A 446,059-nucleotide genomic window follows, 5' to 3' on the forward strand; every position below is an offset into this window, starting at 1 on the left:
CCTCACGAAACTCAGCCGTGAACACCCGACGCTTCTCCGCCATGACTCTCAACTTCCCCTGCAGTCACGGACTCCACGCTACGAGGGGAGACTCACCGCCCTCACCAACAGCTGCGGCATGGCTGCCGTCCTCGCCAAGCTCCCCCACAACCGGCCGCGGCGTGGCGACCTCGATGCCGCGCTTGCAGCCCTCCTCGATCGCTGACCGCCGAGGCAAATACCCCCTGGGGTACCATGGAGAAGAACAGCACGCCAAGCAGGAGGTACCCGGTGAAGGTCGACGACGACGCGGTCAGCTCAGTCCTCAACCGACTGCGCCGCGCCCAGGGGCAGCTCGCCGGTGTCATCGCCATGATCGAGGCCGGCCGCGACTGCAAGGACGTCGTCACCCAGCTCGCCGCCGTCTCCAAGGCACTCGACCGCGCCGGATTCAAAATCGTCGCAAGCGGCATGCGCCAGTGCATGAACAACGCCGACGAGAGTCAGGCCCCCATGACCGAAGAAGAACTCGAAAAGCTCTTCCTCGCCCTCGCCTGACACCCATCCGGAAGACGCGCGGGCCGCTATTCTGCCGTGTCCCCCGGCCTCGCGCGGCCCATGAGCGCCGCACCGGAGGTGGCGTCCGGGCCCGCCCCCTGGGCCCGGACGCGACGGAGGTCGCGCGCTGGGTCGTGCTCCGCGAGCCCACCCACGGGCCGGCCCACACACCTCTCTCCGGTAGTCGACCACCTGATGGTTGGTCGCGTACCGGCGGGCACATCGTCGGGTCATCGGTCATCCGCGGGCAGCGCGGTGAACGAATCCACAACGACTCCGACGCGGCAGACACACAACACACCGCGATCGTCACTCGCGTCCTTCTCGGCGGCAGCCCCACGAGGAACCCCCGGCCTCACTTGGACCGCAGCTGGTGAACCCGGGCGCCGAACACGCGCCAGCGCCGCTCGTTGTCGCGCACGAGTGTCGCGGATTCCGCGAGAAGGTCTGCCGCTCGGTCGAGCAGCTCGGACGCCGAGAAGATGTAGGCAGGGGCATTGCGCTCGGACCCGAGGTCGGCCCGCAGCGCCGCAGGAGAGAACGTGACCCGGTCCAACAGGTCGAGGGAGCGGCGCAGCAGATGGGCAACCAGCGCGAGCAACCCCGCCGACTGCCAGTCGTTGGCGATGATGCGATGGCGCTCCCCCAGCAGATCGGCAAGCGCCGGATAGGCAGCCAAGAAGCCGGCGGCCTCCCACGCCTGCTCCATCGCTTGCGCCAGCCAGATTCCGGTCTGCTCGCTGTCTTCCGCGATCTCCCCGACATCCCGCTTCAGCCGCTGGAGCTCGACGGGCTCGCCCTCCCCTTCCATGAAGAGGATCCCCGACTCCGCGACGAGCCCGGGGGCATTCAGGTCCTCCGCACCGGCGAACGGGTTCCCTGCCGACTCACCGACATCCGTCACACTCCACCGGCCTGCCAGCGACTTCAATGCCCGGGACCGCGCCTGAAGCTCGTCTGCCTGCCGCAACGGAGCCTGCGAGTAGAACTGCTCGTGTTCTCGATGGAACCGCGCGAGGTTGGCGATCACCTGCAACAGCGGTTCGGGAGGGAAGGACTGCGCCTGGTCCTCGGACATGCGAGAAGTGTGCGCCCATGGCCACCCCCACCCGAATGACAACACGCCGCCCGATCGCGAACCAAGGCCCAACTCAGGAGTAGGCCACCAACGCATTCGCGGACTGTCCGCGAGCGTGGCGATCCGCTGTGACAGCCGATCAACAGCACGATCAGCGTATCCCGTCGGTGTAGAGCCAACGACAGCAGCGCCCACCGGCTCCTGGCGTCGCAGCAGCCGTTGCGGCGCCCCCACCAGGAGCGCAGGCTGCTGTACAGGCGGAGCCGAACCCATCCGAGAGGCCAGGATCCTCACCCGTCTCGAGCCTCTGCGATATCATCGTGTGACCATCCGATCCAGTTCCAGAACCATGGGATTGCTCGACGTTTGCGCAGGTCAGAGCGTTACGAGTCCTTCAAAGTCAGCAAAAGCCAGCATCGGAGCGCTCCGACACGGCAAGAGCCACGAGGATTTGTTCCTCCCGGAACTGGATTTGCAGCCCGCTCGCCATACCTCCGCAGCTCTGGGGTCGCCGCCAAGCCGCCACCGACCCGCTCCTCACGGGCGCTGGCGTCAGCCTGGCGGAATCAGGACGGCCCCACTGCGTCAGGCGAGTTCCCGGACGTCGAGTGGCAGCCGCCAGGAGTTGCGGCGGTGGGCCGCTTCGTATGTGGCCTGGAGCGGGGACGGAGGTACGGTCAGCACGGGGCAGGCCGCGTGCGCGAGGACGTAGCGGGCCACCGAGGGGCGGAGGATGCGACGGAGCGGCCCTCGCGGGCCCGCGCCCACCACGAGCAGGTCGTCCGGGTCGCGCGCGACGTCGACGAGCACGGCGCCCGCCGTGCCCCGCACCGTGAGGCCCGTAACGGTGACGGCCGGAGTCCCGGCACCGAACGCGGTGTCGAGTACCTCGCGCAGCCGATCCACCGCGGCCGACCGGCACAGTGCCAGGACCGGCACCCCGCAGGAGATGCGGCTGCCCGGCCCGCCGTCCGGAGCCTGCCACGCCAGCACGGCGCACAACTCGACCCGCCGGAGCCGGGCCTCGACAGCAGCCCGGTGAAGTGCTCCGAAGCCGCCCAGGCCTGCACTGACACCGACGACCACCTTCGACACGCTTCCTCCCCCATCACTCCGTCCGGGAGATTCATCCAACGGCAGGGACACCCTCCGAGGCCTATTCACTGACGGTCCTCTGACGCGGTCGGCCGCGATTCTGATGCGTTGCTGACGCCTCCGGTCCCCGGCCGTCAGCACTGCGTATGAACTGCGGCGTGCGCCGTCAAGATCCCGTCAGAGGCAGACCGCACAGGCACCGGACCGGGGATAGCTTTCGAGTGGCCGCCCCGGACTGCCTCCCCGCACCCGGGGCACCATCCTTCTCCGTTCACGGCTCCCCCAGGAGGGCCCCATGTGCCTGTTCCAGTACGACGACGACCCCGAGCCCGAGGAACGCGTCCCGGCCGGACTCCTCTACGTCCCCGTCCGGCCGGGAACTGCCGAGGTGGTGGTCCGCCTGTTCCGCACCCCGCTGGGTGCGCGGACCGCAGTCGGGTTCACCGACCCCCGCCGACTGGCGACCACGCTCGGCGCGGAGCACCCGTGGATCAGGATCTCCGAGCCGGCGCTCCGGGCGATGTCCGAGCCGCTCGGGGTGGAACTGCTGACCGTGGATCCGACGTTCACCGCGCCCTCGGTCACCCGGTCCCTCCCCAGCGGTTCCCCCGCGCTCGCCCCGGATCCGCGGCGAGCCTCTTCGGCGTCGGCCGCGTGAGAAGGGAGACCGTGCGATGACCACCGCTGTGATTCCGACCTCGGTATCGGGTACGGACGACCTCTCCGTCTGGCCGGCTTCCACGACCCGGCTCGCACACGGCGGCCTGGCCGTCGCCGGTGTCGACCTCGCGGAGGTGGCGGAGCGGTTCGCCACTCCCGTCTACGTCCTGGACGAGGGCGAGGTACGCGAGCGCTGCCGTACGTACCGGGCCGCGTTCCCCGAGGCCGAGGTCCTCTACGCGGCCAAGGCGTTCCTCTCCCGGGCGATGGCGCGCTGGGTGCAGGAGGAGGGCCTGGGCCTGGACGTGTGCTCGGCCGGGGAACTGGAACTCGCCGTCGTGGCGGGGTTCCCGCCCGAGCGGATCGTGCTGCACGGCAACGCGAAGTCGCCGCGCGACCTCGACAGCGCCCTGCGGCTCGGGGTCGGGCGAATCGTCATCGACAGCCCGTCGGAGATCGCGCGGATCGCCGCCGCCGTCGGGCCGTACGGGCACCAGAAGGTGATGGTGCGGGTGGTGCCGGGCATCTCCGCCGGCGGCCACGACAAGATCCGCACGGGTACCGACGGGCAGAAGTTCGGACTGTCCCTCACCGACGGGTCCGCACTGCACGCCGTGGCCCGCGTCCTGGCCCAGCCCCAGCTGGAACTGACCGGGCTGCACTGCCACATCGGCTCCCAGATCACCGCGGTGAAGCCCTACCTCACCGCGCTCCGCCGCATGGTCGGGCTGATGGCCCGCATCCGCGACGCGTACGGCCGCGTGCTGCCCGAGCTGGACCTGGGCGGCGGCCACGGCATCGCCTACCGGCCGGGCGAAGCGACCCTGGACATCACCGCGCTCGCCCGCAAGCTGCGCGACGAGCTGATCGAGGCCTGTGCGGCAGCCGGGTTGCCCGTCCCACGGCTGGCCGTCGAGCCGGGCCGGGCCGTGGTGGGTCCGGCCGGGGTGGCCGTGTACCGGGTCCTGGCCGTCAAGCACGCCGGGGACACCGTGTTCGTCGCCGTCGACGGCGGTATGAGCGACAACCCCCGGCCCGCCCTGTACGGGGTCCGCTACGCGCCCCGGCTGATCGGCCGCGCCTCCGCGGCCGCACCGCGGACGGCCACGGTCGTCGGCCGGCACTGCGAGGCCGGGGACGTACTCGCCGCCGGGGTGGAACTGCCCGGCGACATCCGGCCCGGCGACCTGATCGCCGTACCGGTGGCGGGCGCCTATCACCTCTCCATGGCCTCCGGCTACAACATGGTGGGCCGGCCGCCGGTGGTCGCGGTCCACGAGGGCACTGTCCGGCTCCTTGTCCGCCGCGAAACCCTGGAGGATCTGAGTCGGCGCGACATCGGCGCGTAGCGACCGTGTCTACGGCCTGTAGACGAGTTCGATCAGCATCGCCACGATGACGGCCCAGACTCCGATGCCCAGCAGCCAGAGCGCGTCGAGGATCGTGCCGACGCAGATGAGGGCCAGGCCGGCAGTGCCGAGAGCCAGCATGGTTCGGCGGACATGACGGTCAGGGCCCCACATAGCAGTCACAGCAGAAGGATCCCGCCGGTCCCCCGTTCTTGCGAGGGGCCGGCGGGATTCCTTGCGCTTCCCATACGGAAGGAGTCAGCCCGCGTGGACGTGCGGGCGGCGGGAGCGGTCCGGTTCGGCCTCGCGGATGACCTCGCGGGTGACGGGGGCGACCTCGCCCTGGCCAAAGAGGAAGAAGCGCAGGAAGTTGGCCATCGGGTTGCCCTCGGTCCACTCGAAGTAGATGTGCGGGCGCTGGCCGGTCTCGTCGCGTACGTGGAGCAGGAGCGCGGCGAGCGCGTTGGGGATGCTGGAGCTCTCCAGGGTCAGGACGCGGTAGCGGTCGTGCAGCACTTCGCCGCGTACGCGCATGCCCGATTCGAACTCGGACGCGTCCAGGACGGTGACCTCGACGAACATGACGTCGTCCGCGGCCGGGATGTCGTTGTCCGCGCGGATCTGTTCCTTCTTCTGCCGGTACTCCTCCAGGTCCCGGTTGTCGGGCTCGTTGGCGATGAACCGGATCGTCCGGTTCGCGGTGTCGCGGATGAACCGCTGCGCCATGTCGTCGAACTCGATGTGGGTGACGCGCAGCTCGAAGACGCGGGCCAGACGGGAGAGGAGGGACAGAGCGATGATGCCGGCGATGAAGCAGGCGCCGATCTTCACGCCGTCGGGGCGCTCGGCGACGTTAATGGCAGTGGTGTAGACGAAGACGGCGGAGATGATGCCGAAGCCGATGGTCCAGCCGCGCTCCCCCGCCCGGCGGGCCGCGATGGTAACGGCGACCGCCGCCGAGGTGATCAGAACCAGGACGCCGGTGGCGTACGCGCCGCCCTGTGCGTCCACGTCGGCGTCGAAGATCCAGGTCACGAGAAACGCGACCAGGGTGAACACGATGACCATCGGGCGCAGGGCGCGAGCCCACTGCGGGGCCATGCCGTAGCGGGGCAGGTAGCGCGGCATCAGGTTGAGCAGGCCGGCCATCGCCGAGGAACCGGCGAACCACAGGATCAGGATCGTGGAGATGTCGTAGACCGTGCCGAAGGCGGAACCGAGGTACTCGTGCGCCAGGTAGGCCAGCGCTCGGCCGTTGGCCTCGCCGCCCGGCTCGAACTGGGCGGCCGGGATCAGCAGGGTGGTGATGAGGCTGGAGCAGATCAGGAAGATGCTCATGATCACGGCCGCTGTGGTCAGCAGCTTCTTCGCACCGCGGATCCGGCCCGCGGGCTTCGCATCGGTGTCGTCCGGACCGCCCTTCACGTGCGGCATGACCGCCACACCCGTCTCGAACCCCGACAGGCCGAGGGCGAGCTTCGGGAACACGACGAGCGCGATGGCGATCATCATGAACGGATTGCCGTGCTCGGCGGTCAGCGCGGTCGTCCAGTCGGTGATGACCTGCGGTGCGGTGAACACGTTCCACAACCCGACCGCCACCACGACCACGTTCAGGGCGAGATAGGTGGCCACCAGGACCACGGCGACGCCGATGGCCTCACTGAACCCCTTGAGGAAGACGGCGCCGAGCAGCGCGATCAGGATCAGGGTGATCAGTACCTCGTGGCCGTGCAGGGTGCTGGTGAGGTGCGGGTTCTCGACCATGTGCGCGGTCGCGTCCGCCGCGGAGAGGGTGATGGTGATGAGGAAGTCGGTCGCCGCGAACCCGAGCAGGGTCAGGACGAACAGCTTCCCCTTCCAGAACGACAGCAACTTCTCCAGCATGGCGATGGAGCCCTCGCCGTGCGGGCTCTCCTCCGCGACCCGCCGGTAGACGGGCAGCGCGCCGAACAGGGTCAGCAGGACGAGCACGACGGTCGCCAGCGGCGACAGCAGCCCGGCCGCGAGGAACGCGATGCCGGGCTGGTAGCCGAGGGTGGAGAAGTAGTCGAGACCCGTCAGGCACATGACCCGCCACCAGGGCCTGCCGTGCGGCTGGGCGGCCGCCTCCTTGGCGGCGGGCGAACTGTTCTCGGCGGTCAAGCCTTCCAGCATCCACGCGCGCAGGCGTGATGTGCGGGCAGGGGTGGCCATCGTGGGTGCTCCTGTCGTACGGCTGAGGATCGGCCATCGACATGTGACGGCGGAGCCAGCGTACGCAGCCAGATCATTCATGCACGCAAACAGGCCAATCCTGACGCGTCCTTAACACTAACGGTCCTCTTTGGGTCAGGTGTCAGGTATCAGGTATCAGCCGAGGCCGGGGATGGTGGACACCACCAGGTCGATCAGTTTGATGCCGACGAAGGGCAGGATCAGGCCGCCGAGGCCGTAGACGCCGAGGTTGCGGCGCAGTAGGTCGTGCGCCGAGGCCGGCTTGTAGCGGACGCCCCGCAGGGCGAGCGGGATCAGCGCGACGATGATCAGCGCGTTGAAGATGATCGCCGAGGTGATGGCCGAGGTCGGGCTGCTCAGGCCCATGATGTTGAGGGCTCCGAGTCCGGGGTAGGCGGACGTGAACATCGCGGGGATGATCGCGAAGTACTTCGCGACGTCGTTCGTGATCGAGAAGGTCGTGAGTGCCCCTCGGGTGATGAGGAGCTGCTTGCCGATCTCGACGATGTCGATGAGCTTGGTGGGGTTGGAGTCCAGGTCGACCATGTTCCCGGCTTCCTTGGCGGCCGAGGTGCCCGTGTTCATCGCCACGCCGACGTCCGCCTGGGCGAGGGCCGGGGCGTCGTTCGTACCGTCGCCGGTCATCGCGACGAGCTTGCCGCCCTCCTGCTCCCGCTTGATGAGCGCGAGCTTGTCCTCCGGGGTGGCCTCGGCGAGGTACTCGTCCACACCTGCCTCCGCGGCGATGGCCCGCGCGGTCAGCTCGTTGTCGCCGGTCACCATGACCGTACGGATCCCCATGGCGCGCAGCTCCGCGAACCGCTCCCGGATCCCCTCCTTGACCACGTCCTTCAGGTGGATGATGCCAAGCACCCGGGGCCCGTCCCAGTCGTGCACGGCCACCAGCAGCGGGGTGCCCCCGGACTCGGACACGGAGACCGACCACCCCACGGCCTCGGCCGGCACCGTTCCTCCGCGCGCCGCCACCCAGTCGCAGACCTGCGCGACCGCGCCCTTGCGGATGGCGCAGCCAGCGCCGTTGTCCCAGCTCAGGTTGATGCCGCTCATCCGGGTGCGGGCGCTGAACTCGGTGAAGTGGGGGTTGCTGAGCTCCTCCACGGCGGCCGGCTGGAGTCCGTACCGCTGGGCCAGGGCGACGACGGAACGGCCTTCGGGAGTCTCGTCGGCGAGGGAGGAGAGCTGGGCGGCGTCCGCGAGCTTGGTGTGGTCGATGCCGGGGAGCGGGATGAAGGCCGCCGCCTCCCGGTTGCCGTGGGTGATGGTTCCGGTCTTGTCGAGGAGGAGGGTGTTCACGTCGCCGGCGGCCTCGACGGCGCGGCCGCTCATCGCGATGACGTTGCGCTGGACCAGGCGGTCCATGCCGGCGATGCCGATCGCGGAGAGCAGCGCACCGATCGTGGTGGGGATGAGGGTGACGAGGAGCGCGACCAGGACGGTCGTGGACTGGGCGGCGCCCGCGTACGCGGCCATCGGCTGGATGCTGACCACGATCAGGATGAAGATGACGGTCAGCGCGGCCAGCAGGATGTTCAGCGCGATCTCGTTCGGGGTTTTCTGCCGGGACGCGCCCTCGACCAGGGCGATCATCCGGTCGATGAAGCTGTTCCCGGGGCGCGAGGTGACGCGTACGACGATCGAGTCGGACAGGACGGTCGTACCGCCCGTGACGCCGGACCGGTCGCCGCCCGATTCGCGCAGTACCGGCGCCGATTCGCCGGTGACGGCCGACTCGTCGATCATCGCCGCCCCGTCGACCACGTCCCCGTCGGCCGGGACCAGTTCGCCGGCTTCCACGAGGACGAAGTCGAAGGGCTGGAGTTCGGCCGGGGTGACGGCCTCGGTCCTGGCGTGGTTCAGGTTCGCCCCGTACGTCCAGTGCTCCAGCCGCAGCGCGATCGTGTCCGTACGGGCCTTGCGCAGGGACTCGGCCTGGGCGCGGCCCCGGCCCTCGGCGACCGCCTCGGCCAGGTTGGCGAACAGGACCGTCAGCCACAGCCAGACGCTGATCACCCAGGTGAAGACGGACGGGTGGATGAGGGCGGAGAGCGTGGTGAGTACGGAGCCGACGGCTACGACGAACAGCACCGGCTTCTTCACCAGCTCACGCGGGTGGAGCTTGGCGACGGCATCCCTGGCTGAGGTGGCGAGGAGCTCGGGCTCCAGCAGGTTCACCTGGCCGGAGCGTTTCCGGGAGGGCCGGTTGACCGGGGTCCGCGGCGGGGAACCGAGACCCGGAGGTACGTGCTGGGCAGCGGCGGGAGCCATGCAGAGACCTTCTGGTGAGTGCGGCTGGGGCACCCCCTCGTCGGCGACGGCGGACGAGCGGCGGGTGCGGGTGAGGGTGAGGGGTGTGGCCGCCGGGGGCCTCTCCCTCGACCCCCTCGGCCGTCATGTGAGTAGGCGAGCCCCCCGGCGGCGCAACAGGCAGGAAACTACTGCCTGTTGGTCATGCGATCCCCTTACCGGCCGGGGAATTGGCGCCTTCTTGATGGCGGCGTACGGGTCACGTCAGACCGCCGTCAAGGACGCGTCAGCGAGCGTCGGACGTGACGCGGAATCGCAGCCGGCAGATCACCGCGTCGGTGTCCCGGCGGACCGCGTGCGCGACGACGGAGCCACGCTGGTTCTGGAGCAGCCGCTGCCACAGGCGAGCCGGTTCGGTCTCCGGGATGAGCACGGTGACCTGGGCGTCCGGGTGGTTCCGCGTCAGCTCGCGTACGTAGCCGGACACGGGGCGCCCGAGCGACCGGGTCTGTGCGGAAAGCTCGATCAGTTCCACGCCGGGCTTCCACAGCTCCCAGTCCCGGCGCAGTGCTTCGGCGGCCTGTCGGTCTTCAGGGGCGGGGTGGGTGACCGTCACGGCGAGGACCTCGTCCCCGAGGGAACGCGCGGCCGTCAGCGCCTGGCAGGTCAGTCGCGACAGTCCCGAGACGGGCACCACGACCAGGGATCGGGAGCGGTGCGGGGCCACCGGGATCCGGCCGAGCTCCAGGCGCTCGCCGATGTCGGCGTACGTGCGGTGGATCTTCTCGAAGCCGAGGACGAGCAGCGGCAGCGCGAGCACGATCAGCCAGGCGCCATCGGTGAACTTGGTGGCCGTGACGACGACCGCCGAGACGCCTGTGAGCAGCGCGCCGAAGCCGTTGAGGGCGGCCTTGCGCTGCCAGCCGCGCGGGTGTTCGGCGTACCAGTGCCGGACCATGCCGATCTGGCAGATGGTGAAGCCGACGAAGACGCCGATGGCGAAGAGCGGGACGAGGGTGTTGGTGTCACCGCCGGAGAAGAGCAGCAGGAGCGCGGAGACGAGGGCCAGCCACACCACGCCGTGTCGGTGGACCTGGCGGTCCGCCTTGAGCGCGAAGACGTGCGGCAGGTAGTTGTCCCGGGCGAGCAGGCTCATCAGGACCGGCAGGCCGCCGAAGGAAGTGTTCGCGGCCAGCGCGAGCAGCACCATGGTGGCGAACTGGACGGCGTAGAAGGCCGCGTTGTGGCCGAAGGAGGCGTCCGCGAGCTGGGCGAGGACCGTCACGCCCTCGACGGGCTGGAGGTGGAAACGGCCGATGAGGGCGGACAGGCCGATCAGCATGACGCCGAGCAGGGCGCCGAGGGCTACCTCGGTGCGCTGGGCTCGGCGGGCGGCCGGGGTCCGGAAGGACGGTACGGCGTTGGCGACGGCCTCGACGCCGGTCAGGGCGGAACAGCCGGCCGCGAAGGCCTTCAGCAGGAGCAGCGCGCCGACCGTGGTGGCGCCCTCGCCGAGTACGGAAGCGTGCCCTGCGGCGGATGTGGTGCTGACGGGCCCGTCGCGGAACAGGCCGACGGTGATCATGGCGAGGATCGAGCCGACGAACAGGGCGGTCGGGACCAGGAACGCCTTGGCCGAATCGACCACGCCCCGCAGATTGACGGCGGTGACCAGGACGAGGACACCGAGGCAGATCCACACCCGCTCCCCGTACAGCTCCGGGAAGGCCGAGGTCAGGGCGGCCACGCCGGCCGTGACGGAGACCGCGACGTTCAGCACGTAGTCGAGGATCAGCGAGGCGGCGGCGACCAGGCTGGTACGCCGTCCGAGATGCCGCTTCGCGACGGCGTACGAGCCGCCGCCGTCCGGGAACGCGGCGATCACCTGGCGGTACGAGGCCACGAGCACGGCCAGCAGGACCGCGATGGCGAGCGTCACCGGGAGGGTGAAGCCCATCCCGTACGCGCCGGCCGCCGCCAGCACCAGCACGATCGACTCCGGCCCGTACGCCACGGAGGCCATGGCGTCGAGTGACAGCGCTGAGAGTCCCTGCAGGGCGGTCAGTTTGTGCCGGTCCCCTGCCACTGCGACGGGCGTCGCCACGCCGGTATCAGGGGGTTCCTCCGTGCCGGGAGCCTGTCCCGTCGCCGTCGGCTTTCCCATGTGTATGGACATCTTCGCTGTTCCTCCGTTGGACAAGGTGAGGTCAGCGTCGGGGCGCCACGGCAGGGTGACCAGTGCCCTTGGCGAGATCCATACGCCGGGCGCGTCACTCTTCACGCGCTCCTGACGCCGGGTGCGGAATGTCGTATGGGGTGCGTCAAGACCTCACCAGGGTGTGTGGCTCCCCGTACACCCGGGGGCACGCTTGCAGTGGGCGACACATGCCCGACGACCCGGACGACTGCCAAGGAGACGTGCCGATGAACGCGGAGAACGCGATCGGGCTCATCATCGCCATCGCCCTGCTCGGCTATCTGGTGACCGCCTTGATCAAGCCCGAGAAGTTCTGAATCAGGATCGCCGTGTCCGGACCGGAGGCATCACATGTCCGGGTTCCGCTTCCATGACCGGGTCGCCCTGCTTGCGGCCCTCGTAACACCCCTCCTCGTGGCTCTCGCGCTCGTTCCCTTCCGTACGACTCTTTCCGCGACGAACGAGGCCCTGATCATGGTCGTCGTGGTGGTCGCGGTCGCCGCCTCGGGCACGCGGGCCGCCGGAGCGCTGTCAGCCCTTTCCGCGGCAGCCTGGTTCGACTTCTTCCTCACCAAGCCCTACCAGCGGTTCGCCATCTCCGGCCGTGATGAGATCCAAACAGCCGTCCTCCTGCTGATCGTCGGGCTGATCGTCGGCCAGCTGGCCGTACGCGCTCGCCGCCTGCGCACGACCGTGGTCACGGGCGCCGCGCACCTGTCCAGCCTCGAAGGGACCGCTCGGCTGACCGAGGACGGCGCCTCGCCTGACGCAGTCGTCGAGCGCGTCCGCCGGGAGCTCGTGGGCCTGCTGCGGCTGCGCGGCTGCCGCTTCGAGTACGGCTCGCTGATGGGCCACCGGCCCCGGCTGGAGCACGACGGGAGCCTGTGGCTCCGCCAAGGAGACCGGATCACGGAGTACACGGCCTGGCCGCCGGACGGTGAGACCGAGCTGAGGGTCGTCGGCGGTGGCCACTACTACGGCCGCTTCCTCCTCGACCCGGTCCCCGGCCGCCCCCTGCCTTCCGAAGAGGCCCGCCTGGTGGCGGTCGCGCTGGCCGCCCAGGCGGGCGCCGCCCTGGACACGACTGGCCTCCCCCACCGGTGCTGACACACGGCTCACCCGTCTGCTGCGTAAGGGCCTCGTTAAGAGTTCCCGTGCGTCCGTATGGACCCCGTCAAGACGTCTTAACACCCAAGTGAAGACAAGGTTATGTCGTCATCAGCCAACTGGCTGATTCATTTCTTCCCACTTCACTCAGGAGCTCGCGATGGCCGATCTGGCCTTCGTCGTCACCACGGTCGCGGTGTTCGCGCTGGTGGCTCTCATTGCCCGGGGGGTGACCAAGCTGTGACTGTCGAGAACATTGTCGGCCTCGTCGTAGCCGTCGCCCTGCTCGGATACCTCGTCCTCGCCCTCGTCAAGCCGGAGAGGTTCTGAGCACCGAAATGAGCCCCGAAATCGCTGGTGTGCTCCAGCTCCTCGCGCTGATCGCCGCGCTCGCCCTGGCCTACCGCCCCCTGGGCGACTACATGGCCAGCGTCTACTCCTCCGAAAAGCACTACAAGCCGGAGAAGTGGATCTACAAGGCCATCGGCGCCAATCCCTCGGCCGAGATGCGCTGGCCCGCCTACCTGCGCGCCGTCCTCGCCTTCTCCGCCGTCAGCGTCCTCTTCCTCTACCTCCTGCAGCGTCTGCAGGGAATCCTGCCCGGCTCGCTCGGCTTCGTATCGATCGACCCGGACCAGGCCTTCAACACCGCCGCGTCCTTCGTCGCGAACACCAACTGGCAGTCGTACTACGGCGAGCAGGCCATGGGCCACGTCGTACAGACCGGCGGCCTGGCGGTACAGAACTTCGTCTCCGCCGCCGTGGGCATGGCCGTCGCGGTGGCTCTCGTACGGGGCTTCGCCCGCTCGCGTACGGGTGAGCTCGGCAACTTCTGGTCCGACCTGGTGCGCGGCACGGTCCGCATCCTGCTGCCGATCTCGGTGATCGGCGCGGTCGTGCTGGTCGCCTGCGGCGTCATCCAGAACTTCGCCGGGATCCACGAGGTCGGGCAGTTCATGGGCGGCACCCAGCAGTGGAACGGCGGGGCCGTCGCGTCTCAGGAGGTCATCAAGGAGCTGGGTACGAACGGCGGCGGCTACTTCAACGCCAACTCGGCCCACCCCTTCGAGAACCCGACCCCCCTCTCGAACCTCTTCGAGATCTTCCTGATCCTGGTCATCCCCTTCGCGATGACCCGCACCTTCGGCCGCATGGTCGGCAACCTGCGCCAGGGCTACGCGATCCTCGCCACCATGGCCACCATCTGGATCGGCTTCACCGCGCTGATGATGTGGACCGAGTTCGCCCACCACGGCCCGGCCTTCGACGTCGCGGGCGGCGCCATGGAGGGCAAGGAAACCCGGTACGGCATCGCCGCCTCCTCGATCTTCTCGGTCGCCACCACGCTCACCTCGACGGGTGCGGTCAACTCCTTCCACTCCTCCTACACCGGTCTGGGCGGCGGCATCCAGCTGCTGGGCATGCAGCTCGGCGAGATCGCACCCGGCGGTGTCGGTTCCGGCCTCTACGGCATGCTGATCATGGCGATCATCGCGGTGTTCATCGCCGGCCTGATGGTCGGCCGCACCCCCGAGTACCTCGGCAAGAAGATCGGCACACGCGAGATCAAGTTCGCGGCCTGCTACATCCTCATCACTCCCGCCCTGGTGCTGGGCTTCACCGCCGCCGCGATGGCGCTGGACACCCCGGCCAACTCCATGACGAACTCCGGCGCGCACGGTTTCTCGGAGATCCTCTACGCCTACACCTCGGGCGCCAACAACAACGGCTCCGCGTTCGCGGGCCTGAACGCAGACACCCAGTGGTTCAACAGCACCATCGGCATCGCCATGCTGCTCGGCCGCTTCCTGCCCATGGTGTTCGTCCTGGCCCTGGCCGGCTCGCTCGCCGAGCAGAAGCCCGTTCCCGAGACGGCGGGCACGCTCCGTACCGACAAGCCGCTCTACGCGGGCCTGCTCGTCGGCACGATCCTCATCGTCACCGGTCTGACCTACTTCCCGGCCCTGGCGCTGGGTCCGCTCGCCGAAGGGCTCGCATCATGAGCACCGCCACGCCCACCAGGGCCCCGCACCAGGACGTGCCCACCGGCCACAAGCCGGATGGCGGACGCGTGGGCGGCGGCCTGTTCGACCCCAAGCAGCTGCTGAAGTCCTTCCCCGACGCGGTCCGCAAGCTCGACCCCCGCGTCATGATCAAGTCCCCGGTCATGTTCGTCGTCCTCGTCGGGTCGGTCGTCACCACCGCCCTGGCGATCGCGGACCCGGGCGAATGGTTCGGCTGGGCGATCACCGCCTGGCTGTGGCTGACCACGATCTTCGCCAACCTCGCGGAGGCCGTGGCCGAGGGCCGCGGCAAGGCCCAGGCCGACACCCTCCGCAAGGCCAAAACCGACTCCGTCGCCCGCCGCCTGACCAAGGGCGGCAAGGGTGAGGAGTCCGTGCCGGGCACCGAGCTGAAGATCGGCGACCTGGTGGTCTGCGAGGCCGGCGACATCATCCCCGGCGACGGGGACGTCGTCGAAGGCGTCGCCTCGGTCGACGAATCCGCCATCACCGGCGAGTCCGCCCCGGTCATCCGCGAGTCCGGCGGCGACCGCTCCGCCGTCACTGGCGGCACCAAGGTCCTCTCCGACCGGATCGTCATCAAAATCACGACGAAGCCCGGCGAGACCTTCATCGACCGCATGATCGCGCTGGTGGAAGGCGCTGCGCGGCAGAAGACGCCCAACGAGATCGCGCTGAACATCCTCCTCGCGTCCCTCACGATCGTCTTCCTGCTGGCCGTGGTCACGCTCCAGCCCTTCGCGATCTACGCGGGTGCGAAGCAGTCGATGATCGTGCTCACCGCGCTGCTGGTCTGCCTGATCCCCACCACCATCGGCGCGCTCCTCTCCGCCATCGGCATCGCCGGCATGGACCGCCTCGTCCAGCGCAACGTCCTCGCGATGTCCGGCCGCGCCGTCGAAGCCGCCGGTGACGTCTCCACACTGCTCCTCGACAAGACCGGCACCATCACCCTCGGCAACCGCCAGGCCTCCGAGTTCGTTCCGGTCAAGGGGACGACGGAGGCCGAGCTGGCGGATGCCGTCCAGCTGTCGTCCCTCGCCGACGAGACCCCCGAGGGCCGGTCCATCGTGGTCCTCGCGAAGGAGAAGTACGGCCTGCGCGAACGCCACCAAGGCGAACTCGCGGGCGCCGAGTGGATCGCCTTCACCGCCCAGACCCGCATGTCGGGCGTCGACGTGGACGGCAGGAAGACCCGCAAGGGCGCGGCCGGCTCCGTCATCGCCTGGGTCAAGGAGCAGGACGGACAGGTAACCGACGAGGCGGGCGCGCTCACTGACAGGATCTCCGAGGCCGGCGGGACCCCCCTGCTCGTCGCTGTCCAGGACGACAAGGGCGCCCGGGTGCTCGGTGTCATCCACCTCAAGGACGTCGTCAAGGATGGCATGCGGGAGCGGTTCGACGAGCTGCGCCGCATGGGCATCAGGACGGTCATGATCACGGGCGACAACCCGCTGACCGCGAAGGCCATCGCCGAGGAGGCAGGTGTCGACGACTTCCTCGCCGAGGCCACTCCCGAGGACAAGATGGCCCTCATCAAGCGGGAACAGGCCGGCGGCAAGCTCGTCGCGATGACGGGCGACGGTACGAACGACGCCCCGGCCCTCGCCCAGGCGGACGTCGGCGTGGCCATGAACACCGGTACCTCGGCCGCGAAGGAGGCCGGGAACATGGTGGACCTGGACTCCAACCCCACCAAGCTCATCGAGATCGTCGAGATCGGCAAGCAGCTACTGATCACGCGGGGAGCGCTCACCACGTTCTCCATCGCCAACGACGTCGCGAAGTACTTCGCGATCATCCCGGCCATGTTCGCCGTGGTCTACCCGGGCCTCGACAAGCTCAACATCATGGGCCTGGCCTCCCCCGAGTCGGCGATCCTGTCCGCCGTCATCTTCAACGCGCTGATCATCATCGCGCTCGTCCCGCTCGCCCTCAAGGGCGTCCAGTACCGGCCCACCAGTGCCGACAAGATGCTCCGCCGCAACATCGGAATCTACGGACTCGGCGGCCTGATCGCCCCGTTCATCGGCATCAAGATCATCGACATGCTCATCTCCCTCATCCCCGGAATCGGCTGATCGGCAATGAACTCTTCCGTATCCAGCACCGTGCGTCTGCTCGGTGCGGGCCTCCGGGCCCTGCTGGTCCTGACCGTGATCTGCGGCGTCCTCTACCCGCTCGCCGTCACCGGGATCGCCCAAGCCCTCTTCAACGACAAGGCCAACGGCTCCGAGATCAAGGACAAGAGCGGCCAGGTCGTCGGCTCCTCCCTCATCGGGCAGACCTACAACCTGCCGAAGAACGACCCGAACGACGCCGAAGAGGCCGCGAAACCGGACCTCAAGTGGTTCCAGCCGCGCCCCTCCAACGGCCTCGGCTCCAACAGCGTCAACACCCAGTACTCCCTGATCCTCTCCGGCGCCACCAACCGCTCCGCCGACAACGGCGCCGTGAACGGCCGGTGCACCAAGGACGCCGAGGAAGGCACCCTCTGCGCCCAGGTCATCACCGCCAAGGAAGCCGTCATCACCGACAACTCCACCAACGGCTACCAGGTCAAGCCCGAGGACGTACCGGCCGACGCCGTCACCTCCTCCGGCTCCGGCCTCGACCCGAACATCTCCCCCGCCTACGCCAAGCTCCAGGTCCACCGCGTCGCCGAGCAGAACAAGCTCGACGTCAAGCAGGTCGAGCAGCTGGTCGAGCAGAACACCGAGGGACGCACCCTGGGCTTCATGGGCGAGCCCCGCGTCAACGTCCTCAAGCTCAACATCGCGCTCAAGGCACTGACCAAGAGCTGATGCTCCACATCGCACGACCTGAGAGCCGGCGGGGTGCGAAACTCCTCCAGCTGCCTCTGGCCGGGGGTGCCCCCGGCCAGAGGCTGGGGGCCTCAGCGCCCCGCCGGCTTCTTATCCGTGCCCGCAACGAAGGAAAGGCTGCACGCCCATGACCCGGGTGCTGGTGGTGGAGGACGATCCCCAGCTCGTCCGCGCACTGAAGATCAATCTCCAGGCGCGCAAGTTCGAGGTCACGGAGGCCGGCGACGGCAGCTCGGCCCTCAGACTCGCGGCCGCGCAGAAGCCGGACGTCATCGTCCTGGACCTCGGCCTGCCGGACATGGACGGCATCGAGGTCATCAAGAGCGTCCGCGGCTGGAGTTTGGTCCCCATCCTGGTCCTGTCGGCCCGGCACACCTCGGAGGACAAGATCCGGGCCCTGGACGCCGGCGCGGACGACTACGTGACCAAACCGTTCAGCATGGACGAGCTCCTGGCACGCCTGCGCGCGGCCAGCCGCAGGCACGAAGCGCCGGCGACCCCCCAACCCGACAAGGTCACTCTGATCACGACTGATGAGTTCACCGTGGACCTCGTCGCAAAGAAGGTACGGCGCGGCGAGCGCACCGTGCGGCTGACGCCGACCGAATGGCACCTGCTGGAGATCCTCCTCACCCACCCCGGCCGCCTGATCACCCAGAGTCAGCTGCTCCTGGAGGTCTGGGGGCCGACTTACGGGGAGAACACGAACTACCTGCGTGTATACATGGCCCAGCTCCGGCGCAAACTGGAAGCGGATCCCTCGCACCCCCGGTACTTGATCACCGAGCCGGGCATGGGATACCGCTTCGAGCCCTGATCACCCCGATCACCACCAGAGAAGAAGAGTCGGAACATGGGACGCGGCAAGCTCCGCATCTACCTCGGCGCGGCACCGGGCGTCGGCAAGACGTACGCGATGCTCTCCGAGGCGCACCGCCGGATCGAGCGGGGCACCGACTGCGTCGTCGGCTTCGTCGAACACCACAACCGCCCGCGCACCGAGGTCATGCTGCACGGCCTCGAACTCATCCAGCGGCGCGAGCTGGAATACCGCGACACCACGTTCACCGAGATGGACGTCGACGCGATCCTCGCGCGCCGACCTGCCGTCGCGCTCGTCGACGAGCTCGCGCACACCAACGTGCCGGGCTCGCGCAACGCCAAGCGCTGGCAGGACGTCGAGGAACTCCTCCAGGCCGGCATCGACGTCGTCTCCACGGTCAACATCCAGCACCTTGAATCCCTCGGGGATGTGGTCGAGACGATCACGGGGGTGCGCCAGCGCGAGACCGTCCCCGACGAGGTAGCCCGGCGGGCCGACCAGATCGAGCTCGTCGACATGTCGCCCCAGGCCCTGCGCCGCCGCATGGCCCACGGCAACGTCTACAAGCCCGACAAGGTCGACGCGGCCCTCTCGAACTACTTCCGACCCGGCAACCTCACCGCCCTGCGCGAGCTCGCACTGCTCTGGGTCGCCGACCGGGTCGACGAATACCTCCAGGAGTACCGCGGCGAGCACAACATCCGCACCACCTGGCAGGCCCGCGAACGCATCGTCGTCGGGCTCACCGGCGGCCCCGAAGGGCGTACGCTCATCCGCCGCGCCGCCCGCCTCGCCGAGAAGGGAGCGGGCGGCGAGGTCCTGGCCGTCTACATCGCGGCGAGTGACGGCCTCACCTCCGCCTCCCCCAAGGAACTCGCCGTCCAGCGGACCCTGGTCGAGGACCTCGGCGGCACCTTCCACCACGTCATAGGCGACAGCATCCCCGACGCGCTGCTGGAGTTCGCGCGCGGGGTCAACGCCACCCAGATCGTCCTCGGTGTCAGCCGCCGCCGGTCCTGGCAGTCCGTCTTCAGCCCTGGCGTCAGCGCCACTGTCGCCCGCGAGTCCGGGCCCGACCTCGACGTGCACATCGTCACCCACGACGAGGCAGCCAAGGGTCGGGGCCTGCCCGTCGCCCGCGGCGCGCGGCTCGGCCGGTCCCGCAGCATCTGGGGCTGGGTCACCGGCATCGCCGGCCCGGCACTGCTCACGGTCCTGCTGAGTCAGGTCGTGCCGGACCTCGGCCTCGCCAACGACATGCTGCTGTTCCTGACTTTCACGGTGGCGGCAGCGCTCTTGGGTGGGCTGCTGCCCGCCCTCGCTTCGGCGGCCTTCGGCTCGCTGCTCTTGAACTACTACTTCACCCCGCCGCTGCACGAGCTCACCATCTCCGACCCCAAGAACATCGTCGCCATCGCGATCTTCGTCGGCGTGGCCGTCTCGGTGGCCTCCGTCGTCGACCTGGCCGCCCGACGCACCCACCAGGCCGCACGCCTGCGCGCCGAGTCCGAGATCCTCTCCTTCCTCGCCGGAAGCGTCCTGCGCGGCGAGAACTCCCTCGACGCCCTCCTCGAACGCCTCCGCGAGACCTTCGCCATGCAGTCCGTCGTCCTGCTCGAACGCACCAGCGAAGTTGACCCCTGGACCACGGCCGCATCCGTCGGCACCAGCCCTGTGGCCCGCCCCGAGGACGCCGACGTCGACCTGCCCATAGGTGAGAACATGGCCCTCGCTCTCACCGGCCGGGTCCTCCCCGCCGAGGACCGCCGGGTGCTCGGCGCATTCGCCGCACAGGCAGCCGTCGTACTCGACCGCCAGCGCCTCGTCGACGAAGCCGGCAAGGCCCGCGAACTCGCGGAGGCCAACCGCATCCGCACCGCACTGCTCGCCGCCGTCAGCCACGACCTGCGCACCCCGCTCGCCGGAATCAAGGCGTCGGTCAGCTCCCTGCGCTCTGACGACGTCGAATGGTCCGAGGAGGACAAGGCCGACCTCCTGGAGGGCATCGAGGATGGCGCTGACCGGCTCGCCGCCCTGATCGGGAACCTCCTCGACATGTCGCGCCTCAACACCGGCACCGTCGTCCCCCTGATCCGCGAGACCGACCTCGACGAGGTCGTCCCGATGGCTCTGGGCGGCGTACCGGAAGACAGCGTCGACCTCGACATCCCCGAAACGCTCCCGATGATCGCCGTCGACCGCGGTCTGCTGGAGCGTGCGGTCGCCAACATCGTCGAGAACGCCGTCAAGTACAGCCCCGACGGGCAGCCCGTCAACGTGTCCGCCAGTGCCCTGGCCAACCGCGTCGAGCTCCGGGTCGTCGACCGCGGACCCGGCGTTCCGGACGAGGCCAAGGACCGCATCTTCGAACCCTTCCAGCGCCACGGGGACGCCCCGCGCGGCGCCGGAGTCGGGCTCGGCCTCGCGGTCGCCCGCGGTTTTACTGAGGCCATCGGCGGCACCCTCACCGCCGAGGACACCCCCGGCGGCGGCCTCACGATGGTCCTCACCCTCCCCATGGCAGGCGGCACTCCACCGGTCTCCGCGGAGTTGCCGACCTCAGCCGTAACCTGAACCCTCACCGACGCTCCGCCCAGAACCACGCGAGCCGTCCGGCCCCCGGTATCCCCACACCGGAAAGCCGGACGGCTCATGTGTTGCGCGACGGTCGACCAGGCACGCTCTCGCCTCGCCCCCCTCCTGGAGCCGGCACTCACCACCGAGCCCGGCGGGCGCGTCGTCAACATGTCCTCCTCCCTCCACCGCACCGGCGCGATCCAGTGGAGCGACCCGAACCGGGAGCGCCACTACTCGAGGCTCGCCGCCTACGCGCAGTCGCAACTGGCGCTGACCGTCTTCGCGTCCGACCCGCGGGTCACCGCCGTCTCCGTCCACCCCGGCATCTGCCAGACCGGCCTGCTCCCCCTCTACGCACACGAGGGCGGGTCCGCCGCCGAGGGCGCGGGCCACGTCGTACGGCTCTGCGACCCGGCCACCGAGATCGTCAACGGCGCCTACTACGACCGCTCCGAGCGCATGGCCCCGGCCGCCGCCGCCACCGAGGACCGCACCATCAAGCGCCTCAACAAACTCGCCGACCTCCTCGTCGGCCACACCGCCTGAAGGGAACCACCGCCTCCATGTCGAAGCGCGCACGCAAGAAGAGGGCCCGCCGCAAGAGGGGCTCCAACCACGGCCGCAAGCCCGGCCAGTAGCCCTCCACACACCCGACGGGGCGGCCCTCATGACAGGGCCGCCCCGCCTCGATGCAGCGTGCTCGGGGTGTCCCCATGACGTCGATATCCCCGTCGGCCCTCAGGGGGACAACCCTGCTGTCTGCGGGTCACTACGATGTGGCGCAGCCGAACTTGACTGCGGCCGCATGAGTGAAGGCGGCGAACAGGTCCTGGGGAGCAGGTGCGCCGGCGCCGATGGATTCGCTGTACGATGAGCCGGTCTCCATGGCGAAGTACGTGGGCTTGCCTGAACAGGCCGAGACGGTGTGGGTGGCGTCGAAGCCCTGCCCCGTGAATCCCTTCGACTTGCGTATTCCTGAGATGACGGCGGGGTCCTGGGTCGCGGAGAAGGTGGCGTAAGTCTGTTTCGCACCCTCGGCGGTTGCCGTTCCGCAGCTCCAGGTGGCACCGGAGTCCTGGACGGTTTCCCTCAGGACGGCAGGAAGCATGAAGCCGGGCAAGCCGCACACGCTGCCTGCGGTGGCCGGGCGCTGCTCCGCCGCCGGGGCGATGCGATCGGGGGCCAGCAGCGGGGCGGGCGGGGTGCAGCCCGCCCGGGCGCTGATCCGGTTCACAGTGCCGGTCAGTAGCCGTACCAGCCTTTCGGAGTCCGCGGCCTCCGGGGCGTACGCCTCCACCGGACCCGCCTGGCTGTCCGTACAGCCCGCCGGGAGCTGGACCCAGGCACGGCCGGGCGCAGCGCCGCCCCCCGGAAAGAACGACACCGTTGACGCATCGGGCCGGCGTCCGCCGGTGAATGCGAAGTCGCCGCGTTCGCCGGTTCCCTGGATGTGCAGGCGCTCGGTGTCAGAGCCCGGCAACGCCGCCGCGCTGCGCTCGATGACACAGTCGAACCGGGTCTTGCCGTCGTCCGCACCGCTCCGCGGACCCGGGCGGGCGGAGATCCTGCCCGCGCCCGTGAGTACGGCTTCGGCGTCCTGGGCCGACACCGCACCCCCGCAGAGGGCGGAGTCGCCGAACGTGTTGGTGTTCAGCCACAGATGCAGACCGCCCAGGACGGCCACGGCGGTGACGGCGGTGACGGCGGCGGCAAGCGTCCTGCGCGGGAACGTGGTTGCCCTCTGCGGGGATGTGGTCATCGTGCGCTACTTCCTTGTGCGGAGGGCGGCGTAGGCGTCCTCGCGTCCGGTGAGGTAACTCTGCTTGGCCTCGCCCCCAGCGTGTTCGTGGGGCACCGACCCGTTGGCTCCCCGCCCGGTCGCGAGGCCGCTCGCCGGCGGTGTCGATACCACGGGCCGCGGCAAGTCGAGCAGGGTAAGGCCTGGCGCCACGTCGTCAGAGCAACGGCATCTGGCCCCAGCGGCCCGGTTGGGGTTCAGGGCTTGATCTCGCCATAGGCGCTGAGCTGGCTCCCGTCCACGTCGGCCAGCAGGCTCTGCCGAGTCTGCTCCTCCGTGTTCCGTTCCCGCGTCCAGGTGCGGGCCATGTCGATTCCCTGAGTGCGCAGGCGGTCCGGGCGGTCCTCCTCCGGTGAGTTCTTGAGGTCCTTGAGCCACGTGGCGGTGAGGTAGGCGGCCGGATCGTCTTCGTAGGTATTCGGCGTGGCCGTATCGTTCAGTAGCTGGTCCAGGACGGCTCGGCGCCACTTCTGGGCGTGCTCCTTGTCCCGGCCATGGGTGACCGCGTTGGCTATGCCGTCCAGGATGCCGAACGCGCGCGCGTTCGCCGTCGGTGGGACGGTGAACTCGTGCCCGGTGGCGTCGGCGGGGACAGCGGCGAGCCGCTCGGCCGCCGTCCGGGTCTCCGTCATGCGCAGCAGGGCGTAGGCGTGCGGGTCCTGGGCAACCGCGCGCACGGTTTCCCTGAGGACGTTTGTGTACACCGACAGGTGGTAGGTGCCGCCGGATTCCCAGGGCGGAGTGTCGCGGCCCGCTTTGAGAACGTACTGGCTGTCGAGGCCTGCGAGCATCGCGTGGAGATCGGGCCCGTAGTTGGCCAGAGCTGTGGCCAACGGTGAGCGGAGCGCTGGGTCGAGGGTGAGCTCCTTCGGCTGCCCGAACCCGAGGGCGTACAGTACGTCCTTCATCGCCTGCGCCTGTGCCTGGGTGTGCTGGGCAGGCCCGCTCCCCGCGGTCGCCTTCACGATGGCTTCGCCTACTGAGGCGCAGCTCATGCCCGGTTGGAGGCCAGCGCCCACAGACTGGCGTACCTTCGTGTCCTCGGGTAGTCCGTTGCAGGGCGCGGCCGCCTCTCTTCCGACGAGGAGCCAGCCGGCGAGTCCGCCGAGGAGTGCCAGGCATACCCCGGCAGCGGCCCATGTCTTCACCGGCAAGGCTCGGCGCCTTGTGCTCCCCGTCACGGCTGTCCCACTTCCATTCTTCGCTGCCTGATCAGTTGGTGGTGTCGGTCAGGTACTTGTGTGCCGTTTCGGTACCCCGGACCCGTCCTTCGAGTACATCGCGGGTGTAGTCCTGGATGTCGCTCTCGGAGGTGTCCGCCCGGTCGTTGGCCCACTCACGGATCAGGATCGGCACCTGCGTGTTGACCGAGAGGTATTCGTCCGCGATTTGCGGGTTCACCTTGGCGTCGATCTCCCCCTTCATCCGGTTGCCCCACTCCCAGGCCCACGTGTCGACGCCCCGTTGGATCGAGTCACCGAAGGCGAGGGAAACGCCGCCGGCTGTGGTGAAGTACATGGGCGTCACCGCACCGCCGATGACGTGGTAGGCGAGCTTCGCCTTCCAGTCCGCCTCGCTGTAGCCGGCCATCCGGCCGTCGTTGATCACGTCTTCCCTGATGGAGCTCATCACACCCAGAGCCGTGCCCGCCTTGTTGATCGGGTTGGACAGCTCGGAACCTTGTGCTCCCTTGGGGATCTGTTCCAGTGAGAGGTCGATGTACCGGGACTCCGCCTTGTGGAGCGTGCCGTAGGCCTCCGGGTCCTCCGAGAGGCCCCGCATGAATTGCACGAGGTCTTTCTGGGACACGGCCATGTGGGTGTTTCCGCCATCCTGGAAGTACCCGGTGCCGGCCGCGGAAATGTACTTGGAGTCCAAGCCTCCCAGGATCTCGTGGGTGTCCGCGGTATACGAGCCCAGAGCGCGGGCGAGGGGCTCGCGCATGTTCTCGTGCACGCTCTGGCCCGGTCCGAGCTGACCGATGACGTCGTGCATGATCCGCGCCTGGTTCTCGGTGTGAGGGGTCGCGGGCCAGGGGTCCTGGTTCGGGCCGAGCGGCACGTGCCCGGTCGCCGACGATTCAAGGAGGAGGCCCAAACCGGTACGGGCGTCCTTGCCCTCGCTCTCCGAGTCGCTATGGGTTTCGATGTTGCCGCGCCAGACCGGCGTGTCGTCGAACTTCCAGTCCCGGTCCCCCAGCAAGTACTGGAGGTTGTCGTTCTTGTGGTCGGCTCCCGGGTCCAGGTAGGAGGTGGCGGCGGCGGGGTCCTTGGACATGATGCCGAGGAGCCCGTCGAGCGGGTCGTTGGCGAACCATCCCCCGTCCTTGCCGCTGAAGTCGCCCTGCAGGTCCCAGATGTTCGGGTCGCCACCGCGCTTCTTGTCCTCCGCGGAGCGGATGTCGTCGGCGAGGTCGTGCATGAACGGGGCAGAGTAGCCGTCACCGCTCTGCATGAGAGTGATCAGGCTCTGGTAACCGCGGACCTGCTGACCGTGACCGCGGCTGATGGTGTTCGGCCGCTCTGCTGCTTCCTTGAGGTCGAACTTCTCGACGCCTGCCGTCTTCAGCTGTTCCCGGAAGTCCTTGTAGAACGCGGACTTAGGGTCCTGCATGGCGTTCGAGAGGGAGCCGGCCAGACCTCTCTGGAGGTCCAGGTATCGCTGCTTGTGGCCCTTGTCGTCGCCGTACGCGTGGTCGCTCAGTGTGTTGGTGAACTTCAGGGTGTTCTCCGCACCCATGCCGTTGAGGAAGGTCTGGTTGAACTCGGGCCGCTTGGCATTGTCACGGAAGGAGCGGTCCAGCTCCGCATAGTCGGTTTCCGAGACCTTCTCGCCGCTGTTGATGCGGGTGGCGATGTCCTCGGCGTTGCGGGCTTCGTAGACCTCGATGTCACCCTGTGCACCGGCGTTGAAGCCGTCGAGGGTCTCGTCGTTGCCCGTGCCCAGGGCGTCCTTGTTGCTGTCGACGACCACGGCTTCAAGGGCGATCTTCACACCGTGGTCGGCCTCGGAGACGGCCTTCACACAGTCGTTGATGTGCTGCTGCCACTTGGCGACCGCAGTGCGGATGGTGGTCTCGCCATCCGGGTCGTGGTGGATCGCGCTGCGTTCCTGCGGGGTGAGCTTCGCGTAGTCGTACGCAACGATTCCTTCTTCCGAGACGGTCATGTCGGCCTTGATCGCATCGTCCCGCGCGCTCTCGACCCTTTTCTTGAGCTCGGTGAACTGGCTGTGCGCGTCGCGCAGGAGGCTTGCAACGGCCTTGGCCTGGATGTGCGCGGCGGAATACTCGTAGCGGGTGGCCGCGAAGCTCGTATGGGCCACGCCGACACTGATCCCGGTCCAGTTCTGCCCCATGGTGATCTTCTGGACGCTGTCGCCGTAGCGGGTTTCGACCTTCTTCAACTCGCCGCCCATGGACTCCCACTTGTCGGCCGCCGTCGTCAGCAGGCCCAGGTCCGTGGTCATCACCTCGTAGTACGTCAGCACCTGTTTCCCCCTAGATCCCGCTGAGCTTCGACTGACCGATCGGCCGGAACTGGTCACCCAGGCCGCTGTCGTTGCGCACGAACAGGCCCGAGGCACCGCGCAGGGCGATCTTCTCGGACCCGAGACGGCCCATCAGAACCTTGACCTGTTTGTCCCACGTGTCCGCGACCTTCTTCAGACCGGGGGCGGTGTCCCAGCCGTCGAAGCCCTTCACAGCGGTATTGGTGGCCTCGTCCGCGTGCTCCGTGGCCGTCTTGGTGTCCGGCTGAAGCTCGGTCTCGATCGTGTTCGCCGCCGCCGTCTTCTCGGCCGGTGTGGACCCGAAGGTTCCCGATCCCCCAGGTGCCAGCGGTCCTGCTGGACCACCTGTGCCGTTCAACCGCATGTCCACTTGCTGATCGGCAGCGCGGGCGCGTAACGCACCCCACTCACTGTCGAACTCCCCCGACATGTCCCGTCCTCCCTCTTGGCCTTCTTGTGATCAAAAACATGGAAATTGCTGACCCTGTCCGGACGCTGGACCACCGGTCGGAATCCCTCACGCGTCGAAGCGGTAGCCCATGCCGGATACGGTGATCAGATGGCGCGGCCGGGACGGGTCCAGTTCGAGCTTCCGTCTGAGGTGAGCCATGTAAACCCGCAGGTAGTTGGTCTGCGTCTCGTAGGAGGAGCCCCACACCTCCTGCAGCAGCTGTCGTTGTCCGACGAGTCGGCCGCGGTTGCGGATCAGGACTTCCAGCAGGTGCCACTCCGTCGGTGTGAGCCTGATGTTCACTCCACCACGCCTGGCCTTCTTCGCGAGGAGGTCGACGGTGAACCCCTCCGTCTCGACGAGCGTGTCGCACTGCGCGACCGCACTCTGCGCCAGGGTTCGGCGTGTGACGGCTCCGAGCCGGGCCAGCAGCTCGTTCATGCTGAAGGGCTTGGTGATGTAGTCGTCGGCGCCGGCGTCCAGGGCCTGGACCTTCTCGCCGGAATAGTGGCGGGCCGAGACCACCAGGATGGGCACCTGTGACTGCGCACGCAGCCGCTTGATCACGTCCACGCCGTCCATGTCGGGCAGCCCGAGGTCGAGCAGTACCACGTCCGGACGGCGGTCCGCGGCGGCCTGCAGGGCGGTGCCCCCGTCGGGCGCGGAATCCACCTCGTACGTGCGCGCCCTCAAACTGATGACCATCGCCCGCACCAGCTGCGGTTCGTCGTCCACCACCAGCACCCGGGTCATCGGCCTACCGCCTTCCTCTCTGTCGCCGTACGGGCCGCCTCGTGATGAGTCCCGCGACAAGTCCCATCCCCCGCAGTCCGGACCGCCGCGGCCTCGGCGGTGATCGTCACACCCTCGCCAACCTCTCATCACGGGGATCGGCCACTCCCCCTGTCGGCCATTCTGCGGTCGCCACACGGCGCTGGCTCACTACCTTGACGCCTCTTTGACGGCACACCGATCCTTCTTGACGCGCCACTGACAGGAGGCACGGATGGCCCCCCATCCGCCCTGGTCAGAGGCGCGCCGGGTGCAGCGACACACCTCTCCGTCCGAGGCCGCGCGACACCGTCTCTGCGCCCGACTGCCTCAGCCGGCCAGGTCGAGCCGAGCCTCCTCAAGGTCCAGGGAGCGCTGGAGCCTTCGGCGGGTGGTGTCGCTGATGTGCTGTTCGTCGTAGAGCCGACGGAGTTCGGCAGTCTCCACCTGGATGAGGTCTCGGCGCAGCAGCCGGTAGACGTGGTCGGCGGATTCGGCCGGGTCGGCCTCCTCCAGGCGGTCGCGGGCGTGTTCGAGGCGGGCCTGGAGGCTGCGCCGCAGCCGGTCCGCCACCACGTCGGGGACGGCTTCGACGTCGGCCATCTCGTCCAGTCTCCGGATTCCGGCGACGGCGAGGCTGCACCGGGCGGAGGCCTCCTCGGGTTCGGTGTGGTCGGGTTCGAGGGCGATGCCGGAGCGGCGGACCACGCCGCCCAGGGTGAAGCCCTGGGCGACCAGGGTGAACACCACGACCGAGGTGGTCAGTACGAGAACGAACGGGCGCTGGCCCAGCAGCCCGGCGTCGTCCGCCGCGACCGGAAGGGAGAGCGCCGCGGCCAGCGGGACGACCCCGCGCGTGCCCGCCCACGTCAGTACGGCCGGGACCCGCCAGGACGGGCGGGCACCGGCGTTGCGCTGAACGACGGCCGAAAGCGGAAGCACCCGCAGCAGGCGCACGGCGATCAGCGTCACGGCGACGGCCAGTGCGTACAGGGGCCAGGCCCGGTCGCCGGCCGTCAGGGCCGCGACCTGTGCCGGGAGGGTGAGACCGATCAGGCTGAAGACGACGCTCTCCAGTACGAAGACCACCGTCCCGTTGACAGCGTGCAGCTGGAGCCGTATCCGGGCATTGGTCAACCGGTCCGCCCGGCCCCCGATCACCACGCCCGCCACGACGACGGAGGTCACGCCCGACGCGTGCACCGCCTCGGCCAGGACGTACGCGGCGTACGGGGTCACCAGGGTGACGACGGTCTCCAGTACGGGGTCCTCGGTCCTGCGGCGGATCAGCGTCGCCACCCCCGCGACCGCTGCCCCGATCAGGACGCCGCCACCGGCGAGCAGAGCGAACTCGGCGCCCGCCGCCTGCCAGGAGAGACCGGCGGAGGCCGTGGCGACGACGACCGCGACCCGCAAGAGGACGAGGGAGGTGGCGTCGTTGAAAAGGTCTCGGCCTGCACGAGGACCTGGACCCGGGGCGGCAGGGCGAGGCGCCGGCCCAGGGCCGTGACGGCCACCGGGTCCGTACTGGCGAGGACGGCGCCCAGGACCAGCGCCATCTGCCAGGACAGCGGAGTGAGCAGCGAGGCGACCGCGCCGACCGCGGCCGCCGAGGCCAGTACCAGTCCCACCGCGAGCACGCTCACCGGCGCCCACACCAGGCGCAGTTCGCGCCAAGGCAGTTCCTCGGCGCCGGCGTACAGCAGGGGCGGCAGGACGACGAGGTCGATGACCTCGGGACTGACGTGGATCTCGGGAGCCCCGGACATCAGAGCGACGACGATGCCCGCGACAACGAGCAGCGACGGTGCGGGGATGCGCCAGCGGCGGGCACCCGTGGCCACCAGTGTGGCCAGCACCACGAGGATCAAGACCGTACCGACGCTGTGCATTCCGCCCCCACCCGAATCGACGCGGACCGTGCGGTCCCACGACGCCGACCAGGCTTCCCGGCACACCACCTTCACCCTATCGGTGGAGCGGGCGTCAACACGCCGTCAAAGTCCTGGCCGAGTGGCGTCAGGAGTACGTAAGGGCCGTTTCGTTCACGGCCCCGCTGCTGTTCGCTGGTGAAGTTGAGGGCGCATCGAGGAGTCGGGTTCGGTTGAGCACGGAGAATGTCGTAGGCATCATCGTCGCGGTCAGCATCGTCGGGTATCTGGTCCTGGCGTTGTTCTTCCCCGAGAAGTTCTGACATGACGACCACGGACGAGGCGAGCCCGGCGACGGCCCCGGGACGGCCGGTCGTGCCGCCCGGAAGGCTCAAGGTCTTCCTCGGCGCTGCTCCCGGGGTCGGCAAGACCTTTTCGATGCTCGACGAGGCGCACCGCCGGGTGGCCCGCGGCGCCGACGTGGTGGCCGGCTTCGTGGAGTGCCACCGGCGCCGGCACACGGAGGCGAAGCTCCGCGGCCTCGAACGCCTTCCACCTGCCGATTGCGAGTACCGGGGCCTCCGGTACCCGGAGTTGGACCGGCAGGCACTGCTCACCAGGCGGCCGCAGGTGGTGCTGATCGACGAACTCGCCCACTCCAACGCGCCCGGGGGTGACCGGCACGCGAAGCGCTGGCAGGACGTCGAGGAGATCCTCGCCGCCGGGATCGACGTCGTCACGACCCTCAACATCCAGCACCTGGAGTCGCTGAGCGACGTCGTCGAGAAGATCACCGGTGTGCCGCAACGCGAGACCGTTCCGGACGAGTTCGTGCGCCGCGCCCACGAGATCGAGCTGGTCGACATACCTCCCGAGGGGCTCAGGCGCCGGATGTCGCACGGCAACATCTACCCCCCGGAACGGATCGACGCCTCCCTCGCCAACTACTTCCGTCCCGGCAATCTCATCGCACTGCGGGAACTGGCCCTGCTGTGGCTGGCCGGCCGCGTGGACGAAGCCCTCCACAAGTACCGCACCGAACATGGCATCGGGACCGTCTGGGAGACCCGTGAACGCGTCGTGGTCGCCCTCACCGGCGGCCCCGAGGGCGAGACCCTGATCCGTCGCGCGGCGCGCATCGCCGGCCGGTCGGCGGGCGGCGAAGTGCTTGCCGTACACGTCGCACGGAGCGACGGGCTCGCCGTCGGCGTCTCCCACGCGGCACTGGCCGGGCAGCGGGCCCTCGTCGAGAGCCTGGGCGGCAGCTACCACTCGGTCGTCGGGGACGAAGTACCCACCTCGCTGGTGGACTTCGCGATGGCAGAGAACGCCACGCAGCTCGTCCTCGGCACGAGCCGCCGACGTCGGCTGGAACGTTTCCTCACCGGTCGAGGAATCGGGGAGACGGTGGTGGCGCTGTCCGAGGACATCGACGTCCACATGGTCACGCACGAGCGCGCGGGTCACGGCCGCCTCCTGCCGTCGCGCCGCCGCACGCTCCCCACCTCCCGGCTCATCGCCGGCCCCGTGGCCGCGCTGGTGCTCCCCTTACTGCTCACGCTCGTCCTCGACCGCATACGCGGCACGTTGAACCTCACCAGCGAGGCACTGCTGTTCCTGGTGACCGTCGTGGCCGTGGCATGCATCGGCGGGGTGACCTCCGCACTGCTCGCAGCGCTGACCGCGGCCCTGCTCCTCAACTACTGGTTCATGCCGCCCATCGGCGAGTTCACCATGAGCGACCCGGACAGCGTGCTGGCCCTCGTGGTCTTCGCCGGTGTGGCCGCCACCGTGGCCGCCGCAGCCGACAGGTCCTTGCGGCTCTCCCGACGTTCCGCGCGCGCCACGGCCGAGGCGGAGACCATGTCCTCCCTCGCCGGAAGCATCGTCCGCGGCGACCAGACCATTCCGGCGCTGCTGGAACGCACTCGGGAGACCTTCGGCATGGACGCGGTCGAACTGGTCGAACTGGCCCCGGAAGCCCCCGGCACCGACGGCTCGCCGGATCCCGCCCTGGTGGTGGCGGCCGGGCCCGGTGCCTTCCTCGTCCTGCGCGGCCGTACGCTGCCCTCCTCCGAACGCCGCGTACTGGCCGCCTTCGCCGCACACGTCGGCGCGACCGTCGAACGGGCCCGCCTGGCCGAGGCCGCCGCCGAGGTCGAGCCGATCAAGGCCGCCGACCGCCTGCGCACCGCCCTGCTCCGGGCCGTCGGCCACGACCTGCGGACACCGCTGTCCGGAGCACTGGCCGCCGTCAGCTCACTGCGTTCGCCCGACGTCGACTTCTCCGCCGAGGACCGGGCGGAACTGCTGGCTTCCGCCGAGGTGTCCCTGCATCGGCTCAACCGCCTCGTCGAGAACCTGCTCGATCTCAGCCGCCTGCAGGCCGGCGCCCTGCCGCTGGCCCTGCGGGCCACCGCCCTTGAGGAAGTCCTGCCGGCCGCGCTGGACTCCCTGGGCCTGGTACCGGAGGACCGGCCTGCCGTCGACGTGCAGAACCTGGAGGCGGTCCCGGCGCTGCTGGCCGATCCGCCCCTGCTCGAACGCGTACTCGCCAACCTCGTCGGCAACGCGGTCCGCCACGCACCCGCCGACCGCCCCGTGCTGGTCACGGCCAGCACACTGGCCGGGAGGGTCGAGATCAGGATCGCCGACCGGGGCCCCGGGATCGACACCGACGACCGCGAGCGCATCTTCGAACCCTTCCAGCGCCTCGGCGACCACGACAACACCACCGGACTCGGCCTCGGCCTCGCTCTGGCCCGCGGACTCACCGAGGCGATGGACGGCACCCTCACCCCCGAGGACACGCCCGGCGGGGGCCTGACCATGGTCCTGGCCCTGCCCGTCGCCACCGATGCATCCGCAGGACGGCTCTGACCTGGCGATGCCCTCAACCCTCCACCTCCGAGCAGGACTCGGGCAGCGCTCCCAGCACCTGGTCATCTGCGGCAACGACGGACTCATACACCGTCTGGCACAGGAACTCGACGCCGTAAGCAGCGAAGCCGTCACCGTCGTGCTGCCTTCGCGACGCGACGGGCACGGCGCCGAGGTCCTCGCCCTGCACCGCGATCCGCGCTCCCCCGTCGAGCTGCTCGTCGCCGAACGGCCCGACGAGCGGATCCTGCGCGCCGCGGGCGTGGAACATGCCGCGGCGCTCGCGCTCACGTACGGCGACGACCAGACCAACATGACCGCTTCCCTGCTCGCCCGCAGCATCAACCCGTCCGTGCGCCTGGTCATCCGCATGTTCAACCGGGACCGGGGCCGCCACCTGGAGCTGCTTCTCGACCGGGCCGCAGAGGCACACACCGGTCACGACGACGCGTCCACGACGATCCTCTCCGACGCCGACACCGCCGTGCCCGAACTCGTGGCCGCGGCGGCGGTCGGAACAGGGCACACCCTCCAGATCGAGGGCAAGGTGTTCCGCGGCGTCGTACGCCCCGCCGGAACACCACCCCAGACGACCGACCTGGCCACACTGGCCGTCCTTTCCGGTACACACATGGACGATCCCCTGAACGAGGACAGCGCGGAAACCCGCGGCGCCAGCGGCACCCAGCTGCTGCCGGACACGGCGACCACGTACCACCGGCAGTTCACGCACGGCCGGCTCATGCTCGAAGAGGTGACCCACCACCACCCACCGGAACCGTCGTCCCGGCGCCGCGGCTACCGGGCGTGGTTGCGGGACCGGCTCGGCCACCTTCCCTGGAGGATCTTCGTCTCCCGCGAGGTGACCGCGGTCTTCGGCGTACTCGGGGTGGCCGTGGTGCTCCTGGCCTCGGCCACGGCCCTCGTGGAGGACGGACCGCTGTGGAAGGCGATCTACCTGCCCCTGCTGGACATCTTCACCATGGGCGATCCGGCGACCGAGGAATCCACGGGCCGCCAGGTCCTCCAGCTCATCGCGGGCTTCGTCGGCCTGGCCGTACTTCCGCTGGTCGTGGCCGCCGCCATGAACGCCACCCTGGCCTTCCGCACCGCCTCGGCCAACCACGCACCGGATCCCGGCCTGCAGGGCCACATCGTCCTGATCGGCCTCGGCAGGATCGGCACCCGCGTCCTCGCGCAGCTGTGCACCACAGACCACGACGTCGTGGTCATCGAGCGGGACCCACAGGCCCGAGGGATCGCGCTCGCCCGAGAGCTCGGCGTGCACCTGCTCCTCGAGGACGCCGCCGCTCCCGGCGTCCTCGATCGCGCCCACATCAGCACCGGAAAGTCGCTGCTCGTCCTCACCCACGACGACGGGGAGAACCTCGACATCGTGATGGCCGCACGCGAGATCAACCCGCACGTGCGCGCGGTCATGCGGGTGTACGACGACGACTTCGCCGCGACCGTCTCCCGCACCATGCGGGCCTGCTACCCGGACGCCCTCACGCGCAGCCGCAGTGTCTCGGCACTCACGGCACCTTCCTTCGCCGCCGCGATGATGGGCCGCCACGTGCTGGGCGTCATGCCGGTGGAACGTGGGTCACTGCTCTTCACGGTCGTGGACGTCGGCGGTCACCCGGAACTGGAAGGGCACTCGATACACGAGGCGTTCAAGGAACACGAGTGGCGCGTGCTCGCGGTCGGGCCGGCCACCAGCCGGCGTTCCACCTCGTCGACGGACACCCTCGGCGGATTCCGCACGGAGCCACCCGCCTTCGACTGGCGCCCACCCCACGGACGGGTCCTGCGCCATGAGGACCGTGTGGTTCTGGTCACCACTCGCCGCGGTCCCGACGTTCTGATGGCTGGCGTCCAGCCCCGCTCGACAGTCCGCCTGCCTCACCCGGGAAATTGAGCTCGTGCGCGGAAAACCACTTTCCCCATGGGGTCTTATGTCATTCGATGAGAAATGGGCGGAGCTCAGGGCAGCCGCTGCCCTGACCATAGGGACCAGCCCTCTGAGGCAGAGCGGGCTCCCACGAACCTCCACCCCAGGACGCAGCCTGTGAATCGCGACGACGAACCGGTATTCAAGCGGAGCAAGTGGGGAACCAACCGCTACGAATACAACCCCCGCAACCCCATCGGTCTCGCCCTCATCGTCATCACTCTGGTCTTCGGCGCAACCATGCTGATCCTCATGGCCAACCGGGCCGGTCCGTTCAAGCCGGCCCCCGACCCCAAGCCGTGGAGCCCACCGGCGTACGACTACTCCTGGCCTCCACCTTCGAGCAGCCCGCAAGGCCGCTGAACACGACGGGGTTCCCATCGAGGGAGAACCCCGTCAAGATCCCGTAGCCATCACATCAGCAGTGTGTCAGCGTCCCACAACGAGGCTTCAGCCCGCCCTAACGTCACCCTCATGGAACGACGTTTCACACAGGACACCCAATGGGCCGGTGAACGACGCTCGGCGATCGGTGTCGCGTTCCTCCTGTTCACGGCCTTGCTCAGCATGGACGCGGGGCTCGGCGAACTCGACGTGACCCGCGGCGTCTTCTGGACCGGCCTGGCCGGACTGCTCTTCGTGATCCTGCTGCCGCCCCGGATCTCGGTACGGCCCGGCCGTCTCAGTACCCGCGGGCTGCTCGTGAAGGACACCGTCCGCACCGACGCCCTCGTCTCGGTCCGGTGGTACGACGGGGTGGCACAGCGGATGATCCTCCGGGACACCGAGGGCTGCCAGGTCGAGATCGACCCGACCGTCCTGGTCCGGAACCCCCTGATGTGGCACCGGCTCGACGTGGACGCCCGCACGTCGATCCAGCGCGGCACCCTGCTGAGCGGTACGACCGCGCTGCGCGAGCTGTCGGAACGCATCGACCGCGAGACGGTCCACGCGGTCTTCAAAGCCTCCGGCCTGGAGTGACCGGCTCGGAGCTGCCGTCCCTCGGCGCGCATGCGGCGACGGGCCGGACCAGGATCCTGGTACACCCCAGCGGCGGCAGCCCGAGGCAGGCCGCCTGGGATCCCGCCGGCGTACCCAACGAGGCGGCCCTTTTCGGCCTGCTAGGACAACTCACAGTCGATGTCCGCAGGTCAACGCCCTCCGCTGGTCAGTGACCGCCTCTTCGGGGGGCCGCTGCCGGAAGGGTGAGCTTCACAACGAACCCGGGGCCGACGGCCACAGTTTCGAGGGTGCCTCCCATGGTTTCCGTGAGGTCGCGGGACATCCGCAGAGTCAGGCTGTCGGCAGCGACCCGGCTCGGACGCGTCTCACGCTCGGAGCCTCGGGGTCCTTCGTCGGTCCCGTCCGTCACCCGGATCTCCACCTGGCCGGACCGGGCCTCGGCCGTCAGCAGCGCACTGAGTTCCGTCGGGCTGTGCCGCTGGGCCTCGGCTGCCAGCGCGGTCATCACCCGTGTGAGGACGGCCGCGTCGGCGATCACATCCGGCAGCTGCTCCGGTAGGACGCAGCGGATCGTGTGGCCACCGGGGCCGAGAGCGTCGAGTACGGCGGTCAGCAGCTCGTCCAGGTCGACCGGGCGCAGGTACAGGTCGAGCGCTCCGGCGTGCAGGCGGCTGAGCTCGTCCAGATCCTCTACCAGCTGCAAGCCCCGTCGCACCGACGATCGGACATGGTCCAGGAGACGGGTCTCCTCCGCGTCGCCGCGGGCGGGCAGGCTGCCGAGCGCTCCGTCGGCGGCACGGAGCGGATCCCGCAGGTCTCGGCTCGCGGTGAGGAGGATCGAGGCCCGGGTGTGCTCGGCTGTGGCGCGCAGGCCCGTTTCGGCGTCGTGGGCAGCGAGCCGGCTGTGTGAGTACGCCATGCCCAGCTGGGCGGCGCACGCTCCCAGGACACGCTGATCATCGCCGCTCAGCGGATGTCCTCGTGCGGCGAGTGTGAGGTTGTCGCCGACGGGGCTTTCGACGTCGGCTTCGTACGGTCGTTCCGGCGCGTCCGTGCCGGTACTCGCGACGACGAACCAGTGGGGCTCGGCGGCATGCCCGCTGTCCCTCTCCAGCAGACTCACCGCCTCCAGGCCGAAGTCCTCCCGTACCTGTTCGAGCAACTCGGGCAGATCCCGACCGTGCATCATGGCCGTGGCCAGTCGGCTCAGTGCCCGGGCTTCGGCGCTCGCCCGGACGGCCTGGTACGTGCGGCGCGCAGCCGTGCTCGCGGCGGTGCCGACGACGACGGCCGTGACGACGTACACCACCAGCGCGAGGACGTCGGCGAAGCGCTCGACGCGCAACGAGTGCACCGGCGCGGCGAAGTAGTAGTCGGCGAGCAGTCCCGCGACGAGCGCGGCGAACAGCGCGGGGACGAGCCCGCCGACCAGGGCGATCACGACGACGGCCAGCAGGAAGAGCACCAGGGCGAGGGCGAGGTCCACGTGCTCGCCCAGGAGGACCAGCAGGAGCGTCATGGCCGGCAGCGTGACCGTCGCGAGCGCGATCGCCGTCCAGAAGCGGCGCGGTCCGGTGGCACGGCTCGGGTGCGGCAGCCGTAGGGCGGAGTCCGCCCCGGAGGCGTGCTCATGGGTCACGACGAGCACGTCGATGGGGCCGGAGCGCCGGATCGTCCTGTGTCCGACGCCGCCGCGGAGGAACGTGGAGAGCCTGCCGCGGCGGCTCGCGCCGAGCACGATCTGCGTGACGTTCTCGGCCTCCGCGAACTGGAGCAGCGACTCTGGGACGTCGTCACCCGTGGTCTGGTGGTAGCTCCCGCCCAGAGACTCCACCAGCTCACGCTGGGCGGCGAGGGTGGCCTGATCCCCGTGGGTGAGGCCGTCGCTCGGTACGACGTGCAGTGCCAGCAGCTCACTGCCGGGGACGCGGGCCGTGACACGGGCGGCACGGCGGATCAAGGTGCCGCCCTCCGCACCACCGGTGAGAGCGACCATGATGCGCTCGCGTGTCTCCCACGGAGTGGTGATGCCGTGCTCGGCACGATAGCGCTGCAGACCCTCCTCGACCCGGTCGGCGAGCCACAGCAGGGCAAGTTCTCGCAGAGCGGTGAGGTTGCCGATGCGGAAGTAGTGGGTGAGGGCGGCCTCGATGCGCTCCGCGGGGTAGATCTCGCCGTGCAGCATGCGCCGGCGCAGCAGTTCGGGCGGCAGGTCGACCAGCTCAATCTGGTCCGCACGGCGCGCCACTTCGTCGGGCAGGGCTTCCCGTTGCGGGACGCCGGTGATCTGCCGGACCACGTCTCCCAGGGAGTCCAGGTGCTGGACGTTGAGGGTGGTGACGACGTCGATCTGCGCGTCCAGGAGTTCCTCGACGTCCTGCCATCGCTTGGCGTGGCGGGAGCCGGGCACGTTGGTGTGGGCGAGTTCATCGACCAGGGCGACCTGCGGGCGGCGGGCCAGCACCCCGTCCAGGTCCATTTCGGTGAAGGCCGCCCCACGGTATTCCATGGTGCGCCGGGCAATCGTCTCCAGCCCCTCGGCAAGGGCGGCGGTGGGCCGTCGTCCGTGCGGCTCCACGAAGCCGACGATCACATCAGCGCCCACCGCGGCCAGCCGCTGCCCCTCTTCGAGCATGGCGTACGTCTTCCCCACACCCGGGGCGGCACCGAGGTAGATCCGCAATCGTCCACGCGCCATGAGCGGGCTCCTGCCCGGTCCTCACACCACTCGCCTGCTCCTTCCATGGTGCGCCCATCAGACCACTCGCGCGCTCCGCCTCGTTACCGCCCGGTCTTCAGGCACGTGCGGTCACGCGGCCTTCGCCTGCCTGCACAGTGTCTGACGGCGCGCCGTGCCGGTGGCGTAGTGGACGTATTCACGGGTGAGGCGGAATCCCGCCGACCAGGCGAGGAGGCGGCTGGGGCGGTTGTCGCGCGAGCAGGTCCAGCTCGGCGTCCGGCCCCGGGAGGCGATGTCCGCGCACAGGGCGGTGACGCAGGCGAGCGCGAGGTGCTGCCTGCGATGGCCGGGATCGGCCAGGGCGGCGACGCCTGCGGCCCCGCCGGGGAACCAGCGGGCGAGAGCGGGGATGTTGGAGGGCAGGAGCTCGATCACGACGGATGCCGCCTCGGTTCAAGGGAAGAGGGGCGGGGGCGGCCCTGGACGGTGGGCCGCCCCCGCGGGAACCAGCGCCGTGAGCGTCAGCGCCGGCCGGCCTTGCGGCCGCGATTGTTCTGGGTGACTCCGTTCAGGCGGAGTGGCCGACGAGCAGCTCGGCGAGCTTGTTCAGCCGCTTGATCGTGCGCTCCTCGGTCGCTCCGCGGGCCGAGTCCCTTCGCGTGCTCCGGTCGTAGTAGGCGCCGTTGACGATCTCCAGTGCCGGGTCGCAGAGCCGCGCGACGTGTGCGGCGCCCTCGGCGGGCGTGGCGCCCTCGTGCCCGTAGAGCGGCCTCAGTGCGGTCTCGCAGACGCCCGGGTCGACGGACACCGCGCTGACGCGTGGATCCGCGGCGAAGACGGTGAGTGCGAGCTGCGACTGGGCGTAGGCCGCGAGGCGCGAGTACCGGCGGGTGCGGTTGGGGTCGTTCCACGAGATGGACGCGGAGCGGTGCATCGAGGAGGAGACGTTGACGACCCGGCCGCCCGGGTCGGTGGTGAGCACCGGTTCGAGCAGGTTCGTCAGCAGGTAGTGGGCGAGGAAGTTGACCTGGAAGGAGAGCTCGTTGCCGTCATGGGTGACCGTGCGGTGCTCGGGGGCGGCCACGGCGGCGTTGTTGACCAGGACATCGAGGTGCGGGTGCCCGGCGACGACACGGTTGGCGAGCCGCTCCACCTCGTCAAGATGCGCGAAGTCCGCCGCGCACGGGCGCAGGAGCTCGGCGTCGACGTCCGCGGTGGCGATGAGCCGGGCGACCGCTGCCCGGGCCTCCTGCGGGGTGCGGCCGTGCAACAGCACGGTGGCGCCGGATTCGGCGAGCAGGCGGGCGGTCTCGTAGCCGATGCCGGTGGTGGCGCCGGTGACCATGACGGTCCGGCCGGACAGGAAGGAAGGCATGAGTGGTTCCTGAAGAAGGGCATGGCGGCGCGAGGCCCTGGAGGCCGGACCACAGCCATGCGGTGGAGTTGATTGCGGGCCCCGGGGAAGTCCACCCTTCGGCCCAACGGGCGCTAGCTCAGAGGCAGGTGAACAGGGTGCTTCCCCGGCGCCACCGGATTCGGCGGCCGGTCGTCGTAGCGCGAGCCGGTGTTCACGTCATCCATCCAACTGGCTTGCGTCTGAGCTCTCAAGGGCTCTGACAACCCCTTGATGCAGCATTGATGGATTTCGGTCCGGCAGGGGGCAGCTGGTCCTGCACCCCGGCCGCCGAACCACACAGCGGGGGTGCAGGCCGTTCCTCAGCGGAATTCCGCCAGCCGGCGCCGAAGCCCTAGGGCGCGTATTGGGTCGTGATCAGTGGGTGGCTCGCGTGAGGTCCTTGATCCAGGAGCCACTCGCCGCGCTGGCATTGGCCTCCATCGTCAGCGGCTGTACACGGCTGCGGCCGCCGCAGTGGTCCGAGGCTGTACCGGTTGTCGATCCCGACGCACCGTAGCCGAGGAACATGTCCGTCAGGAGACGCACTACGGGCGCTGGACAGGACGCCCCCCTGGAAATCTCGGTGGCCGGAGTCACCTCCTGCCGTCCTGCCTCCCTGCACGGGTGAGTGAGCAGCCGGGAGACGGTCAGCGACCCTGCGGAGGTCGGTTTCTTCTCTCGCCAAAAATACCCCCTGGGGTACTCGTGCTAGTCTCGAAATATACCCCCGGGGGTAAATTCCGACCGAAGGGAGCAACCTCGTGTTCTTCATCGACACCATCGAGACCGAAGGTCTCGGAAACCGCAGCTACCTGGCGGGCGGCGCCCACACCGCAGTGGTGGTGGACCCGCCCCGCGACATCGACCGGGTGCTCGCGGCGGCCTCGAGCCGTGGGGTGCGGATTTCCCACGTGGTGGAGACCCATGTCCACAACGACTACGTCACCGGCGGGCTTGACCTGGTCCGCATCACCGGCGCCGTCTACCTGATACCCGCCGACGCCCGTGTGTCCTTCACCCGGACGCCGATCAGGGACGGTGGCACGGTGAGCGTGGACGAGGGCATCACCCTGCGAGCGATGGCCACCCCCGGTCACACCCCGCACCACACCTCCTATGTCCTGGAAGAGCGGGGCGCGGTGGCCGCCGTGTTCACCGGCGGGTCGCTGCTGATCGGCTCGGTGGGGCGCCCCGATCTGGTCGAGCCGCGATTGACCGAGCAGCTGGCCCGTGCACAGCACGCCTCTGCCCACCGTCTGGCCGCTGAGCTTCCCGACGAGACTCCGGTACTGCCCACCCACGGATTCGGCAGCTTCTGCTCGTCCTCCCAGTCCGAGGGCGATGCGACCACCATCGGCAAGGAGAGGGCGGGGAACGACGCCCTGGTCAAAGACGTCGACTCCTTCGTCGCCGCGCTACTGGCAGGGCTGGAGGACGTGCCCGCCTACTACGCCCACATGGGCCCCGCCAACTCGGCCGGCCCTCACCAGCTGGACCTGACCGCGCCCCCGCTGGCCGACGCCGCCGACATCGCGGAACGCCTGTCCGCCGGCGAGTGGGTGGTGGACCTGCGCAACCGGATCGCGTTCGCCGAAGGGCACGTCGCGGGATCGTTCAACTTCGAGGCCGACGGGAAGATCGCCACTTACCTCGCCTGGATGATCCCTTGGGGCAAGCCCGTCACCCTCCTCGCCGAGTCACCCGCCCAGCTCGCCGCCGCCCAGCGCGAACTGGCTCGCGTGGGCATCGACCGCCCGGCCGCAGCCGCCACCGGCACCGTCCGCGACTGGATACCCGGTGGACACACCCCGCGCTCCTTCCCCCGCGCCACCTTCGCCGACCTCGCCGCTCAGGCCCCCGGCCCGGACGTGGTCCTGGACGTACGCCGCGACTCCGAACGCGCCGAGGGCTGGATCGCGGGCTCCGTGCACATCCCCATCCACCAGCTGCACCGGCGCCTGGCCGAGGTACCGGCTGGGACGGTGTGGGTGCACTGCGCCGGCGGGATGCGCGCGGGCATCGCCGCCTCCCTGCTGGACGCCGCCGGACGCGACGTCGTCGCCGTCGACGACTCCTTCGACGCCGCCTCCGAAGCCGGCCTGTCCATCACGGCCAATGCCGGCTCCAGCACCAGCGGTTGAACCACGACCGCCTTTGCTCACCCGGTGAAACTGAAAGGAATAGCCATGTCCCTCTTCCGTCGCGGCACCACCCGCGTCACCCCTGACCAAGCCCACGAGCGCGTCGCCGCCCAAGGCGCCATGCTCCTCGACGTGCGCGAGCAAGCCGAATGGACCGCCGGGCACGCCCCCGGTGCCGTCCATGTCCCGCTCTCCCGGCTGGTCACCGGCACCGGGCTGCCCGCCGATGCCCAGGGGCGGCTGATGTTGGTGATCTGCCGCTCCGGACACCGCTCCCAGCAGGCCGCCAAGCTCCTGGCCGGACACGGAGTCGAAGCAGTTGATGTCAAGGGGGGAATGAGCGCTTGGACGGCGGCCGGGCTGCCCGTGGTGGACGAATGCGGAAACAGCGGCCGGATAGCGTGAGTGCCGTCCTCCTCGCCCTCACCGCCGGGGCCGTCATCGGCCTGGCCCTCGGAGCGCTCGGCGGCGGTGGCAGCGTCCTGGCCGTCCCCGCCCTGATCTACCTTCTGGGCTTCACTCCGGCGGCCGCAACCACCGCCTCGCTGCTCATCGTCACAGCTACCTCCGCCACCGCCCTCTTCACCCACGCCGTCTCGGGCAACGTCCGCTGGAAAACCGGTGCTCTTGTCGCGGCCGCCGGGATCCTGCCCGCGATCGCTGCGGCGGCGCTCTCCGCCCGGCTGCCCGATGCGGTCCTGACCGCCGCGTTCGCCGCGATAGCGGCCCTCGCCGCCGTCAGGATGCTCAAGCCCTCCGACCCCGACCAGCAGTCCCTCACGATCAGACCGGCGCGGGTTGCCGGGGCGGGCGCCGGACTCGGCGCCGTGACGGGCTTCCTCGGCGTGGGCGGCGGTTTCCTCGCCGTCCCCGCGCTCGTGTCCGTCCTCGGCCTGCGCATGCGCGCTGCGGTCGGGACCAGCCTCCTGATCATCACCGTCAACTCCCTCGCCGCGCTGACCGCCCGCGCCCACGCCGGTACGCCTCTGCAGTGGACGGTCATCGCCCCCTTCACCGCCGCCGCGATCCTCGGCGCCTGGGACGGCAAACGCCTCGCCGTCAAAGTCTCCGGCCCCACCCTTCAGCGGATCTTCGCGATCGTGCTCCTGGCCGTCGCCGCCCTCATGCTCATCGACGCCGTCCACTGAACGAATTCGGAGCGCGACGCGCTCCGACAGCATCCCGCCGATGCCCCCTGAGGCAACGCGGTGCCCATTTCCGGGCGCCTCCGATCGACACGATGACCAGGAAGAAGCACATGACGACCATCCCCCACATCGACACCGTCCAGGCTCGCACTCGCCTGAACGAACTGATCGTCCTGGACGTCCGCACTCCCGGCGAGTACGCCACAGGCCACCTGCCCGGCGCCCTCAACATCCCCGTGGATCAACTGGACCGGGCCCTTCCCGACATCCGCCACGCCGCCGAGCGCGCCGACATACTCGTCGTCTGTGCCTCAGGTGCCCGCTCCGAGAACGCCTGCCGAACCCTCGCCGCCCACGGCGTCACCACCGCCACCCTCACCGGCGGAACCGCAGCCTGGACGGCAGGTGGCCACACCCTCCACCACCCCGATGGTGCCCGCCTCACGGCATGGAGCATGGAACGCCAGGTCCGCCTCGCCGCAGGTGCCGTCGTCCTCGCCGGTCTCACCCTCGGCCGCCTGCGCCCCGCCTTCCGCCTCGCCTCCGCGGGCATCGCCGGCGGCCTGGTCTTCTCCGCCCTCACCAACACCTGCGGGATGGCTGCCTTGCTCGCCAAGCTCCCCCACAACCGGCCGCACCCGGACGACCTCGACGCCGCCCTCGCAGCGCTCCGGATTCCCTGACCCCGCCGGTTCAGATACCCCCTGGGGTACTATGGGGTGTCAGTAGACAAGGCCAGGAGGCAACCGGTGAAAGTCGACGACGACGCAGTCAGTGCAGTACTCAACCGCCTGCGGCGCGCCCAGGGACAGCTCGCCGGCGTCATCGCCATGATCGAGGCCGGCCGCGACTGCAAGGACGTCGTCACCCAGCTCGCCGCCGTCTCCAAGGCCCTGGACCGCGCAGGCTTCAAAATCGTCGCCAGTGGTATGCGCCAGTGCATGAACAACGCCGACGGGAACCAGGCCCCGATGACCGAGGAAGAACTCGAAAAGCTCTTCCTCACCCTGGCCTGACAGTACTGCCCCCGGACGGCCCGGCCACCATCAGCGGCCCGGGCAGGTGTCATTCGCGGCCGGCCGGCCGCCGAACCCCCGCCACGACACGATCCTTACGCCTCCCGCGCAGAGCGAACCTGCGCCAAGGCGTGGCCCAGGCCACGCCACCCGCACAGGAGTCCGCCCCGGGACGGCAACCGCCTGCCCCACTCGATAGCGTGGGCACCGTGACCGAGCTCCGCAAGAACCGAACACAAGACAGCGACGACCGCGGAATGTCGGCGTGGGCGTTCGCCGCACTCCTGCTGAGCGCCTTCGTCGTCGTAGCCGCATGCGCACTGATCGGCGGTTGGTTCGGGCTGGTTGGCATCGCCGTCACCGCAATCCTCCTCACCGGCTTCGCCGCCTACCGCCTGTAGAACACCTTCGGCCCGTGCACAGAGGCGACGGGCCCCTCGCGGTACCCGAATCCGGGTCTGGGACGGCGCTGTCGAATGCCAGGACCTCGATCGCGCTCCGCACCAGGTTGGCGGTGCGCTCCCTTCGAGCCTGGGCGTGTCGATACGCTGGCCGCGGACCGGGCCGTCGGGCGGTCTGCGGAAGGGAAGCGCGTGGGTGTGGGGGATCCGTTGACGCAGGTACCGAGGATGCGGCTGGACGAGCTGCTGGACGAGCTCCAGGTGCGCATCGACGCCGCGCGCGGCACCCGCGACCGGGTACACAGCCTCCTGGAGGCCGTGGTGTCGGTGGGGCGGGAGCTGGATCTCGCCCAGGTGCTCCGGCGGATCGTGGAGGCGGCCGCGCTGCTCGTGGACGCCGAGTACGGGGCACTGGGAGTGATCGGCCCCGACGGCCGCACGCTCGCCCAGTTCCTGACCGTCGGGCTCGCGAAAGGGGAGATCACCGAGATCGGTCCCCTACCGGCCGGCCACGGCCTGCTCGGGGAGGTCATCCACCACCCGGAGCCCCTGCGCCTCACCGATCTCGGCGCGCACTCCTCGTCCTACGGCTTTCCGGCTCATCACCCGCCCATGCGTACCTTCCTGGGCGTGCCGATCCGGGTCCGCGACGAGGTGTTCGGCAACCTCTACCTGACCGACAAGCGGGGCGGAGTCGACTTCGACACCGAGGACGAGACGGTGATCTCGACCCTCTCGGTGGCGGCGGGCGTGGCGATCGACAACGCGCGGCTCTACGAGGGCTCGCAGCGCCAGCAGCGCTGGCTCAAGGCCAACGCGGAGATCACCGAGAGCCTGCTGTCCGGGAGTTCGCGACCGGCTGTGCTGGAGCTCATCGCCCGCCGGGCCCAGGAGATCACCGCCGCGCGGCTCGCGGACATCTCCATGCCGGTGGCCGGCGTCGACGGCCTGGTCGTGGAGTTCGCGGCCGGCGCGGACCGAGCCTCGCGGCAGGGCCTCGTCGTCCCCTTCGCCGGCACGCTCTCCGGAGCCGCACACCGGGCCGGCAGGCCCGTCACGGCCGTGCTGACCCCGAAGGACGAGCACTACCCGGCCGAGGCCGAGATGCCGGGGCGGCACGGGCTGGGGCCTGCCGTGGCCGTCCCGTTGGGCACGGCGGGCGGGGAGAGCCGGGGCGTCCTGCTGCTCGCGCGCCCGGCGGGAGATCCCGTGTTCGGCGAGGGCGAGCTGGAGCCGCTCGTCGCCTTCGCAGGGCAGGCCGCACTCGCTCTGGAGCTGGCGGAGCGGCGCCGGGACGCCGAGCAGATAGCCCTGCTGGAGGAGCGCGACCGGATCGCCCGCGACCTGCACGACCTGGCCATCCAGCGGCTCTTCGCCACCGGGATGACCTTGCAGAGTGCCGCCCGGCTCGTCGAGCACGAAGGGGCTGCCGAGCGGGTGGGCCGGGCGGTCGACGACCTGGACGAGACCATCAAGATCATCCGATCGACGATCTTCGGGCTCCGCACCAAGGACCGCGAGAGCGAACCCGGTCTGCGCGCACGCGCCGCCCGCGCCGTCGGCGACGCGGCGACCACCCTCGGCCATCCGCCGCGCCTGAGCATGGAGGGGCTGCTCGACACCGATGTACCGCCGCAGATCGCCGACCACGTGATGGCGGTACTGGGCGAGCTCCTCAGCAACGCCGCCCGCCACGCACAGGCGACCCGCGTCAGCGTGAGCCTCAAGGCCGGGCAGGGCGAGATCGTTCTGACCGTCTCGGACAACGGCAAGGGCATCCCGGCCCAAGGTCGTCGGAGCGGATTGCGCAACGCAGCTGATCGAGCACAGGAGCTGGGCGGTGGCTTCACCTTCGACATCCCTCAGGACGGGGGCAGCCTCCTCGTGTGGCGTGCGCCCCTACCCACTGGAAGCTGACGTTCTCAGGACGGTCGATTCGGGCGGCAGCCCCCTACCCGCGCCTCCTCAATGCGACGCGAACCGCACAGCACGGTCCGCCTCCAGCCGGAATCCGGTGACGAGGTCGGGGCGGATCCGCAGGGCTGCGGTCATGGGCTGTCCCACCCAGGGGCGCAGCAGGGACGCATAGCGGTCCGCCTCCGCCGCATCGGTCACCGGGCATGCGTAGCCGGTGACGACGACGCTCCAGCCGAGGTACGTAACGGGGTCGATGGCATCCGCCTCGTAGGCCACCACCACACCGGGAGCGTCCACGGGTGCCGCCAGAGCGGCCAGGGCCCCGCCTTCGTGAATTCGGATGATGACGTCCTCGCCGTCGACGAGATGGTTCACCGGCCGTACGGCGGGCAGCGCCTGCTGGGTGAAAACGATGCGTCCCAGTGAAACCGTGGCGAGAAGTCTCAGGGCTTCGTCCCGGTCCAGTTCTCGCATGTGCCGGGCGGCGGCCTGGGCACCGGTCCGGCGAGCGGGTCGCCCTGTGCCTTCCTGATCCATGATGTGTACCTTCGTCCGGCCCTGCTCGGTCTTTCCGGCGTGCGTCTTCCCGGCTTCCCTCCTGGTCCACTGGCAGGAGCAGGGCCGAACGGCCCCCTTCCCGCATTCGGATCCGGACAGCTCCGCGGTCACGAGACGACGAACTGCAGCTCTCGGTCGGCACCGAGCACCCGCATGGACTTGATCACCAGAAGCGGCACGTCGCAGAGCAGGAGCCTCGTGCCGGACGCACGGCAGCGGCGGTTCAGAAGGAGGAGGAGGTCGATGCCCGCGGTGTCGCAGAAGGAGAGGTCGCACAGGTCCAGCACCACGTTCGGGTAGTCGGATGCGGCGAGTTCGCAGAGGCTCGGCCCCACTTGTTCCGAGGTGTAGCAGTCGAGTTCGCCGGCCAGGGCGATTCTCAGGCCGCGGTCGTCGTGTGTCACGGTCTTCAGGTCGATCAAGGCGGTCGTCATGGAGTCCTCCGCGCTGCGTGCGGCTCCGTGGAGTCGCGCCGATCCGTGTGCGCCCTCAGTCCATCCGGTGCCGTGCGCGCGCGGGAAGGCCCGGCAGGCCCTTCAAACAGGGCCGAAGGTCCCTTCTTCGCGGGGCCGAGTCGCACCTGCCGCTCCGGGCACCGGCCCCGTGAGGGCCGATCGGCCCTGGCCGGCCGACCCTCACGGCAGGCAGGATGCCTGTGTTTCGTGCGTCCAGGACGGACCCAGGCGAAGGAGTCGCTTCATGACCGGCAGCGGTGCCCCCTCCCCCGTGGCGGAGCCCATCAGCGTCTTCCTGCTCGACGACCACGAAGTCGTGCGCCGAGGGGTACACGACCTGCTGGACGCCGAGCCCGATCTCACCGTGGTCGGCGAAGCGGGCACGGCGGAACAGGCACTCATCCGTATCCCCGCACTGCGCCCCCGGGTCGCGGTCCTGGACGTACGGCTCCAGGACGGTGACGGGGTCAGCGTGTGCCGGGAGCTGCGTTCGCGGATGCCGGAGCTGGCCTGCCTGATGCTCACGTCGTTCGACGACGAGGAGGCACTGCTGGACGCCGTGATGGCAGGGGCCTCCGGGTACGTTCTGAAGCAGATCACCGGCACCGACCTGGTGACCGCCGTCCGGACGGTGGCGTCCGGCCAGTCGATGCTCGACCCCGGGGCCACCACGCGGTTGATGGCACGCATGCGCGGTGACGTGCCGAAGGAGGTTCAGGTACCGGGGCTTCCCGGCTTCACCGACCGGGAGAAGGAGATCCTCCTCATGGTCAGTGAGGGCCTCACCAACCGGGAGATCGGCAAGCGGCTGTACCTCGCGGAGAAGACCGTGAAGAACATCATCTCGCGGCTCTTCATCAAGCTCGGAGTGGAGCGCCGCGTCCAGGCCGCGGTGATCGCCAGTCACGCCCTGACACCGCCCGGCCGACACCCGCTCCCGGCCTCGCAGTAGGAGCCGTCAGCGGTACGGGCCGGGCGGGTCACATCGCCTGCCCAGCCTTTCCGTGAGCGCGCCGTCGGTTCAGTGGTGCGGGACGACGGCGACGGGGCAGGCCGCGTGGTGGAGCACGGCGTGGGCCACCGAACCGATCCGCGTGCCCACCGCCGAGCGGACCCGCCGGCCGACGACGAGCAGCTGGGCGTCCGACGCGGCGGACAGCAGCACGCGGCCGGCGCTCCCCTGCTCCACGTGCGCGACGACCTCGACCTCGGGATACCTCAGCCGCCACGGCTCCAGCGCCTGCTCCAGAGCGGCCTTCTCGAACTGCTCCAGCCCGCCGAACTGCTCGGCGATCCACACCGAGCCGAGGCTGTAGGCGTAGACCGGAGGGACGTTCCAGGCCCGGACCGCCCGGAGCGGGACCCTGCGTGCGGCAGCCGCCTCGAAGGCGAAGCGCAGCACCTCGGCGGACTCCTCGGCACCGCCCTGCTGGCCCACGACCACCTCCCCCTCATCGGGCCCGGTCACCGGGCTGCCGTGGCGTGCGCGGACGCAGACGACCGGGCACTCGGCGGAGCCGGTCAGCTGTTGCCCGTAGGAGCCCAGCAGGAAGCCGGCCAGGGCGCCGTGCCCGCGGCTGCCCAGCACCAGCATCTCCGCGCCCTTGGCGGCCCGCAGCAGGGCCGGCACGGGGACGTCCGGCACCACTTCCGCGGAGAGCGAAAGCCTCGGGTGGCGACGGGTCAGCTCGGCCTCCGTCTCCTCGATGATCTCCTGGACCCGGCGGGCGACCGCGTCCCGGTCCTGAACGACCGGGACGGTGAGCGGCTGCCACAGCCAGGCGTGGACCACGTGGACGTGCAAGTCGCGGCGCACGGCTTCCTGAGCCGCCCAGTCGGCCGCTGCCCGGCTCTCGGGGGAACCGTCCACTCCGACGACGAGGGTGCGCTTCACAGTTCTGTCCTCCGTACTGATGCCCAAGGCATCGGGGTCGTTGGCCGGAACGGGTGGCGTCGGCCGGGGGAAGGGCCGGCGCCACCGGGATTCACCTTCGCCGCGCCGGGCAGGGGCGGAGAAGGGCCAACGGTCCCTTGTTGAGGGCCGGTCCTCCCCTGCCCGCCCGACCTCGCCCGAATGCAGGGTTGTAGGCATCGGCTCAGTCGACGCAACGTCCCGGACCTCACAGGCAGGAGCGGACATGACCGTGTTGACCGCGTATTCGATCTCGGAGCTGGACGCCCACTGGCGGGCCGCGAACTACCTGGCGGTCGGCCAGATCTACCTCATGGGCAATCCCCTGCTGACGGAACCGCTGCGGCCGGCGCACATCAAGCCCCGGCTGCTGGGGCACTGGGGCACCTCGCCCGGCCTCAACCTGGTGTACACCCACCTCAACCGCGTGATCAGGGAGCGTTCCCTGGAGGTCCTGTGCGTTTGGGGACCCGGGCACGGAGGTCCCGCCGTCCTGGCCAACTCCTGGCTGGAGGGCACGTACAGCGAGACCTATCCGGACGTGAGCCGCGACGCCGACGGCATGGCCGGACTGTTCCGGCAGTTCTCCTTCCCCGGCGGAGTGCCGAGCCACGTGGCGCCGGAGACACCCGGCTCCATCCACGAGGGCGGCGAGCTGGGATACGCCCTCTCCCACGCCTACGGAGCCGCATTCGACCACCCCGGCCTGCTGGTCGCCTGTGTCATCGGCGACGGCGAGGCGGAAACGGGGCCGCTGGCTGCGTCCTGGCATTCGAACAAGTTCCTCGACCCGGTCCACGACGGCGCGGTCCTGCCGATCCTGCACCTGAACGGCTACAAGATCGCCAACCCGACGGTGCTGTCCCGGATCCCCGAGGACGAGCTCGACGCGCTGCTGCGCGGCTACGGCCACGACCCGCTGTACGTGAGCGGCAGCGACCCCACCCTGGTGCATCAGGCCATGGCCCGCGCGATGGACCACGCCCTGGACCGCATCGCCCTCATCCAGCGGGAGGCGCGCGAGGCGGCTACCGATCCGGGACGGGAGTACGCACACTGGCCAATGATCGTCCTGCGCACCCCCAAGGGGTGGACCGGCCCGGCGACCGTCGACGGCGACCCGGTCGAGGGCACGTGGCGGGCGCACCAGGTTCCGCTCGCCGGGGTGCGCGAGGACCCCGCGCACCTGAAGCAGCTGGAGGACTGGCTGCGCTCGTACCGGCCGGACGAACTCTTCGACGCAGACGGCCGCCCGACGGCGCAGGTCCTGGCCTGCGTCCCGGAAAGCGAGCGCCGCCTCGGCGCGGTCCCGTACGCGAACGGAGGCCGTCTGCTGCGGCCACTGCCGCTGCCCGCGCTCGACGCGCACGCCGTCACCGTCGACAAGCCCGGCCGCACCCTCCACGAACCGACGCGCGTCCTCGGGCACTTCCTCACCCAGGTCATGCGGGAGACGGCCGGGCGGCGGGACTTCAGGGTCGTCGGACCGGACGAGACCGCCTCCAACCGGCTGGACGACCTGTACGAGGCCACCGGCAAGGCCTGGCAGGGCATCACGGAGGCCACGGACCGGAACCTGTCCCGCGACGGCCGGGTCATGGAGATCCTGTCCGAACACGTCTGCCAGGGCTGGCTGGAGGGCTACCTCCTCACCGGCCGCCACGGCCTCTTCTCCACCTACGAGGCCTTCGCGCACATCGTCGGCTCCATGGCCGGCCAGCACATCAAGTGGCTCAAGGCCGCGCGCGAGCTGTCCTGGCGGGCGCCGGTCGCCTCCCTCAACTACCTGCTCACCTCACACGTCTGGCGCCAGGACAACAACGGCTTCTCCCACCAGGACCCCGGGTTCGTCGACCACATCCTCAACAAAAGCCCCGAGGTCGTGCGGGTCTACCTGCCGCCGGACGCCAACACCCTGCTCGCCGTGGCCGATCACGCCCTGCGCAGCCGCGATCAGGTCAACGTGATCGTCGCCGGCAAACAGCCCTGCTTCGACTGGCTGCCGATCGACGAGGCCCGCACCCACGTGGCGCGCGGCGCCGGGGTCTGGGAGTGGGCCGGCACCGACCACGGCTCCCGCGAACCGGACGTCGTACTCGCCTGCGCCGGCGACGTGCCCACCATGGAGGTGCTGGCCGCAGCGGCCCTGCTCCGCGAGCACCTCCCCTCGCTGGCCGTCCGCGTCGTGAACGTGGTCGACATCGCCCGGCTGATGCCCCGCGAGGAACACCCCCACGGCATGACGGACGCCGAGTACGACGCGCTCTTCACCACCGACAGGCCGGTGATCTTCGCCTACCACGGCTACCCGTGGCTCATCCACCGCCTCGCCTACCGCCGGACCGGCCACCCCCGGCTGCACGTGCGCGGCTACAAGGAGTCCGGCACCACGACCACCCCCTTCGACATGGTCGTGCGCAACGACATGGACCGCTACCGGCTCGTCATGGACGTCATCGACCGCGTCCCCGGCCTCGCGAGCCGCGCCGAAGGACTGCGCCAGGCCATGGCCGACCAGCGCATCCGCCACCACGGCTGGATCCGCGAGCACGGCATCGACCTTCCGGAAGTGGCGGGCTGGTCCTGGCCGTACTGATCACACTCCGCACAGCCCTCACGGTGGACAGCACACGGCAGGCCATGGGCCGGTCGGTCCCCGCCCTGGCCCACTGGTCCCTGCCGAGGCGGACGCCCGGGTGCCGAAACTGAAGAGGTCGAAGAAGGAGGCCGGTCATGCCCGCATCCCGCTACACCGTCAGCGACGTCATGACGCACACCGCCATAGCCATCGGCCGTGAGGCGTCCTACAAGGAAATAGTCGAACTGATGCACGAATGGAAAGTCAGCGCGGTCCCCGTCCTCGAAGGCGAGGGCCGTGTCGTCGGACTCGTCTCCGAAGCGGACCTCCTGCCCAAGGAGGAATTCCGCCGGGAGGAGCCCGTACTGCCGGATCAGCTGGAAGAAGCCTCCAAGGCCGCGGCCGTGCTCGCCGAGGACCTCATGTCGAGCCCGGCGGTCACCGTCCACCCCGCCGCCACCCTTGCCGAGGCCGCCCGCATCATGGCCCGCAAGCACGTCAAGCGCCTGCCCGTGGTGAACGAGGTCGGCATGCTGGAGGGCGTCGTCAGCCGCAGCGACCTCCTGAAGGTGTTCCTGCGTCCCGACGAGGAGCTGGAGGAGGAGATCCGTCGGGCCGTGCTCGCCGAACTCGCGCCGGGGACGGCCGCGGACTTCTCCGTACAGGACGGCGTCGTCGTACTCCGGGGACCGCTGCGGGACCGGGCTCTGGTTCCCCTTCTGGCCCGGGCGATCCACGCCGTCGAAGGAGTCGTCGATGTCCGGATGGAGCTCGACGGGGCCGTGTCGGCTCCTGTGTAGGTCCGGCCCACGGCTGCGGAGGGCGCCATGGTCGGCTTGACGGGTGCGACCGGCCCCCTCCTGAGACAATTCCGGGGGAAGCATATGCAGCGTCATCCGGATCAGGCGGCGACCATGTCCGACGCAGCGAGCGCCTCCGCGGAGGCCTCCATCAAGGTGTTCCTCCTCGACGATCACGAGGTGGTCCGGCGCGGGCTGCGGGACCTGCTCGAAGCCGAGGCGGACATCACCGTCGTGGGCGAGGCGGGCACGGCGGACCAGGCCCTGGCCCGGGGACCGGCGCTTCGGCCGGACGTCGCCGTCCTCGACGTCCGGCTGCCCGACGGTGACGGCATCACGGTCTGCCGGGAACTGCGCTCCCGCATGCCGGACCTGGCCTGCCTGATGCTGACGTCGTTCGACGACGAGGACGCCCTGCTGGACGCGATCATGGCAGGCGCCGCCGGATACGTCCTGAAGCAGATCAAGGGCTCCGACCTGGTGTCGGCCGTACGAACCGTCGCCACGGGGCAATCCATGCTCGACCCCGCCACGACCGCCCGCCTGATGCGCTCCCTGCGCCACCCGGAGGCCACGAAGGCGCCCGAGGACACCCGCCTGGCCGCCCTCTCCGAGCGCGAACGGGCCGTCCTCGAACTGATCGGCGACGGCCTCACCAACCGCCAGATCGCCAAGCGGCTCTACCTCTCGGAGAAGACCGTCAAGAACCACATCTCCCGGCTGCTGGGCAAACTGGGAGTCGAACGGCGGGTACAGGCGGCCGTAATCGCCGCACAGGTCCACGACCACGGGCACGAAGGTGATACGACACCGCCCAGGCCATAGCCTTCCGCGATCTCAATGCGACAGCTCGCTCTACGCGGTATCGGTGCCTGTGCGGCGGTGCTGCTGGCAGGGCCTCCCCTGCTGGCGCTGCCCGCGCGGGCACACGGCCACCAGCAGCCGGCAGGCTCTGCCGTCCTGAGGCTGACCAGGGCGGAGAGGCAGGTCGAGCCCTTCACCCAGGAGTACCACGACGCGGCCATGCAGCAGCACTCCGAGGGCAAGAACACGATCACCGTCCGGGGGGAGTACCTCACCCCCGAACTCGACGCCGCTCTCGCGACGTGGACCGAGCAGAACCAGGCCGACCCGGTCTTCCGCGCGAAGGACGCCCCCAAGAGCTGGTCGCTGGCCAGCCAGAGCGCCACCGAGACCCATGAGAAGGTCGTAGTGACGGAAACCTTCGAGGACGGCACGGCCAAGGACGTCTGGTACCGGGTCCGACTCGACAACTTCCTCATCGACGGTCTCCAGCACCCGACGGTCTGACGAAGGTCCGACCAGGAACCCAGGGCGCCCCGCTGGACCGGCACGGAGACGGTCGAGCGAACGGGTTCCCTTCGAGCAGACCGACACACAAGGCTGTGGCTTTGGTCGGGTGGCCGGCGTGCTCGGCCCATCGCCCGGAGCGTCCTCGAAAACCGTCCCGGTCCCCCGGGCGGAAAGAGCCCGCCCGCTTCTCGCGGAACCTGATTGTGCGGTGCACGGCCGTCAGCCGCTTCTCCGCATCCGTTCAGGGCTCTTTCCGTCATCTTCAGCACAGCACTGATCGGCGGAACTCACAAGGACCGAAAGGTCCGCGATCACCCCCGCTCAGCACTCGCACGGAAGTCGGGTGTGCTCTCCGGAGTTCTCCGGGCACGACCCAGGGTGCTCAGCCACAAACCAATCGGCCGCGCGTGCACCGGACGGGCGTGACCTTCGTCCGGGAGGCATGCTCATACGGGTGGCCGGCACTTCACCCGGCCCGCCCTGCCCACTGTACGCCCCGGCAACCACTTCGCCGGCGGGGCGAAATCGTCGTCCGCGTGCGCGCATCCTCACGGCCGGGGCCAGGCACCGGCGCGCAGGAGAGCACGGCCTGACGGCGGAGCCGGCCTGGCCATGAGCGCAGTCGCGCGGTGCCACACCTGGCGGGTCGGCCGGGTCTGCCGCCGCCTGGACCTGATGACGGCCGCAGCCTTCGGGCCAGTTCAACCCCTCGCCGACGGCCATCCGATCGGCGATGGTGAAGCGGCCTCCGCCGCCCGCCTGCCGACCTGGGCCTCCAGCATCCACAACGTGCCGCGCTCGATGGTGAACTCGATGCCGTACAGGCTCGGGTGCTTGGCTTCCAGACGAGCCGTGCAGTCGCGCAGCCGTGCGTACGAGACTGGGTCCAGCTCTGCCAGCCGTGTGAGCGGCACGGTGTCGCGGATTCCCGCCACGACGTCCTCGCCCTGGGCGTTGGGCAGGTATGCGCCATGGACATGGGACCGTCCCGTGGCAGGATCTCGGATGAAGGCGATCCCGCTGCCGGAGTCGGATCCGAGGTTGCCGAAGACCATCACCTGGACGGTGACCGCCGTGCCGAGATCGTCGGGGATGTGCTCCCGGTACCGGTGGACGCGTCCCGGTTCCCCCTTCCATGCCGTGAAGACGGCCAAGATGGCCCTGCGCAGCTGCTCGACCGGATCCTGGGGAAATTCCTCGCCGACCCGTTCCGCGATCAGGTCCTTGAACGACTCGACGACTCGGATCAGGTCGACGGTGTCCAGGCGGCTGTCGTCGGCGACGGCGTGCTGGCGTTCGATCCGGCCGATGATGTCCTCGAAAAGCGAGTCGTCCACTCCCATGAGCGTGCTGCCGAACATGCGAACCAGACGTCGGTAGGAGTCCCAGGCGAACCGTTCGCGCTCGGGCGTCTTGCCCAGGCCCAGGACGGCAAGGTCATTCAGGCCCACGTCGAGAATCGTGTCCGTCATCCCGGGCAGCCCCACGCCCGCGCGTACGGAGAGCAGCAACGGGTCGTCCACCTGACCGAGACGCTTACCCGTCGTGCGTTCCAGGGCCGCGAGGTGGTGCGCGATCTGCCCCTGCAGTTCCTCCGGCGGCGCACCCGTCGCCATGAAGACGCGGCACGCCTCGGTCGTAATGGTGAAGCCCGGCGGTACTGGGAGTCCCATCCGGGTCATCTCCGCCAGGCCGGCGCCCTTGCCGCCGAGGAGCCCGGCCATGTCCAGGCTGCCTTCGGTGAAGTCGTACACATACCGCTTCATCAGCGTGCCCATCTCTCCCGGTGCGCCCCACATCCGGACATCCCGAACGTACGGCGGGGCCGCGCCCGGCAGGCGACTGGGACCGCGTCCGTCCGGGCCGTTTCCTTTCCCATCTTCGCTGTTGATGCTTCCTCGCATCAGGGCCCACCGGTTCCGGGCGTGGGCCGAATGGGTCAGCCCCGGGACCGCTCGGCCCTCCCCAGGTGACGGACCGCGCAACAGACTGAGAAACGGACACGAAGGGAGGCAATCATGCGCACGCGTCCCGCAACCCAGATCTCCGTCCTGCCCCTGGAGTACCGTGCCCGCCTCATGGAGCACGCCCAAGAGGTGAACTTCGCGGAAGGCACACGCCTGTTCAACGAGGGTGGTCTGGCCGACCGGTTCTGGATCGTGAAGTCCGGCGTCATCACGCTGGACCTGCACGTCCCCGGGCGGCAGGCCGCGGTCGTCGAGAGCCTCGGCTCCGGAGAACTGGTCGGCTGGTCATGGATGGCCAGTCCGCACCGTTGGCACCTGGGCGCCGAGGCCATGACTCCTGTACGCGCCTACCAGTTCGACGCAGCCACCGTACGGATGCTCATGGACACCGATCCGGCCTTCGGCTCCGCCGTCGGAGGCTGGGTGGTTCAGGTACTGGCCCACAGACTGCAGGCAGCCCGGACACGCCTGCTCGACCTCTATGCACCCCACGGCAGCGGCAGCACCCTCTGACCCCCTCGTGTGACCGTTCACCGCACGCCCCGCGATTGCCCACCGTCGACAGCGTCGGCACGATCGAGGGCGTCGGCAACCGCAGCGACCTGCTCAATGTGTTCTACAAGGAGTGCCAGGACCCGACCGGAAGGAGTCGGACGTCGTGTCGCACCGCATCACCGTCGGCCTGGACGGGACGCCCGAAAGCACCGCCGCCGCCGTATGGGCAGGCCGCGAGGCCGAGCTGCGGGAAGCCTCACTGGACCTCGTCCATGCCACGGAATGGCTGGAGAACCCGCCCCTCTCCGCCACCACCATGGAGGAACACGAACGCTGGGGTTTCTCGTCGGAGCCGTCGGGACGGGTGTCGTCGCCGAGACGGAGCGGCCTGTGGTGCTCGTGCGGTCCGTCGGCGGCACGGGGACCCCGCCCGATGGTGTTCGCGATCACGGACCGGTCGTGGTCGGGGGACCGGTCGTGGTCGGGGTGGACATCCGTTGCGGTCGTCGCCCACGATTGAGGCCGGCCGCATTCCAAGGCAACTTCGCTCCACCCACCCGCGCAGGTCCGTTGTCATCCAGCGCGGACCCCATCGCAGAACCTGGGCCGGAGCCTCCTCGCGAGGGGCTCAGTCCGGCTCCATGTAGGGGCGCCGGAAGACGGGGGCCTGGCTGGTGCCCCACGGTCGTACCGCTGCCAGCGCCTGGACGACTGCGGATTCCAGAGGCCCGCTGGTGTCGATCGGAACCGCCTCTGTCCAGAGCGGCTCCTTGGCCGCCATGGCTGTGGCGATGTCGAGGTCGGCGTCGGATGCTCCGGGAGCGCGGGTGTCCAGTCGTGCCGCTGACACGTCTCCCGGAACTCGGCAGTGCAGAGCCACCAGGTCGGTGCTGGTGCGCCCGGCCAACCGCTGTGCGGCCTCCCGCTGTTCCGCGTCGGACCAGGTGGCGTCCAGGACGACGGACTCGCCCGCGGAGAGCAGGGAGGCCGCGCGGTCGAGCAGGGTGGCGTAGGTTCTGGCGGTCCACTCGGGCGAGTAGATGCCCTCTCCATAGGCGGCCGCCGCGGGCTCCTCCGCCGCAATGCCCGCCAGCTCCTTGCGGAGGCGGTCGCTGCTGAGCAGCGTGACGCCCAGCCGATCGGCCAGCGCACCGGAGAGGGTGGACTTCCCGCTGCCCGGCAGGCCGCCGACGAGTGTCAAGCAGACGGAGGAGGTCCGCAGATGACGCAATGCCGCCGAGACCAGCCGTCGGGCCGCCGCCTCCGCGCCGGGCGTGCCCTGCTGCGCCTGGATCAAGGAGACCTTGGCGCGGACGAACGCGCGGTAGGCGACGTAGTGGTGTCGCAGGGACGGGGGTGCGGGGTCTCCGGAGTACTCGCTGTACTGGGCGAGGAAGTACGCCGCGGCCTCGGGAGCACCGAGCTGTTCCATGTCCATGGCGAGGAAGGCGGCGTCGTCGAGGCCGTCGACGGAGCGAAGCCGGTCGTCGAACTCCAGGCAGTCCAGGACGCGGGGCCCGTCATCGAGACAGAAGATGTCGTCGGCGAGCAGGTCTCCGTGGCCGTCGACCACGCGCCCTTGCTCGATGCGGGCGTCGAACAACGGACTACGGCCGGCGAGATAGCGGCGCACCAACCGTTCTACCTCCGCCACTCCGTCGGGCAGGCCGCCGTCACCGACCATCGCACGGATCTGGGCGAAGCTGGCTTCCCAGCGCGACGACAGAGCGTCCCGTGTGCCTTGTTCGTCCACTTCCCGGCTGCGGGGTGCGTCCGCGTGGCGAGCGGCGAGCTGCCGGGCGACGGCGCGAAGGGCATCGCCGACGTCGACCCCTTCTCGTACGAGCCGGGAGAGGCAGCGGTCGGCCGGCATACGGCGCATCACTACGACGGGCTCCGACTCGTCGTCCGTGCCCGGGCCGTGGAACTCCCCCACCCCCAGGTAGACTTCGGGGGCGAAGCGGCGGTTGAGAGCGACTTCCCGCACGCAATCCGATCGTCGGGCCGCGACGGTCGTGAAGTCCAGGAACCCCAGGTCCACCGGCTTCTTCAGCTTGTAGACACGGTCTCCGATGAAGAGCACCACCGCGGTGTGGGTCTCCCGCACTTCGGCGCGCGGCACGGCTTCTGGGCGGCCGCGGGCGGGCTGGGGCACGGATTCGCCCGACGGATGTTCGAACATCGCCGACTCCTTCCGACGGCTCGGCTCAGTCATGCGGGACCACGGCGACTGGGCAGCGCGCGTGATGGAGGGCGGCCTGGGCCACGGGGCCCAGCCGGGGCGCGAGGGCAGGTCGCCGCCTTCGCCGGCCGACGACCAGCAGACCGGCGTCCTCGGCTGACCGGACGACGGTCTTGGCCGGGCTTTCGACACCGATGCTGTCGGTCACCTCCACAGCCGGGAACTTCTCTCGCCAGGGTTCCAGGGAGCTCTCGACGGACTCCAGCCCGCGCGAACCGAGAACGGTCATCTCGGACTCGGATGCCGCTTTCAGCAGCGCGTCCTGGGCATCATCGGCAATAAGGTTTCCGACGACGGAGAGGCCCGGGTGGCGCGCTTGCAGCTCCGCTCGCGCACTGTGCACGAGCCGTTTCGCCCAGTAGTTCTGATCGATCTCCGCGGGGACGCGGGGCGGCTCCGGCGCGAGCATCGGCCACGCGTGCAGCAGCCGCAGCGCCAGCTTGCGCCGCTCGGCTTCGTCGGCGGCCCAACGGGCCGCGGCCATGCTTTCGGATGATCCGTCGAGGCCCACGGTGATCACAGGCTCCATGGCGGCTTCCTTCGTGTGTACGTGCCTCGCAGGACAGTGAAGGAGTACCCCTGTCCAGAGCGCCCTCCCGTTCAGGTAGCTCTGTCGTGAGCGGCTGCGGGCCCACTGCGAGAGCTATCGGTGTCTCACTTGAGGAGTACCTCAACCCGTGCGGCGGCGCATGGGGAGGCAGGCCGAACGAGGCCCGAAGGCGTAATGATCGGCGGACTCACGCACGACCTGGTGGCCGACCGGACAACGGCTACGTGTACGTCTATGGGACAGGCCGACCGCCGATCTCGCCGACGCGCACCGGGGCACGCTCATCCACGGCACGACCCGGCGGAGGAACACCACGCGCACGTCGGCCCAGTCCTACGGCGGCCGAGGGAGGCCCGCCGGCCTGCGATGCCCGGTGATGCGGCCCGGCCCAACGCTCGGTGCCGGGTCCGCGCCTAGCCGGTCGGCGGATGCCCGACGGGCACAGGGTCACCGATGAGCCAACGGCGACGTGCCGACCGGGTTCGGCTCCAGTTCGATGCCGATCTCCGGCAGCCGCTGGAGCGTGTTGTGGACGGTGCAGTGCGAGGCGACCGCGAGCAGGCCGGCACGGCGCCGCTCGGGCAGGCCCGGTGGCGGCACGATCACGACGTGCACCGCGACCACCCGGGCGGGGCGGTCGACGGCCATCGTGAAATCGGTGCGCACCTGTAGTCCCTCACGCGGCAGGCCGTGGCGAAGGAGGTAGCGCCCCGAGTAGAAGGCGATGCACGTGGCCAGCGAGGCGGCGAACAGTTCGGTCGGTGTCGGCGCCGCGTCCGCCCCGCCCGCGTTCGCGGGCTGGTCGACCAGTACCCGATGGCCGCGTACGACGGCGGCGTAAGCGTCGCCCTCGACGTGGGTGACCACCAACCGGTGCACTCCGTCCGGCTGCTGGGTCATGCCTTTCTGCGTCGCCGTGTCCGGCATGGTGTGGCCTCCTTTCGCTCGCTCTACGGATGACTACCGTGCACCGTGCGATCACGGCCTGCGGGAACCGAGCGGGCTCTCTCCGTCCGCACGTGGAGGAACGGTCGCGTTCTGCGGACCTGGGGGCTCCTCCAGGACGCTCCAAGCCACCGGGCCGAGCAGGTCCGCCACCCGCCGGAACACATCCATCAGCATGTCGTCCACGGTCAGCATCCCGACCACGAGACGACCGTTCACGACGGGCAGCCGCCGCACTCCCGACCTGCGGAAGGTCCGGTACGCCTGGTGGATGTCCTCCTCGGCCGCGACCGTGACGACGGGTGTCGTCATCACGGTGCGCACCGGCTCGTCCCCGCCGATCCCCCTGGCCACCGCCCGCACCGCTATGTCGCGGTCGGTGACGATACCCAGCAGCGTCTCGTCCTCCGTCACCACGACGGAGCCCACCCCGTAAAGCTCCATGTGCCGCGCCACCTCGGCGATCGGTGTTCCGGCTGCGACGGTCACGGCGGGGGCGGACATCGATGCGGAGACATTCATCGTCCGGCTCCTCTCGGGGGAACCTGCGGACACCGTCACGGTAGGCAGGGAGTCCCGGCGTACGGCAGGGCCGTGTGGTCTACCGCCAGGTCCCACACGGCCCTGTACCGGTCGGACCGGGGGGACCCTGGCTCCGGCTCCGTACCCACAGCGGCCGGAGCCGCTGACCGGGGGGCGCCTGTCCGGATTCGGATGCCGGCATCCTCGGAGCCTGCCGATCCGGGGTGCGGGCCGTCGGGACCGGGCAGATCATCGGCCCATGGCTTCTCCACCCCGCGTCCGGCAACCCGTTGGTCAGAAGAAGGGGGCCGGTACCGGAATTGTGCGAGGGGGTGGTCCCGCAGGCCGGGTGGTCGAGGACGGAAGCAGCGCGATGGAAACGTTCGCCCGTACGGCGGTCATCGGGATCGGCAACGAGTTCCGGCGGGACGACGGGGTCGGGTGGGTCGCGGTCTCGCTCCTGAGGGACCGGGCCACGCGGAGGCAGCTGCCCCGGGGCACCGTTCTCGCGCAGTGCGACGGGGATCCCGGGCGATTGATCGGGCTGTGGGAGAACATCGACCTGGTGATCGTCGTCGACGCCTGCTTCCTCCCTTCGGCGCAGCCGGGACGGATACGCCGGTGGGATGCCGCGACGGGCAGCCGCCTCGGTCCGGCAGCCCCGGGACGGCACAGCACGCACGGGCTGGGACTCGCCGAGGCCCTGTGCCTCGGCGACGCGCTCGGTCGCGGTCCCGGTCGTCTGATCGTCTACGCGGTCGAAGGAGCGGACCGCTCGGTGGGTGTGGGCCTCAGTGCGGCGGTGGCGCGCGTGGTGCCACGTCTGGTCCGGCGGATCGAGGCGGAGCTCGAACAGCACGACGGGGCCTCGGGTCACGCACGAGCGGGGACCGCACCGCCGGTCGGGACTCGCCGGACGGGGTTCGCGGCCCGGCGGCCTCCTGCCTGACACCCTGTCCGAAAGCAGCCGCACCTTGTAACGACCTCGGGGCGGTGGACCGCGCCGCGTGCGCCCGTGCCTCCGGAGGAGGCGGAGGAGGCGGAGGAGGCGGAGGAGACCAGACCATGAGCGACCCCGAGGACACCGCACGAGTTCCCGGCACCGGGACCGAGGCGGTGCTCGACCGAAGCGGTCTGGAAGCGCTCGTGCGGGTCCTGAAGCGCCGCGGCCGCACGGTGATCGGCCCGACCCTGCGTGACGGGGCCATCGTTCTCGACGAGCTGGATTCCGCCGCCGAGCTGCCCTACGGGTGGGGGGTGGAACTGGAGGCCGGCCGGTACCGGGTCCGCCGACGCGACGACGGGGCCGCCTTCGCGCACAGTGCGGGGCCCCAGTCGTGGAAGTCGTTCCTGCACCCCGAGCGGGTCAGGCAGTGGTCTGCGGATCGCCAGCCGGGCGGCGAACTGTCCGTGCGCGAGGAGAGGCCCGAGAGTATCCCGTACGCGTTCCTCGGCGTACGGCCCTGCGATCTGCGCGCCATCCGGATCCTGGACCGGGTGATGTCCGGCGGCCGGTACCGGGATCCCACCTACCTGTCCCGGCGGACGGGCGCCTTCCTGATCGCGGTCGAGTGCACCGAGCCGGGTGCCACGTGCTTCTGCGTCTCGATGGGCACGGGACCGGCCGTGGACGCCGGGTACGACCTCGCCCTCACCGAGGTCGTGGACGACGCCGGCCACCGCTTCCTGTGCCGCAGCGGCACCGAGGAGGGAGCCGCGGTCCTCGCGGAGCTCCCGTGCCATCTCGCCGACGACGCCACCCGTGCCGCCGCCGCCCATGGGGTACGCGAGGCCGCCGAGCGCATGGGCCGGTCCATGCCACCGGTGGACCTGCGCACGCTGATGCGGGACACACTGGAGGCGGACCGCTGGGACGATGTCACGGCCCGCTGCCTGAGCTGCGGCAACTGCACCATGGTCTGCCCGACCTGCTTCTGCACCACCACGGAGGACGTGACCGACCTGACCGGCGACCACGCCGAGCGGTGGCGCCTCTGGGACTCCTGCTACGACCTGGATTTCTCGCTCCTGCACAGTGGCCCGGTCAGGGCCACCCCTCGCAGCCGCTACCGCCAGTGGCTCACCCACAAGCTGGGTACCTGGCACGACCAGTTCGACAGCTCCGGCTGCGTCGGCTGCGGCCGCTGCATCGTCTGGTGTCCCACCGGCATCGACCTCACCGAGGAAGCCCACGCCCTGAACGAGGAGGCCGCGCGGCAGGAGAAGGCCCCATGACCGCGGATCCGGCCGGGTCCGGAGGCGAGGGCCTGCTCGCCGGTCTTCCCCCGCAGGAGCGCGAGCAGCTGATGGGCCTGGCCCGTGACATCGCCCTGCCGGGGACCAGGCGGATCTTCGAGGAGGGCGGGGAGGCGGACCGCTTCTGGATCATCCGGTCGGGGACGGTCTCGCTCGATGTCCAGGTGCCCGGCCGGGGCCGCGCGGTCGTCGAGACCATCGGTGCGGGCGGCCTGCTCGGCTGGTCGTGGTTGTGCCCTCCCCGGCAGTGGCACCTCGGCGCCGAGACCCGGGAGCCCATCCGTGCCTGGGAGTTCGACGCCGCCGCCGTGCGTGCGGTGTGCGCCGAACGGCCCGCCCTGGGTCTGGTCCTGGTCACTCTGGTCGCCGGGACGATCGGAGAACGGCTCAGGGCCTCCCGCACCCGGCTGCTCGATCTGTACGGATCACAGGAGAGCGGGCCCACGCCATGACGGCGGCGCCCCTTCCCTACCGGGTGCTGGACCGGCGGCAGGAGACGACACGGTCACGATCCTGCTGGAGCCGGCCGGAGAACCCCTGGCCCCCTTCGCACCGGGCCGGTTCGCGATGGTGTACGCGTTCGGCGTCGGAGAGATCCCCGTATCCGTGTCGCGGATCTCCGGCGGGCGGGTACCGGCCCACACGGTACGGGCCGTCGGCGCCATCTCGCGGGCGCTGTGTGCGTTGGCGCCCGGTGCGCAGGTCGGGGTACGCGGCCCGTTCGGTACCGGATGGGACACGGCGGCCGCGCGCGGCCACGACGTGCTGGTCATCGCCGGTGGCATCGGACTCGCACCACTGCGGCCCCTGATCCACACCGTGCTCGACGAGCCGGCCGCGTACGGGCGGCTCAACGTCCTCGCCGGTGCCCGGACACCCGGCGACCTGCTGTACGCGGACGAGTTCCCTGGCTGGTGCCGGCCGTTCGCGGCGGTCACCGTGGACCGGCCCTCGGCCGACTGGACGGGCCGGGTCGGAGTCGTCACCGCGCTGATCGTCGAAGCCCGGTTCACCCCGGCGGACACGACCGCGTTCGTCTGCGGCCCCGAGGTCATGATCCGGGCCACGGCGCGTGCCCTGGTCGGTCTGGGCGTGCACCCGGCCCGCATCCAGGTCTCCCTCGAACGCAACATGCGCTGCGCCACCGGACACTGCGGACACTGCCAGCTCGGCCCCCTGCTGCTGTGCCGCGACGGCCCGGTCATCGGCTACGACCAGGCCGAGCCCCTGCTCACCGTCCGGGAGCTGTGAATGAACGCGCCCGACACACCGCAACGGTCCGCCCGCCCCCGGCTGGGCGTCTTCAAGTTCGCCTCGTGCGACGGCTGCCAGCTCACGCTCCTCGACTGCGAGGACGAGCTCCTCGGCCTCGCCGACGCCCTGGAGATCGCCCATTTCGGGGAAGCCTCCAGCGACGCCGCGCCCGGTCCGTTCGACCTCGCGCTCGTCGAAGGGTCGGTCAGCACGCCCGAGCACGTGGACCGCGTCCGCCGCATCCGCGCCGATTCCCGCCACCTCGTCACCATCGGAGCCTGCGCGACCGCCGGAGGCGTCAAGGCGCTGCGCAACTACGCCGACGTCGAGGAGTAGCTGGCGACCGTCTACGCCCGCCCCGACTACATCGCGACCCTCGCCACCTCCACACCCGTATCCGCCCGCGTACCCGTCGACTTCGAACTGCGCGGATGCCCCATCGACCGCGGTCAGCTCCTGGAGGTCATCACCGCCTTCCTCGCCGGACGCAAGCCCGGCATCCCGAACCACAGCGTCTGCTTCGCCTGCAAGCGACGCGGCAACGTCTGCGTCACCGTCGCCCACGGCACGCCCTGCCTCGGCCCCGTCACCCACGCGGGCTGCGGAGCCCTGTGCCCGACCTACGGGCGCGGCTGCTACGGCTGCTTCGGACCCGCCGGCACCACGAACCTTCCCGCGCTCATCCCTCTGCTGCAGCGCGACGGAATGGACGAGGAGGACGTCGGCAGGTTCCTGCACACCTTCAACGTCACGGCCTTCACCGCCGTCGAGGAACAAGGGCCCGGCGTGACGGACACGAACGGATCCGGATGAACGAGCCCGCGCCCCGCTCCCGAAGCCTGCGCATCCCCGCCCTGACCCGCGTCGAGGGCGAGACCGCGCTCCGCCTGCGGATCCACGACGGCACCGTCGTCGAGACGCACCTCGCGATCTACGAGGCCCCCCGCTTCTTCGAGGCCTTCCTCCGCGGCAGGGCCCATACCGAGCCCCCCCCCGACCTCACCTCACGCATCTGCGGCATCTGCCCCGTCGCCTACCAGATGAGCGCCTGCCGGGCCATCGAGGACGCGTGCGGCGTCACCGTCGACGGACAGCTGGCCGCCCTGCGCCGCCTGCTGTACTGCGGTGAGTGGATCGAGAGCCAGACCCTGCACATCCACCTGCTGCACGCCCCCGACTTCCTCGGCCACGACGACGTGATCGGGCTGTCCCGCTCCCACCGGCAGCACGTCGAACGCGGGCTGCGCCTGAAGCAGACCGGCAACGCGCTGGTCGAACTGCTCGGCGGCCGCGCCATCCACCCCGTCAACATCCGTCTCGGCGGCTTCCACCGCACCCCGACCCGCACCGAACTCCGTCCGATGGCGGAGCGGCTGCGCACCGCACTCGACGACGCGTGGGACACGGTGCGCTGGGTCGCCGGCTTCGACTTCCCCGACGCCGAGTGCGACGCCGACCTGTTCGCCCTCACCGAAGCCGGTACCTACGCCATCGAGTCCGGTGTCCCCACCGTGCTCCCGTACGGCGAGCCCCTCGTAGGCCCCTTCGAGGTCGAGAGCGCACTGATGGAACATCCGGCCGTGGCGGAAGCGGGCGTGATCGGCCGCCCGGACCCGGTCGTGGGGGCCGTCGTCAAGGCCTTCGTGTCGCTGCGCCCCGGGTGCGAACCGGAGGCCGGGCTGAAGCGCGAACTGCTGGCGTTCGCCCGGCAGCGGCTGGGGCCCGCGGTGGCCCCGCGGGAGATCGAGTTCGACCAGAACCTTCCGAGAACCCGCAGCGGCAAGGTGATGCGCCGTCTGCTGCGGGCCCGTGAACTCGGTCTGCCCGAGGGCGATCTGTCGACCCTGGAAGGTCCCGTCTGAGACGTGCGAGGAAGGGAACACCATGACCACCACGACCAAGCGAACTCCCGGCCCGAAACATCCCGGCGGCCGGCGTCGGCCAACCGAACCGCGGGCAGGCGCGCGTCCCGGCCCCGACCACCAGTGGGAAGCGCTGCGGCAGATGCTGCTGATCCGCCGGTTCGAGGAACGCTGCGTCGAGCTCTACAGCGGGGCGAAGATCCGCGGCTTCGTCCACCTGTACATAGGCGAGGAGGCCGTCGCGGTCGGCGTCGGCCGGGCCCTGCACGAGGAGGACGCCGTGGTCTCCACGTACCGCGAGCACGGCCACGCCCTCGTCCGGGGCGTGCCGGTCGATGCCGTGATGGCCGAGATGTTCGGCAGGGCCACCGGGTGCAGCCGCGGGCGCGGCGGCTCGATGCACCTGTTCGACGCGGGACGGCGGTTCTACGGCGGCAACGCGATCGTGGCCGGCGGACTGCCCCTGGCCGCCGGTCTGGCCCTCGCCGACCGGATGCGGGGCGCCGAACGGGTGACGTGCTGCTTCTTCGGCGACGGGGCCTACGCGGAGGGCGAGTTCCACGAAACGGCCAACCTTGCCGCCTTGTGGCAGCTGCCCCTGCTGCTGGTCTGCGAGAACAACCTGTATGCCATGGGGACCAGTCTGGCGCGGGAACACGCGCAAACGAACCTCGCGATGCGTGCCGCGTCGTACGGTATGCCCGCCTGGACGGTGGACGGCATGGACGTGCTGGCCGTCGAGTCGGCCGCACGACGGGCGGCCGACTCCGTCCGGGCCGGCGGCGGCCCGATCTTCCTGGAGGCGCGGACGTACCGCTTCCGGGCCCACTCGATGTACGACCCGGACCGCTACCGGAACAAGGAGGAGGTAGAGCGGTGGAAGGCACGTGACCCGCTGGCCGCCCTGGAGGAACGGCTGCGTGCCGAGGGAATCCTGGACGACCGGGCGAGAAAACGGCTGGAGGAGGAGGTGACCGCGGAGATCGACGCGTCCGTTCGCGCCGCCGAGGCCGCCCCTTGTGAACCGGTCGCGGACCTGCTGCGGTTCGTGACGAGCGATTCCGGGAGCACGAGATGAACACGCGTCGGTCCACCGCGGACTCCGCGACCGCCGGGCAGTTGATGACGGCTCCACCAGTGACCGTGCCCCCGGGCGCCACCATCGCCGGCGCGGCCCGTCTGATGGCGAAAGGACACTTCAAGCGGCAGCGGCCGATGCCGTCATCTACCGGGATCGCGCCCCGTGGCACGTTGCCAGGTGCGGTAGGCGGCGACGGCGGTCGACAGGGTCGGGTAGATCCGTTCCGGGCCCACCGAAGCCGTCAGGCCGTACGCGTCGAGGGGGACACGCAAGTCCTGCTTGACGCGGGCGAGGGCGAAAGTGATGCCTCGTCGGGCGAGTGCGGCACGCAGGGCTTCCACGGCGTCGAGGGCGGTGATGTCGACCTCGACGTTGGCCTCGGTGTTCAGGACGAACCAGCACACCGGCTCGTCCTGGGTATCGACGGCGATCAGTGCCCGGCGGCGGAAGTCCTCCGCATTGGCGAAGAAGAGCGGTGAGTCGTACCGGTAGACGAGCAGACCGGGGATGGTTCGGGCTGCCGGGTAGTCGTCCACGTCGTGCATGCCGGCCAGACCCGCGACCGTGCCGAGTACCGCGTCGTGTGGGCGAGCGACCCTGGCGAGCAGTTCGATGACGGAGAGGGCCACCGCGACAACGACGCCGTAGAGGATGCCGAGGGCGAGGACGCCGAGTGTGCAGCCGAGGGCGAGCAGGAGTTCGCGTCGACGGAAGGCCGCGAGGCGGCGGAACTCGCCCACCTCTACGAGGCGCACGGCGGCGTAGACGACGATGGCGCCGAGGACGGAGGCCGGGGTGCTGGCGAGCAGCGGACCGAGGAAGAGCAGGACAGCGGCGACGCAGACGGCGCCGACGAGGGAGTACGCCTGGGTACGGCCGCCCGCCGAATCGGCGAGAGCGGTACGGCTGGCGCTGCTGCTGACGGGAAAGCCGTGCAGGACTCCGGCGCCCAGGTTGGCCGATCCCAGAGCCAGCAACTCGCGGTTGGCGTCCAACGGCCGGGGGTCGTCCGGCCGGGCGAAAGCGCGTGCGGTCAGGACGACGTCGGAGTATCCGACGAGAAACACGCCGACAGCCGGCAGGACCAGGTGGGCGTAGTCCGACGGCGCGGGCAGGGCGACCCCGGGCAGCCCGGTCGGGACGGCACCGATGACATCAATGCCGTAGCGGCCGTCCAGGTCGAAGGCCGCCACTGCGGCCGTGGCGAGCACGAGGACGACCAGCGGGGCGGGCAGCGGCCGCCACAGCAGAGGCAGGGTGAACAACAGGGCAAGACAGCCTGCGGACACGACCACCGTGGGCGGGTGCGCATCAGGCAGATGACGCAGGAACGCGAACAGCTGGGCGAAGAAGCCCCCACCGCTGCTGGTGGTCGCGACGAGCCGCGGTAGCTGATCCACCATCATGATGAGGGCGACCCCGGCCAGGTAACCGACAAGGACGGGTCTGGACAGGAGGTCGGCGAGAAGGCCGAGCCGGACGGCCCACGCGACCAGACACAGCAGCCCGACCACCAGAGCCAGAGCGGCTGCGAGTGCCGCGTACCGCGCGGGGTCACCCGCCGCCAGCGGGCCGACAGCCACGGCGGTCATGAGGGCGGTGGTCGACTCCGGGCCGACGGACAGCAGCCGGGAGGATCCGATGAGTGCGTAGAGGATCAGGCCTGGGAGAGCGGCCCACAAACCGGCGACAGGTGGCAGGCCGGCTACTCCTGCGTAGGCCATGACCTGGGGAACGAGGTAGGCGGCGACCGTGATGCCGGCGAGGACGTCGCCGTTGAACCAGTGTGTTCGGTAACCGCGGAAGGCGGGAGGCAGCAGGGCGGTCCGGTCATGCCTCGGCACAGCACCTCCGGAACTCGCTCCTGACATCTGCCGCACCATGGTGCCGTGCGGAGACGTAGTTGGAGGTCAGACGCGCGAGCGGGCAGGCGCTGCCAAGCGTCTGCCCGGGGCCTGGATCCGGTGACCGTTCCCGGTCTGATCCGGCCGGCACCTGATGCCGGCGCATCGGCCCAGGGGTTCAGGAGCCGCGCGTAGCGGTTCAGCTCGGTTGGGTCGGTGACGGCGTCGGCGTAGCCGGTGGCGACGGCACTCCAGCCCAGACGGGTGCCGGGGTCGATGGCAGCGGCCCCGGCCGCGGCGAAGGCGCCGCAACGGCTCGGGGCACCCTCCGTTCAGCCGGCGAGCCCGGGAGCCGGACCCGTGGCGGTGCTCTCATGTGGCCCTTGGGCCCGGGGCGTTGCCGCGCAGCACCGCGAGCCGGCGCTGATATTCCTCGTCGTCGATCTCACCTCTGGCGAATCGCTCCGCCAACAGGTTCTCGACGCCCTCGGAGGGGGAAGCGCCAGGCTTCGAGGCTGCTGGGCCGTCCGTGTCGTGTCTCAAGGCCCGGACCACCAGCACGATCGCTGCCAGGAGCAGGGCCCAGACGATCAGCGTGGTGAAGGACATGGCGAACCATCCCCAGGCACCCATGCCATGACCGTTCCAGTACATCTCACACCTGCCTGGGTCAGCGGGAACGGCGGCCGGACAGGCCGCCTGCCTTCCAGAGTCTCTGTTTCCGGCGATCCTCGCATGGGCCGTTCGGTCCCGGCAGGGGCCCACAGGGCCCATCCCCGAATCGGGCCCGCTCCACCAGGACGCGCAGCGGCGGTGACCGTGCGGCAGACCGGTTCTGGACCGTCCGGTCTGACGTCGTGAGCCGGGATGTCCATATCCCCGGCCGACGCTCCGCCTTCATCGCGTGCCTCGGCACCGGTGAGCTGGTCGGCTGCTCTCGGCCGTACGCGCCCCTCCCAGCGGCAGCGGCCTGTGACCGAGCGTGTCAGATACGGCCGTCTCCGCCGAGGATGGCGGTCACGGCGGGGGTGGGGAGAGGGGCACCCGCCATTCGAGACGGGCGCCCGGCTCATCCGACGCGCACGGGCCGACCCGCAGGGTTCCGCCGAGCCTTTCGGCGCGTTCGGCGAGATTGCGCAACCCGCTGCGACGGCCGCCCTCGGACACCCCGACGCCGTTGTCCGTCACGGTGACGGTGAGGGTGCCGTCCTCAGCGACGATCGAGGCCTCCGCACGGGTGGCCCCTGCGTGCCTGGCGACATTGGTCAGAGCCTCTGCGAGTACGGCGAGGGCATCGTCGGCCACGGCAGGTGGTACGTCGGTGTCGATCAGACCTTCCATGCGCAGGGCCGGAGCGAAGCCGAGGCCCGCCGTGGCTTCGTCCAGGGTCTGGACGGCACGGGAGCGCAGCTGCGAGCCCGTCGCGGGGGCGTCGTGCTCGCGGAGTCCGAAAATCGTCGACCGAATGATCTTGATGGTGGCGTCCAGATCGTCCACGGCGCGGGCCAGTCGCTCGGACGCCTGGGGGTGGTCGACGAACCGCTGGGCACTCTGGAGGGTCATTCCGGTGGCGAAGAGGCGCTGGATGGCCAGGTCGTGGAGGTCACGGGCGATGCGGTCGTGGTCCTCCAGCATGCTCATCTGCTCGGCGTCGCGGCGCCGGTCGGCCAGTTCGAGGGCGAGAGCAGCCTGGCCGGCGAATCCTGGCAGGGCGGCGACCTCGGCGGTCGCGAACACCGGGCGGCCGTGCAGCCTGGCCAGGATCAGAACACCGCTGAGCCTCTCCTTGGTGCTCACGGTGACGGCGACGGCCGGGCCGAATCCCGTCCATCGCTCCCGCTGCACGGTGACCCGTACGTCGCTCTGCACGTCCGGGACGGTGATCAGACCGTCGTGCGCGAGGGCGGCTTCGGCCAGGGTGCCGCTGGTACTCGGCAAGACGATGCCCCGGTGGGCTTCGGCACCGCGCCCCGAGGCGATCGAGCCGCGCAGCTCCCCGCCGGAGCCGAGGAGGTAGAAGACACCCATGTCGGCGCTGGTGATGTCCTTGGCTCGCTCCAGCATCCCGGTGAGGACCTCGTCCTCGCAGGCGCCGGAGAGGAGGGAGCTGGTGACGTCCGAGCTGGCCTCCAGCCATCGCTCGCGCAGGCGGACCTCCTCGAAGAGGCGGGCGTTCTCGATGGCGATGCCGGCGGCGACTGCGAGCGTGGACAGGACCGCCTCGTCCTCGGCGTCGAACTCGGCGCCGCCGCGCTTCTCGGTGAGGTAGAGATTGCCGAAGACGTCATTGCGCACGCGGATGGGGACCCCGAGGAAGGAGTGCATCGGCGGATGGTGGGCCGGGAAGCCGTAGGACGCGGAGTGCTCGGACAGTTCGGACAGCCGCAGGGGTTCCGGGTGCCGGATCAGTTCACCGAGGATCCCGTGGCCGGACGGCAGGTCGCCGATCTGCGCACGGAGGTCGTCCGAGATACCGACGGGCAGGAACTCGGCCAGCTTGCGGTCGTCGCCGATCACGCCGAGGGCGCCGTATTGCGCGTCCACGAGGACGACGGCGGCCTCGACGATGCCACGCAGGACCTGGGGCAGGTCCAGTTCGCGGCCTACCGACATGACCGCTTCGAGCAGGCCGGTCAGCCGGTCCCGCGTGCCCCTGACCTCGTCGATCCGTACCTGGAGCTCGGCCAGCAGTTCGTCCAGCCGCAGCCGGGGCACGCCGCCCTGGGGGGGCCGGCCGTCCGCGCTCATGTCCCACCTCCGGCCGCCGGAACGTGGGGCCACTTCCTCCACGGTAGTACGGCCGCGGTCGCGTTACCGCTCCGACTGGGTGCTATTGCTCCGTGCGGCGGACATTCGCTCCGCGTGCAGGTGCCGGACGTGAGCGTCCGGGCCGGGGAAGAACACGCTGGTGCGGCCGGTGTCGGACCAGCGCACGTCGTAGGGCGGGGTGCCGTCGTCGTGGTGCAAGGCGATGACTTCTCCGTCCCGGCCCGGTGTTCCGACGGTGGGGCCGCCCACGACGATCTGGTCGCCCACCTCCGCGTGGACCCCGTGTCCGGGCACGTATGCCTTCATGATCTTGCCCTTCTGTGGAATGCGCCCCGCAGGAGCCGGGCAGCGATGAATGCCGCAAAGGCGGCCGCCGTGGCCAGCGCCATGCCGGCCCAGCCCACGGGCTCGGTGTCCAGCAGCGACTGCAGAGCCGGCACGTGCAGGGCGGCCATCGCGAGAAGGGCGGAGGCCGCCACGGAGGCGGGGAGGAAGATGTTCTGCGTGGTGAACAACCGGGCCCGCAGACCCAGGGCCACGCCCAGCTGGGCCGCGAGCAGAGCCACGAAGAGCACGCTCTGCCAGGGCAGATCCATCGCACGCGCGGCAACGCCTGCGGCCAGGCTGAACGCTGTCACAGCCGCGGCGAGGACGAGGAGGCGCTGCCACACACCCGCGGCCAGGATGTGCTGTCCAGGAGGGCGGGGCGGGCGGTGCATGGCCTGCGGATTGACGGGTTCGGCGCCCATGGCCACACCTGTCAGACCGTGGGTGAGGAGGTTGATCCACAGGATCTGGCCGGCCCGCAGCGGCAGGGACAGGCCGAGGAGCGGGCCCGCCAGCATCACCAGGATCTCGGCGGTTCCGCCGGCCATGGCGTAGACGAGGAAGCGGCGGATGTTGTCATAGACGCGGCGGCCCTCCTCGACGGCCGTGACCACGGTGGAGAGCTCATCATCGGTGAGCACCAGGTCCGCTGCCTGGCGGGCCACTTCCGTGCCGCGGGCGCCCATGGCCACGCCGATGTCGGCCTGGCGGAGCGCCGGACCGTCGTTGACGCCGTCCCCGGTCATGGCCGTGACCGCACCGCGGGCACGCCAGGCGTGGACGATGTCCAGTTTCTGCTGCGGGTCGGTCCGGGCGAAGACGCGGACTTCGGTCAGGTCGGTGTCCGGGGCCGCGGCCAGCTCAGGGCCGGTGAGGACCTCATCAGCGGTTCCGTCCTCGACGAGGCCGGTGCGTACGGCGATGGCGTGGGCGGTGGCCGGGTGGTCGCCGGTGATCAGGACGGGGGTGATGCCCGCGGCGCGGCAGGCCTCCAGGGTCGCGGCGGCCGCCGCCTTCGGGGGGTCGCTGATGGCCACGAGGCCGAGCAGGCCCAGGCCCTGCTCGGCCTCGTGGGCCGGCCGGTCCCACACGAGACGCTCGGCGCCCGCCAGGGCCAGGACACGGAACCCGTGCGCGGCGAGATCGGCCGCGTGGCGACGGGCCTGGTCCAGGAGGCCCTGGGGCTCGGCGAGCACCGTGGGCGTCAGGACCGCCTCCGGTGCCCCCTTGAGGCACACCAGGACGTTCCCGTCGGGAAGATGGTGCAGGGTGGTCATCCGCTTGCGCAGGCTGTCGAAGGGCGCCTCCGCGATCCGGGGGCAGGCCTGGCGCAGTGCGGCCTGGTCCGGGCAGCCCGCCTTGGCGGCGGCCGCCAGCAGCGCGGCCTCCATGGGATCGCCCACGGCCGTCCAGGCGTCGGAGCCCTTGCTCGGTGGTCGCAGACTCGCGTCGTTGCACAGGGCCGCCGCCGTGAGCAGCTCCTGCAGCGGTCGGAGCTCCTCGGGTGTCAGGGGACGTCCGGCGCGGGTCAGATCTCCCTGCGGCTCGTAGCCGCTGCCGGACACGTCCGCGGCGCCCGAGGGGGCCCACACCTGCTGAACGACCATGCGCCCTTCGGTGAGGGTGCCTGTCTTGTCCGTGGCGAGCACGCTCACCGAGCCCAGGGTCTCGACCGCCGGGAGGCGTCGGACGAGTGCGTTGCGGGCGGCCATCCGGCGTGCCCCGAGGGCCAGGGCGAGGGTGACCACCGCCGGCAGGGACTCCGGCACCGCCGCGACGGCGAGGCTGATGGCGGTGACCGCCATCGTGCTCAGTGTGAGGCCGCGTGCCAGGCCCAGGGCGAAGAACAGGACGCACAGGGCGATGGTGACGGCTGCCAGGATGCGTCCCAGGGAGGCGAGACGGCGCTGGAGCGGGGTGGGGTCTCGGCCGGTGTCGAGGAGCGCCGCGATCCGGCCGAGGGCGCTCGCGGCGCCGGTGGCGGTCACTGTGGCCGCCCCTCGGCCCCGCACGATGACTGTGCCGGCACTGATCGTGTCGTTCACTGCCTTGTTCACCGGTTCGGATTCGCCCGTGAGCATCGACTCGTCCGCCAGGAGCACGGATGCCTCGGTGAGGTCGGCGTCCGCGGCGACGATGTCCCCCTCCCCCAGCAGCAGGGTGTCACCCGGCACCACGACCGCTGCCGACACCTCATGCGGGGTGCCGTCGCGCAACACCCTGGCGTGCGGGGCCGAGAGGGCGGAGAGCGCGGCGACGGCGCGGTCCGCCCGGACCTCCTGCGCCACTCCCACGGTGGTGTTGAAGACGACCACCAGGCCGATGACGACGGCGTCCGGGTGGTCCCCGATCGCGATGGTCAGCAGCATCGCTCCCAGGAGCACCATGATCAGCGGGTCACGCAGCTGCGCCAGGACCCGCTGGTGGAGAGGCGTGGGCGGCGGCGGCGCCACCTCGTTGCGGCCGTACCGGGCCAGCCGGCGTCCGGCTTCGGCCTGCGTGAGCCCGGGCCCCGCCGGGGAGCCCACAGGCGGCCTGTCGGTCGTCCGGCTGCTCATGGCGGCCTTCATTCCGTGGGTACGGTGATCACCGGGCAGTGAGCGCGGTGCAGGAGGCCGTGGACGACGGATCCGATCCGCATGCCACTGTATCCGCCGCGGCCGCGGCGGCCCACGACGACGGACAGGGCGTGCTCGGCCGCGCGCGCCAGCTCCTCCACCGGGTGTCCGGTCAGGATCTCGTGGGTGACGTGCACGTCCGGGTACTTTTCCGACAGTCCGGCGGTGGCCTCGGAGAGCAGGGTGCGCTGCGCCCGCAGAGCCACCTCCTCGTCGTTCGGCATGAACACCGGCTGCTGCCACACGCAGACGGCCCGGAGCGCGGCTCCGCGCAGATCGGCCTCGTCGAAGGCGAAGGCCAGCGCGGCCGTCGCGGACGCGCTGCCGTCGACGCCCACGACGACGTAGGGCGGCTGCTGGCTGATGTGCTCCGCTTCGCCCACGACCACGACCGGGCAGCGGGCCTGGGCGCTGACGGGGACCACGATGGATCCGGCGCTGAAGAACTCCGCGGTGCGGCTCAGGTGGCGGGAGCCGAGCACGACCAGGCGGGCTTCCTTGGCCACGCTGCCCAGGGCGGGGGCGGGGAACCCGGCCAGCAGATCGCCGGTGACGTCGACCTCGGGGTGGCGGTCGCGTACCCAGTTGCCGGCCTGCTGGAGCCTGTCGGCCGCCGCCTGTCGCAGCGCCGTGTGGCCCGGGGTGCCGTCGACGTGGTGGGTGTCGTGCTGGGGCGGCACCGCGAGCACCAGGCGCATGGGGAGCCGTCGGCGTTGCGCCTCGTCGGCGGCCCAGGCCAGGGGCAGGTGCCAGTCCCTGGCCGGGTCGATCCCGACGACGATGTCGCGACCCCGGCGGCCGGTCATGACCGGCTCCCGAAGTCGCTGCCCATCCGCGGGATGAGGAGGACGGGGCAGTGCGCGTGGTGCAGGACCCTGTGGGTGGCCCTGCCCAGGTTGCGGCCGATCCCGAGGGAGTCGGGGACCCGGCGGCCGCCCATGACGAGCAGGTCGGCGTGCCGGGAGGCCTCCACCAGGATGCCGGCGACGGACATGCTCTTCTCGGCGTCGGAGCACACCTCGAGGTCGGGAAATTCGCCGCGGACCGCGTCCGTGACCGCCTGCAGGGCCTCTTCGTGCTTACGGGCGATCTCGCTGAGGCCGTCGAGCATACTGACCACTTCGCCGACCGACTGCATCACGTTCCACACGTGCAGGAGGCGGAGCCTTCCCTTGCGCAGTTCGGCTTCGCGCGCGGCGTACCGGGCGTAGAGGAGGTCGTGCTCGTCATGGATGGCGGCGAGAACCGTGCCGGTCTCCTGCGCTCGCGGGATGCCGCGGACGACGATGACGGGGGTCATGGCGGCGGCCGCGACGTCCAGGCCGACCGAGCCGAGCATGAGGGAGTCGAATCCGCCCAGGCCACGGCTGCCCACCACGATCGTGCCGTGCAGGGCGCCGGCCCGGTGGAGGCTGCTCACGGCGTCCGCCCGGCTGAATTCCGTGCTCACGCGCAGGCCGGGGTACTCGTCCGACATGGCCTTCGCCGTGTCGTCCAGGAGCTGTCGGCCGTTGGCGCGGACCCGTTCGATGGTCTCCGCCGACACGTACAGGGCCCTGCCGTCGGTGTCGGCCCCGTAGACGATGTGCAGGGGACGGTCACGGCGCACGGCCTCCCCGGCCGCCCACAAGGCGGCGGTCCGAGCCGCGTCCGAGCCGTCCACGCCTACGACCACCGAGCTGGTGTCCGGGGTGCGGAATGTGCTTTCCACGGTTCCTCCCAACCGAGAATCCGATGAGGACACCCCTCACGCTGGCACCCGCAACGCCCGGAGGAGAGGGCCGCCCGGGACCGTGATCGGGACCAAAGGTCCCCATCGCCCCGGTGCGCCACGGTCCGCGAGGTCTCCCAGGGCCCGTACGGTCCCCGGACGGGACCGTTCGGCCCTCGCTCGGCGGCAGCCCCCGGCGGACGGTGGGGACACACCCGACGCGGACCGAGACCTCGCGTGGAACGGCGGAGGAGGAGGACGGCATGAAGCACATCAGCGTGGCCGACCTGATGACCGACGAGGTCGTCTCGGTAGTGCCTGACACCGCGTTCAAGGATGTCGCGAAGCTCCTCGCCCAGTACGGCGTCTCCGGGCTTCCCGTTCTGGACGACGAGGACCGCGTGGTGGGTGTCGTCTCGCAGACGGACGTCCTGGCCCGGACCGTGCCGGCCCCCCACCCGGCGCAACGGAGCACCACACCGGCAAGGCCGCTCACCGCGGGCGACGTGATGTCCGCGCCCGCGGTGACCATCCAGGCCGAAGAGACAGCCGCGGACGCCGCACGGCTGTTGACGCGCCGGGGCATAGAGCGGCTGCCCGTCGTGGACGAGGAGGACCGGCTGGTCGGCATCGTCACCCGCAGGGATCTGCTGCGCCTGTTCGTCCGCCCCGACTCCGAAATACGCCGACGGGTGACCGACGAGGTGCTCACGGAGGTGCTCGGTGTGCCCCGTGGCGACGTCGATGTCCACGTGGTGGACGGCATCGTCACCCTGGACGGCCGCGTCGAGCTCCGGAGCCAGCTCCCCGCACTCGTCAGCCTGGTCGAGCAACTCGACGGGGTCGTCGCCGTGGCATCGCACGTCACGGCCCGAACCGACGACGCCCCGGCCGCTCACGCCGGCCGCCACGCTCTCCCCTGGTAGCGGGCACCGACCCCGACGACAAGGAGTTCCCTCCATGAAGGACCACGTGACGGTCGGAGTCGACGGCTCCCCCGAGAGCCGGGCGGCCGCCCGCTGGGCCGCTCATGAAGCCGTCCTGAGGCACGTACCGCTGCGGCTCGTCCACGCCGTCGACTGGCCCCTGGACCCGGTGTTCCCGGGCCTGGGCCGCCAGGACGTGGACCGCTGGGCCGACGCGGCTCTGACGGACGTCACGCAAGAACTGCACCAACGCCATCCCCCACTGGAGATCACCACCCGCTGCCTCGCGGCCCGGCCGACAGCCGCCCTCGCCGCCGAGGCCTCCGACGCGGCACTGCTGGTCCTGGGCTCGCGGGGCCTGGGCGGGCCGGCCCGGTTCATCGTCGGCTCGGTGGCCATGTCCACCCTGGTCGCGACCGCGACACCGGTCGCCCTGGTCCGGGACACCGACGACCCCGACGGCCTGGGGATCAATATCTCCGAGGTGGTCGTCGGCGTCGACATTCACGCATCGTGCGACCGGGTACTCGCCTTCGCATTCGAAGAGGCAGCCCGGCGCAGCTGTTCGCTGCGAGCCGTGCACAGCTGGAAGATGCCACCCGCCTACATGTACGTCCCCTTCTTCGACCCGGACAACGAGCGGGACATCAGCAGGAGCGTCACGCACATGGTGGAGGACGTGCTGCTGCCCTGGCGGCACAAGTTCCCGCACGTGGACGTCAGCCACCGTGTGTTCATGGGATCCGCGGGCGATCATCTCGTCAGGGCCTCCCAGGGCGCCGGCCTCGTCGTCGTGGGCCGCCACCTGCGCCGGTCCCCCCTCGGCCGGCATCTGGGGCCCATCGCCCACGCGGTCCTGCACCACGCCGCCGCTCCGGTGGCTGTCGTCGCGCACGAGTGAGGAGCGTCATGGAACACCTGCGCACCGTCGACGACGTCATGACGCACGCCGCGGTCTCCGTCGACCGCGAGACGGCGTTCAAGGACATCGTGGAAGCACTGCGGATGTGGGGAGTCAGCGCCCTGCCCGTCCTGTCCGAGGACGGGCGAGTGGTCGGCGTCGTCTCGGAAGCCGACCTGTTGCTCAAGGAACCGGGCACCGGGACAGCCGGCGTCACCACGGCCGGACGGCTGATGACCCGCCCGGCCGTGACGGTGACCAAGGACGCCCCCCTCCGCGCCGCGGCCCGCCTGATGGCCCGCGGCCATCTGAAGCGCCTTCCCGTCGTGGACTGCGACGGCCGTTTGACCGGCGTCGTCAGCCGCGGTGACCTGCTGAAGGTCTACCTGCGCCCCGATGCGGACATCGGGGCCGAGATCCGCGAGATGATCATGTGTCAGCTGATGCCGGGCGGGTCCGGCGAGGTGTACGTCCACGTCGCCAACGGTGTCGTGTACCTGCACGGATCTCTGCCGGAGCCGGCGCTGCAGGACGCCGTCACGCGCGCTGCCGGCACCGTGCCCGGCGTGGTGGACGTGAAGGCGGACTTCACCGTCCCCGCAGCCGCGTGAGGGGCGGCCGCCATGGGACACCGCAGTGTCGCGGACCTGATGACGCCCACCGCCATCACCGTCCGGCGCGCCACCACCTTCAAGGAGGTCGCGCGGCTCCTGAAGGAGTTCGACATCACCGCCGTGCCCGTGATCGACGAAGCCGGGCACCCGGTCGGTGTCGTGTCCGAGGCCGACCTGCTCCGTCCACGGCCTACCGGTGGTGCGGCGACTGCGGAACAGCTGATGACCAGTCCGGCCGTGACCGCCCGGCTCGAGTGGAGCGTGGTCCGCGCGGCCCGGGTGATGCAGCGGCACGGGGTAAAACGTCTGCCTGTCGTCGACACGGACGGCCGGGTGGCCGGCGTGCTGAGTCGCAGCGACCTGATCCAGCTGTTCCTGCGCCCCGACCACGCCATCCGGGAAGAGATCCTTGAGGACGTCCTCACCCGCACGCTCACCCTCGCTCCCTCGGCGATCACCGTCGACGTCGAGGACGGTCTGGTGACGCTCAGCGGTACCGTGCCGCGGCCCGAGTTGCTGCCCGTGGTGAAGCGCCTCTGCCACGGCGTGGACGGAGTCGTCACCGTGGACAGCAGGCTCACCTGCGACAGCGCCGACCGGACCTGACCGGGATCGAGGGGCCGTTCGGTCCCCGGTAGGGCCGCTCGGTCCCTGTCCGAAGCACGGCGAACGGCGGAGCCTGAAAGAGCCGGTCATCCGAGCACGGGAGGCACGCCATGTCGAACCGGATCATCGTGGGCCTGGACGGATCGCGCGCCGCCGGCGCCGCAGCCGACTGGGCTGCACACGAGGCCGAACTGCGCGGCGCCGATCTGGAGCTCGTCCACGCCCAGGACTGGGCGCCGTACGAACCCTTCGCCGCGCGGCTTCCCGAGCCTCGTCGTCAGTGGGCGGAGGACCTCCTCGCGCTCACCCGGGAGCGACTCCTGCGCGAACACGCCACGCTCGCCATCAGCACCCGCGAGATCGAGGGGCTCGCGCCGGGCACGGCCCTGGCATCGGCGGCGGAGGGCGCCGACATGCTCGTGCTCGGTTCACGCGGTTTCGGCTCCGTCGCCGGGTTCCTCGTGGGCTCGACCGGTTCGTCGACGATCCCCGAGACCGAGGCGCCCGTCGTCCTCGTGCGCCAGCTCGACGGCGTGGACCGCCCGGACGCTCACGCGAGCGATGCCGGGCCGGTGGTACTCGGCGTGGACCTGCGCAGCGACTGCGACCGCCTCCTCGCCTTCGCCTGCGAGGAGGCGGACCGGCGGGCCTGCCCCCTGGTGGTCGTTCACGGCTGGTCCCCGCCCCCCGTCCTCTCGTACGCTCCGGCCCTCGACCCCGGCGTGCAGGCGGAGATCGCCCATGGTCTCGCGGCCACGCTCCGGGAGCTGCTGAGTCCCTGGGAGCGGAAGTACCCACGCCTCACCGTCGATCCGCGCATCGTCATCGGGCAGCCGGCCATCCAGATCCTGGACGCCGCAACCGGCGCGGCCCTCGTCGTGGTCGGCCGGCGCATCCGCCGCGCAGCACTCGGCACCCACATAGGCCCCATCACCCATGCGGTGATGCACCACGCCACCTCACCGGTCGCCGTCGTGGCACACGACTGAGACCGTACTGACAGGACCAGTCCCATGACCGCAGCACACCTCGACCCCGACACCGTCGCCCGGCTCGTCGGCGATGCCGTCACCGCCCCGTCCATGCACAATGCCCAGCCTTGGAAGTTCATCTTCCGTCCTGGTGGCAACACCATCGAGCTGCACGGCGATCCGGAGCGCGCCATGACGCGAACCGATCCGAATCACCGGGCCCTCCACCTGGGTTGCGCGGCGGCCCTGTTCAACCTGCGCGTGTCCGCGGTGCGGCACGGACTGCGAGCACGCGTGCGCCTGCTGCCCGACGACCTGCAACCGTGGCTGCTGGCGACGGCGGTACTCGACGAGCCCACCGACGAGGACCGCGAGCTGGCTGCCCTGCACCCCGCGCTCCGGCGCCGGCACACCAGCCGTTTCCCGTTCAGTGACGAGCCGGTGCCCGACACGCTCATGGACGGTTTGCGGAGCGCTGCCCGTTGGGAGGGATGCCGGCTGACCGTCCCGGGCGACTGGCACATGGAGACCGTGCTCGGGCTGGTCCGCGACGCGGAACACCGTGAGGACATCGACCCTCTCGTCCGGGCGGAGACCTCCGCCTGGGCCTCCCCCGCGCCTGCCTCGGCCGCCGGACGCGGCGACGGCATTCCCGTCGCCGCGTTCGGTCCGCGTAGCTCCGGAGGACCGGCCCCCGTGCGGGACTTCGGCCGGGACCACCCTGTGGCGGATCGTGGCTGGGCCGTGTTCGAGAAGCGGCCCCAGCTCGCCCTGCTCGGTACGTCGACGGACACGCGGGTCGACTGGCTGCGGGCCGGCCAGGCACTGGAGCGTGTCCTCCTCCAGGCCACCACCGACGGCCTGGCCACCTCGATGACCTCCCAGCCCCTCGAATGGCCGGAGCTGCGGTGGACGGTCCGCGACCCACTTGAGGTCATGGGGCACGTACAGATGGTCGTTCGCCTCGGATACGGGCCCCACGGGCCCGAGACACCCCGTCGTCCGGTAGCCGACGTTCTGGAGATCCGGGGCGGCTGAGCGTTGCGGCATCGCTGTTCAGGGCGCGAGGTCTCGGCGGTGGATCATCAGATGGGCCAGGGCGAAACCCAGTAGCCCGGCACCGACCAGAATGCCGAGCTGGGGCCAGAGCACCTCGCCTTCGGCCATGGCATCGCCGGGCGCGTAGTAGTGGAACGGGCTGAGGAACCTCAAGGATGCGGCGGGCGACCATGCCAGCGCGATGAAGTTGACGGCGAATCCGACCGCTCCGATCGCGATGGTCGCCCCGATCACCTGGGCCCGCCGTCGTCCCGCCGCCGACACGGCCAACGCCGGTCCGATCAGGCACAGGGCGAATCCCCACCCCATGAGCCCTGCGGCGAACACTCCGCCGAGCGGTACTTCCTGGTGGATGTCCGGTGACAGGGCCACTCCCACCGCGACGGTGAGGGTCGCCGCCGCGTTCAGGGCGAACGCCGCGATCACCAGTGCGGCGGTCCGCTCGCCCAACAGCCGGGTGCGGCTGACGGGACGCACCATCACCAGTTCCACCGTCCCGGACTCCACGTCCGCCGCCACGGCGGCCGCCGCGAGAGAACCGATCGCGGTGAGCTGCATGGCGATCCAGAACGGGTGGGTGAGGCCGGCGCCCAGCAGCCCGGGATAGCTGGCGATGGACACCTCGCCACTGGATCCGCTGAACGCCTGGTAGGCCGAGGGCGGGCCCTTCCCGCCGGCCGCGAAGAGTTGACCAGGGGGGATCGCGTTGGCGACCACCACGATGAGCGCCTCGAAGACGACCATCCCGACGATCAGGGCGGCCAGCATCCTGCGTCGCCGGTACAGCGCGAGCCACAACAGTGGCCACCGCCGCTTCACGGCCGCTCCTGCGCGCTGTCCGAGCGGTAGAGGTCCAGGAAGGCTTCGTCGAGACCCGCTTCCTCCACGGTCACGTCGGCGACCGGCAGTCCCAGCAGCCCGCGCAGCGCGCCCACCACCTCGCTCGGCGGCACCAGCAGCTCCACCCGGTCCCCCTGCCAGAGCGGATCCCACCGCTCCGCTGCGCCCAGTGGCCGGGCCCCCTGCCCGTCCGTGAAGGCCAGCCGGATCCGCCGGGCACGCGTCTCGCGCAGGCCGGCCACGCTCTCGACCGTCACCAGGCGCCCGTCCCGTACGATCGCCACCCTGCCGCAGGTGCGCTGCACCTCCGGCAGGATGTGACTGGAGAGCAGAACGGTCCGCCCGGCGGCGGCCGCGTCCCCCAGCAGGGCGAAGAACGTCTCCTGAACCAGCGGGTCGAGCCCTTCGGTCGGTTCGTCGAGAATCACCAGTCGCGGATCGTGCTGCATCGCCTGCACCAGGCCGAGCTTCTGCTTCATGCCGCGCGAGTAGCCGCCGACGGGGCGGGTGAGTATCTCAGCCGTGAGCCCGAGCCGGTCGCACAACTCGCTCCGGCGGGGCACGGGGGCGCCTTGCAGGGCGGACAGCAGGTCCAGCGTCTCCGCTCCGGACAGTTCGGGGTAGAGGCGCAGTTCGCCCGGCAGGTAGCCCAGGTGCGGTGCCACCCGGCGGTGATCGGCTATCGGGTCCAGCCCGAGCACCCTGGCGCGGCCCTCGCTGGGCCGGAGCAGCCCGGTGAGGCACCGCAACGTGGTGGTCTTCCCCGCGCCGTTCGGCCCGAGGAAGCCGAACACCTCCCCGGGCCGCACGGTCAGGCTGAGGCCGTCGACCCCCGTCACCGGGCCGTACCTCTTGGTCAGGCCGGCCAGCTCGATCGCAGGACCGTCGTCCATGCCCCCAGTTTCGTCCCGCGCCCCGGCGCCCGCCTGCTCACCGCATGAGCACACTGTCCATCCAGCCGCCGTAGGCCGTGGGTGACAGCTCCTCCGGCGCACTCCCTGCCTTGATCATGTCGTGGTACGCAATGAGCTTGAGCTGTGCGGCCAGGTTCTCCAGCGCGCGGGCCGCGGCGAGCTCGTCGCCGATCTCGGGAACGTCGTTGTCCGTGGGGTGGCCGCGGGCGGTGCCGTGCCCGGTGAGCCGGCTGGTGCCGGTGTCGAGTTCGACGCGGACCTTGGTGGTGTGATCCTCTTCGAACAGGTAGACGCGGGTCTTCCATTCGGTCGTGTGCGACATGGTGTTCCTCCATGCGTTCAAGGACGGTGGCCGCGGCGCCGGGCCCAGCGGCGGAGCTCGTCCGTTCCCCAGACCAGTGGCGGGAAGGCGGCGATGAGCAGGACGACGTCCAGGGGGAGGGCGGCGGTACCGAAGAGGTTCTGGAGCGGCGGTGCGTACACGAGCGCCGCCGTGAAGACGAGCTCGAAGGCGATGCCGGCGAGCAGCAGCGGGTTGGTGAAGAAGCCGATGTCGCGCAGGGCCGCGTGGTCGGTGCGGGCGGCGACGGCCGTGCCGACCTGGCAGGTGACGATGCCCGCGAAGGTCGCGGTGGTGGCGGTCAGATAGGCCTGGTGCAGCGGGGTTCCCGGGCCGGTGGGGTCACCGGGCTGCCAGCCCGCACGCCACAGCACGTAGAAGAAGCCCGTCATGACCAGGACCGCGGAGACGCAGCCGAGCCAGCCCCAGCTGCGCACGAGCATGTCCTTGTTGATCACGCTTTGCGAACCGGGACGGGGTGGTCTCGACATGACGCCCGGTTCGGCGCGCTCGCGGCCCAGGGCCAGTGCGGGAAGGGTCTCGGTTGCGAGGTCGATGGCGAGGATCTGCAGGACGGTCAGCGGCAGGGGGACGGCCCCCGGAGAGGGCGAAGATCATGAAGGGGACGACCTCGGGGGTCAGGTGGGCGAAGATGTAGACGATGAACTTGCGTACGTTGTCGTAGACCCGGCGGCCGGACTCGATCGCCGTGACAATGGTGGCGAAGTTGTCATCGGTCAGGACCATCGTCGACGCCTCGCGGGCGACATCGGTGCCCGAGCACCCCATGGCCACGCCGTCGCTCTCGCGGGTGACGGTGGTGCACAGGGCAGCTTCCCGGACGAGGTCCCTCGTCGCTGGTCCGTCGCTGGTGCCGTCCTGCGGCGTCCACGCGGTGTGGAGGCGCATCTGGTTGCGGGTGAGGGTGCCGGTCTTGTCGGTGCAGATGACGTTGGTGGATCCGAGGGTCTCCACGGCGCTCAGCCTCTTGATCACCGCTCCTTGGCGGGCGAGGACGCGGACGCCGACGGCGAGGGCGAGGGGGATGGTGGGCAGCAGTCCTTCGGGGACGTTGGCGACGAGCAGTCCGATGGCGAACATCAGGGAGTCGGTGAGCGGCAGCCCTACGGCGACGCCGGTCAGGAGGAACACGGCCCCGAGGGCTACGGCGACCGCGGCGATCAGCCGGGCGACCTTCTTGACCTGGGTCTCCAGCGGGCTGGGTTCGCGGCGGGTGCGCTGGCTGAGGGCGGCGATCCGGCCGAGCTCGGTGTGGTCGCCGGTGGCGAAGACGATCGCCTGCGCCTGCCCCTCGGTGGCGGTGGTGCCACTGAAGACGAGGTTGGGTTCCTGCAGCAGCGAAACCCCTTCGAGGCCGGGGCCGGCGAGGCGCTCCACGGGGGTGGACTCGCCCGTCAGCATGGACAGGTCGGCCTCGATGCCGCCCTCGGTCAGGCGGGCGTCAGCGGGTATCCGGTCGCCTTCGTCGAGCACGAGGAGATCTCCGGGGACGAGGTCGCGTGCGAGGACCTGCTGGGGCCGTCCGTCGCGGACCACGTGGGCCTGCGCGGGAAGGTAGCGGGCCAGGGTCTCGACGGCCTTCTCCGCCTGCTGTTCCTGGACGAGCGCAAATGCGGCATTGACCAGGACGACGGCGACGATCGCCCAGCCGAGCACGTCGATGCCGGCGGTGAAGGCGAGGACGGCCGCGGCCCACAGCAGCAGGGCCAAGGGGTGGATCAGCTGTCTCAGTAGCTCCCGCAGGATGCTGGTGCGGGCGCTGCGGCGGACCTCGTTCGGCCCGTAGACGGCCTGTCGGCGCTCCGCTTCACGGCTCGACAGGCCGAGGGGGCCGGTGTGCAGTTCCCGGCGGAGCAGGGGCAGGGGTTCCAGCGGGTCGGGCGGGGCATCCGGGGCGAGGTCCTGGTCGGCGGCGGTCTCAGTCATCGCCGGCTCCGGGGCCGGGGCGCAGGCGGCCTGACCACTGGGGCTCGACGCTCTCCCATTCGCTCTCCCACGCTCGTCGGCTGCGCGCGTCGACGGTGCGCAGGCGGGTGTAGACGAAGGCACCCGCGGCCAGCACGATCACGGCCGAAGCTCCGGTGCCGAGGCCTACGGCGTTCAGAGCGATGTCGGGCGTGCTGGGCGGGCGGGCGGCCACGTTGCCGTGGTCGTCGATCCAGAGGCGGACGGCGTCTCCGTTCCGGGTGCCCACCGGCACGGGCACGGTTTCCGTGTGGACGCGGTGCGAGGTGTCACGCCAGGTGGCGCGAGCCACCGGAACGGGGCGGGTGCTCGGTGCCGGGCCCGCCCGGTAGGTCGTCTCGCCGACCGTCACGGCCGCCACGGAGTGCCGGTGGCGTGCGACCTCCTCGGCGGCGCGGCCGGCGTCCGTCCAGGCGTTCCGCCCGACCGCGACACCGCAGACCACGGCGAGCAGGCAGGCCAGTACGAGGGTGACGCGCAGGCGGGCACGGGTACGGTCGGCATCGCGCCGGAGCGGATTGCCCCTCGCCCCCGCCCTGCCGTGCTCCATGACGCGCCTCCGTGCTTGCGTCCGTAGCGGCCCGCCTGCTCAGGCGGCGAGCTCGGCGCTGATGTGGTGGGCCCAGGTCCGGATCCGCTCGGGGTTGCGGTAGTCGCCGCCCTTGCCCTGGCGGAGCAGTGCCTTGGCGAGGAACCCCGGTGTCCGGGCCGTGATGCTGCCGCCGAAGGTCATGTGTTCGCGCGCTCCGACGAGCTGCATCTCCCGGGCGACGGCGGCGACGGGGGGAATGTCGTGTTCCTCGGCGGAACGGTCGAGGGGGCCACTGCTGAACAGCCATACCGGGCGGTGCCTGAGCGAGTCGGCGTTGCGCTCGGCACAGTGCCTGGCCTTGCTGCTCCAGTGGCCTCCGTAGAGGGCGCCTCCGATGACGACGGCGTCGTAGGCACGGACGTCCCGGACATCGCCGGCGGGCAGCACGACGGCGTCCAGACCGTCCTCGCGGAGGGTCTTGCCGATCTGCTCGGCGATGCCTGCGGTGGCACCGTGCTTGGTGCCGTAGGCGACCAGAACGCGCTTGGTGCTCATGACGGGTACTCCTTGGCAGCTCGATGAGTGTTCCCGCTGTCACTGTCACGCGGCCGACGGCGGTGCCGCATGGGCCGGACGGATCCCGACGGGGGCCATTCGGTCCTCCCCGAAACAGCTCTCCTCGGTGGCGGCGACGTGTTCCTTGACGGCCGCGAAGCTGTCCGGGGCGACCGAGATCGAGTCGATCCCGACGCGGACGAGGAAAGCGGCGTAGGCCGGGTCGTCGCTGGGGCGCTGCCCGCACAGGCCCACCGGGCGCCCCAGGACCTGGACGCGCGGGAGGAGGATTCGGATGAGGGAAGTGACGGCCGGATCGTTCTCGTCGAAGACGTGGGCGAGGGCTTCGGAGTCCCGGTCGACACCGAGAGTGAGCTGGGTGAGATCGTTGCTGCCGATGGAGAAGCCGTCGAAGCGCTCGGCGAAATCCTGGGCGAGGAGGACGTTGGCGGGGATCTCGGCCATCACGTAGACCTTGAGGCCGTTCTCGCCCCGCCGCAGTCCCTGGGCGGCCATCACCTCGAGAACCCTGTCGGCCTCTTCCAGGGTGCGGCAGAACGGGATCATGACGATGACGTTGGTCAGGCCCATTTCGTCGCGCACCCTGCGCAGGGCCTGGCATTCGAGGGCGAAGCCTTCCCGATAGCCGTCGCTGTAGTAGCGGCTGGCACCCCGCCATCCGATCATCGGGTTGGCCTCGACCGGCTCGAAGGGCCTGCCGCCGAGGAGCTTGGCGTACTCATTATCTTGAAGTCGCTGGTACGGACGACGACCGGGTCGGGCCGGCGAGAGGCGGCGATCCGGGCGATCCCGTGCGCGAGGCGGTCCGTGAAGTAGCGGCCGCGGTCGAGGTAACCCTCGGTGAGCTGGTCGACGGCGCAGCGGTCGGCGGCGTCCAGGCGCTCGGGGTGCAGCAGAGCCATGGGGTGGACCTTCACCTGGTGCGCGACGATGAATTCCAGCCGGGCGAGGCCCACGCCGTCGGCCGGCAGCCGCCACCAGCGGAAGGCGGCCGACGGATCGGCGAGGTTCAGCATCACCCGGGTGCGGGTGGCGGGCAGGGACGCGAGGTCCGCTGACCGGCGAAACTGGCCTGCGGCAGATCCTCGGCCGTGGCGCTGCTGCGCACGGCGACGTCCGGTTCGGATCGTCCCAGTTCCCGGGCGAAAGCAGCGTACGCTGCGGCGATCTCGTCCTTGAGCTCCTGCGGAAGCGGCTCGGCCATGATCATCGAGCGGATGGCCGCGCCCACGTCCTCCAGCGCGACCCCGTCATGCAACAGGTCGATCTGGTCCTGGACACGGGTGCGCAGCGCGTGTCCGTCGAACAGCTCACCGTAGGCTTCGGCGGTCGTGGCGAAGCCGGGAGGCACGCGCACGCCGACGGCAGCCAGCTGCACGGTCAGTTCGCCCAGTGAGGCGTTCTTCCCGCCGACGCGGCCCACGTCGCCGCGGCCGAGTTCGGTGAACGGTATGACGCGTCGCGTGTGTCCCATGACGTCCCTCCGGGGCTGCATACGGTGGGGGCTCAGTACGGCAGCGGGCGGCCGGAGGGCGTGCGCAGATCCAGGGGGGCAGGCCTGCGGGGCTCTTTGGGCCGGGTCTGGATCCGTGTGCGCCGCATCGTGGTCACCCTCTTCGGGGAAGCGGCGCCGGAGCGGCGCCCGTTTTCCACGATCGCGCTGCGGGGCAGCCCGGCCGCAGTGCCGAGGGGGCCATCCGCGCGGGGCCGACTGGGCCGCTCCGGTGAGGGGCCGATCGGCCCCCTGCGCGCCGCTCGGGCCAAGGCCGAGGTCTGGCGACGATGCTTGCCGCGTCCGGCCGCCCGACTGGTTCTGTTGCGCTGCTCAGTGCTGCGCCGACCCCACGCGTGTGCGGCCGGTCCACGGGACGCGAACCGCCCGGGGCACGGCCGGCACAACCACGTACTGCGCGTTTCGCCCGGCGGGAAGCTACTCGGCCGGTCCGTCCGGCCGGACGATCGTGACCGGGCAGGGGGCATGGAGTGCCACCTGCTGGCTCACCGAACCGAGCAGGGCCCGGCGGAATCCGCCGTGGCCGCGGCTGCCCACGACCAGCATGTCGGCGCCCTCCGCCTGGTCCACCAGGACCTCGGCGGGATTGCCTCGCACCATGCGCTCGTGCACCTGGGAGGCGCCGCCCTCACCGAGGACGGTGCGGACCTCCTCCACCAGGCGCCGCTCGGCCTCCTCCTCGTCGAAATCGGCGTCCACCGCCGGGGCCGACCACGATCCGGCACCGGGCAGGTCCCACGCCGTGACTGCTTCCACTTTCCCGCCCACCAGACCTGCGTACCGGACCGCCCAGCGCAGCGCGGCCTGGGACGAAGGCGATCCATCGACACCGACCACGACCCGCGGAGCCTCAACCTGCCTGTCCATCCCGAATCACCCTTCCGATGGCTGTACATCCACAGTGTGCGAGGCAGGTACGCCCCGCCACGCGCAGCGGCCGCGGCCGCTGCCGATGTCCGGGCCGGCGAAAGCCGACGCACTCCTTCGTCATTACTTGCGCAACCTGAACCACCTCTCCTGACCTGCGGCGATGCTCTCCCGCCGGTCTCCGGGGAGTACGAGTGGCACCGGGCCCAGGAGCGACGGCGGGACGCTGATGCCAATCCGCCCGGGCCGGAAGCTGATGCGGATGTCGCGGTGACCGAGGTAGCAGACGGAGAACGAGGAGGCCGGTACTTCGGAGAGCGGAGCCGGAGCGACGTGGAGGCCGCCCGCTCCGGGGGCGAGGCCGACGATGCCGCGCTCGATGAGGTCGAGCGTGCCGCCCATGGCACCGAGATGGATGCCTTCACCGGTCGTACCACCCTGGACATCGGTGATGTCGCTGAGCAGCGCCTCCTGGCAGTAACGCCACGCGTCCGCGCCCTGCTGCCGGGCGAGGACCCAGCCGTGGACGAGGCTGCTGAGCGTCGAACCGTGGCAGGTGCGCCGCAAGTAGTACGCCACCGTCCGCCTCCAGACCTCGTCGTCCAGGCGGTAACCGAGGCGGGAGAACAGGCCGGAGAGCTCTGTGGGGCGGAAGAGGTAGCCGAGCATGAGCGTGTCGGCCTGTTTGGACGCCTGGTAGCGGTTGGGCGTGTCCCCTTCGGCCTCCAGGATCCGGTCGAGGCGTCGGATGTCGTGATAGCGGGCGCGGTACGCCTCCCAGTCCAGCTCGGCGAGGTCGCCGTAGCCGTGGAACTGGCTGATCACCTCGGCGTGGAACGGCACGTACAAGCGGCGCGAAACGTCTTCCCAGTCGACGAGGTCGTCGGGGCCGATGCCCAGTTGTGCGCAGAGCTCGGCGCGTCTGGCCTCGGGAAGTTCTCCGTACAGATCGAGGGCGCGGGCGAGCACCCAGGCCGCGGTGACGTTGGTGTACGCGTTGTCGTCGATGCCCGGTACCGGCGACTCCGGATAGGCGTCGTGGTACTCGTCCGGGCCGACGACACCGCGGATCCGGTAGCGGCGAAGGCCGGTGTCCCAGGTCGCGGCGTCGGCCCAGAAGCGGGCGATGTTCAGGAGGAGTTCGGCGCCGGGGCCGTGCATGAAGCCGGTGTCGCCGGTGGCCTGGCCGTACTGCCACACGTTCCAGGCGATGGCCGAGCCCACGTGGTGCTGGAGGTGGGAGTGGTCGGGAAGCCACCGGCCGGAGTGCGGGTTGAGGTGCAGGCGCTGTGTCTCCTCGGCTCCCGAACTGCCGCTCTGCCAGGGGAACATCGCTCCCCGTGCTCCGGCTCGACGCGCGGCCTCCCGCGCCGCGCGGAGCCGTCGGTGCCGGTACATCAGCAGGGCGCGGGCGGTCTCGGGGAAGTGGAGGGCGAGGTAGGGCAGGACGAAGAGTTCGTCCCAGAAGACGTGTCCCCGGTAGGCCTCGCCGTGGAGGCCCCGGGCAGGGACGCCCGCGTCGAGCTCCGCGGTGTGCGGCGAGAGCGTCTGCAGGACGTGGAAGGCGTGGAGGCGCAGAACCCGCCCGGGTGCGCCCGGTGTATTCAACTCGCCCTCGCTCCACAGGCGATGCCATGCCGCTCGGTGGGAAGCCAGAAGGGTCGGGAAGTCCGGGGCATGTCCCACGTGTTCGACGCTGCTGCGCACAGGATCCGCCCAGGGGCGGTCGAGTGACGTGAACAGGGCTGCGGTCTTCACGAGCACGACCGGCTGTGCTCGCCCGGTCGGCAGGATGAGCGTCTGCCGCGTGGTGCGGGGCGTGCAGGCACTCCCGACGGCGCCAAGGGGGCGCAGGGAGGTGCGTACGGCGAGCCCGATCCGCACGTTCGAGCCGGCGGTGGTGCAGGACAGCCAGGCGGTGCCTTCCGCCTGTACGCCGACCCGGTGCTCGACCAGGTGCTGTCCGGCCAAGGCGCGGTAGCGGTCCACGCCGGCGTTGGCGACGTCGCCGTCGAGCACGGACTCGATCTCGATCCTGCCGGCCCAGCCGTACGCGCTGAGGACCGTACGTTGTGCGGCCAGATGCGGGTCGCCCATGTGGACGAGACGGGTGTGGGTGACACCCAGGCGGCGGCCTTCGACGTCGTGGAAGAGCATGCGGCGGGTGAGCGTCCCTGATCTCAGATCCAGCGAGACGCGGCAGTGGCGCAGCGTGGGGTGGTCGGGGGTGAGCCAGTCGCCGGGCGGGGCGCCGTCGGGCAGACAGCGGTAGCGCAGGGAGGTCCAGTCCGGAAGACGGACCATGTCCTCGTTGGAGATCTTTCGCCCGGCGACGGTGGAGGTGAGGCGGTCATAGCAGCCGGCGAGGTACGTGCCGGGGTAGTGGATGTCGTCGGCGGCGCTTTCGGGGGCTGATCCCCGAGTGGCGAAGCGGCCGTTGCCCAGGGTGCACAGGGACTCGACCAGCCGCTCGGTCTTGGGGTCGTAGCGGTGGTACTCCCAGAACCAGGGGGCGTTCACGGGCCGCCTTCTTCGAGGGCGGTGGGCAGTCTCGTCAGGCTGGGGAGCACGAGGTGGGCGCCATGCGCGAGCAACGCCTCATGCATGCGCGGATCGTCGTCCCGGTCGAGTCCCACGATCAGCTGGAATCGTCCCCGATGGCCGGCTTCCACGCCGACGAGGGCGTCTTCCACCACGGCGGCCCGCGCGGGAGCGGTGCCGAGGCGGGCGGCCGCTTCGAGGAACAGAGCCGGGTCGGGCTTTCCCGGCAGGGCCAGGGCGGCAGCATCCCGGCCATCCACCACGTCGTCCAGGAAGGCACTGAGACCTGTGGACTCCAGGAGGGTGCGGGCGTGCCGCGAGGCCGAGACGGCGGCACACCGGACACCCGTCTCCCGCAGTAGCGCCAGCGTGGGACGGACGTCGTCGAAGACATCGACACCGTGGGTCCGCAGCGTCTCGGAGAAGACCTGCTCCTTACGGGCCGCGACCGCGTGGACGGTCGAGCATCCCGGCGGATCCTGCGCCGTCCCGGCGGGCAGCTCGATGTGGCGGGAGGCGAGGAAGGCGCGTACGCCGTCGAGGCGGGACCTGCCGTCCACGATGTCCCGGTACTCGCGGACGACGTCGAACGGCGGCGGCGGTTGGCCGGTGGGAGGCGGTCGCCACTGGGCCAGGCAGCCGTCGAAGGCCGTCTTCCAGGCGGCCGCGTGGCGGACCGCCGTGGCGAGGAGTACGCCGTCGGTGTCGAAGACGACCGCTCCCACCTCGCTCATGACTCGTGCGTCACCCGACGGCCGGTGAGCCGGACGGGGGTGAGCTTCATCCAGTGGGTGCGGGTGCCGCCGGCCCACGGCTGAGAGCGGGCCGTGGCCGTCAGGTGCCGGATCTCTGCGGGGTCCGTGACCGCTTCCAGTTCGCCCACGGCCAGGACGCTCCAACCACCGGCGGTGACGTCGTCGATGTTGTCGATCTCGAAGGCGACCTCCGTGCCCGCCGCTCTGGCCGCGAGGGCTTCCGCCGCGGTGCGGAAGGCGATGTCGGCGCCCGCGATCAGGTAGTTGACAGGGAGGACGGCCGGCCCCTCGGGGGTGAAGACGGCGATGCGCCCCACCCCGTACGTGCCCAGCAGCGTCCGGCACTCGTCCTCGTCCAGCGGCACCAGCGCGGTGTCGAGACGGGCGGTGGAACGACCTCGGACGCGGCCGGCGCTCGCACCGGTCAGGTCGTCGACCGTGACCCCGAGTACGTCGGCCATGCGGACGAGGGTGCTGATGGCCGGAGAGGCCGCGCGCTCCTCCAGATAGGCGATGTAGTTGGCATCGGCTCCACACCTTTGACCCAGCTCTTCACGGCTGAGGCCGAGGTCGGTGCGGCGGGCTGCGATCCGGCGGCCGAGGTCGGTGCGTCCGGCGCTCTCGCCGGACTCCTGGGGACGGGTGCTCGGTGTGCTCTTCACGGCATTCACTGCTCCTGAGGTGGTACGGCCACCGTGTCGTGCTGCGGTCCGCCGAGCACGACCTTGAGGGCGCCGGTGTCGGCGGCGCGCGAGAAGACGTCGTACGCCTCTTCCATCTGGTCCAGCTCGAAGCGGTGGGTGACCATCGAGGCCCCCGGGAGGCGGCCGGCAGCCATCATGCGCAGCAGCACGGGGGTGGAGTGCGTGTCGACGAGACCGGTGGTGATCGTGATGTCCTTGATCCAGAGGTCTTCGAGGTGCAGGGTGGCGGGCTTGCCGTGGACGCCGATGTTGGCGACCCGTCCACCGGGTCGGACCATGCGCGTGCACATCTCGAACGTCTCGGGCACACCCACTGCTTCGATCACCACGTCTGCGCCGAGCCCCTCGGTCAGGTCCTCGACCAGCCGCTCGGGCTCCTCCCGCGCGCTGGCCGTGGCATCGGCACCGAGGTCCCGTGCTGCCGCGAGACGGGAGGCGTCGAGGTCGACGACGATGATCCGGCCGGGGCTGTAGAGCCTCGCGGTGGCGATGGCGGCCAGACCGACGGGCCCGGCACCGACCACGACGACCGTGTCGCCGGGGCGCACGTTGCCGTTGAGCACGCCCACTTCATAGGAGGTCGGGAAGATGTCGGCGAGCAGGACGGCATCGCTGCTGCTCACGGCGCTGGGGAGCGGGTGGACGGAAAGGTCGGCGAAGGGAACGCGAACGTACTCGGCCTGGGTCCCGTCGATCGTGTGGCCCAGGACCCAGCCGCCGCCCCCGCGGCACTGGCCGTAGTGGCCCTCACGACAGAAGCGGCAGCGGCCGCAAGCGGAGATGCAGGAGATCAGGACACGGTCACCGGGCCGGACGCTGCGCACGTCACCACCGGTCTCGACCACGGTGCCGACGGCCTCGTGGCCCAGGATCCGTCCGGGGGTCACCTCGGGGACGTCGCCCTTGATGATGTGCAGGTCGGTGCCGCAGATGGTGACGGCGTCCACCCGGACGACCGCGTCGGCTGCGTCCTTGATCGAGGGGTCCGGAACGTCCTGCCAGGAGATCTGCCCGGGAGCTTGGAAGACGAGTGCCTTCATGGCTGCGGCCTCTCTGTGCTGCACGGGAAAGCTGTGGGGGAAGGGGTCACAGCCAGGCTGTGCCCGCCCGCCCCCGTCCCGCTTGGGCCGGTCGGCCCCACCAAGGGGACCACTCGGGTCTCTCTGCCGCGCCGTGGGGGATGCGACGGTGGAATCCGGCACCCGTCCCCGAGAGGAAGGCCGCTGCCATGTCCCAGCCGGCCCCGTCACCCACCTCCCGTCCGGCCCTGCTGAGGTTCCTCGGTGGCGTACGGACGGTCACCGGCAGCAAATTCCTGGTCGAGAGCGACCATGCTCGGATCCTCGTCGACTGCGGCCTCTTCCAGGGTGTCGCGGACCTGCGCCGCCGCAACTGGGACAGGCTGCCCTGCGACCCCTCCGACATCCATGCCGTCGTGATCACCCACGCCCACCTGGACCACTGCGGCTACCTGCCCCGCCTGGTCCGCCACGGCTTCCGAGGCCCCATCCTGGCCAGCGCCGCCACCACCCGCCTCGCCGAGATCGTCCTCCGTGACAGCGCCCGCCTGCAGATGGAGGCAGCCGAGCACGCGAACCGGCACGGCTGGTCCAAGCACCGGCCCGCCAAGCCGCTCTACGACGATGACGACGTCGACCACACGGTCAAGTTCTTCGACCCGGTACCGGTCGGCAGCGAAATCGAGATCATGGCCGGGACGAAACTCACCCTCCACCACGTCGGCCACATTCTCGGCTCCGCCTGGGCCCACCTGACCCTGGAGGACGGTCACACCCTCGCCGTCAGCGGCGACCTCGGCCGCCCCGGCCACCCGCTCCTGCTGCCACCGGAGCCTTTCACCGGCGCTGACGTCCTGCTCATGGAGTCCACCTACGGAAACCGTCGCCACGACCACGAGAGCGCCCGTCGGGAGTTCGCCACCGTGATCACCCGAGCCCTTGCCCGGGGTGGCACCGTGGTCATCCCCGCCTTTGCGATCGACCGGACCGAAGTCGTCCTGCACGAGCTCGCAGCGCTGCGCACCGACGGCACGCTGTCCCGCCACGTTCCCGTCTACGTCGACAGCCCCATGGCCCTGGCTGCCCTGAACGTCTACCGCGACGCCCTGCGCTCCCACTCCCCCGAGATGCGGCCCGACATCCTCTCCCGCGGTGAAGGGGCCATCAGCCCCGAGCCCTTCCTGGCCGCCCGCACCGTGCAGGAATCGATCGACATCAACAACAGCAGCGGACCGGCGGTCATCGTCTCCTCCGCCGGCATGGCCACCGGCGGCCGCGTCCTGCACCACCTGCACCGGATCCTGCCCGATCCCCGCAACGCCGTGGTCATCGTCGGCTTCGCCGCCGCGGGCACCCGGGCCCGCGACCTCGTCGACGGCGCCCGCACCCTGAAGATGTTCGGCGAGTACGTCCCCGTCCGTGCCGAGGTCGCCGACGTACCGCACTTCTCGGCACACGCGGACGCCGACCAGATCATCGCCTGGCTGCGCACCGCCCCGCCCCCGCACACGACGTACCTCGTCCACGGCGAGGAGGGCGCGGCCGAGACCCTGCGGGACCGGATCGACAACGAACTGGGATGGACTGCCGTCGTGCCCAAGTCCGGGGAGGCCGTCCTGGTCCGCTGATCAGGGCCGGACGGCCCTGCGATCCGTACCGGGCGGCCCTCGCGGAGCCAAGCCCGACGGCGCAGGATGAGGACGAAGGGGTGGGGCTCACCATGAGCACCGTGCACAGCACGATCGAAGCTATGGCGCCCGAAGCCTGTGATGGCCTGCCCGCCGACTCCCACGGAGAACCTCGGCGGGCCGAGGGCACTGCACTGCCGGACGCTCCCTCGCTGTCGCCGTCGCCGCACCCGCGGTCATCGTCGACCCGCCCGATTCCGCCCGCGCTCGCCTCCTCGACCGGTTGGCTCCCGGCGCCGGCACCTCCCCGCTCGCCCAAGCACGCTGAGGACCCGTGATGAACCGTTCCGGGTCAGGTAGAGACTCGATTCCGTGAAAGGATTGAGTCGTGGCACGACCTTCCCGTTACCCGCTTGAGCTGCGCCGTCGCGCGGTGCGCATGTTCGCCGAGGTCCGCGGCGACTACCCGACCGAGACGGCAGCGCTGCAGTCCGTTGCCGAAAAGCTGGACATCGGTTCCCGAGAGACGCTGCGGAACTGGGTGAAGCAGCACGAGATCGACGCCGGACAGCGGCCGGGGACGACGACGGAGGAGTCCGCCCAGCTCAAGGCGCTGAAGAAGGAGAACGCCGAGCTGAAGCGGGCGAACGACATATTGAAGGCGGCGGCGTCTTTCTTCGCGGCCGAGCTCGACCGGCCACACACACGCTCGTAGCGTTCATCGACGAGCACCGGGACCGCTTCGGCGGGGTCGAGCCGATCTGCAGAACGCTCACCGAGCATGACTGCAAGATCGCCCCTTCCACCTACTACGCCCACAAGAAACGCCTGGAGAACCCCGCCGCCCGCACGGTGCGCGATGCCGGAACCAAGGCACGGATCCAGGAGATCCACACCACCAACTACCGTGTCTACGGCGCCCGCAAGATCTGGCGCGAGCTGCACCGGCAAGGTCACGAGGTGGCCCGCTGCACTGTCGAGCGGCTGATGCGTGAGCTGGGCATCACCGGCGCGGTCCGCGGCAAGAAGATCGTCACCACGGTCCCCGACGAGCGGGCCGAGCGGGCCCCCGATCCGGTCGACCGCAACTTCGTCGCCTCGGCGCCGAACCGCTGCCGGGTAGCCGACTTCACGCATGTCGCCACCTGGTCCGGAGTCGTCCACGTCGCTTTCGTCGTGGACACCTTCTCCCGACGCATCGTCGGTTGGTCTGCCGCGACCAACAAGGAGACCAAGCTGGTCCTGGACGCGCTGGAGATGGCTTTGTGGCAGCGCGACCGGGATGAACTCCCGCATCGGCGGGGTGAGTTGATCCATCATTCGGATGCCGGGTCGCAGTACACGAGTTTCAAGCTCGCCGAGCATCTGGACGCCGCCGGCATCGCAGCGAGTATTGGATCAGTCGGAGACGCATACGACAACGCCCTGATGGAGTCGACGATCGGCTTGTACAAAACCGAGTTGATCAAACCGCAGCGGCCCTGGAAGAACCTCTCCCAGGTCGAACTCGCCACCGCCGAGTGGACCGACTGGTACGTCCACCGCCGCCTGCACGGTGAGATAGGGCACATCCCACCCGCCGAGTACGAGGCCAACCACTACAAGGAATCCACGAAACCCCAGGTCACCACCACAATCTGAGATCTCTACCGAACCCGGAACGGTTCACCGCCTGCTCCGCGCCGCCGCAGCCCCGGCTTCCTGATCCGTAGGACAGGCCGTAGGACAGGCGACGAGAGGCCCGTCCTTCCACGGTCAGCTCCTACGGACGCAGCCACCGCGGGCATCAACCGGCGGTGGCTCGGCCGGAGCATCAACGCCCAGGTGTTCGAACCGCCGGATCGCGGGGACTGCTCCTCCCCTACTCACTGCCGGAATCCCCACCAAGCTGGCGCCGGGGCTCGTGACCGGGGTTCGGGTTCGCGCCCGGCTCCTCACCTGGCACCTGGCCCGGCGCCTTCCCGGGAGCCTGACCCTTGTCCTTGCTCACCTCGTTCCCGGGCGCCGTTCCGGGCGCGTTGCCGGCACCCTTGTCCGGGGCCCTACCCGGCTCTTGGTCGGATTCCGGCGCCTTCCCGGGGAGCTTGCCCGGCTCATGACCCGGCAGGCTCCCGGACTCCTGACCGGTGTCCTTGCCTGTGTCATGACCGGGGGCCTTCCCAGGCTCGTGGCCGGACTCCGGCATCCTTGCGGGAGCCGTTTCCGGGGCTTGGCCCCCCGTGTCAGGGTCCCTGCCGGGCTCCTTCCCAGGACCCTGGCTCGACTCCTGACCCGGCGCCTTCGCCGGATCGTGAGCGGGCGCCTCGTCGGGCTCCTGGCCGGGGTTCTGGCCGGGCACTTTGTCGGGGTCCTGGCCGGGGTTCCGGCCGGGAACCTTTCCCGGCTCCTTCCCTGGGCCCTTGTCCGGGTGCTCGCCCGATTGCTTGCCGGGCTTTGGGGTAGCCGCCGGACCCGGCACCTTCTCCGAGTCCTCGCCCGGGTTCTCGCCCGACTCCTTGTGGGGCGACTTCTCCGGGTGCTCGCCGGACTCCTTGCCCGGTGCCCTCCCGGGAGCCTGGCCGGACTTCTCACCCGCGTCCGGTCCGGGCACCTTGCCGGGCTCCTGGCCCGACTCCTTTCCCGGGTTCTCGTCCGGCTTCTGGCCCGGATCCTTGCCCGGCACCCTTTCGGGTGCCTTGCCCGGGGGCGTTCCGGATTCCTGCCCGGGCGCCTTGCCGGGCTCCTGTCCAGGGACCTTCTGTGATACCTCGTCCGGGTTCTCGCCCGGCTTATGGCTTGGGGTGCGGGTCGGTACCCTCCCGGAGGTCTGGTCGGGGGCATCGCCCGGCTTCTGGCCCGGGACGTTGCCCGGCTTCTGGCCCGGGTCCTTGCCCGGGCTCTGAGCGGGGGCGTTCCCGGGGGGCTGGCCCGGCGCCTGGTCGGTGGCGCTGCCCCGGGTCTGGTTCGGCACCGGGCCCGGGGGGTTGCCCGGGGTCCGGTTCGGGGTTGCGCGCGGGGGTGGCTGGGCCGATCCCGGGTGGGCGGCCGGCAGGACCGGGTAGGCGGAGCCGGGGGTCTGGCCCTTCGGGGGCGGGACCTCGCGGTCGTGCTTGCCCTCCGCCGCTCCGCTCGAGCGCTCGTACCATCCCTTCCGGTCCTGGTCGAAGACCGTGACGGTCTTCACCGGCTTCACCGCGGGCTTGACCGCGACGAGGCCTGAGGGCCGGAACGAGGACCACTTCGCGCCGTTGTACGTCTGCCTGCCCCTGACCGCGACGGGCGGATTCAAGGGGTTGCCGCAGGCGCAGCGGACCCGGGGCACACCCCGCCCGTCGACCAGCACGGGAGTGCCGGCCTGCAGGACCGCCTGGTAGCTGGTGGGCGCGCCGTTGCGGTATCCGTGATTGGTGACTCTGGTGTCCCAACCCAGCCGCACGGGCGTCAGCGACCGCAGGTACGAGGGAATTTCGGGCTGCCGGATACCCGACGAGACGGCAAACGCCCTGCCCTTGTCCGGGTGCTGCGTGAGAAACCGGATCTGTTTCTCGACGTCACAGCTCGCGACGTTGCGTGTTCCGCCGTACAGGCCTGGATAGCCGCCGTCGATCTCGAGCGTGCGCGCACCGCCCGTGGTGGTCGTAGCGTCCTTCGCGTTCACGCCCGCGGTCATAGGCGTGACTTTGGCGGCGTTCTCGGCCGGTGTGGCCGTCGATGGGGTGAAGGGGTCGGGGCCGGCCTCCGGGGCGGCCTGGAGGAAGACCTCACCGCCCGCCGCGGTGTTTCCGCCCAGCAGGGTAAGACTGAGCGCCACAACCGACAGCACGGCCACCGCCGTACTCGCACTCAGCACGGCTTTGCGTGATCGCCACCTGCGAACCGGCCCGCCACCGCCCGGCAGCGGCAGCGAAGACCCGCTGGGAGAGACCTGAAGAGGCCCCGACGGGGGCCCTGAGGGGGGCGGAGGACCTACTGGTGGCTGAGGGGGCGGCGGGGGCGGGGGCGGGGGCTCTGCATGCCCGCCCTGGCCCGACAACGGGCCGGGCGGCGGGCCAGTGGGACGCTCGGATGAAGGAGGCAGGGAATTCACGATGCTCGCCCCCCGACACAGGGCGGCGGGCAAACCATGGTGGTCGGCATGCGCTCACTCCTTCCTTACCGTCAACGCCTCCACATCCCGGAGGTGGAACCTGGAAATCTGGAACTCTGGAAACACCTGGGCGGGAACCACCCACTACGCGTGCGTCCATCTCCTGAGTAAGCCCCCTCCCCCGCGCCTGGGTCATGCCGCGACCTTTCGGGACTTGACAAGCCCCTGCGTACACCGGGGGCGTCTACCTGCCGGCCGTCGTCAGCCCGTAAAGGCTCTTCCACTCCGCGCTCCTGCTAGCGCGCGGCACCGTCGACCTCGTGCACGGTGGGCGGTGGGCGGTGGGCGGTGGGCGGTGAGCGGTGAGCGGTGAGCGGTGGGCGGTGAGATGTCGAGAACCGCGCATGGGTCGTTGTTCACCTCTGCCGAGTCGAGATCTGGTTCGCGGTCTGCTGGTGGGACAGGAGACCGGCGACGGCTTGGAGGGGGTCGCTCATGTGCTCGCGGCGGCCGAGGTGCCGGGCGAGAGCTCGCCTCCTGTTCTTGAGGTGAGCGATCCCGTGCTCGACCCGGCTTCGTCGTGAGAATGTGCCGTGCGCTGTCGCTCGTACGTTTCCTCGTACCAGTCCGGAGCGTTCTTCTTGAACGGCCGCGGTGTCCTCCGCGTCTTCTCGGACGGGCCCAGTTCGATGATGAGAGGGGCCGCGGTGAAAACGGAGGAGTACGTGCCGACGGCGAGGCCGATGAGCAGGGCGAGGGCGAAATCGGTGAGGGAGTCGTCTGCGAGCAGGGCGAGGGACAGCAGGACCAGTGCCGCGCCCATCCCGGTGTTGACGGTGCGGGGCAGGGTCTGGAGGATCGCCCGGTTCGTGAGGCGGGACGGCGATCCGGTGCGGTCGCGGGCGAAGAGCTCGCGGACGCGGTCGAAGAGGACGACGGAGTCGTTGACCGAATAGCCGATGACGGTGAGGAGGGCGGCCAGGAAGACGCCGTCGACGGGTTTGCCGAGCCAGGCGAACACACCGGTGAGGATGAGCACGTCGTGGGCGAGCGCGCCGACGGCCGCGGTGGCGAAGGTCCAGCGGAACCGCAGTGCGAGGTAGACGAGTTGGGCGCCGAGCGCGAGGCAGAGTGCCACGATGGCGTTGCGGCGCAGCTCTTCGCCGAGGGTGGGCCCGATGAGCTCGTCGCGGATCACCTCGGTGCCGCCGCCGAGCCGGCCGATGGTCGTGGCGACCGTGGCCGCTTCGCCGTCCGTGAGGTTCTCGGACCGGACCGCCAACCCGGTGGCACCGGAGGACTGGACGAGCGCGCGGGGGAACCCGGCGTCGGCGAGTGCGGTGCGTGCCAGATCGGGATCGACGGGACGGCTGGTGCCGTACTCGATGAGGCGGCCGCCGGTGAACTCGATACCGAAGTCGAGCCCGCGGAGGAGGATGCCGGACGCGCTGAGGACCAGGAGCGCGGCCGAGGCGGCCAGCCAGCGGCGCGGACGCCGCATCAGGTGGGGACTGCGGCGCAGCAGGCGGTCGCGTACCCACCCGCTGCCCGCGATCCCCGTGATACGGGGACGACGGTGTACGCAGCGGCGGTTCGCCGCGTATTCGGCCAGTACCCGGGTGATCAGCAGGGCGCTGATCACGGAGGCCAGGACGCCGATGCCGAGGGTGATGCCGAAGCCGCGGACGGGACCGGAGGCGAATGTGAACAGCAGGCCGGCGGCGATGAGTGTGGTGATGTTGGAGTCGGCGATGGCGCTCATCGCCCCGCGGAATCCCGCGGTGAGGGCCGCGCGCGGACTGGGGCGGCCGCGGGCTGCGTAGTCCTCCCGGGCGCGTTCGAAGACAAGGACGTTGGCGTCCACGGCCATTCCGATGGTCAGGAGGAATCCGGCGAGGCCGGGCAGGGTCAGGGTCGCACCGAGGGCGGCCAGGGCGGCGTAGGAGATCAGGCCGTACGCGGCGAGGGCGATCGTGGCGAGCAGGCCCATGAGGCGGTACACGGCCATGACGAACAGCGCGATCAGTGCGCTGCCGATGGCTGCGGCCAGAGCCGCGGCCCTGATCGCCGCATCGCCGAGGCCGGCGCCGATGGTGCGCTGTTCGATGGTCTCGACCGGCACGGGAAGGGCGCCGCCGGAGATGAGGAGGGCGAGTTCCCGGGCTTCGGATTCGCCGAAGGCGCCGGTGATCCGGGTGGATCCGCCGGAGATGCCGCCTCCGCAGGGGACGGCCGGTCCGACCTGCGGCGAGGAGATGATCTGGTCGTCGAGGACGATGGCGATACGGCGCCGGGGGTCGCCGTCCCCGTGGCAGGCGGCCGCGGCGGTGGCCTGCGTCCACCCGTCGCCGCCCCGGTCGGTGAAGTCGATGGTGACGTGCCATCCGGCGCCGCCCTGCCGGTCGAACCGGGCATCCGCGCCCTTGACGTCCGTTCCCGTCAGGCCGGCGGTCTTCAACCGCAAGAGCTGCCCGGAGGCGTCGGGCAGAACGCGTTCCGCGCCCGGCTCGGCGCGTGGAGTGTCGGTGGCGGAGGGATCGGCTGCAGTTCCGCGTACCTCGTGGACGGTGAGTTGTGCGGTGCGGCCGAGTACGTCCGCGGCTCTCTTCGGGTCCTGGACGCCGGGCAGTTCCACGATGATGCGGTGGTCGCCGGAGCGGACGAGGGTGGGTTCGGCGAGGCCGAGCGCGTCGATACGGCCGCGCAAGACCTCCAGCGTGCGGTCGGTCGCTTCGCGGCCAGCAGGAGCGGTGGGGGTGGAGCGGGTCTCCAGGACGATCTGGGTGCCGCCGCGCAGATCGAGTCCCAGGCGGATCGGCGTGGTGAGGGCAAGGGCGAGCGAACCGGCGATGATCGCGAGGGCGAGCAGCGTGCGCAGGCGCAGCGTACGGCTTTGACGTGTGTGACGTTTCAAGAGAGGTCTGTCTCCTGGCAAGCGGGTCGCGGTGGCTGTTATCGGTGCCGCGACCGGGGGAAGGGGGTGTCGTCACGTGCCTGGAGGCGCGGGAGGTGACCGTCCGCTGTCCTGAGCGGTCCGGCCGCCCGGAAGAAGAGGGCGGGTGGGTAGCGGCACGCACGGGCCGGTGGTCGCCGCGGCGGCGGCACGGCACATTCCCCCGGTTCGGGGATCCGGCGGGGAGGGCCGCTCGCCGGCGTGTGCGGGACGGGGACGTGCCTGAGTCGGACAGGCGGTGGGCTCCCCGTCGCCGGGACGGGCCTCAACACGGGCACGGTCAATGTCGCGGTCAAGGGCGCGGTCAAGGGCGCGGTCACGGTCCTCGGGCGTCGTCTCCGCGGCCGCTGCCGCTGCCGTCGAACGGGCCACCGGGGTCTGGACGCCGGGCCCGCTCCTCGTGGCGGTCGCCGTCAGCAGGACGGCCAGGAGCAGCGCCAGCGCCGCCACGAGCCGGTGGGGAGCGGCCGGGGCGGCGCCGGGTGCCGGATCCATGTACCGCCCCTTTCCGGGTGTCGACGTGCGAAATGGCACAGGGGAACGCGCGGCGTCACCGAGCAGGTGCGGGCAGGGCACGCGGGACGGTGGGGACGGCGAGTGGCCGGAGATCAGGCTTCGATGAGTCCGGCGCGAATGGCGTACCGGGCCAGCGCCAGCCGGTCTCGCAGACCGAGCTTGTGCATCAGGTTCTCCCGGTGGCGGTGCACGGTCTTGACGCTGATGAACAGGATGTGGGCGATGTCCTTCGACGAATGGCCCTCCGCGACCAGCTTCAGCACCTCCTCCTCGCGCGGCGTCAGGAGATCCCCGGGGCCGGCCGCATCGCTCGCCGCCCGGTCCAGATGGCTGCGCACCAGGGCGCTGATCGCGGCGGGGTAGAGGAACGGCTCGTTGCGCATCGCGGCCCGGCAGGCACCCACCAGGTCGCGGTCGGCGACGGACTTCAGTACGTACCCGCAGGCGCCGGCCCTGAGCGACTGGATGAGGTACTGCTCGTTGTCGTGCATGGTGAGCATCAGGATCCGCAGGTTCGGCTTGAGCAGGACCAGTTCGCGGGCTGCCTGGAGTCCGGTGAGCCGGGGCATGGAGATGTCGAGGACGGCCAGGTCGATGTCCTCGTTGCGGGCCGCGCGGACGGCTTCCGCGCCGTCCCCCGCTTCGGCGACGACCCGCAGGTCGGGCTCTTGGTCGAGGATCAGGCGTACGCCGCGACGCACGAGGGTGTGGTCGTCGGCGAGCAGGATACGGATCGGCCCGGTGCGGGGAGAGGGCGCTGCGGGGGCCGAGACGGGTTCGGGAGGAGGGGCCGCGTCGGGAGGAAGGGCGAGATCGGGAGGAGAGACGGGATCGGGAGGAGGGGCGGGGTCGGGCATGGTCAAGGCTCCCTGGCAAGGGGGGTGGCGAGGCGGATCCGGGTGCCCGCACCGGGCGTGGAGGTGACATGGAGGGCGGCTCCGGCGAGCAGGGCGCGTTCGCGCATGCCTCGGATCCCGGCACCCTCGTGAACGGCCGCGATGCCGCGGCCGTCGTCGGCAACCTCCAGCACCACCGTCTCGCCGTCGCGGAGCAGGCTCACTTCGATGCGCCGGGCGTCCGCGTGACGGACCACGTTCGTCAGGCTCTCCTGAGCCACCCGGTACAGCACGAGCTCGATCTCCCGCTCCAGGTCGGGCAGGTCCTTGTCGAAACGCCTCACGATGCTCAGGCCGCTGTGGGTGGCAAAGTCTTGGGTGAGGGAGCTCAGCGCGCTGAGCAGCCCCAGGTCGTCCAGGACGCCGGGGCGCAGGCGGCGCACCAGGCGCCGGACCTCGTCCAGGCTGTCGCGGGTCACCTCCCGTGCCTGCTGCAGTTCCTCGCGCAGCGGCTCGTCCGCCGCGCTCGCCGCGCGTCCCAGCACCAGGAGGACGGCGGTCATGCTCTGCCCGACCTCGTCGTGCAGCTCCTGGGCCATGCGCCGGCGTTCTGCCTCCTGGGCGAGCAGCACCCGGGCGCTGGAGGTGGCGCGTTCGTGCTCCAGGCGGTCCAGCATGGCGTTGAAGGTGCGGATCAGCTCGGTCATCTCGCCGCCGCCGCTCGTGCTTCCGCGTCCGCGTCCGGTTCCGGTTCCCCCTCCGCTTCCGCTTCCGCTTCCGCTTCCGCCATCGGCCCCGGGCAGGGGCAGCCGCTGTCCCGGACGCAGCAGGTCGACGGTGCGCATCAGCCCGGCCAGCCTGCCGAGCGGAGCCAGGCCCCAGCGCAGCAGCGCGGCGTTGGCGACCAGCATGACGGCGAGACCGCCCACCAGCACGACCGCCTCGGTCAGCAGCACCGGCACCGAGACGGTCACCGGCGCCCATAGGAGCAGCGCCGTCGCGATGCCCAGCACCATGGCGTTCAGCCCGAAGATCCGCCAGAACAGCGACACGAAAACCTCCCACTCTTCCTGCGGTCCGGACCCGGCTCTGTGTCCTGTCCGTCACTCCCGCACAGCCCGACGGATGGTCTTGGATTGCTATCCAATCCAGCCCACTGTGTCTTCGATATAACTGGTTGTCTATGGGTGCTGCGCCCCATATCGAAGGTCATATGCCCGATCAACCGTGACGGCCCGGCGAACGGGTAAATGGGGCGTGCGCCCCATGGCCTTCCGATCGCGGGGCGGGCAGGGTCGAGCTGACCGAGACCGGGCAACCGCCCCGTCCAACGGCGGCGACGAAAGGAACCCAGTGCCCTCCGACACCTCCCCGACTGCATCCTCCGCCCGACCCCGCCCCGGACGACTGGCCCCGTCCGACGCGCGCCAACGCCTCGAAGACGCCCGGAGCAGCCGCGCCCTGCAACTGCGCGCCCTCGACAGCGGCCCGAGCAGGGAAGGCCACCTCGTCGCTACTCAGACCGAGGCCAACAACCGGGTCATTGCCGAGATCGACGCCGCCGTCGCCCGGATCGAGGACGGCTCGTACGGCACCTGCCTGGCCTGCTCCACGTCCATCCCCGCGGAACGCCTGGAGATCCTCCCCTACACGCGGTACTGCGTTCCCTGCCAGCACCGCGCCGCCACGTGACGCCGACCCGCCCGGGCCGCCCGTCCTGCCCTGCCCTGCTCACCAGGGGTGAAAGCGTGAAACACCGGACCATTGCCCGGCAGACCACTCACCTGTCGCCGGCGGACATCGCCGCGCTGCGGGAGAACCTGCGCGAGCAACTCCTCTTCCGTCAGGAACAACTGCGCAAGCTCACCGCCGCGGACCCGGCTCCGGACCACCAGGCCGAGGTGCGTCTGGCGCTCGCCGCCTCCGCGTACATGGTCTTCGTCGACGTCCGGGCGGCACTGCTCCGCATCGCGAACGGCTGCTACGGCGTCTGTCACCTGTGTCGGCGGCCCATCGACCGCGAGCGCCTGATGATCGTGCCGCAGGCACGCTACTGCACCCGATGCCAGCAGGTACGGGAGGCCGGGCGATGACCGCCGGCGGTCCCTTCACCGATACCGCAACCTCTCGTGCCGGTCACCGGCCCTGGCCGCTGTGCCGACAGTGCTGCGGTGTGGCCCTGGAACTGGGCGGCGTCCGCACCCGCGCCTGGGTCGCGGGACAGGGGATGATCCTGGACGTACCCACCGTCACCCTCACCGGGGCAAGGCCGGCGCACCCCGGCCGGCGCGGTGCGATCGTGGACGCAGCCGGTACGGCCCAGATGCTGGACCGGCTTCTCGGCCCCCGCCTGCCCCGTCTCACCCGCCCTCTGGTCATGGTCACCACACCCGTCCTGGACGGCCCCGCCCACCGGGAACGTGCCCGCACCGCCGTGCGGGCCCTGCGCCCGCGGGCCGTCCTGACCGTGCCCGCCGCCCGCGCCATCGCCCTCGCCGCGGACGCCGACCTCGCGCGGCCGCTGCTCGTCGTGGACATCGGCGCCCACCTCACCGAAGTGGTCCTCCTCGGCGAGGGCGCCGTCGTCGACGCCCGCTGCACCGCCCTGGGGACCGCCGATCCGGCCTGCGGCACCGGCGCCGCACGGAGGATCAGCGAGACGGTCGCCCTCATGATCACCTCGATGGTCCGCCAGGACCTCACGGGACTCGCCGCCGACGCCCTGAGCCGAGGCGTGCTCCTGGCCGGCGGCGGCGTACCGGTCCCCGACCTCGCCCACCGGCTCACCGACACGCTGCGGACACCCCTGCGCGTGGTCCCGGCACCGCACACCGCCGCCCTCCGCGGCGCCGCCAGGGTGCTGCGCGCCGCACACTCCCACCCTCGCTCCGCGGCACGACCCTGCCAGGCGTCGCCGACCCGCCATGATCCGAAAGACCAGGGACTGGTTGTGCGTCTTCGCGGCGGTGGTGTTCAGCTGGTCGCCGATCTCAACCAGGCGCGCGGCCTACGCTCCGGCAGCGGTACCTCGGCGTCGCGGACGACGGGCGAGTGTGCGGTCCCGTCGGCGAGCGGTCCGGAGAGGTCGATGTCCGCCTCGTCCAGCGGCGGGTGGGCGGACGAACTCCTGCGGATCGTCCACCGGGTGGTCGCGGAGGTCCGCAGGACGCGGACAGGTCGGTGACCGGGGTCCGGGTTCAGCAGTATCCGGAGTCCAGGAAGCCGCGCTGGGAGGGCTCGCCGAGGTCCAGTGCGATGTCGACGTGGCTCGGCAGCCGGTCGAACGTCGAGTTGGGGACGATGAACTCCCTGCCGGTGTACCGCTGGAGGACCGACTGATCGCGGGCCGGCTTGCAGACGAAGGGGTTCGCGTACGTGTTGTAACCGATTCCGACACCGGTGTTGAGGAACCCCGCGTCCTGGCACTGGTACAGGACGCCACGCAGCGCGGCGGCGTTCTTGGGACCCTTGTAGCGCGTCGCGAAGTTCCGAAAGCACGATGCGGAGTCGCCGGTGGTGTACGGGGAGGGTCCGGCGGCCGCCAGCGCCTCGAGGAAGGCCGTGTTGCAGCCGATCTCCGCGGACACGTCCTCGCCCTGGAGCAGGGCGGTCCGGTTGCAGCCGGTCACCGACTGGAACGCGTCGACGACGTCCTGGTGCGGGCCGAGCCGGGAGTACGCGTAGGCGAGGCGTGTCTGGCCCGCGAGCGGATACGCCCCTGTGTCGCCGGACTCCTCGTCGAGCAGCCGGAACCACGTCTCGAAGGCGGGCACCTGGGCCCGGAACCCCCGCGGGAGGGTGTAGACGGCGAGGTCCGTCGGGGTGGACCAGGTGGTGAGCCCGGGGTATCCGACGTACGAGAGGATGCCGATGCCGACCTTCGCGGGGGTGTCGCCGTACCGCTGGCGCAGCTTCAGGTAGTGCTCCAGGTTGGTGTGGGAGCCCGCCCACGCGTACCGGAAGCCTCCGGGGTACAGCGATGTACCGCTACGGGCGTGGGTGGTGGCGAACAGCGACGGCGCGACACAGTGGACCTCGCGCGCCTCCCATGCCTCACGGTAGGCCTCCGGCGTGGAGATGCAGCCGGGTTTCCCGTCCGAGGCCGACGCGTCAGGAGCTGCCGGGAGCGCGCTCCCGGCAGCAAGAGCACAGGCTGCCAGGGCCAGGAGCGGCTTCCTGCCACGACGGGATACCGGACGCTTGCGGCCCACGGTCACTCCTGGAGCTCGGACGGTCGCTGTCGGGGGAAGTGTCGGCCCCGCCGCGGCCGGTTCCCCGCAGACAGCCCGCGCACTGCCTCGTATTGCGCCGGTCGGGCTATGAAGGGCACAGCCCCGGTCCGCGTGAGCAGCTCGTCCACCGCGAGACCCCACCGCAGGGGCACCGGCGACGAGGTCCACACCGTGGGCGGGTACCTCGGCGCGTCCGTCCTGGAGTGGGCGCTGCACCACCCCGACCTGATCGCACACCTTCCGAACGCGCGGATCCTGCAGCCCGAGGAGGGCATGGCCCGCTCCCGTGTCATGCTGGAGCGGATCGCCGGGGCGGCGTTGCGCGTCCTTCACCGGCCAGGACGCGCTCCTGGTCGGCGCCGGTCGCCACGCGCCCACCGACGCGTGGCGGGGCGAACTGCGCGACACGGCGGTGGGGTTCCTGCTCGTTCTGGGCCCGACCCGCCCCGCCGCGGGGAGGAGCCGCGCCGGTCCTGGTCAACGAGCACTGGGCGCCCTGCAGTCGGTCGAGGCGCTCGTTGCGCTGAACGGATGCAGTCGTCGGGCAGTAGGGCTTCCGCAGGGATCACGGCGGCCCCATCGCGCGTTGAACCGTACAAGGGTGGGCCGCAGGCCGGCACACCGCACCGCTGGCCCGTGCGATGAGGAGGATCCGATGCATGCCGCCGAGGAGAACCGGCAGGAGCTGGACTCGGTCAGTGTCCTGAACGCGAAGAGGACGCTGCTCCAGCTGCTCGGCCGGGCGGGGGTCTTCGCCGACGACGCGGAGGGCCTGATCGCCCTGGTCGAGGCGGGGGCCCTGGCCGGCGCGTGCGAGGAGCTCGGCGCGCTGGGCGGGTCCGTACCGGGTGACAAGGGCGAGCCGTACGAGTCGGGCTGGCTGGACGGTGCCCGTGCCGTCACCGAGGAGCTCGGCGGGATCGCCGAACGGGCACTGCGGCAGACCGTCGACCCCGACGGACCGGGCGCCGCTTCGGCCGCCCGGGCGCCGGTCGGGCGGATCGAGGTGGAGCAGGCGAAGGCGGCCGTCACCCCGCTCTACCTCACTTTCACCGCCGTCTCCGACCTCGATCCCGAGGTCACCGAGGAGGTGCTGCGTGCCGTCCTCGGCACGATGACCCCCCGGCAGAGGGCCCGGTACGCCGGCCGGTTGGCGGACTTCGCCGCAGCCCACCGGGCCCGTCTGGCGCGGTTGTACCTGGAGTACGGGCCCGGCAGTACCACCGCCATCCACAGCCGCTACTCCCTTCTGCACTCCGCCACCAGCGTCGCCGTGCTGGAGCGGCTCGCCACGCGGGCGGCCGTACTGCGGGAGGAGTGGGACGCCGCCGAGCTGCCACCCGCCTGGCTGGACGGTCCGATGAGGGCGTGGGACGCGGTGGACTGACCAGGTGGCGCCGGGCCTGGGACGCGGTGGGCTGACCCCGTGGCGCCGGCCTGGACGCTTGTGAGGGGGCGGCGTGGTCTACCCGGCCGCGCGCAGTCGGGTCGCGGCCGTCTCCGCCTCCCGTACGACGCGCTCCGTGTCGACGCCGACGAGCCGGCCGCCGAACTTCAGCGGCCGCCCGTCCACGAACACGGCCTCGACGTTCTCGGGCCGCCCGTTGAAGACGGTCTGGCCGATCCAGTCGAAGCGTGGCGCGAAGTTCAGGGCGGCCGGGTCGACGACCACGACGTCGGCCCGCTTTCCGGGGGTCAGGGAGCCGGTCCGGTCGCTGATCCCCAGGGCCTCGGCGCCGCCGGGTCCATGGTGAGTACGAGGGAGGCGCCGCGCAGCAGGACCGTCGGGCCGACCGGGGCGGGTGGGCGTTCGGGGCGGGTGGTGATGCCGAGGACGAGCGGGGTGGCGGCGGCCAGGCCGAGGCCGGTGAGGATTTCGCGGCGGCTGGGGGCCGGCGAGGGAGTGGGGGACGACTGCATGGCGTAGTACCTCCCGAGGGCTCAGAACGGAAGGCCCGCCCGGGCGACGCCGTACGGGGGCGTCGGACCGGGCGGGAGAACACACGCAGCATTCCCAGCGAACTGTCATTCGATAGGCGATTGCGGAAAACTCTTTCCGTTCCGGTCGCCCATCAGCCATTCATCGGCCATCCGGCTCCCCACCCCCCTTGTCGCGTCGCACCGGGCATCGATGCGCGGTCCTCGCAATCGAGCGCCGAGGTGGCACCGCGCGATGGCTCCCCGGGATCTGCGCCGGAGCCCTGGACGGGTTCCGTGTGAGGCCTCACACGCCTTGTCCTCCGACAGCGGGAAGTGTCGCTCCGTCAGGCATCTGCCGGTCGGCCCGGGCCTCGCTCCTGTGGCCGCCTGCGGACCCCGGTCGGGGCGGACCCGTTGTGCAGGCGCCGGCCCACCGCCTGGGTTCACACCACAACCAGGACCACACGCTCGGCAGGAAACGGCAAACGGCACGGATGGCGGGAGCGTCCTCCGATTCCGCCCTCGCGTCCTCAGCCCTCCCGCCCTCGGCCCTCGGCCCTCCCCTGGGATATTCACGGACCCGACCGTCGGTCGTGCATCCATCCGCGGCTCCCGCGGGGAAGCAATACGTCTGCGGAACATCGATTCGGCCTCACGGGGCCGGTAAGGGGCCGGCTGTGACGATCACCGTCCGGAGGGACATCCTCGTCGGGCTTCCTCTCAACGATCTGGTTGCCTACCTGGAGGACTTCTCCCGAACCGAGGAATGGGACCCAGGCACGGTGCGGTGCGTGCAGGTCGGTGCAGGACCGGTACAGCAGGGAACCACGTGGCAGAACACTTCGCGCTTTCGTGGCCGCACCAGCGACCTGCTCTACCGGCTCGTCTCCAAACAGCCGGATCGGCTGCTGTTCGTCGGTGAGAACAAGACCGTCACGGCCACCGATGACCTGAGTTTCCGGGCCCGCTCGGCCACGACCACGCTCCTCGGCTACACGGCGTCCTTGCGGTTCAAGGGATGGGCACGCCTGGCCACACCCTTCCTGCGCCCCGAATTCGACAGGCTGGCCGACGCCGTGGCCGACAAACTGCCTTCCGCGGCCACAGTCCACCGCGGTTAGCGCGGCTGCGACCGTGCCAGCCCCGATCCGCCGTGACCGGACCGAACGAGGAAGACCTCGTCGGTGAAGCACCAGGCCCAGTCCTCGTCGGGCGCCAGGGACAGGACGACCGGGTGTCCGCTCAGCACATGGTGGTCATGGGCGTGCAGACCCCGCGAGCTGTCACAGCATCCGACGTGGCCACACGTCACGCACCAGCGCAGCCGCACCCAGCTCCAGCCGCGCGACAAACAGTCCGCGCAGCCGACCGGCGGGGCCGGCAGCGACAGCTCGGACGCCGGCAGGAGCCCGATATGTGTGCAGGACCGCCCCTTCGGTCGACCGCCGTCAGGCCCGACCCGCCAGCCGGGGCCACCTGCCATCGCCACCACTCCTCGTCCGCACCGGCCCGTGCCCGGCGCAGCTCCGGACGCGGAGGCTTTCGTATCCCCGTTCCTTTCGGCCCGAGGAGCACGAACGGATGCGTCCAGGACTGAGGAATCCGACGACCTCGGACCGGACCTCAGCGCTTCGGTCCAGCGGTCGAGCGTCCCGCTCCTGCCGTCGTAGGTGAGCCGGGTACCGCCTCCGAGCGGGCGCACATCGCTGTCGAGCGGACCCGTCGGACAGGCCGCGCACGCCTCCCCCAGGGGAACGCAGGCGCCTGTCATCGCCTTGGACGGCGACCTGGGTCGGTACGAAGCTGCGCTGGGACCTGGCCGTCGACGAGACGAGCACCAGGCCTCCTCGGCCTCGCCGAGGACTGCACCACCACCGTCGTCCACGAACCCGCACCGTAGCGTCGGCGAAGCATGCGAAAAGGGGCCCCGACCGGCCAGGGGGGGGAGAGGCCGGTCGGGGCCGGGCCCTGCCCCCAGCCGGGGGGGGTGGCTGGGGCAGGGCGTCCGGGTCGCGGAGGGATCCGGCAACGTCACGGATCCTGCCGAACCCTTTTCACGGTACTCCACGCGCCCGATTACAAAGGCCCGCCGCGCTACTGATTCACGAGCGAGCCCGTACGCAGCCACCCCCGCGCTCGGCCACTCCTGCCACGAGCTCCGTTCAGAGGATCCCGCCACCGGGGACAGGGACCCGGGCTCTGGCTCTGGCTCTGGCTCTGGCTCGCAAGGACGCCGGGGAGCTGGGTGCGCGGCGACCGGAGGTGCCCTCGAAGGTGAGCGAGCCGATCGTGCCGTCGCGGTGTGGGCGCAGCACGGTTCGCCGCGACATCCGGCCGGGCCAGGGGTGCAGACCTTCTCCGAGCTCACCCCCGGACGGGCCGCCGCACTCGCGACACGTGGCTGTTCGGCGGCGCCGTGAAGGACGATCCGCTCGAAGAGCGTCGTGGAACCCGACTGCGCTGTTCGTCGGCGAGGTCATCGTGAACGCGCTGATCCACTCGTTCCGGATCGTGCCCGGTCCGCCCCTCAACCCCCCGCCGGCCAAGCCCCGGCCGGCGCTCCGGCGGGGCCGGGGTGCGGCTACCTGCCGAACATGAACGTGCGGGCCGGGACGAACACCTCGTGGCCGGTCGGAAACCGGACACGGAGCCCGGCCTCCGTCCACGTGGTGGACTCGATGCCCTCCGCTCCCAGGGCCGGGTCGATGTCCAGCCAGTGTCCGTACGTCCCTCCGGTGCCCCGGCCGACCAGCATCCGGTACGAGTGTCGGCCGGACAGGGTGTGTTCGTGCGTCAGCGACAGGAAGTGCGGTGACCGGTCGGCGTAGGTCACGGCCGCCGGGGCGCTGTCGCGGTACGTGACCTCGGTGCGCGGCCACCAGAGGACCGTCAACAGCACGGCGGTCGACGTGATGCCTACCGCGGCGCCCAGCAGCAGCTTGCCTGCCCCGCTCGTCCGGCGGGGCCGCGCGGCCCGGTCGGGGGTGATGGTGTCGATGGCTGGTGTCCCTCCAGGAATGGGCCGTTGCGTACCTCCGGGGCCGGGCCGCCGGTCGCACCCCGGCCTCCGGCACAGTCCGCGGTGCCGACAGCCGGTCGGGCCGGGCTCTCACGTCACCAGGTGCAGCGACGTTCCCGCGATGCCCAGTCGTATGCTCTGCCCCCAGGTCAGTTCCAGGGCGTCGCCCTCCATCCCGTCACCGAACACCACCATCCGGTCCGACTCCACGGTCAGCCGCAGTCCCTGGCCGCGCCCCAGTTCGCCGGCGACCTTCGTCGTTCCGGTCGTGGGAGAGGGCCAGGCCTCCCGTACGAACCACAGGAGCCGCCGCTCGCAGGGTGCGGGCAGCTGCGCGGGGCTGTCGCGCTCCTGCCACAGGGAGCGCAGCCAGCCGGTGGCGCCCGTGCCGGTGCCCACCAGCACCCCGGAGGACGCCTGGGCCTCGCCCGGGCCCTGGTCGGCGTCGGCGTCGGCGTCGGCGTCGGCGTCCAGGCGGTAGCGGGCCGTCTGGTGGCCGGGCGAGCCCAGGTAGATCTCGTTGAGCGCGAGGAGGCGCTGGGTGTCGTCGGCGACGGCCTCGACCATGGTCAGCTCTTCCGCCCGGCTCCCGGCGGCGGTCGCCGCACGCAGCAGGGCGGCCGCGTCGGCGCAGCGGTGGCGGACCAGGACGCCCGGGTTGCGTCCCGGGTCGGTGTCGATGCCCACCACCGGCTGTCCGCGCAGGTACTTCGCGGTGTTGGCGACCAGGCCGTCCTGGCCGATCACGACCACCACGTCCTGCGGCGCGAACAGGAAGCGGTCCAGGTCCGCCCGCTCCACCCGGGAGCTGCGCCAGGTGAGGGGCACGGCCGCCGCCACCTGGCGCAGGGCCTGCTGGGTGCGCTCGTGGCGGCGGTGCACCTCGTCGATCGACCGGCCCCGGCTGGAGAGGAAGAACGCGGCCTGCCCGTGCGTCCCGTGCCGGGCGAGCAGTTCCTCGTACTCGGTCCTGCGGTGCACGAGGACCGCCCGCGGGGCCAGGCTCACGCGCCCGTGCCGCCTTCCGGACGTCCGAGGCGGGTGAGGAGTCCGGTGAGGATGTCGGGAGAGAGCGTGATGCTCTCGATCCGCGGCAGGTTCTCCGCCAGTCGGGTCGCCGCCAGGGCGTGCAGGGTTCCCGGGGCGGCTTCGTCGTGGACGCGCAGCCAGGCGGCCTGGACCTCGGCGCGTGCCGCGCCCGTCTCGCGTGCCGCCTCGGCGTCGGCGCGGGCCAGGCTGACCTTGCGGGCCGCCTCGGTCTCGGTCCGGATGCCGTCCGCCGCCGCTTTCTCCTCGGCCTCGCGGCGGGCGTTGGTGCCGCGCTGGTCGATCAACTGCTCCTCGCGGCGGGCCAGTTCGATCTGGCTGGCCAGCTCGTTCTCGGCGATGGCACGCTCACGTTCGACGGCGACGGCCCGCCGTTCGTAGGTGGCCCGGTCCGCCTCCTGCTGGATCTGCTCACGGGCCGGGGTGCGCAGGGCGCGCTCCACCTCGGCCTCGGGGCGGATCGCCACGACCCGCACGGCCACCACGTCGATGCCGGTGGCCGGGAGCCTGGGCTCGGCGGCGAGACCGGCGGCGACGCTCGTTCGTACGGAGGTGACGCCGTCCACCAGGGCGGCGGCCAGCGGGGTTCGGGCGAGTACGTCCAGTGCGTGCTGCTGCGCGGTCTCGGTGAGGAGCGTGGCGATCTGCTCCAAAGGGGCCCCGCGCCAGCTCCCGCTGTCCGGGTCGACGGAGAAGTCGAGTCGTTCCGCGGCTTCGGCCGGGTCGCTGATCCGGTAGGTGACGGTGGCCTGTACGGCGACGTCCTGGAAGTCGGAGGTACGGGCGTGGAACGCCATGGCCAGCTCCCGGTCGTCGACCGGCACTTCGGAGAGCGCCGCCGAGAGCGACCGGTACCAGAAACTGAGCCCGCGCCCGTCGTGGGCGAGTCGGCCGCGCTTGTGGTGGCGTATGTGGGTGGTGGGCGCGGAGCGCAGATGGCGCCAGCCGAAGCGCCGGGTGATGTCGGCCATGGCGAACCCCCTTCATTTCGTCAATGCGACGATAAAGGAACCCATCGCTATCGTCAAGAAGACGAAAAGAAGGGGGTTCGGGTCGCTGCTCCGGCATCAGCGGAAGCCGCCCGGAAGGCCGCCAAACGCCCCACCGGGCCGTCCATTCACGCTCCGCCTGCGGCATCTGGGCAGAACGTACGCACGACGTTGCCCTGGTTGGCAACAGCGGCCAGTTACTGGCCAAGCGGCACATCACCGATGACGCCGCTGGCCACAAGGTCCTACTGGATCTACTTGCTGATCACGGCGACACAGAGGAATCCCCGATCCCGGTTGCGCTCGAGACATCCCGAGGCCTGCCGGTCACGGTGCTGCGGACCGGCAAGCGGCAGGTCTTCGCGATCAACCCGATGGCCGCTGCCCGATACCGCGATCGTCATTCGGTCTCGCGCAAGAAGTCCGACCCGGGCGATGCTCTGGGTTCTGACCAACGTACTGAGGACCGACATGCACGCCCACCGCCCTCTTCCCCAGGACAGTGACCTGGCCCGCGCCGTCGCCGTCCTCGCCCGTGCTCAGCAGGACGCTACGTGGAACCGTCAGCAGATCGCCAACCAGCTGCGATGCCTGTTGCGCGAGTACTACCCGGCCGCTCCCGCAGCCGTCGAATCCTGGAAGAATGGACCCTGCCGGCACGAGGCGCACGAGTTGTTGAAGTCGGCCCCGGCACCGGCCAAGGCGGCTCGGCTTACCCGTCACCCGACGCTGGGTGAAGAACAACCGGCTCAACCACGCCGGCTAGCTCTGGGCCTTCTCCGCGATCACCGCCATACCCGGCGCCGAAGCCCACTACCGGCGACGACGCGACAACCACGCGGACTGGCACGCCGCCGCCCAGCGCAACCTCTTCAACCGCATGATCGGCCAGCTCTACCACTGTCTCCAGCAGCACCATCCACATGACGAGGCACTGGCCTTCCCAGCACCGACTGCTGAGGTCAGCACAGCGGCCGCATAGCCCAGTACATCTACTGGCCTGAGGACGACACCCAGGGAGCGAACCGCTGACCGGGTCCTGCGTCCTCGCGCCAGTACCGCAGAACCGTTTCCTGGACGATGCTGAGGCGCTCCGCGGCGATGAGGCAGACCGGCTCCTGCCCGCCGGCGTCGGCTTCGAAGGCGACCACGATGGGCGGCTTCTCCCCGAGCTGACGAGTGACTTTCAGGAGCTCGTCGGGCGACGGAGGTCGCAAGACCGGATCGTGGAAGCCGGACGGACAAGTGACGAAGATCGGATCGCCGAAGACCAGTTCCAGGCCGTGGTCCACCAGAACCGTCCTGAAATGCGGAAACAGCGCCGCTATGAGGTCATCACACCGCACCACGGTCCCAGATGACGAGACGCCACCGTTCCAGAACGCCTCTGATCGTCCCCACGGAATGTGTGCCAGAACCGAGAAGAGACAGCAGATGTTCACCACTTCGGGAAGCAGTTCCGAGGGCCGCTGTGTTCGAATTGTTCACGAGCACCGGCAGCACCGGCTGTCGGCGCTCAGTGGCGGTATGCGGCTGTCGCGATCTCGATGAAGGATCGGATCAACGGGTTGGTGTCACCTTCGTTCCACACCGCCACCACTCGGCTCGGCGCGATGTCGGTCAGCGGTAGCACTGCCAACTCTGCGGGCAGGTCGTGTCCGAGCGGGGCCAGGCCGACCGTGCCGTTCCACAGCACGGCCTGCAGACATTCCTGAACGGCGCGCACCACCGGGCCCTCGCGCGGCGAGCCGCCGTTCCAGTACGACTGCCAGATGGGGTCGGTGCCCTGCGGGAACTGGAACCAGCGGCGGTCGCTCAGCTCGGCCAGCCGCAGCCGGTCGCGGCGGGCCAGCGGATCGTCGGCGCGCAGGACCACGCCGACCGGATCGGTTCGCAGCACACGCACCGTCAGGGCGGTCTCGTCGAACGGCGCCCGGGTCAGGGCGACGTCGACCAGTCCGGCGCGCAGCCCGCACGTCGGGTCGGTCAGATCGGTGTCGCGGATGCGGATGTCGATGCCGGGGTGGGTTCGGCGGTAGGCGGCGGCCAGCCTGGACACTCCCGGGTCGGTGCCGTCGCCCAGGATGCCGACGGTGATGGTCGCGAAGCCGGCCGCCGCGCTCACGCGGACACGGACGCGGTCGACATGGTCGAGCAGGACCCGCGCCTCATCGAGCAGCACCGCGCCCACCGGAGTGAGCGTGACGCCCGTGGGCGAGCGGGCGAACAACAGGGCCCCGACATCAGCCTCCAACTGCTTGATCGCCCGGCTCAGCGGCGGCTGACTCATGTGCAGTCGGGTGGCCGCCCGGCCGAAGTGGAGTTCCTCGGCAACGGCCACGAAATAGCGCAGGGTCCGTAGCTCCATGCTGCAACGATACCCGCAGGGTATCGGCGCTGCGGGATGGGTCTTGGACACCGGCAGGCCCCGGGCGGTGCAATTGTGAGCATGGCCGAAGAAGCAGAGACCAACGTGCCGCAAGCCGACCCCGTGGTGTGGGTGGCGGGTCCCGGTGATGGCGAGACGATCGTTCTGGGCACTACGCACATGCGCGTCCTGGAGGACGGCAGCCACACCGGGCAGCGCCTCGCGATCGCCGAGTCCGTCCTCGCCCCGCACACCCAGGGACCGCCGCAGCACCGCCACGCCCAGCACGACGAGGGCTTCTACATCCTGTCCGGCACCGTGCGGTTCACCGTCGGGGAGGAGGACCACGACGCGACCACGGGCACGCTCGTGGTGGTTCCGCCCGGCACCCCGCACACCTTCGCCAACCTGACTGACCAACCCGCCGTCATGCTCAGCACATTCACCCCCAACCTGTACGTGCAGTACTTCCGGGACCTCCAGGAAGTGCTTGCCGACGGACGGCCGTTGACGCCACAGGCCAATATCGACGCGATGAGCCGCTACGCGACCGAGCCTGCCACCGACCTCGCCTGAAGCAGTCGACGGGTCCCCGTGAACCGGTGACCCATGAACGGGAACTATGAACATCGCCTACTGGATCGTCGCGGGACTACTCGCCCTCTTCTACTTCTACGCGGGCACGCTGAAGGTGATCCGCAGCCGCGATCAGCTCCGACCGATCATGGCCTGGGTCGACCGCATACCCTTGCCCGCCCTCAGGGCACTGGGTTCGGTCGAAATACTCGGAGCGACCGGCATGATCCTGCCGCCGCTGACGGGCGTCGCGCCCGCGCTGGCGCCGGCTGCGGCCAGCGGCCTCGTACTCCTCCAAGCCGGTGCGATCGCCGTCCACCTGACCGGCGAGGACCGCCGGATCGCACTCAACGTCGGGCTCATCACCACCGCGGCTGTGACCATCTGGCTGGCCACCAGGCTGTGATGGAACACAGCCCTCGACTGGTGGATGCAACGGCAGGGACAGCCGCCACGCGGCCACTGTCATTTTGACGGTGCAGTTCAACGGGAGCCACGGCTACGTCGCGGATGTTGACGGCACCGAGATCGAGTGCGGCCACCGACGGCCGACCATCGCCGAGACCGCGTGATACCCGGCGCCGCTGATCAGGCCGTCTTCAGCGGCCGTCCGCCCCAGCGGATGCCCCGCCGGTAGCGCACCGAGTTCGTGCTGCCCCGCCGCACGATCCGCTGCAACTGCTGGCCCTCCTGATCGGTCAGTCTGCGCACCTTGACCGGCTCTGCCACCACGCCTCCACGGCTCAGCATCGAATGTCTCCCGACATCCAACCGCCCCGAGGCACAGCACCGCCAACCGCAACCCGGCGACCCTATGCGGTCACAGCACTAGTCCGGCGGCTCCGGAGAGACGCCGCCGCCGTCGCCGTCCGGACCCTCGTACTCCGGCGCGTCCTGTGGCGTGTCCTCGGCCCGGCGGCGCCCTTCGGGGGCCGCGTCGGCCGGGCCGCCGCTCCCGGGCAGGTCGGGCACGGCGGGGCCGACCGGGGCAGGTCCGGGGTGACCGGGTCCTCGCTCGCCGGGACGGGGGCCGGCAGGTCCGGTCGTCGTTCGGGGCGGTTCATGGCACCTTCTTCCCTCGTGGACTGTGCGGCGCGCCTACCCGGGTCCCCGGGCCGGCATGCGGGCCCGACCCGACCCGGCCCGGGCCTGAGGAGGTCGTCCACGCTCAGCCGCGGTCCCGGCCCAGACCCGGGCCCGGCGCACGGCGCACGGCCGGCCAAGACGTGTCGCTCCGCGGATCCGGCCCTGCAACGGCCAAGCGATCACCGTGATCACGGGCGGAGCGCCCAGGACCGCCCAGGACCGCTACGACGACGAGATATCGACTGCTCAGGAAGCCTCTCTCGCGGCCTTGCGCGCGAGCAGTTGGACCTCCTGGAACTGCCGCCGGTCGGTGGGCTGTGGCTCGCGAACCACCCGAGCCACCTCGGCCAAGCCGAACGCGCGCAGCATCGCGGCGAGGTGATCAGGCGCCCACCGATAGGCCGGCGCGACCGCGTGATCGAAGATCTGTGTCGGGCGGGACGGGCCATCGCTTGCCGAAAAGCCGACGAGAAGGTGGCCGCCAGGTGCCAGCACACGATGGAACTCCGCCAGAACGAGCGGGAGTTCCTGCGGCGGAGTATGGATGATGGACCACCGTGAGAGTACGCCGCCCAGCACGCCGTCGGCGATGTTCAGCGCGGCCATCGAACCCACGTCGAACCGCAGGCCCGGATAGGCCTGTCGAGCCAACTCGATCATCGACGGAGAGGCATCGACACCGCACACTGCCAGCCCGAGCTCATCGAGATAGGCGGTGATATGGCCGGGCCCGCACCCCAGGTCCGCGACCTGACCGTTCCCGTTCGTACGTACGGACTCGGCGAAGACACCCAGGACCGCACGGTCCAGGGGGCTGTCCCGCAGCGTGTCGCGGAACAGTTCCGCATAGGTGGAGGCGGCAGCGTCGTAGGCCTCGCGGGTGACATTGAGGGCATCGTCTTCGACCACGATCTCGACACTAACGAGCTCGTGCATGGTTGGCGGTGCGGCGCTGAGGCTTGGTCCCTGATCATGTTCGTGTGGTGGGGAACAGATCTCGTGCAGCGATCATCAGCAACCGGAGGATCACAGGACTTTCGGCCGATGTGATCGCCGAACTCGTCGCCGAGGTAGGTCCGTTATGGCACGAACGGCATCAGGCGAGACTGGCGTCCAGGCCGCGTGAGCGGGCCGTTGGCGCTGGCGCGAAGCACCGTCTGGTCTTCGTCGACCGGCTCCTTGCTACGCTCGTTCATCTTCGCCACGGTGTCACTCATGACGTGCTGGCCTGCTGGTTCGGCGTTGACCGCTCCACGATCACCCGGGCGATCGGCGAGGTGAGGCCCCTGCTCGCCACCCGTGGCTGCACTATCGCGGCCGGCGTCCGGCTCCGCACCCTCGCCGAGGTCATCGACCACCTCGGGACCAGCGGACAGACCGGGATCATCGACGGCACCGAGATCCGGGTCCGCAGGCCCGCCGTCGGCCGCAAGGACCGGGACAGGTTCATCTCCGGCAAGAACAAGCAGAACGCCGTCAAGGCCATGGTTCTCACCAACGCCGACGGCAGGCTCCTGTTCTGCAGTCCAGCTCAGCCGGCGAGCTGCGCCGATATCACCCACGCCCGACAGTTAGGCCTGGTCAAGCACCTGACCGACGGCCCGGCCGTGGAGATCCTTGCCCACGCCGGCTATCAGGGCCTGGGCGCCCAGACTGGTGGCCGTGTCGTGACGCCACCGCACCGCAAGTTCAAGAAGAACCCGCCGGACTGGTACGAGGAGATCTACGAGCGCCAGCGCAAGTCGCACTCTTCACGCCGGATCCGTGTCGAGCATGGCATCGCGCACCTCAAGAACTGGAGAGCGCTCGCCCGCCACCACGGCCGCCGCGAGCACATGAGCGACACCATCCAAGCCGTTGCCGGCCTGCTCTCACACCAGCAAACCGCCACCCGAGACACCCGCCAGGGACAGTGACCACCAGGCCGACCTGCACCTTTCGACTCGCCACCGCCAACCATGCACGAGCTCGTTAGTTACTGGCGCTGAGGTGCGGGAGCGGTTCGCAGGCCGCGGCCGTCGGTGAATGCGGGAGGTCGGCAGCCCTGACACCTTTTCAAGATTCTTGGAAGGGAGCGCGTTTACGGGAGGAAGCCCGGGTTAGACGCGTGGATACGGAAGTCAACACCTCGCGGGTGGGGTGCTTCCGGAGCGGGCCGCGCCGCATGCTGCTCCTCCCCCGGCGACATGCGGCAGGCTCCGCCCGCACGACGGGCTGCCGCCCGGATCCGTACGGCACCCGGACGCCCTGTGTCCCGGCCCCTCCCCGGCCGGGAACCGGGGACGCCCGGGAAACCCTCGGCGTCGACGCTCGTACCGCCGTCCCCGAGCAACGGATCCCGTCGGCAGCAGCCCGGCACAGTCTCACCGCACAGCCGCCATCGACCGAGCGCTTGGTCGGTTGTGGCTGTGCTGATGTCCTCTCAGGCGGGACCGCCGGAACCCGATCGACGCGAGGCGCCGGCCCGGCGGTGCGAGCAGGCCGTCCGGCCACCTCGACGGTGACCCGGTACCCGGCTGCGTCCTTGCCGGAAGCGCCCGGGCCCGGCTCGCTAGCATGCAAGGCATGGCCATCAAACTTGAGAACGTCGGCATCGCAGTTCGCGACCTCGAGGCAACGATCTCCTTTTTCACCGACCTCGGCCTCACCGTCATCGGCCGTGACACGGTCAGTGGCGAGTGGACCGACACCGCCGTCGGCCTGGATGGCAATCACGCAAAAATCGCGATGCTCCAGACGCCGGACGGTCACGGCCGCCTTGAACTCTTCGAGTACATCCACCCCGAAGCGATCGAGTCGGAGCCCACTCTCCCGAACGAAATCGGCATGCATCGCATCGCCTTCTCGGTCGACGACATCGACCAAGCCCTTGAGAGGGCCGCACAGCACGGATGCCTTCCGCTGCGCGGTGTGGCGACCTACGAGGACGTCTACAAGCTCACGTACCTCCGCGGCCCCAGCGGCATCCTTGTGATGCTCGCCCAGGAGCTGAAGAAGACTGACGCCTGATCGGGTCATTTGGCCTCGCGTCAACCGCACTGCGCAACCTGCCCCTGGATCACGCCGTGCAGCGCAGCGATCTTGTCGTGATCGAGGAGCGAATGCCGGGCTGGATGGAGGTGTGCCGAGGAGGATGAACGAGTCTGGTGAGCGACTCGACCCGCAGTGGCTGCGACGCTGGTGCGAGCAGACCTCCGCGGAGCTCGGGGCACTGACGTCGTCGTTTCGGACGACGCACGGTTTCCCCCCTGGCGATAACGCCGTCGTCCTCGCCACGGATGAGAGCCACAGGGGGACGGACGCACTCGTGGATCTGACGCCGATCCCCTCTGATCTGACGACCCTCTACTGGGTGGTTGGTGACGTTTCGTTGCCCGATGTTGAGCACGGATACTTCGTCCACCGTGCTTCGACGGTCGCCGAGCACTCCCGCGAATACGGATCGGTGCAGGTCGATGACGAGCCGCCTGCCCTCGTGTTTGCCAGTGATGGTGGTGGCCATCTGTTCGCAGTAGCGGGCAGTGGACAGGTCTGGAGGTCGACCAAGGCCTCCCGATTCGGTGAGTTCGAGGTCGCCGCGACCTCGCGGACCTGCTCCGCAGTGACGTAGCAGACGATGTACTCGTCATCGTCCCGGCAGGCCAGTAGACGCTCAGTGTCACGGCCGTCCAGGGCGAACCGAACTGCGCGATCCGCCACCACGTCCTCCGCCACTCCAAAGTTCAACTGGCGCGATTCAACCGTGCGTTCGACCGATGGGCGCGTCAGGCGGCTTCCAACGGGTGGTCTGTGGACCGGCTCCATCGACTTCTGAGCGCGTATCCTCCGGCCGGACAGGCCAACTACGGTGCTCCGCACCCTATTGGCGGGTTGATTCCGGTCCTTCCCACGCACGGTGAGGATTCGGGCCCTGGGTGTCTCCCCCAGGCCGCTCTTCGTGCCCCCGCCGGTTCCTGTGATCGTCAGTCGCGGAGGGGCTTGATGTGACGAGCCTCGGCTGCCTGGTCACGAACGTACGGGTCTGCGTCCGCTGCCAGCCGGTCGAGCACGGCCAAGGTTGCGAAGTCCGCGGGCTCCAGGGCGGAAAATCGCCCCGAGGCAATCGCGACCCACGCCCGGACACGAGGATCGTGGTCGTTCGCGAGCAGGCGGATCTTCCCCAGGGTTCTGGGATGCTGGAGGAATCCGAGGGAACCGAGGGCGGAGATTCGCACCTGCGGGGAGGGATCGTCCAGCAGGTTCAACAGCAGGTCGACGGCATCCGGCTCCGTCCCGTGACTGCCGAGCGTGCCCACGACTGCGCTGCGGATTCCTTCGTCCGAGTCCTGCGCAGCGTGGGCCAGCAGCTCCAGATCAGCGCGTTCGGGGACGAAGCCGAGCAGCCAGATCGCCGCCCTGCGAAGGTCCTCATCGTCGCCAACGGCGCACGGCAGGAGGATTTCGCGCGCGGCGGCCGGGTGCTCCTGCGCGAGTACATGGAGCGTCGTCGAGAGTGAGTCCTGGTCATCACCCAGATCGCGGGAGTAGGCCCGCAACAGGGCGGCCAGCGACGTGTGGCCGGCAGTCTCGGCCAGAATCCGGGCGAGCACATGACGGGCGTACCAGTCGCCCGCCTCCACGGCTGCCGCGAGATGGCCCTCCACGTGCGGAATCAGCTCCTGTCGGCGGGCGGCTACGAGCTCCTCCTCGATCTCAGCAAGGTCATCGAGGTCGCAGTCCGGGTCCGCGAGCCCGGCCGCCAGCTCATCAAGGCGCGGAGTGAGTTCGCCCGCTGCCCGTTGATCTTCCAATCCGTCCTCCTCGTGATGTTGCAGACCATACCGAGCCGCCCCCAGCGGGCCTCCGGCGAGGCCTCCCTGCTGCGGCGCGGGCGCACGGTACGGATACCCGGGCGCATGTCCCCCAAAAGGCCGGGCAGGAGGCGTGTCGGAGGTAATAACTATGGTTCCCCTGCTTCTTGTTCTTCTCCTCGTCCTTATCCTTTTCGCTGCCGGATTCGCACTGAAGCTCCTGTGGTGGGTCGCCATCGCCGTCCTGGTGCTGTGGCTCCTGGGGTTCGCGGCCCGGCCGAAGACCGGCAGCGGACGCTGGTACCGCTGGTAGACGCGATTCAGACGCGTTTCCGCGCCCACTCCGGACGGAAAATCCACATCCGGTGCGTGTGAGACGGAAATACGAGGGCAGTCGACTTCTGACGGTGTTGCACTTTTGCGGACCCACCCTAAAGGGCGCCGGGGAAGCAATACCGAAAATCAATGAAAGGTTGCTCGAATGACTGAGAACGTGTGGGGTTATCGCACAGGATCCGGCCGTCTGGCCGGGGCCGATCTGACGGGCTACAAGGTCGAGGCCACGGACGGCTCCATCGGCAAGGTCGACAAGCACTCCGACGAGGTCGGCTCCGCGTACCTCGTGGTCGACACCGGCCCGTGGATCTTCGGCAAGGAAGTTCTCCTGCCCGCCGGCACGATCATCCGTATCGACGCGGCCGACGAGAAGATCTATGTGGACCGGACGAAGGAGCAGGTCAAGAATGCTCCCGAGTTCCACAGCGACAAGCACCTCGGCGACGAGGACTACCACCGGCTGATCGGCGGGTACTACGGCGGCATGCCGCTCGCTTGACCGGCGGCACACCGACGTGAAGGGCCGGGGCGGCAACCAAACGGTTGCCGCCCCGGCCCGTTGCCGTCACCCGTAGCGGATGCCGGCCGGCGATGCCTCCCCGGTTCCGCAGCTTGTCGCCCAGAGGGGACCGCAGGCGGCGAACCGCCACGGCGCCCGATCGGTCGACCGAGGCCTTGACCACGGCGAAGATCGCACCCTGGATGGCTGCGGCGAGCAGGATCTGCGGCCAGCCGCGGTCCTCGTCCGTGGCGTCGGGAGCTTCGCCTTCGCCTTCGATGACCTTCCACGCCTGCTTGAACGCGGCGCCCGCGATCGCGCCGCTCACTGCGCCCAGGGCCAGTCCGACCGGCTTGTAGGCGATCTTGGCCGTGTTCATCGGCGGCGTCCGCGGCTGCGACGTACCAGCAGGACAACGACCACGGCAGCGCCGACGGCGAGCAGCGGTGCGCGGTTGGCGCGCGAGACTGGGCCTTGACGTCGGTCTTGCCGGCCAGCTGCTCCACGGTCTGCCCGAGCTCGTCACGGGTGCGCTCGATCTGCTCGCGCAGTTCCTCGTGAGAGTGAGAGTGAGAGGGAGAGCGAGGGTGAGCGGGGGAACCGGGGCTCGGGATGCCGATGTTGGTTCGGGCGTCGTCGTTCATCAAGGTGCCTCCCTTGTGTTCTGGGCCAGGTCGGCCTTCACGCTGTCGATGCCGCGAGGCGCGTGCGGTGTGGTCCAACGCACCGACGCGCCGCCATGACGGAACCTCCTCGTTGAGGTGTGCGTGTCTTCGTCACCGCGCGCATACCACTGGCGCGCCGGCACCGCCCGACACCCGCACCGTGAGCGGCAGGAGGACGGCGCCATGGCCGGGCTACAGCCAGCCGTTGCGCCGGAAGGTCCGGTAGAGGGCTCCCGATGCCAAGGCCACGAGGGCTACGAGGGCTACGGCGAGCGGGTACCCGTAGGCCCAGCCGAGTTCCGGCATGTGCTCGAAGTTCATCCCGTACACCCCGGCGACCATCGTGGGGATCGCGAAGATCGCGGCCCAGGCCGAGATCCGGCGCATATCGTCGTTCTGCCAAGTGCCCACTCGGGCCCGCTGGGCGCCCAGGACCGGGTCAAGCAGCTCGTCCAGGGTCCACACCTCGATGTCCGTGCGATGGAGGTGGTCAGCACCTTCGGTGTGGTCGACGCGCGAGGTCGAGAAGACCTGGTCCTCGAGCCGGTTGAGTGCGGCGTGCACTGTACGGACCGCATCCCTGTGGGAAGAGCATGATCTCGCCGGTCACCGCGGTCTCCTCCTCCACGTACCAGAGGGTCTTCAGCGCGACGGCCAGGACATCGGCGAACCGCTCCCGTTGTGGGCGCTGGTGCGCGTGGACCGCGTCCTCGACGGCCGGCGGGTGCAGTCCCAGGACCTCCGCAAGCTGTACGAGTTCCTCCTCGGAGGGCTCCGCCAGACGCACCCAGGCGAACTGGTCGTCGTCCAGGCCGCGCAGCCGCTCGGGGACCCTCTGGCACGTGTCGTCAGGAAGCTCGCACTCCACCAGCTCCGCCCGGCCCGATCCCTTGTCGTATATGACGCATTCCATCTCCCGCTCATGCTTCACGATCCCGCCGTCATGCGCGCGGCCTGGTCGGGGGCGACGGGTCCTCCCTCGCCGGGTCAGTTCTCCTGCGCCGGGTCAGTTCCCCACGCGGTGCGTGCCGAGCCGGCTGACCATCTCAGGGTCGCGGTGGTCGAAGAACACGGACGAGCCGGTGCCGAGTGCGGCGATCCCGGCCATCTCGCCGTCGCTGAGCTCGAAGTCGAAGACGTCGAAGTTCTGCGCCATCCGGCCGGGGTTGACCGACTTCGGGATCGTGACGATGCCGCGCTGGATCAGCCAGCGGAGCACGACCTGAGCCGCCGACTTGTCGTGCGCCCCGCCGATCTCGCTGAGGACGGGGTCGGTGAACAGGTTGTTCCTGCCTTCGGCGAAGCCGCCCCAGGACTGGTGCTGGACCCCGTGCTCCCGCATGAGGTCCTGGTCGGCGGTGCGCTGGAAGAACGGGTGGGTCTCGATCTGGTTGACCGCCGGGGTGACTTCGTTGTGGAGGATCAGGTCCAGGAGACGGTCCGGGTAGAAGTTGGCGACGCCGATCGCCTTGGCCAGGCCCTCGCGGTTGACGGCCTCCATGGCGCGCCACTGGCCGTAGACGTCGCCGAACGGCTGGTGCATCAGGTACAGGTCGAGGTGGTCCAGGCCCAGCTTGGTCAGGGACGTCTCGAAGGCGCGGCGGGTGTTGTCCTGGGCAGGGGCGTCCTGGACCCACAGCTTGGTGGTGACGAACAGTTCCTCGCGCGGGATGCCGCTGCTCGCGATGGCGCGGCCTACGGCCTCCTCGTTGCCGTAGGCGGCCGCGGTGTCGAGCAGCCGGTAGCCGGCGGCAAGGGCGTCGGTGACGGCCTGCTCGGTCTGATCGGCCGGGATCTGGTAGACGCCGAAGCCGAGGATCGGCATCTCGACGCCGTTGTTGAGGGTGACGCTCTGCATGGGTTCTCCCTTGTCGCTCGGATGTGCGGAAACCGGGCGAGAGTTCGACGTGCTGCATCCGCTCACTCCGCTCACTCCGCTCCGTCGCCTTCTCCGACGGTGTCCACACTGGACGCTGCCGGCGCGCTCACCCGCAGCGGCACGCGGGTGAGGGGACGAGATCCGTCTGCCGACCGGAGGCCGGCTGCCCGAGGATGTGGCCGCAGGCCGTCACGTACCCGTCCTCACGGGATTCCGCCGTCGCGGGCAGGACCCCACCTCGCTGCACGGTCACACCCTGCGCACTACGGTGGGCGGGTGACGCCGGGACGTGAGCGGGGGCGTCGGCATGCTCTCCGGGCGGCTGCCGCCGAGGATGTGCCCGTACGCCTCCCCCTCCCCGTCTGGAGTTCCGCATGCTGGAGCGCACGCTGCGCAAGGACCGCACCAAGGTCACCTTCGTCCTCCCGGCCGACGTCCCGCCCGGCCCGGTCAGCGTGGTGGGCGACTTCAACGACTGGCAGCCCGGCATCCACACCCTGAAGCCCCGCAAGGACGGCAAGCGCGCCGTGACCGTCGAACTGCCCAGCAAGAGCATCCACTCCTTCCGCTACCTGGCCGCCGGTGACTACTGGTTCAACGACGAAACCGCCGGTGACCAGGACGGCCCGAACAGCCTCATCCACACCTGAACCCCTGCCGTTCCCGCTGGCGGGTCGTGCGCGCCGGGCTCTCGTGAACGTCACGAGAGCCCGGCGCGCGCGTGTGTCCGGGGCGATGTCACCCGCACCTCCATGGAGCGGTCCGCCTTCCGCGGCTTCCGCTGCTTCCGCGGCTTCCGTGCCGCGGAGCCGGAGTGGTGTGGATCACGGCAACGTATCGGGCGCGGGCGGCAACTGAGGGGTGCAAGGTCACCGAGCGAAAGACCCCTACCCCATGACAGCTCCTGGACGCCACCGACTCACCCGCAGACGATTCACCGCCGCGGCGGTGGCCCTGACCGCGCTGGACGGCGCGGTCGCCTACACCCTGGCCTCCCCGGCCGAGCGTGCGAGCGCGGCCGGCGGTTGCGCACCGTACGAGTCGATCCAGATAGGCAAGTACTGGATCAACAACAACACGTGGGGCGCGAAGAACGGCAAGGGCTGGAGCTGCTCCTGGGACGCCTACACGTCGGGTTCCACCATATGAGGTGACGGCCACCACGGCCGCGGGCAACCCGCACGAGGTCGGGGGCACCTTCTGACCGACCCGCCACCCACTGCCGTCGACCCGGCCAGCGGCATGCCGGCAGGCCCCGCCGCGTCGTGCATCCCCTCGTCCGGGAGTCCGGGATCACGCCCTTTTCTTAGCATCAGAGGCCAACAATTCTCTTGGCCGCCACCAGGACGACTACAAAGGAGCCCATCGGACCGAACCCGGCACCGACAAGGGTGACGAACCCGCCGTCGGAATATGGCGAAGGTGGTGATTTGCATGCGTGAGTGCAAAAGAATCCTGGCGATTGCGGTCAGATTACTCGCGGGAAGTCCGAGACCTGGACCTGTCCCCCGATAGGCCGGCCGTGCTGATACCGATGCTGTTTTCTCCGGCGCTCGCCTCCGCCGACGAATATCGGTCCCTGACATCGACCATCCGGTCGAAAGCGGAAGATGCGCAGGGATTCTTCGGCGGAGCCGGGCGCAAGGAGGGCGAAATGCCCTACCTCCCCCTCCACGTCCAACTGCGCGGTCTGTTCATCGAGCTCTACATCGAGCTCCGCCCGCGCAATTCACGCCTACGGATCGCCGGCTTCCGGAACATCTTCGAGAATGGCCAGGCCCCGCCGGAAGCGTACCTCCGCCACGTGCGGGACTCGGTCGCACCGCCGGGCCTGCGCCGGGCGGAAGCCCTGCCGTTCGGCGGAGACCGCGCCGACCTCGAATCGGCCGCAGCTGTCCGGCGTTCGGGGATCCTGCTCGGGCGCCGACCGTTGAGCGACGCGATCATCCGGCTGCACCAGAACCGCGATCCGCGAAGCACCGCTCACGGATTGCTCGTGCTCTCGGAAATGCTCTGCGAGGCCGCCCGATACCCCGCACTGGCCGATGCGATGTCGCGAATCTGGATGACGGGAGGGCGACTCTAGCCCGCGGCAGCCAGCCTGCCGGACCCCCTCACCGATGGGGTCTGCTGGTTGCCGCCGAAGAAGCTGATGACATCAATTTCGCCGGGCGAAGTCCGCGAGTCGTTCCGCGAAAGCTTCGACGAGGCCGCGGAGTTCACCCGGGCGCTCCATGACGAAGGTGCGGTCCATCGAGGCGAGCGTGCGGAGCGGCTCGACTGGCTGCCTGCCGTACAGTTCGACTCGGCACCAGTGTTCCGCCTCCAGGGCCGCGCTGCCCGGGGGCGGCGGCAGTTCCGTCACGATGGCGACACTGGCGGGCAGCCGGGCGTGGACAGGGCGTCACCCTCGAATTCCTCGTCGACGACGTGGACGGCGTGTACGCGAACCTGCGCGGCTTCGTGGAGGACTTCGTCAACGAACCGACCACGATGCCCTGGGGGAACCGCGCCCTCCTGTTCCGCGACCTCGACGGCAACCTCGTCAATTTCTTCACCCCCGTCACGCCGGACGCCCTCGAGAAGTTCGCTCGCTGAACAGCACTGTGACGCCGGGCACTGCTTCTCCAGCAGTGCGTACGGCGCCGCCGAGGATCCAAGTGCGTCAGCCGGATCCCCCGGCGGCCCGACCGAGGGCCGCGTACCGCTCGAATGCCTCGCGGGCATCCGCAATGAACTCGGAGCTGCTGAGCATCCCTTGGAGTTCGGGCTCGGTCAGCCAGTCGAACCAAGCGACTTCCCCGGGGTCCGGCTGGACGGGCTCTGTGATCACGACTTCGTGGAGGCCGAGCCAGTAGGGGCTGATCGCACCGTCGCACAGGAACTTGAGCACGAAACGGGGATCCGCCCGGACCCCGAGCTCCTCCGCCAGCTCCCTGGCCGCGGCTCCCTCGTACGATTCGCCGACGTCGACCGCGCCGCCGAGCATCCAGTTGAACTGCCCCGGGAAGCGGGATGCGTTGTCCGGGCGACGGTGCACGAGGATCCGTCCGTCGGCGTCGCGGCACACGATCGTCGCGACGCGGTGCAGCCAACGCTCCCGAATCGCCTCTCCGCGCTCGACGACGGCCACCACACGGTCCTGCTCATCGACCCGCTCGACCAGTTCAACCATGGGACACACGATCGCAGGAGCCCCGCCCGGGCAGGGGTCAGTCGCCCGACTGCGGCGAGCGCTCGTACGGGGAGGGCACGGGGAAGTAGGCCTCCAGGAAGACCGCGACAACGTTCTGCTGCTGCGTCGCGGTCAGCCCGGCCCGGATGCCGTCCCCCGCTCCGTCCCGCGCTCCGTCCCGCGCTCCGTCTCCGGCCACGACGGGTCCGTCCTCGAGGGGTGCGTCCTCGTCGTCGGCGAGGCAGAAGGCGTCGTGGCCTCGCTCGGCGGCCAGCGGCGGCAGCGTCTCGACCACGTCGTGGCGCGCGGTGCTGATGTAGGTGTGCGCGAGGTGGCCCTCGACGGCGTGGCCCTCCGCGAGCGCGAGGTGGGAGGCGAGGGTGACGGGGGCCAGGTCGTCGGTGCTGCGGAAGACGGAGCGGGCGGTGGCGGCGAGCCGACCGGGCAGCAGCTCCTCGACGCGGGTGAAGAAGGAGCGGGTGAGGGGGTAGGGGGTGTGGGCGAGGATGTGCGGATAGGTGCGGCCGACGGCCTCCTCGACGGCCTGCCGGGTGACCTTCTGCGAAGAGGTGAACACGTCGTCGCCGGCCCGGCTGCCGGGGTCGACGGCACGCCAGTCGTGAAACACCTTGGGCAGTCCGGAGGACAGGAAGTAGTCCTGAGGGCGTTGGGGCCGGCCGAGGAAGATGTCGTCGTTGAAGTAGATGAAGTGCTCGGCCAGGCCGGCGATGCGGTGCAGCCGGCTCTCGATGGCGTGGGAGTTGAACACCTCGGGAGCGTCGGGGTCCGCCGACAGCTCGCGGTGGTCGACGACGGTGACGCGGGGATGGCAGGTGTCGAGCCAGTCGGGGGCCTGGTCGTCGGTGACCAGGAAGACGTGCCGGATCCAGGGTGCGTAGGCGGCGATGGAGCGCAGACAGTAACGGAGCTCGCCGCGGTCGCGGTACCGGTTGTCCGCGAGGTCGATCCCCGTGCGGCGGGCGGTGCCGACGTCCGCTGCGTGCGCGGCCCGGTCCCTGCGCCGGCGCCAGGCGGGGTCTGCGGCGTCCACCCAGGTGATCACCGCGTCGACCGGGAATTCGATGTCGTCCGGGAAGCGGCCCGAGAAGCAGTCGACGACGGGGTAGTCCCGGTCTCCGATGCGGCGGGTGGCCGAGGCCGTCAGGGACGGTACCCACCAGCCGTACGGGGTCTCGCGCAGCGTGGCGAGGGCGCCCTCGCCGGAGTCCGGGGCCTCCCAGAACTCCAGGTCGCAGCCGGTCTCGGGACCGTAGGTCAGGGTCCGGCCGGAGGTGACGACCGGGTGGTGGAGGCGTACGGACCGGACGCGGGCGGGTTGCGCGGGCTCACCGGCCTGCCGGTCGCCGTCACCCGGGACCGCTTCGGCGGCGTCGACCGCTGCCGGGAGGTCCTCCGCCAGTACGTCGCCGGCCGAGCCGTCGCGGGCCTCACCGTCGGCGGTGGTGAGGCGGGCGTAGAGCGGGAGCCCGGCGAAGGCGGCGGCGCAGGCCTTCAGCGCGGCGGCCCGGTCGCCCGGGGCGATGGCCACCCGGTGCGTGAGCCGGCCGTCGGGGACGAGCCCGTAGGGGACGGCAGCGGCTTCCAGGGCCTCGGCGAGCGAGCGGAGGTTGGCGTCACGGGCATCGGCGGGGAGCAGATCGTCCCGTACCACGGCGAGACGCCCGCGGTGGCGGACCAGGCCCGGCACGGTCGCCAGCAGCTCGTCCTCGCGGTCGGCGGCCCGGCTGCGCCGCGGCGGCGGCCCGCCGTCCGTGTGTTCCGGCCCGGCGGGGCCCGGTTGGCGCGGGATGCCGTTGCGGCGACGCACTGTCCGGGCGAGCCTGCGCAGCCCGGCCGGAAGGGGCAGACGGCGAATTCCCTGCATGTACGTCCTCGGTGTGCGCAAGAGCATGATGGATCCCTTGTTCAGCGATACGTTTCCTTTCGTTCACGTTTCATGCAAGGGTCCGGAGTCCTCCCGCGTCCGAATCACAGGGACTTCTCATGCGCGGCGCCGGCTCGGGCGGGCGCCGCCCGGCGCGGACTCGAACGACCTCACCGGGATCGGCCGTGGGTGGCGGCGGATGTGGTGCCGTTGCACCTCGTGTCAGTGACCCGCCGCGTGCGCGACGTGCGGGACACCTGGATGACGTGGCGCTTTCCCGCCGGACGAACGGTGGGGAACCTGAACGGCCTGATCGACCCGGGCAAGGTCTTCGACCTCGCCCTGCCCCTGGACCGGGTCGCCGAGGGGTACCGGGCCATGGACGAGCGCCGCGCCATCAAGACCCTCCTCGCGCCCTGACCGGCGCGCGACCGGCCGACCGGTGGTGACGGTCGGCCGGATCGCGCACGGGGGTGACAGCCGGTCGCGGCACCATCGGCGCGGGCGCTCGTGGTCGCGCCCTTGTGGATGCCGCCTCCGCCCGCACCACGGCCGCTACTGGGGTGACCGTGCGGGTCAGGTGAGGGCCTGGACGGCGCAGGGAGTGCCGATGGCGGTCGCTGCGGCCGTTCCCTGCGGGCCGGGCGCACTTGTGCGCCGGCACAGCCCCGGCCGCGAAGCCCACCGGGCTCGAGACCGGTTCACCAGGCAGCCGTTCCGTATGTCACCGGCCCGGTATCGGCGCACTGCCGCAGCGGACTCGCTCCCCGCCTCGCTCCCCGCCTCGGCCTTGACCGAAGCCGCGCGCCAGGCGCAGACTCAGCTTGCTGATCTTCGCCACGGGGGGCCAATGAACGGCTTGATCGTTTTCTACCTCAACCGCCGCCGCCACTGACCACGGGCATACGCAGCGTCGGGGTGCGGCGCGTCATCCGCCCGCGGCGTCCTCGGCCTCCCAGCGCAGCAGGTCGCCCGGCTGGCACTCGAGCACCTCGCAGAGCGTGGCGAGCGTCGCGAAGCGCACCGCCTTGGCGCGGCCGTTCTTGAGTACCGCCAGGTTGGCGGGCGTGATCCCCACGCGGTCCGCGAGCTCGCCCACGGACATCTTGCGCCTGGCCAGCATCACGTCGATGTCGACAGCGATCGGCATCAGATGACCTCGTCCAACTCGGCCTGCATCTGGGCGGCTTCGACGTCGCGCGCGACAGCCTGCGCGAGCAGCATCCGCAGCACGAGCACGATGAGCGCAACGCCCAGGATGGCCACGCCGACCCCGCCCATGATGACGGTGACGCCCGGGTCCTCCCGCTGGCCCGGTGCGTTGAGGACCGTGACGGCGAACCACAGGAGGGCGATCGCCACGATCGCGCCGATCACGACGTCCACGTACCGGAAGGCGGTGCGGGAGAACACGGTTCCGCGCCGCACCATCGTCACCAGCTGCCATACGCAGACGAGGGCGGCCTGGGCCGACAGCATGCCCAGGATCACGATCACACGCAGCGGGGTCAGCGGAAGCGACCCGTCCTCCTGATCATTGCCGCTGATCAACGTCCACACCATGCCCGCCTGCACGAACACGGTGCCGACGAGCACCACCGCGAGCACGGCACGCAACGCATGCACTGCCACTTTTCCCATGACCCACCCCTCCATCGATTTACGATGTAAATCTATCGATTTTCGATAGATGATGCGCGGGGGGCGGGGATACGAGCGGGCAGGCGGCCGCTCATGGACGGGAGGCGGTCGACAGGTCGCCCGCACAGCGGTTTCGTCCTGTTCATCTCAATCCACTAACTCCCCGGCGGCCGCCTCACCGCTGTATGTATCTTGATCGCCGTTCTAAGTGATCCCGCACCTCAGGAGTCCCGAAATGGCGATGCAGCGGACCAGCACCAAGGCACACTTCAAGAAGAGATTCACGGGCGTTCTCGCCGCCGTCTCCACGGTCCTCCTGATCGCCGCATGCGACCCGAGCGCCACCGGCACCACCACCAGCACCCCGAGCGCGAGCGTCACGGCCGGCGCCACCTCTTCGACGACGCCGGCCTCCCGGACTCCGAGCCCCAGCAGCACCCCGAGCACCGCCCCCACCTCGGCCTCGCCGACTCCCCCGCCCACCACCGACGCTCCCGCCGCCAAGTCCGCAGCGCCGGCCCCGGCCGCCACGAAGCCCGCGCCCGCGCCTCCCGCCCCGACGCGCACGCGTACCCAGGCCCCCGCTCCCGAGCCGACCAAGGCCAGCACCGGTTGCTACCCGCGCTCCAACGCCGGGAACTGCTACAAGGCCGGCCAGATATGCAGGAAGGCCGACATCGGAACCTCCGGCCGGGACGCCAACGGCCGCGCGATCCACTGCCGCGTCGACAGCAGCGTCGGGCAGCGCTGGGGCTACTGACCCGATCCCGCGCGAACCTGCGGCCGCGCGAACCCCCGGCCGCGCGCACCGGGACGCAGAGCCAGGGCGCCCGCGACGAAAACGTCCCGGGCGCCCGCCGAACAGCGGCGCCGACGACACGAGCACGATCAGGACGAGCACCGTCACCGCCCTCACCGAGGTGTCGAAGCACAGGTAGCCGTAGCTCATCGCCTGGTTGCCGACGCCTCCACCGCCTACCGTGCCGAGCACCGCGCCGAAGCTCCCCCGGACGGCTGTACCGTCCGGGCCACCTGGGTGACCGTCAGCACCGGTTGGCCCATACCGGACCGGCGTGGCGACCGCGCCGTGATGAGCGCCCGTCGAGTGTGGGTGGATCGTCCGCAACTCGCTGCAGGGCGCCTTCGCCGGGAGTGTCAGTCATGCACCGTTTCATCCCCGCACTGCCAGCCGCTGTCGTACTGACCGGGGCCCTCGCCGTCCCCGCGACCGCCGCGGCGGCCGACCCGAGGCCGATCACTTCCCCGTACGTCCAGGCCGCCGCGGACGTCTCCGCATCCGGCGCACTGCGGCGAGCGAAGAACATCGACTGGGTACGTCATGTCAACACCGGCCGGTACTGCGTGAATGTCAGCGAACAGGTCAACCTGGCATTCAGCGTCGTCTCCGTCGAGCTGCCCAACTCCAACCGCCGCAGCTTCAGCACCACGCCCAACGGCGTTTGCGGCCCGGACGCCGTCACGGTCTACACGTACGACCTCAGGGGCAACTACGCGGACAACCCGTTCACGGTCGTCGTGTTCTGACCCCGTGTCCCGGCGTGGGGCTCCACGGGCCGGGGCCCCCGAACCGAATGCCATCGACCTCGCCGCGGAGCAGGTGCACGCGAGCGAGGTCGATGGCCGCAGGCCGCGGCGGAGCGGGCGGGCGGGCGGGCGGGCGATCCGGGCCCGCGTCGTGGCCGTAGCCGTGGCCACAGCCATCGCGCTGTCGGATCAGATGACGCCCTGCGCCAGCATCGCGTCCGCGACCCGCTCGAAGCCGGCGATGTTCGCGCCGGTGACGTAGTCCCCCGGGGCGCCGTACCGCTCGGCGGTCTCGTGCGCGACGGCGTGGATCGAGCGCATGATGGCGGCGAGTTCGTCCTCCACCCGCTGCGCGCTCCAGGCCACCCGCCCGGCGTTCTGGCTCATCTCGAGGGCGCTGACCGCCACCCCGCCCGCGTTGGCTGCCTTGCCGGGCCCGAACGCGACCCCGGCCTCCTGCAGAATCCGTACCGCCTCGGGAGTGGTCGGCATGTTGGCGCCCTCGGAAACCGCCTTGACCCCGCCGGCAACGAGCGTACGGGCGTCCTGCGCGTCCAGCTCGTTCTGCGTGGCGGAGGGGAAGGCGATGTCCGCCGGCACCTCCCAGACCCGCCCACCCGGCACGAACCGCGCCGAGGATCCGCGCCGCACCGCGTACTCGCTCACGCGCCCCCGCTCGACCTCCTTGACCTGCTTGAGCAGTGCGAGGTCGATGCCCTTGTCGTCGACGACGTAGCCCTGGGAGTCCGAGCAGGTCAGCGGGTTCGCGCCGAGCTGCTGGAGCTTCTCGATCGTGTACAGCGCGACGTTGCCGGAGCCGGAGACCACCGCCGTCAGGCCGTCCAGCGACTCGCCCCGGACCTTCAGCATCTCGGCGGCGAACAGCACGGCGCCGTAGCCGGTCGCCTGCGGCCGGATCGCGGAGCCGCCCCAGCCCTGCCCCTTGCCGGTCAGGACGCCGGCCTCCCAGCGGTTGGTGATGCGCCGGTACTGGCCGAAGAGGTAGCCGATCTCGCGGCCACCGACACCGATGTCCCCGGCGGGCACGTCGGTGTGCTCTCCGATGTGCCGGTGCAGCTCGGTCATGAAGGACTGGCAGAACCGCATGACCTCGGCGTCCGACCGGCCGTGCGGGTCGAAGTCGCTGCCGCCCTTGCCACCGCCGATCCCGAGGCCGGTCAGGGCGTTCTTGAAGATCTGCTCGAAGCCGAGGAACTTCACCACACCGATGTCCACCGACGGGTGGAAGCGCAGGCCGCCCTTGTACGGGCCGAGCGCACTGTTGAACTCGACGCGGTAGCCGCGGTTGACGTGGACCCGCCCCCTGTCGTCCTGCCACGGGACGCGGAACAGGATCTGCCGCTCGGGCTCGGTGAGCCGCTCCACCAGGGCCACGGCCGGGTCGGCGTACTCGGGCCGGGCGGTGAAGACGGGGGCCAGGGTCTCGAGGACCTCCCGTACCGCCTGGTGGAACTCGGGCTGCGCGGGATTGCGGCGCTCGATCTCGGCCCGCAGTGCTTCCAGCCTGTCCTTCGAGTCCTTCACGTGTGTCCCTCCAGGGAGTGCGCAGTGCGCAGACGACGGCAGGTCCATGGTGTCCGCGGGGCCGCGAGTACCGGTCGATTCCGAGTGCAGCGCGCCATGAACGCACGTTTTCGGAAAAGTTTTTCCGGAACCGGGCCCCTTTCTGGAGGCTACCCCGCACGGCGCCGCTCTGGGAAAGCCTTCTGCCCTGCGGACAAAAATCGTCAGCCACACGGAGGTGCGCCCACTGCCGTGAGCGATGCACGGGCCGCTCCATCGGGTGCGGTCAGCGCCGATCGCCGGTGCCTCGGCCCGGGCCCTCAGCAGCGAGCGGCCCGTACCAACGACTCAGCCTCCGTCTTCGAGCGGGCGTAGCAGTTGAGCGGAGCGCTGGGAGCCGACTCGAGCACCGGGAGGTGTACGGCCTGGCCGTACACCTCCCGGCTGCTTCCGAACAGCACCCACGGTGACGTTCCCACTGCCTTCGCCGCCGCGGTCAGCACGTTGCGGGTGCCGTTGATGTTGACGCGTCGGCAGTGGGCAGGGTCCCGCTCGCCCCAAACGACCCGTGATACACCGGCCAGGTGCACGATGCCCGAGCATCCCACCATGGCGTGAGCCAGTGCGTGCGGATCGGTGACATCCTGGCGGCGATCAGCCGCTATGTCGTAGTGCACGGGCTCGTGACCGTCCCGCGCCAAGGCTCTTACCAGCGCCGATCCGATGAGGCCTCTGCTTCCGGTAACGAGTATCCGTCCCATTCTTCCGGCGCTCCTCTCTCGTGGTGCAGGTCGACCACTCTGCGGGGCAGGGTGTGGGCTTCGGCTCCTCCCGGCTCAGTTCCGTGCCGGCTCCGACAGGGCTGCCCGGAGGTAGCGCCGCGAGTGGTGCCGTAGGCGGTCCAGTGCGCGATTGACCGGGGCGTAGTCGATGTCGTGCGGGGGCAGTTCGCGGCTCCCGTCCGTGACAAACCGCTCGGACAGCCCCAGTGATGTCAGGAAGTCTTCGGCCCGTGAGGCGAAGAGCGGTGGGGCGAGGGACACGAACGGCTTGTTGAAATTCACCGAAAAGGTCGTTCCGTGAAAGGAGCTGGTGACCACGTAGTCAGCCTCGCGGAAGAGACCGAGAAACTGCTGCGGTGTCGTGGAGTAGGACGTCCGATCGGCTCCCTGAATTCTCCTTCGGCGACCGCCGAAAGTGACCGACGGCCGTTGTCCGTGAGTCCGCCCTCCTCCGACACCGCCTCACCGTGCCGGGCCAAGTAGAGGCACCGGGTAGCTGTGCCCGTCATTGCGCACTCCTCCGCGCTCACTGGTGATCTTGTGTTTCGACAGACGCCATCTCCCCGGCACCGGTTCCCGCTCCCCATCGAGGGGACGACCCCGCCACCGCGCAGCGACCGGAGGATCTCGCCTGCGGCACCGAGACTCTCCGGTACGAGCAGGATCTCGCCGCCTCGGCGGATGATGCCGATGGCCAACTGCGCCCGGGGTTCGCAAGCCCTCGCACTCTCTACCGTCATGCCACAGACCGCATGTGACGGTCAGTCGGCTGGTGGCCGGGCACGCCCCGCGGCAGGAGGCCACCGTGACGTCAGGCAGCCGTACCGCCCGGTGCGCGCAAAGTCCGGCGGACCGCGTCGCGGAGCCAGTGGTGGCCTCCGTCGGCGGCGTGGCGAGGGTGCCACGCCATGCCGATGGTCAGCGGCGGCAGGGGCAGGGGGATGTCGAGGAGGCGAAGGCCCAGGGTGGTGGCGGTGTCGGTGAGCGGGGAGGGGGCACTGCCGGGGAGTGCGGTCGGGATGAGGCAGACGAAGTCACTGCGCGCAGCGAGAACCATCGCGGCCATGTGACTGGGGAGGACGACGGCGACTCGCCGACTGAGGTTCCGCTCGGCCAGCGCGGCGTCCAGAGGGCCGGTGAACCGGCCGCGGCGGCTCACCACCACATGATCTGAGGCAGCGAGCCGCTCCGGGGTCAGGGTCCCGTCGGTGAGGGGGTGGCCGGGCCGGACCGCCGCCGCCATCCGCAGGGTGGCCAGCTCCTCGATCCGGGTCTCGGGGTCCACGGGCCTACTGCGGCTTCACCCGGCCCGCCGCGAAGGTTCTCGTCGCCCACGGCATCGGCCACGTCGTCGGAGTCTCCGCGCTGGGCCGCGGCACCCCGGTCGCCCACCGCGCCGGACTCGTCACCGCTTCCCTCGCCATGGACGACCTCATCGCCGGCACCGGCGTGGCCCACCGCGCCCTGGCCTGCCCGTCCTTCTTCGAGAACCTTCTCGAGGACGTGGACACCATTCGGGAGACTGGCGTCTTCACCGACGCCATCGAGGCCGACTGCAAGGCCCCCCGCGCCGCCGTCGCCGATATCGCGGCCGTCGCCGCCGACCTCCTCCTGAACCGCTCATGGTCCGGCCACGACAGCGTTCCCGTCCTCGGACCCCAGGACCTCTCCCCCGACGACCTGGCGCGCATCATGACCGAACAACTCGGCCGCCCCGTCCGCTACGAGCGCCAGCCGCTCGACGCACTGCACACCGACCTCCTCGGATACCGCCTCAACGAGGCCTTCGCCCAGGGAATCGTCGACATGAAGAGGGCCAAGAACGAGGGCCTCGACGCAGGGGTCACCCGCACCCCGGCCACCGGCTCCCCCACCACCTTCCAGCACTGGTGCGCCCAGACCCTGATGCCCGCCGTCCGCTCGGAAGGTGCCCGTCATGCCCACTGAGAAGACCGCCCCGCCGGTCACCGCGTTCATGCTCATCAAGACCACGCCCGAGTGGCTCGCCATGACTCCCCAGGAGCGCATGAACGCTTTCACCACTCAGGTCGTCCCCGCGATCAAGGCCAGGACCACCGGCGTCCGCTCACGCTTCTACGACACGGAGTTCTACTCCACCCGCGTCACCGACGTCTGGGTCTGGGAAGCCGACGACCACGACGCCTACCAGCTCCTCATCGACGCACTGCGCGAAACCCCTTTCTGGGACCGCTACTTCACCGTCGTCGACCTCCTCGTCGGCACGGAGAACGGCTACGCCCGCACCTACGGCGTCGAGGCCGTCACCAGTATCGCCACCTGACACACCACCAGCCGCCCTACGATGCCGGCCGCCCCCGGGCCCCACGGGCCCGGGGCACCGGCGCGCAGGGCGGCGGGCATCCTTGCGTCACGTCCACCCGCAACCGCCGCTCGGTCTGAGAGACCATCTCGACTGGCTTGATCGTTGGTCTCATCGTCGTACTGACGATGGTGGAGCGCCTGCTTCCGTGCGGGTTGCGGGACTTGTTCCAGCAGGTGGCGCCCCCAAAACGGTCGCCTCGCTTGCCGGAAACCGCCGCCCGCACCGCCGCACCGAGCGCGATGCCGCGCACTCCCAAGCCGTCCTCGGCATCGCCGCCACCCACATCTGCTGTCGCAGGCTCGGCGGCCGGGGACCGCGGTAATTCGATGGCGCGCGCGAAGCAGTGTGCCCACCCTGGTCCCGTGACAGCACCCGAATACCAGATCCGAGCCCTGCACACGGACTCCACGGTCACCGTCTACCAGGCGTACGCCCAGGAGATCGGCCTGCCGGCGGCGCAGGAGGGCCGGTTCCCACCTGTGTGGCAGCGGGACCGGATGACCTGGATCAAGCCGTCGTTCCTGTGGATGATGTATCGCTGCGGTTGGGGCGCCAAAGTGGGCCAGGAGACCGTCCTCGCTGTCGAGATCTCCCGTGAAGGCTTCGAGTGGGCACTGGAGCACGCTTGCCTGTCCCACTACGAGCACGGTCTCCACGCCGACCGCGCCACCTGGAAGCGCCAATTGAAACGGGCTCCGGCCCGGGTGCAATGGGACCCCGAACGCGACCTGCGTCTTGCGCCACTTGCCCACCGGTCGCTCCAGCTCGGCCTCACCGGCGAGGCCGCCCGTCTCTACGCCGATGAGTGGACCGTCTCCATCACCGACATCACCTCGCTCGCTCACACCATCCACGCTCATGTACAGGGCGGAGACCTGGACGCCGCACGGCAGCTCCTGCCCCGTGAACGTCCCTACCCCGTGGATGAAGGGGACGTGGCGCATCTGTACCAATGAGCTCATCTGTCCGTCGATGCGGCGCTGCCACCGCCGGCCGCCGGCCGCCGGCCGGTGGACAGTGGCCGTCGCGCAGGATGTAGCCGCCGGCTTCCATGCACTCCTTGGCCAGGACCACGTTCGGGGGGCTGAGGTCCAGCCAGTGTTCGAGAGCCATGTTGAGGCACGCCATGCCGCAGCAGCGCCAACTCCAGAAGGTGTACTCCTCCGGGGTCAGAGCGCCGGAGGACTTCCAACGCGGGTCCTGGTGCGCCTGGACGGTTCCGCCGACGATCTCGTGAACGAGTTCTCGGGATTCCCACTGTGCTCGGTACGGGACCTGATGGCGGGTGGTGGTCAGTTCTTCCACAGTGACTCTCTCTCAACGGCGCTGAGTGGTTGCCGGGAATGCGTGGATCAGGGGTAGCACGACGGTGGATCGGTCGCGCTGTTCAGCACGGCGGCTCAACGTTCCTGCCGCAGAACCCGGTTGGACGGCCGGGGTTGTCCCGTGACTGCCGGGGGAGGCGGCTGCCGGGGCTCAGGCCGCGTCGCGGTCCGCTGCGGCGGCCCAGCGACGGATGTGCTCGTCGGGATGGACCCGTGCGGATGCACATGTGCCTTCGAGCAGTGTGCGCAGGTGCGGCGGGTATGCCGCGCGGGATGTCGGCAGGTTCAGCAGGACACGCTGACTCATCCGCAGATCCGTGGTCTCGGCGAACACCCGCATGGAAGTCTCCAGCCAGGCGTCCTCGATGTCTTCCGACTCGTCGAGAGCGGAATCGCGTACCCCGTCGGGTCCGTACGCCGGGGAACGATCCGCGTAGAGAGGCACATAGGCGCAGTACCAGGCCCGTACGGCACCCGCGCGCTCCGCATCCGTTCCGGTCTCCATACACCCGACCAGCGCTGTCCTCACGCGGCGGCGCCCGAATGCGTAGACCGCGGGCTCGACGAACCAGCGGCAGAAGCTGGGATCGGGGTCGTACACGGCCGCCGCCATCAGCGGGGCGAACAACTCTTCGGGCAGATGCGCGCGTTCGAGCAGCGGCTTGCGAACGGCACCCGCGAGGCGGCGGGCATGCCGGTCGTGCGGCTCCATGGAGTCGGCGTCTTCGACACCCAGCAGCCGCGCCACCTCCCTCACACACATCAGGAATGAACGCGTTTCTCTTCCGCTCTGTTCGCCTTTGGTCACGGCACCATTCTGAACGTGGACAGTGATCACCCCGGCCCGGCTCGGCGGGCCGGTCCGCCCCTCAGTGCGGTGGGGACCGCGCCTGTGGGGGGGGTGAGCGCCCGCCAGTCGAGCGAGGGGGTTCTGCGCGATGGCTGCTCTGAGCTACGAGATCCTTACCGATCCGGTGCCGCTCCAGGTGTTCGGGTCGGACGACGACCGACGTTCGTGGGCGCGGTGCGCAGGCCCGAGTTCGAGGCCGCCACCGCCACCGCCACCGCCACCGCCACCGCCACCGAGAGCCTCACGCCCAGGATCGAGGGCATCGCGGACAAGGGCCTGATCGCCCTGACCGAGGACGGCATCGAGGTCCTCGGCGCCGATGGCGCACCCGGTCCGGAGCCGGCAGTGGAAAACCGTGGCAGCCGGCAAGGCCGACCGCGATGACCTGGTCACCGACCGGGCGCGGGTCAAGGAACGGCTCACCCTGGACGGCGGATTGACGGTCACCGATGTACGGCCGGCCCGGCACCGGCACGTCCGCGCCGGCCCCCGCCGACAGGCGCCCTACCGGGCCGGGTGGGTTTCGGGCAGGATGACCCGGCGCGCCGGAGGTCGCCCCGCGACGGCGCCCCCGCCCGGTCCCGATCGCGATCCGGAGGTCCCTGTGACGTGGCACGACGACCAGGCGCGGCGTGACGAGCTGTACCGCGACCCCTATCCGCTCTACGACCGCGCCCGCCGGGCGGAGGGGCTGACGTACGTCCCCGAGTTCGGCGCGTGGCTGGTGGCACGCGACCGGGACGTACGGGAGGTGCTGCTGCGCGCGGAGGACTTCTCCTCGGCCAACTCCCTGCTCCAGGACGTCCCGCTCTCGGAGGCGGCGCTCGGCGTCCTGTCGCGGGGGTTCGGGCCCCGGCCCACCGTCGTGTCCAGCGACGGCCCGTCCCACCGTCGGCACCGGGCTCCGCTGAACCGGGGGCTGTCCGGCGCCCGGGTGGCGGGGCTGCTGCCGTACGCCCGCACGTGCGCGGAGGAGCTGGTGGACGGCTTCGCGGCCGACGGGGCGGCGGAGTTGGTGGAGGCGTACGCCCGGCGGTTGCCCGGGATGGTGGTCGGACGCCTGATCGGACTGGACCCCGGCGACGTGCCCGCGGCCGTGCACGGCGGATACCGGGCCGAGGAACTGCTCTTCCGTCCGCTGTCGCCGGAGGGGCAGGTGGCCGCCGCCGAGGACGTGGTGGCGCTCCAGCACCTGCTGGACGGGTACGTCCGCGACCGGCGCTCCGTCCCCCGGGACGACATGTGCTCGGCCATGGTGGCCGCCCTGGCCCCGGGTGACGCCGAGCTCACCCTCGAACAGCGCCAGGAACTGGTCACGAGCCTGCAGAACCTGCTGATCGCCGGATTCCTCACCACGAGCGCCCTCATCTCCACGATGCTGCTGCGCCTGCTCGGCGACCGGCGGCAGTGGCGGATGCTCCGCGCCGATCCGTCCCTGATCCCGGCGGCGGTCGAGGAAGCCGCGCGGCACGACACCGCCATCCAGGCCTTCCGCCGGATCACCACCCGGCCGGTGACGCTCGCCGGGACGAAACTGCCCGCGGGGGCCGCCGTGCTGGTGGCGTACGGCTCGGCCAATCGCGATGAGGAGCGATACGAGCGCGCGGGGGACTTCGACATCGCCCGGCCCGCGAACCGCCAGCACCTCGCCTTCGGGTACGGGGCCCACGGCTGCCCCGGTTCCCAACTGGCCCGCGAGCAACTTCGTTCGACCCTGGAGCTGTTCATCCGCCGGATGCCGGGGCTGCGACTGGACCGGGACCGTCCACCGCCGCGGATGCGGCCCACACTGATCCACCGCTCACCGCAGACCCTGTACGTCACCTGGTGACGCGGCAGTGGGGGCGGCGCGCCCGGACCTGACCGCCCCTTCCTGCCGACCCCTTCCGGCCCACCCCTTCCGGCCCGACTCCGATGGTTGCCGGCATGTGGCAGTCCTGTGGCGCGGTGCGCCGTGCCCTGGCCGGGCTGTTCCTTCGTGCCCAGCATCCCCGGCATGGCCACGCCTTCGCACGCGGTGCCGGCCCCCGCTCACCGATCCCCCCGGTCGGCACGGCGCCCCGCCCCGCCCTTCCTCCTCCCCACTGCCAAGGACCATGTCCGCCATGAGCGCCTCCGGCCACCTGCCGGAAGCCGTCAACGTCCCTCTCGACCGGCTCGCACGGAGCCTGCCGGAGCTGCGGCGTGCCGCCGAAAGCGGGCCCCTGCTCGTGGCGCGGCGATCGGGGGCGGCCTCGTCTCTTGCGCGCTCACCGACACCCGCGGGATGGCGGTCGTACTGGGCAGGCTGCCCTTCAGCCACCGCGGAGCCGGCGGCCATCCATGAGCGCGCCCGGCCCCGCCGGAACAGAGGCCCGGCGGGGCAACCCCGCGGCGGCTCACAGCGTCCTCCCGTGCAGGACGCGCCGCCCGGGAGGCGGGGCGTGTACCGCTGAAAGGACCACATGATGAGTGAGAAGGCCCGGCGCCTGTTCGACGCCCTCGACCTCGACCAGGACGGCGCTCTGACCCGCGCCGAGATCATCGGCGCCCTGCGCTCCAAAGGTCCGACGCTCGCGGCGCAGGGAGCGATCCCCTTCTGGGGCGTCGGGGACACCCACGAGTCCTCGGCGCTGTTCGACGCGGCCGACCAGAACGGCGACCGCGTGCTGACGTTCGAGGAGTTCGCGGCCGTGGTCGACCGCCGCTTCGGCTGGTAGCGGCCGGTCCGCCCGGGAACACGTACGCCCCGCCGCGATCCTGCGCCGTCAACTCCCCTGTTCGGCGCGGCGATTCGGGGCTCGGCGGGGTGCTCCGCGGTGGTCCGGGACGGGGCGGTCCGGGTATTGGGTACTCTCTCCGGTGACTTCGGGGCGCCGCCAGGTGCTGCATCACCGCAAGCAGAGATGGGTCCCCCATGGGCAGCACACCTTCCGCCGACTTCTTCCAGCCCCTCAAGGCGGACGACCCGGCCGTCGTGGGCGGCTACCGCCTGGCGGCCGTGCTGGGTGCGGGCGGTATGGGCAAGGTCTACCTCTCCTACACGCCGGGCGGCCGGCCCATCGCCATCAAGGTGATCCGGCCCGAGTTCAGCGAGGACCCCGAATTCCGGCGGCGCTTCCAGCAGGAGGTGCGCGCCGCGGAGCGGGTCCAGGGGCTCTACACCGCGCCGGTCATCGACTCGGACACCGAGGGCGCCCAGCCCTGGCTGGCCACGGCCTACGTACCCGGCCCCTCGCTCGCCCACGCCGTGGCACGGCACGGCGCGCTGCCGGTGCGCAGCGTGCTGCTGCTGACCGTCGGGGTCGCCGAGGCGCTGCACGTCATCCACGGTGCGGGCATCGTCCACCGGGACCTGAAGCCCGCCAACGTGCTGCTCGCCTCCGACGGCCCGCGCGTCATCGACTTCGGCATCGCACGGGCCGCCGACTCCACCGCCCTGACCAGTACCGGCGTCAGCGTCGGCACACCGGCCTTCATGGCGCCCGAACAGGCCTCGGCCGGTACGGTCACCGCGGCCACCGATGTCTTCGCCCTGGGGCAGATCGCGGCCTTCACCGCGATCGGGGCCTCCGTCTTCGGCGACGGCCCCTCGCACGCGGTGCTCTACCGGATCGTGCACGAGGACCCGGACCTCAGCGCCCTGCCCGAGGTGCTGCGACCGGTGGTGACCCGCTGCCTCAGCCGCGACCCGGCCGATCGCCCGACGCTGACGGAGGTCATCGAGCTGTGCAACGCGGCCTCGGAGGCCCCGCTGCGCCAGGGCGAGGACTGGCTGCCGCAGGCCGTCGCCGGTTCCATCACCGAGCGGCTGCGGCTGCCCGCGCCGGCGCCCACTCCGCCGCCGCAGCCGCCTACGGCGACGGCCGCGGGGGCACCGACTGCGACTCCGACCGAGGTCTCGCCGCAGGCCCCGACGCCGGCCCCGGGTGCGCCTCCGGTAGTACCCGCCGCGCCCGGGTACACGCCGACCGGTGTGGCCGCCGCGCCGACGCAGGCAGCCCCCGCGTCGGTGGCTCCGGGAGCCGTGCCGCCCGGGTCCGTGCCGCCGGGATACCGGACGCCGCCCCCGTACGCGCAGCCCTCGTACCCGCAGCAGCAGCCGCGGCAGGGCCAGCCGCCGTACAACCAACCCCCGTACACGCAGCCCACGTACGCCCCGGGCCGCAGCACACCGCCGCCGTTCCACTCCCAGGGCTTCATTCCCGGTCCGCCCGCCCAGCAGCGTCCCAAGCGGACCGGGCTGATCGTCATCGGTGTGGTCGCGGCGGCGGTCATCGGGCTCGCGGTCCTCGGGTCCCTGCTGCCGAACGGCTCCGGCAAGGACGGCTCCGACAAGGCCTCGAGCGGCGGCTCTTCGGGCGGCGCGCAGAAGCGGCCCGACCCGCAGCCGGTCTCGTACCAGGGCATCGACGTACCCCAGAACCACCAGCTGATGTTCGCCGACAACCCGCCGCGCCCGGCCGAGGAGCCGACCGGCGCGGGGGTGCTCTACGGGCACGGGGACCTCTTCTACTACCGGGACACCCTGTTCGGGGACGAGAAGTTCGGTACCGCGAACGGCAAGCTCGTCCTGCTGAACAACTCCGAGAAGGGCTCCCTGGAGACCTGCCGGGCCGTGACCCGCTTCACCGAGAAGATCGGCCTCGATCAGCTCACGGACGGGTCTCAGGTCTGCGTGCTGAGCAAGGCCGGCCACATCACGCTGGCGACCTTCCGCGGCAGGTCGGACGCGAAGGGGGAGACCAGGTTCATCACCGTCGATCTGACGGTCTGGCGCAATGCGGATCCCGCGGCGAAGGACTAGGACCTGGCAGGGCCGGCAGGGCCGGCAGGGCTGTCGGGGCGCTCGTAAGCGATCATGGTCCGCTCCGGCGAACGGGCGGTGGGCATGGCGCTCCGCCTAATGGTCGCGCCACTGGTCGCAAGGCAGCAGGTCCCGCGCTCTGCGTTCCATCAGGACGGGGAGGTACGTACGCACCCGTGCGTACCTGAGCTCTTCGTACGCGGTCTGCACCGAGCTCCGCACCAGGCGGGCGTCGAGCTGCGGGTGTGCCTTCATGAGTCGTTCGGCGACATCGCGGATGGTGAGGACATCTTCTGATTCCGCCGTCACACGCCTCAGCCCTCCTCGGGTGTTCGCCTGCCTTCATTCTCGTGGCGCCGCGCTCCTCCGGGAAGTCGATCTTCGGCCGCCGTACCCGGCCTTTCGGCAGTGCACGGCGGCCGGAACTCCCGGGTACCCGTTCCGGCGACCACGGGTTCCGGCAGTTCGGTGTGCCGTCAGGCGACACGCAGGACGCTCTTGCCGTGGGTGGTTCCCTCGGCGAGCCGCTGTACGGCGGTGGCCAGGTCCGCCAGCTCGTACGCGGCGGTGATGTCGACGCGCACACTGCCGTCCGCGACGAGGCGCAGTGCCTGGCGGGCGCTGTCGGCGAGGCGTTCGGGGTGGGTACGGCTGAGCAGGTTGCTGTTGTAGGTCATGAGCGACTTGCCGTGCATGAGCAGGTCATCGGGGTCGGCAGGGGCGGATTCGCGGGGGCCGAGGTTGCCGAAGGACACGAGGCGCCCGTGCTCGGCCAGCAGTTCCAGGCCAGTGCGGCGGGTCGCGCCGCCGACCGGGTCGAGGATCACGTCGAAACGTTCGGTGTCGAGCCCCGTCGGGAGCTCTTCGCGCAGCAGGACCCGGTCGTAGCCGAACCGGGCGGCGTACTCGGCCCTGGCGGCGCTGCCCGCGACACCGACGATCCGCCCGGCGCCGGCGAGGCGGGCGAACTGGACGGCGAGGGTGCCGACCGAGCCGGCCGCGGCGTGGATGAGGACGCTCTCGCCGGGACGTACGCGGGCGGTGGTGTTGATCAGGTCGTAGGCGGTCGGTGCGCCCCAGCCGAGGGCTGCGGCGGTACGCAGGGACAGGTGACCGACGTCCAGGGTGAGCGCGGCGGACGCCAGGACCACCTCGGCGTAGGCGCCGGCCTCGGTCAGCGCCGTAACGGACGTACCGATGCGGTTCGGGTCGACGCCGTCGCCGACCTCGGTGATGTGCCCGGAGGCCTCGAAGCCGGGGACGAAGGGGCGCGGGACGGGGAAGTGGCCGTCTCGGACCATGATGTCGCCCCACTGGATCCCGGCGTAGGCGACGCGGATCGCCACCTGGCCGGGGCCGGGGGTGGGCTCGTCGAGTTCGGTGACGCGGTAGTGGTTCTCGGCGTCGAGGAGGACAGCCTTCATCGTTACACAGCCCCTTGTGCTGACTCAGTATCCTTACAGTCGAAGACGGTAGATATATAAGGTTCCTGAGTCAACCCATGAACCTGTCAATGAGTCCGCCATTGAAGTGGGAGTACGTGATGGAAGCCCCGGTCGACGAGTCCCTCTGCCCCCGGATCAGGCGCTCGGAGCAGGCGCTGATGGCGCACCACGAGGCGGTGCTGCGCACCTACGGGCTGACCATGACGCAGTACACCGTGCTGCTGACCCTCGCGCGCGAGGGCGGCATGTCCGGCGCCCAACTGGCCCGCTCCTGCGGGGTGACGCAGCAGAGCATGAGCAGCGTGCTGGCCAACATGGACACCAAGAGGCTCATCGGCCGCGAGACGTCCCCGGTGCACGCGAAGGTGCAGATCGCGAGCCTGACCGAGGAGGGCCGGGCACTCCTCGACCGCGCCTACCAGGAGGTGGCCGTCCTCGAGCGAGCACTCGCCGACGCGTTCACGCCCGCCGAACACGCCACACTGAACGCACTCCTGGACCGGGCCACCGCCGTCCTGATCAAGCAGACCCGAACGACGACGTCTCCACCCTCCCCCTGAGCCCCCGGCCCACCGGCGGCGCCTCGGCCGTGCCCGTCGTACGGCATCCCGCGGAGGTATCACCTCGTGCCCCGACGGCCTCGGAGCGGCGTACGCCTACGACAACCCGCTCGCGAGGACCGACCCGCTGGGGCACATCGCCCGCTTGACGTACGAGGACCACGACCACCTCACCGTCCTGCGCTTCCCCGACGGCGCCGCCACCTGGCGGCAGGAGTACGACCAACGCGGCAACCGGACGGCCGTCGTGGCTCGCCTCCGCCACGACGAGAACGGGGTGCTGGTCAGCCGTACCGACCCGGCGGGTGCGGTCGAACGGCTCACGCGCGACGCCGCCGGTCTCGCCGTCTCGCTGACCGATGCGCTCGGCAACACCTTCTCTGCCGAACAGGACCCCGCATCGACCCGGTGCGGTGACGGCCGCCCGGCCGAAACGTTGCGCGGCCCATCTCCTTGCCTGGGCGGTGGAACTCGTCGACGATGCTCCCAGGCCTCCGCCTTCCGGATCCCACCGGGCCCGGACGGGGCGGGGGAGAACAGGGGAGACAGTGACAACGAACAGCAATCCGAGCAAGCGCCGGCAGCGCAGGCGGCGCCCGATGGCCGTGGCGGCGTTCATCCCGCTCTTCGTCCTCGCCGGGCTGCTACTGGGCCCTGCGGCGACCGCCTCGGCGGCCGCCCCGGCCGCCCGGCAGGCCTCTGCCGCCGCGGCGCTCCCGCAGAGCGGTCGTCTCCTCGCCGGCGCCGGCGTGGCGACCGGTCTCCAGGCACCGGCGTCGTCCCGGGTCCAGGCCACCAACGGGAACAATAAGGGCAAAAAGAAGAAGAGCAAGAAGAAGGGCGGGATCTTCTCGACGCTCTTGATCGTCCTGGTCATCGTCATCGTGCTGCTCGTTGCCGTGTACATGGTCCGCCGAGCGCTGCGCCACAGGTCCTCCTAGGAACCGGCGCGACGGGAGTCCGCGGGGCGGGACCCGCTCGGCAGCGCGAGCGCCCTGTCGATCCGTGCGCGGATCTCCTCGTCCCGGCGGAACGCCCGGTATCCGCCCTACTCCGAGATCCGGCGGCGGTCCGCGGCTTTGAGCGCGGGCAGGGCTTCGCGGACCGGCCGGGTGAGGTGTCCGTGGTGGGTGAGTGTGTCGAGCAGCGGCCCGGCACACGGTACGGGCCGCGGGTCGAGAGGTGCCGCGGCGATCGCGGCCGCCGCCCGCAGCACCGGATTCCCGCCGTGCAGGACGGCGTCCGGTACGGCTCGCGCCTCGGCGTCCGCCGCACCCGTGGGGGCCTCGTCGGCAGCGGGATCAGCCGGGTGGAATGGACCTGGCGGGCCTGGGCCTTGCCCGGGCAGGGCAGGGCAGGGCAGGGTGAGGTGAGGTGAGGTATTGCCGCCTGCGGCGAACGGCGGTGTGGCCCGGGTCAGTTGTCGGGAGGATCGGGCAGTCGGCGGAGCTCGAGCAGGGCCAACGAGATCTTCACCGCGGTGGAAATCGTCAGGGCCTGGAGGAACGGCATACCCATCAGCCACAGGGCCACCGTCATGACCGTGAGCACCAGGAACGCCGGTAGCAGATTGGTCCGCCTGATCGCAGTCCGCAGCTGTCCGCCTCGGCTCCGACGCTGATCCACCGTACTGAGCGGGCGCGCGGCCACGCCCTCCTCCTTGGCATGCGGCATGGGCTGCTGACCTTCCTGTTGCTCGTCTCCGGCAACGAGCCTCGGGCGCGCCCCGGCCGACGGCCACCGCTGCCCTCCGCCCCGCCGCCATCCGACGTACAGGTTCACCTCACCGGCCCAGAGACCGGGGCCCCGAGGCATGGGCCCAGCCTGGGTGGGCCTCCCGGCCGGCGGTCGATGTCAGAGGTGTCCGGTGGGATGAACCCGCGACTGTCCATGACGTGGCCCGGCGGCTGTCCGCAGCCGCGCGGCGATTCGGTCCGACCGGCCGCCGGCCCATCCGCACTCCCCCGCCTCAGTCCTCCAGACGGGAGAGCCAGCCGGCGAGCAGCGTTTCGAGTACCGCGGCCTCCTCGGGTGTCACGAGGTCCAGCAGGCGGCGTTCGTTGCGCATGTGGTCGGTGAACGCCTGGTCGACGAGGTCGCGCCCGGCCGAGGTGAGGGCGACGATCAGGCCTGGCAGCTCACTGCCGGCGGCCTGCTCCTGCTGCCGGTCGCGGTGGCCGTGGAGGGCGCCCCGCCGCCGGTATCCCCGTCGGCCGTCCTCGCGTTCTGCTACGTGGGCCTGGTCGCCACCGCGCTGGCCTTCGCGGCCTGGTTCACCGGCCTTCGGCGCCTGCCCGCCGGAACGGTCGGCCTGATCGGGCTGCTCAACCCGGTCACGGGCGTACTGCTCGGGACGGCGGTCGCCGGCGAGGTACTGACGGCCCGGCAGTTGTGCGGACTGGCGCTCGTACTGAGCGGAGTCGCTCTGGGCCGCCCCTCGGGGGTCGCTGGGCAGAGTGCACTCCGGCGCCGCGCCGAGCGTCCGGCCGGGCCCGGACCGGGTCGCGCCCTAGCGTGGGTCCGGAACGATCCGGGCGTACCGCCGCCCGAATCCCGCACTACGGAGGAACGTCAACCATGACCGTCAGCGTCCAGGAGCTCACCGGGGACTACGTCCTCGACCCCGCCCACACCCGGATCGGATTCGTGGCCCGCCACGCCATGGTGACCAAGGTCCGCGGCGCGTTCCACCAGTTCGAGGGCACGGCCCACCTGGACGGCGCCGATCCGGCGGCCTCCACCGCCCAGGTGGTGATCAAGACCGAGAGCATCGACACCGGCGTCGAGCAGCGCGACCAGCACCTGCGCACCAACGACTTCCTCGACGCCCCCAACTTCCCCGACATCACCTTCCGCACCACCTCGGTCGAGTCGCTCTCCGACACCGAACACCGCGTCACCGGCGACCTGACCATCAAGGACACCACCCGCCCGATCTCCTTCGACCTCGAGTACACGGGCAACGCCGTCGACCCCTTCGGCAACCTGCGGGTCGGCCTGGAGGGATCGGTGGCCATCTCCCGCAAGGAGTTCGGCGTGACCTGGAACGCGGCGCTGGAAGGCGGCGGCGTACTGGTCGGCGACAAGGTCGTCCTGGAATTCGACATCTCCGCGATCAAGCAGGTCTAGTACCAGCCCCCTTGAGTCATGCACCGGTCATGGAGGGCCGGAGCCGACCATCCACCGCCCTCCATGACGACCAGCACATCACGCGCGCTGCGCCGGAGCGCACAGACCGGCGGTACGGGGGCCGGATGACCGAGCGGCCCAGCGGCGATCGAGCCCGGTGTGCGCCGGGGTCGGGACCGCGGTCAGGGCCGGGCCTGAGACCGTCAGGGGGTCAGGCGGGCTCGTTGCCGTCGGCCTTGCGCCACTTGATGTGACGCAGCACGACCTGTTCGGGGCAGACGGCGCTGAGGAAACGTCCGACGTGCATGGTCAGCCGTTCGTCGGCCGGCGCTTACACGATGCGGTGAGGGCGAACGACTGCCACCCCCTCCTTCCGTCCGGATAACTCAACCGTTCAGTAACAGTTATGACGGAGCGTCGGATCTGGCGTGTTCCTTGATCGTCACCCGTGCTCCCATGTGCGGGCGGGATGGGGGCCCGCGGGGGAACGAGGGGGAGGCGGGGCTCGTGGGGAAGTCGGGACAGGTCGCGGTCTGGCTGGCGATCGCGCTCGTAGGACTGCTGGCGGGGGTGCTGTTGGCCCGGGAGGTCGGCGGGGCACAGGAACGGGAGCGTCTCTCGCCCGCCCGGCCGAGCGCTACTGGGCCTTGGGCGTCCAGGGGATGTCGGAGGGCTCGGGGCCTTCCAGGGCGTGGCGGAGCTTTTCCTTGAGGGTTTTCGGCGGGGCCTGTGTTTCTTCCTGTGTATGGATGAGGCGGGCGGTGGTCACTCGTATGTGGCACTCGCGGTGGCGCTGCTTGAGCTGGACCAGCCAGGCGCCGTCCGGGGTGCGGAAGGCCTGGCGGGCCGGGGTGTCCCCCGGTCTCGCGTGGCGAGCCAGGACGGCCGGCAGATAGTGCAGGGCCGCGTCCTCGGCCGTGGCGAGAGCCTGTGCCTCCGTACCGTCCACGGGGTGGCTGGCCGTCAGCGTCCAGCGGTGGAGCCTGAGTTCGGCGCCGTCGGCGTGCCGGGTCGTGCGGGTGTCCTCCTCGATGAGGACGTACCAGTGGTCAGCGGTCATGGCCGGCCCCCTGCGTTCCGTCGCGCCGGTCCTCGATACGGACGGTCAGGGCGGGCCGGTGCGCGCACCACGGCTCCAGGTCGGCCATGGTCAACGCCCCCTGCGCACCCAGGGCTTCATCCGGCAGGAAGCGGACGCAGGTCCCGGTGGTTCCGTCGGACTCGACCGGCTCCAGACCGGTCACCGGGGCGCCGCGCTCATAGCGCTGGCTCCAGGATCCGTTGAGCCGGCGGTTGGTGTGGATCAGCCACTCGCTCAGGGCTGCGACGACGGACATCCCTCGACGCGGATGCCCGTCCGGAAGCCGCTCCGCGTCCGGGGAGTCGAAGAACCGAAGGTCCTTGGTGGCCATGACCGGCTTCTTCACCACCCGGCCGTGCTCGTCGAACCGGGTGTCGGTACCCCGCCCGTCGTCCTTCACCGACACGGAGCCGTCCGCATGCAGGGTGATCTCGCACCGTCCGCCGCCTCGGCTCGCCGCCTCGTCCGCGGCGTAGGCGACGATCTCGAGAACGAGGTGTCGCGGCCCGCCCGGAGCGAATTCCGCGGGTTCCTTGCGGATCCGGCCGAGGTGGTCCGCGTCCACGGTGCCGGCCCAGTCGTGTGTGGTGTTGACCCAAGAGTCCCTTGATCCATCCATTGCACAAGTATCCGTCGAGGCTCTCGCGCGCAGAGCCGGACCCCACCTGCCCGCGACCTCCCCGTGGGCTCGTACGTCTGGAAGAGCGCCACGGGCTCGTCGTCGAGCCGGACCATGAACGCGTGGTGCGTGTCGCGCCGGTCCACGTCCTCGTAGATCTCCTGGACCAGTTCGCGGCTGGCGCCGTTCATGCCCCAGAACTGAGCGCGCTCCTCGACGACCCAGGAGTGCAGTACGGCGGAGTCCGCGACGGGGTCGACCGGGCTGAAACGGACCGTGCCGAAGCCTTCGACGGTCTCGGTCAGGGCGTCCGCGCGCGGGGAGACGAGGGAAGTGGACTCGGGTCTCATACGGGTTCCGTTTCTGCTCCGCCCAGCGGGCGAGGTTAGGTTGCCCTAACTCTAGGGGTCGCCAGAACCAGCCTTCCAGGGCCTCGCCGACACAACTCAAAGGGTTAATTTCACCATGGAGAGAGGGTTAATTCTGATAGGTTCGGGGCGGAGGTGGCGCGCCATGCCGAGCCAGGAAGAACTGTTCGACGCGGTGGACGCACTGCTGGTGGGCGAGCCGCAGTTGCCCTCTCCGGCGGAGCGGGCGCGACTGCGTGAGGCGGCGGGTGTCACCCAGGCCCGGCTCGCGGCCGCGTTGAAGTCGACGCCTCAGACCGTGAAGAACTGGGAGAACGGTCGCTCCGAGCCGAGGCCTCCACGACTCCAGGCCTATCTGCGGCTGCTGGACGGCTGGGCGGCGAAGTACCCGGTTGCGCCCTCCCCCGTACCGGCGCCCGTACCCGTCACCGCTCCGGGACCCGTCCCTGTACCCGTGCCCGCTACGGAGGCGTTCGCCGAGCCGGTGGAACAGCCCGACGAGCCCGTCGCGCCGGTCTCGCCCGCCGCGCGCCCCGCGGTATCGCGTCGTCCGGCACGCAGGACCGCCGCGCCCGTGGTCGCGGCCGATCCGCGGTTCCCGCACGGACCGCTCGTGGTGCTGGACGGCGACGGGAGCGCGTACGGCATCGACGGGATGGTGCTGGACTGCCCCGCCACGACGATTCCCCAACTGGTCGAGTGGACCCTGAACGAGTCCGGGCTCGGCGCCGCGCGGCTGAACCGGTCCGGGAAGGACGCCGATCCGCTGGTCGCGCTGACCGCGGCCGCCGCCGCGAAGCTCGGACTGCCCGAACGGTTGGAGGGGCCGGAGGCCCGCCGTTCGCTGCGGCTCCCTGACGACCACCCCGTCGTCAAGCAGGTGGCCAAGGCGAAGTGGAAGCTCACGCAGCGCGGCTTCGGCCCGTGGGCGCGCATCTACCGGCCGGCGCAGGCCGGGCAACGGCAGTGCGTGCAGCTCGCGCTCCTGTCGTGGGACGCGCTGGACGCGCGGTCCTGGCCGGGGGTGGCGGACATGGACCCGGCCGAGATCGCCCGCGTCCTGGGTACGTACGCGGCCCGGGTCCTGACCCCGCGCGGCTCCACCGCCACCTCGGGGCTGGAGCTGATGACCGCACTGCGGCCGGCCACCCGCGCCGCGAAGAACGAGAGGACGGGCGCGTGGGAGTCCGGCCACAACCCGGGCAGCCTCGGCAGCGAGCCGATGGACCCGGCCCCGCCGGAAGCCCCGCAGGAGCACCCGGTCGCGCAGGGCTGGACCGGTGGCTTCCTCGACGAGGAGGCGTACCAGTGGGTGCGCGAGGTGGATCTGCTGTCCGATGAGGAGTGCCTGCTGCCGTACGCGATCGGCCTGGACCTGAACACCGCGTTCCTCGCCTCCTCGGCCCGTCTCATGGTCGGACTCTCCGCGCCGGACCACTTCCACCGCCCGAAGTTCAACAAGGCGATCCCCGGCTCCTGGCTGGTGGACCTGTCGCACATCGAGCTGGATCCGCGGCTGCCGTCCCCCTTCACGCCGTCCGGGCAGCGCCCCGAGGGGCCGGCCTGGTACCAGACCCACACCATCGCCTACGCGCAGGAACTCGGCTACGACGTCGCCCCGATCGAGGGGTTCCTGCGGCGGGAGAAGGGTGCCTACCTCGACCCGTGGCACGACCGCCTCAAGACCGCCTACGCGGATACCCTCGCCGACCTCGGCGTCACCGCGGACCTGGACGAGCGGCAGTTCCTGGACGCGATGGAACACCACAAGGAGAGCGATCCGGGGATGGCGGCCGTGCTGGCCGCCATCAAGGCCACCGTCAAGGGCGGCATCGGCAAGCTCCGCGAGCGCCCGCAGGGACGGCACTACCGCGACGGGGAGCGGTGGCCGGCGATGGAGCGGCCGACGTGGCGGCCCGACATCCGGGCCGCGGTCATCTCCAAGACCCGGGTGAACATGCACCGCAAGCTGGCGAACGTCGCGAAGGCCACCGGCCAGTACCCTCTCGGCGTACTGTCCGACTGCGTCGTCTACCCGAGCCCGGGGGCGTCACCGCTCGACTTCCTCCCCTACACCGCCTCCGGCAAGCCCCTCCCCGGATCCTTCCGCCTCGGAACGACGCCGGGGCTCGCCAAGGTGGAAGGCGTCCAGGAGATGGCCTGGGCCGTCGACGTCATGGAGAAGGGCCTCAACCCGGCCCGCCACATCAAGGGCGGCGACGCCGTCCTGGACGAAGGGGAGTAACGGGCCGTGGGGGACATCGAGGACGCCATCACCCGAGCCGACCGCGAGACGTTCACGCGGCAGCCGCCCAAGACGTTGAAGGCGCGCATCAACTTCCTCATGGGCAGGCTGAAGACCACCAGGGCCGTCGCCGCCGAACTCGGCGTCAGCCAGCGGTCGGTGGAGCGCTACCGCAAGGGCGATCGGAAGATCCCGCCCAAGGCGATCGCGGACCGCATCGACACGGCGGTCCGCTCCCGCTGGCAGCCGGTGGTACGTGGCCGGCGGCGCAAGCAGGCCGCGACGAGCGGGGGGATCACCGTGGAGACCCGGGCCCGGTTCGGCTACACCGCACCCATCGGCACCACCGACGACGGGCGGATGCGGCGCCTCACCGTCCATCTCCCCGCCGCCTACGCGCAGCGGCTCTTCGCCGCACAGCAGCAGGGCGCTGCGGACCAGGAGTTGCGCGAGATCGTCGCCGAAGGCCTCCAGGAGACCTACTTCAAGGACGGCGGGACCCGCGCCGACCAACTCGAAGTCGAATTGACCGACATCGACTACATCGACGTCTCGTACTGAATCCGAAACCGGTCGACGCGACTCCCCGAACGGCGACGCGAGGCGAGGCGAGGCGAGGCGAGGCGCGATCGTGGTCGAGTGGGCCGTGGGGCGAACCGGCTCCGCCCCGTGCTCACGCGCGGTGGTCACGGGGCGGAGCGGGCCACGGTCCGGTCCGGTCCGGTCCGGTCCGTCAGTTGAACTGCAGGACGGTCTCGTCCGTCTCCTCGAACAGCCTGACGATCAATTTCCGGAGCACCATGGTGCTGTGGGCCCGGTCGGTGAACAGATCCAGCATGTCGACGTGTCGCTGGGTGCCGGGCGCCCGCGCCACCTTCTGGGTCCAGCCCTCGACCTGGCACTCCAAGGTGCTCTCGATCACGTCGAACACGGAGCCGGCGGACTCCTTCGTGATCCTCTGGTTGACCAGCAGGTCCGCGACGAAGCTCAGGTTGCGGTACACGATCTCCAGGGCGATGAGAGGGCACATGCGGGCACCTGGGGGCGTCACCTCCCGGTTCGGGTGCTCCTCGATCTGATCGACCAGGATGTCGATGTCCTCGAGCTCGCGCTCAACGGCGTCCACCGCGTACGCCAAGGTGGAACTGGTCGGCTGTACCGACGACTTCACCTCGACCACGAAGCCTCGCTGCGTGGGGGGCGCCGCGGAGTTGCCGGCCACCGGCCCGTGCTGCTTGCGGTTCGGCGTGCGTCCGAGTCGTGCGAGTCGTGCGAGACCGGTTCGGGTGTCCAGGGCGGATGCGAGTGCGGTGTGGAGTCCGATCTGGTGCTTGGCGAGAAGGACGTCGAGGGCGGCCTCGGATGCGGCATCGGCGCAGGTTCCGGTGTGCATGTCCAGGTTGGGGTCACTCATCGGTCTCCGCCTCCTCCTTCTTCAGACCGAGGACGTTGATCAGTCGTGCGCGTGCGCGGCAGTACGCCTGCCGGACCGCGGCGGGGTTCTTGCCCAGGAACTCGGCGGTCTCCTCATGGCTGAAGCCGTCCAGGTGCCAGGCCATGGCCTCCCTTTCCGCCGGCGGCAGTTCCGCCAGAACGTCGACCATCCGCTGCTGCTCGTCGGTGAGGATGACCAGTTCGACCGGGCAGGTGCCGCCTTCCCGGTCCGGGACCGCGTCCGTGGGGAGGAGGCGGCTGCTCGCCTGCCGCAGATACATCCGGTACGCGACCTTGCGGAGGTAGGCCGCGGGGTGCTCCAGCGACTTCCATTTGTCCGGAAGGAGCGTCAGGAACGCCTCGTGTGTGGCATCGGCCGCCTCGTACGGGCTGGCGCCCAGGTTCATGAGGAACGCCGACACCCTCATCATCTCCACCGTGTAGAACGCCTCGAACCCGTTGTCCTGCCGGACCGGTGGCGTGTTCAGCAGGGCCGGGGGGACGTTCTGGATGTGGGCCGGTGCGGGGAGCTCTGTCACAGTCACCGTTCCCCGCCGTGGCCGGCGGAGTCGCCGATCAGGATCTCGACCTCACGGTCCGTGGATCGCTCCGAGAGGCGACTGCCCGGGGGCAGGGACCGGACCCGCTCCGAGAGACCTTGCTGTGCGACTTCCGCCCTGCGTACCTCCGCCCGTTCCTTGACCACCCGGTACGCCAGTCGGGCCACGGTGGCGACCACCGCGGTCACCACCGCCACCGCCGCCGCCATCATCGTCGGATCCACGATCTGCCTCTCGACTCAGCGGTGCGGATGCGCGCCGCGTTCGGCTCTTAAAGCATCGAGAGGCCCCGAGTGTGACACCGCGCCGAAAGGAATCACGGGCGGTTCGCCGCACCCGGATTCGGTGCGGACGCCCTGCGGACGTGCAGGACATACGCGTCCAGGGGCAGGGGGCTGTGGCCGATGAGCTGGAGGCCCGCGTCGGCGAACAGGTGTGCGTAGTGGTCGGCGCGGCGTTCGCGGCCTCCGACGTTGCACAGCATGTGCAGGTCCCAGGCCGTGGCCAGCGAGGGGGAGCCGTCGACGGGCAGCAGGCGTTCCACGACGAGCAGGTCCGCGTGGGCGGGCATCGCACGGGCGCAGTGGCGCAGGATCTCGCGGCAGCGGTCGTCGTCCCAGTCGTGCAGGACGCGGGAGAGGATGTAGACATCGCCGCCGGACGGCACGTCCGCGAAGTCGCCGGCCCGGTAGCCGCAGCGCGTGCCGCAGCCCGCGGCGTCGAGTCGGCGGCGGGCGGCCTCCACCGCGTGCGGGCGTTCCAGGAGGACACCGCGCAGGCGCGGGTGTGCGGTGAGGATGCGTCCGAGGAGTTCTCCGTTCCCGCCGGCGATGTCGACGACGGTCGCGGGCGCGATTGCCTGGGCGGCGGCGGTGACGACCGGGTGGGTGGGGAGCGGCTGGAACATGCGTGCGCCGGCGGCCATGGACCGGTCGAAGAGGGCGGCGAGTTCGGGGTCGCGGGCGAAGTGGTCGAAGTGGTTCTCGCCGAAAAGGCGGTCGAAGGCGGGCTGTCCGGTGCGCACGGCGTGGTCGAGGCCGCCGAAGGAACGGTAGAACGGGCCGCCGTACATCAGCGCCAGGGATCGCATCGAGCCGGGCGCGTCCGCGCCGAGCAGGGCGCCGAGTTCGGTCAGGCGGAACAGCGCGTCGTGCTCCTGGTCCTGGTCGTGTTCCTGGGTGACCACTCCGAGCATGGCGAGGTAGCGCAGGAGCGTGGCCAGGCTTGCGGGGTGGGTGCCGGTCACCCGGGCGATGTCCTCGGTGCGGAACGCGGTACGGGTGTCCATGGCGTCGGGCAGACCCAGCCGGGCGAACACGGCCAGTGCCTGTGTCGTCCACGCGCCGGTGAAGAGCTGGAGGAGCGTTTCGGCGGGCTGCCGGGCGTCGTCGCGGGGGTGGCCGCGCCGGTCGGGACGGTCCAGGTGAGCGGCGAGGGTGTCTCGGTGGTCGCCGCGTGCGTAGAGCTCCAGGCGCCGGTAGTCGCAGGCCGCGTCGGCGGGGAGGGTGAAGTAGAGGACCGTGCCGTCCTCGTGCGGGTTGTAGCCGCCTCCGTCGGGGACCGCCCCGTGGCGGGCGAGGATCGCGCACAGGCCGCGCAGGGCCAGGGGCTCCGGGTGCTCGACCTCGAAGGCGAGGTGCGCCTCGTGCCTGCGGGTGCGTTCGTAGGCGGCGATCGCCTCCAGGCCGGAGTGCGGGGGTACGAACAGGGCGAACACCTCGACCGCGCGGCGTTGCCCGGCGGAGTCGTGCACCTGCGGGCGCATGATCCGGACATCGAGCTCGGCCGGGTCGCGCCGGTGGCGCCGGGCGAGGCGTTCCCGGACTACCACGCTGGGGTGGAAGGGGGTGTCCACGGGCAGTCCGCAGTCGGTGAGTTGGGCTCGCAGGCTGTCCGCGTCCGGCGGGCAGAGCAGTAGCCCCGCGTGGGCGAACCGGCAGTGCCCGGCCAGCGCTTGCAGGTCCGGGCCGCGGAGGCCCGGCAGGAGGAGCGGGAGCAGGGCTGCGCTGTCGTGCTCGCGCACGAACCGGGCCGCCTCGCGCAGGCTCGCGGTGTCGTCGAGGAGCAACGTTTCGTCGGTGAGGGTGGTCGTCATCGTGGAGGTGTCCTCGGGCCGGTACGGGGGCAGGGCAGGGCGAAGCGGCTGGGGGCGGGGCGGTGGCGGGGCAGGGTGAGGGGCAGGGGTGCGGGGCGCTGCGGCGGTCACACGCCGACGTAGTTCTCGGCGAACCAGTCCTGGTGGACGCGCGAGGTGCGCAGCGAGGCGAGCCGGGACCGCTGGAGGGCTGTGTCGAAGTGCGATCCGCCGTCCTCGTCCCGGCCGGCGGGCCCGTGCAGCAGGCGGGTCATCCACCCGGTGAACTCCTGCGCCCGCCAGATGTGCGCCAGGCACTGCTCCGAGTACCTGTCGAGTCCCGCGGTGTCCCCCCGGGCGATGGCGTCGGTGAGGGCTTCGGCCAGGACCTCGGCCTCCAGGACCGCGAGGTTGGCGCCCTTCGCGGCGGCCGGGGCGAGCAGGCTCGCGGCGTCACCGGCCAGGAAGAGCGAACCGTGGCGCAGCGGTTCGATGACGTCGCAGGTCAGGTCGAAGACCGCGCGTTCCAGGATGCCGCCCCGTCGCAGCGGGCCGTGGTCGCAGGCGCGCACCCGCACGTCGAGCTCGTCCCAGATCCGCTCCTCGGACCATGCGTCGGCGGCCGTGCCGCGCTGCCACTGGAGGTAGTAGCGGGTGACTTCGGGCGTACGGGCCATGTGTCCGGCGAAGCCGCGGTCGTGGATGGCGTAGCCGACGGCGTCGAGACTCGGCGGGGCCTCGGCGAGCAGGCCGAGCCACGTCACCCCGTGGTCGCGCCGGTGGCGGCGGACGGCGGACGGCGGCAGGGAGCGGCGGGCCGCCCCGTGCCGGCCGTCGCAGCCGGCGACGTACCGGGCGGCCCACCGGGTCGGTCGGCCGTCGGGCTCGCGGGTCATGACGGACGGCTCGGCGCCGTCCGCGTCGTGCACGGCCTGTGCCTCGGTGTGGAAGCGGATGCGTCCGCCGAGGTCGAGGTAGTGCGTCAGGAGGTCCGTGACCAGGTTCTGCTGCGGGTAGACGTGGTGCTGCCCGCCCTGGCCGAGACCTCCGTAATCGAGGCGGAACCGGCCGTCCTCCGTGCGGAACTCGCACGTGCCGTGGCGGCTGCCGTGCCGGTGCAGGCCGTCGGCGAGGCCGTGGCGCTCCAGGATCCGTACGGTGTTCGGGGCGAGGAAGCCGGCGCGGGCCCGGGTCTGCACCTGGGTGCGGGAGGCACGTTCCAGGATGACGCAGTCGATCCCGGCGGTGTGCAGAAGGGTTCCGAGGACGAGCCCGGCGGGACCGGCACCGAGGACGACCACGTCGGCTGATTCCCATAACGCGCGTGAGTTCTGGCTTTCCGTCATAGCGGGTGAAGCATAAGCACGCGAAGATCAATACACCCACCCAAGCCATCCTTTGGCGGGAATACCATGACAATCTACATGGACATCCATGGCCCTTGGCGTCAGCGCCGGGACCAATTTCCGGGGCCGATCGGTGGTGTGCGCCGGGCGTGCGGACGTGGATGCACTCTCGCGCACGCCCCGGCGCAGGCCCGGCCGTTCGGCGTAGGGGCACCGGGCGGGGCCTGCGCGGTGGTCGGACCTCGGGCGGCGGCCACCGTCACCTCGGCGCGCGACCGCCGGCCGTCGCCGACTGCGGGCGCCGGCCGAGGGGCAGGAGGTACTGCAGGGGCTGGTCCGGGTCGTGGAGTCCGAGCAGTTCGTGGGCCAGGTCGTCGTGGAAGCCGCCCAGCGGGGTGCCGCCCAGGCCCAGGGCCGACGCCGTGAGCAGCAGCGTCTGGGCGAGGTGGCCGGTCTCCAGCAGGGCCAGGCGCAGCGCGCGCAGTCCGTAACGGCGGCGCAGCATGCCGAAGTCGGCGTAGAGGGCGAGGAGTACCGGTGCCCGTGCGATGCCGATCCAGTCCGGGTCGGTGGAGGGGCGCGAGAAGTAGGTCGACAGGGCGGTGATGTCCTCCAGCGGCGGCACCGGGCCGATCCTGCGCAGGGTCCGGCGCTCGGGGACGCTGTCGTAGGTGCCGGCCGGGAGCCCGGCGACGTCGAGGACCAGAAGGCGGACGCGTGCCGTGTGGAGGGCGCCTGCGCTGGGGTAGGGGCGGTGGGCCAGGGTGCGGGTCGTGCCGTCGGCGAGCTGCTGCTCGCTGCGGCCGCTCTCGGCGAGGGAGTGCCACAGCAGGGCGCCCAGCGTACCGGCGTCGAGCGGACCGGTGAGGGCGCCGCGGAGCGAGGATCGGGCGGCGAGGACCGCGCCCAGGGACACCTCGGGCAACGGATCGGCGGGGAGCGGCACCTCGGCGGCGACGGCGGCGGATGCGGCCGCGGCCGCCGCCGGCCCGCTGTCGTCGACCGCGGCGGTCGGGCGCAGCGCCGAGTCCTCGCCGCGGCCGATCTGGAACTTGCTGCGCTCCAGGTACTGCAGGTCGGGCGCGGTGTGGCCGGGCGGGAAGAATCCGGCCGGTCCGTCCGTCTCCAGCAGGGTGCGCGCGGCCAGCCGGCACACGGCTCGTTCCTCGTCGGGGCTCACGCCCAACCGGTTGAACAACATGTGCAGTTGCGAGCCCCAGATCCCGGCCCGGGTCCACTCCCCCGGCCTGTCGAGCAGCGCGTCGGACTCCCGGACGCGGTCGGCCCAGTCGGCCAGCCAGGGCGCAGCCGTGCCCGCCCGAAGGCGGTCGCGCAGGTCCGCGGCGCGCTCGCCCAGGCTCGTACGCTGCGCCGCGTGGACGGTGTTGACCCGGGCGTGGACGGCGGCGGCGGGCAGCAGTGGCACCTCGGTGACCCAGCGCCAGCCCGCCGCGTGCCCGCGCAGCCAGCGCGCGGCGGTGAGCCGGTCCATGCCGAGGGCGTACGCCGTGGTGTGCGCGAGGTCCGCGGCAGCGGTGAGCCGGGCGGCGGCCGCGCTTGCGGCGGGCAGGGCCCGCAGGACGTCGAGGGCGGTGCGGGTGGAGGCGCCGAAGACCGCCTCGGCGACGGGCAGCGCCCGCGGTCCGCCGTAGCGCCGGGTCTCGGGTACGTAGGGCACGGCGCGGACCTCGCCGTGCCGGGAGGGCCAGGGGCCGGGTACGGCGGGCAGCTGCCGCGCCTCCCGTGCCAACAACGCCGGAAGTGCGCGGAGTTGCCGGCCATCTGCGTCATCGGCCGTGGGCCCGGCGGTACGGACACGGATCCGTACGTGGGGGCCGTCCTCCCCGTAGCGGATGAAGAACCAGTCGGCCGCCTCGCCGGCGGCCACGAGACCGTCGAGCAGCGGGGCCGCGTCGCGGACCAGGAAGCGGTCGGTGTCCTCGGTGGTGGAGTGCAGGAAGAGGTGGTGGCTCTGCCAGGTGCCGGCCGCGGTGCCCGTGCCGGTGGCGGTCTCGGTCTCGGTCGTCGTCACGTCGTCCGGTCCTCATCGTCGCTTGTCGGGTGGGGCGGGGGCGATGGGTCAGGGGAAGGGGTGCGGGTGCAGGGGCAGTTCCTCGTGGCGCCCGGGTCGGCCGGTCCGGCCCAGGCGGTGGGGCACTTCCAGCAGCCGGGACAGGCCGAGGGTGCGCCGGTTGACGTGCCCGAAGGTCATCGGGAGCGCGCCGGGGACGATGACCTTCACGCAGTGCAGGCCGAACCGCTCGCGCAGCCCCGGCTGGCTCTGGTCGACGGTGATCACCTCCAGCCCGGCCCGGGCCAACCGGTCGACGGTCCGCATGAGGAGGTCGCGGAGGTCGGGCACCGGCGCGGGGGCACCGGGCCAGGCCTCGGCGACCGGTACGACGGGGGTGTCGGCGAAGAGGAACTCCAGGCGGGGGGCCGCCTCGGGCAGGGTGTTCAGCCCGACGTGGTCGTCCAGGGTGAGGACGAGCTCCGGGTTGTCCAGCATGGGACGCAGCCGTTCGGGGTCGCGCGGCCCTCCCTCCGCGAAGGAGCGGTGCGGTGCCTCCAGTACGTTGGTGACGACCTCGGCGACGGCGGAGCGGAGGGCGGCGCGCGGATCGTGGTGCGCGCCGGCAGCCAGGAACATCCGTGGCGCGTCCGGGTGGTTGCCCTCGTAGCGGCAGACGGCCAGGACAGCCGGGACGGCGAAGTCGTTGGTCGCGTCGAGGAGATGGAGCCGGTAGCCCGCGGCCTCCGCCCGGTCCGCGAGGAGCAGGGTGTCGGTGTCGCCGGACGGCAGGTGGACGCGGCGCAGCGGGGTGGCCGCGTACCAGGCCATGAGGAAGGCGTCGCGTTCGGCGACCTCGAACAGCCCGTACAGCGAGGCCTCTTCGGGGCTGTTACCGAGCCCGCAGCCGTTCGAGGACTCGTAGACGACGCGCGGGCGTCCGGGGCCGGGCACGTCCCAGTACGCGACGTGCTCGGGGACCGCGATCGGTCTGCGGCGGGTGAGGGACCAGCCCTGCACCCAGTGGAGCGGCAGTTCCGGGGTGTACGGGACGGTGGGCGAGGCGGGGTGACCGTGGTGGGCTGGGTCGGGCAGGCCGAGCCGTTCGGGGTCCAGTGCCCGGTCGGGCCCCAGCTCCGCGAAGGAGGCCTCCAGGTCGGTACGGCGGCCGGTCGGGCGCATGCCCGCATGGCGTTCGACGGCCTCGAAGAGGGCGATGCGCTCGCTGTCGGCGAAGGTGCGGGCCCGGCCGTGACCGCCGTCGTCCACGGACCGGCCATCGGTGACGATCGCGCTGGTGAGGCTGAACGCGGAGTCCTCGGAGCGGCGCAGCAGCCGCACCGGCCCGAACCGCTCGTCGAACAGGGCGGCCCGCAGTGCGGCAGCGGTCGTACGGGAGTTGGGGCCGCGCAGCACGGCCGGGTCGGGCATCGGGCGCGGTTCTGCGGCCGGCGGACGGAGCCGGGCCCGGGTGTCGGTGGACAGCGGGCGGCACACATCGCAGCCGCCGACGGGGCGCACGCGGTGGGTGGACCAGGTGCCGCGGCCTTGGTGGACGACGTGGACGTCGGCCGAGTCCAGATCCGGGTCGGAGTCCGAATCCGGGTGCGGGTACGGGTACGGGTACGGGTCGGGGTGGTCGAGGAGGTCCCGTACGAGGGCCTCGACGGCCGGGGTCAGGGCCGGTGAGGGCACTCCGGCCAGGGTCAGCTTCGGGCTCTGCCACGGGACCCGGCCGCCCGCCGTAGCCAGCCGCTGGTACTCGGCGCAGACGAGGCAGGCCGCACCGCCCGGCCGGAGCACCGGCCCGACCACCGCCAGCGCCCCGTCGAAGCGCACCGGAACCAGGGCCACGGGCCGGCTCAGGGCATGGCGGCTGAGTTCTTCGGCGAGGCCGAGCGTCCAGTGGGTCAGCAGCACGGCGGCCCTGCCGGTGGTGGACGCCAGGGCGGCGGTCGCGTCCAGCACGGGGATTGGTGAGGGAGCGACCGCGGGGCCGGTCATCGGACCTCCTCGGCCGTGCGCAGCACGATGAGGCCGAAGGAGCGCAGCAGACCGGCGGGTTCGGGATCCGGTGCGGAGTCCGGCGTCACGGGCGTAACGGGCGCGAAGGCCGTGAAGGGCGTGAAGGGCTTGACCAAGCCGTCGGCTCTGGCCCCGGGCCCGGACAGCTGGTGCAGAGTGTGCTGGAAGGCCTCCTCGCGGCCGGCCAGGTCTGCGAGCCATCCCGCGGTCCAGCCGAGGTCCTCCCAGGCGGCGGTGCGTGCACCTGCCACCGCCAGCGGGGCGACCGCACCGCCGGAGGGCCTGGGCCTGCCGGCGGACACCCCGGCCGCGGCGGTGCAGGCGGCGGTGACCGCGGCCAGCGCGGCGAAGGCGGCCGCGTCGCCGGGCGTGGCCTCGACGGCTTCGCCGAGCACCGGGCCCGGCCCGCGCCCCGGGCTCGCCGACGTGCCGCGGACCACGGCGCGGTACGCCTCGGCGCGGGGGGCCGCCCGGTGCACCTCCAGCCGCGCGGGAACGGCGAGCCGATCGGTCAGGGTCCGCCACCAGTGGCGGAGCTGCGGGTGGCCGGACCACCGGGCCGGGTGCACCGCGCTACGGCCGTCCGGGATGGCGGCGAGGCGGCGCGCGGTGGAGTGCCGCAGGGCTCGGCCACGGGCATGCCCCGGGTCGGCGCCGACGGTGAACTCGGCGTCCCCGAGCACCAGTTCCGCGGCGCGGCAGAACAGTTCCAGCCGGGCCAGGTCGAGCCGGGGCCCACCTCCGGTCAGCGTGCGGGGCGCCCCGGCATCGCCCCGGGCGGGGCCGGGCAGAGTACAGGCGGCGAGGGGCACCGGGAGCTGCGGCAGTTCTCCCGGCTGCGGCCCGGGCAGGGGGCCGCAGCGGCGCTCCCCCAGGGCGGCGATCCGCCGCAGTGCCTCGGCGAGGTCGGCCGGGGGTGCGAGGCGGACACGGCGGTCGGCGTCGATCCGCTCGGGGCCGAGCCAGCTGTGGTGGTCGGCGCGCGCGGGGCGGGCGTCGGCGAGGAGGACGGCGGGGATCCCGGGGAGCAGGCGCGGGTCGTCCGCCTCGGTGGCCGGGTCGGGCAGCCCGGCGGCCGCGCAGAGCAGTCGGTGCGCGGCGGCGCCGGCCAGCAGCGCGGCGAACGCGTCCGGAACGGCGAGGGGTTGCGGGTCACTGCCGTCCCCGACTCCGTCGCCGCTGTCGGCGAGTCGGGCCTCCAGGGCTGCCGCGTCGGCGCGTGCCTGGGCGGCGCTGCCGGGGGCGGTCACGTATCCGGTGGCGCCGCCCAGTCCGGCGACGACCGCCCGGTCCCGGCCGGGGCCGCGGACGGTCAGCAGGACCTGGCCCCCGGGCAACTCCGGGTCGGGGGTGCGGGTGACGGGCAGACCGCCGGCCTCCAGCGCCCGAACCGCGGCGGCGGCGGGCGGGGAGGCCGGGTCGCGGGCCAGCACCTCGGCCCGGGCGGCGGCGAGGGCCGCGGCCGCGTCGGCGGGGTGCGCGGCCGTGGCGTCGATCCATCGCGCGACGGCGGGGTCCACCGCGGCGGCGGGGTCCGTCGCCGCTGCGCGGTCCGTCGCGGCGGGTGGTCCGGGGACGAGGAGGTCGTGTTCGGCGAGTCGGGCGACGAGGGTGTCGACGGCGACGCGGACGGGCGAGGCCGGTTCCAGGCCTTCCCGGAACTCCGCGAGGCGGCCGGAGCGCAGGGGTTCCTCCAGCAGGCCCCACACCACCGGAACGGCGGTACTGCCTTCCAGCGTGACGCAGCCGCGCCGCCCCCGCAGGTGCAGGCCGGCGCGCAGCGGTGTGACGGCGGTGCCGGGGCGCAGCCGGTCGCCGGAGCGCAGCGGTTCGCCGGGGCGCAGCCGGTCGCCGCCGCTCGCGCGGCCACTGCCGGGGTCCGCGCCGATCGTGTCCGCGCCGGGCGTCTCCGCATCCGTCACGGCCGCGCCCGCGGTGTCCTCGCCCGTCATGACCGTGCCTCCACCGCGTCGATGACGGCGCCGACCTCGGTGCGCCAGTCGCAGCCGGTCAGGGCGGGCACGGCGCGGACGACCAGGTGCGCGGCGAGGTAGCGCTCCAGGGGACGGACGTCGCAGACGGTCAGCAGCCGGTACAGGGCATTCGTGGAGGCCCGGTGGATGAGGTAGTCGGGGCGGCTCCACATCGCACCCTGCGGGTCCGCCCGGCGCAGCAGTCGGTGGAACTCGCTGTAGCGGGTGCGGATGTCCTGGTTCCAGCGCTCGTACGCGGCGGCGTCCCCGGTGGCGGCTGCCCGGACCCGGTAGGCGAGGGGGTCTCCCTCCAGGTCGGCGCCGGCCGCGTGGCGCTCCTGCACGAGCCGCCAGGCGCCCCGCGAGAAGTCGGCCCAGGCCTGTTCCCAGTCATCCGCGTGCCCGTCGGCGATCCGTCCGACGAGGGCGGTCACGGTGTCCCCGGCGCGCTCCGCGTGCCGTTCGAAGGTGGCGCGGAGCCTTCCGTCCGGGTCGTCGTGGAGCAGGAAGTCCTCCAGGTGGGATACGTAGGACCAGTGCCCGCCCGTCAGACCGCCGGGATGGGCGCAGGCGTGGGCCGCGAGGGCGGTCACCGCGAGGCGGAGCCGGGCCCGGTCGGTGTCCCCGTGTCGGCCGAGGAAGCCGGAACCGGCGCGCAGGGCGTCCAGGCCGGAGCGCAGCAGGTCCTCCCGCAGAGCGGTCCCGTCCGCTCCGAGCAGGCCGCGTACGGAGGACCGGTCGACGGGCTCGATCCGGACCGTGTTGTCGGGGACGACCGGCCCGTAGGGCGGGGGGACGAGTTCGGCGCGCCCGGCCTCGGCGGCCCCTTCCAGGAGCTGGGCCTCGGTGAGGTCGCTGTGCGAGGGGTGCGCGCGCAGCCAGGTACGGACGTGCCCGGCCGCGCTCTCGGCGGTGGCCGCCACCCGGGCGGGATCGGCGCCCTGCAGGCGCAGCCGCAGGTGCGGGCCGTGCAGCCAGTGCCGTTCCACGTGGGCGGGGGTCCCGTCCGCGGTGGCGGCCGCGGCGAGCGGCAGCATCACCTCGCGCAGCAGCGGAGCCTTGACCGGGTGGTGGTAGTACGCGACGACGTCCAGCGCGCCGCTGTCGCGCGGGTCTGCTGCCGCGGGGGCTTCGGGGTCGGGGGACGGCATGTCCGGCGTGCTCCTCTGCTGGTGCTGCGGGCTCGGGGGGCGGGTCATCGCGGGCGTCCGTCCCGGTAGACCTCCAGGACGAGTTCGACGGCCCGGACGGGCTCGGCCAGGCCGCCCGGTGCGGGTAGTGCCTCTTCGAGGACGACGCCGTCGGTGTGCCGGGAGAGCCACTTGGCCAGGCAGCGCAGGTGCAGGGCGTTGCCGAGGTCCGCGAGGTGCGGCTTGGGGCGAGCCAGCCGGTTCAGGAAGTCCGCGGTGGCCCGGCCGGTGGGGGCTCCGGCCACCGGGTGCAGGAAGACCTGCTCGGGCAGCCCCAGCAGGGCGCGCCAGTCGGCCGCGGCGGCAGCCGGGACCCCGCCGGGGCCGGTGTCGGCGGCGAGGTCGGCTCGCAGCCGGGCCACCACGCCGGACGGCAGCAGCCAGCGTCGGCGCTGGAGCACGACGTGCCGGTGGCGCAGCCGGGAGCTGACGGTGACGGTCCCGCCGGGTACGGCCAGGGCCCGGCGGGGGGCCAGGGGCCGGAAGTCGACGACACCGCCCGGGTGGTCGGCGAGGTGGGGCGCGATGCGGGCCGGCAGCAGAACGGGGGCGAGGAAGCCGGGGTACAGCACGTCGAGCGGCTCCCCGGTGGTCCGCAGGCATACCCGGACCTGGTCGGTCGCTTCGTCGTGGACCAGTTCGAGGTCGGCCTCGGCGAGCGGGGCGCGGTCCCGGTCGGGGCCGATCTCGTCGGGGACGAGGAGGGGGTGGAGGTTGGCGTTGAACCCGCCGACGGGCCGGATCTGGGCGGCGCGGGCGCCGGGGCCGAGGCCGCGGCGGATCTGCCGGGACACCTCGGCGGTGGCGAGGGGGTCCAGAGAGTCCAGGAAGCGGCTGACGAACCGGCCCCATCCCCCGTAGACGTGGTTGACGGCCAGCAGCCCGGTGACGGGGTCGCGCTGGAGGAAGTAGGCGTAGCTGAGGGGCCGTTCGACGGTCGGGGCGGGGAGCCGCTCCCCCAGGGTCTTGAGGGTGTCCGCGGGCAGCACCGCCTCGTCGGCGGCGTCCTCGCAGGGATGGAGGGCGTCCGCGACCTCCGCGCGCAGGCGGGCCAGCGGTTCGGTCGCGCTGGGGAAGGCGTCCCGGTCGGCGGGCGCGAGGAGGGCGATCCGTCCGGCGGACTCCCAGGCGGCGGTGACATCGGCGCCGAACTCCCAGGGGTGCGCGCATCGCCCGCCGACGCCGTAGCGCTCGACGAAGCGGTCCCGCAGGGCGCGGCGGACGAGGTGGCCGAGGTCGAAGAGTTCGGCGAGGGCGGTGACCTCGCCGAGCGCCTCGTGGTCGGCGGCGCCGAGGAAGCCGTCCAGCGCCAGCGGGCGCGGGGCGACCACGTCCTCGGACAGGACGGTCAGCGGGGCGGAGGCGGTGGGGACGGGCCGGCCGGCGGCGGCCAGCTCGGCGGTCCAGCGCCCGGCGAGGGCGGTGAGCCGGTCGGGCCGCTCCGCGGCCGGGGCGGCGGCGAACCGGTCGGTCAGCGAGCCGAGTTCGGCGATCCGGTCGGCGCGTCGTGCGTCCTCGGGGTGCTCGGGCGCGAAGGAGCGTAGCCAGGCGGCGAGGCGTCGCAGGGGATCGGGGTCCTGCGGAGGGACGGGGTCCTGCGGGACCAGCAGGTCCGCACGGGCGAGCCGGTCGAGAAAGGCCGCGGCCGCGGCCCGGCCGCCGTCACCGGCGTCGTCACAGACGCCGGCGCCGGCGCCGGTCGGGGAGAGTGCCGCGGCCAGACGCCGTGTCAACTCCGTGAGCGGCACGGGGTCCTCGGCGAGTGCGGTGAGCAGGCGCAGCGGTCCGCCGGAGGCCACCTCCGCCTCGTCCTCGCCGGGCACGAGGTAGCGGCCGCCCGCGAAGGAGGGCCGGTCGCGGAAGTACGCGGCCCGTCCGCCTGCGGTCCGTGCGGTGCTGGTGATGCGGTGGGGCAGCGTGGTCCGGCGGTGCGGCGCGTCGAGGAGGGCGAGGGTCAGCGCGGTCGTCAGGGTGCGGTTGGCCCGTACGACGGATCGCAGCGGACCGTCGAGTACGGGCGCGGCGCCCCAGGAGGTGACCGGGCGGGCCGGACCGTACGCCGGGCCGCCGGCTGGGGCGCCGGCCAGCGGGCCCCAGCCGACCGCCGTGAACCAGGACAGCGGACTCGTCTTGGTGCTGGCCCGCAGGGCGTAGCGCAGCACGGTGGGCTCCTCCTTGCGGGCCCGGCGATCGGCCGCGCCGGTGGCGGCGCGGTTCACGGCGCGCAGCAGGTCGGCGCTGGTCAGGGCGGTGGCCTTGGCGAGGGCGGGTTCGCGGCAGAGCGCGGCGAGCGCGGCGCGTTCGGCGTCGAGGGCGGGGCCCGCGGCGGCCTCGAGGCCGGCGAGGAGGGCCTCGCGGGCGGTGCGCAGGGTGAGCCAGGCGCCGAGCCGGGGAAGACGGGCCGGTAGGTCGCCCAGGCGGGCGAGCACGGCGGGGCGGGGTGCACGGCCGTTGTGCAGGGCCCGCCGCAGGGGCAGGACGACATCGCGGTGGAATGCGGCGGGGTGGCTGTCGCGGGCCGCGTAGAGGTCGTCGCACAGCGGTGCGGCGGTCAGGGCCAGTTCGGTGTCGAGCCGGTGGAGGCGGGCCAGCTGGTCCCGGAAGGCGGCCGCGGCCGGGTGCTGGGCCGGGTGGGCGAGCACGGTGGCGCGGGCCAGCGCGTGGGGCGCGGACCGTACCCGGTAGCCGACGGCGCCGGGGGTGGGGTGCGGCTGCGGCATGGGTTCCCGTCCTGTGGGTGGGGGCGGCGCGCGGGCTTCCCGCCGGGCGCGGGGCACGGCGGGAAGCGTCTGCGTGGCGGTGGTGCTGCCCAGCGGTGTGCGGTCGTACGGTGGTGCCGTCGTGCGGTGGTGCGGTGGTGCGGTGGTGCGCCTCTATCCGCTACACGGGGAGTTCCGGCAGCTGCGGGTGGGCGCAGGAGGACGAGCCGCAGGAGCAGGAGCTGCCTCCGTTGGACGCGCCGCCCTCGGGCAGCGCGACCGTGTCCCGCATGGAGGTCACGGTGAGTTCACCGAGATCGAGGTCGTCGAGGTCGAAACCGGATGACTGCGTGCTGTCGTTCATGGTCTTCCTCTCGTGTGCGGGTCAGGCCTCGAGGGCGATGGCGTCGTGCGGCTGGGCGCAGGACGACGACCCCTGGCAGGAGCAGGAGCCCCAGGAGGCCCCACCCTCGGGCAGCGCGGCAGTGTCCCGCATCGAGGTGACGGTGAGGTCGCCGAGGTCCAGCTCCAGGTCGTGGAGTTCGACTTCGGGGGTACGTGCGGTGTCGGACATACATGTCTCCCGGGATGTGGAAGCGGAAAGCCGAAGATGCACTGAACGTCGATCGACCGGATCGTCGGAAAGCATTACGAGGTCGTGCGGACAGCGGCAAGCGCGTGGGACTTCTGCTCGCCACCTGGGCAAGTCCGTTTCGACTTGTTCGCGTTGCTGCCGGCCGAAACCGGCCGGGGGTGGGGTGTTCGGGCCGGTGTTCCGGCCGCGCCCCAGTATTCCGCGGGGATGCTCGAGCCCCGCCGGAGCGTAAGCGGCCGCATTTTCCGTCGGGGGCGCAGGAATTCACGAGGCGGGGGCCGACGAGTTCCAGGAGGCCGAAAAATGGTGCCCCTTGGCCGGAAAAACCTTGAAGTGCGTATTGCCACACAGGGAGTGAAGCCGCTTTCCCGCCACTCGAGGGCCGCTCCCGCGCCAATTTCATTCATCATGCATTTATTGCGTGCCAGCATGATCGGTGAGTTCAATCGTCCGCTTCGAACACCGACATGACGGAGGATTCCCTTGTCCACTCACCTCAGGCGTGGGGCCGGCCCACGGTCGCTCCTGGCGCTGATCGCGGCCCTGTGCGCGATCATCGGCAGCACCGCGCTCGGCACGGCCCCTGCGGCGGCTGCCGATCAGCGTCACCCCGTCTACGCCATTGCGCATCGCGTGGACACCCTGGACGGCGTGGACGCCGCCCTCAAGCACGGCGCCAACAGCATTGAGATAGACGTCTGCGCCTGGTGGAACCCGAACGAATGGCGGGCCTATCACGACTGCTCCTCGGCCGGTGACAACCGGCTGGGCCCCAGCTTCGACAGCATGATCGACCGGATTCTCTCCCACGCCGCCGCAGGCCGCCGGCTGGCGCTGGTCTGGCTGGACATCAAGGACCCGAACTACTGCGGAGAGCGGGAGAACCGCGGGTGCAGCGTCGCCGGGTTGCGCGAGGCGGCGCAGCGGCTGACGGCTGCCGGAATCCCGGTGCTCTACGGGTTCTACGAGTACCACGGCGGCAGCACCCCGGACGTCGGCGGCAGGGGCTGGAAGAGCCTGGAAGGCCGGCTCGGCAGCCTGGAGGGCATCACGACGACCGGAACCCGCGATCAGGTCCTCGGCGCCTTCGACCGCTCCGGTTCCGGATTCCCGGCCGGCCGCCGGGTGATGGACTACGGCGACAGCGACATCACCAAGGGGTTCGGCAACTGCACGGAAGCCACGTACTACACGTGCGCGGAACTGAAGAAGGGCGCCGCGGACCGGGACGCCGGACGGCTCGCGGCCACACTGTCCTGGACGACCACCTACAACGACCCCTGGTACATCGACAAGCTGCTGGGCGACGGGCGCGTGGACGGCATCATCGCGGGCTACGGGGCCTTCACCGGAGTGCGCGAGTACGACGACAGCTGGCAGTGCGCCAACTCCATCGGCCTCATCCGCGACTGGGTGAACCGCCACAGCGGCACCCACCGCATGGCCACCCCGGGTGACCGCCTGTTCAGGTAGCGCACGGGCATCGTCGGCCGCCGCCCGGTCGGGCAGGCCGTTCGGTGATCCGCCCCTCGCTCCCACCGGCCGGGGGCGCGGCCGGCTCGGGCCGGGCCGGCTCGGGCCGTGACCTCGGCTCGCCAAGGTCGTTGTACTGACTGGTCAGCGAAGTGCACGGAGGCCCCGAGTCGATGTCGGGGCCTTCGTGGTGTCCGCCGGTGCAGTCGCGGAGCCGCTCCTGCGCAGCGGCGCCTTTGCGGGGGTACGGGGTTGTCGGTGCGGTTCAGGCAGCGTGCGGCGTTCCGCGCGGGCGACGGCGAAGAGGTGCGGACATGCGGAAGCCGGCGATCATCGAGGCGCCGTCCGTACTCGGCCTGCGGCCCTCGGGGGTCCAGGACCTGCCCGCGGCTCTGCTCGGCGCCGGGCTGGCCGAGCGGCTGGGGGCCGTGCGGACCGGCCGGGTCGAGGCTCCCGCGTACGACCCGCGGCGGGACGAGGCCACGGGGATCCTCAATCCTCGCGGCATCGCACGATACGCCGCCGCCCTGGCCGACGCGGTCGGCAGCGTTCTCGACGACGGCTTCTTCCCCGTGGTCCTCGGCGGCGACTGCAGCATCCTGCTCGGCAACCTCCTGTGCCTGCGGCGCCGCGGACGGTACGGGCTGCTGTTCCTCGACGGCCACACCGACTTCTACCAGCCTGCCGCCGAACCGACCGGCGAGGCGGCCTCGATGGAACTCGCCCTCGCCACGGGCCGTGGGCCCCGGCTGCTGACGGACCTCGAGGGCCGCGGGCCCCTGGTGCGCGACGAGGACGTCGTCGTGTTCGGCTTCCGCGACACCTCCGAGTCCGCCGGGGCGGGAATGCAGCCGCTCCCCGCGGAGCTGCTGACCATCGACCTGGACGGTGTGCGTGCCGTCGGCGCCGACGCGGCGGCGCACCGTGCGGTCGATCGGCTCGGCTACGGCGCGAGCGCCGGGTTCTGGGTGCACCTCGACGTCGATGTCCTGGACGACGCACTCATGCCGGCCGTCGACTACCACATCCCCGGTGGGCTGACATGGCCGGAGCTGGAGACCGTCCTGCGGATCGCGCTGGCCGACGAACGAGCCGTCGGAGTCGATGTCACGATCTTCAACCCGCGCCTCGATCCCGACGGCTCACTGGCCGCACGCCTCTGCGAAAGCCTGGTCCGCGGAATGTCGGCGCGGACCGGCCGCGGAAGGTGAGCGCGGACCACTGAGCGGCAGGAGGCGGAACTTCAGGCGGGTAGGGCGGCGAGCCAGTCGGTCAGGAGCCGGTTGACCTCGGCGGGGCGCTCCTGCTGGATCCAGTGGCCGCAGCCGTCGAGGATCCGGGAGGAGAGCAGGCCGGGCAGGGTGGCGGGGAAGGCCTTGATCGCGTCGGCCATCCACGTGGTGGAGGCGTCCAGCCCGCCGCCGACGAACAGGGACGGCTGGGTGACGGGGGCGCCGTCGAAGGCGGCGAGGTCCTCCCAGTCCCGGTCCATGTTCCGGTACCGGTTCAGTGCCCCGCTCAGGCCGGTCCGCTCGAACTCCCCGGCGTAGACGCCCAGGTCCCCCTCGCCGAGCCAGGCGGGCAGCCGGCCGGTGGGGAAGCGGTCGCGCAGCAGACCGCCCTTGCCGACGAAGTGCGGTCCGGGGGTGCCGGGCGCCCCGGGGGCGGGCATGGTGTCGCCGGAGAAGGCGGCGTAGAAGCCCGCGAGCCAGGCACGTACGTCGGGCTCGATCTCGGCCTCGGCCCGGCCGGGCTCCTGAAAGTAGGAGACGTAGAACTCCTCGTCCCCGCCCACACCCAGCTGCGCGAAGACCTCGCTGGGGCGCGGTCCGCCGCGCGGGGCGTAGGGAACGCTGAGCATCCCCACGGCGTGGAAGACGTCCGGCCTCACCAGGGCGGAGTTGGCGGCGATGGCCGAACCCCAGTCGTGGCCGACGATCACCGCGGAGGCTTCGCCCAGGGCGTGCACGACGGCGGCGCTGTCCTCCACGAGTTCCAGCATCCGGTACGCCCGCAGGTCGCCGGGCCTGGAGGAACGGCCGTAGCCGCGGACGTCGACGGCGGCAGCGCGGTACCCGGCCGCGGCCAGGGCCGGCAGCTGGTGGCGCCAGGAGTACCAGGACTCCGGGAAGCCGTGGACGAGCAGCACCAGGGGACCGGTGCCCTGCTCCACCACGTGGATGCGGCCCGCGGGTGAGGGCACCATCCGGTGCGTGGCTTCCGCGGCCTGCTGCGACATGAAATCCTCCAGGGGTCTCGACCTGCCCCGCCGTGCGCCGGGACCGGTACCCGATCATGCGAGTGGCGGAGCGGGGTGGCGAGTCCCGTTGCCGGTTCGGCAAAAAGAGGCTCGGGCAGGGCCGCTCTCCCCCGGCCCTACGCGGTCTGCAGCGCGGCCAGCCGCTGCGCGAACGGCACGATCGTGAAGCCGTGCGCCGGGTCCGTCGAGGTGATCGCCCCGGTCGGGGAACGGGGGGCGATCGCGGCGGCGGTGTCGGGGGCGGGAGCGGTGTCCCGGGCGGCGGGGCTCATGAAGCGCGCCAGTTCCGTGCCCGCGCGGGTGATCCGCCGGGCCAGCCCCTGCTCGCCCCAGTCCTCCGAGGCCGCGTACACGGCGGTCGGCAGGACGAGTGCGCGCAGGTAGGTGAACAGGGGGCGCAGGGCGTGTTCGGTGACCAGGGAGTGCCGGGCCGTGCCGCCGGTCGCGCCGAGGAGGACCGGCTTGCCGGTGAGGGCGTCCTTGTCGATGAGGTCGAAGAACGACTTGAACAGGCCGCTGTACGAGCCCGCGAAGACGGGTGTGACGGCGATCAGAGCGTCGGCGGCCGCCACCGCGTCGAGTGCGGCGGCCAGTCGGGCGGGCGGGAAGCCGGTGACGAAGTGCTGGGCGATCTCCGTCGCCAGTTCCCGCAGTTCGATCACTTCGGTTGCGGCGTCCACGCGGTCCAGGGTGGCGGCCGTGAGCCGGTCGGCGAGGAGCCGCGTGGAGGAGGGCGAGCTCAGCCCTGCCGATACGACGACGAGCTTCATGCCTGCGCCTCCTTCGGGGTCTGCCGGGCCGCTGCCACGCGGTCCGGGTGGGTCGGCGCGTCCGGTACACCGGCCGGGCGCAGGCTCGCGAACTCCTTGCGCAGGACGGGTACGACCTCTTCGCCGAGGAGGTCGAGCTGTTCCAGGACGGTCTTCAGGGGCAGGCCCGCGTGGTCCATCAGGAACAGCTGGCGCTGGTAGTCGCCGGCGTAGTCCCGGAAGGACAGGGTGCGTTCGATGACCTGCTGGGGGGAGCCGACGGTCAGGGGCGTCTGGGAGGTGAATTCCTCCAGGGACGGGCCGTGGCCGTAGACCGGGGCGTTGTCGAAGTAGGGCCGGAACTCGCGCACCGCGTCCTGGGAGTTCTTGCGCATGAAGACATGGCCGCCGAGCCCGACGATGGCCTGTTCGGGGGTGCCGTGCCCGTAGTGGGCGTAGCGCTGCCGGTACAGGTTCACCATCTGCTCGGTGTGGGAGGCGGGCCAGAAGATGTTGTTGTGGAAGAAACCGTCGCCGTAGTACGCGGCCTGTTCGGCGATCTCGGGCGAGCGGATGGAGCCGTGCCACACGAAGGGCGCGACGCCGTCCAGGGGGCGCGGGGTGGAGGTGAAGGACTGCAGCGGGGTGCGGAACTTGCCCTTCCAGGTGACGGTGTCCTCGTCCCACAGGCGGCGCAGCAGGGCGTAGTTCTCGATGGCGAGGTCGATGCCGTCGCGGATGTCCTTGCCGAACCAGGGGTAGACCGGTCCGGTGTTGCCGCGGCCCATCATGAGGTCGACGCGGCCGTCCGCGACGTGCTGGAGCATCGCGAAGTCCTCGGCGATCTTCACCGGGTCGTTCGTGGTGATCAGCGTGGTGGACGTGGACAGGATCAGGTTCTCGGTGCGTGCGGCGATGTAGCCGAGCATCGTCGTCGGCGAGGAAGGGACGAACGGCGGATTGTGGTGCTCGCCGGTGGCGAAGACGTCGAGGCCGACCTCCTCGGCCTTCTGCGCGATGGCGAGCATCGCCTTGATGCGTTCGTGCTCGCCGGGCACGCGTCCGGTCGTCGGATCGGCCGTGACGTCTCCGACGGTGAAGATCCCGAACTGCATGACTGCCCTTCCCTTCCCAAGATTGTTCACCATTCAACTATACCTGGGAACGGAGGGTGCGACCGGGATATTCCCGGTGGGCGCCGACAGCGGACCGCCCCCGCTCCGCACGGCGGAAGGGCGGGGCGGGGGCGGGGGCGCGCTCGCGCAGGGGGTGTCAGCCCTGGCAGAGGCCGCGGGCGTAGTCGTACGTCGCGGTGGCCTGGGAGTACCGCCACTGCGGGTCCAGCAGGTCGCTCTTCAGCTGTCCGGCCGCCGCCGGGCTCTCGACGATGTACCCGAAGTCCTGGAGCCAGGACGGGTACAGGTTCTTGGAGCCGATGTAGAAGGCCGAACCGTCGACCGAGACCAGCTTGTGGTGCTGGGCGTACGGCTTGCCGTCCGCCCAGGTCGGCCGGTCGGAGGCGCGGAACGTGGCCAGCTGGAGGTTCTCGCACAGGGCCGTGCGCGCCCGGCCGCCGTCACCGGTCAGGGCGGCCACCCGGCCGCGCAGGGCGTCGCTCACCTCGGACAGCGACTTGATCTGCGAGTAGCCGCCGCTGCCGATTGCGCCGTGGTTCGCCGGGTCGCTCACGACGATGCGGACCTTCACACCGGAGACGAGCTTCGCGGCGAGGGCGTCGTAGAGGCGCACGTCGTAGCGGGGCAGCGGCGGGCAGGTGGCGTGCACGTCCTGCTGGGAGATCTCGATGTGCGAGGCCGCGCTGGAGACCAGGGCGCGCAGGGCACTCTCCTCCGGATTGACGGTGTCGTAGTCGCGGTCGGCGTTGGTGTTGTCGTGGATGCCGATGCCGCACTTGGTGTCGCCGGCCGTGGGCAGGACCGGGCGGAAGGAGGAGGTCGGGTCGCTCTGGCGGATGCCGACGCCGAGACCGCCGACGGCGAGCGCGGGTACGTCGCCCCCGCCCTCGGGGACGGCCGGCCGGGGCAGGGAGGGCATGCAGTCGGCGCCGGGCGAGGCGGCGAACCAGACCGAGCTCCAGTTGCTCCTGTTGCGGCAGGTCCAGTCCCACAGCGAGTCCAGGTAGCGGCCCGCGGAGCCCGCGGCGGGACCGGTCAGCGCGAGGTCGACATCGCTCACCGGGTGCGAGGTCTCCAGGTAGTCGTCCTTCCAGCTGTTGATGCCGCCGGTGATCACCGAACTTCCGTCCACCACGACCAGCTTGGAGTGGTTCCAGGAGAACGCGGTCTTCGAAGTGGTCATCGAGGCCACGTTCAGGGTGATGTTGCCCGCGGCGGCCGGGCCCAGCTTCGCGAGCAGCTCATTGCGATAGGAGGACGGGATCACCGTGGAGTGGTAGACGGGTGCGGCGCCCACCAGGATGCGCACCTTCAGCCGGTTGCCCTTCTGGGCGGATTCCTTGAGGCCCGCGACGATGGCCTCCTGGTAGCCGCCGTTGGGGAAGGGTGCCAGCGTCGATATGTCGACCGTCTGCCGGGCGTCGGCGATGTCCCGGCGGATCTTGTCCAGGAGCCGGCGCGATCCGGGCCGGTCGGTGCAGGCGGCGTCGCCCCAGCAACCGGGCGTCTGGAGCAGCCAGTCGGCGCCGCCGGGGGTGGAGGAGCCGAACCGGTTACCGGCGGTGCGTTCCCAGACCGAGCCCTCCAGGCCCGGCGAGACCTGGCGCAAGGCCTGCTCGACCGAGTCCAGGTGCGGTGTGGGAACGGCGCCCGCGGCGGACGCGGGGGCGGCGCCGAGGAGGGAGAGGCCGAGTGCGAGGGCCGCGGTGGAGACGAGGGCCGTCGTACGGACGGTGCGTGCCAATGTGGTTCCTTGACTGGGGGGTGGCTCTGGCCGGGAGCGTGGTCGGCCACACCTCCGACCTTGATCAACTCGCGCAAGTTACCAGTAAGTAGCCCTGTGTTCACCCGCTCCGGGCGAGTTCCGGCCACCCTCGGATCCCCCGCCGCACGCGGGTCCCCGGCCCCGGGCCGCGCGGCGGTCCGGGGCCGGGGCGGCGTCACTGTGCCGCTTCGGTCAGCCGGACGAGGGTGGAGCCGGTGCTCGTCTTGCGGACGTGAAGACGGTGGGTGATCCGTCGGCGCAGTTCCGGGACGTGGCTGATGACGCCGACCGTACGGTCGTGTGCGCGCAGGGAGTCCAGGACATCGAGGACCTTGTGGAGGGTGTCCTCGTCGAGGGTGCCGAAGCCTTCGTCGATGAAGAGGGTGTCGAGGGCTCGGCCGCCCGATTCGGCGGTGACGACGTCGGCCAGGCCCAGGGCGAGGGAGAGGGAGGCGAAGAAGGATTCGCCACCGGAGAGAGTGTCGGTGTCACGGTCCTTCCCCGTCCAGGCGTCGGTGACCTTCAGCCCCAGGCCGGAGCGGGCGCCGTGCGAGGCCCGGACATCGGAGTGGACGAGCGTGTAGCGGTGCTCCGACATGTGGGTGAGGCGCGTGTTGGCGGCCGCGACGACTTCTTCGAGGCGTGCGGCCAGGACGTAGGCCTCGAGCTGCATGCGGAGCCGGTTGCTGGGCGAAGTGCCGTTGACCAGGCCATGGAGGTGGTCGACGGTGCGGTAGTCCGCTTCGAGGGGTTCGAGGCTCTCGATGTGGGGGGTCAGCTGGGCCAGTAGACCGGCGAGGGCACGGGTGCGTTCGGTGGTCCGTACGGCTGCGGCATGGCTGTGCGTGTGGCGGGTGGTGGCGGCGGCGAGCTGCGCGGTGGCCTCGTCGGGATCGGCGGCGGGCAGGCCGGCGGCTTCGGCGAGATCGGGATCCTGCAGGCGTGCGGCGGCGGCTGCGCGTTGCTCGCGCCACTGGTTGATCTCGTCCTCCAGGACGCGGATCTCCTCGTCGGACAGCAGCGCTCGCTCAGCTGCCTCCAGGGAGTCGAATCCGGCCGACCGGGCGGCTTGCTCCGCCCGGTCGGCCGCCTGCCCGTGTTCCGTGGCCGTACGGGAGGTGGCGTCGGCGCGCTCGGCCGCGCCGGCGAGGTGGTCGGCGGCCTGCGTGAGGTGCGCGATCCGGCGGGCGAGAGTGGGGGAACCGGCGCGGGCGGTGGCGAGCTTCCGGTCGAGTTCCTCCATCCTGGTGGCGAGCCCGTCGTAGCCGGCGTCGGCTGCGGCCAACCGGGTGGCCGCGGTGGTTCGGACGCTGTCGGTCCGGGTGTACTGCTCCTCCAGGGCGGTGAGTTCCTCGCTTGCCGGGCCCGCGTCGGCCGCGGCACGGAGGGCCTCTGCCAGCCGGTCCTTGAGCGCGGAGTGGTCGGCGGTGAGGTCGGCCAGGGAGATGTCGCCGCCTGCCTCGCCCCGGGCGGCCGCCGCCTTCTCGAGGAGTTGCTGCAGCGCGCCCTGGAGGGTCTGCTGATGGTCCTGGGCCTGTGCGTGACGGGATTCGGCGGCCTTTTCGTCGGCGGCCGTCGGCTGGTCGGTGTGCGGGGCGGCGGGGTCCGGGTGGGTGGGCGAGCCGCAGACCGCGCAGGGCTCGCCGTCAATGAGCTGGAGGGCGAGTTCGGCGGCCATGCCGTCCGTGCGCCTGCGCCGGATGCTGATGTGCTCCTGGGCCGCCTCGTTCGTCGCTGCCTGCGCCGCACGGACGGTCCGGTCGGCCTCACCGGTCTGCTCGACGTAAGTGTCGCGGCGCTTCGCCGCCTCCGACCGGGTGGCGAGCAGCTTCAGCGCCGAGGCCTGTTCGCGGCTGTTCTCCTCCGCGTTACGTGCGGCTTCCAGCCGGGCGCCGAGCTCCGTACGGCGTTCGGGCGCGTCGTTGAGCCATGCCGTGGCGTCGCGCAGGTCCTGGGCGAGTTCCTGGCGTTCGTCATCCAGTTTCCGCAGATCCGTCCTGTGCTGCTGGAGGTCGGCCTCATCGGGCAGCAGCGCTTCGAGTGCGCCGATGTCGGCGCGCAGGTGCTGTCCGGCCCGGGTGAGTTCGCCGGCGCCGAGTGTCGCGTGCTCGGGGTTCAGGAGGGTACGAGCGCGCCGCTCTTCGTCCTGCGCGCGGGTGTGCAGCGCCGTCGCCATATCCGCGGCCTTCAGCAGCGGAGTGACCTGCTGTCCCTGCCGCGCGTCATGCCTGCGCCGGCCGAGGACGGCCTGCCGGTCCGCCTGTTCGTCCAGTGTCCGGAGCTGGAGGCTCGCTTGGCGGTGCGCCTGCTGGTGGGTGGCGCGTTCGCGTACGGTGCGTTCGCTGTCACGGACGCCGGTCAGTTCCTCCTCCGCGAGGGCGGCATCGGTCGCGGCCTCGCGTTCCCGCGCAGCTGCCTTGGCGTGCAGGGCGGTCGCCCAGGTCAGGGCGGGGCCGGTGAGGGTGGCGGGGTCGGAGTCGACGGGTGCGCCCTGATCCGGCTCGAGGTCGGCGCCGGCCTCCTGCTGGATGCGTTCGGTCAGGCGCAGGACGGCCGTGCGGGCCTCGTCGCGCTGTTTGGCGAGGGTGGTCTTCCGTCCTGCCAGCCAGTCCTCGACGGAACCGAAGCGGTGGGTCTGAAAGAGCTTGCCGAGCAGGCCTTTGCGCTCGGAGGCGCTCGCGCGCAGGAACTTGGTGAACTCGTTCTGCGGCAGGAGGACGACCTGGCAGAACTGCTGCCGGCTCATGCCGAGCAGCTCCTTGATCTCGTCCGCGGCCTCCCGGTGGGACTTACTGAGCGCTTCCCAGCGGCCGTGTCCGGAGGGGTCCAGGGTCCATTCGCTGAGGTAGGTCTCGGCTTTCTGCGTGGTGGTGCCCTCCCCTCGGAGCTTCGCCTTCAGCTGGGCGGGTACGCGCCGGATCCGCAGGCGCTTTCCGGCGAGGGTGACCTCGAGCGTCACCTCGGTCAGCAGGCCGGCGGGCGCGTGGTCACTGCGCAGTTGCAGGTTCCGGTCGGTCGGGGGCTCTCCGTAGAGGGCGACGCAGATCGCGGCGAAGACGGTGCTCTTGCCGGCACCGGTGTCGCCGTGGAGGAGGAACAGTCCGTCACTGGTGAGGGCGTCGAAATCCACGGTGTGGACACCGGCGAAGGGTCCGAAGGCCTGCAGGTGCAGGGTGTGCAGGCGCATGTCAGACGGTCTCCCTCTCCTGGGCGCTCACGCGGGAGTTGTCGATCGCTTCCTGGAGGAGAGCGCGTTCCGCTTCGGTGGGCTCGCTGCCTCGTACGTTGGTGATGAAGTCGTGCGTGATGTCGAGGTCGCCGCGGCCGCGCAGCCGCTCGCTGTAGGTGCGGCCGGCCGTGGCCTGGGCGGGGATGACGGCGGGGATGTGCTCGAGGTGCAGGGTGTGCGGGAAGCGCTGCTTCAGGCGGGCCATCGGTTCGTAGGGGCGGGCGGCGTCGGTGAGCGTGACGTGCAGCCAGGACTCGGCCAGGGGCTCGTGGACCGGGTCGGCCAGCAGGTCCTCCAGACGGCCCGTCAGCCGCGCCAGGGGCAGGTGCAGGTCCGGGGGCAGAGCCGTGCGGGTGACGGCGGGCAGGGCGTCCGCGGGCAGGTCGACCAGGGTCAGCGACTTCTCGTGGCCGGTTTCGGAGAAGGAGTAGGCCAGCGGGGAGCCGCTGTAGTGGATCCGGTCGGTGACCCGTTGGGGGCGGTGGAGGTGCCCGAGGGCGGTGTAGTCGATACCTGCGAAGACGGAGGCCTCGGCGTGGGCGATACCGCCGACGCTGATGTTCCGTTCGCTTTCGGTCTCGCTGGCGGAGGTGTCGCCCGTGGTGACGAAGGCATGGGCGAGGACCACGGAACGGGTGCCTTCGGGACGGGTGGCGAGGTCGGCGCGGATCCGGTCCAGCGCCGAGGTGAGGACGGCCTGGTGGGACGCCGCCTCGGCATCGAGGTGGGTGCGTACGAGGGTGGGTTCGAGGTAGGGCACCGCGTAGACGGCGACCGGGCCGTCCGCGTCCTGGAGCAGGACGGGGGTGGCGACATCGGCCGGATCGGTCCGCAGGTGCACCCTGGCACGGGCCAGCAGGCCGGAACCCACGCCCAGGCGGTGGGCGGAGTCATGGTTCCCGCTGATCAGAATCGTGGGTATGTCCAGGTCCGCCAGCTGGTTCAGGGCGTGGCTGAACAGGCGCACCGCGTCCAGGCTGGGGATGGCCCGGTCGTAGACATCACCCGCCACCAGCAGTGCGTCCACCCGTTCGGCGCGAACGGTACGGCAGATGTGGTCGATGAAACGGCGCTGGGCGTCGATCAGGTCTTCACTGTGGAACCGGCGGCCCAAGTGCCAGTCCGAAGTGTGCAGGAACCTCATGACCACAGACCGTAACCGCGCGCGTGGGGGTTACCGACGGGTTTCCCGATAGCTCGGTGGACAGGACCGCACGGGCGGGGACGGCTCGCCGGAGTGCCACACCGCGTCCGGGCGCCTTCCGGACGGCGGACCTGCCCGGGGCCGGGCCCCGGGCAGGTCCGCACGCGGCGCCGGCTTCAGGAGGCGGTCAGGGCCTCGAGGACGGGGACCGATTCGGCCGGGGTCGGCAGGGCCGCGTTCTGCTCCCGGAGGCGGGCGGCCGCCTCGCGCAGGGCCGGGTCGGTGGTGAGGCGGGTGAGGAGCGGGGCGTCGACCTCGTCGGAGGCGGAGTGCAGGGCGACGCCGGTGGCGGTGAGGGCGCCGGCGTTGGTGAAGTGGTCGGCGCCCTGGGGAAGCAGGAGCTGGGGCAGCCCGGCCTGCACGGCAGTGAGCAGCGTGCCGGAACCACCGTGGTGGATCAGCGCGTCGGAGGCGGTCAGCAGCTCGGCGAGCGGGACCCAGGGGAGCGGGCGGACGTTGTCCGGGAGGGTGCCGAGCGGGCCGAGGTCGGCGTCGCCGACGGCGAGCAGGAACTCGGCGTCGACCGAGGCGGCGGCCTCGATCAGGCGGACGATGGCGCGGACGCCGTCCAGCTCCGCGAGCACGGTGCCCAGGGTGACGGCGACGCGCGGGCGGCTGCCGCGCCGGAGCAGCTCGGCGGGGACGACGCCGCCGCCGTTGTAGGGGAGGTAGCGCAGGCGCAGGCCGCCCGGGTCGCCGCCGAGGGGGCCGATGTTCAGCGCGGTGGGCTCGGCCGGGCCGGCCACCGCGTACGTCTCGTACGCCTCGGTGAAGTTGGCGGCGAGCCGGCCGATCATGTCGAGGCCGGAGGTGACGCCGAAGTTGTGGACCACCGACGGGATCTTGAGCTTGGCCGCGACCAGTGGGGCCGCGGCTTGGAAGGAGTCGTAGACCAGCAGGTCGGGGCGCCAGCTGTCGGCGGCGTCCAGCAGACCGTCCACGGTGGAACGGGAGACGAGGGCGAAGCCGTGGGCCGCCCTGCCGAGGATCTGCTCCGGGGTCATGTCCGGGGCGACGTAGCGTATTTCCTCGCCCGTGGACTGCTCGAACACGTCCCGGATGCTGCGGCCGTCGCCGATCTCGACGATGGGGAATCCGGCTTCGCGGAGCTGGTTCAGCGGCTGCGAGCCCGCGAACAGCACCTCGTGGCCGGCGGCGCGTAAGGCCTGCGCGGTCGGGATCATCGGGAAGAGGTGACCGGCCGCGGGCGGGCCGGTGAAGAGTATGCGCACGGTCTCTCCTTGCTCATGGTGTGCCGGTCGGGGGCGGGTCGTGCGGGCGCGCCCCCGGTTCCGTACGGAGAACTGACGGGAATGCACGTGGTGTTCCCTTCGGAGGGTCGATAATCGGACGTTCTGAGGTCCGTGCCGAGGTCCGTGCCGAGGTCCGTGCTCAGGCTCGTGCTCAGGCTCGTGCTGCGGCCCGGCCCCGGCGTACGCGAACGGGCCGCCACCCCGCCCGGGGCAGCGGCCCGTTACCGGGAGCCGACGGCTACTTGCGGACGATGCTGCCGGTCCACTGGCCGGCCGCACCCTGCATGAGGGCTTCGTTGCTCATGATCTGGGTCCCGGGCAGGGTCGCCATGCCGATGTCTCCGGCCGGCGCCGCGCCGTTGTGGGAGCCGACCGTGTTGTCGTGGCCGGCGTTGAAGACGTCGTCGCCGGCGACCTGGCTCAGGTCACCGAAGACGAACGAGTACGTGTTGTTGATCGGTGCGTAGACGGTGAAGGCGTCGTCGGCGGAGGCGACAGACGCGCCCGCCAGGAGGATGCCACCGGCGGCGAGAGCGGTCAGGGCGCAACGGATCGATCGCACGAGTACTGCCTTTCGAGAGGAGTGGGGAGCAGTGCGAAGGTAGGCCGCTTCACGCCGGGACGCCCCGTACCGGCCGCTGTACAGCACGAGTCCATCCGTACGGCGCAGCCGCCCGGGCGCGCGGGAGCACCGCCTGCGCCCGCTACGGGTCCCTTCGGGAGGCCGGTGTCCGGTCGGGTCCGCTCAGGTCAGGTCTGCGTTCCGTCCGGCGCCGCCCCCGCGTACCGCGTTCGCAGGTGGTCGAGGTAGTCGTCCGGGTGCGGGTAGGGCTGGTCCTGGGCGCCGTGGCGGTGCAGCGTCAGGCGGCCGTCGGGGTGCACGGCCACCGTGGTGGTCGCCCGCCGCGCCGACCCGTCCGCGGAAACCGCGGGATCGTCCGCGGGATCGCCGGCGCGGTGCGGTGGTCGTAGGACGGGGACGGTGGCGGGGAACATCGCCAGTGCTTCGGCCGTGGTGGCGCCGGGCGGCAGGCCGGTGCGGTTGGCGCTGCTGACGTACAGCACCCGGTGCTCGTCCAGGAGCGGCCTCAGCGGCTGCCAGCGGGCGCCGAAGAGCAGCACCCGGTCGTCCCGGCAGGCGGGAGCCAGCCAGACGGGCCGCGGGGCGCCGGTGCAGAGCGGGAGCAGCAGGGTGAGGTGCTCCTCGGCGAGCAGCCGGCGGGCCAGGGCGGCGCTCGCGGCGTCGAGTTGTGTGACGGCGGCGACGGTGCGCAGGGTTTCGGCGTGGTGCGCCCACAGGGCCACCGCCTGGCCCGGCGGCCTTGCCTTGGCCTCGTTCACGGCCTGCGGCGTGGTGGCGGTGACGACGTGGGTGAGGGGTGCGGGGTTCGGCAGCACCACGGCCACGCCCCCGTTCAGGGCCCGCCCGGCGGCTTCGAGGTCCACCGTGCCGCGCGGGACGGCGGCGCCGGTGCTCATCGCGCTTCTCCGGCGGCCCGGTGGGTGAGGCCGTCGAGGTAGTCGGCGAAGGCGATGTCGTCCACCACGGCGTGGCCGGTGCGGTAGGCGCGGTTCTTGACCCACGCCATCGCCGCTCGGGCCTGGTCGCGGTCCAGGGCGTGGCCGAGGCGGGCGGCGACCGCGGTGACGACCCGGGCGCTGGCCAGATGGGTGAGGATCACGCGGGGCGGGATGCCGAGCACCTCTTGGGGTCGTACGGCTGGAAGAGGCGCGGGTGGACGAAGGGCGTGCCGGTGGAGATCGTGGCCACCCCGGTCCCGACGACGGGTGTGGTGACGCTCAGCGAGACACCCGTCTCGCGGCCACCGTCCGCGCGATGACCGGCAGCCGTGTCAGATCGGGCGGAGTCCACCACGGCGTGGCGTCCGCGCCCAGTACGTCGGCGGTGTGCCGTGCGAGCAGGAAGAGGAGTTGCTCGGTGGCGACCATGCCGGCCCGCTCGGCGATGCCCAGCCACGAGGCGGACACCACGCGCACTCCCGCGGCCAGTGCTTCCAAGGTGTTGGCCAGCCCCAGCCCGAGGTCGTTGTGCAGGTGGGAGGCCAGCACGACCTCGTCTCCGGCTTCCGCCCGCACCCGGCCGAACATCTCCCGGCAGTCGTGCGGCAGTTGCCCACCGACCGTGTCCGCCAGGACGATCAGCCCCGCCCCGGCGCCGGTCATGGCCTGCGCGTAATGCGCCATCAGGAGGTGGCCGGCGCGGGACGCGTCCGCCAGGCATACGTCCACCGCGACCTCCTCGTCCAGATCGCGGGCCCGCTTCACGAGATCGACCCCGTCCGCGAGCGCCTCCGGGGCAGTGCGGTGGACCATCACGTGCGCCATCGCGTCCGAAGCCGGCACCACCACCATCACCCGGGCATGACGGCTGCCCCGCACGGACGCCACCGCCTGCTCCAAGTCCCGCCGAGCGCCACGGCAGACCGCCGCGACGCTCACCGCGCCTTCGGCCTCCGTCGCGACCCGGCGTACGGCTTCGAACTCCTCACCGCACACCGCGGGGAAGCCGGCGGCGAACACCGCGTGCCGGGGGCCGTCCGCGCCGAAGACCCGGCCCGTCTCACGGGCGAGCCGCACGCGGAAGCCCGGCGTCATCAACGTCTTCGCCTGCGCGCCGTCGCGGGCCGACTCCTCCCACAGCACCACACGCCCCGCGGCAGCCGACTCCCGCACCACGTCCACGAACACCACGCCCCTCCGAGCCCGGGCACCGACCCGCCCACGCCGGCCGCATGCCCTCGACAAGCGAACGATCCGTCAGCAATACGCGCACGCGCGAACAGTTGCGGCTCCGCTCCCCGGCCGGATCGCAGGGGCGTGTTGACGATTGAACGGGGCGAGCGCTGGTCGGCCACGGCGGGGGAACTGGAGGTCCCGCTGATTCCGCGTGACGACGGTATGTCCGGCTGAACCGTCGACCGGGACGCTCGGCCCCGCTCGGCCCCGCTCAGGGGCGTTCGGCGCGGACGTGGTCGGCGGAGAGATGAAGCTCGTATGGCATGCAGCAGTCGGAGGAAAGGGTCGCGACCGGGGTTCCGCAGGCGCACACCTGGTTCATTCCGCCCTCCGGGCTCGCTCCGCAGCACGCAACGCTCGCGTGCTCGAGTTCCAGGCCGCGGGCATCGCCCGGATTGATGACGATGTTGCCCCGCGGCCCCTGCGACACCAGGAACTGTCCGTGCACGTCGCTGATCGTCGCGTATCGCGGCATCGCGGGCCGGGACACCTCGGTGACGACCAGGGGCGCACCGTACGGCTGCGTCTCGATCGCATAGCGGCCCGACGGCACGGTCGCCGGTGACGGCCCCGGCTCGTCGGCCTCCCACCAGGCGTAGTACGGAGCCTCGGGGACTTCGGGCAGTCGGGTGAGCGGTCCTGTCAGCGGGGCGGCGCACGTCGCGCACACGAAGACCACCGCTTCGGCATCGGTGGCCCCGCAGGTGCTGCCCGCGGGCAGCCCGCGCGCCGTCCCGTCGCCGCCGTCCTCCTGCCGCTGCCGCTGCTCGTGCATGCGCCGACCGTACCCGGCGCGCCACCGGGACCGGCGGCCGCCCTCGCCAGGGCCGCCCTACCGCTGTTCGGGGGACCCGAGGGCCTTCGGCGCTGTGCCGCGGCCCATGGCGGGCACCTCTCGACCAAACGAAAGCGAGAACACGATGCCGCTCTATCTGTCGAGGTTCAGCTACACGCCGGAGACCTGGGCGAAGCTGGCCGGCCACCCCGAGGACCGCGCCCAGGCCGCCCGGTCCTACATCGAGTCCGTCGGTGGGAAGCTCCACGGCTTCTGGTACGCCTTCGGCACCCATGACGGCTACAACCTGTGGGAAGCCCCCGACAACGTCTCCATGGCCGCCGTGGCGCTGGCGATCAGTGGGGGCGGCGCACTCAGCTCGTTCGAGACGACCGTGCTCCTCACCGTCGACGAGACACTGGACGCCCTGCGCGGAGCCGAGCGGATCCGCTACCGGCCGCCGGGCGAACAGGGGTGAACGATGCCCGGCCGTCCGCGTTCAGGGCGGTACGGGGCTCGGGCGCGCGCACGGCCCCGGGCCGGAGGCGGGGGCCGTTGCGTACGCTGGCGGCATGCGCATGCGCCCCACTCTGACCTGGACGCCCACCGGGGACCCACGGCCCGGCACCGCCGATCCGGAGCCGGTCGCCGATGCGCTGCGCGGCGGCGGTGTGCTGGTGCTCAGCGGTGCGGGCATGTCCACGGAATCGGGCATCCCCGACTACCGGGGCAAGGGCGGGAGCCTGAGCCGGCACACCCCGATGACCTACCAGGAATTCACCGCCGACGACCGGGCCCGGCGCCGGTACTGGGCGCGCAGCCACCTCGGCTGGCGCACGTTCGGCCGGGCCCGGCCGAACGCCGGGCACCGGGCCGTGGCGGCGTTCGGGCGCCACGGCCTCCTCTCGGGTGTGATCACCCAGAACGTCGACGGACTGCACCAGGCCGCCGGCAGCGAGAGCGTGGTGGAACTGCACGGCAGCCTGGAGCGCGTCGTCTGCCTGTCCTGCGGCGCCTTCGGCTCGCGCCGGGACCTCGCCCGGCGGCTGGAGAAGGTAAATGCCGGATTCGAGCCGGTAGCCGCCGGGCTCAACCCCGACGGCGACGCCGACCTCACCGACGGGCAGGTCGGCGACTTCCGGGTGGTGCCGTGTGCGCAGTGCGGCGGCGTCCTCAAACCGGACGTGGTGTTCTTCGGCGAATCCGTTCCGCCACGGCGGGTCGAGCACTGCCGTGAGCTGGTCGACGGGGCGGTATCGCTGCTGGTCCTGGGCTCCTCGCTGACGGTGATGTCCGGACTGCGGTTCGTCCGGCAGGCGGCCCGGGCCGGAAAGCCCGTACTGATCGTCAACAACGATCCCACCCGCGGTGACGAGCACGCCCTCACCCGGATCGCGCTCCCCCTGGGTCCGACCCTCACCGATGTGGCCGACCGGCTCGGCATCCCGCTCGACGGCCCCGCCGCGAGCTGAGCCGGCCGGCTCGCCCGCCGGCCCGCCTGCCCGGGCCGCCGTCGGGTCCCCGGGGATCGGTTGGCGGGCGGGGGAACTCAGGTCAGGCCCCACGACCAGGTTCCGTCGGCGGTGACGAGGCAGACCAGGACCACCACGTCCGCCAGGCCCAGACCGACGGCCAGGCGGGCCCGGCCGGGCCGGGTCGTGCGCCGCCGCAGGGCGAGGGCGCCGAGGACGACGGCGACCGGACCGAGGATCAGGTTCATCACGAGCAGCCCCACCAGCCCGAGGACGAACCCGGTGACGGCCATCGCATCGGCGTCACGGGTCCGGGCCGGGGTCCGGGGCTCGGTACGCGGCTCCGCACGGGACTTGGTGCGGGATTCGTTACGGGGCTCGGTACGGGATTCTGTACGCGGGTTCATCGCGTACCTCCGCCCTCGCGGTCGAGCCGGCCTGCCCGGCGGTGGCCGAACAGGCGCTCGCGCGCGGCGAAGAGGGCGAGCCAGAGGGCGATGGCGAGACCGCCCACCACGCTGACGGGGGCGGGGACATGGGCCACGACGCCGAGGACGACGCCGAGCACCAGCAGCGCACCTACGAGGAAGAGCATGAGACGTCCTCCGTTCAGGTAACAGTTGTTCACTGACTACCCAGTTCAATTCGTCTCATGCTGGCGGCACGCGAGTGTGACGCGGTTGACTTCGCGTCATGAGTCCGCACCCCGGCTTTCGTGAGACCCAGCGGCGCCGCACCCGACGCGCCCTCCTCGACGCGGCCCTGGCGGAGTTGGAGGAGCGCAGCCTCGGCAGCCTCGGCCTCCGGGAGGTGACCCGGGGCGCCGGAGTCGCCCCCACCGCCTTCTACCGGCACTTCCGGGGCATGGACGAGCTCGGGACCGCGCTGGTCGAAGAGGCACTGGCCAGCCTGCACGGGACCGTACGGGACGTCCTCGCCGCGACCGGCGACGCCGAACGGCGCGGCGACGCCGTGGTGCGGCTCGTCGCCGAACTGGTGCGCAGCCGACCCGCGCACGTCCGGTTCCTGGTCCGCGAGCGCCACGGCGGGGTACCGGCGGTGCGCGATGTCATCGCCGGGCAACTCGACGTCTTCGCCGACGAGATAGGCGCCGCGCTCACGGCGGATCCCCTCGGCGCCGGCTGGGACACCGACGAGGTGACGATGCTGTCCCGGCTGCTGGTGGACCACATGTTCATGACGGCGTCGGCGTTCCTGACCGCATCGCTCCGGGGGGAGGACTGGTCGTCGGCCACCGGCACGGCCCTCGCCCAGCTCCGCCTGATCCATCTCGGGCGCGTGCACTGGCCGGGGTGACCGGGTGACGACCGGGTGACCGGGTGGCGGTGCGCCGTGCGGCGCTACACGGCGTTTCGCGCCGCGTCCGCTTCGGGGGCCACGACGAGGAAGGCGTCCCTCTCCAGGTCCATCACGACGGTCGCCCGCTGGCCCCGCTCCCGGCACCGGGCCGCGTACTCCTCGGCGGGCCAACTCCCGTACGGATCACCGGCGGGAAAGGAGTCCAGCACCTTCGTAGCGCGCACCGCCACCACCTCCTGAGCGACGTACCGTCCCTACGCCGTGTGCCCCGGGTGCCCGGTCGCATGCCCCCGGGCGCCGAGCGTCGCGACGGCGGCGACCATCCGGTCCCAGAACGGGCCGGTCTCCAGGGTCACGGCCACGCGGGCATTGACCGGACGGCCGGTGGAGCGGTGCAGGTCGACCACGGTGGCGCCGCGCGTGTACCGGCCGTGCAGCTCCACGGCGACATTGGCGTCCGCGCAGTGCACCAGCCCGGGGTCGATGACCCGGGCCACGGCGACGGGGTCGTGCAGCGGCGGACTGGGGAACCCCCACAGCGCGCGGTACGTGGACCCGAAATAGGTCAGCAGGTCCGCACAGGTCTGCCCCAGCGGCGTGCCCAGGTCCACGAAGCGGGCCACCACTTCGGGCGTGGCCAGGGCCTGGTGCGTGACGTTGAGCCCGCACATGGTGACCGGCACGCCCGAGCGGAAGACGATGTCGGCGGCCTCCGGATCGGTGACGATGTTGAACTCGGCGGCCGGGGTCCGGTTGCCCCCTTCCGTCGAGCCGCCCATGAGGACGATCTCGTGGATGCGGGAGGCGTCCTGCGGGTACCGCGTCAGCAGCAGGGCGATGTTGGTCAGCGGCGCGGTCGGGACGAGGGTGACCGGCTCGGGGTGCTCGGCGAGCAGCCGGTGGATGAGGTCCACGGCGTGCTCGGGAACCACGTCCACCGTGGGCGCCGGGAAGCTCGGCCCGTCCAGTCCGCTGACCCCGTGCACGTCGGCCGCCACGCCGAGCGGTTGGACGAGCGGCCGGTCGCAACCGGCCGCGACGGGGACGTCCGTGATCCCGGCGACGGTGCAGACCCGCAGGGCGTTGAGCGTGGTCTTGTCGAGGGTCTGGTTTCCCGCGACCGTGGTGATGGCGAGCAGGTCCACCGCCGGGTCCCCGGCGGCCAGCATGATCGCGAGGGCGTCGTCGTGGCCGGGATCGCAGTCGATGATGATCGGGACGGGCACGTCACTCCTGCCGCTGCGGGGGCGTGGGGGCTCCAGTGTGCCGCCGCGCCCGGGCCCTGACCACACCGCCTCGCCCGGGGCGGGCCCGGCCACGTCGGCCGGGCCGACTCAGCCCGGCCGACTCAGCCCGGCCGACTCAGCCCGGCCGACTCAGCTCGGGCGGCGGCTCAGGCGCCCCGGCCACCAGGCGGCGGGGCCGATGTCCAGGACCAGGGCGGGGACCAGGAGCGAGCGCACGACCAAGGTGTCCATGAGGACGCCGAAGGCCACGATGAAGGCGATCTGTACGAGGAAGGCCAGCGGGATGACACCCAGCGCGGCGAACGTCGCGGCGAGGACCACCCCCGCGGACGTGATCACCCCGCCCGTGGCCGTCAACCCCCGGGTCACCCCCTCGTGGACGCCGTGGCGCAGCGACTCCTCGCGCACCCGTGACATGAGGAAGATGTTGTAGTCCACGCCCAGGGCGACGAGGAAGACGAACCCGTACAACGGGACGGACGAATCCGTGCCGCTGAATCCGAACACGTGGCGGAAGACGAGGGCGGAGACGCCCAGAGTGGCGAAGAAGTTGAGGGCCACCGTCGCCACCAGCAGCAGCGGCATCACCAGCGAGCGCAGCAGGGCGACCAGGATCACGAGGATGATCGCCAGCACCACCGGGACGATGACCTCGCGGTCCCGCTCGGCCGTCTTCTGCGTGTCGTGGGCCTGTGCCGTGTAGCCGCCCACGAGGGCCTGCGCGCCCGGCACCGGATGCACCGCCTCACGGAGCCTGACCACCGTCTCCTTCGCCGCCGCGCTGTCCGCCGGATCCTTCAGGACCACGTCGATCCGTACCCGGCCGTCCTTCTCGCCCCGTACGACGGCCGAGTCCACGCCCTGCGTGCCCGCGGCGCGCTCGCGCACCTGTGCCTGCCGGTCGGCGGCGGCGATCACGACGGCCGGATTGCCGGCTCCTCCCGGGAAGTGCCGGCCGAGAGCCCTCTGCCCGGTCACGGACGGGGCCTCGTTCACGAAGATCTCGTCCAGCGGAACCCCGCCCGAGTGCAGCGTGGGCGCGAAGGCGGCGCAGGCGAGCAGGCCCGCCAGCGCCACGGCCCACACCCGCCGGGGAGCGCCGCTGACGAGCTCGGCGATCCGGGTCCAGATGCCTGCCGAGCCTGCCGAGCCGCTGTCGGCGGTCACGTGCGCCGGCCAGTAGGCCTTGCGTCCCAGCAGCACCAGCGCCGCCGGCAGGAAGGTCAGCGCGCTCACCACCGCGCAGACGATCCCGATCGCCCCGACGGGCCCCAGTGCCCGGTTGTTGGTGAGGTCGCTGAGGAACAGGGCGAGCAGGCCCAGGGCCACGGTGCCGGCGCTGGCGACGATGGGCCCCCAGGACTGCCGCAGAGCGGCGCGCATGGCCGCGTACCGGTCCTCGGTGTGTCCCAGTTCCTCGCGGAAGCGGGCGGTCAGCAGCAGGGCGTAGTCGGTGGACGCGCCGATGACGAGGATCGAGAGGATCCCCTGGACCTGCCCGTCGACGCGGACCAGCCCCGCGCTCGCCAGGGCGTAGACGATCGCGCAGGCCAGGGAGAGGGCGAACACCGCCCCGATGATGATCAACAGCGGTAGCAGGACGCTGCGGTAGACGAGCAGCAGGATCAGGAGGACGGCCGCCAGCGCCACGCCCAGCAGCAACCCGTCGATTCCGGCGAAGGCGTCCGCCAGGTCGGCCCGGGTGGCCGCCGGTCCCGTCACGTGGAAGGTGGTGGCCGCGACCCGGGAGCCGGCCTCCCGGATCTCGGCGACCGCCGCGGGCAGCTCGTCGCCGAGCGCGGGGTCCAGCGGGACCACTGCCTGCATCGCCCTGCCGTCGCGCGAGGCCACGACCGGGGAGGACGGGCCCGCGAGCCAGGGCCGGCCCTCCAGACCGGCCAGTGCGGCCTGCGCGGAGGCCGTGCGGGCCGGGGTCACACCCTCGGCACCGTCCACCGTCCAGACCGCGACGGCCGGCAGTGACTCCTCCTGCCGGAAGGCGGCCTGGGCCTGGGCGACCCGGGTGGATTCGGCGCTACGCGGGAGGAAGGCCGCCTGGTCGTTGGTGGAGACCTCGCCGAGCTTGCCCGCGTAGGGGCCGAGGCTCCCTCCGACCCCCAGCCAGACCACGAGGAGGAGGGCGGGCACGAGCCACCGGAGGAGTCGGGGCGAGGTGCGCATGATGCTCCTGAGTCAGGTACGGCGGGCGTGGACGGTCCATGGCCCGAGGCCCGAGGCCCGAGGCCCGAGGCCCGAGGCTCCAGCGTGGGCCACGGACGGTTTCGGAGGGCGGTCGGACACACCCGCCGGTCCAGGGCCGCCGGTCCAGGGCCACCGGTCCAGGGCCGCCGGTCCAGGGCCACCGGTCCAGGGCCACCGGTCCAAGGGGTCCCACTTTCGGGCGGCGGCGCCGCAGGGGCAACATGCAGCGTTTCTGCATCACTTCCCGGCCCGCGATCCCTTCGAACGATCTTCGGACGTGACGGACCGCGCGTGCCTGATCCGCGGAATCCGGGGCAGACGGCGGGGTGAGGAAGGTGGTTCCGGATGCCCGCAATCCATAGGTGGCTCGGCCACGTGAAGGACGGCGCCACGGCGCTCGGTGAGCGTCGTACGCAGGTGCAGGCGCGCCGCGAGGCCGAGCTGCTCGCCGAGCGGCAGCGCGTGGCCGAAGCCCGCCGGATCCGTCCGCGCAACCCGGACCCGGCCCGGGCGGTGCCCTGGGGCGTACGGGTCGCGGCCGAGGCCGGCTGGCGGTTCCTGGTGCTCGCGGCCGCCCTGTGGGTCGTCATGCGGGTCATCGGTTCCGTCCGGCTCGTCGTCCTCGCCTTCGCCGCCGCGCTGCTGATCACCGCCCTGCTGGAGCCGACGGTCGCCCGGCTGCACCGCGCGGGGCTCTCCCAGGGGCTGTCCACCGCCCTCACGGCGCTCTTCGGTTTCGTCGTGCTGGGACTGGTCGGCTGGTTCGTCGTCTGGCAGGTGCTCGACAACCTGGACAATTTGTCCGGGCGCCTCCAGGAAGGCATCGAGGAGCTGAAACGATGGCTCCTCGACAGTCCCTTCCACGTGACCGAGCAGCAGATCAACGACGTGGCCGGCAGCCTCAGCGATGCCATCGGCACCAGCACCAGCGACATCACCTCGACGGGGCTACGGGGCGTGACCGTTCTGGGGGAGATCCTCACCGGCATGCTGCTGGCGATGTTCTCGACGCTCTTCCTGCTGTACGACGGCCGGCGCATCTGGCAGTGGACGCTCAAGCTGATGCCCGCCGCCGCCCGGCCGGACGTCGCCGACGCGGGTCCGGCGGCCTGGCGGACCCTGACCGCCTACGTGCGCGGGACCGTGATCGTCGCCTTCATCGACGCCCTGTTCATCGGGCTCGGCATCTACTTCCTGGGCGTGCCGCTCGCCGTCCCCATCGGTGTGGTGATCTTCCTCGCCTCGTTCGTGCCGCTCGTCGGCGCCGTCGCGTCCGGGGCACTCGCCGTGGTCGTCGCCCTGGTCACGCAGGGGGTGTTCACCGCCCTGATGACCCTGCTGGTGGTGCTCGTCGTCCAGCAGATCGAGGGCCACGTGCTGCAGCCGTTCATCCTCGGGAGGGCCGTACGGGTCCACCCGCTGGCCGTGGTGCTGGCCGTCGCCACCGGCGGAGTGGTCGCGGGCATCGGCGGAGCGGTCGTCGCCGTCCCGCTGGTCGCGGTGGCCAACACGGTGATCGGGCACCTGCGCGCGAACGCCGGGGACGACGCGGCGCCGGAGCGGGCCCCCGCGGAGGCCGACGAGGAGCGGGTGGATCCGCCCGCGGCGCCCGACCAGGAACCCGCCTGACGCTCCGCCCGGTTCGCCGGGAGCCGTCCGGCCGGCCGGCCGGGCAGATGGACTGACGGCCGGACGGACGGCGAGCGGGTGCGACCGGTCGCACTCGGTCGCACCCGCTCAGGTCCCTCCGTACGCGCGGCGATCGCTCAGCGCGCGGTCACCAGCACCCGCGCCGAGCCGTCGGGCAGCCCGGCGATGGCCACCTGGTCGCCCGGGAGCTCCCGGCGCCCTTCGGGCCGGGCACCGGGCGGAAGGGGGACCAGTCGCCGGCGCGGTCGCGCACCGCGTGCCAGGCGTTGCCGTCGAGGCCGATAGCCGCGATCTGGCTGTCACCGCCCGGCAGCGCGGCGATCGCCAGGGCGGAACCGCCGAAATCGGGCGCCCCGACGCCCTCGACCGCCCGCAGGGCCGCGGCGGCCGGGTTCGCGCCCGTGGAGGGGATGCCCGCGGCCACCGTGCCCAGTACCGCGATCAGTGATCCGGTGGCCAGTCGGCCGCGCAGGGCCATGTCAGTTCCCGCTCTCCGGGGCGGTGGAGGGTGCGGGTGCGGGTGCGGGTGCGGGTGCGGGTGCGGGTGCGGGTGCGGGTGCGGGTGCGGGTGCGGGTGCGGGTGCGGGTGCGAGCCGACCAGCGCGAGGTAGTCGGCCGCCAGGCGGTGGCAGTCGCCCGGCCAGCGCGCGGAGACGTAGTTGCCGTCCCGCACGGTGAACCCGCGGCCCGGGCGCGCCGCGGTGTCCCGGACCGGCAGCGGCGGGCCTGCCAGGAAGTGGCCCGGATCGGCGAGCGCCGCGGTCACCTCGGCCTGGACGGTCGCCGGATAGGTCCGGTAGTAGCGGCCCAGCCACAGCCGGGTCAGGTTCCAGGCGGTGAGTTCCAGCAGCGAGGTCAGCGCCGTGGTCCGCCGTCCGTACAGCACGGACCGCCCGGTCGTGGGGTCCTTCGCGCGCGCGGCCAGGAGCACGCCGTGGCACACCGCCCCCACCGGCAGCCCCACGAGGAAGACCCGCGCGAACAGCCGCTGCGCGGCCGCGTCCTCCAGCAGCGTGCGCATCCCCGGGGCGTGCCCGCCGGGCACGAACAGCCCCGTCAGGTGCGCCGGATCGACCTCGGCGTAGGACAGCGGGGCGCGGAACCACGGGTCCTCGGTCAGCCGCCGGTAGGCGGCCAGCTCGGCGCGCCGGGTCATCAGCCACGGGGAGAGCCAGGAGAAGCCGATCTCGGTCAGCCGGCGGTCGGCCAGGGCGACCCGCCCGTCGGGCGTCGCGAACCGTACGTCGTGTCCGGCGTCCCGCAGCGCGGCCCAGGGCACGGCGGCCTCGGCCCCGCCGACGCGGGCCGGGGCGTCCACCTCAGTCCCCGTACCCTGCGCCGGGCGCTCCAGGGGGAGGGCACCTCCTGGCGGGCCCTCCTCGACGCCGCCCGGCACCGCCGGACCCGGAGGCTGCTGGAGACCACGGACCTGCCGCTCGACCGGATCGCCCCGCTCGTCGGCCTGAGCGGGGCCACCGCCCTGGTCCGCGCCTTCACCCGGTGGGAGGGCGTCACCCCCGGCGCGTACCGGATCCGGGGCGCGGGCACCGGGTGAACACGGTGACGGTCACGCCCGCCCCGCCCCGCAGGCGCACGAGGGGCACAACCCGCGGTAGGTGACCTCGACCGCGGACACCGCAAAGCCGAACCGCTCCTCCGGCGGCAGGTCGGCCGGCATGCCGGTCGCCCGCACATCGCGGATGGTGCCGCAGCCCGTGCACACCAAGTGCTGGTGCGGATGGTGCGCGTTGGGGTCGAAGCGCTTCACGCGGCCCTGCACGGCGACCTCCACGACCTCGCCGAGGGAGACCAGCTCGCCCAGGGTGTTGTAGACGGTCGCCCGGGCGATCTCGGGCAGGCGCCGCGCCGCTCGGACGTGCACCTCGTCGGCCGTGAGGTGTACGTGATCGCCGGCGAGGACCTCCACGACGACACGCCGCTGGGAGGTCATCCGCCAGCCCCGCTCCCGTAGTCGCTCCAGCAGGTCACTCATATCGGCTCACCTTTTCCGCTCGGCGGGACAGCAGAACGTTAGCGATATCGATCCGGTCCCGGCGGGAGGCGAATCCGTCGACGCGAGACCCCGGGCCGGATTTTGCCTGCTTTCTACGCGCCCGCGCCCTGCGTGTTCTCGTAGCGGCGGGCCCTTCGGTGCGCGACCATACGGACGCGCCGACGCAAGCGGCCAGCAGATGGAAACATCGACGAAGGAAGAAGGACGGACGTGTCCGGCAGCGACAGCGAGAACCCAGTAATCCCTGCCCCGACCCCCGCGCCGGCTCGCCCCAGGTCCAATCGGGACTGGTGGCCGAACCAGCTGGATCTTCAGGTTCTCCACCAGAACTCGCCCTTGGCCAATCCGATGGGCGACAGTTTCGACTACGCGCGGGAGTTCGCGACCCTGGACCTCGACGCCCTGAAGCGGGACGTCTTCGAGGTGATGACGGCGTCGCAGGACTGGTGGCCTGCGGACTACGGCCACTACGGGCCGCTCTTCATCCGGATGAGCTGGCACTCCGCGGGCACGTACCGCATCGCCGACGGCCGGGGTGGCGGCGGAGCCGGCGCCCAGCGATTCGCCCCTCTCAACAGCTGGCCGGACAATGCGAGCCTCGACAAGGCGCGCCGTCTGCTCTGGCCGGTCAAGCAGAAATACGGTCGGAAGATCTCATGGGCCGACCTTTTGGTGTTCGCGGGCAACTGCGCCATGGAATCGATGGGTTTCAAGACGTTCGGATTCGCCTTCGGGCGGGAGGACGTGTGGGAGCCCGAGGAGATTTTCTGGGGGCCCGAGGACACCTGGCTCGGAGATGAACGCTACAGCGGAGACAGAGAGCTCTCCGGTCCTTTCGGGGCCGTGCAGATGGGACTGATCTACGTCAATCCGGAAGGGCCGAACGGCGACCCGAATCCGGTCTCCGCCGCCCGGGACATTCGTGAGACATTCGCGCGCATGGCCATGGACGACGAGGAGACGGCCGCACTCATCATCGGCGGCCACACCTTCGGCAAGTGCCACGGCGCGGTCGACGCCGAGTACATCGGTCCGGAGCCCGAGGCCTGCCCGATCGAGCAGCAGGCCCTCGGCTGGAAGAACAGCTACGGCAGCGGAACCGGCGCCGACGCGGTCACCAGCGGGCTGGAGGGCGCGTGGACCTCCCGGCCTACGAAGTGGGACAACGGGTACCTGGACAACCTGTTCGGGTACGAGTGGGAGCTGACGACGAGCCCCGCCGGCGCGCACCAGTGGACTCCCACGGACGCGGCGGCCCAGGGCACGGTGCCGGACGCCCATGATCCGTCGAGGAAGCACGCTCCGATGATGCTGACGACGGACCTCGCGCTGCGGATGGATCCGGTCTACGGACCGATCGCGAAGAGCTTCCACGAGAACCCGGACAGGCTCGCGGAGGCATTCGCCAAGGCCTGGTACAAGCTGCTGCACCGCGACATGGGCCCGGTCTCGCGCTACCTCGGCCCGTGGGTCCCCGAACCGCAGCTGTGGCAGGACCCCGTACCCGCGGTCGACCACGAGCTGGTCGCGGACGGGGACGTCGCCGCCCTCAAGGCCACCGTCCTCGCCTCGGGGCTGTCCCTCCCCCAGCTGATCACCGCCGCCTGGTCGGCGGCCGCGAGCTTCCGCGGCACCGACATGCGGGGCGGGGCCAACGGGGCCCGGATCCGCCTCGCGCCGCAGAAGGACTGGGAGGTCAACGACCTGCCGGAGGTGGCCGGGACGGTGGTGGCCCTGGAGCGGATCCAGCAGGACTTCAACCAGGCGCAGTCCGGCGGGAAGAAGGTCTCACTCGCCGACCTGATCGTGCTCGGCGGCTGTGCGGCTGTCGAACAGGGCGCGAAGAACGCCGGCTACGACATCACGGTCCCCTTCGCTCCGGGGCGCACGGACGCCTCGCAGGAGCAGACCGACGTGGCGTCCTTCGCCGTCCTGGAACCCAAGGCGGACGGGTTCCGGAACTACCTGCGGGCGGGCGAGAAGCTGTCACCGGAGGCGCTCCTCCTGGACCGTGCCGCCCTGTTGAACCTGACCGCCCCCGAGATGACGGTCCTCGTCGGCGGGATGCGGGCGATGAACACCGGCTTCCGGCAGGCCCCGCACGGCGTGTTCACGAACCGGCCGGAGGCGCTGACCAACGACTTCTTCGTGAACCTGCTCGACATGGGTACCCAGTGGAAGGCGTCGGAGTCGGCGGAGAACGTGTTCGAGGGCCGTGACCGCGCCACGGGCGAGGTCACGTGGACGGCGACCGCGGTGGACCTCGTCTTCGGCTCGCACGCCCAGCTCCGCGCGCTCTCGGAGGTCTACGCGTCGAAGGACGCGGGCGAGAAGTTCGTCCGTGACTTCGTCTCGGCCTGGGACAAGGTGATGAACCTCGACCGGTTCGACCTCGCCTAGGCCGACGGGCCGGGGGCCGGGGGGCCGGTTGACGGCCGCCCGGCGCGTCCCCGGCCCCCGGTGCGCCGGGCGGGCGCCGTGTCGCGGAGGTTTGTCCGCGGGGGCCGGTGGAAGAGTCGAGTGCGGCGTGCGGTCGACCGGCGGGCCGGGCCCCGTCCGGCGGGGCCGGTGCGTCCGGTACATCTGGCACGTCCGGTACGTCTCGACGTCCTGACTCGAACGGGAGCCCGCCGATGCGCCTCTACGCACAGACCCCAGCACGTCGCAACCGCCAGGTGCTCGCGGACCTGATCGCCGTGGCTCTGGTGGCCGCCGCGGTGTGGTTCGCCCTGGCCGTCCACGACGCGATCATGATGCTGGCCGAACCGGGGCGGCGGGTCGAGAGCTCGGGCGACAGCCTCGCCACCGAACTCGGCAACGCGGGCGAGGCCGCCTCGAACGTGCCGTTCGTCGGCGACCTCCTGCAGAAGCCGCTCCGGTCTGCGGCCGACGCCAGTACCGGGATCGCCGACGCCGGGCAGTCGATGCAGGACGCGGTCGGCCAGGTGGCCACCCTGACGACCGTGGCTCTGATCGTCGTTCCGGTGGCCGTCGTCCTGCTGCTCTGGCTCCCCGCGCGCCTGCGCTGGATCCGGCGCAGCATGACCGTGCGGCGTCTGTTCGACGCGCCCGGTGGCGCCGACCTGCTCGCCCTGCGCGCCCTCACCGGCCCGCTGAGCGACCTCGCCGCGCTCCCCACGCCTGCGGGCGGTCTCGCCGATGCCTGGCGCCGCGGGGACCAGGAAGTCATCGGCGAGCTTTCCAGGGTCGCCCTCCGGCGGGCCGGCCTGCGCCCCTGACGGCCGTCAGCGGGCGTGCAGGCGGCGGTGTTCGAGGGCCGCGGCGAGGGCGTAGGCGCCGCCGCCGCCGACGGCGAGGATCCAGTAGAACCCGGGGGCGGCGAGCGCCAGTGCCGCCGTGGAGGTGATGGCGAGCCAGACACCGAGGCTGTAGTGCAGCACGTTGCGGCGTACGGCACCTTCGGCGAGGTAGAGCAGGCCGACCACGAGTCCGGAACCGGCGGGCCAGAGCACGGACTGGAGGTCCGGGTGGTCGAGCATGGACGTCAGTCCGGTGATGGCGAGGAACAGCGCGGTGAAGGCGGTGACCCAGGCCGCGCCGAGCAGCTTTCCGGAGAGCACCTCCGGTGCGGTGGCGCCGTTCTGGGCCTTCAGGGCGGCGAGGGTGGCCAGGACGATGCCGGTCACGAGCCCGATGCCGAGGAGGGCCATGGGCAGCCATTCGGGCAGGTCGAGTACGGGCGCCGTGCCGTGGGAGGCCGCGGCGGCGCCGTGGCCGAGTACGTAGGCGAGTCCGAAGCTGACGTAGGCCGCGCGGTTGTCGACCTCGCGCGGGCGGCGGGTGGGGTGGTCCTGGGCGACGGACGGCGGGACGGTCGCGGGGCTGGACACGGTGGAGACCTCCATCGGGGGCGGCGTGGTGGTGCGCCCGAACCAGTGGTCCGGGCCGGGGGTGACGTACGGGGATGACGTACGGGGATGAGGTACGGGGATGAGGTACGAAGGGGCGAAGGGCGCTGGTCAGCGGGGCTGTTCGGCGCGTGCTCCGGGGATCACGTGGCGGGGGCGTGGTCGGCGGTCCGGCCCTGCTGGGGCGGCGTCACGGCCGTAGGCTCGGCGGACGCGGGCGCGGTGGGCGCGGTGGGCGGGAGCACGCGGCGCAGGCAGCGGGGCGGGCGGATCAGCAGCACGGCGAGGAGGGCGGTGGCGGCCAGGACCGCGGCGGAGACCGCGAAGGCCGCCCGGTAGCCCGCGGTGAGGGCTTCCAGATGGGACTGCTGCGCGGACGCGTGCGCGGTGACGGAGCCGGCCAGGGTGGCGAGGGCGGCGAGTCCGATCGCACCGCCCACCTGCCGGGTGGTGTTCACCAGGCCGCCGGCGAGGCCCGTGTCCTGGCGCGGTACGCCGTCCACGGAGAGCGCGGTGAGCTGGACGAAGGCGAGGCTCAGGCCGAGGCCGACCAGCACGCTGGGGCCGAGGGCGTCGACGAGATAGCTCCCGTCCGCGGCCATCCGGGACAGCCACAGCAGGCCCGCGGCCTCGGTGAGCAGGCCCGCGGTCAGGGTCGCCGTGGCGCCGATGCGCGCGGAGATCCGGGGCGCCAGGACCGCGCCGAGCATATTGGCCACAGCGAGCGGGAGTTGGCCCGCCCCGGTGGCCAGCGGGCTCATGCCGAGGACCTGTTGCTGGTAGAGCGGGAGGAAGAAGAACAGCGCGATCCATACGGACCCCAGGAGCGCCATCAGCAGATTGCCGGCGGCGACCCGGCCGGCCGTGAACAGTCTGGGCGGTATCAGGGCGTCCGCTCGGCGGCGCTCGATCAGGACGAAGACCACGAGCAGCACGGCGGCGCCGATGAGGGCGGCCATCACCCCGGCGTCCGTCCAGCCCTGGGCGCGGGCGCTGGTCAGTGCCCAGACCAGGCAGGTCAGGGCGAGGGTGATGGTCGCGGTGCCCAGCAGGTCGAACCGCCCGGACCCGCGGGTGTAGGCGCGGGGCACGAGCGTCACCACGGCGACGAGGACGAGCGCCGTTCCGAGCGCGACGGCGTGGAAGAGCCAGGGCCAGCCCCACGCCTGGGTGAGTACGCCGCCCAGCAGGACGCCGCCCGCTCCGCCGGCGCCGGAGACGGCGCCCCACACCCCGAGCACCCGGCCCCGACCGGGGCCGGGCGGGAACAGGTCCATCGCGAGGGCGAGCGCGGCGGGTGCGATGGCGGCGGCGCCGATGCCCTGCACGGCGCGGGCGACGATCAGAAGGCCCGGGGAGCCTGCCAGCCCCGCCGTGAGCGAGGCACCCACGAACACGGCGAGGCCGGCGATCAGCACCCGGCGGCGGCCGAGCAGGTCTCCTGCCCGGCCGCCGGCCAGGAGCAGCGCGCCGAACGCCAAACCGTACGCGTTGACCACCCAGGTGGTGCCGCCGTCCGACAGGCCCACTCCGGAGCGGATCTGAGGCAGCGCCACGTTCACGATCGAGGTGGCCAGCATGACGGTGAACTGCGCCGCGGCCAGCGCCGCGAGTGCGGCTCCCTGGCGGGTCGGGGCGGCGGGCCCGTCTTTTGTGCGTCCGAGTCTCATGGCGCACAGACTCACGTCTGGGGGCGTCCACATGCCATGCCCGACGGGGGGCGATCACTGTCCAGTCGTGTCCGCCCCTGTCCACTCGGCCACGCGGCCCGCGTCCGTCAGGGCAGCGGGGTGAAGTCGCGCGAGGCGATGAAGGGCGGGCGCCGGACCTGCGCCGCGAAGGGCTGCGCGGGTCGGTTCTCCACACTGTTGAACACGAGGAAGACGTTGCTGCGCGGGTAGGGGGTGATGTTGTCCCCGGAGCCGTGCATCGCGTTGCAGTCGAACCAGGTGGCGGACCCGGCGGGCCCGGTGAACTGCCGGATGCCGCAGGCGGAGGCGAACCGGGTCAGGGCCTCGGGGGTGGGTGTTCCGGCGTCCTGCATCTGGAGCGACTTCTCGTAGTTGTCCTTCGGCGTCGCGCCTGCGCAGCCGAGGAACGTCCGGTGCGAACCCGGCATGATCATCAGACTGCCGTTGGTGGTGTGGTTCGGCGTGAGGGCGATGGACACCGAGACCGTCCGCATCCGGGGCAGGCCGTCCTCGGCGTGCCAGGTCTCGAAGTCGGAGTGCCAGTAGAAGCCGCTCGCACCGAAGCCGGGCTTGGCGTTGATGCGGGACTGGTGGACGTACACGTCGGAGCCGAGGATCTGCCGGGCCCGGTCCGCGATCCGGGGATCGGCGGCGAGCCGTGCGAACACCTCGCTGATGCGGTGGACCTCGAAGACCGAGCGGACCTCGCCCGATCCGGGCTCCACGATGGCCCGTTCGCCGGAGCGGACGGCGGGGTCGGCCACCAGCCGGTCCATCTCGGCCCGGTACTCCTCGACCTCCTCCGGGCCGATCAGCTCCTCGGCGGTGAGGAAGCCGTCGCGTTCGAAGTCCTCCAGCTCGCTCGCCCAGAACGGTCCGGGGGTGCCGGGTTCGGACCACACGACGGGGTCCTTGCGTCCGATGAGGACTTCGTCGGAGCCCCGGGTGGGGTAAAGGTCGGCGAGGGTGCGTTCGGAGACAGTGGTCATGGCAGTGCGTACCTCTCCTCTCGGTGTCGGTGGGTTCCTGCGGGTTCGGCCGGACGTCGGTCAGACCGGATCCGGTTCGGTGAGCAGCGGGTACACGCCGTTCTCGTCGTGGTCCTCACGGCCGGTGACCGGGGGGTTGAAGACACACAGGCAGCGGAACTCGCTGACGACGCGCAGGGTGTGGCGCTCGTGTCCGTCGAGGACGTAGACGGTGCCGGGCGTGATGGTGTGCTTCTCACCGGTCTCCTCGTCGGTGAGTTCGGCCTCGCCCTCGACGCACACGACCGCCTCGACGTGGTTCGCGTACCACATGGACGTCTCGGTGCCGGCGTACAGGACGGTCTCGTGGAGGGAGAAGCCGACGCGTTCCTTCGCCAGGATGACGCGCTTGCTCTCCCAGGTGCCCGACGCCGCCCTGACGTGGCGGTCGGTGCCCTCGATCTCCTGGAAGGATCGGACGATCACGGTGGTGCTGCCTTTCGTGGTGTCGGGTGGCGTCGGGTGGTGTCGGCCGCGGCGGGTCAGCCCGTCTCGCGGACGGACCGCGCGAGGATGTCGAGGCCCTCGTCGAGCTCGTCCGCCGACACGGTGAGCGGCGGCAGCAGCTTGACCACCTCGCTCTCGGGCCCGGAGGTCTCGACGAGGAGCCCGTGCTCGAAGGCCCGGTGGCACACCTCGGCGGCGCGCTCCCTGCGGGTGAACTCGAGGCCCCAGACCATGCCGCGGCCGCGGTACGAGGCGCCGTCCCGCTCGTGGTCCGCGCAGAGGTCGACGAGCGCCTGCTCGATGCGGTTGCCCTGGACGCGGGTGCGTTCGCGCAGCACGCCGTCGCGCCAGTACGTCTCCAGTGCGGCGGTCGCCGTGACGAAGGCGGGGTTGTTCCCGCGGAACGTCCCGTTGTGCTCGCCCGGCTCCCAGATGTCGAGCTCGGGCTTGAACAGGCAGAGCGACATGGGCAGTCCGTAGCCGCTGATGGACTTGGAGACGGTGACGATGTCGGGCGTGATGCCCGCCTCCTCGAAGGAGAAGAAGTCGCCGGTGCGGCCGCAGCCCATCTGCACGTCGTCGACGATCAGCAGCATGTCCCGACGGCGGCACAGGTCGGCGAGGGCGCGCAGCCACTCCGCGCGCGCCACGTTGACCCCGCCCTCGCCCTGGATGGTCTCGACGATCACCGCGGCCGGGTCGTTGAGGCCGGATCCGCTGTCCTCCAGGAGCCGCTCGAACCAGAGGAAGTCCGGCGTGCGGCCGCCGAGGTAGTTGTCGAAGGGCATGGGCGTGCTGTGCACCAGCGGGACGCCGGCGCCCGCGCGCTTGAAGGCGTTGCCGGTCACGGCGAGCGAGCCCAGGGACATGCCGTGGAAGGCGTTGGTGAAGGAGACGACCGCCTCGCGCCCCTTGGCCTTGCGCGCAAGCTTCAGCGCCGCCTCGACGGCGTTGGTGCCGGTGGGGCCGGGGAACATCACCTTGTACGGCAGTCCGCGGGGGGCGAGGACCGTGGAGTGGAAGGTCTCCAGGAAGGCCCGCTTGGCGGTCGTCGACATGTCCAGGGCGTGCGTGATGCCGTCGCGGGCGATGTAGTCGAGCAGCGCCTGTTTGAGCACGGGGTTGTTGTGCCCGTAGTTGAGCGAGCCGGCTCCCGCGAAGAAGTCCAGGTAGGAGCGGCCGTTCTCGTCGTAGAGGCGGCTTCCCTGGGCGCGGTCGAAGACGACGGGCCAGGCGCGGCAGTAGCTGCGCACCTCCGACTCGACGGTTTCGAAGACGGTGGGGATCGGTGCTGTCGTGGTCAAGGGGGACCTGCCTCTCCTGGGGTGTCCGGTGACGAACGGTCCGGACGTGGTCGGTGGTCGGTCGGCGATCGTCGCTGGTCGGTGGTCGGTCGTCGGTGGTCAGTCGGCCAGGGGGGCCATGCGGTGGAGCACCTCGGCGTCGTGGTGGCCGGCGCCGGCGGGGAAGTGCTCCTCGGTGAAGAGGACCTCCCGGGTGAGGTGGGCGCCGTGGCGTTCGGCGAAGGACGCGAACAGCCGCTCGGACGCGGCGTTCCCCGGGCTGATGGTGGCCTCCAGCGTGTCGAGCGCGTGCTCGGCGGCGACCCGTGCGGTGAGGTGGTCGAGGAGGTACCCGGCGACGCCCTGGCCGCGCACGGCGGCGTCCACGGCCACCTGCCAGATCATCAGCGTGGCCGGGGCATCGGGTCGCAGGTACCCGGTGATGAAGCCGACCGGTCGGCCGGCGCCGTCGCGGGCGACGGCGGAGGTGGCGGCGAAGTCGCGGCACCACAGCAGGTAGCTGTAGGGGGAGTTGACGTCCAGCGTCTTCGCGTCGCGGGCGATGCGCCAGAGTTCGGGACCGTCGGAGATGTCCGGCCGGTCGGCCCGGATTCCGGGCGGGGTCGTCGTGGGGGCGGAGGTTCGGGGGCGGGTGGCCAGGTCTGCATGAGCACCGGTCATGCGGGCCGAAGCTACCGAGCATCGGCCGAAAAGACATGCCCGAACGGGGTTCCGCACGCGAAGTGTCCGTGTTATGCGGCGGCGGGGTCCGGACCGGAGGCATCCCCTCCCCTCCAGAGAGAAAACCTCCATTTATCCTGACAAAATATCCCAGATTTTGGAAAGATAACGAGATCATAACGTCTTTGCCCTGTGCCATATTTGCGGTGTGAAAGCCACAACATTCGGCCGCACCCCCGTTTCGGCACACGAGAACGGGACAGGTGAGTCGGCCGCTTCGGTCGTCAGGGTGTCCCGCACGGCCAGGCGGTACAGAGGGGTATGACCGAGCAACTGCGACCCGCGGATCCGTCACCCGCCGCGGACGAGGTCGACGAGGTGACGCGCGCGGTCCTGGCCGCCTCCCGCCTGCTCGCGTCCGTGGCGGCCCGGGCCCTGGCGGCCGCCGCCGGGCACAGCGACGAGGAGGGGGACGGGGGCGGGGGTAGGGGTAGGGGTAGGGGCGGGGGTAGGGGCGGGGGCGGGGGTAGGGGCAAGAACGCGGTCACGCTCGCGCAGTTCCGGATGCTCGAGGTGCTGGTGGCGCGCGGGCACGTGAAACTCGTCGCCCTGGCGGGGCTGATGGCGGTCAACCCGTCGACCGCCATGCGCATGGTCGACCGGCTGATCACCGCGGGCCTGGCCGACCGCAGGCCCAACCGGGACAACCGACGGGAGACGGTGCTCACGGCTACGGATTGCGGCCTGCGGTTGGTGGCGGACGTGACGGCCCGGCGCGGGCGGAGACGGCCGCCGCCCTCGCGCGGCTCCGGCCCGCCGAACGCGCCGTACTGGCCGGCGCGCTCGGCGCGTTCGCCGCCGCGGGTGCGGAGTCCGCCGGGGGCGGACCCCACGCCTCCCCGCACCTCCTCGGGTGCCCGGAGCCCTACGTCCTGGGCTGAGCCGGCCCGGGTCGCCGCCGGCCGCGGCCCGCCCGGCCCGCGCGTACGGCCGCGCGTACGGCTGCGACCGGGGCTACGGCCGGCTGTCGAGCCAGCTCAACTCGTGCGCGAAGAGCACCCGCTGGCAGTAGTCCGTACCCTCACGATCACCGGGACCGGGGTTCAGCTTGCAGTCGTCGTCCGATCCCGGGCGGTGTTCGGAGAGGGACCACAGGCGTCCCGTGCCGCGCTCGACGTAGAGGTCCTCGGCGCCACGGGCGGTCTTGACGGCCTGGCCGTGCTGGACCAGCCGGCCGTCGTTCCACCGGTAACGCCACAGGTTGCCCGGCTCGTCCGTTCCCTTGGACTCGTTCACGTACAGCGTGCCGTTGTACGCCGCCGCGCCCTGGGCTCCGCCGTTGGCCAGGGGCAGATAGTTGGCCCGGCCCTCGGCGGTGACGTCCGCGGAGCGTCCCTCCAGGGCCGCGACCGGGTACGAGGCGATCCGGCCCGTGGAGGGGTAGCCGCTCTCCGGACGGCAGTACTCACCCATGAGCAGGCGGTCCGGGCCGGTGCTCCGGTCCAGGGAGATGTAGGAGGCCTTCGGGGCGCCGGTGGACACACAGGCGCAGGAGCCCTTGGGGTTGCTCTGCGTCGCCTTGAACTTCCACGCCGCCACCTGCGGCATGACGTAGCGGTAGCCGAAGCTGTACCAGACGTTGTCGTGCCGGCCGACCTTCGTCTTGTCCTCGACGTTGGCGGTGGTCTTCACCCCATCGGTGTCGGTGCCCATCCGGTCGTGCGTGGCGGGGTCTGCGTCCGGGTCCAGGTCCAGGTCCAGGATGAAGCGCATGTCGAAGACGCGCAGGCCGCCCCGGGTGTCCGCGACGTAGAGGTAGTTGCCGTACCAGACGATCCCGACGGCGTGGACGCCCTTCTGGATCGGGTACTCGGCGGCGTGCAGGCCGTCGAAGGAGACGTGGTCGGCGGAGTTCACATAGGTCCAGCCCAGCAGGACGTGCCGGTACTTTCGCCGGGCGACAGCGTGAAGCCACCGGGCGAGGCGTCGCCGCCGGGTGCGGCGGCGGCGCGGGAGCTGAAGGCCGAGGCCGCGCCCTCGCTCGCGCGGGGTTCCTGGATCCAGGAACCCGGCACATCCGGCGGGAGGTCCTTCGCCGTCGCCGGTCCTGCGAGACCGGTGAAGGCGAGCGTCGCCGCGGCGGCGGCCGCGAGCCAAGCACGACGTATTCGACGTGAGGGCATGCGGGAGTTGCTCCGTTGCTCGTGCGACAGGTGAGTCAAGCGGAGGCTTCCAGAACACTTGTCCGGAACGCAAGCGTGATCGATTGACCAATTGACCCACGCAGCAGGCTTGTTGCTAAAGCTTTGGGTATGTTCCAGCCGCTTGCGGCGACGGTCGGCCGATGGCGGTCGGGACCCCCTGTCGCCGGAGGTCGCGCCCCATGGGCCAGAGCGTCGGCGCGCCCTTCGGGATCCGGATCTCACCGGTGACGCGGAAGCCCAGCCCTTCGCGGAAGGGGATGTTGGTGACGTTGCTGGATTCCGGACGGGCCGGCTGTCCGAGCCGGTCGCAGTCGGTCAGCTGCTGCCCAGCAGCTGCCGAACCGACACCCCTCCGCCGGAGCCCCCGGTCCGTTCCCACTGACGGCAGGTACCAGTACGACGCCTGCGGACGGGCATGCGGATCACGGTCGCTTCCTCCTGGGCTCCGGTGTCCAGAACCCCGCGACGGTTTCGCGCCGCCGAAGCCCTCACCGGTAAGTAAGATCGAGGAATGTCTGACACGACCGAAACTACGCCCGGCTGGCTGACCAGGGACGAGCTGGCGATGGCCCGGGCCCAGATGCCGATCCTGTACGTCGAGGCAGTCCCCGTACGCGTGGACGACACCGGCGAAGTCACCTCCATCGGACTGCTGCTGCGGATCGGCTCGGACGGGACGATGAGCCGGACGCTGGTGTCCGGCCGTGTCATGCACCACGAGCGGATCCGTGACGCACTGCTGCGCCATCTGGAGAAGGACCTGGGCCCGGTGGCCCTGCCCCACATCCCCGCTTCCCTCCAGCCCTTCACCGTCGCCGAGTACTTCCCCACGGCGGGCATCACTCCCTACCACGACCCCCGCCAGCACGCGGTCTCGCTCGCCTACATCGTGCCGGTCACGGGCGACTGCCGGCCTCGGCAGGACGCCCTGGACCTGGTCTGGTTCAGCCCGCAGGAGGCGCTCTCGGCGGCGGTTCAGGGCGAGATGCCGGGCGGTCATGCCGCGCTGCTGAAGCAGGCCCTCGCGCACGTCGGGCAGATGTACTGAGCTCTCCCCGCGCGCCGCGTGACGCGCGCCGCGCCCGGCGCGGCTCCCCCGCCCTCGGGGCCCGCGGCCTCTACGGGGTCTGCGCCGGGGCGAACTTCGTGAGGATCAGCAGGGTGTCCACGAGGTCCCCGGCGGGGGCGCCCGTCGCCAGGCGGCGCAGCTGTTGCCCGAAGACCAGGGCTACGGCCACACCGGCCAGGCGTTCGGGGTCCGGGACGCCGAGGTGGGTCAGGATCCGGGTGGCCAGCAGGTCGTAGGCGGCGAAGCACTCGGCCGCGGCGGCGCGCAGCCGTTCGTCGCGGCCGGCCTGGACGTACAGCTCGAACGGCGCGATGTGGCGGCTGTCGAAGGCGTTGCCGCCCGCGACCTGCGCCACCACCTCCGCCGCCTGCCCGATGTCGAACTGCTCGTCGGAGCATGCGTCGGCGAGCTCCGTGAAGTGCCGGGTCTCCTCGGCCACGAAGTGCAGCAGGCTCTCGCGCAGCAGCTCGTGCTGGGTGGCGAAGTGGTAGGTGACGGAACCGAGGGAGACTCCGGCCTCCTTGGCGATCCGCCGGTTGGTGACGGCGGCGTCCAGGCCCGGTCGAACGTCGACGGCCCGGTGCGGCGGATCGTCGAAGCACAGCGCTCACTCCGGTAGCGAGGCCCCGGCGGTCCCGCATGGCTCCCCTCCCCCACCTGAACGGAGAGCACTGCTGTGCCCAGTGAACACCTCCCGAGCGAAGCTCCCGCCCCCGGCTCCGGCCCCTCCCCCGACCCCACACCCGCACCCGCACCCGGCGGGCACGTCGAGCGCCGGTCCCTGCTGCGATGAGGGGCCCTGCTGGCCGCGGGCGGAGCCGCCGCGCTGGTTCCCGCACCGATCGCGTACGCCGCGACCACGGGCGAGGGCAGCGATACGGTGACCACCACCTACCGGGGGCGCGCCCCGTACGGCAACGACCAGTGGGCGTACGTCGCCTTCGACGTCCCGGCACGAGTCCAGCGGATCTCCGTCGCCAGCACCCACGACGCCGCGGCCGGCATCCTGGACCTCGGCATCTTCGGCCCGTCCGGCTTCCGCGGCTGGTCGGGCGGCGCGCGGACCGGCTTCACCCTCTCCGCGGCGGACGCCACTCCCGGCTACGCGCCCGGGCCCGTCGAGCCCGGCGGCTGGTCCGTCATCCTGGGCCCGATGGTCGGCAGTACCGGCGGCATGGCCTGGCAGGTCGACGTCACGCTCCACCACGGGGACCCGCTGCCCCGGGCCCCGTACGACGTCCTGCCCGCCGCGGTGGCCGGACGGGGACCCGGCTGGTACCGGGGCGACCTGCACCTGCACAGCGTGCACTCCGACGGGCAGCGCACGGTGGACGAGATCGTCACGGCCGCCCGCCAGGAGGGGCTGCACTTCATCGCGACGTCCGACCACAACACCAGCTCCACCGGCGTGACCTGGCGCGGCAACGTCCCGACCGACCTGCTCGTCATCAACGCCGAGGAGGTCACCACCCGCCACGGCCACTGGCTGGCGGTCGGCCTGCCGCAGGGCGAGTGGGTGGACTGGCGCTACGGCCCCGCGAACGCCGGGGTGTTCGAGAGCCATGCCCGGCGCGTGCACAGTCTGGGGGGCCTCACCATCGCCGCGCATCCCCTCACTCCCGCGGCGGGCTCCTTCTGGGAGTTCGGCCTCGACCGCGTGGACGCGCTGGAGGTGTGGAACGGGCCGTGGACCCTGGCTCCTGCCGCAGGTTCGTGACCAGTTCGCGCGGCAGCCCATGGGTGTCATGGAGGTAGTGGAAGTCCTCCCGGGTCAGCGGGCCCCGGAACCGGGGGCGGGCGAGCACCTGCCGCCCGCGTTCCAGGAGCCGGCGGAACCGGTGCTCCTCCTCCAGCAGGATCCGGACCACGTCGCCGGGGGGCATGTCCTGCCGGAAGCGGTCCAGGGTGTGCCGGACCGGTTCGTCCGGCAGGGCCCCGATGCCGCGCGAGGGGTCGTCCCGCCACAGCAGGGTGAGCACGCGCCGCACCAGGCGTCGCAGTACGTAGCCCCGGCCGGTGTTGGCGGGGCGCACGCCGTCGCCGAGGACCACGACGGCCGAGCGCAGGTGGTCGCAGACCACGCGCAGCGAGGTCTCGTCCAAGGGCCACAGGGCCGGCACGACGGCACGCCAGGGGTCGAAGACGTCGCACTCGAACACGGACGGCTTGCCCTGGAGCAGGGAGGCGAGCCGCTCCAGGCCGAGGCCGGTGTCCACATTGCGCCGGGGCAGGGGCACGAGGGAACCGTCTTCGAGTCGGCGGTGGCTCATCGTGACGTGGTTCCACACCTCAACCCAGCGGTCGTCGCGGGTGGGCGTGGACCGGGGCGGGCCCTCACCGCTCCACAGGAAGATCTCCGAGTCGGGACCGCACGGTCCGACGGGTCCGTTGGACCACCAGTTGTCCTCCACGGTGAGCTCGACGGGCACCCCGCGGTCCTCCCACAGGCGCAGGGAGGCGGTGTCCGGCCCGGTCCCGGACCGTTCGTCGCCGGCGTGGACGGTGGCGTACAGCAGGCCGGGATCGATGCCGAGTCCCTCGGTGAGGAGCCCGTGGCCCCAGTCGAGACTGAGCGGGCCGTCGTAGTCGCCCAGGGACCAGGTGCCGAGCATCTCGAAGACCGTGAGGTGGGTGGGGTCGCCGACCTCGTCCAGGTCCGTGGTGCGCAGACAGCGCTGGACGTTGACCAGCCGCCTGCCCAGCGGGTGGGGGCGGCCCTCCAGGTACGGGGTCAGCGGGTGCATGCCGGAGGTGGTGAAGAGTACGGGGTCGCCGGGCGGCGGCAGCAGCGTCGAGCCGACGATGCGGCGGTGCCCGCGCTCCTCGAAGTACTCGACGAACGTGGTGACCAGGTGGTCGGTATTCATGGGGTGGCTCCTTCGCGTGACAGCGGTGGAGGCACCGGAGAACGGGACCGACCGGTCTCCGACCGGGGGCGGTATCGCGCCACGGCACAGCCGACGGACCGTTTTCCGGTCGCCGGGGAGAGGGAAGGGGAAAGTCAGGCGGCGGCAACCGGCGAGCTGGTCGCTCGCGCGGTCGCGGTGGTGCGGGGGCCGATGACGTTCATGCGGGTCACGATAGCGCGGGGCCGCCGCCGGGGCGCGGACATTTTCGCCGGCCGCCCCCATGGGCGTCGCCTGTTCCGGAGCGCCGGGGCTACTGCGTCCTGGTCTCCTTCACCACCCACGCCAGGTACTCCTCCGTGGCCTCGGTGGCCGGGAGAACGATCCACTGCGGCACCTCGTGCGGGTGGCGCTCGTGCACCCAGGCCCGCAACGCGCCGGCCTTCTCCGCGGTCGCCTTGAAGGAGAGCCGGTACTCCCGCTCGTGCTGCACGGCGTCCTTCGACCAGTAGAAGACGGTCATCCGTGCGTCGATGTGCACGCCGGCGGCCAGCCGGGCCTCCACCGCGGCCCGGCCGATCTCGTACGCCTTCGCCTCGTCGTCCACGGTCGTCTGCGCGATCACGATGCTCGCCACGTCACTCCCCTTCGATCGGGTCCGGCCACCCTACGACCGACGCCCCCACGGGCCGATCCGGTTGCATCAGGCCCGTCAGGCGCGTTCCAGCATCCGGCGGCGCAGGGTGTCGTAGAGGGGTGCGCTCCCCAGCCGGTCCGCGGTCACGGTCGCGGCGAAGCACGCGACCAGCAGCGGCAGCAGGAGCACGCCGGCACCCGTCATCTCCACGGCCAGGACGGCGCCCGTGAGGGGTGCCCGTACGACGCCCGTGAACACGGCGGCCATTCCCACCACCGCGAACGCCGCCGGGCCCGCCGAACCGGCCGGCAGCAGAGGGGAGACGAGCGCGTGGGTGAGCACGCCCCACAGGGCTCCGAGGGCCAGCAGCGGAGCGAACAGCCCGCCGGGCGTCACGGCCGCGTAGCTCAGCGGACCGGCCACGAACCGGACGGCGAGGCAGACCACCAGCGCCGCCACCGTCAGGTTCCCGCCCGTCAGCAGACGCTCGCTCAGCCGGTCACCACCACCCGTGAGGAGGGGGTCGAAGGCCATCAGCGCACCGACCCCGGCCCCGATGACCGCCGCGCGGGCGACGAGGGGCACCCGGGTGAACCTGTCGCACACCTCCAGTGTCCGTACGACCAGGGCGCTGTACGCGGCGCCCAGCGCCCCGGCCGTCATCCCGGACAGCAGGAAGACCGGAAGCATCCACAGGGGCGGAGCCGGGAGGGCCGGCAGCGGGAAGACGGTCCCGTCACCCACGATGAGCTGCGCGCAGGCCACCGCCGTCACGGTGCCGGCGAGCGTCAGGAGCACCAGCCGGGGCCGGACGGTCCCGGTCACCTCCTCGCAGACGAACAGCAGACCGCCCAGCGGAGCGGTGAACGCGACCGCCAGGCCCGCCCCGCCGAGCGCCGCGTGCAGCATGCGGGCGTCCTCGGGATCCGTCCGGCCGCGCCGGCCCGCCGCGGACCCGATCGCCGCGCCCATGTGGACGATCGGCCCCTCCCGTCCCAGGACCAGGCCCGAGCCGATCGCGATGACGCCCCCGACGAACTTCGCGGGCAGCAGCCGGGCCGTGCGGGCCTCTGCCTCCTGCCGCCACACGGCTTCCACATGCTGGATCCCGCTGCCCGCGGCGTGCGGGACCCGCTGGGCGATCAGGCACGCCACCGCGGCGCCCGCCGCGGTGAGGACGACGGGAATCAGCCGGCCGACCGCTCCCAGGCCGGCCGCGACCTCCAGAACCGAACCGCGCAGCATGTCGGCGTGCTCCAGGCACCACCGGAACGCTCCGCCGACCAGCCCGACCGCGACTCCCGCCAGCCCCGCGACCACGAAGGCGAGGCCGGCCCCGCCCCGACCGGGCCGAGGGCGGGCAACGGGCATGCGGGGCACCCCTAGTGCTGGGGGAGGTGGGTCTTGGCGTCCTCGTACGTGCCCTCGCCGGGAGCGGCGGCCACGGCGTAGAGGAGGTTCAGCACGCCGGTCCGGAAGGTCTCGGCGGACAGCAGTTCCAGCGGGACCGGCGGCGCGCCCTCCTCGAAGAGCCGCAGGCCGCTCCGCACGGCGATGGGGTGTACCAGGAGGTTCAGTTCGTCGAGGAGCCCGGCGGCGACCAGCCGGCGTACGACGGAGACCGAGCCGCTGATCCAGACGGGTGCGTCCGTGCTGGGGTCGTGCTTGAGCGCGGTGACCGCCGTGGTGAGTTCACCGGTGAGCTGTTCGGAGTTGCGCCAGGTGAGGTCGAGCGGGCTGTTCGACACCACGATCTTGCGGGCGTCGCCGAGCACCTTGGCGAAGGGGGCGTCCTCTGTGCCCGCCGCTTCCCGGTCCGGCCAGGCTCCCGCGAAGCTGTCGTAGGTCCGGCGCCCGAGCAGCAGGGTGTCGGCCCGGCCGAGGGTGGCGTCGACGGCCGCCCCCATCTCCTCGTTGAAGTACGGGAAGTGCCACTGGTCGGGCGCCTCGACGACACCGTCGAGCGACATGAACAGCTGCGCCTTGATCTTCCTCATACCGGTCTCCGGGAGCTGGTGGTCGGTCCGTCCGCGTACGGCCCCATCCAAGGGCACGCGGCGCCCGGACGCCTCACGACTCCCCGGCGGGGCTCCCGGGGACCGGGGGTTCGGGTACCGCGGCGAGCACGAACGCGTGGCCCGCCGGGTCGGCGTAGCGGCGCAGGACGGTGCGGCTGCCCGACTGGCTGCCGTCGTCCTCGGCGCCCACCGGGCGGGCTCCGAGGGCCACGGCCTCGCGCTCGGCCTCGTCGAGGCACCGCTCCTCCACGAGGATGGACAGGTGGGCCTGTTGGGAGCCCTCCGGGAGCGGCCAGCTCGGCGGGACGTGGTCCGGGTCGCGGCGGATTCCGACCACCACGCCGGTGCGGCCGGTGACGAGGAGGAGCTCCCCGTCGCCCGGCGCCGGTCCCGTCGTGGCATCGAGCAGCCCGGCGTAGAACCGTGCCAGCAGCTCGGGCTCGGCGCTGTCGAGAACGAGGACGGTCGTCTTGGGTACGGTCATGCACCTCGTGTGCCCCGTCCCGGCTCCCGTACGCGGTACGTGCCCGGGGGCGCGGGGGCCGAACGCCGGGATGCGGCCCCGCGGCGGCGAATGCCGCGGGGCCGCATGCCGTACACCGACGGGCGGGGTCAGATCCTGTCGTGCTTGTCCCGCAGGGAATCCTGGACGCCGCGGGCACGCTTCTCGGCTTCGGTCATGGCTTCCTTCGCCTTGCCCTTCGCCTGGTCCATCTTGCCCTCGGTCTTCATCCGGTCGTCTCCGGTGACCTTGCCGACGGCCTCCTTGGCCTTGCCCTTGGCCTGGTCCATCTTTCCCTTGTCAGCCATGTGAACTCCTTGTTGTGGAAACCCTGTCGTGGACAAATTAGATGAAGTCGGACAATCTCGCACGGCGAGGCCGCCGGTCGGGTCGGGTCGGCAGGATCCCGAGGAGTCCAGCTAGGGGGCGGAGTCCCTGCTGACCGTGGCGTAGACGACTCTGGCCTCCTGGTCCAGGCGCGGTCCGGCGAGCCAGGTGGCCGATGTCGGGCCGATGGACGTGTTGCTGATCAGGGCGAGCGTGCCGTCGGGGCGCCGGGCGAACCAGCCACCGCCGGAGGAACCGCCCGTCATCGTGCACCCGATGCGGTACAGCGACGGCCGGTCGGGGCGCAGGGACAGCCGTCCGGGGCGGTCCTGACAGGTGAACATCCGCTCCCCGTCGAAGGGGTCGGCGGCCGGGTAGCCCCAGGCCCTCATCGCCGCGATCGCGGCCGTCGGCGGGGCGTCGAACCAGACCGGTACGGCCGCCCCGGCCGTCTCCTGGAGGGAGGCGCGGGTGTTCTTGCGGGCCACGTGCAGCACCGCGTAGTCGCCGGACGATCCGTCGCCGCCGGTGGTGGCGCCCTCGGCGATCCACTCCTCGGAGGTCGCGGCCCGGTCCGCCCACCAGGTGCCGAGGGGCGCGACGTCGGCCGTGCGGCTCGACGGGTCGGCCAGGCCGCGGTTGTTGTAGGAGGGCACGAAGACGATGTTGCGGTGCCAGGTGCCCCCCTTGCCGCCGTGGACGCAGTGGGCCGCCGTCCACACCAGGCTGGAGCGGCCCGGCCGGGCCGGGTCCTGGACTGCTGTCCCGGAGCAGACGCTCGGCCCGTCGGGCCCGTCGAAGAAGACCTTGCCCACCGTGGGGGCACTCGTGCGGTACGGGGCGCTTTCGGGGCGGGCCGGTACGGGTGCCGGTTCGGGGTCGGTCTCCCCCCGGTCGACGCCGAGCCCGTCCGCGACGGCACGGTCGGACGCGGCCGCGTCGGCCATCCGCTCCGGAGTCCACAGCCCCGGGATCACGGGGTTGGAGAAGCCGGGTACGGCCCGCCGGAACGAGGACGCGGCCTGCGTGGAGCAGGCGGTCGCGCCGCCGAGGAGGGCCAGGACGACGAGCAGGAGGACCAGGACGCCCGGACGTACGGCGCCCCGGGGGCGGCCGGAGTGCGCGCTCACGACGGCGCTCAGCCGCCGAAGCGGACGGACTTCGCGGCCGGGTTCCGGACGGCGGCCACGCCCTGGCCGCCCTCCGGCGCGAGGTCGCCTGCCGTCGGCCGGGCGCCGTTCTGCGCGGCACGGGTACGGGTACGCGTACGGAACATCGGAATCCCCTTGCTGGTTCGGTACGTTCGGCCGCCCCGCAGAGCCGCGAAACGTGGACACCCCGAACACGTCGCCCCGCCCCGGAGGGTTCGGCCGGACCGCCGCTTTGGCACCAGGGTGATGAATCCTGCACGGCCCGACGTCAGGAGGAGCGTCCCGGATCAGAGGCGGCAGCTGATCTCCATGCCCTCCTCCACGGGGAAAGTGACGCTCTGGTAGCCGTTGCGGGTGTCGCGGACGTGGTCGAGATAGGGCGCGAGGTCCTCCAGGTCGACGTCGTCGGCCACCACGAGCGCGCCGGGCGTCAGGTGTGGTTCGAGCAGGCGCAGTACGGGAAGGCACAGGCCCTTCCACCCGTCGAGGAGGACGAAGCCGACGGGGCCGTCGACTTCGGCGAGGGTCTCGCGGGCATCGCCCTCGAGCACGGTGATCAGGCCGTCGAGGCCCGTCTCGGCGAAGGTCCGCCGGGCGGCCGCCGCCTTGGCCGCGCTCAGTTCCGTACTGATCACGCGTCCCGTGCCGTTGTCCCGTACGGCGGCGGCGAGATGGAGCGTGGAGATGCCGAAGGACGTACCGAACTCGACGACGGTGGCGGGGCGGGCCGCGCGGACCAGGTTGTAGAGGAGCCGGCCGCCTTCGGCCGAGATCGGCATGTACACCTGCGCGTTGGCGTCGGCCTGCTCCTGCGGGTCGGTTGCGGTGAAGCCTTCGGGCCGGGCCGCCCGGATGCGGCTACTGGTCGCCTCGTCCCCCTCGGCCTGCCGGAACATCCGGTCGAGGGCGGAGGCGACGCGGGGGTCTTCGAGGGTGCTGACGGCTGTGCCGGTCGATGTCATGAAAACTAGACTAGACGCACCGTTGCGTAACGTCTAGAGGTTCTGGAATACCCTGGGCCCAGGAGGCAGACATGGAGCAAGGACGTACGACCGCCGGGGCGGCCGGGGCAGCCGGGCCGAGCGGGGCAGCCGGGCCGAGCGGCGCCGAACGGGCGGCGCGCCACCACGGGAACAGGCACGGCCGCAGCGAACAGGCCCGCCAGGCAGTGCTGGAGGCGGCCGACGGCCTCCTCGTCGAGAAGGGCTTCGGCGGTGTCACCATCGAGGGCATCGCCACTCGGGCGGGCGTGGCGAAACAGACCATCTACCGCTGGTGGAAGACGAAGACCGACATCCTCCTCGACGCCTTCCTCCAGGACGCGGCCGAAGCCCTGACCCCGCCGGACCACGGCGACCTGGCCCTGGACCTGCGTTCCCACCTGCACCAACTGGCCCTGTTCCTCACCCGGTCCGACGCGGGCGCCGTCTTCAGGGCCCTGATCGGGCACGCCCAGCACGATCCCGCGTTCGCCGCCGTCCTGCGGTCCGGGTACCTCGACGAGCAGCGACGGCGCGACCGCCTCCCGCTGGAACGCGCGGTACGACGCGGTCAACTCCCCGTCGGCCTCGACATGGCCGCGGAGATCGACCGGCTCGTCGGGCCGATCTACCACCGCGTGCTGGTGACGGCGGAACCCGTCGACCAGAGCTTCACCGACGGGCTCGTCGACGACCTCCTGCTCCGCCTCGCGGACGGAGCGACGCAACCGGGTCAGGGCCCGCGGCCCGGCGCACGACGTACCGCGCACGGCGCATCGCGGACCTCCGCGTCGACGGGCGACGGCACGTGTGCGGTGCCAGGCTGAGGTCGTTCCGGCCCCGAGAAAGGCATCGCCATGATCACCACTGACTTCGCCCCCGGTTCCCCCTGTTGGCTCGACCTCGGCACCCCCGACGTCCGCGCCGCCGCGGCCTTCTACGGCACCGTGCTCGGGTGGGAGTACGAGTCCATGGGCGAGGGCGAGGACACGGAAGGCGGCATGTTCCGCAAGGACGGCAAGGTCGTCGCCGGGCTCGGCAGGCTCACCGAGGAGGGGGCCCGCCCGGCCTGGATGATCTACTACAGCGTCACCGACGCGGACGCCACGACCCGGGCCGTGGAGCACGCAGGTGGCACGGTTCGGGTGGCCCCCCGGGACCTCGGCGAGTGGGGCCGGATGGCGCAGTACACCGACCCGCTGGGAGGAGAGTTCGCCGCCTGGCAGCCGGGCAGGAACGCCGGCGTGGAGCTGGTGGACGAGCCCGGCTCACTGTCGTGGACCGAGCTGTACACGACCGACGCGGCGGCCGCCAAGGAGTTCTACGGCGATGTGCTCGGCTGGCAGTACGGCGAGATGGCGATGCCCGGCGGCGAGGGCACCTACACCCTGATCACCCCCGCCGGACTTCCCGAGGAACGCATGCACGGCGGCCTCATGGAGCTGCCCGCCGAGCACCTGGCCCTCGCGGGCGGACGGCCGTACTGGCACCCGGTCTTCGCCGTCGCCGACTGCGACGCTGCGGTCGCGCGGGTCACCGGGAACGGCGGCAGCGTACAGATGGGACCGGTGGACGCGGAGGGCGTGGGCCGGCTGGCCGTCTGCCTCGACCCGTCCAACGCCGACTTCGTGCTCCTCACACCGGCCCGCGGCTGAGCGGGAACGAGCCGGCCGCGACCCGGGGCGCCCGGGTCGCGGCCGGCTCGTGCGCGATCGTCCGGAGCACGAACGGGCCCGTCGGCCGTGTGGATCAGGATTTGCGGCTCTCGGCCTCGGCGGTGGCCATGGCTTCGGCTTCGCTCTCGAGCATGGCTATGGCGACGCCGAACGCTTGGGCGATGTGGCCCGCGGCCGACATGACGCGCGCCGTGCCCACCACGGGGGCGATCGCGACGAGCACGTCCTGGAGCTGCTCGACGGTGAAGTCGGCCTTGACCGCGGGGCTGATGTGGGCGAGGTAGGAGATCGCCGGCGCGTCCATGGCCACGAGGGCGGCGATGCGGGTGGTGATGAGCGTCTTCTCGTCCATATTGCAGTGCTCTATGGAGTCGATGGTCATCGCGGCGAGCGTGTCGAGAACGGGAGCGTCAGACCTGGTGGCCATGTCGGATCCGCCTTTCGGTGCTGAACTGAGCCGGGCCCGTCACCCCTGACCGCGGGAGCGGGAGCAGGGTCGTGGGGGTGGGTTGCCGTTTCAGCGTAGGCGTCCCCCGGAGCCCGCGCCCGTTGGGCTCTCCGGGTGAACGGCGGCGGCCGAAGCGGCCGGAGCGCCGAGCTCGCGTTCGGCGACCGCCCGGAAGCCGTGCGGCGGGCGACCGGTGAGGCGGCGGACGGTGTCGGTGGTGCGGTCCTCGGACCCGCCGGCGATGTCCCGGTCCATCCCTGCCAGCATCGCGGCGAACTCGGGCGGGATGACCGCGGCCAGACGGTCGCGCTGGGCCTCGTAGGTCAGGTGGTGGTGGACGACCGGCCGGCCGGTGACGTCCGTGAGGATCGCGGCGATGTCGTCGTGACTGAGCGCTTGCGGGCCGGTGAGGACCAGGTCGGCGTTGGGGGCGCGGTCGTCGGTGAGGGCCCGTACGGCGACGGCGGCGATGTCGTCGGCGTCGACGAATCCGACCCGGCCCGCGCCGGCGGCGGTCAGGACGGCTCCGTCGGCGCGGATGCTGTCGGCGTGTGCGTGGGTGCCGGTGAAGTTCTGCATGAACCAGGAGGGGCGCAGTACCGCCCACTCGTCGAACAGGCCGGGCAGGGCCCGGTGTACCCGGCCCACCGCCGGGCCGCCCTCGGCGATCGCCGAGGAACTCAGGAGGACGGCACGGCGTACGCCCGCGGCGCGGGCCCGGTCGAGGAAGGGCAGCATGACCGCGGCCGGGTCCGGGTCGCCGACGGGCGGTACGAGGTAGACGCGGTCGGCACCGGTCACGGCGGCATCGAAGCCGGCGGGGTCGTACCAGTCGAAGCGGACCGGTTCGGCGCCCGGGAGCGGGCCGGCGCGGCGGCTCGCGGCCCTGACGGGCCGGCCCGCGGCGGTCAGCTGCGCGACGGTGCGGCTGCCGGTGGTGCCAGTGGCACCGATGACCAGGGTGACGCCGGTCGGGTCGATCGTACTCATCGGGCGCTGCTCCTCGCGGGATCCGTGGCGAAGTCCGTCCCGGCGTCCTGGACGGCGAGGGGGTTCCAGTAGTCGCGGTAGGAGGTGAACCGCCCGTCCTGGACGGTCACGACGGCGATGTAGGTCATGTCGAAGGGGTCGCCGGTCGCGACCACACGGCCCACTGCCCGCATCTCGACCACGATGGTCCGCGGGTCGGCGCTCTCGTGGATCCGCAGCTCGGGGAAGTCGTGCAGGTCGATGTGGTCGGGATAGTCGCGCATGTAGGCGGCGATGGCCTCGCGCCCTTCCAGCCGGCGGGGCCAACCCGGCGGGGCGAAGGGGAATTCCATGACTCCGCGCTCGGACCACAGAGCGACCCATGAGGCGATGTCCTTGTCCAGGAGCAGGCGCAGGCTGTGGCGGTACAGGTCGGGGGGTGAGGTGATTGCGGGCATGGCGGCTCTCCGTCCACTACGATACGGACCAGTGGTCCGCTTCTATCTTCGAAGATACGGACCGTCGGTCCGTATCGCAAGCCGGAGGGGCAGCACCATGACCGCCGAACGCAAGCCGCGCAAGGACGCGGTCCGCAACCGGGCGGCCGTCTTCACGGCCGCCGACACCCTCTTCGCCCGGTGCGGGAGCCCGGAAGAAGTGACCATGGCCGACATCGCGGCAGCGGCCGGCGTCGGCAAGGCGACGCTCTTTCGCGCCTTCGGCGATCGCACCGGGCTGATCCGCGCGCTGTCCGAGGCGCGGCTCGCACCGATCAGGGAAGCGGTCGAACAGGGCCCGGAGCCACTGGGCCCGGCCACACCCCCGCTCGAACGCCTGCCGGCCCTGCTCGACGCCGTCCTGTGCTTCAAGCTCGACAACCGCCACCTCGCGCTGGCGTTGGAGGGAAGCGGTGCGGACAGCCCCTATCGGACCGAACACTACGACCGGTGGCACGCGTTGGTCCGGGACCTGCTGCGGAGCATCCCCGGCCCGCCCGACAGCGACTTCACCGCCCACGCACTGCTCGCGGCCACCCGGGCCGACCTGGTCGCGTACCTGGCCGGCGAGAAGGGCGTACCGCGTGAGGAGCTGCGCGCCCAGCTGGCGGGCTTCACCGCCGCGGTCCTGGACGCCCGGGCCCGGCGGGCGGCGGGCGCCGGGGAGTGACCGTACGCGTCACGTCGCCCCGAACGCGGGTGGGACGGGGCCGGCAGCGGCAGCGGCGGGCGAGCTGCGGGCGAGCTGCGCGAAGGCCTCCCTCAGCTCGGCGGGCCGGACGCCGTGGACATCGGCGTCGAACCGGCCGATCGCCGAGGCCAGGCCGATCCACGACCAGGAGCCGAGGACCAGTCGGCAGCGCTCGGGTCCCAGCTCCTCCACGAGTCCTTCGGGGGCGTAGGGGGCGACGGAGGCCGCGGGCAGGTCCAGGATCGCTTCGCCGCGGCAGGGCCAGTCGGCCGGACCGTCGGATCCGCGGAACCTGCTGGTGATGAAGGCGGCCACATCGCCCCCTGGCAGCTCCCGCGGGGCGAAACGGGGGCCGGTGGGAGTGCGGGGCGAGATGCGGTCCACGCGAAAGGTGCGCCAGTCGTCGCGGTCGAGGTCCCAGGCCAGGAGGTACCAGCGGCTTCCCCGGGCGACCAGGTGGTGGGGCTGCACCCGGCGCCGGTTCACGGGGGCGTCGTCCTGAGTCGGGGCGGACGCGCCGGCCGGGGTGTGGTCGAAGCGCAGTTCCTCGCGCGCGTGGATGGCGGCGCCGACCGGCATCAGGACCTGGCTGTCGACCTGCGCCGGACGGGTGTCCGGCGCGGCGACGACGGTCACCCGGAGCATGTCGATCCGGTGGCGCAACCGGGTGGGGAGCACCTGGCGGAGGGTGACGAGCGCGCGCGCCGCCGCGTCCCCGAGGCCGGAGCCGGTCGCCGCGGCCGTCTGGAGGGCCACGGCGAGGGCGACGGCCTGGTCGTCGTCGAACAGCAGCGGCGGCAGCTTCGAACCGGCATCGAGCCGGTAGCCGCCGTCGGGCCCCTTGAAGGCCGCGATGGGGTAGCCGAGCTCGCGCAGACGGTCCACGTCGCGGCGGACGGTGCGCGCACTGATGTCCAGGCGCGCCGCCAGCTCCGCCCCCGGCCAGTCACGTCGGGCCTGCAGCAGCGACAGGAGCGCGAGCAGCCGCGCGGAGGTCTTCGGCACAAGGAGCATTCTGCGGGAGGTAGCGGACAGATTCCGTCCTCTACCGAGGGGAGTGTGGGGACACAGCGGCCCACCGCTCAACCCATCGAAGGCTGGGAGCCACCATGTCCCTCACGACGACGACCCGTCCGAACCTCCGGGGCGGTCCGGCCCGATGACCGTTCTCGACACCCGCTCCCTCAACCGTGCGACGCTCGCCCGGCAGCTCCTGCTCGACCGCACCGCCGCCCCGGCCGTCGACGTCGTCACGCACCTGTGCGGCATGCAGGCACAGGAACCGCAGGAGCCCTTCACCGGTCTGTGGACGCGCGTGCGCTCCTTTCGGCCCGTGGACCTGAACGATCGGCCCGACGCACCGCGCCCGGACCCCGACACCCCCGCGCCCGTCAGGTTCCTGCCGGCCTTCGACAACGCGATCCTGGGCTACCAGGACCGCACCCGGATCATCGACGACGCCCACCGCGGCCTGTCGGTCGCGGGCGAGCGCGTCGTGCTGGTCGACGGACGCGTCCGCGCGACGTGGTCGCGGTCCGACGACGCGCTCGTGGTCACCCCGCTGAGCCGCCTGTCCCCCGCGGAGCGCGACGCCGTCGACGAGGAGGGCCGGGCCTTGGCCTCTTTCCTGACCGACCACGCCGACGACCGGGTGCGCATCGAGGCCTGCTCGCCGTGAGGTCAGAGCCCAGCCGGCGCTCGCGACCACCGGATCCGGATCGGCGAACCAGGCCGCCCGCAGCTCCCCGGAGTGCGGGTTCTTCTTCACCACGTAGTTCACGAGCCAGGCCTGCACCTTGGGCGTGCGCGCCTCGCGCAGCATGGTGTCCAGCTCGTCGCGCCCGAACGCCTTCGGCCGGCAGATCAGGAGCGCCAGCAGGCGCGCCGCGCTGTCTCCCGTCTCCCAGAGCCCGCGGGCGAGGTCCTGCTGCGTCTTGAGCCGCTTCGTGATCGCGCGCAGCCTGCCGAGGTTCACACCGTGATCGTCACCGTGCTTCTCGTTCACCGCGCGCGCCTTCGGGTCCTCGAGCGCGGCCAGCTCGGCCATCACCTCGGCCACCGTCGTCCCTGCCACCGTCTCGGCCACCTCAGCCTCCCGTCCGTCACGTGCGGATTCACCCTATGACGGAAGGGGGCCTGCGCCCTGGCGCCCTATCCCAGCAGCCGGCGCTTCTGCTCCGCGAACTCCGTCTCGGTCAGCACGCCCTGTTCCTTGAGGGTACTGAGCTGCTTCAGCTGGTCGATCTTGGTGGTCATGTCGTCCGCCGGGGACGCGGCGGGCGGCGGGGGCGGTGCTGCCGCCGCCTGCTGTTGCTGCTGCTGTTCCTGCTGCTGCTGTTCCTGCTGGGCCCACCGGCCGCCCTGGCGGCGTGACACGCGGTTGGACACGGCGGTCGCGGTGCCCGCGATGACCGCGGTGCGGGCGACCCCGCGAAGAAGTCCGGGCATGATGCTCATCTCCAGGCTCTGTGGTCTTCACTCTCCGGCGGGCGGGTCCTCCAAGGCGTCCAAAGACGCCAGCAGGGCCTGCACGGGAATCCGTCCGGCGGCCACGAGCTGCGCTCCGCCGCGTCGCAGGGCACGGGCGAACGGCGCCGCCCAGGTGTTCTCGTACACGATGATCCCGGCAGCGCTCCCCGGTGCCAGCGCGCCGGCGGCGTCCTGGATGTCGCTGTGGTCGAGCAGGCCGGAGGAGGCGCCCTCGAAGACGGAGAGGTCGACCTCGCCGCCGAGGTCCTGGAGCTCCACCGCCGTCACCGTGCCGTCCGCCTCCTTGCGGATGAACGCGAAGTCGAAGATGCGGATGATGCCCCGGTCGACGAGATCGACGAGGATCGGGAGCCCTTCGCCCGTCATCCGGTTGCCCGGGAACTCGACCACGATGTAGTCGACCGGGCCCAGTTCGTCGATGTCACCGAAATCGGCTCGCGCCTCGGGCTCGCTGCTCATGGCAGCTCCTGTCGGAGAGGGGGAAGTTCATTTCATTCCAGCACGCTGCCCGCGCCCCCGCATGTCTGGCCGCCGGCCTTCGGCCCACCGGCCACCCGCACACGGGTGTGACACCCCGCGCGTCACCCGGTCAGCTCGTAGATGCTCTGCGCGGTCAGCCACAGTCCGAGGAGCAGGCAGACGAACACGATGGCCTCGTCCTTGTGGCCCTCCATCCACGCCCGCATCCGCAGCAGCCGGGCCTGGGCGGCCTCCGGTGCGAACACCATGTACAGCTCCGCGGCGAGCAGGCAGGAGCTGGCGAGCAGGCAGAAGCCCAGGAGCGCGAGGTAGGTGGTGGCGTGCGAGGTGTCGGCCTGGACCACGGTCGTCGCGCCCGCCGCGACCATGCCCCACGGCTGGAGCAGTACGGCCAGCCCCGCCGCGGCCCACGGCGAGCCGATGTCCATGCGGGACGGCTTCGGGGTGGTGTCCCGGACGGCCTTCGCCTTCAGACGGCGGTAGCGGTGCGCTCCGTAGACGACCAGCCACACCCCGATGGCCAGCTTGGCCGCGAGCGCCGCCACCCCGGGCGGAGAACGCGGCGCCGGGGGTTGGCCGCCGGTGAGCGCCAGCACGATCGCGATCACCGCGACGAGGTTGGCCAGCCAGGCCAGGATGAAGGCCAGCCCCTTCCACACCCCTCTGGGCGAGGACACCACGAGGATGAACGCCATCATGGGCAGCGGGTAGAGGGCGATCGCCAGCGCGATGAGCATGAGGTCGAGGACCATGGCGCCCCAATCGTGTGACGACATCCGACACTACGCACCACTGCGGGGGCCTACACCTTTTGCCCATCGAGATGCCGCCTCCGGCCGCGTCCACCAACCTGGACGCACACGAAGGAGACCGCCATGACGACGACCCGGCATCCGCCGCGCGTGCCGCACTTCGCTGCGCGCCGCTGATGCCGTCGGAGCGCATGGCACGGTGGCGCGCCCGCTCCCGGGAGGTGGCTGCGTCCGCCAGGGGGCTGCAGGCGCGGGCCGAGACCCGGTTCCCGGTGATCACGCACATCACCGAGCGCATGGTCGTCGTGAACATCTTCGACTCCGCCACCCGGCTGGCCGCCCAGTGCTTCCTGACCGCCGTACCCCTGCTCTTCGTCGTCGCCTCGTTCGCCCCGGCGGGCGTACGGGACCAGCTGGTCGATTCGGTCCGCACGATGTTCGGGCTCTCCGGTCAGGCCGACGAACAGCTCAAGGACGTGTTCAACGGATCCGGCGAGGACGACATCCGCAACGCGGTGGGAGTGGCCGGCGCCGTGATCGTGCTGCTGTCGGCCACGGCCGTGAGCCGGGCCATGCAGCGGTTGTGCAGACGGGCCTGGCAGATCCCGCGGTCCGGGACGCGGATCGCGATCTGGCGCTGGTTCGCCTGGATCGCCGCCTGGATGGTCCTGCTGATCGTCCAGGGCCCCGTGCGCGAGGGATTCGGAGCCGGTCTGTGGCTCGGGATCCCCCTCACGCTCCTGTTCCAGACCGGGGCGTGGTGGTGGAGCCAGCACCTGCTGCTGGGCGCGATGATCCGGTGGCCCCCACTGCTGCCCGGGGCCCTGCTCACGGCCGCCGCGATCACCGCGCTGTCGCTGGGCGCCCGCGTCTACATGCCGATCGCCCTCAACCGGTCGCTCGAGGCGTACGGGTCCACCGGCTCGGTGTTCGTCATCCTCTCGTGGCTGATCGTGCTCTGCGTGGCGGTCGCCGTGGGCATCACCACGGGCGCCGCGCTGGCCCAGGAGCCGTACATGGCCCGGCGGCTGGGCAGCCCGCTGCCCGGCAGGCCGCGTGAGGAGCGCCCCTAGAGGGTGAGTGCGATGCTGGGAGACGGGGCCCCGGTCGCCGAAAGGTGCACAGCGATGACGATGCGCGACACGACCGCTACCGCGAATGCGAACGGCGGCGGATCCGGGCTCCCGGCCGAGGACCGGGCCGCGAGCGGCCGGGCCGCCCGGGCGCGGACGCCGAGATCCGCCCACGGGGACTTCGAGCCTTCGTCCCACCGCGCCGATCCGGTGGACGTCATCGAGCGGCAGTCCGCCACCCGGGTCCAGGAACTGGTGCCGATCCGCTACGGCCGGATGGCGGAGTCGCCGTTCCGCTTCTACCGGGGCGCTGCCGCCATCATGGCGGGCGACCTGGCCGACACCCCCGACTCCGGGATCCACGTCCAGCTCTGCGGCGACGCGCACATGCTGAACTTCCGACTGCTCGGCTCCCCCGAGCGCAACCTCCTCTTCGACATCAACGACTTCGACGAGACGCTGCCCGGGCCGTGGGAGTGGGACGTCAAACGGCTCGCGACGAGCCTGGTCATCGCCGGCCGGGAGAACGGCTTCTCCGACCGGGAGCGCGCGGAGATCGTGCTGTCCGGCGTGGGCTCCTACCGTGAACAGATGCGCACCTTCGCCGGGATGCGCCATCTCGACGTGTGGTACGCGAGGGTGGACGAGAGCCACCTCCAGGCGCTGGCCGAGGGCTCGCTGCACACCCGCGGCCGCAAGAACGTGTCCGAGGCGCTCAGCAAGGCGCGCGGGCGAGACAGCCTGCAGGCGTTCGAGAAGCTCACCGAGGTCGTCGACGGCAGTCGGCGCTTCGCCGCCGTGCCGCAGCTGATCACACCCTTCTCGGAACTGCTGCCGGACCAGGAGCGCGGCGCGCTCGAGGACCAGATCCGGGAACTGGTCGGGCGGTACGCGGACAGCCTCCAGACGGACCGGAGGTACCTGCTGCGGCAGTACTCGATTGCCGATATGGCGCGCAAGGTGGTGGGCGTCGGCAGTGTCGGTACGCGCTGCTGGATCGTGCTGCTCCTGGGCCGCGACGGCGAGGACCCGCTGCTCCTCCAGGCCAAGGAGGCCGGTGAATCGGTGCTCGCGGCGTACGCGGGTGCCAGCGAGTACGCCACCCAGGGCGAGCGGGTGGTGGCCGGCCAGCGGTTGATGCAGGCCGCGAGCGACATCTTCCTCGGCTGGCAGACGACGCACGGGTTCGACGGCTTCGAACGGGACTTCTACGTACGCCAGCTGCGCGACTGGAAGGGCATCGCGGAGCCCGCCCGGATGGTGCCGCGCGGTATGCGGGTCTTCGCCGGCCTGTGCGGGGTCACCCTGGCCCGGGCGCACGCCCGCTCCGGCGACCGGATCGCGATCGCCGCGTACCTGGGCCGCGGTGACGCCTTCGACCGGGCGCTCGTGCGGTTCGCGGAGAGCTACGCGGACCGCAACGAACGCGACCACCAGCAGCTGGTGGACGCCATCACGTCCGGCCAGGTGACCGCCGTCGCGGCCTGAGCCCGACCGCTCGGCCGGAGCCCTGCGCCGTCTGGGCCGGACCGGGCCGGCGCTACGGCCAGTCGGCTGAATCGGCGGGCGAGGTGCCCGGCCGCCTCCGACGGCCGTGGCACGCTGCGCCCATGACAGCAGCGAAGGCGGAACCGGCCGGGGCGGCGGGGAACCAGGGGAACACGCGGCTCATCCTGCTGACACTCGCCGCCGGGCAGTTTCTGATGGCCCTGGACAGCTCGGTCATGAACGTCTCGATCGCCACGGTGGCCGAGGACATCGGCACCACCGTGAGCGGAATGCAGGGCGCGATCACGGCCTACACGCTGGTGATGGCGATGCTCATGATCAGCGGCGGCAAGGTCGGCGCGCTCATCGGCCGCAAACGGGCCTTCATGATCGGGTGTGTCGTCTACGGGTGCGGATCGCTCACGACCTCGCTCGCCCCGAACCTGACGGTCCTGCTGCTGGGCTGGTCGTTCCTTGAGGGCGTGGGAGCGGCGCTGATCCTGCCGGCGATCGTGGCACTCGTCGCCTCCAACTTCGACAAGGAGCAACGGCCCGCCGCCTACGGCCTCGTCGCAGCGGCCGCAGCGGTGGCGATCGCGGTCGGACCCCTCATCGGCGGTGCGGCGACCACCTTCTTCTCCTGGCGCTGGGTGTTCGCCGGGGAGGTCGTCATGGTGCTCGTCATCCTGCTGCTCGCCCGCCGGATCGCCGACGCGCCTCCGGAGCACCGGCCGCGGATCGACGTACTCGGCGCGATCCTGTCCGCCGCGGGCATCGGCCTGTTCGTGTTCGGGGTACTGCGGACGAGCGAATGGGGCTGGTTCCGGCCCAAGGCGGGAGGCCCCTCCTGGTTCTCCCTCTCGCCCGTCGTCTGGCTGGTGCTGGCCGGGCTGATGCTGGTCTGGCTGTTCTTCCGCTGGGAGACGCGCCTGGTGCGGCGCGGTGTCGAACCGCTCGTCGACCCGGAACTCCTGCAGAACCGGCAGCTCACCGGCGGGCTGACGATGTTCCTCTTCCAGTACCTCGTGCAGATGGGCGTCTTCTTCGTCGTCCCGCTCTACCTGTCGGTGGCGCTCGGCCTGTCCGCCCTCCACACGGGCGCGCTCATCCTGCCGCTCTCCATCACCCTGCTCGCCGCCGCGATCGGGGTGCCGAGGTTCCGTCCGAACGCCTCGCCCCGGCGCGTCGTGCGGTGCGGAATCCTGGCGATGTTCGCCGGCGCCGTGATCCTGATGGCCGCCCTCACCCCGGATTCCGGCGCGGGGGTCGTCACCGTGCCCATGCTGCTCATCGGACTCGGGATCGGGCTGCTCGCCTCCCAGCTCGGGGCCGTGACCGTATCGGCCGTGACGGACGAGCAGAGCGCCGAGGTCGGCGGCATCCAGAACACGGTCACCAACCTCGGCGCCTCGATCGGCACCGCCGTCGCCGGGTCGATCATGATCGCCGTGCTGGCGGGGTCGTTCCTCGCCACCATCGACCAGAACCCGGCGATCCCGGCCGAGGTCAAGAACCAGGCGCACACCGCTCTCGCCGGCAGCGCCCCCTTCCTGTCGGACGAGCAGCTCACCACGGCCCTCGAAGAGGCGGGCACGGATCCGGTGGTGGCACAGGCAGCGCTCGACGCGAACGAGAAGGCGCGGATCGACGGCCTGCGGGCCGCGCTCGCCATCCTCGCTCTCGCCGCCTTGGTCGCGCTGTTCTTCACCCAGCGCATCCCGGCCGCACAACCGGGCGCCGCACGCGACCCGGCCGGCGCCCCGTCATGACGGGTGCGGACTCGGGGTCGTCCCCTCGACGGGGGCGTTCGTGTCCTCGGCGAGGAAGTCCGTGACCGCGAGGGCGAAGAGCAGGGCGAGAGCCAGGCCCACGACCACCCAGCCGGTGGGGTAGGACCACAGGACGTAGACGAGGACGGCGATCGCCACCAGGCCCCAGGTGAACCAGGCGCGGTGGCGCCGGATGAACGGGCCGACCGGGCCGGTGCGCAGGCCCATCCGGTCGGCCGTGGCGCGGGTGGCGACGATCCCGGAGTGCCAGATCTGACGGGCGGCCGTGGCGTACTTGCCCGGGCCGGAGAGCCAGGCGGCGAGGGCGATCACGATGCCGAGGACGACGACCATGCGGATCGTCGTGCGCAGCAGGCGGATCATCGCGTCGTAGACGGAGCCGGCCGCGGCCTGGGAGACGGTGTCCGGGAGCGCGTTGAGGTAGACCGTACGGAAGACGGTCAGGCCGAGACCGAGGACCGCGACGGCGAACGCGACCGCGAGGGCCGCGGTGACCAGGATGCGCCGCCGGTGCGCGGAGAGCAGGACGCCCGCGGCGACGAGCAGTACGGCGAGGATCGGCAGCCACACGCCGGCGAGCTGGAGCAGCCGGAAGCCCGTCTTGACCCGGCCGATGTCGTTGGACTGTACGACGGTGAAGTCGGTGTGGATCTCGGGGATTCTGGCCGCGACGCCCATTCCGGCGTCCACGAGCCGCGTTTTGACCTGCTCGATCACCGGTGCGAGGTCGATGGTGACCGCGTCGTTCTTGATCTCCACCGCGCCGTCACCGCTGCCGGTCAGCGCCTTGACGAGCGAGGTGTGGATGGTGCGATTGGCGTTGGTCCAGATCGTCTCGAACTGGTCCGAGGCGATGACGTCCTGCGCCTTCTCCTTCACGAAGCTGCTGACCGCGCCCTCCAGTGAGCCGCCGAGCTTGCCCAGCGCCTTCTGGAGCAGCGGGCGTTGCTCGGGGGCCACGTCCTCCAGCAGGGTCGCGAGGTCGAGGTGCTCCATCAGGGCGCCGGTGACGCGGTTCGCGGCGGCCGCCTGCACATCGGGGTCGGAGGCCAGCGGGGCGACCGTGGAGACGTAGCGGTCCGTGTTGCCCACGATGCCGGAGGTCCAGGACGCCACGATGCCCAGGGGGGCGAGCACACAGCCGATGATGATCAGCAGCGCGGACAGCAGTGACTTCGTCCGGTGCTTCGGCGGGGTCCGCCTCGCGGCCTCCGATTCCAGGGCGGCGACCCTGGCGCGCAGTACCGCGAGTTCGCCCGCGCTCTCGTCACCCTGCATGGCTGACCTCCTCAGGGGTCGGGAGCCGGGGATCCCGGAGGATCGGTGGATGACGCTGAAAGTGCGCCGGGACAGGCGGTGGTGGCGGCTCTCCTTGCCCCCACAGCCTGCCCCAGCCCGCGCCGGGCGGCATCCGGTACTCGGCCGGACGAATGAACGCGGCGGGGTGCGGGATGCACCGGAAGGGGCGGGGCGGGTTCGGTGCACGCAGCGCGCCGCCCGCCGCCACTCGGCGAGGAGGGCCGACGAGGAAATCGGTGCGCAGTGCGCAGTAGCGGTGTGCGGGACGTCCGAACGAGAGCGGACCGTCGGGGGAAAGGGGAGTACCCACCTCTTTCCACTCTCAACTTATAGCGCGCAGGGGGGCTTGCGGCAAGGCCCCAGTCGTACCGCAGAATCGCTCGTAGAAGCCAGGACCTGCGAAAACGGGAGATCCACAGAGTGCGTTCCGCCGCTGACACGAACCCGCTGACCACCAGTGCGTTCCACCTTCCCGACCGCCTTCGGACCAAGGCCGACCCGGCACTGGTCGGCGCTGACGAGAAGCACTTCGCGGCCCTCGCGGAGAGCCTTGAGCAGACGATCGCCGAGCTGTCCGGCCGCCTGGGCGAGCTGCGCCGCGCGCCCGGCGGTCCGGGCCGGGAGGCGATGGACCGGGACGCGGAGATCCACCGGCTGACCGGCCGGCTGCGGGCCCTGCGCCGCTTCGGCCTGGACCTGTGCCTCGGACGCATCGTCAGTGCGGACGACCCGGAGCCCGTGTACATCGGACGGCTCGGCCTCAACGACGGCTCGGGGGCCGGCTGCTGATCGACTGGCGTTCGCCCGCGGCCGAGCCGTTCTTCGCCGCGACGCATGCCGCGCCGATGGGTCTGGCGAGCCGCCGCAGGTACCGCTGGACCCGCGGCCGGATCGGTGACTACTGGGACGAGGTGTTCACCGCCGACGGGTTCGAGGGGCACGCCGCGCTCGACGACCAGTCCGCCTTCATCGCCAGCCTGGGCGGCAGCCGGTCGCCGCGGATGCGTGATGTGCTCGGCACCATCGAGTCCGACCAGGACGCGATCATCCGCGCGGGTTCCCGGGGCGCGCTGGTCGTCGACGGCGGTCCGGGTACGGGCAAGACCGTGGTGGCGCTGCACCGTTGCGCCCACTTGCTCTACTCGGACGGGACCGTTCGCGCACATCGTCGTGGACGAGGCGCAGGAACTGACCGACGCGGAGTGGCAGATGCTGCTGCTGCGCTGCCCGTCCCGTAGCTTCACCATCGTCGGTGACCGCGCCCAGGCCAGGCACGGTTTCACCCAGTCGTGGCAGGAACGGCTGGAGCGGATCGGCTTCGACCGGATCAGCGTGGCCTCACTGAGCATCAACTACCGCACGCCCGAAGAGGTCATGGCGGAGGCCGAACCGGCCATCCGGGAAGCTCTTCCCGATGCCAACGTGCCGACTTCCGTCCGCAGCAGCGGTGTTCCCGTGGTCCACGGATCCGTCGCGGACCTGGACTCGATCCTCGACGGCTGGCTCGAGGCGCATGCCGACGGGGTGGCCTGCGTCATCAGTGCCCACGAGGGCGGGGTGAGCGGCTTGCGGGCGCGGCCCCGGGTCCGGTCGCTGACCCCAGGACTGTCGAAGGGACTGGAGTTCGACCTCGTCGTCCTGATCGACCCGGAGACCTTCGGCACCGGCATCGAGGGAGCGGTCGACCGCTACGTCGCGATGACCCGCGCGACGCGGCAACTCGTCCTCCTCACGCGTTCCTGACCCGGTCGAACAGACGCTGTCCGCCGCCGGCTGTCCCGGCGCGGACGAGGAGGTACAGCCGGTCGATCAGGTCCGCGGCCGGCAACGGTTGAGCCCTCGGCGTCACACCGGCCGAGGAGGGCCGTCGTCGCGCCCTCCCGGAGGTCCGGATCGGGCCCCGCACCGGCGTCGGATCGCGGCGACGGCGAGGACCAGGAGGACCGCGGCGCCGTAGGCGATCGCGCTCAGCGCCGACCGGTGGCCGAGGACGGGTGCGAGGAGGTAGACCGCCGCGCCCGCCAGGGCCGGGCCCAGCCACTCCCAGCGCCCGTCCAGGCCCACCAGGGCGATCAGGAGCAGGGCGTACCAGGAGTAGCCGGGGGTGAGGAGCACGAAGGCCCAGCCGGTGACCAGGAGCGCGCCGCTCCACGGGCGGCGCGGGTCGCCGCGCCACATCACGTACAGCGATACGCAGGTCATCGCGACGAGGAGCACCGGCAGCGCCCAGCTGTCCGGCAGGACGAGGCGGAGCAGGGCGTAGCGGGAGCCGGCGGAGGGGTCGTCGTAGCCCTCCTCGTCCACGTAGCCGCCCAGGTAGCCGAGGACCGAGCTGTGCGACAGGAGTACGTACGGCAGGTAGGCGAGCAGGACGAAGGCGGTGGCGGGTACCAGGACGGCGGCCGCGTCGCGGATCCGGCGCACCCCGGACAGGGCGCCGGGCATGACGACGGCGGGCATGAGTTTGGTGGCGATCGCAGCGCCCAGGACCAGGCCGCCGGCGGCCCGGCGGCCGGTGCCCCGCGCCGCGACGAGCCCGAGGCCGGTCACGGCGAGCAGCACGCCCAGTACGTCCACGTGCGCGTTGTTGACGGCCTCGATCGGTACGGCCGGACACCAGGCCCAGTAGGCGGCCCGGCGGAGGTCGCGGCCCCGGCGGCGAAGGATCAGCAGCAGTGCACCGGTCACGCCGAGGGAGAGCAGACCGGCTCCGATCTGGAGCGGCTTGTGCCGCGCGCCCTCCGGGGAGAGCCGGTCGACGGCGAGGAAGTACACCTCGGCGACGGGCGGGTAGATGGTGTGCACGGCGGGCCGGTTGATCCGGGTGCAGTGCGGGACGGGGCCGCCCGGGACGGCAGCCCGGTCCGGGCCGGCGCACGCGGCGCCGGTCGGGAAGAGCCAGGGGTCGCGCAGCCGGGCCACCGCCGGGTCCTGCGGGGCGTGGTCGTAGGGGGAGATGCCGGCGGACTGGACCCGCCCGTCCCAGGCGTAGCGGTAGGAATCGGTGCTGGTCCGGGGTGGTGCCACCAGCCCGGTCAGGGTGACGGCGAGCGCCCCGGCGACGAGCAGCGGCAGGACGTGGGCGGCCGGAACCCTGCGGAGCGCGAGGAGCGCGAGGGCGAACAGCGCCCAGCAGGCCGCGTACCGGCTGAACAGCCCGGCGGCGTCGGTGAAGTAGCCGTCGTGGCGGACGGTGAGGACGAGGGCGGCCGTCAGGACGGCGAGGGTCGCGGCGGTGAGGGCGGCGGGTCCTGCGGCAGCGGAAGCGGCGGCCGGGGCGGCGGGACGGTCGGCGGGGGCGGTACGCGGTTTCACGCCCGCAGCGTTCCAGCAACGGGCCCGGAAGGGGGGGCACAGCCCCGCATGTCCGCATTCCGTAAGGTGTTCCACCCACCCATCGGCGCACTGCCGGGGGTGTCATGGGCTCATGCGCCTCACTCGTTCCCACGGCCCGCCGATCACCTTCAGGGCGCGGCTGCACGACGCCCGTACCGCGACCGTCATCGGCCGCCTGCTCGGGCTCGCCGTCCTCGTCTGTTTCGCCACCGGTGTGTTCAGCCACTACCTCCAGCACCCGCCGACCTGGCTCGCCGACCGGCTGCCGAGCCGCCCGTACTGGGGCTACCGGCTCTCACAGGGGCTGCACGTGGCCTCCGGCATCGCCGCGATCCCGCTGCTCCTGGCCAAGCTGTGGGCCGTCTACCCGCGGCTCTTCGCGTGGCCGCCGGTGCGCTCCGTGCGACACGCTCTGGAACGCCTCTCGGTGGCCGTGCTGGTCGGCGCCGGAATCCTCGAGCTGTTCACCGGGCTGCTGAACACCTTCCAGTGGTACCCCTGGCCGTTCTCCTTCGTACCGGTGCACTACGCCCTCGCCTGGGTCCTGCTGGGCGCGCTGCTGCTGCACGTCGCCGTGCAATGGCCGCGGATCCGGGCGCACTTCACCCGCCGCTCCCCCGGCACCCTGGCCCTGCCCGAGGCCGACGGGCCGGACCGGCGGCAGCTGCTCGCGGCCGTCGCGGCGGGGGTCGGCGCCGTCACGCTGACCACCGTCGGACAGTCGGTCACCGCGCTCGGCCCGCTGGACCTGTTCGCCCCGCGCAGCCCGGCCCACGGGCCTCAGGGGCTGCCGGTGAACCGTACGGCCGCGGCGGCGCGCGTCACCGAAGCCTCGCTGGCCGAGTGGCGGCTCAGCGTGGCCGGGCCGCGTCCGTACAGCTTCACACTGGCCGAACTGCGCGCACTCCCGCAGCACGAGGTGATCCTGCCCATCGCCTGTGTGGAGGGCTGGAGCAAGTCCGCCCGGTGGACGGGCGTACGGGTACGGGACCTGCTGGAGCGCGCCGGAGCGGGCCCGGGCGCGCGCTGCCGGGTGGTCTCGCTGGAAGCGGCGGGCGCGTACCGGGTGATGGAAATGGGCCGCCTGTACACGCAGGACCCGCTCACCCTGCTGGCGCTGCGCCTCAACGGGGAGGTGCTGTCCCTGGACCACGGATACCCGGCGCGGATCATCGCTCCGAACCGGCCGGGCGTGCTCCAGACCAAATGGGTCGGCCGACTGGAGGTGGTGTGATGGCGTTCCGTTACGCGGTCGGCGGCTTCGGCCTGGCCGTGATGGCCTTCGGCGGCTTCCTGCTGGTGCGGGAGCCCGAGCCGTGGCGGATCGCCCTGTGGCTCGCGGGCGGACTCCTCGTGCACGACGGTCTCGTCGCCCCGCTGGTGATCGCGGTCGGGGCACTGGCCGCGGCGGCGGGTCTGCGGCTGCGCGGGGTCGCGCGCGGCGCGCTGATCGTGGCGGGTTCGCTCACGGTGATCGCCCTGCCGCCGCTCCTGCGCCCCGGCGGCGTGGCCAATGCGACGGTGCTGCCGCTGGACTACCTGCGCAACTGGCTGCTGGCGATGGCGGTCCTCGCCGCGCTCACGGCCGGATACCTCGCGGCGCGCGCCTGCGTACGGCGGGTGGCGCGGCGGCACTGACCGACGCATGCGGGAGGGGAGTTGACGCGGTCCGGCGTCAACTCCCCTCCTTGTGTTCCTTCCGTCCGGCGGTCAGCGCCGCAGGCCCACGAAGCTACGACCCGCTGCCTCCCAGGTCACGGCCCGGGACCAGCCGGCGTCCGCGGCCGCGGCGCACAGGGCCCGGGTACCGAGCCTGGCCCAGCGGAAGGGCGCCCCGCGGCCGCCGCGGCCGTCGTCGACGTGCACCTCGACGCGTTCGTCCACGTCCGCGGTGGCCACCTCGATCAGCAGGGAGCCGGGCGGCGCGGCGAGTCGGGCGGCGCGGCGGAGCAGGGCGGCCGGGTCGCCGCCGATGCCGATGTTGCCGTCGATGAGCAGGACCGTGCCCCAGCGGCCCTCGCCGGGCAGCGGATCGAAGACGGAGCGGCACAGGGCGCTGCCGCCCGCCCGTGTCGTACGGGCCACGGCCTCGGGGGTGACGTCCACGCCCAGCGCCCGCCGCCCGCGTGCGGCCAGGGTGGCGACGAGGCGCCCGGGGCCGCAGCCGATGTCCAGGACCGGCCCGGCACAGCGGTCGAGGACGCTCTCGTCCGCCTCGTCGGGTTCGGCGCACCAGCGCTCCACGTCCAGCGGGAGCAGCCAGCCGTCCGAGCGCCGCAGGAAGAGCGGGCCGCGGCCGGCGCGCAGCGCGTCGGCGTAGGGGTCGGCGCGCCAGGCAAGGGCGGATTCGGTGGGGGCGTGCTCGGTGAGCTGGGCGGTCATCGGGTCACCGCGCGGAGGCCGCAGTGCAGGGCGGCGAAGCGGGTACCGGGTACGGCGGCGGCGACCCGTGCCGCGTCGGCCGGGGTGTCCACGTCGCAGAGCTCGGGCAGGTCCCGTACCGCGCGCCCGGAGGCCGTCAGCCGGGCGCGCTGGGCCTCGCCGGTGGCCGGCAGGGACATGGGGACGCCGAGGAGCAGGGCCGGGTCGGGCTCGGCCAGGCCGAGCGCCCAGAACCCGCCGTCGTCGGCGGGGCCGAACCAGGCGTCCGTCTCGCCGAAGTCGAGCCCCCGCGCAAGGAGTTCCGGGGTGACCTGTGGGGTGTCCATGCCGATGAGCAGGGCCGGTCCGCCGGCCGCGGCGAAGGCCGCGGCCAGCCGGGCGTCGAGCCCGCCCGCGCACTGCGGGACGACCTCGATGCCGTCGGGCAGCCAGGGCCCGGGGGCGCCGTCGAGGACCAGGACGCGCCGCCGGGCCGGGGTGGCGAGTACGGCGGCCAGGGTGTCCTGGAGCGCGGCGCGGGCCAGGTCGGCGGCCTGCTCGGGGGTGAAGTGCGGGGTGAGGCGGGTCTTGACCCGGCCGGCGACGGGGGCCTTCGCGATGACGAGGAGGGTGCTCATGCGGAGATCCCCTCGGAGGGTGCGGAGCGGGTGCCCGGCGGCTCGGCGAGCACCTTGCGCATATCGCGTACGGCCTGCAAGGTGCCCCGCCCGGTCCCGGTGACCTTGGACTTCCCTGAGCGCGGCAGGTACGGGACATCGGTCTCGGCGACACGCCAGCCGGCGTCGGCGGCCCGGACGACCATCTGGAGCGGGTAGCCGCTGCGCCGGTCGGTCAGGTCCAGGCCGAGCAGTGCCTCGCGGCGCGCCACCCGCATCGGTCCGAGGTCGTGCAGCCGCAGTCCGGTGCGGCGGCGCAGCATCCGCGACAGTGCCAGGTTCCCGGCACGGGCGTGCACGGGCCAGGCGCCGCGCCCCTGCGGGCGGCGGCGGCCGAGCAGCAGGTCGGCCTCTCCGGCGGCGACCCGCACCGCCATGGCGGCGAGCAGCCCGGGGTCCATGGAGGCGTCGCAGTCGCAGAAGCAGACGAGGTCGGCGCGGGCCGCGAGGAGCCCCGCGTGGCAGGCGGCGCCGAAGCCGCGCCGGCTCTCGTGCACGACGGTGGCGCCCAGGCTCCGGGCGATCTCCGCCGAGCCGTCGGTCGATCCGTTGTCGACGACGATGGGCCGCCACCCGGCCGGCACACGCGCCAGCACCCAGGGAAGCGCCTGCGCCTCGTCGAGGCACGGCAGTACGAGGTCCGCGCGGGGCGGAGCACAAGCTGAGGAAGTCACCCTCCACACCGTAGGAATCGAAGGGGCGGAAAAGGGGCCCGCAGACCTTACGAAACGCGGACGCCGTCCCCCACGGGCAGGTCCGCGCCCCACACGGGGCCGCACGGATGACAGCCTGGGGTCATGGCAGTGAGCGATATGGACCGTGCGAACGAGGAGCCCCGCGCCGACGGGCCCGGCACCGGGCGGGGCGGTGCCCTGGGCACCGTTCTGGTCGTGGACGACGACCCGACCGTCTCGGAGGTCGTGGCCGGGTACCTGGAGCGGGCCGGATTCGCGGTGCGCCTGGCAGCGGACGGCCCGGCCGGCCTGCGCGCCGCCGAGGAGCACCGTCCCGACCTGATGGTCCTCGACCTGATGCTCCCCGGTATGGACGGGCTGGAGGTCTGCCGCCGACTGCGCGCGCGCGAGAACGGCTCCGGGGGGAACAGCGCCGGGGCGAACGGCTCAGGAGCGAACGGCGCCGGGGAGAGCGGCGGCCGGCCCGTCCCGGTGATCATGCTCACCGCCCGCGGTGACGAGGACGACCGGATCCTGGGCCTGGAGGTGGGCGCGGACGACTACGTGACCAAGCCGTTCAGCCCGCGGGAGCTCGTCCTGCGGGTGCGCTCGGTGCTCCGCCGGGCGCAGGCCGGCACCCCGGCCGGTGCCCCGGAGGCCGGTCCGCGCCTGACGGTGGCGGGCCTGACGCTGGACCCGGCGGCCCGCCGGGTCCACAAGGAGGGCCGGGAGCTCGCGCTCACCCTGCGGGAGTTCGACCTCCTCGCCTATTTCCTGCGGCACCCCGGCCAGGTCTGCGACCGGGAGCGGCTGATGCGTGAGGTCTGGGGCTGGGATTTCGGCGACCTGTCGACGGTCACCGTGCACGTGCGGCGGCTGCGCGGGAAGATCGAGGACGATCCGGGCAGCCCGCAACTGATCCAGACGGTCTGGGGCGCCGGATACCGCTTCGAGGCGGCGCCGGAGACCGGGACCGCTCCGGCCGTACGAGCGGAGGACGGACATGCGTGACTTTCTGCTGATCGCCCTGTACGCCCTGCTCGGCGCGGGCGCCGCCGGACTGCTCGGGGCGGTGGCCCTGCGGATACTGCGCCGACGCAGCGTCGCCATCTCCCTCGCGATCGTCGCCGCCGTCGCCGTGACCGCGATGCTCGCCGGGACGCTGACGGTGGCCTGGGCGATGTTCCTGTCCTCGCACGACCTGGCCGTGGTGACCACGGTCGTCGCGACGGCCGCGGCCGTCTCGATGGCCACCGCGCTGCTGCTGGGCCGCCAGGTCGTCCGGCGCTGCCGGGAACTCGTCGCCGCGGCCCGGGTCTTCGGGGAGGAGGGCACCTTCGCGGCGCCGGTGGTGCCCGCCCCCGCCGAGCTCACGGCGCTGAGCCGCGAGCTGGCCCTCACCAGCGAACGGCTGGCCGCCTCCCGTGAGCGCGAGCGGGCCCTGGAGGCCTCGCGGCGCGAGCTGGTGGCCTGGATCTCGCACGATCTGCGCACCCCGCTGGCGGGGCTGCGCGCCATGTCGGAGGCGCTGGAGGACGGCATGGCCGCCGATCCCGCCCGCTACCACCGGCAGATCCGCACCGAGGTCGACCGCCTCAACTCCATGGTCGGCGACCTGTTCGAGCTCTCCCGCATCCACGCGGGCGCGCTGTCCCTCACCCTCACCAGGATGTCCCTGCACGATCTGGTGGGCGACGCCCTCGCCGGCACCGACGCGCTCGCGCGCGAGCACGGCGTACGGCTGGTCGGCGAGGGAGTCGCCTCGCTGCCGGTGGAGGTGGACGGCAAGGAGATGACCCGGGTGCTCTCGAACCTCCTGGTCAACGCCATCCGCCACACGCCGGCCGACGGTACGGTCGCGATCGCCGCCGAGCGCCGGGCCGACTCCGTGGTGCTCTCGGTCACCGACGCCTGCGGAGGCATCCCCGAGGAGGACCTCCCGCGCGTGTTCGACACGGGCTGGCGCGGCACCCCGGCCCGCACCCCTCCTTCGGGCGCGGGCCTGGGCCTGGCGATCGTCCGGGGCATCGTCGAGGCCCACGCGGGGCACGCGCACGTCCGCAATGTCGCCGGCGGCTGCCGCTTCGAACTGACCCTGCCGGCGGCCGCCGGCTAGCCCGTCCCACGGAGTGCGGCGGCGCCCTCCGGCGCCGCCGTCGGCCCGCGCCGGTGGCGTCGGGGACCGGCCGCGTGCACGGACACGGTCTACCCCGCCGACCTCGGCCAGCTGACCAGGATGCCCCCGCCGGGCTCCCCGGACTCCCCGGACTCGGAGCAGGGCTCGGTGTGCGCACCTGCCGCGAGCTCGGCCATGCCCGCGCCGAAGGGAACCGCCGGGCGCCAGCCCAGCTCGTCCCGCAGGCGCGCCGAGTCGGCGGTGATGTGGCGGACGTCGCCGAGGCGGTACTCGCCGGTGACGACCGGGGCCGGGCCGCCACAGGCCACCGCGAGGGCCTCGGCCATGTCGCCGACGGTCCTCGGGTCGCCGCTGCCCACGTTGTAGGCGGTGAAGCCCGCGGGCCCGCCGGCCGCGTGCGCCCCGGACAGGGCCTCCAGCGCCACCGCGTTGGCCGCGGCCACATCCCGTACGTGGACGAAGTCCCGACGCTGGCCGCCGTCCTCGAACACGCGCGGCGCCTCGCCCCGCGCGAGCGAGGACCGGAAGAGCGCGGCCACCCCGGCGTACGGGGTGTCCCGGGGCATCCCCGGCCCGTAGACGTTGTGGTAGCGCAGCGAGACGACCTGCCCGCCGGTCGCCCGGGCCCACGAGGACGCGAGGTGCTCCTGGGCGAGCTTGGTCGTGGCGTAGACGTTGCGCGGGTCCATCGGGGCGTCCTCCGCGACCAGCCCCGGGGCCAGTTCGGCGCCGCAGAGCGGGCAGCGCGGCTCGTACCGCCCCGCCTTCAGGTCGGCTTCGTCGCGCGGGCCGGGCCGCACCGCGCCGTGGACGGGGCACTCGTAGCGTCCCTCGCCGTAGACGACCATCGATCCGGCGAGCAACAGCTTCGGCACCCGTGCCCGCGCCATCTCGGCCAGCAGCACCGCAGTGCCCAGGTCGTTGGCCGACACGTAGCCGGGCGCGTCACCGAAGTCCTTGCCCAGCCCCACTCTGGCCGCCTGGTGGCAGACCGCCCGCACACCCTCCAACGCCTGGGCCACGGCGTCCGGGTCCCGTACGTCCCGCCCGTCCTGCGCCAGGTCGAAGACCACCGGCTCGTGCCCGCGGGCGATCAGCTCGGCGACGATGTGCGAGCCGATGAAGCCCGCGCCTCCAGTCACAAGTACACGCATGCCCCGACGCTATGCCGCGGACGGTCCCGCGACGCGTTCGCCGGACCGCATGTCACTGATCCGTAAGACCTCGATGTCCGCGGATCCGCGGGCGGGAGCAGTCCCCTTGCGGACTGTTCGGCCGTGCCGAGCGCCATCGGGACGGCACCGAGCTCACCGTCTCGTCCACGTCGAGGACAAGCGGAGCTGAGGGCGCCGTCCGGCCGGACGTTCCCCCGGGGCGGTCGGCCGGACGTTCCCGGGCCCGGTCAGCGAATGGGGCCCGACAGCGGTCCGGGGAGCGCCGGCATGGTCGGGGGCAGTACGCGGAGAGTGCCCGGGGCCTCGGACGACGGGGCCGGGGCCGAAGGGGCCTCGGTCGGCGGGGTACCGGCGGAGCGGTTCTTCCCGGCCGCGTCCGGCGGCCTCGGCGCCGCGGTGCCGCAGAGGGACTGGTCGCGGTAGTCCCTCATCGCGGCGTCGGCCGGGTGCGGGTCGAAGGCCGTGCCGCTCTCGTTGAGGCGCTGGTACTTCATCAGGTTGTACCCGATGGCGAACTGGCGCTTGCCGTCCGGGCTGGACAGGGCCCAGGTGCCGGCGCCGAAGACTCCCCCGTCGTGGCCCCAGGCCGGGCCGCACGGCGTGTCCAGGGTGTAGATGCCGAGGCCGTAGCGCATGGCCACGGCCCCCGTCTCGTCCTTGACATCGACGGTGGTGCGCATCTGGTCCAGCTGGCGGCGCGGCAGGAGGTCGCCGCCCAGCAGGGCGCGGTAGAAGGTGTTGAGGTCCTGCGGGGTGGAGACGAGCGCTCCGGCGGTGCCGGCCCAGGTCATGTTGTAGTCGCTGTAGTCGCGCGGCGGGTCGATGATCCCGTAAAAGCTCTCGTACATACGGGCGTGGGCGCCGCGGATGCGCGGGTCGGTGCCCGGGAAGTAGGTGTCGCGCAGACCCGCGCGCCGGATCACGTCGTGGGTGATCAGCCGCTCCGGGTCCTGGCCGGTCACCTTGCGGAGCACCTCGCCCAGCAGCAGGTAGTTGGTGTTGGAGTAGGACCAGTCGGTGCCGGGCTCGAACAGCTGCGGCCGGGCCACCCCGAAGCCGATCAGCTCGGCGGGCCGGATCGTGCGGTACCGGTGGTCGTCCAGGCTCTCCGTGGTCCCCTTCAGGAGGGAGGGGAAGGCGTCCGCGATGTAGTCGTGGATGCCGCTGGTGTGGTTGAGCAGCATGCGTACGGTCACCGTGCGGCCGCGCTCGCCCGGCAGCAGCTCGGGCACGTAGTCGCCGACGGGCCGGTCGAGGTCCACCCGGCCCTTCGCGGACTGCTGGAGGACGGCGACGGCGGTGAAGGTCTTGGTGACGCTGCCGACCCGGTGCCGGAGGTCGGGGCGGACCGTGCGCCCGGTCGCGACGTCGGCGAGGCCCGCGGCGCCGTCGAAGCGCTCGCGGCCGTCGCGGACCGCTGAGTAGACGCCGTACACCCCCGCCTGCTGGATCGCGTTCAGCCCCGTCTGCAGCCGGGTCCGGTCGAGGTGCCGGCCGGCGGCCGGTCCGTAGGCGGTCGGCGTCTCGGCGCTCGCGGCGCCGGCGGCCGGTGCGAGGCCCGCGAGCAGGGCTATCGCTACGGCCGTGACCGAGGCGGCGCGACGCAGTCGTGGTGCGGTTCGGTCGGCGGAACGGGTGTGGGGCACGGCGCCTCCTCGTCGATGGCCCGGTGGGGCCCGGCGATCTTGGTCACTCTCCATTCTTCGCGCCGACCCGCACGGCGACCTCCTCCGCCAGAACGAACCGGGCATCAACCTCCAGACCGAGAAGCACCTTGACAGGCCATTACATTTGTCACATCGCCCGCGGCCCGCCCGACCGCACCCTGCCGGGTCCGCCACCCGCGCCCTCCCCGCCCCCGCCGGAGCCCGCGGCGCCCCGGTCCGCGGGCTGTGACTCCGCCCACCCTCCCTTGACCAGGGAAGGAAGGGTTGCCTAACTTTGATGGCATGGCCCCCCACGACCCCACCCCTCCCTCCGACGCCTCCGGTATCCCCGACGCGTCCGAGCTGGTCGATTTCACCGTCGACCTCACCTCGCAGGAGGTGCTCCGGCGCGCCCAGGTGATGGCGGCCCTCGGCCCGGACTGGGATCCGGTGGAGGTGCTCCTCGGCGAGGAGGCCGCCTACGACCTCCTGTACTCCGGGCTCGACGCCGACCAGCAGCGCGTCTACGACGACCTGGTCGCGGCCGGTGTGCTGCCCGCCCGCGGAGACGGCCGTGCTGCCGCTTGACCCGCAGGCCGATCCCGGGCGCCGCGCCTGGGTGGCCTGTCCGAAGTGCGAGGACGCGCGCGGCTGCGACCCCTGCGAGCAGCGGCGTACGTGCTCCGCCCACTGGCGCTACCTGCTCACGACTACCGGCAGCCTGCTCCACCTCCAGTGCCCCGGGTGCACGCACGTCTGGGTGCACGAGAGCGGCTTCGGAGCCACCCGCTCCCTGTGGCACCGCGTCTCGGGCGCCCTGCCCGGTTTCTGAGCGCCACGGCCGCGCTCAGGCGGCGCTCCAGCCACCGTCCAGGGGGATCGAAGCGCCCGTGACGTAGCCGGTGTGCGGGCCGCACAGCCACAGGACGGTGGCGGCGACCTCCTCCGGCTCGATCAGCCGCTTGACCGCGGAGCGGCTCAGCAGCACCTCGGAGACCACCTGCCCGGCGTCGATGCCGTGTGCGGCGGCCTGGGCCTCGATCTGCCGCTCCACCAGCGGGGTGCGGACATAGCCGGGGTTCACACAGTTGCTGGTGACCCCGTGCGGGGCGCCCTCGACCGCGGTCACTTTGCTCAGCCCTTCGAGGCCGTGCTTCGCGGTCACGTAGCCGGCCTTGTACGCGCTGGCCCGCAGCCCGTGCACGCTGGAGATGTTCACGACGTGGCCCCAGCCCCCGCCGCACATGTGCGGCAGGGCTCTGCGGATCAGCAGGAACGGCGCGTGCACCATCACGCGCTGCATGAGCGCGAACCGGTCCGGGGGGAAATCGGCCAGCGGGGCGACGTGCTGGAGCCCGGCGTTGTTGACCAGGACGTCGATGTCGGCCGGCAGCTCCTCGACGGCCTCGGCGCGGGCCAGGTCCACGACGTGCGCCCGCCCGCCGATCGCCTGCGCGACGGACTTCGCCGCGGCGGCGTCCATGTCCACCACGTGCACCAGGGCCCCGGCCGCGGCGAGCGCCGTGGCGCAGGCCCGCCCTATGCCGCTGCCGGCGCCGGTCACCAGGGCGGTACGGCCCGCCAGGTCGACTCCGGCGGCTGCTGTCCCGTGGGGCACGGGAGGGAATCCGCTTGTCATGCCCGCAATCATCCGGGACGGCGGTGGGCGGCTCCCATGTGCGTGACCGCCACAGTCGGGCCGGGGGGTGTGTCGGCCGCCGCCAGGGGCTCCGCCGGGGAAGACCTAGTGCGTGGCCGGCGAGTCCGCACGCAGGGAGTACAGGACGGGCAGGTGGGAGTCCCCGAACGGCAACCGGTACCGGCCGTCCTCGCCCCGGACCAGGATGCCGCGGGGGTCGAACTCGGCGTCGACGTGCTCGCCGAGGTGTTTGATCGTGAGGCCCGCGGTCGCGGCCGCCGTGACGATCTCGCCGATCGAGTACGGGTACTGCACGGTTTCCTGGGCGGGCAGACTCAGGGCCGGGTCGGCGTAGGTGCCGGTGACCGTTTCACGGTGGGGTTCGCCCCCGCCGTAGGGCCAGTCGACGAGGAGCGGCTCCAGGGTGGCGACCGCCTGGCAGGCCGGGTGCAGATCCACCAGGACCAAACGTCCGCCGGGTCGCAGGGCCGTCGCCGCGCCGCGCATCCAGGCGTCGAGGTCGGCGATCCAGCACAGGACCCCGTACGTGGCGACGACGAGGTCGAAGCCGCCGGCCAGGTTCGCGGGCAGGCGCTGGGTGTCGGCTTCGACGAAGGTCGCGGGCAGGCCCGTCCGCTCGGCCAGCAGGCGGGCCCGTTCGATCGCGATCGGTGAGAAGTCGACACCCGTGACCCGGGCTCCGAGCCGCGCCCAGTTCAGCGTGTCCATGCCGAAGTGGCAGTGGAGGTGCAGCAGGTCGAGCCCGGTCACGTCCCCCGCGAGCCCGCGTTCGAGCGAGCGCAGGGTCTGGCGTCCGGCGACGAACCCCTCGACGTCGTAGAACAGGTCGGTGGGGGCGGAGCCGTGCACGGTGGCCCACACGTCCCACAGGGCGCGATTGAGCGCGAGTCCGTCGTTCGTGCCGGGCCTGGTCTCGGTCATGGGCCCGAGGATGCCACACCGCGCGAGCGGCGACCGATGGTCCCGGCCGACCGTGGCAGGGGGTTCATGAGCCCTCGTCCGTCGGAAGGTTGGGCACGTCGGCCCGGAAGAGGCTGACCAGCAGTCCGTACGGCTCTCCGTGCGCGAGGTCCGCCGGATACGGCTCGGCGGCCATCGCGCGCAGGCGGGCCTCCAGCGCGTGCGCCTCGACATCGGTGAGCCACAGGTGACGCAGTACGGTGTGCGAGGCCTGGTCGGGCCGGCTGGGCAGCATCTCGCCGAGCGCGGCGTTGATCAGGAACTCCGGCCCGACCGCCGCGTCCTGGTGCAGTTTGAAGCCATGGCTGACCAGCGCGAAGTACTGCTCGGTACCACCGCGCACCTGTCGGGTCTCGGACAGTCGGACCAGTCCCGCCTCGCGCAGCACGCGCACGTGGTAGCCGATGGTGCCCTTGCTCATCCCGAGCACTTCGGCGAGCTGGCGCAGCGTCGCCGGACGCTGGCGCAGCACGTTGACCATGCGGTGGCGCACCGGGTGCCCGAGAGCCTTGAACTGCTCGGGCGAGCGCAGCACGAGGTGTCCCTGCTCGTCGCGGGGTTGCTCGTCCTCGCGTGGTTCGTCCTGGTGGGCATCGCTCCCGTTCGCGGGCGGCCGCTCTTCTGCCATGAGTCGAAGTGTCCACGAAATTAAACACTTTTGACAACTCCTTCCCGCCGACCCCAGAATCCCCCTCAATGAAGTGGCGAGGATTCTCGTCGCTTGATCCGAGAGCCCCAAGGAGCCCGATGCCGCTCGCCACAGCTCGTGTCGTCACCACCCGCCCCGCCCGCTACATCAAGCAGCTCGTCTCGCACATGGGCCACAAGGCCACCACCACCCTCACCCCGGACGGACGCGGGGTGATCACCTTGACCGCCGGGAGTTGCAGTCTCACCCCCACCCCGGACCGGCTGGAGCTGACCGCCACCGCGGTCGATGCCGAGTCGCTGGCCAGGGTCCAGGACGTCGTCACCCGCCACCTGGTGGGCTTCGCCACCCAGGAGGAACTCTCCGTCGAGTGGTCCGCCCCGGTCGACGGCGGCGCGCTGGAGCCCGTCCACCCCGTCGTCGACGAGTACCTGCTGGGCCACCACACGCCGGCCGACGCCGTCCTCGGCGAGCTGGCCGCCGCCACCCGCGAGGCCACCTCCGGCGCCGCGCGCATGCAGATCTCCGCCGACGAGGGCACCCTGCTCACGATGCTGACCCGGCTGACCGGTGCCCGCTTCGCGGTCGAGGTCGGCGTCTTCACGGGCTACTCGACCCTCTGCATCGCCCGCGGCCTGGCCGACGGAGGCCGGCTGCTCGCCTGCGATGTCAGCGAGGAGTGGACCGCGATCGGCAAGCCGTACTGGGAGCGTGCGGGCGTCGCCGACCGGATCGACCTGCGCATCGCTCCCGCGCTGGACACCCTGCGCGCGCTCGACGACGAGCCGGTCATCGACATCGCGTTCATCGACGCCGACAAGCACAACTACCCCGCCTACTACGAGGAGATCGTGCGCCGGCTGCGACCGGGTGGGCTGGTGGTGCTGGACAACGTGTTCCTCGGCGGCCGCGTCCTCGATCCGGCCTACCAGGAGGAGCACCACCTGGCGATGCGCCACCTGAACGAACTGATCACGCTCGACGAGCGGGTGGACGCGGTGATGCTCCCGGTGCGCGACGGGGTGACCATCGCCCGGCGCCGCTGATGTGCGGCGGCCGACGCCCCGCCGGATCCAGGCCCCGCGCTCCGTACCCCGCGCGCCACGCCCGTCATGGGGGTACGGGCGCTGCGCGCGCTACGCGGGCGCGAGCAGCTGCAGGAGCGGGGACAGGCCGGCGGGCCGCCGGTCGACCGGGAGGTGGTCGACGAAGTGCACCGGGCAGCCGAGCGCCCCGGCGCCGCCGTCCGCGCGGCGGTCGTCCCCGACCATCAGCACATCGGCGGGAGCCAGGCCGAGCCGGTCGCACGCGGCCCGGAAGATCACCGGGTCGGGCTTCTGGGTGCCCAGCTCGAAGGAGAGCACGTAGGCGTCGACCAGCTCGTCGAGGCCGTGCGCGCGGAAGACGGGCCGCAGGTCCCAGCCGATGTTGCTGACCACCGCCACCGGGAGCCCCCGTCGGCGCAGTTCGCGCAGGACCGGTGCGGTGTCCGGGTACGGACGCCAGGCGGCGGGGGCCATGTGACGGTGGTAGAGGGCCTCGGCCAGCTCCGGATCCGTGATGCCCGCCGCCCGGGTCAGCCCGCCGTAGGCCGCCCGGTGCTGATCGGCGCTGATGTCCCGCTGGCCCCAGAGGGCTTCGAGGTGCTCGGGCATGTGGTGGGGCGATGGCCCACCGGGCAGTGCGCCGTACTCGGTGAGCCGCCGCACCGTCTCGCCGGAATCCTCCTCGGTCAGTGCGTTACCGGTCTCGGCGAGGGCGGCGTCGAGCCACTCCGCGGTCGACTCGACGCGCAGCAGCGTGCCTGAGAAGTCGAACATCACTCCTGCGATCATGCGGTGATCGTAGGTCAGATACTGAGGGTGTCCAAGACGGTCCCGCTCGGGAGCAGTCGCGGTGCACGGAGAACCCGCAGGTGCGGGCCCGCGCTCGCCGTTGACCAACGGTGAGGGAAAGACATGGCCGGATCAGGAGGAGGAGACGCCTTGCAGACGCCTTTGATGGGCCTGCTCCTGCTCATCAGCGTGGCGGCAGTGCCGGCGTGCATCGTGGTGATCGTCCTCATGCTGAGGAACCCGCCCCGATCGCCGTCCAGGATCAGTGCGGCCCTCGCCCTGCTCCTCGGCTTCCCGTCCACGGCCCTGTACAGCTACGGCTGGTTCTCCGTCACCCTCGGGGGGCCGTTCCCGGAGCTGTGCGAGGACGGGAACGCGTCCGGCGCGCAGTTGACGGGCCTGGAGCAGGACCACTGGCCCCTTCGCAACGCCTGCATCTACTCCGACGGCTCGACGGTGGAGCACGTCTCCATGTCGATCAACGTGTGCGTCTCCGTACTGGCCGGTCTTGCCGTCGCCCTGGCCTGCGCCGCCGTGTTCCCGTACCGGCGGGCACGGCACGTTCCCGAAGAGACCTCATGACCATCGAATTTCGCGAATGTCGAGGAGCCCAGGCGCATCAAGGCAGCGAAGACCCCGGCCCAGAGCCAGAGGGCCTGAGACCGGGCGAACCACCCTGGCCGGGAGCGGACGCCCGCTCCCGGCCGCCGGGGCGGGCACTGCGGTCAGGTCGTCGGGTGCAGCCTGGACGGGGTGCTCATTGAACTCGCCGGGCCGCTGTCGACGGTGGCCAGCGCGCTGCCGGAGAGCCACGTCCGCCAGTCCACGTTCCAGTCGCCGAAGCCGTTGTCGAAGGGGGCCATCTTCTCTCCGCCGCTGTTGACCACCTCCACGATGTCGCCCTCGCGGACGGTCTCGAAGAACCAGGCGGCGTCCTCGGTGCTCATGCCCGTGCAGCCGTGGCTGACGTTCTCCTCTCCCTGCGACTCGACCGACCAGGGCGCGGCGTGGATGTACTCGCCGCTCCAGGTCACCCGGGTCGCGTACGAGACGGGCAGGTCGTAGAACTCGCTGGTACCGCGCTTGATGCCGACGGTGTCGCCGCGCATCCGGACCTTGGGTTCCTTGCCCAGCACGACCTTGATGCCGCTGCGCGTCCTGAAGCCCTCCTTCCCGGTGGTGACCGGGATCGTCCTGATGACCCGTCCGTTGCGGCGTACGGTCATCCGGTGGGTGGCGGAGTCGGTGACGGCCTCGATCCGGTCGGCGATCGTGAACTGCACCTCGTCGGAGGGGCCGCCGTAGTCGTGGTCCCCGACCTCGACCCCGTCGAGGCCGCTGCGGACGCGGACGACGGTGTGGGCGGGCCAGTACGTACGCGGCCTGAAGTGCAGGGTCGATTCGTCGACCCAGTGCCAGGCGCCCTCGACATGCGGCTCCGAGGTCACCTGCAGGGCCCGCTCCAGCCGGGCGCGGGCCGGGAGGTCGCCGGCGGGCACCGGGCGGCTGAGACCGGCCGTCACGATCTCTCCCGCGCCGTACGTGCCCGGGAGCGGCCCGAATTCGACCGTCAGCCTGCCCCCGTCCACGGGTGGCGCGGTCCGGAACGCCATGGTCACGCCGACCGGGATCCCGGCCGCGTCCTGGGCGCCGACCTGCACGGTGTAGGTCTCCCCCGCCCGCAGCGGCTCGCGGTTGAGCCAGCGCCCGCTGTCCGGGGTGAGCCCACCGGCCAGGTGGCGGCCGCGCCCGTCGCGTACGGTCACGTCCGTGAGGCGGCCGGCGTCGGCGACGGCGATCTGGAGCGGCCCGCCGGAGTCCGTCGGGAGCACCTGCACCCGCGCGGCCTGCACCGTGCCGCCGAGGGAAGGCTCCTCCAGTACGGAACCCATTCCACGCGCGGTGGCCCGTACCCGCTGCTCCTGCCAGCCGTTGCACAGTCCGGGCCGGACCGTGCGCACCGCACAGGGCCCCTCGTCGGACTCGCGGCCCTCGTCCAGCACCCTCCCGACCAGCAGGGTGACCGCGGCCTCGCGCGGGGCGCCCGCGGGGGTCCCCTCCGCGGTGTCCGGATCGGGGGCCCGGCCCGGTGCTGCGGCGACGACCAGCATGGCCCCCGTCACCGCAGCCACGGCGCCCCACGCCTTGATCGGTTGTCTCCGTCGCATTCGTGGCATAGCCGTATCAAACCGACGTGGCGCCAAAATGATGATCATGCCTGCGCCGCTGCGGCCGAACGGGCACCGAAGAGAACTCGGACGGAGCACAGAATCAGCCTCCGGGCGGGCGGGGAATGGACGCGTGCCCGATACTCGGGTGCCCTCGAGCGGGCCTGCCGCGACAATGCGGCCATGGCTATCCGCTCAGCACGGCCGGACGAACTGACCCTCCTCCAGGACATCGAGAGGGCGGCCGGGCGCTGCTTCCGGGACATCGGCATGCCGGAGATCGCCGACGACGAGCCGCTGACGCTCGACGAGCTGGCCCCCTACCAACAGGCCGGCCTGGCCTGGGTGTCGGTCGACGGTGCCGACACCCCCGGGGCCTACCTGATCGCCGAGTACGTCGAGGGCAACCTGCACGTCGAGCAGGTGTCCGTCCATCCGGACCGGGCGCGTCGCGGGCTCGGCCACGGCCTGCTGGAGCACCTGGCGGAGTTCGCGGTGCGCGGGGGCGTGCCCGCACTGACCCTGACCACCTTCACCGAGGTCCCGTGGAACGCCCCGTACTACGTGCGCTGCGGTTTCCGGCTCCTGGACGATGCCGGGCTGACCCCCGGGCTGCGGGAGATCCGCGACCGCGAGGCGGCGCACGGCCTGGACCGCTGGCCCCGCGTCTGCATGCGGCGGGACCTGTGACGATCGCGCCGGGCGCTCCCGCGGCCGCCGGTCCTCCTCTTCGCCGAGCGCGAACCGGGATCGCCGGCGGGTCCTCGGTGTGCTGAGGTGGCCCGATGGATGTTCTTGTGCTGGGCGGTACCGCGTGGTTGGGGCGTGAGATCACGCGGCAGGCGCTGGAGCGGGGCCACACGGTGACCTGCCTGGCGCGCGGCGAGAGCGGCGCCGTCGCCCCGGGGGCACGGCTGGTGACGGCCGATCGGAGCGAGGAGTCCGCCTACGCGGAGCTGCTCGGGCGGGACTGGGACGCCGTGCTGGAGGTGTCCTGGCAGCCGGCCTTCGTCCGCGACGCGCTCGCGGCCCTCGCGGAACGGGCCCGGCACTGGACCTACGTCTCCTCCGTCAGCGCCTACGCCGACCACGGCACGCCCGGCGCCGACGAGTCGGCCGCGCTCCTGGCGCCCACGCGGGGCCAGTACGTGGGGCGGGAGGAGTACGGCGAGGCCAAGGTCGCCTGCGAGGAGGTCACGCGCGCCGCGGTGGGGGACCGGCTCGTCGTGGCCCGGGCCGGCCTGATCGGCGGGCCGGGCGACGGCAGCGGGCGTTCGGGCTACTGGGTCGCGCGCTGTGCCCGCGAGGGGGACCGGCCCCTGCTCGTCCCTCGCTCACCCGGCCTGCCGACCCAGGCGATCGACGTGCGCGATCTGGCGGGCTGGCTGCTGGACCTCGCGCGGGAGGGCGCGAGCGGGACCTTCGACGCCGTCGGGCCGGTCGTTTCCTTCGACGACTGGGTCGGCCTGTCGCGGCAGGTGGCCGGGCATACCGGTCCGGTGGCGCAGGCGGACCCGCGTTGGCTCCTCGACCAGGGGGTCGCGCCGTTCATGGGCCCCGAGTCGATGGCCATGTGGATGCCCGATCCGCAGTGGGCCGGTTTCTCGGCCCGCAGCGGGGCGGCGGCGCGCGCGGCCGGGCTGAGCCACCGCCCGCGCACCCGGATGCTGGAGGACCTCCTGCGATGGGAACGCGCCGAGGGCCTGGAGCGCCCCCGCCGGGCCGGGCTGAGCACCGCCCGCGAGCACGAGCTGCTCACCGCGCTCGGCGATGCGCCGATGTCCTGACGTCCTGACGTCCTGACGCACGATCGGGTGGCCTGATTTCCCTATTCCACATGGCTGGATCCTGTTGGTGCGCTTAACTGGGCGCCCGCTCCTCTTCCATGTCCATGGCAGGAGACCCGTGTATCCGCAACCGCACCCGCAGCCTCCGCAGCCGCAGCCCTTTCCCCCGGCCGACCCCCGGCAGCCGCGCTGGCAACCGGCGTTGGCAGTCCCGGCGGTCGTCATCGCCACGCTCCTCGTGCCGCCGGTGGGCGCCGCCCTGGCCTTCCTCGCCCGCTGGGGCAGGACCGGCCGGGTCGTGACGGTCGCGCTCGCCTCGATCTGGTTCGTCGTTCTGGTCGGCGCCACCTCTGACCCGAAGACCCAGCCCGCGGCCGCCCAACCGCAGCCCGCGCCGACGGTCACGGTCACGGTGACGGCCGCCGCCCCGGCCGCGGTCGCCGCCGCGCCGAGCCCCAGCCCCTCCCCCACCACCCCCGCTCCCACGCCCAGTTCCGCGCCTCCCCCCACGCCCGCCGCCCAGCCGGAAGCCGGCCCCGCACCGGCGAGCAGCCCGAAGAGCGAGGAGCCCGACAACTCCTCCTCGTCCGGCGGCGGTGGCAGCGCGTACTACAAGAACTGCGCGGCGGCCAGGGCTGCCGACGCGGCACCGGTCCACCGCGGTGACCCCGGTTACGGCCGCCACCTCGACCGCGACGGCGACGGCGTCGCCTGCGAGTAGGGCCGGGCGGACCGGCGCCATCTCACAGCAGCCCGTACCGCCGGGCCGACTCCTCCTCCTGGGCCAGCCGGTGCAGCGCGTTCAGCACCGGCCGGAACAGGATGGTCGCCGCCACGGCGGTCTCGACCTGCTCCGCCTCCGAGGGGTGGGTCTCCACGAAGTCCAGGTCCCGTACGGCCACTTGGTGCATCAGCTCCGCGTACGGGGCCAAGAGCGCGGCATCCCAGGGATAGCCGAGCCGCATCAGCGAGGCCACCGCCGCCACGAGCGAACGGTGCACCGGCGAGAGCTCGCCCACCTCCCGGGCGGTGGACCAGCCCAGGGTCCGCAGGAGCAGGTCCACCTCGGCGCGCGCGGCGGCCGCGGCCTCGTCCTCACCCTCGCCCTCGTCCTGGCCGTCGGCCGGTTCGGGCTCCCGGGGCAGTGCCCACAGGGCCGCCCCCAGGCGGATCGTCCGGCCCAGGGACTCGTCGTCGACGTGCCCGAGCACCTCCCGTACCGTCGCCACCGGCACCCGGCCGACCTGGATCATCGCGCGCACCAGCCGAAGCCTGCGCAGATGGCCCTCGTCGTAGTCAGCGGTGGTCGCGCTGACGCGGTGGCCGGGCGGCAACAGGCCTTCGCGCAGGTAGTACTTGATCGTGGCGATGGCCACACCGCTCCGCTCACTCAGTTCTGCGAGCCGCACTCTCTTGAACCTTCCCTTGGCGAGTGCCACTATCCAATCATGTGACGGTTGGACAGCGGAGCTATCCAACAAGGCGATCGGGAGGCCGTCGTGTTCGCGAAACCCTTACCGGGCCGTACCACCGCAGCCGCCGAGGGGGACGTCGTCGTCCTCCTCATCGGCATGCGCATCAACCACTTCTGGGCCCCCCACCACTGGCTGCCCGTGGCCTTGGCGATGCCCCGCATGCTCCGGGAGCTCGCCAAGGACCCCGCCCGGGGGCTGATCGGCCACGTCCTGCTCACCGCCTCGCCCCGCACGTACTACGTGGTCCAGTACTGGGAGTCCAAGGAGAAGCTCTACGCGTACGCCGCGGCCCCGGACATGCTCCACCACAAGGCCTGGTCGATCATCAACCGCAAGGACCGCGCGGGGAAGCTGCGCCGCCACGTGGGCCTGTGGCACGAGTCGTACATCGTCCCCGAAGGCTCGTACGAGGCCATCTACTTCGACATGCCGCCCTTCGGGCTGGCCGCGGCCACCGGGGTACTGCCCCTGGAGAGCCGCGGCCGACGCGCCGCCGACCGCTTGGCGCACCGCGGTCCCGCGGCCACCGAGCCCGATCACTGAGCCGGCGCCCGGGCCGGGGCCCCGGCCCGGGCTCGGGTCAGGGCTCGGGTCAGCGCCGCGGCCTGGTCGCGATCGCGGCCGCGACGGTGACGGTCCGGGTGTAGGTACCGCCGGGGTCATGGTCCAGCAGGGCGCGGCGCAGCTCGGACTCGAAGGCGTCCCTCCGGTCGCCGAACAGGGCCGGAGGGGAGCAGGCCCGGGAGAACTCCAGGCCGACCAACTGGTCCAGGGTGCAGCGCGTGGACCGCGCCCACGTGGTGATCTCCACACGGGAGAACACCGACTTGGCGAGACGGTCCGCCAAGTCCTGGATCTCGTGCCCCGGTTCGATCGCGGCACGCGCCGCGCCGTGGTCCGGGCCGAGGAAGCGCTCGCGCACCTCGTCGACGACGGCCGGCCAGGGCTCCGCCAGCGAGGTGACCACGGCGATCCCGCCGCGCGGTGCGAGCATGCCGTCCAGGTCGGCCGGCACCTGTGCCCGGTCCATCCGGTGGAAGGCGCCGCCGATGACGCACAGGTCGATCCGGGGCAGGCACAGCCGGCCGATGCCTGCGGCGTCACCGCGCAGCCAGGAGATGTTCGTACGCCCGGACTCCGCCGCGAGCCTGCCTCCTTCGGCGAGCATGGCCGGCTCCGGATCGACGGCGTACACGTGCTCGACCAGCGGAGCCAGCGGCAGGGAGAGCGTGCCCGGCCCGGCGCCGAGGTCCAGCACGGTCCGGGACCCGTCGAGCGCGAACCGGTCCGCGAGGAGCGCGTGGAGCTCCGCCGGGTACGGGGGCCGGTAGCGGGCGTAGTACGGGGCGGCGGACGCGTACGGGGTGCTCATGGGGGTCCTCCCGGGCCGGGGCTGCATCCGCCGATCGTGGGGCACAACCCGGCCCCCGGAAGCGCCCTGGCCCCGCAAATCCCCCGTACGGATGCCTGCCGTTCACCTGCGACCCGGTACCCGATCACTTCTGCGGGGTCAGCCGCTCCCACAGGAAGGTGTGCACCAGCGCCTCGTTGAAAGCGGTCTGCCGGTGGTCGGTGGCGCCCGCGTGGCCGCCCCCGAGGTGCTCGTGGAAGAGGACCGGATGGCCGTACTCGCGCAGCCGGGCGGCCATCTTGCGGGCATGACCGGGGTGCACCCGGTCGTCGCGGGTCGAGGTCAGCAGGAGCAGCGGCGGGTACGCGGGCCCGTCCGCCCGGACCTGGTGGTACGGGGAGATCCGCGCCAGGTGCGGCCGGTCGGCCGGGCTGTCGGGATCCCCGTACTCGGCGATCCAGCTGGCCCCGGCCAGCAGCCGGTGGAAGCGCAGCATGTCCAGCAGCGGCACGTGCGCGACGACCGCCCCGAACAGCTCCGGCTCGCGGGTGAGCACGGCGCCCATCAACAGCCCGCCGTTGCTGCCGCCCTCGATGCCCAGCTGGGCGGGGGTGGTGATGTCCCGGGCGGTGAGGTCCCGGGCGACCGCGGCGAAGTCCTCGTAGGCCCGGACCCGGTTCGCACCGAGGGCAGCCTTGTGCCAGCCGGGACCGTACTCGTGACCGCCCCGGATGCCCGCGACCACGTACGTGCCGCCGCGCGCGAGCCAGGCGCGTCCGGTGACCGCGCTGTACTGCGGGACCATGGAGATCTCGAAGCCGCCGTACCCGTAGAGCAGCGTGGGGCCGGGGCCCGGGCGGTCCTCGGGTCCGACGACGAAATACGGCACCCTCGTGCCGTCCGCCGAGGTCGCGAAGTACTGCCGCACGGCGAGCCCGGCGGTGTCGAAGAGCGCCGGGCTCTGCTTGACGGTCTCGGTCTCCGTCTCGGACTCGGTCCCGCTCTCCGTCCCGCCGGAACCCGCGCCACCGGCCGTCCCCCGGTAGAGGGTGGCGGGCTGGAGGAAGCCGGAGACCTGGTGGAAGTACTCGTCGCTCACGTCCGGGTCCGTGCCGGTGACCGAGGCGGTGGACAGCGGCGGCAGACCCGGTAGCGGGGCGCGACTCCAGCCGCCGGGGCCCGGACCCTCGCCCGGGGTGAGCAGCTCCATCCGGGACGAAACGTCGGCACGGGTGCTGAGGATGAGGTGGTTGCGGGTCCAGCTGTACCCGGCGAGCGCGGTGCGCTCGTCCGGGGTGAACAGCACCTCGGCCTCGCGCTCCCCCGCCCGGAAGGCGTCGAAGTCGAAGGCGAGCAGGCTGCCCGCAGGGTGGCCGAGCCACGGGGACTTGGTGGTGACGGTCAGCCACCGGCGGTGGACGGAGGCGCCCGCGTCGTCCGGGACCTCGATCTTCAGCGGCGGGGCGGCGCCGTCCTCCTGGAGCAGGAAGAGCTCCTGGTTCCAGAAGTCGATCTGCCGGTGGACGAAGTCTCGCTCGAAGCCGGGGGTGTCGTCGTGCCATGCGAAGGCGGACAGGTCCGTCGGCCGGCCCTCGTAGACCTGCTCCGCGTCCGCGAGGGGCGTTCCGCGACGCCACCGGCGCGCCTGGAGCGGATATCCGGAGGGGGACATCGAGCCCGGGCCGAAGTCCGTCCCGATCCAGACGCGGTCGCGGTCGATCCATCCGATCCGGGTCTTGGCCTCGGGGACCGTGAACCCGTCCTCGACGAATTGCAGGGTCTCCAGGTCGAACTCGCGTACCACGCAGGCGTCCGCGCCGTCCCGCGACAGCAGGACGAGGGCGCGGCGGTGCTCGGGGGCAAGGACCCGGCTCCCCGCCCACGCCCACTTCTCGTCCTCGGCCTCGGCGAGCGCGTCCAGGTCCAGGACCACCTCCCAGACCGGCCGGTCCGTCCGGTACTCCTCCAGCGTGGTCCGCCGCCACAGTCCGCGTACGTGGTCGGCGTCCTGCCAGAAGTTGTAGAGGTGGCGGCCGCGACGGACGGCGTAGGGGATCCGGCCGTCGTCGTCCAGTACCTCGCGCATCTCCTGCTCGAGCACCTTGAACCCGGGGGAGCCGGTCAGTGCGTCCACGGTCTCGGCATTGCGCTCCCGCACCCAGGCGAGGGCCTCGTCGCCGGTCACGTCTTCCAGCCACAGGTAGGGGTCTTCTTCGCTCATCAGGCGATTGTGCAGGACGCGGACGGCCGGTGTCCGGCGTCCACCCGCTCAGTCGCCGTCGGTGCTCAGGTCGTCGGCCGGCGGGCCGGCGGCCGCGTGGCGGGCGTCGCGCAGCGCCGTGTGCACCGACCAGGTGACCGAGACCAGCGGAACCGCGACCACCGCGCCGACCACTCCCGCGGCGATGGCCCCCGCGACGACCGAGATCGCCACCACCAGCGGGTGCAGCCGGACCGCCCGGCTCATCACCAGCGGATGCAGCAGATGGCCCTCGATCTGACCGATGATCACGATGAGCGCGACGACCAGGCCCGCGATGAGCGGCCCCTTCGCGGCCAGGGCGACCACCGCGGCGACCGCCAGCGCGACCGGCGATCCGATGAGCGGGATGAAGGCGGCGAAGAACTCCAGCAGCGCGAGCGGCACGGCCAGCGGGACGCCGAGGAAGTAGAGCGCCACCCCGACCAGGACCGCGTTCGTCGCCGCGACCAGGACGATCCCGCGCGTGTAGCCCGTGAAGGTGCGCCAGGCCGCGCCGCCGGCGATACCCACGCGGGCGCGCACCGACGGGGGCAACTGGGCGCAGAACCAGGACCACTGCCGGTCGCCGCCGTGCAGGAAGAGGAACGAGCAGAAGGCCCCGAGGGCCAGCACGGTCAGGACGTGCACCAGGCGTCCGGCTCCGCTGACCGCCTGGCTGAGCAGGGTGGAGCGGTGGCTCGACAGGTACGCGCCGAGGCGGGACTGGAGGTCGGAGAGCGCGTGCGGGTTCAGCCGGAACGGCGGCCGCTCCAGGTACCGCTCGATGCTGGTGAGTCCCTCGCGGAACTCCCGGGCCAAGGTGGTGCTCTCCCCGGCCACCGCCGTGCCGACCAGGGTCAGTACGCCCAGCAGGATCATCGCGCTGCCGAGGAGGACGACGGCGACGGCGACCGAGCGGGGCAGGGCGCGCGCGAGGCGGCGGGTGGGCCACCACAGCAGGGCGGTGACGACGAGGCCGAGGAAGACGGCGACGGCGATCTCGTGGAACCGGCCGAGCAGGGAGAAGACGGCGTAGACGGCGGCGCCGACCACCAGCAGGCGCCAGGCGTACGACGCTGCCGTACGCAGGAACGATGACACCGGCGGCATGAGACATGAGTGCCACGGCGGGCCGGCGATGCCACGCGCCGGGCTCCGGATTCGCCCGTCCGTGATCGATGCGGGGCCGATGCGCAGGAAATCCGTTGCTTCGGCCGGGGTGGCCACGGACGATGGCATCTCGTGAGCACCTCCCGTTGGACCGCCGTACTGCCCGATTTCGCCCCGTTCCGTTCCGGCCGTGACTTCAGGCTGCTGTTCTACCAGGGCACGGTGACGTACTTCGGCTCGTTCATGGCGATGATCGCGCTGCCGCTGCAGATCAAGCACCTGACCGACTCGCCGCTGGCGGTCGGCGCGATGGGTGCGGTGGAGCTCGTTCCGCTGGTGGTCTTCGGGCTGTACGGGGGCGCCCTCGCCGATGCGGTCGACCGGCGGCGGATGATCCTGCTGACCGAGGCCGGGCTCGGGGTGCTCGCCCTGGCGCTCCTGGTGAACGCGCTGCTGCCGGATCCGCTGCTGTGGCCGCTGTACGTGGTCGCGGCGGGGGTCTCGGCGCTGGCCGGGCTCCAACGGCCGACCCTGGACTCGCTGATGGCGCGGATCGTGCCGCACGACCAGCTGACGGCCGCCGCAGCCCTGAACGGGCTGCGCTACCAGTTCGGTGCGATCGCCGGTCCGGCACTGGCCGGTGTGGTCGTCGCGTTCGCCGGTCACGCCGCGGCCTACTCCATCACGGTCCTCGGGTTCCTCGCCTCGGTGCTGCTGTGCCTGCGGCTCAGTCCGGCGCCGCCGGTGAAGGGGGCCGAGCGCCCGTCGCTGCGCGGGATCGCCGAGGGCGCGCGCTACGCGTGGAGCCGGCCCGTGCTGCTGGGGACGTACGCCGTGGACCTGGCGGCGATGTTCTTCGCCTTCCCGAACGCCATCTACCCCTTCCTCGCGGACGAGCTCGACGCGGTCTGGGCGCTGGGTCTGATGTACGCGGCCGGGGCGGTGGGCTCGCTGGTGCTCGGCATGACCAGCGGCTGGATGTCCGGGATGCGCCGGCACGGGCTGCTGGTGGTGTTCGGGGCCTCGGTCTGGGGCCTGGCGATCGCGGGGGCCGGCGCGTTGGCGAACATCTGGCTCGTGCTGCTGTGCCTCGCGGTGGCGGGCGCGGGCGACATGGTGAGCGGGCTGGGCCGGGCGACGATCTGGAACCAGACGATCCCCGAGGAGCTGCGCGGCCGGCTCGCGGGCATCGAGGTGCTCTCGTACAGCGTGGGACCGCAGCTCGGTCAGGTCCGGGCGGGCACGATGGCCGGCTGGACCGGCACCCGTCCGGCGTTCTGGAGCGGCGGTATGGCCTGCATGGCGTCGGTGGCGGTGCTGGCCGCGCTGCTGCCGAAGCTGATCTCCTACGATGCCGACACCGACGAGGACGCGCTGCGGCGCCGGGCCGCCCGGGAGCCGGAGCCGAGCGGCGCGCCGGCCTGAGGCCGGGTGGGTCCGGGTGGGTCCGGGTGGGTCCAGGTGGGTTTAGACGCCACCGGTGGCGGTGAGCCGCCCGTCGGCGATCGCGGCGGTCAGCAGGGCGTGATCGGCGCGGGTCCGGTCCGCGTAACGGAGCGCGAAGCCCGCGACGGCGCGGTCGAAGGTGTCGGCCCCGCCGAGGTATCCCGCGATGCCGATGCGGTCGCCCGAGCGGGCATGGGCGCGGGCGAGGGCCCTGCCGCACAACGCGGCGTACCTGCTGAGCACGCCCGGGGTCATGCTGGCGATATCGGCCGACCCCTTCATGTCGCGCAGCTGGCGGCCGTAGAAGTGACGCCCGGCGGGTCCGCTCATCCAGCCGAGGAAGATATCGCCGGCGGCCTGCATGAGCCGCTGGCCGGCGACCACCCGGTGCCCCTGGTGATCGTGCCCGTCGGGCGGCAGGTGGGCCTGCAGGACGGACGGCACGGCTTCCTTGATCTGCAGGAAGAGCGGGTCGTCGGCGTCACGGCCGAGGAGCAGCACGACGAAGCAGCGGGTCCCGACGCTCCCCACGCCGACCACCTTGCGGGCCGCGTCGGCGAACCGGAAGCGGTCGAGGAGGAGGCGGCGCTCCTCGGGGAGGGTGCTGCGGTACTTCCCGAAGATCTCGTGGACCTGCCGTGAGTCCGCCCGGGCGAGCGGCTCCAGCAGCGGCGGATCGTGGATGATGCGCCGGCGCCCGTCGCGGACCTCGGTGAGCTTGCCGAGCGCGCGCAGGCTGGTACGGCGGCGGGCGCGGGCCAGGTTCGCCTCCACCCGATCGCGCAGTTCGGGCCTGCGGATGAGCGGCAGTAGGTCGGCGGTGTCGGTGCGGTGGTACCAGACGTCCAACTCGGGGAGTGCGGCGAGCTCCCGGATCGTGCTCCGGTAGGCGCGGGCCGCCGCCAGGGCCGCTCTCGCGGCGCGGTCGTCGCCGTGCCCGTTGTCGCGGGCGGCCACCGCGACGCTCGCGGCGAGCCGCTTGACGTCCCACTCGAAGGGGCCGGGGAAGGTCTCGTCGAAGTCGTTGAGGTCGAAGAGCAGGGAGCGCTCGGGCGAGGCGAACATGCCGAAGTTCATGAGGTGCGCGTCGCCGCACAGCTGGACGGTCAGGCCGGTCTGGGGCTGGGCCGCCAGGTCGGCGGCCATGATCGCGGCCGCTCCGCGCAGGAAGGCGAGCGGCGACGCCGCCATCCGGCCGTAGCGGATGGGCAGCAGTTCGGGGACCCGGTCGGTGGCCTGTCGCCGCAGCACCCCTATGGGGTCGGGACGGTCGGGCGAGGCGGTCCACCGCCCGTGCGCGGCACGACGGGTGATCTTGCGCACGGCCCGTCCGCGCCGGTCCCTCTCAGCTGGGCTGGTCATGCGCTGCTCCTCGTTCGCCGGTCCCCCTCATCCTGGCTGTACGGAACCTGTCGCGCATGTCGCCGTCCCCGGTGCGGACCGGGTCCTTCCCCGAACCGGATCGGGTCCGGCTCAGCTCTCGTTCTCGGCGAGGATCCGGTCGGCCGCGTAGTGCGGGCAGTTGAGGACGTGCCACGTCACCGACAGTGACCCCGCCCCGGTCCGCAGGGTCCGGACCGCCCCGTCGGCGGCGGTGGCCTTGCAGAACGGGCACACGACAGTCTCCGGGCGCAGTAGATCGAACATGCCGTGTCCTTCCCGCAGCTTTCTCACACCGGACCAGTCCAGAACTATCAAATCCGGCGCCATTCGGCCGCAGTACCCACAAGTACGGATGCGGATTGGGACCTTCGTCCGGGCGGGAAGGACGGTGGGACGGGAAGCCGGAGGAGTACGCGAGCGACGGCCGCGCCCCCGAGGACCCTTGCGGTGGCCCGGAGTCCGGCCCCGGACCGGGAACGGGCGGCCGGGCCGGCCGTCACCCCCGTGAGGCGTGTGACGTCGTACGGGTTGCGCGGGACCGGGCCGGTGACACGGACGCCGGACGGTTTCGCCCCCTCGCTCCGGCGCGGTGGCATCGCACCCAGGGGCGTCCGGACCGAGGGCCGCGCGGGTCCTCGGTCCGCATTGCGCCCGGCGCCGCCGCCGGCTCAGTTCGCGCAGTCCGTGTCCCGGGCCGGTCGGGCGCCGGTGGGGATACCCCCCTGCCACCGCACCCTGTGGGATCAGGGCAGCGGCACACCGCGGGCCGTGATCCAGAGCTCGTACCACTCCTCGTGCGTGAGCTCGGGCTCCCGCAGCGCCGCGTCGCGGCAGGCGCGAATCCGCTCGGGGCGGGCACTGCCGATGACCGGCGCGATGGCGGCGGGGTGCCGCATCAGCCACCACAGCAGGACCGACTCGGGAGTCGTGTCCTTGCGCCGGGCCAGCTCGGTGAGCAGCGCCGCGGTGGCCCGCTCGGCGGGGGTCTGCTCACGGCCGGTGAACCGGCCCTGGGCCAGTGCGCCCCAGGCCTGGAGGCGGATGCCGTGGTCGCGGCAGTGCTCCAGGGTCCCGAACGGGAACCCGTTGCCCGCGGATTGCGGTGTGTTGAGCAGCACCCCGGCCTCGACCCAGTCCCGGCTGTGCAGGCTCATCTCCAGCTGGTTCGCCGCCAGCGGTACGTCGAGACGGGCCTGGAGGTGGGCGATCTGCGCGGTGCCCATGTTGGACACGCCGAAGCCCCGTACGAGGCCCTGGCGGTGCAGGGAGGTCAGCGCCGCGGCGATCGAGTCGACGTCCGCGAGCGGATCGGGGCGGTGCAGCAGGAGGACGTCGATCGCATCGGTGCGCAGCCGGGTCAGGCTCTCCTCGACGCGCCGGACGATGCTCTCCCCGCGCAGGTCGTAGATCCCCGGCCGGTCCTTGTCCCCCAGCCGGATACCGCACTTGGTCTGGAGGGTGATGCGCTCGCGCAGCCCGGGCGTGCGCGCGAGCACCTCGCCGAAGACGGCCTCGGCCTTTCCGTGGCGGTAGATGTCGGCGTGGTCGAAGGCGGTGATCCCGATGTCGAGGGCCGCGACGACGGCCGCCTCGGCGGCGTCGATATCGGCGGGTCCGTACGGGTCGGTGTCCCAGTTCCCGCCCAGACCCATGCACCCGTACAGCACCCGGTCACCACTCCTGCTCGTACTCGCGTTCGTCACCGCGCCAGCCTAGGGGGTGCCCGGATCGGGCTCCGCCGTACCGGGCCCGTGACCGGCCCGTCCATGACCGGCCCGTCCATGACCGGCCCCTCTGTGACCGGGCCCGATGCACGATCCGGAGGGCACATACTCAATGATGTCCGGATGCAGAGACACAAGGAGACCGAGCGGTGGTCGTTCCGCCGCCGCTTCCGCCGCACCGCGACGATCCTGAGCCTGATGACCTCGGTGGCGTGCACGTCGGCGCAGACACCGGCCGCGGTCACGGGCCTGGGCGCCGGGACGGCCGAGGAGGTCTCCGTGGCGACCTGGAACATGTGCGGGGTGCGGCAGTGGAGCTGCGAGAAAACGGGGAGCCCGAAGGAGAAGTTCCAGCAGCTGCGCGAGCTGATCGACGCTTCCGACGTCCACGTCCTGCTGCTCCAGGAGGTGTGCTCGCAGGACCTGGTCTCCTCCGCCCGCAGCCTCGGCCCCCAGTGGCAGTCCGCCTTCGAACCGTATGCGGAGGTGGACGCGGCGGGGCGCAGGGCTCCCGTCGACTGCACCGGGGAGGGGCGCGGGCAGGCGGGCTACGGCCTGCTGGCCGGCTCCGCGCTCACCGACGTGGAGCTGATCCCGACCGAGCAGCCGACCGTGGGACTGCACCGCGGGATCCTGTGCGCCCGGGTACCGTCCCAGCGGCTGCGCGTGTGCAACGCGCACCTCTCGCTGCGCGAGAGCGATGCGGACCATCCGGAGTGGGACTTCCGCGACGACCAGTTGAGCTCGCTGGTCGCTGCCGCGTCGACGGATGCCGGTACGGTCTTCGGCGGCGACTTCAACTCCCCGCCGCCGGTGGGCGAGCGCAACACCTCCGCGTGGATCTGGCCGTCGGAGACATACACCACGTACCGCGAGTGCGACCAGAAGGGCAGCTCCCGCTCGGGGCGCGGCACCCTCAAGGACGGCACGAAGATCGACTACCTGTTCACCCAGCTCCCCCGCACCGCGTGCAAGGTGGTGGACACCAAGGCGTCCGACCACCGGGCGCTGGTGATGCGGGTGACCCGCCCGGAGGACCCGGCGGGGGTCAGTACCGCGCGTTGAAGTAGGCCTCCTGGCCGGGGACGGCGTAGGTGTTGACGACGGTGAAGGCAGCCGTGGTCCAGGCGGCCGCGTTGCCCAGGGCGTCCACCGCGACGGCCTCGACGTAGTGCGCCCCCTCGGGCCAGGCCCAGCCCGCGTCCCAGCTCCAGCTGCCGTCGGCCATCACCGGGGCCGCGCCCAGGCCGGTACCGCCCTTGTGGAACTCCACGCGCACCGCACCGGGCGCATAGCCCATGAAGCCGACGGCGGGCCCCGGTACCTGCTGCTGCGCGGAGGGAGCCGTCACCGTCAGCACCACCGGCTGGGCCGACACGGGCTCCCGGGCCGACGCGGAAGTCGGTGTCCGGGTCGGTGTCGGTGTCGCTGCCGTCCTCGGCGCCTGGTCGGGCGCGCTGCTCGACTCCAGGGCTGTGAAGATCACTTCGGTGCGCTTGGAGTGGTAGTTGTGCGCATCCGCCGCGAACAGCCTGACCACGTGGCGTCCCCGGGCCCACGGCTTCTCCCGCTGCCAGGTCCAGCTGCCGTCGGCGGCAACGGGTGCGGCGCCCTGGTACTTGCCGTCCTCCCACACGCTGACCCGTACCGCGCCCATCGGAGCGGTCCCTGCGAAGCGGATGGCGTTGCGGGGCATCTGCGCGTTCGCCGGCGGCGCCGCGACCACGGGCCGGGGGAAGGAATCGCCCTTCACCTGCGAGGTGTCGGCGAGGTAGGAGTCGATCGCGGAGGTGTTGCGCTCCGGCTGCTCGTGCCCGTTGCGGACCATGCCGATCCGGGGCGCGATGCCGTCGATGAGCAGGTTGAGCAGGCCCATGACGGTTGGGAGGTTCCGCAGCGGCACCGTCCCGTGCGGGGCGATCGAGGGCGACTCGTTGTAGACGAAGTTGAAGTTCTCGTACCCCTGGAAGAGTCCGAGGAGGGGTTCCACCTGGCGCGCGTAGTGCTCGTACCTGGGTGAGGACACGAGGTAGACGTTGGCCGGTCGGCGTACGCCGGCGCGCACCACGTCCGGGAGGACCGAGTCGAGCGTACGGATGTGGGGCTCGGCCCTCTCCCCCGGTGCCACCCGGGCCCCGCCCGGCATCTCCTGCCCCGCGTACGTGCCGGTCAGGAAGCGGGGCATGCTGGCGACGATGTTCCTGAACCCGTACTTCAGCCCGAAGTACAGAGCCGCGCCGGCCCCCTTGGAGCTGCCGAACAGGGTGCAGTCGTCCGGGGTGAGGGACAGCGCGTTCAGGACGCGCGAGATGAGCCCGGCGACGGACTGGTCGAGCGCCCGGTCCATCCCGTTGCACAGGTAGTGGCTGTTCTCCCCGTCGAACAGGTCCCGGACCCACAGGACGTTGGCCCGGAGGTCGTGCAGGGGTCCGTTCGACCCGCCGTACTCACCGGGCACGGCGTGGTTGGCGAAGACCACGACCAGATGGCGGTTGCCGTTCTTGGCGTGCGAGAAACGGTACTCGATGGGCACCGGCCCGGAGGATTCCACACCCGTGAAGACGCGGCGCGTTTTCTGGGCTGCCTCAGACATGCTCGGAATCCATTCTTCTCACCGGCTGGCCCGGCACCCGGCCGAGGGTCTGTGCGTGAAAGGGGACGGACTGGCTCATGATGTGGCCGCTGTCGGCCCTGCCGACCGCCGGAGCCTGGGCCCGCGCGGGGTCGAGGTCCCCTCCCGCGATCAGGATGCGGTCGGTCAGCCTGGCCGAGGCGTAGCCGTCGTCGAGGTCGCAGAACTCCTGCTGGAACCAGCGGTAGCGGGCGGCGTAGCCCTGCTGGATGCGGTCGATGTTGCGGATCGCCCCGATCAGCTCCGGGGAGCTGTACACGAGCGGGCCGGGGGCGGACTGCTCGAAGTCGAAGTAGAAGCCGCGCAGCGTGTCCCGGTAGTGGTCCAGGTCGTAGGTGAAGAAGAGGATCGGCCGCCCGGTGTTGACGAAGTCGAACATCAGGGAGGAGTAGTCCGTGATCATCACGTCCGCGATGAGCGAGAGGTCCGCCATGTCCGGGTAGTCGGACACGTCGAAGACGAAGCCGTCGCCGGCGCCCGGTACGGGGTCCACCACGTTGGGGTGGCGCCGTACGAGCAGGACGTGGTCGTGGCCGAGGCGCGCCTTCGCGTCGTCGAGGTCGATACGGAAGTCGAGCTTGTACTTTCCGGGTGCGTAGAACTGGTCGTCGCGCCAGGTCGGGGCGTACATGATGGCGCGCTTGCCCGGCGGCAGGCCGATGCGGCGGCGCACTTGCGCCGCCCGCTGCCCGGAGTCCGCGCGGCGCAGGATGTCGTTGCGCGGATATCCGCTCTCGACCATCTCGCCGGGGAACTGGAAGGCCCGCTTGAGGATCGGGGTGCTGAAGCTGTTCGGGGACACCAGCATGTCCCAGTTCTGCACCTCCTTCTCCACGCGTTCCAGGTACCGCTTGTCCGCGAAGTGCACGGCTTCGATGTCGTGCCCGATGCGCTTGAGCGGGGTGCCGTGCCAGGTCTGCACGACGACCTGCCCGTCCCGCTTCTCGAACCAGTCCGGCAGGTGGTTGTTGGCCACGATGTACTTCGAGCGGGCCATCGCCTCGTACCAGTCGGGGGACCACATGCGTACGGCTCGTGCGGTGGGCGGTACATCGACCTGGTCGTCGCGCACCACCCACAGGTGCTCGACGTCCAGGCCCCTGCGGACCATCTCCTCGTGCAGCGCGCGCGGGCTGTCGGAGTACTGGGTCCCCTTGAAGGCGTCGAAGAGCACGGCCCGGTTCACGGGCCGGCGGCGCGCCTCGGGGTAGGCCTTGGTGCGCATCAGCTTCTGCCGGTACGGACCGCGGGCCTCGTCCGGCATGGCCGAGTGGACCAGCAGCGAGAGGCGGTCGTAGGCCTCCGCCTGGAGTTCGTAGCGCCGCTCGTCGCTCGTCATCTCGCTGGGGAAGGTCGGGATGAGCTCCTGCGTCATCTTGATCATGAGGTCGTTGGACCGGTTCTCCGGGGTGACCGCGGAGGGGTCCTGGCGGCGCAGGAAGAAGTCCCAGCGGCCGGCGGCCAGCGGGATGTCCCCGGCGAGGGTGCGCATGCCCGCGGGAGAGACGACGAAGCGGAACTCGCGGCCGTGCCAGGAGATCGGCACGACGCGCTCGGCGCCGTGGGCCCGGGAGCGTACGACGATGTGCGCGGCGGCGTACTCGGTGGCGCTCAGCCGGTCCTCCGCCGCATAGCTGACGGTGACCTCCAGGGATCCGTCCTGGAGCCAGCGCGTCGACGTGGCCATCGGGAGGGTGTCCCGCTCGAACAGGACCACGTAGCCGGAACCGTTGCGGTGGACGAAGACCTCGCGGTCGGCGCTGTCGGTCTGCAGGACGGCCGGGAGCCGGTAGTGGCCGTCCTCGGCCTCCTCCGCCATGACCGGGTAGATGGCCGCCTTGCGACCCTCGACGTGCAGGGTGGTCTTCCAGCCGTTGCTGCCGGTGTTCCAGGTCTGCGGAACGCCGCCGTCGGCCGCTCCGCGGTGCCCGGGGACCAGGGCCTTGAGCGGGATCCTGGTCACGAAGGTGCACCAGCCCTCGCCGCCGTACTTGAAGTGGACCCACGCGTCGTGCCGGCCGGCGCCGCCCATGCTGGCGACCCGGAACCTGCCCCACTCGGGGATCTTCTCGCCCAGGTAGACGCCGCCGAGTTCGAGGTGGTCGCCGACGACCCGGTGCCGGGTGATGCGGCAACGGACCCGCTCCACGCGGAGCTTGAGCTTGCCCTGCATGAACAGCGGCACCACGCGGGTGTTCTTCTCCACGTAGCGGTAGGGCGGATTGGCCGCGCTGCCGGCGCCGCCCCGGGCTATGCCCTTGTAGCGGAACAGCCCGCGGCTCAGCACACCGGCCGCCACGTCCCACGTACCCTCGACCCACTCGCCCTTGTGCTTGAGGCGGGAGGTGTCGAAGCTGACCTGGAAGCCGGACCAGTCGTAGCAATAGCGGTTCTGCTGGGAGTGCTCGGTGGCCTGCGGGTAGTACGTCGTCTTGGCCTTGGCCACCACCACCCGGCTCTGCTTCTTGTTGCGCAGCGCGATCGCCTTCATCGACATGTGCCGCTTGTGCACGTTGATGAAGCGGACGTACGCGGACCCCTCCAGGGTCAGGTGGTCGGAGTCGTCCCACTGGGCCCGGATCAGTGAGCCGTGCAGCGAGAGTTCCTTGTCGAGCCGGTAGGCGCTCTTGTCGAGGCCGATCGAACGGTCGCCGAGGTAGGGGTAGTTGAGATAGCGGTGGAAGCGGCGCTGGACGGGCAGGGGCCCGCCCTTGCGCTCGAACTCGACGACGTCGAGCAGCTCCTTCAGGCGCCCCTCGCGGACCAGCAGCCATTTGACCCGGGCATCGGCGGGAAGGTCCTGGATGATGTCCGCGTCGGCCTCGTCCAGGAACTCGTTCGCCCAGTGCATGAAGGCGTCCTGGTACTCCTCGTCGGCATCCGGCAGCACCTTCAGGTGCAGCATCAGGTCCGACTTCAGGCAGGCCAGGTCGTACTTGCGCTTGTGGTCCGAGTAGGACCGCGCACGGTGTCCGGCGAGGAAGCGGCTGACCGACTGGACGGCAGAGACACGGTCCTGGAGGTTGCTGAACTCGGTGTGCCGCTGGGTGATGGAGGGGGCCGCGCCGCCCTCGCGCCGGCGCCAGAAGTAGACGATGTCCGTGAGGATGTCGACCTTGGCGGCGCGGAAGTGGGCGAACATGTTGACCCAGGAGTCCTCGTACATCACCCCCTCGGGGAACGCGATGTAGTGGTAGTCCCAGAAGGAGCGCCGGAACAGTTTGTTCCACACCGTGCGGTCGTAAATGAGGTCGGGCAGCTTGGTGATGTGGGTGCCGCGCTTGTCCTTCTGCATGGGCGCCTTGTGCAGGGGGGACTGCCACCGCTTGGTGGAGTTCATCATCTGCACGTTGCCCGATACGAAGTCGGAACCGGAACCCTCGAGGGTCTGGACCAGCAGCTCGTACGCGTACTCGGGTATGACGTCGTCGCCGTCGACGAACGCGAGGAACTCGGCCTGCGGATGGGCGGCGCGAATGCCGACATTGCGGGCATGGCCCGGCCCCATCGACTGCTGCCGCAGGAGCTTGAATCTGGGGTCGCGGTGGGCGAAGTCCGCGGCGATCGCGGTCGAGGAGTCGGTCGAGCCGTCATCGACCATGATCACTTCAAGGTCGGAGAACGTCTGCCTGGCTATCGATTCCAGACATTCCTGGAGGTAGATCTCAACATCCTGGAAGGGCACGACAACACTCAGGCGGGGCATACCTGCCACTCAGAAAGCTCCTCGATAGACACATTTGTCACGGCGCATCGGGAGTTGTCGCGGCACGCCGCCAGACCCGCCCCTGAATCTGGTCACCCACCGCTCCCCGAACACTCGACCCGCCCCACAGTCGTTCGCCGCACACTTATACGACCTTGACAGCGTGTGCGCAGCGTAGGGCAATCACTTAATGGCGAGCAAGTATTCACGAACGCGCCACGCACCCGATGCTTCACGTTCGCGAATGGATGACGACTCGCCGAGCATGTCGGCAGGTCAACTCCCCGCCGGTCCAGGGTGACGCGCGCAAGAGCGTCCCTTCACTCGCCAGAAGGCCCGCCTCCGCGTGAGGTGAGTCACCCCACACGACACCAGGGCCCGAACGCCAGGCCCGGGTCCGTCAGATCCTGCCGGGCGATCAGCAGGCCGCCGTCCATGTCGACCATCGCGATCGTGACCGAGCCGCGAGCGTCGAGCGAGATGGCCGGCAGCCCCGCGCACCGGTCCCCCACGGGCGCCCACCACGTCCCGTACTGCTCACCCTCTGTCGGGTACGCGGCGATTTCCGGGCAGCCGTCGGAGCCCCGCTGCAACAGGACGGTGCAGTCGTAACCATTGATGCGGGTGCGGGTGACGGCCACCGGACCCGCCCCGCCCGCGCCTCCCAGCGGCATGAGCGCGGGCACCGTGCCGGCGGGAGCCTGCGGGCGGTAGGCGACGACACCGCCGTCCGCGGGGTGGCGCCAGAAGTAGGTGCCGGTGCCGGGGCCCGTCTCGTAGGAGCTGTACGTTCCCTCGACGGCATCGGCCTCGATGCGCCCGAGCCACCTGAAGCCGCTCCCCGGCGCGTCCTGACCCCAGTACGAGGCGCCACCCTTGAAGGGGGCCAGGAATTCGGCCCGCCCCCGGGCGGTCACCAGGGGAACGACGGCGCCGCGCACCCATTTGCCCTGATAGTCGCCCCAACTTCCCCATACGCCGTCGGCACCCCGGGTCCGGCCGCGCACTCCCACGCCGAACCGGGTGGCGAGGATGTGGAGCGAACCGGTGCCGTCGGGGATCACCGTCGGGTCCCCGGACGGCGGCAGGGGCTCCGCGCCCTCCTGCGTGCGCTCCGGGAACGGGTCGCCCACCGCCCGCCAGTCGCCGAGGGGGCGACCGGTCTGGTACTGGGTGGCGATGATCGGCTCGCGGCCGCCCGACGCGCCGCCCCGGTGGCGGGTGGCGGCGAACCAGACGAACCCGTTGGAGTCCTGGGTCAGCGTGAACCGGCCCGTCCAGCCCTCCACGGGGAACAGCTCGGGGCCCTGCCAGAGGTCGGAGCCGGGCGCGGACTCGGTCCAGCGCACGAGGCCCTCGGCGCAGCTCGCGTAGGCGGTCAGCCGGCCGTCCCGCCCCAGGCGGAGCCAATTGCGGGCCGCGCTCCCGCCGTCGGCCGCCGCGGCTATCCCGGAGCCCAGGACCGCGGGTGCGACGGAGGTGGCACCTCGGTCCACTTCCGCACGTCCGCGTCGCGCCATGACCTGCCCACTCCTGCCCCAACTCGTCCCTTTTGCCCGGCCTTACCGAGCGGGCCGTGGGACAATTTACGGCAGTGCGGCGGTCGGTCGGCGCCGGGGGCGGATCTCCGTGCGCCCTCCGGTTCCGTGCAACCTAGCCTGATCGGTCCGCCTCCACCACCAAGTGCCGCCGGGGCGCTGTCCCTGGTCGGGCCCCTCGTCCGCCGGGCCGAAAAGTCGGGTACGGGTACTACGTGGGGAGTACGCCTGAAACGCTACGCCGGGGTGACGCGGGTGACGGGGGACGCGGTCTAGCGTGGCCGTATGGATGAGCTGCGCGAGCGCCCGGGTCCCCCGTGGCGGCGATGGGTGGAGCGGACCGGGCGGGGCCCGGCCTGGCGCTCGGCGCTGCTCGTCGCCGTCTTCGCTCAGGTCGGCGCCGGATGGGCCGCGCACGCGCAGAGCGGCCGGATGCCGCTGGACGGCTTCGCCCGGCTCCTGCTGCTGCTCGGACCCGCCCTGCTGGTGGTGCGGCACCGATATCCGGTGGCCGTGGTGTACGGGGTCAGCGTCGTCACCCTGGTCTATGTGGGTGCCGGGTATCCGTACGGCCCGGTGTTCCTCAGCCTGGCTCTGGCCTGCTTCGCCGCCGTCGTCGCCGGGCACCGGCGGGCCGCCTGGGGCGCCGTCGGCCTGCTCTGGGCCGGGCACCTGCTCATCGGGCACTGGCTGTACCGGTGGCTCCCGCCCGCCGGGGGCGGCCCCACGCCCTGGGCGCAGGAGCTGGGCATCGCCGCCTGGGTGCTCGCGGTGCTCGCCGTCGCCGAGCTGGTCCGCGTACGACGGGAGCAGTGGGCCCGCGAGCGGGCCGAACGGGCGGCGGCCGCCAGGCGCCGGGTGGACGAGGAGCGGCTGCGGATCGCACGTGAACTGCACGACGTCCTCGCCCACAGCATCTCGGTGATCAATGTCCAGGCCGGAGTCGGGCTGGCCCTGCTCGACTCCGATCCCGAGCAGGCCCGCACGGCGCTCGCCACCATCAAGGCGGCGAGCAAGGAGGCACTGGGCGAGGTCCGGCAGGTACTGGACACACTGCGCTCCCCCGGCGAGGCGCCGCGCTCCCCCGCGCCCGGCCTCGACCGCCTCTCCGAGCTCGTGGAACAGGCGGCGGCGGCCGGACTGACCGTGGAGGTCTCGGCGGAGGGCGAGGCCGGGGCGCTGGCTCCCGGCGTGGATCTCGCCGCCTTCCGCATCCTCCAGGAGGCGCTGACCAATGTGGTGCGCCACTCGGGCTCGCGCACCGCCCGGATCCGCCTCGGCCGGCGCCCGCACGCCCTGGAGCTTCAGGTGGACGACGACGGTCCGGCCACGGGCGACGCGTCGGGCGGCAGCGGCAACGGCCTCGTCGGAATGCGCGAGCGGGCAGCCGCCCTCGGCGGCTCCGTCGAAGCGGGCCCGAGACCGGACGGCGGCTTCCGGGTGGTCGCCCGGCTCCCACTGAGGACCGACGGCCTCGACGGCCGCGGCGGCATCGAGGAGGGCCTGTGATCCGCGTACTGCTCGCCGACGACCAACTGCTCGTCCGGGCCGGGTTCCGGGCCCTGCTCGACGCCCAACCCGACATCAAGGTGGTGGGCGAGGCCGACAACGGCGACGAGGCGGTACGGCTGGTGCGGGACCTGCGCCCCGACGTCGTCCTCATGGACATCCGGATGCCGGTGCTGGACGGGCTGGCCGCGACCCGTCGGATCGGCGAGGAGGAGGCCCTGGCCGGCGTACGGGGCGTCATGCTCACCACCTTCGAACTCGACGAGTACGTCTTCGAGGCGATCCGGTCGGGTGCCTCCGGCTTCCTGGTCAAGGACACCGAGCCGGAGGAACTGCTGCGCGCGGTGCGGGCGGTGGTCGCGGGCGACGCCCTGCTGTCCCCGGGCGTCACCCGCCGTCTGATCGCCGAGTTCGCGGCCCGCTCGAAACAGCCCTCGGCGGCAGTCGGACTGGGCCGGCTCACCGACCGGGAACGGGAGGTGATGGCGCTGGTGGGCATGGGCCTGTCGAACGAGGAGATCGCCCACCGCCTGGTCGTCAGCCCCCTCACCGCGAAGACACACGTCAGCCGCACCATGGTCGAACTCGGCGTCCAGCTCCACCACCTCCGGCCAGCTGTGCGCGCCGTCGTGGAGAGAGGACACCTGGGCGCCCCGCAGGTCCACCGTGCCGGACGGTGGCCGGGCGAGGGTGAAGTCGAAGTCGACGGCCTGCATCAGCAGGGCGACCAGGGCCGGGCCGCCCCGGCCGTCGTCGGGCCCGTTCAGCACGGCCTCTGCGAAGGTCAGGTTTCCCGAGATCCGGGCACCCCGCAGCCGTACGGTTCCGTTCGCGGTGAACCCGTCGGAGAAGTCGAGCGTCGCGGCGACGGCGTTGTCCAGAGCCAGCACCACCCCGCGCCCGCCGGGGCGTTCCAGCCGGGCACCCCGCATGTGCAGCCCGCCCGGTAGTTGTGCCCCCATGAGACGGACCTCGCCGTGGGCGACGAATCCGTCCAGGCAGTAGACGCCGCCCTCCGCGACCAGTCCGCCGGCCGACACGGCCCATCCCCCGGGAGCGTTGACCTCGGCGCTGCTGAGGTTCACGGCGCCGGTCACATGGGCATTGATGAGCGACAGGGCGGTGATCCTGCGGTGGAAGGACGAGGCAGGGCCTCTCTCCAGACGGGAGCGCTGCAGGGAGAGCCGCCCCTCGACACGGACCAGGCCGGCTTCCAGGCCCGGTACGCGGCAGCCCACGATCCCGACCGACCGGGTCGATGCTCCGGAGATGTCAACGGCCTCCTCGAACCAGCAGTCCTCGAACCGGACGGTGTGTGCGATCTGGGCGGCGGACAGGTTGAGGTGCCCGGATATCCGCGCCCCGGAGAGCCGCAGGCTTGCGACGGCGCCGCGCTGCACGGTGTTCGCGCCCAGGAGGAGCGCCACGACCACGGCGGCCCGCACCGTCCGCCCGGGGCCCCACTGCCCGCCCTCGGCGACACCCGCCTCCTCGGGCGCGCCCGTAGTCAGATCCACGCGGCGCCCCTCGGGGAACGCGTCCCACAGCTCACGCTCCGGTGAGGTCAACTCGTCGTATGAGAGCACTCGTACAGAGTAGTGATCTTCCTCAGGGGCCGACCCGCCCGAGGACCGACGCGGCCCGGCGAGGGCAGTCTCGACGGCCTCTCCGGTCATCGCGACGCTGACGGCGCCGTCCCGCTCCGGACGGCGCCGCTCAGCGGTGAAGTCCATGCGGGATCGTGGCTCGATCTCTCTGCCAGGTGGGCCAGTAGGTGCTCCGCCGCGTTCAGCGCGGTGTCCTGCGGGGCTCCCACCGCCACCAGGGCGCCGCCGAGCCGTACCGGCGCCGCATCCGGCACGTCCAGGTCGTTGAGCAGGGGGAGGAGGAGCAGGAGGCGGGCGGCGGGATCGGCCATGGCGTCGGCCGCGGGGGCGGGGTTCTCGGCGATGCGGATCAGTTCGAGCCATGTCAGTCCGGCCGCCGGAGTGAAGAGGTGGTCGATGCCGTAGTCGCCGGGCAGGTTGCGGTAGATCACGACGGCGCCGGGACCATCGGCCTCGGGCAGCCGGAAGGCCGGCCACTGGTCGGGGTCGAAGAGTGCCTCGGACAGGGCATCCGCGTCAGCGCCGTCGTCGCCGAACCACTCAGGAACCGGCCGCTCACCGCAGACGTTCTCGCCGCAGGGGGTTCTCGCCGCACCTGCATCAGGTGGTTCGACCAGAAGCCCCGGCGGGCGGTCATGGGCTCCCGGCCAGCAGGGGGCCGCCCGCGTATCCCTTGATCAGCATCTGGTCAGTCCGGCACCGGGTCCGCTCCCGCACTACTCCCGCCGCAGTACGCGGACTGCCGCCGGCCGTACGACGACGCGCAGGGCCCTTCGGAGGAGTCTCGTCGTGAGACGAGAAGTCCGCGCTTCCGAGGAGATGACCCGAGATGGATACCTTCACCACCCTCGCGTTCGACGGGCCCGGCCCGTGGATCCTGTTCCTGCCGCTGATCTGGGCGGCCGTCGTCGTCGGTGTCGTCACCGTGCTGCGCCGTACCGTGTGGCGCGGGCGTCGCGGGGCCGTCGCCCACGGTGAGCGCTCGCCCATCGCGATCCTCGGGCGGCGCTTCGCCGCCGGGGAGATCGACGAGGACGAGTACTGGCGGCGGCTGTCCGTACTGGACGAGCAGTTCGGCCGGTCCCTCAAGGGCGGGGCGGCGTGACCCCGTCGAAGCCGGCCGCCAGGCGGGCCAGGGTCGTGCGCATCCCGGCGCGGTTGACCGCGGTGCGCCGGTCCGGGTCGGTGCCGGCGAACACCGTGCCGAGCAGCACGGTCAGGCGGGAACCGCGGCCGGTGCGCAGGTCCTGCCAGGTCTCCGTGACGCGCGTGCCGGCGCCCTCCGGTTCGAACCGGTAGCCCCAACGCGCGATCGGCAGCCCGAAGATGCCGACGTCGAAGCTGAACTCGCCCGACGCGTCCGGCGTCTGCGCCGGTGCCCGCAGGGCCTTGACGCGGCCGACCGTGAACCAGATGAACGGCCCCCTGCGGTTGAGCCCCACGAACCGGCTGCCGGGTCGGGCCGGCGGCCGGGGCACCCACACACGGCGGCATTCCGGGCTCCAACGGCCCATGTTCCGCAGGTCGGACACCATCCGGTGGACGTCCGCGGGTGCGGCGTCCACCACGATGTGCTCTTCCAGGCTCCACCGGCGCTCGGTCACGATGCCCCTCCCTGTGATCGTCCCCGCTCCACGCCCGGAGTGTAGGCAACGAGGAGGGACTCGGCGACGGAGGTACGGGCGTAGAGCACGGATCGGCCGGCCCGGTGGGCGGTGACCAGGCCCGCCTCGCGCAGAGCGCCGAGGTACTGGGACACCCCGGGGGCGGAGAGCCCCGTGCGGCGGGCCAGTTCGGTGGTGGAGGCCGGGGTCTCCAGTTCGGCCAGCAGCCGGGTCCGGGAGCGGCCCAGTACGGCGGCCAGGGCCTCGGTACTCGCGCGGGGCCTGGGCGCCCACAGCGAGCCGGTGCCGCGCGCCGGATAGGCGAGCTGCGGCGGCTCCGGGGGCATCACGCTGGTGAAGGGGACGGGCCAGACGAAGACCGAGGGGATCAGCAGCAAACCGGAGCCCGCGGTCGTGCGGGACAGGGGCCGGTGCCGGCGGGACAGACGGAGCATGTCGTCGCCCCAGCTCACCGAGGGGTGCAGGTCGCCCAAGAGGCGCACTGCCCCGTGCTCGGCGGTCTGCCGGGCCCGGTGGAAGACATCGGCGTCGAGTACCGCGCGGATCCGCGCCCAGTACGGGGCCAGGGCCAGCTCCCAGTAGGTCTCGATCTCCTCGGCGACCCGGACCATACGGGCCTGCGGCTCGGCGTACAGGGTCCGCGCGCGCGGGCCGAGCCCTCCCTGCTCCTGCCCCAGGCGGTCGAGGTCGCGGCGGACCCGGGCGGCGGGTGAGGACCGGATCCTGTCCAGTTCCTCCGTCAGGGAGGGCGCCGGCCCGCCGGGCGCCGGGTTGAGGAAGTCGGGTACGTACCCCGAGGGCGGGATCAGCTCGGCCAGCCAGCCCCGGTCGAGGCCTGCCGCGGCCAGCCGCGGCCGTACCTGCTCGATCCAGGGCCGGTGCACCAGGGGCGTGGATCCGCAGGCCAGCAGCCGGTAGCTGGGCCCGACCTCCCACATCGGCGAGACGGCGAAGCGCATCTGCGCCAGGTCACTCACGGAAAACGCCAGCTCCGCCAGCACGGCCACCCCGAGGATTCGGTCATTCCTTAATCAATGGCCTGGCAGCCTACGCCCTGGAGATCATCCCGGCATGACCTCACAGACCATCACCGCGGACAGCGCGGGTACGTGGACCCTCGGCGACCTGAAGATCAACCGGATCGGCTTCGGCACGATGCGGCTGCCCCAGACCGGTGCGGCCTTCGCGGACGACGCGGTACCCCGCGACCGCGACCAGGCGATCGGCGTGCTGCGCCGGGCGATCGAGCTCGGGGTGAACCACATCGACACCGCGGCGTTCTACTTCTCGTCGCGGCGCTCCGCCAACGAACTGATCAACGCGGCGCTGCGCCCCTACCCGGAGGACCTCGTGATCACCACGAAGGTCGGTCCGGGCCGCGACCCGTCGGGCGAGTGGTCGCACGCCACCGCCCGGGAACTGCGCGGCCAGGTCGAGGAGAACCTGCGCCAGCTCGGCCGGGACCACCTCGACGTGGTGAACCTGCGCATCGTCGGCAGCGACTCGTTCGCCGAGCGCTTCGGCGCGCTGGCCGAGCTGCGCGAAGCCGGACTCATCCGCCATCTGGGCATCTCCAACGTCAGCCCCGAGCACCTCGCCGAGGCCCGCGCCATCGCGCCGGTGGTCTGCGTGCAGAACATGTACGGGATCGGGGTGCGGCCCGAGCACGACGCGTTCGTGCGCGCCTGCGGTGAGCAGGGCGTCGCGTTCGTGCCGTTCTACTCCATCGCCGGCAGCCGGCGGGAGGGCGGAGCGGACGGCACCGAGAGCGAGGTGGTGCGTGCCGTGGCCCGGGCGCACGGGGCGAGCCCTGCGCAGGTGCGGCTGGCGTGGACCCTCCAGCGGGGTCCGCACGTGCTGGCCATTCCCGGCACGGGCGACCCTGCCCACCTGGAGGCGAACGTGGCCGCGGGCGCGCTGCGGCTGTCCGAGGAGGACCTGGCCGCCCTGGAGGCCCTGCACCACGCCTGACAGCGGCTCGGCGGCCTTGCGCACCGGGGGTGACGGGGACTCTGGCGGCGACGGCGCTCAGGGCAGGTCATCGGTCGGTGGGTCGGCCTCGTACACGTGGGGGGTGTCCCCTTCCCAGGCCAGCAGCTCGGTGCCGGTGCCGAGGACCACGTCGTCGGGGTCCGGCATGCCGGCCCGGCGCAGGAACTCGATGACGTCCTCGTCGGAGCGGGCCAGCCCCAGGGACTCCGCCCCGGTCGAGGTCCGCAGGGTCACCTGCCGGCCCCCCGACGGGAAGATCCGGTGCACGACGACGGGTGCGTGACGCATACTCCCAGCCTCGCCCCGCGGGCCCGGCCCGGCACCCCGGAGCCCCGGGCCCGCGGCCTCAGGGAGTACGGCCGGCCGCGGCGGTGCGGTCGCCCCTCGTGGGGATGCGGAACGTGGCGGGGTCGGGGTAGGTGGCCTTCTCCGCCCGTACGACGTCCTCGATCGCGGCCTTGAAGGCCGGCTCGAAGTAGTCGACGGCCAGCAGCAGCCGCAGCCCCTCGAGCGTCGGATCGAGCAGCGGGCGGGCCATCCGGGCGCCGCCGCCCGCGATGCCCGGGAAACCGGCCCTTGCGGTCGCCGGTCTCTCTCCCGCGCGCTCCTGGAGGCCGGCGGCCGCGTATCCGGCGACGGCCGCGAGTTCGGCGAGGTACTTGCGGGCCCCGAGGGCCATCTCCTCGGCTCCCTGCAGTGTCTGGACCGATCCGCCCGCCACTTTGAAGTCGTCGCTGATCCTCTTGAGGCCGCGCGCCTCGTACACGGCGCGTGCTTCCTCGAAGAGCCGCCCCGCCTCGTCGACCGCCTTCATCGCCGTCACGAGCTGGTCGATGTCGATCTCGCGCTTCACGCTGCCTCCTGGTCCGGAACTGTGCTGCCCCGACCGTAGGAGGCAAAGCACCAGGGCGGAACACCCCTGCGGCGGTCAGATCCGGGGCCCTTTTGCCCTGTCCGGAACCCATCCCCCGGCCCGCACACCAACTCCCCATGTGCTCTTGCGACTTGGGGCCACGCTCCCAACAATGCGCATGACAACCGGAGGACCTCCGGTCGCATGGTCATCAGAGGGGAACCCCCACATGAAGAAACCTCTCGTCGGCGCGTTACTCTCCCTGCTCCTGCTGGGAGCGGCGGTCACCCCTGCCGTGGCCGCGCCCACGGCGCCCACCGCGCCCACCGCCCCGGAAGCCACCGCACTCGCGGTCACCTACGCGGGCACCGTGGCGCTCAGCAACTGTTCCGGTTCCGTCGTCCGCGCGCCCGCCTCGCAGCCGAACGACCTCGCGCTCGTCCTGTCGAACGGGCACTGCCTGGAGTCGGGCTTCCCGGCGGCCGGCGAGGTCATCAGGGACCGCCCGTCCACCCGCTCGTTCTCCCTGCTCAACGCGGCCGGGTCGAAGGTCGGGACGCTCCGCGCGAGCAGGATCGCGTACGCGACGATGACCGACACCGACATCTCGATCTACCAGCTGACGCGGACCTACGCGCAGATCCAGAGCCAGTACGGCATCACGGCGCTCACCCTCAACGACGTACGCCCGGCCCAGGGTTCGGCCATCAAGGTGGTCTCCGGCTACTGGAAGCGGACCTACAGCTGCTCCGTGGACGGCTTCGCCTACCGGCTCAAGGAGGGCGACTGGACCTGGAAGGACTCGGTCCGCTACACCTCCGCCTGCAATACCATCGGCGGCACCTCCGGGTCGCCGGTGATCGACACGACGACCGGCAAGGTCGTCGGCGTCAACAACACGGGCAACGAGGACGGCGCCCGCTGCACGGTGAACAACCCGTGCGAGGTCGACCAGAACGGCAACGTGACGGTCCGCCAGGGCATCAACTACGCGCAGCAGACGTACATCGTCGTGCCCTGCATAGCCCCCGGCAACAAGATCGACCTGAACCGCCCCGGCTGCACCCTGCCCAAGCCGTAACCCCGCGCGCGTCCCCGCCCGACCCGAAAAGCCCCACGACCGGGCCTCGGGCGGGGATACTCGGACGCGTGGAACTGCACATCGATCACCGCTGGCTGCTGGAGCGGCAGGAGGCACTGTTCAAGGACGTGGCGGTGGCCGACCACTCCGCCCTGGTGGCCGCCGTGGCCCGGCACCGGGTGAACACGCCGAGCCTGGAAGTGGACGACCCCGACGCCTACTGGCGCGCGGCCGCCCTGCTCGACGCGATCGTGCTGCTCCGGCCGCTGCCCGACTCCAACGAGTACTTCGCCTACGGGGTCGCCGTCGCGTACATCGAGGCCTCCGGCGAGGCGGTGGACGCCACCTACGAGCAGTGGCGCGACCTGATCACCGACATCCGCATGCTGCGCGTCACCGTCTTCGAGGTCGCGGCCCGGCTCCGCTCCTGGCAGCCCACACAGAACTCCCGCTAGCGGACCCCGCGCCCCAAGCCCGGTCCGGCCCCCGACCCGGTCCCGGACCCGGTCAGCGCCTGCGCTGGGCCGGTGTGCCGACGAGCAGGGCGTCGGACACCAGGCGCGCACCGCGGGCGAGCCGGCTCAGCTGCTCCAGCTCGACGGCGTACATCCGGATGGAGTTCTCGATGACCGACTCGGCGATGCCCATCATGGGCAGCTCGGCGCGGCTGGTCTGGAGGGCCGTCCGCACCGCGCGCATCTCGTGCTGCAACTGGAGCTGGACGTGCCGGGCCAGGAGCGCGTGGTGGCGGGTGAGCGTCAGGTAGCCGCCGTAGCGGGCCGGGAGAAGGTCCCGCAGCCAGCGCGTGGCCGTGCGCTCCCAGTCGTGCGTACCGGGTGCCTTGACCTGCATGGGCCAGTCAGGGCTGAGGGTAAACGTGGCCGTCTGAGGCATTCTCGTCACTTCCGAGTGGTGTCGAACTCTGATCGAGACGTTCTTGGGGCGGCCTCGGCCCAGGGGTTGACCGAGGCCGCCATGGGCGCTCTGCGGGATCCGTAAGCCTGGACCGACCCGCGGTCGCGACGTGAGGAGGTTCGTCGTGCCGCGCGTGTGTTCGGGAGGACATGGGGGTCCTCCTTGGCATCTGGTGGATCCGGAGCGCCGTCGTCAGTAAACATATATACCGTCGAGTAGGCAAGGGTATGAAAAATTTCATGCACATCAAAGGCTGAATATCGCCTGGTGAAGCGGGCCGGAACGGCCTAAAGGAAGAAGCCGTGCTGGTCGGCCACGTGCTCGTAGCCCTCCAGGCGCGCCTGGGTCCGCTCCGGATCCGCATCGGCCATGGCCTGCAACAGGGCCGCGGACAGCATCCCGGGCGCCGCATACGAATCGAAGACCAGCCGGGACCCTGTTCCCGCCGTCAGCGCCACGTCCGCCTCGTCCACCAGCGGCCCCAGGGTGGGGTCCGTGATCAGGACCACCCGCAGCCCCGTACTGCGGGCGGCCCGGACGGCGGCCAGCGTCTCCTTGGCGTGCCGCGGCATGGCGAAGGCCAGCACCCAGGTCCCGCCCGCCGCCCGGGACTGGAGCAGCGCGTCGAAGGCGACGCTGCCGCCGCGGGTCACCAGACGTACATCGGGGTGGATGCGCCGGGCCGCGTACGCGAAGTACTCGGCGAGCGAGACCGAGATGCGCAGGCCCAGGACGGTCAGCGGCACCGAGGCCGCCAGCTCGCGGCCGATGTCCAGCACCTGGTCGGTGTCGGCGAGCAGCCTGCGGACGTTCTCCAGGTTCTGGATCTCGGCGTCGACGGCTTCCTGCAGCTCGTTGCGCCGGAGCTGCGCGCGGGTGCCGGGGGCGCCGGCGACCGCGCTGAGCGCGATCGGCTGGAGCACGTCGCGCAGGGCGGGGTAGCCGCTGAAGCCGAGGGAGGCGGCGAAGCGGGTCACGGAGGGCTGGCTCACGCCGACCCGCTCGGCGAGTTCGGTGATCGAGAGGAACGCGGCCTCGGTGAGGTGGTCGATCAGGTACTGGGCGATGCGGCGCTGGCCGGGAGACAGCCGGCGGCCGTCGAAGAGCGCGAGGAGCCGGTCGGCCGGAGGAAGGACCTCCTCGGACGACTGACCCCCTGGTGTGATCGCAGCCGCTTGTGCGCGCGCCTGCTGCCCCGATGACACTCGAGGGCCTCCCTAGCTGATGTCACTCGCGCCAAACATAGCTCACCCCCTGTGGCCGATGATGATCAGTCCTGGGCGCGGGAGGTCACGGGGGCGTCGGTGCGGTCGCCCAGGAACTCATACCAGCGGCGCTGGAGGCACAGGTAGCGGGTGTCGGCCTCGACCAGGTCGAGGAAGGAGCCGATCGTCGCGGTCAGCCGCTCGTCGAGGCCCCGGTCGCTCAGGCCGCCGCCGTCGGCGAACGCCTGGTGCGCGCCCGCCAGGCTGAACATGTCGGGGTAGACGCGCGCGCCGAGGTGCTCCAGCGGGACGCGCAGCGCCCACAGGCCGCGGTTGCCGCCGACCATCGAGGGCGAGGCCGAGACCAGCAGGGTCTGCTTGTCCTTGAAGGGCTGCGGGCGGTAGCGGGAGACCCAGTCGATGGCGTTCTTCAGGACGCCCGGTACGGAGGCGTTGTACTCGGGCGAGGCGATGATCAGCGCCTGCGCGGCCTCGATCCGCTCGCGCAGGGCAAGGGCCCCGCCCGGCAATCCCTCGTCGGCCTCCGCGTCCCCGTCGTACGGCGGCATCGGGAAGTCGCCGAGCGTGACGGCCTGCGCGGTGGCACCGGCCCGGGTCACCATCCCCGCGACCAGGGAGCCGAGGCGGACGTTGACCGACCCGCTCCGGGAGGACCCGGACAGGACGAGCACGTGCAGGGAACCGCGGGCCGCGGCGCCGTCGTGCGGACGGGCCGGATCGGCCGGGAAGTGGTCGCTGTCGGTCGGGTTCATGCCGTCTCCTCCTGCTCTCCGCTCCACTCGGGAACGCTCCGCCCCGCCCGGCCCTGCCGGGTCGGATCGGGTCGGGTCGGGTCGGGTCGGGTCGGATCGGGTCGGGTCGGCCCGGCTCCGGAACGGCCACGCGCGGCGGGACCCGCACACTTCGGTGTGCGGGTCCCGTCCGGGCCGCGGATCACTTCGCGCCGGAACTCTCCCAGCGGTAGAACTCGTGGGCCATGGCGTCCTTCGGGCTGCGCCAGGTGTCCGGGTTGTGCGGGCTGATGTAGGCGGTCAGCCGGTCGCTGAGGTCCCGGAACTCGGGGTGCTCGGTGACCTTCGCGATGGCCGGGCCGGGTGGCCGGTCCGACTCGATCAGGTGCAGGTAGACGTCGCCGAACTGGAACAGGCTGCGGCGCGTGACCCCCACCAGGTGCGGGAGTTCACCGGCGTCCGAGCCCGCGAAGAGGTCGGCGATGTCCGGCGCCGATCCCGGAGCCATCCGGGCGACGATGAGAGCGCTGTGCGGCTGGTTCATCCGTGCTTGCCTTTCGTCTCAGACTCGGCTGACGGCGGGGGCGCGGCCCTCGCGCTGGCGCTTCTCGATCTTGTCCCGGATGAGCGCCATCTGGATCGGCGAGTTGCGGTTGATGTTGTCGGTCATCCACGCGTCGTCCACCGGGGCCTGCGGCTTCATCGCGAAGTCCTGGGTCCACTTCATCCGGGTGCCGCCGGGCACCTTGAAGTACTGCCAGTGGATGTCCATGTGGGCGAACGGGCCGGTCTCCACCCGCCGGGCACGGACGGTGAGGCCCTTGCGGTCGACGGTCCGCTCCGAGACCCAGCTCCACACCTTGCCGTTCTCGTCGGGGTGCATGGTCAGGCGGAAGCGGGTGGTGTCGCCCTCCTCCTCGAGGATCTCGAGGGACGCGTACTCGCTGAACAGGTGCGGCCAGCTCGGGAGGTCGTTGGTCATCTCCCATACGACGTCGACGGGCGCGTTGACGGTGATCTCGTTCTCGGTGTGTCCAGGCATTTCGGGCTCCGGTCATCAGAGTGTGGTTGACGAGGTCGAGGACTTCCCGGGTCGTGCAGTGGGATCGGCGGTGATGCCGGCCTTGTTCATCAGGGCCGCCCGTTCCTCCAGGGGCAGCCGGTCGGACATCCCTGTTCTCCCTTCTTCCTACGGGCCCTTGCGGACGACGAGGGCGGAGTTCGACCCCATCCGGCCGCGGCTCAGCACGAGCGCGGTCCGCAGCTCCGCGGCGCGGGCGCTGCCGGTCACCACGTCGAGGTCGTGGCACACGTCGTAGACGTTGGGGGTCGGCGGGACGATGCCGTGCTCCAGGGCCAGGGCCGCGGCCGCCGTGTCGAGGGCGGGCGCCGCGCAGTAGGCCCTGCCGGTACCGGACTTGGGCGCCGTGACCGGCACCTTGCTCCCGTACGCACCGAGGGCTTCGGTGATGGCCGCCGCCTCGGCGGCATCGGCCTCCGGGGTCCCGATGGCGTCCGCGAAGACGACGTCGATCTCCTCGGGGGCGCAGCCGGCCTCCCGCAGGGCGCCTCGGATGGCGTGGGCCAGCCCCTCGCCGGCCGTGTCCCGTCGCCGGGTGCCGGTGAAGGTCGCGGCGTGGCCCGCCAGGACGGCCCGTACGGTGGCGCCGCGGCGGCGGGCCTCGTCCTCGTCCTCGACGACGAACATCGCGCCGCCCTCGGCGGGGACGAATCCGCAGGCCCTGTCGGTGAACGGCCGGTAGGCGCGCTCGGGATCGTCCTGGGTGCTCAGCCCCTCGTACTCCAGCTGGCAGACGATGGAGTACGGCGCGAGGGGTGCCTCCGTGGCGCCGACCAGCATGGCCCGGCTGCCCTGGCGGATCGCCCGTTCGGCGTGCGCGAAGGCGTCTAGGCCGCCGGCCTCGTCACTGCACACGACCCCGCAAGGGCCCTTCAGCCCGCGGCGGATGGAGATCTGGCCGGTGCTCGCCGCGTAGAACCAGGCGATCGACTGGTACGGGCCCACGAAGCGCGGCCCCTGTTCCCACAGGTGCTGCAGCTCGCGCTGCCCGAACTCACCGCCGCCGGATCCGGCGGCGGTGACGACGCCGACGGAGAAGGGGTCGCCCTCGTAGTCGGCCCGGCCGAGCCGGGCGTCCTCCAGGGCGAGGTCCGCCGCGGCGAGGGCGTGGTGGGTGAAGCGGTCGGTCTGGACGAGGAAGCGGTCCTCGACCATGGCGCCGGGGTCGAAGCCCCGGACCTCGCCCGCGACGCGCAGCGGCAGGTGCTCGCAGCCCGCCCGGGTGACCCGGTCCAGCACGCTGACACCGGACTGCGTCGCCTTCCAGAAGGCGTCGGCGCCCACGCCGTTGGGCGCGACGACCCCGATGCCCGTGATGACCGTACGGCTGGTCACGAGACCACCTCCTTCGGCCGGGTCATGACCACGGCGGACTGGAAGCCGCCGAATCCACTGCCCACCGACAGGACGCTGTTCAGCTTCCGGGAGCGGGCGACGCGGGGTACGTAGTCCAGGTCGCACTCGGGGTCGGGCGTCTCGTAGTTCGCCGTCGGCGGTACCACCTGGTGGGTCATGGCGAGTACGCAGGCCGCGAGTTCGATCGCGCCGATCGCGCCGAGGGAGTGCCCCACCATGGATTTGATGGAGGTCATCGGCGTCTTGTAGGCGTGGTCGCCCAGGACCCGCTTGACCGCCGCGGTCTCGTGGCGGTCGTTCTGCTTGGTGCCGGAGCCGTGTGCGTTGACGTAATCGATCCCGTCGGCGGCGACGCCGGCCTGGGCGAGGGCGGTTTCGATGGCTCGGGCCATCTCCAGTCCCTCGGCGGTCAGCCCGGTCATGTGGTGGGCGTTGCCGAAGGTGGCGTAGCCGCCGATCTCGCAGTAGACGGTCGCACCGCGGGCGCGGGCGTGTTCCAGCTCTTCGAGTACGAGGACGGCGCCGCCCTCGCCGAGGACGAACCCGTCCCGGTCGGCGTCGAACGGCCGGGAGGCGTGGGCCGGGTCGTCATTGTTCGGCGAGGTCGCCTTGATGGCGTCGAAACAGGCCACCGTGATCGGCGATATGGGTGAGTCGGAGGCGCCCGCGATGCAGACGTCCATCCGGCCCTCCGCGATGGAGTGGACGGCGTACCCGATGGCGTCGAGTCCCGAGGTGCAGCCGGTGGAGACCGTCTGGACCGGGCCCCGCGCACCCGTCTGCTCCGCGACGGCGGAGGCGAGGGTGGCGGGGGTGAACGCCCGGTGCAGGAAGGGGCCGGCCCGCTTGTGGTCCACGTCCCACCAGGAGCCGGACTGGCTCACGGCGACGTAGTCGTGCTCCAGGCGGGTGGTGCCGCCGACGGCCGTGCCGAGGGAGACTCCGGCCCGCCAGCCCTCGTCCGTGGTGAGGTCGAGTCCCGCGTCCTTCACCGCCTCCCGGGCGGCGACCAGGGCGAACTGGATGTACCGGTCCGCCCGGTCCGCCTCGGCCGGTTCGAGGCCGTGTACCGCGGGGTCGAAGTCGACCTCGGCGGCTATCCGGGAGCGGAACCCGGTCGGGTCGAAGAGGCTGATGCCACGCGTCGCCGTTCGGCCGTTGGAGAGCAGGTCCCAGAAGTCGCGGACCCCGATCCCGCCGGGCGCGACCACGCCGACGCCGGTGACGGCCACCCGCCGGCGGGTCACGAGACCGCTCCCGTGCGGTCCGGGGGCTGCTCCCACGCGGTGCCCTCCGGGTGCGGGGCCTGCTCGGTGTCCACGTGTCCGAGCTCGGGACGCGGGGCCAGCGGGCCGAGGTGGAAGACCATGCGGGCCTCGGTCTTCCCGACGTTGCGGAAACGGTGGCGGACGTTCAGCGGCACGAGCAGGCCCTGGTCGGTGCGCAGCGGGTGGGCCTCACCGTCGAGGTCGACCTCCAGGCTGCCGTTGACCACGTACACGAACTCCTCGGAGTACGGGTGGTAGTGCTCCGCGATCGACTCCCCGGGGGCCATGATCGCCAGCCCCATGAACCCGCTGGTGGAACCCACCGAGGTCGGGGTGAGCACCGCCCGCAGGTCTCCGCCTCGACGGCGGTTGGGGGGCGTCTCGCTGAGGTCCACGATGCGTGGGGGCCGTTTGGTCATGGCGGGTTCCTCCTGCGTATGGGGAGAGCCTGGCTGCGGATGGGGACGGGACGGGGGTGGAGCGGATGGGACAGGAGCGGGTCGCCGAGCCGGGCAGGCTCAGGACCCCGCGGCCGCCCGCCGGTCGGTGACCAGCTTCATCGTGTGGTCCGCCGGGCGGACCTGCCTGCCGGCCCGGACCGTCAACCGCTCGAGCACCGCCGCCTTGCGCGGTCCCGAGATGCCGTAGGTGGTCTCGGGCTCGGCGTCGAGCGCGCCCCGGACGTCGATGAGGCGGACGACGATGTCATCGCGCTGGAAGATGCTGCTGCTCCGAACGGGGCTGGCCGGGTTGAGTGCGGCCGCCTCGTCCTGCCGGGCCAGGAACCTGGCCAGAGCCACTCCGCAGCCGGGCTTGGCCGGGTAGAAGAGCGCGTGCCGCTGCACCTCGGCGGACTCGGGCTCGGGTGCGGCGATGTGGTGGACCGCCGGGAGCGCGGCGCGCATGAAGAACATGCGGGCGGACTCCGGGTCGTTCAGGTTCCGGTCCTTCTCCAGGTGCGGATTGAGCGCCTCTTCCGCGGCCCGGACCCCGGGCTGCTCGGAGACGTGGCGCAGGGCCGCCATCAGGTCGCCCTGGACCTCCACCGTGCGCACGACGCGATTGCCGTGCATGAACAGCGAGGTCCGGCAGAGCCGGGTGTGGTCGTCGACCCGGGCCTCCGGCGAGGCGTAGTTCGAGAGGATCGAGGCGACCTCCTTCTCGCTGCCCGGCTTGACGGTGAAGGTGAGGGCGTGGCGCACGATGCCCGCACCCAGCCGGGGGGTGTTCTGCAGCCGCGCCGAGGCCGGGCGGGCCGCCTGGTCATAGCCGCGGCCGGTCTCCCGCAGAACGGTGAACTTGAGCGGCCGCATGGCGCGGGCGCACGCGCCGAGCGGCTTCACCTGTTCGGCGTGGTGCTCGCTGTTGACCCATGCGAGGTACTGCGGGGCGCTCTCCCACTCACTGGTGATGAGCCATTGGGAGGGATTCTCGAAGGACTGGCACAGTTGATCGCTGATGTGGCCCGGAACCGACGCGATGTCGTGGCGGAGCTGTTCGTACGCCTCGAAGAACCGCTGCTGGGTCCCCTCGTGGAGATCCATCAGCAGGACGACCCGGAGCATGGAGCCGTCGAAGGCTGACTGCGACACCCGTTCGGACAGGGTGGTTGTCATCTACTCACTCCTTCATGAGGGGGTGGAGATCCATCGCGTACGGACCCCTCGTCCGTCACCGGTGGCGTCCGCCCGGGCCGGCGGCCGCCTGAATGGGGAACGGCAGGCCGGCGCGTCTCAGGGGGAGCCGCTGTCGCTCATCGTCATCCGGGTGGGGACGTACCGCTACATGTCAGGATCAAGCGGGTGACAACCGGCGAATCAACTGGGCGTCGTCGCGGATCGGGGGCATAAAGACTCCACTCCCCCACACAGAAAACAGGAGCCCGCAGCTGATGGAAGACAACGCCGATGTTCGCGTACCGGTTCTCGTCGTGGGCGGCTCCCTCGTGGGCCTGTCCACCTCGCTTTTCCTGAGCCGCCACGGAGTGAGGCACCTGCTGGTCGAGAAGCACTCCGGCACCTCCGCGCACCCGCGGGGCCGTGGCATCAACGCCCGGACGATGGAGCTGTTCCGCACGGCAGGGGCGGAGCGCGCGATCCGCCGGGCGGCTTCCGTCCTGGAGGGAAACCAGGGCATTCTGCAGGCCCGGTCGCTGACCGACGGCGACCACAACTGGCTGATCAAGTCGATTGATCCGTCCGGTGCGCTGGCCCGCTTCAGTCCGACCGGCTGGTGCCTGTGCAGCCAGAACAACATCGAGCCGGTGCTGGCCGAACAGAGCCGCGAGCTGGGCGCCGACGTCCGGTTCGCCACCGAACTGATGAGCTTCGACCAGGACGCCACGGGGGTGAACGCCGTGGTCAAGGACCGGGAGACCGGTGAGCACATCACCGTGCGCGCCGACTTCCTGATCGCGGCCGACGGACCCCGCAGCCCCGTCCGGGAGCAACTCCGGATCCCCCAGACGGGCAACGGCGAGCTGTTCCACAACGTGAGCGTCACCTTCCGCTCGGAGAAGCTCGTCGAGGTACTGGGTGACCTGCGCTTCATCGTCTGCTACCTGATGCGCCCGGGGGCGGACGGGGCGTTGCTGCCGGTGGACAACAAGACCCAATGGGTCTTCCACGCCCCGTGGCACCCGGAGCAGGGCGAGACCCTGGAGGACTTCACCGACGAGCGGTGCGTGGATCAGATCCGCGACGCGATCGGCGTACCCGACCTGGACGTGGAGATCGGCGGCAAGGCGCCGTGGCACGCGGCCGAACGGGTGGCGGAGCGCTATTCGTCCGGACGGGTGTTCCTGGCCGGCGACGCGGCCCACGAGATGTCGCCCACCGGGGCTTTCGGCTCCAACACGGGCATCCAGGACGCGCACAACCTGGCGTGGAAGATCGCCGCGGTACTGGAGGGCTCGGCCGGTACCGAGCTGCTCGACACCTACCAGACGGAGCGGCTTCCGGTGGCCAGGGCCACCAGTGAGCGGGCTTCCGCCCGTTCGGCGGAGCACAGCCACCCGGGGTACGCGCCCCCGCCCACCATGGGCGGCGGGCCGGGCAGCGGGGTCCTCACCACAGCGATGGGCTACTGCTACCCCTCGGGCGCTCTCGTCGGCGGCGAGCCCGGACGGCCCATCATCCCGGAGAACCTGCGACTGGTCGGCGACACCGGGACCCGGGCCCCGCACATGTGGGTGGTCAGGGCCGGTGAGCGGGTCTCCACCCTGGACCTCTACGAGCGCTCGTTCGTGCTGCTCAGCGGTGCGGGCACGCCGTGGCAGGCGGCTGCGGGGCAGGTGGCCGAAGAGCTGTCGGTCCGGCTGGACGCGTACACGGTCGGCGCCGGGCCCGATGTGGACCTGGTCCAGGACGGGCGCTCCGACTGGACGGAGGTCCACGCGATGAGCGCTCAGGGCGCCGTGCTCGTACGCCCGGACGGGTTCGTGGCCTGGCGTTCGCAGGGCGCGGTGGCCGATGCCCCGGCGACGCTGCGCGAGGTCCTCTCGACGGTGCTGCGCCGGACGTGACGACCTCGTCCCCTCTTCCGCCGGCCGTGCGTGCGGCCGGCGGAAGGGATTCAGCGGCAGGCCCAGCAACCTGCCCAGCAGCCGGCGGCGACCAGGGCCGTACGCCGGCGGCCGGGCCCGGCACCGACGGCTGCGCCGCGGCCGACCGGACCCTGGGGGCCGGCGGGTGTCCGGTGGGCGTAACACGCGACGACGACCGCGATCGCGGCCAGTTCCTCGGGGGCGGCGACGCCCCGCTCCACACGCAGCACGCTCGCTATCGGGACATCCTTCGACATCGGCACGGCCTCTCTCACGGGGGCTGCGCGTGCGCCCGGTCGCGTCGCGAGGGGCGGACCGGCTCGGCTCCGACGCGGGCGGCACACGGGTGGCTCGGCGCGCTGACGGGACGTGTTCCGCGTGAGCGAACCGGCCGGCGGACTCCGGTGGGAGCACCGGGAGCCCTGTCGCGACCGACGCTACAAGAGCGTGTCGCGCGCGGCACGCCGGACCGGCCGTGATGACCGGTCACCGGCCGCTGCTGTGCCGGGGCTGCGCCGGCAACCTGTACGCCGTCTGCACCATGGACCACGCGGGCGGGAACAGGGTCGGGCAGTGGGAGGTCGACCACGAGGTGCCCGTCCCGTGCCCGTTGGCCGGTCTGCTGCCGCTCACCGGGACGGCCGCCTCGGTGCACGACCTGCCCGGAGCCGAAGAGGTGATCGGTCCGCCGCCGTGAGACATGGCCGGTTGGTCCGTACGGGTGAGCGCCGTGCGGCCATCGGCCATGAGCCATCGGCCGACCGCCATCCGTCGCCGTCCGTCGAGCGGCGCGGAACGGGCTCTGGTCGACGGCATCACCGTCGACCAGAGCACTCTCGTGTTCATTGTTTGAACTCCCCTTCCCTGTAAGCGCTTTCCCGGTTCAATCTCTTGACGGCCCGTGAGGGCGCGGAGGACAGTGTCCAGCGGCGCCGTTCTGAGAGCGCTCTCAGAACGGCCGACCCGCTGACCCTTCCCCCCGCACCGCGCCTCGGCGCGCTTCAGAGAGGGCACGCATGCACGAGATATCCGACAGGAAGCGACCGACGGTCCGGCGGGCCGTCGCGGCCGCACTCGGCACGGTCGTCGTGGTCGCGGCAGCCGCCGCGGCCATCGCCCTGCCCGCGAGCGCCGCGGCTCCCCCCACGCCCACCGGCTGGTCCCGGGTGTTCCTGGACGACTTCGACGGGGCCGCCGGATCCGGGGTGAACACCGCCGACTGGCAGTACACCACCGGCACTTCCTACCCCGGCGGACCCGCCAACTTCGGTACGGGCGAGATCGAGACGATGACCGCCGACCCCTCCAACGTCTCCCTCGACGGGGCGGGCAACCTGCGCATCACCCCGCGCCGGGACGCGGCCGGCAACTGGACCTCCGGCCGCGTCGAGACCCGGCGGGCCGATTTCGAGCCCCCGGCGGGCGGCAAGCTCCGCAGCGAGGCCCGCATCCAGATGCCGAACGTGACGGGCCCGGCCGCCAAGGGGTACTGGCCGGCGTTCTGGATGCTCGGCGCCCCCTACCGGGGCAACTGGTGGAACTGGCCGGGCATCGGCGAGATCGACATCCTGGAGAACGTCCAGGGCCTCAACAACGTCTGGGCGACCCTGCATTGCGGCACGACCCCCGGCGGCCCCTGCAACGAGACCTCCGGCATCGGCGGGCAGCGCGCCTGCCCCGGCGCCACCTGCCAGGCGGGCTTCCACACGTACGCCGTCGAGTGGGACCGGTCGACGGCGGTCGAGGAGATGCGCTTCTACGTGGACGAGTTCAACTTCCATACGGTGCGCGCCAACCAGGTGGACGCGACGACCTGGACCAACGCCACCAACCACGGCTACTTCATCATCCTGAACGTCGCGATGGGCGGCGGCTTCCCCGACGCCTTCGGCGGTGGGCCCGACGCGGGCACCCAGCCCGGGCACTCCATGATCGTGGACTACGTGTCCGTCCTCCGCTCCACCGGCGGCACCATCCCGCCGACCACCCCGCCCACCACTCCCCCGACGACGCCGCCGACCACCCCGCCCACCACCCCTCCCGGTCAGCGCGACGCGTACAGCACGATCCAGGCCGAGTCCTACGACGGCCAGGCGGGCGTGGCCAAGGAGAGCACCACGGACAGCGGCGGCGGCCAGAACCTCGCGGCGATCGGCAACGGCGACTGGGCGCTGTTCCGGGGCGTGGACTTCGGGTCCGCCCCGGCCCGGCAGTTCTACGCACGCGTGGCGAGCGGCGCGGCCGGCGGGGTCAGCGGCCTGGTCGAGGTACGGCTCGACAGCCCGGGATCGGCCCCGATCGGCAGCTTCTCGATCGCGGCCACCGGCGGCTGGCAGAGCTGGCGCACGGTGCCGGCGAACATCGCGGCGGTCACCGGCACCCACGACGTCTACCTGACCTTCGCGAGCGGCCAGCCCGCCGACTTCGTGAACGTCAACTGGTTCGACTTCGGTCACTGATCACGGCCCGCGGGGCCCCGGCGTCGTCCATGCGGCAGTCCGCGTGGACGACGCCGCGCGTCCGGTGGACGGCCGGGGCGGCGCGGGACAGGCTGGTGGCCGACCGCGGCAAGAGGCCGCAGCAGGAGGCCGCAGCAGGAGGAGCGCCCATGCCCGAGGAAGAGCCCCGCGCCGAGCTGGACGCGCGCTACAGCGACGAGCAGGCCACCGCGGTGCCGTGGCGGGAGGCCGCCGGCCGGCTGGCCGCGGCGGAGCTGTACTGGCTGACGACCGTACGCCCCGACGCGCGGCCGCACGTCACCCCGCTGATCGGCGTATGGGCGGACGGTGCGCTGCATTTCTGCACCGGGCCCGAGGAGCGCAAGGCCAAGAACCTCCGCCGCAACGCGCACGTCGTCCTCACCACCGGCACCAACACCCTGCACGAGGGATTCGACCTGGTCGTCGAGGGTGTGGCGACCCGGGTCACGGATCCCGAGCGGCTGCGCCGGCTCGCCACCGCCTGGGAGGCGAAGTACGGCGCCGAGTGGCACTTCGACATCGGCGACGGCGGGTTCGTGAACCCCGACGCGGGCGAGGCGGTGGTCTTCGCGGTGCGCCCGAGCACGGCCTTCGGCTTCGGCAAGGGCGGGTACAGCCAGACGCGCTGGCTCTTCTCCTGACCCGCCGCCGCGGACAGCCCGTCCACCGGGAACCGCGACGTCAGTGGGGTTAGGCTCGGAGCAGTCGCGAAGGGGATGGTGCGCATGTGCCGGTGGCTCGCCTACTTGGGTTCGCCCATGCTCCTCGACACCGTGCTCTACCGCCCGGAGCACTCGCTGATCAACCAGAGCCTCCGTTCCCGGATGGGCGCGGAACCGACCAACGGCGACGGTTTCGGCATCGGCTGGTACAGCGCGGACGGAGACGGCACCCCGGCGGTCTTCCGGGACGTCGGCCCGGCGTGGAACAGCCGCAACCTGCAGGAGCTCGCCGCGCACGTCCGCTCGCCCCTGTTCTTCGCGCACGTCCGCGCCTCGACGGGTTCGGCGATCCAGCAGTCCAACTGCCACCCGTTCCGCCACGGCCGCTGGCTGTGGATGCACAACGGGGCGATCGCGGACTTCCACCGGCTGCAGCGCGACCTCTGCATGGCCGTCGATCCGGCGCTCTTCCCGTGCATCGAGGGGTCCACGGACTCCGAGGTGATGTTCTACCTGGCGGTCACCTTCGGGCTCGACCAGGACGTCCCGGGTGCGGTGGCCAGAATGGCGGGGCTGGTGGAGCGCCTCGGCAAGGAGCACGGCGTGCCCGAGCCGCTCCAGATGACGGTGGCGGTCAGTGACGGCGCGCGGGTCTGGGCCTTCCGCTACTCCAGCCAGGGGAAGTCCCGGTCGCTGTACTACAGCAGCAGGGCCGAGACCGTCCGGCACCTGCATCCGGAACTGCCCTACCTCAGAGAGGTCTCGGACGAGACCCGCCTGGTGGTCTCCGAACCGCTCGGTGATCTGCCCGGCGTGTGGAACGAGCTACCCGAGAGCAGCTACGCGGTGCTCCCCTCCGGTCCCGACGCCGACTACCTGCCCTTCCTGCCCGAGCTCTGACCCGTGCGGCCGATCCGGCCCGACCCCCCTTCCTGCCCTGCCCGGCCCGATCCGGGCTGCGGCGTAGCGGGCGAGCCCGCGGGTATCCGCCTGTCCGTAGGGCATGCCCGGTGTCACCGTCCGCGCCCGGCTCGGGGCGGACCGTAGCAGTACAGGGAAGGCAGGGCCTGACGTGAGTCATGTGCAGCGCGGCGCCGCCTACGCGCGCGACAGCCGGTACATCACCACCCGGATCACCGCGGACGGGCGAGAGGGCCGGGGCATCACGGTGCCGGCGATCGTCGACGTGCCGACCGGGAAGGTGGTGACCAACGCCTTCGCGCAGATCACGATCGACATGTCGCTGCAATGGTCTGCGTACCATCGCGAGGGCGCCCCGGCGCTCTACCCGCCGGAGCTGCGGGCGGAGATCGACGCCGTGAACGAGGCCGTGTACACGGAGGTCAACAACAGCGTCTACCAGGCCGGGTTCGCCGGGTCCCAGGAGGCGTACGACTCGGCGTACGAGCGGCTGTTCGCCCAGCTCGACCGGCTCACCGAGCGGCTCGCGGCCTCCCGTTACCTGGTCGGCGACACATCACCGAGGCGGACGTACGGCTGTTCACCACCCTCGTGCGCTTCGACGCCGTGTACCACAGCCACTTCAAGTGCAACCGGCAGAAGCTGTCGGAGATGCCCGTGCTGTGGGCCTACGCCCGCGACCTGCTCCGGACCCCCGGGCTCGGCGACACCGTGGACTTCGACCACATCAAGCGTCACTACTACCTGGTCCACGAGGACATCAACCCGACCGGCGTCGTGCCCGCCGGACCGGACCTGTCGGGGTGGCTCGAACCGCACGACCGGGCGGCCCTGGGCGGACGCCCCTTCGGCGACGGCGCACCGCCCGGACCGGTCCCTGCCGAGGAGGCCGTCCCGTCGGGTTCGAGTCCGCTCTCGCCCTGACCCCCCACCCGGGAGCGATCACCGGTTACGCTGCTGTCCGGCGAGGGGCCGCGGCGTGCGACCGCCCGTCCGTGGACCCGTGGAGGAGCACCCGTGACCGAGCCGCGTCCCGACAGCCGTCCCACTCTGGAGGCCGTCGCGGCGCACGCCGGGGTCTCGCGGGCCACCGCGTCCCGCGTGGTCAACGGCGGTGACGGGGTCCGCGCGCACCTCGTGGACCGGGTGCGTACGGCGATCCACGAGCTGGGATACATCCCCAACCACGCGGCCCGCACCCTGGTCACCCGGCGCACCGGGGCCGTGGCCGTCATCATCCCCGAGCCGGAGATCCGGATCTTCTCGGACCCGTTCTTCTCCCGCCAGGTCCGCGGCATCTCGAAGGAGCTGACCGCGCACGACACCCAGCTGGTCCTGCTGCTGGTGGAGAACCGCGGCGACTACGACCGGATCGAGCGCTATCTGGCGGGCGGCCACGTCGACGGGGCCCTCGCCTTCTCCCTGCACACCGACGATCCGCTGCCCGCCATCACCCGCCGCCTCGGCATTCCCACGGTCTTCGGCGGCCGCCCCGGCTGGACGGCCGGGCCCGCGGAGCACGACGGCGTGGCCTATGTGGACGCCGACAACCGCGGGGGCGCGCGGGAGGCCGTGCGCTACCTGCTGGCGCAGGGCCGGCGGCGGATCGCGCACATCGCCGGGCCGCTCGACCAGACATCGGCGGCCGACCGGCTGAGCGGCTACCGGGACGCGCTCGCGGCCGCCGGGCCCGAACTGTTCGCCGAAGGGGACTTCACCCCGGCGGGCGGAGCCCGCGCGATGGCGGAACTCCTGGACCGGGACGCCGGGATCGACGCCGTCTTCGCCGGGAACGACCTGATGGCGACCGGCGCGCTGCGCGTGCTGCGGGAGAGCGGCCGGACGGTGCCGCAGGACGTGGCCCTGGTGGGCTTCGACGACGCCGAGCCGGTGGCGGAGAGCGCCGACCCGCCGCTGACGACCGTACGTCAGGACATAGAGGGCATGGGCCGGTTGATGGCACGGCTGCTGATGGACAGGCTGGCCGGCGGTCCGGACGAGCGGACCGTGCCCCGTCCGGTGATCACGGCTACGGCTCTGGTGCGGCGCGCGTCGGCCTGACGTGCAGCAGGGGGCCCGCACGAAGGCGGGCCCCCTGCTGCACGAGCGGAGGTGCTTCCCGGATCAGCGCCGCACCGGGCACTGCTTCCAGCTGAAGTGGTACACGCTGTTGATACTGCCGTCCGTCGAGTCGAGGGCCATGAAGCTGGTCTGCGACGGGTCCGAGGTGCCCACTTCCGCGCGCAGCTCGGTGTTGATGTTGAAGTTCCGCTGCTCGCCGCAGGGCGCGAAGACCAGGGCCTCGATGCCCGTGGTGTCGGTCGCCTGCCAGTTGTCGTCGAGCGCGCCGTTGAACTTGTGGGTCCGGTAGGCGGTCTGGCTCATGCCCTGGAAGTAGTAGCTGGCCTTCTGCGTGCCGACGGCGCCGGGCTGCAGGCTGCCGAATCCGCGGTAGTCGACCTTGGCCACGGCGTACGTGTACCCCTGCGGGACATGGACGTCGAGGGAGAGCAGGCAGTTCTTGCGGCCTTCGACGGCGGGCGCGCCACCGCCGGCCTGGGCGAGGTACTCGCTGTAGGTGACGGTGAAGGCCGAGTTGTCCGGCGACACGGCGACGGCGGCGCTGCCTGGACGGCAGCCCGATCCGTTCACGGTGGCGACGTCCACACTCACCTGGTCTTCGGGGGCCGAGGGCGCCGAGGACGAGGCCCCGGCGGCGGGGGTGAGCGCGAGGAGCGTTGCGGTCACGGCGGCTGCGGTGAATCCGGTACGGAGCGACTTGATCACATCGCCATGGAAGCGGTACTCGGCGGACCCGGTCGGCCGACGGGCACGCGGTCTCACCTCGATGGCCGAAGAGCATCACCGCAGAAACGTTAAATCTACGCAAACCACTCCACCGAATGGCCTCAGGTGTCCCGGCGCACCGAGTCGCACCGATCACTCGTTCCTTTTTGTCCTAATATCGACGAGGTCCTTCAGGCACATCAGCGGCTGCCGGAGCCGGCCGGCCGGGGCGCCGGACCCTCCCGCGGTGAGGAGTCCCATGTCCCGCGCACCACGCTCCGCCGTCCTGTCGGCGCTGGCGCTCGCCACCGCCCTGACCGTCGCCCTGACCGGCCCCGCCCCGGCCCTCGCCGCGGCGCACCACACCGGCGGCGACGAGGGCGCGGTACTCGGCGAGGCGCACGCCCGCGCGCACGCCCGGCTGCGCGAGGCGGCCCAAGGGACCCGGGGATATCCGCAGTCCAGGCGCACATCGAGCCTGGCCTCGCTCCAGGAGTCCCAGCGCACGGCCAACGCGAAGTTCGACGCGGCCCGGTTCGGCAGGTTCACCCAGTTCTTCCCGTCGCCCGATTTCGGCGTCCACGTGGCCCAGTTGCCGACCGGCAAGGTCCTGCTGTTCTCCTTCGAACGCGTCCAGGCCGACCCCACCAAGGAGACCGGCCCCACGAACACGGTGGGCAGGACGAACGCCGGCCGCGCCTACCTGTGGGACCCCGCCGAGGGCACCGGCGCCAAAGCCTTCAAGAACGTGGCGCCACCGGTGGTGCTGATGCCCGACGGGGCCTACGCCCCGCGCCCGGCGCCGTTCTTCTGCGCCGGCCACTCCTACCTCCCCAACGGAATGGTCGGGGTGTTCGGCGGCAACGTCGGCGGGAAGGGCGGCAGCGGCGCCAAGCTGTCCTTCGTGTTCGACCCGTGGACCGAGAAGTGGTTCCGCAACACCGACATGTCCGTGGGGCGCTGGTACCCCTCGGTCGTGACCGGGCCGGACGGCCGGCAGATCATCATGTCCGGCCAGTCCGAGCGCGGTACGGGCACCCCCACTCCGGTGGTGGAGCGCTTCCCCGCGCTCGGGCGCCGCGTGCCCTGGCGCTCGTACGACATCCCGGCGAACGTCCCCTCGGAGCGGCTGCGCTCAGAGGCCCCCTTCCGGAACGACTATCCGCACCTGTTCTCGCTGCGGGACGGAAAGATCTACGGGCTGGGCCGCGACGCCGACCAGCAGTGGCTGTTCGACCCGGTCAAGGACACCCGCACCGACCTGCCCCGGCGGCCCGCCGACTTCCGCGGCTACGGCTCCGCGGTGCCGCTGCCGGCCGGCCTCCGCGGCCCGGACTCCGTCCTGGTGCTCGGCGGCGACCCGCGCGACCCGCTCACCTACCGGCTGTCCGGGGGCCGCTGGAGCATCGAGGAACCGAGGGCCTTCGGCCGCACCCAGGACGGGACCCTGATCCTGCCCGACGGGACGCTGCTCACCGTGAACGGCGCACTGGACACCCGGAACTACGGCAACGGGCCCTTCAACCCGAAGGCCGACCTGAAGTACCGGCAGATCGAACTGCGCGATGCCCGCGGCCACTGGAAGCTGGGGCCGGCGCAGCGGCTGCCCCGCGGCTACCACTCCAACGCCCTGGTCCTGCCGGACGGCCGGATGATGGTCACCGGCGACGAGCTCCAGCAGATCGCCAACGATCCCGACATCAAGGACGGGATGGACGGCAGTATCGAGCTCTACGAACCCGCCTACCTGCACCGGGGACCCCGACCCGCGCTCGACCGGGTACCGGCGGGCGACCTCGGCCATGACACGGCCTTCCAGGTCTCCAGCTCGACGGCGAAGGACGTCAGGCGCGCCGTGCTGCTGGCTCCGACGACCGTCACCCACTCGGTGAACACCAGCCAGCGCCACCTGGACCTGCGGATCGCCGCAGTCCACGGCTCCGCCATCGCACTGCGCACGCCGCCGAGTGCGGCCGACGCCCCGCCCGGCTACTACATGCTCTTCCTGCTCAACGCGAAGGGCGTGCCCAGCACCGCGAAGTGGGTGAAGCTCGGCAGCCGCTCCCGCTAGGAGGTGGGCCCGAAGCGGACGACCGCGGCGCGTCCGGCCGTACGTACCCTGCAGTCGAGCGGACCCGTCACCAGCGCCGCGTCGTAGGGGGCGAGTTCCGCGAGGTCGCCGGACCCCTCGAGCACGGCCGGCCCGTCCAGGGGGGCCACCAGCAGCGTCTCGCCCGGCACGGCCGTGAGGGACAGCCGACCGCGCACGACGGCCGTCTGCGCCTCCACGGCGCCCCGGCGGTACATCACGTTGAAATTCACCACGGGGCCGGAGAGCAGCCGGCAGTCGGTCGGCTCGTCGCCGGGGAAGTCCTGCGGCGCGTACCGCTCGTCCACGAGCCGGCGCACGCCCCCGACCGTGAGGTCGAATCCCGCGCCCTCGGCGAGTGTCAGGGTGCGCCCGACGCCGGGGAAGGCCGAGAACGGCCCGTCGGCGGCGACCTCGGCCAGGCTGACGCGCCAGCCGAAGTCGTCCATCGCGGCGCCCTCGGGCCATGCCGCGATCTCCCGGGTGACCCCTCCGCCGTTCTTCCAGACGGCGGCCGTGCGGTCGGCCGCCCGCAGGATCCGGATCCCGCCGCCGCTCGGTGCGCCCATGGTGCTCAGGCCTTCTCCATCGTGGGGCGCAGACGGGCCAGCAGGGCGTAGAGCGTCGCGCTCTCGTCCTCGTCGAGGGCGTCCAGCGCGCCGTGCATCGCCTGCATCTCCTCCCGTACGCGGCGGATCACCTCGCGCCCCGCGTCCGTGGCGACGACGTTCTTGACGCGCCGGTCGGCGCGGTCGGGCTCCCGGCGCACCAGCTCACGGGCCTCGAGGCGGTCGACGATGCCGGTCACGTTCGAGGCGTCGCACACCAGCAGGGTGGCCAGGCCGCGCATGGGCACGGGCCCGTCGAGCTGGGCCAGGACCCTGGCCTGGGTGGAGGTGAGGCCGTACCGGGCCGCGGCGGCCGCGAACTCGCGCCACTGGGCGGTGCCGATCGCGGCGAGCAGCTCCAGCAGCTGGAGCTTGGTGGGGGTCTGCGTGGCGGTGTCGCTCATACCTGGAGCGTACTCAGGATGCTTCACATTATCAATTGTTTACTTGACCACCTGAACTATCGACGTCTACCGTCGTCCGAGTTACTTGAGAAGGTCAAACATCTGCGTTCCGAAGCTCTTCAGCTCCGAAACACGAAGAAGGTCACCCCCAGCCATGAGCACCCCCTCCCCCGCCACCCCGGCCACCGGGCACCGGAACGAGACGGTCATCGTCTTCGCCCTGAGCCTGGCCGCCATGGTCGTCTCGATGATGCAGACCCTGCCGGTCCCGATCCTGGGCCTCATCCGCCAGGACCTCGGCACCACGACGGCCAACGTGAGCTGGGTGACCACCGCCACCCTCCTGTCGGCCGCCGTCTTCACCCCTCTACTGGGCCGCTTCGGCGACCAGCACGGCAAGAAGCCCACCCTGGTCGCCGTGCTCGGCGTCATGGTCGTCGGCTCCGTCATCGCCGCCCTGGCGTCCACGCTGCCGCTGCTGATCCTGGGCCGGGTGCTCCAGGGCGCCGCCACCGCGATCTTCCCGCTGGCCCTCTCGGTCCTGCGCGAAAAGGTCCGCCCGCAGAAGCTGCCGGGCGCGATGGCGCTGGTCAGCGGCACGCTCGCGTTCGGCAGCGGTCTCGCGCTCGTCGCGACCGGGCTGCTCACCTCCGGCTCCGGCGCGGACTACCGCAACGCCTTCTGGATGGCGACCGGCTTCGCGCTGCTCGCCCTCCTCGCGGTCGTGTTCCTGGTCCCCGCGACCCGGCACAAGACCGGTGGGCGCACCGACTTCCTCGGCGCCCTGACCCTCGGCATCGCGCTGCTGCTGCTCCTGCTGCCGATCTCCCAGGGCCACGAGTGGGGCTGGGGCTCCGCCCGTACGCTGGGCAGCTTCGCCGGCGCCGCCGTCATGGCCGCCGTCTGGGTGCTCGTCGAGCGCAAGGTCCGTGAGCCGCTGGTCGACATGAAGATGTTCGTCCACCGCCCGGTGCTCATGGCCAACCTGGCCGGCGTCCTCGTCGGCTTCGGCATGTTCGCGAACTTCCTGGGCGTCTCGTACCTCGTCCAGATGCCCGAGGCGCTCACCGGCTACGGCTTCGACGCGTCCATCCTGCGGGCCTCCGTGCAGTTCCTGCTGCCGGGTGCGATCGTCTCGCTGCTCGCCTCGCCGGTGGGCGGTCAGATCGTGCGGCACCGCGGTCCGCGCACCGCGCTGGGACTGGCCGCCGCCCTCGGCACGGTCGGCTTCGCCTGGCTGGTCCTGGACCACGGGCATACCCTCTCGGTGATCGGTGCCGGACTCGTCGTCGGCGCGGCCGTCAGCTTCGGCTACGCCGCCATGCCCGCCGTGATCATGTCCAGCGTCCCGCACCACCAGAGCGGCATCGCCAACGGCATCAACTCGATCTCCCGCTCCACGGGCAGCGCGATCGGCAGCGCCGTCGTCACCACGATCCTCGCCTCGAAGACCATCGAGCACCTGCCGGCGGGAGTCCCGCCGCTGCCCGCCGAGTCCGGGTTCACCCTGACCTTCGCCATGGGGGCGGTGGCCTTCGCGCTGGTCGCGCTGATCGGCTGGATCGGGCTGCGCAGCGGTCAGGGCGCCCTGGCGGCGGCCTCCACCCCGGCCGCGGCGGCCGAGCCGACCGCGGTGACCGGGAAGGGCGAGAAGGCGGACGCCACGCGCTGACCCCGCGTGTCGCTCGCGGCGCTCGGGCCACCGCGCCTTGCATGGTGGACGCATGAAGGCTACGGACGTCATCGCCGACGGGTTCGGACGCATCCGGGAGATCGTGCACGAGGTCGTGGAAGGGGTCCCGGCGGAGCTGCTCAACGCCCGCGTGGACCCGGCCGCGAACTCGATCACCTGGCTGGTCTGGCATCTGACCCGCGTCCAGGACGACCACCTCGCGGACGCCGCCGACACCGAGCAGGTGTGGGACTCCGAGAAGTGGTCGGACCGGTTCGCGCTGCCGCTGCCGGCCGGGGCGACCGGGTACGGGCACTCACCGCGGGACGTGTACACCGTCCGGGTCGACTCGGGCGAACTCCTGCTCGGGTACTTCGACGCGGTGCACGAGCGGACCGCGCGGTTCGTCCGCGGACTCGCCGCCGCCGACCTGAACCGGGTGGTCGACGAGCGCTGGGACCCGCCGGTCACCCTCGGGGTGCGCCTGGTCAGCGTACTGACGGACGACCTCCAGCACGCCGGGCAGGCCGCCTTCGTTCGCGGCGTGCTGGAACGGGACCGAGGCGCATAGGAAGCCGCTGCCCCCCGTGTGCCGGGCCCGTCCCGTCGCCCGGACAGCCGCGCCGCGGACCGCCGGAGAACGCACGGAGGGCCGGAACCCCGACGGGGTCCCGGCCCTCCTCTCGTCCTACGCGCCGCTGGCGTCGAGCATGCCCTCACGCTCGACGATCTTCACGCGCTCGCGGCCCTGGGGCTCGCCGAGGGCCTTCTCGGCCGCGTCCAGCTTGTACCAGCCCTCCCACGTCGTGTAGCGGACGCTGCGCTGGGCGAGGAAGGACTCGACGGCCTCCGGCGCCGGCGCGGCCGGCTCGCTGAGGCGGCCCTCCGCGTGGTCGGCGAGCAGGTTCGCGACGGTCTCGTTCGCGTCACCCTTGGTGTGGCCGATCAGGCCGACCGGACCGCGCCGGATCCATCCGGTGACGTACGTCGACTGCAGGTGGCTGCCGGCCTCGACCACGCGGCCGCCCTCGTCCGGGACCGTGCCCGAGGCGACGTCCCAGGGAAGCTTGGGCAGCTCGTCGGAGAGGTAGCCCACGGCCCGGTACACCGACTGGATGTCCCAGTCCGTGAAGTTGCCGGTGCCCTTGACGTTGCCGGTGCCGTCGAGCTCGGTGCGCTCGGTGCGCAGTCCGACGACCTTGCCGTCCTCGCCGAGGATCTCGCAGGGCGACTCGAAGAAGTGCAGGAACAGCTTGTGCGGGCGCTCGCCGATGTCGCGGATCGCCCAGTTCTCCAGGGTCTTGGCGACCATGTCGGCCTGCTTGTTGGCGCGGCGGGCGGCTATGGAGCCCTCGTCGTAGTCGATGTCCTCGGGGTTGACGATGACCTCGATGGTGGGCGAGTGGTCCAGCTCGCGCAGCTCCATGGGGCTGAACTTGGCCTGAGCCGGTCCGCGGCGGCCGAAGACGTGCACCTCGAGGGCCTTGTTCGCCTTGAGCCCGTCGTGGACGTTCGCGGGGATCTCGGTCGGCAGCAGCTCGTCGGCCGTCTTCGCGAGGATGCGCGCGACATCGAGGGCCACGTTGCCGACCCCGAGCACGGCGACCTTCTCGGCCTCCAGCGGCCAGGTGCGCGGGACGTCCGGGTGGCCGTCGTACCAGGAGACGAAGTCGGCGGCGCCGTAGGAACCGTCGAGCTCGACGCCCGGGATGGTCAGCGCGCGGTCGGCCGTGGCACCGGTGGAGAAGATCACGGCGTCGTAGAAGGACTGCAGCTCGTCGAGGCTGATGTCGTTCGGGTAGTCGACGTTGCCGAAGAGGCGGACCTGCGGCTTGTCGAGGACCTGGTGCAGGGCGGTGATGATGCCCTTGATCCGGGGGTGGTCGGGGGCGACGCCGTACCGGATCAGGCCGAAGGGTGCGGGCATCCGCTCGAAGAGGTCGATGGACACGCCGGGCTCGACAGCTGCCTCGGACTTCAGCAGCGCGTCGGCGGCGTAGATACCGGCGGGGCCGGCACCGACGATTGCTACCCGCAGAGGGCGAGGCATGGCAGAGGTTCCCTTCGACTGACGGCAAGGTGGATCAAAGGGAACCCTAAACGAAGGTAAGCCTAACCCAGCACCCGGCATCGCTTTATGACCCCATAATCAAATCTTATGACCTCCCCAAGCATTCCTTGGAGCCTCGGGGAACTCGCTGGTCAGCGGGGGCGGCACCTGACAGACTGAAACCGCTTGATCACCCCAGGAGGACAAAATGGCTGACGAAACCGACACCCCGCAGGACGAGTCCCCGGCCGACGCCGCCAAGCGCAAGTTCCGCGAGGCCCTGGACCGCAACGCCGCGAACGCCCAGTCCCAGCAGGCCCACCAGAGCCGGGCGAAGGTGCAGGGTGCCAGCAGTGGCCCCGGCGGCAAGAACAAGAAGGTCCGCCGCAAGACCGGCTGACCCTCGCACCGAGGAGCTCGCCCCCGCCGTCGCGGCCGGGGGTGGCTCAACCCGGCATTGGGCCACCCGGGTGACTGGGGATAACCCCGAGCACTGTCGGCAGTTGATCAGCACGTCCCGCCGGGGGCAGCTATCTCATGCGACAGTGCGACAGAAGGATCCCCAAAATGTTCAAGAAGTTCATGGCCACCGCAGCCGCCACCGCCGCCGTGCTCGGCGCGGGTGCCGCAGTCGCCTCCCCGGCGATGGCGATCGGCAACGACAACGGCGTCAACACGGTCAACGGCAACGGTTCTGCCCAGCTGTACGGCAACCAGGAGACCCACGGCAAGATGAGCCCGCAGCTCAGCGCCGTCCAGGGCTCGCTCAACAAGCTCTGCGTCGGCCTGCCGGCCAAGGTCAACGCCCAGTCCCTGGTCGCGGTCCTCGCCAACATCGGTGTCCAGGACGTCAACGTCCTGTCGAACCCGCAGAACCAGCAGTGCGCCGAGAACTCCACCCAGGCCAAGGGTGACGAGGCCCTCTCGCACATCGCCAGCAACATCCCGGTCCTCTCCGGGAACCTCTCCTCGGGTAGCTGATCGGTTCGATTTCGCGCCGGTGTCACGCGTCACGCGTGACACCGGCGCGTTTCGTTTGGTCTAGACCTTGACAGGTTCAGACCATTCTCGCTTCAGTGGGAACTGTTGTCCCCACGGCAATCCCCCCCACTGAAGGAGCAGTTACGTGATACGTGCGCTTCGTCGCCGCGCCCTCTCCCTGGCCGCCGCCGCGGCCGTGACGGTCGGCCTCGCCATCGCCCTCCCCTCCTCCCCCGCCGCCGCGGCACCCGCCTGCGCCGGCGCCTGGGCCTCCTCGGCCGTCTACACGAACGGCATGAGCGCCTCGTACAGCGGCCACAACTGGCAGGCGAAGTGGTGGACCCAGGGCGAAACGCCCGGCACCACGGGCCAGTGGGGCGTCTGGTCGGACCAGGGCGCCTGCGGTGGCGGCGGTGGCCAGGACCCGGATCCCGCGACCGGATTCGTCGTCTCCGAGGCCCAGTTCAACCAGATGTTCCCGAACCGGAACCCCTTCTACACCTACAACGGCCTGGTCGCGGCACTGTCCGCCTACCCCGGTTTCGCCAACACCGGCGACGACACCGTGAAGCGGCGCGAAGCCGCCGCCTTCCTCGCGAACGTCTCCCACGAGACGGGCGGACTCGTGTACATCGTGGAGCAGAACACCGCGAACTACCCCCACTACTGCGACGCGACCCAGCCGTACGGCTGTCCCGCCGGGCAGGCGGCCTACTACGGTCGCGGGCCCATCCAGCTCAGCTGGAACTTCAACTACAAGGCGGCGGGTGACGCCCTCGGCATCAACCTCCTCGCCAACCCGTACCTGGTGGAGCAGGACCCGGCCGTCGCCATGAAGACGGCGCTCTGGTACTGGAACACCCAGAACGGCCCGGGCACGATGACCGCGCACGCCGCCATGGTGAACGGCGCGGGCTTCGGGGAGACCATCCGCTCGATCAACGGCTCCCTGGAGTGCAACGGCGGCAACCCCGGCCAGGTCCAGAGCCGGATCTCCAAGTACCAGAGCTTCACGCAGCTGCTCGGGGTGACCCCCGGGAACAACCTCGGCTGCTGAGCGGCGCCACCACCGGTGGCGCGGTCACCGCGTGCGCAGCGCGGTGGCCAGCTGGGCCCGTGACCGCACGTCGAGCTTCTGGTAGATACGGGTCAGCCGTGCCTCCACCGTCTTGACGCTGAGGAACAGCTTCGCCGCGGCCTCCTGGTTGCTGGCACCCTGGCTGACCAGCAGCGCGAGCCGGGTCTCGGCATCGGTCAGGGCCGCGGCCGCCGGCAGCTGCGCGCCGGCTCCCTCGCCCGGGGCCGGATCCCCGGCGAGCTCCGTCCAGGGGGTGGCCCCGGCCCGGTCGAACACCTCGGCCGCGGTCCGCAGCGCCGCGCGGGCCGGGGCCCGCCGCCGCCGGCGGCGCTCCACCCGGGCGAGGGCGAGGAGCGTACGGCCGCGTTCCAGCGGCAGCCGGAGGGCGTCGAAGCGCTGGGCGGTGGTCTCCAGCAGGTGCACGGCCGCGTCGGCGTCGCCCTGCGCGGACAGGCACAGGCCCCGGGCCCGGTCGAGGGCCGCGACGACCCCGGTCCGGCCGAGGCCGACGGCGACCGTACGGACGGAGGAGAGCAGCCGGGCCGCCTCCTCGGGCGCGTCCGCGGCGATCAGGGCCTCGGCGAGCTCCCCGTGCCAGCGCAGGATCGAGGGGTCCACCACCTGCTGGGCGGCTTCCAGTTCGGCGACCCGGCGCAGGGTGGCCACGGCCTTCGCGGCTTCCCCCGTGGCGAGTTCGACGAGGCCGAGGGCGTGCAGGCTGCGGGAGAGGAAGACCTGGTCCTGCTCCTCCTGCGAGGCCTGGATGCCGCGCCGGGCGTAGCCCTCGGCCCGGGCGAAGCTGCCGCCCATGGCTTCGGCCATCGCGGCGACGTACCAGGCGGGGCCGGGTGAGAGGCCGGCGTCGATGGTGAGGTCCAGGGCCCGGCGGGCGTGGGCGGAGGCGGCTTCGCAGCGGCCGCTGCGCAGTTCCACCTCGGTGAGGCTGCGCAGGACCTCGAAGACGTCCTCGGCGGAACCGGTGCGCTGGACGGCGGGCAGCAGGACCATCAGCTGGCGGCGGGCGTCGTCGAGGCCGTCGTCGAAGAGGGCGTGCCGGACGGCGAGGTACTGGGGGGCGTTGCGCATGCCGAGCGGCACCTCGGGGGCGGGCAGGGCGAGGGCCTCGGCCAGGATCGCCTCGGCGCCCGGGTCACCGAGGATGCGGCCCATGCGGGCCCGTACGGTCAGGGCCGTGGCCTCGCCGACCTGGTCCCCGCCGAGCGCGGCGAGCGCCCCGGCGCGGGCGGCGGCGTCGCGGGAGCGGACGGGGTCGCCGTCGCTGAGGTTGTGCTTCCAGGCGATCCGCAGCTGGACGGCGGCCTGGAGCGAGGGGTCGCCGGCGGCCTCGTCCATGGCGTGGGCGAAGGTCTCGTCGAGGGCGCCGAGGGCCTGGCCGGCGGCGTCGATCACGGCGAGCCGGGCCCGTACCCGGTCGGCGGGCGAGGCGTCGCGGGCCAGGACGGCCCGGGTGGCCCGGCGGGCGAGGTCGGCGCGGCCGGCCCAGCCCGCGTCCTCGGCGGCCGTGACCAGGCGGGCCAGTTCCTCGCCGGCCAGCCAGGACGGCGTGCGTTCGGCGGCGAGCAGGCCCAGTTCGGCGGCGAGGGCGCGCTGCCCGCGGCGGCGGCAGGCCGCGGCGGCCTCGGTGATCTCCTCGGCGAGCCACTGGTCGGGGGTGTCCACGGCCAGCGCGCGGTGGCGTACGGCCTGGACGGGATCGTCGACGGCCTCGGCCAGAGCGGCGTGTCCGGCGGCGCGTTCCGGCCAGCCCGCGTCGGCGGCGAGGGCGGTGGGCAGGGCGCCGGCGGTGAATTCGACGGTGCCGTCCGCCCCCACTCTGACCAGCGCGGCCCGTTCCGCCTCGGCCAGCTCGGCCTCGGCGTCGGGGCGGCCGGCCCGGCGCAGCAGGGGGATGGTGGGGCGGGCCGCGAGGGCGGCGAGCAGCAGGGTGCGGCGGGCCTGGGCCGGGGCCGCGGCGAGGAGCCTGCGGGCCACTTCGCGGGCCTGCCCGGAGACGGGCAGGGTGTCGGCGTGGTGGGCGCTGGAATCGCGGGCCTCGGCGGCTTCGGCGAGGGAGTGGCCCAGGGCCAGGGCCAGGCGCGGGTTGCCGCCGCTGGCCTGGTGGATGCGGCCGGCGAGGCGGGCCGGGAGTCCGTGGTGCAGGAGGAGTTCGGCGACCTCGTCGGCGCCGAGCGGGGGGACGCGGATGGCGGGGACGCCGGGCCCGCAGAGGGGTTCGCCCACCGGGACGCCGCCCTGGACGCATTCGGCGACCAGGACCCGGACGCGGGGCGGGGTCAGGCGCAGGGCGAAGCGGAGCAGGTCGGTGCTCTCGGCGTCGAGCCACTGGGCGTTGTCGAGGACGAGGAGGACCGGTTGGCGGGCGGCGAGCGTGCGCAGTACCTCGACGACGGCGAGGCGCAGGGCGATGTGGTCGCGGCCGGCCCGGGGGGCGTCGGCCTCGCGGCGCAGCAGGGCGATGGCGGTGCGCTGGGGGCCGGAGAGCTGTTCCAGGGCACCGCAGGGCACGGAGGCCAGGAGGGCGGCGGCGGACGCCTCGGGTATCCATTGGTCGGCCGCCTCGGGGGCGAGGCGGAGCACGGTCTCGCGGCGCGTTTCGGCCGCGGCCGCGACGGCGCGCACCACCTCCGACTTGCCCGCGCCGGCGGGTCCGGTCAGGAGCGCCCGGCCGTGCGTGGTCAGCGCGCGGTCGACCGCCTTGATCAGTTCTCCGTGTCCGACACTTGTGTCAGCGTGCCCCGTCGCCGCCACCACGCACAGCCACCAGCCTCTCGATCCCCAGCTCCTGTGCCCTTCCTGTGAGAGGCGACAATACGAGGTCGAGTGCCGGGCGGACACGGATTGTGACGCAGAAATCAGTCACGTACCGGGAAAACCCGTCGGACCTGCCGATACGAGGTGTATCGGCAGGTCCGCGGGTATGCCTTGGTCCGTACTATCCGGCCGTCAGGCCCAGTTGAAGCCTGATCAGAAGGTCAGGTTCCAGGAGTCGATCTTGCCGGTGTCGCCGCCGGCGTTGTCGTTGACCCGCAGCTTCCAGGTGCCGCCCGCCACCTCGGAGGAGGCGTTCACGGTGTAGACCTGGTTGATGTTGTCGGTGCTGCCGCCGGAACGGTTGTGCAGGGTGTAGCTGCTGCCGTCCGGAGCGATCAGGTCGACCTTGAGGTCACCGATGTAGCTGTGCACGATGTTCACGCCCACCTTGAGGGTGGCCGGGGCGTTGCCGGTCACACCGGTGACGGTGATCGGGCTCTCCACGGTGCTGTTGTCCGCGATGGTGTAGTCCGTGGTGTTCTCGCGGCCCGAGGTGGGCGGGGTCGAGGTCACGGCGGCGACCGTCGCGGCGGCGTCGGCGATACCGGTGCCGCAGCCGCCGGTGCAGGTGCCGGGCAGCGGACGGGCGTTGGCCTTGATGGCCGTCTCGATCTGGGCCGGGGTCAGCGCGGTGTTCGCCGACTTCAGCAGGGCGGCGAGGCCCGCGACGTGCGGGGCGGCCATGCTGGTGCCCTGGTAGGGCTTGTAGCTCTCGGCGCCCGGGGTGGTGGTGCCCGCGTTCAGCGTGGAGAGGATCGCGTTCTCGGGGGTGGTGACGGTGCCGGGCGTGTCGGTGGCGCGGCGGGTCTCACCGCCCGGGGCGGCGACGTCGATGATCGTGCCGAAGTTCGAGTAGTACGAACGCTCGCCGGCGCGGTTGGTCGACGCCACGTTGATCACGTTGTTGCAGCTGGCCGGCGAGAAGCCGGACGCGTTGGCGTTGCTGTTGCCGGCGGCGACCACGACGGTCGTACCACGGGCGACGGCGGAGTTGATGGCGTTCTGGTAGCTGGTGCCGCAGGCACCGGGGCCGCCGAGGCTCATGTTGATGACCTTGGCGGGGGTGGCGTTGGCCGGGATGCCCGCGACGGAGCCGCCGGACGCCCAGGTGATGGCGTCGACGATGTCCGAGGTGGAGCCGCCGCACTTGCCGAGCACGCGGACGGGCTGGATCTTCGCGCCGTAGGCGATGCCCGCGACACCCTTGGAGTTGTTGGTGGCCGCGGCGATGGTGCCCGCGACGTGGGTCCCGTGCCAGGAGGAGGTGCTGGCCTTGGAGCCGACACCGCACTCGCCGTCGGTGGCGTTCCAGTCGCCCTCGTCCGCCGGGTTGCTGTCACGGCCGTTGCCGTCACGGGCCTCGGAGGAGGTCGAGATGAAGTCGTAGCCGGCGACGACGTTCGGGGCGACGTCCGAGTGGGCGACGTAGCCGGTGTCGATCACGGCCACGGTGACGCCGGAGCCCGTGGTCTTGTCCCAGGCACCGGGGACGTTCATGCCGGCGGTGGGCTCGAAGAGGTCCCACTGCTTGGCGTACTCGGTGTCGTTCGGGGTGACGGCCATGGCGTAAGCGCGGGTGTCCGGCTCCACGTAGGCGACGTCCGGGTCGGCGCGGAACTGGGCGATGACATCGGCCGCGGCGGCGGGCGCCACGGTTCCCCCGAGGTTGACCAGGGCGGCTCCGGTGCCGAGGCGACGGTCGAACTTCGCCTTCTTGCCGGCCTTCTTGCCCTTGGCGGCGGCGTCGTCGGCCGCTGCGGTGTTGGAACGTGACTCGGTGGCCGAGGACTTGTATCCGACGATGAGGTTCTCGACCGGCGCGGTGGGAGCGACCGTGGCGGCGGGGGCCGCGGCGGGGTTCTCGGTGGCCAGGGCCACGGAAGCGGTCGCGGAGCCGGCGAGCAGGGTGACGGACATGGCCACCACGGATATGAGCCTACGTCTGGATGCGTGCACGAGTTCCCTTTCGCGGGCCGTTTCCGGACAGGCCGGAGCGGCCGGTCGGTGCAGTGTGGGAGGTTCCGGCGGCCGCGGGGCCGGGAGCGAGGTGGTCGAACTCGCCCCGGCCGCCGCGCGCCACGTTGCCGAGCCGCAACGGCGGGGCAGGGCAACGGCAGTCCCGGCTCTCCCCCCGACGGTGCGGCCTTCACGCCATGTGGGGTTGGCGTGTGTGCCGTAAAGTCAGGGGAAGATCGCCGGTGGGCAGACAGTAGGCAACACCGGGATGAACTCGATACGGGGAAAACCCTTGTCCGCCCCCTGCGACACCCCCCTCGGGCCCTTCAGTAGGGCGCTGACCAGGAAGAACTACTGCGGCGGGAAGAGCCTGCGGAAGTAGGTCCAGCTGGTCTCGTTCGGCTCGCTCCACTTCTCCGGCGCCTGGGCGAATGCGGGGTGCCGCTCGGCGATGTAGGCCCGGGTGCGCTCCGGGACCTGCGTGTACGCGTCCAGCTTTCGGCCACGGCAGTGGAAGGTGAGGCCGCCGGGGCGCTGCCCCTGTTCCATCCAGGGCAGCCACGGGGACATCCGGGTCCAGGACATCGTGGCGGGGACGCTCACGGCGTCGGTGGTCAGGGCGGTCGCGGGCGCGAAGAACTGGAAGAGCTCCAGGGCCCGGTAGGTGTCGTCGGCCGAGTGGGCCGGGTACTGCGCGACGGGCAGCGGCGAGGGGTAGGCCAGCGGGATCTCCAGGCTGAAGCAGACCTGGTCGCCCAGTTCCGTCACGGGGACCGGGAACGGTCGCCACTCCTGGTTGGCCGGATCGTTCCAGACGTGGACCACCGGCTTGTCCTGCCAGGTCTCCAGGATCTCCCGGGTCGCGGGGTCGAGGTAGAACGCGGCTTCCCTGGACAGGAGCTGGTGGCCGCCGGTCTCCTCGTCCGCCACGAGGCGCGCGACGTTGAGCCCTTCGAAGCCGAAGAGGCGCCGGTAGGGCTCGCCGGGCGCCCAGGAGTGCACGTCCCCGGTCCACCAGTACGTGACCTCGCGGCCGTCGAGCGAGGCGCGGGTGCGGGCGAATGCGTGCAGGAGATCGGCGGGGGTCAGGGCTGATGTCATACGGCCCACTGTGCTCGGCCGCCGCCCGCCCGGACAAGCGCCCCCACGGACAACCTGGGCCCCTTCCTCCCGGCGTGCGGGACGCCGGACCCGGTCAGGCCACCGGGCGGCGCCGTAGGTGCAGATGGCCGTCGAGCGGGTGGGCGGGTACCTCCGTGTCGGCGAGCAGGCGCAGGATCGCCGCCTCCCGGGTCAGCAGCCCGTGCGCGTTCCGGAGGTGGAAGGGCCGCACGAAGGACCGCAGGACCAGGGAGCGCCGGCCGGCCGGACCGCGGAGGTCCAGGCGCCGCATCTGCGAGGTCCAACCACCGCGCAGCCGCACGGCCTTCTCGATGCGCTCCGCTCCGGGCAACCCCTGCTCCACCCAGGAGCGCGTGGCACCCCAGTCCGCCTGCTCGAGCTCCGTACCCGCGCCCCCGGTCCCCGCACCCGAACTCATGGGTCGAGACTACCCACCCGCTCCTGTCCGCCTCCTCGCGACCGCCATACGGATGCCGGGTTGACGACGGGGGCGCCACCGGCAACGGTGACCGCCATGTGGAAAGAAAACCGGCTGCTCACGCTCGTCATCTGCCTGGTCCTGGGGGGCGGGCTGGTCGCAGCGGTACTGGGAGCGTCGCGGGCGGGCGGGCCGCACACCGGGACGGCGGACGGGCGGCCCGCACCGTCCGACTATGTCGACATACGTGACGTGCCGCGCGCCCCTGCCGCCGCACCCGCCCCGGGGCCCGAGGGGTCGGCCGGCTCGGCGGTCGTGGAGTGCGGCCGCAACGAGCAGCGCCACTACAACGAGGACAATCTGGTGGTCTCCCCGGGCCTGCTCGGCGGCGCGCACCACACGCACGCCTACGTCGGGAACCTCTCCACGAACGCGATGTCGACCGAAGCCTCCCTGGAGGCCGCCGCGACGAGCTGCCGTGGCGGCGACCGGTCCACGTACTACTGGCCCGTCCTGCGGCGACCCGACCGCCCGGGCACGGGCCCGCACGAGGGGTCTGCGGGGCACGGCAACGTCGGCGAGATCCTGCCGGAGGCCTCGGTGGTCGTGGAGTACCGCGGCAACCCGGTGAGCAAGGTCGTGGCGATGCCGCGCTTCCTGCGCGGTATGACGGGCGACGCCGTCGCCCGCACGGCCGACAGCGAGGCCGACGTCCGGGCCCGCTGGGGCTGTGCGGGCTCCCCGGACCGGACCACCACGCGCTATCCGCGCTGTCCCGCGGGAGACCGCGTGACCCGCACCCTGGTCTTCCCGAGTTGCTGGAACGGCCTCGACACCGTCGGCGCCACGCACCGCTCGCACCTGCGCTTCCCCGCCGCGAACGGGGTCTGCCCGAAGGACACCTTCCCGGTGCCCGAACTGCGCCTCTCCCTCGCCTACGAGCTCCCCCCGGGGCTGAACGTGGCGCTCGACTCCTTCCCCGAGCAGCGGCACAGCCCGAAGACCGATCACGCGATGTTCGTGAACGCCATGACCGACCGGCAGATGGCCGCGGTCGTCGGCTGCCTCAACGAGGGCCGCACCTGCCGGACCTGAGTGACGCAGGTCACATGAACCGGACGCGTCCCCGTGGCGTGTTCCGACCGCACCACATATGCGAGGAAGACGGAGAGGGTGAGATGGCCGGACCACTGTGGCCCCGCACTCGGCGGGGCTCGACCGATGAGGCACTGATCAAGTCGGTGTACGAGGAGCACGGCCATGCCCTGCTCGCGTACGCCACCCGGCTCACCGGAGACCGGGCCGCCGCCGAGGACGTCGTCCAGGAGACGCTGATCCGGGCCTGGCGGCACTCCGAGGTGCTGGTCAACGGAAAGGGCTCGGTGCGCGGCTGGCTGCTCACCGTGGCCCGCAACATCATCACCGACCGCTACCGGGCCAAGGCCGCCCGGCCCGCCGAGGTCTCCGGAGCCTCGTCCGCTCCCCCGGTGGAGGCGGACCACGCCGACTCGGTGGTGGACAGCATGACGGTCCTGGGGGCCCTCGATCAGCTGTCGCCGGAACACCGTGACGTACTGAAGGAGTTGTACTACCGGCAGCTCAGTGTCGCGGAGGCGGCCGACAGCCTCGGCATCCCGGCGGGCACGGTCAAATCGCGTTCGCACTACGCCCTCAAGGCGCTGCGCGACGTCTTCAAGAGCGACGGCTTCAGGGACGTCGGCTCCAGAGAAGGAAAACGATCGGGCAGGCCGCCCCAGCAGCCCGCCGGACTGCGTGAGGTGGTGGCATGAACCGGCAGAGGCACGAGGAGGAACTGCTCGGCCCCTACGTACTCGGCGTCCTGGACGCCGAGGAGATCCGCCGGGTCGAGGAACACACGATCGGGTGCGTGCAGTGCCGGGAGGAGGTGGCCGCGTTGCGCGAGATGGAGGCGGCTCTGGGCGAGGTGCCCGACGAGGCGTTCCTCGACGGTCCGCCGCAGGGCGGTGACCTGCTGCTCCAGCGCACCCTGCGGCAGATGCGCGGTGAGCGGGCCGGTGACTCTCGTCGGCGCGCGGGGCTCGCGGGACTGGCGGTGGCCGCCTCACTGGCCGCCGTGTTCTGGGCCGGCACCCAGCTGGGGACGGGCGATTCGGGGGCCGTCGCACTGCCCGCGCCGACCTCCCCGACGGCGACGGCGGACCCCTCGCCGCCGCCCGCCGGGACCAAGGTGCTCTCCGCGACCGATCAGGTCACGGGTGCGCGGATGACCGTGCAGATGACGCCCGCCACGAAGTGGGTGCGGGTGCGCGCTGCGGTCACGGGAGTGCCGCCGGGCGAGCGGTGCCGGCTGGTCGTGGTCTCCAAGAACGGTACGCGCACCACCGCCGGCAGCTGGGTCACCGGAAGCCAGGGGAACGGCTCGAGCAAGGGCGCGGCGCTGGACGGATCGGCGGCCGTGGACCTTGCGGACGTCAGGGCGATCATGGTCGAGAACGAGTCGGGCAAGGCGTTCGTGTCCGTACCGGTCTGACCGGAACGTGACGGAGCCCGGGAGCATATCCAGCTCCCGGGCTCCTGTGTGCCACCCAATTGCGCACACCGGCACGTTTAAGAGTCGCGGATCATTCTTAGATCGACGTGTTCTGCCTTTGAACTACCGCGCCACGAAAGAGGCGCAGAGGGGACTTGAACCCCCATCCATCGATGATCGTCCACGCTCGGTCGATCCGGTGTTCGGCGGCGAATACTGAGACTGGAGCGAGAATCTGAGATTAACGGGGCCGCCTCTACCGGCTTGGGCCACCCCGGCACGTTGTGCCGGGGGAGGGATTCGAACCCCCAACTGACACCCCAAGTTCAGCTTCAACATCAGTTTCAGCTTGCGCTCTCGCGCACCCCCTGCAGACATACAGAGGGAGTCATCGGGGCTACCGGAACAGGTAGCCGAACACCGCGTCCCCGACCCGCTGGTCGCTGACCTCGGCGCTGTTGGCCTCCTCGCGGGCGAACTTGACGGCCTGCTGGAGCTTCTCCACGCGGTCGAGCAGCTCGTTGACCCGCCGGGCGGGCAGCGCACCGGAGAACTTCACGGTCGTCCAGTACCCGACCGGAACGTCCTCGTAGTACACCTCGACCTGCGCCGGGTGCTTCTCGGTGGCCTCGGCCTTCACGTGGTTGCGCGGCACCTTCTTGGTGCGGATGGTGCGCACCGCGTCCGTCTTCCAGGAGTCCGTGGACGGGTCCAGGTTCCAGGATTCGGAGGCGTCCAGCACCGGCAGCTTCCGTACGAAGGTGTGCATGTCCGTGAGCTGCTTCTCCAGGAAGAGCAGGTACGGGACGGGCACCTGCGCGAGCAGGACCGTTCCCTCCACGACGACGTCGGCGGCCGCGGTGCGATTCGCCCAGTCCTTGGTCGCCGTCACGTCGAACAGCCGCGTCAGGGTCCCGGCCGTAGCCCGCAGCACGTCCTCGGCCATGACCTGCACCCGGGTGGACTCGGGCGGCAGTTGCTCGCCCTCCTCGTCCTTGGGCTGGTAGGTCCGGGAGATGCCGGCCAGCAGGGCGGGCTTCTGGACGTCGTGGTGAGCCTGTGTGAGCTCCTGGAGGGACTTGGACTTGACGCCCTTTTCCACTGCGATGATCTGATTCAGCTTCGGCACGCGATCAACCTAGCAGCCGATTGTCCGATCATTCACCGGGATTTCCGGCGCCCGCGCCCGGATCGGCAGCGGGCGCGGCCGCGTTCCACGCCGGCCGGCGCAGCCGCGCCGTCCGCGGACGGCCGCGGCCCCGCGCCTGCTCCGGCCGTCCGGAAAGGGCGGGACGGCAAGCAAGCCCACACGCGGACCGATCATCACATTGCGGTCCATGACATCCTGTGACGTCACAACTCGCCGGACGGTATCGGCGGACGTCCGGGGAATATGGGGAAGGTCCATGAGGCTCTGCTTCCTGGTGGAGGAGCACTACCGCCACGACGGCATGCCGAACGAGGTGATCCGGCAGTTGACCGCGTGGGGGCACCAGGTCGACGTCGTGCGGCCGGGCGGCTCGCTCCTGCGCATGACCGAGGTGGTGGACGCGGGTGCGCACGACGCCTGGGTGCTCAAGACGGTGTCCGGCGGCCCGGGCCTGACGCTGCTCGAAGCCGCCGCCGCGGCCGGGACGACCACCGTCAACGACGCCCGGTCGATCCGGGGCGTACGGGACAAGGCGCTGGCCGCCGCCCTGGGACGCGGCCGGGGGCTCCCGCTGCCGCCCACCTACGCGGTGGCCCGGCCCGAGCTGCTCAGGGAGATCCCGGAGGCGGAGTACCCGCTCGTCGTCAAGCCCGCCGACGGCAGCTCCGGGCGGGCCGTGCACCTGGTGTCCTCGCCGGAGCGGCTGGAGTCGCTGCTGCCCGTGCTCGCGGGCGAGGGCCTGCTCATCGCCCAGCCGTACGTGCCCAACTCGGGCACGGACATCAAGGTGTACGCGGTCGGCGGGGAGCTGTTCGCGACCGAGCGGTGCTCCCCGCTGCACCCGGACCCCTCGGTACGGGAGCGCCGCGTGCCGCTGTCGGCCGAGGTGGCGGCGATCGCCGCCCGGGTGGGGGCGGTCTACGGGCTGGACCTGTACGGCGTGGACGTGCTGCTGGGCCCGGACGGGCCGGTGGTCGTCGACGTGAACGACTTCCCGAGCTTCCGTCAGGTGCCGGACGCGGCGGCCCGGGTGGCGCGCGCGGTCCTCGAGCTGGCCGGCGCGGGCGGCTCCGCGACGCCGCCGCCGACGCCCGTGGCGCTGCCGTACGCGCTGCCCCTGTCGATCCCGGCGCAGGCCTCGATCGTGGGGGGCGACGGCGCGTGAGGATCGGCCTGATCACCCCGGAGCCCGGGCATCCGCTCCTGGCGGCCACCACGGCCCTGCTCGCCCCGGACCACGCGGTCGAAGCCCTCGATCCGGTCCCGCTCGGGGACGCGCCGCTGCCACTGCCGCTGGCCGACGTGTACCTGTTGAAGTCGCGCACGCCCCACGCGCTGGATCTCGCACGGTACCTGGAGCGACACGGGGCGCCGGTGGTGAACTCCGCGGCGGCCACCGCGCTGTGCCAGGACCGTACGCGGATGGCGGAACTCGCCCTGCGGGCCGCACTGCCCTTCGCCGCGACCCGTACCCACGCGTCCCTCTCCGGGTGGGCCGCTTCGGCCCGGCTCGACGCCCCCGTGGTGGTCAAGAGCCGCCTCAGCCGCCGCGGCGACCTCGTCGGCCGCGTCGACGACACGGCACGCCTGCGGGAGTTGGCGCGGGAGTGGCCGCACGAGCCCGTCGTGGTGCAGGAGTACGCGCCCAACAGCGGCTGGGACCACAAGCTCTGGGCGATCGGGGACCAGGTCTTCTCGGCTCTGCGCCGCTCCGAGCTCTCCCCCGGGGGCCGCGGCCCCACCCGCCCCCTGCCCCTGGCCGAACTGCCGTCCGGATGGGCCTCCCTGGTGCGGGAGGTGGGCGCGGTGTTCGCGCTGGACGTCTACGGCGTGGACATCATCGACACGGGCGGCGGGACCCCGCTGATCGTGGACGTCAACGCCTTCCCCGGCATCCGGGGCCAGGCCGGTGCCCCCGAGGCCCTCGCGGCGCTGGCCCTGCGCCGGGCCGCGGAGCGCTGCGAGGAGCGGGCCGAGGAGCGGGCCGAGGGCTGACCGGCAGGTCCGGACGGGGGAAAGCGCGGGGCCCGAGGGCCCCGGCCCGGTGTCGTGGCGCGGACGGGCGGCGGGCACCGTGAGGATCGGGTCATGGGCGTCGTCCTGCCGGTCCTCTTCGCGCTGTTCGCGGCGCTCAGCAACGCACTGGCCACCGTGCTCCAGCGGCGGGCCGCGCTCACCGTGCCGCAGAGCGACGGCTTCCGCTTCGGCCTGGTCCTCGACCTGCTGCGGCGCCCACTGTGGATCGGCGGCATCCTCGCCGTCATCGCGGCCGGGGTCGGGCAGGCCGTGGCACTGGCGACGGGCGCGCTGGCCCTCGTACAGCCCTTGTTCGTGCTGGAGCTGCCGCTCGCGCTGCTGATCGCCTCGCTGGTGACCCGTCAGCGGCTGCCGGGAACACTGTGGCTGGCCGTGGCGGGAGTGGTGGCGGGGCTCGGGCTCGCGCTGGTGGCCGCCTCGCCCGCGGGCAACCGTACGGACGTGCCCGCCGAGCGCTGGGTGGTGGCCCTGGCGGCGTGCGCGGTCGTGGTCGCCCTCCTCGCCGTCGCCGGGCTGCGCCGCCCGCCCGGCCGCGCGCGGGCCGGCTGCCTCGGCGCCGCCACGGCCGTCTGCTACGCGCTCACGGCCGCCCTGATGAAGTCCGCCGTGCACGTCCTCGACGACAGCGGTTTCGTCGCCTTCCTGACCACCTGGGAGACGTACGCCTTCGGGGCGAGCGGCATCTGCGCCCTGCTGCTGCTGGAGCACGCGATGCAGGGCGGTCCGCTGGTCGCCTCGCAGCCCGCGCTGACCCTGGGCGACGCGAGCATCAGCGTCGCGCTGGGCGTGGTCCTGTACGAGGAACACCTGAGGGCGAGTTGGTGGCTCCTCCCCCAGCTGCTGGGGATCGCCCTGATCTGCGCGGGGGTACTGGCCCTGGCCCGGGCCGGTCAGGGCGCGCCCTGACGCACCACCCCCGCCGGCCGGGCAGACCGGCGCAGCCTCGGGAGGCGGTGCGGAGCCGGGTAGCGTGCCGGTCAGTCGAGCGGAGGGCGGGACCCATGCGAGCGGTGGTCTTCGAGCGGTACGGCGAGCGGCCCGAGGTCAGGGAGGTCGCGGAACCGGGTCCGCCGGTGGGCGGGGTGGTGGTGCGGGTGGAGGCCACCGGGCTGTGCCGCAGCGACTGGCACGGCTGGATGGGGCACGACCCGGACATCGTGCTGCCGCACGTCCCCGGGCACGAACTCGCCGGCGTGGTCGAGGCCGTGGGGTCGGGCGTCGCGAACTGGCGGGTCGGCGACCGGGTCACGGCGCCGTTCGTGTGCGCCTGCGGCAGCTGCGCCGACTGCGCGGCCGGCGACCACCAGGTGTGCGCCCGGCAGACGCAGCCCGGATTCACGCACTGGGGGTCCTTCGCCGAGTACGTGGCCCTGGACCACGCCGATGTGAACCTCGTGGCCGTCCCCGAGGAGCTCTCGTACGCGACGGCCGCCGGGCTCGGCTGCCGCTTCGCGACGGCGTTCCGGGCGGTGGTGGCGCAGGGCAGGGTGGCGGCGGGCGAATGGGTGGCCGTGTACGGCTGCGGTGGGGTGGGGCTGTCCGCGGTGATGATCGCGGCGGCGGCCGGGGCCCGGGTGATCGCCGTGGACACGGCGCCGGGGGCACTGGACCTGGCGCGGACGTTCGGCGCCGTGCACGGCGTGGACGCCCGCGACGGCGCCGACACCGCGTGGGCGGTGCGGGAGTTGACCGGCGGGGGCGCGCACCTCTCTCTCGACGCGCTGGGATCGCCGACGACGGCCGCGGCCTCGGTGTCCGGGCTGCGCCGGCGGGGGCGGCACGTGCAGGTGGGGCTGCTGCCGGCGGCCGCCGGCGCGGCGGTGCTGCCGATGGACCGGGTGATCGGCTGGGAGTTGGAGATCCTCGGCAGCCACGGGATGGCGGCGCACGCGTACCCGCCGATGATGGAGCTGGTACGGGGCGGGGTGCTGCGGCCGGACCTGCTCGTCACCTCGACGATCCCGCTCGACGCGGCCCCGGCGGCGCTCGCCGCGATGGGTACGGCTGCAGCGCGCGGGGTCACGATCATCCTGCCGGGAGGGCTCCCGCGGGGCTGAGCTACGATCGCCCGATTCGACGCCGCCGGCGGCACGGGCGGGGACGCCGACCGCGGGTCCCGGTCCGACGTACACACCGCCGCCGCTGCCGTAGCCGTACCGGCCACCGCGGCGTACGGCTAGGCCGGCCGCCCCGGCAGGGGTGTCCGCGCGTACCTGCCCGACAGCAGGTGGCCCGCCCCCGGGGCCACCGCGTCCAGGTCCAGGGCCCGGAGCATCTGGTGGGCGGTGCAGACCGCCGCGGACACCACCGGCTTGCCCAGGAGTTGCTCGGCCTCCTCGATGGCGCCGAGGGAGGGCATCTGCACGCACGCCGAGAGCACGACCGCGTCGGCGTCCGCGTACTCCAGTGCCCGCGCGAGGCCCGGTAGCCGGGCCGGGTCGTGGGCGGCCACGTCGAGGTTGTCGGGGATTTCGAGGGCCTGGTGGTCGAGGACCTCGATGCCCTCGTGCGTGAGGTAGTCCACGACCGTCTGCGTGAGCGGGCGCATGTAGGGGGCCAGCAGCACGATCTTCCGGGCGCCGATGGTGTGCAGCCCGTGGACGAGGGCCCCGGCGCTGGTGACGACGGGCGCCGGGGCGCCGTTCTCGGCGGTGCGGGCGTGCAGCCGCTGCTCCGAGGTGCGGTGGTAGCCGAGGCCCATGCTCATGATCGCGACCAGGCAGGCGTAGCCCAGTACGTCGACCCGGGCGTCGGAGAGCTCCACCGCGCAGCGGTCGGAGTCGGCGTCCATGGCCTTGAGCTGCTCCGGGGTCACATGCGTCATGCGCATCCGGCTGGAGTGGAAGGTGAAGCGCTCATCGGGTACGACTGCCTGGCGGGCCCGGAGGATGGCCGGGACCTCGGTCTCCATGGTGACGTTGGAGCTCGGCACGATCTGGCCGATGCGGTAGGTACGGGGTGACACGGGTGCTCCTCTGTGCGGCTGCGGGGTCAGCGGGCGTCGACGACGGGGTTGCTCAGGGTGCCGATTCCTTCGACCGTGGCCTCGACGATGTCACCGGGGCGCAGGAATTCGGGCGGGACCATGCCGGCGCCGACGCCTGACGGCGAGCCCGTCGCGATGACGTCCCCGGGTTCGAGGGTCATGCCGGAGCTGATGTCGGCGATGAGCCGCGCGATGGGGAAGAGCATGTGCCGGGTGTTCGACTTCTGCTTGGTGACGCCGTTGACGCGCAGCGAGAGGTCGAGGGACATCGGGTCGTGGATCTCGTCGCGGGTCACGACCACCGGGCCGAAGGGGGCGTAGGAGTCCTGGCCCTTGGAGAAGAACCACTGGCCGGAGCGGCGCTGGTCGCGGGCGCTGATGTCGTTGACGATGCTGAAGCCGAAGATGTGGTCGTACGCCTCCTCCTCGCTCACCCGGAAGGCCCTGCGGCCGATGACGACGGCGAGTTCGCACTCCCAGTCCAGCTGGGTGGTCAGGTCGGCGTTGTGCAGGATCGGCGCTCCGGGGCCCGTGACGGCGGTGGCGGGCTTGCCGAAGAGGACCGGGCGCGGCGGCAGGTCCTTGTCGGTGTCGAGGCTGCGGCTGGACTCCTCGACGTGCTCGATGTAGTTGAGTCCCACTCCGATGATCTTGCCGGGGCGCAGGGGTGCGCGCAGGGTCACGCCGTCCGGGCGGTGGACGGCTCCGGCCGGGCGTCCGGCGGGGTCCGCGGCGAGCAGGCTCCGGGCCGCCTCCAGGGCGGCGGGACCCGCCTGGACGAACGACAGCAGGTCGGGCGGGAGTCGTACGCCGGCGTGGTCGGCGAGGACGGCGAGGTCCAGGACCAGGCCGTCGCTCTCCACTCCCAGGCGTTCGGTGGTGCCGTCGGGGCCGTGGGTGAAGGTCAGTACGCGCATGCGGGGGCTCCTCGTGCGTCAGGCGGCGGTGACGGGCTGGGCGGTGACGGGCTGGTGGCCGCCGTGGTCGGGGTACGCCTCTTCCCGGTGGAACCCGAGCGAGCGCATGACGGGGAAGTCGTTGAAGGAGAAGAGGCAGGCGTCCTCGGCCGGGTCGAGGTTGTGGTGCTCGTGCCAGGCCCAGGACGGGACGCAGAAGATGTCGCCCTGCCGCCACTCGAAGCGCTGCCCGGCGATCACCGAGACGCCGCGGCCCTTGGCCGCCGTGTAGATCACCGAGCCGGTGTGGCGGTGGGCGAGGGTGGCCTGGCCCGGGCGCAGCAGCTGCATGTGGGCGCCCATGGTGGGCATGACCGGGCCGCCCGTCACCGGGTTGGTGTACTCCGCGATGATCCCGTCGTACGGGGACCCCTCGCTCGCCCTCGCGAGGCCCAGCAGGGCCTCGTAGGTGGGCTCCCAGGGGTAGGCGAGCAGCGGGGAGTAGGGCCGGGCCCACTTCTGCGCGCCGTACGGCAGGAGGTTCGCCGCGTAGGTCAGGACCGAGGAGTTGATGACCTTTCCGGGGGTCTGGTACAGCTCGGGGTGGACCTCGTAGAACCCGGCGTCCAGGGCGTTGACCAGGGGGATGTCGAGTCCGTCCTGCCAGATGACCGGGGCGTCGTCGGCGTCGTTGCCGTGCTCGTGCCAGGTCCCGTTGGGGGTGATCGCGAAGTCTCGGGGGCCGACCTTGAGCTTCTGGCCGTCCACGACGGTCCACGCTCCGGTGCCCTCGTGCACGAAGCGCAGGGCCGCGGCCTGGTGGCGGTGGGCGGTCATGGCCTCGCCGGGGCCCATGATCTGCAGCCCGGTGTAGAGGAGTCCGGCGGCGGCGCTGACGTCCTTACGGCCCGGGTTGACGAGCATGACGACCCGGCGGCCGGCGTCGTCGCCCTTGACCAGGCCGAGGGCCTTGTGGACCAGGGGGCGCAGGTCCGCGTAGCGCCAGAGCACGGGAACGGACCGGGGCTGCGGGTACCAGGGCTCGATGTCGTTGGCGACGGTCCACAGCGCGCCCGCGTCGAGGGTGGCGAGCTCCTCGTAGTAACGCTCGAGTTCCGGGGTGTCGCACACGCGGGCGCGGCCGAGCTTGGTGTCGTCCTGCTCGATGGTCATACGTCCTCCTCGGGAGCGGCGGGAGCGAGCGGCGCCGCGGTGGGCGCGGTGGGCGGCGCGGTGAAGGTGACCGGCGGCCTGGGCCGGTTGTCCACTTCGAGGCGGAAGACGTCGAAGCGGTTGTAGTGGCCGACGATGTCGTGCATCTGCTTGGGCTGGATGCACCGGGCGAGGTCGATCTCCCCGTAGACGATGCCCTCCTCGTCGACGAGGGGTTCGGTGACCGGGCGGCCGTCGGGGCCGAAGATCCCGGACAGGGCGCTGCGGGGGCGGGTGAACTGCGCCCGCAGCTCCTCGTCGTCCCCGGCGACGGCGTCCACGATCTCCGGGGAGACGGTCGAACAGGCGACGACGGAGAAGACCTTGCCCTCGAAGCTGTGGGCGGCGGTACGGACGGCGATCGCGTCGGCCATGTCGTAGTCGGCGGGGGCCACGGGCAGCGCGATGTAGCAGGAGGCGTGGACGAGTTCGCCCTGTGCGAGGAGGGCGAAGCGGGCGAGGGTGTTGGTGTTCTCGCCGCAGGCCAGCGCGCCGAGGGGGCCGACGGGGGTGTCGTGGACGACCAGCGAGCTGCCGTCGCCGCCGGTCCAGGTGAGCTTCTCGGCCCAGGTCGGCACCAGCTTGCGGTGCACTCCGAGGAGTTCGCCGTCGGGCCCGATGGTGAGCAGGGTGTTGTAGAGGACTCCGAGGCTGTGCGGGACGCGCTCGTTGACCCCGATGACGAGGACGACGCCGTGCCGGCGGGCCGCCGCGCGCAGCCGGTCGACGTGCGGGCCGGGGATGTCGACGGAGGCGCGCTGGAGCCGCTCGAACCAGGGCGATCCCTGGACCGGGTTCATCGTCCAGTTCCAGTAGGGGTACCCGGGGACGAACACCTCCGGGAAGACGACGAGTTCGGCGCCGCCCGCCGCGGCCTCGGCGATCAGGGTGACGGCCTTGTCGACGGTGGCGGCGGGGTCGAGGTAGACGGGCGCGGCCTGGACGGCCGCTGCTGTGAAGCGGGGCAGGTGGTCCCTGTCCATGTGCGTGGGCACCTCCGGCTATCGGTGGGCGGGAACCGCTGCGCGGGGCAGCCAGCGGCGGTGGACGGATACGGCGGGCCGGCGCAGGAGTTCCAGGCGCGGCGGGATCCGGTCGGTGCGGGCCGACGGGGGCCGCCCGCTGCCCGCCCGCCAGGCGCGTGCCCAGGGCGCGGCCGGGCCCTGGTAGCCCTGGGCGGCCGCCGCGTGCAGGGTCCACAGGGGGTCGTGGAGCTGGGCGCGGCCCACACCGCACAGGTCGGCCCGGCCGGCCAGGAGGATCGAGTTGACGTCGTCGTAGGTGGAGATCGCGCCGACGGCGATGGTGGGGACCCCGGTGGCGTTGCGGATGAGGTCGGCGTACGGGGTCTGGTAGCTGCGGCCGTAGCGGGGCTGCTCGTGGGCGACGACCTCACCGGTGGACACGTCGATGGCATCGGCGCCCGCCTCGGCGAGCGCGCCCGCGATCCGGACGGCGTCGGCCTCGGTGGTGCCGCCCTCGGCCCAGTCGGCTGCGGAGATCCGTACGAGCAGTGCCTTGCCGGCCGGCCACACCTCCCTTACGGCGCGCAGCACTTCGAGCGGCAGCCGGAGCCGGCCGGCCAGGTCGCCACCGTACTCGTCGGTGCGGCGGTTGGTCAGCGGGGACAGGAAGCCGGAGAGCAGGTGCCCGTGCCCGTACTGGAGTTCCAGTACGTCGAAGCCGGCCCGGTCGGCCCGCCGGGCCGCGCTCGTGAAGTCCCTTACGAGCGCGTCCATATCGGCCCGGTCGGCCTCGCGCGGTACGGGGCCCCGCTCGTCCCAGGGCAGGGCCGAGGCGGCGACCGGCTGCCCGCCGCCGTGGGCGGCCGCGCGGCGGCCGGCGTGCGTGAGCTGGATGCCGAGGCAGGTGTCGGACTGGCCGTGGACGAAGTCGGTGATGCGCCGCCAGGCTGCCCCCTGCTCGTCGTTCCACAGGCCGGGGCATCCGGGGGTGGCCCGGCCGTCGGCGCTGACGGCCGTCATTCCGGCGAGGACCAGCCCGGCCCCGCCGATGGCCTGCGTGCTGAGGTGGACGAGGTCGAAGTCGCCGGGGATCCCCTCGCGCGCGGTGTGCAGGGCGGTGGGCGGTACGACGACCCGGTTGCGCAGCAGCAGTCCGCCGAGCGGGTAGGGCCGGAACATCGGCGGGACGGTCGAGGCGCGGTTGACCGCAGTGGTGAAGCCCTCGTCGCGCACGCGCAGGTTGTCGTAGGTGACGCGGCGGCTGCGGGTGAGGAGGTTGAAGGCGAACTGGTGCGGGTCCTGGCCGGTGTAACGGTCGATGTGCTCGAACCACTCCAGGCTGGCCTGGGCCGCGCGCTGGGTGGACTCCACCACCGGCCTGCGCTCCTCCTCGTAGGCGGCGAGCGCGGTCGGCACGTCCGGGTGTTCGTGCAGGCTGGCGGCCAGGACGAGGGCGTCCTCCATGGCGAGCTTGGTGCCGGAGCCGATGGAGAAGTGCGCGGTGTGGGCGGCGTCGCCGAGCAGGACGACGTTCTCGTGCCGCCAGGTGCGGTTGCGGACCGTGGTGAAGCGCAGCCACTTGGAGTTGTTCGGGATGAGGCGGTGGCCGTCGAGGTGGCCGGCGAGGAGTTCCTCGCAGCGCCGGATGCTGTCCTCGTCGCTGGTGCCGGGCGGATGGTCGCGGTCGGCGAACTCCTCGAAACCGGCGCGCCGCCACGCGTCCTGCGCCATCTCCACGATGAAGGTGGAGCGGGTGGCGTCGTAGGGGTACGCGTGCACCTGGAGGGTGCCGAAGTCCTGCTCGTCGACGATGAAGGTGAAGGCCTCGAAGACCTTGTCCGTGCCGAGCCACATGTAGCGGCCGGCACGCTCGTCGAGGTCGGTCCCGAAGGTGTCGGCGTAGGCGGCGCGGGTGGCCGACCGTACTCCGTCGCAGGCCACCACCAGGTCGTAGGTGGCGGCGAGTTCGGCCGCGGGCGGGGCCTGGGTGCGGTAGCGGACGTCCACCTGCAGGGCGGCGCAGCGCTGCTGGAGGATCCGCAGGAGGTGCTGGCGGCCGAGGGCGGCGAAGCCGTGGCCGCCCGAGGTGAGGGTGCCGCCGCGGTAGCGGACGTCGATGTCGGCCCAGCGGGCGAACTCGGCCGACATCGCCTCGTGGATCTCGCGGTCGGCCTGGGCGATGCCGTCGAGGGTCTCGTCGGAGAAGACGACCCCGAAGCCGAAGGTGTCGTCAGGGGCGTTGCGTTCCCAGACGGTGACCTCCCAGTGCGGGGAGAGCTGCTTGGCGAGGGCCGCGAAGTACAGTCCGCCGGGCCCTCCTCCTATGACTGCGACGCGCACGGCGTGCCTCCTGGTGCTTGCGCGGTGGTGAGTAGTTCCGGTTGCTGCGGTCCGGCCGTGCCCAGCAGTTCCCGTACCTCTGCGGGCCAGGGGGTCGACCCGGTCGCGTGGGCGGCCGAGTGGGCGATGACCATGCGGCCGGTGGCCGCCTCGCCGCCCTGTGCGCCGCGTACGGTGAAGGCGTAGTGCAGGGAGGCCGTGCCGACCTTGGTGACCTTCAGCTCGGTGCGCACGGCCTCCCCGAACCAGAGCCGGGCCCGGTAGTCCGCCTCGAAGTGGACCCGGGGCGTGCTGCCGAACAGGTGCGACAGCCCGAGGCGGTGGAGCAGGACGGCCTCGGCCGCCTCGACCCAGCGCACGACGGTGGAGTGGTGGTAGTGGCCGGCGGCGTCGGTGTCGGTCCACTCGACGCGGCGTTCGACGACGACACCGGTCGGCTCGGGGGGCCCGGGGGTGACGGCCCGGGCGGGAGCCGGGGCGGGAGCCGTGGCGGGCGCCCGGGCGGCGTCGGGCGCCGGGGCGCCGTCGGCCCGGGCGCGGTCGCGCAGTTCACCGCGCCGGAGCTTGCCGGTGCCGGTGCGCGGGAGTGCGCCGACGAACTCGACGGCACGCGGGTACTTGTACGGGGCGATGGCCTGCTTGACGTGGGACTGGAGCGCGCGGACGGTCGAACCGTCCGCCGGGATGCCCGCGCCCAGCACCACGTACGCCTTGACGAGCATGCCGCGCCGGGCGTCCGGGGCACCGACGACCGCGCACTCCTCGACGTACGGGTGGGTGGCGAGGGCCTTTTCGACCTCGGGGCCCGAGATGTTGTAGCCGGAGGAGACGATCATGTCGTCGCTGCGGGCGACGTACCAGAAGTAGCCCTCCGCATCGCGGATGTAGGTGTCGCCGGTGACGTTCCAGCCGTTCCTGACATACGAGGCCTGGCGCGGGTCCGAGAGGTAGCGGCAGCCGGTGGGACCGGTGACCGCGAGCAGGCCGGGCTGCCCGTCGGGGACCGGATCGCCGTGCTCGTCGACCACGGCGGCGCGGTAGCCGGGGACGGGACGGCCCGTGGCACCCGGCCGGATGTCCTCGTCCGCCGCGGAGATGAAGACGTGCAGCATCTCGGTGGCCCCGATGCCGTCGATGATGCGCAGGCCCGTGGCGGCGTGGAACTCGTGCCACACGGCGGCCGGGAGCGGTTCGCCGGCGGACACGCAGCGGCGCAGCCCGGCCAGCCGGTCCACCGCCCCGGCCTCCATGATCGCGCGGTAGGCCGTGGGCGCGGTGAACAGCACGGTCACCTTGTGCTCCGCGACCAGCTCGGCCAGCCGCAGCGGGGCCGCCTGCTCCAGCAGCAGGGTCGCGGCCCCGACGTGGAGTGGGAAGACCACGAGCCCGCCGAGCCCGAAGGTGAAGGCGAGTGGTGGTGTGCCGGTGAACACGTCGTCCGGGCGGGGCTTGAGGACGTGCCGGGAGAAGGTGTCGGCGTTGGCCAGGACATCGCGGTGGAAGTGCAGGGTCGCCTTCGGGGCTCCGGTCGTACCGGAGGTGAAGGCGATCAGCGCCACGTCGTCCGCGGCCGTGACCACGGTGTCGAACCGGCCGTTCTTGGTCGCGCACCGCGCGACCAGGTCCGCCGGTCCGGGGCCCCCGTAGGTGAGGACAGGCAGCTCGGGCAGCCCGGGGCGGTGGCCCGCGTCGAGTTCCTCGGCGTAGCGGTGGTCGCACAGGGCGAGCGAGGGCCGGCTGATGTCGGTGAGCTCGGCGAGTTCTCCGGCGCGCAGCAGCGGCATGGTCGTGACGGCGACGCCGCCGGCCTTCAGGACGCCGAACCAGGCGGCGACGAGCCAGGGGTTGTTGGGACCGCGCAGCAGGACGCGGTTGCCCGGCAGGAGTCCGAAGTCCTCCGTGAGCACCTGGGCGACCTGGTTGGCGCGGTGCTGCAGTTCGCCGTAGGTCCAGCGCTCGGTCGGGGTGAGCAGACAGGGGCGGTCGGGGCCGTGCCGCTCGACGGCGTCGTCGAGCAGGCGCCGGGCGCAGTTGAGTCTGTCCGGGTACTCCAACTCCGGTAGATCGAAGTGGAGTTCGGGCCAGAGGGCGGAGGGCGGAAGCCGATCACGACAGAACGGGTCGGCATACGCGGAAGGGGAGAGCTCCATGGGGCGGCACCTCAATCAGGGAGCAGCGGGGAGATGAGTGCAAGATATGTCGAATATTTGTCGTCCGTCAACATTTCGCGATATCGCACTGCGTCCAGGGCCCCGCCGACCCTCCCCCGGGCGACCCGGAACGCCCGGCGGATCGCGACTCAGGGAGCCGGGACGCACACCCGGACCGACTTGCCGAACTCATGTGCCACGAAGGAGAGTTCGCCGCCCAGCTCGGCCGTCAGCAGCTGCACCATCAGCAGCCCGCGGCCGCCCTCGCACTCCAGGTCGACCTCCGCACGGGGAGCGGGCAGCCGCGGCAGGCCGGGCCCCCGGTCGGCGACCTCCAGCCGCAGCCAGCCGCCGCCCACCGCCACGGCGACCCGCATCCGTCCGGCGCCGCCGCCGGCGTGCCGGACGACATTGCCGACGAGTTCACTGACGGCCAGCAGCAGGGCGTCGGCCGCCTCGGCCGGGACCCGCCAGCCGTCGAGGGTGGCGCGCACACGGGACCTGACCTGCGGAACACTCGCGGCGTCCGGGTCCGCGACCCAGCGGACGTAGCTTCGGACCGCGGGAACCGCAGGGGTGTCGGCGAGGGTGAGCATGACGTGCTCCCGGAGGGGAAAGGCGACGGCGCCACTGGAGCAGCTCGTGTTACCGATCCGGAAACTGGATCGTTCCTGGGCTTGTGGTCAGCGGAAATGCGTCGCTAGAGTCCTTGATTACACGTGTAACACGCTACGCCTCCCCCGATGGCTCGCGCAAGCATTTCGGACAAACGACGCGAAGCCTTCGACCGCCCCACCGGGCCGTCGCACCACAGGACCACCGGGCGGCAGGACCACCGCGCCATCGGGCGCAGGGCCGCCGCCGAACCTTTCTGGAAGGGCCGCAATGACGCAATCTCCTCCCGCCGAGATCGACATCGCCGACATGACCTGGCCACCGCCGCCGTACCGCTCCCCCGTCGCGCCCGTCGAGGGCACGGACGGCGTGCGCCGCTTCGACGGGATCACCTACGCGACCACGCCCGGCTACCGCCCGCGGCTGCTCGACGTCCAGGTGCCCGCCGGCGAGGGCCCGTTCCCGGCGGTCGTGTGGATCCACGGCGGCGGCTGGCTGGACGGCGACCGACGCTACCCGCCGCCGACCGTGCCCGCCGCACTGCTGCACGGGGCCGTACTGGGGGCCGGGCTCGCGCTCGTCTCCATCGACTACCGGCACAGCCTCGAGGCGCCCTTCCCGGCCCAGCTGCACGACGTGAAGGCCGCGATCCGCTACGTCCGCACGTTCGCCGGCGCCCTCGGCATCGACCCGGACCGGATCGGCGTCTGGGGCGAGTCCGCGGGCGGTCACCTCGCCGCGCTCGCCGGCCTCGTCGGCCCCGACAGCCCGCAGGGCGCGGCGCTGGAGGGCGCGCAGGGCGTCGGCTCCGGTGACACCGGGGTCCGCGCGGTCGTCGACTGGTACGGCGTCTCCGACCTCGTGACCCTGTCGGAGCACCCCATGCCGGCCATGCCCACCGCCGGGGAGTTCCCCGATCCCTACGAGGCCCTGCTCGGCGCCACCGTCACCGAGCGGCCGGACCTGGCGCGGGCCGCGAGCCCGGTGACGTACGCGGAGGGAGCGAATCCGCCGCCGTTCCTGCTGGTCCACGGGACGCACGACGGCCTGGTCCCGTACAGCCAGAGCGAGGCCCTCGCCGCGGCCCTGACGAGCGCCGGGGGCCAGGTCACCCTGCAGCCCGTGGAGGGCGCCGACCACATCTTCCTCGGCTCTTGCGAGATCCCCGCCATCGTCGAGGGGGGCGTGGCCTTCCTGGCCCGTCACCTCGGCGCGCGGGCCTGACGACCCCGCCGGTCACCCCTGGTTCCACCGCGGGGGCGCGACCCCGCCGGCCGCGCCCCCGCGTTCCCTTCACAGCACACCCGGCCGCGGGCCCCGCCGCGGTCACGAGAGGCAAGCCATGTCCGGCAACCCGACCACCGCATCCCCCGACAGACGGCGCAGACCCCACCGGGCCGGTGGCGGCGAGAGCCGCGCCGAGTCCGGTGCGCCGCGCAGCCGCGGCGTCCTCATAGCGGCGCTCCTGCTGCTGGCCGCCGCCGTGGCGCCGGCCCTCGTCGTACGGTCCGACGTCACACATTCCCCCTTCCAGGGGCTGGACGACCGCTGGCTGATCTGGATGGGCGGCCCCCACGAGGGGATCTACCAGGCCGCGGCCATGGCCTTGAACCTGATCGGCGGTCCGGTCGGCGCCCTGATCCCGCTGTCCCTGCTGGTCCTGCTGCTCGTCCGGCGGCGCTGGGTCTGCGCCTGCTTCCTGCTCGCCGCCAACCTCGGCGGCAACATGCTCGTCATCCAGGGCCTCAAGCACCTGGTGGACCGGCCGCGCCCGGCCCATCCACTGGTCCGCGTCGACCACGGCTCCTTCCCGTCCGGCCACGCAGCCACGGCGGCGCTGCTGGTCGTGCTTCTCGGGGTGCTCCTGGTCCCGGCCGCCCGGCGACGGGCCTGGTGGATCGGGGGCACGGCCTTCACGCTGGCCATGATGTGGAGCCGTACCTGGCTGCACGCGCACTGGCTCAGCGACACGGTGGCCGGGGCCGCGGCGGGCGCGGGGGTGGGACTGCTGGCGTGGTGGCTCTTCCACCCGGCGCTCGCCCGGGAACGTGCTCGCGCCCACGACCGCCGGGGGGCGGCCGCGGGCGCGGGCACGGCCTGACCGAACGGGGGTCTGCCCGGCCCGTGCGGCGGGCCGGGCAGACCCCCGCTCCCATGACCAGGAAGCCCGCAGAGCAGGCCCGCCGGACGGGCCCGCGGCGTGACGGACAGGCGGTCGTGGGCCCTCAGGGCATCAGGAAGTCAGGACGTCAGGACGTCAGGACGTCAGACGGTGGACCAGAACGGGTTGCACGGCCGGCACCGGCGTCGCCGTTCCGGTCTCGACCAGCTCGTGCACGGCATCCGCGATCTGCGCGGCCGACGGCATCTCGAGCCGGACCGTGCTGAGCGCGGGCTGCTGGAGCGCGGACAGGACGAGGTCGTCGCAGCCGACGAGGGCGACCTCGTCCGGTACGACGATGCCCTCGGCCTGGAGCGCGTGCAGCAGCAGGGCGGCGTACTCGTCGTTGTAGGTGAAGGCCGCGTCCAGGTCGAGGCTGCGCCAGCGCCGGGCGAGGGCGCTCGCGGACTCCCGGGTGTAGGACAGTTCCACCGGGGTGACGGTGGCCATGTGCCGGGCCGCCACCGACTCGGCGCCCGCCAGGCGCGGCTCGGCGAGGGTGCCGAGGCCGCGCTCCTGGGGCATGACCACGCCGATCCTGGTCCGGCCGCGTGCGATGAGGTGTTCGGCCGCCGCGGCGCCGATCCGGGTGTGGTCGAAACCGATGGTGTGCACCCCCTCCACCGGGTGGGACGCGAAGGCCAGCAGGCCGCGCACCCCCGCGCGGCTCAGCACCTCGGCCGCCTGGGGGGTGAAGCGGTCGCCGTCCAGGGCGACGACGGCGGCGGGGCGCAGTTCGGCCCAGGCCCGGGCGGCGTCGAGGGAGTCGGCGAAGCGGCCCGTGTGCAGCACGGCCGTGTAGCCGTAACGGTCGAGCTCGCTGTGCAGGTCGTCGACCCAGTCGCTGACGAGTCGGCCGATCGCGGAGATCGACGAGGGCATCAGGACGAGGTTGCTGCGGCCGGCGCGCAGGGACCGGGCCGCGGCGTGCGGTACGTAGCCGAGCTGCTTGGCCGCGTCGAGCACCCGGGCGCGGGTGCTCGCGCTGACCCGGTGGCCCTGGGTGTCGTTGAGGACGAAGGAGACCGTGGCACGCGACACTCCGGCGAGGCGGGCCACGTCGGCGCTGGTGATCGATGCCGGGACGTGTGTGTCTTTGGCCATGACGTCCCTCGACGCTCCTTCTGCGCGGTTCCACTCGGGTGCTGATGCTTCTCCCTTACGAGGTTACACGAGTCAAATCAAGGGAGCGCGGGCATCGAGTGCGTCGAGGGTGTCACGCCGTGACGGGGTGGTGCAGGAGGCGGGAGGCTCCCGCGAGGTCGTCGAGAGCGCTCACGACCGAGTCGAAGCGCATCGTGGTGCGGGAGCGCGTGTCGTACGGCTGCCACTGCGGCAGGTCGGGGTGGTTGGGGTCGCCGGTGCGCACGAAGGCGATCCAGGCCCGGTGCATGGCGTACGCGAGGCCGTCGCGGACGGCGGGAGCGAGGCCCGTCAGGAAGGGCGCGTGCGACCACTGGTCGAAGTTGTCGAAGACGAAGGGCAGTTCGAGGCAGTGCGCGGCGCCGAGCCGACCCTCGTACGCGGGGGTGGGAAGGTCGAACTGGTAGGCCCATACGGGACTGCCCGCCGCGGCACGGGCCTCGGCCAGCCGCACCGCCGGCACCCGGAAGAGCTCGTCCGTGATGAGGTCCATGAGGACGTCGGCCGGACGGGCACCGGGCCGGGCCCGTTCGTACGCCGCGTACACCCCCTCGGCGGCTTCGCTCCCGAACGTCTCCGCGATCCGGTCGGTCACCTGCTCGCGGGTGGCGGCGGCGTACCCCTCGTCCAGGGCGAAGCCGAAGTTGGCCTCCTCCCGCGTCCAGCCGATCATGACGTCGATGCCGGCCGCCGCCTCGCCGAGCAGGGCCCGCGCGGGGTGGCAGGAGAGGGTGACACCGTCGATCACGGGCAGGAAGGGGGTCGGCCAGTACCCCCACCGCATGGTCTGCCCGAACAGCGCGCCGCCCGCCCCGATCAACTCGGGCCAGGGCAGCGTGCGCAGCTCCGCCAGGTCCTTGGCGCCGGCCAGCTCCAGATAGGCGGCGGTGCGCTCCAGGTACGCGGCCGGGACGGGCAGGTCCAGCCCGAAGGGCGGGCTCTGCAGGATCACCCGCCGGATCAGCCCCTCGGCCTGCGGGTGGCCGGCGAGGGCGGCGGTGGACACCGCGCCGCCGGACTGCCCCGCGACGGTGACGCGGTCCGGGTCGCCGCCGAAGGCGGCGATGTTCTCCCTCACCCAGTGCAGGGCGGCGAGCTGGTCGGTGAGCCAGAAGTTGCCGGCCCCCTCGCTCTCCTCGTCACCGGGGTAGAGGTAACCCAGCGGCCCGATGCGGTAGTTGATGCTCACCACAACGAGGTCGCCGTCGCGCGCGAAGGTCTCGCCCGAGTAGCCGGGCAGTGAGCCGGAGCCGGACACGAAGCCGCCGCCGTGGATCCAGATCAGCACCGGACGCCGGGCGTCGTCGGCGGCGGGCGTCCAGAGGTTGAGGGTCAGGCAGTCCTCGTCGAAGGGGGGCGACCCGTGCCCACCGAGCACCGGGTCGCCGCCTTCCACGTACATCTGCGGCGCACTCGGGCCGTCGGCGGTGGCGTCGCGCGTCCCGGTCCAGCCTGCGTGCGGTTGCGCGGGCCTCCAGCGCAGGTCACCGACCGGCGGGGCGGCGTAGGGCACGGCACGGAAGACGGCGACCCCGCCCTCGTTCGCGCCGCGCAGGCGACCTGCGGGCAGGTCCACCACCGTCCGGTCCCGGCCTGGGGAGTGAGGCATGAGCCGTTCCTTCCTCGCTGCCGCGCGCTGGATGCACGCCGCCGATCGAGAGTATGGCGTAAATTTGCCGAACGTCAACGATGCTCAATAATTCGAGCTCCCTAGTGCGCGGACCTCACAGCCACAGGCTGTTCGAAGCCATCCGCTCCGACTCCGCCTCCAGTAGCGGAGCGAACGCCCGCCACACGACGAGGCAGGTTCCGACGCCGACGAGGACAGCGGCGACGGTGTCGCTGAGCCACTGGGCGTGGAGCCAGGTACGGCTGCCCATCATGGCGAGGACGTACGAGGCCCCGAACACCCACCACCAGCGTCGCGCACGCGGCGGGAACACCACCACCGCAACGGAGACCACCAGCGTCACCGCGCTGAACACCTGGCCGGACGGGTACGAGCCGTCGCTGACCAGGACCCACGGGTGCGGCGGACGCGGCCGGTCGGCCAACTCCTTGAGGGGCAGCAGCACGACGAGGTTGGCGGCGACGGTGACCGTGAAGACGAACAGCCCCGAGCGCCAGCGCCCGTAGACGCACAGGCAGCCGATCACCAGCAGCGGGACGACCATGCCGAGCGGGCCGCCGAGCCGGTCGAGGACGGTGGTGAAGCCGCCGAGGCCGTCGCCGGCGGATCCCGCGGTGGCGGAGTCGTTCACCGAGGCCGCCCAGCGGTCGTCGAGCCCCTGGAAGAAGGGCCGCCGGTCCAGCCGGAGCAGCAGCCCGACCAGCAGCGCGAGGACCAGGAGGGAGATCCCGAGGCCGAGCGCGTAGCGCGGCGGGGCCGCCGGAAGGTGGTGCCGGGGCGGGCGGATCGGGACGGGCGGCCGGGACGGCGGCACATACGAGGGCGAGGGGAACATGGCGGGCCTTTCACGGTCGTCTCCCCAAGCGGTGGGGGCACGCGGAGAGCAGGCACGGGCGTGTGGAGCGCAGGAAAGCGCAGCGGAGCGGAAGGTACGGAGGGCGCGGGGAGTGCGGAGGGCGCGGAGGGCGCGGGGAGTGCGGAGGGCCCCGCGGGGGCGGGGGTCCGGAGGTTCCGGAAGCGGACGGCATCCGGCGGGGTGGAGCGGCCCGGAGGCAGCGGGGACGCGGCGAAAGGCGCACGGCACCCCGCGACGCCGGGGCGGGCGGGGCGGGCAGGGCCGGGCAGGGGCGGGCAGGGCCGGGCAGGGCCGGGCAGGGCCGGGCCGGGCGGGAAAGCCCGCCGGCAACAGGGTCGTCGCGGTGCGGCACGGAGTATTGCCCATGCGTCACGACCGCCACAAGACCAGGAGGGTCACTCGACACATCTGCCGTGCGCGATGGCCACCGAACCTCGGTTACACGTCATGGCAGATCGACTTCCTCGTCGGTCACGATCTGCACAACGACCCGCCGAGGGGCCTTCCGGAGCCCGGAAATGGGTGCTACACAGTGTCCACCGCACCTGGTGACACGTGTAACACCATCACGTTACGAACGACGTCCGCCACCGCACATTCCCGGCGACACCGCCGTCCGGCGCCCGCTCACGGGCCGCCCCTGCCTTCCCCGCACGCCACCTCCCCGCTCGGTCCCCCGAGGAGTCGTCATGGCCACGCCCGAAGTCGTCGAACCGTCCGTCCCCCCGACCGGGGAGCCCGCCCCCCGGCGTGGTCTCCTGCTCCTCCTGCTGGTCGCCAACTCCGCGATGATGGCGCTCTACATGGGCGTCGGCTCCGTCCTGCTGCCCACCCAGATCGCCGCGATCGCCCCCGACGACAAGGTCGCCGTACTCGGCCTCATCGGCGGCGTCAGCGCGGTCTTCGCCACCGCCTTCAACCCCATCGCCGGCGCCCTCTCCGACCGCAGCGGACGCCGCAACCCGTGGATCCTGGGCGGCGCCCTGTCCTCGCTCGTCCTCCTCGCCGTCCTCGGCAGCGTGAGCACCGCGCTGTTCGTCGGCATCGGCTGGTGCCTGATCCAGGCGACCATGAACGTCTTCCAGGCGGCGGTCACCGCGATCGTTCCCGACCGGATCCCCGCCGCCCGCCGCGGCACCGCGTCCGCGCTGGTCGGACTCGGCCTGCCGATCGGCGGAACGGTCGGCGTGCTCGTCGCCTCCCAGACCGCGGACCAGCTGCGCACCGGCTACCTCATCCTCGGCGCCATCGTCGCCGGGTCCGCCCTGCTGCTCAGCACGCTCTGCCGGGACGTCGCGCGCACCGAGCCCGTCGTGCCCGAGCCCGCCAGACCCCGCGGCGCCCAACTGGCCGCGTTCCTCTCGGCATTGGCCAACCACGATTTCCGGTGGGCCTTCATCGGCCGGGCCCTGATGGTCCTCGGCTACTTCTCCGTGGTCGGCTACCAGCTGTACATCCTCGACGACCACATCACCCTGCCCGACGGGCTCACCCCGCCCGCCGCGATGGCCGTGCTGACCCCCGTGTCGATGGTCGCGATGGCCCTCTCCACCGTGGTGGGCGGTCTGCTGTCCGACCGGTGGAACCGCCGCAAGGTGTTCGTCGGTGTCTCGGCCGCCCTCGCCGGGCTCGTCATGGCGGTCCCCGTGATCAGCCCGACCTGGACCGGCATGCTCGTCTTCAGCGCGCTCAACGGACTCGCCTTCGGCTGCTTCATGGCCGTCGACACCGCGCTCGTCACCCTGGTCCTGCCGCGGGCCGAGGACGCCGCCCGCGACATGGGCGTACTCAACATCGCGAACGCGGGGCCGCAGATCATCGCCCCCTTCGTCGCCTCGGCCGTCGTCACCGCCCTCGGCGGTTACACCCCGCTCTTCCTCGTCGGCGGGGCCCTCTCCCTGGTCGGCGCGCTCGCCATCCTCCCGATCCGCAGCGTGCGCTGACCCCCTCACCGGGCCCGTCCCCAGCTCCGGCGGGCGCACGCCGAGGGTCCTGCGCCCGCCGGTACCACCCCTGCTCACCCTCATCCCCCTCCCTCCCGAGGAGCACCCTGTGAGACGCAAGCGAGTTCTGCCGCTGGCCGCCCTGCTGCTGTGCACGCCGGCCCTGGCCGGCACGGCACCGGCCGTCGCCGCACCGCAGACCGCACCGCAGACCGCACCGCGGCCCGCGCCCGCCGGGCCGTTGCGGATCCTGCTCACCAACGACGACGGCTACAACGCTCCGGGCATCCGCAAGGCCTTCGAGCGGCTGACCGCCGCCGGACACGACGTCACGATCGTGGCCCCGCTCACCAACCAGAGCGGCACCGGCACGAAGATGATGAGCGCCCCTACGATCGCGGTGAAGCACCCCGAGCCGAAGGTCTGGGCCGTCGACGGTACCCCCGGCGACTCCGTCGCCTTCGGGCTGGCCGAGGTCTTCGCCGGGGACGCCCCGGACCTGGTCGTCTCCGGGACGAACTTCGGCCCGAACGTCGCCGGTCTCGCCACCCACTCCGGTACGGTCGGCGGCGCTGTCGCCGCGCTGGAGCACGGCGTGCCCGCCATCGCGCTGAGCACCGGCGGCGTCACCGCACCCGACCCGGTCACCACCGTCAACGCGATGGGGCCGACGCTCGACTTCGCGGTCAAGCTGATCGACCGGCTGCGGGCACGCGCCCGCTCCGGACCGCTGCTGCCCCAGGGCATCGGCCTCAACGTCAACCACCCGGTGGTCGGCGCGGACGGCAAGGGAACGGCCGCCGGGGTGGCCGCCACCTTCCAGGATCCGCAGACGCTGCTCGAGCCGGACTTCACCGACTCGGGCGACGGCACCTGGAAGGTGACCGTGAAGGTGGACCTGCGGCCCGCGGCCCGGGGCGGTGACGTCGAGGCAGTCACCGCCCACCGGATCGCCGTCAGCCCCATGAGCCCCGACTGGAACACCGGACCGGTCGACCACGCCGTGACCGCCGCACTGATCGCCGGGCTCCGCCCCTGACGATCCCCGGCCGGGGCGGAGCCCGCACCCGCTCCGCCCCGGCCGGCCCGAGCCCGACACCACTCCAGGAGGACGAATGAAGAGGCCCGGTTCCCGGCTGCCCTCGGCAAGGTCCCTGCTCGGTACCGCACTCGCCCTGGTGGCCCTGCTCGCCTCGGCACCACCCGCGGCGGCATCGCCGGCGTCGCCGTCCGGCGGATCGCCGCGCCCGGTGGTCACCGTCGCCCAGGGCGGCCTGCGCGGTCAGTCCCGCGACGGCGCACAGCAGTTCCTCGGTGTCCCCTACGCCGCTCCCCCGGTCGGGGACGCGCGGCTGCGGGCGCCGGCGCCCCCGCCCCGGTGGCCCGGGGTGCGGGAGGCCACCCGGCAGGCCCCCGCGTGCCTGCAGTTCTCGCCCTTCGGCCTGAGCGACCCGGCGGCCGTCAGCGAGGACTGCCTGTACCTGGACGTGTACCGGCCCCGCACCGCCCGCCCCGGAGCCCGGCTCCCGGTGATCGTCTGGATGCACGGAGGCGCGTACAGCCAGGGCACGGGCACCCAGTTCGGCGGCCGGACGATGGCCGATCTCACCCAGAGCGTGGTCGTCAGCATCAACTACCGGCTGGGACAGCTCGGTTATCTCGCGCTGCCCGAGCTCGGCCGGGAGAACGCGCTGCGCTCGGGGTCCTTCGGGCTGATGGACCAGCTCGCCGCTCTGCGCTGGACCCGGGAGAACATCGCCGCGTTCGGCGGGAATCCGGGCAGCGTCACGATCTCCGGGCAGTCGGCGGGCAGCGGTTCCGTCTGCGCGCTGCTGGCCGCCCCGCCGGCCGCAGGCCTGTTCCACCGGGCCGTGCTGCAGAGCGGTCCGTGCACCCTGCTGGGTACGCCGGACAGCGCGGACGCCGAGGGGCAGGCGCGGGCCTTCGCCTCGCGGGCGGGGTGCGCCGCGGACGCCGAGGTGGCCGCCTGTCTGCGCGCCGCGTCCGGACCGGCCCTGGTGGAGGCGGCCCGTACGCTGCCCACGCGGGGTCCGGCCTCCGGTGACGGACTGCTGCCCGTCGCTCCGGCGCGGGCCATCGGGAGCGGTGTGTGGAACAAGGTGCCGGTGCTGATCGGAAGCACCCGCTCCGAGGCCCGCTTCTTCGTCGCCCTCACCCAGCCGCAGCTGACCTCCGAGCAGTACGCCGCGCAGGTCCTGGCCGGTTACGGGGCCGCGGGACCGGAGGTGCTCGCGCGCTATCCGGTCGCGGCGTACGGGTCCGCGTATCTGGCGCTGTCGGCCGTGATGACGGACTCGACGTTCGCGTGCCACACGCAGTGGACCGCGCAGCTCTTCGCGTCCCAGGTGCCGACGTACGTCTACGAGTTCGACGACCCGCGGTCGCCGACGCTCGCGGGCGCGCAGGTGCCGGGTCTGGACGAGTCGAACGCGCACAGTGCGGAGCTGGCCTACCTGCACGACTTCACGATGGGCGAGCGTCCGCTGACCCCGGTCCAGGTGGCGCTGGGCAACAGGATGAAGCGCTACTGGGCGGCGTTCGCCCGCTTCGGCGCACCGGTGGCGGCGGGGCAGACGGCGTGGCCCCCGACCGGGGCCACGGCCGCCGGGGTGCTCACCCTCGACCCGTCGGCGACGCGGACGAGCACCTCCTTCGGGGCGGACCACCAGTGCGCCTTCTGGCGGACCCAGCCGCCCCGCCCGCTCTGAGGAAGGGGTCCGCCCCTGCCGATGCCCCGCGTTGGCGTGCTCGACGCAGGGCATCGGCGGGGCATCGGCACGGCATCGCCCGCGCCGTGGTTCAGCCGTCGGCCCGCTCCACCGGAATCCACAACTCCGCATCCGCGTGCGTACCGTCCTCGGACACCCGGGTGCGCGAGAGGGACGGACCGGGCCGGCTCCGGAACGGGTTCGACGGGAACCACTGCGTGTACACGTCCCGCCAGAGGTACTGGACCGCCAGCGGGAACGCGCCCGAGGACTCGAACACCGCCCACGTCCCCGGCCCGACGTCCAGGCTCTGCGAGGCCCCGGGTACCTCGGCATCGCTCACCACCCCGTGGAAGTAGTCCAGTTCGGTGCCCTCCGCGTCCTGCGCGGAGTGGTTGCCGACCGCGGCCACGACCCCCTCGGGTTCCCCGCCCGCGTACTCCTCCCAGCGCCCCAGCGTCTGCCTGCCGATGCTCTTGACGAACTCCACGATGGCCGGGTTCATCCCCTCGTAGACCAGCGGGACCCGTGTCCCCCTGCCCACGAGCCTGAACCCGTCCTTCTCCACGACCCGGTACCGCATGCCGGTGCTCCCTTCGACGATCAGCCGGAAGGACATCCGGGGCTGGGAGAGCAGCGCCGCACCCGTGCGCCGCGCCTCGCCGGGGCCGACCCCGTGCACGGCGCGGAAGGCACGCGCGAACGCCTCGCCCGAGCTGTAGCCGTACCGCACCGCGACATCGAGCAGCGTCCGTTTCCCGGCGAGCACTTCGGCCCCGGCGAGCGTCAGCCGCCGGCGGCGGATGTACTCGGAGAGCGGGATGCCCGCCAGCGCGGAGAACATCCGCCGGAAGTGGTACTCCGACGTCATGGCGATACGGGCGAGCTCGGCCGCGTCGATGGGCTCGTCGAGGTGCTCCTCGATGTGCTCCATGGCCTGATTCAGCCGCTCCAGCACTCCTGTCCGTCCTTCCCTTACTGATCTCCACGCTAGGGAAGTCCCACTGCCGCGGACCCGACATCCTGTGCCCGGTGCGGTCGGGTCGGACCGCCGCCCGGGTGTTCGCGCGGCCGGCGGCGGATCCCGTCAGGCGGCGGGCGGCCGGGGGCGCCGCTGCGCCCACGGCCGGACCTCTTCCAGTTGTGCGGCGACCCGAAGCACCGTCACCTCGTCCTCGCGACGGCCCACCAGTTGTACCGCGAGCGGCAGACCGTCCTGTCCGAGGCCCGCCGGGACGGAGGCAGCCGGGTGCCCTGTGACGTTCCACAGTGCGGTGTAGGCGACCATGGGGCGCGAGCGCGCCAGCGCCGTCAGCAGCCCGGCACCGTCCAGCGCGCCCACCGCGCGCGGACGCTCGGCGACGACCGGGGTCAGCAGCAGGTCCATGGTGGTGAACATGCGGTCGGCGCGCTCCGCCAGCCGCTCCCCCGCCCGGATCCCGCGCTCCACAGCGGATTCGGGGACCAGCCGGGCCAGCGCGAGGGTACGCCGGGTACGCCGTCCCAGCAGGTCGGGCCGCTCGACGGCGTCGGCCTCCGCCCGCACTCCGCCGCAGAACTGCGCGGCGAACGGGGCCGTCGCGTCCGGGTAGCGGGGGTCGACCTCCCGTACGTCGTGGCCCAGTGCGCGCAGGGCCCGTACGGTCTCCAGGAGAGCCCCGACGTGTTCCGGATGCGGGCGCACCCCGGGCACGGCGGGCTTGGCCGCATAGCCGATGCGCAGTCTGCCGGGCGGGGTCCGCAGGGCCTCCACCCAGCTGGTGGGCGCGGGGCGGGCGCTCCAGCGGTCGGTGGGGGTGGTGCCGGCGAGGACGTCGTAGAGCAGTGCGGCATCGCCCACACTGCGGGTCAGCGGCCCCACGGTGCCCAGCGCGTACCAGAGGTGCGGGTTCGGGGCGGTGGACACCCGCCCGCGCGCGGGCTTGAGGCCGAAGAGGCCGCAGCAGGCGGCGGGGATGCGGATGGACCCGCCGCCGTCGCCGCCGAGGGCCGCCCCGACCAGGCCGGCCGCGACGGCGGCGGCGCTGCCGCCGCTGGAGCCGCCGGGGGTGCGGGTGGTGTCCCAGGGGTTTCGGGTGTGCCCGTGGGCGGCGGATTCGGTGAAGGGCCACTGGCCGAACTCGGGCATCGTCGTCTTGCCGATGACGACGGCTCCGGCGGCGCGCAGGCGGCGTACCGCCTCGGAGTCGGCGGCGACGGGGGTCCGGTTGGCGGCGCCGCCGAAGGTGGTGACCTGACCCGCGACGTCCAGCTCGTCCTTGACGGCGATGGGGACGCCGTGCAGCGGACCGCTCGGCTCGGTCGCGTCCCGGGCATCGGCCTCGGTGAGGGCCTGCTCGGCGAGGACGACACGGAAGGCGCCGAGGACGGGACCGGTCCGGCCGATGCGGCGCAGCGCGGCCTCGACGAGGGCGCGCGAGGTGGTCTTGCCGGTGCGCACCAGTTCGGCCTGGCGGGCGACCCCCTGGAACATCGACTCCGCATCGTCCCGGTCCTGTTCCCGCCGTCGTACGCCGTCCTGTTCCATGGACACCACCCTTTCCCCTTACCTGCCGGTAACTCCGGTGCAAGGCTGGTGTCCCGGCGCTCGCGCGTCAACCCCGGAAGGGATGGCTGTCGGGGCGGGCACTGGCTCGACGTGAGTACCGGGCACCCGCCCGATCCGTACGCGGCCTCGTCCGGGTCAGGCCGCCGCCTCGGCGGGGCGCGGCCGGCGGCGGACGCGGAGCACCGCCGCGGCGGCCGCCGTCAGGGCCACCGCTGCGGCCCCCAGCGTCAGGAGCCAGACCGGGACGCCGCCCACCGTGAGCAGTTCGTCGCGGTAGACCGCCCGGCGGTACGGGGTGTCCTTGGAGGTGGCGCGCAGTTCGTGGTCGGCGTCGATGCGTCCCGGCACCGGGAACCGCTGGTCGATCGCGGTGAGGAACACCGGCCCGGGGCCCGCCAGTTCGGCGAGCGGGCCGTCCTCGGGGCGGATGGTCCCCGCGAAGGTCACCTCGGGTGCCGAGCCGCCGATCGGGGAGGCAGGCTCCATGCGGTGGTCGGCCAGCACGTACAGGCCGAGGGACTGGGGTGTCTTCGCCATCCGGGAGAGCCGCATGGGGTAGACGAGCCGGTCGCTGTCGAAGCGGATCCGCAGCGGGTCCAGGTTGCCGCGCAGCGGCTTGCCCTGCTCGCGGGGGGCGAGCCGTACCGCCACGTACTCCCAGCTCTGGTCGACGTACGGCTTGACCTCGGTGGCGAGGCGGTCGGGGAGCTTGAAGCCGTTGCCCTCCAGCCAGTTCCTCAGGGCGTCCGGGTCGGTGGCGGTGAGCCGCGCGACGTCGAAGTCGCCGAGCTGCTCGCGGCCGACGACGCCGACCGGCGGCGCCGCGCCGGCGGGCATCGGGGCTCCGGCGGTGTCCCCCGTGTGCGAGGAGAAGGGCCAGTCGCGCTCACGCGGCCAGAAGTAGCTGCGGGTCCTGCGTTCCGGGCGGGTCAGCCGACCCAGTTCGTCGAACATCGCGCCGTCGCCCAGCTCCACAGTGGCCCGGCCCGGGACCGGCATGATCCAGGCGGCCCGGTGGGCGTCCCCGCCGACGGAGAAGCGCATGACGATCTGCTCCGTACGGCCGTCCCAGCGCACGACGGAGGTCTCGCGCTCGACGCCGATCCGGGACTGGCCGTCGGGAACCATGGCCCCGCACCCGCACGCGTAGGCGGGGTTGACCAATGCGCCCAGCTGGGTCGCGAGGAGGGCGAACAGCAGCGCCGGAATTCTTCGTTTCATCCACACGGGGTCTCAGACGACGGCCCCCGGGATCCGGTTCCGACCCCCCTCGCCGTCCACTCCGACCTGGCCTCATACTGTGCCCCATGACGGGGAGCGAGAAGCGGCAGCAGGCTCTGCTGCGCCGGTCGGCGGGACTGCAGAGCCCGCTGGTTCCGGATTCGGTGGTGGCGGAGATCGCGCGGCACGACTGGGAGGCCATGGAGTGCGGCTGCGGCCGGTCCGCCGGCCATCTGGTGGACGCCGTGCGGGACGCCGCCGAGGGGCATCCCGCCGCGTTCCACGCGCTGGAGGGACACGTCTTCTTCGCGGAGCACCTGAAGCCGCCGGCGCCGGCGGTGTGCGCCGTGCTGATGGCCGTGTGGTCCGCGCAGCCGCCCCGGCGGGCGACGCGCGAGGCCCTGCTGTGGACCCTGCTCGCCCTGCTGTGCACGGTGGACGACGGCGGCACCCATGAGGCCGGGCTGCACGGGCAGTGCGCCGCCTTCGTCCGTACGGGTGTGGACGGCTTCCGCCGGGAGGCCGCCGCCGCCCCCGGGTCCGGGACGGCCGCCTACGCCGAGGGCATCCTGGACATCCTCGGCCTGCCGGCCTGAGTCCGCGGCGGGGATCAGCCCGCCGTCGTCAGGCAGCGCCGCAACCGTGCCACGGTGACGTCCTCCAGGGACGCGGCGAAGGTCCGCGGCGGTGAGGCCGGGACCGCCAGCAGGGACGGGACCACCAGGACCGCGCAGCCGGCGGCCTCCGCGGAGGCCGCGCCGTCCGGCGAGTCCTCCACCGCGACGCAGGCCCCCGGTGCGAGGCCGAGGCGCTCGGCGGCCGTCCGGTAGGGGTCCGGGTGCGGCTTGGTGCGGGTGGTGTCGTCGGCGGACAGGGTGAAGGTGAAGGGGACATGGGTCAGCGAGCCCCCGACCACCGAGTCGACGACGACCCGCGGTGAGGCGCTGACCAGGGCGAAGGGCACGCCCTCCGCCTCCAGTTCGGTCAGCAGCCGCTGGGCGCCGGGCCGCAGCGGCGCCCCGGCCTCCACCTCGCGGAAGAAGCTCTCGGTGAGCGCCGCCGCCACCTCGGACGGGTCTCCCCCTCCCGAGACCCGTACGAGGTGGGCGGCGGTGTCCTCCACCGCCCGGCCGACGACCTCGGGCGCGTCCGCGTCGGTGAGCCGGTGGCCGAGGCCGTCGGCTATCTCCTCGGTGGTCCGCCACCACAGCACCTCGGTGTCGACGAGGGTGCCGTCCATGTCGAAGAGGACCGCGGCGAGGGCGCTCACGCGGGCCCGGCCACGACGAGCACGGGCCGCTCGGCGAGTCCCACGGCGGCCCGGGCGCCCGGCACCAGGTCTCCCGCGTCCCGTGAGGGCAGGTCCGCCTTGACGCTCACCCCGTCGGGCAGCTCCAGGTGGAGCCGGGTCACGGAGCCGAAGAAGGAGGCGGAGACCACGGTGGCCGTGCCCTCGGCGTCGGCGGTGACGGTCACGTTCTCGGGGCGTACGAGGACCTGCACCCGCGGCGTCGCGGGGACCGGGCCGTCGACGGGCAGGCGCGCCCCCGCCACCTCGACCAGGCCGGAGTCGGCGAGCCGTCCGGGCAGCCGGTTCATCGTGCCGACGAACTCGGCGACGAAGGGGGTGGCCGGGCGGTCGTACAGCTCGGCCGGGGCGGCGCACTGCTCCAGCTTCCCGGCGTTCAGGACGGCGACCCGGTCGGCCATCGACAGCGCCTCCTCCTGGTCGTGGGTGACGAAGACGGTGGTGATGCCCAGGGAGAGCTGGAGGCGGCGGATCTCCTCGCGCAGGTTCGCCCGTACCTTGGCGTCCAGTGCGGAGAGCGGCTCGTCGAGCAGGAGCACGCGCGGGCGCAGGGCGAGGGCGCGGGCGAGTGCGACGCGCTGCTGCTGGCCACCGGACATCTGGTGCGGGTAGCGGTCGCCGTGGTCGGGCAGGCCCACCAGGTCGAGGAGTTCGGCGGCGCGCTCGCGGCGCTCGGCCGCGCCGACCTTGCGTACGCGCAGGCCGAAGGCCACGTTGTCGCGGGCGTTGAGGTTCGGAAAGAGGCTGTACGACTGGAAGACCATGCCGGCGTCGCGGCGGTTGGCCGGGACCCGGGTGATGTCCTGTCCGTCGACGAGGACCTCGCCGGAGTCGGGCTGTTCGAATCCGGCGACGACGCGCAGGGCGGTGGTCTTTCCGCAGCCGGACGGGCCGAGCAGGGCGAGGAATTCACCCGGTTCGACGGTGAGGTCGAGCCCGTCGAGGGCGACGGTGGATCCGAACGCCCTGCGCAGGCCGCGGAATTCGACGCGCGCGCCCCCGGGCCGGTCGGGATCCGCCGGCTTCCTGGCCGCGGGAAGGGTGGTGGGCGTGGTGGACATGGACTCAATGCTCCTTGCGGGAGGTGGTGGCGGGTGCGGCCGCGGCGGTGGAGGGGGTGGTCCCGGCCCGGGAGAGGGCGATCAGCAGCAGCCAGGTGATGAGGAGGCTGAGGATGGAGACGGCCACCGACATCCGGGCCTGCGCTCCGGAGATCGAGACGATCCACACGGCGAAGGGCCGGAACCCGAGGAGGGAGGCGATGGTGAACTCGCCGAGCACCAGGGCCAGGGTCAGGAACGCGGCGCCGGCGAGCGAGGCCCGCAGGTTGGGCAGCAGGACGCGCAGGACGACGTACGGCCAGCTCGCGCCGCAGCTGCGGGCGGCCTCGGCCAGGGTCGGTACGTCGACGGCGCGCAGGCCCGCGTCGAGCGAGCGGTAGACGAAGGGGAGCGCCAGGACCGTGTACGCGAGGACCAGGACGACGGGGAACTTCTCGTTCTGGACGGCGATGAAGGTCTGGTAGAGCGGGGTCCGCGACAGGTGCTCCGGTCCCCAGCGCAGCACCGTGGTGATACCGGTGACCAGGGCGATCGGCGGTACCACCAGCGGCAGCATGCACATCACCTCGACGACCGGGCGCAGCCGCGGGGACCCGATGCGTACGGCCACCAGTGCGGGCACGGCGAGCAGCAGCGACAGCGCGATGGTCGCGGCGGCGAGGCCGAGGGAGAGCAGCAGGCTCTCGGTGAAGCCTTCGGCGGCGAGCAGCTCGGTGTACGCCTCGAAGGTGACGCCCTGACCTGGCACGTGCACGGTGAAGACGAACGAGGCGACGAGCGGGAGGACGAAGTAGGCGCCGGCCAGGGCCAGGACGGCTCCGCGCCAGATCCCGCGCCGGGGCCGCCGCCGGGCCGGACTCCGCGCGGGGGCCCCGGTGCCTGCGCCCCGAGCGCCCTGGGCGTCCTGGGAGCCCGGGGAGCCCGGGGCGCCGTCGGTGTACCGGGTGGTCGGGGTCATCGCAGCCATCGGGCGCTCCGTCGCTGGAGGGGCAGGTAGACCGCCATGACCAGGCCGGCGATCAGGATCATGTCGAGGCCGAGCGCGAGCGCCACGTTCTCCTGGCCGGTGAGGACGTTCCCGGAGAGCGCGTCCGCGATCTTGAGCGTGACCAGCGGGACGGAGCCGCCGACCAGGGCAGCGGCCGTGGCGTGGGCGGCGAATGCGGTCCCGAAGAGCAGCACGAACCCGCCGAGCAGCGAGGGCGCGAGCACGGGCAGGCCGACATGGCGCCAGAACTGCCGTCCGGTGGCCCCGCTGCTCTGGGCGGCCTCGCGCCACTGGGGGCGCAGTCCGTCCAGCGCCGGCGCGATCACCAGCACCATCAGCGGGATCAGGAAGTACAGGTAGACCACGGTGAGACCGGTGAAGGAGTACAGGTTCCAGCCGAGATCGGTGAGATCGGCGAGCTGGGTGACGACGCCGGAGATGCCCACGGTGGCGATGAAGGCGAACGCGAGGGGTACGCCGCCGAAGTTGGCGAGCACCCCGGAGGCGGTCAGCGCGGCGCCGCGCAGGGCCGCCGAGCGGGAGGTGACCACGGCCTGCGCGATCACCACGCCCAGGACGCCGCCGACGAGTGCGGTGAGGGCGGAGAGCTGGACGCTCCCGATGAGGGAGCCGAGGTAGGGGCCCTGGAGGGAGCGGGCGAGGTGTTCGCCCGTCACGCGGGTGGCGCCGCTCGCCGGGTCGGTACGGGTGACCGCGCCGTAGGCCATGGCCCCGAGCGGGATGCCGAAGCACAGGCCGGTGAAGGCGAGCAGCGGGAGGGTCGCGAGCCAGGTGCGCGGGCCGCGTCGCCGGCGGCGGGTACCGCCGGCGACGCGGGAGTCGGTGGTGGAGGACATCAGGAGAGTGCCTTGTCCCACTTCTCGGCGAGGGTGGCCTTGGCCTTGTCGAGCTCCTCGGAGGCGGGGAAGGCCGGAGTGCCCTGGACCTGCGGGAGCTTGGCGACGGCGGACTTGTCGGCGGTGCCGTCCTGGGTCATGCCGGGGAGCAGGACCGGGCGGGCGTAGCCCTTCAGCCAGAGGTTCTGGCCCTCGGCGCTGTAGAGGAACTCCAGCCACAGGCGGGCGGCCGCCGGGTTCGGGGCCTCCTTGTTGACGGCCTGCGAGTAGTACTGGGCGTAGACGCCGTCGGTGGGAACGGCGACCTTCCAGTCGACGCCCTTGCCCTTGAACTGGTCGGCGTAGCCGGCGTTCAGGTAGTCCCAGTCGATGGAGATGGGCGTCTCGCCCTTCTCCACGGTGGCCGGGGTGGACTCGACCGGGATGAAGTTCCCGCTCTTCTTCAGCTGGCCGAAGAAGTCGATGCCGGGCTGGATGTCGGCGAAGGAGCCCTTGTTGGCGAGGGAGGCCGCGTAGACGCCGCCGAAGGCCGAGCCGGACTTGGTGGGGTTGCCGTTGAGGGCGACCTTGCCCTTGTACTCGGGCTTGAGGAGGTCGGCGAAGGTCTGCGGGCAGGTGGGGATGCGGGCGGCGTCGCAGCCGATGGAGACGTAGCCGCCGTAGTCGTTGGTCCAGCGGCCGTCGGCGTCCTTCTGTCCGGCGGGGATCTTGTCCCAGGCGGTGACCTTGTACGGGGCGAAGAGGTTCTCGGCGGCGCCGCTGCGGGCGAAGGCGATGCCGAGGTCGAGGACGTCGGGGGCGCGCTTCTGGCCCTTGCGGGACTTGACGGCGGCGATCTCGTCGGCGCTGGAGGCGTCCGGGTTCTCGCTGTTCACCTTGATCTTGTACTTGGCCTCGAAGGCCTTGATGATCTCGCCGTAGTTCGCCCAGTCCGGCGGCAGCGCGATCACATTGAGCTCGCCCTCCTTCTGCGCGGCGGCGGCGAGGGCCTCCAAGGAACCGAAGTCGGCGACCGAGGTCGCGGCGCCCGGCTGCACGCCGTTCTTGGCGCCGTCGGCGCCGCCGGACTTCTGGTCGGGTGCGGCACCACACGCGGTGAGCGTGGTGAGTACAGCGGCGCTGAGCAGTACGGCCGCACCGCGACGGGCGGAGGAACTGAGCACGGTCTCTCCCGGAGACGAGGGTGGTTTCACTTGTCTGAACAAGTTGGCTCCAGTTCGCCCGGGCCCGCTGTACGGACGGTGAACGGCGCCTGTCCCGTGGGGCACGACTCGACGAAGAGAGAAGAATGACCGGAAGAAGCCGTGACAGAACCTGTTGGAATGATCATGTGAGACCGGTGCACAGTGATTCCGGCACGGCACCGCCGGCACACGGCGATCAGGGGGCGAAGGGCATGAGCACGAACACGGGCACGGTCAGGTACCTGGAGATCGCCGAGGCACTGCGCCGGGAGATCCTGTCCGGCGAGCTCCCGGTGGGGGCGCACCTGCCCTCGGAGAGCGATTTGGCGGCGCGCTGGTCCGCCTCGCGCGGAACGGTCCGCCAGGCGGTGGCCACCCTCGCCGCGGAGGGGCTGATCGGTTCCCGCCAGGGCGCGCGCCGCATCGTCCTGCGCCGGGAGCGACGGCACAGCTTCGGCGAGCTCAACAGCTTCGCCCAGTGGGCCGAGGGGCTCGGGCACCAGGCCGCCAGCCGCTTCCTGTCCCGCACCCGCAGGCCCGCGACGGCCGAGGAGGCGGACCGGCTCGCGCTGGCCCCGGATACCGAGATCCTGGCCGTGCTGCGGCTGCGCCTGCTCGACGGGGAGCCCACCATGGTGGAGCGCACCGCCTACGCCGACTGGGTCGCGGCGGCCGTCGAGGCGCTGCCGGCGGACTGCCGCTCCGTCATGGACAGCCTGGCCGAGGACTCGGGGGTCGTCGCCCACTACGGCGAGCACCTCATCGACGCCCTTCCGGCCGGCAGCGAGGACGCCCGGCTGCTCGAAATCCGCCGCGGCGGCGCGCTGTTGCGCCAGCGGCACGTCTCCCGGGCGGCCACCGGCCGCCCGATCGAATGGTCCGACGACCGCTACCGGGCCGGAAGCGTCACTTTCAGTGTGAGCAACTCATCGGTAGCAACTCCCTTGGAACGGCGTGTCGGAGACCAGTGATCCGCCCTCATACGGCGGCGGGCCGGGCTTCGGCGGTCTCGGCGATCGCCCCCGGCAGCCAGTCGGCGACCCGGCCGAAGCCGAACCCCAGGGCCGAGGCCCGGCCGTTGTCCATGGCGTAGGCGCGGTCGAAGGAGAAGGGCGAGGCGACGGCACCCGCCGCGACCGGCCGGTATCGCGGCCGGCGCCCGGTCCGCTCCGCGACCGCCTCGCAGAGCGCGAGGACGTCGGGCGCGCCGTGCGAGGCCGCGTTGACGGGCCCGGTGAAGGTCTGCCCCGCCGCCCAGTGCAGGAATTCGGCCATCTCGTGGTGGTGGATGAACGAGGTGGCGTACGGGCCCTCGTGGACGGCGACGGGGGCCCCGCGCCGATCCGGCCGCGGTTGAGGACGGTGACCTCTTCTCCCGCCTCCCCCGCGCCAGGGTGACCAGGGTCTTTCCGAAGTACCGGCTGCCGCCGACAACAAGAATCCGCTTCATGCGTTCGACTCTGCCCTTGTATCGTCCCCAGCGGAACTGACCAGCTGCTGAACGCGTCATAAGGAAAACTGATGATCGATGTGCAGCGGCTGCGCGTGTTGCGGGCCGTGGCCGAGCACGGCAGCTTCAACCGGGCGGCCGGAGCCCTGCTGCTGACCCCGTCGGCCGTCTCCCAGCACATCGCGGCGCTGGAGCGCGCGGTCGGCCACCCCGTGGCGGTGCGCAGCACGCGCGGGGTTGCCCTCACCGAGCCCGGCCGGCTGCTGGTGGAGGCCGCCGAGTCGATTTCCGCCGAGCTCGAACAGGTCCGCCACGCGATCGACCGGCTCACGGCGGAGCGGCCGCGCCTCACCGTCGCCACCTTCACCAGCGGTGGCCGGCACCTGCTGCCCGCGGCGCTGTCCCGGTTCGTGGACGCCCATCCGGAGGTGGAGCTGACGGTTCTGGAGAGCGAGCCGGAGGACGCGGCGGCGATGGTGCGCGGCGGCGCGGCAGATCTCGCCCTGGCCTACCACTTCGACGGACCGCCGCCGGTGCGCCCGGACGAGCGCCCGGGGCTCGACTGGGTGCCACTGATGGAGGATCCGCTGTGGCTGGTGCTCCCGCGCGGCCACCGCCTCGCCGGCCGGCCGTCGGTGGGTCTGGCCGAACTGGGTTCCGACCGCTGGGTGCTGGGCTGCCTCAAGACGGAGGCCTTCCTGCGCCGGTACGCGGAGCTCGCTGGCTTCGACCTCCGGGTGGCGGCCTCCACCACCGACTCCTTCTTCGCCCAGGCCCTGGTCGCCGCCGGGGTCGGGGTCTCCCTCGTCCCGCACGTCTCGCTCTCCCCCACACACGAGTTGACCGTGGTCCGCGTCGAACCCCCGCGTCCCGCCCGGCACATCGGGCTGATCCTCCCCCGGCGGCGCCGCCCGCAGCCCTACACGGAGACGCTGACCGCCGCCCTGACCGCGGCCGCCGCCCCGAAACCGACCGGAGACCACGCGTGAACCCTCTCCTGTGCGGGCTCGCCGCCAATCCGGCGCTGCCGCCCGAACTCGTCCACCGGCTGCTGGCGTTCGCGCTGGAGGAGGCGGCGACCGAGCCCGAGCCGGGGCCCGCGGAGGAACTGCTCCACAATCTGGCCGACCGCGCCGATCTGCGCCACGACCAGGTACTGGCGCTCGCCGCACACGCCGAGAACACCGCCGTGTACCTCGCCCGCACCGGGACGCTCACCACCGCCGACGTGGATCCCGGGTCCTCGCCGTACGCCGCCGTCGCCCTCCTCGACGAGGGCCGCGGGCACCCCGAGTGGGCCCGCCTCCTCGCGGCCCACCCGGACTCCGGGATCCGCTGGAAACTGGCCTCCTGCCCGGGCCTGCCCGCAGACGTCGTGGACCTGCTCGCCGCCGACCCGGAGGGGGAGGTCGTGGAGGAACTGGCCCTGTGGACGGCCTCACCCGTGACCGCCCGCCTCGCACTCCACCCGGATCCCCAGGTCCGCTTCGCGGCCGCGTCCAACCCCGCCACCCCACTCGAAGCCGTGGTCGTCCTGGCCGAGGATCCCGAACTGACCCTGCACTGGGCGCTCTCCGAGCGCACCGATCTGCCGCAGCCGCTGTACGCCCGGCTGGCGGCCGATCCGCTGCCCGGTGTCCGCGCCGCGTACGCGCGCAATCCCGGGATCGGCCAGGAGCTGATCCGCGTACTGGCCGCCGACCCGGAGGACCAGGTACGGCGCGCCCTCGCGGCCCATCCGCGCGTGCCGCTCGACCTGCTGGCCGAGCTGGTCGTCGGCGACCGGGCCGGGTGGGACCTGCTGCCGCGGATCGCCGCCGCCACGCCCGCCGAACTCACGGAGCTCGCCGCCTCCCCCCACGCGGCCGTACGGATGCTCGTGGCGCAGCGGCGCGACCTGCCCGCGGAGCTGCGCGACGCGCTGGCGGTCGACCCGGATGCGGCCGTGGTCAGGGCCGTCGCCCCGCACCCGGGCCTGTCCGAGGAGCTGCTGGGAGCCATGGTCGCCCGGCACGGCGTCCAGGTCCTCACCCGGGTGGCCGCCAACCCGGACGCGTCCGGAGCCCTGTTGGAGCTCGTGACGCGGCACCGGCCGGGTGTGCGCAAGGCGCTCAAGGAAGTCGCCAAGCACCCCCGGGCGACGGGCCCGGCCCTGCTCGCCTGCCTGGCGGACCGCACGGCCCGGCCGCTGGCCGCCGCCCACCCGGCCCTGCCGCCCGAGGCCGTCGTCGACCTGCTCTCCGACGAGGACCGGTGGGTGACGGAGGCCGCGGCGGGCAACCCCGCACTGCCGCCCGCGGTGATGGAACGACTGATCCCCTGACGGGCACTCACCCCGCAGGCGCCGGGGGCGTCCCGAACGCATCGTGACGCCCCGCCCCCGGTCCGCCCGGAGGGATTTCGTCACTTCCCCGGGCCGGGGGTCGTTAGGGCCTGGGGGTTGACTCGGGGGCGAAGGGATGACGGTATGCGGCAGTTTCCTCTGGAGATGCACCACATGGCACCGGGCCGGGTGGTGGAGTGGCGGCTCACGTCCGCAGCGGCTGAGGCCGGCGGTACGGGTGACCCGGCGGGCAGGAAGGCGTCCTTCAACCAGGACAAGCACTTCACCGTCGCCGAGGAGAGCAGGGCCGCCGACGACCCCGTCGCGTCCTGGGTCGCGGTGACCTTCGAGGTGACCGGACGGCTGGACGAGCAGGCCCTGGCGCAGTCCCTGCTCTCCTTCGTGCAGCGGCACGAGGTCCTGCGGTGCGCGTTCCGCCGCCTGGCCGGCGAGGTGGCCTGCGAGCCGTTCGATCCCGCCGGACTGGCCCTCGAGGCTGAGCAGGTGGGCGAGTTCGGGACCTCCGAGCGGCTGGGCGAGTTCCTCGTAGAGCGGTTCAAGCGGAGCATCGACACGCTCTCCTGGCCGCTGTTCATCATGGGTGCGGTGGTGCGCGAGGACTCCTCGACGGTCTACCTCGCCTTCGACCACATCGTCTGCGACGGCATGTCGATGCCGATCGTGGCCCGCGAGGTGTCGACCGGCTACGAGGCCCTGTGCCGCGGCGAGGACGTCGAGCTGCCGCCCGCGCCCAGCTACCTCGACTTCGCAGAGGAGCAGCGGCGGCGCTACCTGTCCATCGACGCCCGCGACGAACGCCTGGACTACTGGAAGGCGTTCATGGGGCCGGCCGGCGATTTCTTCCCCCGCTTCCCCCTCGACCTCGGTGTCGAGCCGGGCCGGATGTACCCGATCGTCAACGAGGCCTCCACCCTCCTGGACGCCGCCGAGGCCGAGGTGTTCGAGAAGACCTGCCTGGCGGTCGACGGCAAGCCGTTCATGGGCGTGCTCGCCTCGGTCGCCGTCTGCCTGCGCGAGGCCGGGGGGCCGGGTGTCTACCGCGGCCTCATGCCGGTCAGTGAGCGCGGCCGGGAGACCTGGGCGCATTCGGTGGGCTGGTTCGTCAACACCCTGCCGATCGAGTTCGACGCCTCACCCGGACGGGACTTCGCCCAGGTCATGGCTTCTGTCCGGGGCGGCTTCACCGAGATGATGAGCCATCTCGACGTGCCGTTCGTGCGGGCGTGGGAACTGCTGGCGCCCGAGGAGTTCGCGGCCCGCTCCTGGCCGCACCCGGTGAACTTCTTCTCGTACATCGATATGCGCAAGTGCCCCGGGGCCGAACGCCACGACGAGTGGCGGCCGACCACCCACGTGTGGTCGGCGCGCGCCAACGGGGCCTGTTCGTGGTTCCAGCGGGACGCGGACGGGATGCACATGAACTCCCTCTACGTCGACACCCCGGCGGCGCGCCGGACCATGGGCGACTTCCAGGAGGCGCTGCGCCGGACCGTGCAGGAGATCACCCGCTCCGGCGGCTTCCGCCGGCCCATCGCACTGACCGCGCCGCGCCGCCCCGCCGACACCCCGCTGGACGTGGCCGCCTTCACCCGCCGCGGCTGAGCCGCCGCCCCGGGGCCGGGCGGCTCGGGCCTGCCGGGCCGCCGCCGCCGCGGGCGGCCGGCCGCGGGCCGCGTCGACGAGCGCGGGGTCAGAGGCGGGCCGCGCGCTCCCGGAGCAGGGTGCGTTCCCGCGTGTTGTGCGTGAGGGTTGCGGCCCGCTCGAATTCCGCGCGGGCCTCCTCGATCCGGCCGAGGCGCTCCAGCAGGTCTCCCCGTACGCTCGGCAGCAAGTGGTAGGAGCTCAGGGACGGTTCCGCCGCCAGGGCGTCGACCAGCGGCAGGGCCGCCTCCGGGCCCTCGGCCATGGAGACGGCCACCGCCCGGTTGAGTTCCACCACCGGGGACGGGATCAGCTGGACGAGTCGCCCGTACAGTGCGGCGATCCTCGGCCAGTCCGTGTCCTCGTAGCGGACCGCCGCCGCATGGCAGCCGGCGATCGCGGCCTGGACGGAGTACGGGCCGTTTCCGGCATGGCCGAGCGCCCGGGCGCCCCGGTGGACGAGCATGCGGTTCCACCGGGCCCGGTTCTGGTCGGCGAGCAGCACCGGTTCCCCGTCGGGGCCGGTGCGGGCGGCGATCCGGGAGGCCTGGAACTCCAGCAGTGCGGCCAGGCCGTGCACCTCGGGTTCCTTGGGCATCAGGGCGGCCAGTACCCGGGCCAGCCGCAGCGCGTCCTCGCACAGGGCGGGGCGGACGAGGTCGTCCCCGGCGGTGGCCGAGTACCCCTCGTTGAAGACGAGGTAGATGACCTCCAGGACCGAGGAGAGCCGCGCTTCGCGATCGGCGCCGTACGGGACCTCGAAGGGCACCCCGGCCTTGGCCAGGGCCCGCTTCGCCCGGACGATGCGCTGGGCGACGGTGGCCTCGGAGGCGAGGAAGGCGCGGGCGATCTCCTGAGTGGTCAGCCCTCCCATCAGGCGCAGGGTGAGCGCGATCCTGGCCTCGGTGGCGAGGACGGGGTGGCAGGAGGTGAAGATCAGGCGCAGCAGGTCGTCGTCGATGTCCTCGGGGTCGGCCGGTTCGGCGGGCGGCGGTACGTCCTCCAGGCTCCGGCCGACCTCGGCGAGCTTGCGCGCGTACGTCTCCTTGCGGCGGACGAGATCGATCGCGCGGTGTTTGGCGGTCGTCATGAGCCAGGCGCCCGGGCGGTCCGGGACGCCCGCCCGCGGCCACTGCTCCAGCGCCGCGACGAGGGCGTCCTGCGCGATCTCCTCGGCGATCCCGACGTCCCGCACGATGCGGGCGACACCGGCGATGATCCGCGCGGACTCGATCCTGAACACCGCTTCGACCGCATGGGTCGTACTCACTGCCGTCACGGCCACCCATCAGAGCAGCCGTGACGAGGCAGGGCAAACGCGGCGCGAACGCGCGGCGGTCACATCTCCTGGATCTCCCGGACCTCTGCGCTCACGTTCCACTCCGCCGGGTGGATCTCGAGGAAGCGGCGGGTCCACTCGATCGCCTCGGCCTTGTCCTTGCACTGGGAGAGGGAGTAGCCGCCGACGACCTCCTTGGTCTCGGTGAAGGGGCCGTCGGTGTAGCTGATCTTCCCGCCGGACCAGCTGAGGCGGGTCGCCTCGGAGGTGGGGAGCAGCCCGGCGGTGTCGAGCATGACGCCGGCCTTGGTGATCTCCTCCAGGAGCGCGCCCATGCGCTGCTCGAACTCGGGCGGGAAGGAGGTCTCTGCGGGCAGGTCCCGCTCGTTGATGCGGATCATCGTCAGGAAGCGCGGCATGGTGACTCCTCGGTCGGGAGGGCGGGGCCGTTCCCCGCCTCTCACCCCTGCGTCGAACGGGAGACGCCCGGATCGACAGCTCCGGGAAAATTCTTCGAGGAAATTTCCGCGGCGGCCACCGGGTCCCGCCATCCGGCCTCCTCCGGCTCCCGCGCGGGCCGCGCCGGCCGAACCGATCCGCTGCGTGAGGCCGTGTCCCTTCCGGGCGGCCTGGAATCCCGGGGCTGGACCACGCACGGCTACTGGCGAGTAGGATCGCGGGCCCAGGCACCTCCGAGAGGATCCCCGATGGCGCGCATCTCGTCCCCCCTGCTGCTCGCAGGCCTCCTGGCCGGAGCGGCGGTCGCCCACGCGGCGGCGCCCAGGCAGTTCGACGCGACCGTGCCGCGTTCACTGCCGGGCAGTCCGCGCATGTGGACGTACGCGAGCGGGGTCGCCGAGCTGGCCCTCGCCGCAGGCGTCGCGCACCCCCGCACCCGCCGGGCGGCCGCGCTGGCCACGGCGGCCTTCTTCGTCGGTGTGTTCCCGGCCAACGTGAAGATGGCCGCAGACGCCCGCCACCGCTCCCCCTCGGCCCGGGCCGTGACGCTCGCCCGACTGCCGCTCCAGGTACCGCTCGTGCTGTGGGCCCGCAAGGTGAGCCGGGACGCCGGGGGCCGCTGAGCCGGGATCCGGGGGCTGTCGTCAGCGGCTGTCCCCCGCCCAGTCCCAGTGGACCGGATCCCCCGCGCGGCGGCGGTAGTGGGCGCGGCCGCCCGCTCCGTAGCGCCCTATCTCCGTGGGGAGCCTGGCTTCTTCCGCGAGCCGCTGCGCACTCCAGCCCGTGATGTCCAGGAGGAGCCCGTCGAGCGGCCCGCCGACCAGCTCGCCGTAGCTGCGGCCGGCGCGCGGCCCGGGGTCGGGGTCCTCATGGTCGGCGCCGTAGACCCGGCGTCGGAGCATCCTGTCGTCCATACCGCCCAGCTTCACAGCCACCACTGACAACGGCCCCGGCGGCCGGCGGCCGGTGCGGCGGCGATGATGGGGTCCGCCCTCCCGATCCGGGGAGGCGCACGAGCGAGGAGCGACACGCATGGCACGTCGGGTGCACCAGCCACTGGAGGACCAGGAGTTCGACTTCATCCTCTCGATGACGACCGGACCCGTTCTCGCGTACTTCTGCGGCACCTGGCCCAAGGCCGTCGAGGCCTGCCGCGCGATGGACGCCGTCGTCGGCGAACTCGCCGAGGAGTACGGGACGCGGTTCACCGCCGTCCGCACCGACATGACCCGCTGCCCCGGTCCGACCCGGCGGTACGGGGTGACGGGCGCGCCGACGGCCGTGCTCATCAAGGACGGCGAGGCGGTCGCCGGCCAGGCCGGGCCGATGACCCTCGCGGAGTTCCGGGCGTTCCTGGACGCCCATCTCTGATCCGGGGCCTCAGAGCAGGGCGACGGCCCGGCGTTCGAGGGCGAGGGAGCGGTCCACCAGGTCGGCGAACGCGTCGAAGAGGGCCCGCCGCCCCGGGGCGTCCGTGTCCGGGTCGGCGCCGCGCGCCAGGTCCGCGAGCCGGGACCAGTGGCCGGCCGATTCGCGCAGCAGCGCTGCCGCCTCCGGCCGTCCTCGACGTACAGGGTGTCGCCCTCGTACCCGGCGAGGACCACGGTGTACGGATCGCGCCGGCCATGTCGTCCGGTGTGCCGCCGTGCCACGGAAGCCGGGACCGGTCGACGGCGCAGAACACCGGCCGCCCGGCGTCGAGTGCGGCGCGCACCCGGTCCCAGCGGGGCCGCGAGCTGTGGGTGACCACGTGGGGGACGCGGAGCCGGTCGAGGGCGGATTCCACCCAGGGGTCGGGGTAGGCCTGCGCGACGATCGTCAGCAGGGGCGCGTGCCCGGCGTACTCGAAGACGAAGTACATGAAGCCGATTCCGCCCGCGAGGCCCGCGATGAGCTCCTCCTCGTGCACGCTGCCGAGCGCGTGCCGGACGAGGGAGCTCTCACGGTGGCGGCCGGTGCCGAAGTCGTCGTAGAGGAGCCCGGTGGGCTTCGGACGGGGTGACTGCTCGGTCATCGGGCCAGCGTAGTCGCGAGGTCCGACAGCCGACTTCCTGTACAGTTGTCCAGGAAGTATCCGCCCGGATGCCGACTACCGACTCTGCGAAATGGAGGCGGCCATGCAGACGGTCGCTCAGATCCTGATCGGCCTCGTGGCCGCGCTGCACGTGTACTTCATGGTTCTGGAGATGTTCCTGTGGCAGCGGCCCCCCGGCCGCGCACTGTCCGGCTTCGACGCGGACACCGCCCGCCTCACCGCACCGCTCGCCGCCAACCAGGGCCTCTACAACGGCTTCCTCGCCGCCGGCCTGGTCTGGTCGCTCGCCATCGACTCACTCGCCACGCAGATCTTCTTCCTCGTCTGCGTGATCGTCGCCGGGGTGTACGGGGCCGCGACCGCCAACCGCCGGATCCTCGTCGCCCAGGCCCTGCCCGGCGCCCTCGCCCTCGGCGCGGCGCTGCTGGCCGCGTGAGCGTGCCGGCCCCGACCCCGGAAGACCCGCGTACGGCCAGGACGAAGGGGCGGCTGCGCGAGAGCCTGCTGGCCGAGTGCGCCGACCGGCCGCTCGCCGAGGTCAGCGTCTCGGCGGTGGTCCGCCGTGCCGGCGTCGGCCGCGCCACCTTCTACCTGCACTACGAGGACCTCACCGCGCTCGCCGTGGACGCGTGCGCGGACGTGGTGCACGCGGCGGTCGATGCACTGCACGCCTGGCAGGACGGCCCGTCGCCGCGCCCCCCGGCCCGGCCCCCCGCCGCGCTGGCCGCCTTCCTGACCGGGGCGGCCGACCGGGCGCCGCTGTACCGGACCCTGCTCCTCCCGGGCGGCGGCGGTCCGCTCGGCGACCGGCTCCACCGGGAGCTGCGCGCCCGGGCCCGCGCCGAGCGCGCCGCGGTGGGCGCCCCGCACCCGGAGCTCGTCGCGTCGGCGGTCGCGGCCGCCTTCACCGGCGTCCTCGCGGACTGGTTGCACGAGGAGATCCCGGCGGATCCGCAGGCCCTGGCGGAGCACTTGTGGCGCCTGCTCATGGCCCTCCACTCCGCCGTCCGACCCGGTCGGGCGTAGCTCAGCGCAGGTCGGACGCCGGTCAGGCGCAGGCCGGACGCGGCCCGGACGCGGTTCAGACCCGGCAGCGGACCTCGAACACCCGGGTCACCTCCCATCTGGGCATCTTCGGAAGGTCTCCACGGACCCGGACACCGTCGCCGCCGGCGGCCGCGACCGCGGCGCTGCCGACGCGCGGGGCAGCCGGGGCAGCCCGGGCAGCGAACGCTCCGGCGGAGAGCGAGACCGCGCCGGTCACCAGGGTGGTCGCGGCTGCGAGAAGGACGAGCCGGGGCTGAGTGCGGGCCATGGGGGTACTCCTCGTGCGGGAGCCCCTTCGGGGCTGTCACGGACGCTGCGCAGGGGCCACCTGGCGGGCATGGACCTCTCTCCCCATTGGGCCCGACCGGCCCCGCTGCGTCATGCCGCTGCATCCCGTGGCTTGACAGCCCGGCCGCACCCCCGGAACGCACGATGCCCCGCCGGGCGGGCCGACGGGGCAAGGCGTCACGGGCTGAGCTCGTGAAGTGGGCTAACCGAGGGGAATCACCCGCTCAGCCTGCGGACCCTTGGGGCCCTGGGAGACGGAGTACTCGACGCGTGCGTTCTCCTCCAGGGACTTGAACCCCTGGCTCTCGATCGCGGAGAAATGCACGAACACATCCGGGCCGCCGTCGTCCTGCTGGATGAACCCGAAGCCCTTCTCCGAGTTGAACCACTTCACGATGCCTGTTGCCATCTGGCTGATCCTTCACAACGTTCCACTGCGGGCCGCACACGCGGCCGTCTCGATCCTGCCCAAGGGTTCCCTGGAGCACACGCTGAACGCGGCCAACCGGGGCGCGGCGCGCGTTCGAACTTCTGACCGCCTTGTCCGTGAAACGAGGGAGCAGCCCGGCGCGGAGCCCTTCACACACCGCCGTCCACGGCCAACCGGGCCGCGGCGGACCGGGGCCGAGGGGCTGCCGCGAGGGCCCGCCGGGGGCCGCTGACGCGGCAGCCCAGGCAGTGGGCGTGCCCCGCGTGGGCCACGGCGTCCCGGACGCGCCAGTCCCAGTCGACCTCCGGCCGGGGCCCGCTCGGCTTGCCCCACCCGGCGAGGTGGAGCAGCCAGGTGACGATCCCGGCCGCGGCGACGACGCCGAGGCCGATCCAGATCCCGGGGGCCCAGGCCGCGCACACGGCGACGCCCGCCGCCGCGAAGCCCGGGAGGGCCAGGGCGGTACCGGTCCAGCCGGCCACCGTGTGGCCGAGGTCTACGTGGCCGTGCGCGCTCATGGTTCTCCCTGGTCGGGCCCACAGCAGTAGGCTCGGAGGCGGACGCTTATTTCGCAAGGTAAGCATCTCACTAGCTAAGTTACTTAGATCCTAAGGAGTATCTGGGTGCAGGGCAAGACCCGCCCCCCGGCCACGGCCGGTGAGGCCATTGCGCGCATGGACCAGTACGTCGCCCTCGGCATCGTCGGCCAGCAGGAGGTGGCGCAGCTCCTCGGACTCAACGTCACCGATCTGACCTGCCTCGGCCACATCCTGGGCGCCGGGGAGACCCCGCTCGCCGCCGGCGACCTCGCCGGACTGCTGGACCTGACCACCGGGGCCGTCACCGGGGTGCTCAACCGACTCGAACGCGCCGGATACGCGCGGCGCGTCCCCGACCCGGCCGACCGGCGCCGGGTCCGGGTGGTGGCCGACCCCACGGCCGCCGCGCGGGTCGTCGCCGTGTACCAGCCGATGTACGACCGGCTGGGCACCCTCTTCGCCGACTACACCCCCGAGGAGATCTCCGTGATCGCCGACTGGTTCGGCCGCGCGGCGGTGGAGATGCGCGCCCACCTCACGGTGGTGCGGTCCGGGGAACTGACCGCCGAGGAGGCTTAGCCCCCGCTGGTACCATGGGCGGTTGACCATCTTCTTTCTCTCTGCTTCGAAAGGTTCTGCATGAGGAACCCGTCAGCTCATGGGCGCTTCGGTGTGAAGGGCGGTGCCAAGGGCGGTACGCGAGCCCCCGCCAAGGCTCCCCGGGCCCTCGGCCCGCAGGGTGAGTTCACGATGCACGCGCCGAAGGAGCCGGCGCTGGCGCCCGTGACCTCCTTCGCCGAGCTCGACCTGCCCCTTGAGCTGGTGGAGACCATGGCCTCGCTGGCCGTGACGGAGCCGTTCCCCATCCAGGCCGCGACGCTCCCCAACGCGCTGGCCGGCCGGGACGTCCTAGGCCGCGCGCGGACCGGCTCCGGCAAAACCCTCGCCTTCGGTCTGGCGCTGCTGGCCCGCACGGCCGGACAGCAGGCTGACCCGAAGCGCCCGCTGGCGCTGGTCCTCGTACCGACGCGCGAGCTGGCGCAGCAGGTGACCGAGGCGCTGGAGCCGTACGCGGCGGCGCTGAAGCTGCGGATGGCCACCGTGGTGGGCGGGCTGTCCATCGGCCGCCAGGTGAGCTCCCTGCGCACCGGCGCCGAGGTCGTGGTGGCCACCCCCGGGCGGCTCAGCGACCTGATCGGGCGGCGGGACGTGCACCTGGAGCGCGTGCGGATCACCGTGCTCGACGAGGCGGACCAGATGTGCGACATGGGCTTCATGCCGCAGGTCACCGAGATCCTGGACCAGGTGCACCACGCGGGGCAGCGGATGCTGTTCTCGGCGACCCTGGACCGCAATGTGGACCAGCTCGTCCGGAAGTACCTGAAGGACCCGGTCTCGCACTCCGTCGACCCGCAGGCGGGCGCGGTGTCCACGATGGACCACCACGTGCTGCACATCCACGCGGCCGACAAGATCTCGGCGGCGACCGAGATCGCGGCCCGCGACAACCGGGTGCTGATGTTCCTCGACACCAAGCACGGGGTCGACCAGTTCGTGAAGCACCTGCGGGCGATGGGCGTCCGGGCCGAAGGGCTGCACAGCGGAAAGTCGCAGCCGCAGCGCACCCGGACCCTGGCCCAGTTCAAGACCGGAGCCGTGACCGTCCTGGTCGCGACGAACGTCGCGGCGCGCGGCATCCACATCGACGACCTCGACCTCGTGGTCAACGTGGACCCGCCCGCCGACCACAAGGACTACCTGCACCGCGGCGGCCGTACCGCCCGGGCCGGGCAGTCCGGCCGGGTCGTCACCCTCGTCACCCCCAACCAGCGCCGGGACATGGTCCGCCTGCTCGCCGACGCCCGGATCCGGCCGACGACCACGCAGGTCCGGTCGGGCGAGGCGGCGCTCAGCCGCATCACCGGCGCGAAGGCGCCCTCCGGGGTCCCGCTCGCGGGCTCCGCGCCGACCGACGCCAAGGGCAAGCCCTCGGGATCGGACCTCGCGTTCCGCGGCATGGGCACCCGCCCGGGCCGGGGCAAGGAGTCCCGCAAGACGATCGAGGCCCGCCAGCAGGCCGAGGCCCGCCGCGCGGCCCGGGTGCGCCGGGGCGTCTAGAGCGGCTTGACGCCGTCGGGGCCGTCCTCCTCGTGGTCGGCGGCCCGGTGGTGGTAGGCGTCGACCCACCAGAAGTCGTCGTCCGTCCAGCCCTCGAAGTCGTTGTCGTCCTCGTCGTCCTCGCCGGCTTCGGCTTCGTCCACGTCCGGTTGGTCGACGCCACGCCATCGGTCGCGGTCGCCTTCGCTCGTCAGGATGTGCAGCCGCTGGCGCTCGTCCAGCGCTGCGGGGGCCGGATGGGACTCGGCGCGCAGCCGGTCCCCCATCGGATCCGCGCACGTCGTGCGCGCGCGCACCGCCCGGCCGGCGGCCGGGGAGAACCCCAGCGCCGCCAGGCCCGCCGCGGCGACCGTGGCGGCGGACCACCCCTGGAGGCCGTGCGGGCGGGACAGCACCAGCATCTCGGCCGCCAGGAGCCAGAAGAAGAGCAGAGCGACGAAGCCCAGACAGCCGCAGCAGGCCCACGGCTGGCGCCCGTCCCAGTCCGGCATGCGCGGTATCGGCGGCAGCAGGGCGTCCCGCTCACTGCGGTAGGCGAGGCACCGCTCCTGGTACTCCCCGTCGTACGTGTCGATCCAGCCGAGCGACACCGGCTCGGGATCGTACCGGCGCACGGCCTCCAACAGGGCGGCGGGCACCGCTTCGACGGGGGTCCGGCCGGGGTCACGTCCGGCCTCGGTCAGGCGCACGGCCCCTGCCGCGTCGATGTCGAGGTACCCGCCGAGCATCAGCTCGGCGGCCGCCGCCCCGGTCTTCTCGTACGTCAACGCGGCGGCGTGGTAAGGATCCAGTTCCAGCACGGCGACCCGCGCGAGGATCCCGCGCCGCAGCCGTGCCCGCAGCCACCACCGCAGGCCGAGGCCCCCGTACAGGGCGGCGGCCACGATGACCACGGCTTTGGCAAGGGCGAGTTGGAGCACGCCCCGAGGCTATGTCCGTGAACGCCGGTGCCGACACGCAATTTCCGTCACACCGCCCCTGATCCGCCGCGCTCCCGGGGCCGGATGGGCCGGGCTCACGCGGTCGGGGGCTCCTGGTGCTGCTCCACAGCTCGACCTGATTGAGCCAGGAGGCGTGCGCCGGGGTCCAGCGGACATGCCGGCGCGGGTCTGCGACCAAGTCGGCCGAAGCCCCCGGCCGGCCCCGAAGGAAGCGTGTTACGTCGAGCACAGGCCGCAGAACACGGCTGATCAACTGCGCTTGAACTCCACCGGCCCGGCGTCCATCAGCACCGTGCCGTCGGTGTGCAGCACTGGCCGCTTCTCCGTGAACCGCTTGCTGTAGCGCTCGACATGGCTGATGGACACCCCGTGCGAATCCGTGAAGTCGACAAAGGCGATGGCCACCCAGTACGCCGTGTTGGTGTCGTCGTAGAGCGGCACCGTCACCGTCGAGCCGATCCCGTCCGTGACGACGACCCGCGCAGCGTAACTGCGGAAGCTGCCGGCGCCGTTGCTCACCGCGCTGTACGCGCAGATCAGGGCATACCCTTGCTGATCCGGGCGGACGATGCTGATCGTTTCCTCGCCCGGCGCTTTCGCATCACCGCTCAACTGCATGTACGGCGGCTCCTTCAGGGAGCCGAGGTTCTTGTAATAGAGGGCCTGGCCCGCATCGGTACGGGTCGCGAGCTCCGCTTGCAGGGCCTTGGCCTCGTCCCTGTTCTTGGTGCGGAACAAGCCGCGCTGAATCTGCGGGAAGACATGGCCGGGCGCATGGTCGGCGCTGCGCACGGCCGCGTCGGCCGGCACGAACAGCGTGTAGAGATCGAGATCCGCGCCCCGTGCGCGGCGCGCCTCGCTGCCGCCGTCCCATTGCAGGGATGCCGTGACGGTCAGGCCGCGGTCCTTCTTGTCGAGGGATATCCGGGCCTGGCCGCCCTTGGCGAGACTGACCTGCCCCAGCGGTTCCATACTGAAGTCCATCCCCGGATTCAACCACCACCGGCCGTGGCCCTTGAACTGCGCTGCCCGGCGCAAGCCGGACTGTCGTCCTGTACGTCCGGGCTTCTGCGGAGCGGCACTACGAGTTGCCGAACCCCGACCGGAAGCGCCAGACGGCATGCTCCAGGCCGCCCGGCTCGTGGCCGAGGAGCGCGGCGGCCTCCTCGTACGCGGTGCGCAGCTGCTCGTAGCCGAGGTCCGGGACACCGGCGGCCACGGCGAAGGCGCGCAGGTGCACGTCCACCGCGACCTGCGAGCGGCCGACCAGATTGCCGAGGTAGTCGACGCTCTTCGGCCCCACGCCCTTCACCGCGCGCAGGGCGGCCCGGCTGCCGGGGCGGTCGAGCCAGGTACGGAGGCCCTCTCGGGTGTCGACCCCCTCGGCGACCAGCAGGTCGGTGATGTCGTGGGCCTTCGCGACCTTGCCGGGGCTGCGGAAGTTCATGGCGGCGGCCAGGTCATGGGTGGCGAGCCGGGCCTGGAAGCCGCGGACCGTCACGGCATCGGGCTATTGCTCCCGCAGTCGGACCAGGCGCGGCCACAGGGTCGACGCGTACCGGGTGCGCGCCTGGAAGCTCGCGTCGCAGATGGCGGCGCCCATGTGGAACCAGCCGCCGGCCGGTGGGAACGGGCCGTCGCCGAGGACGTTGCGGACGTGGTCGGCGAGCTGCCGGGCGGGGTTGGGCGCGGTCACGGGCCCACGATGCCATGCGCGTCCGGCCTCGCGGACGGCAGACGAGGAATCAGACCGCGGTACGGCGGCGCAGGCGTTCGGCGGCCGCGTTGCGGACACGGCGGGTACGGGCGTCCGTGGCGAGCAGGCTCAGCGCCTCGTACGAGGTCAGCAGCCGGACGGCGGTGCGCTGGCACCAGTCGGACGCGGCGGTGAGCTCCTCGGCGGACCAGGGTTCGCCGCGGGTGACGGCCTCGAGCAGGCTCCACTCGCGCAGCCGGCGCTCCGGGAAGGGCCGCCCGGTGAGGGTGGCCGCCATGGCCCCGGCCCAGGCGGGGAACTCCGCGGCGGCCAGCAGGTGCGCGGCGCGCCGGTCGAGGTGGGTGACCACCGCGGCTTCGGCCATCACCCGGTCGGGGTCGCGCAGCACGGCCGCCACGACCTCGGCCTCGGCCCCGGCGCCCCGGTCCGGCGCCACGGCGAGCGCCTCCAGGTGGCGGGCGTAGCGCCAGTGCTCGGGGGGCGTGTCGTCGTCGGGGCCGCTCATCGGGCCACTCCGTCGCGGGCATACCGGCGCGGGCATACCGGTACCCGCGCCGGTATGCCCGCGGCGGGTCGCTGCTGGTTCTTGCCTCTCCCCATGGCACCCATTCCACACGACCGCCCCGAACGGTCGGCGGTCAGGGTGCCGTCGGGGCGTCGGCGGGGTCGGTCGGGGACGGTCGGGGTCGGTCAGACCTGCTCGAAGTGGAAGGACTTGATGAAGCAGTCGCGTGGCTGGCCGATCGCGAAGAAGATGCAGTCCACCAGCGACTGCGCGGTCAGCGGGTCCTTCGCGGTGCGCGGGGCGTCCTCCCAGGACCGCGACAGCGGGTCGTGGTTGTCGAAGTCCGGCGGGTAGAGGGAGATGACGCGGACGCCCTGGTCGCGGAGCCGGCGGGAGAGGATCTCGGTGAATCCGGCCTGGGCGCTCTTGGCGGCGTAGAAGGCCGCGTGCGCGTCGGACCTGGCCCCTCTCCCCGCAGCCGGAGACCATGGTGACGATGTCCCGGCCCGGCCGACTTCAGGAGCAGCGGGAGGAAGGCCCTGGTGGCCAGGACGGTGCCGGTGGCGCCGGAGGCGAGGGTGTCGGTGACGTCCTCGTCGGAGGCGGAGAGCAGGTCGGTGCCGTGCTGGTAGCGGGAGCCGTTGTTGACGAGTACGTCTATCCGGTCGGTGCGGGCGGCGACCGCGGCGGCGAACTCCCGTACCGAGGCGCGGTCGATGAGGTCGCAGGCGTAGGCGTGGACGCGGTCGGCGCCGTGGCCCTGGGCGAGGATCTCCTCGCGGACGCGGTCGGCGGCCTCGAGGGTGCGGGCGGAGAGGTGGACCTCGGCGCCCCTGCTCGCGAAGCGGAGGGCGAGGGTGCGCCCGAAGTCGCGGTCGGCGGCGGTGATGACGACGCAGTGGTGCTCGAGCGTCATGTCCGCGCTCCTGATTCATGGTCTATACACATGATCTCAGGTGCGGTACGGAGCAGGGTGGTTGGGCCGCGGGAACCACGGGGAGCCGGCCGCTCGGGGGCGCTACTGCGTACCGGCTCTCCGCGCCGCGGGTCAGTCCTCGCCCGGCTCGTGCTCCGCCCCGGGGAGCGGAGCCCCGGTCTCCAGCAGGGTCTTGAGGCTCGACGCGAGCATCGGCCAGGCTCGCCCGCACATGCCGATCAGGGTGCCGCCGGGTTCGAAGCCCTCGTGCAGGATGGTCAGCCGGGCGAGGGTGTCGCCGACGGGCTCGATCTCGTACGTGACCTTCGTGCGGCGCTCCTTGGCCAGTTCGGCACGCAGGTCCTCGCCCATCCCGACCGAGGCCGCCCACTGCGGTGTGAAGGTGTGCCAGGTGTAGGAGAGCAGGCGGTCGGGGATGCAGTCGAGGACCACCTGCTCGGGGTCACTGGTACGGGCCCCCCGCTCGACCCAGTCCATCGGCGAGCCCACCGCCCAGTCGGTCTCGAAGCTCAGACCCCAGTACCGGCGGGTGAGGGCGGGCTCGGTGAGGGCCTGCCAGACCCGGTCGGGGTCGGCCTGGATGTACAGGGTGTAGGTGATCGCACTGTCGCTCATGCGCCCATGCTGCGGGACCACGGACCGCGGACGCCGGATTTCCCGATCATGGCGATGGGCGCGGGGCGGGCACCTCACCAGCGGGCGCCGCCCTCCGGGAGTTCCGTGGGCGGGGTGCGGGTGGGGGTGGGGAGGCCGAGGCGGCTGCGGGCCGTGTGGACCGCCGTGAGTTCTTCGTGGCCCGCACGGCCCCAGTCGCTGAGTTCGCGGACCTGTTCGGGGGTGGCCAGGAGGCGGGCGCACTCGGGGTCGGCGGCCGGGGGCAGGCCGGTGAGGCGGGCGGCGGAGCGGGTGTGGGCGCCCTGGTCGGTGTGCCGGTAGCCGAGAGGGGCGGCGCCGTCGGTGGGTCCGGCCGCCGGGGGCGGGAGGTGGGCGGCGCCGGTGGCGCGGGAGACGAGGAGCAGGACCCGGCCGTCGGGGGCGAACAGCCAGGACTTCGTATCCCGTACGGGCAACGGCTCCGGGACCGGTCCCGGATGCCAGGCCCCGTGCTGCGGGACACGCCGCGTACGCAGGACACCGAGCCGGTCCAGGGCGGTCGGGGCGGTGGGGCGGCCGTCCTCCAGCAGGGCGGTGCCCGAGCCGTTGATCCGGGCGCGCAGGGCGGACAGGGCGCGGCGGGCGTCGCCGGGGTCCATCAGGGCCGCCAGGTCGGCCGGTTCGGCGAAGTGGATGCCGGTGATCTCCTGGGCCGGCAGGCGGACGGCCTCGATCCGGTCGAGGGTCCAGGTGCCGCCGTCGTAGACGTGCAGGATCTCGCCGGGGAAGCGCATCTCGGGCGGGAAGCCGGGGGTGTCGGCGGGGATCCAGTCCACGGCGAGGCCGCGCGGGTAGCGGCCGTCGACGCCCAGCTCCTCGCGCAGCTCGCGGGCGGCCGCCGCGGACGGCGCCTCCCCGGCGTCCACGGCCCCGCCGGGGAGCAGCCGGTCGGCGCGGTAGTCGACGCTCTGGACGAGGATCCGGCCGCGGGTGTCGGTGACGAGGACGACGGCCGCGGTCCATACGGCGGCCCGCGAGGCCCCGTACTCCGCCGGGGTCATCCAGGTCCCGGACCGCTCCCGCTCGTGTTCGTCGATCGCGCCCTGGTCGGTCAGCTGCGGCATCGGACTCCGTTCACCGTGGGTGGACCCGCCGGTCTGTGCAACAGCGGGCGCGGCCCCCGGGTTACGGCGCCCCTCCCGCCCGGTCCCACACCCCACCGCTTTGCCACCCCTATACCTCCTTATTACTTGGTTATGCACTCCCTGGTACGTTCCGGATGCGGACTGGCGGTGTGAAAACCGCCGGTCCGACCACTTTTCACACATCGCACGGACCCAGGAGAGACCCCCACATGCGACGCGCCTCCCCCACGGGCACCGGCATCCCGGCGGAACCCGGAGGGAGGTGGACCGCGAAGGGAGTCGGCGGGGGCCGCCTCGCCCCGGGCCTCGACGCCAAGGAGCTGCTCGCCGACCCCGCCCTCGCCGGGCCGCTGCGACAGGCCGCCCCGGGCCCCGCCGAGGCACGGCTGCGCCTGGACGCGGCGGGCCGGGTCTCGGTCGCCGAGGAGGGGAAGGCGGGCCGCCGGGTCACCGAACAGGCGCTGAGCGCAGCGGTGCTGCCCCTCCTGACCGGCGCCGGCGCCACGGCCCGTACCGGCGAGGTCGCCACCGAGGCCGCCGCGCCCCGGCTCTCCGAGGGCACCGTCGGACGGCTCGGGATCAAGGAGAAGGTGTCCTCCTTCACCGTCCGGTTCGAGCCGGCCGCCTACCGCACGACCAACATCGGGCGGGCCGCCGAGCTGATCAACGGCTCCCTGGTCCTGCCCGACGAGACCTGGAGCTTCAACCGGACGGTCGGCGAGCGCACGAAGGAGAACGGCTTCGTCGACGGCCTGATCATCAACAACGGCCAGTACGAGAAGGCCGCCGGCGGCGGGGTCTCGGCCGTCGCGACCACCGTCTTCAACGCGATGTTCTTCGCGGGCGTCAAGCCCGTCGAGTACGGCGCCCACTCCTTCTACATCGAGCGGTATCCGGAGGGCCGCGAGGCGACCGTGGCCTGGGGCAGCCTCGACCTGCGCTTCGCCAACGACTCGGGCAAGGCCCTCTACATCCAGGCCGAGGCCACGGACACCTCCATCACCATCACCTTCCTCGGCACGAAGAAGTACGAGGAGATACGCGCGAACCAGGGCCCGCGGACCAACGTCAAGCAGCCGGCCACGCGCACCGGCAGCGGACCGAAGTGCGAGCCCCAGCCCCCGCTGGAGGGCTTCGACGTGGCGGTGGACCGGGTGTTCGTACAGGGCGGCAAAGAGGTCAGGCGGGAGACGATGAAGACCCGTTACACGCCCCGCGACCATGTGACGTGCGGCGCGTGAGCGGCTGCGGCGCCGCGAGTGCCCCGGCCGGGGCGTCCGGCCGGCTCGCCGGGGTCGACGCCGTGCGCGGCCTGGCCGTTCTCGGCATGTTCGCCGTGCACGTCGGCCCCGGACCGGAGCCCGAGGGCGCCGGATACCTCCTCGTCGCGGCCGACGGCCGCGCCCCTGCCCTCTTCACCCTGCTCGCCGGCTTCTCCCTGGTCCTGGCCCAGCGGGGACAGGACCCGTCGCAGCGGCCCACGGGCTGGGCGCGCCGCTGGCGGCCCCTGCTCATCCGGTGCGCGGTGCTGGCCGTACTCGGTCTGGGGCTGGCCTCGTTGTGGCCCGGAATCCTGGTCATCCTGGCCTTCTTCGCCGTGTACTTCCTGGCGGCCGAACCCTTCGCCCGGCTGTCCACCCCGGTCCTCACCACCGTCGCGGCCGCCTCGGTGGTGGCGGGCCCGGTGCTGTCGTTCCTGCTGGGCCCGGTGTTCGGGTACGAGGCGTCCGGGCGCGGCCTGGTCCCCGAGGCCGCCGATCTGACGAGCTGGTCCGGGCTGGGCGCCGTGCTGTTGGAGCTGCTGCTCACCGGGGCTTATCCGCTGGCCACCTACTTCCCGTACGTGCTGGTCGGAATGGCGCTCGCCCGGCTGTGCGACGTGCGGGCGCGGAGCGTGGCCCTGCGGATGGCGGCGTGGGGCACGGCGGCCGCCTTCGCCGGCTACGGCGCGGCCTGGCTGGCGAGCCATGTGTTCGGCGCCCGGCAGCGGTTGCTGGAGGCGATCGCCGTCCATCATCCGGAGGCGATGGCCGCGACCGACCCCGTACGGGAGGTGCTGCGCGGTCAGTACGGAGCCGTGCCCAGCACCTCCTGGGACTGGCTGCTGGTGGCCGACCCCTACAGCCAGACCCCGCTGGAGACCCTGGGCAACGCGGGTGTGGGCTGCGCCCTCATCGGCCTGTGCGTGCTCGCCGCGCGGCACGGGGTGGGCGCCCGCGCGCTGCGGCCGCTCACCGTGCTCGGGGCGATGGCGCTGAGCGCGTACGTCGTCCACGCGCTGGTGCTGGCCGGTCCGGCGCACGGCGCCGCGTCCTGGTCCGCCTGGCTCGCCTTCAGCTGCGCGGCACTGGCCCTGACCTGGGCCTGGCAGCGGATCTGGGCCGGCAGCCCGCTGCGCCGCGGCCCGGTGGAACACCTGCTCAGACTGGCCGCGCAGGGGCGGATCCGGCCCTAGCCGTCCCCTTGCGACACGCTGTCACCCATCTGTGTGATGGGTTCGGCCCGCGCGGCGGAGGTACGGCAGGGTGGGCGGATGCAGTTGTGCCGGGCCCTGGCCCTGACCCTTGCCGCGCTCGTGACGGCCTCCGGGTGTGTGACGGTGCGTCCGGCGGCTCCGCCGGACGCACCGCGGCCGGTGCCCGTGGCGGACGGTACGCGGGCGCGGCAACCGACGCCCCTCGCTCTGCCGTTGGGCCCGCTGCCGGAGTCGGCCGCACCCGCGACGCCGGTTGCGGCACCCGCACCCGCTCCCGCTCCCGTGTCCGTACCGGCCGCGACCGCGGGCGAGCGTCCGCACCGGCCGCGCCGGGTCGACGCGAAGCCCCCGCGGCCCCGCGGGACCGTCAAGCAGGCGAAGCCCGCGGCGCCGGCCAAGCCCCGCAAGCGGCCGCCGGCCGCCACGAGGCCCCGGCCGGCCGCGCCGCCGCCGTCGTTCGACATGGCGGCCCTGTGCGAGGCGGCCAAGGGCACCGTGCCGCCGTCGATCGTCGCTCTCTGCGGCTGAAACTCCTCGCGGGCCGCCCTCCCGGATCCCCGGATCGGGGGCGAGCGGACATCAAGGCGCCCGGATGCCGGATCCGGTCATGTCCGGGTGATCTCCGGCGATACCCTCGGAGCCGCAGAGCGGACGACACGGGGAGCCACCTACATGTACGACGCGGGGCCGCAGGCGGCGGGAGCCGTGCGGGCGCTGAAGGAACTGGCGCGGGAGCGGCCGGACGAGCTGGAGCTGTTCGAGGGCTTCACGGACGCGGAGTTGGACGGCTGGGCCGTCGCGGTGCCGGAGGAGGTCCGGGTCGTCCTGCGGGAGATCGGCGGGCTGGAGACCGAGGACCACGAGTACCGCTTCGGGCCGCGCGGCCGGGAGGTGTTCGCGGACGGCTGCTGGACCCTGGGGGAAACGGACTTCGGCGAGGGCTCACTGATCGTCGGGGTCGGGGGCGCCGTCTGGGGCCCGGTCGTGGCCGTCAACCCGTGGGGCGCGGACCCCGATGTCACCGTCGAGGCCCCGGACTTCACCGGCTGGCTGGCCGGGTTCGCCGAGCGGCTCGCCGACGGGGTGCCGGACCGGCCGAGGGGGAGGTTCTCCGCACCGGCCACCGCCACCGTCGAGCTCGCCGAACGGGCCGCACTCGCCCAGGGCGGCAATCCCGAACTCGCCACTCTCCCTCACGACGGCGACCCCGAACTCGCCGCGCTCGTCGGCCGCGGCGACTCTCTCACCGATCTGGTCGACCTGCACGGCCTGCCGGGCTATCCATGCGCCGTGGACTGGGAACCGTACTTCTCCACCTTCCACCACACCGCCGACACCGGAAGCAGCGAGGTCCAGTTCCAGATCGTCGGTGACGGCCGGGCCCTGCTGCTGCGCAGCGTGGTCAGCGGGGACTTCCTCGGCCGGGCGGTGCGCCGCCACCGCGTGCCGGCCGACGCCGCCCGCCGTGCGGTGGTCGAGCTGCGGTCACTGGCCGCCGAGTTCCCCGACCTCGTCGCCCTCGAGGCGGGTTGCGCCGACTCCGTCATGGACGGCTGGGCCCTGCCGGTCCCCGAGGAGGTCCGGGGCCTGCTCCGGGAGATCGGCGGCGTCGCGATCGCGGGACTGCCGACGCTGCGGCTGCTGCCCGGGGCGCCCGAGCACACCGTGGACCCGGAGCTGCACCGCATGCTGGGCGGCGACGGCGCGTACTGGCCGCTGGCCCGCATCTCCTACGGCCGCGGCCACGCCCTCGCGCAGATCCGTATCGACCCGGCGACGGGGCGGTGGGGGTACGTCGTCTCGGTGCCCGGCGACGGCGAGAAGCTGCGGGAGTACCCGGAGTTGGCCCTGCTCGCCGAGTCCCTGCCGGACCTGCTGCTGACCTTCGCACGACTGGCCCGGCGGGCCGCGGCGGGCCCCGACTTCGCCGCGCGGATGGCGCGGGACACCCGGTGGCTGTTCCCCAACACCGGGGAGCCCTGGCCCCGGCCCGCCCCGGTCGGCGAGTGGGCCGGCTCCGCGGACCCGCTGCTCGCGGCGGCCACCGAACTGCCGGACGGAACGCACGCCGCCGACCTGCGGGCCGTACCGATCCCGAGCGACCTGTGCTTCTACCGGGCGGCCGGCTGGCCGTACGCGGCCCGGCTGGAGCGGCTGCACTTCGCGGCGGCCGGGCAGCTGGCGGCCGCGGTGCCCGTCCGGGGCTGAGGACGCCGAGGGCGTGCACGGCCGCCGCCGATCCGGGCCCGGATCATCCGACTGGCCCCGGCCCGGCTGCCCGGGGGCGGTGCGCGGGTTCGCTTGGATGGGCCGGGCGGGGACCGACCGGAGCTCCGTACCGCCCTCCACCCCCAGGGAGTCGCCATGACGAAGATCGCCCTCTTCGGCGCGACCGGCACCATCGGAAGCCGGGTGCTCGACGAAGCACTCCGGCGCGGCCACGAGGTCACGGCGGTCGTCCGCGACCCGGAGAAGTTCCCGGACTCCGCGGGCGGCTCCGCGACGGTGGTGCGCGGCGATGTCCTCGACCCGGCGTCGGTGGCCGGGGCGGTGGCCGGGCACGAGGTGGTGGTCAGCGCCTTCGGCCCCGGCCCCGGGGACCCGGCCGCCCTGGTGGCGGCCGCGAGGTCGCTGATCGGCGGGGTGCGCTCGCTCGGCACGGACGCTCCCGCCCCGCGGGTGGTCGTGGTCGGCGGGGCGGGCTCGCTGCGGACCCCGGGCGGGCCGCTGGTCTGGGACGAGGCGGGCGTTCCGGTGCCCGTCCTGGCCCTGATGCACGCCCACGGGGACGCCCTGGACTACCTGCGGACCGTGCCGGTGGAAGAGGTGCGCTGGACCTGTCTGAGCCCGGCCGCGCAGATCGCGCCGGGCGAGCGCACGGGCACGTACCGGCTGGGGCTCGACGGGCTGGTCGTCGACGAGGAGGGCCACAGCCGGATCTCGGCGGAGGACTTCGCGGTCGCCCTGGTCGACGAGATCGAGCGCGACGCGCACGCGGGCCGGCGGTTCACCGTGGCCCATTGAGCGGCGACCGGGCGGCCCGCAGGGCTTCGGGGAAGGCGTTATTGGGTGGATGGGTCCGGTCGGGCTACCTAGAGTGACGGGGCACCCGACGTCGAGCAGGAGCGGATCATGCGCATCCACTACCCCCGTACACCGCACCTGCCCTGGTCGCCCGGCGCGTCGGCGGACGATGTCCGGGCCGTCGGACTGGCGGGGCTGGCCGGACGCGAGGTCGTGGTGACGGAGAAGCTCGACGGGGAGAACACCACCCTGTACGCGGACGGCCTGCACGCGCGCTCGCTCGACTCGGCGCACCACCCTTCGCGCGCCTGGGTCAAGGGCCTCCAGGGCCGGATCGGCACCGGGATCCCGGCCGGGTGGCGGGTGTGCGGCGAGAACCTGTACGCCCGGCACTCGATCCCCTACGAGGACCTGGACAGCTGGTTCTACGGGTTCTCGGTGTGGGACGGGGAGCACTGCCTGGGCTGGGACCGGACCGTACGCTTCCTGCGCGGCCTGGGCGTGCCCACCCCGCGCGTGCTGTGGCGCGGCACCTTCGACGAGCGCGCGCTGCGCAGACTGAAGCTCGACACGGCGCGGCAGGAGGGGTACGTCGTCCGGACGGTGGAGGGCTTCACGCGCGAGGAGTTCGGACGCTGCGTGGCCAAGTGGGTGCGCGTCGGCCATGTGCAGACCGGTACGCACTGGATGTTCGCGCAGGTCGTGCCGAACGGGCTGGGGCCGGCGGCCCCGTTGTGGGCGGTGCGCTCGGGGGCCGGGGCCGATGTGGCGGGGCTGGCCGCCGCCGTGGGAGCCGATGCTGCCGAGACCGCCGACGCGGACGAGGTGGCCGAGGTCGCGGCCCGGATCGACGGGTCGGGGCGTACCACCGGGGAGGACCGGCTGGCCGGCGTCCTGGCCGCCGTGCTCCGCGGCGGGCCGCGGTCGCGGATCGCGGCGCGGCTCGCGGCGGGCCCGGCCGGGATGGGGCTCGCGCGGCGGGTCGCGGACCTGGTGGGGCTGTACCCGTATCTGCAGCGGCCGTTCGCGGACGCCGACCGGCGGGCCGGGCTGGTCCGGATGGCCGCGGCGGCCGATCTCGGGGTGCTGCACGCGCTCGCCAGGGCGCTGGCGGACGGGCCGGAGGCGCGGGAGTGCGTGGAATGGTCCGCGCTGTGCGCCGAGGAGGCGGGGCTGCTGGGCCGCGATCCGCTCGGGGACTTGCGCTCCGGGCTGCGCGAGCCCCTCGCCGGGCTGGACGCGGCCGCGGCCGACCGCTGCTGGGCGGAGGTCCGGCGCGCGTTCGGGCAGGGCAGGATCTCCGGCGCCGCGGTGGAGGAGGCGGTGGCGGCGACGTGGCAGTGGCGCGAGGGAACGTTTCCCCGACTGGTGCAGCTGTGCGGGCCCTCGGGCAGCGGAAAGAGCACCTTCGGCCGCGAACTGCCTGGCGTGGACGTGTACATCAGTCTTGACGACCTGCGCGAGGCCCGGGGTTCCCGCGCGGACCAGCGCTCCAACGCCGAGGTGCTGAGCGAGGGACTGGACCGCCTCGACGCGGCCCTCGCCCGCGGTGGAACGGTGGTGTGGGACGCCACCTCGCTCACCGACCAGCAGCGCGGGCTGGCCGGCTCGGTCGCGCGGCGCCGCGACGCGCTGGTCACCCATGCCGTGGTGCTGGTGGAGGAGGCGGAGCTGGTACGGCGCAACGGGGTCCGCCCGCACCCCGTGCCGCCGCCCGTGCTGGCCTCGCAGCTGCACCGGTTCAGCCCGCCGTACGCCGGTCAGGCGCACCGGACGTGGTACATCGGGGCGGCCGGGCACATCGAGGACACGGCGGGCGGCCTCGCGGCCGATCCGGCGACCGCGGGACGGGGGGCGCGGTGATGCGTACCAGCGAGGAGCTCTACCACCAGGTCCGCTGGGACTCCCGGTTCGATCCGGCGCGGTTCGTACTCGGACTGCTCCAGCGCGGGGCCGCGCCGAAGCGGGTACCGCTGCCCTCCTTCGTTCCCGGCGGCGACATCCCCTGGCACCGGGTGCTGTTCGTGGAGGCCGACGGCGAACTGGTGTGGGACCGGGCCACGGGCGTGGACCGGATCGACGCCACCACGGCGGGCCGGGTCCGTGACCCGCGGCTGCTGGGCGCCCCGTTCTTCACCGCGCGGACCCCGCACGCGTGGGATCCGGCGGGCGGCGGCGCGTGGCGGCCCGCCGAGCCGGTGCCCGCGGGCGCGCCGGTGGCCGCCCCGGCCGCGGTACGGCTGCTGACCTGGAACACGCTCTGGGACCGCTACGACGGTCCGCGCATCGCGACCGCCCGGCGCAGGCCGCTGCTGCTGGCCGCTCTCGCGGCCGCCGGTGCCGGTGTCATCGCCCTGCAGGAGGTCGAACCGGCGCTGCTGCACATGCTGCTGGCGGAGCCGTGGGTACGGGCCGGGTACACCCTCGGCACGGATCCGGGCGGCCGGGACGTCGCCGACTTCGGGCTGCTGGTGCTGAGCCGGCTGCCGGTGCGGGAGGCGGGCGTGCACGTGCTGCGTCCGCACAAGGCGGTCACGGCCGTGACCGTGGACACCGCGGCCGGCCCGCTGATCGTCGCCGCCACCCATCTGACCAGCGACCACACCCAGAACGGGGACGTCCGGCGGGAGGCCGAACTGGCCCGGCTCGCCAAGGGGCTGGGCTCGGCCGAGGCCGCGGTGGCACTGCTCGGCGATTTCAACGACGGCCGCCACGGCGCCGAAGGGCCCGCCGCCGCACTCGTTATGCGGGACGCCTGGAGCGAGGTGCACGGCGCGGCGGACGATACGCCGACCTTCGACCCGGCGGCCAATCCGCTGGCCGCGGTGGGCTCGCTGTCGGGGCGGGCGGCCCGGCTGGACCGGATCCTGCTGCGCTCCGGCACGGCGCGGGTCACGGGGGCCGCGCTGCGCGGCGACGCGCCGGGCCCGGAAGGGCTGTTCATCTCCGACCACTTCGGGGTGGAGGCAACGGTGGAGCTCGGCGCGCGGGACGGCGGGCCCGCGCGGCTCGACGTACCGGCGACGGCCCGGACGGCGGTGGCCTGGCTCCCGCCGCGCCTGCCGGAGGCGGTGGGGGAGCTGCGCCGCGCGCACGACCCGCAGGCCGGACGCTGGCCCGCGCACGTGAACCTGCTGTTCGGCTTCGTACCGGAGTCCTCCTTCGCCGAGGCCCTGCCGCTGCTGACGGAGGCGGCCGCCGCGACCGGGCCGTTCCCCGCCCTGCTGGAGGGCGTGCACAGCTTCGGGCACCGCGAGGACGCCACCGTCTGGCTGGACCCGGCGGCGGCCGGTGAGCAGCCGTGGCAGGAGCTGCGGCGAGCGCTGGCCGAGCGGTTCCCGGGCTGCCGGGGGCGCACGGGTGACCACAGCGGCTACACCCCGCATCTGACGCTGGGACGCAGCCGGGACCCACAGCGGGCGGTCGCGGCCTTCGCGGCGCGGCTCGGCGGCCCGGTGGCCGCGCCGGTCGGGGAGCTGGCCGTGCTCTCGCGGCGCGGGGACGGGCCCATGCGGGTGCGGGCGACCGTGACCTTGGGAACGGGCGAGGTCCGCTGGGAGCCGGAGACCGTGGAGCAGCCCGCGGCCGCGCCCCGGGACGGGGCCGCCGAGTCGGTCACCGCCCACGTCACGGCGGCCCTCGGCGACGCGCAGGTGCACCTGGCCGGGTCCCGGCGCATGGGCTGCGCCCTGCCGGGGTCCGATCTGGACCTGGTCGCGGCGCTGCCGGGCCCCGCCGATCCGGCCCGCGTACGGGACCGGGTGGCGGCGGCGCTGCCCGAGGCGGTGCGGCTGCGCGAGGTGGTGGGGGCGCGGGTGCCGGGCCTGCGGTTCCGTGTCGGCGCACTGTCGGTGGACCTGGTGGCGGTGGCCACCGGCGGGCTGGACCCGGCGCACGCGGTGGCGCGGCGGGCGGAGCTGGGTGAGGCCGCCGCGCTCGCGCTGAGCGCGGTCGCAGACGCCGATGCCGTACGGGACCGGGTGGGTGCGCAGCGGCATGCCGCGTTCGCCGGGCTGGCCCGGCGGGTGAAGGCGTGGGCGCGGGCCCGGGGCCTGGACTCGGCGCCGTTCGGCGGGCTGCCCGGGCTGGCCTGGGCGGTCCTCGCGGCGCGCACGGTGCAGGAGGCCGGGGCGCTGCCGCCCGACGCGCTGCTGCGCGAGTTCTTCGGCCGGTGGGCGGCCTGGGACTGGCGGGAGCCGGTCTCCCTGACGCCGCTGGAACGGCCGGCGCCGGTGCTCCCGGGCGCGGCGGGCGGGGAACCGGACCCCGTCACGGTCCTCACCCCCTCGGAGCCGGTGCGCAGTTGCACCGCCCAGGTGGGGCCGGGCCTGCGCGACCTGCTGGTCCAGGAGTTGTACGCGGCCTGGGAGGCGCTGGAGTCCGGCCCGGAGGAAGGCGGCCGCCCGGCGCCGGGGCCGCCGCCGCTGCACCGCCGGCACGCCGCCTGGGCGGTGGTCACCGTACGAGCGGGCTCCGAGGCGCGGTTCGAGGAGAACCTGGGCCGGATGCGCGGTCGGCTGCGGACGCTGCTCGGCGCGCTGGAGGAGGCCGGTGTGCGGGACGCGCACGCGTGGCCGCGCCCCTTCGCGTCCGGTCCGGCTCTGGCCCGCTACGCGATCGGGCTCGGCGCCACCCCGCCGGACGCGGCGCGGCTGGCCGCCCTGGCCGGCCCCTGGCTGTCCGGACTGCCGGGGGTCGAGGTCTCCTGGGCGGCGGGCGGCGAGGTGCCGGACCTGATGTGACGGGGTCGGGCCGGGCTGCCGGCCCGGCCCGAGGCCTCAGACCCCAGGCCTCAGACCCCAGGCATCAGACCCCAGGCATCAGACCCCAGGCATCAGACCTCAGACCTCAGACCTCAGGCATCCCGCCTCAGACCTCGATAATGATCTTCCCGGCCGTGTGCCCGCCCTGGCTCAGTTCGAAGGCGGCCGCCAGCTCGCCCAGCGGGAAGGTCCTGGCGACCGGAACCTTCAGCTTCCCGCTGTCGGCGAGCCGGCCCAGTTCGGCCAGGTCGCTGCCGACCGGGCGGACCCACATCCACTCGCCGCCCGCCCCGAGCACGCTGGGGTCGGCGATGGAGGCGTGTCGGCCGTCATCGTGGAGCACCTCGCGGGTGACGGCGCCGACGCCGCCGACGAAGTCGGCGACGACCGTGGGGCCGTCGGGTACGAGGGCGCGCACGCGCTCGGCGAGTCCGTCCCCGTACTCGATGGGCTCGGCGCCCAGTTCGCGCACCCGGTCGTGGTTGCGCGGGGAGGCCGTGCCGATGACCCGGGCGCCGAGGGCGCTGGCGATCTGCACGCCGAAGGAACCGACGCCGCCCGCCGCACCGTGGATGAGGACGGTGTCGTCCTTGCCGGTGCCCAGGCGGGTGAGCAGCTGGTAGGCGGTGAGCCCGGCGAGCGGGAGTCCGGCGGCCTCGGCCCAGTCGAGCGAGGTGGGCTTGTGCGCGAGGGCGCGTACGGGCACGGTGACGAACTCGGCGAAGGTCCCGCCGTGCACGTAGTCCTTGCGGGCGTACGCGATGACCTCGTCGCCCTCGGCGTACTCGGGGGTGTCGATGCCGACCCGCTCGACGGTGCCGGCCACGTCCCAGCCCGGCACCACCGGGTAGAGGACGTCCATCAGGGGGTCGAGCCCGCCCGCCATGATCTTCCAGTCGACCGGGTTGACTGCGGCGCACTTGACCCTGACGAGGACCTCGCCGGGCCCGACCTTGGGCATCGGCAGCCGGGTCTCGGAGAGCACCTCCGTCCCGCCGTACGTCTCGTACGCCATCGCCCGCATGGTTTCCTGGCTGCTGCCGCCCGACTGGGACATGTGCCCGACCTCTCCGTGTGCTGGTGGAACCCGCCCCCGGGCCATCCCACCATGCACGAAGCGCCCGCCCCACGAGGTGGGGCGGGCGCGGCGCGGCGTGGCGTCGCACCGGGCGCGTAGGTCACTCGTACTCGGTGCCGCCCTTGCGGGTCAGGTACGCCGGGCTGACCGCCTTGGCTATGGCCCGGCCGCCCACGACCGGGCTGTACCGCTCGGCCGACGGCCGGACGACCACGCCCTCGCGCAGGTGCACGGCCTTCCCGGAGACGGTCTCACGCCCGCTCGCCAGCTCCAGCACCGTGTCGGGATCGTACGGGCCCTCGTAGAGCCGCGGCACCAGCGGGAGCTCACCGACCGTCAGGACGGCGGCCGGGTCCAGCCAGCGCACCTGGCCGTCGATCTCGGCGGACACGTCGAAGACGGCGTATCCGGGGGGCGTGTCGGCCGTGGGCACGTCGGTCCCGTAGGAAAGGTCCTGGACCCCCTTGCCGTACACCTCGCCGAAGATCCCGACCCGGGTCGCGCCGAGGCGGTCGGCGAGGGCTGCGGCGACGGCCGGTACGCCGTGGCCCCGGACGGCCCGCCAGTAGACGTTGCGCTCGTCCTCCTTGAGCGCCAGCCCCTTCGAGCCGAACCCCTTGGAGGAGACGAAGGACCGCTCCCCCTCGGCCACGTACGTGAACAGGCAGGCGGTGCCGTGCAGCTTCTCGGTGAGGACGACGGGCTCGCCGGGCTCGAAGATGTGCGGGTAGCGCTGGAGGTTCTCGATGTCGACCCACGGCAGCAGGTCGGCGGCGGCCTCGACATCGCCGTTCATGGTCGTGGGGATGGGCGGGGCCCATTTGGTGATGCCGAGCAGCTCCGCGAAGTCCGTCTCCTCCTTGGCCGCCCGGGCCAGGTCGACGTCGGCGAGCACGCGCGGCCTGCACACCAGTCCCTGCGAGAGTTCGCCGCGCAGCCGGACCGCCTTGACCCGGTCGGCGGAGCTGCCGGCGAGCCGCCCGGTGAGGCCCAGTTCCTCGATCAGATCGGCCGGCAGCACGGCCTGCTCGGGGATGTAGAGCGCGAACTCGCCCGTACGGTAGGCGCCCTTGGCGATCACGGCACGGTACAGGCCCACTTGGGCCAGTTCCAGCGCGTCGGCGTTCGGGTGCTCATGGACGGTCAGCTCTTCGGCTGTGACTCGTAGGGTCGACACGGGGCGGCTCCAACATCGGTTCAGGGACGTGACGACGACGCCCGGTGGTGCGGCGGGTCGGTGACGAACACTCTGCTTCCCGCCATTTGCGCTGGTCCAGCGATTATCACGGTGTTAGCCTGCCGCCCCTCGCCCACGTCACGCCCACCGACGCCCGGGTGGCCGGGCCGTAGACGCCGTCGGGGTCTCCCTTGATCGAGCGGTCGCGCTGCAGCTGGCTGACGCCGCGCTTCGTCCGATGGTCGAAGACGCCGGTGACGGAGACGTAGGTGAACCCCTGACCGTGGAGCAGCTCCTGCAGGGCGCGCACCTCGGGGCCGCTGTCCCCCATCCGCAGGGTTGCGGAGGATCCGGACGGGTCCGGGGCCGAAGCGGTCGGCGAGGAGGGCGGTTTCGGGGGCCGTTCGGGGGCCGAGGGGGACGACGGGGGCGATGCGGGCCGTACGGAGGCGGTCGGCGCGGGTGCGTCCACCTCCTCGACGGAGTCCGGGCTGCGGGCCGGGAGCACCGGAACGGACAGCTCGGCGGGCGCCCCGGCCCGGGGCGGAAGCGGATCGGGGCCGCTGAGCAGCAGCACCGCGGCGCCTACGGCGGCGAGCGCCAGCAGGGTGACCACGGCGAACGGGAGCCGGCTCCGGACGGCGGCCCGCACGGGAGGGTGCACGGGAACGGGAACCGGGGCGGCCGCTCCGGGGGCCGGGACGCGCGCCGGGCCGGGGAAGGCCAGCGGGCCGGTCTGCGGCCACGCGGGCGCGGGCGCCGCCGGCCGGTGCGGTCGGTCCGAGGGGGTCACGTACGGGCGTACGAGCAGGTGGTCGTCAGGGACGATCCCGCTCTCATCAGAGTCCTGGGGCATGGTGGTCTCCCGGCGGGGACGGGGGCCGGCGCGGCGGTGCGGTGCCGGCCCCCACCCGGTCGGTCAGGCTCCGCGCCGCCGGGCGGCGGGAGCCGGGGCCCCGCCGGCGACGGGGGCGCCGGGCGTGGATATGGACATCTGACGTATCTCCGAAGTGCGGCTCAAGCGGTGATCCTTGATCGGCGCACTCTCGCCCTCCGGCAGGGCCCCGGTCAAGCCGGATGTCCGATCCGCACCTGTCCATCCGATCTGTCGGGTCAGGTGAGGGCCTCGGGCCTGGGGCGGATCGCCGTGGCCCAGATCGTGCCGGCGGCCGCGAGCATGAGGGCGGCGCCGCCGAGCGGGGCGGCCGGGGCCGAGATGCCGTCGACCGCGAGGCCGCCGCCCAGCGCGCCCGCCGCTATGGCGAGGTTGAACATGGCCACCATCAGCGAGGATGCGGCCTCGGGCGCGTCCGGAGCCGCCTTGAGCATCCAGCCCTGGACGCTCACCGAGACACCTCCGTACGCGAGTCCCCAGGCCAGGAGCAGTGCGGCTGCGGCGACCGGCCCCGGCAGCACCGCGATCAGCCCGAGGACCGCGGCGAGGGAGGAACTCACCACGAGCAGGGTGCGGTACGGATCGCGCGCCCCGGCCAGGAAGTTGCCCGCGACCCCCGCCACCCCGTATCCGAGCAGCAGGGTGCTGACGTACTCGGCCCCGATGCCGGAGACGTCCTGCAGGATCGGCCGGACGAAGGTGTAGGCGGCGAACTGCCCCGTCACCACGAGGAAGGTGACGATGACCCCGGCCCGCACGGCGCGGTTCTCCCGGAGCAGGGCGGGGAGTTCGGGGAAGGTGACGTGGCGGGTCGGCGGCAGCGCGGGCAGCAGCAGGAGCAGGGCGGCCAGCGTGAGCAGGCCGAGGACGCCGACCGCCGCGAAGGCGGTGCGCCAGCCGCCGACTTCACCGAGCAGGGTGCCGGCGGGGACGCCGAGGACCGAGGCGGTGGGTACACCGCCGAAGACGAGCGCGGTGGCCCGGCCGACGTGGCACTCGGGCACGAGGCGTACGGCGAGTCCGCCCGCGACGGCCCAGAAGCCGCCGACGCTGACTCCGACGAGCAGGCGGGCCGCCAGCACCACGGCGAAGCCGTGGGCAAGGGCCGCGCCGAGGTTGGCGGCGACCATCAGGGCGATGAGCACGCACAGCACGAGCCGCCGGTCGAGCCGGCCGGCGCCCACCGTGACCAGCGGCGCGCAGAAGCCGGCGACCAGCCCGGGCGCGGTGACCATCAGGCCGGCGGTTCCGTCGGACACGCCGAGGTCGGCCCCGACGGGGGTCAGCAGCCCGACGGGCAGCAGTTCGGAGGTGATCAGGCAGAAGATGCCGAGCGAGACGGCGCACACGGCCGCCCAGCCCCGCCACGGAGCGCGGCCGCTCCCCGGTGCGCGGCCGCTCCCCGGTGCGGATCGCTCCCCGGTGCGGATCGCTCCCCGGACACGGATCCGGGCGCGGATTCGGCCCCCGGCCGGGCCACGGTCCTCGGATCCCCGGGCGGACCGGACTCGGGGGGCGGCGCGGGATGGTTGCCGGGCGCGGCAGCTGAGCTCATGGATCGGTTCTCCGTAAGGGCGATCGGCGGGCAGGACACCACGGCACGGGGAGCCGGGGGTCGCGCCTCCCCCTTCACCCGTACTGCCGTTCCAATTCCGCACGCCCCCCGGCCATTCCCGCCGGGCCGGTTTCACCCGCAGGCATGAGAAGGGAACCGGGCCGGCCCCGCCGTACGGCAAGGTGGTCGGATGCAGTTACGCCGGGCCGTGCCCCTCTCCCTCGTCATGCTCCTCGCGAGCGCCGGCTGTGTCTCCGTCGGCCCGCAGGACACGGCCTCCTCACCCGCACGGGGATCTTTACCGCCCGCCGGGGCGCCCGACGTGCCCGAGGCTGCGACGCCGCTCGCCCTGCCGCTGGGGACGCTGCCCCCGGCCGCCACGCCCGATCCCGGCCCGGCCCCCGAAGCGAAGCCGGAGCCGGAGCCCTCGCGGGGGCGGGCTCCCGCGAAGGCGGCGCCGGCGCCCCGGCGCAAGCGGGTGCCCGGCCCGGCGACGGCCCACCCCCGGCGCAGGCCGGCCCCGCCTCCCCGCATCGACCAGCTGTGCTCGGCCGCGGAGGGCACGGTGCCGCCGTCCATCGTCGACCTGTGCCTGCGGCAGTACGGCCACTGACGACCGCGTCCGCCCCCGGTGCGAGGCTTGACCCTCCCCCTGTGTCAGACCTTGTAGTGGAGCGCGTCATGTTCACCATCGGAGACTTCGCCAAGCACGGCCGGGTGTCGGTCCGCATGCTGCGTCACTACGACGCCCTCGGACTGCTGCGCCCGGCGCGTGTCGACCCCTTCACCGGCTACCGCTCCTACGAGGCCGGGCAGCTCGCCCGCCTCAACCGTGTCATCGCGCTCAAGGAACTCGGCTTCAGCCTCGACCAGGTGGGGACCATCCTCGACGAGCGGGTGGACGCGCGGGAGCTGCGCGGCATGCTGCGGCTGCGGCAGGCCGAGCTGGAGGCCGCCATGGCCGCCGCGGCGGCCCGGCTGGTGCAGGTCGAGGCGAGGCTGCGGACCATCGAGAACGAGGGATCCATGCCTGCCGACGACATCGTCGTGAAGAGCCTTCCGCCCGTCCGGCTCGCCGAGCTGACCGGGACGGCCGGGAGTTACGCACCCCAGGACATCGGCCCGGTCATCGGCCCGCTCTACGACGAGCTGTGCCGCCGCATCGAGGAGGCAGGGGTCGTCCCGACCGGTCCTGGCACCGCCTCCTACGAGGACGCGCCCGCCCCGGGGCCCGTGGGGGCCGTCCTCGTCCACGCCGGGCTTCCGGTGGCGGCCTCGGTGCGCGCCGAGGACCTCGGGGGCGAGGTGCGGATCGTCACGCTGCCCGCGGTGGAGCGGGCCGCGACGGTCGTGCACCGGGGCCCGATGGACGGGGTCCTGCCCACCGCGCAGGCCCTGGCCCGGTGGATCGACGCGCACGGGTACCGCTCGGCGGGCTATGCCCGCGAGCTGACCCTGGCCTGCCCCGAGGACCGGGAGCAGTGGGTCACCGAGCTCCAGGAGCCGCTGGCCCCCACCTCCTGACCCCGGATCCTCAGGGGCGGCGTCCGCAGGCGCGGGCGCACCGCCGGGCCGTGTCGCGCCGGGCGGTGCGCAGCCTGCCCACGGTGGTGCGTCCGCGCCGCTTCCACTCGCCGCGCGGCAGCACCGCCCGCTGGCCGCCGCCCGCGATCAGGGCGTTGACGGGGGTCATCGGGTCGGCGGCCATCGCCTTGGCGAACAGGACGCCGACCACCAGCGGGACCAGGGCCACGGCCAGGGCCGAGCCCGCGGTGGTCACGTGCTGCATGCGCGGGCGGGCGGTCGTCGCGCCGGCGGGGGCCTGTGAAGTCATGTCCCCATTCCAGCAGCGGATCGGCGTCGGGGAATCGGGGTGGATACTCAGGCCGTTGGGTGTGAGGTACTCAGACGCACGGGGCGGGTGGTGGGTGATGGCGGTACCCGGGCAGGGTTTCGATCCCGCGACCGGTGACGGCCCGGCCGCGCCGCCCGGCGGGCGCGAGAGGGAGCTGCGCACCGCGTACGAGGGGCTGCTGCAGATCCGCCGGCTGCTGGGCGGCCCGGCGGACGGCACCGCTGACACCGCTCCCGCGCCCTGGGAGGTACGGCAGCCGACGCGCGCGGTGGCCCTCGTACTGGAGGCGGCCGGGATCGCGCCGTCGGCGCTGGACGCGCAGGGGCGGCGCACCCGCAACGGCTACCGCGTGGCGGCAGGGGCGGAGCCCGGGCGGGCGGAGGTGACCTGGCTCGGCCCGCCGGGCGGCGGCGCGGCCGGTGAGGAGCAGGAGCGGTTGACGGACTGCGCGGCCGCACTGGAACGGCTGGGCTGGGTGTGCCTGTTGTACCGGGGCCCCCGGGGGCGCCGCTTTCTGGAGGTGGAGCCCCCGGGTGGGCCGGGCGGGCGTCCGGTCAGTTCAGGGTGAGCAGGACGACGTCCACCTCCGCGCCGCGGGCCCTGGCGAAGTCGCGGGTGCGGCCGGTGACGGTGAACCCGCACTTCTCCAGCACCCGGATCGAGCCCGCGTTGTCGGACACGGCCCCGGCGTGCAGCGGACGGGTGCCCTCCAACCGGATCAGCTCGGCCAGTGCCCGGGTGGCGATGCCCCGCCCCCAGTGCTCGGGGCCGATCACGTACGTCACCTCGCGCTCCTCGGGCGGCCCGAACACGGCGGCGTGACCCACCACGACCCCGTCGGCCACTACCGTGCGCAGGAGCACGGCCGGGTCGGTGCGGACCTTCGCCCAGTGCGCGTCGAAGTGGCCCCGGTCGTAGTGGTACTTCCGGGTGATGGCCGCCATCTGCCGGAGGGCCGGGTGCGTCAGCTGCTCCCAGAAGACGGCCAGGTCCTCGTCGCTCGTCTCGCGCAGCTCGGTCTCCATGTGCGCTCTCCCTCTCCCCGTGATCGATCTCGAGGCCCACTGTACGAGTGACGTCGGGCGAGCCGGTGTCAGGCGTAGCGGGCGGCGAGCGCGGTCACCGTCTCCGCGAGGGCGCGGCGCAGTTCGGGCGGTCCGAGCACCTCGGCGTCCGTGCCCAGGCGGAGCAGGTCGCCGACGGCGATGGCCTGGGACTCCACGCTCAGGCACAGCCGCACCCAGCCGTCGGCGTCGGCCGGGTCCGCCTCGGCGAGCGCCCGGGTGCCCGCCGCCCCGAACCGCATCGGCAGCAGCCGCTGACCGTACGGGGACAGTCGCAGTTCGGCGGTCTGCTGGTGGAGTACGGCGTCGAGGCGGCCGGTGGACTCCTGCCAGTAGGCGGCGAGTTCGAATGCGGCGGGCCGTTCGAAGCCCTCCGGCGCCGTGTCCACCGCGAGGAACCGGGAGACCCGGTAGGTACGTACGGCGCCCCCGGCATCGGCGACGAGGTACCAGATGCCGCCCTTCAGGACGAGGCCGAGCGGATGCAGCTCGCGTTGCACCTCTCCGCGCCAGCGGCGGTAGTGGGTGCGCAGGACCCGCTGGTCCCAGACCGCTTGGGCGATCTGCGCGAGGTGCGGTACGGGGTCGGCCTCCCGGAACCAGGCGGGCGCGTCGAGGTGGAAGCGGCCCTGGATGCGGCGGGCGCGTTCGGCGAGGGCGGCCGGGAGCGCGGCCTGGAGTTTCAGCTGGGCGGCGGCCAGATCGGCGCCGAGGCCGAGTTCCCGCGCGGGTCCGGGGGCTCCGGCCAGGAAGAGCGAGTCGGCCTGGGTGTCGGTGAGGCCGGTGAGGCGTGTGCGGTAGCCCTCGGCCAGCCGGTAGCCGCCGGCCGGGCCGCGGTCGGCGAGGACGGGGATGCCGGACGCGCCGAGGGCGTCGATGTCGCGGTGGATGGTGCGGACGGACACCTCCAGCTCGGCGGCGAGTCGGGGTGCGGTCATCCGGCCGCGGTTCTGCAGCAGCAGGAGCAGGGAGAGAAGCCGGTCGGCACGCATGGCGCCATTGTCCCGCGTACCTGACAGAAGGTGTCAGGTACGGCTGCCAGCCTGAGGGCACGACGCAGCAGGAGCTGCGCGACCGCCGGACGCGGGGGCCCGCCCGGCCGACCGAGAGGACCGTCATGTCCACGCCCGTAGAGACCACCGGCCGCTTCACCTTCGCAGGCTGGGAGGAGAGCCCCCTCGGTGCCGCGGACGCGGTCCCCCGGCTCGCCCACGCCCGTGTCACCAACACCTTCACCGGGGGGATCGAGGCCCCCGGGACCGCCTGCGACTACACGATCGCCTACACCGGGGAGAACCTCGGCTCCTACAGCGGCATGGAGCTGGTCTCCGGCGGCCTCGACGGCCGCAAGGGCAGCTTCGTCCTGGAGGAGCGCGGGCAGTTCGACGCCGGCGGCACCGTCTGCCGCTTCGAGGTGGTGGCCGGCTCCGGCACCGGGGACCTCGCCGGGCTGACGGGCTCCGGAGGGTTCACCTATCGCCACGGAGACACCTCCGTCGCGTACACCTTCACCTACGAACCGGGCCGGGGCCCGTCCCGTTGAGCGGGTGGGCCCCTCAGCGTAAATCTTGTTGAATGCGATCACACTGGCCGGAAATATTTGGCCAATTAGGTGATTAGCGGAACGGTGTTTCATCATCATGACTGCACGTCAGCTTTCGGCGTGCATCAGAGGGAGGCGGGGGCGCCGGGGGGTCCCCCGTTCGCTCCGGCTCGATCGCGCAGGCGAGTTCCAGCTCCGGCCGCGCATCGCCGTGACTCCCGTCCCCGTTCCCGTTCCCGTCACCCAGGCAAAGGCTCATGTCCGCCCAGCAGCTCTCGGACCTCATACGTTTCGCCCGCCACAATTCGCCCTACTACCGGGACCTCTACGCGTCCCTGCCACCGCACGTCGACCGGCTCGACGACCTGCCGGTGGTCGACCAGCAGGACTTCTGGGCGGCCAACGCCCTGCACGACAGCCGCGTACTGACCGGCCCGCTCAACGAGGCCACGGTCTACAAGACCGGCGGCACCACCGGCTCCCCCAAGTTCTCCGTCTACACCCGCGACGAGTGGCGCACGTTCGTCACCGCCTTCGGCCAGGGGCTCGTGGACACCGGCCTGCGCCCCGGGCACCGCGTCGCCGACCTCTTCTACGCCGGGGAGCTGTACGCCAGCTTCCTCTTCGTCCTCGACTCGCTCGCCCACGCGCCCGTGGACAACGTCCGGCTGCCCGTCGGCGGCGGCGCGCCGCTTGAGTCGACCATCCCCACGCTGCGCGACCTCGCCGCCCAGGTGCTGACCGGCACGCCCACCACCCTGTGCCGGCTCGCCGAGCAGCTGGTCGCCTCCGGTGTCCGCCTCGATGCGGTGGAGCTGCTCCTGTTCGGAGGCGAGGCCCTCTTCGACGACCAACGGCGGCTGCTGGCCTCCGCGTTCCCCCGCGCCGAGGTCCGTTCCGTCGGCTACGCCAGTGTCGACGCGGGCCTGCTCGGCCGTCCGGTGTCCGGCCCCGACGCCCGGGTGCACCGGGCCTTCACCCCGTATGCAGTGGTCGAGATCCTCGACGACTCCACCGGTGAACCCGTCACCGAACCGGGGCGGCCCGGCCGGGTGGTCGTCACCAGCCTCTTCCGCCGCCTCATGCCGATCATCCGATACCCCGCCGGCGACCGGGCCGAGTGGACCGGCACCGGGCCCGGCCACTTCAGGATCCTCGGGCGCGCCGAGGAGGGCGTGCGCGTGGGCCCCGTCTCCCTCTACACACAGGACGCCCAGGACGCCGTGGCCGCGGCGGACACCGCGGGCCGGGTGGTCGGCATGCAGCTCGTCGTCCGCCGCTGGGACGGCCGCGACGGGCTCGTCCTGCGGCTGGCGACCGCCCCCGGTGACGAGGCCCGCGGCGCGGTCGCGGGCGAGCGGGCCGCGCTGGCCGCCGCCGTCGTCACGGAACTGGAGTCCGTACGGCCGCTGTATCCGGACAGTGTGCGGGCCGGGTTCGTGCACCCGCTGTCCGTGGAGTGGGCCCGCCACCGCGACCTCGCCGTCAACCCGCGCTCGGGCAAGCTCGTCCGCGTCCTCGACGAGAGGCCGACCGCATGACCGCCTCATCCGTCTCCGCTCCCGGATCGAACTCCGGGACCGGGCCCACTGCCGGCACCCCGGAGCGGGCCGGCGCCCGGCGCCGTCCGCTGGTCCTGCGCAACCGCGCCTTCGGCGCCGTGTGGCTCGGCCAGATCCTCACCCAGGCCGCCGTGCGCATGTTCCAGGTCGGCGTGTCCTGGTGGATCGTCGCCCATGCCGTGCCCGAGGCTCCGGGGCTGGCCTCCGGGCTGTTCCTGGCGGTCTGCACGCTGCCCGCCGTGGCGCTCGCGCCCGCCGTGGCCGCCACCATCGCCCGGTTCGCCCACCGCTCGGTGCTGCGGACCGCCGCCGCCCTGGCCGGGGCCGCCTCGGGCGCCCTCGCCCTGTGGGCCCACGGCGAAGGTCTGCCGCTCACCGGTGTGTACGCCGCCGCCCTCGCCCTGGCGACCTGTCAGGCGTTCTTCGACCCCTGCCTGACCACCTCGGTTCCCGAACTCGTCGACGACGCCGACATCGAGACGGCCACCGGTTTCGAGCTGTCCACCCAGTCCCTGGCCGGCCTCGCGGGTGCGCTGCTCGGCGCCCTGACCGTCGACCGGGCGGGTGTGGCCGGGCTGGCCGCGGGCTGCGCGGCCGCCTACCTCGGCGCCGCCGTACTCGTCGCGAGCGCCCGCTTCCGTACCGCCGACCCGGACGGCCCGGACGGCGCGGCGGCCGCGCCCCGGCGGCGCCCGCTCCGCCGCATCCTGGCCGAACTGCCCTCCGTACGGCGGATCCTGCTCTGCTTCACCGCGGCGAACCTCTTCACCGCCGCCGTGTTCGTCGTCATTCCCCTCTACACCCGATCGGTCCTCTCCGGCGCGGGCGGGACCGTGGCGCTGCTGGAGGCCTCGCTGGGCACCGGTGCACTCGTCGGCGCCTTCACCGGCACCCGCGTGCCGGGGCGGCCCACGGTGGCCGGCGCCTGGTGCCTGGGCCTGATGGCCCTCGCCCTGGCGCTGCCCGGGCTGTTCGCGCAGCGCCCGGTCGTCGCGGGCTCCCTGGCCGTGGCCGGCTGGTGCGCCGGGGCCGTCAGCGTCCGCTTCGTCGCCCTGTTCCAGCGGATGGTGCCGACGGCGGACAAGCCCGGCTTCTTCGCCGTGATGCAGGCCGTCCTGGGTGCCTCCCTGCCGGTGGCGTCCCTGGTGTTCGGCTTCGCCGGCGACTTCCTCTCGCCGCAGACCCTCTGCCTCGTCCAGGGCATCGGCCTGCTCCCCGCGGCCTGCGCGCTGGCCCTGCTCGGGCCCGGTACGTCCGAGGCGGCCGGGGCGGAACCCGCAGGAGGCGAGCGATGAGCCCCGTGATCGCGCCGGCCGTCCGCGCCGACATCGCCGAGCTGCGCCAGCTCTACTACGCCGTCTACGGCCCGCACTACCCGGTGGCGCTGGGCACCGACCCGGCCGAGATGGCCCGGCTCATCGCGGACCCGCACTCCCTGTGGCTCGTCACCCGCTGCGCCGACACCGGGTACCTGACCGCGTCCGCCGCCATCCACGGCGAGGCGGGCAACCGCACCGGCCGCCTGGAAGGCATCGCCGTACACCCCGAGCACCGCTCGGCGGGCCTGGCCGCCGCCCTGACCGATGCCCTGTGCGCCGCAATGCTGGACACGGGCCGCCTCGATTCGGTCTACGCGACCGTTCGCACCGTCAGCGCGGGTCCGCAGCGCGTCGTCGCCCGCAACGGCTTCCGCCCGCTGGGGATCCTGCCCAACGCGGTGGATCTCAGCAGCCGCGAAAGCCTCGCGCTCTACGCGCGTCACGCCGCCGGAGTGCTCGAGCGCCGGATCCCGGTCACCGAAGTACCGGCCCCGCTGCTGCCGTTGCTGCGCACCTCCGAGTCCGCGCTCGGCATCGGCTACCCCGGGGTCAGGGCCGTCGCCCGCCCGCTCCCGGCGCCCGCGCCGCACACGGCCGTCGAGCGGCTGGAGGTGATCGAGGCGCCGGCCTTCGTGCGCCGCCGCTTCCGCGAGCAGTTCCCGGGGGCCGAGGGCTGGTTCTACCCGCTGCACACGCCGAACGTACTGCTCACCCCCGAAGACGGCCGGTTCGAGGTCTACGCCTACCTCAACCGCGCCGGCGGGTACGGGTCCCTGCTGACGGCCCACCCCGACCCCGCAGCCGCGGCGGCCCACCTCGAACCCGTCACCCGGGCGCTGGCCCGCGCGGGCGCCGGCTACGTCGAGGCCCTGGTGCCGCTCGCCCACCACGAGGCCCTCTCGGCCTTCCTCGCGCAGGGCTTCGTCGCCGGGGCCCTCTACCCCGCGATGCGCGCGGACGGCGACGGTTTCCACGACTACGCCGTCCTGTCCCGTTCCAGCGAGCGGATCGACTTCCGCGGCGTCGCCGTCGAACCGCCCCTCCAGCCGTATCTGGACTGCTACGTGTCGGCCTGGGCGTCGACACACCTGCCCACATCTTCCGAGGTTGCCTCATGAACCCCCATCTCGCGCCGGTCGCCGTACCGGACCCGGCCCTGCTGCCGCACGTACAAGAGCTGTGCGACCTGACCGACCCGTACGCCTTCGGACCCGCCGAGGACGAGCTGTTCGCCGCGGCCATGGCGGAGACCAACGCCTGGCACGCCGAGCGCTCCCCGTTCTTCCGCTCCCTGTACGAGGCCACTCCCCCGGCCGTGCCGTACCGCACGCCGCTCGTCCACGCGAACTTCTTCAAGCGGCACGAGGTGCTGTCCATCCCCCGCGAGGACGTCGAGCTGCACCTGACCTCCTCCGGCACCACCGGCCAGAAGTCGCAGATGTTCTTCGACCACTGGACCATCCGCTCCGCCCAGCGCATGGTCGCGCGGATCTTCGAGCGCAACGGCTGGATCACCCCCGACCAGGAGGCCAACTACCTCCTCTACAGCTACGAGCCGGCCCCTTCGCTGAACCTGGGGACCGCCTTCACCGACAACTACCTGTGCGACTTCGCCCCCGCGCGCAGCGTCGCGTACGCGCTGCGCAACACCGGCGGCGAGCACGAGTTCGACCCCTTCGGCTGCATCGCCGCACTGCGCCGCTTCGAGCGCGAGGACGCCCCGGTCCGCATCCTCGGCTTCCCGGCCTTCCTCTTCTTCACCCTGGAGCGGATGCGGGCCATGGGACTGCCTCCGCTGCGCCTGCCCGAGGGCTCCCTCGTCGTCCTCGGCGGCGGCTGGAAGGGGCACGCCGACCGGCGCATCGGCAAGGAGGAGCTGTACTCCCGTGTCACGGAGCAGCTCGGCGTGCCCGGTGAGCGGATCCGGGACACCTTCGGGTCGGTCGAGCACTGCATCCCGTACATCGAGTGCGACCACCACCGGCTGCACGCGCCCGTCTGGTCGCGGGTGACGATCCGCTCCACCCGCACCCTCGAACCCCTGCCGTACGGGGAGCGGGGTTACCTCCACCTGGTGTCGCCGTACATCACCTCGGTGCCGGCGCAGAGCGTGGTCATGGGCGACCTCGCCTCCCTCCGGCCGGGCGACGCCTGCGGGTGCGAGCTCGCGACCCCCTGGTTCACCGTCCACGGCCGGGCCGGGGTGAGCCGCAACCGCAGCTGCGCGGTGGCCGCAGCGGAACTGATGAAGGGAATGGCGTGACCATGGGCGGGCACCACCACTACTGGCAGGGCGAGTTCATCGGCGACGAGGAGGCCGGCCGCCGGCTCGCGGGCCTGCCGGCCGCCGTCGAGGCCGCGCTCGCCGAGGGCCTGGAGACCGAGACCGTGCTGGCCGCCTGCGACGCCCTCGGCTCCGCGCTGTGCGACCCCGGCCACCCCGTACGCATAAGGCTGTCGGCGCACCTGCCCGAGGGCGAGGACCCGGCCGTCCTGGCCGAGTTGGGCGGCCTCCTCGGCCGGCGGGAGCTGGCCCGCAAACTGCGCCGGGAGCTCGGCAGCGCCACTCCCGGCCGGCTGAACCGGGCGGATCCGCGCGAGACGGTCTACGAGGCGTGGGCCCCCGTCGGACTGGTCGCCCACATCGCGCCGGGCAATGCCGCGACGGTCGCGCCGCTGAGCATCGTCGAGGGGCTGCTCGCGGGGAACGTCAACGTGCTGCGGACCAGCAGCGCCGACACGCTCCTGACCCAGCACCTGATGGCCGAACTCGCGGCGCTGGACCCGAGCGGCGCACTGGCCGCGCGGATCGTCGTCCTGCGCTTCCCCTCCTCCCGGCAGGAGTGGCTGCGCCTGATGTGCGCGCCCGCGGACGCCGTCGCCGTATGGGGCGGGGAGGCCGCCGTCGAGGGGATCGCGGCCCATGTGCCGGCCGGCTGCCGGCTGGTGGAGTGGGGGCACAGGATCTCCTTCGCGTACCTGACGGCCGACGCCTGGTCGGACGCCCGCACGCTCGGCGCCCTGGCGGACGACGTCTGCCTGCACGAGCAGGAGGCGTGTTCCAGCCCGCAGGTGGTCTATCTCGACACCGAGGACGAGGACGAGGTCTTCGGCTTCGCCGAGCGTTTCGCCGCGGCCCTCGCCGCCCGGCCGCCGGCCGCGGCCGGTGCCGTGGCGGGCGGGCCGGACCCGGCGGAGGCGGCCGAGCTGACCACCACCGAGCTGGTGGCCCGACTGGAGGAACATCTGGGCCTGACCCGGGTGTTCGCCGCTCCCGACGGCTCGTGGCGGGTCATGGCCGACACCCGGTCCCCGCTGACCGCCTCGCCGCTGCACCGCAGCGTGTGGGTCAAGCCGCTGCCCCGCAAGCGGCTGATCGCCACCCTGCGCCCGATGCGCCGCTATCTGCAGACGGCGGGCCTCGCGGGCAGCGAGACGGACATCGCCGAGCTGTCGCGCACCGTCCTGGCCGCAGGCGTCACCCGTGTCACACCGGTCGGCGCCATGCTGGAGAGCTACGCGGGTGAGCCGCACGACGGCGTCTACGCCCTCCAGCGCTACAGCCGCCGTGTCGCGGTCCAGGCCGATCCGGCCCGGTTCGCCACCACCGCCTGCCTGGACGATCTGGCCCGGCCCGTGGTGCTGGCGCGTCCCACCGGCCCGCTGCTGGGCAAGGAGGACGTGCAGGAGCCGGCCCGCCGGCTGACGCGGGACGATGCCGAGCTGTACTTCCGCAGCGGCGGCAGCACCGGCGCACCGGCGCTGTCGGTCTTCAGCTACGACGACTACGACACCCAGATGCACGCCGCCGCCCGCGGGCTGGTGGCCGCCGGCTACGACCCGGCGGCGGACCGGACCGCCAACCTGTTCTACTGCGGCGCCATGTACGGCAGCTTCATCAGCTTCTTCTCCGTGCTGGAACGGCTCGGCGGGGTGCAGTTGCCGCTGTCGGCGGGACCCGACCACCGGGCGACGGCACAGGCGCTGATCGACCACGGGGCCGACACCCTCTTCGGCATGCCCTCCTACCTGTGGCAGTTGCTGCACGCGGAGGCGGACGCGCTGCGCGCGTACGGGGGCCTGCGCAAGGTGTTCTACGGCGGCGAGCACTTCACCGCGGAGCAGCAGCGCACTCTGAAGGACACCTTCGGTATCGAGACCGTCCGCTCGATCACCTACGGCAGCACCGACCTGGGGCCGCTGGGCTACCAGTGCACCGAGAGCTCCGGCGGCGTCCACCACCTGCACGCCGACCTGCACACGATGGAGGTCCTGGACCTGGCCGAGGACCGCCCGGTGGTTCCGGGCGAGACGGGCCGGCTGGTCTTCACCACCCACGCCCGGCGCGGCCAGCAGCTGGGCCGGTACGTGATAGGCGACCTCGGCCGGGAGGTCCCGGGCCGCTGCCCGTGCGGACGGCACGCGCCCCGCTTCGAACTGCGGGGGCGCACCGGCGACGTGATGCGGGTGGCGACGTACTTCCTGGGCCACCGTCGCTTCCTGGACCTGGCCGAGGAAGAGGGGGGCCACCGGGGCGAGCTGCAGATCCGGCTCGACTCCACCGATGCGCGCGAGCGGCTGACCGTACGGGTGGAGAAGTCCGCGGCGACGGATCCGGAGCGGTTGCGGCAGGTCTTCCTGGCCGGCTACCCGGAGCTGTGCTCGGCGGTGGCGGAGCGGCTGCTGGAGCTGGTGGTCGAGGCGGTGGACGGCGCTGCCCTGGACCGCAGCCCGACCAGCGGCAAACTCCTCGCCGTGGTGGACGCGCGCCGCTAGGCGGAACGGAACCCCTCACCGCGAGCGGGGGCGCGGGACGGCCCTCAAGCCGGCCCGCGCCCCCTCCTGCTCATCACCCCGTCAGGTCACGGGGCGCCGAAGGTGAGCGTCAGCTGCGGTGTCCCCTCGGCGGCCTGCGCCTCGGAGGACCACAGCCACAGGGCGTCCGTACCGCTGCTGCTCAGCGCCAGGTCGTAACTGGTGCCGAGCGCAGCCGCGAGGCCCGAGGTGGTCAGCCCGGTGGTGTGCACCGCCGAACCGTCGGGGATTCCGGCGAAGCTGCCGAGCGCCGGCCCGCCCAGCGCCGGACGGTTGTTGTACGAGGTCCCGTCCTCGCTCCACGAACCGGTGACCGGGACCACGGAGACGGTGTCCGTGGTGCCGGCGCCGCTCTGGGTGTTCGTCTTCACGCTGAGCGCGGCCGACTTCAGTACCGTGCCGGCGGGCGCGGCGGGCAGGTCGAAGCGCAGGTAGCTCGCGTAGAACGAGGTGCCGCGCACCGCGAGCGAACCGGAGGTGCCGTAGTTGGTGCCGGGCGCCCCCGCGTTGGCGTAGGTGTCCTCGGCGGCGGTCACCTGGACCACCGAGTCGGCCGGGGCGGTCGCGAGGGTGTAGTGGTTCTGCACCTGCGCGGCGCTGAGGACCGTCGGGTAGACAGCGGTCTCGTCGAGCTGTCCGGCCCAGTAGTCGCTGGTGGGGCGGTTCGGCCAGGAGGTGAGGTTGTCTCCGCCGGTGCGCCAGAAGCCGGAGTAGTTCTCGTGCGTGGTGACGTTGAGCGTGCCCTTCGACGCGCCGTCCACGTAGAGGGTCATCCCGCCCGGGCCCTGGGTGGCGACGACGTGGTGCCACTGGTTGTCGTTGTAGGCGGCCGGCGTGGTGATGGTGCGGGTGGCTCCGGTGTAGACGCCGAAGACCAGCCGTCCGTCGTTGGTCATGTAGACGTGCTTGTCGTACTGGTGGCTGGTGCCGCCCTGGCTGTTCCCGAAGCCGACGAGCTTGCCGCCGCGGGTGGTGTTCGTCCTGAACCAGGTCTCGACGGTGTAGGTGCTGCCGATCGTCTGCCGCTTGTCCGCGTACACGTGGGTGTTCGAGCCGTTGAAGCCGATCGCCGTGCTCGCGCCGGAGACGGCGCCGGGCGTCTGCCGCAGGGCGGGGGCGTTGTTGTGCACGCCGCTCTGGTTGCCGCCCGCCGAGGAGTCGGCGACGAAGGGCAGCGCGGATTCGTCGTAGCGCCAGTACAGGGCGGCTCCGTCGGCGCGGACGTCGTTCGGATAGCCCTCCACCGTGGTGGGGACGCTCACGCTCGCCGTCGCGGACAGGGCGCTGGTGTTGCCTGCGGCGTCGGAGGCCGTCACCCGGTAGGTGTACGACTGGCCCGCCACCGCGGTGGTGTCGGTCCAGGAGGCCTGCGGCCGCTTGAAGAACAGCGAGTCGGCGGTGACGGTGGCGATCGGTGCGGCCGCGCCGTTCCGGTGGATCCGGTAGGTCAGCGCGCTGTCGTCGAGGTCGAGGCTGGTGCGCCAGCGCACCTGGACCTCGCCCGGCTTGAAACTGACCGCGCTCGCCACCGGCACGCTGGGCGCTCCGGTGTCCCCGGTGGAGGAGAAGCGCGTCAGGCTCTGCTGCGCGGCGCCGTTGACGGTGGTGAACTCCCCGCCGACCCACAGGTACTGGACGCCGCCCTTGGACCCGACCGTCATCACGCGCGGCCCGATGCCCTCGCCGATGCCGTCGTTGGTGTCGGGGGCCCAGCCGAGCTTGCCCGTGCCGCTGGTGGGCTGGGCGAGCAGGTGGTGACGCTGGCCGTCGGGGAACTCGCCGACGCTGGAGCAGTCGTGCGCGTGCGAGGCGCTGTAGAGGACGTCCTGGTAGGGCAGCACGGCCTGGGTGGCGCCGAGGCAGGTGTCGCGCCAGCGCTGGCCGAAGCCGTCCAGATCGATCGCGATCCGGCCGTCGAAGACGCCGCCGCCCGTGCCCTCGTTGGCGGTGTAGACGCCGCTCGCGTCGGCGGCGACGTCCTTGACGACGGAGTTGGTCTCGATGAAGCCGGGGTAGGACTTGGTGAGCGCGCCGCTCGTCGCGTCGACGACGGCCAGTGCGTGCGTGTTCGTCCCGTTGACGGTGAAGAAGTCACCGCCGAGGACCACGTTCTCGCCGTCCGGGGTGACTTCGACGGCGCGTCCGGGCTCGTCGGCGTCGGCGGTGAAGGGCTTCAGCGCCCCGTCGGCCGCGCCGACGGCGGCGAAGCGCTCGCGCGGCCGGCCTGCGACGCTGAGGAAGTCGCCGCCCGCGTAGACGGTGTCGCCGGTGACGGCGAGGGCGCGGACGGTGGCCGCGAAGGCGGGGCGGAAACCCTGCTTCACCGTGCAGCTCGCCACGTCGACGGCGGCGAGGCTGGAGACGGCGGTGCCGTTGACGGCGCCGAAGTAGCCGCCGGCGTACAGGGTCGCCTTGTCCGGTGAGAGGGCGAGGGCGCGGACCGTGGCGGTGCCGGAGCCGACGGTGAAGGACAGTTTGCAGGAGGTCGGGGCGCCGGTCGCCGCGTCGAGCGCCACGAAGTTCACGGCCGACTGCTCGCTTCCGGAGCCTCCGGCCGACGGGCGCACGGTGGAGAAGGTGCCGCCGGCGAAGACCTGGCCGCCCGCCTCGGCGAGGGCCCAGACGACTCCGTTGGGCTGCCAGGTGGACAGCGCGTCGGCGGTGAACGCGACGGGCGGGGTGAGCGCCGCCGCCTGCGGGGCGAGGCCCAGGCCCACGCCCATTGCGGTTCCGGCCAGGGACAGGACGAGAGCGGCCGCCGGCCCTCGGGATCTACGCATGAATCCCCCAGTTCGGTGTGCGGTACGGCCGTAGGGTGCGGCCGCGCGAGGGATGGCCGAAAATCGCTGAACAGCAGTCCACAGCCATGCCCACGGGCGCACCCTAGAGCGATTCGAGTCCTGATTCATCCCACTTGACATATCGGATGCAAAATCGCGAAGGCCCCCGCACGCACCCCGCCGTCACGCGCGGGGCTTCGCCCGGACGTGCATGCGCTCCCCCTGCCGCCCGAAGAGGCTGAGGACCTCCACGGGCCGCCCGTCCGCGCTGGTGAACCAGTGGGGCACCCGGGTGTCGAACTCGGCGGCCTCGCCCGGGCCGAGGACCAGATCGTGCTCGGCGAGGACGAGGCGCAGCCGGCCATCCAGCACGTACAGCCACTCGTAGCCCTCGTGGGTCCGCGGTTCCGGCTCGCCACCCCGGTCGACGATGAGCATCTTGTACGCCTGGAGGGGGCCCGGGCCCCGGGTCAGCGGTACCGCAGTGCTGCCGTCCGGCAGGGTGCGAGGGGTCAGCCGTACGCGGGGATCGCCCACTTCGGGCGCGCCCACCAGATCGTCCAGGGGCACCTGGTAGGCGGCGGCGAGCGGCAGCAGCAGTTCCAGGCTGGGGCGGCGCTGCCCGGACTCGAGGCGGGACAGGGTGCTCTTCGAGATGCCGGTCGTCTCGGAGAGCGCGGCCAGGGTGAGACCGTGCCGGGCGCGCAGCCGTCTGAGCCGGGGCGCCACCTCGTCGAGGACCGCCTGATGCGGAGACTGCTGCGGAGACTGCTGCGGAGGTGCCTGCGGGGGTGACTGCTGAGCCGGCGTGTCGTCCATCTGTCCATTCCACTCGGTCGTCCCGGAAACGGCAACAAGGTTTGCCGGTCGGCGCCCGGTGCGCACACCCTCGCGCCATGAGCCCACACAGTGATTCCGCGACCTCGCAAGGACAGCGCCGCACCGGCGACGACGGGACCCCCGGCGCCCACCGGCCCGCGGTGAGGTGGGCGCTTGGCGGCCTCTCCCTCTCCGTACTGCTGTCCTCGCTCGGCACCGGCATCGCCCATGTCGGCCTGCCGGCCCTCACGCAGGTCTTCTCCGCCTCCTTCCAGCAGGTCCAGTGGGTCGTCCTCTCCTACCTCCTCGCCATCACCACCCTCGTCGTCGGCGTCGGCCGGCTGGGGGACCTCTTCGGCCGGCGCAGGCTGCTCCTGGCCGGGATCTCCTTGTTCACCGCGGCCTCGGTCCTGTGCGCCGCGGCGCCCACGCTCTGGCTGCTGATCGGTGCCCGCGCGGCCCAGGGCCTGGGTGCGGCCGTCATGATGGCCCTCACCATGGCGTTCGTCGGTGAGACGGTCCCCAGGGAGCGGACGGGCAGCGCCATGGGGCTGCTCGGCACGATGTCGGCGGTCGGCACCGCGCTCGGTCCCTCGCTCGGCGGCGCGCTCCTCGCCGGGTTCGGCTGGCGGGCGCTCTTCTTCATCAACGTGCCGCTGGGCCTCGTGGCGTTCCTGCTGGTCCGGCGCCATCTGCCCGCCGACCGGCAGGGGTCCGGGACCGACCGGGCCCGCTTCGACCACGTGGGTACGCTGCTCCTCGCACTCACGCTCGCGGCCTACGCGCTCGCCATGACCCTCGGCGGCGGCCGATTCGGCGCGCTCGGCACGGCGCTGCTGCTGGCGGCCGCCTGTGGAGCGGTCCTCTTCGTACGCGCCGAGGCGAGGGCGGCCTCGCCCCTGGTCCAGCGGGCCCTGCTGCGCGATCCGGTGATCGGTGCGGGCCTCGCGTCGAGCGCGCTCGTGTCGACGGTGATGATGGCGACGCTGGTGGTCGGGCCGTTCTACCTCTCCCGCACCCTCGGCCTCGACGAGGCCCCGGTCGGCCTGGTCCTGTCGGTCGGACCGCTGGTCGCCGCGGCGACCGGGGTACCGGCCGGCCGGCTCGCGGACCGGTTCGGCGCGCAGCGCATGACCCTCCTCGGGCTTCTCGCGATGACGGCCGGGGCCTTCGCCCTGTCCATGACACCGGCGAGGCTCGGCGTCCTCGGGTACGTCGTCCCGCTGGCGGTCGTGACCGCCGGCTACGCCGTGTTCCAGACGGCCAACAACACGGCCGTCATGGCGGACGTCCGCCCGGACCGCCGGGGCGTGGTCTCCGGGATGCTCAATCTCTCCCGCAACCTCGGGCTCGTCACCGGCGCCTCCGTCATGGGTGCCGTGTTCGCGCACGCCTCGGCGACGGCAGACGTCGCCTCGGCGCCCGCCGCCGCCGTGGCCACCGGAACACGGTTCACCTTCCTGGTGGCGGCGGGCCTGGTCCTGGTCGCACTCGCCGTCGTCGCCGCCGCCCTCGTGCGCCGTACTAAGGGGCGTCCGGCCCCGGCAGGGGACGGCACAGCAGCGCGGCCGGGGAGGGCCGGGTGGCGGCGCGGGTGGTGAAGGCGATGCCCGCCGCGTACTCGGTGGGCAGGCACTGGCCCTTGTAGTTCCCGGAGCCGAAGTCGCCGCCGGGGCCGCCCGGCGGGCGGTTGTCGCCGCGGTCGAACCAGAGCGTCCGGGCACCTCCGGGCAGGGCCGTGCGGGCCGGGGCGCACAGACCCGCCGAGACCCGCTTGCCGCGCAGGCTGTATCCGATCAGGAACTGGCCGCTCGGGCACTGGAACTTCGTGTAGCCGGTGGCCCAGTCGCCGCCCGCCGGGACGTACCTCTCATCGCGGACCACGGTGTGCCCTCCCGTGGGAGCGCGCAGGTCGGAGGTGGTGCACAGGCCCCGTCCGCCGGTGTGGGCGAGCCCGGCGAGGCGGGCGCCGTCGGGGCAGACCGCCTTGCGGGCCCCGCTGTCCCAGTCGCCGGTGGCGCGCGTGCGCAGCGAGGCGTTGTGATCGCGGTGGTCGGTGGTCAGCTGGTACCAGGCGGTGGTGGCCGGGACCGGCCCGGTGCGGCCGGGCGTGGTGGCGAGCGGGGTCCAGCGGGCGGTGCGCCAGTCCCCCGGGTCCAGGACGCCGGAGCGGCGGCCGGCAGCGTCGTAGCGCAGCATCGCCCAGCTGTCGCCGCCCGGGTTGCCCTGGGCGTCGGTGCTCCAGCCGACGAGGGGCCAGTACGCGAAGTCGGCGTCGGAGCGCGTCAGATACCCGGTGAGGCGGTCGAACCAGGTGCGCGGGGCAGCCCCGGTCTCCTCGGCCCCGATGCCGAACTCGCTGATCCAGACGGGGGCGGTGAAATGCGTTCCGGTCTCCGCGGACACGAAGAAGGCCTGGTCGTAGAGGGTCTGTTCGAGTTGGGCCTGGGTCATGTCCTGGTAGCGCAGGTCGCTGGTCTCGCCCATGCCGGTCGCGCCACTGTGCCGGGGGCCGGTGTACCCGTAGAAGTGGGCGGAGTAGACCAGCTTGTTCGAGGTGACCAGGGTGTGGGAGAGGGTGCGTACGGGGGTCAGGGTGGGGCGGCCGTGCGGGAAGCCGTCCACGGGCAGGCCGTACCAGTTGATGCCCTCGACGACGATCAGCAACTGGGGGTTGGCCTCGGTGAGGATGCGGTCGGCGGCCTCCTGGGCGGCGGCGTGCCAGTCGTGGTTGTCGCCGAGGCCCCAGTTGGGGTCGTCGAAGAAGTCGCGGCGGACCTCGTTGTAGAGGTCGGCGCCGACCACGCGCGGGTTGTCCCGGTAGCGGCGGGCGAGGAAGACCCAGTCGTCGGCCCACTGGGCGGTGGAGCGGCCGCTGTTCCAGCGTTCGTTGCCGTCGAGGCCGCAGCACCAACGGGTGGTGACGGTGTGGTTGTTGAGGATGACGGCGAAGCCGGCGTCGGTGAGAGCGGCGACCACGGCGTCGTAGACCTGGAGGGGCGTGCGGCCGCGCAGCGCCGGATTGGCGGCGACGGCCGCGTCCGGGACGGCGGCGGTGTCGCGCAGCATCTCGTTGGAGAAGGGCAGCCGGATGCTGTTGAGACCCAGGGCCCGGAAGTCGGCGAGCAGGGTGGGCAGGGGGGCCCGGTCCAGGCCGACCGGGATGCCGTGGGCGTTCTGCCCGCTGTGGTGCGCGGCCGGGTCGTTGCGGTCGCCGGAGCCGTTCCAGGAGCCCTGGGCCCCGTCCCAGTTGCCGGAGCGCAGCCGGAAGCGGTTGCCCTGCGCGTCGACGATGTAGCGACCGCGGGTGGACAGCGGCGGGGTCCATGCCTCGGCGCCGGCGGTAGCGGCCGCGGGCTCCGGCGCCGGGGCGGCGAGCGCGGGCCCGGCTGATGGCGCCGACAGCACACCGGCCGCCAGCACCAGGGCGCAGAGGACCGCGCGTAAGAGGCTCTTCATCATGCTCCTGCCGAGGTCCGGCCGTCCCGGCGGGCGGCTGCCGTCGGGCAGGTTACCGGCGGGTCGCTTCCGGGGGAAGGCAAGGGCACGGTCACTTTCGGACGCGGCGCTCCGCAGCGGCGGATCCGGCACCGCGGCATCCGCTCACGCACGGTCACCCTGCGGAAACCGCCCCGCGCAGGGCCACGCCCCCTCTACCGTGCCCTGAGGCGATTCGGGCACTGCACCGGAGGGCGGGGCGGATGGACGAGCAAGAAGACATGCGACTGGCGGGACTGACGCCGGAGATCTCCCGCCGCACCCTCACCCTGCTGCGGGGTCTCGCGGGCCTCGAGCCGCCCGAGCAGGTCCCCGAAGAGGCCATGGTCGTCGCCGACGCGGTACTGGCCGAGCACGGCACCGACGGGCTGCGTGTGCTGGTCATGACGCTGGCGGCCTGGGCGACGGCCCAGATCGAGAACGTCGCCGAGCTGAGCGGGCGCAGCCACGAGGCGGTCCTGGACGCGATGGAACTGGCCTGCCTGGAAGCGAACGCCGAGGACACCCCCTAGACGACCCGGGCCGCACAAGGCTTTCGTCGCCCCGTTCCCACACCGGGAGCAAAAGAAACCAGCTTCGATCCGGCCGCGATCCGGCGGGCTTCGGCGACACTGGGAGAGCAGGAGCGTCGTGGGGGGTCGTGATCGGAGGCCGTCGTGAGCACACCTTCCCCCATCCGGATCGCCGCCGTCCTGTCCACCGAGCACCGTGGACGGCTGATGTCCCAGGCCCGTGAAGTCAATTTCCCGGAGAACGCGCGCATCTTCGACGAGGGCACGAGGGCGGATTCCTTCTGGATCGTGCGTTCCGGCACGGTGACCCTGGAGATCCCGGTGGCCGGCCGGAGGCCCGCTGCCGTGGAGAGCCTCGGCCCCGGGGAGCTGGTGGGCTGGTCCTGGCTGTTCCCTCCGTACGTCTGGCAGCTCGGCGCGGAGGCCATGACACCGGTGCGCGCGTACGAGTTCGACGCCGCGACCGTCCGCATGCTGATGGACGCCGACCCCACCTTCGGCTCCGCCGTCGGGCACTGGGTCGGCCGCGTCCTCGCGATGCGCCTCCAGCAGACACGCACCCGCCTGCTCGAGATGTACGCCCCCCGCCTCACGGCCACCGGCTGACCCCGTAGGCGGCGCCCGGCGCGACCGCCGGGCGCCGCGGCACATCACGGCCCTCGCCGGGCACACCACGGCGGTCGCCGGCCCGCGCCGGGTTCGGCAGCGCTCGCGCGCACACTCCCGGGGGCTGCCGCATGCCCTCGTTGAGCCCGTTCCGGCAGATCACAGCCGGGCGCGGCAGGTTTCGGGGAGGTCTCCCGGTCGGTGTTCGGCCGATTCGGCGGGCTGCTCCCCCACAGGTCAGCTCGCTCACACGGCTGCGGTCTGCATTCATTCGTACACGATCGGTGACGAAAAATCGGGGTGCGCACGGGCGTTCACGGCCCGGGTGGGCAAGACTGCGTCCGCTATCCGAAACACCAACCCAAGGGAGTGTTCGAAATGCGGTCCATCGCAAAGGGTCTCGGGCTCGGTTCCGCCGCCATGGCGCTCACCGCGCTCACCGCACTGGCCTGGCCGAACACGGCTGGAGCCGCACCGACCGGTACGGAGAGCCTCTACGCGCCGTCCGCGCTGGTGCTCAGTGTGACGGCCGGACCCAATGCCGCCACGGGCGCGGCGCTGCGCGCGGTGACGCTCGTCTGCTCGCCGACGCCCGGCGGGACGCACCCGAGCCCCGCCGCCGCGTGCGGCGAGTTACGCGCCAACGGCTCTCAGCTCGACCCGCTCGCGGCGCCGGCCGCCGACGCCGTGTGTACCAGGGAGTACAACCCGATGACGGTGACGGCCGTCGGCGTGTGGCAGGGCCGTCGGCTCAGCTACACGTACACCTTCGCCAACCCGTGCGGCCTGCGGAACACCAGCGGCACGCTGTTCGGCTTCTGACCCGGCCCCGTGAGAAGCGGTGGGCCGGGACCAACTCCTTGCCCACCGGCGGGTACTTCAGCCCAGTTCGAGGCTGGTCACCCCGAACAGCTCGGGCAGGGCGAGGGCCGGGGTCGGACCCGTGTACATGCGGGCGGTCTCGAAAGCGGGCGCCAGGCCGAGGCCCTCGAACAGCGCCGCGGCGGCCGGGTTCGCGTCCGGTACGTCCACGGACACCATCCCGTCGGGCGCGTGCCGGGCCAGCCGCCGCAGCAGGGCCGCCGCCACCTCCGGGGTGGCCGCGTACAGGGGGCCGATCCGATGGGCGGCGCTGGACGGGCGGATCACACCGAGGCCCTCGATGCGGCCGTCCCGGACGGCGGCCAGCGCCGTCCGGCCGGGCAGAGCGGTCCAGGCGGACAGGAACGCGTCACGCGGCGCGGGAAAGAACCGCCGGTCGTAGGCGGCTAGCAGGCCGAAGGGCAGGGTGGCGGCGTCCACGATCTCGACCGACGCGTCGCCCTCCCCCTGCGGCGCACCCTCGTAGCGGAAGTTGTTCCACGCGGAACGGAAGCCGGATTTACGGTAGTTGTCCTGCTGGTCCACGACCCCGTCCAGACCCACGAGCCGTCCGTCGAGCCGTTCCATCCCGGCGTGCCACACCCGGATGCCGTACCCCTGCCCGCGGACGGCCGGGCGGGCGATGTAGAAGCCGATGAAGCCGAAGCCGGCGCCGTACCGCACGGCGGAAATGCAGGCCACCGGTTCGCCGTCCAGCCGGCCCACGAGGAACCCCTCCGGGTCGGCGACCGCGAAGGCGAACCGGTCGGAGTCCCCCGGGTTCCAGCCCTCCTCGTCGGCCCAGTCACGGATCAGCTTCATGTCGGCGGCGCTCGCCCCGGCGATCTCGAATCCCGTCATGCCGGTGTTGTACCAGACCGGGAGGATGTGCGCAGGAGTGCCTGACCAGCCGTCAGGAGGCGGACGAACGCAGCGCGATCCGCCTCCCGGTGCAGGTCGCTGACCTGCCCGTCGCCCACTTCGACGACGCGCCAGACCCCGTCCTCGCGCAGGGCGAGATCGGTGGTCACGAAGGGGCAGTCCAGGGCCTCGACGGCCGCCCGCACCGGTTCGAGGTCCGGCGTCGGCACCTCGGCGACCGGGCTGTCGGGGTGGGCGGTGACCATCCGGGGCGCCCCGTCCCGCCACCACACCCGCACCTCGGCGGCCACCGCCGGCGGCGCGACGAACCGCTCGAAGGCCCGCAGCACCACCCCGCCCGCCAGGAACTCCCCCTGCAGTTCGACGAAACGGGCGACGACGCGGTGCAGAGCGGCCGGGTCGGCGAGGTCGGGCACGTAGCAAGCCTCGACCCACTCGTGCTTGCGGGACTTCACGTAGTCCTTGACGATGGCGGCGCCCGGTGGCAGGCCCGCCGCGAGGGCCGCGAGGCCCTCCGGGTCCGGCGCCACCCCGCGACGCGTCGGCAGCCAGCCGCTGACCGGGGTCAGGCCCGCGAAGCTCTCGTACCAGCCGGGGAGTTCGTGTGCCCGGCGGTAGGTCTCCGGGGCGACGGCGAGCTCGCCGCCCCGGCCGCGCAGGGCCGCGTCCAGTTCGGCGTACCGGCCCGCGGGAATCATCCACCCGCGGTACCAGACGGATCCCACGCCCTCGGGCACCCGCTCCACCGCCCGCTCGGCGTCCCCGGCGAGCAGCGCGTCGTGGTCCATGAGCACGACGGTGCCTCCGGCGGCGCGCAACTGCCGGGCCTCCGCCGTGAAGTGGGCATCGGCCCGGCGTTCGTGCAACGGGTCGCGGCAGTGGAGGACGGTGGTGGTCGCGGTTGTCGTAGCCATGCGCCCACCCTACGAACGGCCCCGTGGACCACCGTACGGATTTCAGCCTGCGCAGATCACATCGTCGAGCCGGATGGGGCTGCGGTCCAGACGCACATACGCGGTGAAGGTGTCGGTGCTGCCGGAGCCCCAGTGGGTGGTCACCGTGGCCCAGCCCACCGAGGCGGTCTTCGCCACGGTGACCGGGCCGACGCTGATGTCCAGCGGCTCGTTGTGCGCACAGAGCAGGACGTCGACCCCCTCATTGACCTGCTGTCTCTCCTTGAGGATCTGTGAGACATGCTCCTCCCGGTCCTGAACGGAGGGACCGTGGTCACCGTAGAAGCCGACGAGGAATTCGCTGATCTGGGCAGCGGTGTGCCCCTTCCCCGCGACGGCGGCGGGCGCGGCGAGGGCGGCGGCGGACGGCATGACCGGCAGCGCGAGCAGGGTCAGCAGCAGGGCACCGAGACGGTACGGCTTGAGCATCATGTCCGGTCTTGTACCCGCCGGGCCGGTGGATCGGGAGCGCCGGGCCCGGATCTCACTCCTGTGGGGGTCGGGATTCACCGCAGAAACGACCCTCCGGCCGGTACGCGGAAATGGACTCGCGGGCGAACCGCACCCGTACGTAGGGTCACCGCATGGGGAAGCCACTTGTCGCAGTGTTCAGCGGGGCCGGGATGTCCACCGACTCGGGGATCCCGGACTACCGGGGGCCGCAAGGCCTGTGGCGGCGGGACCCCGAGGCGGAGAAGCTCGTGACGTACGAGTACTACATGGCCGATCCGGAGATCCGACGCCGCTCCTGGCGGATGCGGGCCGAGATCGGCGCGCTCGGAGCACGGCCGAACGCCGCGCACCTGGCCGTGGCGGAGCTGGAGCGCGGCGGCACCCCGGTACGCGTGATCACCCAGAACGTGGACGGCCTCCACCAGCTCGCCGGGATGCCTGAGCGCAAGGTGTTCGAGCTGCACGGCAGCGCCCGTTCGGTGGTGTGCACGGCCTGCCACGCCCGGTCGGGCACGGACGAGGCACTGGCCCGGGTCGCCGCCGGCGAGCCGGATCCCGCCTGCCTGGAGTGCGGCGGGATCCTCAAGACGGCAACGGTGATGTTCGGCCAGCGGCTCTCCCCCGAAGTGCTGGGTCAGGCGATCGCGGTGGCCAAGGGGTGCCAGGTCTTCATCGCCGTCGGGTCGACCCTCCAGGTGCAGCCGGCCGCGTCGCTCGCCGGGATGGCCGCGGAGGCCGGCGCCCGGCTGATCATCGTGAACGCGGAGGAGACCCCGTACGACCCGCTGGCCGACGAGATCGTCCGCGAGCCGATCGGCACCGCCCTGCCGGCCCTGCTGGCCAGGATCTCCTCGCCCTAGCCGGGGTCCCGCCCCGGCCGGGGCCCGCCCTACCCCGCGTCGGCCGCCCGGCGCATCTGCGCCACGTCTAGCTTCTTCATCTGCATCATGGCGGCGGTCGCCCGGGAGGCCCGTCCCGGGTCCGGGTCGGCGATCAGGTCGATGGCTCCCGCCGGGATGACCTGCCAGGACACCCCGAACCTGTCCTTGACCCAGCCGCAGACGCCCTCCTCGCCGCCGTCGCGGGTCAGTGCCTCCCAGTAGTAGTCCGCCTCGGCGTCGTCGGCGCAGTGGATCTGGAAGGAGATCGCCTCACTGAAGGTGAACTGCGGACCGCCGTTGAGGCCGATGAACTTCTGGCCGTTGATTTCGAACTCCACGACCATCACGGAGTCGGTCGCGCCGGGGCCGGCCTCGGTGTAGCGGCCGATCCGGCCGAGCCTGCCGTCCTTGAAGACGGCCAGGTAGTAGTCGGCGGCCGCTTCCGCGTTGCCGTCGAACCACAGACACGTGGTGAATCCGTTGCCGTTGCCGCTCATTGCTCTGCCTCCGGGCCGGGGTGGGTGGACGGTGGGCACCGTCCCTCACATACGGACCGGCCCCGGACCCGAAATTCATCGGTGGTCCGGGGCCGGTCCGTCATTCAGCCCGAAATTCGCCCGTCCGGCTTACTTCGCGGGGGCCGCACCCATCGCGAGCATCCGCTCGACGACGCGCTCGGCGGCGTTGCCCTTGTCCAGGTCGCAGAACTCGGCGCGGAAGGCCGCCCGCGCCTCGGCGTACTCCGCCCCGACCGCGTCCGCGTTGCGCACGGCCTCGATCAGGCTCGCCGAGTCCGCCAGCAGCGGTCCCGGGGCCTTCGCCTCCAGGTCGAAGTTGAAGCCGCGCAGCGTGCCCCGGTAGTGCGCGAGGTCGTAGGCGAAGAGCAGGATCGGCCGGTCGGTGTGCGCGAAGTCGAAGATCGCGGAGGAGTAGTCCGAGATCAGTACGTCGGCGACCATCAGCAGGTCGGCCGCGTCGGGCCAGCGGGAGACGTCGACGACGAATCCGTCGCGGACGCCGTCGCGGACCTGCTCCGTCACGTGGTGGTGGCTGCGGATCAGCAGGACGTGGTCCTCGCCCAGCTCACGGCGGGCCTCGTCCAGGTCGATCTGCAGGTCGAGCTTGTAGCCGCCCGACCAGCCCTCGTTGTTCTCGCGCCACGTGGGCATGTAGAGGACGACCTTCTTGCCCTCGGGCAGGCCGAGCCGCCGGCGGACGTCCGCGATCCGCTGCGCGTCCGGCCGCACCAGTGCGTCCGTGCGCGGGCTGCCCGCCTCGATGACCTCGCCGTCGTAGCCGAGGGCGCGCTTGAGGAGGGGCGTCGCGTAGGAGCTCGGGGAGGCGAGCAGGGACCACTGGGCACTGTCGTGCTCCAGTCCCTCCAGGATGTCCGGGCTCGTGTAGTAGTCGTGCACGAAGTCGTGGCCGATCTGCTTGATCGGCGTGCCGTGCCACGTCTGGACGACGACCTGGCCGGAGCGGCGCTGGAAGCGCCGCGGCACGTTGTCGTTGGTCACGTAGTAGCGGGCGCGAGCCATGACCTCCCACGACTCCACGCTGCCGTACTGGACGGCGCGCGCGGTCTCCGGGATCTCGGTGCGGCCGTCGCGGACCAGCCAGACGTGCTCCAGCTTCTCGCCGCGGCGCACCAGCTCCTCGTGGATGGCGCGCGGCGAGTCGCCGGAGCCCTGCCCGTGGAAGGTGTCGTACACGACGATGTCCTTGACCGGCAGGGCGCGCTGCGCCGGGTAGGTCTCGAACCGGGCGACGCGCTGCGCGTAGTGGGAGCGGTCGTGCGGGCTGATCAGCGGGTCGGCGACCAGCACCATGCGGTCGTGGAAGCGCGTCTCGACCCGCATCCGGCGGTCCTGCACGGTGAAGGGGTGCGGCCCGGTGAACAGGAGACCGGGGCCCATCTGCACGGGGGCGCCGCGGTCGACGCCGAGCAGGCCGGCGGTGGTTCCGCCCTGGGCGACCGGACGCATCGTGGGCCACCAGCGGCCCTCGGGGAGCGTGGTGCGGCCGGCGTACGCCTCGGGGAGCACGGGCCGGAAGGTGGCCTCGAAGGTGTCCCCGTCGCGCGTCACCGGGTAGCAGTGCTCCACGCCGTGCGCGTTGTGCACGACGAACTCGTAGGGCTCGTCGGTCGGCGCGACGAAGCGGCCGCGCAGGGTGAGCGTGCCGTCCTCGGCCGAGACCTCGTCGACCAGCGGCGGGGAGGGCTGTACGGAGAGGGTCAGGTGGCCGGTGTTGCCGCGCTTGGCGAAGAGGGAGCGGTCCGCCTCCTCGCCGGGCAGGGGCAGGACCAGACCGTCGAACCCGCCGCGCTCGTCGTGGACGAGGCGGTGCTCGGTGCCGTCGGGGCCGATGACGGCGAGGCCCCAGGGCTCGGGGGTCCACTCGCCGGGCTCGCACGGGGCGTCGGCCACGGCGGCCAGCTCGGCCAGCGGGACACGCGCGGTGAACGCGGCCCGGCCGGCGCCGGAAGCGGCGCTCTCCAGCGGGAAGGTCAGTACGGTGCCAGTGGTGACGTGGACGGCCCGCAGGGCGGTGGCGCCGACGGCCTCGGCGGTGAGCTCACCGGCGATCTCGATGGCGTCGTCACCGGCGGGGTGGACGTCCAGCGCGCGGGCGCGGGCGATCTCCACCTGGATGGTGAGGGCGCCGGAGACGGCCGGGACGATCCGGACGTCGGGGGCCACCCAGTGCGGCGGCGGGTTCTGGCCGGTGTCGTGCTCGCCGCCCCTGAGGCGGGCGCGGTGCAGCCCCCCGGCCCCGGTGACGGCGATGGACGTGGTCCATATCCCCTGGTTCCACTTACCGCCCGACTGGAAGATCGAGGGGTCGACGACGGCGGTGAAGCCGGCCCAGTCGGCGTGCCGCAGGGCGAGGTGCGGGGACTTGACCGTGGCCATCGGGGAGGCGACGGTACGGGCGCTGACGACGGAACGACGGCGCTTGCCACCCTCGCGGAAGACCAGCATCTTGCGGGAGCCGAGGCGGCTCTCCGCACCGAGATGGCCGGGCAGGGCGTAGCCGCGCAGCAGCAGCTTGCCGTCGGCCCAGCTCGCCTGCTCCAGTCGGCTGACGACGCGTCGCTCGCGCGGGCCGAGGGTGAGGATCTTGGCGGGCACCGGCGGGCGGCCCTGCAGGAAGGGGTAGTCGGCCTGCGGGCGGGCGATGCCCTTGACCGGCACGCTGTAGCTGTAGTCGCGCTGGTGGTCCTGGAGCGCGATGAAGTCCTCGACGCGGCCTTCGCCGGCCAGGTACGCCTTGAGCCGGTCGGCGACGGTCAGGTCGGACCAGGGGCCGGTGCCGATCTCGCGGACGAGACCGCCGACCTCCTTGACGAACGCGGCGCGGAAGTCGGGGCCGCCCTCGCCGACGTACTTGTAGATGAGCGGGAGTTCCTCGCTCAGCACGTTGTAGTCGTAGTCCCGCAGGTAACGGACGTACTTGGCGCCCTGCTTGGCCTTGAGGGAGTCGCGGACCAGGCGCACGGACTTCACGCGGTCGATGAGGGAGATCGGGTCGGTGGAGCGCTGGGTGATGGAGCGCTCGCCCGTCTCGCGGACGCGCCAGTGGTAGACGCAGTCGCTGATGATGTCGACGCTGGAGGCGAAGTAGTGCGCGGGGATGCTGACCGGGGCGTCCTCGTAGAGAATGCCCTCCGGGTACTGGAAGCCGTGCCTGTCCCAGAAGCTGCGCCGGTAGACCTTGTTCCACGCGGTGCGGTCGGTGACCAGCGCCGGGAACTTGGAGATGTGGGTCTTCAGCTGGGTCCGGGCGAAGGCGGCGCGGTGCCCCCAGGACTGCTGCATGCCGACGGAGCGGAAGCGCTTGACGTTGCCGCCCGCGAAGTCCGAACCCGTCTCGTCGAGTGCCTCGATGAGACGCTGGTAGGCGTAGTCGGGCATCGTGTCGTCACTGTCGACGAAGGCCAGGTACTCGCTGTCCTTGTCGGCGTGGCGGGCGCCCACGTTGCGGGCGGCACCGAGGCCGGCGTTGTCCTGCATCACGACCCGGAAGCGCTTGTCCCGGGCGGCGAACGCCTTCGCTATGACAGCGCTGGTGTCCGTGGACCCGTCGTCCACGAGGATGACCTCGAAGTCGTCGAAGGTCTGGGATGCGATCGATTCCAGGCACTCGTCGAGGTAGAGCTCGACGTTGTAGACGGGGACGACGATGCTCAGGCGCGGGGGCATGGGTGGCGGTTTCTCCAGCGTTTTATGCTTTATCGATGATCAGCTGCTCACAGCATCTTACTCTGTAACAGAGTCATAAACTCCACCCATATGGGGCATACGCGGCTGATCGCCGAGGCGGACGGCAAAGAATTCAGCCGTCCGCCACTCAGCCGACGCGGTTCGACGCGGCCCGACCGTGCCCGAGGGGACCGGTCAGACCTCCAGTTCTGCCTCGATCTTCTTCAGTTGGTGGCGGGCCATCGCGAGGTTGGCGCGCCCCTTGTCGAGAGCCAGGTAGAGGAAGAAGCCCGAGGAGCCGCGGCTCTTCATCAGCCGGATCAGGTGGTACTGGCCGCCGAGGGTGATGAGGATGTCCTCGATCTCGTCCTTGATGCCGAGCATCTCCATGGTGCGGACCTTGGCCCGCACCACGTCCGTGTTGCCCGCCGCCGCGACCGCGAGGTCGAGGTCCTTGCCGCCCCCGATGGTGCCGAGGGCCATACCACTGCCGTAGTCGACGAGGGCGGCACCGATCGCGCCTTCGATGGTGGTGGTGGCTTCCTTGAGTGCGGTCTCCACATTGACCATGAGAGGGTCCTCTTTCTCGTTTCACTGTGATGGGGATGTGACGATGATGTGACTGGCTGTAGCGGTGACGGCACGTGCCGGACCCGCCGGGTCCTGCCGCCGGGCGGAGTGCGCATCACCCGGGCGGGACTCCGGGCCCCCGTCGCCCGAGGGTGTGGTCGATCAGTTCGGCTATCCGCAGGCTCGAGCGCCGGGCCTCGAGGTGGAGGCGACCGACGTTCACGCGCGGCTCGGCGGTCAGGGTGAGGACGGCCGCCAGGCCGGCCGCATAGGTGGCGACGTATCCGTCCTCGCCGCGCACGAGCAGTTCACGGAAGGCGCCCTGTCCGGTGCAGTCGCTGAGCCGCTGGGCCACCCCGAGGGCGGCGGCGGTCAACGCTGCGATGGACTCGGCCTCGGTGGCGGCGCTGTCCTGGGCGAGGACGAAGCCGTCGGCGCTCGCGGCGAGCGCGCCGGTGAGCTGGGGTACCCGGGCCCGCAGCCTGCGGAGCTCGGCGAGTATCTCGGCCTCCGTCTCGGGGGGCACCGTGCTCATGTCGGCCTTTCTCCTTTCGGGCTGCCTACGCTCGGAGCGGTCGGCTCGCAGGGCCGGTCGCAGCGGGAGCCTCACAGGCTTGCCTCCAGTGCGTCGCGTAACCGGCGGAGCAGCGCCACGTCCGGGGATTGGGCCTCGGTCATCCAGTCGGGCAGGGGCGGCACGGCCGGTGGCGGGGCCGGGGTGTACGGGGTCTCGACGAGTCCGGCCGCCGCGAGGCGCCGTACGTCGAGCAGGGTGTGGAACGCGGGTCGGCCCAGGACCCATGCGAGGTCGGCCGGGGTGCGCAGGCCGTCGGCCTGGCCGAGCAGGGTCCGCTGCCGGGCGGTGACCGTCTGGCCGGGCGCGGCCGCCCGGGGCACCACCGGGGAGGTGTCGAGCAGGGGATACGGCCAGACCGCGTCGAGCAGGTCCCGGCGGCGCCGGGTTTCCCGCTCGACGGCGGCGGCGGGAACGGAGCGGACGGAGCCGATCCAGTGGGTGGCCCCGCGGCGGAACCGGGAGGGGCCGCTGCCCGGGGAGAGGGCGAAGAAGGCGGCGTCGAATATGGCGGCGAGATGGCATATCTCCAGCTCCCCGCCGGCGAGGCCGCCGCTGTCCACGAGGAAACGGGCGACCTGGCGGCGGGCGCCTGCCCGGTCCACCGCCTCCCGCCAGCGCTCGGGTGCGAGGCCGCCGCCGGTGGTGAGCAGTACGTCGAGACCCGGGGTGGCCGGGCTCTCCGCGTGCACGATGCGGCCGTCCTCAAGGAAGAGGGTGCCGCGGTCGCGGAGCAGCGCGCCGGTAGCGCGCTCCGCGGCGAGTCGGGTGAGTAGGGGGGAGACAGCGGCGAAAGCGTTCACGGTCGCGACCGAGGTGGTCATCTGAGCACCAGTCCCTCGGCCAGGGCGCGGAGCCTGTGGCGCGCGAGGGCGAGGTTGCCGTCCGCGCGGTCGAGCCACAGGTGCAGGAATACGCTGCTGTCGAAGCTCGTCTCGACGAAGCGCAGTACGTGGTATCCAGTGCGGGTGGTGACGATCAGATCCTCGACGGGCGGGCCGGCGGATAAGCCGGCGGACGAACCGGCGGAGGATACGGCTCCGCCGCCGTGTGCCGGGTCGGTCCCCGCGGGTGCGAAGGACTCGTACTCGGCTGCCGCCCGGGCCAGTTCAGCGGTCTCGGCGGCGGTGGTCTCGTGGTCGCCCACAGGTGATTCCCCGGCGGTGCCGAGGGCCAGTCCGCTGCTCCAGTCGACCAGCGCGGCCCCCCGCGCACCAGGCAGGGCCATGGCTTCGAGCAGGCATTCGTCGATCCCGGGCACGCGGGCTCCCCTCCCGGCCGGACGTGCTGGGTGCACGGTCGTACGGCGCGACAGGAGGGAACTTACTCAAGTTCCACAGTACGAAAGGGCGTTCTGGCATTTTCCGCTGGAACATGCCAGGAAGCGTGTGAGAGCTTGGCCGGAACGCGTCAGAATTTGATCACGAAGCGAGCGGAAGATCGTCCGCGAGGCGAAACGACCCTCCCTCGCGCAGCACGTAGCCCTCGTGGCTGAGGGTGCGCAGCAGGTGGTAAACGGTGGGCAGGGGGATCCCGGTGAGCCGGGCCAGCCGTTTGGCCGTCGCCCCGCCCTCCGCGGACACCGCCTCCAGGAGGCGCAGCGCGCGCTGCACGGAACCGATCAGGGTGGGTGTGCTGTCCTTCTGACCGTGGTCGGTGCCCATGACTGGTCCCCCTGCTTCGGTACGAGGCCTGGCGAACCCATCAAAGTCGCTCACCGGGCGCAAAACCAGCGGACTCGCGTAAACCTGAGCATAAGATCACCGCATCCTGGAGCCCGGGAACCGGCGGGCGGCCGCTAGCGCGTGCAGGTCACGTACGCGGGGAGCGGGGTGTCCGCGATCAGCCGGCGCGGCAGGGACAGTCCGAAACGGCGCTCAATAACGGCGAGGATCCGGCGGTCGCGGCCCCGGTCCGCCTCGTCGGCCGGCCGGGCGCACGCGCCGTCCGCGGTGAGGATCCCGGCCGCGATCAGCTCCGGCAGCAGGAAGTCCGGCCGGTGGCCACCGCGCCAGAGTTCCTCGCCGAGGCCGAAGCAGCAGACCAGCTCTCCGTCCCGGGCGTACGCGAACTGCTTGGGCGGGTGGTCGGGCTGCGGGTCGAGGTGGACGGCCTCGACCCCGCCCCGCGAGACCTCGGTGAGCCGTTCCGCTCCGGCCGGCAGGCCGTGTTCGACGGCGAAGGACCAGCCGCCCCACCTGCCGACCCGGGCCACGCCGTCGCCGTCCACCGTCTCGGCGACCATGCTCCAGGCGCCCGGCGCCCCCAGCGGCCCCGGGTGCACACCCGGCAGCGCGCCGAGCCGCGCGGCGAGTTCGTCGGGGCCTATCCCCCGGGCGAAGGTCAGCCCGGCGAACCACTGGTCCCAGTCCGCCAGCCACCGGATCCCGTCCGCCGTGCCGGGCGCCTGCGCCGTGTCCGACGCCTGCGCCGGCCGCGCCGTGCCCTCTGCGATGTCCGCCATGTCCGCACTCCCCACGGTTTCCCCACCCCGCCGGCGCTTGTTCACCGGCACGATAGTCAGTCCGCGGGCTGCTCCGGGAGGAGGCGCTCGACCATCGTTTGAATGAGCCCGTGCACCGGGTGCGCCTCGAGCATCGCGGGCGCGGTCAGGTCGTCCACGATCAGGCCGAGCATCGCCAGGTACATGAGGACCACGCCCTGGCGGTCCCCGGGCAGGCCCGCGTCCAGGTGCCAGGTGATGTTGGCCTCCAGCTCCAGGCCCTGGAAGGCGGCCAGCTCCGCCTGGAGTTCGGGACGCCGGGTGCCCTCCAGCCGCAGCTCCAGCATCGCGATGTGCACACTGCGCTCGCGCCGCATCCGTTCCAGGAGCCGGGTCAGCAGGACGGAGGTGTCGGGCGGGCCCGCGAGGTCCGCCGGGTCCGGGACCAGCCGTTCCCTGGTGCGGTGCAGGATCTGCACGAGCAGCTGGGACCGGTTGGCGAAGTAGTTCGTGGTGGTGCCCGTGGGCACGGCCGCCTCGGCGTCAACGGCGCGCAGGGTCAGACCGCGTGAGCCCTCGCGCGCCAGGACTTCGATGGCGGCGTCGAGCAGCGCCGCGCGGCGCTGCGGGTTCTGGCGCATGAGCGGATCCCTGGGGGTGGAGGGGGCGATTCCGGTGAGCACTGCAAGTGCAGTGCTTCGCTCACGGTAGCGGACGCGGCCGGTCCGGGCCCTCCCCACCGCCCCCTCCCCCGTGTCAGGCTGCGCGTCATGGAGCGGATCATCGAGGAGATACGCGAGGACCTGTCCCGCCGGATCGCGGTGGCTGCGGACCGGCTCGCCGACCGGACGCTGGCCGAAGACCCCGCCTACGCCGCCCTGCTGGGCCGGGCCGAGCTGCGCGAGCGGATCCACCACAACCTCCGCCAGGCCGTCGAGGGCCTGGTGCGCAGCGCGCGCGGTCTGCCGGTGGACCTCGCCGACACCCGGGCCATCGGCACGCTCCGTGCCGAACAGGGCCTGCCGCTCGCCTCTCTGCTGCGCACCTACCGCCGCGGCGGCCGGCTGCTCTGGCAGAGCATGACCGAGGCCGTGACCGCCCACGACCGGGCGGCGCTGCCCCGTCTGCTGCCCGGAGCGGCCGCGCTGTGGGACGTACTGGACCAGATGACGGACGCCGTGACCGAGTCGTACCACCACGCGGAGAGCGTGCACGGCGAACGGGAACGGGAGCGCCGGGCCGCCCTGCTGGACGTCCTGCTCGACGGCGCCGACGGACCCCCGGCCACTGCGGCGGAGGCGGCCGCCGCCGCCGCGCTGGGGCTGCCGGAACGGGGGCGCTTCGCGGTGGTCGTGCTCGCCCCCGACGGATCCGGCGCCGCGGCCGGAGGCGCCGGATCCCCGCGCGTGCTGTGGCGGGTGCGCGCCGACGGGGAGATCGGCCTGGTGGAGCTGGGCCACCATCCGCTGGAGTCCGTACGGGACCTCCTCGCGCCCCTCGGCGTACGCGCCGGGGTCAGCCCGGTCGTCGCGGCGCCCGCCGAGCTGGCCCGGGCGCACTGGCTGGCCGCCCTCGCGCTGCGCACCGCCCCCGAATCCGAGGGCCCGCGCACGGCCCTGCTGGACGAGCGGCTGCCGACGGCGCTGGTCGCGGCCCAGGCCGAACTCGCCGGGCGGCTGCGCCAGGTGGTGCTGGGGCCGGTGCTCGCGCTGCCCGCGGAGGACCGGCGGACGCTACTGACCACCCTGGGCACCTGGCTGAGCTGCCAGGGCTCGACCACGTACGCCGCGCAGCGGCTGTACTGCCACCGCAACACGGTCTCCAACCGGCTGCGCCGCCTGGAGCAGCTGACCGGCCGCTCGCTGTCCGACCCGCGGCACGTGGTGGAGTTGGCGCTGGCGCACTCGGCGGTACTGCAGCGGGCCGCCGCGGAGTCGGCTACCCGTCCCGCCGCGGTGGACCAGCGGGTTTCGCCGACTCCAGGAGGTACGGCACGTCGATCACAGCGACGCCCGGGGTGAACAGCAGCCGCGCCTTCAGCCGCAGGGCGTTCTGGTTGTGCAGGGGCTGCTCCCACCAGTGGCCGACCACGTACTCGGGGATCACCACGGACAGCATGTCCGTCGAGGCGTCGGCGGCCAGGTCCTCGACGTGGGCCAGGATCGGGCCCACCACCTCCCGGTACGGCGAGTGCAGGATCTTCAGCGGAAGGCCGGTGTCGTGCTCGGCCCACGCCTCGCGCAGCCGGGTCGCCTCCCCCTCGTCCGCCGCGACGGTGACCGCCGTCAGGGTGTCGGGGCGCAGCCCCTGCGCGTAGCCGATGGCCTTGAGCGTCGGGGCGTGCACGGCGGCGACCAGCACCAGTACGTGGTGGTGGGCGGGCCTGCGCGGGGTGGCGTCGGGGGCGATGGCGACCTGCCGGGCGACCCGGTCGTAGTGGCGGCGCACGCCCTTCATGCCGAGGAAGAGCAGCGGCATGGCGATGACCACCAGCCAGGCGCCGTGCGTGAACTTGGTGAGCAGGACGATGACCAGGACCAGGGCGGTCAGGGTGGCGCCGACCGCGTTGATGGCGAGCCTGCGGTGGATGTGGATCCGCTCCTCGCGCGGGGTGGTGGGTGAGGCGAGCACCCTCCTCCAGTGCCGGACCATGCCCGACTGGGAGAGGGTGAAGGAGACGAATACCCCGATGATGTAGAGCTGGATGAGGCGGGTCAGTTCGGCGTCGAAGGCCACGATGAGGGCCATGGCGGCGAGGGCCAGCAGGACGACGCCGTTGGAGTAGACGAGCCGGTCGCCGCGGTTGAACAACTGACGGGGCGCGTACCGGTCCCGGGCCAGGATCGAGGCGAGCATCGGGAAGCCGTTGAAGGCGGTGTTCGCGGCGAGGATCAGGACGCCCGCGGTGACGGCCTGGAGCAGGTAGAACAGGAAGTGCCAGCTGCCGAAGGTGGCACGGCCGATCTGGGCGAGGGCGGTGGAGGTCGCGGTGCCCGGGGGCAGGCCCAGTTCGGTGGGGTCGGCCGCCACGTGCACCTGGTACGACATGGCGAGGGCGGTGATGCCGACGAACATCGTCACGGACAGCACGCCCATCGCGGCGAGCGTGGTCGCCGCGTTCTTGGCCTTGGGCTTGCGGAAGGCGGGGACGCCGTTGCTGATCGCCTCGACGCCCGTGAGGGCGGTGCACCCGGAGGCGAAGGCCCGCATCGTGAGGAACACCAGGGCGAGGCCGGTGTAGGTGTCGACCGGGGTGATCGGGAGGCCGGCGGACTCGGCGCGGATGGTGTCGCCGGTGCCGAGCCGGACCGCGGCGACGGCGAACATGAGGTAGATGACCAGGACGAAGCCGTAGGTGGGGATGGCGAAGACGCGGCCCGACTCCCGTACGCCGCGCAGGTTCATCAGGGTCAGCAGCACCACGAAGGCGACGGACAGGCCCACTTCGTGGTCGTTCAGTGCGGGAATGGCCGAGGTGATGGCGGAGACGCCCGAGACGACGGAGACGGCGACGGTCATCACGTAGTCGACGAGCAGGGCGCTGGCGGCGGTGAGCGCGGCGCTCTGCCCGAGGTTCTCGGAGCTGACGACGTAGGCGCCGCCGCCGCCGGGATAGGCGTGGCAGGTCTGCCGGTACGAGGCGACGACGACGATGAGCAGGAAGACGATGGCGGCGGCCGCGTACCAGGTGAGGTGCAGCAGTGCGACGCCGCCGAGGGCGAGGATCAGCAGGATCTCCTCGGTGGCGTAGGCCACGGAGGAGAGCGGGTCGCTGCAGAAGATCGGCAGGGCGAGCCGCTTGGGCAGCAGGGTCTCGCCCAGCCGGGCGGTGTCGAGGGGTTCGCCGACCAACATACGTTTCGCATTGATACGCCTCATTCATGCATGATCATGCATTTACTTCACCCAACAGCCCTTTTGGGGCTTGTGTCACCCGGCGAGCTCCTCCGCCCGCTGCGCCAGCCACAGGTCGTGCCGGGCGCTGGGCGACTGCAGCAGGGAACGCTCCAGCAGCGCCTCGATACGGGTCAGCCGCTTGCGGGCACCGGGGACGGAGACGCCCAGCGCGTCGGCCGTCGGGACGAGTTGGGCGTCGTGGGCCAGCCAGACGCGGATCGTGTCACGGGCTCCGGGCGGGGCGTCCGGTCCGGTCAGCCCGCTCAGGTGGGTACGGGCCCAGCCGGTCAGCCGCGGATCGCGCAGCACCTCGTCGAGCCGGGGAGCGTCGGTCGGCGGAGCGTCGGTCGGCGGAGCGTCGGTCGGCGGGACGCCGGCCGGGGAGGCACCGCTTCGCGCCGCTGCCCCCGGGGTCAGCCGCAGCGCCAGCGAGAGCGCCGCCTGGTCCGCCAGGCGGGCGAGGTTCAGGCCGAGCAGCGCCTCGATCAGCCGGAGCCGGGCCGCCAGGGTGTTGCGGTGGACCTTCAGCAGCCGGGTGGCGTGCGAGGTGAAGTTCAGCCAGGCGTGGGCGGTGGCGCGCAACTCCTGCCCGCCGGGGTCCTGGGGGCGCCGGGGCGCGTACGTGTGCAGGGGTGCGAGCAGGGCCTCGGCCCAGCCGGCCCCCGCCTCGTGCGCGGCGAGCGCCAGTTCGGGTCCGGGCCCGAAGCGGGCGTGGCGGTCGGCGCGGCCCCGGGCGACGGCGAGCGCGTGGAAGGCCTGGGTGTAGGCGGCCGGCGCCTCGTCCAGGCGCATCTCCCCGCTGACGCCGACCGCGCAGTCCGGGGCCCCCTCCACCAGCGCGGCGGCCAGCGGGTCGTCGGCGCCGGACGCCGGGGCGGGGGCGGGCGGGGCGAGCACGATGAGGTGGCGTACGTAGACCGGGCAGCGCACGATCCAGGCCCGGCCGCCCGTCAGTTCCCGGCACAGTCGACTCACTTCGGTGCGCCGTCCGGCCGGGCATTCGACGACGTACATCCGCATCGGGTCGGGCAGCGCGGGACCCAGGGTCCCGGCGATCTGGCGGGCGGTGGACAGCCAGCCGTTCATCAGCAGGTGGAGAACGGCCTCGCGGGTCTGCGCCTCGGCGCGCCGGACCCGTTCCTCCCGTCGTCCGGCCTCCTCGGCACGCAGGACGAGGTCGAGCGGTACGGCGGCGTCCGCGAGGAGTGCCGGGGCGTCGGGGTGGTGCGGCTGCGGCAGTACGGCGGCCAGCGCACGCGGGCCGTCCAGGGCGAACAGCAGCGTCGCGGAGTCGGCGCCGTGCAGGACCGCCGACCGTACACCGCGGGCCGCCAGCTCGGCGGCGCCGCGCACGGCGGCTTCGGGAGCCCGTCCGTGCCCGGCTTCGGCGTCCACCACCCCGACCCAGCCTCCGAGGTGGGACGCGAGCCACTCCAGCAGCGCGGCCGATCCTCCGGCGCGGGCGAGCCGGTGGACCTTGAGGATGTCGTCGGACCGGGACACGGCCGCATTCAACCACCCGCCGCACACTGTGCGCTGTGATACCCGTCTCGCCCGGTCACTGGGCAGGACGAACCCTGCGCGCAGCCCCGTCCGCGCATAGGTTGGGGAACGAGCGGCAGGATCCCGGCGGCTTCGATTGGATCGGACACGGGGGAAGCCACGGGATCCCGCCGCCACTCACATCCGGCGCGCCGCGCTGCGGATGGCCTCCCGGATGCGGAAGTAGGTACCGCAGCGGCAGATGTTGGCGATGGCGTCGATGTCCTCGTCCGTGGGATCGGCGGTCCGCTTGAGCAGGGCGACGGCGGCCATGATCTGGCCGGGCTGGCAGAAGCCGCACTGGGCGACGTCCTGTTCGAGCCAGGCCTCCTGCACGGGATGCAGATCGTCCCCGTTCGCCAGACCCTCGATGGTGGTCACCGCCCGGCCGGCGCAGGCGGAGACGGGCACCACGCAGGGGCGGATGTCGGCGCCGTCCAGGTGACTGGTGCAGGCCTTGCAGACGTCCACCCCGCAGCCGTACTTGGGGCCGCGGACGCCCAGCATGTCGCGGAGCACCCACAACAGGGGCAGGTCGTCGGGCGCGTCCACGGTGACGCTCGGCCGACCTCCTCGCGCGGCAGCCGGAAGCGAACGGTGCCGTCGGCCTCGACGACGAGCGCCAGCAGGGCCGAGGTGGGGGCGCCGGCCAGGATGAACAGGTCGCCGAGGTCGATCACGTCGGCGATGGCCGGCAGGGTCGGGACGACGGCGTGGGCGGCCTGCGGGGCCGGCGCGTCGGCCCCGGCCCGGGTGACCAGGGCGAGGGTCGGCGCGGCGACGAGGTGGGTGAGGAACGAACGGCGGCTCTGCCCCGCGGCGTTCGTATCGGCGTGGTGACGGCCGGCCATGTCGTTGTGTGACCCCCACGCTGTGCGGGTCCGCCCGCGCAGACCTCCCCCGTTATTACCGGCACGTAGAGTAGCGACCCGGTGGTGCGGTGGGAAGCCCCGATTCCGCCGAGTCGCCAAGGCCACATCACTCGTTCGGGGGTATCTCCGCGGGTCGCCTTGATCCGTTCCTTACGCGATTTCTGCGGCGGCCCGGGCTCGTACACCTCGGTCGTACGATCGAGCCCCGGGCCCCGGATGGCCGGATTCCGGCCGCCCTTCCGACCGCGCCGCCGCCAGGACCGGCGAGTGCCGCTCCGTCACCCCGCAGAGCCCCTGACCGGATTCGTTCGTACGCGTCCGAAGGCCCGCTAGGCCTGAGGCATATACCAGAAGCAAGGACGTAGCGGATGTTGCCAAACGCCTTACACACCGTCGCGCCCTATGCAACAGTCGTTACCGGTCCTTCCTTCAGACTTGGCCGTGCCGCGCCTGTATCGGAGTTCTCATGCCGTCCCACCTGTTCGCGGACCGTCCCGCGCAGCCGCCCGAGCCAGGGTCGGTGGACGCGCTGATCTCGCAGACCCGGCGGCTGCGGGGAGAAGTGGACGCGGTCCGCCGCGACACCGTCGTGGACGACGACGACGCCCAGGGCCGCTGGCAGCGCGCTCTGTGCGATCTCGCCGTCCACCACCTCGACGACCTCGGCGAGCACCTCGGCCAGCTCAAGGAAGGCCTGCCGCCGGTGCCCGTGAGCGTCGAGTACGCACAGTCGGTGCCCGTGCGCGTCAAGTGCCCGCAGCCGGCGCCCGAGGTCGGGCCCGAGGCCCAGACCCGCGTCGGCAGCGCCGAGTGGAACCTGCTGACCGACGAGGTCAGTTGGTCCGACGAGCTGTTCCAGATCTTCGGCCGCTCGCCCGAGTCCGGCGCGCTTCCCCTCGACGAACTGGGTTCGACCCTCTTCTCCGAGGACCAGCCATTACTTACCGCGTGGGTCACCGCCTGCCTGGTGGACGGCAAACCGATCGACGGCGAGTTCCGCATCGTCCGGACCGACGGCCGGGTCCGGACCTTGCACATGAGGGGCGAGCCGGTACTCGACGCCGACGGCTGTACGGCCTCGATGTGGGCCGTCCTGCGGGACGTGAGTGAACTGCGCCGGAGCCAGCGCGCGGTGCGCGAGTCCCGTGACTCGCTGCAGCGCCAGCGGGAGATCGCGCAGACCGAGCACCGGCTGGCGGTCGAGCTGCAGGAAGCCGTGCTCCCCCCGTGGCGCGGCTCCCTGCGGTTCCCGTACGGCAGCGCCGGCACCCTGGACACGGCCGCGCACTACCTGCCCTCCGCGACCAGCGCGCTGATCGGCGGCGACTGGTACGACGCACTCGAACTCCCCGACGGCCGCTCGATGCTGACGGTCGGCGACCTGACCGGGCACGGGGTGACCGCCACCTCCGGGATGGCGATGATGCTGGGCGCCCTGCGCGGCATGGCCATGGCAGGTATCGAGCCGGGCCCGCTGATGGGCTGGCTCAACCAGCTTCTGGAGACCTCCGTACAACCCGCGCTCGGCTCGGCCGTGTGCTGCCGGTACGACCCCGCGCGCCAGGTGCTGTCCTGGGCGCAGGCGGGCCACCCGGCGCCCCTGCTGTTCCGCCGGGGCTCGGGCCGCTCCTTGCTGCCGCCGGAGGGCGTCCTGCTGGGCGCGACCTCCGGAGCCTCGTACGGGCAGGCCGAGGAACGGCTCGAAGTGGGCGACCTGCTGATCCTGCACACGGACGGACTCACGCCGCGCAGCATCGAGTTCAGCCGGGCGGACGGCACCGAGCGGCTGCTGGCGCTCGCGCCCCGGTTCGCGGCGGCGCGCTCGGCGCAGGACTGTGTGCGGATCGTGATCGAGGAGTTCGGCGAGAGCGAGCGGGAGGACGACGCCTGTGTGCTCGTCGCCCGGGTCGGCGGGTAACGGGCGCCGTTCGTAAGGGCTTCGGGGCCGCGCCGGAAGGCGCGGCCTTTCTCGTCTCCGTGCATGGGGCTCCGTACCGGGCGGGTCCGTACCGGGCGTGCGGGGCCGGGTGGGCGGGGGCCGGCGTGGATCATACCCCCGTGGCGCGCGGACCGCGCTGCGCCGGGGTGTCCGGAAGGGCCAGCGCGATCTCCTGGCGCAGGTCCTCGATGCGCGCGTACCCGGAGTACTGGGCGGTGAGCCGGTACATCTCGCGCAACCGGTCCCAGGTCCGGTGCGAGGAGGTCTCGTTCATCGACACCAGGGCGAGGCGGGCGTACCGGTCGGCCTGCTCCGGCTCGTCGGCGATGAAGCAGGCCGAGGCCAAGGAGATGTAGTCGAAGATCTGCGAGCGCTGGTAGCCCTCGCCGCGCAGCCGCAGGGCCTCCTTGGCGTGGCGCGCGGCGACGGGCGCCGCAGCGGCGTCATGGTCCGCCAGGGTCCGGTAGGCCAGGGCCTGCATGCCGTGCAGGTCCGCCTCGTCGAAGTGCTGCATCCAACTGGGCGGCGGTACATCGCCCTTGTCGGAGACGAACAGCTCCTCCGCCTCGCCCAGGGTGCGGCGCATGGCCTGGCCCTTGCCCATGGCGGCCTGTGCCCAGGCCTCGATGGTGTGCAGCATGGCGCGGGTGCGCGGCAGGGTCTGCTCGCCGGAGCCGGACTGGGCGAGCTTCATCAGGTCCAGGGCCTCGTTCGGCTTGCCCAGGTGCACCATCTGTCGGGCGGCGCGGGACAGCGCCTCTCCGGCGCGCGGCCGGTCGCCCCCCTCGCGGGCCGCGTGCGCGGCGATGACGAAGTACTTCTGCGCGGTGGGTTCCAGGCCCACGTCGTGGGACATCCAGCCCGCGAGGACGGCCAGGTTGGCCGCCACCCCCCACAGCCGCCGCTGGAGGTGGTCGGGGTGGTGGTAGGCCAGCATGCCGCCCACCTCGTTGAGCTGGCCGACGACGGCCTTGCGCTGGAGACCGCCGCCCCTGGAGGCGTCCCAGGCGCGGAACACGTCGACGGAGCGCTCCAGGGCCTCGATCTCCTGGGAGCCGATCGGGGCGGCCTCGTAGCGGTCGTAGCCCGCTGGGTCGGCCTGGAAGGAATCCCCGAAGTTCCGGGTCTCCTTGGCCAGGGCGGGGTCGGTGTGCAGCCAGTCGTACATGGCGTTGCTGAGGGCGGAGCCGGCGGTGAGCACCGCTCCCGCGCCCATCAGACCGCGACGGTTGAGCATGAGGTCCATTCCCGTGAATTCGGTGAGGACCGCGGCTGTGCGTTCGGGCGCCCACGGCATCCCGTCGGGGTTCTCACGAGCCCCGTCCGGCTGCCGTTTGGAGGTGCGCCGCTGCCGTACGAACCCGAGGTCCTCGATGGTCACGACACGACCGAGCCGCTCGGTGAACAGTGCTGCCAGTACCGTGGGCACCGGTTCGCGGGGGGCCTCCCCCATGTCGATCCAGCGCCGCACCCGCGAGGTGTCGGTGGCCAGCTGGGGGTGGCCCATGGCCGCCGCCTGCCGGTTCACCATCCTCGCCAGTTCGCCCTTCGACCAGCCGGCCAGGCCGAACAGGTCGTTCAAGCGGGTGTTTGGACCTTTGCTCACGTCAAGCCCCCAGGTTCTCGGCTGAGTTGACAGTAGCCCGCCGTCAGATGCCCAGCGACTATTCGCCAGGCTTCGCCAGGGCACGCCCGATGGTTCGCCACCTTGCGCCGGGTGTCAGGTAGGAATGCGCCTCCCCGACCCGGTCACCGACGGAACTCCCCAGGGTGAAGCACGGGATCCGGCGGGGCGGCGTACGCAACTCGTCGGCGCACGAAGGGATCCGTATCACCATGTACGCAGCAACGTCCTCCGTGTCCGCACCGGTCCGGCCGCACCGCACGCTTCCGACGGGCGGCGGCCCCTACCTCGAACCCGGCCGCCCGTCGGCCCCGGCGCAGGGCATCGTCCGGGCGCGGCGCATGCCGGGTACCGGATCCCAGCCCGTCAGCGGCCGAATCGACCTCTCGGGGCCGCAGGGGGCACAGCTGCGCACCGCGCTCGCCTCGGTGCAGCGCATCTGTCCGGAGTTCGCCCCGGTGCAGGTACTGCGGCGCAGCGGCCGCTCCGTCCTCCTGGTGGGCACCACCGGACGGATGACCGCCGTCGCGAAGGTCTTACTGGATCACTCGCCCGAGTGGCGTGAGCGCTACCGGCACGAAATAGCGGCATACCGGGCGTTCGTCCGGCACCGCCCGCCGGTCCGGGTGCCGCGGCTGATCGCCGCCGACCCCGAGAACTGCACGCTGGTGGTGGAACGGATGGCGGGCCGGGTCGCGGCGCTGCAGCGGCACCCGGTGGAGCCGCCGCCGCGGGTGGACCTCCGGGCGGCCCTGGGCGCGGTGTGCCGGGTCAACCAGTGGCGGCCGCCGGCGGATCTCTTCGGCACCCCGATGAACTACGCGCGGCGGATCGCCCGGGACTACGAGTTGGGGCTGCTGACCGACCGGGACCTCGGCGATCTGCAGAAGCTGCTGCACGGTGTGAAGATGTCGGGGACCGGACTGCAGTTCAACCACGGTGACGCCCTGCTGTCGAACCTGCTGCTGTCGCCGGCCGGCCCGGTCCTGCTCGACTGGGAGCACGCGGGCTGGTACCTGCCCGGATACGACCTGGCCACGCTGTGGACCGTGCTGGGCGACGCCCCGGCCGCCCGCGCCCAGATCAGCCGGCTCGCGCAGTCGGCCGGTCCGGCCGCGCGGGACGCCTTCCTGGTCAACCTGATGCTGGTGTTGACCCGGGAGATCCGGATGTCCGAGACGGCGGTGCAGCGCTCGATGCTGGCGACCGCCCCGACGCAGTCGCTGCCGGTGGGCGCCCTGTCCTCCGGTGAGGAGCAGCGGCTGCTGCTCCGCCGCCTGCACGACGATGCAGGGATGGCGCGCCGAGCGGTGCGCGCGGCGGTCGGCACGCGCTGACCGTCCCCCGTACGCGAAGCCCCGTGGCCCCCACCGCCACGGGGCTTCGCCCGTTCACGGGTGCGCTGGTACGGGTATGCCCCGGCGGGCTCTCCGTTAGCGTGGGGGGGGCGATCGACGGGAGGCGCTGATGAAGTCCGGAGTGCGCAAGTGGGAGGCGGTCCGGGAGTTCGCCCTCGGCCTTCCGGAGGCGGTGGAGGACCATCCCTGGGGTCCCGAGGACTGTGTGGTGAAGGTGAACAAGAGGATCTTCGTCTTCCTGGGGAACGCCGACGGGCCGCAGCAGCCCGGCCTGTCCGTCAAGCTGAAGGACGAAGCCCGGCACGGGCACGCGATGGCCGCGCCGGGAGCGGAGCCCAGCGGTTACGGTCTGGGCCGCTCCGGTTGGGTGTCCGTACCGCTGGCCGGGCAGGGGGCGCCCTCCGTGCAAGTGCTGTGCGAGTGGGTGGAGGAGAGCTACCGCACCGTGGCCCTCAAGCGGCACGTGAAGGAACTGGACGCCCGGATCGGGGCGGAGGGCTGAGCGCCCGGTCCTGTCCCGGGGTGCCGGATGCCTTGACATCACATGATCCCCCGAACACCTTTTCTGACTCAGCATCAGAAATGCTGGAGGCACATCCCCTCCTCCTTGACTCCGCTGGAGCCTGCCCATGTCCGCAAGCGCTTCACGCACCTCCTCCGCCGCCTCCCCGTCCAGACGCGCGGTCCTCGCCGGTACGGGGGCCGGGGTGCTCGCCGCCACCGTGCTGCCGTCCGCCGCGGCCCGGGCCGACACCACCCAGGACGGCCCCCCGCTCGGCGAGTACGACGTCGTCGTGGTCGGGTCCGGGGCCGCCGGGATGACCGCCGCGCTCACCGCCGCCAGGCGGGGGCTGAGCGTCCTGGTGGTCGAGAAGGCCCCGACCTTCGGCGGATCTGCCGCACGGTCGGGCGCCGGCATCTGGCTCCCCAACAACTCGGTGATCCTGGGTGCGGGCGTGCCGGACACCCCGCAGAAGGCGGCGACGTACCTGTCGGCCGTCGTCGGGCCCGAGGTACCGGCCGACCGGCAGGCCGCGTTCCTCGCCGACGGGCCCCGGATGCTGGACTTCGTCATGGCCAACAGCCCGCTGCGGTTCCGCTTCATGGAGGGGTACAGCGACTACTACCCCCATCTGCCGGGCGGTCTGCCGAACGGCCGCTCCATCGAGCCCGACCAGCTCGACGGGAACATCCTGGGCGCCGAACTGGCGCACCTGAACCCGGCGTACATGGCGGTCCCGGCCGGGATGGTGGTGTTCAGCCAGGACTACAAGTGGCTGAACCTGGCGGCGGTGAGCGCCAAGGGGCTCGCCGTGTCGACCGAGTGCCTGGCGCGCGGTGCGAAGGCGGCCCTGCGCGGCGAGAAGCCGCTGACGATGGGCCAGTCCCTTGCGGCCGGGCTGCGCGCCGGGCTCCAGCGGGCCGGGGTTCCGGTGTGGTTGAACAGCCCGCTGGTGGACCTGGTCCAGGAGGGCGGCGCGGTCACTGGCGTGGTGGTGGAGAAGCAGGGCGTACGGGGCACCGTGCGGGCCCGGCGAGGGGTGGTGATCGGCTCGGGCGGTTTTGAGCACAACGCGCAGATGCGGGCGCAGTACCAGCAGCAACCGATCAGCACCCAGTGGTCGGTGGGCGCGAAGGAGAACACCGGCGACGGTATCCGGGCGGGCCAGCGGGCCGGGGCCTCGCTGGCGCTGATGGAGGACGCGTGGTGGGGGCCGTCGATCCCGCTGCCCGGAGAGCCGTACTTCTGCCTGGCCGAACGGACCCTGCCGGGCGGCCTGATCGTGAACGCGAACGGGGCGCGGTTCGTCAACGAGGCGGCGCCGTACAGCGATGTGGTGCACGTGATGTACGAGAAGGACCGGGGAGCGGTCGGCTCGCACATCCCGGCGTGGCTGATCGTGGATCAGAACTACCGCAACAAGTACCTGTTCAAGGACATCCTGCCGACGCTGCCCTTCCCGGAGTCGTGGTACCAGGCGGGAGCGGCGAAGAAGGCGTGGACCTGGGACGCCCTGGCGGGGCAGATCGGGGTGCCGGCGGGCGCGCTGCGGGCCACGCTGGGCCGGTTCAACGCGCAGGCGTGGAACGGCGACGACTCCGACTTCCACCGGGGCGACACGGCCTACGACCACTACTACACGGACCCGAACGTGCACCCGAACTCGTGTCTGGCACCCGTCTGGGTCCCGCCGTTCTACGCGTTCAAGATCGTGCCGGGTGACCTCGGTACGAAGGGCGGCATCGTGACGGACGCGCGGGCGCGGGCCCTGCGGCCGGACGGCTCGGTGATCCCCGGCATGTACGCGGCCGGCAACGCGAGTGCGGCGGTGATGGGCCACAGCTACGCGGGGGCGGGTTCGACGATCGGCCCCGCGATGACGTTCGGCTACGTGGCGGCGAACGCCATCGCGGACGCGTGAGGTCCGCGGCCGTTCCCCGGGGCGGTCAGCCCTGCTGGAAGAGCTCGGCGGGGAGCGGCTTCAGGAGGGCGTAGAGGTCATCGGTGATCGGGCGGTCCCAGCTGGCGATGGTGACCAGCACGTTGTCACTGCGGTCGAACTGGACGCAGGAGATGCGGGACTCCGACAGCTTGATCTTCCGGACGATGAGGAGGTTGTCGCCCTGCATGACGGGGCAGTCCTCGACGCCGGTGACCTCGACGTCCTCGTCGTTCTCCAGTGCGTCGAGGAGCTGGGCCACCTCGAAGGGGATCTGGCTCTCGGTGAGGTCCCGGGCCGGGGAACCCTCGGGCAGGTTTCCGATGATCATCGCGGGTCCGCGTCCGCCGAACAGGTCGTAGCGGAGGAAGACACCCTGGCAGCTGCCGTCGGGCGCGGGCAGCAGCCCGGCCCCGAGATTGCCCGGCCAGTCCCCCGGGTCCATGGCCAGGACGTCGAAGTCCGGGCCGGCGGGTGTGGCGGCGCGGTGGCGGCGGAGGAAGGACATGCCGCCATGGTACGTGGCCGCGCGAGTTTTCCGGCCCGGGGGCCCGCATCGGGGGACCCGCCCGGGCCGGGCCCGCCGGCCCCGGCGGTCAGACCGGTGGGACGATCCTGAACCAGTGCGGGAGCAGGGCGGCGTCGCCGTGGACGCGCAGGGCGGTGGGTGTCGGGCGGCCCCAGAGGAACAGGGCGAGGTCCGAGGCCGTGCCCGCGGCCTCGACGTCCGTCGGGTCGGTGGAACCTGGCTCCAGCAGGACCTGGTCGCCGGAGAGGACGACCGTCCAGGTTTCGGGGCCGTCGGTACGCCGGAAGCGGTACCTCTCCCCCGCACCCGCCGGTGCCCGCAGCCAGCCGCGGCGGGCCGGGGCCATCACCTCGAACGTCTGGGTCACGGCGTCCGTGGCGACGGCCGGGTCGAGGCGGCCCGGGGGGCCGGTGGCGGATTCGGCGTCCCAGCGGTGCACGGCCAGCTCGATCAGCTGCATCCGCAGCCAGAATCCCGAGGTCTGCTCCGCCGACCAGGTCCAGACGGCCGTGTCCGGCCCCAGCTCGCTCAAGAGCTCCGCCAGCTCCCGGGCTCCCTGCGCGAACCAGTCGGTCAGCGCGTCCGGGCCGTCCGGGGGCCCGGGGAGGGTGGGGCCGGCTGGGTCGGGCGGGGCCGTGAGCCGTTCGCGCAGCACGTGTACGAGGAAGCGGTGCACTCCGCCCAGGTGCCGGACGAGGTCGGTGACCGTCCAGCCCGGGCACGAGGGGACCGCGGGCACCGGCTCACCGAGGTCGAACGCACGGCGCACCGCCTTCTCGAACGCGGCCGCCTCGGTCCGGAAGGCGGCGAGCCTCTCGACGTGATCCATACGGCCACCCTGCCCACCGGGAGGCGGCCGCGATCACGTTGAGCTACGGGCGAACGCCTCCAGTGCGTCCCTGAGCCCGGGCCGGTCGGTGCCCAGCTTGCGGCAGGCCGCCGACAGCACCCAGTCCGGCGCGTGCACCACCACGGTCTCCGGGGCGGGCTCCTTCTCGACCCGCACGGCGCGGTCCGCGGCCCGGAGCTCCTCCTCCGTGAGCCTGTCCTCCCAGGCCAGGCCGCACGGCAGCGCGCCGCCCAGTCCCAGCAGGGTCGCGGTCGTCTCCGCGGCCAGCCCGTCGGCACCGCATGCCCGCGCCGTCACGACGGCCTGCATCAGCAGGTCCGCGTCCCGCAGCTCGGTGCCGAGCGCGGCCAGCGCGCAGGCCAGTTCATAGCCCGCCGGTGAGGCCGAGAGCAGGGTGACCGCCTCCTGGAGGAGCCCGGCCCGGTCCTGGGGTTCCGCGACCTGCGCCGCCACCCGCAGGGCCTGGCCGATGCTCGAGGCGGCGCCGAAGGCGCGGGCCCGCCGGACGGCGTCGTCGGCCAGTGCGCGGGCCCGCTGCGGATCGTCGGCGGCCACCGCCCGGGCCAGGTGCAGCTGCCACGGGCACCAGGCCGGATTCTGGATGCCGCGCGGGGTCAGCCGCCGGTCGACCGCCTCCAGTTCGGCGATCGCGGCCCGCACCTGGCCCCGGGACAGGAGCAGTTCGGCGTAGACGGTCTGCGAGTCGGGGAAGACGACGGCCGACGGGAAGGGGCTGCCGTACTCGTGCTCCTGTGCCAGCTCCCAGGCCTCCTCGGGCCGGCCTCTCGCGAGCAGGGTCGTGAGGAGGATGGCTATGGCGTACCAGTGCACGGGGGTACGGCGGCCCACGCGTTCGGCGAGCCGCAGTCCGGCGCGCGCCAGTTCCTCGGCCTCCGCGAGGCGCCCGCGCCGGTAGCGGACGTAGGCCCGGAGGCTGTAGGCGAAGGAGAGGTGCGCCCCGCGCCAGCCGTGCCGCTCGAACTCGGCGGTGCCCGTCTCGAACAGCTCCTCGGCCCGTCCGGGCCGGTCGGCGTACATGTGGACCATCGCGGCCAGCACCGGGACCTCGAAGCCGCGGTCCTCGTGGGCCCAGCTGAAGGGCTGCGCCAGCACCCGTCCGGCGTGGTGCAGCACCACGTCCACGGGCTCGCCCCGCAGACAGGCGTCCCAGGCGCGCAGCCCGATGATGTACCGCTCGGTGAGGTCGCGCCCGGTCAGCCGGTCGGCGAGGCGGGTGAGCCGCCGGGAGCGGGCCGGGGAGTCGGTCTCGGCGGCGTTGAAGGCGTCCCACATGAACTGCTCCGACTGCAGGCGCAGCCGGGCGCGTACGTCCTGGGTGTACGGGATTTCCCGCGCGAGCGATTCCGAGGCCTCGGCGAGGCGGTCGCTGTGCGCGAGGACCTGGGCGAGCCGGATGACGATGCCCTGGCGCAGGGCCGGGTCGTCGGAGGGCTCGGCGAGGGCGGCGCGCAGGTGGTTGACGGTGTTGGCGGGCTCGGTGAGCAGGGAGGCGCAGCCCAGTTCGTAGAGGACGGCGGCGCGTTCGTCGAAGTCCGGAGGTTCCAGCAGGGCGCGGGCGAGCTGGCGGCGGGCGGCTTCGGGGGCGCCGGCCCGGAGGTTCTCGCCGGCGGCCTCGCGCAGGGTGCGTACCACCCAGGGGTCACTCTCGGGGTGGGTCTCCAGCAGGTGGCGGGCGGCTGCGGAGGAGCCGAGTCCGGCGTCGACGACGGCCGCCGCGGCCTTGCCGTGCAGGGCGACGCGGAGTGCGTCGGGGATGGCGCGGTAGATGGCGGTGGCGATGAGCGGGTGGACGAACTCCAGCCCGGCCTCGCTGTCGGGCTCCTCGGCGGTGGCGGCCGAGAGGATGCGGGCGTCCCGCAGCCGCCGGGTGGCGTCCACGGCCTCCTCGGCACCGAGGGCGGCGACCCGGGCGGCGAGGTCCTGCGGGATGGCGGTGCCGAGGACGGCGCAGGCCCAGGCGAAGCGGACGGTGGAGGGACCGAGGCGTTCGAGGCGGGCGACGAGGCCGCTGCCGCGCTGGGCCGCGGCCAGGTCGTGCAGTTGCGGGGCGTTCGCCTCGACCGGGGTCATGCCCTTGCCGCGGACCTTGGCGGTGAGTTCGACGGCCTCGAAGGGGTTGCCGGTGGTGACGGCCCAGGCCTCCTGGCAGAAGGCGTCGTCGGCGTGCGCGCCGACGGCCTCGCGGACCAGGGTGGCGACGGCGGCCGGGGTGAGCGGGGCCAGCGGCAGGGGGCGCTGGCCCGCGCGGCCCGGCAGCGTACGGAAGGCGTCGGCGTGCGCGGGCAGTTCGTCGGGGCGGTAGGCGACGACGAGGAGCAGCGGGAGGTGCTCGGCGCGCGGGGCGAACGCGGCGAGCCAGCCGAGGGACTCGGGGTCGGCCCAGTGGGCGTCGTCGAGGACGAGGGTGACGGGGGCGCGCTTGACGACGAGGTGGGTGAGGACCCAGTCGAGTCCGTCGCGCAGGCCCTGGGGGTCGGGCGGGACGCCCTGTTCGGGGGCACAGAGTCCGAGGGCCGGGCCGACGATGGAGTACCAGCTCCCGAGGGCGGCGCGCAGCTCCTGCTCGGAGGTGCCGGCTAGCTGCGGCTGGATGAGCTGGCGGGCGACGTGGAAGGGCTGGCTCTGCTCCTGTTCGCCGCCGCGGGCGGCGAGGACGGTGCAGTTGCGGGCGTGGGCACGGCGGCGCAGTTCGGCGAGCAGGGTGGTCTTGCCGAGTCCGGCGGGTCCGGAGAAGGCGAGCAGCGCGCCACCTGCGTCCGGCCCGGGACCGGTGAGTTGGTCCAGGGCTTCGTCGACGATCGCGAGTTCGGCATCGCGTTCGACCATGGTGCGCCGTGTGCGGGTCCGGCGGTCCGTCATGGCTGGTACCCCCCAGGCCTGTTCGGGGGTTCAGCGTACGCCCGGCGCGCAGCGCAAGGGATGCCACTGCGGAAAAGAATCCGATCTTCTTTTCCGGGGAGTGTCAGCCCTGTGCGGAGCGGGCGGCGAGGGCCTCGAGAACGGCCACTGCCTCGGCGGCCCGGTCGGCGTCCACGAAGAGGTGATCGTGGTGGTAGCCGGCGATGACGTTGCAGCTCAGACCGTGTGCGCCGAGCTCGGCGGCGAAGGCGGCGGTGAGCCCGACGGCGTCGAGGGCGGAGTGGATCCGCAGGGTGATCCAGCCGGCGGTGTAGTCGTAGGCGAGGCCGGCCGCGTCGGCGTCCTCCTGGCGCAGCACCAGGGTGAGGCCCTCGGACTCGAGGACGGTGGCGACGGGAGCGGTCCCGGCGGGCACGGCGGTGCCGGCGACGGTGCAGAAGACGTATCGCCCCTGGTGGAGCTCGGGCCGCAGCCCGCACAGAAGCCTCCGCAGATCCTGCTCGCCACTCATGCGACCACCCTACCGATTCTTCCGGTTCTGCCCGGTTCATCCAGGGAGCCGCCCACGCTTTCCGGCCACGACCGCGGGCGTCGAGGAGGGCCACGAGCGCGTCCGGGTCCCCGGAGTCGACGTTTCGCACGTCTCACCAGCCCTCGTAGAGCCGCCGGTGCCACCACGGGCGGGGGTTTCCCGACCAGTCCGTGGCGCAGGCGTCCCGGTCGTGGGCCGTGCGCCTGCGGAACTCCGCGTCCAGGAGCCTCAGTACGCGGCCCAGTGCGCGCCGGGACTCGGGCGGCAGGCTCCGGTAGGCGTCGGCCAGCTCGTCGCGGACCACGGCGACGTTGTCGAGTTCGCAGTACGGGGCCGGGCAGACGGCAGCGGTGAGCCGCAGACGGGACCCGGGGCTCCGCAGGAACGCGCGGTAGCGTCGCAACAGGTCGCCGAGCGGGTAGGTGCGAGCGCCGGCGGTCCAGTGGACTCCCCCACAGGCGGCGGGCGACAGCCGGTCCGTGGGAGGCGCTTCGCGCGCCCAGGCGGGTGGCCGTCGACCGGCGTGGGTTCCTCGTGCGGCGCGCAGCGCGCCCGGCCGACTACGCGGCATCGCCCTTTCGGCGGATGGTCATCACGGGCTCATCCTGCCCGGGCGCTCCGCGGGGCGCAAAGGGATTCGGCGGCCACCGGGGCGGCGGCTCCGCGCCCGGTGGTACGCCGTGTGCGGGGGCTCCCGCCGGTCCCTCAGGTCAGGTCGAACTCACCGCCCCGTGCGTTGAGTACGAACTTGTGCCACTCGTCCGGCGTGAAGATCAGTGAAGGGCTCTCGGGACGCTCGCTGTTGCGCATCGCGATGAAGCCCTCGACGAAGGCGATCTGGACGTCGCCCACTCCCCGGCTGCTCGACTGCCACTCGGCCTCGGTGAGATCGAGGTCCGGCTTCCCCCAGCCAGCGAGGGGCTGTGAAGTCATGCTCTCGGCCACGTGCGTGCTCCTCCCGGTACGTCGTCCGGGGGCAAGGTTAACCACCGCGGCGGGTGCCGGACAGGCCACGGTGAGTCACCCGTGGCCGGTCCGGCTCCCCGGCCGGCCCCTCCGTCGTCGGCCGGGCCTGTGTTCAGGAGGTCGGCTCCTGTGCCCCCACCAGCCACATCGCGAAGAACTGCGAGCCGCCGCCGTACGCGTGCCCGAGCGCCCGGCGGGCGCCCGGAACCTGATGTTCCCCGGCCTGGCCGCGGACCTGGAGGGCGGCCTCCGCGAAGCGGATCATGCCGGAGGCGCCGATCGGGTTGGTGGACAGCACGCCGCCCGACGGGTTGACCGGAAGGTCCCCGTCGAGTTCGGTGACCCCGGCCTCGGTGAGCTTCCAGCCCTCGCCCTCCGCCGCGAAGCCGAGGTTCTCCAGCCACATCGGCTCGTACCAGGAGAACGGCACGTACATCTCGACCGCGTCGATCTCCCGGCGCGGGTCGGTGATGCCGGCCTGACGGTAGACGTCGGCCGCGCAGTCCTTCCCGGCCTGCGGCGAGACGAAGTCCTTGCCGGCGAAGAGGGTGGGCTCGCTGCGCATCGCCCCGCCGTGCACCCAGGCGGCCGGTTTCGGCGAACGGGCCGCGCCCGCCCGGTCGGTGAGGATCATCGCGCAGGCGCCGTCGGAGGAGGGGCAGGTCTCCGAGTAGCGGATCGGGTCCCAGAGCATCGGCGAGGCCTGGACCTTCTCCAGGGTGATGTCGTGCTCGTGCAGGTGCGCGTACGGGTTCTTCAGCGCGTTGCGCCGGTCCTTGTACGCGACCAGCGAGCCCACGGTGTCGGGCGCGCCGGTGCGCCGCATGTACGCGCGCACGTGCGGGGCGAAGAATCCGCCCGCGCCGGCGAGCAGCGGCTGCTGGAAGGGGACGGGGAGCGACAGGCCCCACATGGCGTTGGATTCGGACTGCTTCTCGAAGGCGAGGGTCAGGACGGTGCGGTGGACGCGGGCGGCCACCAGGTTGGAGGCGACCAGCGCGGTGGATCCGCCGACCGAGCCCGCCGTGTGCACGCGCAGCATCGGCTTGCCGACGGCGCCGAGGGCGTCCGCCAGGTACAGCTCGGGCATCATCACCCCCTCGAAGAAGTCGGGGGCCTTGCCGATGACGACCGCGTCGATGTCCGCCCAGGTCAGCTCGGCGTCCGCGAGGGCGCGTGCGGCCGCCTCGCGGACCAGTCCGGCGATGGACACGTCGCGGCGGGCCGCCACGTGCTTGGTCTGGCCGATACCGACGACGGCCACGGGCTCTTTACTCACCTTGCGTCCCCTTCCAGGACGGCGACCAGGTTCTGCTGGAGGCAGGGGCCGGAGGTGGCGTGGGCGACGGCCCGGTGCGATGCGCCGCGGTGGATCCGGGCGGCCGCCTCACCGATGCGTATCAGGCCGGCGGCCATCATCGGGTTGGCGGCGAGCGCTCCCCCGGAGGGGTTGACGGCCACATCGTCGGCGAGGCCGAGTGCCTTGCGCAGGACGATCTCCTGGGAGGAGAACGGCGCGTGCAGCTCGGCCGTGTCGACCGGAGCCTCGAAGACCCCCGCGCGTTCGGCGGCGAGGCGGGTGGACGGGGAGTCGGTGAGGTCGCGCAGGCCCAGGCTGTGGGCCTCGATGCGGTGGTCGATGCCGGTGATCCAGGCGGGGCGCTCGCACAGTTGCCGTGCGAGGTCGCCGGCGGCCAGGACCACGGCGGCCGCGCCGTCGCCCACGGGCGGGCAGTCCCCGGTGCGCAGCGGCCGGACCTGGTAGTCGCCCTGCGGGACGGGGCCGCGGAGCTGGGCGTGCGGGTTGCCCTCCGCATCGGCCCGGCTGCGCGCTCCGACGGCGGCCAGCGCGCTCTCGTCGGTCTCGCCCGCGTCGATCAGGGCCTGGGCCTGGAGGGCGGCAAGAGCCACCGCGTCGGGCCAGAGCGGAGCGACGTAGTACGGGTCGAGCTGGCGGGTCAGCACGTCGCGCACCGACCCCGGTGAGGACTTCCCGTACGAGTAGACGAGCGCGGTGTCCGCCTCGCCGGTCTGGATCTTGACCCACGCCTCGTAGAGGGCCCAGGCGCCGTCCATCTCGACGTGCGACTCGGAGATCGGCGGCCAGGCGCCGACCCCGTCGAGGGTCATGGTGAAGGAGAAGGCCCGGCCGGCGAGGTAGTCGCTGGAGCCGGAGCAGGTGAAGCCGATCTCACCGGCCTTCAGGCCGGTGGCGGCCAGCACCTGGTGGAGGACCGGCATGACCATCTCGACTTCGCTGAGCTCGTCGGTGCGGCGCAGGTGGTCGCTCTGCGCGAAGGCGACCACCGCCACCTCGCGGGCGTATCGGGCCATCAGATGAGCTCCTTGTACACGTCGTAGTCCGCGTCCGGTTCGCCGGTGGGGCGGTAGTGGTCGGGGTAGCGGCCGCCCTCGGTCCACACGGGCTCGACGCGCAGGCCCATGCGGACCTCGTCGTAGGGGATGCCGCCGATCCGGCCGTGGAGGGCGAGGCCCGCGCCGTCGAGGGCGATGTGGGCGTAGACGTAGGGCACTTCGATGCCGAGATTCGCCGTGTGCGCAGCCTTGATGTTGACGATGCAGTAGGTGGTGACCGTGCCGGCCGGGCCGACCTCGACGCGGTCGGTGGTGGCGACCCCGCAGGTGGGGCAGGCGCCGCGCGGCGGGACGTACACCTTGTGGCAGGAGGGGCAGCGCTCGCCGACGGTCCGCCGCTCGGAGAGGGCGTTGATGTACCCGGTCTGGGCGCGGCCGGGGCTGTAGACGTAGTCGAGGCGGGCCTCGGCGACGATCCCGGTGACGGCGTCGGCGAAATCCCCGTCGTGCGGGACGGCTTCCCCGCCCGCGGGGCCGTCGTACGGCTCGAAGCAGGCGATGTCGGTGATGGCGCCGGTGCGTTCGGCGGCCCAGCGGACCCGCACGCGCATCCCGGTGCGGACGGCGTCGGGGCCGGGCGCGTCGAGGGCGTGCAGGAGGGCGGTGTCCGCTCCGTCGAGCGTGACCAGCACCCAGGCGAAGGGAGTGTCCAGGGGCTGCTGGGGGCGGGGCCGGTCGTTCCACGCCCAGGTGGTGACGGTCCCGGTGGCGCCGACCTCGACGAGCTCGCGGATCTCCTCGGCGGTGACGGGGTCGTACTCGACGGGCGGGACCATCACCTTGCCGTCGGAGGTCTTCACCCCGAGGACGAGGCCTTCGCGCAGCCCCGTGAGGAAGGCGCTCTGAACGGGCCCGAGGGACCGGGTGAAGGGGAACTCGACGATGAGGGGGGCGCGGAGGATCTCCGGTGGGGAGGCAGCTGTCATGACGGTTCTCCGATGTGATCGATTCCGGTACGAACGGTGCGTACGAGCCGCTTTCAGCCCCGCGGGCGCTGGAGGCGACCCACCCCAACCCCGCCGACGCCGGGACGCGCACTCCCAGCCCCGCCGGCGCCTGACACGCGCCCCCCCCAACCCCGCCGGCGTTTGAGGCGCACTCCCCCAGCCCCGCCGGCGTTTGAGGCGCGGGGGTCCGGGGGCAGCGCCCCCGGCAACGGCGCGGCACAGGACGGCAGGCGACAGGCGGCAGGCGGCAGCTACTCGCGCCGATACACCGCGGGCCGCTTCTCCGCGAAGGCCCGCGCCCCCTCCTTCGCATCGGCGGTGTCGAAGATCGGCCACCCCCGCAGGAGTTCCGACGCCAACCCCTCCCGCTCCGTCAGCTCGGCGGTCTCGTAGACCGACGCCTTGACCGCCTCCACCGCCAGCGGCCCGCACGCGTTGATCCGCTCCGCGATCTCCAGCGCCGCCGCCAGCGCCGTACCGTCCGGCACCACCCGCCCCACCAGCCCGATCCGTTCGGCCTCCGCGGCCGAGTACGGGCGGCCGGTCAGCAGCATCTCCAGGGCGTGCGTCCGCGGGATCTGGCGCGGCAACCGCACCGTGGAGCCGCCGATGGGGAAGAGCCCGCGCTTGACCTCGAACAGCCCGAAGGTCGCGCCCTCGGCCGCCACCCGGATGTCCGTGCCCTGCAGGATCTCCGTCCCGCCCGCCACGCAGTACCCCTCCACCGCCGCGATGACCGGCTTGCGCGGCCGGTGGTGGCGCAGCATCGCCTTCCAGTGCAGGTCGGGGTCGGCCTTGAGGCGGTCCCGGTACTGATCGCCCGCCATTCCTTTGCCGGCCAGGGCCTTGAGGTCCATTCCGGCGCAGAAGTCCCCGCCCGCGCCGGTCAGGACGACGGAGCGGATCCCTTCATCGGCGTCCGCCTCCAGCCAGCCGTCGTACAGCCCCACCAGCAGCGGCAGCGAGAGCGCGTTCTTCGCCTCGGGCCTGTTCATGGTGAGCACCAGCGTGGCGCCGTGCCGATCCACGGTCAGGTGTTCTGTCCCACCCATTGCCGTCCTCCCGTCTCAAGACCTAGAACAGGTTGCAGTAGGGGAGGGTGCAGTTCAATAGCATTCTGACACACAGTCAGATTTCTTGGACAGCGGCCTTCCCAGTTGCCGTATCCGGCGCTCTAATGACCGCCGGAGCAGGCCGGCCACAGGGCCAGTCGTCGGGAACATCGGGAACATTCGGGGTCAGGAGGAACGGTGGAGTACAACCTTGCCGACCTGTTCGAGTCGGTCGTGGACGTGGTCCCGGACCGCGAGGCCCTTGTGTACGTGGACCACCCCGGGACGGGCGCCGAGCGCCGCCTGACGTACGCGGAGCTCGACACGGCGGCGAACCGGATCGCGCACCACCTGCTGGAGAGCGGGCTGAAGGCCGGCGAGCACCTCGGGCTCCACCTCTACAACGGGATCGAGTACCTGCAGACCGTGCTGGCCTGCCTGAAGGCCCGTTTGGTCCCGGTGAACGTCAACTACCGTTACGTGGAGGAGGAGCTGGTCTACCTCTACAACGACGCCGATCTCGCCGCCCTGGTCTTCGAGGGCGAGTTCACCGAGCGGGTCGCGGCCGCGCTGCCGCAGACGACGAGGCTCCGGCACCTGATCCGGGTCGGGGCGGCTCCCGACGGCGCCCCGGAGCCCTCGATCGCGCCGGTCCCGTACGCGCAGGCCGAGGCGGCCGGCTCGCCCGGCCGCGGCTTCCCGTCGCGCAGCCCCGACGACCTGTTCATCATCTATACGGGCGGCACGACGGGCATGCCCAAGGGCGTGATGTGGCGGGCCGAGGACCTCTTCTTCGCCGGGCTCTTCGGCGGCGAGCCGTCGGGCGAGCCGGTGAAGCGGCCGGAGGAGCTGGCCGAGCGGGTCGCGGCCCGCGGCGCCGGGCTCACCTTCTTTCCGGCTCCTCCGCTGATGCACGGCACGTCCACGCTGACCTCGTTCATCGCCTTCAACTACGGCCAGCGGGTGGTCATCCACCGCAAGTACGCGCCGGAGGAAGTGCTCCGCACCATCGAGAAGGAGAAGGTCTCCAGCGTGTCGCTGGTCGGCGACGCAATGCTGAGGCCGCTGATCGACGCCCTGAACGGGCCACTCAAGGGCACGGACCTGTCCTCGCTGTTCAGCGTCTCCTCGTCCGGGGCGATCATGTCGGAGACGGTGCGCGCCGAGTTCCAGCGGCTGGTGCCCGACGTGCTGCTCCTGAACAACTTCGGGTCGTCCGAGTCCGGGTCCAACGGGCGGGCGACGGACGACTCCGGCCCGGAGAAGGGCTTCCGGCTCGAGGTCAACGACCGTACGCAGGTGGTGGACCCGGCGACGCACGAGCCGGTGGCGGTGGGCGTGCCGGGTCGTCTCGCGCAGCGCGGGCACGTCCCGCTCGGCTACTACAACGACGCGGCGAAGACCGCCGAGACCTTCTTCCGGAAGGGGACGGAGCGCTGGGTGCTCCTCGGCGACATGGCGACCGTGGACGAGCAGGGCATCGTCACGGTGCTCGGGCGCGGCTCGCAGTGCATCAACACGGGCGGCGAGAAGGTGTACCCGGAGGAGGTGGAGCAGGCGCTGAAGTCCCACCCCGATGTGTACGACGCCCTGGTCGCCGGGGTCCCGGACCCGACCTGGGGCAGTCATGTGGCCGCGGTGGTCCAGATCCGGGAGGGCGCCCCGGCGCCGTCCCTGGACCAGATCCAGAGCCACTGCCGGACCCGGCTGGCGGGCTACAAGATCCCGCGCCAGCTGGTCGTCGCGCCCGCCATCCAGCGCTCCCCGAGCGGCAAGGCGGACTACCGCTGGGCGAAGGCGGTGGCGACGGAGGCGGACACGGCCTGACCGGGCGATGTTCGCGGGCCCGCCGGAAGGGCCCCGGCCGGTGTGCCGTGCGGGTCGCCTCCCGGGCGCCCGCTCAGGACGACGCGGGTGCGGGTGCGGGTGCGAGGGCAGGAGAGGAGGGCGCCGGGGCGGTGGCGGCGCCCTCGCCGGCGTCCACGCAGTGCAGCGACACGAGGACCGGTGCCTGGAGACCCGGTGCCGGGTCGCCCGCGAAGCCGGCCACGACCGTCCAGTTGCCCTTCGTGAGGATGGTCTGCGACTCTCCGCCCGACTTGGGGCCGTCCTGCCAGCCGTGCTCGGAACGGGCCCGCGCCAAGGCCGCCTTGAAGGCGGCCTCCACCGTCTCCGGCGCATGCCGTCCCGAGAGCCGTTCGGAGCACATGCCTTGGAGGTTGGAGGGTTCGCGCTCCACCACGATCCCCTCCGCCGCCAGCACCGCCGTCATCTCCGCCACCGCTGTGTCGGCAGGCATCGGCGGGCCCGAGAACCGCGGGGGCAGGGGGCCGAGGTCCTGCAGCGGATACGCGCAGGCAGTCGCCGTCGCCGCCGTCAATGCCGCCAGGGCCAGAGACGCCAGGGCCGTGCGCGCCCGTATCCGTCGCAAGATGATGTCCGTCCTCCCGGTTCGCGGTACGGCCGACCAGTCTGCCATCCCGTCGATCTTGATCGGCCACCGGCCACCGGCCACCGGGACGGCGGGCGGTGGCCGCGGAGTCGCCCGCGGCGTGCGGGGAGAGGAGGATCGGAAGGCGCCCGGACGTCGGTTCGCGGGGCACACAAGAGACGATCACTCGTTCGAGTCATTGATTTCACCTGCAGGTTCCTGGCAATCTACCGAATGATCGGTCGGTTCTCATGATGAGGTGACGGCATGGCGGCGTACGCGGATCTCCACGACGAGGGCGAGCGGCTGGGCCGCGACGAGCTGGCGGCCCTCCAGCTCACGCGGCTGCGCGCCACCCTGCACCGTGCCTACGAGAAGGTGCCGTTCTACCGGCAGGCCTTCGACAAGGCGGGGGTGCATCCCGACGACTGCCGGTCCCTGTCCGACCTCGCCCTGTTCCCCCTGACCACCAAGGCCGACCTGCGCGACCAGTACCCCTTCGGGATGTTCGCCGTGCCGCGCTCGCAGGTGCGCCGCATCCACGCCTCCAGCGGCACCACCGGGCGGCCGACCGTCGTCGGGTACACCGACCGGGACCTCGCCACCTGGTCGGATGTCGTCGCCCGGTCCATACGCGCGGCGGGCGGACGGCCCGGCCAGATCATCCACATCGCCTACGGGTACGGGCTGTTCACGGGCGGCCTGGGCGCGCACTACGGCGCCGAGCGCCTGGGCTGTACGGTCGTGCCCGCGTCGGGCGGCATGACCGACCGCCAGGTGCGGCTCATCGAAGACTTCCGGCCGGAGGTCATCATGGTGACCCCGTCCTACATGCTGACCCTGCTGGACGAGATGGAGCGCCAGGGGGTGGACCCGCGCGCCACCTCGCTGCGGACGGGGATCTTCGGCGCGGAGCCGTGGACCGAGGAAATGCGCCGGGAGATCGAGGAACGGCTCGACATCGACGCGGTGGACATCTACGGCCTGTCCGAGGTCATCGGGCCGGGAGTGGCGCAGGAGTTCGCGGAGACCAAGGACGGCCTCCACATCTGGGAGGACCACTTCTATCCCGAGGTGGTCGATCCACTGACCGGCGCGGTGCTCCCGGACGGCGAACCGGGCGAGCTGGTGTTCACCTCCCTCACCAAGGAGGCCATGCCGATCATCCGCTACCGCACCCGGGACCTGACGCGGCTGCGGCCCGGCACGGCCCGGCCGGCCTTCCGCCGGATGGAGAAGATCACGGGCCGCAGCGACGACATGATCATCCTGCGCGGGGTGAACATGTACCCGACCCAGATCGAGGAGATCCTGCTGCGGACGCCCGGCCTGGCGCCCCACTTCCAGCTGCGGCTGACCCGGGAGGGTCGGATGGACGCCCTGACGGTACGGGTGGAGGCGCGCCGGGAGATGGACGCCGACAGGCGGCAGGACGCGGCCGCCGCCGTGGTCCGGGCCGTCAAGGAGGGGATCGGGGTATCCGTCCGGGTCGAGGTGGTCGATCCGGAGACGCTCGAGCGTTCGGTGGGGAAGATCAAGAGGCTGGTCGACCTCCGCAGCGCCGGGTAGCGCCGGTCCGGGCAGTCGAAACCACCCCTTCGGGGCCATTTCGGGGTGGCTCCCGGGAGCGGGGCGGCACTCGCGGGTAGGGCATGGGGTGTGATCTCCAGCGTCCGCCAGCTCTACGACCGGCTCCAGGGCTCCCAGATCGGGCTGGCCTGGAGCCGCGGCCGGGAGATGGAGCTGATGCACCGGGCGATGGGCTTCGCGGCCCTCGGCTTCCTCACCCTGGTGCCGCTGCTCGTGGTGGTCGCGGCCGCCGCGCCCGGCAGCGGCTCGGGCTTCGGCCGGTGGCTCGGCCAGGCCCTCGGCGTGACGGCGGCCTCGCGGGTCCGGGTCGAGATGCTGTTCGGTGCGGCGGACCTGGCCCTCGAGCGGACCACCGCTTTCGGTCTGGCCGCCCTCGCCGTGTTCGGCCTGACCTTCGGGTCGGCCGTCCAGACAGGCTACGAAAAGGTCTGGGACCTGCCGACCATGCGCTGGCACACCATGTGGCGGCACGTCGTCTGGCTCGCCCTGCTGGTCTGCTACCTCGCCCTGCTCGTGGGGATCCCCGCGCCCTCCGACAACGTCATCGGCACCATCCTCGGCGCGCTGGGCGACCTCGTCGGCACCTGCCTGTTCTTCGTCGGCTCGCAGCGCCTGCTGCTCGGGGGCCGGGTCCGCTGGCGCGCCCTGGTGCCGGGAGCGGTGGCGACCAGCCTCGGGCTGCTGGGGCTACGGATCTTCTCGCAGCTGGTCTTCTCCCCCCTCATCGCGTCCAACGCGGTGATCTACGGCCCCTTCGGCACCCTGCTGGTCGTGCAGTCCTGGCTGGTCGGCGTCGGCTTCGTGGTCTACGGCGGCGCGCTCGTCGGCCGGCTCGTGCACGAGCACCTCACCCTGCGCCGCTTGCGGCGCAGGGGGCTCCACCCTCCCGAGGACCCCGCCGCCCACCATCCGTGACGGCGCCGACCGGGACCGGTAGCCCGCCCGGAACCCCCGACCAGGGCTTCCCGGCCGGGCGTCAGGGGCGGGGCGTCCGCGGCGGAGGCTTCAGCGGCGGGGGCTTCAGCGGCCGGGCTCCGCGAAGCGGTCGCGGAGCTCCCGCTTGAGGATCTTGCCGCTGGCGTTGCGCGGGAGGGCGTCCACGAAGAGCACCCGCTTCGGGGCCTTGAAATGGGCGAGCTTCTCCCGCGCGTAAGCCATCAGCTCCGCCTCCGTCACCTCCCCGCGCGGTACCACCACCGCCGTGACCGCCTCGATCCAGCGCTCGTCGGGCAGCCCCACCACCGCCGCCTCGGCCACGCCCGGATGGGTGTAGAGCACGTCCTCCACCTGCCGTGAGGCAACCAGCACCCCGCCCGAGTTGATGACGTCCTTCACCCGGTCCACGACCGTGAAGTACCCCTGCGCGTCGCGCACCGCCAGGTCGCCCGAGCGGAACCAACCGTCCCGGAAGGCCTGCTCCGTGGCCACCGGGTCGTTCCAGTACCCCAGGCAGAGCTGCGGCGAGCGGTAGACCACCTCGCCGGCCGTCCCGTCCGGCACGTCCTTGCCGTCCTCGTCGACGACCTTCGCCTCGACGTGGCGCACCGGCCGCCCGCAGGAGTCCAGCCGCCCCTCGTGCTCCAGCGGCCCGAGCACCGTGGCGAGCGGTCCGATCTCGCTCTGGCCGAAGCAGTTGTAGAAACCGAGCCCCGGCAGCCGCTCGCGCAGGCGTTCCAGCACCGGGACGGGCATGATCGAGGCGCCG

The 446,059-nt window shown here is 72.1% G+C and carries 417 protein-coding genes and 30 pseudogenes (1 of these 447 cut by a window edge); 187 read left to right on the forward strand and 260 right to left on the reverse strand.

All coding sequences use genetic code 11. From position 1 onward, the window contains the following. Together ACIQZO_RS08670 and ACIQZO_RS08675 are read left to right on the forward strand one after the other, a co-directional pair. Positions 1-205 (forward strand): annotated as a pseudogene (locus tag ACIQZO_RS08670) (hypothetical protein); the annotation flags it as partial. A 29-nt stretch (positions 206-234) separates the two neighbouring features. Beyond that, a complete protein-coding gene (locus tag ACIQZO_RS08675) occupies positions 235-537 on the forward strand; it encodes a metal-sensitive transcriptional regulator (protein WP_403622167.1) in 303 nt (100 codons plus the stop codon). A gap of 355 nt (positions 538-892) precedes the next feature. On the opposite strand, the gene ACIQZO_RS08680 is transcribed toward ACIQZO_RS08675, so the two are convergent. Beyond that, positions 893-1,615: a hypothetical protein gene (locus ACIQZO_RS08680; protein ID WP_403622170.1), complete on the reverse strand. Its 723-nt coding sequence runs from the start codon at positions 1,613-1,615 to the stop codon at positions 893-895. A gap of 585 nt (positions 1,616-2,200) precedes the next feature. Next, complete coding sequence (locus tag ACIQZO_RS08685) at positions 2,201-2,710, reverse strand: universal stress protein (protein WP_403622173.1); 510 nt, start codon at positions 2,708-2,710, stop codon at positions 2,201-2,203. Positions 2,711-3,005: 295 nt separating this feature from the next. Here ACIQZO_RS08685 and ACIQZO_RS08690 point away from each other — a divergent pair, with 295 nt between their 5' ends. Further along, the gene (locus tag ACIQZO_RS08690; RefSeq protein WP_403622176.1) at positions 3,006-3,368 is read left to right on the forward strand and encodes an SAV_915 family protein; all 363 of its coding nucleotides are present in this window, start codon (positions 3,006-3,008) and stop codon (positions 3,366-3,368) included. 16 nt (positions 3,369-3,384) lie between these two features. After that, positions 3,385-4,719, forward strand: coding sequence for a diaminopimelate decarboxylase (gene lysA, locus ACIQZO_RS08695; RefSeq protein ID WP_403622178.1), 1,335 nt, complete (start codon positions 3,385-3,387; stop codon positions 4,717-4,719). 9 nt (positions 4,720-4,728) lie between these two features. On the opposite strand, the gene ACIQZO_RS08700 is transcribed toward lysA, so the two are convergent. From ACIQZO_RS08700 to ACIQZO_RS08715, 4 genes are all read right to left on the reverse strand, one after another. Further along, a complete protein-coding gene (locus ACIQZO_RS08700) occupies positions 4,729-4,902 on the reverse strand; it encodes a hypothetical protein (RefSeq protein WP_403622181.1) in 174 nt (57 codons plus the stop codon). Positions 4,903-4,977: 75 nt separating this feature from the next. Then, positions 4,978-6,915: an amino acid transporter gene (locus ACIQZO_RS08705; protein WP_403622184.1), complete on the reverse strand. Its 1,938-nt coding sequence runs from the start codon at positions 6,913-6,915 to the stop codon at positions 4,978-4,980. Between the two features lie 156 nt (positions 6,916-7,071). Then, on the reverse strand, positions 7,072-9,222 hold the full coding sequence (gene kdpB / locus ACIQZO_RS08710) for a potassium-transporting ATPase subunit KdpB (protein WP_403622187.1): 2,151 nt from the start codon (positions 9,220-9,222) through the stop codon (positions 7,072-7,074). Positions 9,223-9,487: 265 nt separating this feature from the next. Then, positions 9,488-11,377 (reverse strand): APC family permease, encoded by a 1,890-nt coding sequence (locus ACIQZO_RS08715; protein WP_403622190.1) that lies wholly within the window; start codon positions 11,375-11,377, stop codon positions 9,488-9,490. Between the two features lie 248 nt (positions 11,378-11,625). Between ACIQZO_RS08715 and kdpF (ACIQZO_RS08720) the strand changes: the two genes are divergently transcribed. The 9 genes and pseudogenes from kdpF (ACIQZO_RS08720) to ACIQZO_RS08760 all read left to right on the forward strand — a co-directional run. Then, positions 11,626-11,715 (forward strand): K(+)-transporting ATPase subunit F, encoded by a 90-nt coding sequence (gene kdpF, locus ACIQZO_RS08720; protein ID WP_403622193.1) that lies wholly within the window; start codon positions 11,626-11,628, stop codon positions 11,713-11,715. Between the two features lie 34 nt (positions 11,716-11,749). Further along, positions 11,750-12,505: a DUF4118 domain-containing protein gene (locus ACIQZO_RS08725; RefSeq protein WP_403622195.1), complete on the forward strand. Its 756-nt coding sequence runs from the start codon at positions 11,750-11,752 to the stop codon at positions 12,503-12,505. Between the two features lie 240 nt (positions 12,506-12,745). Next, positions 12,746-12,835, forward strand: coding sequence for a K(+)-transporting ATPase subunit F (gene kdpF, locus ACIQZO_RS08730; RefSeq protein ID WP_360623224.1), 90 nt, complete (start codon positions 12,746-12,748; stop codon positions 12,833-12,835). Between the two features lie 8 nt (positions 12,836-12,843). Then, positions 12,844-14,508 (forward strand): potassium-transporting ATPase subunit KdpA, encoded by a 1,665-nt coding sequence (gene kdpA / locus ACIQZO_RS08735; RefSeq protein WP_403622197.1) that lies wholly within the window; start codon positions 12,844-12,846, stop codon positions 14,506-14,508. Further along, positions 14,505-16,610 carry a potassium-transporting ATPase subunit KdpB gene (kdpB, locus tag ACIQZO_RS08740; protein ID WP_403622201.1) on the forward strand — a complete coding sequence of 702 codons (2,106 nt, stop codon included), beginning with the start codon at positions 14,505-14,507 and terminating at the stop codon, positions 16,608-16,610. The genes kdpA and kdpB (ACIQZO_RS08740) overlap by 4 nt, the downstream gene beginning before the upstream one ends. A gap of 6 nt (positions 16,611-16,616) precedes the next feature. After that, on the forward strand, positions 16,617-17,333 hold the full coding sequence (locus ACIQZO_RS08745) for a potassium-transporting ATPase subunit C (RefSeq protein ID WP_403622204.1): 717 nt from the start codon (positions 16,617-16,619) through the stop codon (positions 17,331-17,333). A 148-nt stretch (positions 17,334-17,481) separates the two neighbouring features. Beyond that, positions 17,482-18,171 carry a response regulator gene (locus ACIQZO_RS08750; protein ID WP_403622207.1) on the forward strand — a complete coding sequence of 230 codons (690 nt, stop codon included), beginning with the start codon at positions 17,482-17,484 and terminating at the stop codon, positions 18,169-18,171. Between the two features lie 36 nt (positions 18,172-18,207). After that, a complete protein-coding gene (locus tag ACIQZO_RS08755; RefSeq protein ID WP_403622210.1) occupies positions 18,208-20,751 on the forward strand; it encodes an ATP-binding protein in 2,544 nt (847 codons plus the stop codon). Between the two features lie 114 nt (positions 20,752-20,865). Next, positions 20,866-21,300 (forward strand): annotated as a pseudogene (locus tag ACIQZO_RS08760) (short-chain dehydrogenase); the annotation flags it as partial. A 223-nt stretch (positions 21,301-21,523) separates the two neighbouring features. On the opposite strand, the gene ACIQZO_RS08765 reads toward ACIQZO_RS08760, so the two are convergent. The 6 genes and pseudogenes from ACIQZO_RS08765 to ACIQZO_RS08790 all read right to left on the reverse strand — a co-directional run bounded on the left by ACIQZO_RS08765 (position 21,524) and on the right by ACIQZO_RS08790 (position 29,176). Beyond that, positions 21,524-22,513: a hypothetical protein gene (locus ACIQZO_RS08765; protein ID WP_403622213.1), complete on the reverse strand. Its 990-nt coding sequence runs from the start codon at positions 22,511-22,513 to the stop codon at positions 21,524-21,526. Positions 22,514-22,749: 236 nt separating this feature from the next. Then, entirely contained in the window at positions 22,750-23,460 is a 711-nt protein-coding gene (locus ACIQZO_RS08770; RefSeq protein ID WP_403622216.1) for a hypothetical protein, read from the reverse strand. 304 nt (positions 23,461-23,764) lie between these two features. Then, positions 23,765-26,041 (reverse strand): hypothetical protein, encoded by a 2,277-nt coding sequence (locus ACIQZO_RS08775; protein WP_403622219.1) that lies wholly within the window; start codon positions 26,039-26,041, stop codon positions 23,765-23,767. A gap of 10 nt (positions 26,042-26,051) precedes the next feature. After that, positions 26,052-26,492, reverse strand: coding sequence for a hypothetical protein (locus tag ACIQZO_RS08780; RefSeq protein ID WP_403622222.1), 441 nt, complete (start codon positions 26,490-26,492; stop codon positions 26,052-26,054). Between the two features lie 87 nt (positions 26,493-26,579). Beyond that, positions 26,580-27,266 carry a response regulator gene (locus ACIQZO_RS08785; RefSeq protein WP_403622225.1) on the reverse strand — a complete coding sequence of 229 codons (687 nt, stop codon included), beginning with the start codon at positions 27,264-27,266 and terminating at the stop codon, positions 26,580-26,582. Positions 27,267-27,614: 348 nt separating this feature from the next. Continuing rightward, positions 27,615-29,176: pseudogene (locus ACIQZO_RS08790) on the reverse strand (Na+/H+ antiporter). A 212-nt stretch (positions 29,177-29,388) separates the two neighbouring features. On the opposite strand from ACIQZO_RS08790, the gene kdpF (ACIQZO_RS08795) reads away from it, so the two are divergent. The 5 genes from kdpF (ACIQZO_RS08795) (at position 29,389) to ACIQZO_RS08815 (ending at position 34,970) form a co-directional block, all read left to right on the forward strand. Beyond that, entirely contained in the window at positions 29,389-29,478 is a 90-nt protein-coding gene (kdpF, locus tag ACIQZO_RS08795; protein WP_403622228.1) for a K(+)-transporting ATPase subunit F, read from the forward strand. 1 nt (position 29,479) lies between these two features. Beyond that, on the forward strand, positions 29,480-32,035 hold the full coding sequence (locus tag ACIQZO_RS08800) for an ATP-binding protein (protein ID WP_403622230.1): 2,556 nt from the start codon (positions 29,480-29,482) through the stop codon (positions 32,033-32,035). A gap of 7 nt (positions 32,036-32,042) precedes the next feature. Next, positions 32,043-33,956 carry an NAD-binding protein gene (locus ACIQZO_RS08805; protein ID WP_403622233.1) on the forward strand — a complete coding sequence of 638 codons (1,914 nt, stop codon included), beginning with the start codon at positions 32,043-32,045 and terminating at the stop codon, positions 33,954-33,956. Positions 33,957-34,106: 150 nt separating this feature from the next. Next, positions 34,107-34,352: a hypothetical protein gene (locus tag ACIQZO_RS08810; protein ID WP_403622236.1), complete on the forward strand. Its 246-nt coding sequence runs from the start codon at positions 34,107-34,109 to the stop codon at positions 34,350-34,352. Between the two features lie 111 nt (positions 34,353-34,463). Beyond that, complete coding sequence (locus tag ACIQZO_RS08815) at positions 34,464-34,970, forward strand: hypothetical protein (protein WP_403622239.1); 507 nt, start codon at positions 34,464-34,466, stop codon at positions 34,968-34,970. A 187-nt stretch (positions 34,971-35,157) separates the two neighbouring features. Here ACIQZO_RS08815 and ACIQZO_RS08820 read toward each other — a convergent pair whose 3' ends face one another. From ACIQZO_RS08820 to ACIQZO_RS08830, 3 genes are all read right to left on the reverse strand, one after another. After that, positions 35,158-37,650, reverse strand: a complete 2,493-nt coding sequence (locus ACIQZO_RS08820; protein WP_403622242.1) for a DUF4118 domain-containing protein — start codon at positions 37,648-37,650, stop codon at positions 35,158-35,160. Positions 37,651-37,761: 111 nt separating this feature from the next. Next, positions 37,762-38,067: a GNAT family N-acetyltransferase gene (locus ACIQZO_RS08825; protein WP_403622245.1), complete on the reverse strand. Its 306-nt coding sequence runs from the start codon at positions 38,065-38,067 to the stop codon at positions 37,762-37,764. 133 nt (positions 38,068-38,200) lie between these two features. After that, positions 38,201-39,007: an SDR family NAD(P)-dependent oxidoreductase gene (locus tag ACIQZO_RS08830; protein WP_403622247.1), complete on the reverse strand. Its 807-nt coding sequence runs from the start codon at positions 39,005-39,007 to the stop codon at positions 38,201-38,203. 782 nt (positions 39,008-39,789) lie between these two features. Here ACIQZO_RS08830 and ACIQZO_RS08835 point away from each other — a divergent pair. From ACIQZO_RS08835 to ACIQZO_RS08865, 7 genes are all read left to right on the forward strand, one after another. Then, the gene (locus tag ACIQZO_RS08835; protein WP_403622250.1) at positions 39,790-41,169 is read left to right on the forward strand and encodes a rhodanese-like domain-containing protein; all 1,380 of its coding nucleotides are present in this window, start codon (positions 39,790-39,792) and stop codon (positions 41,167-41,169) included. 45 nt (positions 41,170-41,214) lie between these two features. Further along, complete coding sequence (locus ACIQZO_RS08840; protein WP_403622255.1) at positions 41,215-41,574, forward strand: rhodanese-like domain-containing protein; 360 nt, start codon at positions 41,215-41,217, stop codon at positions 41,572-41,574. After that, entirely contained in the window at positions 41,571-42,317 is a 747-nt protein-coding gene (locus tag ACIQZO_RS08845; protein WP_403622258.1) for a sulfite exporter TauE/SafE family protein, read from the forward strand. The genes ACIQZO_RS08840 and ACIQZO_RS08845 overlap by 4 nt, the downstream gene beginning before the upstream one ends. Before the next feature lie 110 nt (positions 42,318-42,427). Next, complete coding sequence (locus ACIQZO_RS08850; protein WP_403622261.1) at positions 42,428-43,000, forward strand: rhodanese-like domain-containing protein; 573 nt, start codon at positions 42,428-42,430, stop codon at positions 42,998-43,000. A gap of 66 nt (positions 43,001-43,066) precedes the next feature. Then, on the forward strand, positions 43,067-43,333 hold the full coding sequence (locus tag ACIQZO_RS08855; protein ID WP_403622264.1) for a metal-sensitive transcriptional regulator: 267 nt from the start codon (positions 43,067-43,069) through the stop codon (positions 43,331-43,333). A 209-nt stretch (positions 43,334-43,542) separates the two neighbouring features. Then, positions 43,543-43,734 (forward strand): hypothetical protein, encoded by a 192-nt coding sequence (locus ACIQZO_RS08860; protein ID WP_403622266.1) that lies wholly within the window; start codon positions 43,543-43,545, stop codon positions 43,732-43,734. A gap of 228 nt (positions 43,735-43,962) precedes the next feature. Further along, positions 43,963-45,651 carry a GAF domain-containing protein gene (locus ACIQZO_RS08865; RefSeq protein ID WP_403622269.1) on the forward strand — a complete coding sequence of 563 codons (1,689 nt, stop codon included), beginning with the start codon at positions 43,963-43,965 and terminating at the stop codon, positions 45,649-45,651. A gap of 48 nt (positions 45,652-45,699) precedes the next feature. On the opposite strand, the gene ACIQZO_RS08870 is transcribed toward ACIQZO_RS08865, so the two are convergent. Together ACIQZO_RS08870 and ACIQZO_RS08875 are read right to left on the reverse strand one after the other, a co-directional pair. Beyond that, positions 45,700-46,188 (reverse strand): pyridoxamine 5'-phosphate oxidase family protein, encoded by a 489-nt coding sequence (locus tag ACIQZO_RS08870; protein ID WP_403622273.1) that lies wholly within the window; start codon positions 46,186-46,188, stop codon positions 45,700-45,702. 128 nt (positions 46,189-46,316) lie between these two features. Next, positions 46,317-46,643, reverse strand: a complete 327-nt coding sequence (locus tag ACIQZO_RS08875) for an STAS domain-containing protein (RefSeq protein WP_403622277.1) — start codon at positions 46,641-46,643, stop codon at positions 46,317-46,319. Between the two features lie 265 nt (positions 46,644-46,908). Between ACIQZO_RS08875 and ACIQZO_RS08880 the strand changes: the two genes are divergently transcribed. Then, entirely contained in the window at positions 46,909-47,616 is a 708-nt protein-coding gene (locus tag ACIQZO_RS08880; protein WP_403622280.1) for a response regulator, read from the forward strand. A 69-nt stretch (positions 47,617-47,685) separates the two neighbouring features. On the opposite strand, the gene ACIQZO_RS08885 is transcribed toward ACIQZO_RS08880, so the two are convergent. Further along, positions 47,686-48,558: a universal stress protein gene (locus ACIQZO_RS08885; protein WP_403622283.1), complete on the reverse strand. Its 873-nt coding sequence runs from the start codon at positions 48,556-48,558 to the stop codon at positions 47,686-47,688. A 19-nt stretch (positions 48,559-48,577) separates the two neighbouring features. Here ACIQZO_RS08885 and ACIQZO_RS08890 point away from each other — a divergent pair, with 19 nt between their 5' ends. The 4 genes from ACIQZO_RS08890 (at position 48,578) to ACIQZO_RS08905 (ending at position 53,265) form a co-directional block, all read left to right on the forward strand. Then, the gene (locus ACIQZO_RS08890; RefSeq protein WP_403623343.1) at positions 48,578-51,172 is read left to right on the forward strand and encodes a phosphoketolase; all 2,595 of its coding nucleotides are present in this window, start codon (positions 48,578-48,580) and stop codon (positions 51,170-51,172) included. Positions 51,173-51,309: 137 nt separating this feature from the next. Next, positions 51,310-51,954, forward strand: a complete 645-nt coding sequence (locus ACIQZO_RS08895) for a CBS domain-containing protein (RefSeq protein ID WP_403622286.1) — start codon at positions 51,310-51,312, stop codon at positions 51,952-51,954. A 114-nt stretch (positions 51,955-52,068) separates the two neighbouring features. Then, on the forward strand, positions 52,069-52,779 hold the full coding sequence (locus ACIQZO_RS08900; protein ID WP_403622289.1) for a response regulator: 711 nt from the start codon (positions 52,069-52,071) through the stop codon (positions 52,777-52,779). A gap of 15 nt (positions 52,780-52,794) precedes the next feature. Continuing rightward, positions 52,795-53,265, forward strand: coding sequence for a hypothetical protein (locus ACIQZO_RS08905; protein WP_403622292.1), 471 nt, complete (start codon positions 52,795-52,797; stop codon positions 53,263-53,265). 743 nt (positions 53,266-54,008) lie between these two features. Here ACIQZO_RS08905 and ACIQZO_RS08910 read toward each other — a convergent pair. Further along, positions 54,009-55,034: pseudogene (locus tag ACIQZO_RS08910) on the reverse strand (PEP/pyruvate-binding domain-containing protein); the annotation flags it as partial. A 252-nt stretch (positions 55,035-55,286) separates the two neighbouring features. Here ACIQZO_RS08910 and ACIQZO_RS08915 point away from each other — a divergent pair. Together ACIQZO_RS08915 and ACIQZO_RS08920 are read left to right on the forward strand one after the other, a co-directional pair. Beyond that, positions 55,287-55,748 carry a Crp/Fnr family transcriptional regulator gene (locus tag ACIQZO_RS08915; RefSeq protein ID WP_403622295.1) on the forward strand — a complete coding sequence of 154 codons (462 nt, stop codon included), beginning with the start codon at positions 55,287-55,289 and terminating at the stop codon, positions 55,746-55,748. Positions 55,749-55,893: 145 nt separating this feature from the next. Beyond that, positions 55,894-56,250 carry a universal stress protein gene (locus ACIQZO_RS08920; RefSeq protein WP_403622298.1) on the forward strand — a complete coding sequence of 119 codons (357 nt, stop codon included), beginning with the start codon at positions 55,894-55,896 and terminating at the stop codon, positions 56,248-56,250. A gap of 108 nt (positions 56,251-56,358) precedes the next feature. Here ACIQZO_RS08920 and ACIQZO_RS08925 read toward each other — a convergent pair whose 3' ends face one another. The 4 genes from ACIQZO_RS08925 to ACIQZO_RS08940 all read right to left on the reverse strand — a co-directional run bounded on the left by ACIQZO_RS08925 (position 56,359) and on the right by ACIQZO_RS08940 (position 59,989). Continuing rightward, positions 56,359-57,837: an AAA family ATPase gene (locus tag ACIQZO_RS08925; protein WP_403623346.1), complete on the reverse strand. Its 1,479-nt coding sequence runs from the start codon at positions 57,835-57,837 to the stop codon at positions 56,359-56,361. A gap of 100 nt (positions 57,838-57,937) precedes the next feature. Continuing rightward, positions 57,938-58,501: a universal stress protein gene (locus tag ACIQZO_RS08930; protein WP_403622301.1), complete on the reverse strand. Its 564-nt coding sequence runs from the start codon at positions 58,499-58,501 to the stop codon at positions 57,938-57,940. 468 nt (positions 58,502-58,969) lie between these two features. After that, the gene (locus ACIQZO_RS08935; protein WP_403622304.1) at positions 58,970-59,449 is read right to left on the reverse strand and encodes an OsmC family protein; all 480 of its coding nucleotides are present in this window, start codon (positions 59,447-59,449) and stop codon (positions 58,970-58,972) included. Between the two features lie 51 nt (positions 59,450-59,500). After that, positions 59,501-59,989: a CBS domain-containing protein gene (locus ACIQZO_RS08940; protein WP_403622307.1), complete on the reverse strand. Its 489-nt coding sequence runs from the start codon at positions 59,987-59,989 to the stop codon at positions 59,501-59,503. Between the two features lie 373 nt (positions 59,990-60,362). Here ACIQZO_RS08940 and ACIQZO_RS08945 point away from each other — a divergent pair, with 373 nt between their 5' ends. From ACIQZO_RS08945 to pdhA, 8 genes and pseudogenes are all read left to right on the forward strand, one after another. Further along, complete coding sequence (locus ACIQZO_RS08945; protein WP_403622310.1) at positions 60,363-60,938, forward strand: hydrogenase maturation protease; 576 nt, start codon at positions 60,363-60,365, stop codon at positions 60,936-60,938. A 116-nt stretch (positions 60,939-61,054) separates the two neighbouring features. Beyond that, complete coding sequence (locus ACIQZO_RS08950; RefSeq protein ID WP_403622312.1) at positions 61,055-62,224, forward strand: 4Fe-4S dicluster domain-containing protein; 1,170 nt, start codon at positions 61,055-61,057, stop codon at positions 62,222-62,224. Continuing rightward, positions 62,221-62,697, forward strand: a complete 477-nt coding sequence (locus ACIQZO_RS08955; RefSeq protein WP_403622315.1) for a cyclic nucleotide-binding domain-containing protein — start codon at positions 62,221-62,223, stop codon at positions 62,695-62,697. Before ACIQZO_RS08950 ends, ACIQZO_RS08955 begins: the two co-directional genes overlap by 4 nt. Continuing rightward, a pseudogene (locus ACIQZO_RS08960) lies at positions 62,694-63,496 on the forward strand (FAD/NAD(P)-binding protein). The gene ACIQZO_RS08955 and the pseudogene ACIQZO_RS08960 overlap by 4 nt, the downstream one beginning before the upstream one ends. Continuing rightward, a pseudogene (locus ACIQZO_RS08965) lies at positions 63,497-64,312 on the forward strand (oxidoreductase). Then, positions 64,309-65,019, forward strand: a pseudogene (locus ACIQZO_RS08970) (nickel-dependent hydrogenase large subunit); the annotation flags it as partial. The pseudogenes ACIQZO_RS08965 and ACIQZO_RS08970, both read left to right, overlap by 4 nt. Before the next feature lie 12 nt (positions 65,020-65,031). After that, positions 65,032-65,361, forward strand: a pseudogene (locus ACIQZO_RS08975) (acetate--CoA ligase); the annotation flags it as partial. Between the two features lie 22 nt (positions 65,362-65,383). Continuing rightward, a complete protein-coding gene (gene pdhA, locus ACIQZO_RS08980) occupies positions 65,384-66,439 on the forward strand; it encodes a pyruvate dehydrogenase (acetyl-transferring) E1 component subunit alpha (protein WP_403622318.1) in 1,056 nt (351 codons plus the stop codon). 143 nt (positions 66,440-66,582) lie between these two features. On the opposite strand, the gene ACIQZO_RS08985 is transcribed toward pdhA, so the two are convergent. The 7 genes from ACIQZO_RS08985 to ACIQZO_RS09015 all read right to left on the reverse strand — a co-directional run bounded on the left by ACIQZO_RS08985 (position 66,583) and on the right by ACIQZO_RS09015 (position 75,711). Then, positions 66,583-68,313 (reverse strand): SulP family inorganic anion transporter, encoded by a 1,731-nt coding sequence (locus ACIQZO_RS08985; protein ID WP_403622321.1) that lies wholly within the window; start codon positions 68,311-68,313, stop codon positions 66,583-66,585. A gap of 345 nt (positions 68,314-68,658) precedes the next feature. Further along, positions 68,659-68,919, reverse strand: coding sequence for an SHOCT domain-containing protein (locus ACIQZO_RS08990; protein WP_403622324.1), 261 nt, complete (start codon positions 68,917-68,919; stop codon positions 68,659-68,661). Positions 68,920-69,303: 384 nt separating this feature from the next. Next, the gene (locus tag ACIQZO_RS08995; protein ID WP_403622327.1) at positions 69,304-71,034 is read right to left on the reverse strand and encodes a GAF domain-containing protein; all 1,731 of its coding nucleotides are present in this window, start codon (positions 71,032-71,034) and stop codon (positions 69,304-69,306) included. A gap of 63 nt (positions 71,035-71,097) precedes the next feature. Beyond that, a complete protein-coding gene (locus ACIQZO_RS09000) occupies positions 71,098-71,361 on the reverse strand; it encodes a DUF1918 domain-containing protein (RefSeq protein WP_403622330.1) in 264 nt (87 codons plus the stop codon). Then, positions 71,358-73,940, reverse strand: coding sequence for a cation-translocating P-type ATPase (locus ACIQZO_RS09005; protein WP_403622333.1), 2,583 nt, complete (start codon positions 73,938-73,940; stop codon positions 71,358-71,360). The genes ACIQZO_RS09000 and ACIQZO_RS09005 overlap by 4 nt, the downstream gene beginning before the upstream one ends. Before the next feature lie 8 nt (positions 73,941-73,948). Continuing rightward, the gene (locus ACIQZO_RS09010; protein WP_403622336.1) at positions 73,949-74,806 is read right to left on the reverse strand and encodes a universal stress protein; all 858 of its coding nucleotides are present in this window, start codon (positions 74,804-74,806) and stop codon (positions 73,949-73,951) included. Next, entirely contained in the window at positions 74,803-75,711 is a 909-nt protein-coding gene (locus tag ACIQZO_RS09015) for a universal stress protein (RefSeq protein WP_403622339.1), read from the reverse strand. Before ACIQZO_RS09015 ends, ACIQZO_RS09010 begins: the two co-directional genes overlap by 4 nt. A gap of 263 nt (positions 75,712-75,974) precedes the next feature. Here ACIQZO_RS09015 and ACIQZO_RS09020 point away from each other — a divergent pair, with 263 nt between their 5' ends. From ACIQZO_RS09020 to ACIQZO_RS09045, 6 genes are all read left to right on the forward strand, one after another. Continuing rightward, positions 75,975-76,637 carry a CBS domain-containing protein gene (locus tag ACIQZO_RS09020; protein ID WP_403622342.1) on the forward strand — a complete coding sequence of 221 codons (663 nt, stop codon included), beginning with the start codon at positions 75,975-75,977 and terminating at the stop codon, positions 76,635-76,637. A 34-nt stretch (positions 76,638-76,671) separates the two neighbouring features. Then, positions 76,672-77,538 (forward strand): universal stress protein, encoded by an 867-nt coding sequence (locus ACIQZO_RS09025; RefSeq protein ID WP_403622345.1) that lies wholly within the window; start codon positions 76,672-76,674, stop codon positions 77,536-77,538. A gap of 8 nt (positions 77,539-77,546) precedes the next feature. After that, positions 77,547-78,149, forward strand: a complete 603-nt coding sequence (locus tag ACIQZO_RS09030; RefSeq protein WP_403622348.1) for a CBS domain-containing protein — start codon at positions 77,547-77,549, stop codon at positions 78,147-78,149. A gap of 12 nt (positions 78,150-78,161) precedes the next feature. Continuing rightward, on the forward strand, positions 78,162-78,758 hold the full coding sequence (locus tag ACIQZO_RS09035) for a CBS domain-containing protein (protein WP_403622351.1): 597 nt from the start codon (positions 78,162-78,164) through the stop codon (positions 78,756-78,758). Positions 78,759-78,868: 110 nt separating this feature from the next. Further along, the gene (locus ACIQZO_RS09040) at positions 78,869-79,747 is read left to right on the forward strand and encodes a universal stress protein (RefSeq protein ID WP_403622353.1); all 879 of its coding nucleotides are present in this window, start codon (positions 78,869-78,871) and stop codon (positions 79,745-79,747) included. Positions 79,748-79,771: 24 nt separating this feature from the next. Then, positions 79,772-80,767: an Acg family FMN-binding oxidoreductase gene (locus ACIQZO_RS09045; protein ID WP_403622356.1), complete on the forward strand. Its 996-nt coding sequence runs from the start codon at positions 79,772-79,774 to the stop codon at positions 80,765-80,767. Positions 80,768-80,785: 18 nt separating this feature from the next. On the opposite strand, the gene ACIQZO_RS09050 is transcribed toward ACIQZO_RS09045, so the two are convergent. The 15 genes and pseudogenes from ACIQZO_RS09050 to ACIQZO_RS09120 form a co-directional block, all read right to left on the reverse strand. Next, the gene (locus ACIQZO_RS09050; RefSeq protein WP_403622359.1) at positions 80,786-81,607 is read right to left on the reverse strand and encodes an ABC transporter permease subunit; all 822 of its coding nucleotides are present in this window, start codon (positions 81,605-81,607) and stop codon (positions 80,786-80,788) included. Beyond that, positions 81,604-82,521 carry an ABC transporter ATP-binding protein gene (locus ACIQZO_RS09055; protein WP_403622362.1) on the reverse strand — a complete coding sequence of 306 codons (918 nt, stop codon included), beginning with the start codon at positions 82,519-82,521 and terminating at the stop codon, positions 81,604-81,606. Before ACIQZO_RS09055 ends, ACIQZO_RS09050 begins: the two co-directional genes overlap by 4 nt. Positions 82,522-82,558: 37 nt before the next feature. After that, the gene (locus tag ACIQZO_RS09060; RefSeq protein WP_403622364.1) at positions 82,559-82,864 is read right to left on the reverse strand and encodes a dsRBD fold-containing protein; all 306 of its coding nucleotides are present in this window, start codon (positions 82,862-82,864) and stop codon (positions 82,559-82,561) included. Positions 82,865-82,881: 17 nt separating this feature from the next. Then, complete coding sequence (locus ACIQZO_RS09065) at positions 82,882-83,469, reverse strand: cation transporting ATPase C-terminal domain-containing protein (RefSeq protein ID WP_403623349.1); 588 nt, start codon at positions 83,467-83,469, stop codon at positions 82,882-82,884. Between the two features lie 280 nt (positions 83,470-83,749). After that, positions 83,750-84,829, reverse strand: a pseudogene (locus ACIQZO_RS09070) (HAD-IC family P-type ATPase); the annotation flags it as partial. Then, a complete protein-coding gene (locus tag ACIQZO_RS09075) occupies positions 84,822-85,418 on the reverse strand; it encodes a hypothetical protein (protein ID WP_403622367.1) in 597 nt (198 codons plus the stop codon). The pseudogene ACIQZO_RS09070 and the gene ACIQZO_RS09075, both read right to left, overlap by 8 nt. A gap of 39 nt (positions 85,419-85,457) precedes the next feature. Further along, positions 85,458-85,955, reverse strand: coding sequence for a flavodoxin domain-containing protein (locus tag ACIQZO_RS09080; protein WP_403622371.1), 498 nt, complete (start codon positions 85,953-85,955; stop codon positions 85,458-85,460). A gap of 45 nt (positions 85,956-86,000) precedes the next feature. After that, positions 86,001-86,642, reverse strand: coding sequence for a putative PEP-binding protein (locus ACIQZO_RS09085; RefSeq protein WP_403622374.1), 642 nt, complete (start codon positions 86,640-86,642; stop codon positions 86,001-86,003). Beyond that, on the reverse strand, positions 86,639-86,992 hold the full coding sequence (locus ACIQZO_RS09090) for a putative PEP-binding protein (protein ID WP_403623352.1): 354 nt from the start codon (positions 86,990-86,992) through the stop codon (positions 86,639-86,641). The genes ACIQZO_RS09085 and ACIQZO_RS09090 overlap by 4 nt, the downstream gene beginning before the upstream one ends. Beyond that, positions 86,992-87,450 carry a PEP/pyruvate-binding domain-containing protein gene (locus ACIQZO_RS09095; RefSeq protein ID WP_403622377.1) on the reverse strand — a complete coding sequence of 153 codons (459 nt, stop codon included), beginning with the start codon at positions 87,448-87,450 and terminating at the stop codon, positions 86,992-86,994. Before ACIQZO_RS09095 ends, ACIQZO_RS09090 begins: the two co-directional genes overlap by 1 nt. 456 nt (positions 87,451-87,906) lie before the next feature. Then, positions 87,907-88,356 carry a universal stress protein gene (locus tag ACIQZO_RS09100; protein ID WP_403622380.1) on the reverse strand — a complete coding sequence of 150 codons (450 nt, stop codon included), beginning with the start codon at positions 88,354-88,356 and terminating at the stop codon, positions 87,907-87,909. 123 nt (positions 88,357-88,479) lie between these two features. Continuing rightward, positions 88,480-90,876, reverse strand: coding sequence for a glycoside hydrolase family 65 protein (locus ACIQZO_RS09105; protein ID WP_403622382.1), 2,397 nt, complete (start codon positions 90,874-90,876; stop codon positions 88,480-88,482). Then, positions 90,873-91,631, reverse strand: coding sequence for an HAD family hydrolase (locus ACIQZO_RS09110; protein WP_403622385.1), 759 nt, complete (start codon positions 91,629-91,631; stop codon positions 90,873-90,875). Before ACIQZO_RS09110 ends, ACIQZO_RS09105 begins: the two co-directional genes overlap by 4 nt. Next, on the reverse strand, positions 91,628-92,314 hold the full coding sequence (locus ACIQZO_RS09115) for a helix-turn-helix domain-containing protein (RefSeq protein ID WP_403622388.1): 687 nt from the start codon (positions 92,312-92,314) through the stop codon (positions 91,628-91,630). The genes ACIQZO_RS09110 and ACIQZO_RS09115 overlap by 4 nt, the downstream gene beginning before the upstream one ends. 5 nt (positions 92,315-92,319) lie before the next feature. Then, positions 92,320-93,396, reverse strand: a complete 1,077-nt coding sequence (locus ACIQZO_RS09120) for a zinc-dependent alcohol dehydrogenase family protein (protein ID WP_403623355.1) — start codon at positions 93,394-93,396, stop codon at positions 92,320-92,322. A gap of 188 nt (positions 93,397-93,584) precedes the next feature. Between ACIQZO_RS09120 and ACIQZO_RS09125 the strand changes: the two genes are divergently transcribed. After that, entirely contained in the window at positions 93,585-95,003 is a 1,419-nt protein-coding gene (locus ACIQZO_RS09125) for an MBL fold metallo-hydrolase RNA specificity domain-containing protein (protein ID WP_403622390.1), read from the forward strand. 439 nt (positions 95,004-95,442) lie between these two features. Continuing rightward, positions 95,443-96,644 (forward strand): IS3 family transposase gene (locus tag ACIQZO_RS09130; protein WP_403623358.1). Its coding sequence is split into 2 segments (ribosomal slippage): positions 95,443-95,674 and positions 95,674-96,644, totalling 1,203 coding nucleotides; the frame shifts between segments, so codons are not numbered across the junction. Positions 96,645-96,864: 220 nt separating this feature from the next. Here ACIQZO_RS09130 and ACIQZO_RS09135 read toward each other — a convergent pair. The 4 genes from ACIQZO_RS09135 to ACIQZO_RS09150 form a co-directional block, all read right to left on the reverse strand. Next, the gene (locus tag ACIQZO_RS09135; protein ID WP_403622393.1) at positions 96,865-98,832 is read right to left on the reverse strand and encodes a DUF6777 domain-containing protein; all 1,968 of its coding nucleotides are present in this window, start codon (positions 98,830-98,832) and stop codon (positions 96,865-96,867) included. Positions 98,833-99,562: 730 nt separating this feature from the next. Beyond that, positions 99,563-101,983 carry a protein translocase subunit SecD gene (secD, locus tag ACIQZO_RS09140; protein WP_403622396.1) on the reverse strand — a complete coding sequence of 807 codons (2,421 nt, stop codon included), beginning with the start codon at positions 101,981-101,983 and terminating at the stop codon, positions 99,563-99,565. A 647-nt stretch (positions 101,984-102,630) separates the two neighbouring features. After that, on the reverse strand, positions 102,631-103,395 hold the full coding sequence (locus tag ACIQZO_RS09145; RefSeq protein ID WP_403622398.1) for a response regulator: 765 nt from the start codon (positions 103,393-103,395) through the stop codon (positions 102,631-102,633). 2 nt (positions 103,396-103,397) lie between these two features. Continuing rightward, on the reverse strand, positions 103,398-104,426 hold the full coding sequence (locus ACIQZO_RS09150) for a sensor histidine kinase (protein WP_403622401.1): 1,029 nt from the start codon (positions 104,424-104,426) through the stop codon (positions 103,398-103,400). Positions 104,427-104,727: 301 nt separating this feature from the next. On the opposite strand from ACIQZO_RS09150, the gene ACIQZO_RS09155 reads away from it, so the two are divergent. The 3 genes and pseudogenes from ACIQZO_RS09155 to ACIQZO_RS09165 form a co-directional block, all read left to right on the forward strand. After that, positions 104,728-105,066: a TraR/DksA family transcriptional regulator gene (locus tag ACIQZO_RS09155; RefSeq protein ID WP_403622404.1), complete on the forward strand. Its 339-nt coding sequence runs from the start codon at positions 104,728-104,730 to the stop codon at positions 105,064-105,066. 56 nt (positions 105,067-105,122) lie between these two features. Further along, the gene (locus ACIQZO_RS09160) at positions 105,123-105,467 is read left to right on the forward strand and encodes a TraR/DksA family transcriptional regulator (RefSeq protein WP_403622407.1); all 345 of its coding nucleotides are present in this window, start codon (positions 105,123-105,125) and stop codon (positions 105,465-105,467) included. Beyond that, positions 105,464-106,267: pseudogene (locus ACIQZO_RS09165) on the forward strand (rod shape-determining protein); the annotation flags it as partial. The gene ACIQZO_RS09160 and the pseudogene ACIQZO_RS09165, both read left to right, overlap by 4 nt. Before the next feature lie 304 nt (positions 106,268-106,571). Here ACIQZO_RS09165 and ACIQZO_RS09170 read toward each other — a convergent pair. Beyond that, positions 106,572-107,585, reverse strand: coding sequence for a hypothetical protein (locus ACIQZO_RS09170; protein WP_403622410.1), 1,014 nt, complete (start codon positions 107,583-107,585; stop codon positions 106,572-106,574). A gap of 676 nt (positions 107,586-108,261) precedes the next feature. On the opposite strand from ACIQZO_RS09170, the gene ACIQZO_RS09175 reads away from it, so the two are divergent. After that, positions 108,262-108,993 carry a hypothetical protein gene (locus ACIQZO_RS09175; RefSeq protein WP_403622413.1) on the forward strand — a complete coding sequence of 244 codons (732 nt, stop codon included), beginning with the start codon at positions 108,262-108,264 and terminating at the stop codon, positions 108,991-108,993. A 78-nt stretch (positions 108,994-109,071) separates the two neighbouring features. Here ACIQZO_RS09175 and ACIQZO_RS09180 read toward each other — a convergent pair whose 3' ends face one another. Next, a complete protein-coding gene (locus ACIQZO_RS09180; RefSeq protein ID WP_403623361.1) occupies positions 109,072-109,332 on the reverse strand; it encodes an amidohydrolase family protein in 261 nt (86 codons plus the stop codon). Beyond that, on the reverse strand, positions 109,302-109,526 hold the full coding sequence (locus ACIQZO_RS09185) for a hypothetical protein (protein ID WP_403623410.1): 225 nt from the start codon (positions 109,524-109,526) through the stop codon (positions 109,302-109,304). The genes ACIQZO_RS09180 and ACIQZO_RS09185 overlap by 31 nt, the downstream gene beginning before the upstream one ends. Before the next feature lie 677 nt (positions 109,527-110,203). Between ACIQZO_RS09185 and ACIQZO_RS09190 the strand changes: the two genes are divergently transcribed. Then, entirely contained in the window at positions 110,204-110,647 is a 444-nt protein-coding gene (locus ACIQZO_RS09190) for an SRPBCC family protein (protein WP_403622416.1), read from the forward strand. Here the strand turns inward: ACIQZO_RS09190 and ACIQZO_RS09195 are convergent. The 4 genes from ACIQZO_RS09195 to ACIQZO_RS09210 form a co-directional block, all read right to left on the reverse strand. Then, a complete protein-coding gene (locus ACIQZO_RS09195) occupies positions 110,644-111,009 on the reverse strand; it encodes a UBP-type zinc finger domain-containing protein (protein ID WP_403622418.1) in 366 nt (121 codons plus the stop codon). The genes ACIQZO_RS09190 and ACIQZO_RS09195 overlap by 4 nt on opposite strands. Before the next feature lie 1,098 nt (positions 111,010-112,107). Continuing rightward, on the reverse strand, positions 112,108-112,425 hold the full coding sequence (locus ACIQZO_RS09200) for a hypothetical protein (protein WP_403622421.1): 318 nt from the start codon (positions 112,423-112,425) through the stop codon (positions 112,108-112,110). A gap of 210 nt (positions 112,426-112,635) precedes the next feature. Continuing rightward, entirely contained in the window at positions 112,636-113,553 is a 918-nt protein-coding gene (locus tag ACIQZO_RS09205) for a hypothetical protein (RefSeq protein ID WP_403622424.1), read from the reverse strand. Further along, entirely contained in the window at positions 113,550-114,563 is a 1,014-nt protein-coding gene (locus ACIQZO_RS09210) for an SPFH domain-containing protein (RefSeq protein ID WP_403622427.1), read from the reverse strand. The genes ACIQZO_RS09205 and ACIQZO_RS09210 overlap by 4 nt, the downstream gene beginning before the upstream one ends. A 164-nt stretch (positions 114,564-114,727) precedes the next feature. On the opposite strand from ACIQZO_RS09210, the pseudogene ACIQZO_RS09215 reads away from it, so the two are divergent. Next, positions 114,728-115,563: pseudogene (locus tag ACIQZO_RS09215) on the forward strand (transposase). 10 nt (positions 115,564-115,573) lie between these two features. Here ACIQZO_RS09215 and ACIQZO_RS09220 read toward each other — a convergent pair. Next, positions 115,574-116,026, reverse strand: coding sequence for a hypothetical protein (locus ACIQZO_RS09220; RefSeq protein WP_403622430.1), 453 nt, complete (start codon positions 116,024-116,026; stop codon positions 115,574-115,576). A 71-nt stretch (positions 116,027-116,097) separates the two neighbouring features. After that, positions 116,098-116,949: a LysR family transcriptional regulator gene (locus tag ACIQZO_RS09225; RefSeq protein ID WP_403622433.1), complete on the reverse strand. Its 852-nt coding sequence runs from the start codon at positions 116,947-116,949 to the stop codon at positions 116,098-116,100. Positions 116,950-117,030: 81 nt separating this feature from the next. Between ACIQZO_RS09225 and ACIQZO_RS09230 the strand changes: the two genes are divergently transcribed. Together ACIQZO_RS09230 and ACIQZO_RS09235 are read left to right on the forward strand one after the other, a co-directional pair. Then, a complete protein-coding gene (locus ACIQZO_RS09230; RefSeq protein ID WP_403622436.1) occupies positions 117,031-117,525 on the forward strand; it encodes a cupin domain-containing protein in 495 nt (164 codons plus the stop codon). Between the two features lie 46 nt (positions 117,526-117,571). Then, positions 117,572-117,931, forward strand: a complete 360-nt coding sequence (locus ACIQZO_RS09235; protein WP_403622439.1) for a DoxX family protein — start codon at positions 117,572-117,574, stop codon at positions 117,929-117,931. Between the two features lie 182 nt (positions 117,932-118,113). On the opposite strand, the gene ACIQZO_RS09240 is transcribed toward ACIQZO_RS09235, so the two are convergent. The 3 genes from ACIQZO_RS09240 to ACIQZO_RS09250 form a co-directional block, all read right to left on the reverse strand. Further along, positions 118,114-118,254: a hypothetical protein gene (locus tag ACIQZO_RS09240; RefSeq protein ID WP_403623413.1), complete on the reverse strand. Its 141-nt coding sequence runs from the start codon at positions 118,252-118,254 to the stop codon at positions 118,114-118,116. A 99-nt stretch (positions 118,255-118,353) separates the two neighbouring features. After that, entirely contained in the window at positions 118,354-118,497 is a 144-nt protein-coding gene (locus ACIQZO_RS09245) for a hypothetical protein (RefSeq protein ID WP_403622442.1), read from the reverse strand. Positions 118,498-118,857: 360 nt separating this feature from the next. Next, the gene (locus tag ACIQZO_RS09250; RefSeq protein WP_403622444.1) at positions 118,858-119,520 is read right to left on the reverse strand and encodes a class I SAM-dependent methyltransferase; all 663 of its coding nucleotides are present in this window, start codon (positions 119,518-119,520) and stop codon (positions 118,858-118,860) included. A gap of 71 nt (positions 119,521-119,591) precedes the next feature. Here ACIQZO_RS09250 and ACIQZO_RS09255 point away from each other — a divergent pair, with 71 nt between their 5' ends. From ACIQZO_RS09255 to ACIQZO_RS09265, 3 genes are all read left to right on the forward strand, one after another. Continuing rightward, positions 119,592-120,527: a transposase family protein gene (locus tag ACIQZO_RS09255; protein WP_403622447.1), complete on the forward strand. Its 936-nt coding sequence runs from the start codon at positions 119,592-119,594 to the stop codon at positions 120,525-120,527. 649 nt (positions 120,528-121,176) lie between these two features. Beyond that, positions 121,177-121,620, forward strand: a complete 444-nt coding sequence (locus ACIQZO_RS09260) for a VOC family protein (RefSeq protein ID WP_403622450.1) — start codon at positions 121,177-121,179, stop codon at positions 121,618-121,620. Between the two features lie 124 nt (positions 121,621-121,744). Further along, positions 121,745-122,221, forward strand: a complete 477-nt coding sequence (locus tag ACIQZO_RS09265; RefSeq protein ID WP_403622453.1) for a hypothetical protein — start codon at positions 121,745-121,747, stop codon at positions 122,219-122,221. Positions 122,222-122,573: 352 nt separating this feature from the next. Here the strand turns inward: ACIQZO_RS09265 and ACIQZO_RS09270 are convergent, their stop codons facing one another. After that, complete coding sequence (locus ACIQZO_RS09270) at positions 122,574-123,401, reverse strand: HEAT repeat domain-containing protein (RefSeq protein ID WP_403622456.1); 828 nt, start codon at positions 123,399-123,401, stop codon at positions 122,574-122,576. Between the two features lie 151 nt (positions 123,402-123,552). Between ACIQZO_RS09270 and ACIQZO_RS09275 the strand changes: the two genes are divergently transcribed. Together ACIQZO_RS09275 and ACIQZO_RS09280 are read left to right on the forward strand one after the other, a co-directional pair. Further along, positions 123,553-123,714 carry a hydrophobic protein gene (locus ACIQZO_RS09275; RefSeq protein ID WP_403622459.1) on the forward strand — a complete coding sequence of 54 codons (162 nt, stop codon included), beginning with the start codon at positions 123,553-123,555 and terminating at the stop codon, positions 123,712-123,714. A gap of 168 nt (positions 123,715-123,882) precedes the next feature. Continuing rightward, entirely contained in the window at positions 123,883-124,236 is a 354-nt protein-coding gene (locus ACIQZO_RS09280; RefSeq protein ID WP_403622462.1) for a PRC-barrel domain-containing protein, read from the forward strand. A gap of 133 nt (positions 124,237-124,369) precedes the next feature. Here ACIQZO_RS09280 and ACIQZO_RS09285 read toward each other — a convergent pair. The 5 genes and pseudogenes from ACIQZO_RS09285 to ACIQZO_RS09305 all read right to left on the reverse strand — a co-directional run. Then, a pseudogene (locus ACIQZO_RS09285) lies at positions 124,370-124,615 on the reverse strand (DUF4235 domain-containing protein); the annotation flags it as partial. A gap of 94 nt (positions 124,616-124,709) precedes the next feature. Next, a pseudogene (locus ACIQZO_RS09290) lies at positions 124,710-124,880 on the reverse strand (DUF3618 domain-containing protein); the annotation flags it as partial. Positions 124,881-125,093: 213 nt separating this feature from the next. Then, positions 125,094-125,465, reverse strand: coding sequence for a CorA family divalent cation transporter (locus ACIQZO_RS09295; protein ID WP_403622465.1), 372 nt, complete (start codon positions 125,463-125,465; stop codon positions 125,094-125,096). Beyond that, on the reverse strand, positions 125,392-125,814 hold the full coding sequence (locus tag ACIQZO_RS09300) for a hypothetical protein (protein WP_403622468.1): 423 nt from the start codon (positions 125,812-125,814) through the stop codon (positions 125,392-125,394). Before ACIQZO_RS09300 ends, ACIQZO_RS09295 begins: the two co-directional genes overlap by 74 nt. 93 nt (positions 125,815-125,907) lie before the next feature. Then, entirely contained in the window at positions 125,908-126,759 is an 852-nt protein-coding gene (locus tag ACIQZO_RS09305) for an aldo/keto reductase (protein ID WP_403622471.1), read from the reverse strand. Positions 126,760-127,154: 395 nt separating this feature from the next. Between ACIQZO_RS09305 and ACIQZO_RS09310 the strand changes: the two genes are divergently transcribed. The 3 genes from ACIQZO_RS09310 (at position 127,155) to ACIQZO_RS09320 (ending at position 128,866) form a co-directional block, all read left to right on the forward strand. After that, positions 127,155-127,430 carry an isoamylase early set domain-containing protein gene (locus ACIQZO_RS09310; protein WP_403622474.1) on the forward strand — a complete coding sequence of 92 codons (276 nt, stop codon included), beginning with the start codon at positions 127,155-127,157 and terminating at the stop codon, positions 127,428-127,430. 244 nt (positions 127,431-127,674) lie between these two features. Beyond that, positions 127,675-127,929, forward strand: coding sequence for a hypothetical protein (locus ACIQZO_RS09315; protein WP_403622477.1), 255 nt, complete (start codon positions 127,675-127,677; stop codon positions 127,927-127,929). Between the two features lie 373 nt (positions 127,930-128,302). Next, the gene (locus ACIQZO_RS09320; RefSeq protein WP_403622481.1) at positions 128,303-128,866 is read left to right on the forward strand and encodes a ribosome-inactivating family protein; all 564 of its coding nucleotides are present in this window, start codon (positions 128,303-128,305) and stop codon (positions 128,864-128,866) included. A gap of 72 nt (positions 128,867-128,938) precedes the next feature. On the opposite strand, the gene ACIQZO_RS09325 is transcribed toward ACIQZO_RS09320, so the two are convergent. Next, on the reverse strand, positions 128,939-129,145 hold the full coding sequence (locus ACIQZO_RS09325) for a hypothetical protein (protein WP_403622484.1): 207 nt from the start codon (positions 129,143-129,145) through the stop codon (positions 128,939-128,941). Between the two features lie 38 nt (positions 129,146-129,183). On the opposite strand from ACIQZO_RS09325, the pseudogene ACIQZO_RS09330 reads away from it, so the two are divergent. Next, positions 129,184-129,378 (forward strand): annotated as a pseudogene (locus ACIQZO_RS09330) (VOC family protein); the annotation flags it as partial. Between the two features lie 67 nt (positions 129,379-129,445). Here the strand turns inward: ACIQZO_RS09330 and ACIQZO_RS09335 are convergent. After that, a complete protein-coding gene (locus ACIQZO_RS09335) occupies positions 129,446-129,955 on the reverse strand; it encodes an NUDIX hydrolase (protein WP_403622487.1) in 510 nt (169 codons plus the stop codon). 37 nt (positions 129,956-129,992) lie between these two features. Further along, a complete protein-coding gene (locus ACIQZO_RS09340; protein WP_403622490.1) occupies positions 129,993-131,867 on the reverse strand; it encodes a Stealth CR1 domain-containing protein in 1,875 nt (624 codons plus the stop codon). 273 nt (positions 131,868-132,140) lie between these two features. Between ACIQZO_RS09340 and ACIQZO_RS09345 the strand changes: the two are divergent. After that, a pseudogene (locus ACIQZO_RS09345) lies at positions 132,141-132,260 on the forward strand (IMP dehydrogenase); the annotation flags it as partial. Positions 132,261-132,768: 508 nt separating this feature from the next. Here the strand turns inward: ACIQZO_RS09345 and ACIQZO_RS09350 are convergent. Then, positions 132,769-132,990, reverse strand: coding sequence for a helix-turn-helix domain-containing protein (locus ACIQZO_RS09350; protein ID WP_403622493.1), 222 nt, complete (start codon positions 132,988-132,990; stop codon positions 132,769-132,771). Further along, complete coding sequence (locus tag ACIQZO_RS09355; protein ID WP_403622496.1) at positions 132,990-133,481, reverse strand: DUF2975 domain-containing protein; 492 nt, start codon at positions 133,479-133,481, stop codon at positions 132,990-132,992. Before ACIQZO_RS09355 ends, ACIQZO_RS09350 begins: the two co-directional genes overlap by 1 nt. Positions 133,482-133,716: 235 nt before the next feature. Between ACIQZO_RS09355 and ACIQZO_RS09360 the strand changes: the two genes are divergently transcribed. Both ACIQZO_RS09360 and ACIQZO_RS09365 read left to right on the forward strand, forming a co-directional pair. Further along, a complete protein-coding gene (locus tag ACIQZO_RS09360; RefSeq protein WP_403622499.1) occupies positions 133,717-134,241 on the forward strand; it encodes a hypothetical protein in 525 nt (174 codons plus the stop codon). A 401-nt stretch (positions 134,242-134,642) separates the two neighbouring features. Next, positions 134,643-135,026, forward strand: coding sequence for a hypothetical protein (locus ACIQZO_RS09365; protein ID WP_403622502.1), 384 nt, complete (start codon positions 134,643-134,645; stop codon positions 135,024-135,026). Positions 135,027-135,215: 189 nt separating this feature from the next. Here ACIQZO_RS09365 and gdhA read toward each other — a convergent pair whose 3' ends face one another. From gdhA to ACIQZO_RS09385, 4 genes and pseudogenes are all read right to left on the reverse strand, one after another. Beyond that, positions 135,216-136,571, reverse strand: coding sequence for an NADP-specific glutamate dehydrogenase (gene gdhA / locus ACIQZO_RS09370; RefSeq protein WP_403622505.1), 1,356 nt, complete (start codon positions 136,569-136,571; stop codon positions 135,216-135,218). 299 nt (positions 136,572-136,870) lie between these two features. After that, positions 136,871-137,311 (reverse strand): NAD-dependent epimerase/dehydratase family protein, encoded by a 441-nt coding sequence (locus tag ACIQZO_RS09375; RefSeq protein ID WP_403622507.1) that lies wholly within the window; start codon positions 137,309-137,311, stop codon positions 136,871-136,873. Positions 137,312-137,386: 75 nt separating this feature from the next. After that, positions 137,387-137,725 (reverse strand): polysaccharide pyruvyl transferase family protein, encoded by a 339-nt coding sequence (locus ACIQZO_RS09380; protein ID WP_403623364.1) that lies wholly within the window; start codon positions 137,723-137,725, stop codon positions 137,387-137,389. Between the two features lie 418 nt (positions 137,726-138,143). Then, a pseudogene (locus tag ACIQZO_RS09385) lies at positions 138,144-138,617 on the reverse strand (LysR substrate-binding domain-containing protein); the annotation flags it as partial. A gap of 2 nt (positions 138,618-138,619) precedes the next feature. Here ACIQZO_RS09385 and ACIQZO_RS09390 point away from each other — a divergent pair. From ACIQZO_RS09390 to ACIQZO_RS09400, 3 genes and pseudogenes are all read left to right on the forward strand, one after another. Beyond that, positions 138,620-139,279 (forward strand): annotated as a pseudogene (locus ACIQZO_RS09390) (NmrA family transcriptional regulator); the annotation flags it as partial. After that, positions 139,269-139,634: a darcynin family protein gene (locus ACIQZO_RS09395; protein ID WP_403622510.1), complete on the forward strand. Its 366-nt coding sequence runs from the start codon at positions 139,269-139,271 to the stop codon at positions 139,632-139,634. The pseudogene ACIQZO_RS09390 and the gene ACIQZO_RS09395, both read left to right, overlap by 11 nt. Positions 139,635-140,002: 368 nt before the next feature. Continuing rightward, the gene (locus tag ACIQZO_RS09400) at positions 140,003-140,632 is read left to right on the forward strand and encodes a DUF4291 domain-containing protein (RefSeq protein WP_403622513.1); all 630 of its coding nucleotides are present in this window, start codon (positions 140,003-140,005) and stop codon (positions 140,630-140,632) included. A 520-nt stretch (positions 140,633-141,152) separates the two neighbouring features. Here ACIQZO_RS09400 and ACIQZO_RS09405 read toward each other — a convergent pair. Then, the gene (locus ACIQZO_RS09405; protein ID WP_403622516.1) at positions 141,153-141,809 is read right to left on the reverse strand and encodes a hypothetical protein; all 657 of its coding nucleotides are present in this window, start codon (positions 141,807-141,809) and stop codon (positions 141,153-141,155) included. 216 nt (positions 141,810-142,025) lie between these two features. On the opposite strand from ACIQZO_RS09405, the gene ACIQZO_RS09410 reads away from it, so the two are divergent. The 4 genes from ACIQZO_RS09410 (at position 142,026) to ACIQZO_RS09425 (ending at position 146,637) form a co-directional block, all read left to right on the forward strand. After that, the gene (locus ACIQZO_RS09410) at positions 142,026-142,235 is read left to right on the forward strand and encodes a hypothetical protein (protein WP_403622518.1); all 210 of its coding nucleotides are present in this window, start codon (positions 142,026-142,028) and stop codon (positions 142,233-142,235) included. Further along, positions 142,207-143,682 (forward strand): cytochrome P450, encoded by a 1,476-nt coding sequence (locus ACIQZO_RS09415; RefSeq protein ID WP_403622521.1) that lies wholly within the window; start codon positions 142,207-142,209, stop codon positions 143,680-143,682. The genes ACIQZO_RS09410 and ACIQZO_RS09415 overlap by 29 nt, the downstream gene beginning before the upstream one ends. 616 nt (positions 143,683-144,298) lie before the next feature. Then, positions 144,299-144,550, forward strand: a complete 252-nt coding sequence (locus tag ACIQZO_RS09420) for an EF-hand domain-containing protein (protein WP_403623367.1) — start codon at positions 144,299-144,301, stop codon at positions 144,548-144,550. A gap of 197 nt (positions 144,551-144,747) precedes the next feature. Next, positions 144,748-146,637 carry a serine/threonine-protein kinase gene (locus ACIQZO_RS09425; protein ID WP_403622524.1) on the forward strand — a complete coding sequence of 630 codons (1,890 nt, stop codon included), beginning with the start codon at positions 144,748-144,750 and terminating at the stop codon, positions 146,635-146,637. A 96-nt stretch (positions 146,638-146,733) separates the two neighbouring features. Here ACIQZO_RS09425 and ACIQZO_RS09430 read toward each other — a convergent pair whose 3' ends face one another. Both ACIQZO_RS09430 and ACIQZO_RS09435 read right to left on the reverse strand, forming a co-directional pair. Next, complete coding sequence (locus ACIQZO_RS09430) at positions 146,734-146,946, reverse strand: three-helix bundle dimerization domain-containing protein (RefSeq protein ID WP_403622526.1); 213 nt, start codon at positions 146,944-146,946, stop codon at positions 146,734-146,736. Positions 146,947-147,113: 167 nt separating this feature from the next. Beyond that, entirely contained in the window at positions 147,114-148,061 is a 948-nt protein-coding gene (locus ACIQZO_RS09435; RefSeq protein WP_403622529.1) for a zinc-binding alcohol dehydrogenase family protein, read from the reverse strand. An 89-nt stretch (positions 148,062-148,150) separates the two neighbouring features. Between ACIQZO_RS09435 and ACIQZO_RS09440 the strand changes: the two genes are divergently transcribed. The 3 genes and pseudogenes from ACIQZO_RS09440 (at position 148,151) to ACIQZO_RS09450 (ending at position 149,583) form a co-directional block, all read left to right on the forward strand. Beyond that, positions 148,151-148,642 (forward strand): MarR family winged helix-turn-helix transcriptional regulator, encoded by a 492-nt coding sequence (locus ACIQZO_RS09440; RefSeq protein WP_403622532.1) that lies wholly within the window; start codon positions 148,151-148,153, stop codon positions 148,640-148,642. Between the two features lie 247 nt (positions 148,643-148,889). Continuing rightward, positions 148,890-149,012, forward strand: a pseudogene (locus ACIQZO_RS09445) (RHS repeat domain-containing protein); the annotation flags it as partial. 178 nt (positions 149,013-149,190) lie between these two features. Then, entirely contained in the window at positions 149,191-149,583 is a 393-nt protein-coding gene (locus tag ACIQZO_RS09450; RefSeq protein ID WP_403623415.1) for a hypothetical protein, read from the forward strand. 475 nt (positions 149,584-150,058) lie between these two features. Here the strand turns inward: ACIQZO_RS09450 and ACIQZO_RS09455 are convergent, their stop codons facing one another. Both ACIQZO_RS09455 and ACIQZO_RS09460 read right to left on the reverse strand, forming a co-directional pair. Further along, positions 150,059-150,316, reverse strand: coding sequence for a hypothetical protein (locus tag ACIQZO_RS09455; RefSeq protein ID WP_403622535.1), 258 nt, complete (start codon positions 150,314-150,316; stop codon positions 150,059-150,061). Between the two features lie 295 nt (positions 150,317-150,611). Continuing rightward, positions 150,612-150,773 (reverse strand): annotated as a pseudogene (locus ACIQZO_RS09460) (MarR family transcriptional regulator); the annotation flags it as partial. On the opposite strand from ACIQZO_RS09460, the pseudogene ACIQZO_RS09465 reads away from it, so the two are divergent. Next, a pseudogene (locus tag ACIQZO_RS09465) lies at positions 150,771-151,223 on the forward strand (DMT family transporter); the annotation flags it as partial. The pseudogenes ACIQZO_RS09460 and ACIQZO_RS09465 sit on opposite strands and share 3 nt — an antisense overlap. Then, entirely contained in the window at positions 151,220-151,771 is a 552-nt protein-coding gene (locus ACIQZO_RS09470; protein ID WP_403622538.1) for a YceI family protein, read from the forward strand. The pseudogene ACIQZO_RS09465 and the gene ACIQZO_RS09470, both read left to right, overlap by 4 nt. A 637-nt stretch (positions 151,772-152,408) precedes the next feature. On the opposite strand, the gene ACIQZO_RS09475 is transcribed toward ACIQZO_RS09470, so the two are convergent. From ACIQZO_RS09475 to ACIQZO_RS09485, 3 genes and pseudogenes are all read right to left on the reverse strand, one after another. Beyond that, a complete protein-coding gene (locus ACIQZO_RS09475; RefSeq protein WP_403622541.1) occupies positions 152,409-152,831 on the reverse strand; it encodes a hypothetical protein in 423 nt (140 codons plus the stop codon). After that, positions 152,821-153,471, reverse strand: coding sequence for an ATP-binding protein (locus tag ACIQZO_RS09480; RefSeq protein WP_403622544.1), 651 nt, complete (start codon positions 153,469-153,471; stop codon positions 152,821-152,823). Before ACIQZO_RS09480 ends, ACIQZO_RS09475 begins: the two co-directional genes overlap by 11 nt. Before the next feature lie 74 nt (positions 153,472-153,545). After that, positions 153,546-153,821: pseudogene (locus tag ACIQZO_RS09485) on the reverse strand (GNAT family N-acetyltransferase); the annotation flags it as partial. Positions 153,822-153,984: 163 nt separating this feature from the next. Between ACIQZO_RS09485 and tap the strand changes: the two are divergent. Beyond that, positions 153,985-156,084: a telomere-associated protein Tap gene (tap, locus tag ACIQZO_RS09490; protein ID WP_403622547.1), complete on the forward strand. Its 2,100-nt coding sequence runs from the start codon at positions 153,985-153,987 to the stop codon at positions 156,082-156,084. 6 nt (positions 156,085-156,090) lie between these two features. Next, positions 156,091-156,645, forward strand: coding sequence for a telomere-protecting terminal protein Tpg (tpg, locus tag ACIQZO_RS09495; RefSeq protein ID WP_403622550.1), 555 nt, complete (start codon positions 156,091-156,093; stop codon positions 156,643-156,645). A gap of 172 nt (positions 156,646-156,817) precedes the next feature. Here the strand turns inward: tpg and ACIQZO_RS09500 are convergent, their stop codons facing one another. From ACIQZO_RS09500 to ACIQZO_RS09555, 12 genes are all read right to left on the reverse strand, one after another. Beyond that, positions 156,818-157,498, reverse strand: a complete 681-nt coding sequence (locus ACIQZO_RS09500; RefSeq protein ID WP_403622553.1) for a hypothetical protein — start codon at positions 157,496-157,498, stop codon at positions 156,818-156,820. Further along, positions 157,491-158,057, reverse strand: coding sequence for an RNA polymerase sigma factor (locus ACIQZO_RS09505; protein ID WP_403622556.1), 567 nt, complete (start codon positions 158,055-158,057; stop codon positions 157,491-157,493). The genes ACIQZO_RS09500 and ACIQZO_RS09505 overlap by 8 nt, the downstream gene beginning before the upstream one ends. Before the next feature lie 2 nt (positions 158,058-158,059). Continuing rightward, complete coding sequence (locus tag ACIQZO_RS09510; protein ID WP_403622559.1) at positions 158,060-158,302, reverse strand: hypothetical protein; 243 nt, start codon at positions 158,300-158,302, stop codon at positions 158,060-158,062. Between the two features lie 92 nt (positions 158,303-158,394). Beyond that, positions 158,395-160,173 carry a methyltransferase gene (locus ACIQZO_RS09515; RefSeq protein ID WP_403622562.1) on the reverse strand — a complete coding sequence of 593 codons (1,779 nt, stop codon included), beginning with the start codon at positions 160,171-160,173 and terminating at the stop codon, positions 158,395-158,397. A gap of 107 nt (positions 160,174-160,280) precedes the next feature. Further along, the gene (locus tag ACIQZO_RS09520) at positions 160,281-161,498 is read right to left on the reverse strand and encodes a 4-hydroxybenzoate 3-monooxygenase (protein ID WP_403622564.1); all 1,218 of its coding nucleotides are present in this window, start codon (positions 161,496-161,498) and stop codon (positions 160,281-160,283) included. A gap of 259 nt (positions 161,499-161,757) precedes the next feature. Next, a complete protein-coding gene (locus ACIQZO_RS09525) occupies positions 161,758-163,530 on the reverse strand; it encodes a thiopeptide-type bacteriocin biosynthesis protein (protein ID WP_403622567.1) in 1,773 nt (590 codons plus the stop codon). 48 nt (positions 163,531-163,578) lie between these two features. Then, positions 163,579-165,513 carry a TOMM precursor leader peptide-binding protein gene (locus ACIQZO_RS09530; RefSeq protein ID WP_403622570.1) on the reverse strand — a complete coding sequence of 645 codons (1,935 nt, stop codon included), beginning with the start codon at positions 165,511-165,513 and terminating at the stop codon, positions 163,579-163,581. Beyond that, positions 165,510-167,486, reverse strand: coding sequence for a hypothetical protein (locus tag ACIQZO_RS09535; protein ID WP_403622573.1), 1,977 nt, complete (start codon positions 167,484-167,486; stop codon positions 165,510-165,512). The genes ACIQZO_RS09530 and ACIQZO_RS09535 overlap by 4 nt, the downstream gene beginning before the upstream one ends. Then, positions 167,483-168,658: a lantibiotic dehydratase C-terminal domain-containing protein gene (locus ACIQZO_RS09540; RefSeq protein WP_403622576.1), complete on the reverse strand. Its 1,176-nt coding sequence runs from the start codon at positions 168,656-168,658 to the stop codon at positions 167,483-167,485. The genes ACIQZO_RS09535 and ACIQZO_RS09540 overlap by 4 nt, the downstream gene beginning before the upstream one ends. A gap of 44 nt (positions 168,659-168,702) precedes the next feature. Next, a complete protein-coding gene (locus ACIQZO_RS09545; RefSeq protein ID WP_403622579.1) occupies positions 168,703-171,417 on the reverse strand; it encodes a hypothetical protein in 2,715 nt (904 codons plus the stop codon). Positions 171,418-171,577: 160 nt separating this feature from the next. Beyond that, positions 171,578-171,760 carry a thiazolylpeptide-type bacteriocin gene (locus tag ACIQZO_RS09550; RefSeq protein WP_403622582.1) on the reverse strand — a complete coding sequence of 61 codons (183 nt, stop codon included), beginning with the start codon at positions 171,758-171,760 and terminating at the stop codon, positions 171,578-171,580. A gap of 21 nt (positions 171,761-171,781) precedes the next feature. Next, positions 171,782-171,970 (reverse strand): thiazolylpeptide-type bacteriocin, encoded by a 189-nt coding sequence (locus tag ACIQZO_RS09555; protein WP_403622585.1) that lies wholly within the window; start codon positions 171,968-171,970, stop codon positions 171,782-171,784. 504 nt (positions 171,971-172,474) lie between these two features. Here ACIQZO_RS09555 and ACIQZO_RS09560 point away from each other — a divergent pair. Both ACIQZO_RS09560 and ACIQZO_RS09565 read left to right on the forward strand, forming a co-directional pair. Further along, positions 172,475-173,464, forward strand: a complete 990-nt coding sequence (locus ACIQZO_RS09560) for a phospholipase (protein ID WP_403622588.1) — start codon at positions 172,475-172,477, stop codon at positions 173,462-173,464. Positions 173,465-173,778: 314 nt separating this feature from the next. Continuing rightward, a complete protein-coding gene (locus ACIQZO_RS09565; protein ID WP_403622591.1) occupies positions 173,779-174,675 on the forward strand; it encodes an arginase family protein in 897 nt (298 codons plus the stop codon). Between the two features lie 32 nt (positions 174,676-174,707). Here the strand turns inward: ACIQZO_RS09565 and ACIQZO_RS09570 are convergent, their stop codons facing one another. From ACIQZO_RS09570 to ACIQZO_RS09625, 12 genes are all read right to left on the reverse strand, one after another. After that, complete coding sequence (locus tag ACIQZO_RS09570) at positions 174,708-175,703, reverse strand: alpha/beta fold hydrolase (RefSeq protein WP_403622595.1); 996 nt, start codon at positions 175,701-175,703, stop codon at positions 174,708-174,710. Between the two features lie 137 nt (positions 175,704-175,840). Then, entirely contained in the window at positions 175,841-176,494 is a 654-nt protein-coding gene (locus tag ACIQZO_RS09575) for a CE1759 family FMN reductase (protein ID WP_403622598.1), read from the reverse strand. Next, positions 176,491-177,588 carry an LLM class flavin-dependent oxidoreductase gene (locus ACIQZO_RS09580; RefSeq protein WP_403622601.1) on the reverse strand — a complete coding sequence of 366 codons (1,098 nt, stop codon included), beginning with the start codon at positions 177,586-177,588 and terminating at the stop codon, positions 176,491-176,493. The genes ACIQZO_RS09575 and ACIQZO_RS09580 overlap by 4 nt, the downstream gene beginning before the upstream one ends. Before the next feature lie 157 nt (positions 177,589-177,745). Then, a complete protein-coding gene (locus tag ACIQZO_RS09585) occupies positions 177,746-179,353 on the reverse strand; it encodes a phospholipase (protein WP_403622604.1) in 1,608 nt (535 codons plus the stop codon). 196 nt (positions 179,354-179,549) lie between these two features. Further along, positions 179,550-182,561, reverse strand: a complete 3,012-nt coding sequence (locus ACIQZO_RS09590; RefSeq protein ID WP_403622607.1) for an AAA family ATPase — start codon at positions 182,559-182,561, stop codon at positions 179,550-179,552. Position 182,562: 1 nt separating this feature from the next. Next, positions 182,563-183,747: an exonuclease SbcCD subunit D gene (locus ACIQZO_RS09595; protein ID WP_403622610.1), complete on the reverse strand. Its 1,185-nt coding sequence runs from the start codon at positions 183,745-183,747 to the stop codon at positions 182,563-182,565. Between the two features lie 176 nt (positions 183,748-183,923). Next, entirely contained in the window at positions 183,924-185,039 is a 1,116-nt protein-coding gene (locus ACIQZO_RS09600; RefSeq protein ID WP_403622613.1) for a glycosyltransferase, read from the reverse strand. Positions 185,040-185,298: 259 nt separating this feature from the next. Beyond that, positions 185,299-185,622 (reverse strand): hypothetical protein, encoded by a 324-nt coding sequence (locus tag ACIQZO_RS09605; RefSeq protein WP_403622616.1) that lies wholly within the window; start codon positions 185,620-185,622, stop codon positions 185,299-185,301. A gap of 188 nt (positions 185,623-185,810) precedes the next feature. Further along, entirely contained in the window at positions 185,811-186,539 is a 729-nt protein-coding gene (locus ACIQZO_RS09610; RefSeq protein ID WP_403622619.1) for a hypothetical protein, read from the reverse strand. Next, positions 186,536-186,742 (reverse strand): hypothetical protein, encoded by a 207-nt coding sequence (locus tag ACIQZO_RS09615; protein ID WP_403622622.1) that lies wholly within the window; start codon positions 186,740-186,742, stop codon positions 186,536-186,538. Before ACIQZO_RS09615 ends, ACIQZO_RS09610 begins: the two co-directional genes overlap by 4 nt. A gap of 118 nt (positions 186,743-186,860) precedes the next feature. Further along, positions 186,861-187,772 (reverse strand): 2-isopropylmalate synthase, encoded by a 912-nt coding sequence (locus ACIQZO_RS09620; protein ID WP_403622625.1) that lies wholly within the window; start codon positions 187,770-187,772, stop codon positions 186,861-186,863. 256 nt (positions 187,773-188,028) lie between these two features. Next, positions 188,029-188,592: a hypothetical protein gene (locus ACIQZO_RS09625; protein ID WP_403622628.1), complete on the reverse strand. Its 564-nt coding sequence runs from the start codon at positions 188,590-188,592 to the stop codon at positions 188,029-188,031. A 145-nt stretch (positions 188,593-188,737) separates the two neighbouring features. Between ACIQZO_RS09625 and ACIQZO_RS09630 the strand changes: the two genes are divergently transcribed. Together ACIQZO_RS09630 and ACIQZO_RS09635 are read left to right on the forward strand one after the other, a co-directional pair. Further along, complete coding sequence (locus tag ACIQZO_RS09630) at positions 188,738-189,070, forward strand: GYD domain-containing protein (RefSeq protein WP_403622631.1); 333 nt, start codon at positions 188,738-188,740, stop codon at positions 189,068-189,070. Between the two features lie 94 nt (positions 189,071-189,164). Beyond that, the gene (locus ACIQZO_RS09635) at positions 189,165-190,064 is read left to right on the forward strand and encodes an NAD-dependent protein deacetylase (protein WP_403622634.1); all 900 of its coding nucleotides are present in this window, start codon (positions 189,165-189,167) and stop codon (positions 190,062-190,064) included. A 77-nt stretch (positions 190,065-190,141) separates the two neighbouring features. On the opposite strand, the gene ACIQZO_RS09640 is transcribed toward ACIQZO_RS09635, so the two are convergent. Both ACIQZO_RS09640 and ACIQZO_RS09645 read right to left on the reverse strand, forming a co-directional pair. Then, complete coding sequence (locus ACIQZO_RS09640) at positions 190,142-190,471, reverse strand: DUF4190 domain-containing protein (protein WP_403622637.1); 330 nt, start codon at positions 190,469-190,471, stop codon at positions 190,142-190,144. Beyond that, positions 190,468-190,659 carry a hypothetical protein gene (locus ACIQZO_RS09645; RefSeq protein ID WP_403622640.1) on the reverse strand — a complete coding sequence of 64 codons (192 nt, stop codon included), beginning with the start codon at positions 190,657-190,659 and terminating at the stop codon, positions 190,468-190,470. Before ACIQZO_RS09645 ends, ACIQZO_RS09640 begins: the two co-directional genes overlap by 4 nt. Before the next feature lie 98 nt (positions 190,660-190,757). Between ACIQZO_RS09645 and ACIQZO_RS09650 the strand changes: the two genes are divergently transcribed. After that, entirely contained in the window at positions 190,758-191,381 is a 624-nt protein-coding gene (locus ACIQZO_RS09650) for a TetR family transcriptional regulator (RefSeq protein WP_403622643.1), read from the forward strand. A gap of 44 nt (positions 191,382-191,425) precedes the next feature. Here the strand turns inward: ACIQZO_RS09650 and ACIQZO_RS09655 are convergent, their stop codons facing one another. From ACIQZO_RS09655 to ACIQZO_RS09665, 3 genes are all read right to left on the reverse strand, one after another. Beyond that, the gene (locus ACIQZO_RS09655; protein WP_403622646.1) at positions 191,426-191,608 is read right to left on the reverse strand and encodes a hypothetical protein; all 183 of its coding nucleotides are present in this window, start codon (positions 191,606-191,608) and stop codon (positions 191,426-191,428) included. A gap of 30 nt (positions 191,609-191,638) precedes the next feature. Continuing rightward, entirely contained in the window at positions 191,639-192,610 is a 972-nt protein-coding gene (locus tag ACIQZO_RS09660; RefSeq protein WP_403622649.1) for a nucleoside hydrolase, read from the reverse strand. Positions 192,611-192,760: 150 nt separating this feature from the next. Continuing rightward, entirely contained in the window at positions 192,761-194,812 is a 2,052-nt protein-coding gene (locus ACIQZO_RS09665) for an MMPL family transporter (RefSeq protein ID WP_403622652.1), read from the reverse strand. Positions 194,813-195,178: 366 nt separating this feature from the next. Between ACIQZO_RS09665 and ACIQZO_RS09670 the strand changes: the two genes are divergently transcribed. Then, positions 195,179-196,462, forward strand: coding sequence for an AI-2E family transporter (locus ACIQZO_RS09670; protein WP_403622655.1), 1,284 nt, complete (start codon positions 195,179-195,181; stop codon positions 196,460-196,462). Positions 196,463-196,610: 148 nt separating this feature from the next. On the opposite strand, the gene ACIQZO_RS09675 is transcribed toward ACIQZO_RS09670, so the two are convergent. Continuing rightward, the gene (locus ACIQZO_RS09675; protein ID WP_403622658.1) at positions 196,611-197,762 is read right to left on the reverse strand and encodes a type 1 glutamine amidotransferase domain-containing protein; all 1,152 of its coding nucleotides are present in this window, start codon (positions 197,760-197,762) and stop codon (positions 196,611-196,613) included. Between ACIQZO_RS09675 and ACIQZO_RS09680 the strand changes: the two genes are divergently transcribed. Beyond that, a complete protein-coding gene (locus ACIQZO_RS09680) occupies positions 197,730-198,038 on the forward strand; it encodes a helix-turn-helix domain-containing protein (RefSeq protein ID WP_403622661.1) in 309 nt (102 codons plus the stop codon). The two genes, ACIQZO_RS09675 and ACIQZO_RS09680, sit on opposite strands and share 33 nt — an antisense overlap. A gap of 12 nt (positions 198,039-198,050) precedes the next feature. On the opposite strand, the gene ACIQZO_RS09685 is transcribed toward ACIQZO_RS09680, so the two are convergent. Then, entirely contained in the window at positions 198,051-198,476 is a 426-nt protein-coding gene (locus ACIQZO_RS09685; RefSeq protein WP_403622664.1) for a Fur family transcriptional regulator, read from the reverse strand. 231 nt (positions 198,477-198,707) lie between these two features. Between ACIQZO_RS09685 and katG the strand changes: the two genes are divergently transcribed. Both katG and ACIQZO_RS09695 read left to right on the forward strand, forming a co-directional pair. Beyond that, positions 198,708-200,897 (forward strand): catalase/peroxidase HPI, encoded by a 2,190-nt coding sequence (katG, locus tag ACIQZO_RS09690; RefSeq protein WP_403622667.1) that lies wholly within the window; start codon positions 198,708-198,710, stop codon positions 200,895-200,897. Between the two features lie 233 nt (positions 200,898-201,130). Next, a complete protein-coding gene (locus ACIQZO_RS09695) occupies positions 201,131-201,736 on the forward strand; it encodes a hypothetical protein (protein ID WP_403622670.1) in 606 nt (201 codons plus the stop codon). Positions 201,737-201,742: 6 nt separating this feature from the next. On the opposite strand, the gene ACIQZO_RS09700 is transcribed toward ACIQZO_RS09695, so the two are convergent. The 6 genes from ACIQZO_RS09700 to ectA all read right to left on the reverse strand — a co-directional run bounded on the left by ACIQZO_RS09700 (position 201,743) and on the right by ectA (position 207,496). Next, positions 201,743-202,348 (reverse strand): ABC transporter permease, encoded by a 606-nt coding sequence (locus ACIQZO_RS09700; protein ID WP_403622673.1) that lies wholly within the window; start codon positions 202,346-202,348, stop codon positions 201,743-201,745. Positions 202,349-202,509: 161 nt separating this feature from the next. After that, positions 202,510-204,036 carry an MFS transporter gene (locus ACIQZO_RS09705; protein ID WP_403622677.1) on the reverse strand — a complete coding sequence of 509 codons (1,527 nt, stop codon included), beginning with the start codon at positions 204,034-204,036 and terminating at the stop codon, positions 202,510-202,512. A gap of 107 nt (positions 204,037-204,143) precedes the next feature. Further along, the gene (gene thpD / locus ACIQZO_RS09710) at positions 204,144-205,046 is read right to left on the reverse strand and encodes an ectoine hydroxylase (protein WP_403622680.1); all 903 of its coding nucleotides are present in this window, start codon (positions 205,044-205,046) and stop codon (positions 204,144-204,146) included. A 60-nt stretch (positions 205,047-205,106) separates the two neighbouring features. After that, positions 205,107-205,511 carry an ectoine synthase gene (locus ACIQZO_RS09715; RefSeq protein ID WP_403622683.1) on the reverse strand — a complete coding sequence of 135 codons (405 nt, stop codon included), beginning with the start codon at positions 205,509-205,511 and terminating at the stop codon, positions 205,107-205,109. Positions 205,512-205,567: 56 nt separating this feature from the next. After that, entirely contained in the window at positions 205,568-206,836 is a 1,269-nt protein-coding gene (gene ectB / locus ACIQZO_RS09720) for a diaminobutyrate--2-oxoglutarate transaminase (protein WP_403622686.1), read from the reverse strand. Positions 206,837-206,935: 99 nt separating this feature from the next. Next, positions 206,936-207,496: a diaminobutyrate acetyltransferase gene (ectA, locus tag ACIQZO_RS09725; RefSeq protein ID WP_403622689.1), complete on the reverse strand. Its 561-nt coding sequence runs from the start codon at positions 207,494-207,496 to the stop codon at positions 206,936-206,938. 321 nt (positions 207,497-207,817) lie between these two features. On the opposite strand from ectA, the pseudogene ACIQZO_RS09730 reads away from it, so the two are divergent. Then, positions 207,818-208,437: pseudogene (locus tag ACIQZO_RS09730) on the forward strand (MarR family transcriptional regulator). Between the two features lie 73 nt (positions 208,438-208,510). On the opposite strand, the gene ACIQZO_RS09735 reads toward ACIQZO_RS09730, so the two are convergent. Next, on the reverse strand, positions 208,511-209,413 hold the full coding sequence (locus tag ACIQZO_RS09735; RefSeq protein ID WP_403622692.1) for a hypothetical protein: 903 nt from the start codon (positions 209,411-209,413) through the stop codon (positions 208,511-208,513). Beyond that, a complete protein-coding gene (locus ACIQZO_RS09740) occupies positions 209,410-209,679 on the reverse strand; it encodes a hypothetical protein (RefSeq protein ID WP_403622695.1) in 270 nt (89 codons plus the stop codon). The genes ACIQZO_RS09735 and ACIQZO_RS09740 overlap by 4 nt, the downstream gene beginning before the upstream one ends. 532 nt (positions 209,680-210,211) lie before the next feature. Here ACIQZO_RS09740 and ACIQZO_RS09745 point away from each other — a divergent pair. Beyond that, positions 210,212-210,748, forward strand: a complete 537-nt coding sequence (locus ACIQZO_RS09745; protein ID WP_403622698.1) for an NUDIX hydrolase family protein — start codon at positions 210,212-210,214, stop codon at positions 210,746-210,748. Between the two features lie 70 nt (positions 210,749-210,818). Here the strand turns inward: ACIQZO_RS09745 and ACIQZO_RS09750 are convergent, their stop codons facing one another. Further along, positions 210,819-211,208 carry a hypothetical protein gene (locus ACIQZO_RS09750; RefSeq protein WP_403622701.1) on the reverse strand — a complete coding sequence of 130 codons (390 nt, stop codon included), beginning with the start codon at positions 211,206-211,208 and terminating at the stop codon, positions 210,819-210,821. A 441-nt stretch (positions 211,209-211,649) separates the two neighbouring features. On the opposite strand from ACIQZO_RS09750, the gene ACIQZO_RS09755 reads away from it, so the two are divergent. After that, on the forward strand, positions 211,650-212,486 hold the full coding sequence (locus ACIQZO_RS09755) for a CehA/McbA family metallohydrolase (protein WP_403622704.1): 837 nt from the start codon (positions 211,650-211,652) through the stop codon (positions 212,484-212,486). Here the strand turns inward: ACIQZO_RS09755 and ACIQZO_RS09760 are convergent. The 9 genes from ACIQZO_RS09760 to ACIQZO_RS09800 form a co-directional block, all read right to left on the reverse strand. Beyond that, entirely contained in the window at positions 212,383-213,636 is a 1,254-nt protein-coding gene (locus ACIQZO_RS09760; RefSeq protein ID WP_403622707.1) for an alanine--tRNA ligase-related protein, read from the reverse strand. The two genes, ACIQZO_RS09755 and ACIQZO_RS09760, sit on opposite strands and share 104 nt — an antisense overlap. 292 nt (positions 213,637-213,928) lie before the next feature. Continuing rightward, on the reverse strand, positions 213,929-214,252 hold the full coding sequence (cutA, locus tag ACIQZO_RS09765; RefSeq protein WP_403622709.1) for a divalent-cation tolerance protein CutA: 324 nt from the start codon (positions 214,250-214,252) through the stop codon (positions 213,929-213,931). A gap of 75 nt (positions 214,253-214,327) precedes the next feature. Then, complete coding sequence (locus tag ACIQZO_RS09770) at positions 214,328-215,623, reverse strand: ClC family H(+)/Cl(-) exchange transporter (protein WP_403622712.1); 1,296 nt, start codon at positions 215,621-215,623, stop codon at positions 214,328-214,330. Positions 215,624-215,634: 11 nt separating this feature from the next. Beyond that, entirely contained in the window at positions 215,635-216,249 is a 615-nt protein-coding gene (locus tag ACIQZO_RS09775) for a dihydrofolate reductase family protein (RefSeq protein ID WP_403622715.1), read from the reverse strand. Positions 216,250-216,322: 73 nt separating this feature from the next. Further along, positions 216,323-216,754 (reverse strand): VOC family protein, encoded by a 432-nt coding sequence (locus ACIQZO_RS09780; protein ID WP_403622718.1) that lies wholly within the window; start codon positions 216,752-216,754, stop codon positions 216,323-216,325. A gap of 128 nt (positions 216,755-216,882) precedes the next feature. Beyond that, positions 216,883-217,080, reverse strand: coding sequence for a CsbD family protein (locus ACIQZO_RS09785; protein ID WP_403622721.1), 198 nt, complete (start codon positions 217,078-217,080; stop codon positions 216,883-216,885). 111 nt (positions 217,081-217,191) lie between these two features. Continuing rightward, entirely contained in the window at positions 217,192-218,229 is a 1,038-nt protein-coding gene (locus ACIQZO_RS09790; RefSeq protein WP_403622723.1) for a trypsin-like serine peptidase, read from the reverse strand. Between the two features lie 8 nt (positions 218,230-218,237). After that, on the reverse strand, positions 218,238-218,375 hold the full coding sequence (locus tag ACIQZO_RS09795) for a hypothetical protein (RefSeq protein ID WP_403622726.1): 138 nt from the start codon (positions 218,373-218,375) through the stop codon (positions 218,238-218,240). Between the two features lie 162 nt (positions 218,376-218,537). Next, positions 218,538-219,212 carry an O-methyltransferase gene (locus tag ACIQZO_RS09800; protein WP_403622729.1) on the reverse strand — a complete coding sequence of 225 codons (675 nt, stop codon included), beginning with the start codon at positions 219,210-219,212 and terminating at the stop codon, positions 218,538-218,540. A gap of 71 nt (positions 219,213-219,283) precedes the next feature. Here ACIQZO_RS09800 and ACIQZO_RS09805 point away from each other — a divergent pair, with 71 nt between their 5' ends. Beyond that, a complete protein-coding gene (locus ACIQZO_RS09805) occupies positions 219,284-220,057 on the forward strand; it encodes a TetR/AcrR family transcriptional regulator (protein ID WP_403622732.1) in 774 nt (257 codons plus the stop codon). A 30-nt stretch (positions 220,058-220,087) separates the two neighbouring features. Then, positions 220,088-220,885, forward strand: coding sequence for a VOC family protein (locus tag ACIQZO_RS09810; RefSeq protein WP_403622735.1), 798 nt, complete (start codon positions 220,088-220,090; stop codon positions 220,883-220,885). A gap of 94 nt (positions 220,886-220,979) precedes the next feature. On the opposite strand, the gene ACIQZO_RS09815 is transcribed toward ACIQZO_RS09810, so the two are convergent. The 3 genes from ACIQZO_RS09815 to ACIQZO_RS09825 form a co-directional block, all read right to left on the reverse strand. Next, positions 220,980-221,333, reverse strand: a complete 354-nt coding sequence (locus ACIQZO_RS09815) for a carboxymuconolactone decarboxylase (protein WP_403622738.1) — start codon at positions 221,331-221,333, stop codon at positions 220,980-220,982. Positions 221,334-221,423: 90 nt separating this feature from the next. Next, positions 221,424-222,344: an NAD(P)H-binding protein gene (locus tag ACIQZO_RS09820; RefSeq protein ID WP_403622741.1), complete on the reverse strand. Its 921-nt coding sequence runs from the start codon at positions 222,342-222,344 to the stop codon at positions 221,424-221,426. Then, a complete protein-coding gene (locus ACIQZO_RS09825; protein WP_403622744.1) occupies positions 222,341-222,781 on the reverse strand; it encodes a nuclear transport factor 2 family protein in 441 nt (146 codons plus the stop codon). The genes ACIQZO_RS09820 and ACIQZO_RS09825 overlap by 4 nt, the downstream gene beginning before the upstream one ends. A gap of 97 nt (positions 222,782-222,878) precedes the next feature. Here ACIQZO_RS09825 and ACIQZO_RS09830 point away from each other — a divergent pair, with 97 nt between their 5' ends. After that, complete coding sequence (locus ACIQZO_RS09830) at positions 222,879-223,490, forward strand: TetR/AcrR family transcriptional regulator (RefSeq protein ID WP_403622747.1); 612 nt, start codon at positions 222,879-222,881, stop codon at positions 223,488-223,490. A 9-nt stretch (positions 223,491-223,499) separates the two neighbouring features. On the opposite strand, the gene ACIQZO_RS09835 is transcribed toward ACIQZO_RS09830, so the two are convergent. Beyond that, positions 223,500-224,516 carry a helix-turn-helix transcriptional regulator gene (locus ACIQZO_RS09835; RefSeq protein ID WP_403622750.1) on the reverse strand — a complete coding sequence of 339 codons (1,017 nt, stop codon included), beginning with the start codon at positions 224,514-224,516 and terminating at the stop codon, positions 223,500-223,502. Between the two features lie 154 nt (positions 224,517-224,670). Here ACIQZO_RS09835 and ACIQZO_RS09840 point away from each other — a divergent pair, with 154 nt between their 5' ends. Further along, on the forward strand, positions 224,671-225,189 hold the full coding sequence (locus ACIQZO_RS09840) for a DNA glycosylase AlkZ-like family protein (protein WP_403622753.1): 519 nt from the start codon (positions 224,671-224,673) through the stop codon (positions 225,187-225,189). On the opposite strand, the pseudogene ACIQZO_RS09845 reads toward ACIQZO_RS09840, so the two are convergent. The 4 genes and pseudogenes from ACIQZO_RS09845 to ACIQZO_RS09860 all read right to left on the reverse strand — a co-directional run. Then, positions 225,121-225,558 (reverse strand): annotated as a pseudogene (locus ACIQZO_RS09845) (DNA alkylation repair protein); the annotation flags it as partial. The gene ACIQZO_RS09840 and the pseudogene ACIQZO_RS09845 sit on opposite strands and share 69 nt — an antisense overlap. Before the next feature lie 104 nt (positions 225,559-225,662). Beyond that, positions 225,663-225,959: an SHOCT domain-containing protein gene (locus ACIQZO_RS09850; protein WP_403622756.1), complete on the reverse strand. Its 297-nt coding sequence runs from the start codon at positions 225,957-225,959 to the stop codon at positions 225,663-225,665. Positions 225,960-225,986: 27 nt separating this feature from the next. Beyond that, positions 225,987-226,460: a DUF6325 family protein gene (locus ACIQZO_RS09855; protein ID WP_403622759.1), complete on the reverse strand. Its 474-nt coding sequence runs from the start codon at positions 226,458-226,460 to the stop codon at positions 225,987-225,989. Between the two features lie 122 nt (positions 226,461-226,582). Continuing rightward, positions 226,583-227,233 (reverse strand): GAP family protein, encoded by a 651-nt coding sequence (locus ACIQZO_RS09860; RefSeq protein ID WP_403623370.1) that lies wholly within the window; start codon positions 227,231-227,233, stop codon positions 226,583-226,585. Between the two features lie 191 nt (positions 227,234-227,424). Here ACIQZO_RS09860 and ACIQZO_RS09865 point away from each other — a divergent pair, with 191 nt between their 5' ends. The 3 genes from ACIQZO_RS09865 (at position 227,425) to ACIQZO_RS09875 (ending at position 231,563) form a co-directional block, all read left to right on the forward strand. After that, a complete protein-coding gene (locus ACIQZO_RS09865; RefSeq protein ID WP_403622762.1) occupies positions 227,425-228,306 on the forward strand; it encodes a YhjD/YihY/BrkB family envelope integrity protein in 882 nt (293 codons plus the stop codon). A 60-nt stretch (positions 228,307-228,366) separates the two neighbouring features. Next, positions 228,367-229,794 carry a DUF2252 domain-containing protein gene (locus ACIQZO_RS09870; RefSeq protein WP_403623372.1) on the forward strand — a complete coding sequence of 476 codons (1,428 nt, stop codon included), beginning with the start codon at positions 228,367-228,369 and terminating at the stop codon, positions 229,792-229,794. A 122-nt stretch (positions 229,795-229,916) separates the two neighbouring features. Next, positions 229,917-231,563 (forward strand): MFS transporter, encoded by a 1,647-nt coding sequence (locus tag ACIQZO_RS09875; RefSeq protein WP_403622765.1) that lies wholly within the window; start codon positions 229,917-229,919, stop codon positions 231,561-231,563. On the opposite strand, the gene ACIQZO_RS09880 is transcribed toward ACIQZO_RS09875, so the two are convergent. Then, the gene (locus ACIQZO_RS09880; RefSeq protein ID WP_403622768.1) at positions 231,558-232,862 is read right to left on the reverse strand and encodes a hypothetical protein; all 1,305 of its coding nucleotides are present in this window, start codon (positions 232,860-232,862) and stop codon (positions 231,558-231,560) included. The genes ACIQZO_RS09875 and ACIQZO_RS09880 overlap by 6 nt on opposite strands. Before the next feature lie 441 nt (positions 232,863-233,303). Here ACIQZO_RS09880 and ACIQZO_RS09885 point away from each other — a divergent pair. Beyond that, a pseudogene (locus tag ACIQZO_RS09885) lies at positions 233,304-234,626 on the forward strand (hypothetical protein). Positions 234,627-234,728: 102 nt separating this feature from the next. Here ACIQZO_RS09885 and ACIQZO_RS09890 read toward each other — a convergent pair. Next, on the reverse strand, positions 234,729-236,198 hold the full coding sequence (locus tag ACIQZO_RS09890; RefSeq protein WP_403622771.1) for a glycosyltransferase 87 family protein: 1,470 nt from the start codon (positions 236,196-236,198) through the stop codon (positions 234,729-234,731). Positions 236,199-236,310: 112 nt separating this feature from the next. Here ACIQZO_RS09890 and ACIQZO_RS09895 point away from each other — a divergent pair, with 112 nt between their 5' ends. Both ACIQZO_RS09895 and ACIQZO_RS09900 read left to right on the forward strand, forming a co-directional pair. Next, complete coding sequence (locus tag ACIQZO_RS09895) at positions 236,311-237,453, forward strand: molybdopterin-dependent oxidoreductase (RefSeq protein WP_403622773.1); 1,143 nt, start codon at positions 236,311-236,313, stop codon at positions 237,451-237,453. Beyond that, positions 237,453-237,857 carry a hypothetical protein gene (locus ACIQZO_RS09900; RefSeq protein ID WP_403622776.1) on the forward strand — a complete coding sequence of 135 codons (405 nt, stop codon included), beginning with the start codon at positions 237,453-237,455 and terminating at the stop codon, positions 237,855-237,857. Before ACIQZO_RS09895 ends, ACIQZO_RS09900 begins: the two co-directional genes overlap by 1 nt. A 72-nt stretch (positions 237,858-237,929) precedes the next feature. Here the strand turns inward: ACIQZO_RS09900 and ACIQZO_RS09905 are convergent, their stop codons facing one another. The 3 genes from ACIQZO_RS09905 to ACIQZO_RS09915 are packed head-to-tail and all read right to left on the reverse strand — an operon-like array spanning position 237,930 to position 239,931. Next, on the reverse strand, positions 237,930-238,601 hold the full coding sequence (locus ACIQZO_RS09905; RefSeq protein WP_403622779.1) for a methyltransferase domain-containing protein: 672 nt from the start codon (positions 238,599-238,601) through the stop codon (positions 237,930-237,932). Beyond that, complete coding sequence (locus ACIQZO_RS09910; protein ID WP_403622782.1) at positions 238,598-239,218, reverse strand: DUF2064 domain-containing protein; 621 nt, start codon at positions 239,216-239,218, stop codon at positions 238,598-238,600. Before ACIQZO_RS09910 ends, ACIQZO_RS09905 begins: the two co-directional genes overlap by 4 nt. Next, entirely contained in the window at positions 239,215-239,931 is a 717-nt protein-coding gene (locus tag ACIQZO_RS09915; protein WP_403622784.1) for a glycosyltransferase family 2 protein, read from the reverse strand. The genes ACIQZO_RS09910 and ACIQZO_RS09915 overlap by 4 nt, the downstream gene beginning before the upstream one ends. 123 nt (positions 239,932-240,054) lie before the next feature. On the opposite strand from ACIQZO_RS09915, the gene ACIQZO_RS09920 reads away from it, so the two are divergent. Next, positions 240,055-240,942 (forward strand): response regulator transcription factor, encoded by an 888-nt coding sequence (locus ACIQZO_RS09920; protein ID WP_403622787.1) that lies wholly within the window; start codon positions 240,055-240,057, stop codon positions 240,940-240,942. Next, a complete protein-coding gene (locus tag ACIQZO_RS09925; protein WP_403622790.1) occupies positions 240,935-242,047 on the forward strand; it encodes a sensor histidine kinase in 1,113 nt (370 codons plus the stop codon). The genes ACIQZO_RS09920 and ACIQZO_RS09925 overlap by 8 nt, the downstream gene beginning before the upstream one ends. An 89-nt stretch (positions 242,048-242,136) precedes the next feature. On the opposite strand, the gene ACIQZO_RS09930 is transcribed toward ACIQZO_RS09925, so the two are convergent. After that, the gene (locus tag ACIQZO_RS09930) at positions 242,137-243,222 is read right to left on the reverse strand and encodes an NAD-dependent epimerase/dehydratase family protein (RefSeq protein ID WP_403622793.1); all 1,086 of its coding nucleotides are present in this window, start codon (positions 243,220-243,222) and stop codon (positions 242,137-242,139) included. Positions 243,223-243,470: 248 nt separating this feature from the next. Continuing rightward, the gene (locus ACIQZO_RS09935; RefSeq protein ID WP_403622795.1) at positions 243,471-244,889 is read right to left on the reverse strand and encodes a serine hydrolase domain-containing protein; all 1,419 of its coding nucleotides are present in this window, start codon (positions 244,887-244,889) and stop codon (positions 243,471-243,473) included. A 303-nt stretch (positions 244,890-245,192) separates the two neighbouring features. On the opposite strand from ACIQZO_RS09935, the gene ACIQZO_RS09940 reads away from it, so the two are divergent. Further along, the gene (locus ACIQZO_RS09940; RefSeq protein WP_403622798.1) at positions 245,193-245,477 is read left to right on the forward strand and encodes a DUF6400 family protein; all 285 of its coding nucleotides are present in this window, start codon (positions 245,193-245,195) and stop codon (positions 245,475-245,477) included. After that, positions 245,464-245,721 (forward strand): hypothetical protein, encoded by a 258-nt coding sequence (locus tag ACIQZO_RS09945; RefSeq protein ID WP_403622801.1) that lies wholly within the window; start codon positions 245,464-245,466, stop codon positions 245,719-245,721. Before ACIQZO_RS09940 ends, ACIQZO_RS09945 begins: the two co-directional genes overlap by 14 nt. A 15-nt stretch (positions 245,722-245,736) precedes the next feature. On the opposite strand, the gene ACIQZO_RS09950 is transcribed toward ACIQZO_RS09945, so the two are convergent. From ACIQZO_RS09950 to ACIQZO_RS09960, 3 genes are all read right to left on the reverse strand, one after another. Further along, positions 245,737-246,528 carry a 3-hydroxybutyrate dehydrogenase gene (locus tag ACIQZO_RS09950; RefSeq protein WP_403622804.1) on the reverse strand — a complete coding sequence of 264 codons (792 nt, stop codon included), beginning with the start codon at positions 246,526-246,528 and terminating at the stop codon, positions 245,737-245,739. A 105-nt stretch (positions 246,529-246,633) separates the two neighbouring features. Further along, complete coding sequence (locus tag ACIQZO_RS09955; protein WP_403622807.1) at positions 246,634-247,470, reverse strand: class I SAM-dependent methyltransferase; 837 nt, start codon at positions 247,468-247,470, stop codon at positions 246,634-246,636. A 64-nt stretch (positions 247,471-247,534) separates the two neighbouring features. After that, the gene (locus tag ACIQZO_RS09960) at positions 247,535-248,137 is read right to left on the reverse strand and encodes an ArsR/SmtB family transcription factor (RefSeq protein WP_403622810.1); all 603 of its coding nucleotides are present in this window, start codon (positions 248,135-248,137) and stop codon (positions 247,535-247,537) included. A gap of 119 nt (positions 248,138-248,256) precedes the next feature. On the opposite strand from ACIQZO_RS09960, the gene ACIQZO_RS09965 reads away from it, so the two are divergent. Next, entirely contained in the window at positions 248,257-249,204 is a 948-nt protein-coding gene (locus ACIQZO_RS09965; RefSeq protein ID WP_403622813.1) for a DUF2218 domain-containing protein, read from the forward strand. 90 nt (positions 249,205-249,294) lie between these two features. Here ACIQZO_RS09965 and ACIQZO_RS09970 read toward each other — a convergent pair whose 3' ends face one another. Further along, entirely contained in the window at positions 249,295-249,993 is a 699-nt protein-coding gene (locus ACIQZO_RS09970) for an HAD family hydrolase (protein ID WP_403622816.1), read from the reverse strand. A 150-nt stretch (positions 249,994-250,143) separates the two neighbouring features. Here ACIQZO_RS09970 and ACIQZO_RS09975 point away from each other — a divergent pair, with 150 nt between their 5' ends. Beyond that, the gene (locus ACIQZO_RS09975; RefSeq protein ID WP_403622819.1) at positions 250,144-250,575 is read left to right on the forward strand and encodes a hypothetical protein; all 432 of its coding nucleotides are present in this window, start codon (positions 250,144-250,146) and stop codon (positions 250,573-250,575) included. 143 nt (positions 250,576-250,718) lie between these two features. On the opposite strand, the gene ACIQZO_RS09980 is transcribed toward ACIQZO_RS09975, so the two are convergent. Further along, entirely contained in the window at positions 250,719-252,125 is a 1,407-nt protein-coding gene (locus ACIQZO_RS09980; protein WP_403622822.1) for an Ig-like domain-containing protein, read from the reverse strand. A 219-nt stretch (positions 252,126-252,344) separates the two neighbouring features. On the opposite strand from ACIQZO_RS09980, the gene ACIQZO_RS09985 reads away from it, so the two are divergent. From ACIQZO_RS09985 to ACIQZO_RS09995, 3 genes are all read left to right on the forward strand, one after another. Then, positions 252,345-252,851: a GNAT family N-acetyltransferase gene (locus tag ACIQZO_RS09985; protein ID WP_403622825.1), complete on the forward strand. Its 507-nt coding sequence runs from the start codon at positions 252,345-252,347 to the stop codon at positions 252,849-252,851. 95 nt (positions 252,852-252,946) lie between these two features. Further along, positions 252,947-253,948, forward strand: coding sequence for an NAD-dependent epimerase/dehydratase family protein (locus tag ACIQZO_RS09990; protein ID WP_403622827.1), 1,002 nt, complete (start codon positions 252,947-252,949; stop codon positions 253,946-253,948). 118 nt (positions 253,949-254,066) lie between these two features. Then, positions 254,067-254,669 (forward strand): excalibur calcium-binding domain-containing protein, encoded by a 603-nt coding sequence (locus ACIQZO_RS09995; protein WP_403622830.1) that lies wholly within the window; start codon positions 254,067-254,069, stop codon positions 254,667-254,669. A gap of 22 nt (positions 254,670-254,691) precedes the next feature. Here the strand turns inward: ACIQZO_RS09995 and ACIQZO_RS10000 are convergent, their stop codons facing one another. Then, a complete protein-coding gene (locus tag ACIQZO_RS10000) occupies positions 254,692-255,357 on the reverse strand; it encodes a MerR family transcriptional regulator (protein WP_403622833.1) in 666 nt (221 codons plus the stop codon). 90 nt (positions 255,358-255,447) lie between these two features. Between ACIQZO_RS10000 and ACIQZO_RS10005 the strand changes: the two genes are divergently transcribed. Beyond that, on the forward strand, positions 255,448-255,966 hold the full coding sequence (locus ACIQZO_RS10005) for a DUF4188 domain-containing protein (protein ID WP_403622836.1): 519 nt from the start codon (positions 255,448-255,450) through the stop codon (positions 255,964-255,966). Positions 255,967-256,015: 49 nt separating this feature from the next. On the opposite strand, the gene ACIQZO_RS10010 is transcribed toward ACIQZO_RS10005, so the two are convergent. The 3 genes from ACIQZO_RS10010 to ACIQZO_RS10020 form a co-directional block, all read right to left on the reverse strand. After that, positions 256,016-256,795: a class I SAM-dependent methyltransferase gene (locus ACIQZO_RS10010; protein WP_403622839.1), complete on the reverse strand. Its 780-nt coding sequence runs from the start codon at positions 256,793-256,795 to the stop codon at positions 256,016-256,018. Between the two features lie 124 nt (positions 256,796-256,919). Beyond that, a complete protein-coding gene (locus ACIQZO_RS10015; protein WP_403622842.1) occupies positions 256,920-258,995 on the reverse strand; it encodes a prolyl oligopeptidase family protein in 2,076 nt (691 codons plus the stop codon). 48 nt (positions 258,996-259,043) lie between these two features. Continuing rightward, on the reverse strand, positions 259,044-260,126 hold the full coding sequence (locus ACIQZO_RS10020) for an AI-2E family transporter (protein WP_403622845.1): 1,083 nt from the start codon (positions 260,124-260,126) through the stop codon (positions 259,044-259,046). A 132-nt stretch (positions 260,127-260,258) separates the two neighbouring features. On the opposite strand from ACIQZO_RS10020, the gene ACIQZO_RS10025 reads away from it, so the two are divergent. Beyond that, positions 260,259-261,551: an MFS transporter gene (locus ACIQZO_RS10025; protein ID WP_403622848.1), complete on the forward strand. Its 1,293-nt coding sequence runs from the start codon at positions 260,259-260,261 to the stop codon at positions 261,549-261,551. A 42-nt stretch (positions 261,552-261,593) separates the two neighbouring features. Here the strand turns inward: ACIQZO_RS10025 and ACIQZO_RS10030 are convergent, their stop codons facing one another. From ACIQZO_RS10030 to ACIQZO_RS10040, 3 genes are all read right to left on the reverse strand, one after another. Then, complete coding sequence (locus ACIQZO_RS10030; RefSeq protein ID WP_403622851.1) at positions 261,594-262,934, reverse strand: DUF2252 domain-containing protein; 1,341 nt, start codon at positions 262,932-262,934, stop codon at positions 261,594-261,596. 111 nt (positions 262,935-263,045) lie between these two features. After that, a complete protein-coding gene (locus ACIQZO_RS10035; RefSeq protein WP_403622854.1) occupies positions 263,046-263,219 on the reverse strand; it encodes a hypothetical protein in 174 nt (57 codons plus the stop codon). A gap of 479 nt (positions 263,220-263,698) precedes the next feature. Then, positions 263,699-264,658, reverse strand: coding sequence for an aldo/keto reductase family oxidoreductase (locus ACIQZO_RS10040; RefSeq protein ID WP_403622856.1), 960 nt, complete (start codon positions 264,656-264,658; stop codon positions 263,699-263,701). A gap of 144 nt (positions 264,659-264,802) precedes the next feature. Between ACIQZO_RS10040 and ACIQZO_RS10045 the strand changes: the two genes are divergently transcribed. Then, the gene (locus ACIQZO_RS10045; RefSeq protein WP_403622859.1) at positions 264,803-265,744 is read left to right on the forward strand and encodes an endonuclease/exonuclease/phosphatase family protein; all 942 of its coding nucleotides are present in this window, start codon (positions 264,803-264,805) and stop codon (positions 265,742-265,744) included. On the opposite strand, the gene ACIQZO_RS10050 is transcribed toward ACIQZO_RS10045, so the two are convergent. The 3 genes from ACIQZO_RS10050 to ACIQZO_RS10060 all read right to left on the reverse strand — a co-directional run bounded on the left by ACIQZO_RS10050 (position 265,728) and on the right by ACIQZO_RS10060 (position 272,537). After that, complete coding sequence (locus tag ACIQZO_RS10050; RefSeq protein WP_403622862.1) at positions 265,728-267,272, reverse strand: hypothetical protein; 1,545 nt, start codon at positions 267,270-267,272, stop codon at positions 265,728-265,730. The genes ACIQZO_RS10045 and ACIQZO_RS10050 overlap by 17 nt on opposite strands. Further along, a complete protein-coding gene (locus ACIQZO_RS10055) occupies positions 267,265-271,017 on the reverse strand; it encodes a CDP-glycerol glycerophosphotransferase family protein (protein ID WP_403623375.1) in 3,753 nt (1,250 codons plus the stop codon). Before ACIQZO_RS10055 ends, ACIQZO_RS10050 begins: the two co-directional genes overlap by 8 nt. A 356-nt stretch (positions 271,018-271,373) precedes the next feature. Next, a complete protein-coding gene (locus ACIQZO_RS10060) occupies positions 271,374-272,537 on the reverse strand; it encodes a hypothetical protein (protein ID WP_403622866.1) in 1,164 nt (387 codons plus the stop codon). Positions 272,538-272,840: 303 nt separating this feature from the next. On the opposite strand from ACIQZO_RS10060, the gene ACIQZO_RS10065 reads away from it, so the two are divergent. Continuing rightward, complete coding sequence (locus tag ACIQZO_RS10065) at positions 272,841-274,064, forward strand: sensor histidine kinase (RefSeq protein WP_403622869.1); 1,224 nt, start codon at positions 272,841-272,843, stop codon at positions 274,062-274,064. Further along, a pseudogene (locus ACIQZO_RS10070) lies at positions 274,061-274,660 on the forward strand (response regulator); the annotation flags it as partial. The gene ACIQZO_RS10065 and the pseudogene ACIQZO_RS10070, both read left to right, overlap by 4 nt. A 1,076-nt stretch (positions 274,661-275,736) precedes the next feature. On the opposite strand, the gene ACIQZO_RS10075 reads toward ACIQZO_RS10070, so the two are convergent. Continuing rightward, complete coding sequence (locus ACIQZO_RS10075; RefSeq protein WP_403622872.1) at positions 275,737-276,102, reverse strand: hypothetical protein; 366 nt, start codon at positions 276,100-276,102, stop codon at positions 275,737-275,739. A 398-nt stretch (positions 276,103-276,500) separates the two neighbouring features. On the opposite strand from ACIQZO_RS10075, the gene ACIQZO_RS10080 reads away from it, so the two are divergent. Next, complete coding sequence (locus tag ACIQZO_RS10080; protein WP_403622875.1) at positions 276,501-276,776, forward strand: SHOCT domain-containing protein; 276 nt, start codon at positions 276,501-276,503, stop codon at positions 276,774-276,776. Here ACIQZO_RS10080 and ACIQZO_RS10085 read toward each other — a convergent pair. Next, complete coding sequence (locus ACIQZO_RS10085; protein WP_403622878.1) at positions 276,757-277,275, reverse strand: SRPBCC family protein; 519 nt, start codon at positions 277,273-277,275, stop codon at positions 276,757-276,759. The genes ACIQZO_RS10080 and ACIQZO_RS10085 overlap by 20 nt on opposite strands. Beyond that, complete coding sequence (locus ACIQZO_RS10090) at positions 277,272-278,255, reverse strand: winged helix-turn-helix transcriptional regulator (protein ID WP_403623378.1); 984 nt, start codon at positions 278,253-278,255, stop codon at positions 277,272-277,274. The genes ACIQZO_RS10085 and ACIQZO_RS10090 overlap by 4 nt, the downstream gene beginning before the upstream one ends. 112 nt (positions 278,256-278,367) lie before the next feature. Here ACIQZO_RS10090 and ACIQZO_RS10095 point away from each other — a divergent pair, with 112 nt between their 5' ends. Next, positions 278,368-279,267, forward strand: coding sequence for an oxidoreductase (locus ACIQZO_RS10095; RefSeq protein WP_403622881.1), 900 nt, complete (start codon positions 278,368-278,370; stop codon positions 279,265-279,267). A 57-nt stretch (positions 279,268-279,324) separates the two neighbouring features. Here ACIQZO_RS10095 and ACIQZO_RS10100 read toward each other — a convergent pair whose 3' ends face one another. Then, entirely contained in the window at positions 279,325-279,576 is a 252-nt protein-coding gene (locus tag ACIQZO_RS10100; protein ID WP_403622884.1) for a hypothetical protein, read from the reverse strand. Between the two features lie 58 nt (positions 279,577-279,634). Further along, positions 279,635-280,141, reverse strand: a complete 507-nt coding sequence (locus ACIQZO_RS10105; protein ID WP_403622886.1) for a hypothetical protein — start codon at positions 280,139-280,141, stop codon at positions 279,635-279,637. Between the two features lie 229 nt (positions 280,142-280,370). On the opposite strand from ACIQZO_RS10105, the gene ACIQZO_RS10110 reads away from it, so the two are divergent. Continuing rightward, a complete protein-coding gene (locus ACIQZO_RS10110) occupies positions 280,371-281,222 on the forward strand; it encodes a serine protease (protein WP_403622889.1) in 852 nt (283 codons plus the stop codon). Between the two features lie 68 nt (positions 281,223-281,290). Next, on the forward strand, positions 281,291-281,677 hold the full coding sequence (locus ACIQZO_RS10115; RefSeq protein WP_403622892.1) for a toxin Doc: 387 nt from the start codon (positions 281,291-281,293) through the stop codon (positions 281,675-281,677). A 52-nt stretch (positions 281,678-281,729) separates the two neighbouring features. Here the strand turns inward: ACIQZO_RS10115 and ACIQZO_RS10120 are convergent, their stop codons facing one another. The 9 genes from ACIQZO_RS10120 to ACIQZO_RS10160 form a co-directional block, all read right to left on the reverse strand. Further along, positions 281,730-282,116 (reverse strand): hypothetical protein, encoded by a 387-nt coding sequence (locus ACIQZO_RS10120; protein WP_403623381.1) that lies wholly within the window; start codon positions 282,114-282,116, stop codon positions 281,730-281,732. Positions 282,117-282,424: 308 nt separating this feature from the next. Beyond that, a complete protein-coding gene (locus tag ACIQZO_RS10125) occupies positions 282,425-283,342 on the reverse strand; it encodes a MurR/RpiR family transcriptional regulator (RefSeq protein ID WP_403622895.1) in 918 nt (305 codons plus the stop codon). 65 nt (positions 283,343-283,407) lie between these two features. Next, a complete protein-coding gene (locus tag ACIQZO_RS10130; protein ID WP_403623383.1) occupies positions 283,408-284,040 on the reverse strand; it encodes an NADPH-dependent FMN reductase in 633 nt (210 codons plus the stop codon). 256 nt (positions 284,041-284,296) lie between these two features. Then, the gene (locus ACIQZO_RS10135; RefSeq protein WP_403622898.1) at positions 284,297-284,638 is read right to left on the reverse strand and encodes a TcmI family type II polyketide cyclase; all 342 of its coding nucleotides are present in this window, start codon (positions 284,636-284,638) and stop codon (positions 284,297-284,299) included. Between the two features lie 18 nt (positions 284,639-284,656). Continuing rightward, positions 284,657-285,136: an SRPBCC family protein gene (locus ACIQZO_RS10140; protein ID WP_403622901.1), complete on the reverse strand. Its 480-nt coding sequence runs from the start codon at positions 285,134-285,136 to the stop codon at positions 284,657-284,659. A 147-nt stretch (positions 285,137-285,283) separates the two neighbouring features. After that, on the reverse strand, positions 285,284-286,510 hold the full coding sequence (locus ACIQZO_RS10145) for a beta-ketoacyl synthase N-terminal-like domain-containing protein (protein ID WP_403622904.1): 1,227 nt from the start codon (positions 286,508-286,510) through the stop codon (positions 285,284-285,286). Next, complete coding sequence (locus tag ACIQZO_RS10150; protein WP_403622907.1) at positions 286,507-287,778, reverse strand: beta-ketoacyl-[acyl-carrier-protein] synthase family protein; 1,272 nt, start codon at positions 287,776-287,778, stop codon at positions 286,507-286,509. Before ACIQZO_RS10150 ends, ACIQZO_RS10145 begins: the two co-directional genes overlap by 4 nt. Beyond that, complete coding sequence (locus ACIQZO_RS10155) at positions 287,775-288,218, reverse strand: cupin domain-containing protein (RefSeq protein WP_403622910.1); 444 nt, start codon at positions 288,216-288,218, stop codon at positions 287,775-287,777. The genes ACIQZO_RS10150 and ACIQZO_RS10155 overlap by 4 nt, the downstream gene beginning before the upstream one ends. Before the next feature lie 99 nt (positions 288,219-288,317). After that, the gene (locus ACIQZO_RS10160; RefSeq protein WP_403622913.1) at positions 288,318-289,415 is read right to left on the reverse strand and encodes a SchA/CurD-like domain-containing protein; all 1,098 of its coding nucleotides are present in this window, start codon (positions 289,413-289,415) and stop codon (positions 288,318-288,320) included. 275 nt (positions 289,416-289,690) lie between these two features. On the opposite strand from ACIQZO_RS10160, the gene ACIQZO_RS10165 reads away from it, so the two are divergent. After that, complete coding sequence (locus ACIQZO_RS10165) at positions 289,691-291,322, forward strand: FAD-dependent oxidoreductase (protein ID WP_403622916.1); 1,632 nt, start codon at positions 289,691-289,693, stop codon at positions 291,320-291,322. A gap of 50 nt (positions 291,323-291,372) precedes the next feature. Here the strand turns inward: ACIQZO_RS10165 and ACIQZO_RS10170 are convergent, their stop codons facing one another. After that, the gene (locus tag ACIQZO_RS10170; protein ID WP_403622919.1) at positions 291,373-291,600 is read right to left on the reverse strand and encodes an acyl-CoA carboxylase epsilon subunit; all 228 of its coding nucleotides are present in this window, start codon (positions 291,598-291,600) and stop codon (positions 291,373-291,375) included. A gap of 221 nt (positions 291,601-291,821) precedes the next feature. On the opposite strand from ACIQZO_RS10170, the gene ACIQZO_RS10175 reads away from it, so the two are divergent. The 6 genes and pseudogenes from ACIQZO_RS10175 to ACIQZO_RS10200 all read left to right on the forward strand — a co-directional run bounded on the left by ACIQZO_RS10175 (position 291,822) and on the right by ACIQZO_RS10200 (position 297,467). Then, positions 291,822-292,040, forward strand: coding sequence for a hypothetical protein (locus ACIQZO_RS10175; RefSeq protein WP_403622922.1), 219 nt, complete (start codon positions 291,822-291,824; stop codon positions 292,038-292,040). 319 nt (positions 292,041-292,359) lie between these two features. Then, complete coding sequence (locus ACIQZO_RS10180; protein ID WP_403622925.1) at positions 292,360-293,802, forward strand: glycoside hydrolase family 16 protein; 1,443 nt, start codon at positions 292,360-292,362, stop codon at positions 293,800-293,802. A 149-nt stretch (positions 293,803-293,951) separates the two neighbouring features. Beyond that, complete coding sequence (locus tag ACIQZO_RS10185) at positions 293,952-294,464, forward strand: pyridoxamine 5'-phosphate oxidase family protein (protein ID WP_403622928.1); 513 nt, start codon at positions 293,952-293,954, stop codon at positions 294,462-294,464. Positions 294,465-294,548: 84 nt separating this feature from the next. Next, the gene (locus ACIQZO_RS10190; RefSeq protein ID WP_403622930.1) at positions 294,549-295,385 is read left to right on the forward strand and encodes a class II glutamine amidotransferase; all 837 of its coding nucleotides are present in this window, start codon (positions 294,549-294,551) and stop codon (positions 295,383-295,385) included. 259 nt (positions 295,386-295,644) lie between these two features. After that, a pseudogene (locus ACIQZO_RS10195) lies at positions 295,645-296,330 on the forward strand (glutathione S-transferase C-terminal domain-containing protein); the annotation flags it as partial. A gap of 93 nt (positions 296,331-296,423) precedes the next feature. Then, a complete protein-coding gene (locus ACIQZO_RS10200) occupies positions 296,424-297,467 on the forward strand; it encodes a LacI family DNA-binding transcriptional regulator (RefSeq protein WP_403622933.1) in 1,044 nt (347 codons plus the stop codon). A gap of 63 nt (positions 297,468-297,530) precedes the next feature. Here ACIQZO_RS10200 and ACIQZO_RS10205 read toward each other — a convergent pair whose 3' ends face one another. Beyond that, positions 297,531-298,193 (reverse strand): DUF4360 domain-containing protein, encoded by a 663-nt coding sequence (locus ACIQZO_RS10205; RefSeq protein WP_403622935.1) that lies wholly within the window; start codon positions 298,191-298,193, stop codon positions 297,531-297,533. 259 nt (positions 298,194-298,452) lie between these two features. Between ACIQZO_RS10205 and ACIQZO_RS10210 the strand changes: the two genes are divergently transcribed. Beyond that, positions 298,453-300,264: a galactose oxidase-like domain-containing protein gene (locus ACIQZO_RS10210; RefSeq protein WP_403622938.1), complete on the forward strand. Its 1,812-nt coding sequence runs from the start codon at positions 298,453-298,455 to the stop codon at positions 300,262-300,264. Here ACIQZO_RS10210 and ACIQZO_RS10215 read toward each other — a convergent pair. Both ACIQZO_RS10215 and ACIQZO_RS10220 read right to left on the reverse strand, forming a co-directional pair. Then, complete coding sequence (locus ACIQZO_RS10215; protein ID WP_403622941.1) at positions 300,261-300,851, reverse strand: HutD family protein; 591 nt, start codon at positions 300,849-300,851, stop codon at positions 300,261-300,263. The genes ACIQZO_RS10210 and ACIQZO_RS10215 overlap by 4 nt on opposite strands. Before the next feature lie 5 nt (positions 300,852-300,856). After that, positions 300,857-301,294, reverse strand: coding sequence for a MarR family winged helix-turn-helix transcriptional regulator (locus ACIQZO_RS10220; protein WP_403622944.1), 438 nt, complete (start codon positions 301,292-301,294; stop codon positions 300,857-300,859). Between the two features lie 154 nt (positions 301,295-301,448). Here ACIQZO_RS10220 and ACIQZO_RS10225 point away from each other — a divergent pair, with 154 nt between their 5' ends. After that, entirely contained in the window at positions 301,449-302,966 is a 1,518-nt protein-coding gene (locus ACIQZO_RS10225) for an MFS transporter (RefSeq protein ID WP_403622947.1), read from the forward strand. A 52-nt stretch (positions 302,967-303,018) separates the two neighbouring features. Beyond that, positions 303,019-303,537: a DUF664 domain-containing protein gene (locus tag ACIQZO_RS10230; protein WP_403622949.1), complete on the forward strand. Its 519-nt coding sequence runs from the start codon at positions 303,019-303,021 to the stop codon at positions 303,535-303,537. Between the two features lie 117 nt (positions 303,538-303,654). On the opposite strand, the gene ACIQZO_RS10235 is transcribed toward ACIQZO_RS10230, so the two are convergent. Continuing rightward, positions 303,655-305,016: an FAD-dependent oxidoreductase gene (locus ACIQZO_RS10235; RefSeq protein WP_403622951.1), complete on the reverse strand. Its 1,362-nt coding sequence runs from the start codon at positions 305,014-305,016 to the stop codon at positions 303,655-303,657. 208 nt (positions 305,017-305,224) lie between these two features. Between ACIQZO_RS10235 and ACIQZO_RS10240 the strand changes: the two genes are divergently transcribed. The 3 genes from ACIQZO_RS10240 to ACIQZO_RS10250 all read left to right on the forward strand — a co-directional run bounded on the left by ACIQZO_RS10240 (position 305,225) and on the right by ACIQZO_RS10250 (position 307,054). After that, entirely contained in the window at positions 305,225-305,416 is a 192-nt protein-coding gene (locus ACIQZO_RS10240; protein WP_030384532.1) for a DUF5302 domain-containing protein, read from the forward strand. A gap of 167 nt (positions 305,417-305,583) precedes the next feature. Next, complete coding sequence (locus ACIQZO_RS10245; RefSeq protein WP_403622955.1) at positions 305,584-305,997, forward strand: rodlin; 414 nt, start codon at positions 305,584-305,586, stop codon at positions 305,995-305,997. Between the two features lie 145 nt (positions 305,998-306,142). Next, on the forward strand, positions 306,143-307,054 hold the full coding sequence (locus ACIQZO_RS10250) for a glycoside hydrolase family 19 protein (RefSeq protein ID WP_403622958.1): 912 nt from the start codon (positions 306,143-306,145) through the stop codon (positions 307,052-307,054). 24 nt (positions 307,055-307,078) lie between these two features. Here ACIQZO_RS10250 and ACIQZO_RS10255 read toward each other — a convergent pair whose 3' ends face one another. The 4 genes from ACIQZO_RS10255 to ACIQZO_RS10270 all read right to left on the reverse strand — a co-directional run bounded on the left by ACIQZO_RS10255 (position 307,079) and on the right by ACIQZO_RS10270 (position 313,403). Further along, positions 307,079-309,847, reverse strand: a complete 2,769-nt coding sequence (locus tag ACIQZO_RS10255; RefSeq protein WP_403622961.1) for an AAA family ATPase — start codon at positions 309,845-309,847, stop codon at positions 307,079-307,081. Between the two features lie 213 nt (positions 309,848-310,060). Then, the gene (locus tag ACIQZO_RS10260; protein WP_403623386.1) at positions 310,061-311,824 is read right to left on the reverse strand and encodes a S8 family peptidase; all 1,764 of its coding nucleotides are present in this window, start codon (positions 311,822-311,824) and stop codon (positions 310,061-310,063) included. Positions 311,825-312,214: 390 nt separating this feature from the next. Beyond that, entirely contained in the window at positions 312,215-312,964 is a 750-nt protein-coding gene (locus ACIQZO_RS10265) for a DUF1838 family protein (RefSeq protein WP_403622964.1), read from the reverse strand. Between the two features lie 94 nt (positions 312,965-313,058). Beyond that, positions 313,059-313,403: a hypothetical protein gene (locus ACIQZO_RS10270; protein ID WP_403622967.1), complete on the reverse strand. Its 345-nt coding sequence runs from the start codon at positions 313,401-313,403 to the stop codon at positions 313,059-313,061. A gap of 96 nt (positions 313,404-313,499) precedes the next feature. Here ACIQZO_RS10270 and ACIQZO_RS10275 point away from each other — a divergent pair, with 96 nt between their 5' ends. The 3 genes from ACIQZO_RS10275 (at position 313,500) to ACIQZO_RS10285 (ending at position 315,915) form a co-directional block, all read left to right on the forward strand. Further along, positions 313,500-314,498, forward strand: a complete 999-nt coding sequence (locus ACIQZO_RS10275) for a DUF1996 domain-containing protein (RefSeq protein WP_403622970.1) — start codon at positions 313,500-313,502, stop codon at positions 314,496-314,498. Positions 314,499-314,581: 83 nt separating this feature from the next. Further along, positions 314,582-315,193 carry a sigma-70 family RNA polymerase sigma factor gene (locus tag ACIQZO_RS10280; RefSeq protein WP_403622973.1) on the forward strand — a complete coding sequence of 204 codons (612 nt, stop codon included), beginning with the start codon at positions 314,582-314,584 and terminating at the stop codon, positions 315,191-315,193. After that, a complete protein-coding gene (locus tag ACIQZO_RS10285; protein ID WP_403622976.1) occupies positions 315,190-315,915 on the forward strand; it encodes a zf-HC2 domain-containing protein in 726 nt (241 codons plus the stop codon). The genes ACIQZO_RS10280 and ACIQZO_RS10285 overlap by 4 nt, the downstream gene beginning before the upstream one ends. A gap of 397 nt (positions 315,916-316,312) precedes the next feature. Here the strand turns inward: ACIQZO_RS10285 and ACIQZO_RS10290 are convergent, their stop codons facing one another. Further along, positions 316,313-317,044, reverse strand: a complete 732-nt coding sequence (locus tag ACIQZO_RS10290) for a hypothetical protein (protein WP_403622979.1) — start codon at positions 317,042-317,044, stop codon at positions 316,313-316,315. A gap of 277 nt (positions 317,045-317,321) precedes the next feature. Here ACIQZO_RS10290 and ACIQZO_RS10295 point away from each other — a divergent pair, with 277 nt between their 5' ends. The 4 genes from ACIQZO_RS10295 to ACIQZO_RS10310 all read left to right on the forward strand — a co-directional run bounded on the left by ACIQZO_RS10295 (position 317,322) and on the right by ACIQZO_RS10310 (position 321,159). Further along, a complete protein-coding gene (locus tag ACIQZO_RS10295; RefSeq protein ID WP_403622981.1) occupies positions 317,322-318,230 on the forward strand; it encodes a RimK family alpha-L-glutamate ligase in 909 nt (302 codons plus the stop codon). Further along, complete coding sequence (locus ACIQZO_RS10300) at positions 318,227-319,060, forward strand: RimK family alpha-L-glutamate ligase (protein WP_403622984.1); 834 nt, start codon at positions 318,227-318,229, stop codon at positions 319,058-319,060. The genes ACIQZO_RS10295 and ACIQZO_RS10300 overlap by 4 nt, the downstream gene beginning before the upstream one ends. Positions 319,061-319,153: 93 nt before the next feature. After that, positions 319,154-320,008 carry a DMT family transporter gene (locus ACIQZO_RS10305; RefSeq protein WP_403622987.1) on the forward strand — a complete coding sequence of 285 codons (855 nt, stop codon included), beginning with the start codon at positions 319,154-319,156 and terminating at the stop codon, positions 320,006-320,008. Positions 320,009-320,103: 95 nt separating this feature from the next. Continuing rightward, positions 320,104-321,159 carry an alcohol dehydrogenase catalytic domain-containing protein gene (locus ACIQZO_RS10310; RefSeq protein ID WP_403622990.1) on the forward strand — a complete coding sequence of 352 codons (1,056 nt, stop codon included), beginning with the start codon at positions 320,104-320,106 and terminating at the stop codon, positions 321,157-321,159. Positions 321,160-321,278: 119 nt separating this feature from the next. Here ACIQZO_RS10310 and ACIQZO_RS10315 read toward each other — a convergent pair whose 3' ends face one another. The 8 genes and pseudogenes from ACIQZO_RS10315 to ACIQZO_RS10350 all read right to left on the reverse strand — a co-directional run bounded on the left by ACIQZO_RS10315 (position 321,279) and on the right by ACIQZO_RS10350 (position 330,247). Further along, positions 321,279-322,013 (reverse strand): Asp/Glu racemase, encoded by a 735-nt coding sequence (locus ACIQZO_RS10315; RefSeq protein ID WP_403623390.1) that lies wholly within the window; start codon positions 322,011-322,013, stop codon positions 321,279-321,281. 80 nt (positions 322,014-322,093) lie between these two features. Beyond that, positions 322,094-323,005, reverse strand: a complete 912-nt coding sequence (locus ACIQZO_RS10320) for a fumarylacetoacetate hydrolase family protein (RefSeq protein WP_403622993.1) — start codon at positions 323,003-323,005, stop codon at positions 322,094-322,096. Positions 323,006-323,023: 18 nt separating this feature from the next. Next, a complete protein-coding gene (locus ACIQZO_RS10325) occupies positions 323,024-324,157 on the reverse strand; it encodes a cupin domain-containing protein (protein ID WP_403622996.1) in 1,134 nt (377 codons plus the stop codon). Continuing rightward, complete coding sequence (locus ACIQZO_RS10330) at positions 324,154-325,179, reverse strand: carbon-nitrogen hydrolase family protein (protein WP_403622999.1); 1,026 nt, start codon at positions 325,177-325,179, stop codon at positions 324,154-324,156. Before ACIQZO_RS10330 ends, ACIQZO_RS10325 begins: the two co-directional genes overlap by 4 nt. Positions 325,180-325,197: 18 nt before the next feature. Beyond that, on the reverse strand, positions 325,198-327,501 hold the full coding sequence (locus ACIQZO_RS10335) for an FAD-dependent monooxygenase (protein ID WP_403623002.1): 2,304 nt from the start codon (positions 327,499-327,501) through the stop codon (positions 325,198-325,200). Beyond that, complete coding sequence (locus ACIQZO_RS10340; RefSeq protein ID WP_403623393.1) at positions 327,483-328,049, reverse strand: acyl-CoA thioesterase; 567 nt, start codon at positions 328,047-328,049, stop codon at positions 327,483-327,485. Before ACIQZO_RS10340 ends, ACIQZO_RS10335 begins: the two co-directional genes overlap by 19 nt. After that, a pseudogene (locus tag ACIQZO_RS10345) lies at positions 328,023-329,651 on the reverse strand (AMP-binding protein); the annotation flags it as partial. The pseudogene ACIQZO_RS10345 and the gene ACIQZO_RS10340, both read right to left, overlap by 27 nt. Positions 329,652-329,800: 149 nt before the next feature. Continuing rightward, positions 329,801-330,247: an ATP-binding protein gene (locus tag ACIQZO_RS10350; RefSeq protein ID WP_403623005.1), complete on the reverse strand. Its 447-nt coding sequence runs from the start codon at positions 330,245-330,247 to the stop codon at positions 329,801-329,803. Positions 330,248-330,536: 289 nt separating this feature from the next. Between ACIQZO_RS10350 and ACIQZO_RS10355 the strand changes: the two genes are divergently transcribed. Beyond that, a complete protein-coding gene (locus ACIQZO_RS10355; protein WP_403623008.1) occupies positions 330,537-331,490 on the forward strand; it encodes an alpha/beta hydrolase fold domain-containing protein in 954 nt (317 codons plus the stop codon). 118 nt (positions 331,491-331,608) lie between these two features. Next, positions 331,609-332,367 carry a phosphatase PAP2 family protein gene (locus ACIQZO_RS10360; protein ID WP_403623011.1) on the forward strand — a complete coding sequence of 253 codons (759 nt, stop codon included), beginning with the start codon at positions 331,609-331,611 and terminating at the stop codon, positions 332,365-332,367. Between the two features lie 156 nt (positions 332,368-332,523). Here ACIQZO_RS10360 and ACIQZO_RS10365 read toward each other — a convergent pair whose 3' ends face one another. The 3 genes from ACIQZO_RS10365 to ACIQZO_RS10375 form a co-directional block, all read right to left on the reverse strand. Beyond that, entirely contained in the window at positions 332,524-333,531 is a 1,008-nt protein-coding gene (locus ACIQZO_RS10365) for a LacI family DNA-binding transcriptional regulator (RefSeq protein ID WP_403623014.1), read from the reverse strand. A gap of 112 nt (positions 333,532-333,643) precedes the next feature. Next, positions 333,644-335,179, reverse strand: coding sequence for a carboxylesterase/lipase family protein (locus ACIQZO_RS10370; RefSeq protein WP_403623017.1), 1,536 nt, complete (start codon positions 335,177-335,179; stop codon positions 333,644-333,646). Between the two features lie 115 nt (positions 335,180-335,294). Further along, complete coding sequence (locus ACIQZO_RS10375) at positions 335,295-336,035, reverse strand: phosphatase PAP2 family protein (RefSeq protein ID WP_403623020.1); 741 nt, start codon at positions 336,033-336,035, stop codon at positions 335,295-335,297. A 710-nt stretch (positions 336,036-336,745) separates the two neighbouring features. Here ACIQZO_RS10375 and ACIQZO_RS10380 point away from each other — a divergent pair. The 3 genes from ACIQZO_RS10380 to ACIQZO_RS10390 all read left to right on the forward strand — a co-directional run bounded on the left by ACIQZO_RS10380 (position 336,746) and on the right by ACIQZO_RS10390 (position 340,728). After that, on the forward strand, positions 336,746-337,999 hold the full coding sequence (locus ACIQZO_RS10380; protein ID WP_403623023.1) for an MFS transporter: 1,254 nt from the start codon (positions 336,746-336,748) through the stop codon (positions 337,997-337,999). A 109-nt stretch (positions 338,000-338,108) separates the two neighbouring features. Beyond that, the gene (gene surE / locus ACIQZO_RS10385; protein WP_403623027.1) at positions 338,109-339,038 is read left to right on the forward strand and encodes a 5'/3'-nucleotidase SurE; all 930 of its coding nucleotides are present in this window, start codon (positions 338,109-338,111) and stop codon (positions 339,036-339,038) included. Positions 339,039-339,114: 76 nt separating this feature from the next. Beyond that, the gene (locus tag ACIQZO_RS10390; RefSeq protein ID WP_403623030.1) at positions 339,115-340,728 is read left to right on the forward strand and encodes a carboxylesterase/lipase family protein; all 1,614 of its coding nucleotides are present in this window, start codon (positions 339,115-339,117) and stop codon (positions 340,726-340,728) included. Between the two features lie 91 nt (positions 340,729-340,819). Here ACIQZO_RS10390 and ACIQZO_RS10395 read toward each other — a convergent pair whose 3' ends face one another. The 3 genes from ACIQZO_RS10395 to ACIQZO_RS10405 form a co-directional block, all read right to left on the reverse strand. Continuing rightward, positions 340,820-341,686 (reverse strand): helix-turn-helix domain-containing protein, encoded by an 867-nt coding sequence (locus tag ACIQZO_RS10395; RefSeq protein ID WP_403623032.1) that lies wholly within the window; start codon positions 341,684-341,686, stop codon positions 340,820-340,822. 129 nt (positions 341,687-341,815) lie between these two features. Beyond that, on the reverse strand, positions 341,816-343,255 hold the full coding sequence (locus ACIQZO_RS10400; RefSeq protein WP_403623035.1) for an amidase: 1,440 nt from the start codon (positions 343,253-343,255) through the stop codon (positions 341,816-341,818). Positions 343,256-343,411: 156 nt separating this feature from the next. Continuing rightward, a complete protein-coding gene (locus ACIQZO_RS10405) occupies positions 343,412-344,497 on the reverse strand; it encodes a DUF2330 domain-containing protein (protein ID WP_403623038.1) in 1,086 nt (361 codons plus the stop codon). 86 nt (positions 344,498-344,583) lie between these two features. On the opposite strand from ACIQZO_RS10405, the gene ACIQZO_RS10410 reads away from it, so the two are divergent. Further along, positions 344,584-345,093 carry a hypothetical protein gene (locus ACIQZO_RS10410; protein ID WP_403623041.1) on the forward strand — a complete coding sequence of 170 codons (510 nt, stop codon included), beginning with the start codon at positions 344,584-344,586 and terminating at the stop codon, positions 345,091-345,093. A 14-nt stretch (positions 345,094-345,107) separates the two neighbouring features. Here ACIQZO_RS10410 and ACIQZO_RS10415 read toward each other — a convergent pair whose 3' ends face one another. The 5 genes from ACIQZO_RS10415 to ACIQZO_RS10435 are packed head-to-tail and all read right to left on the reverse strand — an operon-like array spanning position 345,108 to position 349,875. Further along, positions 345,108-345,767 (reverse strand): HAD family hydrolase, encoded by a 660-nt coding sequence (locus ACIQZO_RS10415; protein ID WP_403623043.1) that lies wholly within the window; start codon positions 345,765-345,767, stop codon positions 345,108-345,110. Next, a complete protein-coding gene (locus tag ACIQZO_RS10420; protein ID WP_403623045.1) occupies positions 345,764-346,867 on the reverse strand; it encodes an ABC transporter ATP-binding protein in 1,104 nt (367 codons plus the stop codon). Before ACIQZO_RS10420 ends, ACIQZO_RS10415 begins: the two co-directional genes overlap by 4 nt. Positions 346,868-346,871: 4 nt before the next feature. Next, positions 346,872-347,834 carry an ABC transporter permease gene (locus tag ACIQZO_RS10425; protein ID WP_403623048.1) on the reverse strand — a complete coding sequence of 321 codons (963 nt, stop codon included), beginning with the start codon at positions 347,832-347,834 and terminating at the stop codon, positions 346,872-346,874. Beyond that, complete coding sequence (locus ACIQZO_RS10430) at positions 347,822-348,712, reverse strand: ABC transporter permease (protein WP_403623051.1); 891 nt, start codon at positions 348,710-348,712, stop codon at positions 347,822-347,824. The genes ACIQZO_RS10425 and ACIQZO_RS10430 overlap by 13 nt, the downstream gene beginning before the upstream one ends. Continuing rightward, on the reverse strand, positions 348,712-349,875 hold the full coding sequence (locus tag ACIQZO_RS10435; protein WP_403623054.1) for an ABC transporter substrate-binding protein: 1,164 nt from the start codon (positions 349,873-349,875) through the stop codon (positions 348,712-348,714). Before ACIQZO_RS10435 ends, ACIQZO_RS10430 begins: the two co-directional genes overlap by 1 nt. 233 nt (positions 349,876-350,108) lie before the next feature. Here ACIQZO_RS10435 and ACIQZO_RS10440 point away from each other — a divergent pair, with 233 nt between their 5' ends. Then, the gene (locus ACIQZO_RS10440) at positions 350,109-350,867 is read left to right on the forward strand and encodes a GntR family transcriptional regulator (protein WP_403623057.1); all 759 of its coding nucleotides are present in this window, start codon (positions 350,109-350,111) and stop codon (positions 350,865-350,867) included. Between the two features lie 7 nt (positions 350,868-350,874). On the opposite strand, the gene ACIQZO_RS10445 is transcribed toward ACIQZO_RS10440, so the two are convergent. Continuing rightward, positions 350,875-351,171 carry a hypothetical protein gene (locus tag ACIQZO_RS10445; RefSeq protein ID WP_403623060.1) on the reverse strand — a complete coding sequence of 99 codons (297 nt, stop codon included), beginning with the start codon at positions 351,169-351,171 and terminating at the stop codon, positions 350,875-350,877. A 246-nt stretch (positions 351,172-351,417) separates the two neighbouring features. Here ACIQZO_RS10445 and ACIQZO_RS10450 point away from each other — a divergent pair, with 246 nt between their 5' ends. From ACIQZO_RS10450 to ACIQZO_RS10460, 3 genes are all read left to right on the forward strand, one after another. Continuing rightward, complete coding sequence (locus ACIQZO_RS10450) at positions 351,418-352,335, forward strand: LysR family transcriptional regulator (RefSeq protein ID WP_403623063.1); 918 nt, start codon at positions 351,418-351,420, stop codon at positions 352,333-352,335. Then, entirely contained in the window at positions 352,332-353,669 is a 1,338-nt protein-coding gene (locus tag ACIQZO_RS10455; protein ID WP_403623065.1) for a hypothetical protein, read from the forward strand. The genes ACIQZO_RS10450 and ACIQZO_RS10455 overlap by 4 nt, the downstream gene beginning before the upstream one ends. A gap of 144 nt (positions 353,670-353,813) precedes the next feature. Then, complete coding sequence (locus ACIQZO_RS10460; RefSeq protein WP_403623068.1) at positions 353,814-355,292, forward strand: condensation domain-containing protein; 1,479 nt, start codon at positions 353,814-353,816, stop codon at positions 355,290-355,292. An 88-nt stretch (positions 355,293-355,380) separates the two neighbouring features. Here ACIQZO_RS10460 and ACIQZO_RS10465 read toward each other — a convergent pair whose 3' ends face one another. Then, positions 355,381-356,601, reverse strand: coding sequence for an RNA polymerase sigma factor (locus tag ACIQZO_RS10465; protein WP_403623070.1), 1,221 nt, complete (start codon positions 356,599-356,601; stop codon positions 355,381-355,383). A gap of 68 nt (positions 356,602-356,669) precedes the next feature. Beyond that, positions 356,670-357,029, reverse strand: a complete 360-nt coding sequence (locus tag ACIQZO_RS10470) for a YciI family protein (RefSeq protein WP_403623072.1) — start codon at positions 357,027-357,029, stop codon at positions 356,670-356,672. Between the two features lie 288 nt (positions 357,030-357,317). Here ACIQZO_RS10470 and ACIQZO_RS10475 point away from each other — a divergent pair, with 288 nt between their 5' ends. Beyond that, positions 357,318-357,692 (forward strand): hypothetical protein, encoded by a 375-nt coding sequence (locus ACIQZO_RS10475; RefSeq protein ID WP_403623075.1) that lies wholly within the window; start codon positions 357,318-357,320, stop codon positions 357,690-357,692. A gap of 21 nt (positions 357,693-357,713) precedes the next feature. Here the strand turns inward: ACIQZO_RS10475 and ACIQZO_RS10480 are convergent, their stop codons facing one another. Then, positions 357,714-357,983 (reverse strand): hypothetical protein, encoded by a 270-nt coding sequence (locus ACIQZO_RS10480; protein WP_403623078.1) that lies wholly within the window; start codon positions 357,981-357,983, stop codon positions 357,714-357,716. Positions 357,984-358,101: 118 nt separating this feature from the next. Between ACIQZO_RS10480 and ACIQZO_RS10485 the strand changes: the two genes are divergently transcribed. Then, positions 358,102-358,440: a thioredoxin family protein gene (locus ACIQZO_RS10485; protein ID WP_403623081.1), complete on the forward strand. Its 339-nt coding sequence runs from the start codon at positions 358,102-358,104 to the stop codon at positions 358,438-358,440. Here the strand turns inward: ACIQZO_RS10485 and ACIQZO_RS10490 are convergent. Further along, the gene (locus ACIQZO_RS10490) at positions 358,358-359,083 is read right to left on the reverse strand and encodes a BtrH N-terminal domain-containing protein (RefSeq protein ID WP_403623084.1); all 726 of its coding nucleotides are present in this window, start codon (positions 359,081-359,083) and stop codon (positions 358,358-358,360) included. The two genes, ACIQZO_RS10485 and ACIQZO_RS10490, sit on opposite strands and share 83 nt — an antisense overlap. 103 nt (positions 359,084-359,186) lie before the next feature. On the opposite strand from ACIQZO_RS10490, the gene ACIQZO_RS10495 reads away from it, so the two are divergent. Continuing rightward, positions 359,187-359,540 (forward strand): DUF1304 domain-containing protein, encoded by a 354-nt coding sequence (locus ACIQZO_RS10495; protein ID WP_403623088.1) that lies wholly within the window; start codon positions 359,187-359,189, stop codon positions 359,538-359,540. After that, positions 359,537-360,130: a TetR/AcrR family transcriptional regulator gene (locus tag ACIQZO_RS10500; protein ID WP_403623092.1), complete on the forward strand. Its 594-nt coding sequence runs from the start codon at positions 359,537-359,539 to the stop codon at positions 360,128-360,130. The genes ACIQZO_RS10495 and ACIQZO_RS10500 overlap by 4 nt, the downstream gene beginning before the upstream one ends. Before the next feature lie 55 nt (positions 360,131-360,185). Here ACIQZO_RS10500 and ACIQZO_RS10505 read toward each other — a convergent pair whose 3' ends face one another. The 3 genes from ACIQZO_RS10505 to ACIQZO_RS10515 form a co-directional block, all read right to left on the reverse strand. Beyond that, positions 360,186-360,419 (reverse strand): hypothetical protein, encoded by a 234-nt coding sequence (locus tag ACIQZO_RS10505; RefSeq protein ID WP_403623095.1) that lies wholly within the window; start codon positions 360,417-360,419, stop codon positions 360,186-360,188. A gap of 222 nt (positions 360,420-360,641) precedes the next feature. Next, positions 360,642-360,848: a cold-shock protein gene (locus ACIQZO_RS10510; RefSeq protein WP_403623098.1), complete on the reverse strand. Its 207-nt coding sequence runs from the start codon at positions 360,846-360,848 to the stop codon at positions 360,642-360,644. Between the two features lie 170 nt (positions 360,849-361,018). Further along, on the reverse strand, positions 361,019-361,387 hold the full coding sequence (locus ACIQZO_RS10515; RefSeq protein ID WP_403623101.1) for an HGxxPAAW family protein: 369 nt from the start codon (positions 361,385-361,387) through the stop codon (positions 361,019-361,021). A gap of 105 nt (positions 361,388-361,492) precedes the next feature. Between ACIQZO_RS10515 and ACIQZO_RS10520 the strand changes: the two genes are divergently transcribed. Beyond that, positions 361,493-361,987 carry a MarR family winged helix-turn-helix transcriptional regulator gene (locus ACIQZO_RS10520; RefSeq protein ID WP_403623104.1) on the forward strand — a complete coding sequence of 165 codons (495 nt, stop codon included), beginning with the start codon at positions 361,493-361,495 and terminating at the stop codon, positions 361,985-361,987. A gap of 60 nt (positions 361,988-362,047) precedes the next feature. Beyond that, positions 362,048-363,526, forward strand: a complete 1,479-nt coding sequence (locus ACIQZO_RS10525; RefSeq protein ID WP_403623107.1) for a DEAD/DEAH box helicase — start codon at positions 362,048-362,050, stop codon at positions 363,524-363,526. Here ACIQZO_RS10525 and ACIQZO_RS10530 read toward each other — a convergent pair. From ACIQZO_RS10530 to ACIQZO_RS10565, 8 genes and pseudogenes are all read right to left on the reverse strand, one after another. After that, a complete protein-coding gene (locus ACIQZO_RS10530) occupies positions 363,523-364,446 on the reverse strand; it encodes a hypothetical protein (protein ID WP_403623110.1) in 924 nt (307 codons plus the stop codon). The genes ACIQZO_RS10525 and ACIQZO_RS10530 overlap by 4 nt on opposite strands. A gap of 270 nt (positions 364,447-364,716) precedes the next feature. Further along, positions 364,717-365,451, reverse strand: a complete 735-nt coding sequence (locus ACIQZO_RS10535; protein WP_403623113.1) for a hypothetical protein — start codon at positions 365,449-365,451, stop codon at positions 364,717-364,719. A gap of 97 nt (positions 365,452-365,548) precedes the next feature. Next, entirely contained in the window at positions 365,549-365,968 is a 420-nt protein-coding gene (locus ACIQZO_RS10540) for a hypothetical protein (RefSeq protein WP_403623116.1), read from the reverse strand. 9 nt (positions 365,969-365,977) lie between these two features. Next, complete coding sequence (locus ACIQZO_RS10545) at positions 365,978-366,163, reverse strand: hypothetical protein (RefSeq protein WP_403623119.1); 186 nt, start codon at positions 366,161-366,163, stop codon at positions 365,978-365,980. A gap of 49 nt (positions 366,164-366,212) precedes the next feature. Continuing rightward, positions 366,213-366,689, reverse strand: a complete 477-nt coding sequence (locus tag ACIQZO_RS10550; RefSeq protein WP_403623122.1) for a hypothetical protein — start codon at positions 366,687-366,689, stop codon at positions 366,213-366,215. Between the two features lie 185 nt (positions 366,690-366,874). Continuing rightward, positions 366,875-367,605: pseudogene (locus ACIQZO_RS10555) on the reverse strand (SDR family oxidoreductase). A 132-nt stretch (positions 367,606-367,737) separates the two neighbouring features. Further along, positions 367,738-368,241, reverse strand: a complete 504-nt coding sequence (locus tag ACIQZO_RS10560) for an SRPBCC family protein (RefSeq protein WP_403623124.1) — start codon at positions 368,239-368,241, stop codon at positions 367,738-367,740. A 74-nt stretch (positions 368,242-368,315) separates the two neighbouring features. Next, complete coding sequence (locus tag ACIQZO_RS10565) at positions 368,316-369,344, reverse strand: NUDIX domain-containing protein (protein WP_403623127.1); 1,029 nt, start codon at positions 369,342-369,344, stop codon at positions 368,316-368,318. A 263-nt stretch (positions 369,345-369,607) separates the two neighbouring features. Between ACIQZO_RS10565 and ACIQZO_RS10570 the strand changes: the two are divergent. The 7 genes and pseudogenes from ACIQZO_RS10570 to ACIQZO_RS10600 form a co-directional block, all read left to right on the forward strand. Beyond that, positions 369,608-370,606, forward strand: a pseudogene (locus tag ACIQZO_RS10570) (VanW family protein); the annotation flags it as partial. Then, positions 370,594-371,820 carry a DUF418 domain-containing protein gene (locus ACIQZO_RS10575; protein WP_403623130.1) on the forward strand — a complete coding sequence of 409 codons (1,227 nt, stop codon included), beginning with the start codon at positions 370,594-370,596 and terminating at the stop codon, positions 371,818-371,820. The pseudogene ACIQZO_RS10570 and the gene ACIQZO_RS10575, both read left to right, overlap by 13 nt. 303 nt (positions 371,821-372,123) lie before the next feature. After that, the gene (locus tag ACIQZO_RS10580; RefSeq protein ID WP_403623133.1) at positions 372,124-372,369 is read left to right on the forward strand and encodes a hypothetical protein; all 246 of its coding nucleotides are present in this window, start codon (positions 372,124-372,126) and stop codon (positions 372,367-372,369) included. 144 nt (positions 372,370-372,513) lie between these two features. Then, complete coding sequence (locus ACIQZO_RS10585) at positions 372,514-374,049, forward strand: hypothetical protein (RefSeq protein ID WP_403623136.1); 1,536 nt, start codon at positions 372,514-372,516, stop codon at positions 374,047-374,049. 156 nt (positions 374,050-374,205) lie between these two features. Then, positions 374,206-374,865, forward strand: a complete 660-nt coding sequence (locus tag ACIQZO_RS10590; RefSeq protein WP_403623139.1) for an NAD(P)-dependent oxidoreductase — start codon at positions 374,206-374,208, stop codon at positions 374,863-374,865. A gap of 108 nt (positions 374,866-374,973) precedes the next feature. After that, positions 374,974-376,728: an RNA ligase family protein gene (locus ACIQZO_RS10595; protein WP_403623142.1), complete on the forward strand. Its 1,755-nt coding sequence runs from the start codon at positions 374,974-374,976 to the stop codon at positions 376,726-376,728. Then, the gene (locus tag ACIQZO_RS10600) at positions 376,728-379,607 is read left to right on the forward strand and encodes a poly(A) polymerase (RefSeq protein ID WP_403623144.1); all 2,880 of its coding nucleotides are present in this window, start codon (positions 376,728-376,730) and stop codon (positions 379,605-379,607) included. Before ACIQZO_RS10595 ends, ACIQZO_RS10600 begins: the two co-directional genes overlap by 1 nt. 127 nt (positions 379,608-379,734) lie before the next feature. On the opposite strand, the gene ACIQZO_RS10605 is transcribed toward ACIQZO_RS10600, so the two are convergent. The 4 genes from ACIQZO_RS10605 to ACIQZO_RS10620 all read right to left on the reverse strand — a co-directional run bounded on the left by ACIQZO_RS10605 (position 379,735) and on the right by ACIQZO_RS10620 (position 384,127). Next, positions 379,735-380,652 (reverse strand): NADP-dependent oxidoreductase, encoded by a 918-nt coding sequence (locus ACIQZO_RS10605; RefSeq protein WP_403623396.1) that lies wholly within the window; start codon positions 380,650-380,652, stop codon positions 379,735-379,737. Between the two features lie 154 nt (positions 380,653-380,806). After that, positions 380,807-381,883, reverse strand: a complete 1,077-nt coding sequence (locus tag ACIQZO_RS10610; RefSeq protein WP_403623147.1) for an RNA ligase (ATP) — start codon at positions 381,881-381,883, stop codon at positions 380,807-380,809. Between the two features lie 106 nt (positions 381,884-381,989). Continuing rightward, positions 381,990-382,739, reverse strand: coding sequence for a peptidoglycan-binding protein (locus ACIQZO_RS10615; RefSeq protein WP_403623150.1), 750 nt, complete (start codon positions 382,737-382,739; stop codon positions 381,990-381,992). Between the two features lie 257 nt (positions 382,740-382,996). Further along, positions 382,997-384,127, reverse strand: a complete 1,131-nt coding sequence (locus ACIQZO_RS10620; RefSeq protein WP_403623153.1) for an MFS transporter — start codon at positions 384,125-384,127, stop codon at positions 382,997-382,999. 396 nt (positions 384,128-384,523) lie between these two features. Here ACIQZO_RS10620 and ACIQZO_RS10625 point away from each other — a divergent pair, with 396 nt between their 5' ends. Both ACIQZO_RS10625 and ACIQZO_RS10630 read left to right on the forward strand, forming a co-directional pair. Continuing rightward, a complete protein-coding gene (locus ACIQZO_RS10625; protein WP_403623156.1) occupies positions 384,524-384,946 on the forward strand; it encodes a hypothetical protein in 423 nt (140 codons plus the stop codon). A gap of 68 nt (positions 384,947-385,014) precedes the next feature. Then, entirely contained in the window at positions 385,015-385,857 is an 843-nt protein-coding gene (locus ACIQZO_RS10630; RefSeq protein WP_403623159.1) for a MerR family transcriptional regulator, read from the forward strand. A gap of 10 nt (positions 385,858-385,867) precedes the next feature. Here the strand turns inward: ACIQZO_RS10630 and ACIQZO_RS10635 are convergent, their stop codons facing one another. Continuing rightward, complete coding sequence (locus ACIQZO_RS10635) at positions 385,868-386,167, reverse strand: hypothetical protein (protein ID WP_403623162.1); 300 nt, start codon at positions 386,165-386,167, stop codon at positions 385,868-385,870. A 97-nt stretch (positions 386,168-386,264) separates the two neighbouring features. Here ACIQZO_RS10635 and ACIQZO_RS10640 point away from each other — a divergent pair, with 97 nt between their 5' ends. After that, entirely contained in the window at positions 386,265-386,756 is a 492-nt protein-coding gene (locus tag ACIQZO_RS10640; RefSeq protein ID WP_403623164.1) for a hypothetical protein, read from the forward strand. Here ACIQZO_RS10640 and ACIQZO_RS10645 read toward each other — a convergent pair. Together ACIQZO_RS10645 and ACIQZO_RS10650 are read right to left on the reverse strand one after the other, a co-directional pair. Next, a complete protein-coding gene (locus ACIQZO_RS10645) occupies positions 386,743-387,213 on the reverse strand; it encodes a GNAT family N-acetyltransferase (RefSeq protein WP_403623166.1) in 471 nt (156 codons plus the stop codon). The two genes, ACIQZO_RS10640 and ACIQZO_RS10645, sit on opposite strands and share 14 nt — an antisense overlap. Positions 387,214-387,281: 68 nt before the next feature. Beyond that, positions 387,282-388,244: a helix-turn-helix transcriptional regulator gene (locus ACIQZO_RS10650; protein WP_403623169.1), complete on the reverse strand. Its 963-nt coding sequence runs from the start codon at positions 388,242-388,244 to the stop codon at positions 387,282-387,284. 125 nt (positions 388,245-388,369) lie between these two features. On the opposite strand from ACIQZO_RS10650, the gene ACIQZO_RS10655 reads away from it, so the two are divergent. From ACIQZO_RS10655 to ACIQZO_RS10680, 6 genes are all read left to right on the forward strand, one after another. Beyond that, on the forward strand, positions 388,370-388,795 hold the full coding sequence (locus ACIQZO_RS10655) for a DUF3224 domain-containing protein (RefSeq protein WP_403623172.1): 426 nt from the start codon (positions 388,370-388,372) through the stop codon (positions 388,793-388,795). A 257-nt stretch (positions 388,796-389,052) separates the two neighbouring features. Further along, a complete protein-coding gene (locus tag ACIQZO_RS10660; RefSeq protein WP_403623174.1) occupies positions 389,053-390,336 on the forward strand; it encodes a phenylacetate--CoA ligase family protein in 1,284 nt (427 codons plus the stop codon). Next, positions 390,333-391,652, forward strand: coding sequence for an MFS transporter (locus ACIQZO_RS10665; RefSeq protein WP_403623177.1), 1,320 nt, complete (start codon positions 390,333-390,335; stop codon positions 391,650-391,652). The genes ACIQZO_RS10660 and ACIQZO_RS10665 overlap by 4 nt, the downstream gene beginning before the upstream one ends. Then, positions 391,649-392,794, forward strand: a complete 1,146-nt coding sequence (locus tag ACIQZO_RS10670) for a GNAT family N-acetyltransferase (RefSeq protein ID WP_403623180.1) — start codon at positions 391,649-391,651, stop codon at positions 392,792-392,794. The genes ACIQZO_RS10665 and ACIQZO_RS10670 overlap by 4 nt, the downstream gene beginning before the upstream one ends. Then, positions 392,791-393,939, forward strand: coding sequence for an acyl-protein synthase (locus ACIQZO_RS10675; protein WP_403623183.1), 1,149 nt, complete (start codon positions 392,791-392,793; stop codon positions 393,937-393,939). The genes ACIQZO_RS10670 and ACIQZO_RS10675 overlap by 4 nt, the downstream gene beginning before the upstream one ends. Positions 393,940-393,941: 2 nt before the next feature. Then, positions 393,942-396,452 carry an acyl-CoA reductase gene (locus ACIQZO_RS10680; RefSeq protein ID WP_403623399.1) on the forward strand — a complete coding sequence of 837 codons (2,511 nt, stop codon included), beginning with the start codon at positions 393,942-393,944 and terminating at the stop codon, positions 396,450-396,452. A gap of 86 nt (positions 396,453-396,538) precedes the next feature. Here the strand turns inward: ACIQZO_RS10680 and ACIQZO_RS10685 are convergent, their stop codons facing one another. Both ACIQZO_RS10685 and ACIQZO_RS10690 read right to left on the reverse strand, forming a co-directional pair. Further along, complete coding sequence (locus ACIQZO_RS10685; protein ID WP_403623186.1) at positions 396,539-399,271, reverse strand: LamG-like jellyroll fold domain-containing protein; 2,733 nt, start codon at positions 399,269-399,271, stop codon at positions 396,539-396,541. A 183-nt stretch (positions 399,272-399,454) separates the two neighbouring features. Beyond that, positions 399,455-400,090, reverse strand: coding sequence for a helix-turn-helix domain-containing protein (locus ACIQZO_RS10690; protein ID WP_403623189.1), 636 nt, complete (start codon positions 400,088-400,090; stop codon positions 399,455-399,457). A 77-nt stretch (positions 400,091-400,167) separates the two neighbouring features. On the opposite strand from ACIQZO_RS10690, the gene ACIQZO_RS10695 reads away from it, so the two are divergent. Beyond that, positions 400,168-401,691, forward strand: a complete 1,524-nt coding sequence (locus ACIQZO_RS10695; RefSeq protein WP_403623192.1) for an MFS transporter — start codon at positions 400,168-400,170, stop codon at positions 401,689-401,691. Here ACIQZO_RS10695 and ACIQZO_RS10700 read toward each other — a convergent pair. Beyond that, positions 401,615-403,552, reverse strand: coding sequence for a glycoside hydrolase family 5 protein (locus ACIQZO_RS10700; RefSeq protein ID WP_403623196.1), 1,938 nt, complete (start codon positions 403,550-403,552; stop codon positions 401,615-401,617). The genes ACIQZO_RS10695 and ACIQZO_RS10700 overlap by 77 nt on opposite strands. Before the next feature lie 239 nt (positions 403,553-403,791). On the opposite strand from ACIQZO_RS10700, the gene ACIQZO_RS10705 reads away from it, so the two are divergent. The 3 genes from ACIQZO_RS10705 to ACIQZO_RS10715 all read left to right on the forward strand — a co-directional run bounded on the left by ACIQZO_RS10705 (position 403,792) and on the right by ACIQZO_RS10715 (position 405,528). After that, positions 403,792-404,100 carry a hypothetical protein gene (locus ACIQZO_RS10705; protein WP_393849090.1) on the forward strand — a complete coding sequence of 103 codons (309 nt, stop codon included), beginning with the start codon at positions 403,792-403,794 and terminating at the stop codon, positions 404,098-404,100. A 144-nt stretch (positions 404,101-404,244) separates the two neighbouring features. Continuing rightward, complete coding sequence (locus ACIQZO_RS10710) at positions 404,245-404,706, forward strand: Crp/Fnr family transcriptional regulator (RefSeq protein ID WP_403623199.1); 462 nt, start codon at positions 404,245-404,247, stop codon at positions 404,704-404,706. Between the two features lie 378 nt (positions 404,707-405,084). Beyond that, a complete protein-coding gene (locus ACIQZO_RS10715) occupies positions 405,085-405,528 on the forward strand; it encodes a subtilase-type protease inhibitor (RefSeq protein ID WP_403623202.1) in 444 nt (147 codons plus the stop codon). A 57-nt stretch (positions 405,529-405,585) separates the two neighbouring features. Here ACIQZO_RS10715 and ACIQZO_RS10720 read toward each other — a convergent pair whose 3' ends face one another. The 3 genes from ACIQZO_RS10720 to ACIQZO_RS10730 are packed head-to-tail and all read right to left on the reverse strand — an operon-like array spanning position 405,586 to position 407,834. After that, complete coding sequence (locus tag ACIQZO_RS10720; RefSeq protein ID WP_403623205.1) at positions 405,586-406,428, reverse strand: GNAT family N-acetyltransferase; 843 nt, start codon at positions 406,426-406,428, stop codon at positions 405,586-405,588. After that, a complete protein-coding gene (locus tag ACIQZO_RS10725; protein ID WP_403623208.1) occupies positions 406,425-407,363 on the reverse strand; it encodes an ATP-grasp domain-containing protein in 939 nt (312 codons plus the stop codon). Before ACIQZO_RS10725 ends, ACIQZO_RS10720 begins: the two co-directional genes overlap by 4 nt. 42 nt (positions 407,364-407,405) lie before the next feature. After that, a complete protein-coding gene (locus ACIQZO_RS10730) occupies positions 407,406-407,834 on the reverse strand; it encodes a hypothetical protein (protein ID WP_403623211.1) in 429 nt (142 codons plus the stop codon). Between the two features lie 152 nt (positions 407,835-407,986). Here ACIQZO_RS10730 and ACIQZO_RS10735 point away from each other — a divergent pair, with 152 nt between their 5' ends. Further along, positions 407,987-408,715 carry an SIR2 family NAD-dependent protein deacylase gene (locus ACIQZO_RS10735; RefSeq protein ID WP_403623214.1) on the forward strand — a complete coding sequence of 243 codons (729 nt, stop codon included), beginning with the start codon at positions 407,987-407,989 and terminating at the stop codon, positions 408,713-408,715. Positions 408,716-408,744: 29 nt separating this feature from the next. Here the strand turns inward: ACIQZO_RS10735 and ACIQZO_RS10740 are convergent, their stop codons facing one another. The 9 genes and pseudogenes from ACIQZO_RS10740 to ACIQZO_RS10780 all read right to left on the reverse strand — a co-directional run bounded on the left by ACIQZO_RS10740 (position 408,745) and on the right by ACIQZO_RS10780 (position 417,169). Beyond that, on the reverse strand, positions 408,745-409,233 hold the full coding sequence (locus ACIQZO_RS10740; protein WP_403623217.1) for a VOC family protein: 489 nt from the start codon (positions 409,231-409,233) through the stop codon (positions 408,745-408,747). A 129-nt stretch (positions 409,234-409,362) separates the two neighbouring features. After that, on the reverse strand, positions 409,363-412,941 hold the full coding sequence (locus ACIQZO_RS10745) for a CDP-glycerol glycerophosphotransferase family protein (RefSeq protein WP_403623220.1): 3,579 nt from the start codon (positions 412,939-412,941) through the stop codon (positions 409,363-409,365). 195 nt (positions 412,942-413,136) lie between these two features. Then, on the reverse strand, positions 413,137-413,511 hold the full coding sequence (locus tag ACIQZO_RS10750) for a hypothetical protein (RefSeq protein ID WP_403623223.1): 375 nt from the start codon (positions 413,509-413,511) through the stop codon (positions 413,137-413,139). Between the two features lie 115 nt (positions 413,512-413,626). Further along, complete coding sequence (locus ACIQZO_RS10755) at positions 413,627-414,046, reverse strand: roadblock/LC7 domain-containing protein (RefSeq protein WP_403623226.1); 420 nt, start codon at positions 414,044-414,046, stop codon at positions 413,627-413,629. A gap of 71 nt (positions 414,047-414,117) precedes the next feature. Beyond that, positions 414,118-414,909, reverse strand: coding sequence for a transcriptional regulator (locus ACIQZO_RS10760; protein ID WP_403623229.1), 792 nt, complete (start codon positions 414,907-414,909; stop codon positions 414,118-414,120). Further along, the gene (locus ACIQZO_RS10765; RefSeq protein WP_403623232.1) at positions 414,906-415,346 is read right to left on the reverse strand and encodes a hypothetical protein; all 441 of its coding nucleotides are present in this window, start codon (positions 415,344-415,346) and stop codon (positions 414,906-414,908) included. Before ACIQZO_RS10765 ends, ACIQZO_RS10760 begins: the two co-directional genes overlap by 4 nt. Positions 415,347-415,527: 181 nt before the next feature. After that, positions 415,528-415,749, reverse strand: a pseudogene (locus ACIQZO_RS10770) (helix-turn-helix domain-containing protein); the annotation flags it as partial. A gap of 134 nt (positions 415,750-415,883) precedes the next feature. After that, entirely contained in the window at positions 415,884-416,549 is a 666-nt protein-coding gene (locus tag ACIQZO_RS10775; RefSeq protein WP_403623235.1) for a DUF6461 domain-containing protein, read from the reverse strand. Positions 416,550-416,605: 56 nt separating this feature from the next. Beyond that, positions 416,606-417,169 (reverse strand): TetR/AcrR family transcriptional regulator, encoded by a 564-nt coding sequence (locus tag ACIQZO_RS10780; protein WP_403623238.1) that lies wholly within the window; start codon positions 417,167-417,169, stop codon positions 416,606-416,608. A gap of 129 nt (positions 417,170-417,298) precedes the next feature. Here ACIQZO_RS10780 and ACIQZO_RS10785 point away from each other — a divergent pair, with 129 nt between their 5' ends. Next, positions 417,299-418,549 carry a helix-turn-helix domain-containing protein gene (locus tag ACIQZO_RS10785; protein ID WP_403623240.1) on the forward strand — a complete coding sequence of 417 codons (1,251 nt, stop codon included), beginning with the start codon at positions 417,299-417,301 and terminating at the stop codon, positions 418,547-418,549. Here ACIQZO_RS10785 and ACIQZO_RS10790 read toward each other — a convergent pair. From ACIQZO_RS10790 to ACIQZO_RS10800, 3 genes are all read right to left on the reverse strand, one after another. Further along, complete coding sequence (locus ACIQZO_RS10790) at positions 418,467-420,407, reverse strand: APC family permease (RefSeq protein ID WP_403623243.1); 1,941 nt, start codon at positions 420,405-420,407, stop codon at positions 418,467-418,469. The two genes, ACIQZO_RS10785 and ACIQZO_RS10790, sit on opposite strands and share 83 nt — an antisense overlap. A 51-nt stretch (positions 420,408-420,458) precedes the next feature. After that, positions 420,459-421,928, reverse strand: coding sequence for a helix-turn-helix domain-containing protein (locus ACIQZO_RS10795; protein WP_403623246.1), 1,470 nt, complete (start codon positions 421,926-421,928; stop codon positions 420,459-420,461). A 177-nt stretch (positions 421,929-422,105) separates the two neighbouring features. Next, positions 422,106-422,474 (reverse strand): (2Fe-2S)-binding protein, encoded by a 369-nt coding sequence (locus tag ACIQZO_RS10800; protein ID WP_403623401.1) that lies wholly within the window; start codon positions 422,472-422,474, stop codon positions 422,106-422,108. Positions 422,475-423,305: 831 nt separating this feature from the next. Here ACIQZO_RS10800 and ACIQZO_RS10805 point away from each other — a divergent pair. Continuing rightward, positions 423,306-424,757, forward strand: a complete 1,452-nt coding sequence (locus ACIQZO_RS10805) for a PP2C family protein-serine/threonine phosphatase (protein ID WP_403623249.1) — start codon at positions 423,306-423,308, stop codon at positions 424,755-424,757. 130 nt (positions 424,758-424,887) lie between these two features. Here the strand turns inward: ACIQZO_RS10805 and ACIQZO_RS10810 are convergent, their stop codons facing one another. Next, on the reverse strand, positions 424,888-426,384 hold the full coding sequence (locus tag ACIQZO_RS10810) for a hypothetical protein (RefSeq protein WP_403623252.1): 1,497 nt from the start codon (positions 426,382-426,384) through the stop codon (positions 424,888-424,890). Positions 426,385-426,614: 230 nt separating this feature from the next. Between ACIQZO_RS10810 and ACIQZO_RS10815 the strand changes: the two genes are divergently transcribed. The 3 genes from ACIQZO_RS10815 to kstD all read left to right on the forward strand — a co-directional run bounded on the left by ACIQZO_RS10815 (position 426,615) and on the right by kstD (position 430,183). After that, the gene (locus ACIQZO_RS10815; RefSeq protein ID WP_403623255.1) at positions 426,615-427,739 is read left to right on the forward strand and encodes an aminoglycoside phosphotransferase family protein; all 1,125 of its coding nucleotides are present in this window, start codon (positions 426,615-426,617) and stop codon (positions 427,737-427,739) included. A gap of 130 nt (positions 427,740-427,869) precedes the next feature. Further along, the gene (locus tag ACIQZO_RS10820) at positions 427,870-428,262 is read left to right on the forward strand and encodes an MmcQ/YjbR family DNA-binding protein (protein WP_403623257.1); all 393 of its coding nucleotides are present in this window, start codon (positions 427,870-427,872) and stop codon (positions 428,260-428,262) included. Between the two features lie 127 nt (positions 428,263-428,389). Continuing rightward, the gene (kstD, locus tag ACIQZO_RS10825; protein ID WP_403623260.1) at positions 428,390-430,183 is read left to right on the forward strand and encodes a 3-oxosteroid 1-dehydrogenase; all 1,794 of its coding nucleotides are present in this window, start codon (positions 428,390-428,392) and stop codon (positions 430,181-430,183) included. A gap of 25 nt (positions 430,184-430,208) precedes the next feature. On the opposite strand, the gene ACIQZO_RS10830 is transcribed toward kstD, so the two are convergent. The 10 genes from ACIQZO_RS10830 to ACIQZO_RS10875 form a co-directional block, all read right to left on the reverse strand. Then, entirely contained in the window at positions 430,209-430,709 is a 501-nt protein-coding gene (locus tag ACIQZO_RS10830) for a hypothetical protein (protein ID WP_365276827.1), read from the reverse strand. Between the two features lie 88 nt (positions 430,710-430,797). Further along, positions 430,798-431,559: a maleylpyruvate isomerase family mycothiol-dependent enzyme gene (locus ACIQZO_RS10835; RefSeq protein WP_403623263.1), complete on the reverse strand. Its 762-nt coding sequence runs from the start codon at positions 431,557-431,559 to the stop codon at positions 430,798-430,800. A gap of 33 nt (positions 431,560-431,592) precedes the next feature. Further along, positions 431,593-434,460, reverse strand: coding sequence for an ATP-binding protein (locus ACIQZO_RS10840; protein WP_403623266.1), 2,868 nt, complete (start codon positions 434,458-434,460; stop codon positions 431,593-431,595). A 103-nt stretch (positions 434,461-434,563) separates the two neighbouring features. Beyond that, the gene (locus tag ACIQZO_RS10845) at positions 434,564-434,971 is read right to left on the reverse strand and encodes an ACT domain-containing protein (RefSeq protein ID WP_403623269.1); all 408 of its coding nucleotides are present in this window, start codon (positions 434,969-434,971) and stop codon (positions 434,564-434,566) included. Between the two features lie 133 nt (positions 434,972-435,104). Further along, positions 435,105-435,563, reverse strand: a complete 459-nt coding sequence (locus ACIQZO_RS10850) for a hypothetical protein (RefSeq protein ID WP_403623272.1) — start codon at positions 435,561-435,563, stop codon at positions 435,105-435,107. 134 nt (positions 435,564-435,697) lie between these two features. Next, positions 435,698-435,925 carry a DUF397 domain-containing protein gene (locus ACIQZO_RS10855; protein ID WP_403623404.1) on the reverse strand — a complete coding sequence of 76 codons (228 nt, stop codon included), beginning with the start codon at positions 435,923-435,925 and terminating at the stop codon, positions 435,698-435,700. Between the two features lie 145 nt (positions 435,926-436,070). Then, positions 436,071-437,237, reverse strand: a complete 1,167-nt coding sequence (locus ACIQZO_RS10860; protein ID WP_403623275.1) for a thiolase domain-containing protein — start codon at positions 437,235-437,237, stop codon at positions 436,071-436,073. After that, positions 437,234-438,292 (reverse strand): thiolase domain-containing protein, encoded by a 1,059-nt coding sequence (locus ACIQZO_RS10865; RefSeq protein ID WP_403623278.1) that lies wholly within the window; start codon positions 438,290-438,292, stop codon positions 437,234-437,236. The genes ACIQZO_RS10860 and ACIQZO_RS10865 overlap by 4 nt, the downstream gene beginning before the upstream one ends. Beyond that, on the reverse strand, positions 438,292-439,260 hold the full coding sequence (locus tag ACIQZO_RS10870) for a Zn-ribbon domain-containing OB-fold protein (RefSeq protein ID WP_403623281.1): 969 nt from the start codon (positions 439,258-439,260) through the stop codon (positions 438,292-438,294). The genes ACIQZO_RS10865 and ACIQZO_RS10870 overlap by 1 nt, the downstream gene beginning before the upstream one ends. A 272-nt stretch (positions 439,261-439,532) precedes the next feature. Then, positions 439,533-440,333 carry a crotonase/enoyl-CoA hydratase family protein gene (locus ACIQZO_RS10875; RefSeq protein ID WP_403623284.1) on the reverse strand — a complete coding sequence of 267 codons (801 nt, stop codon included), beginning with the start codon at positions 440,331-440,333 and terminating at the stop codon, positions 439,533-439,535. Between the two features lie 198 nt (positions 440,334-440,531). On the opposite strand from ACIQZO_RS10875, the gene ACIQZO_RS10880 reads away from it, so the two are divergent. Then, positions 440,532-442,160 carry an acyl-CoA synthetase gene (locus tag ACIQZO_RS10880; protein WP_403623287.1) on the forward strand — a complete coding sequence of 543 codons (1,629 nt, stop codon included), beginning with the start codon at positions 440,532-440,534 and terminating at the stop codon, positions 442,158-442,160. A 73-nt stretch (positions 442,161-442,233) separates the two neighbouring features. Here the strand turns inward: ACIQZO_RS10880 and ACIQZO_RS10885 are convergent, their stop codons facing one another. Next, the gene (locus ACIQZO_RS10885) at positions 442,234-442,632 is read right to left on the reverse strand and encodes a hypothetical protein (RefSeq protein ID WP_403623290.1); all 399 of its coding nucleotides are present in this window, start codon (positions 442,630-442,632) and stop codon (positions 442,234-442,236) included. A gap of 399 nt (positions 442,633-443,031) precedes the next feature. On the opposite strand from ACIQZO_RS10885, the gene paaK reads away from it, so the two are divergent. Both paaK and ACIQZO_RS10895 read left to right on the forward strand, forming a co-directional pair. Further along, on the forward strand, positions 443,032-444,333 hold the full coding sequence (gene paaK / locus ACIQZO_RS10890; protein WP_403623292.1) for a phenylacetate--CoA ligase PaaK: 1,302 nt from the start codon (positions 443,032-443,034) through the stop codon (positions 444,331-444,333). A gap of 168 nt (positions 444,334-444,501) precedes the next feature. Beyond that, positions 444,502-445,269: a YhjD/YihY/BrkB family envelope integrity protein gene (locus ACIQZO_RS10895; protein ID WP_403623407.1), complete on the forward strand. Its 768-nt coding sequence runs from the start codon at positions 444,502-444,504 to the stop codon at positions 445,267-445,269. A 105-nt stretch (positions 445,270-445,374) separates the two neighbouring features. On the opposite strand, the gene ACIQZO_RS10900 is transcribed toward ACIQZO_RS10895, so the two are convergent. Beyond that, on the reverse strand, positions 445,375-446,059 hold the final stretch of the coding sequence (locus tag ACIQZO_RS10900; protein ID WP_403623295.1) for a fatty acyl-CoA synthetase. It continues 848 nt past the right edge of the window; only the last 685 of its 1,533 coding nucleotides appear in the window; the start codon falls outside the window, past its right edge; the stop codon is at positions 445,375-445,377.

The organism is Streptomyces sp. NPDC097617 (assembly GCF_044761485.1).
GTDB lineage: Bacteria > Actinomycetota > Actinomycetes > Streptomycetales > Streptomycetaceae > Streptomyces.

What these genes read in the sequence shown, in the direction of transcription:
- ACIQZO_RS09545 (WP_403622579.1), bottom strand. Translation starts at nt 171,417, where the DNA reads ATGCCGCAGCCGCACCCCACCCCCGGCGCCGTCGGCTACCGGGTACGG.
- ACIQZO_RS09375 (WP_403622507.1), bottom strand. Translation starts at nt 137,311, where the DNA reads ATGGGACGGATACTCGTTACCGGAAGCAGAGGCCTCATCGGATCGGCG.
- ACIQZO_RS10830 (WP_365276827.1), bottom strand. Translation starts at nt 430,709, where the DNA reads ATGTCCTTCCTCCGCCGCCACCGCGCCGCCACACCCGCCGGCCCGGAC.
- ACIQZO_RS09300 (WP_403622468.1), bottom strand. Translation starts at nt 125,814, where the DNA reads ATGGAATGCGTCATATACGACAAGGGATCGGGCCGGGCGGAGCTGGTG.
- ACIQZO_RS09315 (WP_403622477.1), top strand. Translation starts at nt 127,675, where the DNA reads ATGACAGCTCCTGGACGCCACCGACTCACCCGCAGACGATTCACCGCC.
- ACIQZO_RS09225 (WP_403622433.1), bottom strand. Translation starts at nt 116,949, where the DNA reads ATGGAGCTACGGACCCTGCGCTATTTCGTGGCCGTTGCCGAGGAACTC.
- ACIQZO_RS09420 (WP_403623367.1), top strand. Translation starts at nt 144,299, where the DNA reads ATGAGTGAGAAGGCCCGGCGCCTGTTCGACGCCCTCGACCTCGACCAG.
- ACIQZO_RS09740 (WP_403622695.1), bottom strand. Translation starts at nt 209,679, where the DNA reads ATGCCCTCACGTCGAATACGTCGTGCTTGGCTCGCGGCCGCCGCCGCG.
- ACIQZO_RS09930 (WP_403622793.1), bottom strand. Translation starts at nt 243,222, where the DNA reads ATGCGTGTACTTGTGACTGGAGGCGCGGGCTTCATCGGCTCGCACATC.
- ACIQZO_RS10505 (WP_403623095.1), bottom strand. Translation starts at nt 360,419, where the DNA reads ATGGCCCGCACTCAGCCCCGGCTCGTCCTTCTCGCAGCCGCGACCACC.
- ACIQZO_RS10410 (WP_403623041.1), top strand. Translation starts at nt 344,584, where the DNA reads ATGACGGGGAGCGAGAAGCGGCAGCAGGCTCTGCTGCGCCGGTCGGCG.
- ACIQZO_RS08890 (WP_403623343.1), top strand. Translation starts at nt 48,578, where the DNA reads ATGCCCAAGGCATCGGGGTCGTTGGCCGGAACGGGTGGCGTCGGCCGG.
- ACIQZO_RS10365 (WP_403623014.1), bottom strand. Translation starts at nt 333,531, where the DNA reads ATGGCCAAAGACACACACGTCCCGGCATCGATCACCAGCGCCGACGTG.
- ACIQZO_RS10780 (WP_403623238.1), bottom strand. Translation starts at nt 417,169, where the DNA reads ATGCGCCAGAACCCGCAGCGCCGCGCGGCGCTGCTCGACGCCGCCATC.
- ACIQZO_RS09650 (WP_403622643.1), top strand. Translation starts at nt 190,758, where the DNA reads ATGAGTCCGCACCCCGGCTTTCGTGAGACCCAGCGGCGCCGCACCCGA.
- ACIQZO_RS09550 (WP_403622582.1), bottom strand. Translation starts at nt 171,760, where the DNA reads ATGAACGACAGCACGCAGTCATCCGGTTTCGACCTCGACGACCTCGAT.
- ACIQZO_RS10330 (WP_403622999.1), bottom strand. Translation starts at nt 325,179, where the DNA reads ATGGACAGGGACCACCTGCCCCGCTTCACAGCAGCGGCCGTCCAGGCC.
- ACIQZO_RS08940 (WP_403622307.1), bottom strand. Translation starts at nt 59,989, where the DNA reads ATGAATGTCTCCGCATCGATGTCCGCCCCCGCCGTGACCGTCGCAGCC.
- ACIQZO_RS10060 (WP_403622866.1), bottom strand. Translation starts at nt 272,537, where the DNA reads ATGGCGCGACGCGGACGTGCGGAAGTGGACCGAGGTGCCACCTCCGTC.
- ACIQZO_RS09365 (WP_403622502.1), top strand. Translation starts at nt 134,643, where the DNA reads ATGCACCGTTTCATCCCCGCACTGCCAGCCGCTGTCGTACTGACCGGG.
- ACIQZO_RS09565 (WP_403622591.1), top strand. Translation starts at nt 173,779, where the DNA reads ATGCGGAAGCCGGCGATCATCGAGGCGCCGTCCGTACTCGGCCTGCGG.
- ACIQZO_RS09695 (WP_403622670.1), top strand. Translation starts at nt 201,131, where the DNA reads ATGCGCCTCTACGCACAGACCCCAGCACGTCGCAACCGCCAGGTGCTC.
- ACIQZO_RS08955 (WP_403622315.1), top strand. Translation starts at nt 62,221, where the DNA reads ATGACCGCGGATCCGGCCGGGTCCGGAGGCGAGGGCCTGCTCGCCGGT.
- ACIQZO_RS10815 (WP_403623255.1), top strand. Translation starts at nt 426,615, where the DNA reads ATGTACGCAGCAACGTCCTCCGTGTCCGCACCGGTCCGGCCGCACCGC.
- ACIQZO_RS10705 (WP_393849090.1), top strand. Translation starts at nt 403,792, where the DNA reads ATGGACGAGCAAGAAGACATGCGACTGGCGGGACTGACGCCGGAGATC.
- ACIQZO_RS10280 (WP_403622973.1), top strand. Translation starts at nt 314,582, where the DNA reads ATGGCCGGACCACTGTGGCCCCGCACTCGGCGGGGCTCGACCGATGAG.
- ACIQZO_RS09855 (WP_403622759.1), bottom strand. Translation starts at nt 226,460, where the DNA reads ATGAGCAGCGAGCCCGAGGCGCGAGCCGATTTCGGTGACATCGACGAA.
- ACIQZO_RS09125 (WP_403622390.1), top strand. Translation starts at nt 93,585, where the DNA reads ATGTCCCAGCCGGCCCCGTCACCCACCTCCCGTCCGGCCCTGCTGAGG.
- ACIQZO_RS08765 (WP_403622213.1), bottom strand. Translation starts at nt 22,513, where the DNA reads ATGACCACATCCCCGCAGAGGGCAACCACGTTCCCGCGCAGGACGCTT.
- ACIQZO_RS09120 (WP_403623355.1), bottom strand. Translation starts at nt 93,396, where the DNA reads ATGAAGGCACTCGTCTTCCAAGCTCCCGGGCAGATCTCCTGGCAGGAC.
- ACIQZO_RS10835 (WP_403623263.1), bottom strand. Translation starts at nt 431,559, where the DNA reads ATGGATCACGTCGAGAGGCTCGCCGCCTTCCGGACCGAGGCGGCCGCG.
- ACIQZO_RS10470 (WP_403623072.1), bottom strand. Translation starts at nt 357,029, where the DNA reads ATGCCGCGCTTCCTGACGATGATCCGCATCAACGAGCGGGACCTGCCC.
- ACIQZO_RS10120 (WP_403623381.1), bottom strand. Translation starts at nt 282,116, where the DNA reads ATGCCTCAGACGGCCACGTTTACCCTCAGCCCTGACTGGCCCATGCAG.
- ACIQZO_RS10425 (WP_403623048.1), bottom strand. Translation starts at nt 347,834, where the DNA reads ATGGCTGCGATGACCCCGACCACCCGGTACACCGACGGCGCCCCGGGC.
- ACIQZO_RS10245 (WP_403622955.1), top strand. Translation starts at nt 305,584, where the DNA reads ATGTTCAAGAAGTTCATGGCCACCGCAGCCGCCACCGCCGCCGTGCTC.
- ACIQZO_RS10850 (WP_403623272.1), bottom strand. Translation starts at nt 435,563, where the DNA reads ATGCCGCGTAGTCGGCCGGGCGCGCTGCGCGCCGCACGAGGAACCCAC.
- ACIQZO_RS09235 (WP_403622439.1), top strand. Translation starts at nt 117,572, where the DNA reads ATGAACATCGCCTACTGGATCGTCGCGGGACTACTCGCCCTCTTCTAC.
- ACIQZO_RS10660 (WP_403623174.1), top strand. Translation starts at nt 389,053, where the DNA reads ATGTCCGCCCAGCAGCTCTCGGACCTCATACGTTTCGCCCGCCACAAT.
- ACIQZO_RS09075 (WP_403622367.1), bottom strand. Translation starts at nt 85,418, where the DNA reads ATGGAGCACGGCAGGGCGGGGGCGAGGGGCAATCCGCTCCGGCGCGAT.
- ACIQZO_RS08905 (WP_403622292.1), top strand. Translation starts at nt 52,795, where the DNA reads ATGCGACAGCTCGCTCTACGCGGTATCGGTGCCTGTGCGGCGGTGCTG.
- ACIQZO_RS09500 (WP_403622553.1), bottom strand. Translation starts at nt 157,498, where the DNA reads ATGAGTGACCCCAACCTGGACATGCACACCGGAACCTGCGCCGATGCC.
- ACIQZO_RS09185 (WP_403623410.1), bottom strand. Translation starts at nt 109,526, where the DNA reads ATGCAGTCGTCCCCCACTCCCTCGCCGGCCCCCAGCCGCCGCGAAATC.
- ACIQZO_RS10720 (WP_403623205.1), bottom strand. Translation starts at nt 406,428, where the DNA reads ATGACGGGATTCGAGATCGCCGGGGCGAGCGCCGCCGACATGAAGCTG.
- ACIQZO_RS09440 (WP_403622532.1), top strand. Translation starts at nt 148,151, where the DNA reads ATGAGTCCGCCATTGAAGTGGGAGTACGTGATGGAAGCCCCGGTCGAC.
- ACIQZO_RS09970 (WP_403622816.1), bottom strand. Translation starts at nt 249,993, where the DNA reads ATGATCGCAGGAGTGATGTTCGACTTCTCAGGCACGCTGCTGCGCGTC.
- ACIQZO_RS10370 (WP_403623017.1), bottom strand. Translation starts at nt 335,179, where the DNA reads ATGCCTCACTCCCCAGGCCGGGACCGGACGGTGGTGGACCTGCCCGCA.
- ACIQZO_RS09020 (WP_403622342.1), top strand. Translation starts at nt 75,975, where the DNA reads ATGAAGCACATCAGCGTGGCCGACCTGATGACCGACGAGGTCGTCTCG.
- ACIQZO_RS09425 (WP_403622524.1), top strand. Translation starts at nt 144,748, where the DNA reads ATGGGCAGCACACCTTCCGCCGACTTCTTCCAGCCCCTCAAGGCGGAC.
- ACIQZO_RS10270 (WP_403622967.1), bottom strand. Translation starts at nt 313,403, where the DNA reads ATGAGTTCGGGTGCGGGGACCGGGGGCGCGGGTACGGAGCTCGAGCAG.
- ACIQZO_RS09010 (WP_403622336.1), bottom strand. Translation starts at nt 74,806, where the DNA reads ATGACCGGCCGCCGGGGTCGCGACATCGTCGTCGGGATCGACCCGGCC.
- ACIQZO_RS09100 (WP_403622380.1), bottom strand. Translation starts at nt 88,356, where the DNA reads ATGGACAGGCAGGTTGAGGCTCCGCGGGTCGTGGTCGGTGTCGATGGA.
- ACIQZO_RS09905 (WP_403622779.1), bottom strand. Translation starts at nt 238,601, where the DNA reads ATGACCGCCCAGCTCACCGAGCACGCCCCCACCGAATCCGCCCTTGCC.
- thpD (WP_403622680.1), bottom strand. Translation starts at nt 205,046, where the DNA reads ATGACCACTGTCTCCGAACGCACCCTCGCCGACCTTTACCCCACCCGG.
- ACIQZO_RS10460 (WP_403623068.1), top strand. Translation starts at nt 353,814, where the DNA reads ATGCGGCAGTTTCCTCTGGAGATGCACCACATGGCACCGGGCCGGGTG.
- ACIQZO_RS10685 (WP_403623186.1), bottom strand. Translation starts at nt 399,271, where the DNA reads ATGCGTAGATCCCGAGGGCCGGCGGCCGCTCTCGTCCTGTCCCTGGCC.
- ACIQZO_RS09770 (WP_403622712.1), bottom strand. Translation starts at nt 215,623, where the DNA reads ATGCCCGTTGCCCGCCCTCGGCCCGGTCGGGGCGGGGCCGGCCTCGCC.
- ACIQZO_RS08725 (WP_403622195.1), top strand. Translation starts at nt 11,750, where the DNA reads ATGTCCGGGTTCCGCTTCCATGACCGGGTCGCCCTGCTTGCGGCCCTC.
- ACIQZO_RS10820 (WP_403623257.1), top strand. Translation starts at nt 427,870, where the DNA reads ATGAAGTCCGGAGTGCGCAAGTGGGAGGCGGTCCGGGAGTTCGCCCTC.
- ACIQZO_RS10875 (WP_403623284.1), bottom strand. Translation starts at nt 440,333, where the DNA reads ATGGGTGGGACAGAACACCTGACCGTGGATCGGCACGGCGCCACGCTG.
- ACIQZO_RS10310 (WP_403622990.1), top strand. Translation starts at nt 320,104, where the DNA reads ATGCGAGCGGTGGTCTTCGAGCGGTACGGCGAGCGGCCCGAGGTCAGG.
- paaK (WP_403623292.1), top strand. Translation starts at nt 443,032, where the DNA reads ATGGCGGCGTACGCGGATCTCCACGACGAGGGCGAGCGGCTGGGCCGC.
- ACIQZO_RS10550 (WP_403623122.1), bottom strand. Translation starts at nt 366,689, where the DNA reads ATGAGCGGCCCCGACGACGACACGCCCCCCGAGCACTGGCGCTACGCC.
- ACIQZO_RS10670 (WP_403623180.1), top strand. Translation starts at nt 391,649, where the DNA reads ATGAGCCCCGTGATCGCGCCGGCCGTCCGCGCCGACATCGCCGAGCTG.
- ACIQZO_RS10450 (WP_403623063.1), top strand. Translation starts at nt 351,418, where the DNA reads ATGATCGATGTGCAGCGGCTGCGCGTGTTGCGGGCCGTGGCCGAGCAC.
- ACIQZO_RS09760 (WP_403622707.1), bottom strand. Translation starts at nt 213,636, where the DNA reads ATGAATACCGACCACCTGGTCACCACGTTCGTCGAGTACTTCGAGGAG.
- ACIQZO_RS09775 (WP_403622715.1), bottom strand. Translation starts at nt 216,249, where the DNA reads ATGAGGAAGATCAAGGCGCAGCTGTTCATGTCGCTCGACGGTGTCGTC.
- ACIQZO_RS08830 (WP_403622247.1), bottom strand. Translation starts at nt 39,007, where the DNA reads ATGCCTTCCTTCCTGTCCGGCCGGACCGTCATGGTCACCGGCGCCACC.
- ACIQZO_RS09310 (WP_403622474.1), top strand. Translation starts at nt 127,155, where the DNA reads ATGCTGGAGCGCACGCTGCGCAAGGACCGCACCAAGGTCACCTTCGTC.
- ACIQZO_RS09480 (WP_403622544.1), bottom strand. Translation starts at nt 153,471, where the DNA reads ATGGATGGATCAAGGGACTCTTGGGTCAACACCACACACGACTGGGCC.
- ACIQZO_RS09685 (WP_403622664.1), bottom strand. Translation starts at nt 198,476, where the DNA reads ATGAGTGACCTGCTGGAGCGACTACGGGAGCGGGGCTGGCGGATGACC.
- ACIQZO_RS09035 (WP_403622351.1), top strand. Translation starts at nt 78,162, where the DNA reads ATGGGACACCGCAGTGTCGCGGACCTGATGACGCCCACCGCCATCACC.
- ACIQZO_RS09880 (WP_403622768.1), bottom strand. Translation starts at nt 232,862, where the DNA reads ATGCAGGGTGACGAGAGCGCGGGCGAACTCGCGGTACTGCGCGCCAGG.
- ACIQZO_RS09540 (WP_403622576.1), bottom strand. Translation starts at nt 168,658, where the DNA reads ATGCCGTCCCCCGACCCCGAAGCCCCCGCGGCAGCAGACCCGCGCGAC.
- kdpF (WP_403622193.1), top strand. Translation starts at nt 11,626, where the DNA reads ATGAACGCGGAGAACGCGATCGGGCTCATCATCGCCATCGCCCTGCTC.
- ACIQZO_RS08950 (WP_403622312.1), top strand. Translation starts at nt 61,055, where the DNA reads ATGAGCGACCCCGAGGACACCGCACGAGTTCCCGGCACCGGGACCGAG.
- ACIQZO_RS09210 (WP_403622427.1), bottom strand. Translation starts at nt 114,563, where the DNA reads ATGGCCGACATCACCCGGCGCTTCGGCTGGCGCCATCTGCGCTCCGCG.
- ACIQZO_RS09985 (WP_403622825.1), top strand. Translation starts at nt 252,345, where the DNA reads ATGGCTATCCGCTCAGCACGGCCGGACGAACTGACCCTCCTCCAGGAC.
- ACIQZO_RS10675 (WP_403623183.1), top strand. Translation starts at nt 392,791, where the DNA reads ATGAACCCCCATCTCGCGCCGGTCGCCGTACCGGACCCGGCCCTGCTG.
- kdpB (WP_403622201.1), top strand. Translation starts at nt 14,505, where the DNA reads ATGAGCACCGCCACGCCCACCAGGGCCCCGCACCAGGACGTGCCCACC.
- ACIQZO_RS08815 (WP_403622239.1), top strand. Translation starts at nt 34,464, where the DNA reads ATGGAACGACGTTTCACACAGGACACCCAATGGGCCGGTGAACGACGC.
- ACIQZO_RS10165 (WP_403622916.1), top strand. Translation starts at nt 289,691, where the DNA reads ATGGAAGACAACGCCGATGTTCGCGTACCGGTTCTCGTCGTGGGCGGC.
- ACIQZO_RS10055 (WP_403623375.1), bottom strand. Translation starts at nt 271,017, where the DNA reads ATGCCCCGCCTGAGTGTTGTCGTGCCCTTCCAGGATGTTGAGATCTAC.
- ACIQZO_RS09195 (WP_403622418.1), bottom strand. Translation starts at nt 111,009, where the DNA reads ATGGCAGGTGGCCCCGGCTGGCGGGTCGGGCCTGACGGCGGTCGACCG.
- ACIQZO_RS10600 (WP_403623144.1), top strand. Translation starts at nt 376,728, where the DNA reads ATGCGTACCAGCGAGGAGCTCTACCACCAGGTCCGCTGGGACTCCCGG.
- ACIQZO_RS10895 (WP_403623407.1), top strand. Translation starts at nt 444,502, where the DNA reads ATGGAGCTGATGCACCGGGCGATGGGCTTCGCGGCCCTCGGCTTCCTC.
- ACIQZO_RS10350 (WP_403623005.1), bottom strand. Translation starts at nt 330,247, where the DNA reads ATGCTCACCCTCGCCGACACCCCTGCGGTTCCCGCGGTCCGAAGCTAC.
- ACIQZO_RS10655 (WP_403623172.1), top strand. Translation starts at nt 388,370, where the DNA reads ATGTCCACGCCCGTAGAGACCACCGGCCGCTTCACCTTCGCAGGCTGG.
- ACIQZO_RS10325 (WP_403622996.1), bottom strand. Translation starts at nt 324,157, where the DNA reads ATGACCATCGAGCAGGACGACACCAAGCTCGGCCGCGCCCGCGTGTGC.
- ACIQZO_RS10590 (WP_403623139.1), top strand. Translation starts at nt 374,206, where the DNA reads ATGACGAAGATCGCCCTCTTCGGCGCGACCGGCACCATCGGAAGCCGG.
- ACIQZO_RS10020 (WP_403622845.1), bottom strand. Translation starts at nt 260,126, where the DNA reads ATGCCGCCGGTGTCATCGTTCCTGCGTACGGCAGCGTCGTACGCCTGG.
- ACIQZO_RS09095 (WP_403622377.1), bottom strand. Translation starts at nt 87,450, where the DNA reads ATGGGACACACGCGACGCGTCATACCGTTCACCGAACTCGGCCGCGGC.
- ACIQZO_RS10405 (WP_403623038.1), bottom strand. Translation starts at nt 344,497, where the DNA reads ATGAAACGAAGAATTCCGGCGCTGCTGTTCGCCCTCCTCGCGACCCAG.
- ACIQZO_RS10680 (WP_403623399.1), top strand. Translation starts at nt 393,942, where the DNA reads ATGGGCGGGCACCACCACTACTGGCAGGGCGAGTTCATCGGCGACGAG.
- ACIQZO_RS10690 (WP_403623189.1), bottom strand. Translation starts at nt 400,090, where the DNA reads ATGGACGACACGCCGGCTCAGCAGTCACCCCCGCAGGCACCTCCGCAG.
- ACIQZO_RS08865 (WP_403622269.1), top strand. Translation starts at nt 43,963, where the DNA reads ATGCGGCTGGACGAGCTGCTGGACGAGCTCCAGGTGCGCATCGACGCC.
- pdhA (WP_403622318.1), top strand. Translation starts at nt 65,384, where the DNA reads ATGACCACCACGACCAAGCGAACTCCCGGCCCGAAACATCCCGGCGGC.
- ACIQZO_RS08805 (WP_403622233.1), top strand. Translation starts at nt 32,043, where the DNA reads ATGCCCTCAACCCTCCACCTCCGAGCAGGACTCGGGCAGCGCTCCCAG.
- ACIQZO_RS09895 (WP_403622773.1), top strand. Translation starts at nt 236,311, where the DNA reads ATGCGCCTCACTCGTTCCCACGGCCCGCCGATCACCTTCAGGGCGCGG.
- ACIQZO_RS08820 (WP_403622242.1), bottom strand. Translation starts at nt 37,650, where the DNA reads ATGGCGCGTGGACGATTGCGGATCTACCTCGGTGCCGCCCCGGGTGTG.
- ACIQZO_RS08990 (WP_403622324.1), bottom strand. Translation starts at nt 68,919, where the DNA reads ATGGGTGCCTGGGGATGGTTCGCCATGTCCTTCACCACGCTGATCGTC.
- ACIQZO_RS10515 (WP_403623101.1), bottom strand. Translation starts at nt 361,387, where the DNA reads ATGAGCGCGCACGGCCACGTAGACCTCGGCCACACGGTGGCCGGCTGG.
- ACIQZO_RS09990 (WP_403622827.1), top strand. Translation starts at nt 252,947, where the DNA reads ATGGATGTTCTTGTGCTGGGCGGTACCGCGTGGTTGGGGCGTGAGATC.
- ACIQZO_RS10760 (WP_403623229.1), bottom strand. Translation starts at nt 414,909, where the DNA reads ATGACCACCTCGGTCGCGACCGTGAACGCTTTCGCCGCTGTCTCCCCC.
- ACIQZO_RS09055 (WP_403622362.1), bottom strand. Translation starts at nt 82,521, where the DNA reads ATGGACGACGGTCCTGCGATCGAGCTGGCCGGCCTGACCAAGAGGTAC.
- ACIQZO_RS09840 (WP_403622753.1), top strand. Translation starts at nt 224,671, where the DNA reads ATGACCGTTCTCGACACCCGCTCCCTCAACCGTGCGACGCTCGCCCGG.
- ACIQZO_RS09005 (WP_403622333.1), bottom strand. Translation starts at nt 73,940, where the DNA reads ATGAGCAGCCGGACGACCGACAGGCCGCCTGTGGGCTCCCCGGCGGGG.
- ACIQZO_RS10565 (WP_403623127.1), bottom strand. Translation starts at nt 369,344, where the DNA reads ATGCCGCAGCTGACCGACCAGGGCGCGATCGACGAACACGAGCGGGAG.
- ACIQZO_RS08900 (WP_403622289.1), top strand. Translation starts at nt 52,069, where the DNA reads ATGTCCGACGCAGCGAGCGCCTCCGCGGAGGCCTCCATCAAGGTGTTC.
- ACIQZO_RS10865 (WP_403623278.1), bottom strand. Translation starts at nt 438,292, where the DNA reads ATGGCCCGATACGCCCGCGAGGTGGCGGTGGTCGCCTTCGCGCAGAGC.
- ACIQZO_RS08780 (WP_403622222.1), bottom strand. Translation starts at nt 26,492, where the DNA reads ATGTCGGGGGAGTTCGACAGTGAGTGGGGTGCGTTACGCGCCCGCGCT.
- ACIQZO_RS10375 (WP_403623020.1), bottom strand. Translation starts at nt 336,035, where the DNA reads ATGTTCCCCTCGCCCTCGTATGTGCCGCCGTCCCGGCCGCCCGTCCCG.
- ACIQZO_RS10090 (WP_403623378.1), bottom strand. Translation starts at nt 278,255, where the DNA reads ATGCGCTTCGCCGTCTCGCCGATGTGGGAGGTCGGGCCCAGCTACCGG.
- ACIQZO_RS09940 (WP_403622798.1), top strand. Translation starts at nt 245,193, where the DNA reads ATGGCCCCCCACGACCCCACCCCTCCCTCCGACGCCTCCGGTATCCCC.
- ACIQZO_RS09230 (WP_403622436.1), top strand. Translation starts at nt 117,031, where the DNA reads ATGGCCGAAGAAGCAGAGACCAACGTGCCGCAAGCCGACCCCGTGGTG.
- ACIQZO_RS09805 (WP_403622732.1), top strand. Translation starts at nt 219,284, where the DNA reads ATGGAGCAAGGACGTACGACCGCCGGGGCGGCCGGGGCAGCCGGGCCG.
- ACIQZO_RS09610 (WP_403622619.1), bottom strand. Translation starts at nt 186,539, where the DNA reads ATGAGCACCGGCGCCGCCGTCCCGCGCGGCACGGTGGACCTCGAAGCC.
- ACIQZO_RS10210 (WP_403622938.1), top strand. Translation starts at nt 298,453, where the DNA reads ATGTCCCGCGCACCACGCTCCGCCGTCCTGTCGGCGCTGGCGCTCGCC.
- ACIQZO_RS09820 (WP_403622741.1), bottom strand. Translation starts at nt 222,344, where the DNA reads ATGAGTACGATCGACCCGACCGGCGTCACCCTGGTCATCGGTGCCACT.
- ACIQZO_RS08840 (WP_403622255.1), top strand. Translation starts at nt 41,215, where the DNA reads ATGTCCCTCTTCCGTCGCGGCACCACCCGCGTCACCCCTGACCAAGCC.
- ACIQZO_RS10735 (WP_403623214.1), top strand. Translation starts at nt 407,987, where the DNA reads ATGGGGAAGCCACTTGTCGCAGTGTTCAGCGGGGCCGGGATGTCCACC.
- ACIQZO_RS09795 (WP_403622726.1), bottom strand. Translation starts at nt 218,375, where the DNA reads ATGTTCCGTACGCGTACCCGTACCCGTGCCGCGCAGAACGGCGCCCGG.
- ACIQZO_RS08705 (WP_403622184.1), bottom strand. Translation starts at nt 6,915, where the DNA reads ATGGCCACCCCTGCCCGCACATCACGCCTGCGCGCGTGGATGCTGGAA.
- ACIQZO_RS10840 (WP_403623266.1), bottom strand. Translation starts at nt 434,460, where the DNA reads ATGACGGACCGCCGGACCCGCACACGGCGCACCATGGTCGAACGCGAT.
- ACIQZO_RS10135 (WP_403622898.1), bottom strand. Translation starts at nt 284,638, where the DNA reads ATGAACCAGCCGCACAGCGCTCTCATCGTCGCCCGGATGGCTCCGGGA.
- ACIQZO_RS10015 (WP_403622842.1), bottom strand. Translation starts at nt 258,995, where the DNA reads ATGAGCGAAGAAGACCCCTACCTGTGGCTGGAAGACGTGACCGGCGAC.
- ACIQZO_RS09645 (WP_403622640.1), bottom strand. Translation starts at nt 190,659, where the DNA reads ATGCTCTTCCTCGTAGGTGCGCTGCTGGTGCTCGGCGTCGTCCTCGGC.
- ACIQZO_RS10870 (WP_403623281.1), bottom strand. Translation starts at nt 439,260, where the DNA reads ATGACAGCTGCCTCCCCACCGGAGATCCTCCGCGCCCCCCTCATCGTC.
- ACIQZO_RS10380 (WP_403623023.1), top strand. Translation starts at nt 336,746, where the DNA reads ATGGCCACGCCCGAAGTCGTCGAACCGTCCGTCCCCCCGACCGGGGAG.
- ACIQZO_RS10420 (WP_403623045.1), bottom strand. Translation starts at nt 346,867, where the DNA reads ATGTCCACCACGCCCACCACCCTTCCCGCGGCCAGGAAGCCGGCGGAT.
- ACIQZO_RS08985 (WP_403622321.1), bottom strand. Translation starts at nt 68,313, where the DNA reads ATGTCAGGAGCGAGTTCCGGAGGTGCTGTGCCGAGGCATGACCGGACC.
- ACIQZO_RS09145 (WP_403622398.1), bottom strand. Translation starts at nt 103,395, where the DNA reads ATGCCCGACCCCGCCCCTCCTCCCGATCCCGTCTCTCCTCCCGATCTC.
- ACIQZO_RS10065 (WP_403622869.1), top strand. Translation starts at nt 272,841, where the DNA reads ATGGATGAGCTGCGCGAGCGCCCGGGTCCCCCGTGGCGGCGATGGGTG.
- ACIQZO_RS10220 (WP_403622944.1), bottom strand. Translation starts at nt 301,294, where the DNA reads ATGAGCGACACCGCCACGCAGACCCCCACCAAGCTCCAGCTGCTGGAG.
- ACIQZO_RS10535 (WP_403623113.1), bottom strand. Translation starts at nt 365,451, where the DNA reads ATGGACTTCAGTATGGAACCGCTGGGGCAGGTCAGTCTCGCCAAGGGC.
- ACIQZO_RS10305 (WP_403622987.1), top strand. Translation starts at nt 319,154, where the DNA reads ATGGGCGTCGTCCTGCCGGTCCTCTTCGCGCTGTTCGCGGCGCTCAGC.
- ACIQZO_RS10185 (WP_403622928.1), top strand. Translation starts at nt 293,952, where the DNA reads ATGCCCGAGGAAGAGCCCCGCGCCGAGCTGGACGCGCGCTACAGCGAC.
- ACIQZO_RS10035 (WP_403622854.1), bottom strand. Translation starts at nt 263,219, where the DNA reads ATGTTCGATCTACTGCGCCCGGAGACTGTCGTGTGCCCGTTCTGCAAG.
- lysA (WP_403622178.1), top strand. Translation starts at nt 3,385, where the DNA reads ATGACCACCGCTGTGATTCCGACCTCGGTATCGGGTACGGACGACCTC.
- ACIQZO_RS09745 (WP_403622698.1), top strand. Translation starts at nt 210,212, where the DNA reads ATGTCTGACACGACCGAAACTACGCCCGGCTGGCTGACCAGGGACGAG.
- ACIQZO_RS09515 (WP_403622562.1), bottom strand. Translation starts at nt 160,173, where the DNA reads ATGACGACCACCCTCACCGACGAAACGTTGCTCCTCGACGACACCGCG.
- ACIQZO_RS09595 (WP_403622610.1), bottom strand. Translation starts at nt 183,747, where the DNA reads ATGAGGTTCCTGCACACTTCGGACTGGCACTTGGGCCGCCGGTTCCAC.
- ACIQZO_RS09475 (WP_403622541.1), bottom strand. Translation starts at nt 152,831, where the DNA reads ATGACCGCTGACCACTGGTACGTCCTCATCGAGGAGGACACCCGCACG.
- ACIQZO_RS09305 (WP_403622471.1), bottom strand. Translation starts at nt 126,759, where the DNA reads ATGCAGAGCGTCACCCTCAACAACGGCGTCGAGATGCCGATCCTCGGC.
- tap (WP_403622547.1), top strand. Translation starts at nt 153,985, where the DNA reads ATGCCGAGCCAGGAAGAACTGTTCGACGCGGTGGACGCACTGCTGGTG.
- ACIQZO_RS10100 (WP_403622884.1), bottom strand. Translation starts at nt 279,576, where the DNA reads ATGCGTCACGCACCCGTCGTCGTGCACCGGATCTTCCCGTCGGGGGGC.
- ACIQZO_RS09025 (WP_403622345.1), top strand. Translation starts at nt 76,672, where the DNA reads ATGAAGGACCACGTGACGGTCGGAGTCGACGGCTCCCCCGAGAGCCGG.
- ACIQZO_RS10215 (WP_403622941.1), bottom strand. Translation starts at nt 300,851, where the DNA reads ATGGGCGCACCGAGCGGCGGCGGGATCCGGATCCTGCGGGCGGCCGAC.
- ACIQZO_RS09275 (WP_403622459.1), top strand. Translation starts at nt 123,553, where the DNA reads ATGGTTCCCCTGCTTCTTGTTCTTCTCCTCGTCCTTATCCTTTTCGCT.
- ACIQZO_RS10665 (WP_403623177.1), top strand. Translation starts at nt 390,333, where the DNA reads ATGACCGCCTCATCCGTCTCCGCTCCCGGATCGAACTCCGGGACCGGG.
- ACIQZO_RS10260 (WP_403623386.1), bottom strand. Translation starts at nt 311,824, where the DNA reads ATGTCCGTCACCCTGCTCGCCGGCTCCGCGACCGCTTCCGTGGCCCTG.
- ACIQZO_RS09950 (WP_403622804.1), bottom strand. Translation starts at nt 246,528, where the DNA reads ATGACAAGCGGATTCCCTCCCGTGCCCCACGGGACAGCAGCCGCCGGA.
- ACIQZO_RS09265 (WP_403622453.1), top strand. Translation starts at nt 121,745, where the DNA reads ATGAACGAGTCTGGTGAGCGACTCGACCCGCAGTGGCTGCGACGCTGG.
- ACIQZO_RS10230 (WP_403622949.1), top strand. Translation starts at nt 303,019, where the DNA reads ATGAAGGCTACGGACGTCATCGCCGACGGGTTCGGACGCATCCGGGAG.
- ACIQZO_RS10285 (WP_403622976.1), top strand. Translation starts at nt 315,190, where the DNA reads ATGAACCGGCAGAGGCACGAGGAGGAACTGCTCGGCCCCTACGTACTC.
- ACIQZO_RS09360 (WP_403622499.1), top strand. Translation starts at nt 133,717, where the DNA reads ATGGCGATGCAGCGGACCAGCACCAAGGCACACTTCAAGAAGAGATTC.
- ACIQZO_RS09665 (WP_403622652.1), bottom strand. Translation starts at nt 194,812, where the DNA reads ATGCGCACCTCGCCCCGACTCCTCCGGTGGCTCGTGCCCGCCCTCCTC.
- ACIQZO_RS10645 (WP_403623166.1), bottom strand. Translation starts at nt 387,213, where the DNA reads ATGGAGACCGAGCTGCGCGAGACGAGCGACGAGGACCTGGCCGTCTTC.
- ACIQZO_RS10700 (WP_403623196.1), bottom strand. Translation starts at nt 403,552, where the DNA reads ATGATGAAGAGCCTCTTACGCGCGGTCCTCTGCGCCCTGGTGCTGGCG.
- ACIQZO_RS10295 (WP_403622981.1), top strand. Translation starts at nt 317,322, where the DNA reads ATGAGGCTCTGCTTCCTGGTGGAGGAGCACTACCGCCACGACGGCATG.
- ACIQZO_RS10790 (WP_403623243.1), bottom strand. Translation starts at nt 420,407, where the DNA reads ATGAGGCGTATCAATGCGAAACGTATGTTGGTCGGCGAACCCCTCGAC.
- ACIQZO_RS09040 (WP_403622353.1), top strand. Translation starts at nt 78,869, where the DNA reads ATGTCGAACCGGATCATCGTGGGCCTGGACGGATCGCGCGCCGCCGGC.
- ACIQZO_RS08915 (WP_403622295.1), top strand. Translation starts at nt 55,287, where the DNA reads ATGCGCACGCGTCCCGCAACCCAGATCTCCGTCCTGCCCCTGGAGTAC.
- ACIQZO_RS10510 (WP_403623098.1), bottom strand. Translation starts at nt 360,848, where the DNA reads ATGGCAACAGGCATCGTGAAGTGGTTCAACTCGGAGAAGGGCTTCGGG.
- ACIQZO_RS09630 (WP_403622631.1), top strand. Translation starts at nt 188,738, where the DNA reads ATGCCGCTCTATCTGTCGAGGTTCAGCTACACGCCGGAGACCTGGGCG.
- ACIQZO_RS09530 (WP_403622570.1), bottom strand. Translation starts at nt 165,513, where the DNA reads ATGACCGGCCCCGCGGTCGCTCCCTCACCAATCCCCGTGCTGGACGCG.
- ACIQZO_RS10480 (WP_403623078.1), bottom strand. Translation starts at nt 357,983, where the DNA reads ATGGACGACAGGATGCTCCGACGCCGGGTCTACGGCGCCGACCATGAG.
- ACIQZO_RS10275 (WP_403622970.1), top strand. Translation starts at nt 313,500, where the DNA reads ATGTGGAAAGAAAACCGGCTGCTCACGCTCGTCATCTGCCTGGTCCTG.
- ACIQZO_RS09635 (WP_403622634.1), top strand. Translation starts at nt 189,165, where the DNA reads ATGCGCATGCGCCCCACTCTGACCTGGACGCCCACCGGGGACCCACGG.
- ACIQZO_RS10695 (WP_403623192.1), top strand. Translation starts at nt 400,168, where the DNA reads ATGAGCCCACACAGTGATTCCGCGACCTCGCAAGGACAGCGCCGCACC.
- ACIQZO_RS08750 (WP_403622207.1), top strand. Translation starts at nt 17,482, where the DNA reads ATGACCCGGGTGCTGGTGGTGGAGGACGATCCCCAGCTCGTCCGCGCA.
- ACIQZO_RS09850 (WP_403622756.1), bottom strand. Translation starts at nt 225,959, where the DNA reads ATGCCCGGACTTCTTCGCGGGGTCGCCCGCACCGCGGTCATCGCGGGC.
- ACIQZO_RS08895 (WP_403622286.1), top strand. Translation starts at nt 51,310, where the DNA reads ATGCCCGCATCCCGCTACACCGTCAGCGACGTCATGACGCACACCGCC.
- ACIQZO_RS08880 (WP_403622280.1), top strand. Translation starts at nt 46,909, where the DNA reads ATGACCGGCAGCGGTGCCCCCTCCCCCGTGGCGGAGCCCATCAGCGTC.
- ACIQZO_RS09965 (WP_403622813.1), top strand. Translation starts at nt 248,257, where the DNA reads ATGCCGCTCGCCACAGCTCGTGTCGTCACCACCCGCCCCGCCCGCTAC.
- ACIQZO_RS08875 (WP_403622277.1), bottom strand. Translation starts at nt 46,643, where the DNA reads ATGACGACCGCCTTGATCGACCTGAAGACCGTGACACACGACGACCGC.
- ACIQZO_RS09400 (WP_403622513.1), top strand. Translation starts at nt 140,003, where the DNA reads ATGGCGCGCGCGAAGCAGTGTGCCCACCCTGGTCCCGTGACAGCACCC.
- ACIQZO_RS09580 (WP_403622601.1), bottom strand. Translation starts at nt 177,588, where the DNA reads ATGCAGTTCGGGATCTTCACCGTCGGAGACGTCACGGCCGATCCGACG.
- ACIQZO_RS09865 (WP_403622762.1), top strand. Translation starts at nt 227,425, where the DNA reads ATGGCACGGTGGCGCGCCCGCTCCCGGGAGGTGGCTGCGTCCGCCAGG.
- ACIQZO_RS10755 (WP_403623226.1), bottom strand. Translation starts at nt 414,046, where the DNA reads ATGAGCACGGTGCCCCCCGAGACGGAGGCCGAGATACTCGCCGAGCTC.
- ACIQZO_RS09520 (WP_403622564.1), bottom strand. Translation starts at nt 161,498, where the DNA reads ATGACGGAAAGCCAGAACTCACGCGCGTTATGGGAATCAGCCGACGTG.
- ACIQZO_RS10560 (WP_403623124.1), bottom strand. Translation starts at nt 368,241, where the DNA reads ATGAGCGACAGTGCGATCACCTACACCCTGTACATCCAGGCCGACCCC.
- ACIQZO_RS08755 (WP_403622210.1), top strand. Translation starts at nt 18,208, where the DNA reads ATGGGACGCGGCAAGCTCCGCATCTACCTCGGCGCGGCACCGGGCGTC.
- ACIQZO_RS10050 (WP_403622862.1), bottom strand. Translation starts at nt 267,272, where the DNA reads ATGTCTGAGGCAGCCCAGAAAACGCGCCGCGTCTTCACGGGTGTGGAA.
- ACIQZO_RS10855 (WP_403623404.1), bottom strand. Translation starts at nt 435,925, where the DNA reads ATGACTTCACAGCCCCTCGCTGGCTGGGGGAAGCCGGACCTCGATCTC.
- ACIQZO_RS10640 (WP_403623164.1), top strand. Translation starts at nt 386,265, where the DNA reads ATGGCGGTACCCGGGCAGGGTTTCGATCCCGCGACCGGTGACGGCCCG.
- ACIQZO_RS09860 (WP_403623370.1), bottom strand. Translation starts at nt 227,233, where the DNA reads ATGGTCCTCGACCTCATGCTCATCGCGCTGGCGATCGCCCTCTACCCG.
- ACIQZO_RS10615 (WP_403623150.1), bottom strand. Translation starts at nt 382,739, where the DNA reads ATGCCCCAGGACTCTGATGAGAGCGGGATCGTCCCTGACGACCACCTG.
- ACIQZO_RS10625 (WP_403623156.1), top strand. Translation starts at nt 384,524, where the DNA reads ATGCAGTTACGCCGGGCCGTGCCCCTCTCCCTCGTCATGCTCCTCGCG.
- ACIQZO_RS10320 (WP_403622993.1), bottom strand. Translation starts at nt 323,005, where the DNA reads ATGCGCGTACTGACCTTCACCCACGGCCCCGACGGCACCACCGAACGC.
- ACIQZO_RS10475 (WP_403623075.1), top strand. Translation starts at nt 357,318, where the DNA reads ATGGCGCGCATCTCGTCCCCCCTGCTGCTCGCAGGCCTCCTGGCCGGA.
- ACIQZO_RS10490 (WP_403623084.1), bottom strand. Translation starts at nt 359,083, where the DNA reads ATGACCGAGCAGTCACCCCGTCCGAAGCCCACCGGGCTCCTCTACGAC.
- ACIQZO_RS10045 (WP_403622859.1), top strand. Translation starts at nt 264,803, where the DNA reads ATGCAGAGACACAAGGAGACCGAGCGGTGGTCGTTCCGCCGCCGCTTC.
- ACIQZO_RS08945 (WP_403622310.1), top strand. Translation starts at nt 60,363, where the DNA reads ATGGAAACGTTCGCCCGTACGGCGGTCATCGGGATCGGCAACGAGTTC.
- ACIQZO_RS10235 (WP_403622951.1), bottom strand. Translation starts at nt 305,016, where the DNA reads ATGCCTCGCCCTCTGCGGGTAGCAATCGTCGGTGCCGGCCCCGCCGGT.
- ACIQZO_RS10805 (WP_403623249.1), top strand. Translation starts at nt 423,306, where the DNA reads ATGCCGTCCCACCTGTTCGCGGACCGTCCCGCGCAGCCGCCCGAGCCA.
- ACIQZO_RS10170 (WP_403622919.1), bottom strand. Translation starts at nt 291,600, where the DNA reads ATGTCGAAGGATGTCCCGATAGCGAGCGTGCTGCGTGTGGAGCGGGGC.
- ACIQZO_RS10745 (WP_403623220.1), bottom strand. Translation starts at nt 412,941, where the DNA reads ATGCCCCCGCGCCTGAGCATCGTCGTCCCCGTCTACAACGTCGAGCTC.
- ACIQZO_RS09785 (WP_403622721.1), bottom strand. Translation starts at nt 217,080, where the DNA reads ATGGCTGACAAGGGAAAGATGGACCAGGCCAAGGGCAAGGCCAAGGAG.
- ACIQZO_RS09175 (WP_403622413.1), top strand. Translation starts at nt 108,262, where the DNA reads ATGCATGCCGCCGAGGAGAACCGGCAGGAGCTGGACTCGGTCAGTGTC.
- ACIQZO_RS09815 (WP_403622738.1), bottom strand. Translation starts at nt 221,333, where the DNA reads ATGGCCACCAGGTCTGACGCTCCCGTTCTCGACACGCTCGCCGCGATG.
- ACIQZO_RS08675 (WP_403622167.1), top strand. Translation starts at nt 235, where the DNA reads ATGGAGAAGAACAGCACGCCAAGCAGGAGGTACCCGGTGAAGGTCGAC.
- ACIQZO_RS09670 (WP_403622655.1), top strand. Translation starts at nt 195,179, where the DNA reads ATGCCCGCAATCCATAGGTGGCTCGGCCACGTGAAGGACGGCGCCACG.
- ACIQZO_RS10315 (WP_403623390.1), bottom strand. Translation starts at nt 322,013, where the DNA reads ATGGAGACCGAGGTCCCGGCCATCCTCCGGGCCCGCCAGGCAGTCGTA.
- ACIQZO_RS10360 (WP_403623011.1), top strand. Translation starts at nt 331,609, where the DNA reads ATGTCCGGCAACCCGACCACCGCATCCCCCGACAGACGGCGCAGACCC.
- ACIQZO_RS09060 (WP_403622364.1), bottom strand. Translation starts at nt 82,864, where the DNA reads ATGTCGCACACGACCGAATGGAAGACCCGCGTCTACCTGTTCGAAGAG.
- ACIQZO_RS10740 (WP_403623217.1), bottom strand. Translation starts at nt 409,233, where the DNA reads ATGAGCGGCAACGGCAACGGATTCACCACGTGTCTGTGGTTCGACGGC.
- ACIQZO_RS10725 (WP_403623208.1), bottom strand. Translation starts at nt 407,363, where the DNA reads ATGGCTACGACAACCGCGACCACCACCGTCCTCCACTGCCGCGACCCG.
- ACIQZO_RS10080 (WP_403622875.1), top strand. Translation starts at nt 276,501, where the DNA reads ATGGATACCTTCACCACCCTCGCGTTCGACGGGCCCGGCCCGTGGATC.
- ACIQZO_RS10775 (WP_403623235.1), bottom strand. Translation starts at nt 416,549, where the DNA reads ATGGCGGACATCGCAGAGGGCACGGCGCGGCCGGCGCAGGCGTCGGAC.
- ACIQZO_RS10180 (WP_403622925.1), top strand. Translation starts at nt 292,360, where the DNA reads ATGCACGAGATATCCGACAGGAAGCGACCGACGGTCCGGCGGGCCGTC.
- ACIQZO_RS09960 (WP_403622810.1), bottom strand. Translation starts at nt 248,137, where the DNA reads ATGGCAGAAGAGCGGCCGCCCGCGAACGGGAGCGATGCCCACCAGGAC.
- ACIQZO_RS09045 (WP_403622356.1), top strand. Translation starts at nt 79,772, where the DNA reads ATGACCGCAGCACACCTCGACCCCGACACCGTCGCCCGGCTCGTCGGC.
- kstD (WP_403623260.1), top strand. Translation starts at nt 428,390, where the DNA reads ATGTCCGCAAGCGCTTCACGCACCTCCTCCGCCGCCTCCCCGTCCAGA.
- ACIQZO_RS10885 (WP_403623290.1), bottom strand. Translation starts at nt 442,632, where the DNA reads ATGCCTGCCGACACAGCGGTGGCGGAGATGACGGCGGTGCTGGCGGCG.
- ACIQZO_RS09830 (WP_403622747.1), top strand. Translation starts at nt 222,879, where the DNA reads ATGACCGCCGAACGCAAGCCGCGCAAGGACGCGGTCCGCAACCGGGCG.
- ACIQZO_RS09555 (WP_403622585.1), bottom strand. Translation starts at nt 171,970, where the DNA reads ATGTCCGACACCGCACGTACCCCCGAAGTCGAACTCCACGACCTGGAG.
- ACIQZO_RS08770 (WP_403622216.1), bottom strand. Translation starts at nt 23,460, where the DNA reads ATGAAGGACGTACTGTACGCCCTCGGGTTCGGGCAGCCGAAGGAGCTC.
- ACIQZO_RS10605 (WP_403623396.1), bottom strand. Translation starts at nt 380,652, where the DNA reads ATGCGGGCGATGGCGTACGAGACGTACGGCGGGACGGAGGTGCTCTCC.
- ACIQZO_RS08800 (WP_403622230.1), top strand. Translation starts at nt 29,480, where the DNA reads ATGACGACCACGGACGAGGCGAGCCCGGCGACGGCCCCGGGACGGCCG.
- ACIQZO_RS10030 (WP_403622851.1), bottom strand. Translation starts at nt 262,934, where the DNA reads ATGACCAGCCCAGCTGAGAGGGACCGGCGCGGACGGGCCGTGCGCAAG.
- ACIQZO_RS09875 (WP_403622765.1), top strand. Translation starts at nt 229,917, where the DNA reads ATGACAGCAGCGAAGGCGGAACCGGCCGGGGCGGCGGGGAACCAGGGG.
- ACIQZO_RS10160 (WP_403622913.1), bottom strand. Translation starts at nt 289,415, where the DNA reads ATGACAACCACCCTGTCCGAACGGGTGTCGCAGTCAGCCTTCGACGGC.
- ACIQZO_RS09355 (WP_403622496.1), bottom strand. Translation starts at nt 133,481, where the DNA reads ATGGGAAAAGTGGCAGTGCATGCGTTGCGTGCCGTGCTCGCGGTGGTG.
- ACIQZO_RS10140 (WP_403622901.1), bottom strand. Translation starts at nt 285,136, where the DNA reads ATGCCTGGACACACCGAGAACGAGATCACCGTCAACGCGCCCGTCGAC.
- ACIQZO_RS08690 (WP_403622176.1), top strand. Translation starts at nt 3,006, where the DNA reads ATGTGCCTGTTCCAGTACGACGACGACCCCGAGCCCGAGGAACGCGTC.
- ACIQZO_RS09085 (WP_403622374.1), bottom strand. Translation starts at nt 86,642, where the DNA reads ATGATCGGATGGCGGGGTGCCAGCCGCTACTACAGCGACGGCTATCGG.
- ACIQZO_RS09590 (WP_403622607.1), bottom strand. Translation starts at nt 182,561, where the DNA reads ATGCGCCTGCACACCCTGCACCTGCAGGCCTTCGGACCCTTCGCCGGT.
- ACIQZO_RS09080 (WP_403622371.1), bottom strand. Translation starts at nt 85,955, where the DNA reads ATGAGCACCAAGCGCGTTCTGGTCGCCTACGGCACCAAGCACGGTGCC.
- ACIQZO_RS09625 (WP_403622628.1), bottom strand. Translation starts at nt 188,592, where the DNA reads ATGCACGAGCAGCGGCAGCGGCAGGAGGACGGCGGCGACGGGACGGCG.
- ACIQZO_RS10010 (WP_403622839.1), bottom strand. Translation starts at nt 256,795, where the DNA reads ATGAGCACCCCGTACGCGTCCGCCGCCCCGTACTACGCCCGCTACCGG.
- ACIQZO_RS10175 (WP_403622922.1), top strand. Translation starts at nt 291,822, where the DNA reads ATGACCGGTCACCGGCCGCTGCTGTGCCGGGGCTGCGCCGGCAACCTG.
- ACIQZO_RS09570 (WP_403622595.1), bottom strand. Translation starts at nt 175,703, where the DNA reads ATGTCGCAGCAGGCCGCGGAAGCCACGCACCGGATGGTGCCCTCACCC.
- ACIQZO_RS10445 (WP_403623060.1), bottom strand. Translation starts at nt 351,171, where the DNA reads ATGGCCGAATTCCTGCACTGGGCGGCGGGGCAGACCTTCACCGGGCCC.
- ACIQZO_RS09640 (WP_403622637.1), bottom strand. Translation starts at nt 190,471, where the DNA reads ATGAACCCGCGTACAGAATCCCGTACCGAGCCCCGTAACGAATCCCGC.
- ACIQZO_RS09470 (WP_403622538.1), top strand. Translation starts at nt 151,220, where the DNA reads ATGACCGTCAGCGTCCAGGAGCTCACCGGGGACTACGTCCTCGACCCC.
- ACIQZO_RS08680 (WP_403622170.1), bottom strand. Translation starts at nt 1,615, where the DNA reads ATGTCCGAGGACCAGGCGCAGTCCTTCCCTCCCGAACCGCTGTTGCAG.
- ACIQZO_RS10845 (WP_403623269.1), bottom strand. Translation starts at nt 434,971, where the DNA reads ATGAGTGGCGAGCAGGATCTGCGGAGGCTTCTGTGCGGGCTGCGGCCC.
- ACIQZO_RS10485 (WP_403623081.1), top strand. Translation starts at nt 358,102, where the DNA reads ATGGCACGTCGGGTGCACCAGCCACTGGAGGACCAGGAGTTCGACTTC.
- ACIQZO_RS10440 (WP_403623057.1), top strand. Translation starts at nt 350,109, where the DNA reads ATGAGCACGAACACGGGCACGGTCAGGTACCTGGAGATCGCCGAGGCA.
- ACIQZO_RS09395 (WP_403622510.1), top strand. Translation starts at nt 139,269, where the DNA reads ATGCCCACTGAGAAGACCGCCCCGCCGGTCACCGCGTTCATGCTCATC.
- ACIQZO_RS10730 (WP_403623211.1), bottom strand. Translation starts at nt 407,834, where the DNA reads ATGATGCTCAAGCCGTACCGTCTCGGTGCCCTGCTGCTGACCCTGCTC.
- ectA (WP_403622689.1), bottom strand. Translation starts at nt 207,496, where the DNA reads ATGACCGGTGCTCATGCAGACCTGGCCACCCGCCCCCGAACCTCCGCC.
- ACIQZO_RS09535 (WP_403622573.1), bottom strand. Translation starts at nt 167,486, where the DNA reads ATGACGGGCGAGGACACCGCGGGCGCGGCCGTGACGGATGCGGAGACG.
- ACIQZO_RS09110 (WP_403622385.1), bottom strand. Translation starts at nt 91,631, where the DNA reads ATGAGCGAGGTGGGAGCGGTCGTCTTCGACACCGACGGCGTACTCCTC.
- ACIQZO_RS09350 (WP_403622493.1), bottom strand. Translation starts at nt 132,990, where the DNA reads ATGCCGATCGCTGTCGACATCGACGTGATGCTGGCCAGGCGCAAGATG.
- ACIQZO_RS08745 (WP_403622204.1), top strand. Translation starts at nt 16,617, where the DNA reads ATGAACTCTTCCGTATCCAGCACCGTGCGTCTGCTCGGTGCGGGCCTC.
- ACIQZO_RS08995 (WP_403622327.1), bottom strand. Translation starts at nt 71,034, where the DNA reads ATGAGCGCGGACGGCCGGCCCCCCCAGGGCGGCGTGCCCCGGCTGCGG.
- ACIQZO_RS08870 (WP_403622273.1), bottom strand. Translation starts at nt 46,188, where the DNA reads ATGGATCAGGAAGGCACAGGGCGACCCGCTCGCCGGACCGGTGCCCAG.
- ACIQZO_RS10585 (WP_403623136.1), top strand. Translation starts at nt 372,514, where the DNA reads ATGTACGACGCGGGGCCGCAGGCGGCGGGAGCCGTGCGGGCGCTGAAG.
- ACIQZO_RS09435 (WP_403622529.1), bottom strand. Translation starts at nt 148,061, where the DNA reads ATGAAGGCTGTCCTCCTCGACGCCGAGAACCACTACCGCGTCACCGAA.
- ACIQZO_RS09900 (WP_403622776.1), top strand. Translation starts at nt 237,453, where the DNA reads ATGGCGTTCCGTTACGCGGTCGGCGGCTTCGGCCTGGCCGTGATGGCC.
- ACIQZO_RS09705 (WP_403622677.1), bottom strand. Translation starts at nt 204,036, where the DNA reads ATGAGACTCGGACGCACAAAAGACGGGCCCGCCGCCCCGACCCGCCAG.
- kdpA (WP_403622197.1), top strand. Translation starts at nt 12,844, where the DNA reads ATGAGCCCCGAAATCGCTGGTGTGCTCCAGCTCCTCGCGCTGATCGCC.
- ACIQZO_RS10095 (WP_403622881.1), top strand. Translation starts at nt 278,368, where the DNA reads ATGACCTCACAGACCATCACCGCGGACAGCGCGGGTACGTGGACCCTC.
- ACIQZO_RS09925 (WP_403622790.1), top strand. Translation starts at nt 240,935, where the DNA reads ATGCGTGACTTTCTGCTGATCGCCCTGTACGCCCTGCTCGGCGCGGGC.
- ACIQZO_RS08715 (WP_403622190.1), bottom strand. Translation starts at nt 11,377, where the DNA reads ATGTCCATACACATGGGAAAGCCGACGGCGACGGGACAGGCTCCCGGC.
- ACIQZO_RS09335 (WP_403622487.1), bottom strand. Translation starts at nt 129,955, where the DNA reads ATGGTTGAACTGGTCGAGCGGGTCGATGAGCAGGACCGTGTGGTGGCC.
- ACIQZO_RS10715 (WP_403623202.1), top strand. Translation starts at nt 405,085, where the DNA reads ATGCGGTCCATCGCAAAGGGTCTCGGGCTCGGTTCCGCCGCCATGGCG.
- ACIQZO_RS10750 (WP_403623223.1), bottom strand. Translation starts at nt 413,511, where the DNA reads ATGGTCAATGTGGAGACCGCACTCAAGGAAGCCACCACCACCATCGAA.
- ACIQZO_RS10650 (WP_403623169.1), bottom strand. Translation starts at nt 388,244, where the DNA reads ATGCGTGCCGACCGGCTTCTCTCCCTGCTCCTGCTGCTGCAGAACCGC.
- kdpB (WP_403622187.1), bottom strand. Translation starts at nt 9,222, where the DNA reads ATGGCTCCCGCCGCTGCCCAGCACGTACCTCCGGGTCTCGGTTCCCCG.
- ACIQZO_RS09910 (WP_403622782.1), bottom strand. Translation starts at nt 239,218, where the DNA reads ATGAGCACCCTCCTCGTCATCGCGAAGGCCCCCGTCGCCGGCCGGGTC.
- ACIQZO_RS09000 (WP_403622330.1), bottom strand. Translation starts at nt 71,361, where the DNA reads ATGAAGGCATACGTGCCCGGACACGGGGTCCACGCGGAGGTGGGCGAC.
- ACIQZO_RS09955 (WP_403622807.1), bottom strand. Translation starts at nt 247,470, where the DNA reads ATGACCGAGACCAGGCCCGGCACGAACGACGGACTCGCGCTCAATCGC.
- ACIQZO_RS09825 (WP_403622744.1), bottom strand. Translation starts at nt 222,781, where the DNA reads ATGCCCGCAATCACCTCACCCCCCGACCTGTACCGCCACAGCCTGCGC.
- ACIQZO_RS10265 (WP_403622964.1), bottom strand. Translation starts at nt 312,964, where the DNA reads ATGACATCAGCCCTGACCCCCGCCGATCTCCTGCACGCATTCGCCCGC.
- ACIQZO_RS08935 (WP_403622304.1), bottom strand. Translation starts at nt 59,449, where the DNA reads ATGCCGGACACGGCGACGCAGAAAGGCATGACCCAGCAGCCGGACGGA.
- ACIQZO_RS10390 (WP_403623030.1), top strand. Translation starts at nt 339,115, where the DNA reads ATGAAGAGGCCCGGTTCCCGGCTGCCCTCGGCAAGGTCCCTGCTCGGT.
- ACIQZO_RS09810 (WP_403622735.1), top strand. Translation starts at nt 220,088, where the DNA reads ATGATCACCACTGACTTCGCCCCCGGTTCCCCCTGTTGGCTCGACCTC.
- ACIQZO_RS10595 (WP_403623142.1), top strand. Translation starts at nt 374,974, where the DNA reads ATGCGCATCCACTACCCCCGTACACCGCACCTGCCCTGGTCGCCCGGC.
- ACIQZO_RS09280 (WP_403622462.1), top strand. Translation starts at nt 123,883, where the DNA reads ATGACTGAGAACGTGTGGGGTTATCGCACAGGATCCGGCCGTCTGGCC.
- ACIQZO_RS09780 (WP_403622718.1), bottom strand. Translation starts at nt 216,754, where the DNA reads ATGACCGTACCCAAGACGACCGTCCTCGTTCTCGACAGCGCCGAGCCC.
- ACIQZO_RS10430 (WP_403623051.1), bottom strand. Translation starts at nt 348,712, where the DNA reads ATGTCCTCCACCACCGACTCCCGCGTCGCCGGCGGTACCCGCCGCCGG.
- ACIQZO_RS09870 (WP_403623372.1), top strand. Translation starts at nt 228,367, where the DNA reads ATGCGCGACACGACCGCTACCGCGAATGCGAACGGCGGCGGATCCGGG.
- ACIQZO_RS10400 (WP_403623035.1), bottom strand. Translation starts at nt 343,255, where the DNA reads ATGGAACAGGACGGCGTACGACGGCGGGAACAGGACCGGGACGATGCG.
- ACIQZO_RS08785 (WP_403622225.1), bottom strand. Translation starts at nt 27,266, where the DNA reads ATGACCCGGGTGCTGGTGGTGGACGACGAACCGCAGCTGGTGCGGGCG.
- ACIQZO_RS09340 (WP_403622490.1), bottom strand. Translation starts at nt 131,867, where the DNA reads ATGCTCTTGCGCACACCGAGGACGTACATGCAGGGAATTCGCCGTCTG.
- ACIQZO_RS09030 (WP_403622348.1), top strand. Translation starts at nt 77,547, where the DNA reads ATGGAACACCTGCGCACCGTCGACGACGTCATGACGCACGCCGCGGTC.
- ACIQZO_RS09090 (WP_403623352.1), bottom strand. Translation starts at nt 86,992, where the DNA reads ATGCTGAACCTCGCCGATCCGTCGGCCGCCTTCCGCTGGTGGCGGCTG.
- ACIQZO_RS10635 (WP_403623162.1), bottom strand. Translation starts at nt 386,167, where the DNA reads ATGACTTCACAGGCCCCCGCCGGCGCGACGACCGCCCGCCCGCGCATG.
- ACIQZO_RS10525 (WP_403623107.1), top strand. Translation starts at nt 362,048, where the DNA reads ATGAGGAACCCGTCAGCTCATGGGCGCTTCGGTGTGAAGGGCGGTGCC.
- ACIQZO_RS09455 (WP_403622535.1), bottom strand. Translation starts at nt 150,316, where the DNA reads ATGCCGCATGCCAAGGAGGAGGGCGTGGCCGCGCGCCCGCTCAGTACG.
- ACIQZO_RS08930 (WP_403622301.1), bottom strand. Translation starts at nt 58,501, where the DNA reads ATGGAGCCTGTGATCACCGTGGGCCTCGACGGATCATCCGAAAGCATG.
- ACIQZO_RS10800 (WP_403623401.1), bottom strand. Translation starts at nt 422,474, where the DNA reads ATGCTGGGCGTCCGCGGCCCCAAGTACGGCTGCGGGGTGGACGTCTGC.
- ACIQZO_RS09800 (WP_403622729.1), bottom strand. Translation starts at nt 219,212, where the DNA reads ATGACATCGACCGGCACAGCCGTCAGCACCCTCGAAGACCCCCGCGTC.
- ACIQZO_RS09575 (WP_403622598.1), bottom strand. Translation starts at nt 176,494, where the DNA reads ATGAAGCTCGTCGTCGTATCGGCAGGGCTGAGCTCGCCCTCCTCCACG.
- ACIQZO_RS10110 (WP_403622889.1), top strand. Translation starts at nt 280,371, where the DNA reads ATGAAGAAACCTCTCGTCGGCGCGTTACTCTCCCTGCTCCTGCTGGGA.
- ACIQZO_RS10190 (WP_403622930.1), top strand. Translation starts at nt 294,549, where the DNA reads ATGTGCCGGTGGCTCGCCTACTTGGGTTCGCCCATGCTCCTCGACACC.
- ACIQZO_RS10355 (WP_403623008.1), top strand. Translation starts at nt 330,537, where the DNA reads ATGACGCAATCTCCTCCCGCCGAGATCGACATCGCCGACATGACCTGG.
- ACIQZO_RS09920 (WP_403622787.1), top strand. Translation starts at nt 240,055, where the DNA reads ATGGCAGTGAGCGATATGGACCGTGCGAACGAGGAGCCCCGCGCCGAC.
- ACIQZO_RS09260 (WP_403622450.1), top strand. Translation starts at nt 121,177, where the DNA reads ATGGCCATCAAACTTGAGAACGTCGGCATCGCAGTTCGCGACCTCGAG.
- ACIQZO_RS10630 (WP_403623159.1), top strand. Translation starts at nt 385,015, where the DNA reads ATGTTCACCATCGGAGACTTCGCCAAGCACGGCCGGGTGTCGGTCCGC.
- ACIQZO_RS10495 (WP_403623088.1), top strand. Translation starts at nt 359,187, where the DNA reads ATGCAGACGGTCGCTCAGATCCTGATCGGCCTCGTGGCCGCGCTGCAC.
- ACIQZO_RS08850 (WP_403622261.1), top strand. Translation starts at nt 42,428, where the DNA reads ATGACGACCATCCCCCACATCGACACCGTCCAGGCTCGCACTCGCCTG.
- ACIQZO_RS10240 (WP_030384532.1), top strand. Translation starts at nt 305,225, where the DNA reads ATGGCTGACGAAACCGACACCCCGCAGGACGAGTCCCCGGCCGACGCC.
- ACIQZO_RS10225 (WP_403622947.1), top strand. Translation starts at nt 301,449, where the DNA reads ATGAGCACCCCCTCCCCCGCCACCCCGGCCACCGGGCACCGGAACGAG.
- ACIQZO_RS10785 (WP_403623240.1), top strand. Translation starts at nt 417,299, where the DNA reads ATGGAGCGGATCATCGAGGAGATACGCGAGGACCTGTCCCGCCGGATC.
- ACIQZO_RS10155 (WP_403622910.1), bottom strand. Translation starts at nt 288,218, where the DNA reads ATGACCAAACGGCCCCCACGCATCGTGGACCTCAGCGAGACGCCCCCC.